The organism is candidate division WOR-3 bacterium, assembly GCA_039803545.1.
GTDB lineage: Bacteria > Hydrothermota > Hydrothermia > UBA1063 > UBA1063 > UBA1063.
Genome location: JBDRYS010000002.1, coordinates 1 through 369,492 on the forward strand (window position 1 = coordinate 1; position 369,492 = coordinate 369,492).

Here is a 369,492-nt window from a genome sequence, read left to right on the forward strand (position 1 = left end):
AGGTTGTTGTTATTTATCACCACACGGGTATCCTGACAGGTAATCTTACCCACCACACTCGGGGCATCCTCATGACCCGTGTTCTTTGCGTAGACCCTCAATATTACTGTTTCACCAGGGTCTATGACACCATTCCCGTTGCCCTGACTGTCATCCACCTGCACCCTCTGATAGGATAAAAGGGGAGCATAGACAGTATAGCTAAAGTTCGCACTCCAGGAACCTTCGTTGGAAGTTATGTTCAAGGTGAAGGGAATTACTTCCTGATCCAAGGCTGAATAGGAGACATTGAATTCAAAGTAATCGCTTCCATAGGTGGAATCACCTGCAGGAATGTTCCCATAGGCAGCGCTGTTATAGGTAATTGTAACATTGGTGTTTGTCGTGCTAAGGGTCGCATTTACATTTGTTGCACCATCTTGACCATAGTTCTTAAGCATCACATAAAGCCTTATGGTCTCTCCAGGATTGACCCTGCCGTTACCATTGCCAGCGATTTCGTTTATATATGAAGTTTTATAGGTAACATAAGGCCCTGAAGAAGAGGGAATTGCATATACCTTCTGTGGCCAGAGGTTGTAGCCCGTTACAGTGAAGAAAACTGTATCGGGAGTAGTTGGAGAAATATTTAGGGTTGCAATTCCATCAGAGCCAGTATACTTCGCATCAAACTGAGTTAAAGTACCGTCAGGTGCCTTCTGTACTGCGGAGACAAGGGCCTCAGATACAGGTGTACCTCCCGTTTGATATGTGACGGTAATTTGAACCTGAGAAGGTCCCATAGGAACTACCGCAGGGTAATTTATGGACAATGGCTTTGGTTCTGCTGTCCAAACGTATATAGACGGATCGCCCATAAGGTTGTACTGCTGGTAATATCTCTTTGTTCTTCCTCCACCGGAATAGTATCTGTAAAGTTCCAACTTACCCTCATTTATTGCGCCCTTTATCCATACATAGCCTGTATCAAACCACTCGTCAAAGATCCTCCTCTCCAAAATGTCATCTTCATCCCAGTATGATGTTACAGAAGATGCGAGAGATGCAATTCCGCCCTTCTGGGGTGCCCTGATCCAGGCCTCCGAGAAGCACTCTGCCGTCAATGCGTAAGAACCAGTTAAACAGGCATAGGTCTGAACAAATACATATTTATCCTGGTTGGTAAGGTTATTGTAAATGTTACTGACGCTATATTGAAGGTCGCTATAATCACTCCAACCGGTTTCTGCCCCATGTCCTGAGTAAATTACGAGACTTCTACCATCATTTATAGCATTGGTAATTATCGTAGGTGCGCCAGAAGTGTAATAGGCGTACAAAGTATCAGCAGTCATGCCATAGCTTCTCACCTTCGCTATGCAATAATTGTGAGTCCCCTCCGCAACTTGATGCCAACTGGGGTCAGCCGATGCAATAAAGAAGGCCTTTTTTGCCCACTGGGTTCCGGAAGACCAGAGAACCTGCTCATAGGTAACTGTCTTTCTCACAATGTATCCGAGTTGAGTAATATTGGCCACCGAAAGCCTTCCCACATAAACATCAGGCAAATACTCAGACTCGTTGGTGTCAAGGTCTTCATACTTCAAATCATTTGCAGGGTTATCAAGCTCACTACTTCTAAAATAGCCTATCCTATCCACATCTCCCACAAGGACCACAAAGGTTGGAGGTGTTGACCAGTTGAGATAGGCATTTTGCAGGTAGTTTCTAACATTTATAGTATCTCCGGCAGGAATGTCACCGGGTATAGTGGCCACTCTTACGTCATACCCCTTATATTTGTTCCATTCAATAAGGGGTTTCAGGGTATCAACCCATTCGGCAGGCGTAACGATTACGTAGACCACGGGGAGGGCTGGGTTTCTCTTGAAATTGAAGGCGGAATAGTTCAGTATCTTTTTCGAAAGGGAATAATCAAAATAGGGTGAATAATATCTTTCAAGATTCCTATAGGTTTCAGAGAGATTTCCACCTTTAAAGGTCACTTCCACCGTTATGCTTGTAACTACTTCCAGTTCGTTCTTTGCTGGACTATACCTTACGGGGTAGATGTTCAAAGTGTAAAGGTTGTGACCCCTTAAAAGCCCTGCGTAGTTGGCATCAGCGAATTTTACCGGATAGTAATCAGAAGAGGAATAGGCCTTTTCATCCATAACAATGTGGGGTTTTGCACCGGGAATCTTTGGCACAGGAGGAATGGTAGGCATCACCTTCAAATCGATTCCCTTTTCCCTTAGAGAGATAGTTTCCGTTTTTAAATCCACCACTCTCACATCAACATCAGCCCCATAAGGAACCTCTATAAAGTCTCTCCAGGCAGGAAGTTCAGGTTTGCCCAGTTCTTGAAGAACACCCAGATTTTCGGTCTTGAACCTTATGAATTTTTTCTCTTCAATTTCCACGACCTCATACCCTAAGTCACCGAAGTTGTATGTCACCGTTAAACCTTGGGTAGTGGCACGGGATAGTACGGTCCCGGGTTTTTCCATAGAATACCCCTGGGACAGCATCAGAGTGATCAGCAAATTTAACATGACCAACATTTACACCTCCTGATAGCAAAATTATAATCCGAGTTTTATAAAATGTCAAATACTTTCTCTATAGCAAGTAAAATTGTCTCCAAAAACCTGCAAAATCCACCCCAAAAACTTTATAATGATAAAACTATGGAACTGGCTAAAAAAAATATAAACAACAAAACTTTGACCGTTGTCCTCGGTGACATTACCGAGGAGGAAGTTGATGCCATTGTTAATGCCGCTAATTCTTACTTAAAGCACGGAGGCGGGGTAGCTGGTGCCATTGTAAGAAAAGGCGGGAAAGTGATCCAGGAAGAGAGTGACAAAATTGGATACTGTCCCGTGGGGAGTGCTGTCTACACTTCAGCAGGCAATTTGAAAGCAAAGTACGTAATACACGCCGTTGGGCCTCAATGGGGAGAAGGGAATGAAGATGAAAAGTTGAAAAGTGCAGTTCTCAGCGCCCTAAAACTGGCGGAAGAATTAAAATGTGAAAAAGTCGCCCTTCCCGCTATAAGTACGGGAATTTTTGGATTTCCAAAAGATAGGGGTACAAAAATCATCTTTGACACTTGCATCGATTTCCTCAAAAATCAGGCAAGAAGTGTGAAAGAAATAAGGCTTTGCAACATAGATAAGGAAACCTGTGATTATTTTTTAAAATACGTAAACGAACTTCAAGAAGAGCTAAGGTAGGAAAAGGCTTTTTGATTTTTTACGGTACTTGTCTTATAATAAACTTCTGACGGGCGATTAGCTCAGCGTTGGTTAGAGCGTCGCGTTGACATCGCGAAGGTCGGAGGTTCGAATCCTCCATCGCCCATTTTTTGTATTTATTTAACTCAAAAAGGAGGACCTTGAATGAAAAGGACTTTTCAACCATCCATTATTCATAGAAAAAGAACCCACGGTTTCAGAAAACGCATGAGTACCCCTGGTGGAAGAAGAGTTCTTGCAAGGCGCAGAGCAAAGGGCAGAAAGAGACTCACCGTTTGAAAATTAGTACTTTAAAGGCAGCAGAAGTCAAGAAACTTGTAAAAGAGGGAAAATGGAAAAAGCTGGGTTTTTATACTATATGTTACGCCCCTTCTCAGGACTTAAAATTCGCCTTTTCTGCAACGAAGGAAGTAAGGACAAAAGTCTTGCGGAACCGAATAAAGCGATTATTAAAAGAGGCAATACGTACTTCCAACCTTTCTATCAAAGCAGGACATTTTTTAATTATAGGGAATCCTCAGCTTCTCAATATGAAATTTCAGGATTTAAAAACTCAATTAAAAATGGACTTAGAGGCCTTAATACAATCTCCGTCACAATAATCGTTAGAATAATAAGGTTTTACCAGAAGTTTATTTCTCCTTTTTTACCACGGTCTTGCAGGTTTTACCCAACCTGCAGCCATTACGCCATTGAAGCGTTAGAAAAAAAGGGATTACTTAAAGGGCTTTTGTTATCAACCTGGAGGATATTAAGGTGTAATCCCCTGTCAAAGGGCGGTTATGACCCGGTGAGGTAAAATATGGACGACGGAACAAGACCACAAAACTTTATCATTGCCACTCTTCTTCTATTTCTCATTCTCATCCTTTGGCAATATCTATTCTTTAAAAATGCTCCCCAAAAAACCCAGCAGACACAACAAAGTGCAGTGGTAAAAACGCAAGATTCTTTAAAGTCTCAATCCGAATTAGCATCTCAGATGGGAGTAGAAGCTCCATCTATCGATACCCTCTTTAAAGTAGAAACCCCACTCTACTCAGCCACCTTCTCCACCGATGGCGGCCTTATATCTTACAAAATAAAAAGGGTAGGAACTCTCAGCGATATAGAACTCCTCGAGAGTGGAACCATTGCATGGGGAGAACAGAACATAAGATACAAAACCACAACCTCAACTTACAATTTGGAGGTCAAAAGTTCACTTGTTACAGTAACACTCCTTTCAGAAGATGGCACCGTTTCGAAAACCTTAACTTTTTACCCGGATAAATACCTTTACGATGTTAAACTTTCCGGCAGTACAGAACCTATTACCTATTTCAAGGGTAAACTGAAATTTACTCAGAAAAATTTAAAGCAGGAAACTCCCTTCTATTCATACCTCCTGAGACTCAAAAACACAGTGAAAATTCCCGTAGCGAAGCTCAAAGAAAAAAAAGAATATGAACTCTCGGAAGTAACCTGGTTTGGCGTAAGAACCAAGTACTTTTTTACAGGTGTATTAAATCTTAAAAATCCTGGAAAACTTGCAATTTCAAAGGATGAAATACTTTTTGCCACAAACTCCAAAAGCTTTATTGTCTATTTTGGCCCCTTAGACTACAACATTCTCAAAAAGAACCACCCTTCACTCGCCTCCGCCTTCGACTTCGGTTCCACTATAATTAAACCTTTCTCATTCCTCATTTACATTCTGATGCAATTACTCCACAAATTCATTCCGAACTATGGACTTGTGATAATAGTTTTCGCGCTACTTATAAAAATAGCTTTCTTCCCTCTTACAAGAAAGCAGATAATTGCAGCTAAACGCATGCAAGAGTTAAAACCAAAGCTGGAAACCCTTCAGAAGGTTTATAAAGACAATCCTCAGAAATTACAACAGGAAATGATGGAACTTTACAAAAAATATAATGTGAATCCCTTTTCCGGGTGCCTTACTCTCATTATTCAAATGCCGATTTTCTTTGCTCTTTACCAAATTCTTACCAACTCTATAAGCCTCAAGGGTGCACCCTTTATTTTATGGATCAAAGACTTATCAGAGAAAGACCCTTACTATATACTTCCCATATTGATGGGTGTAACTTCCATTATACTTTCAAGCATTCAACAGGCCGCCACCGATCCACAATCAAAGATGCTAACGTATATGATGCCCGTCCTATTTGTAATAATTTTTATATCGTTGCCATCGGGTATTGTTTTATATTGGCTTACCTTTAATATTTTGGGGATTTTAGAGGCTTTGCTTATAAAGAGACTGGAGGGTCGTCATGGCACATGAACGTTTCGCTGACATCGTTGGAAACACCGTTGAAGAATGTATTGAAAAGGCAATAAAGGAACTAAATTTAGAGAAAAATGCCATTAGATTTGTTGTTTTAAATGATGGCATTCAGACAAAACCTGCAAGAATCAGGGTTTGTCTGAAGCCAGAAGAAGTTGATTTAATTCAGAACATTTTAAGAAAATTTTTCAACCTCCTGGGTGTAAAAGCAGAAATCGAAATTATACCCAGGGATAAAAGGTATTCCGTCAACGTAAATACAAAGAATCCTTACTGGCTTATTGGCAAGGATGGACAAATTCTTGAACAATTAGAATACCTTCTAAACCTTATTTTGCGTAAAAAAGCTCCCAATCTCACCATCAGGCTCGATATTGCAAACTTCAGAAAGCAAAAGGAAGAAACTTTAAAGAATAAAGCCTTAGCCATCGTAGCAAGGGTAAGGGAACTTCAAAAGGAAATGAGGTTCGACCCTGTAACGGAAGAGGAATACAGAATTTTAAGGGACTTCCTCAAGGACATCAGGGACATTAAATTTTATCCCGTCAAAGAGGAAGATAAAACCATCCTTGTTATAGCACCAAGAAAGCAAAATTGAATGACACTATCTGCGCCATCTCAACCCCACCCGGAATGGGAGGGGTTGCGGTAATAAGGGTCTCTGGACCTGAGGCGAAGGAGATAGTTTCTAAGATTTTACCTAAAGGGAAAGACAAAAAATTTGTACCCGGTAATTTTTTTCACTCTTACATAATAAATCCCAACACTGGTGAGACCATAGAAGAGGCAATAATCCTTTACTTTAAATCCCCAAAGTCCTTTACTGGTGAAGATGTCGTTGAAATTACAGTACATGGTGGGCTTTATTCCCCCCAAATGGTGCTCGACCTCTTAATCAGAGCTGGTGCGAGACTCGCCGAACCAGGTGAGTTTACAAAGAGGGCCTTTCTCAATGGAAAGATGGATCTTCTTCAGGTACAGGCACTCCTTGACCTTGTAAGGTCACGTTCAGCCCTGCAGGTGAAATACGCAATATCGAAACTTCAGGGAGAGCTTTCAAAGAAATTGAAAAACGTTGCCGATGCGCTTTTTAATGCCATTAAAGAAGTAGAAGCCAGAGTTGAATTTGAAGAGGACGTTCCGCCTCTTGATGAAACAAAGTTCCTAAGTGAGCTCGCAAGGTTAAGTGAAGAGCTTGATAAACTTTTGAGGGAAGGGGAAAGAAATTCTTTAATTTTTGAGGGCGTCAAGGTTGCCATAGCAGGTAAACCCAACGTTGGAAAATCAAGCCTATTCAACGCGATTTTAAAAAGGGAGAGGGCTATTGTTACCGAAATTCCTGGAACCACAAGGGATTTCATACATGAAGAAATTTTTCTCAGTGGTATCCCTGTAAGGATTTACGACACCGCAGGTCTAAGAGTGTCGCCTGAACCCATTGAATCTATAGGTGTAGAGAGAGCCAGAGAAGTCATAGAAGATGCCCACTTAGTGCTTTTTGTAGTCGATGGCTCAAGAGAAATTGAAGAAGGTGAAATCAAAGAATGGAACGCCATAGCAAAGGAAAAGATTTTGGTAGTTAACAAAGTAGACCTCGGACTTACGATAACTCCCCAGGAGCTCAAAAATCTTAACCCTTCAAACATTGTCGAAACCTCCTGTTTAACTGGGAAAGGGATCGATGAACTGGAAAGGATTCTCGAAGAAATGGTTAAAAATTTTATCGTTCCTTCCTCCGAATTTTCCCTTTCAAAGAGGGAAAGTCACTTACTTTCTCAGGCCAAGTCAGAGATCGACGAAGTTCTAAGTAACTTTAATAAAATGCCCCTTGATATCGTTTCCTTTCATCTTCAGAACGCCTTTAATTCCCTTAACCAGATCTTTGGGTGGGGGGATATCCCTGAAAGGATACTAAATTCAATTTTCAGTGAATTTTGCATCGGCAAATAGGAGGGGAATATGAAAGAAATAAAAAAGTACCCATACAGGGTCATACATCCTGCAATGGTTGTACTCGTTACAACCATTGACCAAAAGGGTGTACCAAATATCTGCACCGTTGCATGGTCTATGCCCGTTAGTGTAAACCCTCCCCTTGTTGCCATTGCTCTACAAAAAAGGCACAAGACCACAAAAAACATTGAAGAAACAGGAGAGTTTGTTCTAAATATACCCGGCAAAAACCTCCTTGAAGTTGCAGAACAATGTGGAAGTGAAAGCGGTTGGCAAGTAAACAAATTTGAGAAGTACAAAATAGAACATTTCCCTTCTAAACTTACAAAAGCTCCCAGAATTGCAAATGCCCTTGGATATTTGGAATGTAAACTCTACGCCAAATATGAAGGGGGAGATCATTACATCTTCGTAGGAGAAATCCTTCTCGCGGAAGCCGACGAGAAATTTTTCACCGACATGTGGTCAGAGGAAGCAGAGTTGTTATTCCATTATGGTGGTGATGTTTACGGGAAAACGGTAAGGTATTAAAAAGGGGGTACTATGCTTCTAAAAGGCCACAAAATAGTTTACTTTGGACACTCAGCCTTTCTCGTTATAAGTCAGAAAGGCAAAACTATCCTTATAGATCCCTGGCTCTCAAATCCAGTAAATAAAAGAACCATCGATAGTGTAGTTAACAAAGTGGACTTTATCCTCATAACTCATGGCCACGGAGACCACATTGGAGACGCAGTAGACATAGGCAAGAAGTACAACAGTGAAATTATTTCCACCTTTGAGATCACAAATTACCTGGGTTCTAAAGGCTTGAGCAGACTCTCTGGAATGAACATCGGCGGAACATTAAGGAGAGAAGAAATTTCCTTTACCATGGTAGAGGCTTCCCACTCCTCAACAATTTATGACGGCGAAAGGGCAATTCCCGGTGGCAATCCCTGTGGTTTTATCATAACCCTCGAAGACGGACTTAAAATATACCATATGGGTGATACAGGACTCTTTGGAGGACTTAACTACATTGCAGAACTTTACAAGCCTGAAATAGTTATGATCCCCATCGGTGGACATTATACGATGGGCGTTGTAGAGGCATCTTACGCACTTAGGATCTTAAACCCCTCTATCATCATCCCCATGCATTATAAAACTTTTCCCGTTATTGATGCTGATCCAGAAAAACTTAAGGAACTTTTGCCATCAGAACTAAAAGAGAGGGTGAGGGTTCTAAAGCCAGGGGACTTCTTAGAGTGAAAAAAGGAATTTCCTATTTTGGAGTTAGAAATCCCGAATGGGTTGAGAAAGACCTTGCCGTTATCAAAGAGAGCGGAATTGACTACATAGTTCATACCTATTCCGAAAACGATATGGAATACTACGAAGGAACAATGCGAGAAATCGTTAAGCTTTCTAAGGATTATGGCCTCGAGATCTATTTGGATCCATGGGGAGTAGCAAGAATTTTTGGTGGTGAAGCCTTTTCCAAGTTCCTTCTTTTAAACGACGATGCAAGGCTCGTTACTCGAAATGGCAAAAAGGGATATGGAGCCTGTATGAACAATCCTTCTACCATCGAATTTATAAAAAAATGGATCGATTCAGCAAGCTCCTTAGGAACCGATTTCATCTTCTGGGACGAACCCCATTTTTCTCCTCTGACTAACAAAGAAGGATGTTTTTGCCCTATTTGTAAAGCAAAATTCAAAGAGAAATTTGGATATAGCATAGAGGAAGCCACAGAAGAGGACCTTAGGGCCTTCAAGGGCTTCACAAAACTTGAGTTCTTAAAAATCGTTACCTCCTATGCCCGAGAAAGAGGTCTTAAGAATGTACTATGCCTGTTACCTCATGATGAAGATATAGACTGGGACTATTATGCATCTATTCCAACCCTTGATGTCTTCGGAACCGATCCATACTGGGTATTGCATCCTGAAGATTTTGAAACATGGATGGAGGAGAAGGTGAGAAAGGTAAGCCAGTTAAGCAAAAAATATTCCAAGGAGAGTGAAATCTGGATTCAAAACTTCCGAGTTCGAGAGGGTGAAGAGTACTTAATAGAGAAGGTGGCTCTAAAGGCAAAAGAATACGGCATAGACAGAATTTCCGCCTGGAGTTACAAAGGGACTGCTTACATGTCCTATATAAGGTCAGATAATCCCGAAAAAGTTTGGAGAACTCTTTTAAAGGTTTACTCCAACCTGTGAAAGTATTATAACAACTAACTTTACTGCAAGAAGCGAAAAACCGCCCGATACTAAGTCGTCAAGCACAATCCCAAGCCCTCCTCTAATCTTTTCAAGTTTCTTTATGCCGAAAGGTTTAAGAATATCAAAGAATCTGAAGAAAAGGAAAGCCAAAGCGTAAAGCTTTATATTAAATTTCAAAAATATAAGGGGCAAAGCTACGCCCACAACTTCATCTATCACACATAAAGAAGGGTCTTCACCCATCAAATCCTCAGCCTTTTGAGAGGCAACAATTGCCATAGGTAAAAGTATCACAAAAATTTGCCAGACATAAATGGCCCTTATACTCTTCGAAAAATAAATGAAAACCGTAAAAACTAAGCTCGCCAGCGTACCCGGCCCAACAGGGATGTAGCCAATTCCGAGAAATGAATAAACTAACTTAAAAACAACATCCTTTCCTTTAAAACCAACCATTAATGCGGTAACGATTCCCGCGAGGTCATAAATAAAATCAGAAAGAGAAGGAAAACGGGAAGGTACAAACCTTTGAAGGAGTTCAATAACCCCTGCAATAGAGAAAGCAATGAGAAAACTCAGCAACTTCTTTTTTAGCCTGTCAAACAAAAATATATAAAGCAGAAAAAATGCAATGAAATGGAAAAGTAAACTGGCATCAAAGGAAATCGGCAAAATCCTCACCTTAGGATAAAGCCCCAAAAGGAAAAGGGCAAGGACATAAGAAACAAGGCCAAAGCCATAAGAAAAATTCATTGTAAAAGCACCCTTTTATCAAAAATTCTATAGTGGATCGCTTCTTGAACGCACTTTGGAGTGATTTCTGCGCTTCCTTCCAAATCAGCTATTGTTCTTGCCACCTTCAAAATCCTGAAATAGGTTCTTGCTGAAAATCCAAATTTTTCTATGGCTATCTTTAGAATTTCTTCAGACTTATCATCAAGTTTGCACACTTCTTTTATAGTCCTGGAGTCCATATGGGCATTGCAATACATCCTCTTTTTCCCTTTAAACCTCCAGAGCTGGATCTCCCTCGCTTTTATGACCCTTTCCCTTATATTTTTCGAGTCCTCACCGTCCTCAAGTCCACGCAAGTGTTCAAACCTTAAAGCAGGTACTTCAATCTGAATATCAATTCTGTCAAGGAGGGGACCGGAAATCCTCGACCGGTATTTTAAAATACTGGAAGGAGTGCAAGTACACTGGTGAAAATGGTCCCCGTAGTATCCGCAGGGGCAGGGGTTCATGGCCGCAACCAGCATAAATCGCGAAGGGTAAGAAACACTATTCTTTGCCCTTGTAATGACAACATGGCCATCTTCTAAAGGCTGTCTCAGTACCTCAAGAGCCGATCTATTAAACTCAGGAAGCTCATCTAAAAACAGAACCCCATTATGGGCAAGGGATACCTCACCGGGCCTTGGGTTGGCACCACCACCCACTAAGCCTATATCCGATATGGTATGGTGAGGAGAGCGGAAAGGTCTACGGGATACCAGCGGACTATCCTTGGGCAAAAGACCCGCGACCGAGTAGATCTTCGTAGTCTCCAAGGCCTCCTCTAAGGTCATTGGAGGGAGAATAGAAGGAATCCGCCTTGCCAGCATCGTCTTACCTGATCCAGGAGGGCCTATCATCAAAACGTTGTGGCCACCTGCAGCCGCAACCTCCAGCGCCCTTTTTGCATGTTCTTGCCCCTTAACATCTTTAAAGTCGACATCTTCAATACTTTCAAGCTGAAAAACCGACTCTATATCAAAAACATTCGGCTCTATGTGAACTTCTCCATTGAGAAACTGCACAGCTTCAACAAGAGTTTTAACAGGATATACCTTAGAGGTTTTGCAAAGGGAGGCTTCATCCTTGTTCTCGTAAGGAACGATTATTCCACCAAGGTGAGAGTAATTTTTCAAACTTAACGAAAGGGGTAGAACTCCTTTAACCTGGCGAACCTTCCCATCAAGGGAAAGCTCACCTACGACCATATGATTCACTTCGCTTTTCACGAAGCCGTAGGCCTTTAAAACTGCAATGGCTATAGGCAGATCAAAGGCAGTACCCTCTTTTCTAATATCTGCCGGTGCCAGGTTTACCGTAACCTTGCGTGGTGGGACCTGATAACCTGAATTTCTAATGGCCGCAACCACCCTTTCCTTTGCCTCTTTTACAGCACTCTCCGGAAGCCCAACGATATTAAACCCTGGCATTCCCGTTGAGATATCAACCTCAACGGAAATCAGAACGCCATCTATCCCTATTACTGTCCCTGAAAAAACCCTGGAAACCAACCCTAAACCCCTAAATAAATTCTACTTTACTTTTCTTTCTTCTCCGGCGTGAATAACTTAAAAAATTCTATCGGTACGGGAAAGACTATGGTGGATGCATTCTCAGTGGAAATCTCCGACAATGTCTGCAGATACCTGAGCTGGATCGTAATGGGATTCTGTGCGAGAACCTGGGCTGCCTCTTTTAGTTTCTCTGCTGCTTGATACTCGCCTTCCGCACTTATAATCTTTGCCCTCCTCTCCCTCTCTGCTTCAGCCTGCTTCGCCATTGCCCTCTGCATTTCCTGGGGCAGATCCACATGTTTTATTTCCACTGCCGAAACCTTCACACCCCATGGATCGGTTTGCGTGTCAATAATTCTCTGAAGACGATGGTTCAACTCTTCCCTCTGGGCAAGGAGTTCATCAAGTTCAACTTCACCAAGGACACTCCTTAGAGTGGTCTGTGCAATCTGCGAGGTTGCATAGGCATAGTTTTCCACTTCCACAACCGCTTTTGCAGCATCCATTACCCTGAAATAGACCACAGCGTTTACTTTGACAGATACATTATCCTTTGTTATGACATCCTGAGGAGGCACATCAAGTACAACCGTTCTGAGCGAGACCTTCACCATCTTATCTATAAAAGGAATAAGGATTATGAGGCCTGGACCCTTTACACCAATTAGTCTTCCAAGCCTGAAGACAACGGCCCTTTCATACTCCCTTAAAATCCTGATCATTGAAAACAAAATGACCAGAACTAAAATAACTAAATACAGCCACATAAACACCTCCTACAACCTTTCCACCTTTACCATGTTTGTTGAACCCGGTTTTCCGAAGGGATAACCCGCAGTAATCACTGCCAGGTCTCCCTCCTTAGCAAGTTTACGTTTAAAAATTTCCAACTTGACCTTTCCTATTATCTCATCAAGATTTCTCATAAAATCCACTTTCAAAGGATAAATCCCATAAGATAAATTTAAAAACTCCCATACTGCAGGATCAGGTGTAGGTGCGATAATGGGAGCCAGGGGTCTCAAGGAAGAAAGTCTCAAGGCAGTTGCACCACTGGCAGTAGGTGTTATGATAATCCTCGCTTTTAGGGAATTGCAAAGTTCGAAGCTGCTACGAGCAATTTGCCACTCAACATCCTCTTTGTCCTTAAGATCCACTGGTAAACCTTCCCCCTTCCTTTTCCTGAATTTCTCTGCCTCCAATATTATTTCCTTCATCACCTTAACAGAATTCAATGGCCTTTTTGCTACTGCGGTTTCTTCCGATAGCATAAGGGCATCACTTCCATCAAGGACCGCATTGGCTATATCAGAAATTTCCGCCCTCGATGGTAGAGGACTAAAGAGTAAAGACCTTAGCATTTGGGTAGCAGTAATTACGGGTTTACCCTTTGCTCTTGTCTTTAATATAAGTTCTTTCTGAAGGATAGGAACTTTAGCGTAAGGGGTTTCGACCGCTAAGTCACCCCTTGCAATCATAATGCCATCGGCAGAATCCAGTATTTCATCAAAATTCACAACAGCTTCATAGCGTTCGATTTTTGCAATTATGTATCCATTAACACCTTCTTGTCTTAGAATATCCCTCGCCTTTTCAATATCTTCTCTTCCTCCCACGAAAGAGAGGGCAAAAATTCTTATCCCTGCGGAAACTGCAAACTTCATATCCTGAATATCTTTCTCAGTTATGGCAGATACCCCTTGCATTCTGTTTGGTATATTAGTCCCCTTATGAGACGAGATTTCTCCCCCCATTCTCACCTTTGTAATAATAGAATTTTTCGTAACCTTCTTAACCTCAAGTTCAACAGTGCCATCGGACAACAAGATGGTATCCCCTTTTCTAAGATGTGGTATTACGTCTTCAAGAGGTGCATAAACTATTCGATTATTACCAACGATCTTTTCCGTTGTCAGGATAAACTCGTCTCCCCTCTTCAATACGATCCTATCTCCTTCTATTTCACCGATGCGAAATTTGGGGCCACTAAGGTCAGCAAATATCGCTATATTATGTCCTTTGTTCTGCAAATCTTTAGCCCAATTGATCTTTTTCAAATGCTCCTCGTAGGTTCCATGGGAAAAATTAAAACGGAAAGCATTGACACCATTTATGACCAGTCGCTCCATCAAACTTTCGTTTGAAATCGACGGTCCCACCGTGGCCACAATTTTAGTCAACTTCATAATCTACCCTCTAATCCTAAAGGAAAATCTCTGAATGAACCCTTTAAAAGATACATGTGAAAATTATTTCTCAGGGGGTATCAGTCTGAACTCCGCCCTCCTGTTGATACTCCTTTGATATTCAGTCGTGTTAGGAACTGCAGGGACATCTTTTCCAAAACCCTTTACAAGAATTCTACCAGGTTCTATTTTGTAACGCATCACGAGGTGCTTCTTGCAGGCCTCAGCCCTTCTCAAGCTCAAAACTTGATTGAACCTCTCAGGCCCTTCTGCCGACGCATGTCCTATTATTTCAAGCTTGTAATCGGGATGGTTCACTAAATACCTACCCACAATATCTAAGAAGGGGAAGAATTCCTTTTTAATTCTGTAACTTCCAACATCAAAGTAAATAATCGGCAAAACGGCTACTTCGTCTTTTTCTTCCTTAAGAACTACATCAATTACGACAGAATCCCTCTCCAGGGAGGGGTCTATGTAAAAGTTCTCTCCTAAGTAGCCAGGGGCAGAGACATAGATGCTCAATGGTTTGCTTCTATCCATAACGTATCGAATTGCACCGTTAGAATCAGCCATCACTGTGTTTACCCCTTCCTCGACCGAAATTAAAGCTACTGCGGATTTCAGAATCTCCATTTTGCTATTTTTAACCCTTAAAACCACGGGAATGGATTTTTTAACCAGCAATACTTCAATCTTTGTGTTAGTGTTCCCCTCGATTTCAATAAACTTATCCACATCCACGTATCCATCTGCAAAAACCTTTAAATTCTGAACTCCTGATTTCACCGAGGGAATATACAATACCCCTGACGGTGAGAAGTAATCCCTCGTGCCTACTTTGATCCGGCAGTTTTCAACAAACTCCTGCGTAGAACGATCCTTCACTATCACTGTTAACTTCGCAGTAGAGCGCTTGTTGTAAACGATATTCTTAACCCCTACCCCAAAAGACAATACAACCCCCTCTCTATAATTGGGAAAACTCGATATTAAACCCGGGTAACTTGAATCGTCGGGTGTCACAGGGCTAATGGGTTCTCTTTTGACAAGGGGGAAACCAAGGGAGAATTTTGCGTCAAGGAAAGGATTGATATCAAACTTTGTACCAAGACTTAAATAAGAAGGGGCCTTACCAAAGTTCCCCTTGCTGTAAAATCCAAGCAGAAGCTCTGCAAAAGGTGTGAAATTAGCAAAGTTGTAGGTCACTGAAGCACCTAAGAGATGAAATTCTGGTGGATTTTTGGTTAAAAGATGCCTGTAGGAGGAATAATAACCATAGTTTAGATTAAAGGAGAAGTCCCTAACCTTTGCACCTCCTATGAATTTAACTCCATAATCGTAGGAGGTTGTCGTAAAATCGCGTAAGATCCCACCCTGAAACATGGTATCTGGCCTTGCAGAATCAATCTCGACCGTTCTTGTACGGCCAAAGGGTATCGAAAGGTAGGAAGATATGGCAAAGGCGAAATTCTCACTAACAGGATAGTTATACTTTATGTTGACCAAAATATCGCCCCGTCCCCTGGAAAAGTAGACCTGGGAACCTTTTGCCATTCTGTCTATTAAAAATGGTATCGACACTCCGAGCTCTATATAATCAAGGACATTAAATCTTAACGTGTTATATAGACTGTAGGTCGTATAAGAGGCAGTGTCGCTGTTCCCATAGGAAAAAACAGTCTTAAGGGGTTCGACGGATAACGTTCCAAAGGGTATTAAGTTAGGATCCTCGGTGAAAAACAGGTTATTGTTGACCGTAAAGCCATACTGGGCGTATCCGCCCTGAACTACCAAAATTGTCAACAATATATAAACAATGGATTTTTTCATGTTTAAGAATTTAAGGCATCATTAACAAATAGTCAACCTCAAAAGGAAGGCAAACTTGCCTAATTGCGGAAACAGAAGCAAAACTTTAAAATTTACACGATGATAAGCTTTGAAAGGGAAGTTAAATTTTGCCCTTACTGTGGACACCCTATAGAGAAAAAGGAAGAAAACGGACGGTTACGATACTACTGCAGTAACTGTAATCTCTTTCTTTACAAAAATCCCGTGCCCGTTGTGGTAATTGTCGTTTCTAATGACGTCGGCGAAGTGCTCCTAATCAAACGGAAAGAGGAACCCCAAAAGGGGAAATGGGCACTACCATCGGGATTTATTGAAATCGGCGAAGAACCTGAGGAGGCGGCATTAAGGGAACTTTATGAAGAAACGGGATTGAAAGTAGAAAAACTCACGCTTATAAACGTTTATGAACAGAAAAGCAAAAGGTACGAAAGCGTCCTTGTAATTGCTTACCTTGGTTTTTCCTCTGAGGAACCAAAACCTGGAGACGATGCAGAAGAGGCTAAATTTTTCCCCATTGGAGAATTACCCGAGATACCTTTTGAATCACACTTAAAAGCTTTAAAGGATTCACTAAACTTTATCTAAAGCTACAAATTGTAGGCACTATCTTCAATAAGAGTCTGTAAGCTCAAATCCTTTTCAATACCAATGATGGCCCTATTTAATCCTTTTAATTCTACGTCCCTTCTCTTTGAGTGGAAGAGATCAGGATTGGAGAAGGTATCTGCAGGAGGGCCGTAAATCTCCTTAACCCCCTGCCTTTTAAGCTTATTAGCGGCAACTTGAAAAATGTCAAAGTAATATTTGGAGTTTTTCTCGATAACAGAGCCTGGAAAATAACCTTTGAACTCTTCGCCTACCTCATAGTTTTCAGCCTTTATGCCTGGCCCAAACACCGCAATAAGATTCTCTGGCTGACTGTGAAAATACTCGGTAAATTTACTTACAGCCTCCTCTACGATTCCCTCCTTTAACCCACGCCATCCCACGTGAAACACACCACAGGCTATATTCAGTGGATCAATAATAAAAAGAGGATAACAATCTGCCACTTTAATGACGAGATAAAGCCCGGGTTTTGAAGTTATAAGTCCGTCGCCGGAGAGCTCTTTGGGAGGTACAGGAGAGTCTACCTTCCATATGTTTTTTGAATGAATCTGCTCCAATTCTACGTAAGGGACAAGGTTCAAAGTGCGATGAATATCTGCTATTCTTTTAGTGGAAAAGTAGATTGCAAAAGGCTTCTCTATGAGGAATTGTAAGTATAGCTCTTTGGATAAATTTTTTAGCTGCCAGATCCTCGTCATTTAATAAACCCCCGCTTCTAAAATCTTCTTTAAAATCCTATCCACTTGCTTCTCCTTAACATTATATTTTTCACAAATTTCTCTTACATTGACCTTGCCATCACCTAATATCAAGCGTCCTGCAATTTCAAGGGCAGCAGCCCAGGGGTGAGGCTTCACTATCCTTTTAAAAGCGCCGTCTTTCAATGTGAGAAAGAGGATGGTCAAACCATCCAAAACTTCAGATTCAAGACCCGATTTTAGCTGGAGGAGTAGTAGCACTTTTTCCTCATTTTCAGAGAGGAACGTACTTTCATAGGAATGAAAATCTTTTATAGCACCAAGTAAATCCTGTAACTCTTCATCCTGATACTTTCTTAATGCAATTTCTGAAAGCCACTTTGCCTGGTTTACTTTATTAAATTTCAAAAGTGCAAAAATGTACTTCACAAGCAAATCTACATCTTCAGAATTTTTGTCGTAAAGTTTCTTGAGAATCGATAAGCCTTTCTTTTTACCCAGCATAACCATCGACCACCCGTAATTCTTTAAATACTCAAAGCTTTCGGGAGATATGGAGAGAGCGCGAGAAAAGTTTTCTAAGCTTTCCTTGTAGTCTACGAGCTCCATATTGGAAAGTCCAAGGAAAAAGTGATATATAGACTTATTAGGGGCGTTTTTTAAAAGCCGAGAGAAAATCTTTCTCGCCTCTTCTGGCTTTCCAGTCTTTAAACTCAGATACCCTTTAAGAAAAAGAATTCGCTCTTTGTCTTTACCTCTAAAGGCCCTCCAATAAGTTTTAATATCTTTCAAAGCATCATCATATTGAAAGTCTTTAATGTGAGAGGCAATACGTTGTATTAACTTTGACTTAATATCTTCCATTTCAGGATTTTCTAACGAGATGAATACCCCTCAATTCACCGGACAGGTCGTATATTTCCTTTGTTAAAATAAAAAAATTCCACTCTTCACTTCTCTGCAAAGCTTCAAAGCACATTGGTGATGTTTCAATTATAATGCTACCACCAGGAACCAAAACTCGAAGGGATTCAGATAGGATTCTCTCCGTGAGTTCATGACCAAACTCGCCTCCAAAGAGAGCAGATGGGGGTTCGGAAAGAACCTCCGGAGAAAGATTCGAACGTTCTTTGTAGGGAATATAAGGAGGATTTGTCACTATTAGATCAAAACATGACTCTTTAAAAGCAGAAAGAACATCCGCCCTCAATAAAGGAACTTTTACACCATATTTAGTCAGGTTCCTCCTTGCTACCCTTAAAGCGTCCAGGGAAAGGTCCGACGCCACACCAAAGCCGTTTAAATGTTTTTCCAGCACAAGGGCTATCGCTCCACTTCCCGTACCCAAGTCAAGCCAACGGACTACTTTACCATTAAAGGTATTAAGCACATACTCTACAACCACCTCGGTGTCGTATCTTGGAATCAAAACCCTTTCATCCACATAAAGTTCGAATCCGAAGAAGAAGGCCTTTTTGAATATGTACTGGAGGGGGATACGATCTTTCACTCTTCTTTCTACAATGGTGTGAATTCTGCTAAGTTCCTTGCTAACTTCGGGATTTTCCAAAATCAAAAAATCAAATTTATTTTCGAAAACTTCTTCAATAATCCATTTTGCTTCAGCCTTTGCCTCCCGTGAGACCTGAGAGATAACTCCGATAAGATAACTATAAAGTTCCCTGAGCCTCAAGTTTCGCTTTTTCCTCAGCTTCAAGAAGCTTCTCAACAATGAGGTCGAGATCTCCGTTCAAAATGTCGTCTAACCTGTAAACGGTGAGGTCTATCCTGTGGTCAGTAACCCTATTTTGCGGAAAATTGTAAGTTCTTATCTTTTCGCTTCTGTCACCTGTACCTATGTAAGTTTTTCTCTTTATTCGCAATTCCTCTTCCATCTTTTTCTGTTCGAGGTCCTTTAATTTAGCCCTAAGGAGCCTTAATGCCTTTGCCTTATTTTTGTGCTGAGACCGTTCATCCTGGCATACAACCACAATGCCCGTAGGGATATGGGTAATTCGAACCGCAGAATCGGTCATATTTACATACTGACCACCAGGGCCTCCAGCACGAAAGGTATCAATTCGCAAATCCTCAGTGTTAATTTCTATCTCTGCCTCTTCTACCTCGGGCAAAACCACAACACTGGCAGTTGATGTATGAATCCTTCCACCAGTCTCGGTAATGGGGATTCTTTGCACCCTGTGAACCCCTGATTCGTATTTTAATAGTCTGTAAGCATAGGGCCCCTCAACAATAAAGGAAATCTCCTTATAGCCACCAAGGGGTGTGGGATGGGAGTCAATGATTGTAACTTTAAAACGCTTCTTCTCCGCGTACTTCAAATACATCTTAAAGAGGTCGGCTGCAAAGAGTGCTGCCTCATCTCCCCCTGTTCCAGCCCTAATTTCAACTATAGCAGTTTTAGGGTCATCGGGGTCCTCTGGTAAAAGAAGCCTTTTGATTTCTGTCTCCAATTCCTTTAGCCTCGCTGTAAGCTTCTCCTTTTCAGCCTCAAGATATTCCCTTAGGTTCTCATCCTTTTCTTCTCCCAGAATTTCCTCAATATCGGAAAGTTCTTTTTCTAACTTGTCCTTCTCTTCCAGCTTTTCAACAATGGGTTGAATCTTCTTGTACTCCTGCAATAAGGTCCTCCTCTCCTCATCAGAAAGGGAGGTAGCCAGTTTAAGCTCAATTTCTGCCATCCTGTTCTTTAATTCTTCAAGATTAACACTCATCTTATCACGACCCTTTTAATTAAATGTTTTGAGTTTTCAATTTTAACAAAATAAACTCCCATTCTAAGTTGTCCACTTTTCATCCGCTGTTCAAAATTAGCTTTACTTCCTTTGAAAATAAGCCTTCCTGTTACATCGTAAACCCAATAATTTCCCCTTTTTGACTCAAAACCCACCTTTTGGTCCTCCTCCAGCTTTGACTCAATCACTGAAGGATTAAAGAAATCTGCGTTACCAGTCCTATATCTGTCATGTTTATACATTGGCCAGTAGAGATTGTTGCTAATCCAGCTTGTTGAGAAAACGAACAGATTATTTCCCCAAGAGGAAGTTACAAGTTCTTTAGTGCCATCGCCATTGATGTCCCAAATTTGAGGCGTAATGTAGGCATAAGAGAAAAGGTCCACGGGGAATCCCTGAATAACCTGCCCCGTTCGATTGTAAACATAGAGATATCCATCCACACTCCCTTTAAAAACCTCTCCACACCCGTCATTATCCACATCGTAAATTGTACAGGAAGAAAAACCACTGCCACAATAGGCACCGTAAATAAGAGATAAAGAATTACCGTTCACCTTGAAAACCTTGAAGCCACTACTACTTGGTATCGCTATATCTTTAATACTATCACCATCTACGTCACCGAGGGCGGGAGAAATTGCATAGGGCCAGTAATTGGTAGATCCCACATACCCCTTCGCCAAAGTTACCCCAGTTGAACTTATAATATAAAGGGTGTCTCCAGCATAAACTACAATTTCCAAACCAGGAAAATCAGGTAAAATATCGCCGATGGAAGGGCTTGAAATGTTATCTTTGTTTACAGAGACTGGAAAGCCGGGCTTCATACGGAGAGCCGGATCCAAAACCCCTATGTATCCCGATGAACCTGTTGAATAGGAAACTATCACCTCCAGGGCACCATCGTTATCAATATCTCCACAGGCTGGAGAGGTACCTGAACCGCCTAAGTAAAGGCTATCACAAACCATTCCTCCGTTTTTAAAAATTTTTATGTTGTTACCATCTTTTATAATTACTTCAGAAAGCCCGTCACCGTCAATATCACATACGCAAGGGGTTGAAGAGCCGGCACCGGGAGTTGAGACTGGAAATCCCGGTTTCTCAAGACCATACTTATTTAGCACGTGGAGTGACCTCGTGCCATCCCTTGTGACAACTATGGCCTCCTCCTCCCCGTCACCATCAATATCCCCTGCCGCTATCGCCGCCAGAACGGTGCCATGCACGTTAACAGGCCAGCCGGGAAGCAGGTGCCCCATACAGTCAAAGGCATAAACCAAACTATCAAAGAATGTGGCAATGACAATTTCCAGTCCGGGCACATCCCTGTTAAGTTCGCAGATCACTGGAGTAGAGTATCCTGTTCCCAAGACCGGCTGGGGCCAGCCATCAAGATAGGGCGGGTTAGGAGAGGCAGAAATTACCGTTGAGGGGCTACTTTCTGCCTTCACCACTGTGTCAACCGATGTCACGTAATAATAAGCAAGACCTTCCGCTTCGTAATCCACGAAGTTAGCCCCATTTATTAGGGTTTGGTTGATCCTTCGGTAAGTATTGCCATCAACACTTTTATAAACATTGAAAAGTAATCCATTTCCAGGTGATTTCCACTTCAGACCAACGCTCCCAATCCCCGGTGCACCGGTCAGATTAGTAGGAGGAGGTAATAAAGCAACACCCCCAGGGATCGAGATTGGAAGAGAATCTTTCATATAATACAAGAACAATCCTTCCGGGGCATCTTCTAAGAGCACTGAAACGCTAACCAAAGTATCATCATATGGACCCAGGGAGTCAATCCATGCAAGAAGATCTGAGTTGCTTTTCTGCGTAGCCAGTTTTAAATCCCTAATGGTGTAAAAATTCTGGTTAAAAATTTTGAGTAGTAGGCAATAATCCTCCACCCTCCTTAAAACTCTCAAATCCGTTATGCGAATTTCAGGAACGTAGTAATCAATTAAGATTGACTCCTCACTCTCAAATAAACCAAAACTTGTTCGTATTTTAATCTTAGCCGCTCCCCCCTTCCCTACTTTCGCCACCATCCCACTCACAATAATCCTTTTCTCCTCAAAGGGCTTCAAGGTAATGGTAATAAGACTATCCTTAAAAGAAATAGGAAAATTACCTTTTAAAACAACTTGTAAGCTGTCAAAGTACTTTGATGAAGCGTTTTTAACACGAATTATCATATCAAAATTAGCATTGGATAATAAGATTGTATCCCCGTATTCATTTCTCACCGATTCAACAGCAAGCTGGATTGGCAAGGTGTAGGGTGTGACATACACTGAATCAAATACATCTTTAATTTCAGGAGCTGTAACTGAAATATAGAGAAAGCCAGGGGTCCTTGGATTTATTCTAAAATACGCCGAATCTTCAGTAGTTTCTCGGGTTTCAAAGATTTCATTCTCTTTATAAATCACAAATTTTTTATCGACCACCCTTGACAAAGGCTCCAAAGGCGCAACCCTAACAACTATTGCAGTATCCTCGGAAGTAGTGACCTTTGAAATCCGATAGTCTATGTATTTTCCCTTGATTGGAACTAAGGTGGGATCTCCCAGTAGATTGTAAGTTAATACGGAGTAATAGGTTATTAAACTTGTACGGGCTTCACTGGAAAAGGCTTGTCGCATCGTGCTATCTGCTTCACCTATGGAGACACTGGCATCTGAAAAAAGCTTTTCATAAAATTTCCCGTAAAAAGAGATCGTATTGGAAATACCATCCCTTGTCTGGGACAGAATTCCAATACACGACGGGGCAAAAATGAGATGCTCTCCGAGTGCGTCTTTATCAAATCCCCCAATGTCGCAGGACAAAATACCCCAGAAGGAAGGTACAGAGCTTCGTACCAATGAAATATCGGTGATACCAAAGGAAATAGTGGGACTCTGATTTATATACAAATTACCGAAATCTCCATGGGCACAGGAAAATATGTAACCTACCCCAGCACTTACGCTGTCAATGAACTGGTTTTTATTAACGTCAATATTGGATCCGATTTCATAAAGCTTACTAAGATTAAAAACCGAAGGAACCACACGTGAAAGGCTGTCCGTTAATTTGTAGGAGTTTCCATTTTCCAATATGTCTGAACCATGTAACAAAAACTTGGTCGCATCGCCTTTAAGTGTTTTATAATTCATCAATTTACTGAAATAGCCCCTCAGTTCATCGAGGTTATGATAAGGAATTCTCCCCACGATTACGTTAGGCACTAAGTTTATAGAGTCAGCTTGCTCTCCAAAAAGCCCATTCCTATTCTTATCCCAATCAGAATAAAGCTCAGCGTAGTAAAAATCGGTAGGTACATTGTTAGAAGTCTCGCTGGTGCCTATTCTCACGTAGGCAATCCTGGCTGGTACTTTGTAGTAATCTCCGAGAAGCAAAAGATACCTGACACCATAGTTTTCCTTGTAATACCTAACTCCATTTCTGATTTTTTCAGTCAAATCTAATCCAGGAAATCTTTGTTCAATTTCCTCCACAGAAACAAAAGCACTTGGGATACCTAATTTGTATTTGTAATCGGTAAAAGCGGAGACTACTTGCCGTACCTCTTCTCTACCGACAACGAGGAGCTCTATATTCCTGCTATAACTTAAATTAGGAGTTCCAATAAATAAAATCGCGAATATTATATGCACTTTATAAACTGGGGGCTAATCTACTACGATTTTTTCTATTTTTAATTCAGAAAGTTCCTGGCGATGTCCCCTCTTCTTCCGGACATTCTCTTTGTTTACAAACCTGAAAGCCATCACTTTGTCATGCTTATAATGTTTTACAACCTTGGCAATGACCTTAGCCTTTGAAACATAGGGGGTGCCCACCAAAACTTTGTCGCCATCTTGAACAAGCAGCACATTTGAAATCTCGACGGTATCCCCCACTTCCTTTTCGACTTTCTGTGTGGTAATCAAACCATTTTCCCTAACTTTATATTGAAATCCTTTGAATTCAACGACTGCCTCTCTCATTTTTACCTCCCCTGCTGTGGTATTTGTGGCACTTCTTGATTTTGTGATTCCTGCGTTTTTTGTTCAATGGGTGCGGTTTCGCTGGCCTTTGGAGTTTTAATTACTCTACGGGCAGGATTGTTAAGGGTTGCGAGAACAAGGGAAAAAATCATGAAAACCGCACCAAGTGCCCAGGTAAGCCTGGTGAAAAATGTTGGAATTCCCCTAACACCAAGGATTTGCTGCATTCCACCAAAGGCCGGTGAAAGTCCCGACTCCCTTGGCTCTTGCATAAGAATCACAATAATCATTATTATGACAAGAAATAGGTAAAGAACACTTAAGAATGTATACATTTTAATTCCCCCCTTGGTAAGCGTTTAAAATTATCCCAACAAAAGATTCAACCTTTATGGATGCTCCACCTACCAGTGCCCCGTCCACATCCTTCATCGCGGAAATATCCCTTATATTCTCAGGCTTAACGCTGCCTCCATAAAGGATGGGAACATCCGAGGCCCCAAATTTCTCTCCTAAAATGCTCCTTACAAATTCGTGCATCTCCTGCGCTTGTTCAGGGGTCGCATTGTGACCTGTCCCTATGGCCCAAACAGGTTCATAGGCAATAACAATTCTTTTTATCTCATCAACACTCAAATAAGCAAGATCAGAAACCAATTGACTCTCGACAACTTCTTTGTGCCTGCCCTTTTCCCTCTGTTCGAGAGTCTCACCTACACAAAGGATGGGCCTCATACCTTCAACTAAAACCGCTTTAAGCTTCCTGGCAATCATCTCATCACTCTCGGCAAAATACTTCCTTCTTTCAGAATGACCAACTATCACATAATCACAGCCAAGGGCTTTCAACATTACCGGTGAAATTTCTCCAGTGTAAGCTCCTTCCTTTTCATAAAAAACATTCTGCGCTCCAAGCTTAAGAATCCCTTTATCTATTACGGTAGAAACGGGAAACAGTGATGTAAAAGGTGGAATTACAACGACTTCATAAGAGGTATTTATCTTAGCAAGCTCTTCTTGAAGACGCTTTATAAAGGACACTGCGTCAGTGTGAGTCATATGCATCTTCCAATTTCCTGCAATTATTTTCCTTCTCATTGTAGTTGGTAATTATAAATTTTTATGAGCGTATAGTCAAAGAAACGGCAAGACCTTTTACTTAACTAATTAAAACACCTTACCCACCCAAAGAAAGCTTATTCATGATAATTTCTTTAAATTCCTGAGCTTTGTTATAACCGGCGTTTATGGCGACTTCAGCTCTATTGAACTCATGAGAATCTATTCCTGAATCTACCTCAATGTATACATCACAGGGATAGTCTTCGAGCCTGTTTAAGTTTATTTCGCTAATCATAAGATGTGAAACTTTAATGATGTACGAGATAAAGCCCATCGCCTCTTCTCGAAATGCAGCTTCTTTGTTTCTTTTCGCTATTCTTTCAATCAAGTTAACTTTCTCCTTCAACTTTATTTCGTCGGCATCCGCGAATCTAACAGTATGCCTGACAGCAGGAATCACATTCACAGCTATTGAAAAATAATCTTCGTCCAAAAGGCTGAGAACCCGCACAGGCACGTTATCCAGCACCCCACCATCAACTATAATGCTGTCAGAGGTAATTGGGACAAAAATAAAGGGAATGCTTATACTCATCAATATCGCTTTCACAAGGTCTCCCCTGTCAAAATATAGAGCTTCGTTGTTAGTAACATCTACAGCAGTAGCTATAAACTTTCTCCTCAAAGCCTGGATTTTAACATAGCCAAGGTAGCTTCTGAGAAACTCCTCAACCCCAGAAAGGCCTATAAACCCTTGGGTAGATAGAGATATGTTGAAAATTTTAGCCATTTTCTTAAGGTCGACCCCTTTGGCAATTTTCTCCATTTCCTCAGGTGTAAAACCGGCACAATAGAATCCGCCTACCAGCGCCCCCATACTGGTACCAATTACAAGATCCGGAGAAACTCCCCATTCCTCTAAGGCTTTTATAACACCAATATGGGCATACCCCTTAGCCGCTCCTCCACCAAGTATTAGAGCAACTTTTCTCATTCGAACATAAACCTCCAGGTTAAAAAGACCGCCTTCTTTCTGTAAGAAATTACAAAATCACTACTTCTATAATTTAATTCTACGCCACCGCCGTATGACTTATCGTTGAAAGTATACCCCCCGAAAATTCCTACGCACTTTAAAAGCCTTGCATTAAAGCCAGTGAAATAAAACGGTTTCCCATTTTTCTCAATGAAACCATCCATTGAGAGGGAAAGGATTTTCAAAGGCACGAGGTTTACCCCCAAACTAAGTGAAGGTCTTAAAACGTCTTTCTCAAATTTACTGTAATAGATGCCAGAAACCACATTTTTCGAAGAAAATCCAGCACTAATCCATCGGTATTTGAAAATCAGTCCAAGGTCTATGGAAAAACCGTTTCCTGTATCTAAGTTAACCTCGGGAGATCCATTTACTATTGCAGCCTCACCAAATCTCACGTAATAGTAATTTAGAGACAAACCTCCGTACAAGTTGTAATAGAGCATATCTGAGACCGCAAGGCTAAATTCGTCAATAGAGTATTCTATTTCTTTATCTGGCAACTTTATCTCTCTGCGGCTTATCAGCCTGTAAAAGAAACCTGCCCCTTTGGAATAAAAACCCGCTGCAGTCAAATTCTTAAACTTTACATGAGATCCATAATTCAAAACATCGGTAATACTTTCAGGAACATACGCAAAGGAAAGAACAACGCCTCCCTGTGTTAAAAGGCTAAAGGATGATACGTTATCCAGATTTGGAAAACCATATCTTGCAGTAACGGAATATGCAAGCCCCGGTATCGAGGCATCAACTGGAAGGCCTCCAAAGTCCGAGGGATTAATCAATGAAAGGATAAAAGACAATATCGAAATCACCATGTAATTTTATTATAAAGTATTCCGTGCAATTACACGAAAGAAGCATTTAATATTGACCAAAAAGAGAGGTTCTACTTGAATTTTGTAGCACATGGTTTTATTATCTAACTGATGAAGGCTATGCAACGTTTTATAGCCTATTTGATCGTCGTCATTACTCTTTATGCCGGAACAGTTTATCTCAGTAAGATTAAGTTTTACAAAACACAAAAGGAACTCCAACAGACGAAAACGACCGTCAATGGGGTTTATAATCATCTGACAGAATTAATGAATTCCTCAATTTCTCAAATTCTAAAATTGCCTCAAGAAGACACAATTAAAACTATTTTGAAATCCCGCGCAAGTCTCTTTATCTCACAAAGCGACCCATTCGATAATTTAGTAGAAAACGACCAATTCGAGAATGCGTTGTACGCCATGAATCAAAAATCCGCACTTTTCTTCGAAATAGTAAACTTTGCCTGGGAATTTGTTCCCAGTTTAAAAAACACTTCGTCACTCAATAAAATCCTCGAAGAAATTGGGGATCTTGAACTTACAATAGATTCACTTCTCACAAAGGCAGAAAAATTACACAAAAACGAAGAACTTTACAGAAAAATCTACCATTTCTTGTGGCCTTTTACCAGTTTGAATAGAGCAAAGATGAATAAACCTGCCACTGCAAGCCAAAAAATCAGCGCAAGAAAAGCTCCGGCAAACTCAAATAGCCTTTTGTTTCTAACCTTAAATTTATCTGCCTTTGCAACTGCTTCGTTGTAAATCTCATGAGGTGTAAGCTTCTTAGCAAGGAGAAACATGGCAGGAATTATTAAAAAATCATCTAAATAACCAGCAAAGGGAATGAAATCTGGTATCAGGTCTATCGGAGAAAAGGCATAGCTCAATGACAAAAAAGACAACACTTTCACATACCAAGGAGTCCGTTTATCAACAAGGATATAGTAAAAAGTATTAACAGCAGAGGCAAGCTCGGCGCCAGCCCAAGAGAACTTGTCCTTAAACTTCGAAAAAACTTTCAATGTGCTCTATCTCCCTATTTCGTCCCTTTATCCCTATGAAGTCAAACCTGACCGCACCATACCAGCCCTTTTCCATCAAATAAACCGAAGCAACCTTCAAAAGATTCTCCCGCTTGTGGAAAGTAATTGTTTCCGAAGGCTCCATAAAATTACCACTGAGACTTCGCACCTCTACAAAAACAAGCGTACCCTCTTTAAGGGCAATGATATCGATCTCACCGAATTTTTTCCTATAATTCCTCTCAACTACCTTGTAACCTTTTGATATAAGATACTTAACAGCAAGGTCTTCGAACTCCCTACCCTTTGATTTAGAAGCTTTGCCTTTGAAGATCCGAGGGAGAAACATACTTCATCCAGTCTGGCTTTGAAGGTTCACTGGGGTCTGAAGAGTAAACAAGCTCGTAATCGCCGGTATTTTTTATATCCACAAAGACAAACTCCTTAAATCCTCCAGAGTAATAGAGCCAGTGTTCACGATTTCTCGAGGTCAAACCAAAGGTTACCCTATTTACTTCATCAGGAGGACCAAATTTTATATAAATTCTGCCCCTATCGGTAAGCCTTCCGGGTTTTTCAGGAAGGGAAAAGTTTTCATCGGCATATTTACATCTTTTTACAAACTCTACAAAAAATTCGTTGTATTCGGTATTTGGTGTAGGGTCAAATTTTTTCCAGAATTTTTTGAGAAATAACAGCTTACCCTCTTCTGGCAATTCCCTAAACTCTCTTAACTCTTCTGGCGTTGCAAAATAGTCAATGAAATAAAAGTAGGTTAAATTTTCTGCTTCTCCCTGTGCAGTTAATTCAGAGGAATAGTAAATAAACTCCCTATCCCTTATCACAGAATTTCCCGTCGATGGGTCTACTGCCTGAACCTTTAGGGTATATCTGCCTGATTTCAATCCCTCCAGTAGGATTCCATCCCTTATAACAGGTAGTTCATCCCTGCCTCTCTTAATAGGTGATGAAGCCCTAACCAAGCTGCCCTTTTCGTCTAAGATAAAATACCTCACAAAATAGGGTATCGTATCCTTTCCTAAATGGTAAAGTTCCAAATAAAAGTACAAGGTATCTTTGCCTGAGTAATATATTCCTGAAGGGTTTGGTATTTGAACGTACCCAAACTTACCAAACACAGTGTCCTCACCCGGATAAGATGTAAGGAGAAGTTGAAGATCAGAGGCACTTAATGAGGTATCCACTTCCAATGTATTCACGCTAAACTTCACCGAACCTTTGCTCTTTGAATTTAAATCTGAAACTGTAAAAGTTATCTCATAATTTCCCGGAACAAGGGAAGCCCAGAACTTGTCTATAGAAAAATTCAAGGGCTTCGTTGTCCTTTGAGTCCACTGAGAAATTATGGGATTTTTTAAATTTGAGCCTCTAATCTCGACCTTTGCCATAAAACCCATAAGATTGTCCTTCTTTTTGAGGGAATTTAAATTAATCATGTAACTAAATTCACACACTGTGATTGAATCGGATCTTAAAAACCTTGAACAATCGACCACAAAATCCACTTTGCCCTCGCTCTTGTAAACCTGCGAGGGGACCTGGATAAAGACCCCCTCACTTTTTGAGGAGCTCGTAAAAAATATAGCGAGGAGGATCAACAATTTCATAATCTCCTACCCCCTTTAAGTCCATAAATACAAACCGATAATTTTTGTAATAATAGTACCACACTTCGTAAGAAGGGGCTTCCAATTCGAAGGGATGTCTTTCAATCTCATCAGGAGGCCCAAGTACAATGTAGCAAATCCCCCTGTCGGAAAGTGCACCCCGCTTAAGATGGGATGAAAAATTTTCATCGGCGTACTCCACCCGATTCCAGAACTCCTCTTCGAACTCGTTGAGGTCCGTTTCAGGTGTTGGATCACGCCTCTTCCAAAACCTTTCCCAATAGCTCTTAAGAGAATCAGGGTCCTTTTTATAATAATTGAAGGAATCCAGTTCAGGCTGTGGCACTAAAAAGGATAGAATCGTAATGATTTGATTTAATTCCGTAGGCGTAAAGTCAATAGGAAGGGTAAACAGAGTCAATGGAGCTTCTCTTTCCTCCTTCCCTGCAAGGAGAACAACCTTGTAGCTACCTGACTTCAAATCTTTGAAGCTTACTTCAATAAAATTGTCCCCCCTGTTTAAAACCCCCTTTACTTCGTAAACAGGTTTTAGGGCAACAATCTGCAATTTGAAGGGGAGAGAATCAACAAGACACTTTACATAAAAAACCCCCTTTTTGCCTCGTATATAGGACGAAGACGGTCTTTTTGAATTTTCCATAAGGGCCATTGAATCAAGTAGGATTGGATCAGAAATTAAATCCGGAGCCTTTAAGGCCTGAACGAATTCTGCAATGACATTCCCTTCCGAATCCCTTAACCGAAAACGGACTCTGTATTCTGAATGCCTCTGGAGCTTAAAGGTGAACATCCTCTGGTACCATATAGGCTGCTTGGTTTCTTTAAATGTCGATGTGACAACCTCCATTGGCCAGCTGTTACCGAAAAGAAGATTTTTCCTTTCATCAAAGACTTCGGCCTGGAGCTCTGCATAGCTTTTATAGTGATCAGCCTCTTTGTAAAAAATCAAATTTTGCCTATTAAAACTAACAAAGGTGATAAACTGTACAGAATCTCGAATATCGTCAGGGATCAAATAGACCAATACTTCGCTCTTCTTTGAAGTGTAGAGACTGAAGAGGATCGCAAGAAGAAGATTCATTTCTTTTCCAACTTTTTCTTGATTTCTTCAAGCTTCCTTCGCCAATCATCTTTTTCTTTATCTAATCCCACATGTTCGCAAATTGAGTTGTTAAGATTGACTCCGCAAACGGGGCAGAGTCCTTTACAATCCTCTTTGCATAAAGGTTTCATAGGTACAGAAAGAATAATACTATCCCTCACTAAGGGAGTTGTATCGATTTCCTGTGCAGGGGCAAATATTGAAAATATGTCTTCATCACTTAAGTACTTTTCAGGTTCCAGCTCTTCCTGCCCAGGCTTAACGAAATACTCATCAACGGTGTTAAAATCCTGTTCAAACTCTTCGAGGCACCGTGAACATGTTAAAATAAGAGTGAATTTAGCATCAATGGTTATCTTAACTTTATTACCCCTCTTTTCGACGGTGGTGTGAACGAAAGCCTTATCCTTCAATCTAAAATCCAGGTTTAACAAATCGAGTTCTGAGGGCCCCAAGGATTCAAAGTACTCAGTGACACCCTCTTTTAAATTTAGTATGTCAATTTTCACTCTTAAATCCCCTTACGACTTGAAGGCACTTGGGACACAACCCTGGATGTTCAGGGTCTTCTCCCACTTTTTCATGCCAGATCCAGCATCTCTCACATTTTTTACCCTTAGCATGTTCAACGGAAATCTTCATTCCCTCAAATTCTTGAGAGACCGCGTTTCCGGTCGTATCACCACTTAAATAGACCTGAGACACAATGAAAAGTTCACCGAGGTGTTGCTCATATTTCTTCAGTACGTCTAATACCTGCTCGTTATCACTATTTATGATAACTTTGGCCTCTAAACGATCACTTAGAATTTTTTCATCCTTTCTCGCCCTCTCGATGAGTAGTAAAACTTTATCTCTCACATCCAGAAGCACTTGAAAATCCCTCAATATCTCCTCGTTATTGAAAGAAGGGTTAATTGAAGGCCAATCCGCTAAGAAAACGCTTTCCTCTCTCTTACCAGGAAGGTACTCCCATGCCTCTTCTGCCGTGAAAGACAGAATTGGAGAGATAACTACAAGCATCTCTCTCAAAATATCGTAAATGACAGTTTGGGCAGAGCGCCTTCCAAGCGAATCGGGAGCCCACGTATAGAGCCTGTCCTTAAGCACATCAAGGTAGAAGGCGGAAAGGTCAACTACTATGAAATTGTAAAGGGTGTGATAACTCTTATAAAAGTAAAAATTCTCGTAGGCCTCCTCCACCACTCTTTTAACCTGATTCCACTTAGCCAGCATATACTTCTCGAGGGGCAATAGGTCCTCATATTCAACCCTCTTGCTCTCCTCCCAGTCGTAAAGGTTACCCAACATAAATCTGAAGGTATTTCTTATTTTCCTGTAAGAATCCACAAGCCTTGTTAGAATCTCTTCTCCAAGCCTTACATCTTCTGTATAATCACTGGAAGCCACCCAGAGTCTCAAAATATCTGCCCCGTATTTACTGATCACCTCCTCGGGCAATATGACATTACCAAGGCTTTTGTGCATCGCTTTGCCTTCTTCGTCAACTACCCATCCATGGGTAATCACATTTTTATACGGTGCACTCCCACGATAGGCAGTACTCAGCATCAGGGATGCGTTAAACCATCCACGATGCTGGTCGGAGCCTTCAAGGTACACATCTGAAGGCCAGGGGAAACCATATTTCTCAGAAACTACAATGTAAGAGATTCCAGAATCAAACCACACATCGAGAATATCATGTTCCTTATCCAGCTGATCACTATCACATTTTGGACAACGGACTTTGCCTTCAGTAAACTCATTGACATCCCTACTGAGCCAGGCATCGACTTCTCCCTGTTCCACATACTTGGCAAGATTGTTAATAACCGCACGATCTAAGAATGTCTCACCACAATTTTTACACTTTAAAGCGGGTATGAATACCCCCCAGCTTCTCTGCCGTGAGATAACCCAATCGGGTCTTTCTTTGACTGAAGTGTGTATTCTAACTTGCCCTTCCTCAGGATGCCATTTTACTTTTAAAATCTCACTAAGGGCTTTATCCCTTAACCCAGCGTGGTCAACGCTTAAAAACCACTGGTGAGTTGCTCTAAAAATCAAGGGGCCCTTACAACGCCAACAGTGAGGATAACTGTGAGTTATCTTCGAAAGTTTTACAAACTTACCCTTCTCCTTTAACACCTCAACTACTTTGCTCGACGCCTCGTTCGTATCAAGGCCTTCAAAATCGGGCGCTTCTTTTGTAAACTTCCCATCTTCATCGACGGGAGAAATAACAGGGAGATTGTATTCTTTCCCCACCTCGAAATCCTCTTTTCCATGACCAGGTGCTATATGAACGATACCCGTTCCATCTTCCGTGGTAACAAAAGTACCGAGAATCACAGACGAAACTCTATCAAGGAATGGATGCTTGAATTTTAAGCCTTCAAGTTCTCTACCTTTGAACCTCTTTATAATTTCGAAGTCTTCACCGAGGATATCCCTGTTACTTTCAATAAGCTCCTCAGCTAACAAATACGACCTTTCTTTAGTCTTAACCACTACATATACCAAATCCGGGTGAACGGCAAGGGCAACATTTGAAATAATAGTCCAGGGCGTGGTCGTCCAAACAAGCGGATAAAAATCGGTTTCAACGGGCTCGAAGGTAAACCAAAGGGAGGGAGATTCCTTATCCTTATACTCAATTTCTGCCATCGCAAGGGTGGTCTTACACCTCGGGCACCAGTGCACGGGTAAATAACTTCTGTAAATATAACCTTTCTCAACAAGTTCAGAAAAAATCCTTAGTTCCTTAGCTTCATAATAGGGATCCATCGTCAAATAGGGGTTCTCCCAATCCCCTAAAACTCCAAGCCTTTTGAACTCCTCCCGCTGGATATCAACCCATTTCTTAGCAAAATTTCTGCAATCCTTTCTCAAGTTCTGTTTTAAAAGAGGATCCTTAGTCTTTGAAGCATCGGAAAGAAGTTCTTTGTATTCAGGGTGAGTCTTTATCACCTCGAGTTCAATAGGCATACCGTGATTATCCCATCCAGGCACATAGGGGGCATAGAATCCTTTCAACGACTTATACTTAACCAGAATATCCTTGAGAATTTTATTAAGGGCAGTCCCGAGGTGAATGTGTCCATTAGAATAGGGCGGGCCATCGTGGAGAACAAAAATCTTTCCCGTGTTCTTTCTCTTCTCAAGATTCTTCTGATAAATTTTCCTCTCCTCCCACCAATTCAGTCGTAACGGCTCCTTCTTCGTAAGCTCTGCTTTCATTGAAAAATCGGTTTTCGGCAAATTAACAGTATCCCTATAATCTCGCATAAGTTCCTCCGTTTTGAACAGTACTTAAATATAATTCAGAACCTGGACAGATTCAAAAAAGGCGGTTAACTTACTTTATTAAAACCCCCTTATAGGACCCGATCACCTTTCCATCCATCTCTACTTCAGCAAAGTAGACACCAGAAGCCAGATTCCTCAAATCTATTTTTTCGCTTTCGGAATCAGAAACCTTAACTAACCTTTGAACAACTTTCCTACCGGAGGCATCGTAGAGGGAAACTTTCAAGCTTTTACCCTTAAGGCCAGCTCCTCTCAGAACTATATAAGGTCCCTTCCAATCCACTTTCACTTCATAACGGAGAGGCCTTTCGATCACGCTTACAGGCGTTGAAGTCAGGGTTGCAAAATAGCTAATATCTCTGACCGTAGAAGCATAAGGCGTATTTTGAGGCCACCATCCAACGATCTTGGAACCATCGGTCACTTTAACAAAGACCTTCGGCATGAAGGAAGAATAGTCTCCCGATAAATTCAGATAATAAGCGGGACCCGAACCAGAAAGCCCTATAGGAATTGCAACCTCAGCATACTTTACATTGTTCTGTACAGTGTAAGCCTGCGGTAAAGTTAAAGTCTGTATTGTTCCAGTTCCCGAAGAAGTATATGGTTTGAAGTAACTCAATCTCGTAGTACCGTCTCTAAAGGTGATTTCACCCTCGTTGCTATTACTCGCCGGGAAAGAACCATCCCCATTATCGTCAATCACAAAGGTTATGTAATCGTTATTACCCAAGGTACTGTCGCCGATTACTTTAAAGGCTACAAAAAGGGTATCATGGAATATATGGGATTTCATGTAGGTCTCTCTTATGGTTCTGTGTGTTTCTCCATTAGCTGCGAGAAAATTACTAATATCAAGCCAGGGGGAGCCGTAATATTCGAGGTCATCAACGACTCCATCAACTATGTGAGGCATCCAGTAATTGTCACCTTCAGAACGAGCTACATCATAACCCCTGACTATACTTTTGGCATAGTAAAGGCCAATTAAAGAATCATCCCTTGGTACGTCATCAGTCGCAGTTAGGCCAATGTGGTAACTATATTCACAATCATCAATGGATGGAGTGAAGTAAACGCTCACAGTGTCAGCCATTCCAGTATCAACAGAAATCCCGGTTACAGTCGTATCGTAAACCAGATCACCAGATTCGTTGTATACCTTAAAGTTCAAGTCTCTATTGAGCAAGGTGAATCCATTATTGAATACCCTGAGTTTGAACTCTGAAGAAGCATTGAGGGTGTCAGCCCTTGGAACAGAAATTGATGTCACTTTAATATTGTTATAACTGGAGACCATAAGGTCTGCATACATCGTGTCACCAGGGTTTGAAATGTTTAGCACGCCAACATAGGTTGTAATCATTGGATTTCCATAATCCTTTGAATCAGGAATTGAATAATTATGGAAATCCCTATTGTTGCTTGTACCTGGCCATGGATCTCCCGCATCACCCCGGTTTATATTGTGTTCTAAGTCCCATCGACCATCAGCCTGCTCCAGTGCAACCTTGTAATGGTAAAGATAATTCTGCCCTGGGTACCACTCGTTGTTGTTATTAGCCCTTGCATCGTCAATATGATAAATCAGAAGTCCCTCACCTGGTAAAGCTCTGTCAAATTTCTTTAACCTTCTATTTTCTACAAGGAAATATCTGTTGTCCGTCGCACCATTTGTCCAGAGTCTAAAAATTATTCCTGTATCCTCAACGGCCGGAATACTCTGGTAAATTCTATTGCTACTGACAGTATCGACCCTCACAAATCCGAGCCTGTATTTACACCATGCGTCTAAATGGGAAGGAATAGCGCCACCTCCATTCCAGGAACCACCGGCCATTAGCGACCAGTTGCCAAGCCCTTCTGAAGAATAATCTGTGTCATAAAGATCTGGAAGTCCCAGGGGTCTGTGACCCATTTCATGAGCAATAACACCGCAACCCGCATTTTCTGGAACTGTCGTATACCAATAGGCCTGTTTTCCATCCACTATCAAAGTAGTAGGAATAACCCACGCGTGAGACCAAATGTCATTTGGATCCCCTGTAGATTCAGCTCCTGGACCTGCATGTACAATAACGAGGGCATCAACATATCCATCGTTATCCATATCACACTGGGAGAAATCTATATAAGGATCAGCGGCAACGACGGCGTCATAAGCCATTTTCTGAGCATTCTGAGGCCAATCACCCATTCCATAATTGTTATTAGTATAATAAGTATAAGGGTTGGGTAACCTCACCCAAACGGGCGTTACCAAGAATTGAAACTCCAGATTTCCATACGAATTCTCTAAATAAAATTCTTTAACACTCCCCGTGGTAAAAGGCCCATTTGTCAAGGAATCGTAATGTGCCGCGGGTGTGGTCCCTACATTATCGGAGAAATCGCACATTATAACTACTGCCCTTTTAATAACCTTCGTTTTCGTTTCCCGAGCGACTTGCATCTCTTTATTCATTTTATCCATCAGCTCTTCCGAAGGAGCATCCATTCCTCTCTTTCTGGCATCCTCCATTATGGAAACCCAGCTTTGCAGGTTTCCACTCTTTCTCATTTGCTCTAATACCTCCGGGCTTGGAGGCATAAGTAATATCAGTGAAAGCAATAAATTCATTTTAACCCCCTATTTTTCATTTATTTTATACCTTGAGTTCGGAAATACAAACTTTATTATCAATACTTGAACCCAAAGCCAAATTGAAGGCCTCAATACAGATATCTACGACGTCAGGATCAAACAATCAAATAATTTAATGTCTCGTCAAGCCTATAAACATCCCTCCAGGCTCTAAAATGAGTCGTTGACTCTACCACTCCTGCAACTGAAAGAATCTTGCCTCTGAAAGAATTTTTCCACCCCTGAAACCCCTTGGATAATAACTACCATTCCATCTTCCGTGGTACCGGCAAATAATCTCTGATATTGAGTAGGGGAAAGACGGATCCTTTAACAATCATACCTAATTTCAGGATGAAACCTTATAGCGAAAATTCTACGTCTGATAAAAGACCCAGTTTGTGAACAATCTCATCAGGCAGTGAAATTTATCCAACACCATATATCACAGCAGCATAAGTTAGATATTCGATCCTCTCCTCCTCTAATCCCATCCTCTTTGCAATCTCAAAAGTGATTTCCTCAACGTTGTCACCGTGAACTTTCCCAGAAGGATCTTTTAGTTCTATGATTTTCTCAATTAGGGCAATGAAACTTCTAAAACTGTCTTTAAGTTTTTTTGTTGGCTTCCAATTTAGTAAATAGCACCCTTTGCCTTAATGCTACTGTAAAGTTTTTGCTGATTTCCTTAAGGTACTCAGCATCATCTTTACCATTTCCGTCCTTAAGTAAAACCCCAATAATCCCTTTAAACTCCTCTTCAACCTTTATGGAAACCGCAACGAGGGCAATAAATTCAAAATCACGATTTATTGCCATCCTCACCCATCTTTTTCAAAAGACTCTTCCTCTGATAAAAGGATTACAGGAACCTTCTTTCCTTACTTTCAGAATTGAAGAACGAAACGAAAGTCTAATCAAAGTCTTTTAGAAAGCAAGATTACAAAGTATTGAAAAAGTCTAAAGGTTCAGTTAAAAAATAAATGATCTCCGAAATTGTCTTAGATGCTGCGAGTTTTGACGCCTGACGTACGAGCAATGACGAAGTCTCTTCATTACGCTTTTTAGCTCATTTAAAGTTTCCCTAAAATCTTAAGTGATCTCAAACTTTGTTACTACGAAATCAACTTTTGGAAAGTCCATTTTAAATTTTTTAACGCTCGTAGAAAAATTAAAAGGTAGAGTTTTCCAGTTCTTTCCTTAAATACAAACCCGTATATGATTTGGGATTCTTTGCGATCTCCTCTGGGGGTCCTTCTGCCACAATCCAACCACCCTTTTCACCAGCCTCAGGTCCGAGATCAATAATCCAGTCAGCAGATTTTATAACATCCAGGTTGTGTTCAATAACAAGAACGGTATTCCCAAGGTCCACCAAACGCTGTAGGACCGCTATCAGTTTTTTCACATCATCGAAGTGTAGCCCCGTCGTTGGTTCGTCAAGAATATACAGGGTCCGGCCTGTTGCAACTTTTGAAAGTTCCTTTGCCAGTTTAATCCTCTGCGCCTCGCCTCCCGACAGGGTTGTGGCCGGTTGGCCAAGCTTTATATAGCCTAACCCCACATCTTTCAAAAGTTTCAATTTTCGCTCGATCGCTGGAATATCCTTAAAAAGTTCATAGGCTTCATCTACCGACATATCAAGAACATCGGCAATACTCTTATCTTTGTACTTTACCTCCAAGGTTTCCTTATTATAGCGTTTACCTTTACAAACCTCGCAGGGCACATAAACATCAGGTAAAAACTGCATTTCTACCTTTATAAATCCTTCACCAGCGCAAGCTTCACAACGACCACCTTTAACATTGAAAGAAAATCTCCCCGGGGTATACCCTCTCTTACGCGATTCCTTAAGGGTAGCGAAAAACTCCCTAATCGGCGTGAAGGCTGAAGTATAGGTTGCAGGATTAGACCTCGGTGTTCTACCTATAGGGCTTTGATCAATGTTTATCACCTTATCTATCTTCTCAAGCCCTTCAATCTTGTCAAAGGCTCCGGGAGTCTCTCGCGAACCGTGGAAATACCGCATCAAAGCCACATAAAGGGTATCCTGAATTAGAGAAGATTTACCGGATCCCGAAACCCCAGTTACGCATACAAAAAGACCAAGAGGTATTTTAAGGTCTATTCCTTTTAAATTGTTATGTCTTGCGCCTCTCAGAATGAGAAAATCGCCTTTAGGCTTTCTTCTCTTCTTAGGGACGGGTATGGTCTTAATTCCTGCCAAATACTGACCTGTTAGAGACTTTCTTGATTTTAAAATTTCTTCATAGGTCCCACTGAAAACAACTTTACCACCTTTATCACCCGCGCCTGGCCCCAGATCGATAATCCAGTCTGCTTCCTGGATTGTTTCCTTATCGTGTTCTACAACAATAACGGTATTTCCAAGGTCCCTCAGCTTCTTGATCGTGCCAATGAGCCTGTCGATATCCCTTGGATGAAGCCCTATGGAAGGCTCATCAAGCACATAAAGCACCCCTGTTAGTCCTGAACCGATTTGGGTGGCCAATCTCACCCTCTGCTCTTCTCCTGAAGAAAGGGTATCGGTGGATCTTTCAAGAGTCAGATAATCGAGACCTACATCCACTAAGAAAGATAATCTTGAAATGATCTCTTTCACTATCTGCTTTCCAATTAACTCTTCTTTTCCAGAAAGCTTAAGATTCTTAAACCATTCAAGGGCCGAAGATATACTCATCCTGGTAATATCCCATATCGATTTATCCCGGATTCTTACGTAAAGCGATTCCTTTTTAAGCCTCGACCCTCCACACATGGGACAGGTCTTTTTTACCATATACCTCTCTATTTCTTCTTTGACCCAGTCAGACTCGGTCTCATGGTATCTCCGCCACAAGTAGGGAATAACACCTTCAAAATAGTAGTAGTCCTGTTCCATTTTATCCTGTCTATAATAGTCCTTTGAAGGGTCTTCAGTTCCGTACAATATCAAATTCTTAAAACTCTGGGGCAAATCAGACCATGGGGTATCGAGGTCCACCTTTTTTTCTTTAGCAAGTCTCAAAAGTTTTTCTTCGAGAAATGGATTGGGTTCCCCCCATGGTTTTATGGCGCCTTCAAGAATTGAAAGATCCTCAGAGTTTATAAGTTTATACGGATCAATTTCCAACTTAACACCCAAACCCGAGCATTCGGGGCAGGCACCATAGGGAGAGTTAAAAGAAAAGATCCTTGGCTCGAGATCCTCCATGGAAAAATCACAAATTGGACACATCAATTTTTCCGAATATACTACCTCTTTTCCCGTATCCTCAAATTTAAGCTTAACAAGGCCATCGGCTTCTTTAAGAGCCGTCTCCACAGACTCAGAAATCCGACTGCGATTTTCTTTGTCCACACTTACCCTATCAACCAGGATATCAATAACATGGGTCTTATATTTCTCAAGAGTTGGTGGGTCTTCGAGTTCTACAAGCTCTCCATCCACATAGGCCCTTAGAAATCCCTTTTTAAGATACCTTTCAAAAAGATCCTTATATTCTCCTTTTCTACCCCTCACCACCGGGGCGAGAATTTGAACATACTGCCCCTGAGGAAGATTCAAAATCTCATCTACAATCTCATCGAGGGTCTTCTTTACTAAGGGCACATTATGATAGATACAATGGGGTACGCCTATCCGAGCAAAGAGCAATCTTAAGTAGTCATAGATTTCCGTAACTGTTCCCACCGTGGACCTCGGATTCCAACCACCTTTTCTCTGTTCGATGGAGATGGCTGGAGAAAGCCCCTCAATAAAATCTACATCTGGCTTCTCCATTAAACCGAGAAATTGCCTCGCGTAAGATGATAGAGATTCTACATACCTTCTCTGACCTTCAGCATATATGGTGTCGAAGGCAAGGGATGATTTTCCTGAACCTGAAACGCCAGTAATAACTACAAATTTATATTTGGGAATTTCAACATCAATATTTTTGAGGTTATGTACCCTCGCACCTTTTACGATTATCTTGTCATTCATTCTAATTCCTATTTTAATGCTTATTTATCGAAATTTCAATTCACAATGACAGTGAATAAACTAAAACTTGTAAATTTTTCCCTATTCTCTTGACATTTCAAGCAAATTGTACAATAATTAAAGTGTTAGCAAAAGGAGGCAAGATGGAAGAGGTCAGGGAGAAAAAATCAAAATCAACAGCATGGTATATCTTAGTACCTATCCTTATAGTTATTGTAGCCTTCATAATTTACACCCTTATTCAGTACTTTCAGTGGACAGCTGAATCACCAAAAGATATAGAATGGTCTGAAAAGGACATCAATATAGGTTAAAAGCACAGGCTTTTTCGAACTTCAGCTAATTCGAATCTTTTGAGGTTTGAGTTATTTATTTTTTAGAAATATTAAAATCCCCAATTAAAAAATGCCGGGGCCCAGAATCGAACTGGGGACACCAGGATTTTCAGTCCTGTGCTCTACCTACTGAGCTACCCCGGCTTTTAAAGGAAGTGATTTTATTTTACTATAAGACCCCTGTATAGTCAAAAAATTCAAAAATGGAAGAAAAAACCTATACCCATCGATATATAGGCATTGTGATACTCTTAAAAATGTTCACCGATTTTTGACCTTTCTCCTCGAATTTTTCTATAGTAAGTATTGATCAATTTGAGCCTTAAAGAAAAGTCTTTTTCGATTTTCCCCATCTCTTCTTTTACCCTCGCCTCTTCAAAAAGACTTTTCAACAAAGTGAAAGGATAAATATCAAGGCCAATTGCACCGATTCCTCCCAGAGCAGAATAGCTATAAGATTTCCCCAAGTGAGAACTATCATCAAAGACCCATAACTTCTCGGCATTGCCACCAACCCCAAGAGCAAGATAAGGCTTTATCCCCCTTTTATATCCAAGTTCATACTCGAGCCTCAACTCCCTCTTTGCCCAATAAAAATCACCGATGGCATCGTGAATTGCGTAATCTGTATCTTTAACAGCAATCCATTTTGAATAGGTCCTCTCTCTTTGCCGCCCAGAAAGTACGGATGAGATACTAAATTTACCTCTCAAATCAAACTTCACAGAAACACCCTGTGCTAAAGGGTAGCAAATACCCAATAGAATAATGCGAAACAATTATAAAACATTTAAGAGTGCCATTTTTACTTATCGAAAGATAGGACAATGCAAAAAACGAAAAACATAAAACATCAGTACAGAAAATTACAACTTCCATAACTGTTTACACATGTACCCTTCTTCTGGCACATAATAATAAACATGAAATCAGAACTTCACAGCCTTCGGGGCAAACTTTTAAAATACATCAGAGTCCTGGATGAAAATTTAAAGCTTTTTCAGCAACACGATGTTATAGTACTTGGAATTTCAGGAGGATATGACAGTATCACGCTAACGGATATCATTACACAATACAACACCCAAAGAAGGTTGAGTCTGAAGATATACCCCGTATTTGTTAACAATCATTTCAAACCTCTACTAAATGAGGATAAACTTAGAAAACTCCTCCAAGAAAGAGGGCTCGAACTAACCATTCTCGAAGATGCTGAAACAGAAAAAAACATTAAATTCAACCTCAAACCTTTCAACCCCTGTTTTATTTGCAGTAGAGAAAGAAAAAAGAAATTGCTTGAATTCGCCTATACATTAAAATCAAACAAAGTACTCCTTGCCCATACCTTAGATGACGCCATTGAGACTTTATTCTTGAATATTCTTTATTCCAGAGGAATTAGCACTATAATGCCTGTTCAGCCCTTATTCCAGGGTAAGTTTTTTATAGTAAGACCTTTCATATTTGTAGAAAAGTCTCTGGTGAAAAAATACGCCACTCTCCTTGGCATTGATCAAAAACTTGAAGGGGAATGCCCTTACGATAGGTCATCAAAAAGAAGTTTTGTAAGAGAATTTCTTCACGAACTATATGCAAAGGATCCGATAGTAAAAAACAATATCAAACATGCACTTTTTCACTGTAATGAAAAGTTCCTTTGGCACCAATATATCGATTTAAAAGAGCTTTTGCCTTAGTTATCTTTGAATAGCCGAACATTCTGAATTAAAATAAAGAGATGAAGAGGATTTACAATGTAATTATAACTTCGAACACCGGGGATTTTTACAAATCCTTTTCTATAACTCATAGAAGGTGGAAAGTAATCAGGTTTTTGCTCATATTATTCGCAACCCTTATCCTCTTTTCTGCAATCTTTTATGGAAGGCTTTACATGCTCGCGCTCAAGGCAAGAGCCCTCGAAGTGGAAAACCAGAAACTACGCGAGGAGAATCAGAAAGTAAAAGAGCTGGAAAAACAACTTTACGCCCTCGAGGAACTGAGGGTTAAAATTTACAAAATGCTTGGTGTTGACAAAAGTCCAACTATGGAGAGCCTCTACAGTGTAAATTCTTCACCAAAAGAAGCAACCATTAAGGATACTACTCCAAAAGAAAACAAAGCTAATGAACTAACTGCAATCTCTCAGGAATTCCAAGGATACGCAAAGATTTTATACGATGAGGAAAGATTCATTCCACGGGGCGCCCCCACAGATGGATTTATTACACAGAAATTTAGTTCCAATCACCAAGGAATAGATTTTGCTACCCCTATAGGTACACCTGTAAAATCCCCGGCTGACGGTTTAGTAAAGGACATTTATGAAGACAGATACTTAGGGCTTGTCCTTGTTCTGAGCCACGGTTCAAAATATGAAACCCTATACGGCCACTTAAAGGAGATACTGGTTAAAAAGGGACAAATAGTTAAGAAGGGCGATGTTGTAGCTTTAACTGGAAATAGCGGAATAAGCAGTGGACCCCATTTACACTATGAGATTAAATATCTTGGAATTAACATGAACCCAGAAAACTACTTATATTAAGGCCATGAAACTACTAAAATCATCACAAATATTTGATGGAGAAAAATTTGTGGAAGGGTATTCTATTCTAATAAACAACGGAGTTGTCGAGTCTTTGGTCTCTAAAGATGAAGAACCATTCGTAACTAAGATTGCAGAAATAACTGATTTCGGAGAAGTTATAATTATCCCAGGCTTTATTGACACCCATACCCATATGTTAAACTACGGAATAAACCAAGAAACCAGCTTAGAAAAATTTGAGACTCTCGAAGAGACGCTGGAATTTATTGAAAAATTTGTTTCGCAAAATGACCTTCCTTTTTATATTTTTACCGACTTTGATGAATCGAAGTGGAAAGTTGCCACCCCTCCTACAAAGGCTGAACTCGACAAAATATCTGAAAAGCCCATATTCTTGCGGAGAATCTGTGGACATATGGGCGTTGCTAACACCCCCTTTATAAAACTTCTAAGCCAGAGAATCGACTTAAAACAAACTCAATACGACCCCGAAACAGGGATTTTCCTGGAAGAGGTCCCCTTAAAAATTCACTCACTTTTCCAATACAGCGAGGATTTTCAGGAGAAAGCGTTGCTTAAGGCACAGGATATTTTCATAAAAAATGGAATTACCATGATCCATGAAATAGGCTCCTATAGAGAACTCCGGTTGCTACAGAAACTGCACAGGGAAAATAAGTTGAAAATAAGAGTTAGATTCTACATATCCGACTCCTCTCCCTATAACTTTGAATTCACCGGAATAGAAAGGGGATTTGGTGATCCATTCATCAAGTTTCAGGGCCTTAAATACTTTGCCGATGGATCAGTGGGTGGTGAGTCAGCTTTGTTTACGTTCCCCTACGGCAGAAAGAACTCTCAAGGAATCTGGCTCCTTAGAGAAGGCGTAGAAGAAGAATTTCGTAAGGCAATGGAGTTAGGGCTGCAGGTTGCAATCCATGCCATAGGTAATTTAGCAATAAAAAGAGTCCTGGATATCATCAAAGAAGTGGGAAGCGGTGAAAACTTCAGGATAGAACATTTTGAATTCCCTGACGATGAGGACATTGAAAGGGCAACGAATCTAAGGATAAAGATCTCTATTCAACCCAATTTTGTCTATAACTGGGGGCAAGAAAAGGGAATGTACGAATCGAAACTTGGCCCATTCTATCTAAAAAACAATCCCTTCCGAAAGCTTATCCAAACCGGTCTTGAATTTGCCTTTGGTTCCGATGCAATGCCTCCATCGCCAATCATAGGCATTAAAGGTGCAACTCTCCATCCTAAAGAGGAAGAACGTCTTAGTAAGGAGGATGCTTTAATTTACTATACAAAAAAGGGTGCCCTTTTGACCCAAGAAGCGGGGTTATTCGGAGAAATTAAAGCAGGTGCTGCTGCTGATTTTACTGTTGTTGATCCCAATTTAGAAGAAGTTAAAGCAACGATAATAAATGGAGAGATCCTTTGCTGTGGATGAGGTAATCAGAGAAGTAGAAAAATTCGGAAGTATAGTAGAAGTTTTCGAGAATAAAATCAGAGTAATTTTTTATGAAAACCCAGACAAGGCCATACAAGAATTGAGACAAAAACTCTCCCCCCGTGGAATCATTTTTAAAGTAACTAAAGAAAACGATTATTTTGTACTCACCTTTGCAGAAACCGGTGACGAGAAAAACAATATTTTCATTCCAATTGTACTCTTAATTTTAACAATCTTCACGACCCTAATTGCTGGGGCTCTACAGCAAGGCTATGTGCCATGGCAAAATTGGTCTTACCTCTGGAAAGGTGCCCCCTTTTCCTTTGCTGTCATCTTGATTCTTGGGGGTCATGAACTATCCCATTTTATAGCCGCCAAAAAAAATGGGGTTAAAACAACCTTCCCGTACTTTATACCATTCCCAAACCCCCTCATCGGCACAATGGGGGCTTTTATAAGGGTTAAGTCACCGATCACTGACAGAAAAGCTCTTATTGAAATGGGGGCCTCGGGTCCAATAGCGAGCTTTCTAATCGCAATTCCTTTTTCAATATACGGACTCATGAATAGTAAAATCGTAGAGCTACGCGAAGGGAGTATATCCTTAGGAACTCCAATCATCTTTCAGATTCTTTCAAAATTAACCCTCGGGAATGTGCCAAAGGATTCTATGGTTCTTTTGCATCCTGTTGCCTTTGCTGGGTGGCTCGGGTTTTTTGTAACCGCATTGAATCTAATTCCCGTGGGTCAATTGGATGGGGGGCACATCCTATTTGGAATATTCGGTAAAAAGGCCCACTACTTAATCTCTCGAATACTTATACTCATCCTTCTGCCCCTTGGTTTTTTATGGAATGGCTGGTGGACATGGGCTATTTTACTACTTATCCTCGGGTCAAGACATCCGGCCCCCCTTTATTGGGAAGAAAAACTTCCCTTATCCGCAAAATACCTCGCAATAGCATCATTTTTAATATTCATCTTGTGCTTCGTTCCAGTACCTATTAAGGTAGTGCCATGAAAATAGCCTGGTGTATAACAGGAGCAGAGATGTTTTTAAATGAGGTCATAGAGTTGATTCGCAAAATCGATAAAGAAAAGGTAGAAATTTTCCTTTCAAAGTCAGCAATGGAAATTTTAGCACGTTATAAAATTCTTGAAAAACTCGAAGGTTATAAGATAAATGATGAAGGAAATACCTCAATTTTTGTAATTACAAAACTCTTCTCGGGCAGATTCGATAAAATCGTAATCGCCCCATGCTCCACAAATACAATTGCAAAAATGGTTCATGGAATTAGTGACACACTGGTGACAAACATCTTCAGTCAGGGTGGAAAATTAAGGATTCCCATCTATGTTTTACCAAGCGACAATCAGGAATTTATTGAATTTTCAACAATAAGTGGAAAAAAACACCTACTTTTTATGAGAGAAATAGACAAGGAAAACTTGAAAAAATTGGCAAAATTTGAAGGTGTTAAGATTTTCAACAACGTCAGGGAACTTGAAGCAGCCCTATTTGACCAAGGGTGAAATATGAAAAAATATGCACAAGTTTCCATTGTAGGTAGAGTAAATACTGGAAAATCAACACTTTTTAACCGCATTATAAAAAAACCTCTTGCAATTACAGACTCAAAACCTGGATTAACAAGAGACAGGATAAAAAAATTAGTTTCTTATACAGAAATTCCTTTCTATTTAACTGACACCGGTGGACTTTACCCACCGGAAGAGGATCTAATCTGGGAAAAAGTTAAAGAAAAGATAGAAAAAACAGTGGATGAATCTGACCTCATACTTTTTGTAGTTGATGCTTCTACCGGACTTTTACCCCACGATGTAGAAATAGCAGAATGGTTGAGAAAAAAGGATAAAGATGTAATTCTTGTAGCTAACAAAATTGACATAAAGAAAAAAGACCTTTATTCCTTCTTTAGTCTTGGATTTGGAGAGCCCGTTGGCATATCCGCTGCCCACGGAACCGGACTGCAAGAACTAATTGAAATAATCGAGGCGAAACTAAAAGAAAAAGGATTTCTTGAAGAAGTAGAAGAAGAAAAACCAGAAAAAACCAGAATAGCAATTCTTGGTAAACCTAACGTAGGAAAATCTTCTCTCTTCAATGCCCTTTGCGGTGACGAAATAAACATAGTTTCTGAAATTCCTGGTACTACAAGGGATGCAGTGGATATAGAAACCGAAGAATTTATTATTATAGACACAGCTGGAATCAGGAGAAAATACAAAGATCCTATAGAACTTTTCGGGGCTGTTAGAAGTGAAAGGTCACTCAGATACGCAGAAGTTGCGATACTCGTTATTGATGCCTCGGCAGAAATCACGGCCATCGACAAAAAAATCGCAAACCTCATCATTGAAGAGAAAAAAGGGATAGTCGTGGCGTTAAACAAGTGCGACCTTATTCCGAGAGAAAAAAGATCCGCAGTGCTCGACTACTTTAAGAAAGAATTAGATTTTATAAACTTCGCCCCGATGCTCTTCACCTCTGCTTTAACAGGTGAAGGAATAAGTTTGCTTAAGGAGGTTATAAAGCAAGCTAAAAAGTCATGGGAAAGGAAATTGAGTAAAAGAGAGGTTCAGCAATTTCAATATTCCCTCTCAAAGAACTTTCCCTTTTCAAAAACCATAATCAAATTCACTCAGGAAGACGTAAGACCTCCGAAATTTAAGATATTAACCGATACAAAGCTTAAAAACAACGAGTTGAAATACATTGAAAATAAGCTTCGAGAAACCTTCGGATTCTACGGCACACCCTTGATTTTAGAAAACGATTTTCCAAAGCAAAACAGTTAAAATTGGTTAGGCACTATGTACATTAAGACCAATTTTACAATAGAAAGCGGCATTCAATTGACTCTAAACGAGAAAAAAATTAAAATTTTAAAACTATGGGAATTGATTTAGAGAAACTTTTATTAGATGCAAAAGACAAAGAAGCGTCGGATGTCCACATAAAAGTGGGACATCCGCCAATTTTCAGAATTTACGGAAAGCTATACTTCAGAGATAATTACCCTGTTGTTACGAGAGAAGATACTGAAGAACTTATAAGAAATTACCTAACTCCTGCCAAGCAAAAGGAGCTGAGGGAAAGGTACAGCGTTGACGTCGCCTTTAGCTTTCCAAATATCGGTAGATTCAGGGTTAACATATTCAGCCAGAGAGGCACATGGTCCTTTGCCATAAGAGCAATACCACCTCTTATTAAAACCATCAAAGATTTAAACCTACCTCCCGTCCTGGAAAAGATAGCCATGGAGGATAGGGGACTGATTCTTGTAACAGGTGTTGCAGGCTCTGGAAAATCTACAACCCTCGCAGCTATTTTAAACCATATCAATGTAAACAAAGCAGTGCACATTATAACAATTGAGGACCCTATTGAATACCTTTTAAGAGATATCAAGAGCATTATAAGCCAGAGAGAGGTCGGACTTGACGTGCTCAGCTTTGCAGATGGACTCAGGGAAGCTCTTAGACAGGACCCCAATGTAATAATGGTTGGAGAAATTAGGGATGAAGAAACCGCTTCCATTGCTTTGCTTGCAGCTGAAACAGGACACTTAGTTTTGTCAACCTTACACACTCTCGATGCCAGAGAAACAATAAATAGAATTGTAAGTATTTTCCCTGCACATCAGCAAGAGCAGATAAGACACCAACTTGCCTCCGTACTAAAGGCAATTGTCTCCCAAAGGCTCATACCAAGGGATGATATGCCTGGAAGAATCCCCGCCTGCGAAGTTATGGTGAACACAGCGCGTATTCGAGAAATGATCCTTGATCCTAAGAGAACCCACGAGATTTTTGATGCTATTGCTGACGGTTATATACCTTATGGAATGCAAACCTTTGACCAATCTTTATATTACTGGTACAAATTGGGTTATATTTCAGAAGAAACCGCCCTGGCATACGCAACAAAGAGAGAAATACTTGAGTTAAGAATGAAGGGTATTGCCTCGGGCGGTGAGGGTGGAAGAAATTGGGAAATCTTTGAAAGAATGGCTTTGAGAAAAGTTCAAGAAAAAGGAGGAATTTAAGAAATGGCCAAGATTGATGATGTAATGCAAGAATTTCTCAACAATGTAGACGAAGTGCTCATGTCGATGATAGTAAATCTGGACGATGCGATTCCTATCACGGGGCACACAACGGACGAATCAATTGATGTCACTGTTCCTCTTGCTTTTCTTACAGAAGTAGCAAGAAAGGCAATGTCCGCAACTGAAAACGCAGGTCTGGGCGCCTGTGAAGACGTGCTTCTCACCACAAGCGACTATTTCATTATTGTAAGAATCATACCAAATTCCAACTACGTACATATTGTCGTTCTGACAAGAAAAGGGAATTGGGGAGTCACCAAAATTCTAATGGGGAAATTTGCACCTAAGTTCAGAGAGGCTTTACCGTAAAGTGTTTCAAAATTCCCAAGCAGGCATGGTTTTAATAATAAACTTAAAATAAAAGAATCAATTGTAATTTCAAAAAACTTTTAGATGCTGATTAGCTATTTCTTTTGTTGAAGTAAAAAACTTAGTTGTTGTTGACGCAATGAGTTCTTCACTACTTCATTAATCATCATTTGTAAGGTTTGAAAAACACCCTTGCCTTCTGTTGCTATTGCTAAAACATAAGGATATTTGTAAATGTTAACCTTCTCTTCAAGCACCGACACAGGCAATGCATCGGGGTGATCCCGCTTATTGTATTGGACAATAATGGGAACTCTTCTGGTTGCGCTCCACATCCCATATTCTTGAAGGGTATCATGCATTTCCTTGTATATAGCAATATTTTCTTCAAGCCTCTCTTTATCTGAATCAGCAACGAAAATAACACCGTCTGCACCCTTTAAAACCAGCTTCCTCGCCTGTTTATAGAACACCTGACCAGGGACAGTGTAAAGACTGAATATGGTTTTATATCCTTTCAATATAGGAAGTTCAAGGGGAAGTAGATCGAAGAACAGGGTTCTTTCACCTTTAGTATCGACAGACAAGAGTTGACCTTTTTTACCCATAAATCTTTCGTAAATTTTCTTAATATTTGTGGTCTTTCCACTTAAACCAGGGCCGTAATAGACAATTTTAAACTTTATCTCATGCTTCTTGAAATCTATTAACACCGCTGTCTCCCGGCTTTATTATAAGGCTAATTAAGCGTTTTTATATTGCCTTTGCTATCTCTGCTATAAGCTCTTTAACCTTAATCTTCACGAGGGCGATCTTCATACTTTTTACTGGAATCACGGCGATCACAATCAGATTCCCATTCTTTGCCTCGGTAATTAAGAGGTGATATTTGTCTGACGAAAGTGTAATATCCCTTATTGCACCAACTGGAGTTTTCGAAGCTATCTGAATTATGTTTCTGAATGCAGGCGCCCAGGTCTTTAATACTTGAGAGACTCCTGTAGTCACCCTTTCTGATATATTAAGAATATTACCTTCACCATCAACCGCAACAAGAGCAAGGATATCCGAAATTTCCTTAACCACACTGGAAAATTTATCTTTGAGCTCCTGACTTAACTTTGACGAAACCGCACTCACCTCTGGAGTTGGTGCTGGAGTCTCAACCTTCTTCTCTACAACTTTTTCTTCAACGATTGGAATTTCTACAGCTTCTTCTTCTCTTGCCTCTTCCTTCTTGGGAGCCTCTTCTGCACTTAAACCTTCGAGTATGCTCTCTACTTCCTCGAGAGTTACAGTGCCTTCTTCCTTCTCCTCAACTTGTGCTTCTTCAGTTACCTTTTTCTCAATCTCTTCAGGGATTTCTTCCAATTTAACTTCAAAACTCTCCTCTACTTCAGGAATTTCTTCTTTCTCAACGGGTTCCCCTTCCGAAACACCTTCATCCTTAAACAACTCCGATAATGCCTGGAGATCGAGTCCTGAGATCTCCTCGCGTGCTACAACCTCTTCGTCTTTCTGAACCGCTGCAGAAAGGAGAAGTGCGTGGAATGGTTTTTCTATTTCTCTCTTTACTTTAGGGCTTCCCCATTTAACTTTAAAGGAACTTTCGGGCTCCTTCATTATTCTCGTAAAGGCTTCTTCGCCTCTCAAATTTCCCAAGGAAGCGTTAATTACCTCTCCATCCTCGAAGAAAATCTTGCCTTCACCCTCGGAAGTGTTGACGATCACCTCGCAGGACTTACCTTCCATAGCAACGAGTTGCAGGAACTGCTGGAGGGTAAGATTTTTTAAAGTTTCCTCTTCCCCACCCTTCTCCTTCTCCAGTATAACATTGAGAATCTGGTCAAAATCAAAGGGTTTCTCCAGGTAACTAATGGCACCTTTTGTCATCACATCTTGCCTTATTTCATCAGAGCCGTATGCAGTCATTACAATTACCTTTATATCGGGCTGAATCTTTCTGGTCTCCATGAGAAGTTCTACACCACTAAGACCTGGCATGCGAATGTCAGTAACAAGAAAATCAAAGGACTTTTTCTTTATTTTCTCTAAAGCCTCCAAACCATTGGAAGCAGTCTCCACCTCGATTTTATGTCTTGTTAACTCTTCAGAAAGCCCCCAAAGAATGTCTTCCTCGTCATCCACCAGCAGAACTTTGATAGGCATAATCACACCTCCTTAACTTTTTGCTCCACACACCCAATAGCCTCGGGTGTGGCAGGATGAAAGTATAGCACAAAAGTTGTGCCTTTTCCAACCTCTGAATAAACCCTTATAATTCCTCTGTTTTCTTTAACCATTTTATCCACCACGTAAAGGCCAAGGCCCCAACCCTCGGCCTTGGTAGAAAAGCCGAGATTAAAAATTCGATCAAGGTCTTCCTTTTTTATTCCAGGTCCTGTATCTGAAACTTCAATTTGAACGAAATTAGAACCACAGTATGGGCAGCGATTTTCACTCCGTTTGACATTAACGGCTATTTTCCTTATCCCCTTCTGGTTTTTCAAAGCATCTATGGCATTTTGAATTAAATCAGACAAGATTTGCTGGAGGTGAATTTCATCTGCATAGACAAGTTCATTACCGTTTTGGTTAAATTCGAATATAATTCCATTGTTTATAAGCTCATTGTTAAGTAAAGATTTGACGCGCTCCACAACTTTCTTTACATTGACTTTTTTAAATTCTATGGGCTTTGTTTTAACCCTACTGTAGAAGGCTCTGACGTGCTGATTTATCTTTTCTATGTGTGTAACCATTCTATCAATTTTCTCGAGGAGTTTAGGATCAGTGAGTTCCCTCCTCAGACTCAAGGCAGTAAATTTTAAGGGGGTAAGAAGATTTTTAATGTGATGGGTGTAAATCGAAACGAGGTCCACATAAGAAAAGTAACTACCTGACCCACTGGCTGTTCTCTCAAAATTTTTCTCAGCGGTAATATCTTTTATTTTCAACAAAAAGCCTTTTAGATCGGGCAAATTCAGAGGATAAACACTTATACCCAAAATGCTACCCGAGGCATACTCAATCTCCATATTTTTTTGTCCAATTTTAACCCTCTCTATTATCTTTGCTCCTATCCCGTAAGGGAGCTGATCTAAATGGGTAAAAAGGTGCCTCTGGAAATACGTAGAAACAAAACTATTATGATATATGACGCGAAATTCCGAATCGACGACCACAATGCCAAAATCGAGATAATCAAGGATTAACTTTTCTGGAAGAACCTGTTCCTCATTTTTGAGATAAAGAAAGATCCTGTCTTGCGCAACATAAAAGTTGGCGTAAAAGGGCAGATAGACGTTCTCTTTACTTTTTATGATGAGCCTCTGACCAAAAACTGTCTTATTTGTAACCTCCGAAAACTTTTTCTCTAAAATTGGTCTTATATGGCCAGCTACAAGATGCAAGAAATTTGTCCCTATAATTTCTTCCTCAGAAAATCCGAGACTCTTAACGCTGTCACTCGCATAGATGACATTTTTTTTACCGTCCAAAATGAGAAAAATTTCTGGACTTAAAGAAAGCAGCTTCTCAATATCTGCAGTATTCACTAACTTCATCTTTTCTCGCTACTCCGAAAGAATCTGCAAGGCGAAAGAGGAATTATGGAACCACTTAAATTCCGGACTGGGTCTAAGAAATTCACCAAAGGTTGTAAAGCCTACTAAAGGCATCGCAAGCTTCCTCTGGAAGAGATTTACTTCCTCGAAAAAGTCATTTCCAAGGGAAAAGTACCTATGGATACTTTCAATCACAAGACTTCCAATGGGCTTACGCTGATCTATAGCAACAAACGCCTGATCAATACTCTGTGTTACCGCTTCTTCCATTCTATCCTTCCTCGCTTCCATAAACCAAACAGTGGAATTTTCAGGAATATCACCTGCAAGCCTTATCCCACCTTCACTTGTAATTCCAACAGCAATCCTTACTTTAGGATATTTAGGATAAGCCGGGTCAGGCACACCAAATTGATACTTACCTAAGAATTTTGTGGGATCTTTGTTGATTTCAGCTTCTGGTATCCCCTTCTTCACTAAGAATTCCTTCCAAACCTCAAAGGCTGGGCGTTCATCGAAGTGGTATATCACATTACCACCAACCTTAGTAGCCCTCTTAGGTACTAAAGGATGCAAACCATGTCCGTGGGATATAGCGGGCGGCGTTTTTGAGTAAATACCTATACAGGCAACACCTCCATTTATAAGCTGATTTGCCAAATGAAGTTGGCAATCCTTAGAGAGCTTCGCGTAATCAAGGATCCCACCGTAGAAGGTAATATTCGGATCATACCTATCCACTATCCTGGAAAGTTCCGTCACGAGGATATCTCCATTTACATAGGAGTCCAATACAAGAAACATGTTTAGGTGTTCAAACCCTTCTACCTTTCTCGCCTTGATCTGATCGAGAACCGGTAAGCATGCTTTTTCCAGTGCGGAATGGAGCCCTTGATGGATATTTGTACCAACCGAATAGGTGAACTTATAAGAATCGCTCTTAACTATCGCAACAATCACACCTGAGTTCAAAACAGTATTTTCTGTAAATACGATGCCGAGCGTTTTTAAAGCGACATAGGGGACATCCTTACCAATAGATTGCAAAACACCCTTTACAACAGGGTCCAAGTCATAGTTCGAAGTTGCAAAAATGAATGCAAAATCTGGCTTGGTTTTGGAGAGTTTTTCAAAGGCAGCCCTGCCGGCCTGAACCCCCGCCTTCCATGGAGAAGGATCCTGCGAGAAACCCGTAGTCATTCCCGAAACCAAAATAGGACCACGCTGAACTTCCTCTTCAGCCCCTTTACCTACCCCAATTCTCGGGGCAGTTGGTTCTCTTTGCATCTTTTTCCACCAATCATCATTCAGGAAAATTTTCTAATCCTCCTTTTGCAACATTATATTAATAAAGCAACTCAAATCAAAAGTCAAGTTACAGTGTTGTTTTCATTTACTTGAAGCCAAAAGCCAGCTTTCACCAACACCTATTTCAACCTTAAGAGGGACTCTTAACTTGCAAACGCCTTCCATCTTTTCTTTAACTATTTGGGTTACGGCATTAATTTCTTCTTCCTTGACTTCCAGAAGCAACTCATCGTGGATTTGCAAAATTATTTTCGATTTAAACCCGTTCCTCTTTAATTCGTTGTATATCTCCACCATGCTAAGCTTGATGATATCAGCGGCAGTTCCCTGAATGGGAGTGTTTATGGCAATTCTTTTGCCCTGCTCAACAATATTCGAATTTCCAGAGAAAATTTGAGGCACCTTCCTGATTCTTCCGTATAGCGTTTTTACGTATCCATTTTTCAGAGCGAATTCAAGATTCTCTTTGATCCACCTCATCACGCCAGGATAGGTGGCAAAAAAATTACTTATGAAAGAATTTGCTTCTTCAACAGAAATATTCAACTCCTTTGAAAGTCCATAAGGAGACATTCCGTAGATGATGCCAAAATTCACTGTTTTAGCCTTTCTCCTCTCAGCTTCTGTTATTTCATCTGGCCTTTTTCCAAAAATGTAAGAAGCGGTAATAGTATGAACATCCAAATCTTTCTCAAAAATATCTATCAATCTCTCATCACCCGAAAAGTGTGCGAGTATCCTCAATTCTACCTGGGAATAATCGGCAGTAAGGATCTTATAACCGGGCTCAGCAATTATCATATCCCTGATATTTTTTCCAAGGGGAGATTTTATGGGTATAGTTTGGAAATTGGGATTATAGCAAGAAATTCTACCGGTCGCTGCACCCACCTGGTTATAACTGGGATATATTCTATCAGTCTTCTCATCCATTAATTCTCTAAAAACATCCACATAGGTACTTTTCAGCTTGAAGACTTCCCGATACTCAAGTATTGCAGAAGGAAGTGGATGAACTTCGGCCAGCTTTCTAAGAGTCTCTTCATCGGTAGAATAACCCGTCTTTGTCTTTTTAATGGGCTTCAATTTGTGTTTTACAAATAGAACCTCGGCTAACTGTTTGGGAGAATTCACGTTAAACCGCACACCTGCTAATTCATAAACCTTGCTTTCCAACTCCTTGATCCTTTGCTCCATTTGTAAGCTTAATTTTTCCAGCTTCTGTCGGTCAATTTTTATCCCAACTTTCTCCATTTCTGCCAAAACTCTTTGAAGCGGAAGTTCAATTCTCTCGAAAACCTCCCTTAGCTCAAGTTTTTCTATCTGACTTTTCAAAAATTTATAAGCTCTTGCAGAACAATCACATATCTGAGCTTCCCTCAATTCTTTTCTTTCCGAGAGTTTTATCCCAGGCCATTCAAGAAAGATCACATCGGGCTCAAACTTTGGCTTATCACTATCCAGAAGAAAAGACGCCATAAGAATATCAAAATCCAAAGTACGTTTCATGTTTTCAATTTCTTTGTAAATTTTCTTACTCTCAAAAGTCACCAATTTGCCTTGAAAGTTTTCTAAAAATGAAATGCCTTTCTCCATGGGGACCTTATAAACCACATTTTCACCACCGGAAAGCAGCAGATAATCTCCGAGTATACCTATCGAAATATATTCTGCGCTCAAAAGGTTCATAGGAATATGCGACGCCATTACAATCTCCGGGGTAATTTCCTCAGCAATTTCCCTCATCAAAGAGTAGAACTCAAGTTCGCGGAAAACCTGAAGAAGTTTCTCCTTATTCCACGGACGCAATTCCATCTCTTCAAAATTAACACTATCCAATACATTAGTTCTCAACTTATTTAATTGGAGAGATTCCATAATAAAATCTCTATGAGCCTTGATCTTTCGAATTACTTCATCGCTACCATCCTCTAAACTCAAAATTTTCTCCAAAGATCCATATTTGTTGAGGACTTCCGCCGCAGTCTTTTCTCCGATACCCGGAACCCCTGGAATGTTATCGATTTTATCTCCAACGAGAACTAAGAAATCAGGAATTTGAAAAGGTTTAACACCAAACTTATCAAGAATGTCTTTTTCCGTAATTATTTTAATACCGCCTTCTCGAGTGTCTATTATGTAGACTCTCTCAGAAACAATCTGGTATAAATCTTTGTCAAGGGTAGCTACAAACACTTCAAAACCTTCACTCTCCGCAATCTTGCTTAATGTCGCAATTACATCATCGGCTTCAACGCCAGGAATTTCATATCTCTTCAAGTTCATTCCATCCAGTATCTCTTTTATGTAGGAAAGTTGCAGGGCAAAATCAGGTGGTGCCTTAGGCCTTTGAGCCTTGTATTCAACAAAAATCTCGTGCCTAAAGGTCTTACCCTTCGCATCAAATACAACAGCAACGTGGGTGGGCTTAAGCTCCCTAAGCATTTTCATTAAAGAATTAGTAAAGGCATAAGGCCCGCTTGTCACAATACCTTTGCTATTAATCAAAGGCCTGTCCCTGAAAGCATAATATGCCCTATAGGCAAGGGAAGCGCCATCAACAATTAAAAGCCTCATAGCAAAAGACTCTTTAAAAATCCGTAAAGAATCTGAAATAAAAGTAATAATCCCCCTATAATACCAAAAACTTTGTGGGTTCGTCTCTTTAATTTCTTGGAACTAAACAAAAATCCAGACAGGATAACAAAAAGCAAAAGTACAAAAACAACAACTCCTGTAATGCAATGGAGGTCCAAAATACCCCCTGCATATATCAACATTAAGATCAATGCGGAAGAAAGCAAAATAAAACTTATAAGCAGGAAGAGATGGTGCAACTTCCTTTTGTGCTTCCTTGCAAAAAAGATGGCACCCACCATAAATAGAAATCCTGTAAGATTCAACAAACCGTGAAGAAGTCCCATATTTAATCCTCAAACTTTAGTTTAATCGTACCCCTTATTAAATCGTGTTTCTTTTTTATATTATGGGATTTCGCCATGGCATAAATCAATGTCATTTCTTTTCCCCTCACCACAGGCCTATCAAATCTGTCCTTAGTATCTAATAACCTCTTGAACTCAACCACATACCCCGTAGAATTAATCCTACCTTTAACATCGAGAATATTGTCTTCGCCACCGAGTTTCGAGTCACTTTTATGAGGTCCATAAATCCCGGTGGAATATGAATCCAAAACTTTAAGAGATCCATTTTCGATGAAAATCAAGAAAATATCTGCATTCTTCATGCCCTTCTCAGGATCAAGGCCTATGGCAGACCAGCCGGAATTCCTCGCCTCAATCCCAAGGTAGATATAGGTGGAATCGATCTTGTAGTGGAGAACCAACCTTTCTTTTACAAGATTTAGCGTGTTAGTGTATTCCCCATCTTTAATTGATCCATCTGCTGTCCAGGGTATGGTGCCTTCAGCAGCCAGGGTGTAAGCAACCATCAAAATTAAAAAAGCAATTTTTTTAAAAACTCTCATATTCCAATTCCCTTTTAAATTATAAAAGCTCCCACTAAAAATTCAAAAATCGGGCAACCTGTGAAGAGGGCTACCATATGCTCTAATTCCAACAAAGGCCACAAAAATTTTTTAATCATCAGGGATTGGTTTATAATTTTAGCATGAAAAAAATAACGATAATATTGCTCCTTTTAGTTTCAAGCCTTTACGCACGGAGCGGTTCTGTATTCAAGCTCGGTGCGAATTCTTCTATGATCATAGAAAACGGTAACGCATACCCCGTAATCGGCATAACTGCAGGTTTTTATCCCGTTCCTTTTTTCTTCATCGAAGGCTCTGGTGAATACATCATAAAGCAAGATGCACAAGAACTATCTCTCCCTCTTACCATTAACTTTGCTTACCCTTCAAGGTACTTCAGACCTTACGCCGGTATTGGAGCTTCATATCATTTCTTAAATTACTCGGATCAAAGGAGCCAAACCTTAGGGGGAAGGTTAAAAGCCGGCGTTACCCTTTTTGACACTAAAAATGCCTCTGGCGCTTTCGAAATTACCTATGAGGTTCCTGATATCAAAACTTCGAAGGGTAGATGGTATTTCACAGGGCGCATTGACAAAGGATTTAACTTGGCCTTCTAAACATGGATAAAATACTTAAAGCTGGCGTCGCGCAAATATCTTCAAGGCTTGGGGACATAGAGTTTAACAAAAGGCAAGTTATCAAAGGTTTACACCTCGGAAAAGAGAAGAAAGCCGATATCGTTGTCTTTCCCGAACTTTCTTTAATAGGCTTTGGCTCCGGTGATATTTACCTTGACAAGGTGGAAGAAAACCTGGAGGCCCTTAAAGAAATCATCGAGGAAACAAAAAAGCTAAATATATGGGCAATCGTAGGATATGTAGATAAAGATGAAAGAGGATTCTTTTATAATACCGCGGCTCTCATAGGAGCAGGAGAAATAAAGGGTAAATTTGCAAAAACTCAGCTTACAAACTACAGACTCTTTGATGAAAAACGTTATTTTAAACCTGGTTCCACCCTTCCCGTATTTCCGACTCCCTTTGGGAAAATAGGAATTCTTATATGTGAAGACGTTTGGTTCCCCGAGGCTTCAAGGGCTTTGACTTTTAGAGGCGCAGAAGTAATTTTTGTCCTTTCTGCATCCCCCTTTGACAGAGGCAAAATTGAAATATGGGATGACTTTCTAAAAGTTAGGGCCTTGGATAATATCATCCCCTTAGTCTTCGTAAACATGAGTGGCATTCAAGATGGCGTAACCTACTGGGGAGGTAGTGCTTACTACTCTGCTTCTGGAAAGCTCATAAAAAGGCTTAAGCTCCTTGTTGATGATTTCGAGGTAATACCTGTTGATCTGGAAGAGCCCAAGAGGCTTCGAAGAAGAGATATAAGAGTTAGGGAGGTAAGGAGAGAAATCCTTGAGGAGATCTTGAGAGCTTACGAGGAGATGTCTAAATGGATATAAACATTGAGATTTACCTAAAAGAAGAGGAACTCAAACTCTTCAAGGATATTATTGTAAATTCCATAAGGGCCAGATTTGAAAGTTTGAAAGCATCCATTGGTATAGTTGCCCTTTCAGGCGGCGTTGACTCCTCTCTCGTAGCAGCGTTGAGTAAAGAAGCCCTCGGTGATAAACTACTGTGTCTTATAATGCCCGAAGAAAATGTCTCCCCAAAGGAGGACATTGAGCACGCTTTAGAACTTGTTAAAAAGTTCAATATCAACTACAGAATTATCGACATCAACGGTGCCGTAGACTGGTTTAAAAAGCGGTTCGAAGAAATTGATTTGGAAAACAAAAACGAGAAACTGGCCGTTGCCAATGTAAAACCAAGAGTAAGGATGATTTTAAACTACCTTTATGCCAATGCATTAAACGGTATAGTAATAGGTACATCCAATAAGACGGAATTACTCCTGGGTTATGGGACTAAATACGGTGACATCGCGGTAGATTTCTATCCCATCGGTGACCTTTACAAAACCCAAGTTTGGCAACTGGCAGACTTCGTAGGGATACCAACAGAGATAGTGAGGAAAAAGCCATCCGCAGGTCTCTGGGTTGGTCAGACAGACGAAGAAGAATTGGGCCATACTTACTACGAAATCGACAGAGTCCTTTATTGTCTTGTAGAGCTCGAGCTCTCCGTTAGGGAAACCAGCAAAATCTTGAACATTCCCGAAGAAGCAATAAATGACATATATCGCAGGGTCATCGCCTCAGAACATAAGAGAAAGATACCTATTATTACCAGACTTTCCCGTATGTGCCTCGACAAGGACTGGAAATACCCAGTAGACAGGCACTAAGGATTAAGCTAAAACAAAAAACATCCATTTCATTGCTTCGGGAGTAATTCTGGGTTGACAAAAAGGTCAATGTAAGGTGGATAGTAGGTACACCAAACATAAAAGAACGCTGAAATTAGGTGAACCTCCCGAAAATTGAAGGTGCTAAATACCACACGAGTACAATAAACCAGGGCAGCTGTACAGTGATGAAAAGTCTCGAAAACCAAAAAGAGTCTCTATTTGTTAGTTTCTTTTTCACAAAGAGATACTCTGTAACATTTGCAAGCAGGTATGCCCAGAACACCATTTTAAGATGCTGAAAAACAGACTCACTAATACCGCAAAAGGGCTTAAGAAAGGCAAGATGAGTAATATCATAACCAAAGTGAAGTATCGAGAAAAGAACAAGAAACAAAAACACCTTTAACTAAACATCCATACTTTTTTAAGATCCTAAATGTTAAAGCCAGGAATGGCAAAAGAAAAATAATAATATCAGCTACCTCTAAAATTCCTCAACATTACCGCAACAACCTTCCCTACATAAACGTCTTTTAACAAAAATCTGCCGGGTAAATCTTATTTAAATTTAAAAAGCTGTAGCTATTTCTTCACAAACTTAACCTCATTATCGTAGTCGATTAACACTTTATCCGCAGGTTTGATCTCACCCGCAAGAATCCGATCAGCGAGAGGGTTTTCAACATACATCTGAATTGTTCTCCTTAAAGGCCTTGCACCAAGTTCTGGGTTATAACCCGTCTCAGCCAGGAAATCAACGAGATTTTTAGTCCATTCGATTTCGATATTATTCTCTGCCAGGCTCTCCTTAACCTCACTAAGCTGGAGTTCAACAATCTCCCTAACTTCCTGAGGACCAAGGGGGTTAAAAAATACAAACTCGTCAATCCTGTTCAAAAACTCAATCTTAAAATATTTCAGAAGTTCAGGCATTATCTTGTTAACCTGGTTCTGGTGATAATGTTTTATTTCGTCATCGCTCTTGATAAACCCGATTTGCGGGGCATCCCTAAATTGATACTGAATATTGGAAGTCATAATTATAAGTGTGTTTTTAAAGTCTACCACGTGGCCCTGGGCATCCGTTAGCCTTCCAGCATCAAAAATCTGGAGCATTATATTAAACACATCAGGGTGTGCCTTTTCAATTTCATCAAACAGGATCACCTGATAGGGACGCCTTCTTACCGCCTCCGTCAATTGTCCACCTTTTTCAAATCCAATGTAACCCGGAGGCGCACCGATCAACCTCGAAACAGTGTGCTTTTCCATATATTCAGACATATCTATTCTTAAAAGCGCATCCTCGTCATTAAAGAGGAGCCAGGCCAGTTGCCTTGCCAGATGGGTTTTACCCACACCCGTGGGTCCTAAGAACATAAAGACCCCTATTGGTCTGTTCCGTGGCCCCAAACCAGCTCGAGAGCGCCTGATTGCCTGAGCCACGACTTTAATTGCGTAGTCCTGCCCTTTAACTCTTTTCCTGAGTTCATCCTCCAAGTAAAGAAGCCTTTTGGCTTCGTCCTCCAGTAATCTTAATGCCGGAATGCCCGTCCATTTCGAGACTACTATGGCTATATCATTGTCATCAACAGCATCGTCAATCCCTCGCTCTTCAAGCCATCTCTTTTTGCGTTCTTCATATTCGCTCTCCAGTTTAGAGAGCTCCTCTTTTATCCGATCTATTTCAGTAACTTTTCCAAACTGGCCAAGCAAATTTATTTGGTCCCTTAATGACTTAATCTTGCTCTCCAAACTCTTGAGGTCTTCAGGCATTTCGGAAAGTTTTATTCTCAACATGGAACAGGCTTCGTCTAACAAATCTATAGCCTTATCAGGCAACTTCCTCCCCTGTATGTATCGATCAGAAAGCTTTGCCGCAGCCACAATCGCAGAATCGAGAATCTTAACTTTGTGGTGTTCTTCAAATCTCTCCCTTAAACCCTTCAATATTTCAATAGTTTCTTCAACACTCGGCTCTTTAACATATACCTGCTGGAATCTTCTCTCAAGGGCACCGTCCTTCTCAATCCTTTCCCGATATTCGTCGAGGGTTGTAGCGCCGATTACCCTGAGTTCACCGGAGGCAAGGCCCGGCTTCAAAAGATTTGCCGCATCTATAGCACCCTCTGCTGCACCAGCACCAACAATAGTATGCAATTCATCTATAAAAAGTATGTACTTGTCTTTTTGCCTTTTTACTTCATCAATCACTGCCTTCAATCTTTCCTCAAATTCACCCCTGAACTTCGAACCTGCAAGAAGCGCTCCCATATCCAGCATCAAAATCCTTTTATCCTTGAGAAAGTCGGGAACTTTTTTCTGTACAATCCTCTGCGCGAGTCCATAAACGATGGCTGTTTTTCCAACACCGGGCTCTCCAATCAAAACCGGGTTGTTCTTAGTTTTCCTTAAAATAATTTGAATTACCCTCTCTATTTCTGCTTCCCTTCCAATAACAGGGTCAAGTTTACCCTGCTCGGCAAGTTTAGTAATATCAACAGTGTATTTAGCAAGGGCGTTATACTTACTTTCCGCTGTAGGTTCAGTAACCCGTTGTCCTCCCCTGATCTCATAAAGGGCCTTATAGATCTTCTCCCTATCAACCCCAAACTCCTTCAAAATCCTTGCAGAAGGGCCGCCACCAGAATTTTCAATGGCCAATAGCAAATGCTCCTGAGCAACATACTCATCTTTCAGCTTCTCAGCCTCTTCGAAGGCCTGTTGCAATACCTCCTGAGCCCTTGGTGTAATGTATATCTGAACTGGTCGGGATCCGCTCCACTCTGTTTGTGGTATCTTTAAAAGCGCTTCTTTTAACTTCTCTTTCACAAGGAGAGGATGAACATCCAATTTCTCAAAGATCTCCCAGACGACCCCGCCTTCCTCTTCGAGAAGTCCATAAAAAATATGTTCTACGTCCAATTGATTGTGTTTAAACTTAACCAACGCTTCCTGAGCCCTCATCAAGGCTTCTTGAGCACCTTCAGTAAACTTATCCATTCTCATTTCCTCACCTCATTGTTTTTTTTATTTATAGCAAAATCGAGCTGAATTGTAAAGCAAAACTTCGTTTGGACAAAAAACTTTAAAATTAAAGCACTTATGAAAATCCTTCGGTTTATTATTTTGATCACCCTTGCAATTTTACTCTTTGTTGTTGTGATATACCCTTTTACCTTCAACGTTTCACAATACCGGACAAAAAACCCGGAAATGACTGCAATGATGAAATTCAGAATCAAGCAATGGGAAAAACAGGGCAAAAAAATTACAATAAGATACAGGTTTGTTCCCTTGAGTCAGATTTCTCCCTATCTGATAAAAGCGGTTCTAATAGCAGAAGATGACAAATTTTATCATCATGAAGGATTTGACCTTGAGGGTCTTAAGAAGGCACTGGAAAAAGACCTGAAAAATAAAAAGTTTAAATATGGAGGGAGCACAATTAGCCAGCAGTTGGCGAAAAATCTATTCTTATCACCGAGAAAAAGTTTAATACGGAAACTCCAGGAAGCCGTGCTCACCATAAGGATAGAAAAACTATTAACTAAGAAAAGAATACTCGAACTCTATCTAAATGTTGCAGAATGGGGGCCAGGAATCTTCGGGGCCGAAGCAGCTGCAAACTACTATTTTGGAAAATCGGCAAAGGATCTATCGCCCTGGGAATCAGCGCTTCTTGCAGCAGTTTTGCCACGGCCTTTAAAATACAGTCCATCAAACCCCTCCCCCTATGTTCAGAGAAGAGCCAGCAAAATCCTATACATAATGAAAAGAAGGGGCATAATTTCCGAAGAATACACAGAAGTAGAGAAGGAAACGCAGGATATAACTGAAAGTGCTCAGCAGGATAGTATAATCAAAGCAGACTCAAGTGTTAATTTGGAGCAACTAAATCCAGTAGATTCTTTAAAGCAAGAAGCAAACTAATCACTTTAAAACTCTCTTACGAAGATCCCAAATTGAGAAAGCATCTTTAAAAACATCTCTGCAATATCTTTAACCATCCCAAGCATCTCCAGAGGCAAAACGCCGGTAGAGTTTAAGGATTTATCAAGAAACATCTTAGCAATGATGGCAGGGGGAATACCTGTAAGCTCGCTCATAGCTGTTCTTTTTCTAACTTCATTGTAGCGATGGATTATCTCAAAGCCCTTTTTATCGCTTTTCCTGTAAAATTCTACCCTCAGGATAGCAACATCCTTTTCATCCCCTTCAGTCAGTTTACTATAAAGCCAGTTTTTAAAAGGCTCATAAATAGACTCTTCTTTATTAAAAAGTCCAATATCCCTTAAAACTCTAAAAATCTCTGCATGACCAAGATACCTTAGAGTTTTTTCTTCCATATTTTCCACATCCACTGTTTCCAAAAGGGACCTAAGGCCGTCGGTGTAAAAAGCCTCCAATTCACCTATACCCTCGTAAATGTCTTTTTCTAAACCACTTAGGGCCTCTACAGCCACAACCTTTCCGTCCCTTTTTATCCTTGCAGGCCTTATGTACTCTTCTATCAAATCTTCAAAAGACCAGGTAATTCTGTAATTGAAAGGTGGCCTTGGATAGAGTGGAATTCCCCCAACCTTAATTACTATCTTGTCCACCGCTGGCCCCAATTTTGTTAATCCATATCCAACCAAAAGATTCGAAATACCCGGTGCGAAACCAGCATCCACAAAGGCAGAGACTCGGTTTTCCTTTGCAATGTCATTTAATACCAGTGGATTTTCCTCCATATAAGTAATATCGACGATACTCACCCCCTTCTTTACAGCACGCTCGAAAACCTTAAAGCCATACTTCGCCGGCAGACAGTTAAGTATGAGCGTTGATTTATTAATGTAATCATCTAAGTCTATCTCGTCAATACCCTTTTCTAAAACATCAACACCGAGCCTTCGGACCCTTTCTGCATTAGATCTATCCTTCTCTACAACCAGAATTTCTCTAATACCAAGTTCTATGAGGGTCTCAAGGGCTACATAGCCCTGTCTTCCTGCACCGAGAAGGAGAACCATTTGAAAACCTCCTTTACAAAATTTTAATCCAAGGTTGCAAAATGGTAAAATGTCAACTTTACGATCATTTCTATATGTTGAGTTAGCCTGCGCAAAACTTTTTAATCAGTCAATTTTAATTTGTTCGCATTGCTAACTTTATAATTTTGCATATGACATCGAGATTTGAAAAAATTAGAGAGGACATTCTGACACAGGACCCTCTGAAGCTGATGATAAAACTCTCCCTTCCCCTTGTCGTTCTGAATTTTGTACACCTAATTTACAACCTGACAGATACCTTTTGGCTTGGTAGACTTGGAAGGACAGCGGTTTCTTCTCCAACCCTTTCCTGGCCAGTATTTGGTACAATTATGAGCCTTGGAATGGGCTTTGGGGTCGCTGGTTTTGCCTTTATTTCTCAGTATCAAGGTAGTGGTGATTTTAAAAAGGCCCAGAAAGCAATGGGAAATCTCTTTACCCTCTTCCTCATCTTTTCGATAATAGCTGGCATAACGGGGTTTATATTAACTCCTTCCATACTCAAAGCAATGAGAATACCCACTGATACCTTCAATAACACCGTAATTTATCTTAGAATAATGTTTGCAAGCATTCCTTTCTCTTTTCTTGGTTTTGCCTTTTCCTTTGCCCTAAGGGCTCTCGGGGACACAAGAACACCAACAGCTATAAACGTTTTCGGAATGTTATTAAATGTGATTCTCGACCCTCTTTTAATTTACGGATTATGGATTTTCCCCAAAATGGGAGTTATGGGTGCTGCCCTCGCTACTGCTTTCTCGAACTTTTTAGCTTCTATACTTGCCCTCAGGCTATTCCTGACGGGAAAACTGGGAATAAAAATCCATTTGAGCGACCTAAAGCCAGACCTTAAACTGTCGATGTCCATCATTACAAAAGGTTTACCTGCAAGTATTGGACAATCTTTAAATTCCCTTGGTTTTGTATTTCTGGTAAGTATCATCTCAAAATTCGGATCCGTGGCCGTAGCAGCTTATAGTATTGGCGACAGGGTCATACAGCTCATCTTCACAATTTCTGATGCCATCAACCAGGCCCTCGGTTCCATTCTCGGTCAAAACCTGGGAATGAAAAATTTCAGCAGAGTAAAAGAATCTATCAAAAAGGCGGTTTTACTTAATGCTGCTGTAATAAGTTTCTTTGCAATTTTTATTTATTTAGCAAGGACGGAGTTGATCTCAGCCTTTATCAAAGATCCACAAGTTATTCTTGAAGGGAAAAACTACATCGAAAAATTTATTGTTGCAATGCCCTTTTTTGGCATTTTTGGCGTCTATTCAAGTCTTGCCATGGTATCAGGAAGAACAGCAGAGGGAATGATTCTTGGCCTTGTAAGGTTGTGGGTTTTGAGAATACCCATGGCATACTATTTCGGGAAACTCTTCGGCACCAGCGGTGTCTGGATTGGAATGAATATTAGCAATATAGTCGCATGTTTAATCGCTTACCTTTGGTACCTCAGGGGAACCTGGAAGAAAACCCTTATCTAATGACTCCTTAAAAGGCAAATATTCAAATTTAAGTACCTTTATCTCATGTTTGTTTAACCTCTTGGGGTTCCTGGGCCACCAGAGGTAAATCTCCACATACATAGGTTTACTGGGCACGAAGGTTTTATCGGAAACAACCCATCTCTCAATGAGCCTTTCCTCCTCTTCTTTAACTTCGAAAGACGCAAAAACAACGGAATCGGGATACCAATATAGGTAGTGTTTCGTTACACTTTTCTGCTTCAACTTTAATGGAAACTTATGAACGGTCTTTTTTACGCTGTCAGGTTGGTACCATCGTCCAAACTGCCTGATTATCCCATAATTTCCTGAAGGATACAAAGGATTTCCCCACTTAGAAAATTCAATATCCACCTCGTATACTCCCGCATCAAAGTCATATAAGAAGGGAGCAAAACACGCATCCTTCAGGTTTGATAAATCCCCTTCCACCGTGAAGATAAAAGTTCCATAAGAAAAAGCCTTTTCTGAAACAATACCCGAAGAAAGGTAAACAACACCGGTGTCAGAGGGTTTTGCTAAAGCGCGGAATATCAAAACATCATCCCTCTTCTCCAACATTTTAGAGGTAAACTGATTTTTACTGCGTGGGTCAAAATTTTCAAAAGTTCTCCACCTGAACCCTGAAAACTCAAGGGTGTTGAACAAAATTAAAATTGATAAAAGATTCATGAAATAAAATAATAAACCACACTGAGAAGAATTAGAACAAAACCCGGCACCACAGTACTGCCAAATCTAATCTTTATGCCCTTTTCGAAAAGAAAATGGTAAAGCTCATAAGACATTAAACTGGCAAAAAAACCCGCATGGAACGAATAGATATGGCTCGCTTTAAAACTTTTCCCGTTCAGGAAGAACATGACAACTATAAAGCCCCAATAAATCACTAAGAAGATTAGGCTTTCAATCAGGTTTTTCAGAAATCTTTTTCCACTGTCCCTTTCAGCGAGTATCCTTATTGACCACCAGTCGTATATCCACTTAATTATTGCAAAGAAAAGGAATCCAAGCCATAGAGAGTTTATGAGATACATCTTTAATCCCGGGATAAATCTCGAAAACAGAGAACCTCCCACCGCCACTCCAAAGCAAAGGGGGCAGAAAGAGAAGAGAAATGAAAAAACTACTGGTTTCATTCCTCTACATATCTCCGCAAATAATTCATCACTTTTTCCTCACCGGTCAACAATTTGTTCTTCCGGAGGTCAAAAAGCGCTGGTACCTTTAATGTATCCAAGCCAACCCTTTTTGCTACCGACTTAAATTCCTCATAATTGGCATCATTATAAAAAACCTCTTTCAAAATCACTGGCCTCTTAAGCTTCGCTTTTAAAGTAAAATCCACAACCTTTAAACAATGTGGGCATTCGGCCGAGTAATAAAGATACAATGCTCTGGTTTCCCTTTGAAAGGAAAAAATTGATAGAGCAAAGAACAAAAGAAATCCCATTAAACCTATAACAAAATTTTTCCTGTCCACTTTTAAAATTTTAAGGGCAACAAGATGTTAAGAAAAAGGACTGGGCGAAGTATAAGAATAATTTTTTTATGAACTTTAACTAAGGTCCGGGGGTTCAGAACAAGTTATGAACCTTTATTCTTCGGATTTCTCTTGATAGCCCTTCAAAATGCTTTCCAGCTCTTCAATGTATTCTTCCAATGCTCTCCTCCCCACTTCGGTTATCTTTATGAGAGTCTTGGGCTTTTTCCCCTCAAAGAACTTCTTAATCTCAACGTAGCCTGCTTCTTCCAGCTTCGAGAGGTGTCTCGATAAGTTCCCCTCTGTTGTGGAAACCAGCTCCAGAAGTTCCTTGAAAGAGAGCTCTTTATACTTTGCAAGAGCTAACATCGCCCGAAGCCGAACCGGTTCATGGATTACTGGATTCATAATCTACTATTTTTAATCCTCAATTCAAGATAAATGTAAAATCCAACGTAGCAAATACCATATACCAAAAGTGTCAGCGGAATTTCCCTTTCATTCAAAAGCATAAAGGCGATAACCCCAGCAATGTTGCTGACCAAGGAGAATAAAAACAATGATTTTTCCGAAAATAGGCCCCACAAACCTAAGGAAAAAGCTATTATACCAGGCCATAAAAGATATAAGAGCACTAAACTGTTAGATTTGACAACAGCAAAAGTCAAGAGGACGTTGAAAAGTAATATATATCCCCAGAGCGCAGGTATAAAAGTAAATCTCGTATTCTTAGTGGCTTTTCTCATGTTAAAGAACACGCCCAGAATCGTAATAAACCATATCAAGCCAAAGGACAGATATGTAAACTTAGAGCTTAAAAGGAGTAGATAAACAGCAAAAGCCGATATCCAATAAACAAAGGCTGTCCATTTTGTCCATTTAAAAGCATCAAGCAGGAAAAAGAAGGGGAGAAGAAAGTAAACATACCTCCAATCACCGGTGAAATAACTAAGGAGGGAAGAAGAGGCCTGATAAAGTCCCCACACCAGGAACTCGGCCTTCGCGGAGCGAAGGCCGAGTTCCGTTTCCTTTTTCAACACCGCTTTAATCTCTTCAAGAGCAGATAAGGCCTCCTTAATTTCCTTTTCTTTCATAACCGCCTCCGAATATAACACTCAGGCTGAGAGAGAAAGAACCAAGTGGCGATTCGGGAGAATTCAAAAGTTCGTTACCTTCTTGCAAACTCCAATTTTTTGATAAAATTGTGTTATAAGAAACCATAGCCATTAAGCCAACAGGAAGTTTCTGTGGTAAAACAACAAATCCAATGGATGGTGAAATCGAGAAACCGCCTCTTGACATGGTAACTTCCCTTTTGGGATCAGTCCAAACACTATCCCAGCTTAAACCTTGAGTTCTTACCCTAATCCTTACATCTTCACCAAATCCGCCTATTCCAAGCATCAGGAATGGGTTGAAAATCCCGAGGGATACGGGAATATACCCCACCTGGAAAAACCCACCGCTTATGCTATAGGTTACCTCCATGGTATCCTTTACTCTTTTTTCTGAACCACCGACTCCACCGCCCCCAATCATGGTTTTCCCGAGGAAAGAGAAGCCATGACCACCCTGTACAAAGACATACTCGATCTTCTCCATCCCCAGCCCTGCGAGCTTACTATTTACGCTTTCGTTATTGAATTTCACAAGGCCTGCGGTGTAACCGCCAAACCCACCGTACAGCACCCCTATCAGGATTGTAGTTATTATTGGACCTACCATTTTAAATCTCCTTTTGTAAATTACTTTACAATGTAAAGTATATTGCATTGGAAATGTATTGTCAAGTCTCCTCTCCTAAAGCTGGAAAATCGAAAGGGTTCGCTTGAAAAGTAATTAATAATATATGGCTATGCTTTTACACAAAAAGGCCTGAAGACTTTGTGAATTACAAAAACGAGATTACGTGTTTCTTCAAAATTAATTCTACTTGAAAGATCGTCTATTGTAGTTCTGATGCCCATTCGAGCCTCCCCTTCTTGTTGTAAGCCCTGTCAAGCTCTCTTTGTAATCTGATTATCGTTTGTGTTAATATTATATCTTTATGTTATCCCTCAATCTCTCAACCTTCTTTTTTATTTCTTTACATACGCTTTCGATTCTTAACCCTACCCGTTTAACGGTGCCTCTATCTCATATCCACTTTACCTTTATCCCGTTAATTTTGTGTTTCTCGCCACTTTCATTGGATACGACTACATTGCGTTCCTCCTTTTTTAAAGAACAAAAGGAGGCAATACGGTCACCGCTTTATTATTTTGCTATTTTTGATGAAACAATCCCATTTCGAGTAGATTAATTTTGAGGAACGCCGCGTTATTGACAATTTGAATCTTAAAGGCTATAATTTTTACATGGAACTAATTAAGTTAATCGAAAAAGTTGAAGAATATAAAGAAAAGCATAGCTCGATAACGCGAGCCCTTTCAAAGTTAAGCGACTTTTATAGCAAAGGTGAGATCACGGAAAAACAGTTCCTCATTCTAAAAGCGGATTATGAAAAGGAGATTAATTTTCTGACTAAGGAGCTCAACGAGCTTCTCAGTGAGGTAAAATCCAAAGTTGAAGAATTTGAGAATAGGTTAAAAGAGCTTAATATAGAGTATAAGAGAACTAAAATCGACATCCTCCTCGGTGATAAGCCTCCCGATATAGGAAGAGCAGAATTAGCAAAAATAGCCAAGGAAATTGCTTTAACCAAACACGACTACAAGCAGTACAAAGCAATTCTCGAAGCAGAAACAGAAGAAGATTTCGAGAAAATAAGGAAAATGGCCCCTCCCACAAGCATTAAGGTAGAAAATGTCACCCCTGTCAATGAGTTACTGGAACAAGAAGAACAACTCAAAAAGAAGCGTTTAGAAGGTAAAGCTCAACTTTACTTAAAACCCCTTGAGGAAATTTACAAAAGGCTTGAGAAAATAAAGGATTTCTTAACAGAAAGCCTCACGGAAGTTGAAACGGTAAAAAATGCTCTTGAAGAAGAGGCAGGAAAGCTCGTTATAAAAATACGAATGGGCGGACCTGAAGAACAAAGCGCCAGAAATAGATTGATGGAAGTCATTAAAAAAGTGAAAGAGTACGATGAACTCCTGGCCAAGATTAGCAAAACCGTTGAAGAAATTAATAAGAGGCTGGGTGAAAAAGAACTTATAATGGTAGAAAGTCAGGAAGATGCCTCCAAGATCGGGCAGATAGAAGAGATTAACCTGGAGGAAGCTTCTAAAATACTAGAAGAGCTTGAAAAACAGGGTGTGGAAGTAATTAGTACGGTCCCTGAGGAAAAAGTCGAGGAAGAGAAGGAAGAAGAGGAAGAATTAACTAAGGAGCCCGCTCCAGAGTTTAAAACAGTAAAAAGCAGGAAACGCTCGCCTCTCGTTCCAATCCTCGTCTCAATTCCTATAGTATTGGGTTTACTTTTTGCAGTCTATAGAAAATTCTTCTTTACACCTTCACAAGAAGAAAAGGTAATATTCCCTGTATACATGGGCAATTCGGAGCACAATTTCAACGTAAAGGCCCTTTTGGGAAATCAAGTACCACGCATTGATTGGTCAAGGAATTTAACCGGTATTCCGTCACAGCCTGCGATAAACAACGGCATAATATATGTAGGGACAGACCAGGGGATATTGTACGCATTAGATACTCTCGGTAATGTGCTTTGGCAGACAAACTTAAATGGCAGTATTAATCACGCTCCGGTTATATTGAATAACAATATAATCGTTGGCACTTCAAATGGAGTTTTACACATTATCAACACTTCGGGTCAAATATTGAAGTCAAAGAGTTTCAACGGGTCCATTGTCGCACCCCCTATTGCCTTCGGCGATATAATTTACGTACCTGTTTTTCAAGATGGTGTATACGCATACAACATCAATCAGGACAAAATTGAATGGAAATTCTCCACCGAGGGAATGGTTAAAAACATGCCTTTAATTGATGAAACAAACCTTTATGTGGCCGATTTAAACGGAAATATTTATATCGTGAATAGAACAACAGGAGTTGAGATAAACCACATTAAAACTTCAGCCCCAATAGAAGCTTATCTAAATCTCTATGAAAAACAGCTGTTCTATGGAAACACAGCAGGCGAAATAGGGTGTTTCGATGTGGCAAAGAATACTATCTTGTGGTCTTTTAACTTTACAGAGCCAGTCACTGGATCCCCTGCGGTTAAGGATAGCTTCGTAGTTGTAAGTACCGCTTTTGGAAAGATCTACTCCCATAACACAAAAACAGGAATCAGGATGTGGACTTTTGACACTAAAAATTTTATATCTTCTACACCCGTGATTATCGATACCTTCGTACTTGTTTCAACTACAACCGAAACGGGAGAATTTGGTGAACTTTACTGTCTGAACCTTAATAATGGCAATCTAATCTGGGTACTTCCAATACCCAAAGTCCTTGAAACCTCTCCACTCTTATGGGGCAGAAGGTTATTCATTGCAGCAAGGGACGGAACTTTCTATTCCTTGAGCTTTTGATAGGACGATTTAATTCCTTTATAATTGAGCACAACAGGGCCGTTAGCTCAGGAGGTAGAGCACCGGATTTTTAATCCGGTGGCCGCAGGTTCGAGTCCTGCACGGCCCATTTTCTCAAAATTTTGATCCTTTATAATTTAAATGCCTTTTTACAATACCTAAGAAGGGGGGATAATGTCCCGTGTCTTAATCATAATGGGCTCCAAAAAGGATATAACATTTTGTGAAAACATCAAGAAAGAATTAGCAAAATTCGGCATCGAAGTAATCCTACGCATTGGTTCTGCCCATAAAGTTCCCTTAAAGGTTTTAGAAATTCTTAAAGAGTATGAAAAGGAGATTGATGTCATCATTACCGTTGCTGGAAAAAGTAATGCGTTAAGTGGCTTTGTTGACGCTCAGACTTCAAAACCCGTCATTGCCTGTCCACCCTATTCCGAAAAATTTGCCGGTGCCGACCTCTTCTCATCCTTAAGGATGCCAGAAGGAGTAGCCCCAATGGTGGTGCTTGAACCAGAACAAGCCGCCTTAGCTGCAGCTAAAATTGTGGGAGTTAAAGATGATGAAGTAAGAAAAAAAGTCGAAGAATATCAGATAAAACTCAAAGAAGAAATTGAAAAAAGTGACAAGGAGCTTCTCAATGGGTAGCGTAAAGGACTTAATCGTATTAAAGGAACCAACAGAAGAAACGACGGGAGTGGGCAATTTCGTGTTTTCGGACCGTTACTCGGTCTTTGACTGGGGGGAAATGCCAGATCAAATACCGGATAAGGGTAAGGCCATCTGCATTGTAACCGCTTACTTTTTCGAAAAGCTGGAACAAAGGGGCATAAGGACTCACTATCTTGGTATAGTCGAAGAAGGAACAGTAAAAAAACTTAACGATGTAAAAGAGCCCTCGAACACACTTCAATTTAAGATGGTAAGAGTAATAAAGCCCACTTTTAATGGAAAAGACTATGACTACTCAGCTTTTAAGACTTTAAAATCGAATTTTCTTATCCCCCTTGAGGTTATTTACAGAAATAGCCTTCCTGAAGGCTCTTCGTTATTAAAGAGGCTCTTAAAGGGAGAGTGGAAGCCCGAGGATGCGGGGCTAAAAAGCATACCACAACCCGGTGAGAAACTGGAAAAACCCATCCTCGATTTTTCAACGAAACTTGAAGTTACAGATAGATACATAAAAGAAAATGAGGCCTTTGAGATCAGCGGACTCACACCAGAAGAATTTACTAAACTTAAAGAAATCGCAATTAAAATTAACGCAATTATCACCGAGGAGGTAAGCAGATTCGGCCTCGTTAACGAAGATGGAAAGTTTGAATTTGCCCTTGATGAAGATAGAAACTTAATGGTAGTCGATGCCGTTGGGGCTCTTGACGAGTGCAGGTTCACCTACAAAGGAATTCCTGTGAGTAAAGAGATATTGAGAATCTTTTACAGGAAAACTGATTGGTATGAAGAAATCGAAAAAGCAAAGAAGGAGGATAGACAAAATTGGAAGAACCTGGTTAAATCCAATCCTCCTTCTCTACCCGGGGAGTGGAAAGAACTGGTGAGTAACATTTATAAAAGCTATGCTAACGAAGTCACTGGAAGAAAATTCTTCGAAACTCCAACCCTGACCTCGCTTCTTTCAGAATTAGAAAAACTAATTGAGAGGTTTAGAGATTAAAAAATTAAACGTTTTCCTGCTCAAGTATATTGACCACAACTTTGACAAGTTGCGGATCAAATTGCTTTCCACTTTCTTTAATTAATTCAAAAATGACTTGTTCTTTGTTCAAAGCCTTTCTGTAAGGCCTGTCAGAGAGCATAGTTACTACAGCATCAGAAATACAGAGAATCCGACCTCCTAATGGGATTTCCTCGCCTTTAAGACCATTGGGGTAACCTTTGCCATCATAACGTTCATGATGGGTTTCAACATACAGAGCAGTCTTCTCAAGTCCTGGAATGCTTTTCAATATTTCCTTCCCAACATAAGGATGATTTCTTATCTCATCCCATTCTACACTATTAAGGGGACCATCCTTTAGCAGGATAGCCCTCTCCACCACAACTTTTCCGATATCATGAAGTAAACCCGCCACATATATATTTTTCTTTTCATCAGCAGGTAAATTTAAGGCCTCTGCAACTCTCAAAGCAAATTCAGCCACATCCTTAGAGTGATTTGCCGTAAAATAGTCCTTTTTGCTCTCAAGCTGGGAAAGAATTTCGATGATTTTATCGAGTGCTTCCACACTCTTTTCGTATAGGAAGAGATTTTTTGAAGCAACTTTTACAGAACTGAATAGTACCTTAATCAATTCTTGATCTTCATCAGTGAGCTTTTCTTTAATTCTGGACCCAAGAATGGCCAGGTAATTATGATTTTCGATAGAAAAAGAAACGGTAAGTAAAACCTTATAATTTAGGTCCGCATTCTTTAAGCAGGTGGTACAAACCTCCCCTTCTCCCTTTGCTTCTTCCTCAAGAGGCAAATTCTTCTTAATTTCGGCGAGCTCGCTCTTCGAAAAGCCAAAATTGTACAATAAAGTGAAATGACCCAAGTTATTGCTATAAAAAGCGCAATTCTCTATCTTTACAATTTCTCTAAGGTATTCCCTTGACACATCAAAGATTTTTAGAAGACTTGACTCGCTTAAAATGTTCTCTGCGAGATCCTTAACAAAAAGCAGAGCCTTCAACCTTTTTTCTGAATCTTCACGATATTTCAGTAATTTCAAAACGCTGGTGAGATAAGGAATAAGAGACCTTAAAAGCCTAACCTCTGCTTGCGTATATGGCGGAAATCCATAATATCGCCCAAGATAGATCATACCGAAGAGTTTATTGTCTACGAAAAGAGGAACTATCATGACCCTTTCAACTTTGTAATAGTCCACAAATTGTTTCAAGATTCTCGGTTCATTTTTAGCATCATTAATAACAACTATATCTTTTTTCTCAAGCACCTGAGAAGCTGCTGTCTCCGGTGTAAGTGGAAAGTTGAACACGCCCTCGATGACCACATCTCCATGAAGAGAAAAGTCCATATAACCCTTACCCCTACCTAAAAGATAATTAGTTACTTCATCGTAAACGGTGATACCTCCGATTGTCGAAGAAGTGATTTGGCAAAGGTGTTCTATGATTTCATTATAAATTTCGTCAAATTCCTTAACCATAGTAACCTTGTGCACAAACTCGTCAACAACACTCTGAAGGTACTCAGATTCAGAAATGGTCAATATAAGCTTTGCAAACCCTTTATGAATATTCAACCACTTTACCAATCGTTCATCAGTTCCTTCAAAAGTAATAATTAAAGCACTTGGCGTATCAAGAAAGGCTACTTTATCATCAAAGGCAAAAATCTCGGGTATCTCGCCAGTCAATCCTATAAAATGTTGACGGTAAGGTGACTCATACACATTGTAATAGAACTCAACTCCCTTTGCCTGAGGTACAGCTTCTTTTAACAACGACTCAAAACTCAACAAAACCTTATTCTCACTCATGTGAAAATTATAATAAGCAAAGACAAGAAAATCAAAACGTAAAGAATTCATCCAAATATCCTCTACAATACCTCCTTACAAAGTCCTCGCAAGCTCCGACACCAAATTAAGACTTAGTCCGTAGCTTGCTTATCCAGTATTTTGACTCTATAATATATACATAGGCGCCATCGTCTAGTCTGGCTCAGGATACCTGGTTCTCAGCCAGGAGACCCGGGTTCAAATCCCGGTGGCGCTACCACTGGGGGATCGTCTAACTGGCAGGACAGCGGACTCTGGATCCGCCAGTCGGGGTTCGAATCCCTGTCCCCCAGTTTAACTTTATCGTAATGGATCTAAAAGAAGGACTTACCTTTGATGATGTTTTAATCCTCCCGGGTGAAAGCGAGATTCTCCCTGCGGAGACCGATCTTAAGACAATTTTCGCTAAAAATGTCCCTTTGAACATTCCTCTTGTCTCCGCTGCCATGGATACCGTCACCGAATCAGAGATGGCTATCGCCATAGCCAGACTCGGAGGAATAGGAGTCATTCACAGAAATATGACTCCTGAAAGGCAGGCAGAAGAGGTAAGAAAAGTAAAAAGGGCTCAAAGCTGGTTCATCGAAGACCCCTTTGTCCTCGGACCTGAGAACACCGTGAAAGATGCCCTTAAACTAATTGAAGAAAAGGGCATTTCTGGGATCCCAATCGTTGATAATGAAAGAAAGCTCCTCGGCATTGTAACAAGAAGAGACCTTTTATTTGAAGACGATGAGTCAAAACCCCTCAGAGAAATAATGACTACAAATCTCGTTACGGGAACCTTTGGCATATCAATGGAAGAAGCCAAAGAGAAAATGAAAAAACACAAGGTAGAAAAACTCCCGATTGTCGACAAAGAGGGCAAACTCAAATATCTTGTGACCTTCAAAGATATTCTGAGAAAACTGGAATATCCAGAAGCCAATGTAGACTCTCACGGTCGTTTGAGGGTTGCAGCAGCTTGTGGAACAGGTGAGGACTCTAAGGAAAGGGTGAAAAGACTTATAGAAGCTGGATGCGACGTGATTGTAGTTGATACTGCCCATGGCCACCATAAACGGGTTATAGAAATGGTCAAGTGGATAAAAAAGAACTTCGAAATACCTGTAGTTGCAGGGAATGTAGCCACAAGAGAGGGGTGCAGGGCTTTAATTGAGGCAGGTGCCGATGGCGTAAAGGTGGGGGTTGGGCCCGGTTCCATATGTACAACAAGAGTAGTCGCAGGCGTTGGTGTTCCCCAACTTACAGCAATAATAGATTGTTATGATGAGGCAAAGAAATATGATATTCCAATCATTGCAGATGGTGGTATCAGATATTCTGGTGACATTGTAAAGGCCCTTGCCGCTGGTGCCTCTTCAGTTATGATAGGGAGTCTCTTTGCGGGAACTGACGAAAGCCCTGGCGAAACGGTCCTTTATGAAGGTAGAAAATTTAAGGTCTACAGGGGAATGGGCTCCTTAGGAGCCATGTCCCAGGGAAGCAAAGACCGCTATTTCCAGGATAAACAAACAAAATTTGTCCCTGAAGGTGTGGAGGGAATGGTGCCTTATCGCGGAAAGGTTGCCGATGTGGTCTTTCAACTTCTGGGAGGACTTCGTTCCGGTATGGGTTATACCGGTTCAAGGAACCTACAGGAACTTCGTGTAAAAAGCAGGTTCATAAAAATCACCCATGCTGGGGTTAGGGAGTCCCACCCCCATGACATTATAATAACCAAAGAAGCCCCGAACTACAGCCCTCCTGGGAATCAATAAAGGATCTTTGCAGTATCAACCCCTGGGAAATATTTGTTAAAATCCAGCCCTATAACCAGCGCACAATCGGAAATTTTATCGTAGTCCCATTCCAGTGTAATTTCCTTACATCCAATCCACTTAGCAAGGTGTTTTGCATGGGAAAGTGAGGAATCTGAACGCTCAACCACCACTGTCTTTTTTATTGTATCTCCTGAGCTGGAATAGTAAACAACATCAAAGCCATCCTGTCTCAACAAAAAGGTGACCTTTCTCGCAAGTCCTGGGATACCCGTCGCATTAACTACCTCAACCCTTATTGAAGGATTAACATTCTTTATGTACCACATCCTGTTTCGCACTCTATAAGCTCTAATGGATGAATAGATCGCAACGGCCAAAAAGGCAATGAAAATAACCCCGAAAAAAACTGAAATAATTAACCGCTTTTTCATAGAAAAATTTTAATGTCGCTTGTGTGAACGATTAATAAAAGTGAAAATCGCCTCCTAATGCCCGTGCTAAAATTCAATTTAATCAATTCTGATTTCAAATTCAGGAGCCTTTTGAAAATAGGTTATCCGAGTTTTAAAATTTTCACATGAATGAAAGGCGATTAACTCTTCCCATTGAAAAGGAAACACTTCTCAATTTAAAGGCAGGTGATAGGGTTTTTCTCACAGGAGTCATATATACCGCAAGAGATGCAGCCCACAAAAGGATTGTGGAAGAACTTGAGAAACACATTTTTAGTTTATTTCCATTAAAGGGTGCAATCATTTATTATTGTGGGCCATCCCCGGCACCCCCTGGAAGGGTTATCGGGTCAGCTGGGCCAACTACATCTTATCGAATGGATCCTTATGTTCCAATCCTTTTACAGCATGGGGTTTATGGATTTATCGGAAAAGGGAAAAGAGGTGAAGAAGTACGAAACGCCCTGCGGAAGTTCAGAGGGGTCTACTTTATTGCCACAGGTGGGGCTGGCGCCATCCTTTCAACAAAAATTGTTCGCTCCACGATAGTAGGCTATGAAGACCTTGGCCCAGAAGCCATTTACGCACTTCATGTTGTCGATTTTCCTGTAATCGTTGGTATTGATGCCGAGGGTAATGATATTTACGAACTTGGCCCACAGAATTTCAAAACACAGATTAGTCAGCTAAATACTTAGTAAAACCCTCAGAGTAAATTGTGGTATCGTCCATTATTATGTAATACTCAAGGCCTTTAACCTTTTCCTGGAGTTCCTTAGCCTTTTCAGGGCCCATTACAAAAATTGCAGTGGCAAAACCGTCACAGAGTGTTGCATCCTTAAATAACACCGTGACACTCCGCACGCCATTGGACACGGGATAGCCTGTTAAAGGTGAAAAAATATGACTATACCTTTTACCATTCTGCTCAATGTATCTCTCATAATCCCCCGAAGTACAGCAAGATATATCGGAAAGAGCAACAACTTTATTAACGCCTTCTCTATTATGAGGGTCTCTTATACCAACACGCCAGGGCTTGCCTTCCTTTCTACCAACAAGGTAAAGATCCCCTCCAGCATCTATTATTGCAGAACTTACACCTTTATCTCTTAAGTAGCGGGCTGCAAGATCGATGGCATAACCTTTAGCTATGCCTGCAACGGTTATCCTTTGATTTTTACCTATTTTAACCCTATTATCCGACTCAACAACTTTCCTGTAATCAACGAATTTCCGATATTTTTCTATGGAATCTACAGGAGGAAAAGCATATTTACCTTGCTCGTCAAAGTGCCAGAGGTGCACCAAGGATCCCACAGTGATATCAAAGGCCCCGTCGGTAAGTTGAGATACATAAATCGCTTTCCTGATACAATCGGCCGTGTAAGGATGAACGGAAACAAACTTGCCAGAGTTATCGTTAATCTTATAAATGTCAGAATAGGGTTTTATTGGATTCATCAAAGAGTCTACGAGCCGGAATATTGAATAGACAGAATCACTAAGCAGGATGTCCTTCTGCGGAAGGGTTACATTTAAAACGGTCCCCATAACGAGGTATGTTTTTGTAACGTAGTTCGATTTTTCGGGTGAACACGAAATTATAGCTAATAACGAAAATACAAATAATCTTTTCTTCATTTTGATGGCACAACCCTCACTTTTCTGAATTTGCAGGGAGGACTGCCATGTCCAACCTTCATAGTCTGACCAGGCTCTCCCTTACCACAATTGGAAATCCCGTAATATTCAAACTCTTTCTCGTTTCCCACCATCACCAAGTTATTCCAAAAAACGGGGGTGATTCCAGTATAAGCAGGATTTTTTACCATACCTACTATCTTCCCTTTAGAAATGAGGTAGCCTACTTCTGTTCCAAATTGAAAGTTTAACCTCTTATCGTCAATAGACCAGGACTTGTTCGTTTTCATAAGAATACCATACTTAGTGCTTTCGATCATCTCCTCTAAGGAAGAATTACCTGGAAGCAAGTTTATATTGGTCATCCTTACTAATGGAATCCTCGACCAATCCTGCGCCCTTGCTGCACCAGAGCTCTTTGAATTAATATAATAAGCACTTTCCCTGGAAGAAAGGTATCCAGAAAGAATTCCATCTTTTATTAAAGGAATGTTTTGTGCCTTAACTCCCTCATCATCATACCCGAAAGTCCCAAGCCCATGGGGATAAGTTGAATCCTGGTATACATTTAAAAGCTCTGAACCATATTTAAAGGTGTTTAATTTATCAAGGGTCGCAAAACTCGTCCCTGCATATGAAGCTTCGAAGCCAAGGACTCTATCCAGTTCTAAGGGATGACCAATGGACTCGTGGATCTGCAACGCCATCTGATCAGGGGCAAGAATCACATCCATCTCACCCTCAGGGCATGTGGGGGCAAATAAAAGCTCCTGAACTTCATCCACTAGCTTTTCTGCAATTTCCTTAGCATTTAGCTCTATGATATACTCGTAACCCTTTCTGAGCATGTTAGAAAAGCTTCTTTCCTGAACCTCTCCCTCTCTTTCAGCCACTACTTTCATGGAAATACCAGAGTCAATAAACCTTTGATCGATTAAACTACCTTCGGTACTCGCAAATACCTGTTTAAAATCTTCAAATTCCAGATAAGAAAGGCGCTTTCTTATATACCTCCCCTTCAAATGTAGATCCAGCTCAAGGAGCAAATTTATCTTATCTTCAAGGTCCACCTTGAAAGGGTCCTTAATATGGGGACTCACATAACTATCCACATAAGGGGGCTCTTGACTAAGTCCTGCAACCTTCGCAATCTTATGAGTAGACCGTGCTATTTCAATCGCTCTATTAACGGCTTCCTCCGCGTCCTTGATAGAAGTCGAACTCACTCCAGCAAAACCCCATCGATTATCAACAAGTACTCGAATTCCCACACCTTCGTTCACAGTTTTTTCGATCCTATCAACAATTCCATCCTTTACCAAAATGAACTCTTTAACAACCCTTACTACCCTCACATCTCCATACTGAACCCTTTTTAGTTTCAACAAATCTATGATACTTTCCGCCAGTTTCTTCATCCTCTACCCCCCAATTATCACGTTACTACTTATGTTTCTAAGAACCTGAAGGCACGAAAGGGCGGCTAAGAAACTGGTTTTTGGATTCTGGGGAAACGGCTTATTTTTCAAAACAATTTTTAACTCCGCCGCTTCTGACTTCACTTCTATTGTGTGCTCGTTGTTCTTAACTCTCGGATCCACAATGACCTCCACTTCAAGTTTTTCTAATATATCACCTGCGAGGCCAAGAGCAACGGCCACATTAATATTCTGTGGAAAAAGTTTTGCAGCCTCGATAGCAGATCCTTTGAACAGGGTCTCCGGAGCAGTAACTTCTTTTCCCAGTCCTGCTGGAGGCTTTCTCGTCGTAAGTTTGGCTTTCGAAATTTTAACATAAGAAAGGGCCTTTAATCCGTCTAAACCCGCTACAGCGCCTGAAGGAATGTAAATCTTTCTATTCTTCAATCGTGCAAAATCAAAGAGTTTGTGCCGGAATTCTTCGTCCGCAAAGGCGCCAGCACTCATGGCCACAAGGTCTTTACCCGACTCTAAAATCTGGAATGCATAATCTTTTAAAGCCTCTTGGGAAGCTGCTTCCAAAACTATGTCAATATCATGTTTTATAAAGTCCTCAAAAGTAAAGGCTATATCGGGCTTTCTTGAAAGTAAGTTCTGAAGCCCATATGCCTTTTCAACCTTTACATCATAAATAACTTGCAAATGCATATTCGGCAAAACGTCTTCTTCTATCGCCTGGGCCACGAAGCTTCCTATGGCACCACATCCTATAATTCCAAGTCTCATTCCTCTACCTCCAGACTCACATCGCAACTTCTTATCGTTTTGGTTAAATAACCAGATGAGATGATGTTAACACCCGTTTTTGCATAATCTTCAACGTTCTCGAAATTAATACCTCCAGATGCTTCAAGGAGAACCTTTCCATAGTACCCCAGTTCTTTGTATCTTTCAACCACCCGGGAGATTTCCATTGGGCTCATATTATCAAGCATAACTATATCGGCACCCGCCTCTGCTGCGGATACTGCGTCTTCCAAACTCTCCACCTCAACTTCTATTTTATGGACGAAACTTGTCTTCTCCTTGGCCAGCTTAACAGCCTCCTTTACCCCTCCAAGCAGTTTCAGATGATTATCTTTAATCATAACCGCATCGGATAACGAAAATCGGTGGGTGTCACCCCCACCGGCCTTAAAGGCCATTTTTTCAAAGTATCTCATACCGGGAGTAGTTTTTCTTGTGCAGGCAATTACAATCTCCGGATTTACTGACCTGGCCTTCATAACGAAGAAGGCGACCTGAGTAGTTATACCGGAAAGATGCCCGATCAAATTCAACAGCGTTCTTTCCAGTTGTAAAATCAACCTTGCATGCCCTTCTAAAAAGGCAAGTACTTCATCCTTTACAACCCAATCACCGTCGTTTTTCTTAAGCTTAACATTTATACCATAATGTTCACACAACCCTTTCGCATACTCAAGGCCGAAAACCTTGAAATTTTCCCTCGCCTCAATCCTTGCTTTACAGCGAGTGCCCTGGGGAATTAGTTCCGAGGTAATGTCACCAAAAGGTATATCTTCCTCAACATATTCCAGCAGTTTCTTTAAAATTCTCTGTTCCATCGTTATAATTATTTAACCTCAGGCAGGTATAAGCAAGGAGGAAATATGGCTATCCTATTAAGTAGGGAATCGAGGGTTATTGTTCAGGGAATAACCGGACGTGACGGTTCCTTCCACGCTAAATTGATGAAAGAATATGGAACAAAGGTTGTTGGAGGTGTGACCCCGGGAAAAGGCGGACAATTTGTCGATGGTATACCCGTCTTTAATACTGTCAAAGAGGCAGTTGAAAAGGAAGGGGCTGACGTGTCTTGTATTTTTGTTCCCGCTCCCTTTGCAGCCGATGCTATTATGGAAGCAGCCGATGCCGGAATAAAGTTAATAGTGGCAATCACAGAGGGCATACCTATCCAGGATATGGTGAAAGTTGTTAAATTTGTGGAGGAAAAGGGGGCAAGACTCATTGGACCTAACTGCCCAGGTTTGATAACCCCGGGGGAAGCAAAGGTTGGCATTCTTCCAGGTCACATTTTTATGAGAGGCCCAGTGGGTGTAATATCGAGGAGTGGAACGCTCACCTACGAAATTGTCAGTCATTTAACGGCTGCAAAGATTGGGCAGTCTACTGCCATTGGAATTGGCGGAGATCCAATTATTGGGACTAAATTCATTGACCTTTTGAAACTGTTTAAAGAAGATCAGGAAACCAAGGCGGTTGTTCTCGTGGGAGAGATAGGGGGAACCGATGAGCAAGAGGCAGCTTCCTACATAAAAGCAGAATTTGGTAAACCCGTTGTTGCCTTTATCGCAGGAAGAACAGCACCAAGGGAAAAACGCATGGGACACGCAGGTGCGATAATTTCGGGGAGTGAGGGTACAGCGGAGGAAAAAATCAAGGCATTCAACGAGGCGGGGGTTCCAGTTGCCAAGGAGCCAAGAGAGGTTGCCGAACTCATCGCGCAGGTTCTCAAGTAATGATCTTTATTCTACTTCTCTTAAATCAAATTGATTCTACCCTGCTGGCGAATCTGAAAGAGAAACCTTTCAAAACCGAATTTGTCGAAATCGTCCAATATAAAGAGATGAAAACCCAGGATACCTTTCGTGGAAATTTAACTCGCAAAGGATCAAACATAAAAATGGAAGTTGTTTACCCATCCAAGGAAACCTACCTAATAAGAAATGATACACTTTTTGTAATAAGCCAGGGGAAAGTAACTTCTTATCCCCTTGAGGAAGATGCCCTCAAACTCTTGAACTTCCAATTTTTGAGCGACACCATTAATTATGAACTTAAGGTTTCCGAGGACACTCTATACCTTAAATCAAAAAAGGAGTCTCTGTTCCTCATGGCAAAGTTAGTAATACAAAAGGGCATTCCCGAAATTCTTTCCATTGAAGACGAAGAGAAAATTCTTAAGTTCTCCTTTAAAAAATGGAAATTCTATGAGTGAGATTCTCGAAAGAGGTAACAACTGTTTTGTCTGCGGCGAAAAAAATCCAATCGGCCTAAAGGTGAAAGTTGAAGGTTCAGGCCCCGAAAGGTTTATAAAGGTGAGGCTTGATTCCAACTATGAAGGATACGAAGGGATAATACATGGGGGGATTTTAGTTACACTCATGGATGAAGTAATGGCTTACGCAGTCTCTGATGGGATAAACTGGGGGGTTACCGCTTCTATTGAAGCGAAGTTTAGGAAAAAGGTCGAATCTGGGAAAACCGTTATAGTGTGGGGAAAACTAATTGAAAGATCAGGCAATTGGGCAAAAGCCGAAGCAAGGATTACTTATGAAGGAGACGACACGATACTCGCTGAAGCAAAAGCCCTTTTTAAATTAGTTTTGATAAAATAATCTCGCAACTTCTTCCTTAATTTGAAAAAATACAAAAATGCCTCTTAGCACATCAAAATATAAGACTGCTTACAGATTAACTAAACTAATTGTTGCTAAAAACTGTAGCCTTCCAGACTACCAAAGGTAAAGGGTCCTCCCTGAATTCAATATTATCTTTAAGTAGTCTCTGTGAGCACTATCCTGATACTCGTACTTTCTACCGACCACATCCCCAATGTCTAAGTTATTCGCAAAGAAATTCCCAGTTATATCCCTGTATCTTGGTCCCCCCTGGAGCGACTGAATCTTTGAAATAAGCGATACTATCTTAAATGTGATATTCTGATACGGGTAAATAACCTCGACGCTTCTTGTGGAGTCAGATTTGCAAGTTGCTTTGACGAGAATCGAATCACAGCTTGAACTACTCTCCTTGTACACAGTTCCATTAATTGTCCCAACAAACATAGACGCATTGCTAACACCGGTCCTTATTGCGTGAACATCAAAACTCGCAACATTGGCAATATAATAGTAGACATCAACCGTGTCCCCTTTATTCGAAAAGACAGCAGCAAAAAGGGGATTTCCATTTTTAACAAGGTCTATTGAACCTTTCAGAACATGAATATAAGAAGTCATCCCATCAGTGCTGTCAACATGCAAAGTTAACCTAAAGGTGTCAGACTTTACCCATACAAGCCTAACACGGTTTGTATCAAAACTCTGCCTTACCCAGCTTGTATCAGCATAAAACCATTCTCCGTATACATTGTCACTCTTAAGATATATATGTGAAAAGAGATTGACAACATTTATAAAAGGCGTCGGATCAGTGCTATCTTTTACCCAGAAGCTTTTGTCTATACCAACGAGAATAGGGGTTCCATCCGGTTCTGGTAATTGCGCCAGCTGGATTGCAGCCTCACTATTATTAACATCTTCATTTGTTTGATTCAACTCAGTAGAGACAACGGCCGCTTCATCATCATAGTCCGTAGCAGGTTCCTTACAGGAAAAGAAGGCGAAACTTAAAGCTAACACTACCAACACACTCACACATTTCATCATCCACCTCCTGTAAAAAATTCTATGCCTAAGCTAATAAAAAGTCAAGAAGCATTAATTGAATTTTCTAAGAAATTCTAATAGAAGATAAGCGCCCCTCTCCTTTAGCATGCCAAAGAAATACCCCCTACTTCTTGGGTCCTTAAAAACCGGGAATTCAGAAAAATCTATCAAAACCCTCAAAGGCTCTTCCCATATCAAATGGGAAGCTTCTGGTTCAATCTTCCCCTTTAAAATAGAATATAAAGCCAACCAGAGTAATCTTAACTCTTGGGAATCCTTTTCAATATATTCTCTTAATGAGCATAGGGATTCGTAATCAAGATAATCCACTTCACCCTTACAAAGGTAGCTTACACCTGCGGCGTAGAGTATTGATTCGGCCTTCCTAAGGCTAAAATCAGAATAACCTTCAAGCTCTTTTGCCTCTTTAAGATATTTTTTTGCAGCCTCACAATTCTCCATCAAGCATTCTAAAACAGCACAGTAAACCTTTATCTGAAAAAGTTTTTCGCTATCATTGAGCTTAACGTACATTTCTTCTGACTTTAAGAAAGACTCCTTCGCTTCCTTAAACCTTCCCAACCTGTAATTTAATATCCCGTTCAAAAAGAAAAGGATGGCGACGCGGGAGGGATGAAGACTGGGATAATTTACAATCACTGAATCAAGGAGTTCCTTTCCCTTCTCAAAATCAAATAACTCAAGGTACACATTTACAAGATTTATTGTAGACTCAGCTACATAACTTGGCAATTTTAAATCAAGGAAAATTCTCCTTGCTTCTAAATAGGAATTCTTTGCTTTTTCAAGGGCTCTCTTATTGAAATACACTCTTCCTAAATTGTGCATGACAATTGCTAATAAGAATCTACTTCCTGAATTTTTTATCACAGACAATGCTTCTTGCAGGTAGTCTTCTGCAACATCAAATTTCCACAACCCAAGGTATATCTGGCTTAAATTTATTAAAATTTTTGCCCGTGCAGTAAGTTCACCTAACTCTTCAAAAATGGATTTGGCCTTTTCGTAATAATAGATTGCCCTTTCATAATTTTTGCAAACTTGTTCAATGTTGCCTAATAAATTAAAATCTGCACCGAGCGTCCTTAAGGCATCCCATGTACTCAACCCATATTTTTCGATAATTTCAATACTTACATTAACATACTTTCTTGCACTTTCGTAATCTCCAATTCTCCAATAAACCCAAGCTTTTTTATAGTTGGCGTATGAACTGATTTCAGGATCATCAGAATTTACGGCTTCTTCAAGATAACTGAAAGCTTCCTCAAACCTCGATAACTTCTCGTAAATACTGGAAATTAGAATTTTGTACTTTAGCCTTAATGTATCCCCCTCAGCAATCTCCCCAATATGAGAATTTAGTAAACTCAAGGAACTTTCGAAATCACCAAGACCCTCAAGACACTGAGCTATTTTATAAACAGACTTTGGAGTCTCTCTAAGATTTTTGTAACACTGTAAAGCATAAGAGTAAAATCCTTTTGAAAAAGCGAGATCTCCAGCAGTTTCATAATAAAGGGCTGCTTTACTTGTGTCACCAAATCTCTCATAATGATAGGCTATCATAAAAAGCATGTATTCATCTTTAGCTTCAACTTTTTCCAATTGCTGAGCAACCAAACTATGAAGCCTTTCTCTTTCCTTTTTGGTTATTAACGAATAAACTGCCTCCCGTAATAGCTCGTTTTTAAAAATATACTCGAAGTCACCCTGAATAAATGACTTTCCCTGCGAAATAATAAAACCATTTTTTTCCAGTTCATTTAACTCTTCCCCAATCGATTTTCCAACTATTACTTCCAGTACGCCCCGCCAGAAATGCCTTCCAATTACCGAGGCAACTTTCAAAATCTCCTTCAAGGGTTCCGAAAGGTTATCGACTGCAGAAACCAACAGTCCATTAATAGACCCAGGAATCTCGTATTGTTCCTCTTTAATTCGTAAAGGGTTAAATTCCAGAAGCCCCTTGTCTCTCAAAAAGTAAATAAGTTCTTCGATGAAATAAGGATTGCCTTTCGTTTTTTCAAGCATTACACTAAAAAATTCCTCAGAGATTGAATCGGCCGGGACCTGCAAGATTGTAGAACAAACTTTTTTAACAAAATCTTCCCCCAACCCCTTCAGTTCCATCTTAAAGTCCACGGGAAAATACCCAAGGGACTCCCTCGAAATACACAATACGATAATATTCCCCAAGGTAATCTTCTTTGAACACTCATTTAAAAAGTATCGCGACTCGCTATCAATAAACTGGCAATCATCGAGAAAAATAATGAAGTTAACGACATCCTTAGCCAGGAATTCGAATAATCCCTGCATGCTTGCTAAAAACTCCTTAATTAATTCATCAGAAAACTGCATTTTTCCATTAAGAAAGGTGGATATTCTCTCCCCCAAAATGTCTGCATCTATTTTCGAAAGAGCATGATTTTTCTGTAGATACTCAGATATAGTCTCTTGAGTTTTCCATGAATAGGGCACTACCGCTGATAATATATCTTCCAATATTTTTCTTAAGGCATAGAGAGGCTGCTGTTTAATAGGATCGCACCTAAAAAAAGATACTTTAGCTTTCGGTAAAATCGTTGTAATTCTCTCCTTAAATTCTGAGCACAACCTGGTTTTCCCTATTCCCGCCTCTCCTGTGATTTCGCAAAAATGGACGCCCGGTTTTGATGATTTGTCCAACACCCATTTTTCCAGCTCTAAAATCTCAGCTTCCCTTCCTACAAAAGGTGTCTTAAAACGACCGCGGATGGAGAACTCACTCTCCACCGGTTTCTCCCCTACAACTTCAAACACCTTCACCGGTTCTTCTCTGCCTTTAACTTTAAAGGTTCCTACATCTTTAAAGTAAAAATTCTGAAATGTTAAACTTACGACAGAATCAGTTACGTATACTTTCCCAGGTTCAGCTATGTCTTCGATTCTCTGTGCAACATTGACTGTATCGCCCAAAACGGTAGGTTTTTCACCCGCAATGGAAGACCACAATACTTCTCCGACATTGATCCCTATCCTCATCTTAACTTCTGTTCCTCTCTGAGTATTCACCTCTTCTAAGTGCTTTTGCATGGCAAGCGCAGTTATAACGGCCCGCCTTGCATCGTCTCCATAGGAAACAGGCGCGCCGAAAACCGCCATCACTGCATCCCCTATGAATTTATCAAGATATCCACCATTTCTCTCAATTATCTCCTTAAACTTCCTAAAAATACTGTCAATCAGCTCCTGCAAATCCTCTGGGTCAAGAAATTCAGACAGAGAGGTAAACCCCTTAATGTCACCGAACAAAACGGCGACTATCCTCCTTTCGGGTTTAACACTGGATCTATTGTCAATTCCCATTTTATCCATTATTATATAGCATCATGTGGGTTTTGTGGGGAATTTTAACTGGGCTTATCGCAGGAATAGTAAGCGGCTTCTTCGGAGTTGGTGGGGCTACAGTAATTACCCCCATTCTCATTTACTTCTTCAAAATGTCACAACACAAGGCGCAAGGGACGTCCCTTGCAGCCCTTCTTTTACCTGTGGGATTCCTTGCTTTTTTACAATACTATAAAACGGGCAACTCCGATCTTAAACTCGGACTAACAATAGCCATTGGACTTTTCTTAGGTGGATTAATTGGGGGTATACTGGCTCAGAAAACGGACCCTTACTATTTAAGGAAAGCTTTTGCTATATTTCTAATCCTTGTCGGCCTTCAACTCTTTTTTAAAAAATAGCAGTCAGAATCTATCCTTAATTTTATAAAAAATTTTACCCCCGGCGTAGCCTATAAGGGCACCGGCAACGACATCCGTTGGCCAGTGCCTTCGCAAATAGACCCTTGAAATAGCAACACCAGTTGCCCAAAGATATAAGGGAACTCTATATTTCGGGTACATTGAACTATAAAAAGACGCAACATAAAAAGCCGTGGTAGCATGCCCTGAAGGGAAAGAAGAATTACTCCGATTAGTCACACCATCGGGACGCTCCCTATTAGTAATGTACTTAATTGTCTGCATTAATAACGACGTTGCGCCAAGACCAAGCACATAAGACCTCATAACCGGCTTTTGGCAATCTCCCCAGAAAGCCCAGTAGAGCATAGAACCGAACATCACAACCTCACCATTTCCACTACTTGTAAATGTTTGAAAAACAAAATCTGACACAGGCGCATGCAATCCTTCTGAAATGATCTTTAGCCCTGAAGAATCAATGCTTCCAAGTGAAAAAGCAAGGAGTAATTCTGCAAAAATCCTCATAAAAGCCTCCTTTGAATCTCTTCCTCCTTTAAATTTTCCAAAATTTCAATCACTTTTAACTTGCTACGAAATCCTGAAAGGATCCTCACTGAAGATCTATTTACTCCAAGCTTCTCTGAAATAAAGCCTAATAAGTCTTCGTTAGCCTGGCCTTCAATGGGCGGTTTCTTTACTTTTATTATATAAATTCCCTCTGAATATTTCGCACCGTATTCCTTTGCGCCTGGCTGAACCTTAACCCTAATTTTCACTCCCATTGCTAAATTATAATATCCATTTTGCGAATATCATCACTATAAGAACCTTGACATTTACTCTCAAAGAGCGTATAATATTGTATATAATATTAAAACGATGGAAGAAATTATTCTTAAAGATCCGCTTACAGGGCTTTACCATCACAACTACTTCATCATTAAAATGAACGAGGAAATCTCCCGTGCAAAGAGGAAAGGCGAACCAGTTAGCCTGCTCTTTATCGATATGGACTTCTTCAAAATGATTAACGATAATTTCGGGCATCAGGTCGGTGATGAGGTACTGAAGCAATTTGCCGTAAATCTTAAGTCGATTGTTAGGGAATCAGATTTACTATTCAGATACGGAGGTGATGAATTTACAATTATTCTTCCTGATGTCTCAATGGACGAAGCCATCAAGATAGCAGAACGAATAAAAAACCAACTGGAAAATGACGGATACGGACCCTCGAAAAACTTAAAGATCTCTCTAAGCGTAGGTATTTCTCAATTCCCCATTGATGCTACCACTCCGGAAGAACTCATAAAAAAAGCGGATGAACGATCCTTAATCAGCAAAAGAACGGGGAGAGGTAAAATAGTTTTCGGAAACGAAGTACAGGAAGAAATTAAAAGCTTATCTTTATCAGAACTTCGAATCATTGGAAGAGAAAGGGAAATAAATCTCATCTCAAAAGCCCTATCTGATTTTTCAACAACGGGGAAAAAATTCATATTAATCCTCAAAGGTGTCAAGGGTGTAGGATTTAACAAGATTATTAGAGGAAACCTTAAAACTCGGTAAAGTATTAGATCTCAAAACGCTTAGCGTAAAAATGGGCGAGAAGGAAGCCGGAGAGCCCTTTCCTCTCCTCAAAGCGATAATAAGAAGCCTTGTATTAGAACAGAACTTTATCCCTGAAGATGAAGTCATAAAAAACGTAGTCAACTTTTTCCTTCCAGAATTTTTTAGTAGTAAAAATACCATCACGATTACTATGAACGAATCGAAGGTCCTCCCGGTAGTTGGCGAAATGCTCTTTGCATTCGCAGGAGATGAACGATTATTAATAACCATTGATAATGGTCATCTACTAACCAGTAGATGTCTGCTACACTTAGCACAAATTTTAAAGCAGGATAAAAATTCCCAAATCTCATTAGTAATGACTTCCAGAACCCAATCTCATATTTTAGAAGGCCTAAAAACGGTTGCGGATGAGATCCGCACCTTAGAGATACAACCTTTAATGCGTGAAGAAGTAAAAACGATGCTTTGGCAAATACTAAGGTTTGAACCTGATGAAGAATTCCTTGACTGGGTTATGGCTAAAACCGGTGGCAGACCACTGTACATTGACAAATTGTTAAATGCTCTACTGATATCTAAAAAGCTAATTCCAGGCGAAACGAAATGGATATTAAGCGACACATACTACACATTGAGTGAAAGCATCGCACTACCTTTAGCCGAGGAAATTCACTACTTAAACCCAAAAGAAAAAGAGGTTCTGGATTTTTGTGCTGTTTATAACATTGATTTCTCGATAGCTTTCGTGGCACAGGCTTTAGATTTATCTGTTTCAGAAACTCTGGAAATCTTCGATAACCTCGCAAGAAACGGATACATCGAAGAGGTTATACCATATACCATTTATCGCTTTTCGAACCCTTTCGTTCGAGAGGTCATCTATGCACAGATCCCAAAAGAAAAACGCACAAAAATCCACTTCAAAATTGCAAAAATATTAGACGAAAATCCTGAAGAAACGTCAAGACTTAATCCACAAGTTCTCTATGAGCATTTCATAAACGGAGGAATGGAAAGCAAAGCCATACCATACATCGAACTTTTGATTAAGAACTCCATTAAAAAAAGAGAATTCAAAAAGGCAATTAGATACATACAGAGAATTTTTGAAATTGCAGAATTTAAGCTGCAAGTTTCAGAAAAAATAGGTCTTATAAGACAAATGGGCATGTGCTTGAGATGTACAGGCGAATACGAGGAAGCTCTTAATAAACTAAAAATCGCACTGGATCTTGCCATAAGATACAATGAAAAATATGAAGAAGCTTTAATAAGACTCGAAATGGCCTGGATACAGCACGAATTGGAACTTAAAACAGAATTATTGCTCAATATTGAAGAAATCCTAAAAATTGCAAACCAGATAAAGAACAATGAAATTCTCGCAAAGGCGATGATTTACAAGGCGTTGTACTATCAAGATTTTGAGAAAAATGTTACCAAAGCTATTCTCACCTATGAGGAAATAATTGAGCTTATAAAAGAAGAGGAAAACCACGAAATTCTCTCGAAAATATATGGAAATCTTGGTAAATGCTATACGCAATTGAAGCAACACGCGAAAGCAAAAGAATCCTTCGAAATCGCTCTATACCACGCAAGGTTGTGCAACAATCCTGAATACTTGGCATCTATTATGTTAAATTACGGAACAACCCAGTTCATAATCCAGGACGTAGAAAATAGCAGAATAACCTTTGAAAAAACTTTTGAGTTAGTCAAAACGGAAAATATAACGCACCTATTGCCCCATGTCTTACAAAATCTTGCAATGATATATTCCAATTATGGAGAATATGCTATTAGTATCAGCTATCTCGAAAAAGCAGTGGAATATGCAAGAGAAATGAAATTGGAACTCGAGGAGCTGAAGTATTTACTATTGCTTTATGGGGTAAGATCATATCTTGGGGAACACAGGTACCTGGCTTCCAAATTAAATGAAATTCTTGAGATCTCCAAAAAGACTGGAAATTTAAACCTCTTAGAAAAGGCTGTTCAGTATCTTGTAAGAATTTACACTTTTCTCGGGGACTTCAACCAGCTGGAACAACTCCTAAGGGAAGTGCAAAATTTCAAAACTCCAAGAGAGAAGGTCCTTACGGAAATTCAAATCTTCGAGACACTTGCTGTGTTCTCTACCAATCCGGCTAATTTATTCCAATCCATCGAAAAGAGGAGAAGAGAGGCGATGGATAAACATGATTTTACAAGCGAAATTGGTTTCAGCACCGACCTATACCTTTACAAACTAATAACAAAAGACAGTGTAGATATCGACTTAGAAAGATTACTGGAAGCAGCTAATAGTATAAAATTAATTAGAGTTTACATTGACCTTTTGCTTTTCGAGTTCCTCCTTGGTAGAAACAGCAAAAAATACGTACAACTTTTGAAAAACTTCGAAGGTAAATTTAATTTAAAGCAGAAACTTTTATGGGAGATAGGGTTAAATCTAATGGAGATTTCATCCAAGACAAAGGAAGATATCGAGAACAAAGTTAGCGAACTCGAGAAAAAATTCCAAGAGATAGAATCTAAATATGCTCTGAATCTCCTTTACAGAAGTCTCCTGAACCAGCCCGTAGTTCAAGAAACAGACCTTCAGGATCTATACAAAAATAAACTTAACAACCTTGTAACTGACAAACTTAACTTTTACGTTTAATTTCAAACTCAAACAGAGATTCCGTAAGCTTTTTGTCAAACAGGCGAAGTACTAAGAAGTAAATAGCCATGAAAGCAAACCCGGTTAATGCAGACGTTAACTCTGATAATCCGAGGGAAACACCAGCATAATACCCAAGAACAAAGGCAATTATTGGAACTATAAAGATTAGAGAAGTGGCAGCAATAATTCCTGACACCTTCTCCTCTAAGATAACCTCGTCACCTGGTGCAAATCCATTACCTCGAACTTCTATAATGTCACCTTCGTCTTTCTTTCCGCCTATGCTACAGAACTTTGAAAATCCACAGGAAGAACAGGATCCGCCTTCTCTCAATATCTTAACAAGGTACTCACCTTCCCCAATCTTTTGAAGTACAATGCCTCTTAAGCTTTCTTTGTTCAAGATACCTTTACCTCAGCAAACTTCTTGTCTATTGCGATAGCTCCAGTTGGACAAACACTCACAACCTTTTCAGCAACTTCATCAACCTTATCAGGCTGTAAAATATATGCCAGGTTATTTTCAAGTTTCATGGCACCTTCCGGTGCATTCTTAACGCAAAGGCCACAACCTATACAGGCTACTTTACAATAACTCTTTGCAACAGGCCCCCTATCAAGACTCTTGCAGAAAACAAACACCTTCCTATCCACAGGTACCAGTTCAATTATGTCCCTTGGACATGCCTCAACACATTTACCACAGGCAGTGCATTTTTCTTCAATCACCTTAGGCAACCCATCCTCTCCCATATACATAGCACCAAAGGGACAGGCATCAACACAGTCACCGAAACCAAGACAACCATAAGTACATCCCTTATCACCCTTCAATGTAAAGTCAGCTACTCTGCAAGACTCTATCCCGTTGTACTCAGCCCTTCGCACAGCATTCTCTTTAGAACCATTACACATAACTTTTGCTACAAGCTTGGTGACAGTTACAACATCAAGTCCCAAAAAGTGAGAAATCTGATTAGCTACGTCCTGGCCTCCCGGAGCGCACTTTCCTGGGTTCTTTTCATGACCACTGGCGAGTGCCTCTGCATATCCTGCACAACCAGAATATCCACAGGCTCCGCAATTGGCACCAGGAAGAATTTCGAGAATTTTTTCAACCCTCGGATCTTCTTGAACTGCAAGCTTTTTGAAAGAAATTAATAAAAAGAGACCAAAAAAGAGACCAAGTCCAAGAGAAAGAATCAAACTGTAAACTATTGTGTTCATTTAAGACCTCCTTATTGCAGGGAGATTATCCCCGAAAAGCCCATAAAGGCAAAAGCCATAAGTCCAGCAATTATGAGGGTTATAGGTGCTCCCTTTAATGCCTTTGGTACATCTTTGGTCTCCAGTTCTTCCCTTATACCCGAAATTAGAAGTAATGCTATTGTAAATCCAACACCAGCGCCAAAACCCCAGAAAGTGTTCTCAATAAGATTATAATTTCTCATTGCTCCGAGAAGGGCAAGGCCAAGTACAATACAGTTTGTTGTGATGAGAGGAAGGTAAATCCCGAGAGCCTTGTATAGTTGCGGAGAAGATTTCTTAATTACCATTTCAACAAACTGCACGAGAACTGCAATGACAAAAATAAAAACAATCATCTGTAAAAATTCAAGGTGAAGGGGCCTCAAAATCAAATGGTCAAGAAGATTTGTTATTATCGCCGTCATCGTCATAACAAAGGTAGCGGCAAAACCCATCCCTATAGCCGAGGAAACCCTTGCTGAAACCCCAAGAAACGGGCATAATCCCAAAAAGTAAGTTAATATAAAATTGTTTGTTATTGCTGCGGCTAAAAATATTATTAAAGGCCTTAACATTTAGTCCTCCTATTCTTTTTTGGTCACAAAATTCATAAAGCCAATTAAGAGCGCAAGGGTTAAGAAGGCTCCAGGGGGAAGGATCATTACCAGTATGGGTTTATACCAGCTCCCAAGAATTTTGTATCCGAAAATCGATCCAAAACCTAAAAGTTCACGTATTATACCCATCGTCACAATAGTCAGAATGTAACCAAGGCTCATACCAAGGGCATCCATTATGGAAGGGAGAAGTTTATTCTTCTTAGTAAAAGCTTCCTGCCTGCCCATAATAATGCAGTTAACAACTATCAATGGAATGTAAGGCCCGAGGGCCTTCGAGATATCAGGGAACTTCGCCCTTAAAAAGAGATCAGCAATGGTCACAAAGGTTGCAATTACTATAATATAAACAGGAATTCTAACCTCATTGGGAACAAAATCTTTAATAAGCCCAATGACAAAAGAGGAGAAAAACAAAACGAACAGTACTGATAATCCCATGGAAATACTATTTATAACCGCGTTGGAAACGGCGAGAACCGAACAGAGACCCAGAAGCTGGACAAGCACAGGATTTTCTTTAAACAGGCCCTTTATAAATTCATATCCAAGGCTTCTTTTATTTGGGGCCATTATCTAATCTCTTTTTTTAAGTTTTCATAACCATTGTTTATGGCTGAAACTATAGCATCCTGGGTGACTGTGGCACCACTCACCACATCAAGGTCGCTCAACTTTAAAGGCATGGCTTTGTTACTTAAGCTTTTTAAAAATCCATCAAATTTTGTTCTCTCTGACATCACCTCTCCCGCAAGGGGAATAACTCCAAGAATCTTTTTTAAATCCTTGTCCATTGCGAGGAAAATCGAAATTGTATCACTATATCCCAGCGCTTTGGAAATTACACCATAGCCGATCAACGTGTTTTCCTTTCCTTTAATCAAATAATAATTTCCCGCTTTTTCCAGTTTAGCATTTGGAAAGCAATTAGCAAAACTTGTTTCCAAATCCCTCTCTGTACAAGTGCCACCAGCACCAGAAAGGTAATTTTTTAAGGCCTGTGCAGCAGCATTTACAATATTGGCGACAGACCTCGATGATATTGTCGCACCAGTTATGGCTTGAATTTGAGACTTAGTTTCGGGGGTCTTACCTTTTAAAACTTCAATGGGAGGAATCTTACCTGCAAATTGCTTTTTAAACCAATCTTCCACTATTCTATTACCAAGGCCCGGAGTTTCCACATTCTCTAAGATTTCTATACCCAAAACCTCGGAACCATCCTTATTGAAACCAACCATCATTTTTATAGGACCTTGAAAACCGGCACCTTCAATCATCACACCATAACCTATCACATTCCCCTGGGCATCTTTCGCCGCAAAGATAGAAGTGTGATCGTTGATTTTCACTTCCTGGTAATCAGAGGTTCCATTCACAACAGCGAGGAGTGCTTTTTTCTTTGCATTTTCAAGATTCTTCTCAATATCCCTTTGAGTGGCAACATAAGTATAAGCCAAAATTCCTCCAGCAATCACTATGACGAGCGTTAAAACAAAAACCATTTTAAATTCTCTGTTCATTTCCGCACCTCCCCGAGAATTCTCGGCTTAGCTAACCTGTCAATCCATGGCCTTAAAGTATTCACAATCAAAATGCTGAACATTACCCCCTCAGGATAACCTGAAAATAGTCTTATCAAAACCACCAGAAAACCTGCGATTATTCCGTAAATTATGCGACCACGAGGGGTTATTGGGGAAGTTACCATATCGGTAATCATATAAAAAGCGCCCAACATTAAACCACCAGCAAGAATGTGGAAAAGTGGATCAGGGTATTTATGGGGATTAATTAGCCACATAATGCCCCCGAAAAAGGCAACCGACAATATATATGAGAGGGGGAGCCTGTAATCCACATAGCCTTTTAAAATCAATATAAGCCCACTAATGAGAATGAGCAAAGCCGATGTTTCACCTGCAGAACCAGAAACGTTTCCAAAGAAAAGGTCTTTATAGGGGGTCAAAATCTTAGAAAACTTAAAGGCAGCAAGAGGCGTAGCACCGGTAAAGGCATCGGGTTTAATAAACCTTGTGGGAGTCCAAGTAGTAGTGTCTACAGGGAAAGCAGCCATAAGAAATGCTCTCCCAATTAAGGCAGGATTAAATATATTCTGGCCAATACCACCAAAGAATTGTTTCGCAAACACAATCGCAAAGGCCGCTCCAAGAGCCGCTTCCCATAGGGGGTATTTGGGGGGGAGGGTGAGTGCGAGAAGGATTCCAGTGATTACAGCACTTCCATCGAGGCACTGTTTCACATCTCTTCCTCTCAGTTTCAACATGATGGCCTCAGCCACAACGGCCGAAATTGCGCTCACAACCATTACAAGAAGCGGGTAAAATCCGAAAAAGTAAACGGCGCCAGCAGCAGGGAAGATAAGGGAAAATACAGTAAACCACATCACCTTCTTCACGCTTTCATCCGTTCTTATATGGGGCGAAGCCGATAAGATAAAAGTTTTTTCACTCATCCCAACCTCCTTAATTCCTGCTTGCCATATTTAATCCATTGAACATGGTTTATTCTGGACGGGCAAACAAAGGCGCAAGAACCACACTCAATACAATCAAGAAGTCCATATTTTTCCTTTGCCTCAACAAATCTTTTGGCCTTGATATAATCTACAAGCATCAGGGGTAAAAGTCCCATAGGGCAAACATCAACACACTTCGAACAGCGGATACAGTTATATTCCACAAAAGTTTTTGCATATTTCTTAGTAAAGAGCAAGATTCCCGATGTGCCTTTTATCACCGGGACTTCAAGGGTGTATTGAGCGATACCCATCATTGGACCACCATTTATAACCTTTACGACATCCTCTGTCATTCCACCGGTCATATCAACAACATCCTGAAATCTCGTTCCGATTCTGATAAGATAGTTTCCACTCCCCTTGACACCATCACCAGAAAGGGTTGTCACCCTTTCGATTAAGGGTTTCCCAAATCTCACCGCCTCGTAAACAGCTAAGGAAGTCTGGACATTCTGCACTAAACATCCAACATCCATCGGTAAGCCACCACGAGGTACCTCTCTTCCAGTCAAAGCTTTAATTAGCTGTTTTTCAGCCCCTTCCGGGTACTTAGTTTTAACGACCTTGAGCTCAAATCCTTCAAAATCTTTTAAAACTTCAGAAACCTTTTTTATAGCTTCGGGTTTGTTATCCTCTATCGCTATGTAAACCTTAGAGGCGTTTAAGGCCCTCTTTATGAGGAAGGCACCCCATAAAACATCGGTGGGGCGTTCCTGTAAGATCCTGTCATCGGCAGTGAGGAATGGCTCACACTCAGCGCCGTTAATTATCACGGTATCAATAGGCTTTTCCTTAGGAGGAGAAAGTTTTACATGGGTCGGGAATGCAGCACCGCCAAGTCCAACGATTCCAGCTTCTCTTACTGCATTGACAATTTCTTCTGGTGACGATTCCTGCCAGTTAGGCCTTTCCTTTGGTTCTTCAAACCATTCATCTTTCCCATCTGCTTCTATCACAATTGCAGGATAAGAAGTTAGAAGCACTGGATGGGGATGCTCAATGATAGTCTTAACTTTACCCGAAGTGGGCGCGTGAATTGCAGCAGAGATGTAACCATCAGCCTCGGCGATCTTCTGTCCTTTCTTCACTTCGTCACCCCTTTTAACAAGAGGCTTAGCAGGTTTCCCCGTGTGTTGTATGAGTGGGAGATACAGGGTCTGTGGGACCTCCAATCTCACAATGGGTTTGGAAGTGGTCCACTTATTGTAAGGAGGATGAATTCCTCCCTTAAAAGTGTACTTAACCATACAGTGGGCTCCTTTTATTTTTTGTAGTAATTTTTGCCCAGATAAAAAGCCTTTAAATTGACCTCAATCGTCTCTTTCTTAACGTTGTCTGAAATGACCTTCTCCCAAACTTTATCTTCAAAGGGTAAGAAGTTCGAAATCACCCCAAGCAAGACCGTATTTGCTGTCCTCGCGTCCCCCGCTTGTCTCGCTAAATCCGTTGCTGGGACTAAAATCACCTCTGCCTTTGCTTTATCCCTTATCTGGTCCTCAATGTTCGTAGGATAGGTATCCAGCTTAAGAGAAACAGTCGTAGGTATTATTTCAAGGTCGTTTATAACAACCTTTCCTCCCTCCTCCTTTAAATAGTGAACCCAGCGTAACGCTTCCGATTTTTCAAAGGAAAGAATAATGTCACAAGCACCCTTTTCAACTAAAGGAGAATACACCTTTTTCCCAAAACGAACATGACTCACTACACTTCCACCTCTCTGAGACATTCCGTGAACCTCGCTCTTCTTTGCATCAAGACCGACTTCCATTGCAACCTTTGCGAGAATTTCCGAAGCAGTTAGGATCCCCTGGCCCCCTACGCCCGCAATAATAATATTAAAAATTCTGTCCATTTTCCCCTCCTAAGATATTGCACCAAAGGGACAAACCTGAATGCAAAGATCGCAACCAACACAAAGAAGCTCAGAAATGTAAGCCTTCCCATCCTTCATGCTGATCGCAGGGCAGCCGAGCTTTATACACCCCATACACTTTTCTCCTCTACATACATCAGGATTAACCTTTCGCTTAGGCCTTGCCGCCTGTTTCTTTCGTTCCTCTGGAAGTAATGCACAGGGCCTCTTTGAGATTATCACAGCTGGCTCATCCAGCTCCATAACTTCCTTGAGTACATCCCTTGTCCCTCTTAAGTTGTGAGGATCAACTTCATAAACCTTATCTATACCGCAAGCCTTTACAATTTCCTTTATATCTACAGCCTTTGTTGGTTCTCCCTTTGCAGTTTTACCGGTCCCCGGATGGTCCTGATGCCCCGTCATAGCGGTTATACGATTATCAAGGATAATGATCTTCGTGATACCCTTGTTATAAACTATGTCAATAAGCCCTGGAATACCTGTGTGAAGAAAAGTAGAATCGCCAATCACCCCGAAGAGCTTCTTCGAAAAATCCTTCCCCCTCGCCAGTTCAAAACCAAAGGCATTGGTAATTCCGGCTCCCATACAGATTGTGGTGTCAATAGATTCATAGGGAGGCAGTGCACCTAAGGTATAGCATCCGATATCTCCCGTCACCGTAGCCTTTAATCTCCACAAATTGTAAAAAATCCCGGTGTGTGGGCACCCTGCACAGAATACAGGGGGCCTCGCAACCGACTTCAAGGGTTCAGGATGTGGTAATTCTGCACCAAGCACTCCCTTTCTCACAACCTCAGGGGAAAGCTCATCGCAAAGGGGTATGTACTTCTTGCCTTCAACCCCAGTGTAACCAAGAATTTTGATCTCTTCTTCAAGAAAAGGTTCATTCTCCTCTATTACTATAATTCTTTTAACCATATTAGCAAACTTTTTGAAAAGGTCTACGGGGAAAGGATAAGACATTCCCAGCTTTAGAAAAGTTGCCTCCGGGAAAACCTCTTTGGCGTACTGGTAAGAAATCCCACTGGTCACGATCCCAAGAGAGGGGTCCCCCTCTTCAATTCTGTTCAGATTGGTTTGAGAAGCAAACTCCTGGAGCTTCTTCAACCGCTCCTCCACCACATAATGCCTTACCCTGGCGTTTGACGGCAAAATAACATACTTGCGGAAATCTTTGACATAATTCTTAAGTGGAACCTCTTCTCTCTCGCCGAGTTCAACTACTGTTTTTGAGTGTGAGAGGCGCGTCGTCATCCGGAAAAGCACGGGGGTATCAAACATTTCGGAAATCTTAAAAGCCTCCTTGAAAAAATCCTTGGCTTCATGAGAATCAGAGGGTTCAATAAGAGGTAACTTTGCGAACTTGGCATATCTGCGATTATCTTGTTCATTCTGAGAAGAGTGCATTCCAGGGTCGTCACAGGTCACTATTACAAAGCCCGCATTAATTCCCGTATAAGATGAGGTAAATAAGGGATCAGCAGCCACATTTAAGCCAACGTGCTTCATCGAAGTCATGCTTCTTGCACCTGCTATTGCTGCACCAAGGGCTACTTCAAAGGCAACCTTTTCGTTCGTTGACCACTCTGCGTAAATTTCCTTGTACTTTGCCACATTTTCAAGTATTTCCGTAGATGGAGTACCTGGATAAGCTGTTGCTACCCTTACACCAGCCTCCCATGCGCCTCTGGCAATAGCTTCATTGCCAGATAGCAATTCCTTTTTACCCATGTTGGCCTCCAAGGATTATAAGACTAAGAGATATCTTTGAAAAAGAAGAAAAAAGAAAAAGAAGCGAAAGGCTGATTAAATCAGCCTTCCGCTTTAAGTTCAAAAGGTTTTTGTGGTTGTTCAAGGAGCTCCAGAATCGCCATTTGTGCATTGTCTCCCTTCCTGGGTGGGAGCCTCAAAATCCTGGTATACCCCCCATTCTTATCTTTAAATAGAGGGGCTATTTCCTTGAAAAGTCTCTCAAGGATCCTTCTGTCATTATTTAAGTACCTTGCAGCCAACCTTATGGATGCAAGGTCATTTTTCTTCGCAATGGTTATTAACTTTTCAATGAGTCTTCGCGTCTCTTTAGCCTTAGGAAGGGTAGTCTTAATTCTGCCGTGAATTATAAGTGACATAACCTGGTTTCTTAAAACAGCTTCTCTATGTTCTTTAACCATCCCAAGCTTTTTAACTTTTTTAAGGTGCCTCATTCGCTACCTCCTAAATTTCGTATTCCTTCAAGTTCATTCCAAAGGTGAGTCCATACAAAGCGAGTTTCTCTTCGATCTCCTTAAGAGACTTTTCCCCGAGATTCTTCATCTTTAAAATGTGTTCCTTATTCAAAGTAACCAGTTCCTTTATTTTTGTAATGCCCTCATCCTTCAGTACATTGAGAGTACGCTTTGAAAGCTCAAGTTCATCAATATCCTTTTCCAAGAGCTCCTTGATTTTCATCTTCTTTTCATAATCAATCACTGGCCTTACTTCTTTAAATAGTTCGGTCTCTTGCTTAAAGCGCGAGAAAACATCAAGAATAAGGTCTACCCCATATTGGAGGACCTCATCCGGGGAAACGGTGCCATCTGTCCACAACTCAAGAGTCAGCTTCTCAAAATCGGTTCTGGCCTTCACTCTCACATTTTCAACAGTGAAATTAACCTTAGTAACAGGAGAAAAGAGTCCATCCATCTTTATATAGCCTATCGGAAGGTCATCTATGTTTATATCCTCGGCTGGTACGTATCCTCTCCCATGAACAGCGTAAAGTTCCATATTCACGACAACATCATCTCCAGTAATGGTGAACAGATGTTGATCGGGATTAACAATGGCAACATATTCAGGCGTTTTTATATCTCCAGCTTTATACTCTCTCTTTTCCTCCGCTCTCAAACTCAGGGTTGCTTTCTTCTCAATTTCAGGTTCAAATTTGATCCTAACCTTTTTAAGATTGAGAATGATATTTGTTACATCCTCATATACGCCGTCCATAGCGTAGAACTCATGGGGAACTCCATCAATTTTTACTGCAACAATCGCATAACCAGGAATAGAAGAAAGAAGTATTCTTCTCAAAACATTTCCAATAGTGTGTCCGAAACCTCTTTCGAGGGGAGAAAATACGTATCTTCCGTAATCATTAAGTACCTCCTCCTTGTAAACACCAAGGGGGAGGACATACTTGACATCCTTAACGAAACTAAAATCGATACCTTCCTGTTTCTTATATACTGGCATAAGTTACCTCACTTAGAATAAAGCTCTACAATCAATGTTTCGTTAATCGGGAATGTAACGTCGCTTCTCTCAGGCAACCTAACGACTCTCCCTCTAAAATGCTCTTTATCGAGCTCTAACCACGTTGGAACATCAAAGGTCTTTCTTTCTTCAAGACTTTCTACCACAAAGGGTATATTCCTTGAGTTTTCTCTTACTTCAATAATATCATTAACGTAAACGAGATAAGATGGGATATCAACCTTTTTACCGTTAACCAGCACATGACCATGTCTCACAAGTTGCCTTGCCTGATTCCTTGACTTGGCGAAACCCAATAAATAACAAACATTATCGAGCCTTCTTTCCAGTAAGCTTAGCAGATTTTCCCCAGTATTACCCGGCATCTTTTTCGCCATTTCAAAGTATCTTCTGAATTGAGCCTCTAAAACACCGTAAATCCTCTTAACTTTCTGCTTTTCTCTTAGCTGCATTCCGTAAATAGATAACTTTTTCCGAGCCGCACCTGGGGGCGCACCAGGAACAGACTTTCTTCTTTCAAGAGCGCATTTGTTGGTTTTACAACGATCGCCCCTTAAAAATAACTTAATACCTTCTCTTCTACACAATCTGCACTTTGGGCCAGTGTAACGTGCCATAGCTAATTAAACCCTCCTTCTCTTAGGTGGTCTGCACCCATTATGAGGTATTGGAGTTACATCTTTAATACCGATGACTTCAAGACCGGCAGATTGAATAGCCCTTATTGCCGTTTCTCTACCTGGTCCAGGGCCCTTAACCCAGACTTCAACCTTCTGGAGACCCAAATCTTTTGCTTCTTTTGCAGCTTTCTGGGCCGCAGAGCCAGCAGCAAAAGGTGTTCCTTTTCTGGTTCCAGTAAACCCGACCGTTCCTCCGCTTGCCCACGTGATGGTATTGCCCTTCAAATCAGTAATAGTCACAATAGTATTATTAAAAGTTGAATAAACATGAGCAATCCCTACGGGCTCAACTATTTTTGCCTTTCTCTTTCTTCTCTGTGCTTGCGACTCCCTCGTTTTCTTAGGTGCTGCCATATATACCGCCTCCCTTACTTACCTGCTGTTTTCTTCTTTTTAAACATGTTTCCTCTCGGACCCTTACGAGTTCTTGCATTGCAACGGGTTCTCTGTCCTCTTACGGGAAGACCAGCTTGATGTCTCAACCCTCTGTAACAACCTATGTCAATCAACCTCTTGATGTTTCTCTGAACTTCAGCCCTTAAAGCTCCCTCAACCTTATATTTGGAAACCTCGTCTCTGAGCTTAGCAACCTCTTCTGGCGTCAAATCCTTCGTCTTCTTGTCGGGTGAGATTCCAGTAGCTTCAAGTATCTTCTTTGCCGTTGAGAAGCCTATTCCATAAATATAGGTCAGGGCCACAAGAATCTTTTTATCTCTTGGTAAGTCAACACCAGCAATCCTTGCCATTTTCCCTCCTAACCCTGTCTTTGCTTGTGTTTAGGGTTTTCACAAATAACCATTACCCTTCCCTTTCTTTTAACAATTTTACATTTATTGCAAATCTTTTTGACAGAAGACCTTACCTTCATTAAAAAATCCTCCTCGTGAAGTTTATCAATTTTAATGCAAACACCATAGAGTGTCAAAAGTAATCCCTATTTATACCTAAAAACAATACGACCTCTTGTGAGGTCGTATGGTGATAATTCCACTATGACTCGATCCCCGGGCAAGATCTTAATAAAATTCATTCTCATCTTACCCGAGACGTGAGCAAGTACAACCACACCGTTGTCAAGGGTAACGCGAAACATCGCGTTAGGCAAAACTTCTTTTACCGTTCCTTCCATTCTAATTACGTTTTTCTTATCCATAAACCACCTTAGTTAAGTTTTGAAAGCCATCCTTAGTAACCAAAATCGTCTCTTCAAAATGGGCTGCTAAGGAGCCATCTTGTGTAACTATCGTCCAACCATTTTCCTTTTCTCTCACATCTCCACTTCCTAAGGTAAACATGGGCTCAATGGCAATGATTACCCCTTCGTAGAGTACCGGTCCATTTCCTTTGGGGCCAAAATTGGGTATAAAGGGATCTTCGTGCAATCTAAGTCCTACCCCATGACCCCCCAGAATCTTAACAACACCAAGCTTAAATTTGTTAGCCGTTTCCTCAATTGCATGAGAAATATCACCAACCCGGATTCCTTCCTTAATGACTGACATCCCTTCCATCAGTGCGAGTTTCGTACCACTCACTAACCTATTAATGTTAATATCACCATTATTTCCAAGGAAATACGTTTTGGCTGCGTCACTGAAAAAACCTTGATAATTAACGCCTATATCCACTTTAACAAGGTCACCCTCTTTTAAAACCCTCTGGTCAGGAATTCCATGGACAACCTCATCATTGATTGATATACAGCTTGATGCAGGATATCCTCTGTAACCAAGAAAAGCGGGTTCAGCCTTGAAGCTAACAATAGTTTCGAAAATAAAATCATCCAGTTCCTTTGACGTGATGCCCGGCCTTATATATTCGTCTACTTTATGAAAAACTCTGCGGAGGATATCCGCAGACTTCTTGATCATCTCGATTTCCTTGGGTTTTTTGATATAAATCATAATCCAATAATCTTGAGTAAATTCTTATAAACCTCGTCCGGAGATTGGTTCCCATCAACTTTCTTTAGAAGAGCCTTTCTCTCATAATACTCTAAGAGAGGCAAAGTTTGCTGGTAATAGACTTTAAGACGATTCTCGATGGTCTCTTCATTATCATCGCTGCGCTTTACCAATTTAACTCCGCAAAGATCACAAACCTCATCATTCTTTGGTGGTTCGGTAATCAAGTTATAAACTCTCTTGCAAGAAGGGCAAACCCTGCGTGCTAAAAGCCTCTTTTTAACTTCCTCATTCGAAACATCAAAATAAATAACTCCTGTTAAGCCCTTATTTAGCGTCTCCAGAAGGCGATCAAGACCTTCCGCTTGATTCACGTTCCTTGGAAAACCGTCAAGAACAAACTGTTCAAACTGCAGTACCTTCTCCCTGACCAGCCCAATAATAATATCGTCAGGCACAAGTTCACCTCTTTCCATATAAATCTTCGCTACTTCCCCCAAAGTCGTTCCTTTACTTACAGCTTCTCTCAAAATATCACCCGTAGAAACTTTAACAATTCCGAAATCATTCTGTAATTTATCCGCCTGGGTTCCCTTGCCAGCACCGGGAGGTCCAAGAAATACCAGCCTTATCCTCTCCATCCCCTGATCTTGCCTTTTTTCAAAAGGCCTTCATACTGATTCATTATCAAGTAGGAGTTTATTTGTTGCATTAATTCAAGAGCAACACCCACAATAATGAGAATTCTCGTTCCTCCAAAATAAAGCTGAGCCCCCGTCCACCTCATTATATGATAAGGGAGAATGGCAATGAGGGCAAAAGCGATTGCACCGGGTAAAAGAATCCGGCTCATTACTTTATCAATATATTCCGCAGTTTTCTGCCCAGGTCTTACGCCTGGTATAAACCCGGAATACCTTTGAAGGTTGTCAGCAAGGTCCTTGGGATTAAGAACAATTGAAGTATAATAATAGGCAAAAAATACAATTAACACAGCGTAGATTAGATCGTATATCACATTTCCTGGCCTGAACTTAGTTGCAAAGTTCTGCAAGAAATCTACCTTTGCAAACATTGCTAAGTTACTGGGAATCATGAGGATAGTTTGTGCGAAAATGATAGGAATTACACCAGCGGTATTAAGAGTTAACGGGAGATATGTGGACTGTCCACCGTATATCCTCCTACCCACAATCTTTTTCGCATATTGGATGGGTATACGCCTTTGCGCTTCTGTAATCATGACGACACCCGCAATTGTAAGAACTATGATCACAAGTAAAAATAGAAAAGCAAGAGGCGAAATAGAACCAGAACGCAATAACTGGAAAGTATTGGCAAATTCATATGGAACAGAATCGAGAGAACCAGCGAAAATAAGTACAGAAATACCGTTTCCTATTCCATTATCGGTAATCTGTTCGCCAAGCCACATTAAAAACAAAGTTCCCGCTATGAGAGATACTATTGTCTGAAACATAAAGGCTGGACCCGGATTGGGGACAACTCTCGCCCCTGAAGGGGCAACAACGTTCGATAGAAAGAGGGCAATACCAAAAGCCTGAATGCCAGCAACAACTACAGTAAAATACCTTGTATACCTGTTTATGAGCCTTCTTCCGTGTTCACCCTCCTTTTGCAGTCTCTCTAAGTAGGGCCATGTAGTTGTAAGTAACTGGATGATAATCGAAGCGGAAATGTAAGGCATTATTCCAGCACCGAAAATTGCAGCCCTTTGTAATGCACCTCCAACGAAGATGTCGTAGAGTCCAAATATGGTCCCTGTAAACTGCGTTTTGAAAAACTCAGCTAAAGCTTGACCGTTAATGCCAGGGAGGGGAATATGGGTACCAATTCTGTATATCACTATGATGAAAAGGGTAAAAAGTATCCTCTTCCGTAATTCTCCTATTTTGGGTATGGCATCAAGATTCTTTAACATTTATTTTCCCACCCGCTTTTTCAATTTTTGCTTTTGCACTTTCCGAGATCTTGTCTACTTCTATGACAAAAGGCCTCGAAACCTCACCGCGGCCGAGAACTTTCACCGGCTTATTTTCATCCTTTATCAACCCTTTTTGTAGAAGTGTTTCCCGATTCACAACATCACCAGCGTCAAAGTATTTATCAAGGATATCAAGATTCACAATCTGATATTCAACGCGGAATGGGTTTTTAAACCCTCTCTTAGGCAACCTTCTGTAAAGGGGCATCTGCCCACCTTCAAACCATACGGGCTTAGCTCCGCCACTTCTTGCCTTTTGCCCCTTATGCCCCCTTCCTGCAGTCTTACCATGACCTGATCCTGGGCCTCTTCCAACCCTCTTCTTTCTTTTCTTGGCCCCTTCGTTAGGACGTAAAGAACTCAAATCCATCATTTCTTCTCCTCCCCCTCAATTTCTTCAACCTTAAGCAGATAAGCAACCTGATTTATCATACCCCTGATCTGTGGTGTATCTTTATGAATCTTCGTCTTTCCAATTCTACCAAGACCAAGAGCTTTTAAGGTCAATTTATGCCTTTTATCAACATCTATCGAACTTTTAATTTGTTGTACTTTCAGAAGCTTTTGTGACACGGCCAAACCTCCTTAAAACTTTTTCTGGGTTAAGCCCCCTTTCCTTTATGATTCTTTCTGGATCCACCAGCGAGGTCACAGCCTTATAAGTAGCCTTCATAAGGTTAATAGGGTTATTGGACCCCAAGGACTTAGTCAGAACATTCTGATAACCAGCCGCTTCAAGAACAGCTCTAACCGCTTGAGTTGCAATAATACCTGTACCAGGGGCAGCAGGTTTGAGTAAAATCTCCGATGCACCTTCCTTGACAATCACTTCATAAGGTAGAGTTCCATTTTTGATCACACACTGCTTCAGGTTTTTGCGAGCCCTCCTGAGGGCTTTTTGTATTGCCTCTGGAGTTTCAGCAGCTTTCCCGTGTCCGATTCCCACTCTACCATTTCCGTCACCCACAACCACCCACACCGACATTTTAAGGTTTTTGCCACCCTTTGTAACTTTTGTAACTCTGTTGATATAAACTATATTTTCAATTAGTTCAGAACTTTCCCTTTCAAATTCTTCAAAAAGTGCCATACCTTACCTCCTAAAATTCAAGGCCAGCTTCCCTGGCAGCTTCCGCCAGTGCTTTCACTCTACCATGATATTTATAGCCAGCTCTATCGAAAACCACTTTCTTGAAACCCTTCTCGAGAGCTCTCTTTGCAATCAATTTTCCAACGAGCTTAGCCTTTTCGATTTTCCCTTTTAATCCCTTTACCTCTTCGCGGATTTCAGGGGAAAGAGTAGAAGCGCCACAAATCACTTTGCAAGGGCCAATGGGTGGGTCAATAACCAATTGAGCGTATATGTGCTTTGCTGATCTGAAAACTACAAGTCTTGGTCGTTCTTCCGTTCCTTTAACCTTTTTTCTGACCCTTAAATGGCGTCTTTTTCTCCTCAAAACCTTAGTTTCCCTATCCATTACTTACCTCCAGCTTTAACACCAGCCTTACCAGCCTTTCTTCTCACTATTTCACCACGATACCTTATTCCTTTTCCTTTGTAAGGTTCAGGCGGTCTCACCCTTCTTATTGTAGCTGCAATGTCTCCAACGAGATATTTGTCAATTCCTTTTACTCTAATAATGTTTTGTCCTTCTACTTCAAATTGAATTCCAGGAGGTGGTGTAAATTCAACAGGATGTGAAAAACCAACGTTAATAACAAGCTTTGAACCCTCCATCTTTGCACGATAACCAGTGCCCACGATTTCCAGTTCTTTTACAAATCCTTTAGTAACGCCTTCAATCATATTGTTGATAAGCTGCCTCGTTGTGCCATGCAATGCCTTATGGAATTTTTTGTCTGAAGGCCTTTCCACGAATATTTTATTCCCTTCGATCTTAACCATCATGTCAGGATGAATGTCCATTTCGAGCTTACCCTTGGGTCCTTTGACTTCAATATGGTTGCCATTAAGCTTTACCTCAACACCTTTTGGAATTTCAATAGGTTTCTTTCCAATTCTCGACATATTCCACCTCCTTACCAGACGTAGAGGAGATACTCTCCCCCAATTTTCCTTTTCCTTGCTTCGCGGTCTGTCATAACGCCCTGAGAAGTAGAAATGATTGCAATTCCCATTCCATTTTTAATCCACGGTATCTCGTCTTTACCGATGTAAATCCGCCTTCCCGGTTTTGAAACCCTTTGCAAATCGTTGATCGCTGGTCTGCCACCCGTTAAATAATTCAGCGTTACCTCAATTAAACCACCTTTTTCTGTAGAAACGACCCTGTAATCCTTGATAAATCCTTCTCTCTTTAAAATATCGAGTATAGCAAGCTTTAGTTTGGAAATTACTGCAATCGTGGTCTTCTCATGCCTGGCTCTGACGGCATTTCTAATCCTTGTGATCATATCAGCAATGGGATCTGTAAGCATATTTATACCTCCTTACCAGCTTGCCTTTTTGACGCCAGGCAACTCGCCTCTTAATGCCAGCTCTCTGAAGCAAATCCTACAAATTCCAAACTTCCTGATGTATCCGCGAGGCCTGCCACAGATCTGGCATCTATTTCTTTTCCTCACTTTAAACTTTGGTTCAACCGTGAAAGCTCTTGTAAACTTCGCTTTTGTAGCCATAGATCATTACCCCCTTTCAAAAGGAAACCCAAAGGCTTCCAAAAGTTTCATTGCTTCCTCATCAGTCTTTGCTGTTGTTACAATTGCAATATCCATTCCAAAAACCTTTTTCACTTTATCTATGTCAATTTCAGGGAAGACCGTCTGCTCATCGAGACCAAAGTTGTAATTACCCTTCCCATCAAAGGATTCTCTGCTAAGTCCTCTGAAATCCCTCACTCTCGGTAGTGCAAAATTAATCAGCCTATCAAGAAAGTCATAAGCCCTTTGTTTCCTGAGAGTAACTCTAAGGCCAATAGGCATGCCCTTTCTGAGATGATAGGCAGCTACCGATTTTCTTGCACGTCTCACCTGAGGCTTCTGTCCTGTTATGCGAGCCAGATCTTCAGAAACGACCTCAATAAGCTTAGGATCCTGAACCGCCTCACCGAGTCCCACGTTTATGACAATCTTTTCAATCCGTGGAACCCGCATAATGTTTTTGAATCCAAGCTCTTTCATTAAAAGAGGTCTGATCTTTTCTCTATATTCTTTAAGTAATCTGGACATCAATCAATCTCCTTTCCACACTTTTTACAAACCCTGGATTTTTTGCCATCTTCCTTTATTACAAAGCCAACCCGTGTAGCTTGACCACACATGGGACATACCAGTTTTACATTGGATACGTGGATAGGGGCTTCCATTTGTATAATACCTGATGGCAATTCCGGTCCCCTTGCTCTCATGTGTTTTTTAACAATGTTAACACCCTCAACGACAACCCTCGATTTCTCCCGAATGACCTTTTTGACCTTTCCAATTTTGCCCTTGTCTTTACCGGCAATCACGAGAACCAAATCATCCCTTTTAATTTTAATACCCATTCTATACTACCTCCGAAGCAAGAGAGACAATCTTCATAAATTTCTTTTCTCTCAATTCCCTCGCAACGGGTCCGAATACTCTGGTACCGCGGGGTTCATTGAAGTTATCAATCAATACAGCAGCATTATCGTCAAACTTGACATAAGTACCATCAGGACGTCTTAATTCTTTTTTTGTTCTTACGATGACCGCCCTCGCCTTGTCACCCTTCTTAACGGGAGCACCTGGAATAGCATCCTTAATTGTAACAACCACGATATCTCCGACATAAGCGTACTTTCTTCTACTTCCGCCGAGAACCTTAATGATTAATGCCTCTTGAGCACCTGTATTGTCAACTATTTTAACTCTGGAAATATCTTGAATCATTCTCCCTCCCTCCTTTGAGCTCTTCGAATAATTTCAACCAATCTCCATCTTTTGAGTTTAGAAAGTGGCCTTGTTTCCTCTATCCTTACCAGATCGCCCACTCTTGATTCATTGTTTTCGTCATGGACGTAGAATTTCTTTTTTCTCCTCACGTATTTACCATAGAGGGGATGCTTCTTAAGGAATTCGAATACAACAACTCTCGTCTTGTTCATTTTGTCACTAACAACGACACCGATTCTCTGTTTTCTAATTCCCATTGTTACCCCCTCTTTTCTCGTTCATCACCGTCAGAACCCTTGCTATCTCCCGTTTTACCTGTTTGAACCTGTGAGGTTGGTTTAGCCTGTGAAGAGCTTTGTCCATTCTTAGAGTAAAAAGCTCTTCCTTCAACTCCTTTAACTTTTTGTTAAGTTCATCTAAAGAAAGTTCCCTCAATTCTTTCGCTTTCATACTCCACCTTCCTTAATTGATACAAAACGTGTCTTTATAGGTAATTTGTGAGATGCAATTCTGAAAGCCTCTCTCGCATCTTCTTCTGAAACGCCACTGAGCTCAAAGAGAATTCTACCGGGCTTTACAACTGCAACCCAGAACTCAACGTTACCTTTTCCCTTACCCATTCTTGTTTCGGCGGGTTTCTTTGTAACAGGTTTATCAGGGAAAATCCTTACCCAAAGCTTTCCGCCCTTTTTTAAGTACCTCGAAATAGCCATTCTTGCCGCTTCAATCTGATTCGCTGTGAGCCAGTGGGCTTCAAGGGCTTTGAGCCCGTATTCACCAAAAGCCAAATAATTCCCTGCAAGGGCAATGCCCTTTAATCTTCCCCTTTGCTGTTTTCTATATTTGGTCCTGGATGGCATCAACATAGCTCATTCCTCCGTTGGCTTCTTCAGGATATCGCCTTTGTATATCCACACTTTCACGCCGATTGTTCCGTATTTTGTAAAGGCTGTTTCCTGTGCGTAATCGATATCAGCTCTCAACGTCTGAAGAGGCACTCTACCCTTCAAATACCATTCCTTTCTTGCAATTTCAGCACCAGCCAATCTGCCCTTAGAATATACTTTGATTCCCTGGGCACCTGCTTTCATAGCCTGTTCAACAGCTCTTTTCATAGCACGCCGGTGGGAGACCCTCTGTTCAATTCTGAAAGCTATCTGCTGAGCGACGAGCGAGGCGTCGATTTCAGGTGTCTTGACCTCTTTCACATCGATGTGAAGATCTTTGTAAGGGGCAATTGCAGCAATTTCTTTCTTGAAAGACTCAATCTCCTTTCCTCCTCTTCCGATTATCATTCCAGGCTTTGCAGTATAGATGGAGATGGATATTTTATCTGGGAGAACTCTCTCGATTTCGACTCTGGAGATACCCGCTTCCTTAAATCGTGCTCTTATATATTTCCTAATTTCATAATCTTCTTTGACGAACTTCCGGTAATGGGTATCGTCTGCATACCAGCGAGATAACCAACCCTTGTTAACGCCTATTCTAAAACCATAAGGATGAACTTTCTGACCCATTACTCAACCTCCCTTGGAGCTACTTCAATTGTCAAATGTGAAGTTCTCTTTAAAATTAGAGTAGCCATTCCCCTAAACATTGGTCTTACTCTCTTCCAAATAGGACCCCTATCAACCTTTGCGACCTTTATGAAGAGCTTATCCTCAGGTAAATCCCCGCCTTTATCTCTGTAGGAAGCTACTGCAGCCTTAATAGCCTTCATTGCGAATCTTGCCGATTTCTTATTCAGAACCTTTAACATTCTCAGGGCTTCAGCTACACTTTTACCCCTAATTTCATCAAGAAGAGGGGCAACCTTCTTGGGTGAAATCCTTCTATATTTCAAAACACACTTCCCTTCCATCATTTTAACCTCGCCTTTTCAGCTGCCTTTTTATCCTTATGACCCCTAAAGGTTCTTGTTGGGGAAAATTCGCCAAGTCTGTGCCCAACCATTTCTGCTGTAATATAGACAGGTATAAACTTTCTTCCATTGTGGACCGCTATGGTGTGCCCAACAAATTCTGGTATTATCATAGACGCTCTGGAATAGGTTTTGATAACTTTCTTTTCACCCTTTTCGTTCATTTCCATAATTCTTTTGTACAGTTTAGCATCAACAAAAGGACCTTTTTTCTTTGATCTGGCCATTACTTGCGCCTCCTTACTATGAACCTGTCACTTGGTTTTCTCTTCTTTCTGGTCTTTTTACCATCAACAACACCCGTAGGACTACAAGGATGCCTTCCGGATTTGGACCTACCTTCGCCACCACCAAGAGGATGATCCACAGGGTTCATAACCATACCACGAACATGCGGCCTCCTACCAAGCCACCTCGACCTACCTGCCTTTCCAATAATGACGTTCTCATGATCCAGATTAGAAACTTGACCGATTGTAGCATAACACTTGACGTTTATCAATCTAACTTCACCAGATGGAAGCTGTACATGGGCATATTTGCCTTCTTTGGACAATATCACAGCACTCGCACCAGCTGCCCTCACCAGTTGTCCACCCTTTCCTGGAACCAATTCGATATTGTGAATGGGAATCCCTTCAGGTATCCTCTCAAGAGGGAGAGCATTACCAACTTTAATTTCTGCATCCGGACCTGACATGACCATATCCCCCACCTTGAGTCCTTCAGGAGCTATAATGTACCTCTTTTCCCCATCCATATATTGGAGCAATGCAATCCTCGCAGTTCTGTTAGGATCATACTCGATCGAAACAACCTTTGCTGGTACGCCAACTTTCTCTCTCTTGAAATCGATTATTCTATAATGCCTTCTATGGCCACCACCACGGAATCTGACGGTGATCCTACCGGTATTATTTCTACCACCCGACTTTTTAAGGGGCTCCAGTAATGATTTTTCGGGCTCTTCCTTAGTAATTTCTGAAAAATCTGATACCGTCATAAAACGCCGTGACGGCGTAACAGGTCTAAATTTTTTGACTCCCATGACTACACTCCTTCAAAGAATGGGATGGATTCACCTTTCCTAAGGGTTACAATCGCTTTCTTCCATGTCTTGGTGTAACCTGGGGCAAGTCTAACCCTTCGTGGTTTTGGCTTTACATTAATCACCCTTACCTTCTCCACATGCACCTTGAAAAGGTCTTCAATAGCCTTCTTTATCTCAATTTTATTAGAATCCGGAGCAACTTCGAAGACAAACTGACCATATTCCCTCAAAAGCGCCGTCTTTTCTGTTATAATTGGCCTTATTACAATGTCTCTTGGGTCTTTCATATCGCCAACCTCTTTTCTAATTTTTCTAACCCATCCTTCTCTATCACTACATATTTGTGATTGAGCACTTCCAAGGAATTGACGTCCTTCACCTCTATAACATCGCAGTAAGGGATATTCCTGCCAGACAGGTAAAGATTTCTATTGTAATCAGCGGAGAGAACTAAGGTTTTATCTTTATTCAGTCCCATCTTATCTAACAGCTCAGCCATTCTCTTCGTCTTAGGAACTTGAAATTCAAACTTTTCGATTACCAGTATACGCCCATTCTGCGCCTTATCAGCAAGAGAATGTAACAAAGAGAGTCTCTTTAGCTTAGTGGGAATCTCTGTGTAGTAATCCCTTGGCCTTGGACCGTGGGCCTTGCCACCGCCAACAAAAACTGGAGCCTTAACATCACCGTGTCTTGCTCTTCCAAGCCCTTTCTGTGGGTAAATCTTCCTACCCGATGCGTTAACCTCTGCACGTGTCTTTGCTTTATGAGTTCCCTGCCTTTTGTTCGCAAGATATAGCCTTGTGATTTCCCATAGTAGATGGAGATTGGGCTTAACACCAAATAATTCTTCCTTTAATTCAATTTCCCCTATTTGCTCACCATTTGGGTTGTATAAAGGTGCCTTCATTGCTCTTTCTCCTTAGCTTTCCTGAGAAATATTATTCCACCCCTTGGTCCAGGGACAGCGCCTTTCACGAGCACCACATTCTTGTCAGGAATTATCTTGACTATTTCCAGATTTTTAACGGTGATTCTTTTCAACCCGTCGTGACCAGGTAATTTCTTTCCCTTATATACCCTCGCAGGCTCAGTATGCTGACCGATAGAACCGGGCCTATTGTGGAATTTAGAGCCGTGAGATTTAGGGCCACCAGAAAATCCCCATCTTTTGATGACGCCCTGAAATCCCTTGCCTTTCGAAATTCCTGTGACATCTATCCGCTCACCTTCATTAAAGAGGTCTACAATCTTTATCTCCTGTCCAACCTGAAACTTAGAAACGTCATCTACACGAAATTCCTTAATCACCAGTGCAGGATACTTTTCTCTTTCGCCGAGAGCCTTACGCAATTCGCCGAGTTGAGGCTTATTAAGCTTTTTTGCCTCAACCTCACCATAACCCACTTTTATTGCGGTATAACCATCCCTTTCCACAGTCTTCCCCTGTATAACTGTACAGGGGCCGGCTTCAATGACCGTAACAGGGATCATCGAGCCGTCTTTGGTAGGGATCTGGGTCATACCCAGTTTTCTACCAATTAACCCTGCCATAGTTCACCTCAGATCATTTTTATTTCAACATCTACTCCAGGTGGTAAATCCAGCCTGGAAAGTTTATCTATCGTTTCCGCTGTGGGTTTCCTAATCTCTATTAGCCTTTTGTGAACTTTAAGCTCAAACTGCTCCTGGGACCTTTTGTCTATATGGGGAGACCTTATAACTGAAAATAGCGTCCTTTTGGTAGGAAGAGGTATCGGCCCTGAAACTTCAGCACCACTCGACCTTGCAGTATGGGCAATATTTTGTGCCGAGCGGTCCAGGAGCGCTGGGTCAAAGGACTTTAGTTTTATTCTTATTTTGGCTTCAAGTACCATGATTTTTACTCGACAATATCGGTTACGACACCCGCACCAACCGTCCTGCCACCTTCACGAATTGCAAATCTGAGCTCTTTCTCAATCGCTACAGGATACATGAGTTCAACGAGAAGGTTGACATGGTCGCCAGGCATCACCATTTCTCTACCTTCTGGAAGAGTAATTGTTCCGGTAACATCAGTGGTCCTGAAATAGAATTGAGGTCTGTAACCAGTCATAAATGGGGTGTGGCGTCCTCCCTCTTCCTTTGTTAACACGTAAACCTGAGCTCTAAATTTCTTGTGGGGCTTAATCGAACCCGGCTTCGCGACCACCATTCCTCTTTCTACATCTTCTTTCTTAACACCTCTCAAGAGCAATCCTACATTATCGCCGGGGAGTGCTTCATCCAGTTCCTTTCTAAACATTTCAATAGAAGTAACAACGGTTCTGAGCGGTTCATCTCTAAATCCTACAACTTCGACTTCCTCACCAGGGACCAATCTTCCACGCTCCACTCTTCCCGTAACAACCGTTCCACGGCCAGTAATGGAGAATACGTCCTCAATTGCCATGAGGAATGGCTTGTCTACTGCACGCTGAGGCTCTGGAATATAATTATCCAATGCGTCAAGAAGTTCCTGAATTGGCTTGTACCATGGGCAATTGGGGTCGTCCCCACATTCCTCAATAACCTTGAGGGCCGAACCCTTAATAATGGGAACCTCATCACCAGGGAACTCATACTTGTTAAGAAGGTCTCTCACCTCCAGTTCAACAAGTTCCTGAAGCTCTGGGTCATCAAGCATATCTATTTTGTTCATGAATACAACTATGTAAGGAACGTTTACCTGCCTTGCAAGGAGTACATGTTCCCTTGTCTGTGGCTGGACGCCATCAGCCGCAGAAACAACAAGGATTGCACCATCCATCTGCGCAGCACCGGTGATCATGTTCTTAATGTAGTCTGCGTGGCCAGGGCAATCAATATGAGCGTAGTGGCGTTTCTCTGTTTCATACTCAACGTGAGCAAGCTGGATTGTAATTCCACGAGCCTTCTCTTCCGGTGCTTTGTCTATTTGATCGTAGGGTACATAGTTAGCAAATCCCTTCAAGGACAGGTATTTTGTGATTGCAGCGGTTAAAGTGGTCTTTCCATGGTCAATGTGACCAATGGTACCCACATTTATGTGTGGCTTTGTTCTTACAAACTTTTCCTTAGCCATTTCTACATACCTCCATCATATTGTTAATGTTTTTTCCTTTTTTACAGGTGCATAATGATCCAGTTTCATCCAGAAGCTTGCCCTTCCCTGGGTTAGTGACCTCAAATCTGTCACATAACCAAGGAGTTTTTTTAAAGGCACATAAGCCTTTAGCTTCTGAATGTTATCACTTATATTCTCAATTTTATCCAGTTCTCCACCCCTCTGACCGAGGTCACTTACAACATTTCCAATGTACTCAGAGGGGCACACAACCTCGAGTAGAACTATTGGCTCAAGCAAAATAGGTTTCCCCTCCTGCAGCGCCCTCTGTACTGCCTTCCTTAAAGCCAGTTCATTTCCCAGCTGTGTAAAAGTACTATCTTCCCCTACTGCAACCAGTTGCACTTCCACATCAGTAACTGGGTAGCCCAAAATCGGACCGAAAGATATTGACTCGTAGGCTATATTTATGAAAAGTTCTCTAAGCTGAGGATTCATCTCGGGCAAAATGGTAACCTTGTTACCTTCACCTCTGTTACGAGGTATTAGTTTGACCTTCGCATATCCCTTTTCCTTAACCCCTCCAATCTCCCTTTCAAAGAGTTCCTCAACTTCTGCTTCAACCGTTATCGTTTCTCTATACGTAACCTGCGGTTTTCCTGTCTTGATGGGTATTTTAAATTCTCTCACAATTCTATCAGTAATAATCTCAAGATGCAACTCACCCATACCACTAATAAGAAGTTGACCTGTCTCCCGGTCTTTTCCCACCTTAAAGCTCGGGTCTTCAATCTGTATTATATTGAGAACCTCCTTTAACTTATCTTCGTCCTTGGAGGATTTAGGTTCAATGGCTATTGAAATGAGAGGATCAGGAAAGTGCATTCCCTCAAAGAAAATAGGTGCCTCAGGATCACAAAGAGTGTCACCAGTCTTAACATCTTTTATTCCAACTATTCCAACTATTTCTCCCGCCTTCGCTTCTTTGATCGGCTCTTTCTTATCGGCATGTATAAGGTAAATTCTCATCGCCCTTTCTATCTTCCCTGTAGAAGAATTCAGCACCTTCTGGTTCACATTTAAAATTCCCGAATAAACGCGGGTAAACAAAACATTTCCCGCGTGCGGATCATTTTGTATCTTAAATACCACCGCTGAAAAAGGTGCATCATAAGTAGGCGAACGCTTTACATATTCCCCTGTTTTAGGGTCAACACCTACCACATCTCCTTTATCGAGTGGAGATGGAAGGTAATCAACGATTGCATCAAGGAGAGGCTGAATTCCTTTGTTTTTGAGGGCAGCCCCCATAAGGACGGGAACCGCTTTCATAGAAAGTGTCGCTTTCCTTATCGAAGATTTAAGGATATCGACCGTAATCTCTTTTTCTTCTACAGCGAGTTTTAAAATCTCTTCATCTATTTCAGACAGCTTATCCAGGAGATTATTCCTAACATCTTCGACCTCTTCTTCGCTTGCATCCTCAATGCGGTAATTCTCACCCGTCCCATCCACATCCCAGATATACTTTTTCTTAGCGATAACATCTATGACACCAATAAAGTTTTCTTCGATACCGATGGGGATTTGGAGTGGTAATGCCAAAATGTTAAATTTCTCTTCAATTTCCTTCATGACCCTGAAGGGGTCGGCACCTACACGGTCGAGTTTGTTTATAAAAACGATCCGCGGTACCTTATACCTATCGGCTTGGTGCCACACCGTCTCGGATTGAGGTTGAACACCTGCAACCCCACAAAAGATTACAATCAAACCATCGAGGACTCTAAGTGAACGCTCAACTTCAATTGTAAAATCTACGTGGCCAGGAGTGTCGATAATGTTGATCCTGTGACCTTTCCAGTAGCAGCTTACAGCAGCGCTGGTAATGGTGATACCTCTCTCCTTTTCCTGAATCAAATAATCAGTGGTTGCAGTTCCTTCATCCACGTCGCCAAGACGGTGGATTTTCTTAGTATAATATAAAATTCTTTCAGTAGTAGTAGTCTTACCCGCATCAATGTGAGCAGCGAATCCGATGTTTCGCAGGTTAGTGATATTATCAAATGCAATATCCATCTCTCAAACTCTTACCACTTATAGTGGGCAAACACCTTGTTCGCTTCAGCCATCTTGTGAACGTTTTCTTTTGTCTTAATTGCTCCCCCTTGATTTTGGGAAGCTTCAATTATCTCATTGGCCAGTCTTTCATACATCCTTCTTTCTGGCCTCGACCTTGCAGCCCTTATAATCCACTTTATAGCCAGGGAGAGCTGTCTCTTAGGACGTACTTCAACGGGAACCTGATAGGTTGCACCACCAACCCTTCTTGGTCTTACCTCAAGCTTTGGCTTAACATTCTCAATGGCTTTCTCAAAGATTTCGATTCCGTTGCTTTTCGTTTTCTGCTCAATAAGTTCAATGGCCTTGTAGAAAATCTTTTGAGCAATGGTCTTTTTTCCGTCCCACATCAAATTGTTGATAAACTTGGCAGCAATAACAGACCCATATTTGGGATCAGGTGAGACCTCACGTTCAGGAGCTCTTCTTCTCCTCATGGAATCAACGCCTCCTTATTTTTTGGGCTTTTTAGTCCCGTAAAGGGACCTTGAATTTTTCCTACCCTCAACGCCCGCGGCATCGTATTTTCCTCTAATTATGTGATACTTCACACCCGGAAGATCCTTAACCCTGCCACCCCTCACCAGCACCACAGAGTGTTCCTGGAGGTTATGCCCTTCACCCGGTATGTACGCTATCACCTCTTTCCCGTTAGATAAGCGAACCTTAGCAACCTTTCTCAAAGCAGAATTAGGCTTCTTAGGAGTAGTCGTATAAACCCTTATACAAACTCCTCTCTTTTGAGGACAGCCATCCAGGGCAGGAGACTTTGATTTTCTTTTCTTTGGCGTCCTGCCCAACCTAACAAGTTGATTAATTGTCGGCATAATACTTCCCCCTTTAAATGCAGTGTTTAATTTTACTGCAATATCAATAAACGTTCAAGTTTAAATTTACTATTCTTCTTCGCGTTCTGAAGGTTCTTCCTCCTCTTCCTGGAGGAGTTCCTCTTCCTCCACGACAAGATTTCTATATTTCCTGGTTCCAGTTCCTGCCGGAATCAGATTACCAATAATAACATTCTCGATGAGACCCTCGAGTTTATCCTCTTTCCCCGCTATTGCAGCCTCGGTAAGAACCTTTGTGGTTTCGATAAATGAGGCGGCCGAAAGGAAGCTTTCGGAAGCCAGAGCGGCTTTCTTTATTCCCAATAACTGGAACTCATAGGTTGCCGGCTTTCCACCTTTTTCACGCACCTCGCGGTTTTCCTCCTCCACAACGCTTATATCAACAAGATCACCTTCGATCAAATTCTTTGTATCGCCAGCGTCTTTAATTAGCACCTTCCTCCCCATTTGCCTTACGAAAATTTCAACATGCACATCTTTAATCTTTACATCAGAGGCCGCATAACTACGCAAAATATTATCAAGGAGGAACTCCTGAGCTTTATCTATTCCCTTAATTCTCAGAATATCCTTAGGATTGATTCTTCCACCAGTAAGTTGTTCCCCTGCTTCGACCCAATCACCCTCTGCAACCGTTAAATACTGTCCGAAAATCGGATACTCTTTGACCTCTCCAGAATCGCTGGTTACTTTGATTATATATTTACCTTTGTCACCCTTTTCAATGCTAACCCTTCCGCTGATCTCAGACAGAATTGCATGTTTGAATCTGCTACCACCATAGGCATAAATGTCAAGAATTGATTCAGTAAAGAGCTCAAGCCAATACTCAATGGCCTGGAACCCAACGGTAATATCCCTTGTGCCAAGAGCGAGCACGTCTTTAATGGGTAATCTTGCAAGGACATCTCCCGGTTCTACGATATCCCCTTCGTTAATGTCAGCAGATAAAATCGCACCATTGGAGAGCAATATCTCCTCGAGAAGTTCACCGGTCTCAGGGTCAACAATGTGCATTCTTGGATACATGGTTGATCTCCTATCGAACTTCACGATCCTTTCCTCTTCTGCTCCAGTTACAAGGGTCTTGCCAGGGACCAAATCGACGTAAACCACTTTGCCTTTCTTTGTAGCAAGAATTAGATATCTGTAAGGATCCCATTCGCAGAAAACCTGACCTTTCTGGATCTTCTGACCATCCTCAACGTAAATCCTTGAGCCATAAGGTACTTCGAATTTCCTCTCGAGTTTTCCATCAGGGGTTCTTATAATGATACGAGCCCTCTTACCAACATTTATCATTCCCGACTTTGAGTTGACAACCACTTTTACATTAACGAACTCAACTATACCATCAAAAGGTGCCTCGTGATAGGATGCCCCCACCGTCCTTTCGCCAGTACCTCCAGTATGGAAAGTCCTCAAAGTGAGCTGCGTGCTTGGTTCTCCCAGTGATTGTGCTGCCATTACTCCGACGGCTTCTCCAACCTCAACAAGGTGCCCAGTAGCATGGTTTCTACCATAGCATTTCGCACAAACACCCTTCTTTGCCTTACAAGTAAGCACAGACCTTACCCATACTTCGGTAATTCCGCTTTCTTCAATTTTCTTCGCTGCTTCCTCGTCAATTTCCTGACCCTCTTCTACGATGACCTCACCGGTAATAGGATGATAAATATCTTCCAGTGCTACCCTTCCTACAATCCTTTCAGCGAGGGTAATGAGAGGCTGATTCTTTTCATCAGTCAATGCTGACACCTTTCTCCCTGTTAGAGTTCCACAGTCTTCTTCCGTTACCACAATGTGGTGAGCAACATTTACCAATCTCCGCGTGTAATAACCGGAAAGTGAAGTCTTCATAGCTGTATCCACAAGTCCCTTTCTCGAACCGTGGGTGGAAATGAAATACTCAAGAACTTTAAAACCTTCCTTGTTATTGGAGATAATCGGCACCTCCAGAAGCTGGTTAATTTGAGTCTTCACTTTTCCAAGTTTTGCCATGAGACCACGCATTCCAGCCAGCTGCTTGACCTGATCTTCGTTTCCTCTCGCACCCGACTTAAGCATCATGTAAATGGGGTTAAATCCATCTTTATCCTTTTCCATAACCTTGAGCATTTCTTTCTTGACTTCTTCAGTGGCACGGGTCCATATAGACTGAACCAGGAGCTGTCTCTCTTTTTCGGAGATCGTTTTCTTCTCGTAAGCTCTTATAACCTTTTCTACCTCTTCCCGAGCCTTCAGGATGATTTCCTTCTTCTTCTCCGGAACCACCATGTCGTCCATTCCAAAGGTGATGCCTGCCACCGTTGAATATTTAAAACCAAGTTCCTTCAATGCATCTAGAAGCTCCGCTGTTCTCGCCGGGCCAAACTTTCTATGAGCCATGGCAACAAGGTTGGAAAGCTGACCTTTCCTCATTTCTTCATTGATAAACCTCAGTTCCTCTGGCAGGGCGTCATTGAATATAATGCGTCCCACTGAAGTTTCAATAATCTCATTTCCAAGCTTTACCCTTATCTTTGCACGAAGCCCTACATAGCCATTCTCGTATGCGATAAGCGCCTCTTCGGGAGAAGAGAAGAGCTTACCTTCGCCCTTATCTCCTGGTAAAATCTTTGTTAAATAGTTTAATCCAAGAACGATGTCACGCGTTGGTGCTGCCAGAGGGCCTCCATGAGCAGGAGATAAAATATTGTAGATTGAAAGAAGAATCCCGTAACTTTCCAGCTGTGCTTCATAAGAAATCGGCACATAAACAGCCATTGTGTCGCCATCAAAGTCAGCGTTATAAGCAGGGCAAACAAGTGGATGGAGCCCAATAGCCTTGTTCTCCCAGAGAACTGGCTCAAAAGCCTGAATTGAAGGTCTATGAAGTGTTGGAGCTCTATTAAGGAGTACTGGGTGATCTTTGACTATTTTTTCGAGCATCTCCCAAATTGCCGGATCCCTTTGCCTGAGCTTTGCCTCAGCCTCTCTGATGCTACTCGCAAGACCGGATTCATTAAGTTTATGCTCCACCATCGGCCTGAATAGCTCAAGAGCCATTTCCTTCGGTAAAGCGACCTGGTTCATCTTGAGTTCGGGAGCTACGACAATTACGGAACGCCCTGAATAATCTACTCTCTTACCGAGAAGATTTCTCCTCAAAACGCCCTTCTTACCTCTGAGGACATCCGAAATAGACTTCAGTTTCCTGCCACTCTTAGACAAAACGGGTTTTCTTCTCTTCGAGTTATCCAGTAATGCTTCAACCGCTTCCTGTAAGTTACGCTTCTCATTATTTATTATGATCTGAGGAGCTCCCTGTTCCATCAACTGTTTCAATCTATTATTTCTCATTATAACTCGTCTATAAAGCTGATTTATTTCAGTGGTAGCGATTTGGCCATTCTCGAGGAATACGATGGGCCTGAGGTCTGGCGGAATTACGGGGATAACCTCTAAAATCATCCATTCGGGTCGAGTCTTAGAATTCAAAAGAGCTTGAACAATCTTATATTTTTTAAGAAACTTGGCTCTCTTGATGGGAGACTGCTCTTTCTTGATTTTAACCCTTAACTCATTCCTAAGATCTTCAAGATTCATATTGGCGAGGATCTTCTTTATACCCGGAGCCCCCATCTCCGCTTCAAACTGGTTGCCATAGAGCTTCTTGTATTCTTGATATTCTGAGATGGACAAAACTTGACCCACCCTCAATTTGGCATCAGCCGATTCTCCTCCCTTCATCAAATCTTCTGAAACCTTCGTCACGATGTAAGCGTCATAGTAAATTACCCTTTCAAGGTCCTTAACACCAAGATCCAAAAGAATACCAATAGGTGAAGGAGTTGCTTTGTAAAACCATATGTGGGCAACGGGGACTGCCAGCTCTATATGCCCCATCCTCTCTCGTCTAACTCTCTTCTCTGTGACTTCAACTCCACATCTGTCGCACTTTACACCTTTATATTTTCTGCCCTTAAACTTGCCGCAACTACACTCGTAGTCTTTAATGGGCCCAAAAATCCTTTCACAGAAAAGTCCGCCAGGTTCGGGTTTTTGTGTCCTGTAGTTTATGGTTTCTGAATTTGTTACTTCACCATGAGACCAACTTCTGATGGTCTCAGGTGAAGCAATTTTTATCCTTATTGACAACAAATTTTTAGGTAATAATTTTTCCATAGTCTACTCCGTCTTAAGGTTTACTTTCAAAAACTGCTTTTCTTTTTCTTCTCCAGTTTTTAACTCCACATCAAGGCAAAGACCCCTCAAATGGTTAACAAGCACCTTAAAAGATGCTGGGAGTCCAGGTTCTTTAGGCCTCTTACCCAATTGTAATTCTTTGTAAAGCTTGTTTCGCCCTTCGATATCATCCGATTTGATAGTTAGCATTTCCTGCAACGTGTAAGCTGCACCATGTGCTTCGAGAGCCCATACCTCCATCTCACCAAACCTCTGGCCACCGAAGTGAGACTTTCCACCGACTGGCTGTTGAGTAATTGAAGAGTAAGGACCAATTGCCCTCGCATGAATCTTATCCTCAACCATATGAATTAGCTTTATCATGTACATGTACCCCACTGTCACGGGGTAGTGGAAGTATTCGCCTGTCCTTCCATCTCTCAATCTAACTTTACCTGGATACGTTAAACCCGCCTCTTCCATTTCTTTTTGTATTTCTTCCACGGTCATACCCTCGAAAGCAGGGCAAGCGTAATAAACGCCTTTCTTTTTACCAGCCCAACCCAGGATAGTTTCCAAAATTTGACCCACATTCATACGAGAAGGAACACCGAGGGGGCTCAGAACCACGTCTACTGGTGTGCCATCCTCCAAGAACGGCATATCTTCAACAGGTGCAATCTTTGCAACAACACCCTTGTTTCCATGTCTTCCGGTAATCTTATCTCCAACCTGAAGTCTTCTCTTTTGGGCAATGTAAATTTTGATTAGCTGATTTACTCCTGGAGGTAGCTCATCACCCCTTTCGATCTCCTGAATCGTCTGGTTCAATTTCTCTTCAATTTCTTTTTCTCTCTTATCATAGTCCTGGATAAGGTTCTTAATTCGAACCAGCTTTTCTTCAGAAATAACCGGGAGATCATAATTCAGCCTTGTCAAGTCAACGCGCTTGTTAACCATGAGGTCTTCCAAGAGCTCCCTTGTCACAAGCGTCCCCTTAGGCAAAATAACGGTTCCGTCTTTTGCCTTCAAATCATCGTTAAGAACTTCATCGATCAGCATCTCAACAATAAAGTCTCTCAATCTTGTCTTAAGTAACCTCTTCTCTTCCTCTGCTCGCCGGTATGCCTTTTCTTTGCGCTCCATAATAACCTTTAGTGAAAGTGGATCATTCTTTGTTTTAGTAAGTATCACAACATCAACTACATAACCTGAAACCCCTGGGGGTACTCTCTTCGAAGTATCTTTAACGGGCTGGTCATATCCCACAATGGCAAGAAGCAACTTCTTTTCCGGTGATAGTTCTTCTTCCTCACCCTTAGGCGTAACTTTACCCACTAAAATATCCCTTGGCTTAACCTCAACTCCAACACGGATGATTCCGAAATTATCAAGATTCTTTAAATCTTCTTCCATCACTCCCGGGATCTGATTAGTCACCTCTTCGGGACCAAGGGAAGTTTCCCTCACTTCCACTTCGAATTCAAGGATGTGGATGGACGTCAAAGCATCTTCTTTGAGAATATTCTCAGAGACAACAATAGCGTCTTCATAGTTATAACCATACCAAGGTACGAAAGCCACCAGCAGATTTTTTCCAAGTGCCAACTCTCCATTCTTGGTGGCAGCAGCATCCGCAATAATATCACCAGCCTTGACCTTGTCACCCACCTTAACAATGGGCTTCATGTTGATCAGTGTATTCTGGTTGGACCTTCTAAATTTTATCAGTTTGTACTCTTCAATTTCATCCTCAAACTTGGAGAGTTTCTTTCCCCTTTTTGAAACCCTCACAAGAATTCTCTTGGAATCAACAAAAACAACCGTGCCACTGTTTCTTGCAGTGAGGAGAGTTCCAGAATCTCTCGCAACCTTAGCCTCCATTCCCGTTCCCACTATTGGAGGTTCAGGATCAATCAAAGGAACCGCTTGCCTCTGCATGTTACACCCCATCAACGCCCTGAGAGCATCATTATGCTCAAGGAAGGGAATAAGCGAAGCGGAAGGTGAAATCACCTGACGTGGTGAGACATCTATGTAATTTACTTTTTCTCTATCCACCTCGATATAATCGTCCTTATAACGTACCCAAACCTTTTTATCTTTTATAAGGCCAGTCTCAGGGTCATACTCTACATCTGCAGATGCTACATAGGCATCCCTTTCCTCGTTCCTACTGAGCTCCACGATTTTATCAGTAACTCTCCCGTTTTCTACAACCCTCAGAGGGGTCTTAATAAAACCATATTCATCAACCTTAGCATAGGTAGTAAGTGAATTAATTAATCCAACGTTTTGACCTTCCGGCGTTTCGATGGGACACAATCTACCATAATGAGATGGGTGAACGTCTCTCACCTCAAACCCAGCGGTCTCCTTGGTTAACCCGCCTCTACCGAAAGCAGAAATACGTCTCTTATGGGTAAGCTCAGAAAGTGGATTGGTCTGGTCAAGGAATTGGGACAAGGTATCACGCATGAAGAAGTTAATCAAAGAGTTAGTAATTACCTTAGGATCAATGAGAACCTTAGGTACAATCCTCGACTCATCAGAAATTGAAAGAATTTTTTCGGCAATATTCTTTACCAATTTCTTACTGAAAGCATCTCTGATTTGTTCATAAAGAAGCTCACCGACACTGCGGATCCTTCTATTAGCGAGGTCATCAATATCATCCGGCTCCTCTTCGCCTTTGTACAATCCCACAAGCTTTTTCACAACCTCAACAATATCTTCAATAGTAAGAACATGTTCAGTCTTCTTCTGATTCCCGTAGAGTCTTAAGTTAAACTTGTACCTTCCAACTTCCCCAAGGTAGAAATAGGCTTCGCTCAAGAAAAAGTTTTTAATGAAAGTTCTTGCCTCTTCTAAATCGCTCGGTGGCTGGCTAAACTTCAAAGTCCTATAAATGTTTCCAATGGCATCAGCTTCTTTCTTTAATCTGTCTTGTCTATAAGTTGTGTAAAGGACACTACCTTCCGGCGTTTCAACATCAAATACCTCGACCCTTTTAATATTTCTTTCCTTCAACTCCTTCAGGATGGTTGAATTCAATAGTTCAAGGGCTTCAAAAAGAACCTCACCAGTATTTGTATCTACAATATCTTTTGCAAGAATATACCTTTCAAACTCCTTTATCTCATCCACATCAAGTTTTTGAACCTCAAGGAACATCTTAAAGATCTCAACAAAGGGTAATCCGGTAAGCGCCCTAAAAAACCTCGTGAAGGGGATCTTTCTTCTTTTGGAAACGGTTACGGTAAGATTCTTGTTACCGTCAATAACAAATTCAACCCATGGACCTCTGTAAGGTACCAATAACGCTCTGCAAGGAAGAGACTCACCTTCAATTTCAGGACCTTCGAAGTAAACACCGGGTGATCTATGAATCTGGCTAACGAGTACTCTTTCCACTCCGTTTATAACAAAGGTACCACGGCATGTCATATATGGGATCTCACCCATATAGACTTCTTGGGTAACACTTTCTTCAAATTCCTTAGTTTCAGGATTTTTCTTTGACAACCTGAAGACCGCTCTTAGTGGAACAGAATAGGTCAAATTTTTCTCCTTACACTCTTCTGGTGTAAGGCGTGGAGTTCCGACAGAATAATCGATGTACTCAAGTTTATAAATACCGTTTTTATCTGTCACAGGGAAGAATTCTCTGAATATATATTCCAAACTGCCCAATGGCCGTTCTTCTTTTGGAACCCCTTCAGACAGCAACCTTCTGAAGGAGTCCAGCTGAATGAAAAGAAGATCCGGCATCGGGTATTTTTCTGGCTTGTATCCTATCCTTATAATTTTGTCCATAATAGACAAAATTCACCTCCTATAATTTTTTCCAAATAGCTAAATGGGGCATAAAGCCCCATTTTACACCTCATAGAGAGATTGTACACAAGGTATACTCGTAGGAGTGTGTTACTTAATCTCTACCTTAGCGCCTAATTTTTCGAACTGCTGTTTAATCTTTTCAGCTTCTTCCTTTGAGACTCCTTCCTTTAAAGGCTTAGGCAGGTTATCCACAAAATCCTTTGCCTCTTTCAAACCGAGTCCGGTCAATGCTCTTACTTCCTTGAGAACATTGATCCTGTCCTGGCCGGCATCCACAAGAATTACGTCAAACTCAGTCTTCTCTTCTACAACAGCTGCAGGTGCTGCACCACCAGCAGCAACGGGTCCGGCCATAACGGGCATAGCAGCGGAAACACCGAACTTATTCTCCAGTTCCTTCACAAGCTGTGAGAGTTCCAGTACGGATAAAGACTCGATCATTTCGACTATTTCAGCAACACTTTTCTTTTCAGCCATTTTACTTAACCTCCTCTTTTTGTTTTCTAATTTGCTCAAGTGCAAAAACTAAGGCCTGTAAAGGCCAGTTCAAAGAATAAACAAGTTTAAATATTGGTGCATTTAGCGCACCAACAACTTGTGCTTGAAGTTCTTTCTTAGAAGGCAATGTAGCAACAACTTTCAGCTCATCCGGACCAAAAACCCTACCGTCTAACCATCCACCTTTGAAAGAAAGCTTTGATATTTCCTTAGAATAATCGAAAGCAACCTTCAGAGGTTCTACCTCATCTTCCATTGCAAACAATACCGCTGTTGGCCCGGGGATAAATTTCTCAATCTCATCCAAATTCTTTTCTTTAAGTGCAAAATACAGCGCAGTATTTTTAACGACTTTCAGGGTTGCACCTTTTTCTCTAAGCCTCTTTCTGAGTTCTGTAATCTCGGCAACAGTCAATCCTGCATAATTACAAAGATAAAAAGCCTTCGCCTTATCCAGTTTTTCCTTCAACTCTTTAACTCTTTCAATTTTTTCCGGTCTAACTTTCACCATGTTATGCCCTCTCCAGTTGTGAATAAATACTATTTAGATCCAATTTAATACTTGGACCCATTGTTGTCGTCAGATAGGCTTGCTTGATATAAGTGCCTTTCATAGTCTTTGGCTTTGCGTTGATAAGTTCCTGGAAGAAAGCAAGGATATTCTCTTTAAGGGCCTCTTCTGGGAAAGAAACTTTACCTACTGGAACATGAACATTGCCGGTTTTATCCACTTTAAACTCAACCCTACCCATTTTTAGTTCTCTGACAACGCGTCCAACTTCCTTTGTCACCGTTCCCGTCTTAGGAGAAGGCATCAGACCTCTGGGACCTAAGATTTTTCCAAGTTTTGCAAGTTCCGGCATAACTTCGGGGGTGGCAACTAACGCATCAAATTCAAGCCAACCATTCTTAATCTTTTCCATTAAATCTTGATAACCCACATAATCCGCACCTGCTTCAAGAGCCTCCTTCTCCTCTTCGCCCCTCGTAATTACCGCAACTCTAACACTCTTTCCCAGGCCTCTTGGAAGTACTGCAGACCCCCTTACCATCTGATCTGCCTTTCTGGGGTCAACACCAAGCAAAACTGCAAGCTCGACAGTCTCATCAAACTTTGCGCTTGCCAATTCCTTTACTTTCTTTATAGCCTCGTCTAAAGGGTACTCCTTCCCCTTCTCAACCTTTTCCAGCAAAGCCAAATATCTTTTCCCATGCTTAGCCATTTTAACCCTCCACCACCTCAATACCCATACTACGAGCAGTACCTTCAATTATTCTCATAGCAGCTTCAATATCGTTTGCATTCAAATCCTTCATTTTTAATTCTGCAATCTTCCGAATATCCGACTTTTTGACCTTTCCGACCTTAACCTTATTGGGCTCACCAGAACCTTTTACAATTCCTGCCGCCTTTTTAAGCAATTCGGAAGCCAATGGGGTCTTAACCTCAAAGGTAAAGGACCTATCTTTGTAGACAGTAACTATAACTGGTACAACAAGTCCCTGGAGATTTCTGGTTCTGTCATTAAACTCTTTAACAAATTGCATCAAATTAACACCGTGTTGTCCCAAAGCCGGTCCTACTGGCGGGGCTGGAGTTGCCTGGCCTGCAGGTAACTGTAACCTAACCTGAGCAACAACCTCTTTCTTTTTCGGGGGCATCTTTGTCCTCCTTTATCCAGCTTTTTCTACCCCATCAAAATCTATATAAATAGGGGTAGTCCTGTTCAACAAGTGAATTAAAACCTTCAATTTTCTCTTCTGTGGATATACTTCCTCCACTGTACCAATCATACCCTCATAGTCTCCTATAAGGACCTTAACCCTTTCGCCCTCAAGATAGGGTACCTTCTGTTCCTTCTTCTGTTGTTCGATTTCTATCTTCTTCTTCAACTCTTCAACCTCTTCTTCCTTCAGAAATGCATAAATAGGTTCCCCAGTTTTCTCGTCTCTTTTTGTAAGAGCTCTCATCAAGCGTGTTTCAGCCAGAAGATTAGCAACCTTATCGATCAGTTCCTTATCTCCCTTCACTCCAACGAAAAGATAACCCCTGTAAATGGGCTTTTCGATATTTACCCTCACCTTTTCCTTTTTGTCACCGCGACCCTTAGTTACTACCTTGGAAATAAATTCGGTGGGCAGGAGAGGTTCAACCACATCCTCAAGCCCGTGTTCTTTTATGACCTTTTGTGCGGCAATAAAAGCCTTCTTCTCTTTACCTGAGAAAGTTTGGAAGATCAACCACTTTCTCTCGGTAAGTTCTGAATTTTTCTCTGTCATATTCTACCCCAAAATGAGCTGTATTAGCTTTGAAATGATAAAATCAACAACAAACATGAACAAAATAAAAAAGAGCGAAATCAATATAACACCGAGCGTACCACCCCAAAGGCTCTCTTTCGTCGGCCAGGTTATTTTCATAAACTCTTGATAGGACTCTTTCAAAAACTCAACAATCTTCTTCATACCTTCGACTCCCTATGAACGGTGTGCTTTCCACAGAATTTGCAAAACTTTTTAAGTTCAACCTTTTCTTTTTTGTCCTTGTTTTTGGTCGAATAATAATTTTTCCTTTTGCACTCGGAGCAAACTAAAGCAATTTTCACTCTCATAACTCCCCCTTATACAGGCCTGGAGGGATTTGAACCCCCAACCACTGGATTTGGAGTCCAGCGCTCTGCCAAGTTGAGCTACAGGCCTATTGAAGTTGCAAAATTATAATTAATTATACCTGAACAGTCAAGTAGCATATGCCCCCGAGAGGATTCGAACCTCTGGCCTGCGGTTTAGGAAACCGCCGCTCTATCCTCCTGAGCTACGGGGGCCAGCTACGCTAAATGATAAAGGGGCAAATATGGAAATTCAAATCCACTAAATCTTAAAACACCATATTTCGAAAAAATTTGATAATATTGAGAAGAGCTATGGAGTTGGATATCAAAAAACTACATTTTCAAAAGACTTATTATACAAAAATTTATGCTTTATTAAACAAAAATTCTATTCTCCACCCACTCTTACCCCCACCCCTCTAATTTTTTACTTCATCAAAAGTACTTTCACAGTCTTGCTATACCTTCCGGCACTGAACTTCAAAAAATATACACCCCTTTCCACTTCCTCCCCATGATCATCAGTTTCATCCCAGTTAATGGAGTGCATTCCGGACTTTTCATAAGAATTAACTAAGGTCCTTATAACCCTCCCACTTACATCGTATACTACCAGATAAACGTGCTCTTCGCCCCCCAGTAAATACCTTATCCATACCTTACTATAACTTAAACTAACAGGATAAATCTTCGCTCCATTCTCCATTGAATTTGTGTCAATAAAATGATTATTTTCATTCACACCTACAAGAATTTCAGGATACCAGAAGCCAGCATAGATTAAATTGCTTGCACTGGAAGCAATACCCACCACAGTTTGACCAACGGTGGAGCCACACCAGTAACCACTATTTGCCATCGTGGTTCCTCCTACACCAACGACCCCCCAATCACAACGAAATTGCTGGCCGTGAAGGAGTGAGATGATAAGCAGGGAAAAACTTAAAATTGTGGCCTTTTTCATAAAACCTCTCCTTTATATTTTTCGCAATGCCGATATTCTTTTTACGGATGGCTCTTGATGTAAACACACCCAATATACGCGTCGTTTTCGTTTAAAATTAGATGGGCAATATACTGGTGCCTTGCCAGGGTGAGTTGAAAAGCTTGGTAATGAGGGAAGGTTATAACGGCTGGCGAACCATACTGTGCCTCTCCGTGTATAACCGTATCCCCATACGAGAGTGTATATTCTGCAGTAAGGTCGGTTGTACCTATTAATAAAGTATGGTCTTGATCCATATCACCATCGTCCACAATATACCACCCTGTAGTCTCCATCTTGAAAAGGGTATCTTGTGTTATACTTGCCTCATACGCCCACGAGTAGCTTATAAGAAAAGCAGGAGCGAAATTTGTTGCATCTCTACCTTGTAAAAGGTCAGCATTTGCGGAACGTTCGGAAAAAAAGCTATAGGCTGCAGATACTATCCGAAGTCTTGGTGAGAGTTCCAACGAATCTCCTACTTGAAGAGAAAGATATAAGCTCCCATCCTCAGGCAGAGCAGGAATAGGTGTTAAAGAGCCAAGCAAAACCGAAAAAAGCCCATTCTTAACTTGCACCGTCTGGGTTTCTGTCCAAATAGGTGAGCCTCCTGTTTCTTCGGTGTAAAGTCTGAAAGTTAACTGGTAGTTCCCGTCAGGGACCGGATTTCCTGTAGAGTCAGTAAGCCTGCCCTGGTAAGAGAGGAGTCTGGGTATGGATATTGATTTAGTGGGGTTCCCCTTTATTTCACCTTCTTGGGCCCCATAAGAGGGTACTTTACTTTTAGGATCTTGTGCCCAGATCAAAGTCCAGGCAAGGAGCATCACCAGAGCACTTTTATACATAATGCAACCTCCTTTTAAGTTTCCCTTAAACTTAAACCTGGGAAAGCAGGATTAAGTTTAAGATCCTTTTAAAGTATAAAACGAATTTCCCTTGCAGTCAAGATTTCGGCGTTCCTCAAAATTAATCTACTCGAAATGGGATTGTTTCATCAAAAAAGATAATAAGACGGCAACTATACTGCATTTTTGTTCGACAAGTCAGAAGAAAAACAGTTTGGTCGTGGCAAATGAAGGCGGGGAAAAACAAAGAACAAACGGAGGAAGGTAAAGAGGCATAGGATTGAGACGCCGTTAAACGGGTGTTATGAGCAGAAGACATATGTGAAGAAGTAAAAAGGAAGCTCGTGAGTTTGAGGGGTAACATAAAAATAAAAAATTCACAAAGCCAACAATCAAATTGCAAAGGTGTCTTGAAAGGGTATACAACAAGAAGGAGAGCCTCAAATGGGCACCAGAACTACAATACAAGATTGCCCAATCAAATTTAGTTCGATAAAGCGGGGATTTATTCGACATCTTTGGACTTGTAAAAAAGCTTTAAGCGTAAGCTCCAAACTACAGCTCTATTGCAACGACTTCATGAACTTAAATGCCTCTTGGTTGACAATTCAAGGTTTTTCTACTATACAAATAATAAAAGGCAATACTATGGAAGGGTTCAAATTTAAGGATCCAAGACATCAGCAAGAATTGGAATTTAGGATTGTGCCGATTGAGTCTCTGGAAATTGTGGAGCACCAGAGAAAACCCAGTAACTATCATGTGACTCATCTCATCTATTCCATAGAAAGGGTTGGCTTTATAGTTCCCCTCGTCGTTGTAGAAAAAAACGGAAAATACGTTATTCTCGACGGACAGCATAGGTTTTTAGCCGCCCAGAAACTGGACCTCAAGGAACTTCCTGTCATCGTAGTGCCTGAAAAGCTCGCATACCTTATGATGAACTTCAACATAGAAAAAGAGTTAAACATCCGTGAAAAATCCTATGTAGCCTTAAACATTTACAGGCAATATCTAAGGACTAATCCTCAGATGCCTGAGAGCGAGCCTGTTTTAACGGATTCCTTAGAGCAGGCCTACTATGTAACCTTGGGCATTGCTTACGAAGAAGAGGAGAAGCTTCGCGGCAGTATGTTCGAAACAATCCTCAAGAAGTGTGATTACTTTTTGGATATTCCACTGGCAGAGGCCATAGAAGAAAGGGAAAGAAGGGCGAAAAGGGTTAGGGAGGTTAACACTCTTATAACAGAAATCGCTCAAAAACTAAAAGAAATGGAAAAATGGCATCCCTTCGTCTATCAGCAGATCCTATCCTATGCAAATCCTTACAAAAGGAAGAGAGAAGCCATCGATTTTGATGACATGTTTGACGCCCTGACCAATAATTTAGAGAAAGTTAAAGAAGACCCCGAGGTTATTCTGAAAGAAGAATTTGAAGAGTAGATAGTCACCCGAGACAAAACCAAATAACGAAGTCTATCAAAGCTTAAACTATTCTGTATACTTTGCCACGTCGGTAAGCAGAGACTGAAGGTTTTTAAATTCACATAATTTTTCTTAAAATTCACCTATGCCAGTCTTTGATCCGCCGATAAAAGAGGAGATCCTCGGTGGAGGATATGTACTTCTCGAGGAGATGCTGGGGGACGACCTCACGCCCGCAAGGGTTGCCCGAATATCCTACCTATCCGAAGGTGACGAAGAGGCAAACAGAAAACTCCTCATCAAACTCCTTGAAATGAAACACTTTTCCCCCTTTGAGCAACAGGTTTTCCGTTTCAAAATTGAGGGCATACCAATGTATATAGGGGAGCAACTCTTAAGGCATAGAATCGCGAGTCCTCTTAAACGTTCCTTCAGGTATACCAGCCCCGATAAGGGCACCATCATTGAATATACCCCTGAAGGTATAAACAGAATTGTGCACATACCACCGGAATTTTTTGAACTCAGAGAATCACACATTGAAAACAAAGAAAAGCTCCTAAAAGAGGTCATAAGCCACATCAAAAATTCCATTGAATTGTATCAAAAACTGGTTGAAGCAGGCTTAAGAAAAGAGGCAGCAAGAACGGTGCTTCCCGCAGGGCTAAGAACCTCCCTTTACTGGACTATCAATATGAGAAGCCTTATGAACTTTCTCGAACAGAGACTCTCTCCAAAGGCCCAGTGGGAAATGAGGCAGTTGGCAAAGGCTGTTGTTCGAATTCTTTACAGGGTTGTGCCACTCACCATAGATAATTTTTTAAAGATCAGCGGACTGGAAGAATATTATAGAGATTAAAAATCCGGCACTTTCACCTTTTCCCATTCTTCAATTTCACCATCAACTACATAAAACAAAGGATGGGGCTCAATTTGCTTAATTTCCAGCACCCTGCAGTTTTTATCAAACCAATCCTCATCTCTACCCTTAAGTTTATTGCACAAATGTTTAAACTCAAACTCTAATTGCCCCTTTGTGACAGGAATTACGCCCTGTAAGAAATACACCTTCTTGACCTTCTCCTCGCAAAAATTATATCCCCGTCTTTTTGCTTCTATCAGGATGTAGTGAAGATAAGAATTTATTGCTATCAGTGGTTCCTTATAATTTTTAAACCTAATAAGCTGCGGATGATTTTTATAACCTTTCGTCTTTCCCTCCAGAACGCTCTTAGCCAGGAGGGCTTCTCTCCAAAGGGCCACAAGACCTTGCGGGTCAAGATAAGAGGGATGAATAGACCACAAGCGCACAGGATTATTGTAAAAGAAGAAGCAGAAACTCAAAAATAGCATGCATTAACCATTAACTCTTTTTTTTAAACCAAGCTAAAAAGCAAATAGTTTCACCTTAGACATCAGAGGCTGAGAGAAATATGCTATTTGAGTGATTTTCTAAATATTTTCAAGCAGCAAAAGATTCAAACTCATTTCAAATGGAAAATTTTTCGATCACCTCAAGGTTTACAAATTTCTGGCGATAGGGGTCCAAGGAAAGGCTCTCTAAGGATTTATGGCCCGGTCATTTTGTGGCATTTCTTCAAAGTTTCCGATATAATAGACACATCGACAATAGAAAAAAGGGGAAAGAAAAAGTGAATAAAAAACTTATACTTGCCTCAGGGTCGCCGAGGAGGATCGCAGTCCTTAGAAAATTTGGGTATGAATTCGACGTAATTAAACCAGAAATTGATGAAAAAATTGAGAAAATCGATGATTGTCTCAAAGCTGCTGAAGAAAAGGCTAAAAGCATCAATGTGAATGGTATAATCCTTGCCTGTGATACTATCGTTGTCTTAGAGGGAAAAATCCTTGGAAAGCCTAAAAACATTGACGAGGCAAGAGAATTTTTACAAAAGCTTTCAGGAAAATGGCATGAGGTCTATACAGGTTATTACATTAAGGGTGAAACAGAAACCAGAAAGAACATTATAAAAACCGAAGTGAAATTTGCCCAACTTAGCGGCTTTGAAATCGAACTTCTTCTCAAATACGGCAACCCTCTCGATAAGGCGGGTGCCTATGGAATCCAGGATATAGCAGGACTCTACATATTGGAAATTCGCGGCTCCTATTACAACGTAGTTGGCATCCCTATCGAATACATTTATTGGGATTTAAAGGAACTGGGAATCCTTCCGGAAAAACAGTTTTTGGCAGCAATGTTGGCTTTTTATAAAAACGAACCTTTTAAGGTATAATAATTCACAATGCAAGATGATAACATATTGCGTCAAAAGGCGTCAGAGCCTTTAAGAAAGGCGGAAAAACTTCATCCCCTTTACAGGGGCAAAATTGAAATCATCCCCAAAGTACCGGTTTCCAACTTAGATTACTTTGCCGTTTGGTACACGCCTGGCGTCTCTTCAGCCTGTAAAAAGATCGTGGAGAATATCGACAACTCCTTCGAATACACATCCCGATGGAACACGGTGGCGGTAGTTTCCGACGGCACCCGAGTTCTCGGGCTTGGAGATATAGGACCTGAAGCAGCGCTACCTGTTATGGAAGGAAAGGCTTTACTCTTCAAATATCTCGGAGGTGTTGATGCTTTCCCCCTTTGCCTTAGAGAAAAAGACCCTAATAAAATTGTAGAAATTGTGAAAAAGCTTGAACCTTCCTTTGGTGGGATAAACCTCGAAGACATTGAAAAGCCCAAGTGTTTTTATATTCTTGAAACTCTCAGAAAAGAAATGGAAATACCTGTATGGCACGACGACCAACAGGGAACAGCAACCATAACCCTCTCGGCCCTTTACAATGCATCAAAAATTGTGGGGAAGAATTTTACTGACCTAAAGATCTTCATTCTTGGTGCGGGTTCTGCAGGCATTGCGACTCTAAAACTGTTAATAAGGGCTGGCATTGACCCCGGAAAGGTATTGATGGCTGATAGAAAAGGGATTATTAACAAAGATCGCCCAGACTTAGAGGAGAAATTTGGGGTTTACACCGAGCTTATTCTTAAGACAAACAGTGAAAACAAGAACGGAGATTACCATAAAGGGTTTGAAGGTGCCGATGTTTTCATAGGTTTTTCTACACCTGGACCTGGAGTGGTTTCAAAGGATGATATAAAGAAAATGGCAAAGGATGCCATCGTTTTCGCCTGTGCTAACCCCACACCCGAAATCTGGCCCTGGGAGGCAAGGGAAGCGGGGGCAAGAATAGTGGCAACAGGAAGGTCAGACTTTCCTAATCAGGTTAACAATTCCCTCGTATTTCCTGGTATGTTTAGAGGTGTTCTCGATGTGGCTGCAAGAACCATAACCGACTCCATGTGCATCGAGGTGGCTAAGGAAATCGCTAAATACGCAGAAGAAAAAGGGATAAATGAAGAATACATTGTCCCAAGAATGGATGAATGGGACCTATTTCCAAGGATTGCCGCCGCTGCCGCATCATCAGCAGTAAAGGAGGGAATTGCAAGAAAACCAAAAACTTACGAAGAAGAGCTGGAAAACGCTACCTCTATTATTTCGAGAACCAGGACTTTGCTTGAGAATCTTGAAAAAAGCGGTTTTATTAAAAACCTCTTCCATGAGGATCATTAACACAAAGGAAATCAAGGAAAAAATCAAAGAGGCCTTGACCAGGGCTAATTTTGAACTGGAACCGGAGTTTAGCAAACTCTTAGAAAAGGCCTACGAAGAAGAGCCTTCTCCCACCGGTAAAGGTGTTCTAAAAGATCTCATAGAAAACATGAGGGTCGCAAAAAGGGAACGAATTCCCCTTTGCCAGGATACGGGAATGGTAAACTTTTACATTGAATTAGGGCAAGAGGTGAAACTCGAAGGTGACTATCTGTACGATGTTTTAAACGAGGCGGTAAGGGATGTTTACAAGGAGAACTACCTCAGGGCCTCTGTTGTGGAAGATCCCCTGAAAAGAAAGAATACTGGCGATAACACACCTGCCATAATCCACTTAGAACTGGTTTCAGGCGATCGATTAACCATCTATGTAATGCCCAAAGGCGGTGGCAGTGAGCAGATGTGCCAATCGGCAATGCTTGCACCCCATGAGGGCGTCGAAGGGGTGAAAAAATTTGTACTCTCATCAATCATTAAAGCGGGACCAAACCCATGTCCTCCAGTGGTCATTGGGGTTGGTATTGGGGGTAATTTTGACTTTGTAAGCCTTCTCGCTAAAAAGGCCTTATTGAGAGAATTTGGAAAGCGCAATAAGGATCCGTTTTATGCGAATTTAGAGCTCGAATTGTTAGAAGAAATAAATAAATTGGGGTTCGGACCTGGTGGGCTGGGTGGGAAATTCTACGCCCTTGATGTAAGAATTGAAACCTATCCCACCCACATTGCCCAGTTGCCAGTAGCCGTAGCCTTCAACTGTAACAGTTTTAGAATGGCAAAAATTGAATTTTAGGAGGGTGCCATGGCAAAAATTAACGAGGCAAAATACATATGGATGTCTGGTAAGATGGTCCCCTGGAATGAGGCGAAGGTCCATGTTTTAACCCATGCTCTACACTACGGTTCCGCAGTTTTTGAAGGAATAAGAGCCTACAAGACTAAAAGAGGAACTGCCGTTTTCAGATTGAGAGAACATATGAAACGCCTCCTTGATTCTGCCAAGATCTACAGGATGGAATCACCTTTCACCCTCGAAGAACTCATGGATGCAACGGTAGAGTTAATAAAGATCAACGAACTTGACGAATGCTATATCCGCCCTTTACTTTACAGAGGTTACTACAATCTTGGCGTCAACCCTATGGAATGCCCCGTTGAAGTTTCCATCGCTGCCTGGAAATGGGGAAAATATTTGGGACCAGAGGCGTTAGAACAGGGCGTAGATGTCATGATCTCCAGCTGGAATCGTATGGCCCCTAATACCTTCCCTGCAATGGCTAAGACCACTGCTAACTACGCCAATGCTCAATTAATAAAGATGGAAGCGGTTGTATATGGATTCTCTGAGGGCATCGCCCTAAATTCTTACGGAACCATTTCCGAAGGCTCAGGTGAAAATATCTTTGTAGTAAAAGATGGTGTCATATACACTCCAAACCTGGAGTCTTCCATATTGCCTGGAATCACACGCCTTACGGTAATTGAGATTGCAAGAAAACTCGGTTTTGAAGTGAAAGAATGCTTCATCCCAAGAGAAATGCTCTACATTGCCGATGAACTCTTCTTCACCGGAACCGCTGCCGAGGTTACACCTATTAGGTCCGTTGACAAAATCGTCATCGGTTCAGGGAAGATTGGGCCTATCACCAAGAAAATTCAGCAAGAGTTCTTCAGAATAATAGAAGAAGCCGACGAAAACTATGAACATTATTTCACCTGGGTAAAGTGAGATGAAGATAGCCATTGGTTCTGACCATAGGGGTTACAAACTAAAGGAATTTTTAAAGGAAAAACTTTCCATCTCCCATACGGTAAAGGATTTTGGAACCTTTAGCGAAGAGTCCTGTGATTACCCAGATGTTGCGATCCCCCTCGCTGAGAGTGTAGCTAAGGGCGAGTTTGATTTCGGAATACTCATTTGTTATACCGGCATCGGGATGTCCATAGCGGCAAACAAGGTAAAGGGAATAAGGGCTGCCCATGTTACCAATGAACGTTTCGCCATTATGTCGAGGAAACACAATAATGCAAATGTCATCTGTTTGCCGGGAGGATTTATAAAAGAAGAAGAGGCGCTAAATGCCGTAGTATCTTTCTTAGAGACAGAATTTGAAGGGGGACGACACCAGCGGAGGATCGAGAAGATTAGGCAGTACGAAGAAAAAGCTAAATGAGATTCCTTTTCCCCCTGCTTTCTTTTAAAAAACACGGTGGAGTGAGGGCTCTCTCTCTTTTGATGAATGGTCTTGCTGAGAGGGGGCATGAGGTATACTTAGTAGTCCCAGAAGATACCTATGAGGAATTTTACGAACTCAATCCAGAGGTCAAAAAAATTTTCACGCCACCCCGCCGACGAAACCCCATAAGTGTTCTCCGTACCCTTCTCCATCTTTTTACCAAAGCACCGCCAGCAGATTTCGTCGTCGTAAGTTTCTTTCCTACCTATTTTCCAGCCCTTCTGCACAAGTCTCTCAAAAAATCAAAGCTGGTTTATTATATCCAGGATGCTGAGCAACTCTTTTACCCTTTCCCTTTCTCCCTAATTGCTTCCATCACCTATCTGTTACCCGCCAACCTAATCCTCTGCGCATCCACCTGGGTAAAGAATAAAACCGTCCGTAGGGGTAAGATTCTCAACCCACCTGTTGATGAAGCCTTTCTCTCGATGCCTTCCCAATGCTCAAAAAACCTGAGTCACATTGCGCTCACCTTCCGCTGGGATAAGAGAAAGGGGCCGGAGCTCGCCCGGAGAATTCTCCTGAACCCCAAATTTACGGAATTTGAGTTTTTCGTCGCTGGGCAAGACCCTGAAGTTGAAAAACCAAACGTCCATTACCTTGGGAACTTAAAAACCGAGGAGCTTATCAAAGTTTATGATCACTCCACCTTCTTCATACTTACATCAAAATTCGAAGGTTTCGGCCTCCCGCCCTTAGAGGCCATGGCAAGGGGGTGTATTCCTATATCCTTCACAAAAACAGGCCCGTTGGATTATATAGCTCATGGAAAAAACGGCTTTTTCGTGGAAACGGAAGATAAACTCTATGAAGTTTTTAAAGCCCTTTCACAAAACCCAGAAAAAGTCAGCGAACTATCGAGAAATTGTATCACAACAGCAAAACAATTCACAGCAGAAAGATTTCTTAGAGAGTTCGAATCCTCCTTAAATTTATCTTAAGTCTTTGAAGCAACTGCAATTTTTCTTTAAACTTAAATTATGTCCGATTTTCTCGACTTTTTTGAAAATGCCTATAGGCTTAAGAGAACGCCGCGCTCAGGGTTCTGGTATTATGGAATTAAAGAACCTGAAACCGTTGCGGAGCACATCTTTGGAGTCTCGCTATTAGCCTATATTTTTGGCTACTACCTCAACAAGTATCACCAGTTGAACCTAAATATGGAAAAAATTCTAAAAATGGCAATTGTGCATGAGCTTGGGGAGGCCCTGATAGGGGACCTCCACTTAGAATCACGGCAGTTCTTGGGGGAATGTGTCGTAGAGGCTGAAAAAAAGGCCTTCAAAGAGATGACCGAAAAGCTGCCAGAGGGGCTGAGAGAGGAGGTTTTAAGCCTTTTCGAAGAATTTGAAGAAGGGAAAACTCCCGAGGCTATTTTTGTCCGATCAATGGATAAGGTAGACCTCTTAATTCAGGCCTTTATTTATGAAAAAACGGGCTACAAAAACCTGCAGAACTTTTTTGGAGAAAAGAAAAACTTCGAATACATCGAGAAAATTCCGGAGATTAAGGAATTTATTGAAAGCCTGAAAGCAAGGAGACCAAAATGAAGGTTTCACCATCTATTCTTGCTTGCGACTTTTCAAACTTAAAGGAAGAAATAAAGAGCGTCGAGAACGCCGACCTCCTGCACCTCGACATAATGGACGGTGTCTTCGTGCCCAACATTACCTTTGGACCCTTTATGGTTGAAACAATTAACAAACTCACTGAACTCCCCTTAGAGAGTCACTTGATGATCATCGACCCTTTAAAATACATAGAAGCATTCGCCAAAGCGGGCTCAGATATTGTCATTTTCCATGTGGAAGCTAAAACCGATGTTCTTAAGGCCTTGAAAAAGATCAAAAGCTTAGGAATCAAAGCTGGTCTCTCTTTAAATCCAGAGACCCCTCTAAGAACCCTTCTCCCCTACTTTGAACTCTTGGATGTTGTTTTAGTAATGTCGGTAAACCCTGGTTTTTATGGTCAGAAATTTATGCCACAGGTGCTCCCAAAACTTGAAAAACTTAAAGAGATAAAAGATTCGAAAAAGTACAATTTTACAATCGAGGTTGATGGCGGAATTAACGAGGAAACGGCAAAACTTGTTGCACCTTATGTCGATGTAATAGTTTCGGGGGCTTATATTTTTGAATCAAAAAATCGAAAGGAAAAAATTGACTACTTGAAAAAACTTTTACCTTAACTTATAATTAAGCACAACGAAAGAGAGGAGGCTGCAGTGGTCAAAATCAGATTACAGCGAGTCGGAAGAAGTGGATTACCACTTTACAGAATTGTTGTTCAAGATGCCCGTGTTGCAAGGAATGGAAAAGTTATAGAGGTTCTCGGTCATTACAATCCCGTTAAAGACGTTACTGAGTTAAATACCGAACTCCTTGAAAAGTGGCTTTCACAGGGGGCGCAGATGACCCCCAGGGTCGCTAAACTCTACAAATTTTACAAAAAAATAAATCAGCAGCAAGCACAATAAGGAGGTATAAAGATGGCGGAGCTCAAAGAATTGCTCGAGTACATAGTAAAAGAATTAGTGGACTCACCTGAACAGGTATCTGTGAAAGAGATACCCGGCGAAAAGACCGTGATCTTCGAACTCAGAGTAGGTGCTGGTGATCTCGGAAAGGTAATCGGCCGTGAAGGTAGAACAGCAAAAGCCATAAGGCAGATCATCCAGGCTGCCGCAATGAGGAAGGGTAAGAGGGCACACATAGAGATCCTTGAATAAAGATCTCGTTACAGTAGGAAAGATAGAAAAAGCCTTTGGACTTCGGGGTGAACTTCGGGTTCACCCCGAAGTTTTTTATGAAGACTTTGTAAAATTCCAGAAATTTATTGTGATCAGCCCAAAGGGCGGAAAAAAAGTTTTACAGGTTGAAAGGGTTCGAAGCGGTGCCGGAAACACAATTATAATAAAATTTAAAGGGATTGACTCCCGTGAGGTAGCCGAAAAACTTGCCGGCTTGAACCTATTAGTACCTGAAGAAGAATTACCGGGTACAGATGTGGACGAATTTTACGTAAAGGATTTAATAGGATGCAAAATTTTCCATTTGAGCCAGGAAGTAGGTTTAGTAACTGATTATTTAGCACAGGGTAAAATCGGGAGCCTCGTTGTAATAACAAAAGAAGGTGTTGAAATCCTCATACCTTTCGTGAAGAGGTTCATAGAAAAGATTGACCTCGAAAAAAAGGAAATCGAGGTAAAAGACCTGGACGACCTTAAAGAATTAAATCAATGAAGATCCACATAATTACTCTCTTCCCAGAGATTTTTACGCCCTACCTTAGAGTAGGCCCTGTCAGAAAAGCTATCGAAACCAATCAAATTGAAGTCAACCTTTATAACCCGAGGGATTATGCGCCTTCACCTAAGGAGGTGGATGATTACCCCTTCGGTGGCTTCAGCGGAATGGTCCTCAAAATTGAACCCATATATAGCATCCTTATGAGAATTGAATACAGGGGGAAAGTGATCCTTCCAACACCTCAGGGGAAACTTCTTAATCAAAAAATGGTTGAGGAACTGGAAAAAGAAGATGCGCTAACTATTATTTGCGGTAGGTACAAAGGCGTTGATGAAAGGATTTCAAAATTCGTGGATCTTGAAATTTCCATCGGCGATTATGTGCTATCCGGTGGAGAGATACCTGCTCTAATATTACTGGATGCCATTTCGAGGCTAAAGGAAGGGACACTGGGAAATAAGGACTCTTGTTTGACTGATTCTATAATATCCAGTATACTTGATGCACCTTATTACACCCGCCCTCAAGAGTTTGAGGGTGAGAAGGTCCCTGATGTTTTGACATCAGGAGACCATGAGAAGGTTTTAAGCTGGGCAAGAAAAGAGGCTTTAAAGAGAACTATACTTAGACGTCCTGAGCTTCTTTACAAAGCGAAGCTCACAAAGGAAGATATAAAGTTAATTAAGGAAATCGAGGAGGAGCTGAAATGGAGGACATAATTAGGGAAATTGAAAAAGAGTTTTACAGAACCGATATTCCCGATTTTGGGCCTGGTGATACCGTTAGGGTCTATGTGAAAATTAAGGAACTCAAAGAGGATCCCAAAACGAAGCAACTCGTTGAAAGAGTCAGAACTCAGCCCTTCGAAGGTGTTGTTATTCGTAGAAGGGGTAGTGGGCTCGGCGAAACCTTCACAGTGAGAAAGGTTACCCAGGGAGTTGGTATTGAAAAGATCTTTCCCGTCCACTCTCCTATAATTGAGAAGATCGAAGTTTTAAGGAGAGGAAAGGTTAGAAGGGCAAGGCTCTACTACCTCAGGGAGAAGAAGGGTAAAGAAGCCAGAATTCGTGAGAAAATTTAGTTTTGCGTTTTTAATTTTACTGAGCTTCTGTACCAGAAAATCAAAGGAAATTCAAAGCTATAAGCTTATTTACATTAAAGGCAAACCTTTATACGTTGAACTCGCAACCAATCCCGAGGAATGGGAAAAGGGCTTAATGGGGAGGGATTCTCTACCCGACTCCTGTGGAATGCTCTTTATCTTCCATTACCCCGATGTGCGTTCCTTCTGGATGAAAAACACCACCCTACCCCTCTCCTTAGCCTATATTGATAGTACCTTTGTAATAAGAGAAATCTATGAACTTAAGCCCCTCGACGAAACCCCCGTGTTCTCAAAGTCGAGGGTTCAATACGTAATAGAAGTCAATAGAGGCTGGTTTGAAAGGAATGGGGTTAAGGAAGGGGATACCGTATTTATCCCTTTTATAAAGTAAGGCATACAAAGGGCCAATCTGTAAAGCGCAAATAGACTCCCCTTTCAAGATTATAAACTAGAATTAAGCGCTAACCTAAATAGGTCCAAAATCTATTAAGTAGCTGAAAAAAGAGAAGTGAAAAAGCTTATTCAATTTTTGTCAGGAATTTGCATTTCGGCACCTATGTTCCTTTTGAGAAACCTTCTCCTGAAAGAAGACTGCTCAAGTGCTCTTTGTTGCTTACGGTCGTTCGTATTAATGGCTTTCATGCTATTTCAAAAATCTCACAACATTAAATCTTTTTCAATCCTCCGTTCAATTGTAAGTTCTATAACAATGCTTTGCCTTTCTCAGGGAACCCAAAGACTTCGTGTAACGGCTCGCAAGCAAAACACAGAATCCGCCATTATTAGATACTTCCGCCCCATTAAAAATGTCGCAATCCTTGTAAAATGTAGACTTTTGAGAAAGTTAGGTTTACTCGGGTATTTGCCTGTTCACAATAATTTACAAAGTTTTATGATTCTGAGGTTTCATAAGGGCTTTTTACAAATTTTTTCACAACAAGTCGCATTGTAACATAATCAATAAACCGAGGGCATACGCGCGGCAAGTAAATAGGCAAGGAGCTAAAGGACGCCAGAACTCTTTTATGTCTATCATGCTTTCAAAGATTGCGTGAATTGGCATTGACTAAACGGCTTACTACCTTTGCACACTTCCTCGGGAACCTTGCTATTTCAAAAGTTAATTGAAAAAACTACTTCATGCGTTATGGTGACAATGAATTTAGGTTGGTCACAAGAATAACAGCAAGTGTTACGGCACCTTCTCGGCGAATATTACAGAAACTGCTACAGGGCGAATGCAAATGGCCAGTTAATTGGACCTATTCATCAAATATTAAAAAATTTTGCAGCCCTTGAAGATAGAAAACCCTTTTCCTAAAAATTTTAAGCGAGGCTGTTATTCTCACGATAATAAGCAAGGAAAAATTAAACTTCAAACAAAACGGCGCCCCCACCTTCGGTGGGGGCGCCGAGAATGTCTCCACTCTCCTTCCTTAGAACTGTACCTTCGGTACCTCCCTCTCTTCAGGCAACCCGATCTCGAAGAAGGGTTCCTCCTTAAATCCAAACATACTGGCAACAATATTGGAAGGGAAAACCCTTATCCTCGTATTATAGTCCCTCACCACTGCATTGTAATACCTGCGGGCATTTTGAATGGCTTCTTCAATGTTTGCGAGTTCCCTTTGAAGCATCATGAAATTCTCGTTAGCTTTAAGATTGGGGTAATTTTCCACCACTGCAAAGAGTTGTCGGAGCGCCTGAGTAAGCATATTTTCCGATTTCATCTTATCTTCCGGAGTCTTCGAATCGAGAGCCATTTGTCTCGCCTTGACCACATTCTCAAGGGTCGTTCTCTCATGTGCTGCATAGCCTTTTACCGTTTCAACTAAGTTGGGAATAAGATCGTGTCTCTTTTTCAATTGAACATCAATATCTGCAAAGGCATTCCTTACCGCAAACCTCATTCTCACAAGGCCATTATAAATGGAGATGAATATTACCAGGAGGAGGGCAACAACAATAAGTAGTATCAAAAATCCGCTCATTTAAATAACCCCTTCTGGTAGTAAACAGCCTCGTCGAGGGTCTTCCCTGCAAAAATTCCCACCTTTTCTTTACCCCTTGCCTCTAAGCGAATGAAAACATCTTCGCCCTCTTGGGGGAGGTTTCTAAAATTGAAAACCCTTTTATCAATCTTAATCGGCTTTTCGGACACGAAAATATAATTTGAATCTTCAGAGACACCCATAAAGATGCCGCCAATTGTATTTTCTAACGCTTTCATCTCTTCATCCGTAAGTTCTGCTTTTTGAAGCACCTTCGGGACAATAACCCCCTGGGTAACCTGAATACCCCCCGATTGGGATATTACAAAAAGGGATAAAATTAAGTTTAACATACTCTCACCTCCTTAAAAGTTTGCTGGTCTCCATATCCTTGCACCACTCTTAGGACTGAAGGGAAGTTCCGTTTGAATCTGTCTCACTTCGCCTGTAGATGTCTGTACAAAGGCTGTTGCCTCTTCCCTTGACCCAATCTGAACGGCAGGAGATGCAGGCATACCCTCCATTTGCACCTTTGTAACAGCATATCTCTGTGTGTTAAGTCCGAGAGGCGCATTGGAAGAAGCAGTTCCCGTCTTGTAGAATAGCACATAAAGCCATCCCTCACCACCAAATCCACAGGGATCAGGATTAACCCTGTAAGTGGTGAAAAGCACAGCACCACCAAGAACGAGAGGGAAATTAAGTGACTTCTCACCATTTAAGAGTTTCACGTACCAGCCCTTATATTTTAAGTTAACAGAATCCACAAATGCCTGGAAGGAGAGATTACCCATTCCTGGAATATTTTCAACGGTGGCAGCACCTGAAGTGTCAATCTTTACCTTAATGTTTGTTGCATCCAACAAATTCGATAATGTATAACTGGGTGAAGTTTGTGAATTCCAGCCTCCATTCCAGTAATTGTCTTTAAAACCAACAAAATAATTCGTTCTCGTGTCAGTTTCATCGGCATCCGTAAAGTACTTACCAGATCCAAAGAATACCCAGAGATTGCCATATTCGTCCATGGAAGCTGCCGCGCCTGAAGTGAGTGGTGCATCGAGCTGGAAAGCCATAGAAAGCTGCCAATCAAGAGGATCTATACTGTTATTGATCACAATCCTATACAAGGCTCCCTTGTCAATGGTTGTATTGCCCGATTTTTCAATGTATGTAACAGGAAGGTAAACGACATCAACGCTGTAATCTAATTTAACGTCTACTGAAATAGGATTTCCACAAAAAGCACCTAAAGTCTGGTTATTAGGATAAGGTATCTCTATCTTTCTCAGCATTTGACCACTCTTAAGATCGAGAACATAAAAATAGGCATGTTTTGTCGATGTATGACCTGTTGGGGTAGTATTGGTGCCTGAGCCAAAAACTACAAACCACTTCTCCTCTTCACCTTCAACCACCTTTAGCACCGAAGGGTAAGAAATAGTGTACCCGAGGTCTGGATCTGTAAATTCCCACAAAACAGCAGGGTTATCTGGATTTGAGATATCAAGGGCAAAGTACGAAGAGGTAAAAGTACCACTTGAAATAGTGATTGGTGTTCCACCAAATCTCATACCAACAATGGCCACTGTACCCCAACCCTCTGGATGGTCTTGGTCATTGCTGAAAATCCTTACATCGGTGACCTTGGGTTTTAAATCCACATAGTAAACATGGCAGTATTGTGGATCTCTCAACCATTTAAGGTGAGGAAGAAGATTCATTGGTATAACAGCCCACAACTCATCTCCCAGTGGCTTTCCAAGGCCATCAACTTTTCTGTTTAGTGTGTCAAAAATTCCTGCATTGAAGGCGTGGAGCATGCCGTCATTGGCACCAACAAGGAGTATGTTCCTCCTATCCTTCTTTTGACTGTAAAACTCGCGGTAGGAGAGGTCATCATAAATTAAATCATATCGCTCCGTAGGTTTACCCACATAGGTTGGAGTTGAGTAAACGATGTCGCCGAGCTTCCAGACCTTACCCGGTTCAAAGGTTCTATACCTCCAATAAGGATTCTGGTAATCAACTCCCCTTACGTAGTTTATCAAGGAGTCTATAAAATTAACAGTTCCGCTCACACCCAAATAAGACTGAAACTTGGATCTCTGGGAAGTTGTAAAATCAACGAGACTATATCCAGAACCTGAAGGTATTATGGCCTTTATGTTTCTATAACCGGCTTGCTTATCCAGTAACCCCTTTCCAGCTCTCCACAGGAAGTTTACATCCCAGATGTCCACCTCATCAACTCTATAAGACATATCGTTGGAAACCGCATACCTTTCAGCTTTCGTCTCATTTCCTTCCACTTTAAATTTAATTATATAATCAGTGCTATCAAGCTTTCCATCCTGATCCGTATCTTCCCTCAAGTTACCATTTTTATCAACAAAATAGGCACCAACTTCACCGATCCAGGTTAATTCCCCACCAGAAGTGAAGTAAGATGGTTGGAAGAAAGCCTGATACATTGTTCCTTCGCCCCTCTGGGTCTGCGAAATAACACTCGCTGCGGTAGCGGAACTAACTCTCCTCATAATATCCAGAATGGCAGCTTCTATAGCCCTTTCAATATCTTCACCATTTTCAGCCTCATAGTAGGTGTCCGGAACGCCATCATTGTTCGCATCCCACTCTTTTTGAAGGTCAGGCCTATTATTTCCGTTGTAATCTATGAAACCACCATCTTTGCTGGCTTCAGCGAGAAGTGAGTGGCCTCTCCCAAAGACAAAAACGCTGTAAAGGGTTAGATTCTGAGTTCCTGGAATATTAGGCCGCAAATCATTCACGTGCATGTACAACGCAGCATCGTCAAGATAATGACCACTATATGGATCTATTTGCGAATCGGTAAAGTTCGGTTCAAGTCCATCACGGTCATAATCTCCAATAACTTGTTGAAGAACTGGGTCTTTATCCCTCGTGGCCTCACCATCGGTCAAAAGGAGAACGAAACTCTTTCTGCACCAATAGCGCGGGTCACCCATAGGGTCCCATTGGGTTCCAGTCTTATAATCGTTGTTATAAAAATAAGGTTGCGGATTTTGCTGAAAATATGCAACCGTTTCAAGCAAACACTCTGCTAAGGGAGTCCATGTTTCAGGATCAGTATTTTGAACTGCATTAACGAAGCCACTCATAGATGAATTATCCTGATAATAACTGGATACAAATCCACCGTCGTTATCCGATCTAGTGTAAACAATCCTTCCCAGACTGTTCAATTCTCTACCGTTTCCTTTGGCATTGAAATTAATTAACCAGAATCTCGGAGCATCATCGTCCCACCTGCCATCCATATCTTTGTCACCAAGTTTCTGAATCACCCCACGAGAAAAAGTAGAGTCAATTTCTACCCTGTTTTGTGCGGAGAGAATTCGATCCCAATACCACACCTTTAACCAATAGATCTCTAAACTACTGGGAGATCCCCCTACAACATAAAATGCGTACGTCCTACCGTTGAGCGTCGCGTACCTAGTCCACGAATATCTCGACTCACATAAAAGAGTATGGGCAAACCCTCTTGGACTTCTTGCTTCTGCCTTTCCGCCAACGAGCACTTTTTTAAGAACGCTCATCCTTGACATCACGGCCCAGTTGAGAACATTCCCAGGCCAATAAGTGTAGTAGTCCGCCGAGTTATTTACAGGAACCCAAGCGTTTCCATCATACTCGTACACTTTGTCGGGGTCAAAATACCCATAATACCTCCTATTGGGGTTATAATCTTCCCAATATGCAGGATCACCCATCGAACCTGAATTATCCATGATAATCAATATATTAGGGGTAACCTTCTGGGCAAGGAAGGGGGGGACATTACATGGTTCCCCTTCCATCTGTGCCAGAAGGCTACCTGCCGTAAACAACATTATCAATAGCAAAAACTTTTTATTTAACATAATCTCACCTCTCTTTCCACTTATTGAGCAATAACACCAATTACCCTTCTATAAACAACTTCAAGTTCAATCCGGTCATCTGGACCGCCAGTGGCTTGGGATAGTATATTGTAGAAAATGGCGGCACCACCTCCGCCCACTCCCCTTCCAACGCCCTCGTATGCTGCAGCAAATTCGAGAGAGCCACCCTTTTCTGTAACTACAAAAAGCCTTTGAGGATTTACGGTAACTTCCCTTCCACCTATGCTTGTTCGAAGATTCTGGTTAATGGGCCTGCCCTCGTTTTCAGCCCTCCAGATCTCATTCACCCCCAGTTCTACTCCACCCTCAGCCGCTTCGAAGGTCGTAAGGGCTCTGCGCGTAATTCCCGTAATTCTCAAACCCCTCTGAACAAGATAGGCAGTGATCCCACCAATAACTACAAGGAAAGCCACTACCAATATTACCGTTACCAAAGCAATTCCTCTTTTCATCTTACATTCCTCACTTTTACATCGATGGTATAAAACCTTCTCCTCCTGTGGAGCTGGTCACCAGTGATGTTATAGGTATGGTCTTCGACAGTAATGCGATTCTGAGGGAAGGTATATTCCCTATCCAGAGTTCCGAGAAGAACGAGATTTAATCTGACTGACCTTAGTAATTGGTTAAATTCACTTATCCCCTGGGGATTATGTACCCTTTCACCCGCATCTTCTATCCCGTTTTTGTTTCCATCTACCCAGTAGGAAACCTGAAAGTCCTCAACACCTGTGAGGAAAGGCACCCCACCCCGTAGTAAGGTGTCATTTCTCAAGGTATATTGCACCCTTTGAAACTGCCCGCCAGGTACCACGTAAACAAAATTACCCGCTGCTGTTTGGACGTTACCATTTAAAGTAATGCGATAGGCAGGCTGGTTGTTATAGGTCAATTGCTCCGTCCCAGTCACGATTAAAGGCTGGGTGACAATCAACTTTTTCTTATCATCCATAATGATTATAGCATCCCCGATCTGCAAATCGACCCTTTCATCCCCCCAGCGCCTTACGATAATCTGATTAGCGCTGAAAATATCCATTGTATAACTCCATCTCGTCGTGCCACCTACAATAAAACCGGTACTGATAAGGTTTAGAGCATCAGGGCCGCTTGAACTGTTAGTACCTGTTATGGGAACCTGTGTAGCAGGAACTCCATACCCAGCCATTAGTACATCAAATTTCATAATGTTAAACGCCTGCTGAACATCTGTCTGGAGTATAGAGATGTTTCTTTGAGTTGTGGCCGTTCTTATCTGAGAGCGATACACCACAAAAACGGCTGCAAGAAGAAGGCTTAAAATACCAAGGGAAACCAAGAGTTCAATTAAAGTAATACCCTTTCTCTTTACATTAAAGCTCATAAGAGCTCCTCACTGTTTCCACAAAATAACTTTTTTGCCTACGGCTCCTTGCATCGTACCATCGGACTATAATCCTTATAGTCTTTGTTCCGTCAGCATTGTTAGCTACATTCCACATAATAGTATACTGGATATTATCTAAGGTCTGAACTTCCCTATGGTCCGGATTTAAAGTATCCGCAAGGTCGTTGTTGTCTTCATCATTTGCAAGGTCAGGGGCATCAAAGGACAAACTCTTAAACCTTTCAGAATAGCGCTCCGCTAAATACTTGGCATTAAGCATTTGATTTTGGACATTGTTTAATTTTATCGTGGCAATGGCAAGAGGTATGACACCCAAAAGCCCAATAGTCAATATCGATAGAGCCACAACCAACTCTATGAGTGAAAACCCTTTTCTTTTATTCTTCATTTACCTATGCCTCCAATGCAAATTATACCGCAAAATTAAAAAATTGTCAATACCCTATTTTTCTTCGATCCACTGCCCTCTCCAGGAGTAAGTCTTTACCTGTCCGAAAGAGTTCACCTCCACACACATTAAATTTCTGCCGTCATTTAAGTATATTTCACCAGGAGTTTCGCATAACCCAAAGGGAGTAAATTTAACGGTGTCGTTTTGGGCCCCGTTACCTACGCCAAACATCACTCCATCGGAATCGATGGCTCCACCATGGAGCGCACTTGCTCCCTGCAAGCCTCCTAAGTTGACCTTCGGGCTAATATAATTGGCATAATCAGCAACAATGGAATCTATATTAGGAAGTGGATGTGATAGAGCTTCCCTCCTAATTTGAACATTTCTACCAGTGAATACAACGGCCCGTCTTGCATTAGTGGCCATAGCCGTAGTTCTTTCGTTCTCAAGAAGGGCCCTTAATTTCACAGCTTCGTTTCTGAGCCTGTTTCTCTGAATCCACTTTGTACCTCCCCAGAAGGGTATGGCAAACAGTATGCCAATGATGAAGATTACCAGCAAGACTTCAATAAGGGTCATGCCCTTCTTGAGAGGCCGATTTATCATAACTACTCCTTAACAATGTTCGGCGTCAGGAAAATCAAAATCTCTGACTTTCCCTTTTCTACCTGATCCCTTCCAAAGAGGTATCTTATAACGGGGATTCTCAAAATAAGAGGCATTCCCTGCTTTGCCCTTTTGTCTTTTTCAATAATTACACCACCTATCATCACCGTTTCACCATCGGAAACCGTTATCTTTGTCTCCGCCCCTCTCTTGGAAGTGATGGGTTGTCCAGTAGCGGAATAACCCGTTAAATCACCTGTTTCCGTTTTGATATTCATAACGACCTTACCATCGGGAATAATGTGAGGGGTAACCTCGAGCTGAATACCAGTCTCTTCAAACTGAACTATCGTATTGCCTGCCATATCTCTTGAAGTCACCGGCACCCTGATCTTTGAGTATATAGAAGCCTTTTCATTGTCAAGGACCATTATCTTCGGCTCTGAGATGGTGTTCGCCTTGCTCTGCCCCTCAAGAGCATCGATAGCTGCCTCAACTTGAAGGGCTTTGGACCCCAAGTAGTGAACTGTCAGGTAGGTTGGATTTTCGGCCATCGGTTCACTATGCTGGGGTAAATCATAGGTCGCACCTTCAAAAGCGGGATTTCCGAATCTCATAGCCCTAAGTTCGGTACCGAGCTTGCGGGATTCATTATAATCTACTTCTACAATTCTTCCAGTAATCAAAACCTGAGGATAGGGTTTATCAATCTGACTTAAAAGATCCTCAACTTTGTAGAGATTTACTCTTAAATCTGTCACTATTAAAGCATTAGAAGACTCATCGATCTTTATATCACCCCTTGGAGATAGCTGGGATTTCAAAACTTCCGCCACTTTGCGCGCATCAGCATACCTCACCTTCAACACCTTTAAATCAAGGTCCGCCGCTGTCTTAAGCTGTGAGAACTCTTGCTGGGTCATAATAGTTATCATACCTTCACTTTCAATCATCGCAAGTCCATAGGCATCAAGGAGTGACTTAAGGGCCAATCTCCATGGAACATCCTTGATATTGAAACTCACCTTCTGGGTCACAGAGGGTGTCGTAATTATGTTAACCTTACCTACCTCAGCAAAGGCTCTAAGGACAGTCCTTATATCGGCCTGTTCGACGCTCATCGTTATCGTGGCTTCTTGAGCAGAGACTAATGCAGAGGCAAGGAGCAAAAGGCCAAGCTTTTTAAACAATTTCATTTATAAAACCTCCTTTTTATTTCTGTTCTTCCTCTAATTTTAGTTCAATTCTTCTTGTAAAGCCAAAATCAACGGTTGCAAAAATTACCCGGTCGGATTCAATTCTAACGACCCGACCGTTCCTTACCCTATCCCCCTCTTTTAAAACATAACCCACCCCTCTCCTGTCCTGAAGAAGGGCAATATTCCCCTCGTCAGTCTTAATTATGCCGAGAAGTTTTGCTTCACTCACATTTAGAAGTTCTTCCCCACCTGGTAAAGATTCTGGCTGGAAGGGGTCCTTTTTCCCACGGGAAGAGTAAAAATACTTTTCACCAAACTCCACTTTGTATGAAGGCTTCTTAGGTTGTTCAGCTGTTTTAGCTTGTTCTACATTCGTAGACTGTTCTGGAGCTTCACTTTTATAAGGTACTTCAGAAAGCCCGCCAACAAGGATTACAAGTTTTCCTTCCGCCTGTGAAACAGTGTAAGTCCTAAAACTATCCACATCAAGAACTATTCTTGCAATGGGTACAGGGTCCTTCCGGTATTGGGCACCCCTCATCCTTTGGATTCCGTTTTTTCCTACCACGAGAATCTTTTCACCAAGACCGTAAGCAACATTCTGGAGATCAACCACAATCCTTGGGGGATTAGCGAGGGTAAAATGTCTGAACTCTGGCACGCCCTCAGAAAATTCTAACTCTATTGCAACTCCTTCAGGTACATCTTTAATAGCGTAAGCCTTTAACAAATTCTGAGCAAAGGCACCACCCGTTAAAAATAAGGTAATTGCAAATAAAATTAGTTTTCTCATCGCGTACCTCCTGTGGTTACTGAGGCCTGAGGATTATACACATAGCAGATGATTTGAAGCTTTGCTCGTACTGTCTGTCCACTTTCCCTTTCAGAACCTGTCATTCTCTCTACCTGCAGGTTATCTACTGTCATTATTCTCTCAGAGTTTGCAATAAAACTAATAAAGGTTCCAAGTTCGTGAAAGCCCCCTGTAACCTCAAGGGATATGGGGTACTCTATGTAGAGTTCCTTAACAGTCGGGCTTTGAGGCTTAAAACTTATAATCTTGATCCCAGATGTAATTGCCATTCCCGTAATCTGGGAAAGCCATTCCTCCATTCTCGCTTCCTGAGGCAGATACTTCTGGGTTTCTTCCCAAAGTGCAAGTAAAGAATCTTTCTCCCTTATAATCCTATCGTAATCCTTAACATATTCCCTTAGATTCTGAACCCTTGAGTACTCTTCTTTGTAAGCGCTCTCAACCTTCCTCAATTCTCTGGCCTTCGATGCATAGACCGAATTCCAGAGAAAGATGAAGGTGAGAACATATACTATGACCGCTATTAGCCAGATCGCTGCCGGTGATTTTAGTCTCTCCATAGGACCCTCTATTGAGTTTGCCGTTTAAGGTATATCGTAGGCAAAGTTGCATCCTTTCCTGGTGTAATACTAAAGCCGGTAAGCTCACCATAGGCAGGACCAATCAAGCTATCATGGTAGAAAGCCTGGATCTTTATGCCAATATTGGAGCAGGGAATCAATCCCTCATATTGTGTCACTGGTTCTACAACAAAAGTATAGTTGCCTGAGGTGTCACTTATAGTCTCAAGCATACTCCCCGAATAGGGATACTCTGCCCCTGGATCACCCATTAAATACAATTTTGCGCCCTGTGCAGGTACAAAGACAAAAGTAGTTTCATTGTGGACTGTGTCAATTAGAGCAACCTCATAGCCCACCTTCCCGGTAACGGTTACAGTGTTATCAGAGATACTACTGCAAGATGAGAAGAGAAACGCTGCAACCAAAGCAATGCCAAGATACAAATACCTCATTTGTAAAACCTCCTTTTACTTCAATTTAACACTTAATTGAAAACTGGCATATTTTTCCTCCTGACCACCTGCAACTTCAATGGACAGGAGGTTCACCGAATCTACAATCGGCGAATTTCTTAAATTACTCATAAATTGAGAAATACGAATGTTTGAAAGAGCTCCACCTGTTATGTTTAGATAGTCTCCATTTCTTCCTAAGGCCTCAAGCCAGCACCCTGAGGGGATAACTCTGTTAATCTCATCCAGAAGCTGTACATATTTTGTTCTACCCTGCTGCAATTGAGCAATCAAGTCAAGCTTCCTCCTGGCATCTTCGATCTGCTGTTTAAAACCTTTGATCTCATCAGCCTTTCTTTGAAGTTCAACTTCTTCGGCCTGGAGTTGTGTAATTTGTTTCTTGAGGCCCGAGATTCTTCTTGTTGTGCCAACCGACAATGCAAGAATTCCTATTACAAGAAGGAGCCACACAAAGAGGGCACCCACTAAGTGAGGTAGTAAAGAAACCTCCTCAACCACTGGTACAGCCTCCATACCCGCTTCCGTTGGAAGAAGGTTTACCTTGTGGTCTTTTTTATAGAAGTGTAAAGCATTTCCTATGACAATGGTTAATAACGGTGCATTGTCCTTCAAACCTTTAACGCCTTCTTCAATAGCAAAGAGTCCTGTTATATCAAGGTATTTAATGTCAACACCGTACTTAGTTTTTATGAAATTTGCAAGTCCATAGAGCTTGCTTCCACCGCCCGAAACGTAAATGTTAAATTTCTTTGAGCCTTCTGCAAGCGCTGGTACATATTTTTCCGGAGAAAGGAATCTATCGTGGAGAGAATCCATTGTATCATCAAAGGCAGATTTTTCAATGGCGGCAGTAGGGCCATTCAATGCGGTCTCCTCTGCTTCTTCTACCCTGAGATCAAAGAACCTGGAAAGGTTATCAACGTAGGATTTAATGCCCGTCGGTATTTCAACCATTTGCTGAATCTGACCATCCTTGATATGAATTAATAGGGTCACTTCATATCCTACGTGCAGGAAGAGATTGTCTCCAGAAAGATTCTTAAGATCAAGGGCTTCAATTACCCTAAAGAGTGAAATAAGGTCTGTTGTTACCAGTGTAGGTTCAAGGCCAGCAGCCCTAACGATATCGAGGATATCGTATATGAAACTCAATTTTGCAGTTCCAACCAAGATATCCACAGACTCTGCAATTTGACTCACCCCAAGGATCTCATAATCCCTTACAATCTCCGTCGGGTCGACATGCAACTCTTCCTTGATTTTCCAATCCACAGCTTCTGCAAGTTTCTCTTTCTTCTTATAGTAAGGTATAACCATCGCCTTTGATTTGACTTCGCCACCGGCTATACTTACGACCACATTAGTAGAATCGGTTCCAAGTTTCGCATAGGCATCCCTGATTTTATCAATCAGAACCTGTCTGTCTATTATGTCCTTACCCAAAATCACATCTGGAGGCACCTTTTCAAGAGCATAGGCCTTCAGCACTATATCCTTTTTTACCCTATCGAACAGTGCAGCCTTAACATAGCGGGACCCAATGTCAAGAACGACAATTGGGCCCTTTACCTTACCTTTCCCGATTTTTCCTAATAAGGCCATCATTAACCCCCTTTTATTTACCTACTTCGATAAAGGCACTAACCACTTTGTTTAAAAGATTTTCATCAATTCTTTCACCCAATCTCTTGTAGGTCAAAAGTTCATTAACTATGGTTTCAATCTTTTTGAGATTTAAACCGGGCTTGCTGGCAATTTGGTCAATTACACTGGAAGGAAGTCCCTCTTCCCCAACGAACATCCTTGCAACCTTTCTTTTCAAATCTATCGAAGGCTCTTCAATACCTATAGTCATAAATTCGGTTAATAGTTGCCTGAGTTTACGATTTAAAGTAGGCATATTCTTTAAGGGCAAAGAGCAACTCACAACCGCCTGTTTGTCCCTTGAGACGAGATCAGATAGAACAGTAAGTAACGCATCCTGAGCAAAATCCTTGCCCACAAGGAAATCAAGGTCATCAAAAAGAAGAATGTCTACATCACGCAGAATTTCTAAATATCTATCGATATCCCTTTCCGTCTTAAGTTCTTTTAGAGTCGAGTAGAACTTGTATGCGTCGATATAAATGAATCTCCTTAAGGCTTCGTTCTCGAGTATATAATTTGCTATTGCCTGAAGCAAATGAGATTTTCCACTGCCCTCTGGCCCAAATAGGAATACTTTCTTTGCTCCGACGCCTCTGGTCTCAGCAATATCTTTGCACAAAAGGAAAGCGTGCTTGTTGGTTTCATCTACCACAAAACTATCAAAGGTCTTATCTTTTGCTATAAGTACGCCTATTTCGCCCCTAACTGTACTACCCGTAAAGGGTTCACTAATCTTTTCTGCAGACTCCGTTTCCGCATAATATTTCTCAATGGCTTCCTTAATCTCGCTTACCTTCGAAATGAACGGTCTGATTTTCAAATCTGTAACGTTTTTCAACTCAGCGAGCATCTCCCTGTTAATGGGATTTGCCATTGCCACAGCCAGAGACTTACCCTTTTTTCGTATAGGTATCACAAGATACTTCCTCGCAATTCTTGCCGGAATGTGCTCTACCGCCTCAGGGTCGATATCGATATTTTTAAGATTCACATAATGAAGCATTGGGAAATTATCAAGAATGAATTTTACCAGTTGTTCTTCATTTAGGAATCCCTTTTCTACCAGTATCTCTTCAAGAGTCCCACCTCTTTCCCACTGTTCAGCGAGAGCGTTTTTGATAGCCTCTCTTGTGATAACACCACTTTTTTCCAGAAGCTCGACAAATGTTACTTTGACACCTGTTTTCTCATCTACCTTCGCATCTTTCTTCATCATATGCCCATACTCCTAAACAATTTAATTTTATCTTCCACATCTTTGAACCTGGAATCAAACACATAAACATTGGTGTAAAGTTCTTTTGCCTCGTGGTACCTTTTCATGTTCTCAAGCGTTAATGCAAGATAATAGTATGCCTCAATGTAATCCTTATCTACGGTTCCCGCCTCCTCGATAGCCTTTCTCAAGATTACCTCTGCGAACTCAAGGTCACCCCTTTCATAGAATATTTTACCTAAGTAAATCATAGACTGCAGCCTGTACCTTGGATCGCTCAGTAACTTCTGAAATTCTTCGATTGCAGGTTGATATAGTTTCATCTCATAATATTCCTTAGCCACTTCAAACGGAGGGTCCGATGGATAAGGCCATTCCTCTAAGGATAGAATATCTTCTTTTATCTCTCTCAAAATTCTTAACAAACTCTCATACTTCTCTTTTTCTACTGTACTCTCAACCTTTTCCCCAACTCCAAATTCTTCCTTTACCTTCGTTGCAGGCTTCTCGGTAGGTCTTTTTTCTACTCCTTTCTCTGTCAACGACCTTTCCGAGGTTGGAACCCCTTTCAAACCTGTCGTATCCTCTAACTTAGAAGACCTCTTCTCAGTCAGTGAGACCATCTCCTCATATTTCTTTTTTGAAGCTTCTACCTCTTCTTCTTTTAAAGGCCTTTTCAGTTCTTCAACCCTTTCCTCTTCCGTTCTCTTTTTCTCAACCTTAGGAGCAGTATAAGCAAAAGGTTCTGATGCAGCTTTCTCTTTTTCTACCTCTACTTTTTCTTTGAAGAATTTTTCACTTTTTTTCTCGGTTACTTTCTTCAAAGTGGATTCCCACTCTTTCTGGATCTCCTCAACCTCCTCAGGTGCTTCTTCAACGACCGTCTTGTATTCCTCTACAGGCGGCTCAGTGATTTTTCTATCAATTTTTTCAGATGGTTTACTACTTATTTTCTCACTTTCCTCCGGCAACTCCACAACAGTAGCTTTTTCCCCGGTAATAGGTGGCTCTTCAAGGACAACAGTCTTTTCAGAAATTTGGTCCACTGGGATCTCTTCCTCCTCTTTAAATACAAATTTTTCCGAAGACTTTAATCCTTCAGAAGGCGCTTTTTGGGACTCCGAAGGCGGAACCCCTAAAAAATCAGCAAAAGCAGAGGATGTTATAAAAGTTTTGGGCTCTTCTTCCACTTCTTCTTTTTCGATAAATTCTATTTTTTCCACCTCTTCCTTTTTTTCTTCTTCCTTCTTTGGTTTCTCTGAAACTGCAGCCCCTTGATCTGTTGGCTCGCTAAAAAATCCTCCTAATCCACCGATGTCTCCTCGTTCATAAAACTCTTGTGGTTGCGCAAACTCAATGCCGCTTTCAAGACTCAGCATAGCAAGAGATTCCGCAAGTTCTTGAACCCTCGTAAATAGTCGTTCGAATTTTGAAGCTTGCTCCGTGTGCTCCTGAATTACACTGGCAAATTCATTAATAAGATTAAACAATTTCCCAAGATGTACCGGGTCTATCTTAGGAAGTTTAACATATTCAAGGGCCCAATCCAAAGCCCTGTCAACATTGCCGCTCTCCAGCTCCATTTGAATGAGGTCTAAATAGACGTCATGCCTTTCCTTGTCAAGTCTCAGAATTTTCTTTGCGACAGATATTGCAATTTCTCGGAAATCTTGTTCCTTATACATCTTATAAGCTTTTTCCAGATATTCAAGAGCTTTTTCATGATTTTGCTTCCGGATATAAAGGTCACCGATAGAATTGAAAACTTCGGGGTCTGAGGTCACTTTAGCAAGTTCTTGAAGAACTAAGAGAGCTTCATCATATTTACCCTGCCCTATCAATTTTTGCGCCTGAAGCTTTAACTTCTTTACATCCACTCCACTACTTCCCTTGAATATCATAATAGATAATTATACTCATCAGTGCTCTTATTGTCAAGAAGTTGTTTAAATATCTCATTAACAAGGGCTTTTAAGCCAAGCAAATCTACAGGTGAGTCTTCTAAGTCTTCAATCAACAGCCTCAGACCATCCATAATGTACTTTTCAAAATATTTTTTTCCTTTAACCCTCGAAAGGTAACCATAGGCGCCCAGTGCTTGCATGTGTCTCTGAAGCTTAGTGAATTTAATCTCAAACTCAAGATCGGAGCGTGAAACGACATTTTTCGAAAGGGAATTAAATTCATCAATGTAAACCTTTAAAAGTTCATCACGATAACCTTTCATAAAAGGCATATAAGGGTCGAAAATTAGAGAAGCAAGATCATAGCTTTTTGGACCCCATCTCAAGCCTGTAAAATCAACAATGGCAAGGGAACCATTAGGTTTAACCATGATATTCTGACTCTGATAATCTCGATGGAGTATGACTTTTTCAAATTTACTGCAAATATTAGCAAGTTTGTCAAGTTCTTTTTCTACCTCTTCAGAAACTTCCAAATTGGAAAACCTTTTCACAAAATTGTTAATGAAATGCATCTGCTCCCATCGAAAATATTCATAATCAAAGACAAACTCTTCAAAGTAATCAGCACCTTCCTGAAGAGGCCCGAGGGCGTGGAGCCTCGCTATAATTTTCACGGCATCACTATAATACTTAAGGTAATCTCTGTTGCCTGGGTACTTGAAAAAAGAATAGAGGGTTGTATCACCTAAGTCTTCCATATAGATATGATTTTTTGCTTCATCAACATCAACAATTTTTGGAACGGGAAGGCCGCATTTCACCAGAAATTCTGTGGCCTTTAGGTGCTTCTCAAATTCTTTTTTGTTTTCTCCATAGTCGCAAATCACAAAGCTTTTGTTTCCCTCGTAAACTCTCCAGAATTTCCGGTCAGAACCACCAAGACCTACAAGGTATTTGTTTGACTCGCCGCCCATCGCCGATATTTCATCAAAAGAGATAATCCCAGCAGGTGAGAGAATACAATTCTTATATTCACCCTGTTTTAATTGCACATTATCCAAAATTATAACATTTCTGAGAAGGGTGCCTCTTTCAACTTCTGGCTCTCCTTCAATCACGAGAAATCCGTCAAAGTACAGAGGAGGTAAGGAGCTCTTCGCTTCCCTGATATAAACCCTTTCACCCCTTTTACTTAGAAGCTCAAAAATAGCCTTTGCATAGCTTACGGATGTACCGATGTCATACCAGAATCCTTCCTTAGGCTCAAAAACCACTACCTTATAACCCTCTCTAAGCGCTTTAAGCCAGATTTCTTTTGCATCAAAAGGTCTCACTTCGAAATTCTCAAGTAATCTTTTCCTATAAACGGCGATTCCAGTAAAACCTACCCTTCCTTCCCCAATATCTTTAAGATACCCACCTTCAACGACCAAATTCTTCCTGCAAACCTTCTCAGAGACTACTAAAGTTATATCCGCCCCACTTTTTAAATGAAAGTTAACGACTGATGAGAGGTCAATATCGGAAAGCACATCTCCATTGTGAGCAAGAATGATGTCACTTTTGGCTCTTCTTGCCACATTGACAATGGCTCCTCCTGTTCCAAGGATCTTGGGCTCCTTTACAATCTCTACCCCCCTCAAATTTCTTGCAGCCCTTTCTACAACTTCGGCCAAATAATGGGTATTAATAAAAATCTTTACAGGATTTAAACTCTGAAGCCTTTCATAGACTCTTATAAGGATAGGTTTTCCGAGAACAGGTAAAAGTACCCTGGGCGTTACATTGGTTATGGGTCTCAACCTTTCACCGAAACCTGCCGAGAGAATAACAGCATCAAGATTACTCATAAATAAGGTACTTTGATCTAACCTCTTTGTCAAAAACCTCCCCTTCCAATTTCCACCAGGTTTCTATTTCCTCAATGGAATCTCCTCTATCTAAGGCTTCACGAAGGTGATTTGAGCCTGCAAGAATATCGATAGGCAATTTTTTAAATTCATATTCGTATGGAGGTTCGCGCCACCGGAAATGATCTGGATAAAGTTCTTTGATGACTTTTATTATAACAACGCCTATTTTAAAGGGCTTTAAAGCCTTCTTATCCCTGATATGAATTTGGAGACCTCCGCACCTTTCACCCGCAAACTTGTTAAAAGTTGGGATAAAATAGAGAGGCCTAAAATAAACTCCTTCAAGGCTGTAATTTTCAAGGGCATCAACGAGTTCATAGGGATTAATAAAAGGGGCCCCTAAAATTTCAAAGGGCCTTGTAGTACCCCTTCCCTCGCTTATGTTGGTGGCCTCAAGGAGACACATACCCGGATAGAGTAAGGCGGTTTTTTCTGAAGGCATATTGGGAGATGGGTTTACCCATTCAAGCCCTGTGTCCTCCCAAAAATAGTTCCTACTCCAGTTCTCCATTTTAAGGACGGAAAGATTAATATCTCTTAAATATTCCCCCTTAAAGAGCAAAGCGATTTCTCCTATGGTCATTCCATGTCTCACAGGCAATGGTTTGAGCCCGACAAAGGAAGAATACGTCTCTTCTAAAACAGGACCTTCTACTTCAAGACCACCGATGGGATTAGGTCTATCTAAGACAACCACAAACTTACCATTCTCCAATGCGCTTTCCATAACAAGGTATAGCGTCCAAATATAGGTATAGTAACGCGATCCCACATCCTGTAGGTCTACCACAATGCCATCAATACCTTCTAACATATAGGGCAAAGGTTTTCTACTCTTACCGTATAAGCTGTAGACAGGGAGTCCCGTTGAAGGGTCTCTAAAATCTTCCCACTCAATCATATTATCCTGGGTTTCACCGAAAAGGCCATGTTGAGGAGCGAGAAGTGCCTTGACTTTGACCTTATCAAAATGGGAAAAGACATCCCACGTGTATCTCAAATTGCTATTTACCGAGGCTTGATGCACAAGAAGGGCAACCTTAGCGCCCTTTAACTCCTTAGGCCATTCCTCTTCCATCCTATCGATCCCCAGTCTAATACGCACGAAGTCTCTCCTTCCCATAGTTACAAATTTCAAGTACAGGACAGCTTCCACAATTTGGATTTCTCTTGGTGCAGTAAGTCTTTCCTAATTTAACAAACAGAGCATGATACTCGTTGTACATATTGACATCGAGCGGAAGGTTTTCCATGAACAACCGCTGAACTTCATCATAAGGAATTCGTTCCTGTTCAATCAAACCAATTCTTTTTAATATCCTGCGGGTATACGCATCGACAACAAAAACAGGCTTCTCAAGGGCATAAAGGATAATGGAATCCGCCGTCTCAGGGCCTATTCCAGGAATTTTCAATAACTCTTCTCGAAGGCTTTTCAATTGCCTTTTCTTAAGGGCTTCTATGCCTCCATTTTCATAAAGGTAATTAATCAAATTCTTTAGTCTCTTAGACTTCAACCTAAAGAACCCGCTGGGCCTTATAAGCTGAGCAATCTCATCTTCACTTGCTGAGTGAAGAGAATTGAGGTCCATCTTCCCTGCGCTCTTTAAATTATCAATTGCCTTCTCTACGTTTTTCCAGGCAGTATTCTGCGTTAACACTGCACCAATTATTATTTCCAGTTCGGATTCACCAGGCCACCAGTGTTGAGGTCCGAAATGAGAGTATAAAAGTTGGAAAAGCCTTTTAAGAGTTCCCTTCATCCTCTTCGTATTTCAAAAGAGACTCGCCTTCGATGGTGTCGTAAAGCCCCGAGATCAACTCCCCAAGAAAGCCCATTAAAAAGAGGATCAAACCTGAGAGGAGCAAAAACATTACAAGGTAAACCAGGGGTCTATATCCAAAATGTCTGAAAATCCTAAGATACAATGCTATAATTCCAGTCAGAATGCCCAGAACTGTGCTTACAAGCCCTAATCCCCCAAAGAAAAACATGGGCTTTCGCCTGAAAGTTATAAGAAACTTCACCGAAAGAAGGTCAAAGAAACCCACAAGTATTCTTCCAAATCCTCTATACTTACTCACGCCGTATATCCGTGGTCTCAGAATAACTCTTTCCTCAACGATCTTAAAGCCATATTCCTTTGCCCAGGGAATTATATATCGGTGCCAATCTTTGCGAAGGGGCAGTAGCTCCAGTATTTCCCTTCTCATAACTTTTATGCTGTTCATATCGTGAATTTTAATGCCAAAGAGGACCCTCACAAGAAAATTGTATATCCTTGACACAAATTGCTTTTCATATTTCCCCATCTTCCAACCAGCGACGAGATCAATTCCTTCCTTCTCTATCCTCTCACTCATCTTCAAAACATCTTCTAAAGTAAACTGAAGGTCCGCAGGGAAAAAAGCAACTACCTCATACTTAGCATGCCTTAAGGCCGTCTTCAATGCATGGGTAACGCCAAGGTTCCTACGGTGCCTGTAGAATTTAATATTAGGATATCCAGAAGCTACCCTCTTAAGCTCTTCGTAGGTACCGTCAACCGAGCCGTCATCAACAATAATCATTTCCCAGTTTAGATTGTGTTTTTGGGTAAACTCTAAGAAATACTTTACCAGCGGGGCTATATTATCCTTTTCATCCTTCGCTGGAACAAGAAGTGAGACTTCCATATGAGAATTATACCATAACCTTCATAACTATTCAAAAAACGGAAAAGGCACAGGAAGTGTTAATTACTATTCCCACCTTTCTTAGCGATCAAGGGGTTCCCCAGGGTTATTAAAGTTATGAAAAAGAGCAAAAAATCGGAAAAGATTAACGCCATTCTGGTAAGTAACGAAAAAGCTGAAGCCACTTCTGCTGGATAGGAACCCCTTAAAAGGGTCATCAATATTGATTCCCTTACTCCAAAACCCGCAGGTGCAATGAGCATTAAATAACCGAGAATCCAGGAAATAGGATAGGTTGTAATAGAGTCAAGGAGCGAAACCTTTATGTTCGAACCCTGAACCATTATCCAGAAACTAACACCTGTTGCTATCCAAAGAAGGAAATACCAAACAAACACCAAGAGGTTCCTCTTAAAAGGTATGTTGATTTTCGTAAAATCGTAATCTTGCTTCCTTACCTTTGCAAAAAGCTTAAGAAAAAACTTAACAAAACGCGGATGCTGTAAGACAATAAGGACAGCAAAAAGCAATAGTGCATAAATTGCCCATAGCTGGGGAATGCCCCCCTTGAGGAAGAACCGTGCGAAGAAAACCATTACCGCTGATGAGCTTGATATAATGACCTCAAGAAAAACCGTTGCTAAGGTAATCTCGGGCGCTACATCCCTTGTAAGGGCAACCCTTCCAACAAATTGCCAGATTTTTCCCGGCACATACTTTCCTACATTGGAGTATATCCACGAGATTATAGCCAATTTGGGCGGAATCTCTATTCCGAATCCCTTTAAAATATACCTCCAGACGAAGGGGTAGCAAAAAATAATAAGGGAAAGAAAGATTACGCCTCCCGACAAAAACCAGGGGTTTAAGGTTAAAAAAGTCTCTTTAAAGGCCTTCGCATTTCTTACAAGGGGTGATACGACATAATAAAAAAGGGCAACAACAAGTACTATCTGGAGGATACTCCAAAAAATCTTTTTGACTCTCATTATGGTTTCTTAATAGCGATAATCAGCGCAATTAGAGAAATAGCAAAACCGAGGGAGCATAGAATAAATCCCAACCTATGGTAATTTGATTCGAATTTTGCCACTATCTTGTGTTCACCCGCCGGGCAGTAGATAGCCATAAAGGCGTAGTTTGCGATATAAGATTGGACCTTCTTGCCATCAACATAAAACTTCCAGGCAGGATGGTAATTCTCAGAAATCACAACAAAACCCGGGTGCGGAAGCTGTGCAGAAATTTCGAAGCTATTTCCCTGGTGAGAGACCATCCTGAGATTTATCGCACCATTGTATGAAGAGCTCTCTGCCTCAACTTCCGGCTCTTTTTCCAATAAAACGTACTTTTTGAAAGAATCAGAAGGCCAGGTCTTTATTAAGGAAAGTATAGAATCACTTTTCAAAACTTTGTAGTTTTCAGAGAAATAGACCCTCCCGAAGTTGTTATCGTTTCTATAAAGGGCAAGCTGGCCAGTACTCTTATAAAGGGAAAAGTGGCTAAGATAGTTAATCCAATTCCTGATGGCACTTCTTGTGTTCTCATCATACCTCGTGGTGTCGAGCTTTGAAAAGTCATAGGCTATAACATACCTAACATCCAAAAAATTCAGCATATTTGGGTACAAAAGAAGATTCTGGGGATTAAACATTACACTCTGACCAGCTCCAATGAACTCCTGGTACCGCTTGGGCGGAGAACTGGTGTAACCCCCGATGGAGTGAATACGTTGAATCATAAGGGTCCCGTCCATAGCCCGCTGGTACATCAGGGGGAATACCCTGTAGATATCCTGATCCTGTTTTAGAAGGCTTATAACTTCATCCTCACCATACATCTCTTCAAGAGTTCTTCCGGCATCCACAATGAAGTTCTTGTCAACTAAGAAAAGGTCGAAATAGGCAATTGCAGAAATGATGAACAGTAAAGATGGGATTTGGACTCTTTTTGAATGGGCAGCGAAGAGCGCACCAAGGCCCACACCGGCGAAAAGTAAGGACAAGATAAAGAAAGCAGGAAACTTCGACAAAGTCTCATCCAGGAGAAAAGTCTTTGTCTTAACGTCGCCCGCATCCTTTGCCCTTTCAAGCATCTTTGCAAAAAGACTCACAAAACCATTTTTGAAGATAAGAAACACAAGGAAAACCAAAAAGAGCCCCCCAAGTACGTAAACAGAAACCTTCCTCATCCTCTGGCCTTCTTTATCCTCTGATAGTAAGGCCTTAACGGAAATAGAAGCTAAGAAAACTCCGATAAAATTAAAGATGAAAAACATGAGGTTAGGAGCACGGAATTTTTTCACTAAGGGTATGACGTAATAAAAAACTCTAAAAACAGGGGTATAACCGCCCCAAACATAAAAGAGTACAAATATTCCGTAGATTGTAAGAAAACGCACAAGCCTATCCTTCCTAAATTTCCCGAAGATGGCCACAAGGGCAACAAATAGCGTAAGTATCCCCATGTATTCGGTATGGAGTTTAAAGTAGCTTCGCCCCCAATACTCATCGAGAATCCCCGAAAACTTGGGAGTTATCAAATTCAAAATCTCCTCAGGAGGCATTGACCAGCTCACTGCATATTCATAACCTCTCTCTGCACCCCTCGCTGTATAAGGCAGGTTCTCCATAACTGGAAAGAAGTAGAAACTATAAATCAATGCAGCCACAATACCACCGAGAATGGAATAAAATACATAAATATAAAACTTTTTGCTTCTCAAATTGTTGCCAACATTAAAATTGTAAAAGAGGAAAAAGGCAACAAGGAAGAGAATACCAAAGTAAGTCATTTGAAGGTGCCCATTGAGGAAGGAATATCCGACAACAAATCCCATCAAAAGAAAGTACACTAACTTCCCTCTATCGATTCCCCTTTTCAGAAGGAAAAGATAAAGGGGAAACAGGGCCATGCTGGTTAAACGCCCAAGGTGTCCTGCGTAAGTAGTAGAAACTAAAACACCTGAAAACCCATACAAAATTCCTGCCAAGAAAGCGACGAGGTCATCACCAAGGTAATCTCTGATAAACCAGAAGGTTGAAAAAGCCGCGATAGTAAGTAAAAACACAAAACCAAGCACATGCGAAACATGAATAGGAAGGACAAAAGTGCTCAAAAATCTAAGGGTTAAGATTTCTGGGAAAAAGGCACCCAGAGTTGGCATTCCACTAAAAATATAGGGATTCCACAACGCTATTGTTTTATGTTCTCTTATGTAATCTCTCATGAAAACCCAGTTGGCGTATCCCCCATTTAACCAGTCCGTTCCCATAAGGGTTTTTGAAGGGGATAAAAAGGCTGCATACATCAAAAAGGCCAACAAAAAATAAATCAAGAAAACTGCGTAGCTTGGGAGTGAAAAATTTTTCTTCCTCAATTCATCCTTCATATTGCCTCCTTCGCTTTAATGATAAAGACAATCCTTTGACTATTCAAACCCTCTGAATTATAATCACTTAAACCAAAAAGGAGGTAAAATGCCTTTAAAACCGGAAATTAAAACCCCATTACCGGGTCCAAAAGCCAAAGAACTACTCAAAAGAGACGAAGAGTACATTTCTCCATCCTATACACGCACTTATCCCGCTGTAATAGAACGAGGAGAGGGAGTGTGGGTATATGACGTTGACGGAAACAGATTTTTAGACATGGCAGCGGGGATTGCAGTACTTACAACGGGCCATTGCCATCCAGAAATTGTTAAAGCGGTACAGGAACAGGTTGGTAAACTTATACATATGTCAGGGACAGACTTTTACTACCCTTACCAGATTGAACTGGCGGAAAAACTTGCAGAAATCGCCCCAGGATCTAAAAATAAAAGGGTGTTCTTCTCCAACTCGGGAACTGAGGCTAATGAAGCTGCACTAAAACTTGCAAGGTATAAAACAAGAAGGCCTATTTTTATAGCCTTTCTTGGCGCCTTCCATGGAAGAACTTTCGGTTCCATGAGCATCTCTGCCTCAAAAGCAATCCACAGAAGGTACTTTAGTCCCCTTCTTCCTCAGGTTGTCCACGTACCTTATCCCAACCCATACCGTCCCATCTTCGGGGTCCCAGAGGAAAAATTATCTGATACCATAATAGATTACATAGAAAACTTTGTTTTTACAACTATTGCACCACCAGAAGAGGTGGCTGCCTTTGTTTTCGAACCAATTCAAGGAGAAGGCGGCTATGTAGTTCCACCTTCGGACTTCTTTAAAAAACTCAAAGCCCTTGCTGACAAATACGATATTCTTCTCATCGATGATGAAGTACAGGCTGGTATGGGAAGAACCGGTAGGATGTTCGCCATTGAACACTTCGATGTAATACCAGACATCGTTACAGTAGCAAAAGGTATTGCCTCTGGATTCCCCTTAGGAGCAACCATTGCAAGGAAATCCCTGATGGATTGGGAATCCGGAACCCATGCCAGCACCTTTGGAGGTAACCCTGTATCCTGCGTCGCAGCTCTGAAAACCATTGAGCTTCTTGAAAATGGGCTTATAGAGAACGCCAGAAGGGTCGGCGAATACTTAAAATCAGAGCTACTCAAACTGAAAGACGAATTCGAATTCATCGGCGACGTCCGGGGGCTCGGTCTCATGATCGGGGTTGAAATCGTAAAAGATAAAACCTCAAAGACACCAGATGCCAAATTGAGAAACAAAATAGTTGATGAATGTTTTTACAAAGGGCTTCTTCTCTTAGGCGCAGGGCCTAACACTGTTAGGTGGTGTCCCGCCCTTATAGTTACGAAGGAAGAAATAGATACAGCCCTCGAGATATTTAGAGAAGTCCTGAAAAAAATTTAAAGGAGGTCAAAATGAGAAAAAAGGTCATCATAATGGGCGCTGCAGGTAGAGATTTCCATAACTTTAATGTTTTTTTCAGAGACAACGAGGAATACGAAGTAGTTGCCTTCACGGCGACACAGATTCCTGACATTGAAGGGAGGAAGTATCCTCCTGAATTGGCCGGAAAGCTTTACCCCAATGGAATACCGATATACTCGGAGGATGAGCTTGAAGATTTGATTAAGAAATTTAAAGTTGACTTTGTGGTTTTTGCATATTCTGATGTTTCGCACGAATATGTTATGAATAGGGCGTCAAGGGCAATGGCCGCTGGCGCCAGTTTCATGCTCCTTGGTCCTTCGCACACAATGTTAACATCGACGAAACCCGTGATTTCTGTTTGTGCTGTCCGAACAGGCTCAGGGAAGAGCCAAACCACCCGCAGGGTTGCAGAAATACTCAAAAAGTTGGGCAAAAAGACCGTTGTAATAAGGCACCCGATGCCCTACGGAGACCTGACAAAACAAGTGGTCCAGAGATTTGGCAGTTTCGAAGATTTAGACAAACACAACTGCACTATAGAGGAGAGAGAAGAGTACGAACCTCATATCGATCGCGGTAATGTCGTATATGCAGGTGTTGATTACGAAAAGATTTTAAGACAGGCAGAGCAAGAGGCTGACGTTGTTCTCTGGGATGGAGGGAACAACGACTTCCCATTCTTCAAACCTGATTTACATATTGTAGTTGTCGACCCACACAGACCGGGCCATGAAGTAACATATCATCCTGGAGAAACAAATCTCAGATTGGCAGATGTTATCGTAATTAACAAAATAGACACTGCTTATCCGGAAGATATTCAGATTGTACGTGAAAATTCAAGATCAGCAAATCCAAGGGCAGTGATAATAGAAGCCGCTTCCCCTATTTTCGTAGAAAACTACGAGGCTATAAAAGGTAAGAAGGTTTTGGTAATTGAAGATGGTCCAACTTTGACCCATGGTGAAATGTCCTACGGTGCTGGATACGTTGCTGCAGAGAAATATGGAGCCGCCGAAATTGTAGATCCAAGACCATATGCAGTGGGTTCGATAAAAGAAACCTACGAAAAGTATACCCAGTTAGAAGTCATTCTGCCCGCTATGGGTTACTCTCCTAAACAGCTAAAGGAACTGGAAGAAACAATTAATGCAGTGCCCGCAGATCTTGTAATCGTTGCGACACCGATAAACCTTGGTAAAATTTTGAAAATTAACAAACCCTATGTGAGGGTAAAATATGAACTCCAGGAAATAGGCAAGCCTGATTTAGAAGACATAATTAAAGAGTTTTTTGAGAAGAGGAGAACAAACTGATGGAAAATAACTGGAGTGAAACCATTGAAAAGGTGCGTAGAGATCTGGATGAGGCTATAAACGGCCTCATCCAGAAAACACTGTTAGAGATCGAGGAACTCCTGAGTGCCACAAAGAACAAGGCTCAGGAGCTGGCTACTAAACTTGCAGAAGAAAACTTAACATCAGAAAAGCTCAGCGAAGCTATCCAAAATGTGCTAAAAGAAACTCTCGAGAATAAGAAACTTGAGCTCGAAGAAGCGCTTAAAGCAGAGGAGGAAAATCTCCGTAAAGAAATTCAAGGAATGACTGAAAAAATCAAACAGACCGTCGAAAATAGGATAAAGGAAGTAGAATCGGAAATCGACTCGCAGGTAAAATCGGTATTTGAACCGGAAAAGGTAAAAGCTCTTTTGGAAGAGAAGATCAAAAGGTTTATAGAAGAAGAAACCCATATATTTGAGGACGAACTAAAAGCCCTCGGTAAAGAGGTAGTAGATAAAAACCAGAAAGACATTAGGAAGAATTTCGAGAAAAATCTTAAAACCTTTTACGAAGCCGAGGATGGCCTAACGAAAATCATTGAAGACATTGTAAAAAATCAGAGCGATTACATCACCTCTCAACTACAGGAGAAAATTTCAGAAATAATCAGCACTAAAGCAAAGGACCTACTCCTTGAATCCCCCCTCTCCGAGAGAATAGCAGAATATGTGGGCTTCGAGATGAAAAAGTACATGCAGGAAATAGAAAACCTAAAGGCATCCCTTGATGTTCTTGAAATGCGCATCAAGATTCTCTCTGAAGCACCGGGATCATCAGAAGAACAAGCCACTTCACAGAAGGAAGAAATCGTAATTCCAGAGGCGACTCTTTTCCCTGAGGATGAAGGTGTAAAAGAAGCTGTAATGGAGAAAGAGACAGAAACAGCGATTGAAAAAGCCCAAGAAGAAACACCTGAAACACAAGCCGAGGTAGCTGAAGAAACATCAGTACCCATTGAAATTGTTGAAGAGGTTGCAAAAGAGAAAGAAGAAAAGGTTGCTCGCCCCTTCAAGCTTCAAATGCCTTTTGAGATTACATACATGGGACATGCCGCATTCTTGATAACTGCCGGCAACGTTAAAATTATAACCGATCCTTACAAATACATGGCGCTAAACGGTTCAATCAAGTATAAACCTATCGATGTTGAGGCTAACTTTGTTACAGTGAGTCATATGCACATGGACCAGGGTGCATGGAAAGAGATCCCAGGAGAACCAAGACTTGTGGAAGTAGCCGGTGAAAAAACCTTTAGCGATTATCCGTTTCTCAAGTTTAAGGGTATACAGACCTATCACGATAACGCCGAAGGCAATGTGAGGGGAACCAACATGGTGTTCAACATTGAGATAGCAGGTGTCAGGATAACACACTTGGGTGCACTGGGACATGTCTTAACTAAGGAGCAGCTTAGAGAAATCGGTAGACCAGTTGATATTCTCATGATACCTGTAGGAGGTTATGATACAATACCTGTAAGAGATGCGTGGGAAGTCGTAAATCAACTGGATCCTCTTGTCGTCATACCAATGAGGTTTAAAACCGATGCCTGTGATCTCCCATTAGCAGAAGTCGATGCCTTTCTCAGCTTAGCCAAATGTCCCGTAAAGGAGATGGAATCCACCGTTTTAGTAGATTCCCTACCCACTTCAATGGAGGTTTGGGTCCTAAAACCACTCAAAATTTAGAATAAAAGCAAAGTAAATGCAAAACCTTCTTTCCCTGAAACATCGTGAATTAGAATCTCTTCTTAACTCAATAAATGAAAAGCCATATAGAATAAGGCAAATCTTTAAATGGATTTGGGGCAAAAGCAAAGACAACATCGAAGAATTTTCTGATCTTCCAAAGGATTTTAGAATTTTCCTTTCCCAAAACTACTACATAAAAAGGGCAGAACCCATATCCATACTTACTTCCCAAGATGGCTCCATAAAATTTCTAATACAGCTGGAAAACGGTGATAAGGTTGAATCCGTCTTCATTCCTGATGCTGACAGAAATACCGTTTGTGTATCATCACAAGTTGGATGCCCTTTAAAATGTGCCTTTTGCGCAACGGGTAAACTCGGGTATACGAGAAATCTAAAATTCTACGAAATCCTTGAGCAGGTAAGAATCGTCCGGGATTACGTAAAGACAAGGATAACTAATGTAGTATTCATGGGTATGGGTGAACCTCTCCTAAATTATGAGGAAGTATTAGAAAGTGCTCGAATCTTGAATGATTCAAATACTTTTTCCATCGGCGCTCGAAAAATTACCATTTCAACGGCAGGAATCATACCAGGAATAAGAAAGCTGGCAAGTGAGCCAGAGCAGTTTAAACTGGCAGTCTCTCTTAATTCTGCAATTCAAGAAAAACGTGAAAAATTGATGCCAATTGCAAAGAAATACCCCCTCAATGAATTGAGAGAAGCTTTACTTGAGTTTTATGAAGCAAAAAAGCGCTGGATTACCTTCGAATACATTCTCATTCCCGAAGTGAACAACACGAGGGAAGATATCGAAGCCTTAACCGATTACGTTAATTCCATACCTTCAAAGTTAAATCTTATCCCTTATAACCCGCATCCTTATTCAGAGTTTCGTGCTCCCACCGACGAAGAGGTGGAAGAATTTCTAAAAATTTTGAGGAAAAATCTTAAACGTGTAGTAACTTTAAGAAAATCAAAGGGTAAAGATATTAAAGGGGCCTGTGGCCAACTGGCCTACTTCTCAAAATTAAACGAATAGGGCAAAAGTTCATCAAGTCTGTGGGTAACTATCCCCTTTTTAGTTTTAACAGCAACAATCATGTCTTTCGAAAACTCAGCCATTACCTGCCTACAGGCGCCACAAGGATAGGGAGGTCTTTCGGGGTCGTTAGAAACTATTGCAATAGCTACAAATTCCCTTTTACCTTCTGAAACAGCCTTAAAGATAGCGACCCGCTCAGCGCATATGGTCAAGCCGTAAGAGGCATTTTCCACATTTACGCCTGTATATAGGCTGCCATCTTTACAGAGTAAAGCGGCAGCAACCGAATAACCTGAGTAGGGCGCATAGGCCTTATTTAGTTCTCCTTCAGCCTTTTTTACCAGTTCTTCAATTTCTCCACGTAACATTGATCCTGACTCCTGAAATATTCGATTTTAAAAGCGCTCCCATCCTCAAGGATGACCTTATGTACCTCCCTTTCATTGCCTATAAAATCCCTCACTACTCCGACGGGAAACCATTTCTGGATCATCAACTTCTTACCGCCAATCACCAGAGCTTGTGGCCTTTCGCACTTCTTCTCCCCTTCATACCACAAAACCTCAATTCCATTCATTTTCATTCTCAGTCTTTAAGATTTTCAAAAAATTCCTTTACGTCTTTGAAATTCCTGATTACGACACTCTCATAAATCTTCGATATCTTCGCTGAATAGGCACTCTTCTCTATATAAGCATTCGCAAATTCGAATCTACCGGCAAAGTAAAGGAGAGTCCCCGCTACGACAAATCCTTCGAAAACCCCGAGTAAAAATCCAAGAAGCCTGTCGACTACACTTATGAAGGTAGGCTTTAATGCCTTTCTTATAAGAAAAATGACCAGCTGAGTTAGAAATATCACAAGAATAAAGAGGATAAGGATGCTTGCCACCTTCAAAATAAGAGGGTCTTGAATGCCTTTGAGATAAAAGCTCATGAGGTCGTTGAATTTAAGGGAGATAAAAACAGCAAGAATTAGCCCAACAATGGAAAGCACCTCTTTTATAAGGCCAACCAAAAGGCCCCTTAATGCAAAGAACAGAAGTATAACAAGGACAATCACATCCACACCATTCATACTAAAACTCCCTTACTTCGCATATATCCCTTTCAGCATCAAAGACTACAAAAGTTTTCTTACCTGTCAAATATCCACAAGCTTCTCCGGGATTAATAATGTGAGTTTCACCTACCTTCTCAATATGGAGCTTGTGGGTGTGACCATAGGCGACAATCTTGAACTTTTGGGTCTCAGCAAGTTCCTTTACTACAAAGGGCTCATGCATAATGATAATCTTGATACCGTTTATATCGATTACTTGGGGCAACTTAAAAGTTGCCACCTGGAACTCCTTCGCCTGCTCGATGAGAAAAAGCCTTTCACCATCATTGTTTCCGAAAACATAATAGAGGTTCCCAGTGTAAACTTCCCTTATAAATCTAAAGTTGAAAGGAGAAATCAGGTCACCAAGGTGAATGACGTTTCTTATACCCTCTTTTTCAAAGTAGGAGAAGGCAGACTGGATAGCCTCTTTGTGATCGTGAGTGTCTGAAATAAAACCAATTTTCATAAAGCACCTCCCAGCAGAAAACCTGAAAGTATAAGTATCATACAGTATTTGAAATCTTCACTCAATTTGGAAAAGGATTTCTCTTTCCACGTTATAATTCCAAGGTAAAGCCATAAAAAGCACATAAAGATAAGGAAGATAGGTCTATGAAAGACTCTCAAGTAGGCAATTACCGTAAAAATCAAAAGTAGAAAAAGCAAAAAACTTACGTAAATTTTGATTCCCTTCTCCCCCAAAAAAGCCGGTAGCGTCTTGTACCCAAATTCCCTATCGGCTCCCAGGTCTTCCATGTCCTTTATGGCCTCCCGAGCAAGATTGTAAAGAATGGCGCAAAGTATGGGATACCACAAAAGGTGAAAATTTCTGATCTCCAAAGCCAGAATTAGGAAAGGAAAAGAAGTGACGAAACTTACGATCAAATTCCCAACAAAGGCAACTTTCTTTAGATAAATATCGTAGAGAATTACCAGAACCAGACCGAGGAGAAAAACAATTCGAGTCGTTAAAATTTCATTTCCATAAAGAAAAGAGCTCAAAAAAGTGAGAAGGCCAAGAATTACAGTAAAAACAGTAGCTTCCTTCACACTCAAAAGCTTCGAAGGAATTGGCCTTTCTGGATGGGCCTTCTCGTCCAATCTGGCGTCCATAATATCGTTCAAAGCATTGGAAAAGCCCGCTAATAGAAGAATGGGTATCAAAAACTTAAAAAAGGGGGCTGGATGTCCACAGAGGCCAGAAATCAAAAAGGCGACAAAGGAGGCATAAATAACAATTAAAAGATTTAAAGGTCTCATCAATTTCAAAAATCCTCTAATCTTTCTCATTCCAAAGTCCCTCCATTTTCAAAATCGAAAATACCTTCCTTTCTAAATCCTCAAGAGTGCCAATATTAGGAACAAGATAATATTTTCCCTCCGGGATCTCCTCCGTTTGCCAGTTAGTGATCGCCTTGATTTTCTCCTCTGACCAGCCCTTCTTTTTGAGCCTTTCTACCACCACTTCTGGAGGTGCAGTTACGACAATGGTAAAATCTGCGAAAGGATAAAGAGAAAGCTTCTTGGGAATGGCGACATCAATAAAAATATCGCCTTCTCTTTTCTTTACTATCTCCTTAATGCGCTCTTTGAGAATGGGATGTAAAATTTGCTCCAGTTTAGTAATCTTCTGAGGGTCTTTGAAGACAATTTCGCCCAGTTTCTTTCTGTTAACCTCGCCTTCCCCATCAAGTACCTCAGCTCCGAATTCCTTTAAAATTTCTTCCTTAACTTCCTGTAAAAGACTATGAGCAAGAGAATCTACATCTATCACGTTATATCCGTAGTTCCGCAGTATATTTGCCACTGTGGACTTTCCCGTTCCAGCCTTTCCCGTAATAATCACCACCTTACTCATCCTTCAAACCTTTGGCTTCTTTTATTAGCTTGTAGTGGATCTTAACCTCGGTATCTTCAGCACCACCCTTCTGGACAGCCCTCTCAATTACATCTAAGGATTCATCGATTTTACCCATCTTGAACAAAATCCAGGCTTTAGTATCGATAAAATGATAATCATCGGGCTGAATTTGAAGGGCGTGTTCAACTAATCTTAAGGCCCTCTCTAAATCCTTACCAAGTTCGCAAAGGGCATAGGCGAGGTTATTGTAAAGCACAGGATCATCGTAGCCTGTCTTCAACATTTTCTCCATGATGTCTGTGGCAAATCCATATTCCTCCACTTCCATCGCCAGATAAGCAACATTTAGGGAATCAGCTCTATTCTTCGCCACTGCAAGAGACTTCTCTAAAAAGCCTTTATAATCGACTTCAATCTTCGCTAAATGTGCATACTCGAGAAGGTCCAAATACCTCTTTAAATTCAGGCTATCAAGCTCCAAAGCCTTCAGATAATTCTTAAAAGCATTTCTTTTATCATCTTTAATTCTAAAGGCTTCAGCCTTTAGGTAGTATAAGTAGCCTTCTGCCCCCAAATTTCTTTCAGCTAAATATATCTTTTTTAACGCCTCATCAACCCTACTCACAGAAAGCAGAAGAAATATCTGGTAATAGGCATATTCCTTAGAGTAGGGATTTAATTTTATGGCCTTTTTGATCTCCTCAAGGGCATCCTGAGGAGCGCCCAGAGCGTACAAGGTCCTTGAAAGGTAATAGTGAACCTCAGGGTCACCCTCCTGAAGACCCGAAGCCACGAGAAATTCGCTTAAAGCAGTTGAATAATCGCCCTTGGTAAGGTAGTGAATCCCAACAAGTTTTCTGATCTCCCAGGAAAAAGACATTCGCTTCACAAGTTCCAGTGCGACTGAATCAGCTCTTTCATAAAGGCCAGCGGCGTCAAGACTTTGCAAATAAACTTTCAAAAAACCAATATCATCGAATTCTTCACGGTAAAGACCATCAAAAATGGTCAGAGCAGCGTCATCGTCTCCGAGCAGCTTGTAGTAAAGCCCCTTCAAAAACTGTAGCTGAGGTAAATCGGTCTTAAGGCTATCGAGATAGATTTTAACTAAATCAGTCTTCCCCAGCTTCCACAACAGATCTAAATAGGAAGAGACGAAAACGGGCATCTTTTGAAAATAGGGACTGGACCTTTGAAAGCAAGGAAAGGCCCTTTCATAATCGCCACTGAGATAATAAAGATATCCTTCGTAAAAACAAAGGGAATCGCTTTGATTTGAGTATTTTCCAACTATTTCCTTGAGTTTTGATAAGTCTTGTGAATTTTTTAGCTTCCTAACAATAGCAAAGAAGACATCATGATCAAACCCCTTTTGCAGGTACTCAAATCCCCATTTTAGGCCCTCCGATAATTTTCCCAGTTGCATCGAATAGAGGACCATTTTCCGTAGGTAGAATAAATCCTCTGTATTCTGGTAAAGGGCTGATGCTTCTTGCAGAGCCTTTTCAAAATCGCCGGTACTTTCGTAATAATTCATCATCATTTCAGAAGATGTAGAATCAAAGGCGCTGACTGTTAGGATAAAAATTAAGGTATTAACCCACATTTACTTTGAAACTCTCAAAAAGTTCAAGTAAAAGCAGCCTTTTGTCAACTGGCAAACTCTTCAGTTGTGCATCAACCTTTGTTATTTTAAGAAGCATCCTTAAATAATCGCCTTTAGAAAACCTGCTTTTTTTCCCTTCGCTCTCCAACCCTCTCAAAATAAAATTGATGAACCCCGATGTAATGTAAGTGGGTTCTTCTACATCATCTAAAAGTTTCAAAGCCTTGTTTAAAGCGTCAGAGTCTGATTTCAATAAACTACTCAATACCTCCGATGCAATGTAGTCTTCATAATCGCTTAACACATCTAAGTCTCCATTTTTAATCTCTACTTGGCCATAGGTTCGTAGCTTCAGCTTCTCCAGCTCATTTAAGGCCGTTCTTAGGTCTCTTGGCATTCTTTTTGCCAAGTACTCAAGCCTTTGATCAGAAATTTTCCTTTCAACTAAATTCTTAAACTTATCTTTCAGCCATTCCTTGAAAGATTCATCGTCAAGGGAATCGAAGTGTATGACCTCAACCTTCTTAGGCAGAGGCTGGGATTTCCAATCTCGAAGGATTATGACGAAATGGCCCTCGGCCTTCAGAAAAAGCTCAAGAAACTTGAGAACTCTCTCAGGCTTATCAACATACTTTATTACCAGAACCTTTTCAACCTGAAACAATCCGCCCTGAAGGTTTGAAGCGATCTCACTGGCAAGGTCCTTAGAAGAACCATCTACAATTATCCTTTGAACTAAAGGGGCATTTGGAGGCGTAAGGGTCTTGCAAATCCATTCCAGAGCCTTATCCATCATGTATTCTTCCTTTCCCCAAAAAATGTAGACCTTTTTAAGATTCTCCCTCGAACTTAATTTTTTATGAAGGGATGTGTAATAGTCTAATGTAACTGGCATCTTTGAAATTTTAAAGTCGGCCCATCATTTTTCAAAATTCAAAAATTGCACAATATAATTTAAAACTTAAGGAGGATTAAATGGACTTAAAAGAAGAGGTAATCAAAAAACTAAAGGAAGTGTATGATCCGGAAATCCCCATCGATATTTACAACTTAGGCCTTGTTTACGGCATCGAGATAAATGGCAACGACGTCCACATTCTAATGACGCTCACGGCGCCTGGGTGCCCGCTGGCAAACGTACTCCCACAGGAGGTAAAGGAAAAACTTTCTGAAATTCCAGGAATTGGGAACGTGGAAGTAGAAATTACCTGGGAACCCGCCTGGACTCCTGAAATGATTACAGAAGAGGGAAAGGAAAAATTAAGAAGCTTCGGTTACAATGTCTAAAAAGATCATCATTAAAGGCCGCTACATCCTTTTAGATTCGCAAAGTTTTATAGAAGATGGCTTTGTAGCCATCAGTGGAAATCTCATCGAAAAGACGGGGAAAGTCCAGGAAATCCCACAGGATCCCGAATACAGAATTTACGACTTTGGAGATTCCATCATCTGTCCTGGATTCATAAATACACATACCCACGCAGCTATGGTTGGCATGCGAGGAATGGCCGACGACCTGCCTCTTAAAACCTGGTTGGAAAAATACATCTGGCCAACGGAACTAAAGCTGGTAAATAGAGATTTTATAGAAAAAACTATTCCCCTTGCCATCGCCGAGATGGTCGCTTCAGGAATCACAACCTTTGTAGATATGTACTTCTTCCAGGATAAAACAGCCAGAATTGTCATTGACGCAGGTATCCGAGCAGTTCTTGGTGAGGGTCTCATTGACGGCCCAACTCCCGCCTTTGAATCTCCCCAGAAAGTATTGGAATTCACCGAATCCTTCATAAAAGATTTTCTAGGAAATGAATATATCTATCCCGCTGTCGCTCCCCACGCACCTTACTCCACGAGTAAAGAAAACCTTTTAAAATCAAAGGAAATCGCCGATAAATACGGTGTGCCAATTCTCATTCATGTGGCCGAAACCCAGTGGGAGTTCAATGAAATCCTAAATCGATACGGGGCTCATCCCTTTGAATACTTGAATAGAATCGGCTTCCTTTCAGAAAGGGTAATTGCCGCCCATTCGGTTTGGGTTGATGAAAAAGAATTCGAAATTATCAAGAAAAACAAAGTAAGCATATCCCACAACCCCGAAAGTAACGCTAAACTCGCCTCAGGGATCGCACCAGTTCAGGAATTCTTGGATTACGGGATAAATGTAGCCCTCGGAACCGATGGGGCCTGTTCCAACAACAACTTAGACATTATAGAGGAGATGCGAACGGCCTCATTCCTTCAAAAAATAAAATACATGAACCCTGAAAGCCTCTCAGCAAGAGACGTCTTCAAAATGGCAACAGAAAACGGTGCAATTGCTATAGGCCTCGGCGAAAAACTGGGAACTCTAAAACCGGGAAAATGGGCAGATCTTGTGGTAATATCACTAAACACTCCCCACATGAACCCGGTTTTCGATCCCTACTCACACCTTGTCTACGTCGCAAAAGCTTCGGATGTCAAAACTACAATGGTAAACGGAAAATTTATCTATGAAAATGGGGAATACAAAACCCTTGATATCGAGAAAGTTAGAAAAGATATAAAAGATATTGAGGACCTCGTTAAAAAGGTGATTTTCAATGGAGATTAGTTTCCTGGGGGCCTGTGGAACTGTCACAGGCTCAATGTATCTTATCACTACGGATAAAAAGAGGAAAATCCTCGTTGACAGCGGGATTTTCCAAGGCGAGTGGGAGGATTTGAACCATTCCTCCTTTCCCTTTGATCCCTATGAGATTGACTATGTAATTTTAACCCATGCTCACTTAGATCACATCGGTAGACTTCCCAAACTGGTTAAAGAGGGGTTCGAAGGGAAGATCCTTGGAACTCCGGCCACATTGGACCTTGCACGAATCATTTTAATGGATGCAGCCAAACTCCAGTCTGAAGAATTTGAAACCCAGAAAAAGAGAAACGACAGAAAAGGTATTGAAACACCGGAACCCCTTTATACGCTCGAAGATGCCATCGCCACCATGTCTTACTTCAAACCTATAAGTGGCTACGACAAGGAAATTGAAATTTTAGAGGGTGTAACCATTACCTGGCGAGATGCAGGTCATATTCTCGGTTCTGCCTTCCTCGAAATGACTATCGATGGCCATAAGGTCGTCTTCTCAGGTGACCTCGGTAACAGGAACAAGCCAATTATACGGGATCCCGAATCTATAAAAATGAAGGACGCAGAACTTATCGTGGTTGAATCAACCTACGGTTCAAGACTTCATAAAAGTATTGAAGAGTCAAAAGAGGAATTCCTCAACGCCCTAAAAGAAACGCTGCCTAAGGGCAATGTCGTGATACCATCCTTTGCCATTGAAAGAGCACAGGACCTTTTGTACTATATAAGAGAATTCAAAGAGGAAGGATTATTGAGCAAAGATGTTAAGGTTTTCTTAGACAGCCCACTGGCTATCTCCGCCACCAACATTTTCCGCGCCCATAAGGAATGCTTCGATGACGAAGCACGGGAACTGCTGAAACAGAAAAGGGACTTATTCAGTTTCCCCAATCTCTTTTTTACCCGATCAAAAGAGGCTTCAATGGAGATAAATAATATAAAAAGCGGAGCAATCATAATCGCCGGCTCCGGAATGTGCACTGGAGGAAGAATAAAACACCACCTGAAACACAATCTGTGGCGAGAAGAGTGCGCCGTCATTTTCGTAGGCTATCAAGCGGCAGGAACCCTTGGAAGAAGGATAGTTGACGGTGAAAAGGAAGTCGAGATTTACGGTGAAACTGTAAAAGTTAACTCCAAAATTTACACAATCAATGGGTTCTCCGCCCATGCAGACCAGCAAGAAATTTTAGACTGGGTCTCCCCTGTAGACAAAAATACGAAGGTGGTAATAACTCACGGGGAAGAAGTAGAAAGGGATGCACTGGCAGAAAAATTGAAAGAGTTGGGATTTAATGAGATTTTAAAACCAAAACTAAAGGACATTATAACACTTTAAGGAGGAAAAATGGCAAATTTTAAGGATATATATGCAAAACTTGCCGAATTAAAAGACCCTGTCACCGGAGAAACCCTCTTTAAACTCGGCATTCTCAAAGACATTTCCCTTTCGGGTGGCACTTTATCCCTGACCCTTATAGCATCGGAATCAGAAATGCAAGAGTTCGAAAAAATGATAAGAGAAGCCATCAAGGAATTCGACCTACAAGAAGTAAAGATCAACAAAATTTTCAAGCAAGTGGTAAGACCAAACCTCGAAAGGCGTGAAAAGGCAAAAAGTAAAAAAATTGAGGGTGTTAAGAAAGTCATAGCGGTAGGGAGTGGAAAGGGTGGAGTCGGAAAATCTACCGTTGCCGCCAACCTTGCCGCTGCCCTTATGAAAAAAGGATTGAAAGTCGGACTCTTTGATGGTGATATCTACGGACCTTCCATCTCCAGGATGTTTGGCATTGACGGATTGGCTCCATTAGTTGAAGAGAATAAGATGTTGCCAGTGGAAAGATTTGGACTCAAGATAATGTCCATGGGGCAATTAGTTGAAGAAGAAACACCCATTCTCTGGAGAGGTCCACTCATCCATAAAGCCTACGAACAATTCTTTTACGATACCCTCTGGGCCCCCCTCGATATCCTTGTAGTTGACCTTCCACCTGGTACCGGCGATGCCCAGTTAAGTGCAATTCAACTGGTGAATCTCGATGGTGCAATAATTGTCACCACTCCACAAGATGTTTCCCTCATTGAAGTCAAAAAAGCAATCAACATGTTCCGGAAATCTAACATAGAAGTCTTAGGGGTTGTCGAAAATATGAGCTACTTTATATGCCCTCACTGCTCTAACATTACTTACATTTTTGGTCAAGGAGGAGCAAAAAAACTCAGGGAAACGATGAATGTGGAAATAATCGGTCAGATACCATTATACCCCGCAATCAGCACCAGCGGGGATGAGGGGATACCCATAGTTTTACAAGAAGATAAAAGTACCGCAAAAATCGCCGAAGCCTTTTTAGAACTTGCATCCAAAGTGATAGAAAAGCTCGAACTATGAGGGTCATAGTCTTCTCCAAGGAGAAGCACCAGCTCTTAGAAAGGGAACTTCCCACTCCAACCCTTCAAGGTCGAGAAGTTCTTATAAAAGTCAGTCATTTGATTCTGACACGAAAGGACCTTAGCGAAACAATATCAGGTAGCGAAATAATCCCCGGCCGGTTTTTCATAGGTGAGGTAATAGCCACAGGCAGCGAAGTTAAAAATTACGCCCCAGGTGATGTAGTCTCCAGTATAACAACTTTTTATTGTGAATCCTGTGAGTCCTGTGAAGTTTCAGAATATCACCTCTGTGAGAAACCCTCAATCCCGGGGAGAGATATTAATGGCTTCTTTGCTGAATTTGCTATAATAAAAGAGAGTTTCCTTTTTAAAATTCCTCCGGAAATCCCAGGAGAAAAAGCGGCCTTTTTGCCATTAATCGTAGAACTTCTTGACTACATCCCGGAAGAAATTCAACCGGGGGCAACGGGAATCGTAATAGCCTCAAGTATAGAAGATGTAATCTTTAACAGCCTTTTACATACCTTAGGATTTATAGAAACCGCAATTCTTTCAGCCTCAGCGCGTCTCAGAACCTTTTTAAAACCGGATTTACGAAGCCTCTACATCGAAGAACCATCTGGCCTTTTTCAATTCTTTGAAGGAAATGGTGTAAAACCCAACTTTGCCTTCGATTTTACAGGCAACTGGGCATTCCTGAAGGCAGTTTTACAAGTCTTAAAACCAGGAGCAATGCTCTTTCTCGCTGAACCCCTCAGAAATGAAGATGTTCAAAATCTTTTAGAATTTGCAAAACCCAAAAAACTGAACATTAGAATGAGAAATCTTCTTCCTATCAAAGATAAAGTTTCTTACGCCATAAAAGTATTACAGACCCACTCAATTAACCCTGAAGAGTTCTTAACTCACATCTTTAACCTTAATGATTTGGAAAAAATTACCAAAATCTTATCGCAGGAGCCTTCCCTGATAATGGTGAACTTTTAAAAATGAACGGCGAACCAACAATTTGTGGCGGAAGAGGTCCCTGGATTGCAAAGGGAAAACGCCTTTTTCTCAATCTTTCAGGTGGTGACATTCTTGGATTAACATCGAACAAGGAATTTGTTACAGCCTTTCTCCAAAACTTAGAAAGTGCAGACCTTTACAATTGTCCCTTCTTTTCCTACGAAAGCCAATCAACCAGAATTCCCCCAAACAAACTCAACGAAATTAAAGGACAAAGAAAGGCGCTCCTTTTTAAAGACTTAACCACTCTTTTTAATCTTCTTGCGAGCCATCTACTAAAAAGAGGCTATGTTCTACTCGTTGACGAACAATTTGAAATGACTAACATCCCATTAATCAGGAACATTAACAATCAAGTTCAGATTTTTCCTCACAACTCCTTTAGCACCATCAAAAAGCACATAGAAGCACAATCCGATTCAAATTTTGCCATTTTAGTTCAGACTGTTTACCCACTATCATCAGAACTATTACCTGTAAACGAATTACTGGAAATCTCACAGAGCGATCATGTTCTCCTCATAATATACGAGTCTTGGGCCGATGGCCTCTTAGGTGAAGGGGGTGAAGGACTAAAAAGTCTTATAAGCACAATACCACAAAACTCAATAATAGTCGGTTCATACACTCATATCCTTCCCCTTTCATTCTCCTACATAGCTTCTCCTGAAACTTTTATCGATGCCTTAGAATCTGACCTTAAAGATCAACCCTTTAATCCTGAGGCTACGGAGTTTCAAGTCGGCATCACCCTATGGTTTATAAACTTCCTGAATTCCCAGAAGAGTCCTTTGAGAAAGTTAAGCGACAATGCGAACTACCTAAGATATGAATTGGCCACAAAAGGTTTTAGGGTTTTAGGAGATTTCGCTCCCCTAATCCCAGTTCTCGTAGGAGAAAGAGAAAAAGCGTTAGAGTTTTACAATGGCCTTCTGGAAAACAAAATTCTTGCTAATCTTTTAAATTATCCCCTCGTGCCCCTTGGAAAATCAAGAATTTTACTAATCCCCTCCGTTTTACACTCCAAGGAAGACCTTGACTTTGCTTTAAACAAGCTCGAAAAAGTCGCTAAAACCCTTGGCATTATATAGTGTTGACAATACGAGATAGAGTTCCTATAATTTAACACTACCTGAGGTGAGTTTATGGAGAGTGAAAGTGAAAGAATTGTGGGGATTTTATACGTTGATAATTGGTGAATTTAACAAAAAAGGAGGCAGGAAGAATTGAAAAAATCCCTGGGTGTGCATATCATACTTGAGTTCTTTGGTTGTGATCCCAATACCCTCACCAGAAGAGAGTATGTAGAAAGAGTAATGTTAGAAGCCGCTCAAAAGGCCAACACTCATTCCATTGGAACCTTCTTCCATCAGTTCAAACCCTATGGAGTGTCCGGCGTGATTATAATCGAAGAATCCCATATCTCCATTCATACATGGCCTGAACATGGTTTTGCAGCTATAGACTTCTTCTACTGCTCTGATGAAGTAGACCCTGAAAAAGCCATCGAGGTTCTGATAGAGGGCTTCAAACCTACAAGGATCTCAAGAGTTGAATTTGAGAGAGGCAGTTTTAAGGAACTCAACGCCCAGGAGACAAAGCCTGAGCAGGTTCTCAGCATAGCTTGAGTTTAGAAGGACTATGCATGAAGATAGTTATCAACAATACGATCTTAGAGGAGTTCGCCCCGGGGATAAAGGTTCAATACACATTAAAGAACAAAATTTATGAAGGGCAATCGGAGTTTCAACATATTTTGATCGCGGAAATAGAAGGTTTCGGAAAATCGATTTTTTTAAATGGTGTGCTTCAATCAGCACAAATTGACGAATACGTCTATCATGAACTTCTTGTACACCCCGCCTTTTACCTCCACAGAAATCCTGAAAAGGTACTAATCTTTGGTGGAGGTGAGGGGGCGACTCTAAGGGAAGTTCTAAAGCACCCTGTAAAAAAGGCGGTGATGGTAGATATCGACAAACAGGTGGTTGAAACCTCAAAACGATACTTACCTGAATGGTCAGACGGTAGTTTCAACGATAAACGGGCCGAACTGGTTTTTGATGACGCACGCAAATTTGTTGAACATTGCAACGAAAAGTTTGATATTATCATTTCAGACCTTACAGACCCCTTCCAGGATGACCTATCTGTGGATTCTTTCACCAAAGAATTTTACAAACTTTGCAAAAAAATTTTAAAAGAAGATGGTATCCTCGTGGTACAAGGAGGCTCTCTCGACCCTCATTACCTTAAATACTATCTCAAAGTCGTGGACAATCTCAAGGAATCCTTTAAATTCATAACCTCTTACGGGTATTTTATCTTTTCTTTTATGAGCGTTTGGGGGTTCATAATTGCATCAGACACAGACTACTCAAAAATTCAACCCGACGAAGAAAAATTTAAGAGGGTAAAGTTAAGATTCTTTGAGCCTTTTTTATTCCCTTTAATGGAAACTCAGACGAACCATTATATCCGAAAGGAGATTGATAATGGAAAAGCCCCAGTATGGCAAACTTGAACATTTCACTTTAGTTGGTGGCGTCGGGGAGGGTTCAACCTTCCTTAATGCCTTCGATGCGGCGCTTATGTCTGCGCAAGTCGGACATTATAACTTAGTAAGGGTATCCAGTATACTCCCTCCTAAGGCAATCCAAACCGACAAAGTAGGCCTTCCACCTGGCTCGATTCTCCCCATAGCTTACGGCTACATCTACTCAGCCGAAAAGGGGCAAAGAATCACTGCAGCAGTTTCTATAGGCATACCAGAAGATCCAAACAGCATAGGCGTAATCATGGAATATTCGGGTGACCTTGACGAAAACGACGCCAGGGAATTCGTAATCAATATGGCGCGCGAAGCCATGGAAAAGAGGGGAATCAAAATTAAGGAAATCCTTTACAAGGTAGTTTCCACAAAAGTTAACGAACAAAAGGCCTGCGTCTTCGCAGGTGTAGCTCTGTGGTAAGCTCTATGGACCTATGGTTTAAAGAGCTCCACGATGCAAGTAGTGGGATAACCTTCAAGGTCAAAAATTATCTCTACTCTGGGAGATCCCCTTTCCAGAGGATTGATATCTTTGAAGTTGAAACCTACGGTAAAGTCCTGACCCTCGATGGTATGGTGATGGTAACAGAAAGAGATGAATTCATCTACCACGAGATGATAACCCATCCCGCCCTCCGGATCCATCCAGATCCTAAAAAGGTTCTCATTATCGGCGGTGGCGATGGTGGCACTGCAAGAGAAGTCTTAAAGTATAAAGAAGTCGAAAAAGTTGTAATGGTGGAGATAGACAAAGATGTAGTTGAACTTTCAAAGAAATACTTCCCAACCATTTCCTGTGCCCTCGAGGATCCCCGCCTTGAGATTAAATACGAAGATGGAGTCAATTTTGTAAGGGAAACGGAGGAAAAATTCGATGTGATGCTACTCGATACCTCAGACCCTGTAGGTCCCGCCGAAGTTCTTTATAGAAGAGAATTTTATGAAAATTGCAAAAGAAGCCTTAACAAAAATGGTATTCTGGTGACACAAGCCGAGTCTCCTTGGTCCCAGCTGGAAACCATTAAAAACCTTCTCAAAGAGATAAAAGGTGTCTTCAGTCAAAGCTTGCTTTATCTCGCCCACATCCCCACTTACCCAGGAGGTCTTTGGTCTTTCCTTATGCTTGGAGAAAATTTTGACATAAACAAAATTCAAAGGCAGACTCCTGAAGGCCTAAAATACTACAACGAGGAAATCCACAGGGGCATGACCGCACTTCCGCAATATTTAAAAGAGGTCCTAAATGAGATCCGTTAAAATTTTAGGATTACCTTACGAAGGTCCGGAAAATTTCCAGCCCGGTGTTCAACTGGCCCCTGCCCACATTAGGTGGGCTTATGACTCCATAGAGTGGTACAGCATTCACCAAAAGGAGCCCGTTCCAGAATTCGAGGACCTTGGTGACTTTTACTTTTATTCCAAAGAAAATCCCGAGGAGTTTGTCAGAAAAGCCTTAAGCTTACTTAACAGGCTAAAACTGGAACCACCTTTCATCGCCCTTGGAGGCGATCACTTTGTTACTTATCCCATTATCAAATACCTACATGAGAAAGGAATGGAATTCACGGTTATACACCTTGACGCCCACTTAGACAGAAGAGATTCCTTCATGGGTAATAAGCTCTCCCACGCCACCGTTATCAAAAGGGTAGAAGAGATCGTGGGAGAAGATAGGGTCATTACCTTCGGCTATCGCTCCTTTTTTCCCGAAGAAGATTTAAAAAGAGGAGAACCTTTTAAGGTTTTAGAACCGCTTAAGAAACTTTTAGAAGAAGAAAAGGGTCCTTTTTACCTCACCCTCGATATTGACGTCCTCGATCCCTCGATTATGCCCGCCGTCTCAAATCCAGAGCCCCTGGGCATTACGTTTAAAGAACTCTTAGAATCATTGAAACTCCTCAAGGGAAAACTTTTAGCGATGGACCTTGTGGAACTGGATCCACTCCTTGACCCCACACACAGCAGTGCCATCCTCTGTGCAGAAATCCTCAGAGAATCCGTCATAATTCTATCACAATAAAATGAACTTCCTCTGTGATTCGATGTTGGGGAAGCTGGCAAGGCTTCTCCGGATGTGTGGATTTGACACAATCTATATAAAAAGTGGCCTAAACCTCGAAAATATAAAGGAATTCGAAAATTTTGATAGAATTGTTCTTACGCGAAACACAAAATTTAAAAAGTACAAAGGCAAGCTCACCATCTTCTTCCCTGACCACGACAACCCATTGATCCAGCTAAAAACGGTGCTAAACCAATTTAACCTCGTCGATAAAATAAACTTCCTTTCCCTATGTATGGAATGTAATGTCCCCCTTGTTAAAATCGACAAAGAGCTGGTTAGAGGAAAAGTTCCCTTCTTCGTCTTTGACACCCACAATGAATTCTACTATTGCCCTTCCTGCCACAGGTATTACTGGGAAGGAAGTCATGTTTCAAAGATGAAGGAGAAATTAAAAGGAGTTATTGGATGGCAATAAAAGTCCTTACTCCAGAGGAGACGAGGAAGGCAGATAAAAGGGCCATCGAAGAACTGGGCATTCCCTCTCTTGAATTGATGGAGCAGGCAGGAAAAGGCTTGGCGGATTTCATTGAAAGCCTTTTCGGAGAAAGATTAAAAGACATAAAAGTCGCGGTATTCTGCGGTAAAGGAAATAACGGCGGCGATGGATTGGTTTCAGCAGTTCATCTTCACAAAAAAGTAAGGGAACTTACAGTTTTCCTCTCAAGCGATAAGGCAGAAATTTCAGGAGATGCCCAATATCAACTGGAAAGAGCCACAAAGGAAGGCGTTTCAATTAAAGATTACACTCAATTTTTAGAAGAAAACCTTGACTTTGACCTTTATATAGATGCCCTTTTCGGAACGGGTTTTAGAGGGAAACTCCAAAGTCCTCACCTTGAGATCATTGAGAAAATAAATTCAAAAAAGGGTCTTAAGATTGCCTGTGACATCCCTTCGGGAGTTAACGGAGAAACAGGGGAAGTAGAAAACATCGCCTTCAGGGCAGACTACACCATCACCTTCGCCTTTCCAAAAACGGGACTTTTACTCCATCCAGGTAAATACTACTCCGGAGATATTAAAATTGTAGATATTGGTATTCCCGAGAATTTAGTAGATTCTCAAAAATTTTGGATTCAACTGGAGGACATAAAAAATATTTTACCTTCTTACCGCGGAGATGAGCATAAGGGTCAATGTGGAAAGGTTCTTGTCGTTGCCGGTTCCAAAGAATACACCGGGGCTGCCTATTTCGCTGCCGAGTCTGCTATAAATGCAGGTGCTGGACTTGTATATCTCGCAGTTCCCGAGGAAATTCGCCCTATAATGCAAACAAAATGTAGTGAAGTAATAGTAAGATCCTACAGCAAATTAGAAGATTTCAGGGAAATTTTGAAAGGGGATTACGATGTGATCGCCTTAGGACCCGGTCTTGGGAGAAACAAGACCACAATCCAATTACTTCAAGAAACTCTAAAACTTCCAATACCAAAAATCATAGATGCAGACGGAATTTGGGCATTAGCTGAATTAAAGGCCGTCTTAACCACAAAGGACATTATAACTCCCCATCCCGGTGAAGCATCCTTTTTACTAAGTGGAGTTTCTGCCTCTGAAATTAATAAAAACCGCGTAAACTTTGCAAAGGAACTCTCTTCGAAGTTAAATGCCACGGTAGTTTTAAAGGGAGCACCTACGATTATCTCTGATGGAAACTCAATTTTCTTCAACCCTACAGGTAATCCTGGGATGGCTGTTGGAGGAATGGGTGACCTTTTAACGGGCATTATCGCCGGCCTTTACCCCCGCATTAAAGATCCATTAAAAACTGCACTTGCTGGAGTTTTCATCCACGGGCTAAGTGCTGACCTTTTGCTGGAAACGGAAACCTTTGAAACGGTTACCCCAACAAAAGTACTCAAGAATTTAAATCGTGCCTTTAAAAAGGTAAGAAGTTGAAATTTTTCTTTTCAATTTTATTTTCACAATGCCTTGCCGTTCCTGATCTTTCAAATGTTATCAGTTTATCTAAAACCTTCAATTCCCTTGTAATTACATCCACAAGTGGCATTGGAGTTTACGACCTAAATAGCAAAACAGTTTCCACCTTTTTTAGCACCGTAAACCCTAAATATGGGGTTTTATCCCCCGATGGAACAAGAATCTTTTACCTCAAAAACAACAAAGACCTTTGCTATTACAACATCCCCTCCCATGAAGAGTTTTACCTTACTACCCTGGATTTTACCCCTGAAAAGCTTGGCGCAGGCCAAAGAAGTCTTATGATTAAAGGTTCTGGAAAGCAAATATTACTTGACTATTCGGGCTTTCCCATTCCCGATTCTCTAAAAGAAAGATATTACAACTTCGCCAGTGAGGAGGTGAAGAAACCCATTAATTTACCGCCGATTCTTAATCCCAACGGCAATCTCGTTCCATTTTCCACAGTACTTTTTGATTCCCTCTCCAACTTAATTTTTGTCGGTACTCGCGGATGCGGAATTTTTCTCTATTCAAGGCTGAGAGGAATCTACGTAGATTCAGTAATCTTAGGGCTCCCAAAAGTAAAGGAGATAATCACCTGTGGATTTAAAAAGGACACCCTTTACCTCTTAACCCAGAACTCGCTGACAAAATTGAGTATCAACTTAAAATCCCAAATATACTACCCTACCAATCTTGAACCTGCGGAATACTTTCTGGCGATGGATGCGAAGGATTCCACTCTTTTTTTGATCAGTAGCAAAGGGAGAATTTATACACTCTGGAAAGAACGAATGGTTTTTGAAAATAAACTGGACATTAATCCTTCTAAGGTGTTCGAATTTAAAGATGGCAAAATTTTGTTTCAAGAAGGAAATTCAATAAAACTAATGACCATTGATGGCGAGTCTTTAATGACACTCAAATTACCTTCAAACTATGAAAATCTGAAAGCCTCGATCACAAAGAGTGGAATTCCAATTTTATTCGACGGTAGAATTTTCCTCTACCAGAAAGACTCACTGTTTGCCCTCTCTGAAAAACCAAATCCTAATGAAAGGATCATCGATTTTATAGCAAAGGATGATACCCTCTGGGCCATCACCTTTGATAAACTTCTAAAAATAACAGCAAAGGAAACAATCGCTTACCCTTTGCCTTTCCAGGAACCTGAACAGATAATTTTTTCAAAGGAAGGGAACTTGTATGTAATAAAAGGGCAGTTCTTTGCAACCTTTACTGGCGAAGATTTTAACCCTCAAAACCTTCCCCTTTTAGAGGGAAAAATTTTAAGCATTCTACCTTTGGAAAACCAAAGATTCTTTATTACAACAAATTTTGTTTACCTCTGCCAGTAAACTTTTAAAGGCGGATCACAAAGTCTACCCGTAATTAAAAGGAAGGCAATACCTTACCCTTTTGACGCAAAAATTAGTTAAAAAGGAAAATATCTTCCCTTCAAGGAGATTCAAATTCCAAGCATATTTTGTGTGTCCTATTAAGTCCCCAGAACTCGGTTGGAATGCCCATGACTAATGCGAATATCAATTTTTTTGTTTACAATCAGTCCTCGGAACCTACTGAAAATAGGTTTTAGTCCAGAACATGTTTTTTTTAGCCTTTAAATTTTAAGACGGCCTTTCAAAAATAATTTTCAAGAATTAAATTTCTTCTCTAAAAAAATTGGGGGACCCCTGCGGGGTCCCCCGAGTTTTCCGTCAGCCTGCGGTAATCTTACTTCACCACTATCTTTCTAGCTGTGGACTTGCCATCCACGGTGACCGTGACAAAGTAGATCCCCTTACCGAAGTCAGAGTTGAAGCTCATTCTGTGGCTGCCTGCATTCAGGCTTCCACTGTAGAGGGTCTTCACCTTCTGACCAGAAGCATTGTAAACGGTAATGTCCACAGTAGCGGTCTTAGGAAGCGCAAATTCCACATTCATATTCCCCGTGACGATGGTTGGCCTTACGTTGAGCGCGAAGGTGGGCCTTGTTTCATTGACCGATGGAATAACAACCTGTGAAGTAGCATAGTAAATATTTACATAGTTAACTGATCCGCTGGAGCAGACAAAGAAGAGGTTCAAGTTATTGCCATCGTCATAAACCGTCGGGCAGAAGTCACCTCTACCCTCATCGAAGGTATCCTGCACTGCAAAGACAGGGGCCTCCGGTGACCATGTATTTCCATCAAAGACCTTAAAGTACAGATCGTTGTATGTGGCAGTTGTATCATAATCCATAAACATGGCGACAAGTTTAGAACCATCCTGGGTCACACCCACGCTCGGAGTTCTTGCCTGAGGAATGCCAGTGTGATATACACCGGCGGTATCCTGATAGACATATCCATGTACAAATTCTTCCGTTATAGAATTTGTAGCAGGGTCAAATACATAGTGGTAGAGAATACCGTTTTCGACCCCACTTTCGCTCATAACTGCAAGTACATGGGCCTTACCCTGGTAGACTGCACCAGCGTAAGAGTACCACCAGGATGCAAAGCCATATTGGATAGCGGAAGATGCATATTTGTAAGGTCCCTGCCAGGTCTGACCCCAGTCGGTAGATTTCCAGAAAATGATGGTATCAATAGCGTTACCATCAAAGCCGTAAAATACAAGGGTATTTCCAACAAGAAGTAGATTAGGGTTATCGATTGCAACGGTGTCAATTATCACCTCATTCCCCCATGTGGCGCCACCATCAAAGGATGTCTTGCAAGCGCCATAACCAAGGTCATATTTCACATAGGAGACAACAACGGTGTCACCCTTGGCTACAACAGTGGGTATCCATTCGCCATAAGTTCCCTCACCAATGGTAACCTGGGATTCTATGAAGAGTCCAGGTGCACCAATAGAAAGTCCATCATCCCTGGCAACGTATATCTTTGATGCTGCTGTTCCAGGACGTATCTGATAAGCATACCAGGGTGTACCTGTTGTTGTATCGTAATAGGCATCGGGGTATACTCTACTAATGACTGTTGAGTTTATATTATATTTGGTCCAGGTGGCACCGTTATCCGTGGTATACCACACTGAAGCGCCTTCCCAGCTTGTTCCAGAACTATCTGAACCGAGGAAAGCGAGGTTATTGGGACCGAACCAGAGCAGGTTGTTGTGGGCCTCACCAGACATAATTACTGGTCTCCATCCACCACCAGCAGGCTGGCCGCATATAATCACTGACGGGGGTTGGCCGGGTTCAATCTTGCCCGGGTTCCCATTGTAATCATCAGCGGGCCTTGGCAGGACAGGTATCCCTGCCAGTAGCACTGACAGTATTATATTGAGCATTTAGCACCTCCTTTTAAAGGTGTTTAAATTATAACTTTCCCCTTTAGTTTTGTCAAGTTTTGTGTAATCCATTGAATTTGAACGACTTATAAAAACACAAAACAATCCTTAGTAAACAAGGTATTTCTTAGCATTTTTAAAAAGAATTCCCTTTTCTCTCTCAGTTTTCCTTCCTAAGATGTCCCGTCCGCCATCAATCGTATCCACAATAGAGTTGTAATAAGGTGTATCCCTTTCATCTACCCTTAAACTATCCGGTAACAAAGAGAGTGAATAACGATAGGTCCCATTTCCAGGAATCACATCCAGATAGAATTTGTAATTTCCTGGTGTCAACCTCAAAAGAAATTTTCCAGAAGTGGAGAAAAGCCTCTGCCTGAGGATCCCATCTTTTTCTATCTTCAATTCACATTGCCATTGACTCGCCTTTATAAGGTTTTGCAGAGTTAAAACAATACCACTTTTTTCCTTACTAAAATAGGCGTAAACGGTGTCACCTCGAGCGATAGAATCTTTCAATGTATTAAAAAGAAGATCCAAAAATTTTACCCTTCTCTCGAAGCGCAAATTTTCGTACCTTAAAAAATCCCTCTTTAAAACGGAGTAACTTAAAGGGAAATAGGCCGACAAAAAGCTGGAATTTCTAAAGTGGGAATTCCCCTTTGCGTAAAAAATAAGGGGCAAAGTCTTTATTCCCCATCCCTTGTTAAGCAAATCAACAACGTCCACGAGAATAGCAAAGGTATCTGAAACCTCATTGGAGTAAGTGTTGTAGGTCAAAGCATTGAAACGATACTTAAGGAGCTCTGTCGTTGTTTTACTATAACTTGACTCTACCACCCCTTTTAAAATTTCTTCTGTGGTATCGATCCTTGATAAATCGTAAACGCAGAGTGAAACAGTAAACCCCAAGGAATCGTAAAAAGAGAGATAGTCGTCAACAATTCTTTTTAGCACATTCTCAACATCTTCATCGGTGCTAAAAGTTTCTAATAATTTTGAATAATCCAAACCAAAAGAGGGCACAAGGGATGGTGAGGCTATCACATACTTTGTTTTATTCTGCAATTCCCATAATACTTCAATACTCCCCATTAGGCAGGCATCAAAAACTATCAAATTGAAAAGGGAATCCGGCAAGCTAACAGAAAGCTCTCCATTAAAGACTTCTATGGAACTTGAACTTACGGCATCATAGGCAACACTTTTGGAAAACAGGGGGTCACTCTTACTCCATCCCGTCCCATGCCCCCAGATCAATAGCCCGTAGTTTTCTGAAGGAAAATTAATCTTCAGATAATTTACGAAAAAGGAGAGAGTTGCTGGATCGCCACTATCGAGATTGCCTAAATTTAAGAGGGTTATCAAGAATGTATCCCTTTTGGCGTAAATATATGTGCCTGGGGACTCCGAAAATCCACCCCTATCTGCAAATATGACAACATTCAAATCTTTGCTAATTTTTGCCTTCTTGATTTCCCTAAGGTCTTCATCAAGGGCAGTGGCAAGGTCGTTGTCTCCAGCCATATAAAGACCCAGAGTCCATTTGAAGGGAGAAGCAAATAAAAAGGAAACAAAAAGAAATAGGGGCAGGACCTTCGGTCCTGCCCCTTTAATCAGAGCTTTCTTCACAGTTTAGAAGGAGTAAGTTAAAGTTACAAAGTGATTGAGGCCGAGAAGTCCGTTATCCATCACTGCATAGTCGATTCCCGCACGAGAAGGTCCAAAACCGAGCTTAAGACCCAAGCCACCAGAAAGCCCGTAAGTGTAGTTCCCTTCGTTCCACTCGTCATAAGTTCTGTCAGGATCCAATCTATAGCCAAATCTCAAGGAGAGCATTCTATCAAAGGTGTACTCAAATCCAGTCATAACCTTCTCGGCACCGTCATTGGGATGCTGAACATCGAAAGCCCAGGAAAGTTTGTGCATTGGTAGGTCCACAAGGTCTGTTGCAATGCCAATTCTGAAAACGAGGGGCAATTTGTAAGGAGCAGTCTTAAAGGTAGTCGGTAGTGTAGATCCACCATAATTATAGTATTGTGTCCAGTCGGACGGAATAGCGCCAATATCGAGATCTGGTCCCTTGAAGGAGAGATCCGATCCATAGTTCTGCATAGACATAGCAATCCTTAGGTTCTTGAATCCGGTATTGTAGTGGGTTCCAAGGTCAAAGGCAAAGCCAGAAGCAGACTCCCTGGCAATGGCTTCCCTAACAAGTTTTAGTGTAATTCCAACCCCGAGTTTGTCAGTAAGGGCCCTGGCGTAGGAAAAGCCTACAAAGCTCCCTGATGCACTTAGCTTGTTTCCCGTCCCATCAGGTTGATCCAGTGTGGTTTCCTCAAAGGAACCATAATTCATAAATCCTACCTGGATTCCGAAGGCACCATAAGGAAGGGGCATAGCATAGGCTAAGTAGCTGTATGTGAAATCACCAATCCAATCGGTGTAGTTAGCAAGGACAGCGGTTTCCTTCAAATTCTTAAGTCCGGCTGGGTTTATAGAGAGGGCGTTAATATCGTCGGAAATGGCAATAAAGGCACCACCGAGAGCCTGTACCCTTGCGCTGGTATTGACCTTCAGGAAAGAGGCCCCGGTGAAGCCCACCTTCGTAAAGGTGGGCTTCTCAAGCAAGGCCGCCGATGCAAGTCCAACAATTATTAGTGAAAATAGAATTTTCTTCATTTTCCCCTCCTTAGAATATCACAGCAATCTTCCCCGTTTTCTCTTTCCCATCCGGAGTCTTAATGTGGTAGAGGTAGATACCGCTGGCAGGTCTGATTCCATATTCGGTAAGGAGGTTCCATGTAACTTCTCCATCATTTTCAGGAGTTACCTCAATAACCTTAATAAGGTCGCCTGCAGGGTTGTATATCCTAATAGTCGCATTCTTGGGGAGATTTGTGAATCTCACTCCGCCGGTACGGAATTCTTTGCTTCTATCAAGGGGTGTTAGTACATAGTACGGATTGGGTACAACTTTGACTTTCTCCAGCATATCCTGTGTCACTGGTAAGGTTTGCAGGCCAGAAAGCTCAGCTTCATAGTAGTCTTTATTCGTTGCAATTCTACTAACCTGAGCCTTCGTCGGAGTAACATAGGTTGAAATTATCCATTCTGTCCCATCAGCAGGAATGCCACCAGAAGTAGTGTAATCAGCAAGTCTCATAAGATCAGAACCCGGCAATCTAATTCCCATTACATATCTCGTGAGTCCTGCTGTTGCAGTTGCGGGAATCTTAGAAACCGCTTTGAGCCTTAAGGCAGAAGGAGCACCAGCACCACATACAAAAGACCAGCCAGTTGCAATACTGTCTTTTCCCGCTACAGGGTCGAAGGGGATCGTATCCCCTGTAAGAGTGTCTATTACAATTAGGGTCACCGAATCACCGTTATCGGTGTAGGTCCATCTCAGTTTATACACCGAACCTGCAAAGAAAGCACCCCTTGACTTCGCACCTTGCTTGTAGGCCCTCAATGTTGTATCCCAGGTCCAACCACTAGTAGAAAGTTTCCATGTTGTTGAAGCAAATAGAGCACTATCTGCAATAAAGTAACTATTCGCAAGGTCTGTATAAATTTCAAACTTAGGCTCACTCACAACAGCTCCACCAAAAGTAAGGTCACTGGGGAAGATGAAGGTGTACTTGGCCTGTAGAGAAGTTGTATCATAGGTGACAAGGATTTTATCCTTTGGTACCATTATAACTGTGTCGCCATTCTCATTAAAGACATAAACGTTGTAGAGAGGCCATACCATATTGGATGCAAGGTCTTGCTTTCTATTTCTCATTCCCGCATATTCAAACCTGATATAGTACTTACCGGGCTTTAATACCGACATATCCTTAGTAGCTACAAAAGCCCCTGCGTACTTGAAAACATTTTCAATACCCTTCTTTGTAACCTTTATCTCTGGCGCCACCTCTTCCACTGGATTCTTATGAGGTACAACCATTACTCTTCCAGGAGCACCCGTTAAAGAGAACCAGGTTCCAGATGAATAGTTAATATCGTAAGGGAGAACTTCATAAATATATCTTACACCATTTCTAAGCATAGTGTCCCTGTCGACATAACTGTGAACCAAACCGGTATTTGTGCCGAGGAAGATCGAATCAGTGTAAATGGTACGGCCCGTAAAGTCTCTCACACTGTCGGTATATACCACTGTAAATTCATTAGGCAAATCCCATCTTCCGAGGGTATCCCACTTCACACCATCCATGCTTCTCCTGAGAATATAACCCTCAAAGTCGTATTCTCTATACAGCGGGTTAGAACCGTGTTCAATGTCATAGAATCTGTCTCTCGATACCTCGGCAGTGTTATCCCAGTAAAGGACTACCTCTTTGTCTTTACCCCATGCATAGAGATTCGGCTTTGCAGGCGGCTGAGGTGCAATAAAATTAGCGGAATATACGTCCCAGGCTTTCTTAGCAACGTATTTGATATTGGTGCTATCCTTCGCAATAACTGCCGCTACAACAAGTTCTGCTTCTGAGCCCGGTGCCATATCGAAGGGTCCAGAAATTTGACCAAACCTCTTATCACCTGGACCGTATACATCGTCCATAAATGGATTGTATCTGCCACCAGCCGATACAGGGTCATAGCCTGACATAATCACATATCTTTCCTTGTCATCTCTCGGGTCGATCTGTAAGGTGAAAATCTTAAAGGCAGTCATACCAAGAGGCTCACCAGGGCGAATAGTATCAGGACCAACATGGGTACCGATGGTATCAAGAATAACAACCTGTTTAGTAGCTAATGGGCTCTTGAGAAATACACTGCCTATCACGCCAGGAAGACCGCGCCCATCAACTCCTATCCAACCTGGCTCAGGTACAAGCTGATACTGATAAGCAAGGTTGAGCATTACAGGACCAGAGCCGAAGTCATAGGATCTAACGAAGCCAACGAGGTCATTTGCATTGGAACCGGACTCATTACCGATATCATCATCATAAATAGCGCCTATGTAAACATCCTTTAAGGTATCGCCAGAAATATTCTTTACTCTAAAGATGAGGAAGGTGATGTCCTTTAGACCCGGTACATCAAATTGATAAGACCATTGGTCAACCAATATGCCCAGAGGTCTTGACCCGGATTCCTGTCTTGATGGATTGAGGTCGGTATATCTTGTATAAGAATCAAGGGTAGAAAGGAAATAGTTTACAGTGTCTCCAGAAGAAGTTACTTCTTTGATGGGCCAGGGATACCCCGCATTGTCAGAACTGGAAAGGTAAACCCTCGCCTGAGGATCGGAAATAGCCTTAGCGTAGTCGGTAGGATCAGGCTCATTGATGATCGTATCCCTTTTGATCCATGTCGGAACTAAGGCAGGCACACCTTCGGATTGTGCACTGTTTGGGTTATAGAAGAAGGTTACCACGGTATCCCATTTAGCTGGATCGCTCGTATTTCTTTTCAAAGTGCCAACCCAGACCCCAGCGCCGTAGATGTAGGTTTCGTTCCTTCTAACCCTCGGCCACCATCCACCTGAACCACCTTGAACCACATTGTGTGCAAAAGTTCCATAATTAGTTATGTACATACAAAGCTCGGAGCCATCAAGTATACCGTAGCTATATACCTTTGTTCCGCTCTGGGTGGTAGCGGTGCGGGCGTAAAGCACACCCGCCAATATCAAGAATGATACTGTTAGTTTTTTAAATAACTTCATCCTAAAACCTCCTTAGAACCTGAAAACAAAGCCAAATCTGAGCTGGATAGGTGCGCCGTAGTTGAAAGGTGTGGCAAGATAATCTTTGAGAGCGAGGAGATAAGACTTATACATTTCTTCAGGAGTTAAAACACCATCACCATTAAGATCCCGGAGTGGATTGTAACCACTTTGACCAAGATTTATATTGGTGTTTCCAAATTGTGAAACTGTAATTATTCTTGCTGAACCATCATCATCGGGCAGACCCGTCGTTGGATAAACGCTTACCACATTCTTAATGTTAAAGATATTGAACCCTTCAAATCTTAGTTCTACGGTCTTTCCAAACACATTAAATCCTTTTGATACCGTGAGGTCAGTGTTGTGAGTCCATGGAGTTCTTTCAGAGTTGATGTCACCTACGATATTGCCGCGAAGGTCTCTTGGAGTATAAGGTGTTCCACTCTGAGAACTGTGGACTATAGTGAAGTTAATATCTCCAAGGATACCGTAGGGGCCAAAGCCCTTAGGTGTTGAATAATTAAGGGTTGCATTAATGGTATGTCTGCGATCATAAGCAAGAGGCACTATACTGGATGGGCATGCAGCAGGCTCTCCAGTGATAGGATCTATACCAATTGTCTGATAGTAGAGGTTTTCATAGGCCTCAAAGGGGTCAGATTCAGTACCTTCAGCAAACTGCAAGGTATATGCAAGTCTAAAGTTGAAATTCTTTTGCATGAGCTGATAAGTCAACTCAATACCCTTTGAGTTTCCATAAGCAGCATTGGTGTAGATGTAGAAGGACATAGGTATGGCCTTTACCTTACGGGAACCTACCCAATTATAAATGTCTCTATAGAAAGCTGTAATATCGACAGCAGAAAAGTCATTGATCTGGTTAGCAACTCCAACTTCAAAGGCAATTTGTTTCTCGGCATTCAAATCAGGGTTTCCAACAAGCTGGTTACCACGGGACATTATCTCATCTATATTCATGTGAGTTGAGGAATAGAAGTATTCAAGGGGTGGAGTCTGGAAGAAATAGCCATAGGCAAAATGTAACACCTGACGTTCAGTAACGGGGTGAGATATACCCAATCTTGGTGACAATTGCCATTTTGGCTTAACTTCTTTTGGAATTGTATCCGAAGGTGTAATTACATAAACATCATTAGGTCCAAGACCAGAAATGCTTATGTAGTAAGTTTTCTTTGGATTGATATAGTCGAACCTTAAACCTGCGTTGACCACAAGCCCTTCGAACTCCATCTTGTCCTGAACATAAGCAGATGCCTGATAAGGCTTGGTCTGATAAACATCCAAGAATGGGTTTTGGTCCCAAGGTAATGAATTATGATAAAAGTTAATGTCATGGCGTCTTAACTCGACACCAGTTTTGAACTCATGATATTTGTTTGCCTGCCAGGTAAGGTCCCACTTAAAGCTATAAGTTTGCTCTATCCTTCTATGAAGAACACGATAATCGCCCGTATGGACAAAGTTCACATGGGCTTGGTCTCCAACACCCCACGGGTTTCCAGGACCAAAGTTATACATGTAGTAACCCGGAATTACTACTTTGGCTGTGGGTGGATCAGGGATGTAACCAATAAATCTGTAATCTGAGAAGAGTTCATCAATCTTCCTCGAATAAAGGATTTTCTTAACATTGGGTAAGTACTTTTCGAACCAGTAGGGCTGGTAACCTGGACGAAGGATACCCCTTCTCGCCCTTGAGTAGAAGTACCCCACATTCAAAGTGTAGAAGAGGTTGTTCCTCAATATGTGGTTAATGGTTAAAGTGGTTTGATAACGTCTGTCAAGGTTGACCCTATTTCTCCACTCACGATATTTGAATCTCTGATCGCCTCCGTAATCATAAGTTTCGCTTTGCTCTTTTGCAAGATTACCAGCAAGGAGTACCTTTAGATTCTCGAGGGGGAGAAAACTAATTTTCCCCTGTAAGTAATAATCTTGCCTTGCAGTATGAGGAAGCACATAAGGATGCTTTGTATAGTAGTCTTTCCAGTACTTCGCCATCTCGTAGTAGTCTTTCCAGTATGGTTTCACTGAATAGTTAGGGTCCGCTGAATCCGCTGCAGGGTTGTACCACCAAACCTTAGCGGTGTCAACAAAGGCACGAAATTCATCGGTCCCTTGTTCGTATGCTTTCAATATGGGATACCATTCATCATCCTTCGGTATATAGTTGAAGCCGTATAAGCCATCTCTCCACCTCGTTTCCCCAGATACAAAGTACCTGATCTTTTTATTCGTAAAAGGTACAGGTCCACCAAGGGTCAAAGTGGTTCTGGTCTCATTATTGCTGAGTTTTTCAGGAATTAAAACCTCATTGGTTCTAATTGTCAAATCACCCGATGTCTTGGTTCCACCCTCCCTTGTAACTACGTTAATAATACCGGAAAGTGCCTGACCATATTCTGCATTAAAGCCACCGGTGATGAGCGACATTTCTTGAATAGCGGAGGTATTTATGTATCCGTAGAAGGTCCCATAAACAGGTGAGTTAATGAGCATACCGTCAACATAGTATGCAACTTCGTCATCTCTACCACCCCTTATGATATTGACACCAGTCACACCGGCCTGCATCTGAATAGCGTTCTGGAAGTTTGTGTAAGGGAGTTGTGCAATATCCTGCTGGCTAACCACTCTACGGGTTTCCGTTGCAGTTCTCTCGACCAGTTCTCTCTGGGCTGTGACCACAATTTCTTCGGTCTTTATTGCGGTGGATGTGAGGTAGAAATTAATATTTGTAGTTAAGTCTGCCTTAACTACGACGTTAGATATTTCCTGTGGGTTGTAACCGATCATTGATGCTCTGAGGGTATAGACGCCCGGTGGTATGTTTATTAAGTAGTAGTATCCATCGAGGTCGGTAGAGGTACCTATTTTGGTACCCACAATTACTACGTTTGCGCCGGGTAGGGGCTCTCCCGTTTCTTTATCAAAGACCCTACCGGCTATCTTTCCCGTTGTGCCGGCATATAGGGTACCAATCGCTATTACCCCTGCCAGCACAACACACAGTGCCCTCCGTAGTGACATAGGGCTACCCTCCTTTTAGGTTATGTCTCCTTAATTGAAATCATCACCTCAATGTGAATCTAACAGGGACAATTACTTTACAGGCTACCGGTTTATCCTGCTGAATAGCAGGAGAAAATTCAAATTGCATAACTGCCTCAACAGCAGCATCATTGAAGATAGGATTATCACTCTTCGCCACCGTCGCACTTCTTACCTTGCCATCGGGGCCTACAATTGCAAGGACATAGACCATTCCTTCAATCCCTGCTTTCCTTGCCAGTTCAGGATATTTAGGAGTAACCGTCTTTTTTAATTGCGGCTTAACTTCAACAACAGCATAATCGTAAACAGTGGTATCTGCTGCTGGAGGTGGTGCTTCAAGCTCACTAAAAACCGTTGTTGGAGCAATCTCTACGTTCGACTCTTCCGCACCACCCTCTCCAGTTTCAGTGACTTGGACGGTTACTTGAGGTTTAGGTGGAGGTGGTGCTTCCATTTCTTTTGCTACTTCCAAACCAGCAGCCTCAACGTAAGTACTTTCAACCTGCTTTGGCTGGTAAGGAGTGACATTTATTTTCCTGACACTTAAGAAGAGAACCAAAAGAATGAACTCCGCAAGGAAGACGCTGCGTGCAAGATCATCGGGATATTCATCAATCAACTCTTTAGATTTGGCAAATCTTTTCTTAATTTCCTCTGCCATTTTAAATCACCCCCTAACCTTTTTTGAACTCCGTCGCGAAAATCACCCTCAAGGCCTTCGCATCGCGCAAAGCTTCAAGCACCTGATCGACATAGTCATACTTCACCCTCTTATCGGCCTTAATGTATGCAATAACACCAGGGTTTTCAAGAACCTTCAATTTGAAACGGGACGCAACACCTTCAGGATTCACAAGGAAATCATCTACCGAGATTTGACCCTTAGCATTGATATAAATTCGGGCAAGATTTTCCGTCTTTACTATCCTCTCCGTTGCCCTCGCCTCCGGCAATAAAACCTTAAACCCAATTTCTTTTCTAAACTTAGTGGTAACGAGGAAAAATAGCAAGAGGAGAAAGGCAATATCCGACATGGAGGCAGTGGGGATGTTAACTCGGGTTGCTACTTTTTGTTTTAAACGCATTTTTCAGCCTCCAGTTTTAATGCTGGTGAGAGATACTGCCTTTGCCTCAGGGATCTGCTTGATAACATCAAAGACCTCAATCATTTTTTCGTAAGGGGCTTCTACATTAGTTCTTATAACGATCAATGGATCCTTCCCTTCGTGCTTCGCTTTGTAGTCTAAAATTCTATTTGCAAGTTTTTCCTTAAGATCAGAAAGAGAAGTTATATTTTCCTCCTCAAGATAAATTTCGCCGACATCATTAATGGAAACCCTTATGACCCTTTCACCGCCAATCTTCACAATTTGGTCAGTCTTTTCTGGCAAAACGAGCTTTAGCCCCTTATCCCTCATAAATACGGTCGAGGTCATAAAGAAGATGATAAGGAGGAAGGCAATATCTGCCATAGAGGCTGTTGGAATCTCAGCCTCTTGTGCTATTTTAGGCTTTGGTAAAACGGGCAAGTTACCCCTCCTTAAGGTTACCTTTCAAGCACACCCGACTCTACAAGATAATCAATAAACGCATTTGAGGTCTCTTCCATAGCTCTGGAGAAGTTATTTATACGATCTGCAAAAAGTGCGTAGAAGAGTGCAACAGGTGCAGCAATGAAAAGTCCCGTAGCAGTAGTAATCAGAGCTTCCGAGATACCTGCAGCTACGATGGTAGGTTCTACTTCACCTGCTGCAGCTATTGCATTAAATGCTCTAATCATTCCAGTCACTGTTCCAAGGAATCCAAGAATTGGTGCAAGGGTGGCAACAGCCTGGAGGTATATCATTCCCCTGTCTAAGAAACCAAATTCGGTTGCTGCCTTCGCTGTCATAGCCTCTTCTACCACTATCCTTCCCTTGTCTACCTTCTCGAGGCCAGCTTCAAGAATCTTAGCAATAGGGTTCTTTTCGTTTCTCAGGTATGCAAGGGCTGCATCAATACCCTGGGCCTCAATCTTCTTTATTACCGTCTCCAAGTAAGATCTTGGATCGCCCTTTATCTTTATGAAGAGGGATATGAGCCTCTCTATTATGAATGCTAACCCAATGATGGCGAGGACGAGAAGACCCCACATCACTGTACCACCTTTATTCCAGTAATCTATCAATGTCGCCATGGTCTTAATACCTCCTTTGTTTGTTTTGGTAAAATTTTAATAGGAAAGCCATCCACTGTCAAGAGCATTCAAAACCTATTGACATTTCAAGCACTTAGCCACATACTAAAATGGGGGTAAGAAATGAAAACATTAAAAAATTTGATACTAATTTTGTTTACAATATTTGCCTCCTGTGGCGCAATAAAACTCACATATGACTACAAATCTCGAAGTTTAACCTGGCCCAGAAGTTATAACCTCCGAATATATGTGGGAGAATTCAAGGAAACCAGCGATTCAGTATTCGGTGAAATGGAATTAATCGGAACCGAGCACAACCTCAAGAATGTTTTTGTAATAGAACCGAGAGACTTTTTGAGAAGAGCCTTTATAAAAGAAATTCAAAATTCCAATTTGTTCCCTCTCGCTCGAAACGAAGAGGAAGCCGATATAGTTCTGAAAGGTACCCTCGATAAATTTTATGTAAATTTTAAAATTCACAAAATTCCACAACAGCCAAACGGCCTTGAATACAAATTCAACACAGAAGGTTGGATAAAAGCTACAATGTATGTGTACCAGAAAGGTCAGCTAATTTATAAAATAAATGCAAAAAGCGAAATAAAAGACAAGGGTGAAATGTTCCTGTTCGGGCACTGGGAGGACGTGGTAAGGGACGAACTGGATAGAATGCTACAGCCTATGATCTTTGCGGTAATGGACTCCGTTGAAACTTTCTTATCAAGAAGGTGATTTCCTGATAAGGGCAATAAAAAAGCCCTCAAATCCAGGGTTTAGATGAGGTTCAATTCGTTTGCAGTTTACAAGTTCTTTTTTGAAAATTAAGAGTTCCCATTCAGTGAGTCCCGAGCTTAATTTAACTCCGGATAAGTGAAAGTCAAGAATTTCAACACCCTCCCTTTCTTGTAGTAAATAGTTAACAATATACTCGTTTTCTTCGGGAGTCACCGTACAGGTTGAGTAAACCATAATCCCGCCAGGTTTCAGGGCATCAAATCCACTCAGTATCAGACTCTTTTGTGTCGCCATTAATCGACCAATCTTCTCTCGACTCCACCATTTTACTACCTCGGGGTTTTTACCGAGGGTGCCAAGGGCAGAACAGGGGGCATCTACGAGAATCTTGTCAAAGGTCTCTGGATAAAGTTTACCAAATTTGTGTCCCTGTTCAATAGTTATTATTGTATTAAGAACACCCATTCTGTCTATGTTGTTGGCAAGGGCTTTAACCCGCTTTATATCTACATCATTAGCAACTATAACACCTCTATTTTCCATCATCTGGGCCATCTGAGTTGTTTTAGAACCGGGCGCACTGGCAATATCCAGTACCACCTCACCTGGTTGCGGTGCAAGGACAAGTGGAGGGATTAAGGAAGATAGGCTTTGAACATAGTAGTAACCCATGAAATGCTCAACGGTATTTCCAAGTTCGATGGGTGACTCTTCAACGATAAAAGCATATTCATAAAATGCAACTTCTTTAAGCTTAAACCCTTGCTTAAGGAGGCGTTCTATAATGGTATCTTTGTTAGTCTTTAGAGTATTTACCCTTATCGCGCTTTTGGGTTTTTTTATAACGCAATCCAAAAAGGCCTCAAAGTTGCTCCCGTAGAAATTGGAAAGAAATCTGAAGAGCTCCGAGTTATTTTTAATACTCTCGATGTTCATTTAGGACTCCAAGCTCTTTAAGCTGTAAAATCCACAACCTCTCCTTTTGAAGCTTTCCACTCTTATACATATTATATAATAGGTTGTAATAGCCCAAATTGAATGCTGCAACGATAACATTTCGCAAAAACCTCGCATACCCCGTTCTCAACACGGGGGTATTATCAAATAACCTTCTGAAGCCCTCCTCATCGAGACTTAAAAGATACTCAACAGATGGGGCAACTAATTCTTTTTTATATGGAGAGTAAACTTCCGTAAGTTTTGCCTTCTTATTCAATGGGCATACCTCTTGACATACATCACAGCCAAAAACCCAACTCTGCATTCTTACAGCGAGATCCTTGGGTATTACTCCCTTATATTCAACCGTTAAGTAACTTATACACTTAGAGGCGTCAAGCACACCCGGTTCTACTATGGCCTTTGTGGGGCAGGACTCAACACACAAGTTGCAACCTAAGCACAAAGTGGTATCAATATTACCGATGCTATCAGACAAATCGACGTTGAGGAAAGCACCTCCGAGGTTGAAATATGAGCCCCGTTCAGGATCTAAAAGTAACGTATTGTATCCAATAAAACCAAACCCCGCATTTTTGGCAATTGGTTTTTCAAGCACCGGCGAACTGTCTACAAATATCTTGTAAGCAATGCCCTTATGTTTTGATTCAAGCTCAGATAAAATCTCAGCTATGCGAGTTTTCAAAACCCTATGGTAGTCCATACGAATTGCATACTTAGAAATCATAACCTTTCCTTCGACCTCTACTCCATCCCAATTGATATCATTATAAGAGGCCCTTACAACGAGAATGGATTTAACCCACTCTGGAAAGGTTCTTCTTCTTCTTTCAAGCCCCCTCTTAAGATATTCCATCTCACCGTTATACCCTATCTCGAGCCATTTTTCATAAAAAGCGATTTCTTTCGATAAGTCTGGAGGCGGAATTATTCGAAATTCCATAAACTCAAAGGTATCTTCTTATAGCCGATATCTCAATACATTTCCCTGTGTTTTCATCTATTTTTGCAACAACGCCCTCCAGTCCCGGTTCCGATTCTTCTGGCTCAAAACCAACGGGCATCTGGGTTAAAAATCTGCGTATAAAAAGCTCTTTTTTAACACCAATAACACCCCCAAGCCCTCCGGTCATCCCAGCATCGGTGATGTAACCTGTTCCTCCGGGTAGTATCCTGGCATCTGAAGTCTGAACATGAGTATGCGTCCCAACCACTATAGAAACTCTTCCATCCAGATAATGAGCAAGGCTCACCTTTTCGGAGGTTGCCTCAGCGTGAAAATCAAGAATAACTATTTTTTCTCTGTGTTGTTTCAAAAAATCATCAGCCACTCTAAAGGGGCAATCGTACGGTTCCATAAATACCCTACCAAGGAGGTTGAAAACAAGCAATTTATAGCCTTTAACCTCAAAAAGTCCATAGCCTCGTCCTGGTGTCCCCGGCGGGTAGTTTAGTGGCCTTATAACCCAATCCGTAGACTCAACAAAGGGAATTCCCTCCCTTCTGTCCCAGATATGATTACCACCAGTGAGAACATCAACCCCCGCTCTCTTTACTTCTAAAGCCGATTTTTCGGTTATTCCAATTCCACCTGCAAGATTTTCACCGTTCGCAATAACAAAATCTACCTTAAATTCTTCCTTGAGTTTTGGAAGAAGGTTCTTAACAACATCACGCCCTTGACTGCCAACGATATCACCGATAAACAAAATTGTAATCATCGCGCATACTCCACTGCCCGAGTTTCCCTGATCACCACTACTTTAATCTGCCCAGGAAATTCAACCTCTCCCTCGATTCTTTGTGCAACCTGCCTTGCTATATCGAAGGCCTCTGTATCGGAAACCTTTTGGGCCTCCACAATGATTCTTATTTCCCTTCCAGCCTGCAATGCATATGCCTTTTCAACCCCTGGAAAACTTAATGCAATCTGTTCCAACTTTTCAATCCTCTTCAAGTAAGCTTCGATACTCTCTCTTCTGGCACCCGGTCTTGAACCGGAGATCGCGTCAGCTGCCTGTACAATAACTGCAATAGGGCTTTTAGGAGATTCTTCACCGTGATGGGAAGCTATGGCATTCACTACGAGGTCGTTCTCACCAAGCCTCTTTGCAATTTGAGCACCAATCAATGCATGAGGACCTTCAAAGCTCTCGTCGGCTGTCTTTCCAATATCGTGAAGAAGCCCGGCCCTTCGTGCATATTGAACCGAAAGTCCTAATTCACTGGCCATAATACCTGCTATATAAGCAACTTCCATAGAATGCTGCAAGAGATTCTGGCCATAGCTCGTTCTGAATTTCATCTTTCCAATCTGTTTTAATAGTTCTGGGTGGAATCCGGAAAGCCCAAGCTCTAATGTGGCATCTTCACCAATCTTTTTTAAATGCTCTTCAAACTCTGCCTCCACCTGAGCGTAAATTTCCTCAATCCTTGCCGGGTGTATTCTTCCATCCTGTATTAACTTTTCGAGGGTGAGTCTTGCCTTCTCCCTCCTTATGGGGTCAAAGGAAGACAAGATAACAGCCTCTGGCGTATCGTCGATTATTACCTCAACTCCTGTAATTGACTCAAAGGTCTTTATATTTCTACCTTCCCTACCAATGATTCTACCTTTCAAATCATCAGAAGGAATGGGGACAATACTTGTCGTACTTTCCTGAGTAACCACAGTGGCAACTCGCTGAATTGCGTGAAGGACTAACTCCTTTGCTTCCTTTTCTGCTTTTTCCTTTGCCTCTTCTCTTATCTTGTACATTAACTGGGCTGCTTCATATCTTACCTGTTGCTCCAAACTTTTAAGAAGTTCCTGTTTTGCTTCCTCTCTTGTAAGCCTTGCAATCTCCTCCAGCTTTCTCGCCGCCTCTTCATTGAGCTTGTCCAGTCTTTCTTCCTTCGCCTGAATAGCCTTTTCCCTCTCTTTGAGCTCACTTTCCAGCTGTTTAAGTGCAATTTCTCTTCTTGTTAATTGTTCGGCTTTTTTGTCGATAGCCTGTTCCTTTTCGATCAACCTTTTAGAAGTTTTCTCCAGTTCTTTTTTAGCCTCAAAGGCTTCTTTCTCAAACTTCTTTCTTTCCTTCATCCAGTATTCTTTTGCCTGGTTTTCAGCCTCTCTCTTAATCTCTTCAGCTTCCTTCTGGGCCTTTTCAATTATACCCTCAGCTGTACCAAGGGCTTCCTCCAACTTCTTCTTATAAATCCCTTTAAAGTAGGCAAAACCAAACCCAAAACCGACCAAAATTCCTACAATTCCGAAAATTATTCCCATCATTGTTCTTCCTCCCTCTGAAAGATCTTTATACCTTTTATTTTATCTGGCAGGTAATCCTGCTTCACTCCTCGATTTTTACCGTATGGGTATACGTATCCCATGCCTCTGCCAAGCCTTTTGGCTCCCTGATAGTGGGAATCCATTAGATGGAGGGGGACAGGCAATTTTCCTGTTTCTTCTACAATTTCCCTTGCCTTTGCAAGGGTTCTTATAACAGCGTTAGATTTCTTAGCCAACGCCAAATATAAAACTGCAAAGGTTAAAATAATATCCCCTTCTGGTCTTCCCACCATCTCAAAACCCTCTTTACAGGCGCTCACAACCCTTATTGCCTCTGGATCCTCAAGCCCGATATCTTCACAGGCATGAACAAATAACCTTCTAATAATATAAAGAGGGTCCTCCCCCTGTTCTAACAATCTAACCAGCCAATATACCGCCGCATCGGGGTCTGAACCCCTTATGGATTTGATAAGGGCGGAGATCATATCATAATGCTCATCCTCAGTGAGGGTGTAAGCCCTGTGAGGCATAATTTCCTGAATAAGCTCCATATCTATTTGGAATAATCTCTGATTTATTGCCACGAGTAAAGCAGTTTCCAAAATGTTAAGGGCTCTGCGAGCATCGCCATCGGCCATCTGCGAAATTCTCAAAAGAACATTCTCGGCTGTCTCAATTCTATACTCCTCAAAAATTAAGCTACTGGCACGCTTTAAAATCTCCAAAATTTCCTCTTCACTTAGTGGCTTAAATTCAAAGAGCATTGATCTGGATAAGAGAGCAGAAGAAATTGCAAAGTAAGGATTATGAGTGGTGGATGCAATTAAAATAAGACTTCCATCCTCTGTAAAAGGCAAGAAAAACTCCTGGTGAAGCCTGTTTAGTCTGTGGATTTCATCTAAATATAAAACTGCAGGCTTTCCAGTTGCCTTATAGTATCCAGTAAGGTGATCGACAAGATTCTTGATTTCGGAAGGCTTTATTTTTGCTGCATTAACTTCTTCAAATTTTGTCTTGACAAAATTGGCAACTATCCTGGCTAAGGCTGTCTTGCCACATCCAGGAGGTCCAAAAAAAATGGAACTCTTTAGCCTTCCATTTTCAATGAGGACCCTGAGGGGTTTACCATTCCCCACCAGGTGCTCCTGTCCAACAAACTCCTCCAGTGTCTGTGGCGCAAGCCTAACGGAAAGTGGCAAAAAATCCTTATTCTTATTTTCAAAAATCTCAAACTGCAAAGATTTACACCTCCTTTAGTATAATTATGCATTCTGAGGCCCTCCAAGTTTCGCATCTATTCTGTGGATGTTAAACTTTACGCTTTCGATCAGCTTATCGCTATCTTTCTTAAGGATGAGGTACCGATATGCAACATCAAAAATCACATTCACCAGCACAGTAGCCCAATCGATGTCAAGCCTCATCCTTGAGAGTCTTTCTTCCTCTTCCTTAAATCTGCTCTCAACGAAATTAACAACCTCGTCTAAAATGGCCTCATCTTCCTTATCACAAAAAATTTCAAATTCCATATTTTTAAATCTAATTTGCCTCTTGCCACGAACGTTGCTAAACAAATCAGGCATTACCTAAGCACCTCTATTTTGCTTTTTAAATTATGCAACCTGTTTTCAATTTTTTCCAGCCTCGCAATTATTTCTTTTATCACTTCGTCTTTTTCCGATGAGAGCTTTTCAAGGTGATTAACCCTTTCAAGAAGTTCACTAATTTTTTTAGTGAGTTCTTCACTAAGGTCAGGCATTCAACCCCCTGATTTCGTAGCCTTTTTCTATCAAAAGAGAGGTGAGATTATTGAACTTTATGTCCACTTCCTCTTGCGTCAAAGTCCTATCCTTTGAGCGCAAAATAAATCGCAAAGTTACACTCTTCTTACCCACTGGAATGGGGTTTCCCTCAAAGATGTCAAGGACTCTGAACTCTTCAAGCAATTCGCCGAAGATATCTTTTGCAACTTCAAGGATTTCCTTTATAGATTCATTAACTCTCAGGACCACTGAAATATCCCTACTGGTTGAAGGATAGGCAGGAAGGCCAGAGTATTTGGGCTCCTTCGGAGTCAGTTTTGAAAGGTCCAGCTGCATCACAAAAACGGGCACCTTGATGTCAAACATCTTCTTCACTCTTGCTGAGACTTCACCCACGTATCCAATTACATCGTCACCCTTCAAAACTACGCCACCAGAAGAAAGACCCTGAAACCTCAAATCTCTCTGTTCTAAAACAAGATTTTCTGAAAAAACGCCCTTTAAAGACTCAAACCCAACGAGGAGATCGTAAATATCCACTTCCCTCTCTGGTCTATCCCAAGTCTTTGGAATTTTACCTGCTACGCAAAGGCCAACCTTCATCACTTCCTCAGGGAGCTCATCCTTCCCTCGCCAGAAGAAAACTTTACCAACCTCAAAGATTTTTAAATACTCCACACCTCTTCTTAAATTCAGGGAGGCCACTTTTAAAAGCCCAGGTATAAGCGAAGTTCTTAAAACTGAAAGTTCGCTGTGGATTGGGTTCTGAATCCTCACAAAAAATTCTTCCCGTTCTCCCAAAGCTATAAGCTCATCTGGGGAAACAAATTCAATGTTTTTAACCTCTGTAAAGCCGCTTAGAATAAGATTCGCCTTTACCACTCTATCAAGGATTTTTTGCTTCTTCCCGGTAAACTCGCCACAGCTCTCCGCATTGGGTTTGACCCGGTCGTATCCATAAATTTTAAGAACCTCTTCTGCTATATCTTCCCACACTTCGATGTCCCTGCGCCTCGATGGCACTGATATCACGAGATGGTCTTCTTTCTTATGAACGGCAAAACCAAGCCTTTCAACTATCCGCTTCACTTCTTCCGGGTTTAATACTTCACCGACTATCCTATTAAGGTCTTTAAAGTAGAGGGTAATTTTTTTCTGTTCAAAAGTTTTGCCCTGAACCAAGTTAATTTTACAAACCTCTCCCCCCGCAATCTCCTTGACCAAATAGGCGACACGCTTTGACGCAACTTCTGGTATTCCAGGGTCTCCACCTCTCTCAAAGCGCCTCGATGATTCCGTCGTAATACCAAGCATCTGAACAGCCTTTCTGATCCTTACTCTATCAAAATATGCGCTTTCAATGATGATCTCCCTTGTATCCTCAGTAACACTGGCCTCTTCCCCACCAATTATACCAGCAATAGCTATTGGTACCTCTGCATCGGCAATCACTAACACCTCGGGATTTAGCTCTCTCACTGCCCCATCAAGGCAGAGAATTTTTTCACCTTCCTTAGCCCTTCTCACAACAATCCTTTCCTTGACCTTATTAAGATCGAAGGCGTGAATGGGCTGACCGAGTTCAAACATCACATAATTGGTGATGTCGACAATATTGTTTATAGGCCTTTGCCCCAGTAAACTCAGCTTTCTTTGCAACTCGAAGGGTGACTGGCCAACTTTCACATTTTTGACAATCCTCGCTGAATAAACTGGGCATCCATCTGGATCTAACACTTCGACAGCAAAAACTTCGTTACAGTCCTCTTCAACACCAAATTTGTGCCAGTGAATTTGATTACCCGTATGGGCCGATATCTCATGAGCCAATCCAATGATTCCAAGGAGATCAGGTCTATTAGGGAAAATGTAAAGGTCGTACAACCAATCCTTTAATCCCAGGTACTCTATAGGAGAAACACCAATGGGAAAATCTTCGGGTAGTTCAAACACACCCTCTGAATCAATCTCAAATCCCATTTCTTCGAGGGATAATAAATTGCCCTGGGAGACAATACCTTTAATCTCCCTTTCTTTTATTGCGTTCCCCTTCACTACTGCACCGGGCAAAGCCACAACAACTTTCAGCCCTTTCCTAACATTTGGTGCAGTTGAAACTACGTCAATCTTTTTATCACCTATGGAGACTTTAAGATGCCGATATCCTGGTGCATCCTTTATTTCCGAGACCTCTTCAATAACACCACTGTATAAGTATCCATCAAGCCCTTCGCCTATATACCTAAACTCCTCCACCTCAATCCCCATGTAAGGGAAGAGGTCTCTTAACTCGTAGGGTGAAAGTTTTAAATCCGGAAGATACTCTTTTAAGATATTGTAAGTAACTCTCATATCTGCCTCAAAAATCTGATGTCGTTATCACTAAATAGTCTAATATCGTCAATACCGTATTTTATCATCGCTATCCTCTCAATTCCCAGTCCGAAGGCAAAACCGGACCACTCCTCCGGAGATAACCCAACATTCTTAAGAACCTGCGGATGTACCATCCCGCATCCAAAGATTTCAAGCCACCGATCACCAAATTTTACATGGCCCTCTGCCGATGGCTCTGTAAAGGGGAAATAGGATGGCATAAGCCGGAATTCAGCCTTTTCTCCAAAAATTTCTTTGACGAGCTTTTCCAGTGTACCTCTCAATTCTGCAAAACTAACATTTTTATTTACATAAAGTCCCTCCATTTGATGGAAGCAAGGAGCATGGGTAGCATCGAAGGCATCAAAACGATAAACCCTACCCACATGGACAACCCTCAGAGGCGGCTTCCTTTTAAGCATAGTCCTTATCTGAACAGGAGAAGTTTGAGTTCTTAGAAGCATTTTATCGGTTATAAAGAAGGTAGCCTGCATTTCCCTCGAGGGGTGATAGGGAGGGATATTCAGACACTCAAAATTGTAATAATCCCATTCCACATCAGGGGCATCGTAGGCACTAACCTCCTCAAAGCCAAGACCTGCCATTATTTCCATTAGCTCTTCCATAACCTTCGTAAGGGGATGGAGATTGCCGACTTCTATTTGCCGAGGAGGGATTAGGAGGTCCCACTCCCTTCCTGAAGAAGAGGATAAATCGTCTTTCTTTTCTCTAATTAAGCTCTCGTATTTTTCTTTTAGTTCATTTACTAATTTTCCAACAACCTTGCGATCTTCGGGAGAAAGGCTCGAGAGCTTTTTAATAAAATCTTGTAAAAGCCCCTTCTTACCAAAATACTTAACTCTGAAGGATTCTAAATCCTGGAGGGACGAAACCTTCGCCCAATCTTTCTCTAACTCGTCCTTCAGTGCATATATTTCATCAAGAATTGACATGGGCCTTTGCTATTTTAGCCAGTTCACTGAAAGCCGTGGGGTTGTTTACCGCAAGTTCCGCAAGGATCTTTCTGTTTATTGCCACATTGGCCTTCTTCAGACCGGAAATGAGCTTGGAGTAGTTTAAACCTTCTTCACGGGCAGCGGCATTGATTCTAATTATCCAGAGCTTTCTCATGTCGCGCTTTTTAAGTCTCCGGTGGGCGTAGGAATATTGCAAAGACCTCAAAACTGCTTCGTTAGCTTTCTTAAAAGTCGAATGTTTTTGACCGTAATAACCTTTCGCTAATTCGCGAATTTTCTTATGCCTTCTTCTTCTAACAATTCCCGTTTTAACTCTCATAAGCTCCTCCTCAATGTAAGTTTGCAAATTATAATAGAAGAATGACGACCAGTCAAAAATAAAACAAAAAACAGGTAGTGAAATAATCTATTCGACATGCGAAATATTGACAAAACCTTTGCTAAAAAGTATAATAAAGTTGAGGAGGTGAATCATGAAGATTTCTAAAAGGTTGGTTGCGGGTGTAATAGTGATGGGGCTCTTCTTTCTGACATCCTGTAAAAAGCAGGATATTCAGAAAGACGAAACGGCGGCATTCCTCACATCGTTAAACAACACGGGAACTGAGCTTACTACGAGTCCTGCCTTTAACGTACTCAATGATTTTAACTCTAAAAATCCTCCAATTGGTTTTGGTGGAAAAAGGGTGATAAAATTCAACGGACATGAATACAATCTTCCACTGAAAATTGAAGCAAAAGGGGTAAAGGGCGGCATTGAGGACCTTTACGGAACCTGGGAATGGCAGGACACCACCGGCTGGGTCCACGTTGATCCCAACAACCCACAAAATGGAATTCAATTCCGGTGGACATTTTACGATACAACCTTTACAGCTCACCAGGCAGCCGTATTAATCGATTCAATTGAGATTTATGTCATAGGATCTGACACACTGCCACAGAAGGTCCATATAGCCCTGTACCTTGACGATACAAAGATCGCGGACTTAAGCATAAACCTTCAGTATAACACCAACGAACAAATTACTTACCTAAAAGTAGTGTTCACCGTTACCAACGAATTTCAGATCGGTGTGGAGGCCAAAAACCTCCAGTATGATCAGGATGGCAGCTTAATTGCACTACAGCTTCACCTCTGGATTATCGATTATAAAAATCACAACTTCCGCAGGGATATTACCTTAACTGTGAGGAGCGACGACTCTGGCAGTATAGTCTATACCGATTCAGACGATTGGAAACTAATTATGAACGTTTCAGCAGCTACTCAAGTAGTAGAGAATTCGATAACTTATGAAAAAAGAACCGTTACTGGAGAAATTACCAAAGATGGTCGCCATGCAGCAGATATCACGGGTACGATCTGGGATCCCCAAGATGAAAATCATCAGACAGAGATTTACGTAATCTTCAGTGACGGAAGCAGGGAGCCTATCACAAATTACATAACGATCTTCCAATCAAAATAAAAGATTAGTTGAAAATGAAGGCGCCGGGGCGAGGTCGCCCTGGCGCTTTTTTTTTATTTAAAACAACATCAGTAACCTCTTAAAACACTAAGATAATCTCTACCCAAAAAAGGTGCAAAAAGGGCATAAGGAACGACATCCTCCCTCACATTCGATTTTAACCACAGGGAAACTTCCTTGTATATCCTAAACATCTCCTGAATCTGGTCACTTCGAATTTTCTTAGAAAACTCAAAGAGATCTTCCTTTAAGTCAGCGTTTATAACGAGCTCATGTATCCCATTTTTAATCAGAAAGAGATCTCTTGCAACGCTCCCATAAAATTCGACGATGTCACCCACATATCCACTCAATCCATTCTCCTCACCGAGCTCCTGACTGAGGTATGCCTCGCAGGTGTCATTAAAACTCTTCAGGTTAAATTCTGAAAGGGACTTCAATAATTGCAAGCGAAATTCCAAGAAATTGGTTGCAATATACCTCTTTGCAATCCCGATAGAACCTGACGTTATCCTGTACAATAATGCCGCTGAGAAATTTATGTCAACCGATTCGAAATACTCATTAAAGTCTCGAAAGGACAGATAATCGAATTTTATCTTTCTTGCCCTTGAGTGTATCGTAGGTCGGATTTTTTCAGGTCGATTTACCACAAAAATAATCACCGTTTTAGGGTAAGGTTCCTCAAGGGTTTTAAGAAAGGCGTTTTGCGCATACTGGTTTAAATTTTCACCATTAGCTACAATGACAAATCTGTACCTTCCGCTATAAGGCCTCTCCCTCCATAGCTCTTTTTCTACTTCCCTTATCTCGTCTATTTTTATCTGCTTTAAGGGGCTGTAAAAGAGCCTCAACTCCCCATACTTTAGAGCTCCGGCCCACTTATCGGGATTCATATCGGGCATTAGCAAAAATAAGTCTGGATGCTGTAAGTGGCCTATCTGGATACATTGAGGGCACCTTCCACAAGGATATTCTTCTTTACTCTCACAATTGACTGCTTTTGCAACCTCCAGGGCGGTGGTTAATTTACCAACACCTTCAGGACCATAAAATTCAAGAAAAATGGAATCAACTTCTTCCTTTCTCAAAAGCTCAACGATAGGCGTAAGTGCTTCTTTGGCCCTATTTTGACCATGTATTTTACCCAAATTCACGCTCATTTTACCTCCACATATTCCTTTAGTTTTTGAAGCTTCTTATCACCGATTCCCTTAATCTCCTTGAGCTCTTCAATACTCTTAAACTTTTCTCGTTGCCTGCGTTCCAGTATAAGCGAAGCAGTTTTGGGTCCAATACCAGGAACTTTGACCAATTCTTCAAAACTCGCGCTGTTAATATTCAATTTACCTTTTGGAATTTTATCGTTTCCAACTTCCACTGCTGGCACTTCTTCCGAAACTTCAATTGCGGAATCCTTTAAATTTCTCAAGCCTGCTTCTTCTTTCTTATTTAATACAACGCCACCCACCAACATTGATACCCCAATGAGCAGAAGGCCAATTCTTTCTTCCTTTGTAAACCACATTAGAAATTAAAATTAACGTTGATCGAAAAATTCGTATTTGAATTGTAACGTTTACTGAGATTATCGATATACTTCCTGTAACCAAAGCCAATAGTTCCAGTGATATCCCGTGTGATGGAATAGGTGGCATTAAGATCGAAGCTCATATTAGTCTGGTCCCTCAGCTTTGTCTCTTTCCCTCCAATCACGCTGGCCTGAATTCCTCTTGACCAGGTAAAATTACCACCCAACTGGAGCGAACTGGCGAGCTTCCACTGAATCCCTTTAACAGGGAGCTTAATAACCTTACCCTGAGAAACGGAGTAAGTCGGACTTAGAGTAAGCCTGTTGTCGATGTTCTTTGTGGTTCTTTCTCCGAAACGAAAATCGGTACTTTTCTGCTCCGTCCTTGTAAAGTTGAAACTTAGACCTAAACCATTCTTAAACAAAAGATTCATAGACGGCGTTAAAGTAGTTGATATAGCCTTGTTGTCAGGTAATTTCCCAAAATCACCGGACTCTTGCTCATTCCTCTGGTAATTGAAGCTAAGAGTCCAGTTATTTAGAAATTTTTTAAGATACTTATTATCAATCCTCACGTTGGAAACCGAGAGCCTCGGCCATGTTGCATTTTTCGTATATCTTTTGCTGATATAAACCAAGTTTGTCGAATTATTAAAGGATCCTCCTAAATTCACGGAAGCCATCAGGAAACGGAACCCCCAATCTACGCTGTATTGCCTTGTGAAAGAATTTGAGAACCTTTCCCTTTGCCCAAGGTCTTCAATCGCCTTTCTATCGAAACCAAAACGGAACTTCCAACCTGGGCGGCTTGAAACCATATATAGTCCATAGTTATCAGAAATGCTATAACTAAACCTGATGGGCTGTAAATTGGTCGAAAAATCTCTAACCCTTTTGTTTAAAGGGCTCTGGACATGTTTTCCAGTCGAATCTGTTAAATCCTTGAAAAGAAGATCCGACATCTTCGTTAGTAAATTAGTAAGGTTAAAATTCAGGTTAAGTCCCGCATTGGTGGAACTTGCTATGTTAGCCTTTAAAATGGAGTCTATGGTTTGGAAACTCCTATCCTTACTCTCCCTGTAATTCGTACCAAAATTGAAGGAGGGATCTAATATGGAGAACAATGTAAACCTCAGCGAGCTATTGAATCCCTCGCTGTAGTTTATCTCCACTTTTCTCTGCAAATCCCTTGTTTTACCAAGATCATATCTTAAATTCAAGAAAGAGAAGGGATTATAGCTAACGGAATGCGATTGGTCAAAGGTCTGAGAAGAATCCTTCTGGGTGATATTGCTAAATAGGTCCTTATAGAAGGATTTTCCTTCAGAAATACTGCCAGAAAAACTATAATCTGGCAGTGGGTTTATCATCAACTTACCCTTTCTTATGGTCCATGGGATTGAGATTCCGTGTCTGAAACTTAAACTCCTTGAAAAGCCGTTCCTTATGTTTCTTGGGCCGACAGTGGTGTCAGAGTTAATAAAGCCTGATAAACCAAAGGGTTCCAGTAAGTATTTCACGAATAGATTTCTGGAGCCACGAGACTTCGAAAAATTAAAGGATGTGCGCCTTATAGAGGAGGTGGATTTTTGTTCAATCTGCTGAGTCTTATTTAGAATGAGGTCTGAATAGGCTCCGTATAAAGGTAGAGACAAGGAGTAATTCTTTGAGTGAAGAAGACTGAGATTAATTCCCCATTTTTGTGGTAAAATTTGACCAAAATCGGCACTTATGTTATAAGAAGTTAACTGATCGTTACTCTTTGTACCTGTTCCCTGCAAGGGTTTAAAATTGCTTTGCATTTTAGTAAAGGAGAAATTGGTACTCAAAAAGCTTGCCAGTCTAAAATCAACGCTGAACTGTCCCGCCGTTGCCCTGTCTGTCCTGGGATTACCAACTCTGAACTCATCGATCCAAACTTCTCCACTGATCCTATTTGTTGACTCATTTAATACACCAAAGGAGATGCTTTGTATTTGAGTAAAGGAAGGATTCCCTTTTATTACGACATTTCCGATCACATGTGGGCCTGGTGTTGAAATGGAATCCCTCAAGAATTTCTTTATCTGAGTCAGGGAATCGATATAAAAGATTACCTCCTGCCAGTCAGGGCTTGTAACTTTGTATCTATACTCATAGTAATTTAAACTATCGCCCAATCTTACATAGACCGTTGGATAAGGTGTTGATGTACCAGGGGCGGGCCTTACAAAAAACCTTACCGTTCTATAATCCATAAAGTTCATCGGGCTTGGCTTAATCTGAGTTGCATGGGCAAAGTGTTTAGGACCAAGATTCTCATACTTCAAACCGAGAGAATTTTCCTGCTCGAGTCTTCCCGTGATCAGGTCTCTCTCCAGTTCGATACCCGGGGGCGATGTATAATTGGGGTCGTCATTATGACCAACGGACCTTATAAAGATATTTTCATCGGAAGCTACAGGATGCGAAGAATCTGAAGTCATCACGGGGGATTTAACATACCTGTTACCTTGAAACTTCATCTGGGCAATTATAATCGTATCAGGTTCTGCAATATTATCAAACCAGATTCTCACAAATCTCACATAACCCCAGTTGGGATTACCAAACTTTTTAGCATAAGCAGTATCCTTTAGGGGAATCAAAAAGGTTCTAAAACCCTCGGAATTCTCACCAACGAATATATCGGGTGATGGATTTTCAAGGTCGATTACGAATTCGTAATAGTTGTTGTCTAAAGATAACTTCCCATCAACAAGCAATTCTTCCGTGTCAAGCCTTCCATTACCTTCAGTCCCGTTAATCCTTGAGTAATCCCTCACCCCTGAACTTTTGGGATTGTAATAATCATCGTTTCCATCATCCGAAGAGCTCGAAGTCCACAAACTATCGGCCCCGCTAACACCATCAAGCCCTGTATCTTCGCCCTGGTCGAGCACTCCATTTCCGTTTTTATCCTCGGTAGAAATTACATAGGGGTTATAACTCTTTATTCTCCCTGCCTTATCTCTCCATACAGCATTCTCCGAAATATCAGGCCCAACATCTACGATTAACTTGCCTCTTCTTCCCTTTACAATGATGTTGAGAAACTCATAATTTGAAAAATCCTGCCCATAACTGCTCAACAAGCTTGAAATGGAGAGATAAGAAGGTACACCCGGTGCCTTTGGATAAAGTTCCAGATAAAAAACAAGTTGTGGCAGGTCCTTTTCTTCAGAAGGGATATTAGAGTAAATCTGACCCCTCTTGTACATATCGTAAACTCCTGCCCATACTATTTTCCGACCGAGGTAAAAGGTATCCTTTTCCTGAGATTGAGATACAAGAGGAATAGACCCAATTTTCCAGTCAAAAATGGAAAAGGAGACATTTATCTCGTCCTTGGAATTTTCCATGTCATCAATATAGGCAAAATTCTTAGTGTTGGGATTAGGGTAGGACCTTGCTATCTCTCCTTGAATTCTAAGAGTTGAAGGCGACTGAGTTTTATTGAAACTGATTCTATTAAACCAATCCGTTAAAAATGGCAATTTTGTATCCAAAACAGCATCAAACTCACCCACAACGCTCCTTGTAGGCTCACTTCCGATAGATGGTCTCTTAAGAGGAGAAGATTCGGACCTGCCCATGAAACTACCACCAACTTTAAAATCAGAAGCTAAAGGAAGTTCAAACCTGGTACCCCAGAGGGATTTATCCTTTATACTAAAAAGCGGAGCGTAATCGAAAGACACATCTATCCTGGCATTTGGGTCTCTTAAGATGTTTTCATCGTTTATAATGATCTTGCCCAAATTGTAGTCAATCGTATAATCTTTCCCCCTCTCTAAGACCCTGCCGTTGTATCTTACCACTTCGCTGTTTTCGAGGATGTTACTCTGGTTCAAATAAATCTCACGGGACATCTGCCTCTTAACAACTTTTATCACATACTTGGTCCCTTCGTTATAGGAAAGCCTCGTTTTCCTGTAAATCAAAGAATCAGGGCTGCTTAGTGAATCATAGATAAAAGGTCTTGGCATGGGAAAAATTAGAATCCCCTTATTCAAGTCCAAAATATCTACAGTGCGCTCACCAACCTGCCTTACCAAATCCACCTTCCCATCGTTGTTTTCATCTATTCCGAGTATATTGATGTAACTTCGCCCATTCTCTCCCCATACGATTACACCTGAAGAGTCCCTTCCGATTTGAATATCAATATTTTCAGGGGAGATGTAAGAAGCCCTTAAGTCATAAATATTCACAAGCATCATGTTCCACAGCTGGGCCTTCAAAGTATCAGATCTCGTAAAAAGGGAATCTAAGTAGAGAGGATAAGTTGAAGGTTTTACAAGCCTCAAGCTATCCAACATTGTATCTGCCATTATTCCTACGCGCCTTCCCGAAGCTGTTACATAGGATACAGCGACAACATAGTTTTCGCCTGCTTTTGTAGCAAGTTCAAGAATCTTTGAATCTGGATAATAAATAAAATCTACACTCGATGTAAGGGCTTTAAAGTTACCATACTCTTTAAGGGCGGTGTCGGGAGAATATGTTCCCGTTTGAGTATTAAATCCATAATAATAGGCAAACCCTGGGATAGTCTTTCCAGGTTGTATCCCCCTTTGCTCATCGACAAACACTTGAATTGATACTATAGACTCGGCCTCAGGAATATAGAAAAATCTAAATTTTTCGAAATCTTTTCCGTAAAGTAGAAGGCTATCCTGGACCGCACCTCTTGAAAGGGTCGTAGTCTGGCTCTCACCCTTTTCTCTGGTAGCAATAGCCTGCACTTTCACAGGTCCAAACTGGAATTGAGAGTTAAAGCCAAAAAGTCCTTCCTTTGTCTGACCGGGGAAACTGGCAAAACGGGTGGATGGCAAACTCACCCTTGTGTCACCAAGTTCAATGAGTTTAACAACATCATCTTCCTCACCCTGGAATCTTACAACCACTTTGTTCTTTGTCTCATCCTGTCTCTCTGAGTCGTGGTCGATATTTATACTCAACTTACTTCCGATGGTTGCATTTAAATTGAGCCTCAACTGCTGCTCAAGCTGGGGATTAAAGTAGCTTGATGTCCTTACACCAAGATAACTTAAGGGATCATGAGTCGTATTTTTCTCAAATCTAAGATTTACCGATTGAGTACCATCTATATCAACTTTTGCACCTTCCTTTCCCAGAAAGGAAAAAGAGGGGGGCATATAGACAGGAATCTGAATAGTTGGGATTACGCCTCTGCCAAGGGAGCTTCTTGATGTATTCTCGGAAATTTCGCTCTGCTTTTCAAGCAGGCCTAAGTAAATAATTTCTCTCGATTTTAAAAGCTTGAACCGATCGTAGGGTATCACGGAGTCCACAACTATCTCATCAGAGCCCTTATACTTGCCAAAATAGACTAAGTTTTCATCAACAAAAACACTTTCGGCAACCCCGTAGCTATTTTTGAGGTACAAATACAAAGGATCGTCAAACTGCCCATAGGAAAGGATCAATTGTAGGGCTAAAATAATTGAGTTCATCGGATAATCTTAACAATAAAGCCGTGGATTTTCAAAGCATATCCTTTTATTGTAAATAATTTTCTCTCACGTAATCCAATGCATCTTCCTTTGAACGGACTTTTCCTTCAGCAACCAAATCGTCAATTTCAGCAAGAATTTTTCTAAAAATAGGACCAGGTTTGAGTCCAAGTGCTATCAAATCATCCCCCGTAATTAATCTTCCCTGTGTAACTTTCGCCTTTTCCTCAAGGACTTTATAGATTTTTTGTCGAAATTCATGGTACGGAAGAATACCCTCTCCCCTTGGAGGGGACGCAAGGGCATCAGCAACTGCCATATCAAGAAGCGGAAAGGCCAGTTCCTCCATCCGCCTTAAGTAGCGATTTACTGCCCTTTCTGTAAGAACCTGTTGAGCCGCAAGTAGGTGTGGATACATATGATGTTTGACAAGCTTTTTTAAAATGTTTCTCTCTTTCTTTGAAAGTCTCAATCTTTCGGCAATACCCTCGACTATTTCTGCGCCGATGCGATCATGCCCATAAAAATGGGTATTGCCCTCTTCATCAAAACTGATTGTTTGAGGCTTCCCAACATCGTGAAGCAAAACGGCAAGTTTATAAATCCATACAAGTTCCTGCTCATACTCTGTGCCCTTTTCTGCTAAAAGTCTTTCAAAATTTGTCAGGGCGTTTATTGTATGATAAAGAAGATTTTGCTCATTGTAGTACCTCTGGGATGTATGCTTCATTGGGGAAAGTTCGGGAAAGAGTGAAAAAAGGACGCCATCATCCGCCATTAGGTTTATAGTCCGCGCAGAATCCCTCGTAGATAGAATAACAAAAAGCTCATATCTTATGCGCTCACCGGCAATCAGTTTAAAAGATACAAGGGGAGAGAGTTCCTTTAAGTAAAAACGGGTGTTAGATTCAATTTCAAAACCGAGAACCGCATTAAACCTATAGGCTCTTAGAATTCTCAAAGGGTCTTCAACTAAGTTAATAGGACTAATAATTCTTATTACTTTTTGTTCGACATCCCTTCTGCCCCCAGTTGGGTCGATAATATTGCCACGCCTTAAGTCGAGGGCCATCGCATTGACAGTAAAATCTCGCCTTTTTAAATCCTCATATATATCCTCTCCTTTTATAGAGGTAATGTCGAGCCAAAGATCCTCCTTAATAACAACCCTGTATTCCTGATCTTCCTCCGAAAGGGGAAAAAGGGTCGAGTCGGGGTATTTCTTTTTATAAAACCTCAAAAATTGGTTTAAATTCCCTTCCACTACAAGGTCGTAGTCGGTGACTCTCCTTCCGAGCATTAAATCCCTTAAAGACCCACCTACCAAATAGATCTGAAAGCTCTCCAGTATCTCTTCATCAATAGTAGGGACCTTTACGGCAAACTCCATCCTAACCTCCGAATCGTATCCACCACAATGGAAACGGCATCATCCCTTCCCGCCACTATATTGCCCGACTTCAAATAATCCGTTCCCCCGGAAAAATCTCTCACTACCCCTCCAGCTTCTTTGACGATCAAGGATCCAGCAGCTATATCCCAGATGGAAAGTCCATATTCATAAAAAACGGAAAAAATGCCCTCCGCAACGTAACAAAGGTCAAGGGCTGCTGAACCGAGCCTCCTAACATCTGAAAACTGAAAATATAGCCTCTTAAAGACCTCGTTTAAAAAATCAAATCGGGATTTTTCCCTAAAGGGAAAGGCAGTGGCAAAGAGGGTTCTCTCCAAGGGCAAATTGCGGTTGACTTCGATTTTTTTACCGTTTTTAAATGCTCCTCCGCCCCTTGTTGCATAAAAAAGTTCATTTTTTACGGGATTATAAACAACACCCACAATGGGTTCGCCGTCGTAAAGAAGGGCACAGGAAATTGCAAAAATACCTATGCCCGAGAGAAAGTTTTTTGTTCCGTCTAAGGGATCGATCACCCACAGAAACCTTCCAGTTTTCTCATTATTTCCAAGCTCTTCTCCAAGAAATTGATGATCTGGAAATTCCTTCAAAATTCGATCCCTTATCATCTTTTCCGTTTCTCTATCAACAAAAGAGACAAGGTCATTTGCTTTCTTTTCCTCGGCTTGAATATCCTGAACCTTTCCGAAATTTTCCTTCAGAAAATCACCGGCCTCAATCACAGTCTTCAAAGCAGCCTGTAGATATTCTTCCATAGCTCTCCCACGTCTTTAAAGATAAAATCGGGGTTAACTTTTTTAATCTCATCTTCACTTTTGTGAACACCTGTAAGAACGAGCACAGTCACCATACCCATTTTTTTGCCGAGGGCAATATCAGTATCCAGTCTATCACCTACAATAGCCGTTTCCGCAAGGGATGTCCCGAGCCTTTTAACAGCATACCTGATTATGTACTCCATAGGTTTCCCAAGAACAATGGGTTCAATACCTACCACCGTAGTAATTGCGTTAACGATGGCACCAGCACCGGGCAGAAGTCCCTCCGGGGTCGGAAAAGAGGAATCCCGATTGCAAGCAATGAAAATAGCGCCTTTTTGAATTGCTAAAACCGCCTCTTTCAGCTTTTCATAATTTACCTTTCTGTCAAGGCCTACAATAACAAATTCCGCACCCTTATGATTTTCAACTATATTCCAGCCGAGGCTTTCAAGCTCCTTCAATATTCCGTCTTCCCCAACAACATAGGCATTGTGGGGGCCAGGATAGTATTCCCTCAAATAATCACCCAAAGTGTTTGCTGAGGTGTATATCTTAGAAGGAGGCACCCGAATTCCCATTTCTTCTAACTTCTTTGCGACTTGTTCTGGGGTTCTCGTGGAATTGTTGGTTAACAGCAAAAAGGGAGTACCCCTTGTATCCAAAAAATCAATAAGCTCTTTAGAACCCTCTATAAGCACATTGTCGAGATAAAGAGTACCATCAAGGTCAATTAAAAATCCCTTTACCATTTTAGTAAAATTGCCCCGTAAATAAATCCCGCACCAAAGGAAACAAGAAGAACCCTTTGGCCCCTCTTCAAAAGCCCCCTTTCATCCATTTCCGCAAGGGCGATGGGAATCGAAGCGGCACTGGTATTACCTGTCTTATCAATATTTACATACACCTTATCCCATGGAATCCCGAGCCTTTCCCTGGTGGCGTCAATTATCCTTATATTAGCTTGATGTGGAACGAGCCAGTCGATATCCGTAGCCGTTAAGCCTGCCCTTTCCAGAACCTTCTCAGCGGCTTCCTGCATCCCTGTAACAGCGTACTTGAAAACCTCCCTCCCCTGCATCTTTATGTAATGTTCCCTCATCCTCACCGTTTCTTCAGAGGCGGGTTTTCTTGCAGCCCCTGCAGGGAGCTTTAGTAATTCATGAACTTCACCATTTCCCTTTAGATAAGAAGCCAGTACATCGCTTTCAGAATCATCCTTAGTTACTATTGCGGCTCCTGCACCGTCACCGAAAAGGACACAGGTATTTCTATCGGTAAAATCCACAAGGCGAGAAAGGGTCTCTGCCCCGACAATCAAAATGTATCTATAATTGGGAAGTGAAAGTAATCCTCGTGCAATTTCGAGGGCGTAAACAAACCCTGGACACGCTGCCTCTATGTCAAAGCACATGGCATTCTTAGCACCGAGCTTGGCTTGCAAGATACAGGCTGTTGCAGGGAAAAGGTAATCAGGAGAAGCGGTAGCAACAATTATTCCGTCGATCTGTTCAGGAGTAATACCAGCTTTTTCAATAGCCCTTAGGCTTGCATTATAGGCTAAGTCTGATGTGGCCTCTTCAGGTGCAGCAATATGCCTTTCTTTAATACCCGTCCTCTCTACAATCCATTCGTCTGAGGTTTCCACCATTCTTTCAAGGTCTTCATTGGTAAGAATTCTTGCGGGTAAATAAGACCCTATACCTAAAATCCTGACTCCCACCTTACACCTCCAAAAAAAAGATTTACAGATTTAAAGGCAACAATTGGCCAAAAACCAATGTCGTGAAAAATTTTACAGTAATGCTTATGTACATTCCCAGAAAGGGGAAACCAAGGGTTGAGAGAATGATCAAAATCAATAGAACGTAATAACCATATTGCCTCATAAAGGTTTTAAATCCACCCGGGGGTAAAAAATATTCCAGCACATGCCACCCATCGAGAGGGGGAAGGGGAATTAAATTAAAAAAGGCCAAAGCAGCACTAATCACCACAAAGTTTACGATCATAGCGCCGAGAGTCGAATAAAATAAGAACTTATAAGCGAATACCCTTAGAAGAAAACCCACAATAAAGGCAGAGACAAGATTTGACAATGGTCCAGCCAGTGAGACAAACACCACATCTCTTTTGGGATTCCTCAAATTGTAGGGATCTATGGGAACCGGCTTGGCCCAACCAAAATGTAAAAAGAGGAGAGCAACGAATCCCACAGGATCAATATGGGCAAGGGGATTCAGGGTAAGCCTACCTCTCAACCGAGGCGTTGGATCACCCAGTTTATAGGCGACATATCCATGAAAATATTCATGGATTGTTAACGCCAGAAGAATACCAGGTAAAACAAGAAGAAAATCAATCCACTTCATACCCACCTCATCCATATATAGATTAAGGAAAGAAGGATGCCCAAAACTGCCCCCACAAAAACTTCTAAAGGTGAGTGGCCAAGAAACTCCTTCAATTTTTCTCTGCCTAGGGTCATATTGCGTCCCATCTCTTCTATAATAATATTTAAAAGTTCAGCATGTTCTCCAGCTGCCCTTCTAATACCTGCAGCATCATACATAATGATCAAACTAAAATATAAGGTTATTCCAAAAATGGGAGAATCAAATCCAAAACGCTTTCCGGTAATTATTGATAAACATGAGACAGCTGCAGAATGGGCACTGGGCATTCCACCTGTACTTAAAAGCCAGGAAAAGGCCAGTCTCTTTTCCTTGATGCTATACAATGCAAATTTTACCAGTTGAGCAGTAAAGCCTGTCAAAAGGGGAAGAAGCCAAAAGGGATTGGAAAAAATCTGCTTTAAAATCAACTATTTCCTCCTGTAAAGAAAGTAATCTGCAAGTTCTTTTAAAAGTTCGCTTTTTTCCCCCAGAAGTTGATCAGCATCCGTTTTGATTTCTTTCACAAGATTTCTTGCAATCTCATAGGACCTCTCAAGTCCTAAAACCGAAGGATATGTGCACTTCCCCCTTTCCCTGTCTTTCTTTGCCTTTTTGCCAAGTTCTTCATCTTCCGCCGTTTCATCGAGGATATCATCTACAATTTGAAAGAGTAATCCCAGTTTCCTCCCAACTAATCTGAACCCTACCACTACTTGTTCACTGGCACCCGCTCCAATGGCTCCAATAACCAATGAAGATTCAATAAACCTCGCAGTTTTTCTTAAATGAATATTTTCCACAAGTCTCTTTGTGTGAACCTTTCCTTCCGCTCTTATATCAAGAACCTGCCCCCCAATGACTCCGTCGACTCCCAAAGCATCAACAAGTTCACTTAACATTCTAACTTTGACCTCTGCAGGAAGAGGGCCTTTCAAAAACAAGCCAATGGCTTCTATGAAAAGAGCATCACCAGCAAGGATCGCCATTGCCTCACCGTACACCTTGTGATTAGTTGGCTTACCGCGACGGAAATCATCATTATCCATAGCAGGTAAGTCGTCATGAATAAGGGTAAAAGTATGGATCATCTCAAGGGCACAGGCCTGAGGTAGAATTTCATCTACATTTTCGCCACCTCCCAACTCATAGCCAAGGATACAAAGGACGGGACGAAGCCGTTTACCTCCAGCAAAAAGGGAATACCTCATAGATTCCCTTAAGAGTGGAATACCTTTCGCATCTTGAGGAAAAAATTCCTCCATTTTTTTGTTTACAAGCTCACTCTTTTCCTCAATATATTTCAAAATTTCCACTTCTCCTCCTAAAATAGGTTATCAAGGAGTGTCATAATCACAAAACCAACCATAAAAGAAAAGGTTGCGACCTTTTCAGAACCTTGAGTATGTGATTCGGGAATCATTTCATCACTTACTACATATACCATTGCGCCTGAAGCAAAGGCCATAAGGTATGGCAAAAGTTTTGAAAATAGGATTCCAAGAGAAACCCCAAAGAAACCCGCAACAGGTTCAACCATACCAGTCAGAAAAGAAATAAATATTGCCCTGCTCTTACTTAAACCAAGACTGAATAATGGCAAAGCAACAGCAGCTCCTTCAGGAATGTTTTGCAAGCCAATTGCCACTGCAAGAGAAATCGCAGCAGGTGTAATACCCTTAGCAAAAGAGACCCCAACGGCCATTCCTTCAGGAAAATTATGAATAACCATTGTTAAAAGGATAAGTGACACCATTTTAAGTTTTGATGCAGGTCCTTCCAGACCTTTAATAAAATGTTCATGGGGTACAACAGAATCCACAAAATCGACAAAAACGGCACCGAATAGAAAGGTGAAGAGAACCAGTATTAGGTTACCAGTTTCGAGAGCTGGAATAAGAAGGCTAAAAATGGAGGCTGAAAACATTATCCCACCGGAAAGGCCGAGAAACAAGGGCATACTTTTGGATCCAAATTTAATCCTGAAAAGGAGCAAAAGAGCACCGATGGTAGTAGCAAGCCCCGCAAAGAGTGATGCCAGGAAGCCACTTAAAATCTTATTCACCCTGAGTTTCCAGACCCGATAGTTTCCTTAAGTGATTTAGAACCTCTTCATCGTCAGGTTTAATCTCTAAAGCCTTCAAGAAATATTCCCTGGCGAGTTCTTCATTGTTAATCATTTCCTGAAAAACACCCATCCCTTTGTAGTACATCAACTTTTCCTCTTCTGATTTCACTTGATTGGTTTCGACGCGCCTTAGAAGTTCGTTTATGCATTTTTCAGCAAAGTCAAAGTTGCTCTCAAAAAGAGCCTCTTTGAAATATTCAAAGAGTTCTTCATTTGAATAACCCGATATTTGCTCTTTACTCGATTTCTTTGGACACATACTCTCTAAACTTTTCAATGTTTTCACGAGTTCCTATTACAATGAGCCTATCCGTTCTTTCAATTTCAAAACTTGCGTCAGGCAAAACGTATGTAACAGTCTTCGAGGAGAGGCCTATTTTAGCCGCACTTTCAGCTTTTGCACCATCCTCCAACACGATAGGCTCATTTCTCTCAACAGCTAACACATATACACCAAATTTTTTCTTTATCTCGAGTTCACCTAAGGACTTCTTCTGGAAATCCCTCGGCACATCTATAGCAGAAACCATAAAATTCTTTCTCTTGAGTAGGTCCGCAAGCTCGATGGTTCCCAGCATTATGCTTAGAGCCAGTCTCTCTGCAGACTGCTTTTCAGGTTGGATTACCTTAGCTACACCAAGTCTGGACAAGATCCTGGCATGTACTTCGTTGGAGGCCTTTGCATAAACGTTTTTGATCTTCCTATCCTGCAAAATTTGTGCAGTTAAGATAGATGCAGAAATCTCAGAGATACAAAGAAAAACATAATCAAAGTCTTCTAAATTGAGCTGGGTCAAAGCATCCTCATCGGTACTATCAAGAATCACAGCCTGCGAAACTTTGTCTTCTATACCTCTTATTTTATTCTCATCTTTATCAACCACAACGACGGTATGATTTTCTCGCATAAAAACTTCCGCCAGCGATTTACCAAACCTTCCCGCCCCGATAATTAATATATTCATTTCGTATCACCCCACTATGTATCGGTCCTCAGGAAATCCTATTTCGACCTTAGCCCTTTCAATCATATAGGTGGCAACAGAAAACACCCCAACCTTACCTACTATCATGAGTAAAATTATAATCCACTTAGAAAGAACATTAAAATCAGCAGAAAGGCTTACATAACTAAAAATCCGGGAACCCGTCGAAAGGCCCACCGTTCCGAAGGCGGACACAACTTCAAAAGCAATCTCTAAAGGAGAATGAAGAGAAAGCGCTCTTTTATCAAAAGATATAATAATTAAATAGCTCAGAAACAAATAGGTAGCTGAAAGGATTAGGATTAGTATTGCCTTCTCTACCGCAACATCGGAAATCCTCCTTTTGAATAAATAGACATTTTTGTAGCCCTTCAAGTAATGAAAAATCCAGAGGAAAGCAAGGGCAAAGGTATTAGTTTTAACACCCCCCGCTGTCCCTCCAGGGCTACCACCTATGTACATTAAAAGCATAATGATACTGAGGGTTGCCGGTGTCAAAAGGGAGAAATCAACGGTATTGAACCCGCAAGTTCTCGGTGTAACTGATTGAAATAGTGAGGCAAGAATTTTTTCAGAAGTGGTGAACTGTCTGAAGCTGTTATTAAACTCAAAAAGCAAGATTAGAACAAATCCTGCAACAATAAGGATAAACGTCCACGTAAGAACCGCCTTAGTATGAGTGGAAAATCGGAATATTTTCCTCGATGGTTCCTCTGAGGAAGGCCTCTTTGAAGCGGATTTAAAGACGGATCTCATCTTGATAAACTCTGCAATTTCATTCAAAACGTAGAATCCAAGTCCACCGAGCATAATCAAAAGGATAACAACAATGTTAACAAAGGGGTCGCCTCTAAAAGACATTAAAGAATCTGAAAAGGTTGAAAAACCTGCATTACAAAAGGCTGAAATCGCCTGGAAAACAGCATGCTGGAAGGCAAGATGAGGCGGAAAATACTTTGAAAATGCTAAAAAAAGAAGAGCTATTCCAGCCGACTCAATTAAAAATGTGTATAGCACTACCCTTCTTGCAAAGAAAAAGGCAAAACCGGGTTTTAGTTCTGGGAAACCCTGGGCAATCATCTCGGGAAATATTAAACTTCTTCTCAGTCGGTGAAGGAAAATTCCAGCAAGGGTCATATACCCAATCCCACCAAGCTGAATCAGCGTAAGTATGACAACCTTTCCAAATAAGGTAAAAAACACGGGTGTATCTTTCACAATTAAACCAGTAACACATATAGCAGAAGTAGCCGTGAAGAATGCATCGGTAAAGTTCAAGGGTCCTCTTCTTGAGACAGGCAAAAGCAAGAGTAAAGCGCCAAAAAGTATTGCTGAAAAATATCCTGCAATTACAAGGAGGAAAGCTCGTCGTTCCATAAAATTTAGCGGGTTTAAGATTTAATTTTAACTGTTAAATACCCGCTTTAAGTCCGAGGGTAAAACCAAACCTCTTATTTCTATAAAGACCCTCAAGATAACCTTTAATCAAAAGGATTTTAAACTCAACACCTCCGAAATAGGAGAAGGAGTTGTTTTCGATGGCCGATATCTCCTTCCTTGTGGTGTCACCCGTTGTCCAATAATTTGTGTTTAAAGAATAAATATCATAACTTACCCCAACGTACGGAGTAAGAAGCATAACATTTTTGGAAATTGAAGCCCTGATGGAAAGGTCCCTTAACTTCAGGTTTGTGTACAGGGTATCAAACTTAAAGGTTAGGTTTTTGTATTCATGATTCATTATGGCCACCGATATTGCAGGTGTTGGGGGAACAAGCTGGTCTTTTAAAATCTGAACTTTTATTCCATAACCCATGAGATAGGGTAATTCCTCGAAATAATCTGATTTTATCAATGTTGGGGCATACTTACCAAGAATATCAACGGCAAAAATCCCTCTTAAAAGTGGGGTAAAGGAAAATCCCTTAAAAATTCCTACTTCGCCATAGAGATAAGGGAATACAGCAGGAAAAGATATCTCTTGAGAACTTACTGGATTAGTAAACTTAAACCAGCTGGCATTCGCAGCGACGCCAACATTAAAATGTGGAAGCCCGCCCCTGCATCCCGCATTGGAAATGACTCCGGAAGAAATGAGCGCAGCGGCGTTGTCTGTGAGGGACACTGCCATATTCCTCACATCATCCTCAAGGGTCTGTGCACCCAGGATACCTGCTGTTATCAGCATCAACACAATCTTTTTCATAACAACCTCCTTGGAGCTTAACGTGTATAAATTATAATCCCTTGGTTTTTAACGGTCAACATCTATAAAGTGCAACCCCCTTTGATTATTCAAGTTTGCCTCTTTACCATTATCATATGTATGGCTTGATTCTTGGAGTTTCCTTTTACTTCTTCTTTTTAAGTATTGAACTTTTATCCAAGGGGTTCCAGCTTCTTGGCAGCGGATTTGCAAACATGCTCATACAAAATACCGCTCACCCATTAGTGGGTTTTTCGACAGGATTACTCGCCACCGCTATTGTACAATCATCTTCATCTACCACTTCCATTATTGTAAGCTTAATCGCCGCTGGAACTCTAAACATCAGAAATGCAATTCCGATGATAATGGGGGCCAACATAGGCACTACTGTGACCAACACTCTTGTATCCCTCGCCCACCTAAAAAGGGGAAAAGAATTTGAAAAGGCCCTTCGGGCTGCAACGGTCCATGACTTCTTCAACCTGCTCACTGCTTTTACCTTTCTCCCCTTAGAATACTTCTTCCATCCCCTTGAGAAATCTGCCACTTTTCTTGCCGAGCTTTTCAAAAACATAGGTGGATTCAAGGCTATATCACCATTAAAAATCATCCTCGAACCCGTTATTAAGCTGCTGTTAAACACACCTATTAAAAAATACCCCCCTATAGTCATCGTCGTTGCAATAGTGATGCTTCTACTTTCCCTTAAATACATAGTGGAAAGCATGACGAAAATCTCCAAAAAGTACGTAGACCGGTACCTTAATACAATATTTTTCAAAAACACAAGAACCTCCTTTATTTCGGGACTCGTTTTAACTTCTATAGTTCAATCGAGTTCTTGTACAACCAGCTTAGCCGTTCCCCTTGCCGCCGTTGATCTTCTCGATTTAAGAAGAATTTTCTACTACACCATGGGGGCAAACATAGGAACCACCGTAACTGCAATTCTTGCGGCCCTAATTACAAAAAGCCCTTCAGCACTGGCAATAGCCTTTACCCATCTTCTCTTCAACGTCTACGGCGTTATACTTAACACGCTGATTTACAGGGAACTCCCTGTAAAAATAGCAAAATTTTTTGCCAAAATTGCAACAAAGAGAAAAGTCCTGGCCCTGTTGTATATAATTGTAATCTTTTATTTTGTACCAGCCCTTATAATCTGGATAGGAGGTAGGAAATGAAAAGGACGCTATGGGACCTTTTAAGGGGCAAAACTTTACTTCAGGAGGCCTTTGAAGAAGGTCTCGATATGCTCCTTCAAGTGAAATACATGTACATTGAGACCAACAAACTGCTCTTCGAAGAGGTAAAAGAAGGATTCGATCCCTACTCCATTGATAAGCAGGTAAATAAGAGAGAGATCGAAATCAGGGAAAAGATTTTAAAACATCTCGCCTTTGGAGCAGATAAAGTAGATATAGCCCCTGCCCTTTCCTTGAGCAGCATTGTAATCGACATTGAACGTATAGGCGATTACTGCAAAAATATGTTTGAACTTGTTGAAATCTATCCTGAAAAACTCGATGAAGATTCCTATATCCAGAAACTTAAAGAAATGTCAGAAGAAATTTCCCATGAATTTGACGTTACTTATTTAGCCTTCAAAGAGGCTGATGAAGAAAAAGCGAAATATGTTATGAAAAAACACCTCGAGATCAATAAAATCCTCGAAAATCTCCTACGGGAAGTAGCTAAAGACGATTCTTTAAAGCCGAGGAAAGCCATTATAATCGCCCTTTTAACGAGATATCTCAAGAGGGTAAGTGCACACCTTAAAAATGTAGCCTCTTCCATTGTGAACCCATATCCTAAAATAAGCTTCCAACCGGAGAGCAAGTTTTAGGATTTTAGCCTCAGGAGTACGACTGATTCACACTCTATAAGTTTTGATTCTCCAACAGGGCCGATTTTTTCACCTGTTTTTGCCTTTATATTTATTTTGCTTGGAGAAATCCCGAGGGTTTCAGAAATTATTTCTCTCATTTGGGGTACAAAGTTCTGAATCTTTGGCTTTTCAAGTTTAACCACAGAGTCAATGTTCACTATTTCAATTCTATCACTCCACTTTTGCATGACATCCTCAAGCAATTTTAAACTTGAAACTCCAGCAAACTTGGGATCACTGTCCGGGAAATGGTAACCGATGTCCCTATCACCCACTGCACCAAGAAGGGCGTCGATGATAGAATGAACTAAACAATCCCCATCAGAATGGGCTACGCAGCCGATCTCTTCTGAAACCACAATACCTCCAAGAATTAATCTCTTTCCTTGCTCCAGCCTGTGAGAATCATACCCAAGACCAACTCTTAATTCCATTTCGCCTCCTAATAATTTTCTAAAAAGGTTAAGGTCATCGGGGTATGTAATTTTAAAATTCTCAATGCTTCCCTCCACGACCTTTGCAGGGATACCTAATACATCATAAATCATGGTTGATTCGTCGGTATAACTTTTCTCTGCTTTCTCAAAACCTTTGAGTAATATACTCCTTTTAAACCCCTGGGGGGTTTGGATTAAGTAGAGGTTACTTCGTTCCACTTTACCCGAAAACAAACCAGACTCAAAGTAACCGGCAGTATCTCTCAGGGGAATCCCCGGTACAACAGCGTCATAATCTTTGAGGCCATTAATCACATTATCAACTATTTCCTTGCTTACATTCGGCCTCGCCGCGTCATGAATCAATACAAACTCGCCTTTAGCCTCTTTAACACCATTTTGAACAGACTCACTTCTCTCTTTTCCGCCCTCGACAATGGAAGTCAGCTTGCGGTATCTGCCTTTTAAATCATCTCCCTTTGCCAGGTCTTGTTTGCTTAGGACGAGAATAATTTCTGAAATATCAGGATGGTTTTCGAATACATCAAGGGAATATTCCACAAGGTACTTGCCAAAGACCTCCACAAATACCTTATTCCCACCGAATCTCTTACCCTCGCCCGCTGCAACTATAACGGCAGAATACTCTGGCATTACTGATTAAAGTCAGGTGGCTCAATGAGCTGTCTGAGTCTTTGCATTCTCATAGGATGTCTCAATCTCTTGATCGCCTTCGCCTCAATCTGCCTAACCCTTTCTCTGGTAATACCAAAAATGGCTCCGACTTCTTCTAAGGTTTTCGGCGGATGCCCGTTAAGACCAAACCTGTACTCCAAAATCTTCCTCTCCCTCTTAGAAAGAGTCTGTAGAACCTCATCAAGACGCTCTTTCAAAATGAATTCCTTCGCATATTCGAGGGGATTATTTTCAGTATCAACAACATATTCGGCAATAATTGATTTTTCATCGTGATCTATTGGTTTGTCCATTGAAATTGGCTCTTTCTGGGCTTCGAGTGCTTGCTTCACCTTTTCAATCGTTAAATTAGTCGCCTCTGCAATCTCCTCGTAGGTAGGTTCTCTATCAAGTTCCTGCATCAAATTCTTAATAGCTCTGTTTATCTTGGTTATGGTTTCAATCATGTGAATAGGAATCCTTATCACCCTTGACTGGTCAGCTATTGCTCTCGAAATAGATTGCTTTATCCACCAGGTCGCATAGGTGGAGAATTTGAATCCCTTACGATAATCAAATTTTTCAACAGCCTTAATCAGCCCGAGGTTACCCTCCTGGATGAGGTCTCCAAATTCAAGACCTCTGTTCATAAATTTTTTGGCTATGTCGATAACCAGCCTCACATTCCCTTCCACCATTTTGCATTTGGCAAATTCAAGTTTTTGGAAGTGCTCTTTAAGGCTTGCATAGACCTTTTCTGCTTCATCAAAGGGCATGCCGATTTTACCAATCCTCTCTTCCAGAGCCACTGCAGTCTCCCTCATCATATACATAAGTTCACCAAGCCTTTCTAAATCCTTCGGAGACTTACGACTTTTGTTCTTTAACTCATCCTCCTCAGCTTTAAGGGTATTTAACTTTTCATAAAAATCCTTAATGTTCTTGATCTCTTCCTCAAATTTGTCGAAAATATCCTTTACAACGGAAAACCTTGGGGATATTTTCTCTATTTTATCAGCGATCTTTTTTGCAAGCTTTTCTTTCTCCTTGGAAGAGGGCAAAGTATTATACTCTTCGATTAGATTCTTGAGCTCGCGGAAGCTCTTTTCCACCCTAACCTTTTCCTTCCTATTCATTTCCCTGGATGTCCAGTAATGAGAATCAACCTGAACAAGCTCCTCAATAGGCATGAAACCGTCTAAGCATTGCCTGATGAGCATGTAAAATTTCTCAATTCCGTAAGGTGTTGCAAAGAGTTCCCGTACAATATCCTTTCTTGCCTCATCGATCATCTTCGAATATTCCTGTTCCTCCTCTTTTGTAAGCAAATTAAGGTTAGAAACCTGTTTCAAATAAGTCTTGGTAGGGTCATCTCTTATCTGAGAGAACTCTTCTTTCTCCAAAATGTCCTGTTCGATCTTGTTCTTTTTCTTAGGCTTGAAAGATTCATGGACTTCGATCCCTTCTTCCTGAAGGGCCATTATAACCTCTTCGAACTGTTCCGTCCCCACTTGATACGGCAATACCCGTTCAAGCTCGTCAAAAGTAACTTTTTTCTTCTTCTTAGCCTTCTCAATAAACTCCCTGAATTTTTTGTCCTCAAATAAGGTCCCCATAAATTATCCCCCCATATTTTCTTTTTTGCTTTTAAAAAACTCAACTAAAATTTTCTCAATATTCTCTCTATTTTCGAGCCTCTGCTTTAGAAGCATCTGCCTGACCTTTGAGGCTCGAATATTTTTAATTTTCTTAATAACTTCAACTTTGACCTTATCATTCATTTCTCCGAGGTAATTCATCGCATACTCGACTATTCTGCTTGAACGTGGATGTTCTGATATTACCTCCTCCGGGGTCTTTCCCTCTTTTAAAGCAAGGTAAATTGATTTCGCATCTTCACTTAAGAAATCCTCAGCAGTCAATTCATTTAGCAATACCTCTCTTATTTCACTATCAATTAAAGCTGCGACCGCTAATGAAAAATCCACACCAGCAATAACATTTTCCCTTTTTTGTCCACTCAGCAATTTTAAAACTTCGTTCAAACCAATAGAACCTATCCCAAAAGCCCTGGCAACTAAATCCCCAAAATCCTTACGCAAAACAGGATTCTCAATTTTCTGAATCGACTCCAATAAATCTCTAACATTTGATGCCCTTTCCTCAATCGAATTGCTTATGCTTAATATATATTTAGCAAAATTGACCGCATTGTCAAGGGCCTTTGTAACCTCTTCAATCCTGCCGTTCTCCCATGCTTCAGCAGGGTCCTTGGAAGAGTCTAAATTAGCAACTAAAGGCATAACACCTTTTTCCAGGAGGACCTTAATACTTCTTAAAGTGGCTCTTTTCCCTGCTTCATCACTATCGAAAAGAAGAATTGCTTGGGGAAACTGCGATGATATAAAACTGGCATGGCCCTCCGTTAAAGCGGTCCCCATAGGTGCAAGTCCCCTTTTAAGCCCCATCATAAATAGTGCCATGACATCAAAGTAACCTTCTACAATTATTGGCACCTTAGAATCCCTCAAATCTTTTTTATTTATGTAGTATCCAAAAAGTATTTTTCCTTTGCTGAAGAACTCTGTCTCTGCAGTATTTAGATACTTTGGTTCGTCGGATTCCTTCATTGCGCGACCGCCAAAGGCAACAACATTACCAAAGTGGTCATAGATGGGGATAATAAGCCTATCCTGGAAAAACTCGGAATAGCCACCACGGGGGTTTTCTTTGATTAAGCCGACCTTTAACATTGTATAAAAATCAAACCCCCTATTTTTCAGATAGGTTACCAAACCTGCCCCTGAGGCATAACCTAAACCAAAGGTGAGAATCGCTTCCGTGGTAACCTTTCTTTGTTTGAGATAGTTCAAAACCGGAACACCTTCTTCAGATTCGTTGAGCAATCTTTGATAATAAGCCTTCGCTTCCTTAAGCACCATGAGCTCTTTACTGCTTTTAATCTCCTCATCTATTTTAATGCCCGCAATTTTTGCCAGTTCTCTTACAGCCTCTGAAAAAGACAGTCCCTCTTTCTTCATCAAGAAGGTAAAAACATTTCCCGATGCACCACAGCCGAAACAGTGATAAAGCCCTTTATCAGGGTCTACATAAAAAGAAGGGGTTTTTTCCGCGTGAAAGGGACATAAGCCTCTGTAAGACTTACCCGTTTTTTTCAGCTGTACGTAATTACTTACAACATCCACTATGGATACCGATGCGCGAATCTTTTCGATTATTTCTCTAAAGTTATCCTCTCTCATAAAGGTAAGTTATCGGAACCTCTATAAAGGTTCTACCAATTTGAATGAGTGCTTTGTCTTTTTTTATCTCCTTCAAAACTCCCATAACTCCAACCGGTTTTATAAAATACTCTTTATTCAGGACAAGCTCAACCGGGGGCTTCAAATCGAGCTCGTAGCTCCTTCCGAGGTCTACAAGTTCCCTCTTCACCTCCTTAGCAAGTTGCCTGATCTTATCACGGTTTTCCTCTCTTCGTAACTCTTTTAATAATTTATCTACCTCTTCCCTTGCGTTGGCAATTATTCTCTGGGCTGTTTCCTTCCCAATCTTTTCAGCCTTTTTAAGCTTTTCCTCTAACATTTCAAGTTTCTCTTTATATTCGGAGGAAAGCTTTTCATATAGTGCCTCTTTCTCTCGGAAACTTTTAACAACGCTATCGAGTATAGCCGATTCACCCTGGACATACTCCTTCGCCTTCGCCGTAATCTCTGATGGTAACCCGGTTTTTTCTGCAATTTCAAAGGCATGACTTACCCCAATCTCACCTACCCTTACCCTGTAAGTCGGTTTTTGATCCACTGGATCAAATTCCATGGAGGCGTTTAACATTTTATCATTTTGAGAAACCAGAAGCTTCAGTGTAGTGAGGTGTGTATTGCCCAACACCCAAACATCTCTCCAAAGGAGATGTTCAAGAACAGCATAAGCAATCCCTGATGCCTCTTGGGGATCAGTGCTGGAAATTAACTCGTCAAACAGAACAACATCCCCATCCTTCGCATTACTCAGGACATCTACAATTTCCCTGATATAAGATGTAAAACTTGATTCACCCTCAATAAGGTCCTGTTCATCCTGAAATCCAACGGCAAAAACATTTTCGGGGAATACGAGTACTGCTTTTTCGGCAGGTACTGGAATTCCCGCCGTTGCCATTAAGTGAAAAAGACCGATAGTCTTCAAAAGTACCGTTTTACCACCTGCATTTGGCCCTGAAACGAGAAAAACCTTCTTATCAATATATAAATTAAGTGGGACAACCCTTTCCGAGCCTAAGGTTTTTACAAGAATGGGATGATAACCGTTAATGATTTCGATAAAATCATTGGAAAACTCAGGATATTCGCACCGGTAATCGGCCTTAAAATTGGCGAGCGCATAATATAACTCCAATTTCCCCACATGCTCCCAGACAGTATATAACGCATCGGCAAGCTTTCCTATCCTTTCACTTAGATCCCGCCTAATTCGATCTATTTCCTCTTTTTCCTCTTCCACAGCCCTTATGTAACTATTCTGAAGTTGAACCACTTCAATAGGCTCAACATAAACAGTCTCGCTACTTTTAGAATAGCCATGGATTATGCCTTCAGTCTTAAAATTTGCGATCAAAGGTATAACAAATCTCCCATTTCTAATGGTAATCACCGATTCCCGCACGATCCCCTCGGCTTCGAGTCTTCTCAAAATTTTCGTCATTACTTCATAAATTTCACTTCTCAGTGAAAGAACCTTTTGCCTTATTCTGTAAAGCTCTGGTGTGGCATCGACCCTGAGCTCTCCATCATCGCTTACCATTGAATAAATCTGCCTCTTCAACGATTTCAGAATCTCTGGATTAAGAAGAAAATCACAAGAGTCAGAGAGCGATTCATATAGCCTTGTGTAACCTTCTATAAAATCGCCTACTTCTCTTATTTCTTTAAAAGAAAGGGGGGCACCCGTGCTGGCTCTTCCCAAAGCCTTTTTAATATCAGAAAATCTTGAAAAATCAAGCCTTATGCCCTTGTGAATTGCTCTCTCAATCAATCGCGTTTTTTCAAAAATATCCTTTACCTCTTCCACGCTTTTCCCGGGCATAAGGCTGTCAATTTGCTCTATACCACAAGGAGATACCACATAGGATTTCAGTATCTCCTTGAGCTTCCCAAATTCCAATCTTTCGAGGGTTTTATTCCTCATTTCTCTTCATTTTCCGAAGCATGCGCCTTCTTGCTGCCAACAGTTCCTTCTTTTTCTTTTCGGAAGGTTTTTCGTAATACTGATATTTTTTGACATCTTGAAGAATGCCATCGGCAGCTACCACTTTTCTAAACCTTTTAAGAAGGCTTTCGAAGCTCTCACCTTCACGCAGTCTGACGCCAGACACAGAAATCACCTCCTTTTAACTTTTTAAAGTGCCCCCCATTCTAAAAATGATCAATGTGGCCAATGCCACTGCTGCAGTCTCTGCCTTTAAAATAGTCTCACCAAACTTAAAGCCATGAAAACCTGCCTTTAAAAGGGCCTCGATTTCCTCTCCCGTAAAACCCCCTTCAGGACCAATTACCAGTAAGGTATCGCCGTTTATTGATGTATCACAATCAAGCGGTTTACCTTCTAAATATCCAAAAAATTTATGCTGAAAACCTTCTATTTTTAAAAGTTCCGAAAAACTTAAAACCTCATAAAGAGAAGGTACTATTGAACGATTACACTGTTTTAGTGTTTCTTTTGCTATCCTTGACCACCTCTCTAACCTAAAATGCTTTTTAACACTTCTTTCAAATATAACCGGTATAAACTCGCTAACACCCAGTTCCGTGCACTTTTCTATTAAATATTCGTTAGCCCTACCCTCTGACAAGGGTGAAAAGGCAAGTGTAAGTTTAAAAGGTAATTCGTGTTTTTTCAAATGGTGTTCAAGAATAGTTGCTTTTAAAACTCGACTGCGTAGATTTATCTCGTCTACCCTCGAAAAGTACTCATTGCCATTCCCATCGATTAATCTAATAACCTCACCTAGTTTAACCCGTCTTACCTTTACAAGGTGGTGAAATTCCTTTTTGTCTGTGACCAAAAGGGTATTTTCAACCTTTTCTTGAAAGTAAGCGGAATTCATGAAGGTTTGGAGAACCTTGGAATCTTACTCATTGTTTCCTCTTCTTCCTTCTGCATCTTGTGGGCTAAATCCAAATATTCTTTAGAAGGCCTTGAAGGAATTATAAGCTTAACATGGAAATACAGGTCGCCTTTGTAGCCATTCCTTTCCATACCGTACCCTTTCAAGCGAATCGTCTCTCCCGGTACTGTACCCGGCGGAATCTTCACTTTTAGCTTTCTTCCATCAAGATGAGTAAACTCAAATTCTTTGCCCAAAATCAACTCGGAATAGGTCACATTGATTGCCACGTGAAGATCCTCTTTATCTCTAATAAAAATTTCATGAGGTTTTTCGGAAACGACAACGATTAGATTCCCCCTCTCACCACCCCTTGTGCCTGCGTGGCCCTCTCCGTGGAGTATAAAGTACTCTCCGTTTCTAATTCCTTTTGGTATTCGGAACTCAATCTCCTTCTCTTCCCTTACTCTTCCCGAACCACCACATTTGGGACACGGGTTGACTATCACCTTCCCTTCGCCTCTGCACTGAGGGCAAACGGATTCTCTGATGAATTGGCCAAAGAAAGTGGAAGAAACCTCCCTTACTACACCCGAGCCTTTACAAACCGGGCAGGTCTCAACTTTACCATCAACGGAACCCGTTCCTTGACAGGCATCACACACTTCTAATCTCTTCAGTCTTATCTTTTTAGTCTCTCCACGGTATATTTCCTCAAGAGTCAAGGGGAGGGTGATCTGGATATCTTCCCCCCTAACCTTAACCCTCTGTCTTCGAGTCCCACGCCTTGTATCAAAGCCAAAAAAGTTTCCGAAAAAGTCATCAAAGAAATCAAACCCAAAGCCCAGATCTTTAAAAATGTCTCTGAGGTCGTCAAAGTGAGTAAAGTCCCTCCAGGTGAAATCACCTTGCTGGAATCTTGTCTTAACTCCTTCGTGCCCATACATGTCATAGAGTTTTCGTTTTTCTGGGTCAATGAGAACTTCGTAGGCCTCACTTATCTCTTTAAACTTTTCCTCGGCTTCTTTCCTATTTTCAGGATTCCTATCGGGATGATACTTAATCGCCAGCCTTCGGTAGGCCTTCTTTATCTCTTCGGGAGTCGCATCCCGAGGAACGCCAAGGATCTCATAATAGTCTTTTTTAGCCATTATTTCACCACTTCATAGTCTGAGTCATCAGGTTTATCTTTCTTTCCTTCCGCAGTCCCAGTTTGTGCGCTACTTCCGTACTTAGCGTAGACTTCTTGAGCTACTTGTGACCAAACCCTCTGAAGTTCTTCGAAATCCTGCCTGATCTTCACAAAGTCCTCACCTTTTAAAGATTCCCTGAGCCTGTTGAGGGCTTCTTCAACTCTCTTCTTCTGTTCCTCTGTTAACTTCTCTTGTAAGTCTCTCAAGCTCTTTTCCACAGAGTACACATATGCATCGGCCTGATTCCTAAGTTCGATTAGCTCCCTCCTCTTGCGGTCCTCCTCCTTGTACTTCTCAGCCTCCTTTACCATGCGATCGATTTCCTCTTGAGTTAGCCCGGTTCTTGCGTATATCTTGATAGAGTTTTCTTTATTAGTAGCTTTGTCAACTGCCGAAACATGAAGGATACCGTCAGCATCTATATCAAAGGTAACCTCAATCTGTGGTGTACCTCTGGGAGCGGGGGGTATCCCCATAAGTTCAAACTGACCAAGTAACCTGTTCTCAGATGCAATTGGCCTCTCACCTTGATAAACTTTGATCAGAACAGAAGTCTGATTATCTTCTGCAGTAGTGTAAATCTTTGATTTCCTCGTGGGTATTGTCGTATTACGTGGAATAACCACATCGAAAATGCCACCGAGGGTCTCCACGCCTAAGGAAAGCGGAACAACATCAAGGAGGACTATGTCCTTATCTTGATATTCACCTGCTATGATGGCACCTTGTATAGCAGCACCAACCGCAACAACTTCATCGGGGTTAATTCCTTTATGAGGCTCTTTACCGAAGAACTCTCTTACCTTCTGCTGGACAAGAGGCATCCTGGTCTGACCACCAACCAGAATAACTTCGTCAATATCTTGGGGTCTGAGTTTTACATCCTCTAAAGCTTGCTTGCAGATTTCAATGGTCCTTTCGATCAAATCCATGGACATGGCTTCAAGTCTGGACCTTGTAAGAACCCTTTCTAAGTGCTTTGGACCGGACGCATCAGAGGTGATAAAGGGCAGGGAAATTTGAGTTTCCATTAGAGTAGAAAGTTCTTTCTTGGCCTTTTCTGCCGCGTCCTTGAGCCTCTGCAATGCATTCCTGTCGTTTCTCAGGTCAATACCCGTTTCTTTTCTAAATTCCTCAATCAGCCAGTCAATAATGCGCTGGTCGATATCATCGCCACCAAGGTGAGTGTCACCAGATGTTGCCATAACTTCAAAAACACCTTTATCCAGTTCGAGGATGGAAATATCAAAGGTGCCTCCACCAAGATCGTAGACTGCAACCCTGATGGTCCTGTCAGTTTTATCCAATCCGTAAGCTAAGGCAGCTGCTGTAGGCTCTGGGAAAACCCTCACTACCTCGAGGCCTGCAATAATTCCAGCATCCTTTGTTGCCTGTCTCTGGGCATCGTTAAAGTGAGCAGGAACTGTGATAACTGCCTTTTTAACGGGCTCATTAAGGTAAATCTCTGCAATTTCTTTCATGTAAGCAAGGATTTTTGAAGAAACCTCTTCTGGTGTCACATTTCTTCCAATAGCGGGTATATAAATTTCGACTCTATCATTTATACCCCTGACCACCTTGTAAGGGACTCTTTTAATATCTACCTCTGCCTCATCGTACCTTTTACCCATGAACCGCTTTACTGAAAAGACTGTATTCTCAGGATTGAGGATCGCTTGTCTCTTAGCAATGGAACCAACAAGTACCTCCTGACCCTTAAAGGCCACGACAGAAGGTGTAATTCTCTCACCTTCTTTATTCGTTATAACGACTGGATCACCACCAATAACAATGGCAACCGCGGAATTGGTAGTTCCAAGGTCGATTCCAATTATCTTCTCTTTCGCTGCCATAGGCATCCCCTCCCAAAAGTTTAATTATTTTCGTTATTTTCTTTTGCTTTCTCTTTAGAAACCTTAACTCGTGCAGGGCGGATCAACTTGCCCCGCAAAATATAGCCAGGCTGAACTTCCTCCACAACCTTCCCGGGAGGAAGCTCATTGGTCTCCACCAGCTCAATTGCCTCGTGGATCTTCTCATCAAAATCTCCACCACTTCCGCTTATCAGCTCAAGACCCTCCATTCGCAAGACTTGTAAAAGTTCATTGTAAATCATTTCAACTCCCTTCTTAAAAACCTCGTCACTACTCGGAACCATAAGAGCCAGGCGGAAGTGGTCGAGAACCGTAATAAGATTCCTAATAATCCGTTCGTTTGCGAAATCAATATTTTTTTGCCACTCTTCCTTCATCAATTTTTTGTAATTTTCAAATTCCGCTGCCTTTCTCAAAAACAGATCTTTAAAATTATCCCTTTCTTTTTCCAGTTCACTTATGCGGTTGCTCAATTCTTCAAATTCCCTCTTCAACTTTTTAACCCAGTGCTCCTGCATATTATTTCTGGCCTGAACTTTCTTCTTTCGAAGCCTGGCAAGTTGAACAAGACTTCCCGTAGTCATTTACGTAAAATCCTGACCCTTTAAAACTCAACCCTACACTTCCGCTGTAGACTCTCACCAGCTCACCACCACACTTAGGGCATTTTGTGGGAAGCGAATCACCATTGTTATATAGTTCTTCGAAGGTCTCACCACAATTTTTGCATCGAAATTCATAAATAGGCATGGGACCTCCTTAAAAAGAATTTTTGGGCGGGGCGAAGCCCCGCCCAAAAGGTTTATCTTAGAACTCGTCGTATCCGCCGCCTGCTGGTGGTACGTTCTCTTTCTTCTTTTCTTTGATCTCCGTCACAAGGGCTTCAGTGGTTAGCAAGAGACCTGCAACAGAGGCGGCATTCTGCAAGGCAATCCTTTCAACCTTCGTAGGATCAATAATACCAGCTTCGATCATATCCTTGAATTCGCCGGTCAGGGCATCAAAGCCGTGGGTTTCAGGCAGTTGTTCGACTTTTTCCGCAATAACCGCACCATTGTAACCAGCATTTTCCGCAATCTGCTTCAGTGGCTCGACAAGGGCCTGTTTTACAATTTCCACACCAAACTGTTTATCGCCTTCAAGCTTAAGATTTTCAAGGGCCTTCTTCGCCCTGATGTATGCTACACCACCACCGGGGACAATGCCTTCCTCAACAGCAGCTTTGGTCGCATGCAAAGCATCTTCAATCCTTGCCTTCTTTTCTTTCATTTCTGTTTCAGTAGCGGCACCGACATATATAACAGCAACACCACCGGCGAGTTTTGCAAGCCTCTCCTGCAATTTTTCTCTATCGTAATCGGACTTGGTCTCTTCAATCTGGGCCTTTATCTGTGCGATCCTGGCCTTTATATTTTCCTTGGAACCGTAACCCTCGACAATGGTTGTATTATCTTTATCTACAACCACTCTCTTTGCCCTTCCAAGGTCGCTTAGCTGTGCAGACTCAAGTTTCATACCGGCCTCTTCAGAAATCACTTTCCCACCCGTCAAAATGGCAATATCCTCAAGCATTGCCTTTCTTCTGTCGCCATAGCCAGGAGCTTTAACAGCGCAAGCCTGGAGAACGCCTCTCAGCTTATTAACAACGAGGGTGGCAAGGGCCTCGCCTTCAACATCCTCGGCTATTACAAGAATAGGCCTACCCTGCTGAGCAACTTTTTCAAGGATAGGAAGTATATCCCTAATGGAAGAAATCTTCTTATCGTAAATCAGGATGTAAGGTTCCTCTAAGACGCACTCCATCTTCTCAGGATTGGTTACGAAGTATGGGGAAATGTAACCCCTATCAAACTGCATACCTTCGACGATCTCAACGTATGTTTCAATACCCTTGGCCTCTTCAACGGTGATAACACCATCTTTACCGACCTTATCCATAGCCTCGGCGATCTTCTCACCAATCTCCCGGTCGTTGTTAGCAGAAATGGATGCTACCTCAGAAATCTCCTTCCTGCCCTGAACCTCACGAGACATCTTCTTCAGCTCTTCAACAACCTTTTCGACAGCAGCATCAATTCCTCTCTTGATCTCAATTGCATTAGCACCAGAAGCTATATACTTAAGCCCATTTCTGAAAATTGCCTCAGCAAGAATCGTTGCAGTGGTGGTACCATCACCTGCGACATCGGAGGTTTTGGAAGCTACTTCCCTTACAAGCTGTGCCCCAAGGTTTTCGAAGGGATCTGGTAATTCAATTTCCTTGGCAACGGTAACACCGTCCTTGGTTATGGTTGGGGATCCGAATTTCTTTTCAAGAATAACATTTCTTCCAGCAGGGCCAAGGGTGACCTTTACAGCTTTGGCAAGCTTCTCAACACCTCTTAGTAATGCCCTTCTACCCTCTTCTTCAAAAATTATTTCTTTTGCTGCCATTTTTTACCTCCTTTTAGCCTTCTATGATGCAAAGTATATCATCTTCCCTCATAACGAGGTATTCTTCATCGCCTACTTTAACCTCGGTACCAGCGTACTTGGAGAAGAGGACCTTGTCACCAACCTTTACTTCAAGAGGAATCCGATTTCCCTTTTCATCGAGCCTTCCAGGACCAACAGCAACAACCTCCCCCTTCTGGGGCTTTTCTTTTGCTGTGTCGGGAATTATAATGCCGCCTTTCTTGACCTCTTCTTCCTCTATTCTTTTGATAACAACCCTGTCTGCCAGAGGTCTCAGCTTCATACATTCACCTCCTTTTGGAGCAAAAATAATTAATGTGTTATTTAAAATATAGTGAATCAGTATGAATTGTAAAGGGGGGCTTTCATCACTTAAGGAAATAGCATAAAGAGGTGAACAAACAACAAACGGGGAGTAAAATTCTTATTATGAGAGCGATAATCTTCAATGTCGGTAACGAGCTTTTAAGGGGCATATTCCTCAATTCAAACCTACAGGAACTATCAAAAATACTCCTGGAAAGCGGCATTCCCGTTGAAAAGAACATAGTATTACCAGACGACGAAAACTTAATAGCCGAAGAAATCCAGAATTACTTAGGCAAAATTGACCTTCTTGTCATCACAGGTGGCTTGGGTCCAACCCACGACGATGTTACGAAAGAGGCAATTGCCAGCGCCCTCAACCTCGAATTAGTTTTCTCTGAGACATTGTATGACTCCCTAAAAGAAAAATTCAAAAAATACAATATACCAGAAACGGAAAATCTAAAAAAATATGCCCTAATTCCAAAAGGTTTTGAAATACTCAATAACCCTCGAGGCATCGCACCAGGCCTAAAAACTGTAGTTAATAATACCACCATAATACTTCTACCAGGTCCACCACCCGAAGCCAAAGAGATTTTGAGCGGATTTCTCCAGAAATTAGAAAAAGCTAACTATTACTGGAACTACATCAGAACCTTTGGATTAAAGGAGAATGAAATTCTCGAAAAATGCAAAGAAGAACTCGACGCGGTAGATTCTGGTCTCTACCCCGATATAAGGGGTGTGGATATATTCTTAGGATCAAAGAATGCCAGTTTGCTCGAACAGACCTCACAACGTGTGGTTTCTAAGCTCGGTAAGAACGTATACGCCACCGGCACCAAAAACATCGAAGAAGTCATCGGAGAAAAATTAAGGAAGAGAAAGCTTACTTTATCAACAGCGGAATCCTGCACAGGGGGACTTTTAGGGAATCTTATAACAAACGTGTCAGGCAGTTCTGAGTATTTCATGGGGGGAGTTGTTTCTTATTCCAACGAAGCTAAAATTAAAATCCTTAATGTACCAGAAGAGATCATAAGAGATTATGGAGCCGTTTCAAAAGAGTGCGCTTATCACATGGCTGAAAATGTTAAGAGCCTCTTCGAAACTGACTTTGGAATTTCAATAACGGGAATCGCAGGACCTACAGGGGGTACACCCCAAAAACCAGTGGGGCTTGTCTTTATCGGAATCGCAACAAAGGAAGTAGCCTATGTATTCAAAAGAATCTTCGGAGGCACACGCATTGAAATAAAAATGAAAAGTGCCTTGGAATCCCTTTACTTATTAAACCTTATTCTTGAGGGAACTACATTCCCGGAAAATACTTTCAAAGTCTGAAATGGATAGCTCCTCTGGCCGTTTATCCAAATAATTCGAAAATACAGGCTCTAAGGACGGATTATAGCACCCCATTGCCCTTAAGAGGGTCCTTATTTTTTTTCTCCTGCCCTCAAAGAGTCTTCGAACGAACCTCTCAAGATCTCTCCTATCAATAACTTCTTCCTTCCTTAAAAGCTTTAAGAATGCCGAGTTTACAAGGGGGACCGGGTGAAAGCAAAACCTTGAGATGTTAAATTCTATAGATGGGGTATAGTAAAGGTTAACGAAAACAGTAAGAGAACCGTAAACCTTGTTACCTGGCGGTGCAACAATCCTTTCCGCGACCTCCCGCTGAACGGTCAGGTAAATCTCGGGAAAATAGTCTCTCGAGTAAATTAACTTTTCCAGTATGGGCGTAGTTATGTGATAGGGTATGTTAGAAATGACTTTGGTCTCAGAAATTCCTAATTTTTCAAAAAGTTCCTTCAAATTAATCTTCAAAAAGTCCGCATTGTAGAGGAAAAGTCTATCATCCAGAAAAAGGACGAATTCCCCTTTCAAATAGCGGAAAAGTTCTTCGTCGATTTCAATAGCAATGACCTTTGCTCCAGCTTTCAATAACTCCGCTGTGAGGTATCCCTTTCCTGGTCCGATTTCCAGTACCCACTCATCCTCCTTAACTTTAGCAGTTTCAACAAGTTTCTTGAGAATATAGGTGTCGGTGAGAAAAACCTGAGAAAATTTTCTATGGGGCATCAATTAGACCTCAACAAACTCATCGTACACATGCTCGATAAACTCGGCATTGTTTGTAAAGATCTGCATTTTGCTCTGGAGCCTTTGCATGGCATCAATGGGATCCAGCTCTGAGAGTACTTTACGAATAGCCCATATCCGTTTTAAAACCTCACTATCCAATAGTAGCTCTTCCCTTCTCGTACCCGATTTGTTAAGATCTATAGCAGGGAAAATCCTCCTATCCGCGAGCCTACGGTCAAGAACCAGCTCCATATTTCCTGTTCCCTTGAACTCCTCAAAAATCACCTCATCCATCTTTGAACCCGTTTCAATTAGAGCGGTTGCAATAATTGTGAGAGAACCACCACCCTCTATATTCCTTGCAGCACCGAAAAACTTCTTTGGCTTAACAAGGGCAGTGGAGTCTATACCACCAGATAAGGTTCTTCCTGAATGGGGAGTAACCACATTGTATGCCCGAGCAAGCCTGGTTAAAGAATCAAGCAAAATGACCACATTCTCTCCTAATTCCACCAGCCTTTTTGCCCTCTCAAGGACGATCTCAGCGACTTTTGTATGCCTCTCTGCCGGCATATCAAAGGTAGAACTTATAATTTCATCTGCATCTACATTTCTTTTAAAATCTGTTACTTCTTCAGGTCTTTCGTCAATTAAGAGTACGATGAGCTTGACCTCATCCCTGTGGTTCTTCAATATGGAATTGGCTATCTTTTGCAAAAGCACCGTTTTACCTGCCCTTGGAGGGGAAACGATAAGACCCCTCTGCCCCATTCCAATAGGCACAAAAAGGTCAACAATTCTCATTGAAATATCGTTTTCATTAGGTAGCTCAAGCTTAAATTTCCTTGTAGGATAGAAAGGTACCAATTCTTCAAATTGAGGCCTTGATTTTAATTCATCCGGAAGCCTACCGTTAATTCTTTCGATCTGTGTAAGGGCCATGCTCTTATCGCCTTCCTTAAGTTTTTTGGCATAGCCCACAATGTGATCACCCTCCCTTAACCCGTATGATTTGATGGTAGCGTAGGAAACGTAAATGTCGTCATCACTGGGAGCGTAGTTCTTTTCCTTTCTTCGGAGAAATCCAAAAATAGACTTTCTGCCCTTTTCTCCTTCCTTTTCCTGTTCAATGATTTCAAGCACCCCTTCACAATACTTTATACCATTCAGTGCCGCTTGACGCTCGAGAATTTTCTCAATGAGTTCTTTCTTCCTCATCTCTTCATAATTTTCAATGGCAAGTTCCTTAGCTATTTCGTAAAGTTCACTCAACTTTTTCTTTTCCAACTCCTTCGCTTCAAACATTTTCCCCTCCTAAATCATTGGCGTGTTATTAATATAAAGATGAAAGACTGCATCGAGAGTCTTAGCTGCCCGATGGGCGACCATTACCCTTGACATAAAAATCTGGAAAAATTCCAAGACCGGCGCAATGTTGGTATCAATTTCAATTTCATAGGTTATAACCCTTTTTTCAGGGTCTACTAAGATTTTTGAACTGGTAGCAGCAAAATTGACTCTGTCATGAATATCCACCTTCAAATTTTCCCAGATATTTCCCATTTTCCTTACTCTGCTTCTGTGGACGTCAGCCTTATCAGCCAGTATCAGGGCAGCAGAAAGCACCGAAGAAGGAAAACCATCCTCCTCGTGGTGATTCCCAATCGCCATCATAACATCGGTCACCTGTTCCACTGGTAACCCTCGGCGTCTTAAAAGGTCTCCTGCAATCACAGCCCCAACCTGTGCATGGTGTTCCCTATTCACAAGGTTCCCTACATCATGAAGAAGTCCGGCAATTTCGCCAAGTCTTTTAAGATCCTCATTATAACCCAGTGACTCGAGAATTTGACCAGTTCTTTTTGCCACCCAGGTTACGTGTCTGAGTCCATGCTCTGTGTAGCCCATCGCTTCCAGTTGAGCATCCGCTTTTTTTATATAAGTAACAACTTCTTCGTCATTAAGCAAATCTTGATAAGTCAGTTTAACCATATATCCTCCTCAAAAATTCTGGATCTTCCTCCAGTTTGTTTCCAATCACTACAAAGTCTGCGCCACTATCAAAGGCGTTTATAATTTTTTCCTTTGAATTCAATCCTCCTCCCACAATAATTGGTATTTTAACGTTCTCCTTAATACTCCTTACAATTTCACCGGGCACCGGATTTAGGGCACCAGAACCTGCCTCCAAATATAACAATTTAAACCCAAGATATTCTGCTGCAAGGGCGTGTGCCACCGCCAAATCTACCTTATCCCCTGGTAGAGGTCTTGTCCCCGTAACAAATTCAACCGTCGTCGTTTTGCCAGAATCGAAGAGAAGGTAAGCCGTTGGGATAGGCTCAATACCGTAACTTTTCACGAGGGGGGCCATCCTTACCTGTTCATCAATTAGATACTGAGGATTCCTTCCACTTAAAAGAGAAAGAAAGAGAATGGCATCAGCCCCTTCCACTACCTGACAGTGAGACCCAGGGAAAAGGATAACAGGCTTTCTTGTTTTTCCTTTCAACTTTTTCACGAAATCCTGTATATCTGACCTTACTAAGAGGCTACTCCCCACTAAGAAACCCACTACCTTTTCTTCATCCTCATACTTAGAAAGGATCTGGGATACTTTTTCATCATCCACTTTATCAGGATCTAAGAGGATGAATACCTTCTTTTTCTCGCCCTCAAGAAATAATTTTTCGTACAAACTCATTTAACTTACTACCTCCATGGGAAACCAAAATGCCAAAAATTCTTGGGGAAATACCTAAGACCATCTTTAAAGCTGAGACAGCATTAATGTCCTCTAAATATTGCCCATCAAGAGACCTTTTTAAATCCTTAAAGATTTCCACAAGCTCGTCCCGTTTAAGCGAGTAAAAAACCTTTTTAACCGTAGTTGAAATATAATAATCCCGACTCAGAACCTTTTTAAGGCTTTCGGGATACGATTCCGGAGAATCCGTTGCTATGGACTCAGCAGCAATTTTCCCTGATAGGTAAGCGTTGGCTATACCGCCACCGGACATAGGGTCTGCCAATCTACCAGCATCACCAACAAGGAAAACACCATCTTTATAGAGCACCTCATCCATTCCTCCCCAAGGAACAACGCCTCGCAATGCCCCAAGAATTTTTCCATTGGGAAAGTACTTTTCAAGGAAAAGTTTTAAACCCGCTTCAGCAGAATCCCATGAAGTATCAACGCCTACACCCACATTGGCAAACCCTTTTTTCTTAGGGAAAACCCATCCATACCCACCTGGAGTAAGAGCTTCAGAATAGTAAAAAACGATTCTATCCTCTTCAATACTTTTATCGTAAAGATAAACCTGAGAGCAATAGTGCGTGAAACCCTGCCTTAATTCGGCCCTCATACCCGCCTTCAGCCCGACTCCGGAGCCGGGACCATCTGCACCCACGACATACTGAGAAAGAAACTCTAATATCTGACCACCACGATTTACAAAAACCCGATAATAATTACCTTCTTTCTTAAGGTCAAAAAATTTGGAATTAATTAATGGTACTGCACCTTTCTCAACAGCCCTTTCGAAAAGCAACCTATCAAAGATTTTTCGCTCTAAGATATAACCAAAAGAGCTCTTTGAAAGGAGCGTAAAATCAACTTCGTTTTCGACAAGAATCCTGATCTTCTTAATCTCTGACGCGACTCCACGTTCTGGTTTAACGATTTCGTAAAATCCTCTTGAGATACCCTCTGCACAAAGTACATTTCTTCCTACTTCCCGATCTTTTTCCACAACAAGTACTTTTTACCAAGGTCCGCAAGATGAAAGGATGTGGAACTTCCCGCGGGACCTCCTCCAACAACGATTACATCATAAGCTTGCCTTAGGGAAATCATCTATTTTCCTGGAGCAAAACGGAGCAAAAAGGAGTTAATCCAACCCGAATCTCCATCTTCATCCAAAACTTTTATCCACTGTCCTTTTGAACGGCCAAGAAAAATGAATTTCTCGTTAGGATTCGTGTAATTCTTCGTAATTTCAGACCCTTTATCAGGTTTTGAGTATAACGGCACGGTAAGGGCGTATTTTTCCATGTCCTTCTTCACTTCGGGGGCAAAAGCCATCTTTGTACCCGGTTTCTCATATATGGAAGGCTTCCTAAGCAAAGAGCAGACCATCAAGAAAATTGTTAACACCCAAATTCCATATTTGAAGTATTTGAAATATTTGTCCTCTCTCCAGGTAAAACCCTTGGGTTGCCTGAAATAAAAATCTTCGTCTTTAAAGAGTTTCATGAAATAAAAGAGAAATATTAAACCCGGGCTGCGACCTACTCTCCCACACCCTTGCGGGTGCAGTACCATCGGCCCTGGAGGGCTTAACTTCCGGGTTCGGAATGGAACCGGGTGTTTCCCCTCCGGTATGGCAGCCCGGGAAAAATAAGACAAAAAGTGGTTGAGGTAGGTGACTAAGACTCTCGGCCTATTAGTACCGCTCGGCTCAATCCCTTACGGGACTTACACCTGCGGCCTATCAACCCGGTAGTCTTCCGGGGGCCTTAGCCAACCGTATAACCCAGCTTGCGCCAGGTTACCGGTTGACGGGGTACCTAATCTTGGGGCGCGCTTCCCGCTTAGATGCTTTCAGCGGTTATCGCCTGGAGACATGGCTACCCAGCGCTGCCCCTGGCGGGACAACTGGTACACCAGAGGTCTCCCCACCCCGGTCCTCTCGTACTGGGGGCAGCCCCCCTCAAGTACCCTACGCCCGTGGCGGATAGGGACCGACCTGTCTCACGACGGTCTGAACCCAGCTCACGTACCCCTTTAATGGGCGAACAGACCAACCCTTGGGACCTTGTCCAGCCCCAGGATGGGGTGAGCCGACATCGAGGTGCCGAACCGGGCCGTCGATGTGAACTCTCGGGCCCGACTAGCCTGTTATCCCCGGGGTAACTTTTATCCGCTGAGCGATGGCCCTTCCACATGGGACCACCGGATCACTAGGCCCTGCTTTCGCACCTGCTCGGCCTGTCGGCCTCACAGTCAGGCCCCCTTATGCCCTTGCACTCCACGCACGGTACCGTCCGTGCTGAGGGGACCTTTGGGCACCTCCGTTACCCTTCAGGAGGTCACCGCCCCAGTGAAACTGCCCACCAAGCGCTGTCCCCCCACTCGATCCAGAGTGGCGGGTTAGGATCCCAACACTTCAAGGGTGGTATTTCACCGGCGCCTCCACCTCCCCTGGCGAGGAGGCTTCACAGGCTCCCACCTATCCTACACATGAAGTGTCAAGACCCAACGCCAGGCTGCAGTAAAGCTCCACGGGGTCTTTCGGTCCTGCCACGGGTAGGTGGCATCTTCACCACCACTACAACTTCACCGAGCTTCCCCCTGAGACACCGGCCCAGTCGTTACGCCATTCGTGCAGGTCGGAACTTACCCGACAAGGAATTTCGCTACCTTAGGACCGTTATAGTTACGGCCGCCGTTTACCGGGGCTTCGGTTCGGGGCTTGCACCCCTCCCCTTAACCTTCCGGCACCGGGCAGGCGTCAGAGCCCATACGTCCTCTTGACGAGTTCGCGGACTCCTGTGTTTTTGGTAAACAGTCGCCAGGCCCTCTTCGCTGCGACCCCGTTCCGCTCCAGCCGCAAGGGCCTTCACGTACTTGGGGCACCCCTTCTCCCGAAGTTACGGGGCCAAGTTGCCGAGTTCCTTAGGGGGAATTCTCTCGCGCGCCTGAGCATACTCTGCCCGTCTACCTGTGTCGGTTTGCGGTACGGTCAGCCTGGTTTCAACGCCTGCGAGGCTATTTCTTGGCAGCATGGTCCAGACCAGTTCTCCCCCGTTAAGGGGGATCCCCATCGCCTCTCAGAGTTGGGTCTTTAAACCCGCCCCTCCGGATTTCCCTGGAGAGGCCTCCTACAGGCTTAGACGCCCTAAGCCACCAGGGCGCTGGCCTTTCCCTACTGCGTCACCCCCCAGGCTCCACCAAGCTGGCTCCCGAATATTAACGGGATTCCCATCCCCTACGCCTTTCGGCCTCAGGTTAGGGGCCGGCTAACCCACCGCGGACGAGCCTTCCGGTGGAAACCTTAGACTTTCGGCGCCTCCGATTCTCACGGAGGTTATCGCTACTAATGCCTGGATTCTCACTTCCCTGCAGTCCAGCGGTCCTCGCGAACCACCTTCAGCCCGCAGGGAACGCTCCCCTACCGCTGTCACCCAAAGGTGACAACCCGCAGCTTCGGTGGAAAGCTTAGCCCCGTTAAATTTTCGGCGCAGGGGCGCTCGACTGGTGAGCTGTTACGCACTCTTTAAATGATGGCTGCTTCTAAGCCAACATCCCAGCTGTCTAAGCGCCCCCACATCCTTTACCACTAAGCTTTCACTTTGGGACCTTAGCTGGCGGTCTGGGTTGTTCCCCTCTCGGCAATGGAGCTTATCCCCCACTGCCTGACTCCCGGGAAGCATGTTGCGGCATTCGGAGTTTGGTTGGGTTCGGGGTTGCCCCCTACCCCATCCAGTGCTCTACCTCCGCAACACTCATTCCCGAGGCTAGCCCTAGAGCTATTTCGGGGAGAACCAGCTATCTCCGGGTTCGATTAGCTTTTCACTCCTACCCACAGCTCATCCGAGGACTTTTCAACGTCCACCGGTTCGGGCCTCCATCACCGGTTAAGGTGACTTCACCCTGGCCATGGGTAGATCACCCGGCTTCGGGTCTACCGCCGCCAACTTAACGCCCTATTCGGACTCGCTTTCGCTACGGCTCCGGCCCAGAGGGCCTTAGCCTCGCCGGCGACGGTAACTCCCAGGCTCATTACGCAAAAGGCACGCCGTCAGGCCATTTAACCTCCCCGAAGGGAAGTTAAATGGACCCTCCGACTGATTGTAGGCACCTGGTTTCAGGTTCTATTTCACTCCCCGCACTGGGGTTCTTTTCACCTTTCCCTCACGGTACTTAGTCCGCTATCGGTCACCAGGGAGTATTTAGCCTTAGGTGGTGGTCCACCCAGATTCCCCCAGGATTCCACGTGTCCCGGGGTACTCGGGAACACAGTCCAGGAAGACTCCACACCTTTCGCCTACGGGGCTTTCACCCTCTATGGCCTACCTTTCCAGGTAGTTCGGCTAGGCGGGAGTTTTGTAACTTCCCGGCTCCGCCGTGGCAGAGCCCGACTGTGTCCCACTACCCCGTCTCTGCAACGCCCACGGGCTTGGCACAGAGACGGTTTAGGCTGTTCCCCTTTCGCTCGCCGCTACTCAGGGAATCGCGGTTGCTTTCTTTTCCTCCGGGTACTGAGATGTTTCAGTTCCCCGGGTTCGCCTCCCCCCATAAGGGGGATGACCACTTATTAAGGTGGCCGGGTTTCCCCATTCGGGCATCCCGGGATCAAAGGCTGCTTGCGCCTCCCCCGGGCTTATCGCAGCTTGCCACGCCCTTCATCGCCTCCTGGTGCCGAGGCATCCACCAGGTGCCCTTACTATCTTAGCCACCTACCTCAACCACTTTGTTTTCAAAGAGCAGATTTGTAAGTAGGTAAATTATACCCGCTCCCCCTTGGAATGTCAAGGGGCGATAAAATACCCTTCGTTTGCAAGTGTTAATATATTAATATAGTGCCCCTGTTCTGTCAAGTTTTTTGCAAATCCTTGAAAAAACAAAACTTAACAAAAACAGTCAAACGGGTATCATCAAAGTTATTATACCAAACTGCGAAAATCTTTTACACTTTTTCCCCGTGTGTCCAAATTTTAACTTTTTAAGCCATGCTTTAAAATTTTACCATGAAGGATATTGTAAAAAGTTCCTTTCTTTTGAGCTTGAAAATTTTCGGTGTTGCCCTTTTCATCGGAATTGTTATTCTGGCTATATTCTGGAAATTTACCCCTTCACCTTATGTAATTGAAAAATACGAGCCGAGTCTCTCTACAGAGGTCTACGATAGAAAGGGTAGATTTGTTCATGCCTTTTACCTTCAAAAACGTGAGGCAGTCAAACTCTCAAAGGTGCCCCGTAATCTAATTAACGCTTTTATTGCTATCGAGGACAAAAGGTTTTTTCAGCACAACGGAATTGATATCGTGAGACTTTTTAAATCGGCCATTGTGGACATTATTTCCTTACGGCCCGTGCAAGGTGCTTCAACAATAACACAACAACTGGCAAGAAATATGTTTCTGACTCCTCAAAAGGCAATAGTAAGGAAAATTAAGGAAATACTCCTTGCTATCAAAATTGAAAGGACCTTCTCCAAGCAGGAAATCCTTGAGAAATACTTGAACGTTATTTACTTTGGAAACGGCCTTTACGGTGTGCAAACTGCAAGCAAGTATTTCTTCGGAAAACCTGTTGATAGTTTGAATCTTGCAGAATGTGCCCTTCTTGCTGCAATTCCGAAATCACCAAAACTCTTTTCACCCATTTCCAACTATCAAAGGGCAATTAAAAGGCAGAGACTAATCTTAAAACAAATGAAAGAAGAAGGTTTTATCACCGAAGAAGAATACCAAGAAGCACTGAAAACAGAAATCAAAATAAACCCTGCATCCGCAACGTCTACAGGGGTTGTAGGGCCATACTTTATGGATATGGTTAGAAATTATGTAATATCAAGATATGGCGAGGACTTTCTTTACAAGGGTGGCGGAAAAATCTACACGACGATGGATTTAGACTATCAGAGGGTTGCAGACTCAATTTTACCCGCAATGTTAGACTACTTTGAAACCGCATACAAACTAAAACCAGCAAAAAAAGACTTCAAAAAAATTGAACCAACTGACCAAACGCCATACCTCCAGGGGGCTTTGATAACCATCGATCAAAACACAGGGGAAATTCTTGCCCTTGTTGGAGGTAGAGACAGAAGCGAGAGTGAATTTAATAGGGCCACTCAGGCCTTGAGGCAACCGGGTTCTGCCATCAAGCCCTTTGTCTATCTCACTGCAATAGACAACGGTTATTACGGTTCTGACAAGGTAAACGACGCTCCCATAGTGCTCTACGAGGGAAAGGAGTACGAGTGGAGACCCAAGAATTTTGACAACACCTATCTCGGTGAGATTACTATTAGGAAGGCTCTCGCCCTTTCGAGAAATCTCGCCACGGTGGACTTAATACTTCAGGTGGGCCCTGAAGCCGTTGCTTCCTATGCAAGAAGATGTGGTTTTAAGACAACAATACCACCGTATCCTTCCATCGCCCTTGGTGGCATCTCGGTTTCTCCTATGGAGTTAACAACGGCTTACTGCACAATTGCAAATTACGGAAAAAGAGTAAAGCCCTATTTTATAAGGAAAATAGTTAACAAAGCAGGTGTAGTTCTTGAAGAAAATAAGCCACAGGCAACTCAAGTCTTTGACTCAACCACAGTTTATATTTTAATCAATCTAATGAAGTCAGTTTTCACAGAGGGTACAGCCCTTCCGGCTATCACTGCCTACGGCTGGTCGAGGCCTGCCGCCGGCAAAACAGGAACCACTGACGATTTCAGAGATACCTGGTTCATTGGATTTACACCGGACATCCTTACCACCGTTTGGGTAGGTTATGACTCGGTTAGAACAATTTTTAAAAATGCTACGGGTGCTGCCCTTGCTCTGCCCATATGGACTTTATATATGAAAGAAATACTCAAAGATACACTAACAAGGGATTTCCCTGTACCACCTGGGATTGTTTTCGCCGAAACCTGTGATGAATCAGGGCTCCTTGCCACTCAATATTGTCCTAAGACCCATATCGAACCTTTCAGAAGTGGAGATGAACCTCACGAGTTTTGCAAAATCCACGCACCTTCACCCACGAGAGAAAAGATCAAAAAACTAAGGGAAGAAGAATCTAAACACTGATAAATGTTCTTGTCAATCCTTGCCTTTATTTGTTATTTCAGCCTTTTCCCTGTCTCTTCTCAACTTTTTGCATCTAATCCTTCATCACTTCTGGACCATTCTTCCACAATATTCTTTAATCCTTCGCTTCTTGGAGAAAAAACAAAGTTAGAATTGTCTTTAGCCTCCTACACATTCTTAGAATCCTTCAAACTTTATAGCCTCTCTTTCTCCCATAAAAAAGTTGCCCTTGGAATGTGCTATGCAGGTACAAAAGAACTTAACGAAAAATTTTATGCCTTTGGTTTTTCAAGGAAACTAAAGGATGTTGATTTTGGCCTGTCCGTTTCCATAAATGAGAGGGTTTATGAAAATTTTGTTTCTCGCCAATTAAACGGTGCCTTAGCTTTTTCAAAGAGCTCAGAAGACCTAACTTTCGGGGCATCCTTCTTAAAGAACTTATCAGAGAGCACCTTAAACCTCTTTGCTGTGCTAAATGAATCCATTGGCCGAACTTTTATTGATTATATTTTTTACAGTAATGAAAGAACCCTCTCCCTGAGCCAGGAGTTTAAAATATTGCCGTTTTTAAGCCTTTCTCTTGGCTTTTCAAAGAATCCAGACCAGTATTTCGCTGGAATCTCTGCAAACAACTATATCAAACCAGCTCTTTCCATCAGGTATCTTCAAAACCTTGGTTATTTGGTCACATCAGGAATTGAATATACATTTTGAAGGACTTATAATTTGAAAGACTTCGAATCAAGGAGGAGTTTGTGAGAAGTATTTTATATAGAGGTTTGTTGGTATTGTTTGTCCTGGGGATAGCCCTGTGGACCCTTTGGCCTACCTTCCGCTATTACACGCTATCTCCTTCTGAAAGACAAAGCTTGTCAGCAGAATACATCTCTAAACTCAAAAAACAGGCTCTCAATCTGGGATTGGACCTTCAGGGTGGTATGTACATGGTTCTCGAAGTGGACAAATCGAAACTTACAGAAGAAGAGGCGAAGGGTGCAGAAGATAGAGCCCTTGAAATAATTCGAAATCGTATAGACCAGTGGGGGGTCGCGGAACCTGTAATTCAAAAGACAGAAGAAGGGAGAATAATCCTCCAACTTCCCGGTGTTCTCGAGAGAGAAAGGGCACAGGAACTCATTGGAAAAACGGCACTTCTTGAGTTTAAACTGGTTGCAGACCAAAAGGTTTTAGAACAAACAATAAAAAATATAGATGATGTTTTACAAAAAATCTGGAAGGGCGATACCACAAAAACCTATCTCACAGACATCATCGTTACCTACCAAGGTGGAGTTGCAGTAAGAGAAGTAGATGCCGCCAAATTTATAGAAATCATAAACCTTCCGGAGGTGCAGGCAGTTATTCCACCTGACTACCAATTTCTATTTGGAAGAACAACCGAAACTCAAGATGGAGAAAAGATAAGACCAATTTACCTCGTCAAGAAGGAACCGGAGTTAACTGGCGCGACTTTAAAAAGTGCAAGGCACACCATCTATCAGGGACAGGATCCCGCTTATGCCGGAAAACCCATTGTTGAAATCCATTTTGATAAAAAGGGCGCCACAAAATTTGCCTTTGTGACAGGGGCGAACATTGGAAAACAACTGGCAATAGTTCTCGACAGTGTAGTTCAGTCCGCACCTGTGATAGAGGAAAGAATCCCAACAGGTGATGCAATAATTAGAGGAAACTTTACCATAGACGAAGCAAAGGAACTGGCAATTATTCTGAGGGCCGGTGCACTACCAGCACCAATTAAAATTGTTGAAGAGCGCACCGTTGGAGCAACTCTTGGAAAAGATTCAATAGAAAAAGGATTAAAGGCTTTTCTCATAGGCTTCATAATAGTTGTGGTATTTATGTTAATTTATTATAAATTAGCCGGTCTAATTGCTGATCTTGCATTACTTCTCAACACCATTTTCATCTTGGCCGTTATGGTTGCCCTCAAGGCAACTTTAACCCTTCCTGGAATGGCCGGTCTTATCCTTACTGTGGGTATGGCGGTTGACGCAAATGTACTTATCTTCGAGAGAATTCGGGAGGAACTTCGTGCAGGTAAAAGTGTAAAGGCTGCAGTAGAAGCAGGGTTTGCCAAAGCAACGATCACCATTCTGGATGCAAACCTCACTACCCTAATTGCAGCCCTTGTGCTCTTGAGATTCGGCACGGGCCCTATCAAAGGTTTCGGAACCGTTTTGTCCATAGGTATCCTTTCCAACTTCTTTACCGCAATCTTTGCTTCAAAAATAGTCTTTGATTACCTTGTCAATGTTAAAAAGATAGAAAAACTAAGCATATAAAGGAGCTTGCAATGGAATTCTTTAGAAATCCTAAAATCAATTTTATAGGCAATAGGAAATACATGTACTTTCTATCAGGGGCCCTTGTCCTTCTGAGTATCATCGTACTTATCGTGAAGGGTGGCCCTAATTACGGTGTTGACTTCCGAGGAGGATTATTACTACAAGTAAAAACAGAGCCTGCCTTAAAGATCGAAGAGGTTAGGTCTACTCTTGCGTCTAAAGGATACAAGACTGAGGTTCAGACCTTCGGCGAACCCGGAATGTTTATCCTCAAATTCTCCAGCGAGCAAATTTCACCAGACGAAATAGTAAACACACTAAAATCCGCACATCCTAATACGACCATTTCCCTTTTAAGAACAGAAATGGTAGGGCCTTCCATAGGAAGGAAACTCACTATGCAGGCTATTACCCTGGTGCTTGTAGGGATGCTCTTAATGCTCATTTACATATGGTTCCGCTTCGATTTCAGATTTGGAGTTTCCTCAGTTTTAGCACTTTTCCATGACACTATAATCTCCCTTGGAATATTCACTCTTCTTGGCAGGGAATTCTCTGTTCCGATAGTGGCGGCCATTCTTACTCTTATTGGTTATTCTATCAACGACTCCATCGTGGTAGCCGATAGAATAAGGGAAAAATTAAGAGCCTTTGGCAAAGTAATTCCCAGAAATAAATTAGAAGAAATATTTAACTCTGGTATTAACGAAACCCTTTCCCGTACCATAATTACCTCCCTTACAACACTTTTCCCACTCTTTACCATTCTCATTTTTGCCCGCGGCACCACAATCTTTGATTTCGCCCTGATTCTTACAATTGGTATCATCGTTGGTACCTACTCCTCCATAGGAATTGTCGCATCCATTGTCACTGACTGGTACAAAGCCTCCCTGAAAAAGGAAAAGGCTTGATAGTAGGAGTCACTGGAAACCCTTACAAAACCGGCATTGACAAAGTTATAAGGTGTATTTTAAACCATTTTAACGTATCTGAAGTTGTAATCTGGGATGGTTTTAAAAGTCATCTACAGGAATTTGTGGACCTTACCTATGCTGACGAACTTACTATAAAAGAAAGGGCGGACATTGTCGTATCAATTGGAGGGGATGGTACCTTTCTCCGAACCGCAAGAGTTTTCATTGAAAAACCAATAATGGGCGTAAACGTTGGAACCTTTGGATTCCTCACTATATACGGTGAAGAGAATCTCCATACAGCCCTTGAAAATTTAAAAATAGGAAACTGGACCTCGGAAGAAAGGACGGTACTGCAGGCCAAATTGACCGATAAAACTTTGATCGCTTTAAACGATGTTACCTTTAACGTAACTGGATCCTCCAGGATGATGACCGTTGAGGTGCATGTTAATCACGAAAAACTCTACGACTTTAGAGGAGACGGCCTCATAGTGTCAACACCGACAGGTTCAACTGCCTACAACCTCTCTTCGGGCGGACCCATCCTTTATCCTACCATGGATGCCTTTGTGATTACACCTATATGCCCCCATAAGTTATCCCTAAGACCCGTCGTGGTACCAGCCGATAGCCTTATTGAAGTGAAAGTTTCTTCAAAAACTGAAGAGATGATAGTCTCTGCCGACGGACAGGAGACTATACCAATATCCAATGCAAAGGTAACCCTAACAAAAAATCCTGAAAAGGTTAAAATTGTTAAAACGCCTTGTACTCTAAGCTATTTTGAAGTACTCAAAAGAAAACTTTACTGGGGATAATGGCGCTCCAGAGGCTGTCTATTAAGAATTACCTTTTAGTGGAAAATCTTGAGGTGGAATTTCACCCAGGATTCAATGTGATCACAGGCGAAACCGGTGCGGGGAAATCCCTCATTATTGGTTCCCTCAATATTGCCCTTGGTGAAAAAATCGATTGGGACCTAATGGGCGAAAAAGAAGCTGAAATTACGGCTGTTTTTTCTCTTTCTGAAGAGGAAAAAAATATCTTGAAGGAGAACAACATTGAGGTAAACGATGAAATGATCGTTCGGAGAGTACTAAACCCACAGACGAAGAAATCAAAAATCTACATCAATATGACCCCTGTGACCCAGAGTTTCTTGAAAGAGATCACTGAACATTTGATTGACTTACACGGTCAGCACCAACACCAGAGCCTTTTAGACCCTCAAAAGCACATCGATTACTTAGATGGATTTGCTGGAATTCTTAAAGAACGGGAAAAGATGGAAGAACTTTACAATGCCCTTCTCGATGCGAAGGAAAGGCTTGAAAATCTGAGGAAAAGGCAAAGAGAGGCACAGGAGAAAGAAGAGTTTTACCGATTTAAGCTCGAAGAACTGGAAAAGGCAAATCTAAAGGAAGGCGAAGAAGAGGAATTAGAAGAGAGGCTAAGGATTCTTTCAAATATAGAAAAACTGCAATCCAACGTATCCGCATCGGCCTTCGAACTCTACGAAAGTGAAGACTCGGCCTATGAAAAGATCTTTAGGGCTATTAGAAACCTTCAAGAATTAACAGGTATAGATGCAAAGTTAATCGAAGGAGTTAACACACTCCATGACCTCACCGATAAACTCCAGGAGATTTGGCGTTTTTTGATGGAGTACAAAAATTCATTAGTCTTGAATCCCGAGGAACTGGAAGAGTTAAGGAGCAGGCTTACCTTTTTGAAAAATCTCAAACAAAAGTACAGGAAAACCATTGAAGAGCTCATAGAAGAGAAGGAATTTTTGAAAAAGGAACTGAGCCAGATTGAAAATTACGACAAAGAGATAGAAGCCTTGACAGGGGAAATTGCCAATCTGGAAAGAGAAGTGAAGAAGCAGGCAGAAATCCTTCACGAATCAAGAGTAAAAGCCGCACCAGAACTGGAAAGACTTATCGAAGAAGAACTGAAAGACCTTGCGATGGAAAGGGCAAAATTCAAAGTTAACATTTTGGAGAAAGAGATATCCCACCTTGGAAAAGACTCTGTTGAATTCTACATCTCCACAAACCCCGGTGAAGACCCAAAACCCCTATCCAAAATCGTTTCAGGGGGTGAGCTTTCCAGAATTATGCTTGCCATCAAAAGGGTCTTAGCAGACCTTGTAAACGTACCTACGATGGTCTTTGACGAGGCAGATACGGGCATTGGAGGCAAAGTTGCCGAAAAGGTGGGTAGAAAAATGAAAGAAATCAGCCAGAAGAGGCAAGTCATTGCGATAACCCATTTGCCACAAATTGCAGCCTTTGGAGAAAAACATTTTATCGTGGAAAAAACAGTGGAAGGGGATAAAACCCGTATCAAAATCAGAGAACTCAATGAGCAGGAAAGGGTCAGAGAAATTGCCAGGATGTTATCAGGCGAAAAAATTACAGAGGAATCTCTTCAGTACGCAGAAAAATTTTTAAAGAGCATCAGGGGGTAAGATGGCAAACCAGGAAAAAGAGTTTAGCCTTTTCATAAAACACGCCTGCAAAGTTTTATTTGACAAAAAGGCAGAGGAAATAAAGGTAATTGAAGTGGGTAAATTCCTTCCCCAGATAACAGATTACTTCATTATTGCCACTGCAAATTCTAAGGAGCATATGAACGCTTTAAGAAGACACTTAGAAGAGGAACTCGCTGCAATCGGTGCTCACCTTCACCATGCGGAAGGTTTCAGAAATGCCCGATGGGTGCTTCTCGACTATGAAGACTTTATAATTCACATCATGCTCCGGGAGGCAAGGGAGTTCTATAGACTTGAGGAACTCTGGAGTGATGCACCAAGGTGGACCTATGAAGAAACTTTTAAGAGAGAGGATTGAAGAAAAACTAAAGGAAATAATTGAGAGAAGTTTCGGTTTAAAAATCGATTTCTATTTGGAAGAATCGCCAGAAGAGGACTTCGGTGACTATTCCACAAACATTCTCTTCAGATTGGCAAAGGAACTAAAAAAGAATCCCGTTGAACTGGGGGAAAAGATTCTACGCGAATTGTCTGAATTCGAACTCCTTGAAAGGGCAGATATAGCAAAGGGTTTTTTAAACCTTAAGGTATCTCAAAAACACCTTGGAGAACTCTTAAACGACCTTTCTAAAGATCCCGAAAATTATGGGAGAAACAACCTTGGTAACCAAAGAAAAGTAAATCTTGAATTCGTTTCCGCAAATCCCACAGGGCCATTGGTGGTAGTTAACGCAAGGGCTGCCGCTGTGGGTGATTCACTAAGAAGGATAATGAGTACCTGTGGCTACCTTGTGGATTCAGAGTACTATGTCAACGATGCAGGTGGCCAGATAGAAAGGCTTAGAAAGTCCATAGAGGCCCGTGTTCGTGAGATTCAAGGGCTTCCCTTTGAATTCCCTGAAGATGGTTATCATGGTGAATACATCTACGATATCGCAAGGGCTATCCTGGAAACAAACTTTTCTGGTGATTACGGGAGATTTGCCGTCGAGTACATCCACAACTGGCAAAAAAGGACGCTGGAAAGGTACAGGGTTAAGTTTGATCGCTTTGTATTTGAGACGGAAATCAGGAATTCTGAATACCCTAAGAGAGTCATGAAGATCCTTGAAGATTCGGGACTAACTTACACTCAAGATGGCGCTACAATTTTCAAATCATCGGCCTTCGGTGACGATAAGGATAGGGTCCTTATAAGGAGTAACGGTGAACCTACCTATTTCTTCTTCGATCTTGCTTACCACCTTCATAAAATTGACAGAAACTACGACATCCTCATCGACATTTGGGGGCCCGATCATCATGGTTACATACCACGGATGCAGGCTGGACTAAAGGCACTGGGATTCAATGTGGAAAACTTTAAGGTACTTATTGCCCAGCAGGTAAATTTAGTGAGGGGACAGGAAAAGGTCAAAATGTCAAAGAGAAAAGGCGAAATTTACTCCATGGACGATCTCATTGACGAAGTTGGTGTAGATGCGGCAAGGTTTTTCTTCCTCACCAGAACGGTAAACGCCCATCTTGATTTTGATTTAGAACTGGCAAAATCCATCGGCGTCCAAAATCCGGTCTATTACGTCCAGTATAGCCATGCAAGGATCGAGAGTCTTCTGGATTTTGGTAAAGAGAAAGGGTTATCCTATGAAAAGGGCAATCCATCCCTCCTTACCGAAAAGGAAGAAAGAAGCCTCTTAAGGAAAATCATGTTCTACCCGGATGTTATCCAGAGCGCCTGCAGAAGTTTAGAGCCTCACCTTCTTGTAAGGTATCTCCTCGAACTTTCAGAACTATACCACAGTTATTACCAGAAGATAAGGATTGTAACTGAGGATTCAGAACTTAGTAATGCGAGACTTTTACTCTCTTTTGGAGTTAAAACTGTTGTGAAAAATGGCCTTGAACTTTTAGGTATAGAAGCACCGGAGAGGATGTAAAATGAAAGAACCCCTTGAATTAAGGCCCTTAAGTTTTACAAGAAATTATCTCAAAAACCCTGAAGGGTCCTGCCTTGTACAGATGGGGAACACGATGGTACTCTGCACCGCCTCGGTGCAAACCAAACTCCCCAACTGGCTACAGGGTGCGGAGCAGGGCTGGATTACCGCAGAGTATAGCATGCTGCCAAGATCGACCCAGGAAAGAAAACCGAGGGAATCCCGTACTGGAAAATTGGATTCCCGTTCTATCGAAATATCAAGGATAATCGGGAGGAGTCTGAGGGGAGCCGTGGATCTTTCAAAGATTCCAAACATCTCTATCATCATTGATGCCGATGTTTTACAGGCTGACGGAGGAACCAGAACCGCTGCAATAAACGGCGGCTTTGTCGCCTTATACGACGCTATAAGGTATCTAATGGAACAAAAGGTAATAAGTGAAAACCCCATTCTGGAGTTTATAGGCTCAGTTTCCGTGGGAATTGTGAACGGTGAGTTCCATTTAGACCTATCCTACGAGGAAGATTCCCAGGCAGAGGTTGATTTAAATGTCACAATGACGGAAAGCGGGAAAATTATAGATATACAGGGCACTGCTGAAAAGCGGCCTTTAACGCGGGAGGAATTGGAAAAACTCCTGGATATCGCCTTTGAGGGGATCAAAAAAATCATTGAGAAAGAAAAGGAAGTACTGGGAGTAAGGTAGGAGAAAAACATGAAGATTTCAGATTTTAGAAGTGATACAGTAACAAGGCCTACAAAGGAAATGTACGAGGCGATGATGAAGGCGCCCCTTGGGGACGACGTTCTCGGGGATGACCCTACCGTCAAAGAATTGGAAAGGCTGGCAGCGGAGAAAACGGGGTTCGAAGCCGCCCTCTTTGTTCCATCGGGTACCATGGGAAATGCCATAGCAGTAAGGGTGTGGGCAAGGGACGGTACGGAAGTGATTCTCGAAGAGATGTCCCATATCTATACCAGTGAAGTAGGGCACATCGCCTATATTTCGAGGGCAATTCCCCGGCCCCTGAAATCCAACAGGGGCATAATTGATCCCGAAGACATAAAAAGGGCAATAAGAAAGGAAGAACTGCACAGGGCGGGCACCTCTTTGGTTTGCCTTGAAAACACCCACAACTATTGGGGAGGAAAAGCACTTCCTCCTGATTATGTTGCAGAGGTTTCTGCAATTTGCAAGGAATACGGGCTGCCTTTGCATATGGATGGTGCGCGAATCTTTAACGCTTGCACTTTTCTTAAAGTAGATGTAAAGGAATACACCAAACACCTCGATTCTTTAATGTTTTGCCTTTCTAAAGGGCTGTCAGCACCCGTGGGCTCAATACTATGCGGTTCGAAAGAATTCATTGAGAAGGCAAGAAGGGTTAGAAAACTCCTCGGCGGGGGAATGAGGCAAGCGGGAATCCTTGCAGCCTGTGGAATTGTCGCTATAAATAAAATGATTGACAGGCTTGATGAAGATCACAAAAATGCGAAAAGGCTTGCCGAAGGCCTTTTAAAGTTCACCTTCTTGAAAATAAACCCCGAAGAAGTGGAAACAAACATTGTAATAGTTGAAACAAAACTGGATCCTCAGAAAATATTGAATTTTCTCGAATCACAAGGAATTTTAGCACTACAATTTGGGCCTGGTAGAATAAGGTTTGTAACTCACAAAGACGTAAACGAAGAAGACGTTGACAGACTTATAAAGGCCCTTGAGAATTTTAAAGCTTAGTTTAGTTAACGATGTCAAAACACATAGCCATCATTGAAGACCAGAAAGAAATAAGGGAACTGGTTGCTCACAACCTCGCCAAATTCAATTTTATAGTCCACAAGTTCTCCTTTGGATCGGAACTCTTGAGATACCTCGAACAGAAGAACTATCCCGATTTAATAATCCTCGATATAATGCTTCCCGACTGGGATGGTTTCGAACTGTTAAAATTTCTTAAAAGTGATGAAAGATACAAGGACATACCAGTCATCATGTTAACTGCAAGGGCTGAGGAAGCAGACAGGGTACTGGGATTAGAGATGGGGGCTGATGATTATGTAACAAAGCCCTTTTCTCCCAGGGAGCTGGTAGCAAGGGTAAAAAGTGTTTTAAGAAGATATGAAAAAACCCCTACTGAGGTAATAACTTATGGTGAGGACCTCATTATTTATTTAGATTCCAATCAAGTGTTTTTAAAAGGCAAAGAACTCAAGCTAACAGCAACGGAATTTAAAATTCTGAGCCTTCTTGCATCCCGCCCCGGTAAAATCTTCTCCAGGGAAGAAATCCTATCTCAACTTTGGGGGCTTGAAAAGGATACCCTTGAAAGAACCGTCGATGCCCATATTTCAAACTTGAGAAAGAAACTGGGGGAACTCGGTGCGTACATAAAAAACGTAAGGGGATTGGGATATAAGATAGAGGCAAAATAGCTTGTACAGAAAGCTATATCTCTACATTCTCTTACCCACTTTGCTAATTCTTTTTGGACTCCTTCTTTTCTCTCAAAACCTATTAGAAAAGGGGATAAAAACTTTACAACAGAAAAGCCTTCAGAATTTCGCCTTTTCAATCATTCAAAAAGAAGGTCAATACCTTTTTCCCAATGACAAAAATAAAGGGCTGTTCCAAAATCTAATTTATCTCGACTCTCTAACAGGAAATAGAATTACACTCATTGACACCAGTGGTGTTGTAATCTTCGATTCACGGGAAAACCCGGCACGTATGGATAATCACCGCTGGAGGCCCGAGGTGTCGGAGGCATTAAGGGGCAAAATCGGATTTTCTCAAAGGGAAAGTCAAACCCTAAAGAAAAGAATGCTATACTGCGCAGTTCCCGTAAGAAAAGGTGATACCATCATAGGTGTAGTAAGAGTGAGTGAGTATGAAAGTGGACTCGTAGATACCTACAAAAAACTGAAAACGACCTACATCCTCTTTATTTTCACCTTCACCATAATCGCATTTATCATCTTAACCGTCCTGGATTCAGCTTATCGAAAGGATATATCCTGTTTTCTGCAGGCCTTTAAAAAACTCTCAGAAAATGATTTCAGTGTAAGAATACTATGGAAAAGGGAGGGCCCACTCAAAGAGCTGGCTGAGCAGTTCAATGAAATGGTGAAAAAGCTTTCTCAAACACAAAAAGTCCTCGAAGATACTGAACAAAAATTAAAAACGATCCTTGAGACGATACCTTTTCCCGTGGGAATAATCGACAGTAAACTTAACATCCTATATTCCAACCTGCCCTTTAAAACACTTTTTGCAGATGAGAAAGAGAAAACAGACCTTTTATCCCTTGAAATTTTGAGGCAGGCAAGAAGAGTATTAAAAGAATCGGAGACCCAGGGGTTAAAATATGAGTCCCAATGGAAGGGTAAATACTACCAGGTTTACTTGAAAAGAGTGGGAAACCTTCCCCAAGTAATCTTAATCGCCATTGATGTTACGGATGCCTTTGAAAAAGAAAAGGTAAAGAAAGAGCTAATTTCCCACGTATCCCATGACCTCAAAACCCCCCTTACCATCATTAAAGGCTACGGAGAGACCATTCTCGAAGAGTGCAAGGATGAAAACATTAACTATTACACTGAAAACATTTTAAAGGCCGTTGATGAACTCTCACAACTGATAACAAAGCTTAACACCCTGTCAAAAGTGGAAAACCTTCCTGAGGTGGAAGTAAAAGAGTTAAAACTTAAGGAATTTGTAGAGAGCATAATAACACCTTTCAAGCATGTCGCTTCTAAAAAAGGTCTTGAATTCCATTATTCTATCAAAACGGACACTGAAACGGTAAAGACCGACCCGGAAAAACTCAAAATGATCATCGTAAATCTCCTTGACAACGCCGTGAAATTTACGGAAACAGGAGGGGTGGAACTTGAAGTGGTAAAGGAGGGAGATGAGCTCAAAATAACAGTTTCCGACACGGGACCAGGCGTCCCGGAGAACCTAATCCCGAGAATTTTTGAGAGGTTCTTTACCCTTGATAAGTCAAGGGGAGCAGGTTTTGGCCTGGGTCTTGCCATAGTGAAACATGCAGTCCAAGCACTAAAGGGAAGGATAGACGTAAGAAGTCAAGTGGGGCTTGGAACCACTTTCACAGTTACTATTCCTAAGGTTAATCCCCTTTAACCCAATCTTAACAATTCCTTAACACTCCCGTTCCATAATTTTAACGCTAACAAAAGGGGGCAAAATGCCAAACCTAAAAACAGTAAAACTGTGGGTAATAATGGCCCTGACAATACTTCTCGGGGCCCAAACTGCCAAAGCCCAGGACGCAGTAAAGGTCTCCGGAGTGATGTTTGGAGACATATACTACATCAACCAATCCAACATTGACACCTTAAAGGGAAAGTATGGGTTTCTTATAAGAAGAATCAATTTAACCTTCGACAAGAAGATCGAAGAGATAGCGGCTGTGAGAGTGAGGCTTGAAATGGAAAGTCCCAACGTTGATAAAACACCCGAAACAAAACTGGCTCCTTACCTCAAAGATGCATACTTATCTTATAAAATTGGAAATGTAAAGTTTGCTTTTGGTGTGCAACCTACCATTATCCTCGAAACTCCAGAGAAGATTTGGGGGTTAAGGCCGGTAGAAAAGACCCTTCTCGATTTCCAGAGGGTTGTTTCATCCAGAGACCTTGGAGTTTCAGCGAATTTCAAACAATCCATAGCAGAACTTAACCTGTTAGTCGCAAAAGGTGGCAAGAATAAATTAAATAACTATTTTGGTATCAAAATTCAACCCTTCGAAGGTCTAACCTTTGATCTTTCAGGACGCTATGAATTAATTGACGACTCAAACACTGGACTCCTCCTAAGACCCTTCATAGGCTACGAGATGCCCACCTTCAGAACAGGAATGGAGTTTGCATACTATAAGAAAGGTAATGATAAGCAGGGATTCGCATCAATCTTCGCTGTCAAAGAAATCACAAGAAGAATGGAGGTCTACTTAAGATACGATAGATTGATGCAGGCCAACCCAGAAGCCAATAAAATCGCCTACATGCCCCTTTCCAAGCTCTCAAAGGCTAACATACTGTACGCAGGCATCTCCTACAAAATCATCAAAAATGTCTCCATCGCCCCCAACATAGCTTATGCAATGTATGACAACAGAAACATCACAAATGACTTATATGCAAAACTCACTTTTAACGCCAGTTTTTAGGAGGTAAATAATGGTAAAGAAACTTCTTTTGGGCACCCTTCTTTTAGTTCTAACAGGCCTTGCAGGTGCACAGGGAGTAGAGCTCACCGGGGCAGGGGCAACGTTCCCCTACCCACTCTACTCCAAAATGTTTGATGTGTATTACCAAACCACGGGTGTGAAGGTCAACTACCAGGCTATCGGTTCCGGCGGTGGAATTCAGCAGCTGACAGCAAAGACTGTGGACTTTGCAGGATCCGATGCACCTATGACAGCTGAAGAGGAAAGTAAAGCCGGTTCAGAGGTTCTTCATATACCAACCTGCCTTGGCGCCGTGGTTATTACCTTCAACCTCAAGGGTATTAATGAACTAAAACTCACACCTGATATAATTGCGGACATGTACCTCGGCAACATCAAATACTGGAACGATCCAAGAATACAAAAAATTAATCCGGATATCAAACTGCCAAAGTTACCAGTAACACCTGTTTATAGGTCTGACGGAAGTGGAACTACCTTCGTTTTCTCAGACTATCTCACCAAAGCAGACATAAAGTGGGCAGAAAAAATGGGAAGGGGAAAAACTTTAAATTGGCCTAAAGGCGTAGGGGGTAAGGGCAACGCAGGCGTTGCTGCCCTCGTCAATCAAATCGAAGGAGCCATTGGCTACGTTGAATTAGCCTATGCAAAGCAGAATAATATGCCTGTGGCACTCATTAAAAATAAGAAGGGGAAATTTGTTAAGCCAGACATTGAATCCATATCAAAGGCAGCAGATGTAAAAATTCCTGAACACCTGAAGGTATCGATCACGGATACCGAGAATCCAGAAGGTTATCCGATTTCAAGTTTCACCTGGATCCTTGTATATAAAGACTTATCATACTTAAAAGACAAGAAAAAGGCCCAGGAGCTTCACAAACTACTCTACTGGATGACCCACGAAGGACAGCATTACACGAAGGAACTGGATTACGCGCCTCTCCCGCAATCCGTAGTAAAAATAATTGAGAAAAACCTTACAACCCTTACCTTCGAAGGTAAGAAGCTTCAATGATTAAAAGTTTCAAGGGAAAAACGGGCGAAGGGGGGATTCTACCCCCCTTCGCCTTTTTGAAGAGAAATAAATCAGAAGACTTTATTTTCATCCAAATTTTAAAGGCCTCAGCGCTTCTTGTATCCATTGTAATTTTCGCCTTTTTAGTTACCCTCTTCCTATCCAGCTGGCCTTTTGTTAAAACCTTCGGCCTAAGAGCTCTTGTCTCAAGAGTCTGGGACCCAATAAGTGAAAGCTACGGAGCCCTACCATTCATCGTAACTACGATCCTTGTCTCCATACTTGCCCTCCTTCTCTCAATTCCCTTTTCCCTCTCAGTTGCCTTCCTTACTAAAACAAGAAATTTATCTGAGCGCGTAAAAGACCTTCTAACCACTTCTCTTAACCTTATCGCCGCAATTCCTTCAGTAATTTACGGATTCTGGGGACTCTTCGCCTTAGCCCCCATCATGAGAATTCTTCAATTAAAATTAGGGTATCCACCTTATGGCGTAGGAATAATGACTGCCGTTCTCGTTCTAACAATAATGATAATACCTTTATCAGCCTCCATTGCATCGGAAGTCATGAAACTGGTTCCGGAGGAGCTGGAAGAGGCTTCCTACGCTTTAGGTGCAAACACCTATGAAACAAACCTGAAGGTAATACTTCCCGTTGCCAAATCAGGCATATTAGCAGGCTTTCTTCTTTCCTTAGGAAGGGCCTTAGGAGAAACTATGGCAGTGACAATGGTAATAGGAAACTTTAGTAACTTCCCTTCCAATCTTTTCGGACCTGGAAATACCATCGCCAGCCTTATAGCAAACCAATTCAACGAAGCTTCCGGGGTGCATCAAAGTGGCCTAATATTCCTTGGGCTTGTCCTATTCTTAATAACTTTAATCTTTAACTTCACCGGTAACCTTTTGATTTTGAGGAGAGTGCGGAAATGAAAACCAGAAAGTACATGGACAAAATCTTTAAAGCCGGAATTATAACCTTTTCGATTTTAACAATTGCCCCGCTTTTTATAATCCTCATCACCCTTTTGAAATGGGGAATAAATGCACTCAACCTTGACCTTATATCCAAGATACAAAGACCCGTGGGTGAAAGGGGAGGTGCATTAAACTCCATAGTCGGCACGCTAATCATAACAACTATTGCCACTATTATTGCCTCACCTATATCGATCCTTGCCGGTGTTTATGTTGCGGAATTTCCTGACAAATTGATAAGCAAAATCACCGCTGTAAGTTCCCGACTTATAGCTGGAATCCCTTCCATTGTAATTGGCATCGTTGTCTACCTGTGGTGTGTAAAACCTATGGGAGGATATTCTGCTCTGGCAGGAAGTATTGCCCTTGCCATTATGATGATTCCCAACATAGTTACAGCAACAGCAGAAAGTATTATGATGATACCAAAGGACTATAGAGAAGCAAGCAGGTCCTTAGGTGCGAATTTTACCAGGACAACCCTTAAAGTGATAATCCCCTTTGCGCTACCAGGTATATTAACCGGGCTCCTATCAAGCTTTTCGAGAATAGCGGGAGAGACTGCCCCCCTACTCTTTACCAGCTTTGGAAACCCATTCCTTAACCTTAATATTTTAAAGCCGATGAGCGCTTTGCCACTATTAATTTACAACTACGCTACCAGTCCTTACAGGGAATGGCACCAAATTGCCTGGGGGGCTTCCCTGATTTTAATTTTGATTGTTTTCCTTGTAAGTATAATTTCCCGCTTAGGAGTGAAAAAATGGAAAGCATAATTTTAACGGTTGAAAACCTGAATGTATTCTATGGTGAACATCAGGTACTCTTCAACATCAATTTAAAGGTCCATGAAAAAAAGATAACGGCCATTATGGGACCTTCAGGCTGTGGAAAATCAACACTTCTCAGGTCGATCAACCGAATGCACGAATTGTATAAAGATGTTAAAGTCGAAGGAAGAATATACCTAAAAAACGAAGACATCTTCCAAATGCCTCCCGAAGAAGTTCGCTCCAAAATTGGAATGGTTTTTCAAAAGCCGAATCCCTTCCCCCATATGAGCATCTATGATAACGTCATTGCTGGTTACATCCTTCGCGGAATAAAGTTGAAAAAAGAAGAAAGAGATGAGATTGTCGAAAAAAACTTGAGAAGCGTGGGACTCTGGGAAGAGGTTAAAGATAAACTCTTTAAAAAGGGAACTTTTCTTTCGGGAGGCCAGCAGCAAAGACTTTGCATCGCAAGGGCGTTGGCAATGAATCCCGACATCATACTACTCGACGAACCGACCTCCTCCCTCGATCCTCAAGCCACTGCAAAGATTGAAGAGCTCTTAGTCGATTTAAAAGAACGAGTCACCATCCTCATAGTTACCCACAACATTGGACAGGCCTCAAGGATTTCAGATTACGTCGCCTTTCTCTACAACGGGGTTTTGGTGGAGTTTGGCCCTTCTACTAAAATATTTACCACGCCAGAAAACAAGGTTACAGAAGAATTTCTATCAGGAAAATTTGGATGAGGAGGATAAGATGCTTGAAGAAAAGCTAAAGGAATTAAACACCGAAATTTTAGATTACCATACTCACGTGAGTAATATGTTCAAAAAAGCCATCGAAGGGCTTCTAACAAGAAATCAGGAATTACTCAAAAAAGTAATTGAGGAAGACGAAGTTTATGCCAACGAGAAAGAAAATTTAATTGATGAACTCTGCCTTGATTTCATTGCCCTTTACGCACCCAAGGCCAAGGTCTTAAGGACCGTAACTATGATTTTGAAAATGAACAACGACCTTGAAAGAGTTGGAGACCATGCTACCAATATAGCCCAGAGCTCGATGGTTTTGATTCAATATCCAGAAGTCAAAGAGCTCTACACTCTAATCTCAATTATGGCATCAAAAACCCTTGAAATGCTTAAAGAATCAATTGAAGCCTATATGAAGGAAGATGCAGCACTTGCGACTTCCGTTCTCACAAAGGATGATGAAATTGATAGATTGAATCAGGAAATTGTTAAAAAATCTACCTCTCTTTGTTCAACTCAGCTTATTACCCCAGAAATGCTGATAGAATTTACAGCAATTGCATCCAATATAGAGCGAGTTGCCGATCACGCCACCAACTTGTCGGAAGATGTAATATATGTGGTAACAGGCAAAACCTACAAGCACGGACACTATAAAGATTCCTGAAGTTCCTCCCTATTGACTCCTGTAAAAATATATTGTACTTGTTTCTGCGAAAGAGTTGTTATTACATTAAAAACTGTTGTTTAAGGGTCCACACTAATAACAACGAGTAGAAATAATCCCGGACAAAGCAAAAATTCGCCGTTTTTAATTAGAGGCCGATATCTTTCAAAAACTCAAAACAGCAAGGATTGTAGCACTGCAAACAACAACCTAAAAGCAAACCTCCTTTTGAAATTCTGTTATGCTGAATCTCTAAGGCTTTGAATACAACCCAAATTGGGGATTTGCAAATAGCACCAATACTCCCACCTAAATCCAACTGCTTAAAAAATTTTTTCTACTCCTATAGTCAACGCCAATTAATCTCGCAAAAAGAAGCCAGTCAACCCGTAGGGATCAAGGGTCCTCTTACCGCCTACGGTATATTCCAGTTTACTAGCACTTTCACTGCTCAAAAGCCAATTAGAAAAGCGCTTATTTCATTCAAAAGAGGGTGACACAAACTGGTTTGATTATAGCAAGCATCCTTCTTATAATAAAAAAGATGAATCTCGTAATTTCGATCCTGATAAGTTATCTTTATGGTTCCATTCCCATGGGGTACCTCCTCGGTAAAATGAAGGGAATCGATATAACTAAGCAAGGATTCAAAAAGATTGGCACATCCAATGTTTACAAAGTTCTTGGACTTCCCTATGCCATTCTAACTTTTGTTTTCGATTCAACAAAAGGCATTGTAGCAATATTAATCTCAAAACAGCTACTTTCCATTCCATTGGAACTGTCTTTTATCCCCGGAATTGCAGCAATCATTGGCCATAATTTCCCCCTTTGGCTAAAATTCAAAGGACACGGCAGGGGCGTTGCAACCTCTTTAGGTTTATCCTTTTATCTAATTCCTTCTATCACTATCAAAGTCTTCGTAATTTATGTTCTCATTACGCTGATCATTAAAAGTTCGGCACCAGCAACCCCCGTCTTCTTCACACTCTTAGTGATTGCTACGTGGCTAACAAAAAATCAAATCTGGGCTTTATATTTCACTCTAAGCCTATTCATTGTTTTCATCCTGACAAAGGTTGTAGTGGGATGGAGATATTTCTTGCAAAGTTCTGACAAATTTAAAGCCTTCTGGAATATCTTCGTGTGGGACAGAACAGAGTAAAATATCCGATTTAATTAAAAACCTTTCCAAGGAGAAGTTATTAATTAACCCAAATTTGTTATTCCCAGTCCAGTAATCTTTTCTCGCCCTCTAACTTCTTTATATCCGTAATATCCTGACTCACCTCTAATGTGCCAAGATACTCCCCCTTCTCGTCCCTCACCGCAAAATACCTTATGAAAATGTACCTATCCTTTACCCAGATCCAGAAATCTGCCACATCCCTTGTTCCTTTTTTAAATTCATCCAGAATTTTCTCAACCACGTGAAGACTTTTCTGAGGGTGGCAATTCTGAACCTTCCTACCTATAACTCCCCGGGTTCTAACAAAGATTCTGTCCTTAGTCTCGTTAAAAAACTTAACTTCGTCATTCTTGTCTACAAAGGTAATGTCAACGGGGAGGGTATTCAAAACTGCTATAAGCTCTTTTAGGGTGAAAGAACCACTGGGCAACTTAATAATCTCCTCCGTAACCCCCACCTCCTCACTCTTTTCCTTCAAAAGCTGAGGCTGTGGATAAAAGCAGCAATAACCTATCTCATCAAAGTCTCTTTTTACTTTCTGCCACTCTTCTTCCTTTGCCACTCTAAGTGCCGTTGGGAATAAAACGGAATTTTCCTTGAAAAAGTGGCTGTTAATAGTATTCAGCAATTTTTCAGCAAAATTTGCCATTGCGATGAAATCTTCAGAGTTCGGTGCCTTTTTGAATTTTTCATAATGGGCATAAAGATTTTTCTTAATTTCTCTTATCAAATCGTGTTCCATCCACATGATCTTGGGCGGCTCCGTAACTCCATATTTTTCAAGAAGGGGAAAAAGTGCATTCTCCTCTCTCAAATAGTGTTTTTCGGCCTCCTTAAAGTGATGAACCAAGTTTTCCAACGTTGAAAAGGCTTTTTCGTCCTGTAAGAAGGATTCGAGGGTGTGTTCTTTAAGCAAACCCACTAATCTTTTCGCGTTTTCCAGCATTATCTCATGCTCTTTCATTAAAATATTTACCGGATGGAAGGGAGAAGTCTTTCCTGCAGCAGTCTGCTCCCTTTGTACCGACTCTCTAAAAACTGCTAAATGGACCTCACATAATCGGATGATCTCATCCCGTGGAAAACCTTCCTTTATAAGGTCTTCCTCAACCCTCGCAATTTCCTCGCTGGTAACGTCACCGAAATTCTCTCTGAACCTCCTCTTCAATTCTTCAGGATTTTCACCTTCGTGTATTTTTCTTATAAGCTCTTTAAGAGCCTCTTTCTTTTTATCGAGTTCTTTCCCAAAGAGTTCACTCATGGCGCCTCCTTTTCCTACTAAATAGTAGGAATATGATAATGGGTAAAAGATGAAAATCAAACACCAAATTTGACTTTAATTCACAAATTCAGCCCAGCCCTTCTGTCTAAGCCATTGACAGTTCAAACTGAAAAGATTACATTTTTAAACACATATCAGGAGGGTTGTTATGAAAAAAGTTATGTTGATGTTGGGATGGGCTGGTTTACTCCTTGCCACCACCTACAACAATCCTGGTACAGGTAGCGTAACAGATGGTTACCTGAGGAAAAATGAAAGAGCTCTTTCAGGTTATCAATTTCTTGGTTACTCTACACAAAATGCCAACGCCGGCGCAAACCTCGATTCTCTCTTTGTAACCTGGGATAACATCAACCTTTACATCTTTCTCAAGACAAACAACACCGCGAGCTGGAATGTAGCCTATGGCTTTGCCATCGATGTCATTGGAGTCTCTGGATATACAGGTGGCCCAGATCCCAGCGATGCGTGGGGAAGAAAGATCGGCTTTGACAACGGAAGGGATGCCAATTACGAAATTTATTTCTGGTGGAATGGAGACACAGGCTCAGTAACCTCTTCAAATCTTTGCACCTACACAGGGAATGGTTGGAACTATACCACTCTTACGAGGGGTGAGAGGTATGAATTTACCGGCGATGCTTCGACGGGTCTTCAAACCCTCGAGATAGTGATCCCTTTAAGCAGCCTTGGAAATCCGACTTCCATAGCAATCTCTGCCTTTGTAGCAGGTGGTGATGGGTCCTCAGCCGTTGATGCCATCCCCTGCGAAGATGATGTTGCCGATAATAACTGGACCGATTCGGACTTTATATCCGAGATGTACGAACTGAATCTTTCCACCGCAAGAACTCCGAACTACTTTGTGATTCTGGACGGAATCTTATCCCAGGAAGGCTATATGACCGATGAGCAATTCTATACCACGGGCTGGTGGAACGCTTATGTGACCTGGGATGCTGAAAGTATTTACATCGGGTATATCTTCCAATCCTTAGAAGGAACGCCTAACTACGACCTTCACATCTACTTTGACACTGATCCACAGAAACATAAAAACTTCGGAAAGGGTTCTTCTATTTCCGCCACAGGTATCAACTTACCCTTTAAAGCGGACTATGGCTTTCACATCTATGGTCCATTTAATGCACAAAGGTTGGTATATTCCTCTGGTAGCTGGAGTGTAACAACCTTCAATGGTCAATTCTTTGCGGGGAGCGAAACCAATGGCACCAACGAAATCTCCATTCCCTGGAGCGATATAGGAAACCCCGATTCCTTTTATATGGTGATTTATTTATACAATAATGCAGACAATCTTGCCTACGGCATAGTGCCAAATTCTTCGAACACAAACGGAACAAGCACAATTAATACTTACCTTGGATTTTATAGAAGCAAAAACAACATCTCGCCAAACAACATTATCAACCAGTCTAACAAACTGCTTGAAGTTTATTCTGCAGATGCCAGTGGATCAGGTACTTTAGCCGACGCAATTAATGTAGCAAACAGCGACTTAGACCAAGATACGATTTTAATGAGGGTTCCAGCAGACATAAATCTAACTCAACCCCTTTTCCTTTTAAGACCCACCGTTCTCATGGGTCTTAACCAGCTAAGCCTTACCGGCGATACCACAATAAACGGCATAGTCATTAGAACAGATTCCTTGTGGGAAAACATAAATAATATTGAAATTTCAGGCCTAACCCTCAAAAAATTCCGAACCGCCATAAATCTCAAAGTTGGTAGCGAAACCTCAGTAAACAACCTCATAATAAAAGGAGTCACGGTAGATTCCACTCTTTGTGGATTTTACACGGGTGACTTTTCCGGTACCTCTTTGGACTATGGAACTATATATGGTCCCGCAAAGGTTACAATTTCTGGTTCTAATTTTAAGAACGCACTCTATCACGGAATCTATGGCCGCAGTGCCTCATCAAGCTACGGTGCCCTTGAGATCAACATAGATAGTACCAACGTCGAGAATTGTGGCAAAATTAACGCTGATTACTACGGTAAAGGTGGAATCACGGTAATCGACAACGTAAACTTCAAAGTTTCAAACTCCAACATTGCTAACAATTTCTGGGGAATTTTGGCATGGAATTCAACCTATGGTACAAATCCGGTTCAAAACGATACCATTTTAAATACAAAAGTAGCAAACTCTGACTCCATCGGCATTTACATAAGGTGCGATCAGGGGACCACAATCCAATCCGCCTACCTTCAAGGCGATTCCATCTTAAACAACGGTTGGATAGGTTTCCTTGTGACGGGATACCGTGGTGAAACAAACGGCCTCAGGGATCTAAAAATTTACAAAAACTTCATAGGCGATACTCGGGACACAAGGGACCAGGACGTAGGCTTAGCCCTGTACGATTGGAATTTGCCCGAGGGAAACAATGCCTTCGGATTTATCATTGGCGATGAAAACCTGGGGAATGTTTTTTACAGGAACATCACGGGCCTTCAAATCTTTACATCGAAGGCAAAGGGCCTTTCCATTAAATACAACCGATTTGAAAACAATACCTCAGGTATCGAGAACTCCAAGGCTGATTCCATTCTCATTCTCGCAGACACCTTCAAAACCAATACCTACGGAGTTTACCTTTATGGAACCAGCGAGGATTCGGCAAATTACAACACCATTTCCCGCTCCTCCTTTGAAGGTAATACAGGAAAAGGCATTTACATTGGTGATTACGCCAACGAAGGAATTCCACGCCTGGTGATCTTAAGGACCAGCTACATCCAATCCACCCAGACCCTCACCGTCGAAGGGACAAACACGCTTCCCTACTCAAAGGTTGAGGTATATGAAGGAGATGATGGTTCTAACTCTTATAATGGAAAAGTTTACCTTGGAGAAACCACATCTGACGGAGAGGGCAATTGGACCTTTACCACAACCTACTCAAATCCTGACTTTTCAAGTGTTTACATTACTGCTCTTGCTACAAGTCCGAAGGGAAGTTCTTCGGAATTCGCCGATCCATCGATTATATTGCCTATAAGCGAAAATCTAACTCGCAAATTTGATCTTAAGATCGCAGGAGGAAAAACCATTACTCTGACTTTCGAAAATGCCTTAGAGAACACCGTAAAAATCCAAGTTGCCGACGTTTCTGGAAGAATTGTAAAAAGCGATACCTATAACCTAAAGGGTAATGGCAAAATTGACCTTGGGACCTTCCCTAACGGAATCTATTTCGTGAATGCTGAATTTGGAAATAATAAGAAGATCTACAAGGTGGTATTAGTCAAATAAATTTAGCACTTTAGAGACGACTTTTTAAGGAGGGTGTTATAAGTATCTTATTGTATTTTTTACTTTCCGCCGGCCCTATAGCGGGGTTAACCCCCGATAGTGATTATCTTGTGTATTACGGGGAATGGAACGACGACATTTTGTTTAGGGCAAAGGATTTTGACCTTGTTATTCTGGAGCCCTCCGCTATTTCTGATGAACAGCTTCAAAGTCTCAAAAAGGGGCATGATGGGATTTCTGGGACCGATGATGATGTGATTGTAATTGCCTATCTTTCTATTGGAGAGGTAGATTCTGGAAATATTGTCGGAGATGGAAGAGGTCCCTGCTATTATGACACTCTCAGTAGCTCAATTATCTACACCAACAACGGTTTTGCCTCTTTTTATCTTGATGATGCCGACCACAATGGACTCCCTGACAGAAATGGAACTTGGGGAAGCTACTATGTAAACGCAGGTGATACCCTGTGGTGGCAATATGTTGACGCCAGGGCCGATGCTTTACAGGCAAGGGGATTTGACGGATTTTTCCTCGATACCATTGATACCGCAAACCCCTGGGGCCCTTACTTCTGGACCTATCGTGGTATGTCTCAACTTATTCAACATTTAAGAGAAAGGTATCCTCAAAAAATCCTCATTGCAAATAGAGGGCTTTTCTATTTTTCACCGAACTGGTATCAAAATACACCTTACAATATCAGGCCCTACATAAACGGACTTTTATTCGAAGATTACTACACTTCCTGGGACTGGCAAGCCGACACGGGTATCGTCTCACCCGATTTTGAAGAAAACAGAAACAATTGGGCAGTATGGGTTAATGAAGAGGCTTCACAACCTGACGGGTTCACTGTCTTTGCCCTCGATTACCTTAACCCTTCTCAGTCCTCTTATGAAACGATGTTACATAATCAAATTCAATATACCATAGTGGAGAACCACTGGCTCTCCTATGTAACTTACATACTTCTTGATACCATAACCTACGGCGTATTCCACAATCACCTCGAAGACCACAACCCACCTACTTGGAAAAGTCACATTGGGGTTTACGATATAAATTACCAGGGTGACTCCATTGAAATTCTTGCTGGCCTTGCCGAAGACCAAACGCCCCCCGTTAATTACTACGTGTACTATTCAACTTCTCCCTTTAATTCACCTGAAGAAGCCGCAGACTCCATTGGTCCCTTAACATATCAAGTGGTAAATAATCTTGTCCGCTTTCGCATACCAGCCCTTCCACCTGGAACATATTATTTCATGGTTAGGGCAAGGGATAATTGCAATCCGCCACATGAGGATAAAAACACGACACTCAAAGAATTAATCATCCAATGCGTAAAGGAAAAGGGCGAAAAAGTCCTTTTTTCCAAAGATGGTACTTTAGACCTTTCATCCATTTCAAACCTTTTAGGTGATATCGATTACTTAGAAATCTACTCTGCTACTGGACAAATCGTATTTAAAGCAAAATCGGCCCCACAAAAAGAAATCACTTTGCCTCAGGGCGTTTATCTGGGAAAGGTAAGACAGAAGGGCAGAGAATTAATCTTTAGAATCATCGTTCTAAATTAATTTAAGATCGAAACAGGTTCAATTAATATCATCAAGCTCAAAGAAGATGCAAATTGTTCTTAAAACAAATAGATAAGTGCTCTATAAGCTCCGAAATTTCTTTAATTAAAACCTCTCTTCCTTTCATCATCCCTGTGCAATTTTTGCATCCCTTCGCGTTTCCTCAACATTACATCTACTCCAACGATAGCCTATTATTGTTCTGATAACCATTGGAGGCTTCTCATTTTTGTTGTAAGCCCTGTCGAGCTTCCTTTGCAATTTGATTATTGCTTCTTTTAATTTCACTATCTTCAGGGGATTACTCAATAACGCGTTGCTCCTCGCTCATAGTACAAAAGGATGCAGGATAGTGGTCGTTTTATTATTTTGTTATTTTTGGTGAAGCAATCCCATTTCAAGTAGATAAACTTTGAGGAATGCCGTTCACCTTATAAAAACGTGAAAAACCTCTGCAGTTATAAACACATTATATTTATTGAAATTCAAGGAAAAATGCAGGACTGCTTTATGGATACGATTACAAAGAAGCATCCCTTCAATCACTGAGCACATTTTTTAACATAATGCATACGGCAAAAGAAAACAACCTTGCAATTATAAAAACCTCTTGGAGGCATGTAGAGTGATAGGAAAAATTTTCCAAATGAATACTATATCTTAAAACTTCCAATGTACCCTGAATTTAGAGGCTCAGGCTTTGGCACAAAACTTATGCTTCATGCAGAACAGACTGCAAAAAGAAGAAATCTTAAATACACTTCACTTGATATAGAAAAGGAAACTGCTGTAAATCTATAAAAAAACTTTAAGCTACAAATTATTAATGAATAACACTTACCCTCAACGCAATTCACTTTTTACCGAATGACAAAAAGTTAGGCGAGGCGCTTCTCCTTCCCAAAAAAAAGGAATATCAATGTCCCCAAAATGCCAAAACTAAACGCCGTCATAAAATTTACCTTTGGGCTAATGTTCCACAAAAACCCTGCTGAAAATGCCGCAATAGATACAATTACATCGCGAATAAGATAGTATGTGCCAAATGTCGATGCCTTTGCATCCGCTGGTGCAAGGTCAAGTATGAGGGATTTTCTTGTAGGTTCACCAAATTCTTTCAAACCCCTTATTATAAATGCAGCGACAAGCGTTTCGAAAGTCCTTGAGTAGTAGATAATAAGAGGGAAGATTGTAAAAAAGATAAATGTTATTACAACAAAAGGTTTCTTGCCAAATTTGTCTGCAAGGTACGCAATCGGTATATACACAAGCATTGCTGTTGTCATCTCAATTGCTGTAAGCACACCAAATTGAAGCGCACTAAAATGAAGGTAATTAACAACCCAGATTACAACAAATGCATATGGTATTTGCTCCGCAAACCTGATGAGGATGTCAGATATAAGCAATACCCTAAGTTCTGGGTTTATCCCCGAAAAAGGCTCTTTTAGGCTCATCCCCTTCCCTTTAATTGAAGGGTCCTCTGCCATATATTTTCTAATAAAGAAGATAGATACAAGTGCAAGGACAAGCGCACACAAAAAAGCAACCTTTACACCAATAACCGTCCCATAAACGCCTATGAGTGCTCCACCAAGTATGGGACCAAGCCCCATAGGTATCCTTCTTACAAGAGAATGGAGGGAAACACCCATTGTTTGCTTTTCCTTCTTCACGGATTTAGAAACAAGGCTCATAATAGCAGGAAGCGAAATTGCACTCCAGGAAATAAAGAAAACTGCGCCAATAAGCACTGCCTTCCATCCCGGGAAGATTATGACAATAAGATAGCCAATCATTGCCATTACAATAAAAACAATTAATGACTTTTTGTAGCCAATCCTGTCGCTTAGATACCCTCCGGGGAATGCATAGAGTGCACCCAGCAGGTTATCCATCCCATTTAAAAATGCAACAAATGCAGAAGATCCACCTACCGCAACAATGTAAAGCGGTAGAAATCGCTCTGCCATTCTCTCACCAAGCCCAAGGAATATCACCATTATGAGCATGGTGATCATTGTTTTATTCAAGCCAAGAAAATCAATTATTCTTTTTAAAAAAGGCTTTTTCGTTAAATCCATATTTATTTGCAATTTTCCTTTGCTAATTTCAATTTTAAAAACGCATAAAGTGCATCATAAATCAGAAATTGTCTTTCAAGATTCTCGATGTCATCAGGAAACATCAGCGAAAATCCAGAGGCAATCGCTTCAAGCCCAGGCGCATAAGGATCCGCATGGAGATTCCCAGTGTCCGCCGCATTAACAATATCTGCCATTCTTTTAAGAACGGGGTCTTTCAAGCCATATTTTTCCAGGATTGTAACAAAACTGCAGTGTCCATCCTTATGCCCCAACTCCACACCTTCCGCGTCAAATGGAATCGCTCCTGTTTCTTCTGCTATTTTCTTTACCATTGATGGTGCAACAAACAAAAACTCAGCCTCTGAATCAATAAACCTTTTTATAAGCCAAGGACATGCAACCCTATCAACATGCACATGTGCTCTTGTTACCCATTTCATAATCGCCTCCTTATAAAATCGTAAGTTGCTAAGTCTTATTTTATTACTTTTTACAAAAATAGCAAAATTTCAAAAAATTCGGTGTTTATGAAATATCCATTCAATTAAAAGATCTTTGTTCAATCCCCCGATATGAAGTCATGCATTTTTAACGATACTAATTTCACAAACTATGTATTCCCAAAAATCAAGTATATTTAAACGATCGCCTATTATTGGTCCGACGCCCATTGGAGACTTTACTTTTCTTGTAAGCCCTGTCAAGCTCCCTTTACAATTTGATTGTTGCTGTTATTTCACTATCTTCATGGTATTAATCAATAATACGTTGCTCCTCGCTCATAGTACAAAAGGATACAGTATAGTTGTCGTTTTGTTATTTTTGATGAAACAATCCCATCTTTAGTAGATTAATTTTGAGGAATGCCGCCTCCTTGCCCTTTCAAACCTAACTCCTTATAATTCAATAACATGCTTTTTGTTTTATCTATTCTTGGGATTTTAGCGGGCTTATTTTTGTTTACCAAGCCCGTTTTTCTTCAGAAAAAAGCAAAAAAGCAAGATCTTTTCTTGTCAATCATTATACCCGCAAGAAACGAAGCCCACAACCTACCCAATCTCTTAAACAGCCTTAAAAAACAGACCTACAAAAATTATGAAGTAATCGTTGTTGACGACCAATCCAAGGACAACACTGCACAGGTCGCCAGATCCTTAGGCGCAAAGGTTATCGAAATTAAAGACAAACCGAAGGACTTCTTAGGAAAGCCCTTTGCATGCTATACGGGATATAAAAGGGCGAAGGGTGAAATCCTTCTCTTTGTGGATGCCGATGTCCGTTTCGACTCTCCTTGCGCCCTCGAGAAAATTGTTGGAGAACTGGAGGATTTTGAAGGTGTTATTTCCGTTTGGCCATATCACAACATAGTTCATTTCTATGAAAATTTCAGTGCTATTTACGCCATTATTTCATCGATGGCCTCCCGGAGCTTTTCTCTCATTTCAAAAAGAGTCACAATCAAAGGACTTTATGGTCCCTTAATTGCAATAAAACGCACTCACTACGAAGAAATAGGGACTCACGAGGCCTTAAAGAAGGAGGTCGTTGAAGATTTCAAACTGGGAAATTTACTTGCAAAAAAGGGCATCCCCATAAAAAACTTCCTTGGTGGGGAAGACATATCTTTCAGAATGTACCCTGGCGGTTTTAAAGAGCTCTGGAAAGGTTGGACCAAAAATTCCGCCCTCGGGACAGCAACGGTAGATTGGGGAATAGTTATACCGATACTAATCTTTCTATTGGGCTCCTTAATACCATTTCTATTTATCACAACGCCACCCTTCCATTATATTTACATAATGTACGCAGCCCTCATTTTCCATTTTCTTAAAAGAGTCGGAAACTTCTGGCCCATAGTGCCTGTTATTTACCCCCTCTTTGTTGCCTTTACCCTTTCAGTAATTGCTTACTCCTTCTATGCAACTCACGTACTCGGTGCTGTTGAGTGGAAAGGGGTAAAGATTTCCACAAAAGGCTAATTAAACAGGCTGTTCTTCCAACCTTAACTTATAAACTACCCTGAGAAATCGGATTCTATTGTACCTCTGGATTATCAAAAAGGGAAGATTAGTTACAAGCACAAAGATCAAAAGATAAATACTGGCAGAATAAGGATTCCACAAAAGGGAAACAGGATAAAGCAAAATTGGAATCCAGTGGGTTAGCTCAGCCCTGCAGGTCTCAAGGATAAATCTCTCAAAATAATTGAGGTCTTTCATCTTTTGCAACTTCTTCTTATTAAAGGGATTGAACTTGAAAAATTCCCCACACTCGGGAAGCCTATCTTTCCATTTCTTTATGGCAAAAAGAGTAGTGTAGAGCCGCCCATCAAACTCAAACTTCCTGGGCCTAAAAAGAAAATTATTGGCATCATAAAACTCCGGTGGAATAAAATGGACAATAATTCCCGCAAAAAACATCACCACAAGCCAGAAGAGAAAGTTAATTATAAGTAAACTCATACCTTAGAAATTTTAAGGAACAAAAAGCGAACTGGAAAGGAGAAGTAAAAGGCACTCTTTAACCTCAACTGCCCAATTTTTCTTGTTAAAGGACATCTCTGGTCGTAAATTGGAAATAAATGTGTAAATTTCTTACAAATCCCGTTCTATTTTACATAGCAGGACGGAATGTTTTTTTAACAAAATTTTTAGCTGAAAGCACCTTTTAAATTCACTCTCTAAAACCGTTTCAAAATTCCCACATCTCAACATTATGTTTAAAACTAAGCCTTTTCACCCATTGGCTATCTCTGCATTCTTCCATAAAAACTTCAAAAGTTGAACCTCGCCCAAGCTTAAAAGTTTTAAGAACTTCACCGTTGAAAATACCTTTATTCTCACCCCATCAATCTCTGATTATGTTATTTCCTTTCGCCTTTGAACCCGCAGCAGGTAGAAAAACTGCCTTCGAAAATTAAATCATTTTCTACGAATCTTTAACTTTTCATATTGACCCGTTTAAGCAATTCCGCCCATATTGTAAAAGAAAAACTCTTCTCCTTTTCAGCGCCTCTTTTAATCAAATAACCTTCCAAGTTTGAAAACTCTTTACAACTTGAATTCAAACCGCAACTTTTATAATTTATCCGGGAGGTTATATGGAGCTCACAAAAGAGGGATCTTACATTGCAGTGGTAATGGAACACGGTGAAGACCTGGCGGGCAATTTGAAGGAGATTGCCGAAAGGGAAAAGGGAACTCCACTCCTTGTGATTGCCTCTGCCCTCGGAATGCTGGAGAAGATAAGGATGGGCTACTGGAATGGTAAAAACTACGAAATTCACGAAATTGATGAGCCATCGGAACTTCTCGGAATTTCCGGATTAATTACACCTAAAACCGATCCTAAATATCATCTCCACATCATTGTAGGCCTAAGAAACGGTCAAGTAATGGGAGGCCATTTCATCGAAGCCCGCATTTGTAACACCCTCGAAATGTTTTTAATCACCTATGACATACCAGTAATTCGTAGGGAAGATGGAGGACTCAAAAAATTGAGATTTGTAAAATAAGCATAAACAATTCTTAGCTCTTGAAATTACGGAAGGGGGATTTTATAATTATATTACGTGGGCCCGTAGCTCAACCGGCAGAGCAGCGGACTCATAATCCGTTGGTTCGGGGTTCGAGTCCCTGCGGGCCCACATTTTATTTTGGACCTATTCAACGGTAACACTTCCTGTAACTGTCTCGACAAAAATCTTAGCCTTAGAAGGCTCTTCACCTTCTTCCTTTAGACCCTTTTTGATTCTCAGCGGGAGTTTATCAACACCCATCTTTTTAAGCTCAACATCACCGGATACCGTTTTCAGATTGACAACCCCACGAAGCCAGGTCGGTGTAATGGTACAAACTATATCTCCGTTTACCAAATCTACCTTTACCATGTCAAACTCAGTTTTTTCACCAAGTTTAAGGCTTCCATTAATTCCACTGACTTTTAGGACCTTACCCATCGCTTCATCAATTTCAAAGTCCCCATTGACAAGTGAAAACTCAATATTTTCCTTTGCAATGAGGCTCTCCGCCTCCACATCCCCATTGACCACGGAAAGTTCAAAGTTGTTAAGGTCCAAATCTTTAAGCTTTAAATCTCCATTCACAAGATTAATCTCCACGTCCTTCATCTTGAGACCTTCAATGTCTACATCCCCGTTGACATTCTCAATTGCTAAACTAAGACCCTTTGGAATCCTAATCTCCAATTTCCCTTCATACCCTTTTTCGCTCCAAAACCCACGCACCCTTTCTGCTACGCTCCTTTTATCCCTGATAGTCAAAATTCCCCTTTTACCAAGTCTCGAAAAATTGTACTCAATGGAGTCAGGGAAAAACTCACCCTTCTTACCGCTTATGAACATCTGCGATTCCATTTTGTTATCTAACCCTTCTTTCACATAGATATCGAGCCTTTTTATCTTATCCACTTTGATCTCGATCGACTCTATGCCTTTCAAGTCTTCATTAAGGACAAAGGTGGAGGAACTATCGAGCACCGTTTCACTTTTTACTATATTCCTTCTAAACCTGTGGACCCTTTCGGTACTCCTTGGCGGAAAGATGATTAGCAAAAGAAAGATCAAAAGAAAAATTACGGCAATGATGCCCCTTGCAACCTTGTCTTTTACGATCATTTCAAGGCCAATTAAAACCAGTATAAGTGGCCAGAATCTTCCAACGATACTCCAAACGCTCTCGGTAATGAATCCAAAGTTCTTCAAAAGAAAAAGGACACCAAAAATCAGGAATAAAATTCCGAGCCATATCTGCCCGCCTCTTTTTTTCATGGCTACCCCTCCTTCCTATTAAACCCTTTGACTATCACCCACACGCCAAGGATAATGAGGAAAACGGGCCACACTTTTTCAAAGGGAAGGAAAAGCCCAAAGTAGTTTTTAACAAGAAAGTAAAGGCCAAGAAGTACAAGGAAAATACCACCGACAACTTGTACGTTTGGGCTACTCTGCTCTTCAACCCCACCTTCTTCTTTCTTTTCCTCTCCATCCTCTTCTGGCACAACAATCCAGGCAAGAATGTAAAACAAAATCCCAAGACCATCGGCAAGAGCAAGGAGGACCATAGCAAGCCTTATAAGGCTGACATCGATATTAAAATAGTCAGCGAGCCCTGCACAAACCCCACCTAACACTCTCCCCTTTGCTTTTCTCCTGAATTTCTTCATGTTACTCCTCCCTCGGTATTATTATCCATGCCAGGAGGTAAAACAAAAGTCCACCTCCCCAGGCCAATATCAGTGCTATTAAAATCAATCTTACAAGGACAACATCCACGCCGAAATATTCGGCAAGCCCAGCACATACCCCCCCTAACACCCTGCCCTTTTTCTTTCTCACCAATTTTTTCATCTTTCCCTCCTATTCTTCATCAACTTTTGAAAACTTTATGATATTAAAATTTCCGTAAACCTTCAAAATTCCAAGTGGGTTTGAAAACTCAATCGATTTATCCTCGACCCTAAGCCTGTTTAGGAGCCCCGTTCTGTGAAGGGTAACCTTATTCGTGGAAACTATCTCTGAACCCTCAGCATTGAAAAGGTAATCAATTTTATTCACATAACCACTAATCTTGAAGGTCCCTCCTATTATCGTAATGTCACCGTAGTCCTCTGCTCTCTTACCGGAAACGGCTGATGCGCCTCTAAACTGGCTAATATTCAAAAGGTAAACCTTCGCACTTTCTGTGTAAACAGAAAAAGAGGAGAATCTCGAGTTTAAATTAACCTTCAGGGTATCAATATGTTCAAGATTTATTTTGATTTTGGAAAATTCTGCATAGAGGTCCAAGGAGAGATTTCTCACATCCGACGAGAGGTAAAGTCTAATCCTTTTACTGGTCAATGGTGGCAAACTACTTGAAAGGTCGCCAAAGTCGTAGACCAGTTCACCCTTTGCAGGGTAAGCCCTGGGGAGAGCCCCGAGGGCGTAGGTACTCTCCCCAGGCTGGATGATAAGCTCAATACCCTGCAATCTGCCTTCGATACGGAGGGTAGCCTTTTCCGCAGGAGGCAATAAGGTTCCAAAAAGGAGAAAAATAGCCCCTATCATATCTTAGTGTTAAACCTCATATAGTATTTTATCTGGTTTGATGCCTTATCCCTTGTCACAAATACGCTGCAACCGTTAAAGATGTTGATTCCCCCAAGGAAATCTCCATAGAACTTTCCATCAACAAAACCACCGTAGACTCCAACAATGAAGTCGATGAATTTGGTTGGCACAATTAAATACTCATGGGCGAGGACAAACTTTTTGGGTGAGAAATAGCCTGTGGGATAACCCGGGAGGGTCGTTGGGCCACCGAGGGTGAAACCATATGGGAAGCTATCACAATCGGTGTAGCCAGCGCTTATCTTATGGTAAAACTCCACAGGAGAAATTTGGGTTTTCCCTTCTAAGTCTGCCTGAATCCTCAAAACCTTTTTATCGATTGGAGTTTCAAGGTAATATTCCCCTGAAAATCTGGCAAAGTCACTGTATCCCAGTTCGAGCTTTACCATTCTGTTCAACCCCTCAGGAACCGCAGGATTTATTCTATAATTTTTGTCTTTATAGAATAAGGAAAAGTTCGTCCTTACCTTCAAACTCTCCTGTTTCCTCTGGACGTAGGAAATCTTAGTTCCAAAGCTCTTCACCCTTGTAGTCAGGTAAAGATCAAACCCCTTAGATTTGTAAAAATCCTGAATATCATCCTTAAAGAGTAAAGCCTGCCACGTATTCTCGCCCCTCGTTACCTTCCAGAAGTCGGGGTAAGTATGGTAGTTGTATAAAGAAAGCCCGGTCCCAATATTCACATCTTTTATCGGGAAGAACTTTTCCACATCTAAATAGTACTGAAACTTTTTCGAGGCAGTCCCATAACCAATGGCAACCGTGTATCTACCCCAATCCTTCACCGCGTCAGAAGACGGGAAGAATAAAAGACCATCTACTCTGTTAAAGGAAAAAATTGGGAAGTATGGCTCAAAATGCACAAAGACCTCTTCCTTCTTGTTCGTGGTTTTTGATACGTTCACGAGATTTTCAATTTCGAAGGGAATGTCAACAGAACCTGAAACCGAACTTACATTATAAGAGTAAAGGCTATCCACGTAAAGGGTATCGGGCTTCTTGATTGTAATGTCACCCCTCACACTGCTAACAGTTACACGACCGGGGATAAAATCGAGTTCCACGTCTCCATTCACTGAAGTTACTTGGATTGTAGGCAATATACCGGGATCTGGCTCCAGTTCAACGTATATATCGCCGAAGACATTTAGTAACACCAAGTTCGCTATGGGCTTTCCTGATACTTCAATATCTCCCTTGACATTCGTGGCATTAACCAGTTCACCACAGTAAGGGACATTGGCCACCACTTTAAAATCAGAAAAGATGCCGCTCAAAGAAATCTTTTCTGTGGTTGCGGGTATTTCTATTTCCAGGCTCTTCTTGCCCTCTACCTTGATTACGAGTTCCCCGTCCTTTAATTCCGTGCTGTATCCTTCCTCTTCAGAGAAATCCACTCCATCAACGCTGTCAATGACGACGGATACTTGGTGTCCTGAGGATTTAAACTCAGGACCACTCTCTCTAATTGTAACACTTTTTACATTTTCTGCAGATATTTTACTGAGTAACAACAATGCCAATAGCAGGTTCATACCTACACCTCCACCTTTTTGTTGAACAGTATGATCCCACTTACGATAAGGACGACACCAGCAAGAGCTCCGGCCGCCAGCCCTTGATAATTTGTGCCGCCCATTATCGTAAAAGTCTCTCCCCCTATGGTATGAAGGATGGGAGCCTGATCAGGCAAAAAACCGAATACCCTTTTAAAAATGGCTATAAGCTCCGACAATAGATAAAGGTAAACAAAGAACAAAACTGCATTTACAAAGAAATTTTTTGTTTTTAGCGAAAGTACAAGAATCTCATAAAACTGGAACACAATAAAAAGGAAGAGAGCCAAAAGGAAGAAATTGAAGGCGATATAAGTAATCGTCTTTACCGCTGAAATAAACTCCGCCTTTCCAATGGCCTTTGTAATAAGCATGTAAAAGAGTGGAATGTGAGAAAAGAGCGTAATACAAAGGGAAAGGAAAAGCACTTCGGTAAAAAATGCCAAAAATTTAGAGGTGACAATTTCTCGTCCATCAACGGGAAGGGATAAGAGAAATTCTAAAGTGTTTCGATCCTTTTCCCTTTTTAAGGAAGAAAAACCTCGATAAATCGCATAACCAAGAACCATTATGAAGGAGAAGACTACAATCAAAATCGATAAAAAAGCGAGGCTCCGGACATCTTTAAAGTTCTTAACTAAGCCGTAAATTGTCATAGCGAGAATGAGCCCTGCAAAAATCAAAGTGTTAATAAAATTTTCCCTGATATCTTTCCAGATAAGTTTTGCTATCATGACAAACCTCCAAACACATCAAAATACATGGCCTTTACCGATTTTCCGTATTTCTCCCTTAGTTCCTCACAATTTTCGTCAAGAACCACACTACCTTCCTTAAAGAAAATGACCCTGCTGAAAATCTCCTCGAGTCCTTCGACAAAGTGGGTGGAAATTAAAGCAGTCCTCTCACCCCCGATCAGGAATTCCTTTAAAAGGTTGAGAATCCTTTCCCTTGAGAGCATGTCAATACCTGAGAAAGGCTCGTCTAAAAGCATCACTTCGGGTGACCTTGAAATGGCCATAATCACTTTAAGCCTCTGCCTGTTCCCCTTTGAAAGTTCTCCCACCTTCTTATCCAGATCAAGACCTTCCTTTCTTAATAGTTCCTTCGCCCTTTCAACGTCCATATCAGTGTAGAAAGATTTCAGGAAAACAAGAAGCTCTTCGATCCTCATCCATTTGTAAAAAACATCGTTTTCCGAGACGTAGGCAATATTTTTTTTTACCTTTTTAGAGACAAACCCACCTAAGACTTCAACGTACCCCCGAGTCGGCTTTACAATCCCCGTGAGAATCCTTAGGAATGTGGACTTACCACTTCCATTGGGGCCACATATGCCCACAATCTCACCCTTCTTTATCCCCAAAGTAACATTTTGAAGGGCAATAACCGTACCATATTTTTTGTAAAGATTGGCAACTTTAATAACCTCGCTCATTCGAGCATCTCCTTTAAAAGGTCAAAAATTTCTTTCTTAGAAATCCCCAATTCTTCCAGTTCTTTTCTGTACCTTTCCACGAGTTCTTTGACCATGGTCTCTTTAATTCTTTCAACGATGTTTACATCCTCATTAACGAAATTCCCCTGTCCCCGCTTTGTAAAAATAGCACCTTCCCTCTCCAGCTCTTCGTATGCCTTTTGAACGGTGTTAGGATTAACACCGAGGAAAAGTGCCATATCCCTAACGGAAGGAATCTTATCGCCGGGCTTTAAAATACCACGTACGATGAGTTTTTTCACAAAATTCATTATTTGCAAGTATATAGGCAGGTTTGGATCGAAATTTGGTTTTTTCATTTTATCAAGTGTCATAGTTTAATAATACACTATTGCACTCGAACTGTCAAGAGGGGGTACCATTGGGTTTGCAAGAACTTAGAAAAATCAAGGAATTCAAGATTTTTAAACTTCATAAATTAAATACAATTTCGCACCACAAGATCTAATGCTCAGGTTTTTGTCCAGAGGACGGAGCTTCGTGAAATTTGAAGATAACATTCAACAAAAGTTAAGTTAAATCGCGTTGAAATTTAAGCATGTATAAGAAGTGATAAAATGGAAATAGGTAAACAATACATTTGTACCTCCTGAGGGTCCGTGAGGAAACCATAAACTACCCCCTACGGAGCGCCTGGATCGAAATCCTTCTTTAATGTATGTTCCTATTGCCCGGTGTAGTCCATTCATTATGTCGCCTTGCAAGCAGAAAAAAGGGTTGCCATTTATGCTAGAGGGATAGGATGAACCTTTTAGAAACCCACTGTACCCCAGATTTACCGGTAGAAGCACTTAGAGAAATAAACAAGTCTTTGTGAGAGTTTAATTAAAACAAGGGCAAGTTCCTTTGAAAAAGAATACCCCGAAAAATTTACTGAATGAGCTTGACATTTGAAAACTCTTTAAACTGAAAGTGTTATTAAATAGTAGCAAAAACCACCATTTTCAACAACTGGCACCGATAAGGTAGCCTCTTGTAAGAACCGAACAACCATAAAAGAGAAATAAATCTGTGAAGTCCCATCTTGATTCAAAACAGCTCATCTCAGGTTGCCTTTTCAAAACTTTCGAGGCGAGATCTATTAGAAATACTTCTACGTAATCTGATTTTAATTAAAAGTTAACTTTCCTTCTACCGGCCTCGTAAAAAGGTTTTCTCAAGCAGGCGTAGAAGCCACTTAAAGTTCATTCCCCTGCTATCAGCCTCTATCGCTGAGCCTACTGTCTAAAAAATACGGAGTTAAGGAGTTCACTTTCCTACCATCGGCCTACCTGCTATTATGTGACCTCGTTATTGCTCTATTAAATTTTCTGTCTATGTTACGTATTAACTTTGAAAACGCGGTGTTTAAATTTTAAAATTTTACGACGCGCTACTTCTCATTAAATTTAAAGAATAAAAAGGGGTGACGTACCGCCATCTTTCAACTCCCTTGCCGCGAAAAATATCGCCTTTAGAATAGATTGTTTTTCAACATCCATCCGTTTTCTCTTCTCTAATACGCATCTTATAATTTTTCCATGACAACCGTATATATTTTTGCAGTAATTTTTATTTTCTGGCTCGCCTTCAGATTTTTTGGTAAGTTCCTCGAAAACACTTACAAGGTAAAAGAAGAGGAACCCGTCCCCTCAAAGGAGAAATACGACGGCGTCGACTACGTTCCGACAAATAAATTGGTATTGCTTGGACATCACTTTTCATCCATCGCCGGCGCTGGACCCATCGTTGGGCCTATCATTGCGGGACTTGCCTTTGGCTGGGCACCGGCTATTCTCTGGATAGTACTCGGCTCCATCTTCATCGGCGGAGTTCATGACTTCTCTTCCCTGATAATTTCCATAAGACACGGTGGCAGATCCGTAGCAGAGGTAGCCAAAAAATACATCAACAAAAGGACTTATAAGATTTTTCTCGTTTTCATATGGCTCGCCTTAATGTACGTGGTTGCAGTATTTCTTGACCTCAGTGCAGACACCTTTGCTAAGGAACCGGCGGTTGCTCAGGTCAGCATCCTTTACATTTTCGTCGCAATCCTGTTCGGCATTTCCCTCTACAGGCTCAAGATCAAACTCGGTTTATCAACCTTAATTGCCTTAATCATAGTCTTTGCAGGAATCGTCTATAGCCTCGGTAACCCCTTTTTGGTTCTTACAAAGAGTGCTTGGATCTGGATTTTAATTGGATATTGCTTTTTAGCGTCCATCCTTCCGGTATGGTTCCTCTTACAGCCACGGGACTATCTCTCAAGCTACTTTCTCTACTTTACAGTAATAATTGGCCTTATAGGCCTTATCTTTGGAAGAAACCAGATTAACTACCCAGCCTTTGTGAGCTTTAGCTCCCCATCCATTGGACCTCTGATTCCCTTTATGTTTATAACCATTGCTTGCGGCGCCATTTCTGGATTCCACTCCCTCGTCGCCTCGGGAACCACATCCAAGCAGCTCGATAGCCCTAAAAATGCCAGATTCGTCGCCTACGGCGGGATGCTTTTGGAAGGTGTGGTTGCTGCCATTTCTCTTTCAACGGTGATGATCCTTACAAAAGGTCAAACAGGCTCTAACCCTCAGCAAATTTATTCGGAAGGAATAGGGAAGTTCTGCTCTATAGTAGGCATCAATCCAAGGGCAGGGCAAATCCTCGGCTACCTTGCCATATCCGCCTTCATATTGACCACGGTGGACACTGCAACCAGAATCGCAAGGTACATCTTCCAGGAACTCTTTGAGATTAAAGAAAGCTTAGGCTCCAGAATCTTTGCAACGGTTATTTCCCTTATTTTGCCGATTTTACTATTAAATATGAAATTGAGGGACTTCTCCGGAAATATCGTGCCCGTTTGGAAAGTAGTCTGGCCCATATTCGGAACCACCAACCAGCTCCTTGCAGCCCTCGTCCTACTCATAATCTATGTGTGGGTGAAAAGAGAAAACTTCAAACACTCCTTAGCCATAATTTTGCCTATGATATTTATGCTGGCAATGACCCTGACCGCTCTCAGCTACACCATCGTAGTCAAAATGATTCACAACCAATACGATGTTATTACAATTACCTCTATGATCCTCTTTGCCCTTGCCATTTTTGTTGTAATTGAGTCAATTTCAGCCATAAGGGGAAAAGAAGCCTGAATCAGGCTAAATTACTGGAGGGGAAATGTTAATAGTCGCCTTTATCATTGAAATCCTCATAATGATCGGGGTGCCCATTGTTTTATGGTCATACCTGACAAAAAGATTTAACCTAACTATGAACCTTGTTTGGGCCGGTGCAATAACCTTCATTCTTTCTCAAGTCGTTCATCTGCCACTTAACTATGTCCTCGGCCTTCTAAGAGGCGGTAAAGGAGTTGCGCTCTGGCCACTACCAGCGATGGCCCTTGTTGCGGGACTCTCCGCCGGGGTATGTGAAGAATTAGCGAGGTATCTCGCCCTCAAATTCTGGAAAAAGGAAGCACGTTCCTGGGAAGAAGGAATTACCTTTGGGGCAGGTCATGGTGGAATGGAATCTTTAATCCTCGGACTCCTTGTATTTTCAACCTCTATCAATATGCTCATAATGAAAAGCGGCGGCCTGGAAAGGCTTGGGTTAAGTGGAGAGGACTTCCTTAGACTCAAATCCCAGGTCGAGGCCTTCTGGTCAGTCCCCTGGTATGTGCCACTTCTTGGCGGCTTAGAGAGAATCTTTGCAATTACTATGCACCTTGCCTGGACTCTACTGGTACTCCAATCCATCGTAAGGTCAAATATACTCTGGCTATTTTACGCTATCTTAGGACATACCCTTGTCGATGGCATAGCAGTATTTATGAAAATGAAAGTATACTCGACGATTCTGATGGAGACGGTAGTTTTCATTTTCGCCCTTTTTGCATTGTGGGTCATAATAAAGCTAAGAAAACCTGTGGAAAGACCAACAAGGGAAATCCAATAGCATTAGATAAAAAACTAACATTCTTTTAGAAAGCCTGCTCGGTAAAGGTACTAAAGTTCCGCTATTTTTAACAGGATTTGAATCCAATCAAATGGACACATTTAATTGTGTTCCAATCCCATTAAACTTGACTTTTCAAACGGAATGCAATGTAATCTAAAAGTGGCTACGTAAGAACAAATAGAGAGATTCCATCGCCTATGGAGAGCTGATGTAGATAAACTCCCTGAAGGCTACATCTACGGCGACGATCTAAAGCTAAACCCCACCATCTTCTCAAACTTTGTTTTCTTATTAGATAATTTCGAAAAAGAGGGGCTCGTAGACTTAGAAAAAATAAATTTAATTGCAGGAATAAGAGGCATCGGCAAAACCACCCTCCTTGCACAAATATATCACCTTCAAAGATACATTGTACCCGAAGGTTTAGACTACCCGGGCCTTATTTCGAAAATTCCGCACAAAATTCACTTAGATGTCGCAAGGCTGATAGCCGATGAGATTGTTCTTAAAAATCTTTTGATACCACGAAAAGACATAAAAACGTACATGTAATAGCAACAGGATCCTGCGCACTAAAAGTGGAGCTGAACCCCGATCTATCCCGTAGATCAACAATAACGGAGATGTATTCCTTAAAGTTTAGCGAGCTTACCACTCTCAACTTCCCATCCTTATTTAGTGAACACGCCTCTTACATGAAGAAATTACCAAAAGATTTTACAGAAGTGGTTTTAAACTGTAACAATGCAAAAGATCGGTATGGGTTCCGAAGCGATATCCCAAAAGATGTCTCTTCTATTTACAGTACCCTCAAATATGGAAGAAGACTATTTTTATTTCGGGGGATTTCCCTTCCATTTGGGAAGGAAATTGAAGGCACCATTAGCATGGACTCCCACAAGCTCTGCAAGGCCCTTGGTCTTGACTTTGGAACTTTAAAGAGTTTTTTATCGATGCCTTAGTAAAAAGCGGGCTTCTCCTCGAGGTAAAGAGTTACAGCGAAAAATTTGCTGTCTCTCCCTCATTAAGAGTTAGTGATCTAAAGGGTATTATCCCCCTGAACCGAAAAGACTACATCGCCTTAACCTTCCTGCAAGAATTTAAAGATAGAGTTTGATTACGGTGAAATATCCCTTGCGCACGACCCTACAAAATACCTCTGGAATACTGGCTTTTTACTTAGAGATCCAAAAATTCAAACAATGGGCTAAGAGTCTTTAATCCTCTGGGATTTCAAAATCCATCAGATCAGGATATTTTTCCCGTTTTTCCTTAGCCTTTTTCTTTTCCTCTTCTTCCTTAATCTTCTCCTCTGGAGTCTTTTCCTTTACCTCTTCCTCCGGGTGGAACTCCATAACAAAATCGTAAAAATCGTGGATATTAAGTTCTTCTTTTTCCTCATGGGATACTTCTTCTTCAATACCAAAGTCAAATTCACCTTCACTAAACTCTCCAAAGATACTACGAACCTCATCTATCAGGATATCAAAGGCGCCCCTTTCCTTCATTTTAACAAGAACATTTATTGCAGAATTCTTAAGCTTCCCCGATGCCTTCCCAAGAATTTCGACTAACAGGCTTAGGGCTTTGACAACCTCATACTTGTTTGAAAAATTATAATCCGCAATTTTTTCGAGAATCTTTATTCGCTCTTCCTGCTTCGCCTTCTTAAATTCTTCAAAAAGCTCATCTATAGGTGCCAACATTGTAAAATTTTACACCCATAAGACTTAATATGCAACAAATTTTATGTAATTAAAAAACAAATTAACTCAAGCCCCGCCCAAATCAGCTATTCTCCTGTGTTTGTCACTAACCATAACGAGATTTTTGAGCCGTGCAGACTCACAAATTCAAGGCGCTTTCTCGCTTAAAAGACACTTCATCCATATTCTATAAAGCAAAATAAGACTCACATTACTGGGTACCCACCTTTACAGAAATAAAAAAAATCACTTTTGAAAAATCTTGGCGAAGTTTCACTGGTACTTTTCGCCCTAATACAAAGTATAATAGCATTACCACTTCGGGGTCGTTTCTCAAAAATAGCCAGACTTCTACTTGCCAATACAATGGATTTTAGCCCCCTTGACATTTCATACCCCAACATTCATAATTACATACCGACCAGTCGGTATAAAAGGAGTAAAAAATGGAACAACCCGAAACTAAAACCAGGATCTTAAAGGCAGGAGAGGAGCTCTTTTCCCTCAAAGGATACGATGCGACCTCCATACAGGAAATCTGTGAAAAGGCCGAGGTGAGCAAAGGTGCCTTTTTCCATTACTTCCCCACTAAAGAAAGTTTCTTCCTTGAAATTCTTGACCTTTGGCTAAAAGACCTCACATCACGAATCAACGAATATGTCAAAAATGCGCAAAACATCTACGATAGTCTGTTAAAAATGACTGAACTCTTCAAAGAAATTTTTAAGGAATCAAGGCCCAAATTCCTACTGTTTATCGAATTTCTAAGGGCAGGTATAAGAGACGAAAATATCCTCAAAAAACTTTCCGAATATTTTGAACTCTATACTAACTATTTCGCTCAGATCATCGCTGAAGGAATTCAAAAAGGGATAATAAAACCGGTGGATCCGAAAGTTACTGCTCACGTTATAGTATCCTATGCAATAGGAACCATTGAACAGGAAATCTTTAAATCCGATAATCAAATGGAAGAAATAAGCAGGGAAGGCATAAAGCTCATCCTCGAGTCCATTAAAAAGGAGGATTAAAAATGAAGGTGCTTTTAACAGGCGCCTTTGGAAACATTGGACAAAGTGCCATTGAGGCCCTTGTAAATCAGGGCGACCAGGTGAGATGTTTTGATTTAAAAACCAGAAGGAATGTCAAAATTTTCAAAAAGTTAAAGAAAAGATACAAAGACAGTGTCGAGGTATTCTGGGGAGACATCACAAAGGAAGAAGACATAGAAAGGGCACTAAAAGGCACAGAGGTTGTCGTTCATCTCGCCTTTATCATACCAAAACTTTCTGCAACAGGCTTAGAATCAGAAAAGGTCCCGGAGATCGCCTACAAGGTAAATGTTGAGGGGACGAGAAATCTTATAAAGGCCATGGAAAAACTGGGAAAACCAGAAAAGATAATTTTTACATCCTCTGTTCATGTTTTCGGAATAACTCAGCATCTTTCTCCACCAAGGAAACCCGATGACCCCGTTAACCCACCCGAGCACTATTCAAGGCACAAAGTAGAATGTGAAAATATGATTAAAAACTCCAATCTAAAATGGTCCATCTTTCGTTTAGCCGCATCCATGCCTATAAATCTGAAAATCGATCAAACTCTCTTTGAAATCAACTTGCAAAACCGAATGGAATATGTCCACACAAAGGATGTCGGATTAGCCATCGCCCACGGTGTAAGAAGTGAAGAGATATGGGGAAAAATACTCTTAATCGGTGGAGGAAAAAGGTGCTGGTATACTTACGGTGAAATCGTTGAAAAGGTCTTAGAAGGTATTGGCATAGGGACCTTCCCCAAGGAAGCCTTTTCCATGGAATACTTTGCCACTGACTGGATGGACACCGAAGAAAGCCAAAGACTTCTGAACTACCAGACAAGAACCATCGACGACTATGTAAAGGACATCCAAAAAGCCCTCGGCATAAAACTCTTCTTTATAAAACTCTTCCGCCCCACCATCCGCTATTTCCTCCTCAAAAAATCCCCCTACTACAGAACCCGAATAATACCACAAAGGGTAATCTGGTGGAACTACTGGAGAAGTCTAATTAAAAACATGGCGAAGTAGGGGCCATATTTCACGGCTAAATACTATCAGCAGGATGCATAAAATAACACTCGGCTTCAAATACAGCAATTGGGAATGCTCTTTTGGAAAAATGAAATAGTAAGCAAGTTTCTTTTTTTATCTCTTTTGGCGTCATGACCTCAAAAATTGTATTTTGTCTTTAGGATCTTTTTTCCAAAGAAAGATCATTCCCAGTTAGATGACTTTTATGATTTCTATAAGAGAATCAATTTAATCGCGAACCTTGTATTGTCTCAAACAGACTTTTTTGCATATCCAGAAGAGCAATTCCTCCACGTTCAATGTCAGTTAACAACTCGCTAATTGTTTTACTTACTAACGCCGGGTTAAAACCCTAACCTCCTTTCAGAGGTATTTATACTAACAACACCAGTCATTTCAATTCTGCGATGTTCACTAAAATTTAAGGTTAATCATTAATCAGCATACATCGAGTTATTCTCAAAACTCCCCCTCCTCAAACAAACTCAACTCACCAAAAGCCCTAATTCATTTTCTTCTCAATTTCCCCACTTCTTCGTTTCTCTAAATATTCCAGCTTCTCCTGGGCTTGAGTAAAATCGGGTTTAATTTTCAAAACTTCTTTCAATTCCTTCTCAGCCCCTTCAAAATTTCCTACCTTTTCACAAAGCAACGCCAAACCGTAATGAGCAAGAACATCATTGGAATTACGCCTAATTCTCTCCAAATATTTAAGTGCCTCATCTAAAATCTCAACAAAGTTAAGTTTTTCCTGGAAAGCCGGCTTCGATCTCCTGAATTCAATCCTTCCCGATACCGATAGAATGCGCGGGTGTAACTTCATAAAATCATAAGACTTTATTTTAAAATTGGCTAAAGAGTCACTCCATTTTAAATATTCTGGGTCCTTCTTTTCCACTTCATAGAGCATAAGTTCAGCCACTTCATAACATTTCACTTTTTCCATCAACTTTGAAATAAAGAAGGCATACTCCGGCCTTAAATCCCGACGGCCACATGACATGAGACGGGTTGAGAACAAAATTAAGATATCATCATATCTCTCCAATTGGAACATTAGTAATGCGAGTAATAACTCAATATCCGTATAGTCAAGCCACTCAAAAACTATATATTCAAGAGCTTTAAAGTATTCAATCTCAGCTTCATCATACCGGCCAAGGTAGTGGTACAAGTAACCGAGATAATAGGAGGCAATACCTGTAAGTTTTTTGTATTTTTTCTCCGCTTCCTCAAACTTCCCAAGATACTGCAAAAAATTCCCATAGAGCAAAGTGTTGAAAATATCATCAGGCCGAAGCCTCTCCATCTCTTCGAACTCTCTCAACGCATCGTCAAACCTTAAAGTATACCAATAAACCTCTGCCAAATATCTATGAGCCTCTGCAAAATCAGGGTTTAATCTCAAAACCTCTCTCCAAGCTCTTATAACTTCGTCCTGGTTGTCAAGCCCCTTATACCACATCAAATCAAATAGGTCCTTTGCCAAAGTTACCCACGCATCAAAAAAGTCAGGATCATAGTCAACTGCTTTTTTCAGGTACTCTACCCTTGTCTCAATGTCTTCAAGAGAATGAGGTACGATAAGGCAATAACCATCGCTATAGCGCCTGTAAACCTTTTCACGCCTGAGTTTTAAGATGTTAAAAGAATAAGGCAAGCCGAAGGTGAGAACATAATCTCCTGAAGCTTTTTCGTAAATCTCACCCGCCTCTGAGTTAACAACATCAAAGGTTTTAGCGTAGAGATAAAAAAGTTCTGCATCTTTATAACCACGCGCTAATGCGTGCTCCAAGACCTTCCTACCCCCAGGGAATTTGCCATCAAAATTAAAGAGTTTTATAAAATTAATCTCCTGAAATGGATTAAGTTCTATAGCTTTCAGCAAAACATCATCACCAGGATAATGTCCGCTCTTGGCACATCTCTTTATGTATTCTATTGGATCAGATGCCTCATCGACTCCCATCGCCTTCACTAAAACCTCGTCACTTCCTGCAAACTTCCCCTCAAAGGAAAACATCTTTACATAATCACTCGCATGTTCAGGATCTATCTCAAAAGCCTTTAATAACACTTCATCCCCAGGATACTTACCGCGAGAAGCTATCGCTTCCAAGTATTTTTTGACATTTTGGGGGTCAACTTCCAACAATTTAAGAACTATCTCCTTACCACCGCTATAACCACCTCTAAATTTCGCCCTTGCCAACCCCAAAAGTGCTCTTGGTAAATCGGGTTTTAAATTAAGAGCATAATTAAAGGCATTAATTGCCCAGTCAGTCTCTCCAAGTTTTAGGTATGCTTCGCCTAACTCACAATAGGTTTCAGCATCAGCAAGGCCAGCTTTAATTTTTTCCTCGCATTTTTTGATCTCTTTGAAAAGTTCTCTATAATCTTTATCTTTCATAACCGAACTTATATATTCATAAGCTTTTTCCCGCGTCTTATCCCCCTCCTCTAAAATCCTCAAAGCTTTCTTAGAAAACTCGTCATCTTCCTTCTTTTTTAAGATTTCTTGGAATATCTTTTTGGCCTCATCTTTGTATCTGTATCTCGCATTCACAAACATAAAACCAACCTTTTTCTGAATCTCATCAATCTCTTTAATGAAAGCCCAGAACCCACGAGCCTTGTCGCCATTTAATCTCTCTAAGAACATCTCACCCATAAGGTATTCAATCATTTCATCCCTCTTAAGTCCGGCGACTTCGGTGCTTTTGATATGGTTTCTTAATTTCTCGACTAGTTCCGATTCTTTAGGCTGAGAGTGGAAAACATCTTTGCGGTAAAGCTGCCTCTTAAGCCACCTCTCATAAAACAGATCTGCCAAGTAGTATAAATGCAGAGAACGCATCATATAAATTAAATCATAAATGTAAATTCTAAAATTCCGTGATCTTTTCATTCCAGCAATTATCAAATCCTGTCCTCCGTGACTTATAATATCGGAAATCACTTGAGAATAATACCTTGCCCCCTCGAAATCTGGATCAATTTTTAGGATCTCATTGAATTCCTCCAGCGCCTCCTCTAAACGTAACAGGCCTTTAAGCAAAAGAGCAAGTCTATAACGAGCCCTTAAATTCCTGGGATTGGCTTCTAAAACTTTCCGATATTCCTCGATTGCTAAATCAGGGAAAACACTCTCATAATGAAGAAAACTGGCAAGCATGTATCTCACTCTAGGATCTTCAGGTAAAGTCGAACTCAGTTTTTTTAGCTTATCGATACAAGGTTTTGCATCCTCTTCATCCAATTCTTTATCTATCTCCAACACAAAAGAATCGCCTTCCGGATGGCTTTTCTTCAAGATAAAGGCAAGCCGAGAACCATAAATATGAAACCACCTTGAAAGCCACGAAAACACCTGCATTCCTCGGTTGCATCTCATTATACAAGTTATTCCCACTCTCCAATAGTGAAAGGTAAACACGGGCTCAGTAGGTTCATTGTATAGGCATTTGGGGTCTAATGGGACCACATCTTTTATATTTTGTAGATTTATATTTACCCACTCATCTGTCATTTACCCCCTCTCCTTTTTTAAAAAAATTTCCATTAACTTTCTTAATTTTCACAACCTAAAACCTTTTAACTAATCCCCCAAAAATTTTTCCAATAACCAAGCCCACAAAATTACCACCGCCCTGTTTAACTTTGCTTTCCACTTGCAAAGGCAGTTATGGGGACAAAACCTTAACGGGAGGGGGAACCTCGGCCTCGGACGAGAGGTAATGAAAGGTCACCAATACCAATTTACCTTCGCCACAGTTCTCTAATGAAAACCGCGTCCTGATTCTCTAAAATAAGTTTAGAGACCAAGAGACGGAATTTAGCTTTCATCCATTTATATGAAGTATATACATTATAAGGGAAAAAACATGAAAATTCAAGTTTCTCGTATTATAGAGGAGTTTAGCCAGAACCGAATTTAATTCATCAAAAACCCAGCATAAGGAGTTTTCGGGCATACTGACGTTTTTACCATAACCAAAGAGGTAAGGCAGATTACACGAATTAACAATTAAAAAGTCCATTGTTTTTAGACTATAAAAAAACCAAAAGCTTATCCATTTATTTAACTCTCAATTCGAGAGCTGTTTGCACACTCTTGTAGAGCTCGGCGGACATTAAACCTACTAATATCTGACTCTAAATGTGGACCCGATTCAATCTCGCCTAAAGGAGAAACCCTGACACAGACCAAAGTTCTAATTCTCCCTTATCTTTCTTACCCTTTCTAAGGAAATAGCCCTGATATAAATTTCTTCCTGTCCCTTTTGATAATTGTAGATATACCCGTTAGAGTAGTAGCCAAAGGCCATACCCACGAGGAAGGCAAGTAAAACGGGACAAGAAAGGAAAAAATGAAAACATTTAAAAGAATGTTCCTTTCTTAAATCTTGAATAATACTTGAAATCGACCTTGCAACATCGATAAACTCCTGCGGCTCTAAATTACCCTTTCTTTCATGTTCAATAACCAATATCGACGGTCTTTTTGGCAAAATCTTTGCTATGTAATTAGTGGCATCAGCAACTGCCTCGTGATGTGCAAAGGAAAGGATCACCGCTATTTCATCCAATTCCCCCTTTTCGAAGGTGTATTTTACGGATTCAGAACTAACATTTCTTTCCTTTAAGCTCCTTATATTTTCTACAGGTATTTTAACAAACTGGTTGTTTTGGAAATGGTACAAAGTTAAGGGATTCTGGCTTCCATAAACCATACCTAAGGCCATACCCAGTGAAGCAGGGCCCCTCATCGCAAAATGAATATGTTCCCGACCAGAGAGTTTGCTTCTTATGGTTGAAAGGCGATGGTAAAACTTTTCTACACTATGTACCCAATCGTCCTCTCCACTCAGAGAGCCAGTAGTTATATAGAGATCCTCCTGGCCTATAGAATAAAAAGTTGAAAGGCCCCTAAGGAGTTCACTGAGGTCAATTCCGATGCTAACGGTAAAAGTTTCAAATTCAGACTGTGGGCTCTGTATGTTAGAAGTTACATAAAAGGGTATATCAAAGACCGTGCGGTCTAACCAATCCTTAATTAACTTTACATTGGGCACAAATAAAGGCTCGATCAGCCTTTTTCCGTAACTCTTGCAAGCTTCTCTTTTTTTCTCTATTTCTCCCACATCGTAAATGTTGCCTTCCTTATCTATTCTCCCCGTAAAGACAAGTTCTGGCGGTAGATTGTCGACTACAAGGGCGACGGCAAGGGGTAACATAAAACTTTTCCCAACAAACTCATCTTTAAAAAACACCGCGAAATTCGTTTCAGCAAAATCGGAGACCGTTTTTAAATCTCTCTTCACATCCGGTAAATTCGTTATATTTTTCGAAGTTCCTTTAATCACTAACATTTCACTCAAAAAACCTTTACCCTCCTTCACAAGCACCAAGGGAACGATTCTTCCACTTTCTAACAAAATCTTCCTCGCATCTTCCTGGGAAATTTTCAAGGCCTTAGAAAATGCATCTAAAGGAACCGGTATCCTCATCTCTCTTAAGTACTTCACAATTTCATATTGGGCTTCCACACCAAAACTCTGAAATTGTTCTAAAATTTCTCCGATATGGTCATTTATTAAACCAGACTTTAGAAGCTTCACAAAGTGAGGAACCTCAAAGTCATAAAAGCTGTACATGGAGCTTCCCCTCCAAATCGTAGTTTTTGCCCTTGAGCTTTAACTTAATAGGTGAAGTTTCAACGGACCCCCTGTAAAGTTCCCTATCACCATATTTAACAATAATCTCTTTCCCTAAAATTTCCATAGGCAAATAAAGGTACACAGTATCCCCTTCTCTTACGCCAAGCCAGTTTTCCCCCTTCAAGGCTTCCTGGGTTGCAGCATAGGCTAAAGCCAATTCCTCTTCCACCTCTTCAGGCATCTCGATGATAAATTCTTTCTTTTCTTCTTTATCCAAGGCAATGAGGACACTCGCCACTGAAAAGGGACTTATCCTATCCCGTTCCTTTTTTAAAAACCGCAATGTCCAGAGGCTTGAACCCTGGTGCTCCGCTTTTTCCACATAATCTAAAACCTTTGAAATCACCCTTTCATTAACACGCGTAAGAGTGCAAGAGTATTTAAACAATAGCTCTCTAAGAAAGTAGTATTTGTAAGGCAGAGGACTTATGGTGAGGCTATACTTTTTAATCTTTATTTTGGGTGGAATCCGAGAAGTTTTGGCAAGGATCCAATATTCAGTGAAAGGGACCACCTCAAAAAGCTCCTCAGAAAGCTGTTTTGTTATCAATAAATAAAAGGGGGGATCTACATTGAAAATCCTCACATCCCCAATAAACACTTCCCTCTTTTCGTTGCACTCTACAAGCAGATTTTTCTCGCCTTTTCTCAGCAATTCAAGATAGCCTTGGTAGATCCGTTTCTCCAAATCAAAAGGAATCGCGAAGTTACCATTTTCCATTGGCACATCCTTATCACTATTTATTTAAACGGTTTCTATTGCAAATTTCTGACAAAACCCTTATAGCCCAATAATCGAGCTCCTCCACTGTGGCCCCTGACTTATCGAAGAAACTCTTAAGTTCATCTCTAATCCTCTTCCACATCTGATAAAAGGCATCCGACTTTTTCTCGCCTTTACCTTTCTCCACCCCTTCATAAATCTCCCTTAATTTCTTGCAAAGGACCTCTTTTTTCTTATCACTCCACCCGGCAATGAAGGCAAGGGCCCTTTCAACCCTTAAATAATCAATTGGTTCTGGATTCTCAACGAACACATAATCCTGACCTAAATCATCTTCCTCCGATTCCTCCACTGCGTAGCTCTCAAGATAATTAGGACGCATTAAGGCATCTCCAGCGGCCTTGGAAAGAAGATCAACAATAGCATTCTTAACCATTGTTTTTAAGTATGCCTTATTGATCTTTGTTTTCCCTTTAAATAGACTCTCCTTCGCCCGAACCTTCAAGCAAAAGTCTGAAAAAATCGACTCGAAAAGGTCCTCTCCCCTTTCTTGATAATAATTTTCTAAGAAAGAGAGCAAATTCAATTCAAAGACCACTTCTTTTATTACACTTACAATCCTTAATTTATCTTCCTCAGTGAAACTCCAGTCCAAAATTCTTCGTATTATTTGTAAAAAATCAGCTTCTGCCACTGCAAAACCTCTGAAGTTGTTCTAAGTTATAACATACGCCCGCCTTGATGAAATACTTGGGAATATCACCAAAATACATAGAAATACAATATTCCCCCATCAAATAGCTTTTAATCCTCGGATCAACGCATCTTTTTCGGTCCGGGCATCGGGCGTTTTCCAGGTCACAATCAAGAATCAAGTTTACCGATTCCTTTCCACCTTTTGTGGTCAAGAAAACTATTTTAAACTCTGAATTCTCAGGGCGATCTTGAAAGGCCAAGGCAGGTCTTTTGGTCCTTCCAGCAGCAGACCCAAGATTGATTCTGTATCGCGCCTCAAGCCAACGGAGAATCACATCACCACAAGCACAAAGCAAAAGCACCTCTTTCTTCGAATCATAAAAGGATGGCCTTTTGCTTAAAACTTCTTTTAGTTTTTCACCCAGAAACATTTACATTAATTATAAACAATTATAAACAAAAATACGCGGAATAAAACAAAGTTTACAGGTAACGGGTGGGATATGCCTTGACTACTCCCACAAACTCCTTGTAAAGCTGCCTCCGATCAAAGATGTAAAATATAATGGAATCTTTAGACTCGTCTATCACACCCTTCAATTCGTGCTTTAATTTAATAAATTGGCTTCCACTCAGGTGTCCCTCCAAAACAGAATTTTGGAGCCAGAAGAGGTACTTCCTCGCAACCTTCAATACCTTTGCAACTCTTTTTTGTTCTACATCATACACCAAAATTATAAACACCATTACCACCTCGAAAGATAAGGAACAAACTCACGAATCCCCAAGAGATGCTTTTCCAACTTTAACGCCTCCCTCCGAAGCAACATCCTGTAAGTCAAATAAACCTTTTTCTCCCTATCATAAAAAACCTCGTTCATCTTCTTCTCGAACTCTTCTGAGAATAGACTTAGTCCATGCCTATTGAGATAAACTCCGCCTGCTTCTTTTCGAAAATGTTCTGCCTTTACAACATTCTTATTTATCAGTGAGAATATCACCCTGTGCGGAATCAAAGGTTTAAATACCTCTGCAATATCGAGGTGTAGTGTCAATTTTTTATCTATTGGAGAGTGCAGGTAGCCAATACGGGGATCCAAATGGGTCTTATAAATTTCTGATAGAACATAAGAGTATAAGAGGGCATTACCAAAGCTAATTAATGCATTCAAAGGGTTATGAGGAGGCTTTCTACTTCTGTATTCAAAAGCAAAGTCTTCCTTTTCAATAATGACTTCAAAGGATTTATAGTAGCACTCCCAAATCTTCCCCTCAAGGGCGAGGAGATCTTCTTGAGATTCTTGAAAATCCAGCTGGTCGGCCAATTTCTCAATCTGCTCAATGTGAAATGCTAAATTTTTGCCCCTTCTATGATAATACTTCAAAACCGTTAACATGTTAAGTGCCGCGCCACGAACGAATCTTATCGCCAGGTCTAACCTCTTCCTTTCATCAATAAAGAATTCGACCTGTTTTATAAGGGTTTTACCGTGAGAATTAAACTCAAAGGGGTAATAAGTACCCAAGTAAGTGCCATGAAAATCGAAAAAATGAATCAGCACGCCTTTTCTTGAAAGATAAACAATTAAGTTTTTGCTGATGTCAACATTGCCCAAAAGAAAAAGGTCACTTATCATCTCCACTGGCAAACGCCTTTTCTGCCCCGATTTTTCAACAAACAAAACGGTATTTTGATCCCTTACCATTTCTCCGTCTGAGAATATGAAGAAAGGCGCCCTCATAATTACAACCCTTAAAAAGCTTCAGTGGGAAACTACTCTTATATTAAACACTTAAGAAGAAGTAAATTTGACATCCTCATAAATTAAGATTTTTTCGGCCGTTAAAAGCCTAAAATAGGCTTGCAAAACCGAGGTAATTCAATGCCCATTTGCGACACAGCAAAATTCACAAAAGTTTCTACAGAAACATTCAGAAAGTTTTGATTTAAGGTCAGAGACAAAATTTAAAAAGATTTAGACCCCGCCCATACCTTTTCAGAAGTAACTTTTCAACTGTGATCAAAATGGGATTTTTTAAATCGTTAAGACTTCAAGTAAAAAGAGCAATTACTTGAGTTAACCGAGAAAAAACTCAAGTCGTGATCCCAAATAACCTCAGCACATCTTTTCTTTAAAAGTATTTAAAAACCTTTAAAGTCCTACCAGTCTTGATACATGCCCCTCAATAAATGTTCTTTGTACCCTATTTACTTCTGCAATTTAGCAGGTCCATCAGTGAAATGAGTATATTGTATTTACTACAGCGCTTTGCTTTCTAAAAAGTTGAAATAGCAAAGTACAATAATCTTTCTTGCTTTCAATCTTTTAAAACGGGCTTCTCAGTTTATTCTTCTAAACTTTAGAAACTTTAACCTTTCGGCTTCTGATCCTCTGGCACAAGTCAACAACAAGTAGAAAAAAATACATCCCTTTTTACTCGATGTCCAGCATATCATCTTCCTTTTCGTTTCTCAAAATTATCGAAAGGCCCATTGAAACCTCCCTAACCCTGAATAGATCCGTATAATCTGAAACTCTAAAGCCAATGATCTTAAAATAAGTAAATAGAGTATCAAAATACCTTTGTGGGCTACTTAGAGGTAACTCAATCCCGTTGTGCTTCAAAGTTTTCATAAACTCTGAAAAAATATCGACGGCAGGTTTAACTCCGACTGAAAAATAGTAAATGTAGAGGTTATAAACATTGTCTAAAATAAAACTGTGGATGTCGTCAACTTCGGCCTCTATGTCTTCCATATATTTCCGAGCCATTTCCCTGAAAATATCCCATCCTTCAAAAGGTCGGTCAGTATACTGCGGATTCAACACCGGAGAAAAAATATGGAACACAGCTCCATTAGACCTCGGACCACTTGTAAACCTTTCGCCGGTGTCGCTTACGCCATGGACACCGAAGGAAAGAAGGTGGATGATGTCTATTACCTCATAGCTCCAGAGTCTTGCCCTCCGCACCACTCCAGTCTCGGCAAAAAAAACTCAACGCTACACCCAAAATATCCTCGTGACAGAGCTTCTCAACAAACTCATTGTTAAACTCTTCAACGGGTAAAAGTTTTAAAGGGTTATACAAGCCTGCCCTCCTTTTTAAAACTTCCTCCCAAGGCAAAGAGCCAAATTTTTAACCTCATTTTTACCTCAAAAGATCCTTTTTAACTTCTCTCCTTATTATCAAGTAAAAGCCCCAAACCTTTTCGTGCTCTTCTTTTACACTATTTCCAATTACTTTCCCAAAGGATCGTTTAGAGGTATAACAGTATATGCGCCCCTAACCTTTCTTTCTACATCGCTACAAGAAAGCAAAAAGAGCAAAAGGGGGAACAGAATCCTTTTAACCACGTTTTACTCTCCCTCTATATAATGTCCAAAAATGCCGAGCCAGTGCTGTGACCCTTACAAAGTCCTCTTCACTTTCTACCTTTATGCCTAAAATTTTGTAATAAGAGAAGAGTATATCAAAGTATGTTTCCGGGTCTGTGTATGGGAACTTAATCCCTTTGAAATCCAAAGACAATAAAAGGTGAGCAAATATATCATTTGCAGGATATGTTCCTATAGAGAAGTAATATATGTATAGGTTGTAAACATCATCCAGAACGAACTCCAACATATCCTCACCGCTGTCTTCCTTCTTTTCAAGGAATTTCCGTGCCATTTCTCTTAAACGACCCTTTTCGGTGTAAAAAAGGTTAGAATATCTGGGATACAATATCGGAATAAGAACGTGATGGATAAAATCATAAAAAAAGGTATTTGACGTAAATCTTTCTCCGGCTTCATTTACACCAAAAAAGCCAAAGGTAGCAATGTGATAGAGATCTATATTTTTTCCTTCCATCCATAAACGCTTCGTCCTTTCCCTAATTCAGCATAAAGGCTTAATAAAACTCCTTCAGCATCCGATCGACAGATTTCTTCAATAAGCTCATAAGTAAATGCTTTCGCAGGCAAGAGATTTAGCATACTTACTCCTTGTTTTTTATTTTGAGCATCTTTTTTTTATTTTACAGCAATTTTACTAAAATATCGAGTTTTAAGCTATGAAAAGGAAGCCTCAAATTCGGGCATTAAGCCCAGAAATTGAAAACCACATATAACTTCAGTATTGATCGGCAGATTAAATTTTTTGTTACAACCGCCTGGCAATCCAACCAACTCTTTGCAACTTCATCTTTAAAATCCTTACGACTTGATCGGGAACTGAATTTATTTTCTATTATCCTACATTGCACCTTTTGCTTGTTTACTAACTGGCATTTTGTGTTTTTAAATGGAACTACCACTTTTCAACCTTAATCATCTTCAGAAAGAAGAAGTGCTTTAGCATCACCATCATTATCGGCGTGTCCCATAACACCCTTCTTTGCCAAAATCGCCGTGGATCTTTTCATATGCTTATTAGACTTTATTACAGTTTCCTTAAAGCCCTTATGAATCTATACCACCATCGCTGAGCATTCGTCTTCTCTTATTATCGCCTTAGATCCCCCAAATACTTATCATATATCATTCTTTGGTTACCCTTTTACCACTCCTTTTAATAGGCTCTTAATATTATACACTCAAAAGGCCTATTTATCAGTTTTGTAGTTTTGATAAGACAACCAATTTTATTTCAACCGAGTAAGTTTTAGTTAGTGGTCCTTGAGCGACACTACAACTAATTTCCTTGCAACTTCATCTCTTCATTTCCAATAGGTAGTTTGGGTAGCTGAAAAGATACAGGGGTGATGCACTGAGAACTCAAGCCTGCATTCCTATAGGTAAGCTACATAGAAATTTCTTGCGCCGCTTTGGTGTTGGCGGTTCAAAAAACTAATCTCCATTCCTAAAGGGTATATCTTACCCTTACGAACTTGGATGAGGCGACCCCATTTAGGGCTGCAGGCAAAGACCTTAATTCTTGAGAGCCTCCTTACAGTCCTTGGATGGAAGTCGCCCTCTATCGGTTCGAAGTTATTCTCTATCAGCCTGTTCACTACCTCCTTCAACTTGTTTACCATTTTGTATTTCATTGGTTCACTCTTGGAGCTTGTTTTTCTTTCCTTTCGTTTGTAGTCGTAAATAATCATTTTCGTTTTCAATCGTCGTCGTCATCATTAAGAAGAAGTCCAATGGCGTCATCATCTCTGTCAGCGTATCCAACTATACCTTTTTTAAATGAGTAGGCCGTCGCTCTGAGCCCACCTTTTCCCTTTATGACATTACCCACCACACCTTTGTGGACGTCTACTACTGTTGCAGTGTAGTCGTCCTCATCTACCACTGCTTTTAGGTTACCATGCTTGTCATATATGTACCTGATCCCCATGGTTACACCTCCTTTTATTTTTTTGAAGCATTATAGTTATATTAATTAATGGTTTGAATTGTCAAGTGTTTCATTATACTCCTTAACTGGTCATAGACTCTTGAAAGTTCAAGTACAATTACGTCAACAAGTATCAATACAATTGACAAGAGTATCATTGCAACTTTCTAAATGTCGCCAATGTTTACCCTCTTGTTTGTTTTTGCCATCCTGCACACCTTCGGATGGCATTTTCTCGTCTCTGGCTCGGTTTCGCCATTGGTTTCATTTTAATCCTAAGTCGTAAAACATTAATGATACAAACTCTTTAAATTCATCGTTTGACGATGTACCGGCTATAGATACAGGCTTTCCAAATAATCTTACTCCAGACTCCATTCCTTATAGGTAGGCTACGGACGGTGGTGGTTCCTGCACCTCTTAGACTCAGAGGGGTGACAATGTCTCCATTCCTTATAGGTAGGCTACGGACCAGAGGGAATGTTGAACAATGTTTATCTCGTAAGAGACAGGTCTCCATTCCTTATAGGTAGGCTACGGACCCTACATTCCTGATGAAGGACATGAGTATGATAGTGAATTGTCTCCATTCCTTAGTAGGTAGGCTACGGACAAAATTTAACATAAACAAAATGAGAACACTCATAGAAAAAGTCTCCATTCCTTATAGGTAGGCTACGGACGCTTCTAGACTCTCAATGCAGCCATGTCCTTAATCTTCGAGTCTCCATTCCTTATAGGTAGGCTACGGAGCCACTCCAGATCCCCGTTCTTCTCAACGGGGCGTCGGTCTCCATTCCTTATAGGTAGGCTACGGAGACAGGGATCGGTAAGACCTCGATCATAGAAGAGATTGCAGAAGGTCTCCATTCCTTATAGGTAGGCTACGGAGCAGAATTGTGAAACTTAATATTGGTGACGATAAATTTGGTCTCCATTCCTTATAGGTAGGCTACGGAGCCAGTGAAAAGCTTCCTGCGCAATTATGGCGTAGGGTCTCCATTCCTTATAGGTAGGCTACGGAGCCCTAACCTAAATACATCGACAAGCAATTCCCTATGTTTAAACGTCTCCATTCCTTATAGGTAGGCTACGGAGCCAGTTTATCCGTCTTTAATCCGTTTAATCCGTTTTGTCTCCATTCCTTATAGGTAGGCTACGGAGATTCAACATAGAAAGAGCAAAAACACTGATACAAAAACGTCTCCATTCCTTATAGGTAGGCTACGGAGAGATTTGATAGTTACTTGCCCCGGATTCCCCATTGTGGTGGGTCTCCATTCCTTATAGGTAGGCTACGGAGATCTATACAATACAAGTGATGTAGTGACTTATGGGCGGCTAGAGTCTCCATTCCTTATAGGTAGGCTACGGAGCTATGTTTATTGAAGGACATCTTTTATCCGTTGAAGTGTCTCCATTCCTTATAGGTAGGCTACGGAGGCAAAATGATAGAATATAAACAAATGTTGGGAGTGGAGAGGTCTCCATTCCTTATAGGTAGGCTACGGAGAAGTGTTAAGGTTTCCATTGCACAAGGGGGTGTAAGAGTCTCCATTCCTTATAGGTAGGCTACGGAGACACCCTCCACAAGTTATGAGTATCCGATTAGTTTAGACGTCTCCATTCCTTATAGGTAGGCTACGGAGTTTAATACTTCAAACAAAGGAGGTGCAAAATGATAGAGTATAAGTCTCCATTCCTTATAGGTAGGCTACGGAGACACCGACTTGTCAAGTCACAAGAACACGCTTCTACAAGTCTCCATTCCTTATAGGTAGGCTACGGAGGTGGTGGAGGAAAGAATACGAATCTTCAAGATACATGGTGTCTCCATTCCTTATAGGTAGGCTACGGAGTGGAGAAGGTAATCTGGTTGATATAGTCCCAAAAGTTAAAACGTCTCCATTCCTTATAGGTAGGCTACGGAGATTATTGAACAGCTTGACAAAGTTGCAGAGGAAAGAAATTGTCTCCATTCCTTATAGGTAGGCTACGGAGTGACTGCGGGTATGTGGAAATTCACGAGCCTGACCACGGGGTGGTCTCCATTCCTTATAGGTAGGCTACGGAGAAAAAGAGGAAGATGAGAAAGCTTTAGACCTTCTATTGGGGTCTCCATTCCTTATAGGTAGGCTACGGAGCCTGTTAGAGACGCAAGAGTCATAGAAACTGAAAAAGGTCTCCATTCCTTATAGGTAGGCTACGGAGATAATTTTACCATAACAAAAAAGGAGGCGGACAATGGAGTCTCCATTCCTTATAGGTAGGCTACGGAGGAGACCAGCCTACCGCTGGGTTTGTCAAGTGGGTTTTGTTATATGTCTCCATTCCTTATAGGTAGGCTACGGAGCTAAAAAGATACTGGATTATAATCAACAGGAAGCTGAAAGTCTCCATTCCTTATAGGTAGGCTACGGAGAAGTAATAAAAAGCATAAAAGTAAAAGAATGGCGGGGCGTCTCCATTCCTTATAGGTAGGCTACGGAGTATAGCATACTGTGTATCGACCACCATAGCTAAATTGTCTCCATTCCTTATAGGTAGGCTACGGAGGGATAGTAAGGGTCAGGTGGTTCTTTAACGGTTTCAACATCGTCTCCATTCCTTATAGGTAGGCTACGGAGCGGAGCGACTTGATGATGCCGTAATTGCACGCTTTGGTCTCCATTCCTTATAGGTAGGCTACGGAGAGAAGATTACGGATGGGAGCATATAAGTAAGGTATTGTCTCCATTCCTTATAGGTAGGCTACGGAGAACCTTAAAAATAAGGGGGTGCGATATGCTCGAGGAAGTGTCTCCATTCCTTATAGGTAGGCTACGGAGCCCTGTTTTTTGTTTTACCTTTTTGTAAAGAACCACGTTTGTCTCCATTCCTTATAGGTAGGCTACGGAGACGAAGAGAAGGAGGTGCATATGATCCAAGAAGTAAAAAAGTCTCCATTCCTTATAGGTAGGCTACGGAGTAGGGAGGGGAAGGGGGCGTAAAGAAGCGAAAGAGTCTCCATTCCTTATAGGTAGGCTACGGAGTGCGGTATGTGAAATACGCACACGAGGAGTGGTCTGAATGTCTCCATTCCTTATAGGTAGGCTACGGAGAGTTCAAAAAAACAAGGAGGTAAAAATGATAGAGTATAGTCTCCATTCCTTATAGGTAGGCTACGGAGAAGTGTATCTATACAATACAAGTGATGTAGTGACTTATGTCTCCATTCCTTATAGGTAGGCTACGGAGCTATTCTCATTCTGCGTTGCGCTTGACAGGGTGAGGGTGTGTCTCCATTCCTTATAGGTAGGCTACGGAGGGTTCACAATCATCCTTCGGGAGATACTACGCCTTCCGTCTCCATTCCTTATAGGTAGGCTACGGAGTTATCATATATAGTTATCAATCATGCATAAAGCAATCGAAGGTCTCCATTCCTTATAGGTAGGCTACGGAGAGTGGGAGAGATGCGGTTCATTTTACATGAGCCGCATAGGGTCTCCATTCCTTATAGGTAGGCTACGGAGTATAACGTAGATTTCGATGTCATCAGGGACTTTACGGGTCTCCATTCCTTATAGGTAGGCTACGGAGTCACCGACTCAGAGACTACATGTGTAGAACAATTAAAGGTCTCCATTCCTTATAGGTAGGCTACGGAGGAATACTTCAAAACACTAGGGGTAAACAGGACAGAGAATGGGTCTCCATTCCTTATAGGTAGGCTACGGAGTCTTTAAACAGGAGGTGTAAAATGATAAAAGAAATAAAGTCTCCATTCCTTATAGGTAGGCTACGGAGAATGAAATTCAACATAAATAGAACAAGAACATTAGTAGTCTCCATTCCTTATAGGTAGGCTACGGAGAGGGAGAATGGAATCCCCTACATAAAAGTAGGGGAGTCCATAAGTCTCCATTCCTTATAGGTAGGCTACGGAGAAACAACTTATAGAGATACAACCCTTCCTCCTCTCTATTTGTCTCCATTCCTTATAGGTAGGCTACGGAGACGAAGAACCAGCACGAACGTAAAACACATTATAGTGTCTCCATTCCTTATAGGTAGGCTACGGAGGCATTATAATTATAACACTACAAAACAAGGGGGTGCACAGTCTCCATTCCTTATAGGTAGGCTACGGAGGCAGATTCTCCCATTTTTCATATCAATGTAGGCAGTTACAATGTCTCCATTCCTTATAGGTAGGCTACGGAGAAGTGATTCGAATAGCGAAGTATTGGAAAGGGTGCTTGATGGTCTCCATTCCTTATAGGTAGGCTACGGAGAGAATAAGAATCTTTAAGGTGCATGAACCTGATGGGTGGATCGTCTCCATTCCTTATAGGTAGGCTACGGAGGAGAAGTTGTCCCAGATTTTGAATGAGTTGTATAGCATTGCACAGTCTCCATTCCTTATAGGTAGGCTACGGAGAAACCAGACACCCCCACACACCGCACCCATTACACACCCGGTCTCCATTCCTTATAGGTAGGCTACGGAGACGACGACTACGTGGTAACATTATACAACACCAGTGAGTCTCCATTCCTTATAGGTAGGCTACGGAGACTTGAAAAGATGGGATTTTAGTAAAAAGGAGGGACAACGTCTCCATTCCTTATAGGTAGGCTACGGAGGTGGTCGAGGAAGGAGAGAATGTCAAGACATAGTGGTGAGTCTCCATTCCTTATAGGTAGGCTACGGAGAGTGAAGGATGTTTGGCAAGGCAAAAGGTTGTAAAGATTGGGTCTCCATTCCTTATAGGTAGGCTACGGAGAGAGGGAGTCATTAACACAGGTATGGATGTAGTCAGGCAACCGTCTCCATTCCTTATAGGTAGGCTACGGAGCACGATTTTCACGTTAAAATGCGTCGGGTGTGTAATGGGGTCTCCATTCCTTATAGGTAGGCTACGGAGAACGAAAGTCTTGATGATGTAAACTACATCTACGGTGTCTCCATTCCTTATAGGTAGGCTACGGAGGATTAAAGGAAATATTTTGTACGGGTACTTTCCGTAGTGTCTCCATTCCTTATAGGTAGGCTACGGAGGATATCCCCAAAAATCTACATTGCGGAAAAGACTAATTATGTGGTCTCCATTCCTTATAGGTAGGCTACGGAGGGAGTGGATTGATTAACTTCAATATTATCCTCAACTTCCCGTCTCCATTCCTTATAGGTAGGCTACGGAGCTCCATCGAAAAAGGAGAATCGACTATCTTCTTATTGCTAGGAGTCTCCATTCCTTATAGGTAGGCTACGGAGCGACGGTTTCTTCATCGAAAGAGGAGAGTCTATAGTCTAGTCTCCATTCCTTATAGGTAGGCTACGGAGGCTTCTCCTTCATCATAACCTCCGCAGGAGACTCCCACTTCGTCTCCATTCCTTATAGGTAGGCTACGGAGTCGGATGAAGTTGTATGGTATGCTGAAAAAGAATTAGATAATGGGTCTCCATTCCTTATAGGTAGGCTACGGAGACGTAGTAGCACTATATGCCGGTAGTGATGTTCTTAGTTACGGTCTCCATTCCTTATAGGTAGGCTACGGAGAGCTAACTTGCCCTTTTTAAGCCCAAACCAGAACAACAATGTTTACAAAGAAACTTAAATTTATAATTGTTGCCTTTATGATTTTCCCGTTAAAATAAAGCTTTTTTCTACATCGAGGCTTGTCGTCGATCCCCCGGGGGTTTTCTCCAAAACAAGATCGACGACAAAATTTTTAATAAGCAAAAATTTGCGCATTTTGAATTTCTCCCATTCTTATTTTCGACCTATTTTTGCAAAATCCCTTCCTTTAAATTTTCCTTAATGTCATGAATGACACTCTCATCATTCACATACTTAATTCTTAAGCCCTCTCCCTCTCTTTTTATACAAATTGAACCATAGCAAAGACCGGCATGAGCGAAAAAGTTCCTTCTATCGATTTTTCTAATAGTTGGTTTCCCTTGTTTTTTCGCACTTTGGTACTTTTCCAAGGCGGTGCTATAAGCCTTTTCCTCAGAGTGTTCTTCATACAAGATCCATGGCTCATCCGATAAGGATTCGCACAACTGGTGATTGCAGGTAGCGATATCTGAGCCTTCTTTTGCGCTCAGTTTCGCTTCTGCGTAACGCTTAATCTTGTCGATTTCTGACAAAGCTAATGTATGTAAAACTGGATTGGTCTTATACATCGTTTCATAGAGATTTTCCAAATAATTTAAAACCACACCACATTCAGGAACCTCTTTGATATTAAACTCCTTAAATTTTTTCGCAGTATACAAAGGCAAGATCCTCGACAACAAAGCTGTGAGAACATAAACTACAAAACTCTCCGTGAAATAAGCTCTCTTTTTTATTTCAAGAGTTTTACCATTGAGAAAGAATTGGTAACCTTCTCGGTACAAATTCACGGAAATATTAAGTTTTTTAAGGAGCTGGTCACTGTCAGCCAAAAAGGTTAAAAGGGCCAAAATAAAACCGTTATAAAAGGCAGAAAGAGAATACAAAGAACTATTGAAAAGTTCTCTTAAGTCTTCGTTTTTTCCGATTTCTATACTTATTCTCTTAGAAAACTCTGCATCTTCTTTGCTTCGCACTTTAATAGGAATAAACTCGTTTTCATCTTTTATCGAAAAACGCGGATTGAAATGCACAACCTTTTCTATTTCGAAAAATATGTACTCCTCATCAACTTTTTCAGGAATTCCATTGTAAAGAACTAACTCGCATTCGTAGAAAGCCGATAAAATACTTAGCAAATTTTGCAAAGCCCAGTAAACGTAGAGGTTTAAACTATTAAGCCCCGTGGTAACATCGTAAAATACCCTAATTTTTGCTTCACTTTCTAATTCGTCAATCTTCTCGAGGAAAACCTTTGTTAGTTCGTAGAGAGCCATGTATTTAAAGTCTGCAAAATTCCCATTGATTCGTATCGTCCATATTCCGTCATCGGTCCGTTTATTGTGTTGCTGATCCACTCCCACAGCTCCTGATTTACCCACTGAACTTGTGATGATCTTGAAGACACCCGAATAAGGCAAAAGAATGGATCTGAAATCCGATTGGGAATAATTTACTATACCTTTTCGCCACTTTTCGAAACCTTCTAAAATACTTTTCTCGTAGGTAGAATAAGTAATCTCTGGACCAACAATTCCTAATTCCAACTCCTCGATAAAAGGTGCTGCAAGGGATTCTGGTAAAAGGGAAAGGGTTATATCGGGCTTGAGAAAATGGTCCAGGGCTAAAAGGGTGTGGGGGGTTTTGAAATCAGGTAATCCATCAAATTTATAAATTGCCTCTTTATAACGATAGTAATCCCCTACAATCCCTATAAGGACTTTTAACTCTTTCATATATTTGTGAACCCCCTCCTCTATATTTCCTCCCATTTGCACCAACCTAAAGGTCTGCCGTTACTTGTCAACCTTCGGCTGGAGGGAATTACACCAACCCTCTTGATGCTCCTCGTAGCAAAATTGAGAATCTCACCTTTGAGATTATCTTCATTATCTTCAAATAGCAATCCTACTGTCATTGCCAGATAACCACCGCCATAACCGATATGGAGATTAGGAGGTTCTTTGAAATAGTAAACTTCCTGCTTAGATGGAAATACTTTATCTTTTACACTATTCTCACGGCTCAGAAGATCCTTAGTAAATTCTTCAGTTACCCTAATTGGGTCCTTGAAAAGCCCTTTAACAAAATCAATGTAACCATTAAAAGGTTCCCTATTTGAATTAACAAACTTATCTAACAATCCCCAATCGTAGGTTATGGTGAATTCCAACGCGGTGTCTTCGGGCATTGCTTCAATAAATATTTTAAAATTCAGTTCTTTACCCTTGTTGAAAACCTTAACTTGCTCTAAATAGAGTTCATCTTTATTTATCGGATCTGTGTCAAAGACTCTAAAAATCCTGAAAATATCCCTATGGGCAGCCTGCTCTGAATTTACCGGAAGTTGTCCTAAGTGTAGGTTAAAAATTCGAACCAGATCACGCTCAAACCAATCGAGATAGGAACTAACTTTCTTCCTTTTGCCCTGTCGTCTGCTTATTTCATACTCTTTTAAGCTATTTCTTATCCTCTCGATTATTTTCCTATAGAATTCCGGGGATCTGTTTCTAACTTCCTTAAAGATTTTATAAATAAAAGCGGTTCTTATTGCCCCTTTTATGGAACTACCAGGAATATAGGGGCGATAGTAAGTGTCTCTTATGAAACTCCTGACCTCTTCACCAATTTTCTTTGAACCTCTGAAGTTAAGACTATAGGCCGATGAATACTTAATTAACTGTTTTAACTTTTCCTCGTCTCCCCTAACAATCCTTTTTAAGATAGCATCAATGTCTGCATTGGAATTTTTACTAAATTCACCGATTATATAATTAGTGGCTTCTTTTACAAGACTCTCATTATTACCACTAATCCTCAAAAGGCCCTCGGAGAGTCTCAATGGATCAAGGACATAAATTTTTTCTTCGCCATCCAGCTTCACAAGCAGGTTAAAGGGTATATCTTCCTGCCCTATGTGCAGAGGAGACAAAAGCTTTAATTTATAACGTTTCACTTCTAACTTACTCATGATTCAACCTCACTGGTAAAGTAAAAGCATAAGCAAATTTATAAATTTTACTATCTGACAAGCCATAAAGGGCTTCCGGTGTAACGTCGACCGCACATCCTTTTATATCCTTATGTAAGATTGATCCCTCCTTAAGCATCCAAACGGACTTTCTCCTTCGAGAATATCCCTCGTCTGTTAGGAACCAGCCTCTTCTTAATATAAGTTCATAATAGGAGTTTTTAAGAATTCCGTCCATCTCTCCTTCTACGGGAATAGAAAGGGAAAGAAGAAGATAAAAATTGGGTGATTCCGGCATTTCAAAGGTAAGCGCATCTTCTTCAAACTCAAAGGTGCCACTACCTGTGCTTCTCTTCCCACCGATACCCTCTTCCCCCAGGAGTTTTAAGAGACCTCGAAACTCACCCTCTAATCCCTCAGATAAAAATTTAACGATAAAATAAAGTCCACCTTTGTAGAAAAATACCTGTCCCATTCGATAAAAAGTGGAAGCGGATGTGAACCTATCCACAAATACTTTTGGTAATATGTCGACGGCATAAATTTCTTTTAAAAGATCCGAATATTTCGAGAAACCATTTCCAATGTTTTTCTGCAAATTGTCTATGGAATTCAGCCAGTCGCTGGGGATAAAATCTAATTTTTTGAACTTTTTAGAGAGTTCAAAATCCTCTTTGCTTTTTCCCTGAGCTCCCTTCACATTGTAAATGGGTCTTGGCAGAAAGTAAATCCTTTCGTTTTCGTCTTCATAATAGGGAAAGGCCGAACTTAACAAAATTTTCCTTTCCAAAATAGCCTCTCTAATCCGCGAACCAACCCTTATTGAAAGGTCATAGAGGGCGGAGTAAAGGGTATCGGAATGTATTATAACCTCAACCTTTTCTCTTAAGGTTGAGTCAGCCCCTACATGGAGTGGCGATTTAAACTTCAGCTTGAAAATTTTTAAATTTATCACATGCGACCTCCCATTAGAAGGTTACACCTTGAAAGTATTCACAAATTTGCTTTCTGCGCCTTTAACCATCTCATAAACCCTATCCAGCGGCTCAAGCTGGTTCTCCTCAGCGGTCCTATTTGAATCCCAAACTTTTTGCAAGATCCACTCTGGTTTTTCTCCCTTGAAGTAATATGCTAAAGGCTTTAATACAATTTCACTGAAGAAAAACTTAACCTTGCCGTGCCCCCTTGAACCACCACCGCCCAGATAATCATCCTCAAGGAGTTTAAAGGCAGAAAAGAGGTTCTTTAGGTCAACTAAAATTTCATTAGGATCTTCAACATTGTAAATCACTTCAAACTCGAACTCCGTACCCGAAGGAACCCTTTCTATGGTGCGTGGATTTGCTTGAGAAGTTACCCTACAAATAGCATTCTCGGTTTTAATTTCTGTCTCCACAAGATTCTCACCAGAAAACTTTGCAGTTAAATGTAAGTCCCTGAACCTAAGCCTGCCATTGAAATTCCATTTTTCACCGGAAGTACCAAAAATCCGGCATACCTCACAATTTCTCGCATTTTCCCAGCTATCGCAAACATGAATATACTGAGGCCTTTCCTCTTTTCCTCTGTTCTCTATTTTGAAATTACCTTTAGATTCTGTATATTTTGATAACTCAAATAAACTCCTTAACTTTCCTTTTAGCGAACTTCCAGGAATATAAGGCTCATAGGTAATTGGGTGTCTTATCACCGGTGCATCGAGCTTGCCAATCTCCACCGATTCCTTTGCTCCACCGACATGAAGACCTGTTTCAGCCCTCAAAACCCCTTTAATTACGACCTTCCCATATAACTTTTTTTCCTTATCCTTCATGTTAGTCCCCTCCATGATATTTATGGTATGCAACTATTGTTTGAAAAAATTCAACAAACTTTTTAAAGTCGTCATAATCTCTCACTTTGTCGATCGCCACATTCAAAACTTCGACCAAACCTTTTAACTTGTCATTTCTTCCTACAGCATAGGCCAAAAGTGGTTTTAAAGACAATACCCCTATTCTTACTTGCTCATTAAGTTCCTCTTTCTTTTGACTACTTAGCTTACTTTTTTCTAATTTCAGTTCAAGACTTCTCAACTTATCGTAGAATTTCCTAATCTGCGTAGTTTTCACACCCGATCCTTTTAGTTCCTCTGCAAATTTATCAATGCGCTTAAGCAAATCTTTTAGGGTTTCCGCATTATTATAGAGTTCCTTTAACTGGCCGCTATTTTCCACCATTTTTTTTAGCAAGGCTTTCGCCTCCCCTTCCTGCGTTTTTTGAGGTCCTTGATTCATCACACACACCTCCTTTTTACCTAATCAAATAATCCAGCCACATAAGGGCTGGTTTGATTTTAACAAGAAAATCTCTTTTTTGAACATTAAGGAGCTGTAAAAGATAATCCTTATCCTTTAAAATTTTTTCGCTCCGACCAAAAAGATAGGCAAGAGCGCTATAGGGTTTTAAACTGAATCTCCCCTCTTTATCTAATTTTTCAGCCAAAGTGGAAATTTCCATCAACTTGTAAATAAATCTTCTCGGAAGTTCTCTCCCCTCAATCTTCTTAGGAGTTAAACTTGCCTCGAGGTTTTCCTTTACGGAAGTAATTTTTACTGTTTTACCATCAATTGTTACTTCTTTAAGTTCGAGCTCGGGCACAAAATAAAAATCTTCAACGAGTTTTTTCACAAAGTCCTCAGCGATTTCCCTCCATTCACTCCATTTCATCGTTCTCCCCCAAATAGTGAGGGAATTCTTATTGGTAATTGACTTGGACCTTTTCTCCTCCTCATCCGCATTCTCAGCCAGAACTTGAACAGGGAACTTCACATGATTAATTGAAATCCCTGCGGAAAGGGTAACGGGAATTTCTTTCCCAACGAACTTCTCAAATATAGTCCTCACATCGAAGCTAAACTCCAGTACATCGTGCCAGGCACCAACGGCAAAAAGATCATCACCCCCTGCGTAAACCACCACCAATTCCCTTGGGTAGTTTCTCTCTGGATGAACTATTGAAAATTGGTTAACATTAATCGAGCCACTGGCAATTCGATTGATATAGTGTTTGAAAAAGAGATTCAAAAACCTCGATAGGTTACTCAACCGAGAAAGAGATACAAGTTCTTCCCGAATGCCTCGTGCAAAGAGATAGCCGAGGTAATCCACATCCATTTTTAAAGCGGCTATAAGTTCACTGCCTATGTAATTAAACTCAAGATCAGCTTGCTCTTCTGGCACTTCTTCTTTACTCGTATTCTGAGACTCTTCGTTCTCGGAAAGCTCCTCTTCTTTCTTAAATATCCTTGAAATGCCCGGATAGTTACCACAGTAAAGTGGTGTACCGTCAAGGAGATCGTTGGCTCCAGGATTTACAACCCAAAGAAATTCAGACTCCACCGGACTGTCAATTAGATAGAGCTTTTCACCACAAACTAATGGAAATTCAAGGTCAGGCTTAACATAGGTTTTTGGATTATAGGCAATGTACTTTACCCTGTGAACATATTTGCCAAGGTCCGTTAGGGCGTTACATACCTTACATCTTCTTGTTTTTTCAAACTCATCTCTGCTAATTTCTTCACCACAAACTTCGCACTCGTACAGACCTGAAGGTTCCTCATCTTGCGAGCCGAGATGCCCAGCTTCTTCATCTTCTTCACATTTTTTCAAGCTCGAAGTTTCATCAGGATTAAAAACTTTCTTCGGATCAAGGGTAGAGAACTTTTGTAATTTCTTCTCGTTTAATTTTTCATGAAGGCGGGTTATAAGCTCCGAAATACTGTGCTTTTCACGGCGAAGGAGAACTTCACCACTAAATTCCTCAAAGGCGTAATTTAGCCACAACCTACCCCTATGCTCATTCCACAACTTTTCATTAATCTCTTTTAGGAGTTTTTCAACTTTTCTCTTTGCTCCCTCGGTATTTTGGAAAAGAATCGTTAAGTTTCCACCACCGAGAAAGATGATATTGGAATCGAAAAGATCAAGTTCTTTTAGGATCTTTTTGGCGATAAAGTTAAGAAGCATTTCAATGAAGAAAGATCGGGCCCGAAGCATCTTTAAAGAACCCCTTGCGCCGACGGTGTAGATGAAAGACTGAATCCCTGAAATGTCTACAATGAGAAGGGCAAAACGGTTATCCTTCGAATCTAAGATTTTATCATCATCAACATCAACAATTTTTGATTTTCCAGTGGTTTCAATGAGGTAGTTGTATAAAGCCAGGGCAATAGCACAGGTGGTTTTGGAATGGTCGTACAATGAAATATCTGTAGAAACTTCCTCTTTGACTATTGTATGAGAAGGAACAAAGGAAAAGAACTCCTCCATTAAATTCAGCACCACATTGGGAAGATTTTGCGCCTTTGGATGGCCCTTTTTGAGAGCTTTTCTTAGGGCTTCAGTAAAACTATTCAATAAGCGCTGATAGTCCTCTTTAGAATTCGTAAGCACTTTTTCAGGAAAAACAGGTCCCTCACTCAACCTTTTTAGCGGGAAGAAGTAATTAGCATTAGAGCCTTCAAGGGTAGAGAAAATCGACTTTAACGGTGTGTACATTTCGTACTTAAATTCTTCCTCTTTATCGTACTCTCGCTCGCCTGCTGAATAGTTGTCCGCTATTGCTACGAGCTTTAAATCCTTTTCATAGCGGCTTCTAACATCGAGAGCATCCCTTTCTCCGCCCTTTGTAAAGTGGTGATACATTGCAAAGGAGGCAAGTTCCTTACCCAATTCTTTGAGGCCTTCTTTCTCACAGACTTCAATTAGATAATCATGGCCGAACTCCTGATGGGTTTTCTCCCTTGGGTTTTCGCTTGCCCTCTGCACAACTTTGCCAATATCGTGAAGTAAAGCACCCAAGGCAATCCTTACCCTCTCATTATCAAGATTTATTGTATTTTCCCCCATCCTTTTCTCCTTTTTGCTTTAACTATTTTTTATTAACGAGTTATTCCCCTCCTTTCTGACATTGCCTCTTTATACACCTCCCACATTCCGAACCCCTGGGAATTTTTTGCCCCCAGCCCAGCGTCGTAAGCCAGGGACAAATAGGGCTCAGGAAGGTTTAATTTAAAAAGCCCCATCCAGCCCTTTATTACAAACCCCTTATATTTAACAATCGCCATATTTTTCTCATCAACACGGTAGGGCCTGATATATGCACCATCGAGCTCGGGGTATTTTCCTTCCCCATAAAAAGCCATTACTTTCTTTTTCAAATTATCGAGCACAAGCTTTTCAAAATCGGCTTCCTGAGGGTTATAGTAATAGGTCTTCTTCTTACCATCTTTAACAAAAGTGGAATAGACAACGATTGGAGACAACATCTTAATTAGAATAGGTGATTGGGGAGGTTTAATAGGCAAAATTTCCGCTCTGGTCAGAAATACATCCTGGTCATTAAGTTCAATTTCCTCTTTTTTCAACAACATTTTTATAAAGTTTTCAAGCAGTTCATCATAAGGAGTGCTAAAATAAAATCTAACGGGACCATAAAAAACAAGATGGTGTGCTCTAATTTTGGAGTATCCGAACAATCGTGAAAAAGTAAACATTTTAAAAGTCCTTTTCCCAAAGGCGAATCCGTGATCGTGAAGCCACGAAGAAAGGTTTTGCTCTAAATTGGAATAAATGAAACTCTGGATAACGGAGTTGTAATGAATGGGAATCACAAAGGGAGAAACTCGCGGTGTAAACTCAAATAACACCCGCATTAAAAAAATTATACACCTTTTGAAAACCAAGTGCAAAAATTCGGCGTTCCCTGATATTGCTTTCCTTGAAATAATAAGCCTTTTGCAAGAGTCTTAAAAGTTGCAATCGGAGTGTTTCTAAGTGCAATTCGTTCAGACGAAAGGTTTGCAAACTTAGAATTAAAAAACTGCTATTTTAAAGAGTGGTAAAAGCTTAAAAAATTTCAACTTTTTATCCTTCTTCTCTTATAATCTTCCCACCATGCCAAATGTGAAAAGGATTTTTACCGTTGGGCATAGTAATAGGGGGATGGGGGAGTTTATTGAGATTTTGAAAGGGGCAGGGGTGGAGGTTGTTGTTGATGTGAGACGATTCCCGAAGAGTAAATTTGAACATTTTAACAGGGAAAATCTGGAAAATGGTTTAAAACTTGCTGGAATTGGCTATTACTATTTGGGTGATAAGCTGGGTGGTTTCAGGAAGGGCGGCTATGAAAATTACACTAAGACTAAAGAGTTTAATGAAGGAATTGAGGAGCTGGTTAAGATTGCCGAGGAAAGACTAACAGCCATTATGTGTGCAGAGAGGCTGGTTTTCCGTTGTCACAGGAGGTTCATTGCGAAGAGGCTGGAGGAGATAGGCTTTAAGGTGATTCACCTCTAAATTTTAATAAACTACAAATTTCCCCGATTTGCCTCCTAAACGGTAAAAATAAACTCCAGGACCAAGAGTCAAAAACAGCTCACCTTTGAGTTTCCCTATTTCAAAAACTTTCCTGCCCTGAGCATCAAAAACCTTTAGATTTGAAGATTCTAAACCTACAAAAAATCTTACGCCTTTTCTACCACTTATAACCTTTACTTTATCCTCTGCCGCTTCTCTGATGCCTGACCAATTCAGTGAAGTAAGCTTTACTTCGGGTCTTGAGCCAAGGACTTCCTTGGTCCCGTCATCCTGAAGGAAAAGGATAAAGGCAACTTTGTCCTCAGAATCCTCGCTACCAACCGAAAATTCAATGATTAAGCTAATAGCATCATAGGAAGGTACTTTAACAAAAATCCCTTTGGCATCGGGAAACATTTTACGCACAAAGTAGAATAGATGGTCCATATCCTGCCACTGATAACTGGAATCCATGAGGACCTCAGCGGTCCTGAGGTAACCAGAGAGGGTATCGCCAGAAGGATTTTGAATTGTAACAATTAATTCCCCCCTTCTTGAGTTTGGATCATAGGTTCCTGAGACCTCGAAATCAACGGGTTGGTCCACAACCTTTCTTACATCAAAAGTATCTTTATAAACCAAATACATTGAAGTTCCGGGGTTTGAACCGCCCTCAACCCTTTTTACCCCATCCAAAACCGCCACGGGAACTCCGTAAATGGCATAGTAAAGGGCTCTCTGGTAAGATTCTGGCACGCGGAAGGGGTCCGTAGCCCCAGGATAATAAACAAGGACCGAAACGGTGTCACTGTGATAATTTTTGAGTTCCTCAACGCCCCTCACCGCGCTGGCACAATATTGACAGGTGGTTGAGGCAAAAACTTCCACCATTACTGTCCTTTGCCTGGCAAAAAGTAGTCCAATCAAAAAGAGAAAAGCGAAAATTCTCCTCATATTTTCATTCCTTAACCCCCGAAATTACTACAAAGGCGCCTTCGCCAAAGCCTTCCTTGGGCTCCTCCACCCTTCGGCTGCTCTCTAGGCTAAAGATGGTCTGATAGATTTCAAAATTGGAGAAATCCTCCTCTTTCATCAATTCAACAATTTCCTCCGCTGCGAAAAAATTTGCATATTTATAAAATTTGTGTCCCATCTTCTTCTTTTCTTCGTAAATCTTTCCAAGAAAAGAGTTTTTATCGATAAAGCCGATGATCAACCTTCCGCCCCTTTTTAAAACCCTCTTGGACTCCGAGAGCACCGCCTTGGGGTCTTTTACAAAACATATGGTTATCACATTGATAACAAAATCAAAAACATCATTAACGAAAGGAAGTTGCTCGCCTACTCCCGCTACTACTTTTATCCCCCTTTCCTTTGCAAACCGCAACATGTTTATGGCAGGGTCAACACCGAATTCAACCCCCAACTCCTTGGCAAATCTACCCGTCCCAACTCCCACTTCAAGTCCAACTCCATCGGGAATAACCTTTTTCAAGGCCTTCAATTCCGATTGAAAGAGATGGGGATTTTTATCGTACCACCGGTCATAATCCTCGGCAAAAAGTTCAAAGGCTTCTAATTTCATGAAAAAATTATGCTGTAGAATCCTCGGATTTTTCAATCGCAAAAATACATTTTCCTTCCATTGAACAAACGCCCAAGCCATTGTAAAATTTAAGCATGGGAAAGTTCACATATATTAGTGACTTAAAAAAGCATATCGGCGAAGAAGCGGAGATCCGGGGATGGATATACAACAAACGTTCCTCGGGTAAGGTTAGATTTGTCATAGTGAGAGACGGTAGTGGATTTCTCCAGTGCGTAATGGTTAAAGGGCAGATCGATGATAAATATTTTGATCTCTTTGATGAACTTACCCTTGAGACCTCAGCCATCGTCCGCGGAAAGGTAAGGGAAGATGAAAGGGCACCAGGCGGAGTGGAACTGGACCTCAATTATATTGAAATTGTTGGAAAGTCTGAAAATTTCCCCATTCCAAAGGTTAGAGAGGATAACATACCCGATCCCGGCGTTCTGCTCCCCTTAAGGCACCTCTGGCTCAGAACGAGAAGGCAGTGGGCCATAATGAGAATAAGGCACACGATAGAAAAGGCAATTCACGACTACTTCGATAACCTCGGATTCATAAGGATAGACTCACCCATCCTTACACCTGCCGCCTGCGAGGGCACCACAACCTTATTTGAAACCGACTATTTCGGTGAAAAGGCTTACCTTTCCCAGTCGGGTCAGCTCTACCAGGAAGCGGCCTGCATGGCCCATGGTAAAACCTACTGCTTCGGTCCAACCTTCAGGGCAGAAAAATCCAAAACCAGAAGACACCTTATGGAGTTCTGGATGGTGGAACCCGAGATCGCCTATGCAGAGCTCCCCGATGTTATGGAAAACGCCGAGGGATTAATTGTTTACATCGTTGAAAGGGTATTGGAAACAAGACAAGAAGAACTAAAGATACTGGAAAGGGATATTTCCAAGCTTGAAAGGATTAAAAAGCCTTTCCCGAGAATTAGCTATACTGAGGCCATCGAACTCTTGCAGAAGAAGGGATTTAATATAAAGTGGGGAGACGATTTTGGTGGGGACGAGGAAACTGCCATTTCTGAAGAGTTTGACAAACCCGTTATCGTACACAGGTATCCGGCCAAGATAAAGGCCTTCTATATGAAACGGGATCCTGAAAACCCTGAATTGGCTTTGGCAATGGATATCCTCGCACCGGAAGGCTACGGTGAAATTGTTGGTGGCTCTCAGAGGGAAGATGATCTCCAAACCCTGATTCAAAGGATTAAAGAGTTCAACCTGCCACAGGAAGCCTTTGAGTGGTATTTAGACCTGAGAAGGTACGGAAGCGTTCCCCACGGTGGTTATGGATTGGGCCTTGAGAGGACAGTAGCCTGGATCTGCGGATTGAGACACGTTCGCGAAACGATCCCCTTCCCCAGGATGTTGGAAAAGATCTATCCATGAGTATCGCTTACTTATCCCTCGGTTCCAACTTGGGGGATCGGTGGAAAAACTTAGAAAGGGCAATAAAAGAGTTATCGAGTCTCGGCAAGGTTCTTAAAGTATCCCAATTTTACGAGACTAAGCCTTATGGCTATTTTGATCAGCCCGACTTTTTAAACGCCGCCCTCCTTTTAGAGACGCATCTGAAACCGGAAACTCTCCTTCATAGGATCAAAGAGATTGAAAAGGACATGGGCCGTGAAGATAATGGAAGATGGAGAGAGAGGATCATCGACATCGACATAATCTTTTACGACGACCTTGTAATAGACACTCCACACCTTAAAATTCCCCACCCTGAAACGCCATATCGAGAATTTGTCCTAAAACCTTTAAAGGAAATTGCACCTACAATGATCCATCCTGTTTTAAGAAAAACCATTGAAGAACTTTTAAAAGAGCTTCCTACAATCCCATATGTGGACTTCGTCACAGCACCCCCAGGGAATTTTTACCTTTCGGCCCTCGGCGAAAAAATTTACGAAACATCCTTTAAGGAACTGAAGGGCAGAAGGGAGGCTAATCCCCTCCTTTTAAAACTGAAAGAGGCCCTAAACCGTTATTTTAGGGGTGAAAGGGAAGATTTTTCAGAGTTCCCGTTAGACCTTGAGAGGCTAACACCCTTTCAAAAAAAAGTATATAATTTTTTAAGAGAAAAAATCACCTACGGAAAAACCATAACTTATGGGGAACTGGCAGAAAGGGTGGGAGTTAAGGGTGGGGCAAGGGCTATTGGCAATGCCATGGCCAAGAACCCATTTCCCATAATCATTCCCTGTCACAGGGTACTAAAAAGTGGAAACAAAATAGGAGGTTTTGGCGGTGGAGAGGAATGGAAGAAGTACCTACTACGCCTTGAAGGCGCTCTTCTTTAGTCTTTTGGTTTTGGGTTTGGCCTGTGCACCAAAGGCAACGAAGAGGACCTTAATAAAAGTTTCTATAAGGCCCATATCCTGTGAACTGGCCAACATCGAACTCAAAAAGATCGACTTTCTCTATCAGCTTTCCGTTATCAATAAAGGTCCCCAGGATATTGAGATAGAGAAAATGACCTACGAATTTTACATTAATGATGAAAAGGTTTCCGAAGGTGACTATATAAGCGGAATAACGAAGGTGCGGGCAAAGAGTACCCGAAATCTACAAAAGTTCATCCCCGTCCCTGAAGAGGCGCAATCTGAAAAGGTCAAAAAGGCCATAAGGGAAAGAAAGGGAATCTACACCTTAAAAATCAAGGCGATTATCAAAACCGCATGGGGCGAAGCCCTCGAAATGGATGAAACACTGAAAATGAGGATCAAGTAAAAATCACTGAAAGACAAGCTCTTCATAGGAAACTCAAGGAGGCAAAATTTTTTAAAAAGCCCTCTTAAAATTGTCAGTTTACCTTTTCAATTCAATTAAATTTTGCAAACCTCGGCGTTGAAAATCACTGTATAGCTCTTAACACCTTATATGTAAGAGGGCTACGGTTGTTCTAACTGTAATTTTCATCGGCAATTAGGTGCAACTCTTCGCCTATTTTGTAATCAGGGCCTAAAATAAGCCCAATGTCCTGAATTAGACATGCGTTTTGTTAATTAAACTTTTTGAAAGCAAAATCAAAAACGCAAAGATTTAGACTTTATCCCTTGACAATATACCGATGCTAATACCCTGTGATAACATGTCGGTTTTTACCAAATAATTTCTGTAAAACCGTACGATTTTACCGAATAGAATCTGCAAATTCCGACAGGTTTATAGGCCTTTTCCTGATAATCTTTTCCATCCTCGCTTGCCCTTCTCCTTTACAGTTTTCCACAAGCAATTTTTACCTCTTGCCATTTTAAGAAATCAAATAGTTCTGGAGCTTCCCACGGTGCCAACTTCAAAGTCCCACCAATAGGGAAAGACTAACAGTTTAAAAGACGTTTGCTTTTAAGGTTATTTTAACACTTTCTGCAACAACCCTCTTACCTTGACCCCTTAACCACCGTAGCCACTCATCCCCCCATCCTTCTCATTTCATTGGGGGCGCCTTTATATAAGTTATGGCCTAAGGGCTTATTATAAATGGCCTTTCTTATTGTCTCCTTAAGGGTCTCTTCATCTCCCTTTCTCAAAATCGCCTTTAAATCGTAACTCAGACTGGAGGCCATACAGGGCAAGAGCTTGCCATCGGCGGTAATCCTTATCCGGTTGCAAAAGTCGCAGAATTTATGAGACATTGCCGCAATAAGGCCAACGATAAGTTCTTTACCACCAAGGTTCAATTTTACATACCTTGCAGGGCCATCTCCAAGCCTCTTTTCCACCTGCTCCAATGGTCCCAATTTCTTTAATCTCTCCATAAGTTCGAGCTCAGGCACATAGTACTTTTCCCAATCGCTTCCAAAGGGCATAAGCTCAATAAACCTCAAGGGGATATCCATATCAGAGGCGAAATTCACAAGCTCCTCTACTTCATCGATATTCAAACGGGTGTAAACGGTGTTCATCTTTACCTGAATTCCCACATCTTTTAATGCCTTTATGCCTTCGACGACCATTGGAAGCTTAAGAAGCCCCGTTATTCTAGCAAAGGCCTCTTCCCTTAAGCTATCGAGGCTTACATTCACGCTATCAACCTTTGCCTCTCTAAGATCTTCGATATACCTTGTTAAAAGGGTCCCGTTGGTAGTTAGAGTGAGCCTTTCAACACCCGGGATCTTTTTAATTTCTCTAAGAAACTCCCCCACTCCCCTTCTAACTAAAGGTTCTCCACCGGTGATGCGCACCTTTTTAATACCAAATTCGGTAAGCAGGGAGATAAGTTTTAAAATTTCTTCGTAGGTGAGAATATCAGAATGCTTAAGGGGAACGAAGTTTTTGAAATTCGTGCAGTAAAAACATTTGAGGTTACACCTATCGGTGATGGAAATTCTCACGTATTCGATCTCTCGACCGTATCTATCCTTCAAGTTTTGGCACCTCCGAGTAAATAAGGGTATAACCACCAAGTTCCTCTATTTTTTGGGAAAACTCTTCACTTAGAATCGCCTCACTAAGAAGTTTGAAACGCCCGTCCTCCAGGAAATCCTTAGTAAAAAGAAGGTCATATTCCTCTTTGGCAACGGGGATGAAGGAAAGGTTTAAAAGTTTCGCTATAGGCTTTATAGCAACTCCTGCATCGGCAATCCCCATCTTGACGTAGTAGCCAACCTCTAAGTGGTTCAGAACATCGTTTCCATAACCCTTTATTTCAGAGGGAGTTTTACCTTCTGTATGGAGCAGATAATCGGTCAAGATTCTCGTTCCCGATCCCCTTTGCCGGGTTACAAAGGTTAGGCCCAATTCCTTAATATCCTTAAAACTCTTGATTTTTCTCTCCAATTCCCCTCTTACCAAGAATCCCTGCTCCCTTTTTAAGAAGGGTAATAAAACGAAGTTTCTGAGACCGAGTTTCTTAGCAAAACTGACATTGTAGGTTCCATCCTTTTCATTCAAAAGATGAACTCCAGAGAAATGGGCTGAGCCCTTCTTAATTGCATTCATCCCACCGAGACTCCCCACATTTACCACATTTAGAGGTATCCTCCACTCTCTCCAGAGAATTTCTTTTAAGATGTCAACGGAAAGATCATGGCTTCCCACAAAAAGGATACTCCTATCCACCAATTCCTTCCTTAGAGCTAAATGGACCTCCTTCTCAGTGCCTTCCTCAAGGCCCTCAAGCCCTTTTTCCACCACAACATAACCGCTTCGGCGAAGGAAAGGGGAAAGGGGACCAGAACCTTGCTTAATTGGATAAAAATAATAATTACTCCCCACTTTTGAGAGAACCACATTAAAAAGGTGGTCTTCACCCTCACTGGCGGAGATCTTTCTCCCCGCCCTGGCGGAAAGGGTACCGGAACCTTCGATGTGCCCAAGGAAATCCTTTAAAACGGGCAAAACCACATACTCATAGGAGAAAAGGGCTGCACCAGGGTATCCGGGAACTCCAAAGATAGGCGTATTGTTTAGAATACCGAAAACAAAGGGTTTACCGGGTCTTAAATTGAGACCGTGGATGAGAAGCTCACCTTTTTCCTTCAGGATTTGAGCGGTAAAGTCATACTCTCCCGCCGAGGTTCCACCGCACACAAAAACCATATGGTATTTTTTGGAAGCCTCTTCGAAAACTTCTCTCAATTTTTCAGGCTCGTCGGGCACAATGGAATGCACTTCCACCTCAAGACCAATCTTTCTTAAAATTTCAGCAAAAACAAAGGAGTTGGTTTCATAAACCTTGCCCCTTTGAAATTCCGAACCCGCGGGCAAAAGTTCATTCCCCGTGGGAATAAAAACCGCTTTAACAGGTTTTAAGACCTCCACCTTTTCAATACCCGACTGGACACATAGAGCAATAGCTTTACCGTCAACAATGCGCCAGTTCTCAAGGATGAGGTCAAAGGGCAATACATCCTCCCCCGGAATTCTCACATTCTGATACCTCTGGTGAGGTGTTCTGATGACAATGGAAGAACCCTCTTCCCAGTAATCCTCTCTCCGGACAACACAATCAAACCCTTCCGGGACCACATTACCCGTATTGATGGGAACATAATCGCCTTTTTTCAACACAACGGGATTTGAAGGTGAGGCACCGGCGGTTAATTCTGCCCTTGTTGCAATCCCGTCCATGGCGGAAAGGTATTCTCTCGGAACAGGAAGGTTCGCCCTCACGCTTTTAGTTAGAACTCGTCCATAAGCATCAACTATGGAAGCTACCTCAACGCCAATTCTATCTGGAGTCAGCAATCTTTTTAAAGTCTCAAAGATGATGCGCTTAGCATCCTCAGGCTCGGTTCTTTCGAGAAAATACTTTTTCATAATGGATAAAACTCCACCTGGGATCCCTTATGAACCCCTTCTAAGTTTTCTGGAATCCTCACAAGGCCATCCGACTTTACCAAACTGGAGAGTATGCCAGACTCAGAGAAAAGGGGATAGAGAAAATCGCCATCCCTTTTCACCCTTATCCACTCCTCTCGTCCCGCCTTCGACGGCATATCCTGCCCCGCAATCAGATAGCCAGAGGGCCTGGGAAAGAAATCTTTGCTTCCCTGGAGGTACTTTAAAAAGGGTATTACGAAGAGGTAAGTGGAAACGAAGGAAGAAACGGGATGACCCGGAAGGCCCATGATGGGTTTCTCTTTAACCCTTGCAAAGATAGTGGGCTTACCCGGGCTTATGTAAACGCCGTGGTAAAGAATTTCCGAACCCTCAAATTCCTCAATTGCACCCACTGCAAAGTCCCCACTACCTTTGGAACTTCCACCAGAAATTAGAATCAAATCAAACTCCGCCATATTCTTTCTCAAGGCCTCGTACAGTTCCTTTCTATTGTCCCTTATGATAGGGTGCCTTTTTACAACTTCGCAATATTCCCTGATCAGGGAAGAGACCGTTATGGAATTGGTCTCCCTGATTTTACCGTCCCTCGGTTCCTGCCAGGGTTCGACCAGTTCGTTACCTGTTGGTATCAAAAGGACCCTCGGTTTCCGAATCACCTTAACCTCAAGAATTCCAAGGGTCTGCAAAAGGCCAATTTCCTGAGCCCTGAGTTTTTTACCCCTTTCAACTACAATCTCCCTTGCCCTTACATCATCCCCCACCTGAAGGACATTTTCCCCCACTGCCACAGGCCTGTAAATCTCCACAAATTCTCCAGTTAGGGAAGCATTCTCTAACATCACCACCGCATCGGCACCTTCTGGAAGCCACCCACCAGTCCAGATTTTAACAGCAGTCCCGGGCTCAAGGGAAATCCCGGGCCTACTGGCCATTGGCACCTCACCTTTAATTTTAAGTAAAACTGGATTTTCTGAAGAAGCACCAACCGTATCCTGCGCCCTCACCGCGTAGCCGTCAACGGTACTCCTTGGAAAGTAAGGAACGTCTTCAGGGGCAATAATATCCTCAGCCGCAAAATATCCAGGTGCATCAAAAAGGGGAACCTGCTCAGACCTCAGAGATTTAAAAAGGGGAAAATACTCTTTGTAAATCTCTTCCCTTTTCGCGAGCCTCAGAAATTCCATGGGAAAATTTTAAAGTTTTTGAAAAGTTCTAAAAAATACCGTGAATCTTTGCTCCGCAATACTCGCAGACTCCACCCTTAGCGTGGTTCTCCAGTACCCAGAAGCCTTCCCTCCTTATTACTACCCTCTTGCAATTGGGACAATAGGTATCATTCCCTTCATCGCTGGGTATGTTTCCGGGATAAACGTACAAAAGGCCCTCCTCAAGACCGATTTCTCTCGCCCTCAAAACCTTTTTAACGGGTGTAGGAGGAATGTGGGACATCTTATAGTGGGGATAAAAACGGGAAACGTGCCAGGGAACATACTCCGCCAGTTCGTTCTTTATAAATCTTGCAATATCACGAAGCTCCTCTTCACTATCATTAAAACCCGGAATGATAAGGGTCGTGAGCTCGATCCATATTCCGAGTTTAAAGTAGAGCTTTATGCTCTCCAGCACCTGGTCCAGTCGAGCACCTACCACCTTCGCATAAAAATCCTTTCTAAAACTCTTGAGATCGATATTTGCGGCATCAAGGTAAGGGGCTATTTCCCTAAGAGGGGCTTCCTCGATGTAGCCATTGGTAACAAAATTGTTTCTTATGCCCTTACTCTTAGCAAGGACTGCAATTTCGTAAGCATACTCGTAAAAGATCGTCGGTTCGGTATAGGTATAGGAAATGGACTCACACCTGTATCTCTCAGCCAATGCAACCACCGTTTCACGTGGAACGTGTTCGCCAAAGATTTCGCCTTCCTTTGGGGCCTGGGAAATGTCATAATTCTGGCAGAACTTACAGCTAAAATTACAACCCACCGTGGCGATGGAGAGCGCCCGGGAACCGGGTAAAAAGTGATAGAGGGGTTTCTTTTCGATAGGATCAACATGAATGGCGACGGGATACTCATAAACTAAGGTATAGAGGGTGCCCCTTTCGTTTTTTCTGACACCACAGATCCCAAATTTTCCCTCATTTATAATGCAGTTGTGTTTGCAGAGATGGCACTGAACCCTGTTATTTTCCAGCTTATCATAAAATCGAGCCTCTTTCATCATGGAATTATTATATTCCAATCAGTCAAAAATGTGAAGGGCGGTGGCTTTAAAAATCACATAAACTTCCTTACCCGGTGCAAGCTGAAGCTCATCCTTGGAGGCATCCGTCACATAGGCAGAAATCTTAAGGTTTCCTGTCTCAAGCTTTACCTCATTTACCTTGCTCCCTGCAACAACGTCCAATACCTTCGCTTTGAAGTGATTTCTGGCACTGGAGCGGGGTGGTTCAGTCTCACTCAAAATTACATCTTGAGGCCTCAGCATCACCACGAAACTCTCTTTATCAACCCTTTGAGGTAGAAAAATTTCAACACCGTTAGAAAAATATCTTTCGCCCCTCTTCTCCACCGGGATGAAATTCGCCTTTCCCAGAAAGCTGGCCACGAAATCGTCAGGAGGGCTCTTTATAAGGTCGTACGGTTTCGAAAGGCTTTTAAGTTTTCCCCTTTCAAGAATTCCTATGCGATCGGAATAATAAATGGCCTCCTCAAGGTCATGGGTGACAAGGATAATGGGAAGGAGGAAAATTTCCCTTATTTCTCTGATCAATTCCCTCAAGTCTTCTTTGTTTTTGGGATCTAAAAAGTTGAAGGGTTCATCCATCAAAAGGAGAAGGGGCCTCGTGGCAATGGCCCTTATTATAGAAATCCTCTGTTTCTGGCCCGCTGAAAGCTGGTGAGGGTATCGATCAAGGAGGTCCGAAATTTTAAGTCTTTCAGCCAGGTTGTTGATGAACATTTCACAGGCCCTTAAGCCAAAGAGTAGATTTTTCTTCACTGTAAGATGAGGGAAAAGGTAAGGGGATTGATAGACAATGGCGATGTTCCTTTCCCAGGGAGGAAGGTGGGTAATGTCGTTTCCGTAAAGATAAATCTTTCCCGACTGAACCTTTAAAAATCCCATAATGGCTTCGAGAAAGGTGGTCTTCCCACTGCCTGAAGGACCAAGAATACTTATCATCTCATGGGTTTCCATCTCAAATTCCGGAATTTCCAGGAGAAAATCTCCCTTTCTAACCTTCAAATCCTCTATTTTCAACATATCTTCCCCAGAATACTCTCAAAATCAAAAACACCATACCCGTTATTAAAAAGAGAAAAACCGCATAGGGCAGAGTTGCCTTAATACCCATGCTCTCAAGCCTTTCATAGACAAAAACGGTGGAAGACATCGGAAAATAAGCCACTACCATTACCGCACCAAATTCGGATACCGCTCGTCCCCAGGAAAGGAGAAGCCCCTTAAGGAGATGCCCCTTCGTCATAGGAAGAAGGACATGGAAGAAGGTATAAAACTTTCCCCTTCCGAGGGAATAGGAAATCTTTTCATACTCCTGAGGCAACTGCCTAAGCCCCTCCTTTAAGTTTCCTATGAAATAGGGAGCGCTAACGAAGGCCATGGCAATTACAATACCCGTTAAGGTCCCGTAAACCTCAAGGCCAAGTAGATTCAAAAATTTACCCATAAAGGATGTCCTTCCGAAGAAACTCAATATGGCAATTCCTGCGACGGAGTGGGGGATCGCGACGGGAAGTTCAAGGAGGTTCTCAACAACCCCCTTAAGAGGTGTGCTTTTTCTCGATAGGACATAGGCAAGGGGCGTGCCCAAGAGGAGAATCAAAAGGGTTGCAAGGGTAGCAGAAAGGAAAGAAACCCATACCGCTTTCAAAAACTCCTGGTCTTTTAGAGCATTGACAAGGCTAACAGGACTTGTGGAGAAAAGGAGGTAAAGTCCAGGAAACACAAAAAGGATTATGCCAATTAAAGAGAGAAAACCGATAACGATATCAAAACCTTTTCTCACATTAAAATTTTAAGCCAAAAGGGGCGTTTAATTGGGGAATACGTAGGCCACTTGGAGAAGTGAAGGTTTCCCTTTTTCAGCCCTTAAAATTTTATAGTTCACGAAAGGGGGTAAGGTTATGAAGATGATCAACGTTTCAGAAAAACAGGAGACCCACAGGAGGGCAAGGGCAATCGCCAGACTTTTGGTAGAAAAAGAGACAGTTAAGCTCATCAAAGAAGGAAGAATCGAAAAGGGAGATCCCGTCGAGGCTTCTAAACTCGTTGGACTTTCTGGAACGAAGTTTACAGCCCAGGTCCTTCCCTTTTGCCACCCCATAAGGGTCACATCGGCAAAGGTGGAAACAAAGCTTTACGATGAGGGGATTATCGAAATCTACTCAGAAGTCGAGTGTATCGATAGAACGGGCGCAGAGATGGAGGCTCTAATGGCTTGCGGGATGGCAGCCCTCAACTTTTACGATATGCTGAAAAGGTACGATCGCTGGATAAAAATTACCGATTTGAGACTTTTAGAAAAGGAAGGGGGTAAATCGGGGCACGTAAAGCTTAATTATGAGTTCAAAGGAAAGGTGATCTTCCTTGGTAAGTCGGAAAAGAGGGGACTTAAGGATAAGGTCCAAAGCCTGAAGCTTGTTGAGAACTTTGGAGTTGAGGGCGACGTACATGCGGGTACGGAAAGGCAAGTATCCCTCTTTCCACTGGAAGCCTTAGCGAAAGTGCCTAAGGATAAGTTCACTTTCCCGCTGGACCAACTCACCGAGAATATTTCCACCCTCGGCATCCCCGAGTACCTTTTACTCCCTGGGAAACGCCTTCGCATTGGAGAAGCAGAATTGGAAATCCTTGAAATAGGAAAAGAAGAGTTCGTTGAGGAAGGAAAACCCTACGCCGTTTCTCGATGGGGTAGGTTCTGCAGGGTAATAAAGGGCGGGGTTGTGAATCTTTACGACGATGTCGAGGTCTTGATATAAAAATTTATGTAGTCTGACTACATAAATTTTTGAAAATTTTTGCACTTAAACTACAAAATTTTTGCAAATTTTATTTTCTTCACTTTTACGGAATGTACCCGAAAGTCCTCGACCTGCCCAAGGATGAAAAAATTTATTACCTTAATGAAATCGTCGGCTCCTACGTCCTCAAGGATATCCTTGCTTTCGAGAAAATCAAAAACAGCATGACCTTGCTAAACCTACTGAAACTTCTCGCATACCAACTGGGAAAAGAGGTTTCCCTGAGCGAACTGGCCCAAAAACTCCACATAAACGTTAAAACCGTTGCGAGATATTTGGACCTTCTGGAAAAGAGTTACATCATTTTCCAGCTCAAGCCCTTTAAAGGAAACCTGCGAAAGGCAATATCCGAAAAGTCCAAATATTATTTCTATGATGTGGGGATAAGAAATGCCATCATAGAGGATTTCCGGGAGATTGAAAAGAGAGACCCAAAGGAAGTGGGCGACCTCTTTGAAAACTTTTTCATATCTGAATACCTAAAGAAATGCAAATATACAAAGCCCATTGCCTCACTCTATTTTTACAGGGATTATGAGCAGAAGGAAGTCGATCTCATTGAAAGGGATAGCGAAGGTAACCTGAGGGGGTTTGAAATAAAATCAAAAGCAAAAGAGAAAGGGAAGCCACCAAAAGAGCTATTAGAAGCCTATCCTGAACTTCATCTCGAGGTTGTAGACATCAACAATTTTATCGAACTTGTTGCCGCTTAATGCTTTAAAATATTATCACTAACAGGATGAAGCTAATGGGAAAGTTTTTAATTCAGGTTGGTCTTCTTTTCCTTTTCCTTGGTTTATTGCTGGTTCTCTTTGAAAATCTTAAGTTCAGGATACCGGGAGATATCATTATTAAGAAACCGAACCTCACCATCTTCATACCCATTGGAACCAGTATAATCCTTTCCCTACTCCTCACGCTACTTTTAAACCTCTTCATCGGGCTTAGAAAGTGAAAAAGATAGATCTCTACTTCGTCAAAAACCTACTTCTCTCCTTCCTTGGGGCACTTTTCGCCCTGACCCTCATTTTACTCGTAAATACCGTTTTTCAACTCATGGACCTTTTGGTTAGAAAAGGTGTACCCTTTCTAACCGTAATGCACCTTATTGCCTATACCCTGCCCTTCATAATGAACATGACTGTCCCTATGTCCTTTCTCGTCGCTGGGCTTCTCACCTTTGGAAGGAGCGCGGGTAATAACGAAATGCTGTGCCTTAGAAGCTCTGGAATAGACTTAAAAGTGATTTTAAGAAAATTGGCCATTGTGTTAGCTATAATTGCCCTTTTAAACCTCATCTTTAACCTGTTTATTCTTCCCGAAACCAATTATCGCCTGAAAAAGACCCTTTACGAAATCAGGTTGAAAAAGCCCGCCATAGAAATTGAACCGGGAATTTTCAACAAAATAGAAAACTACTTAATCTACGCTGCTACAAAGGATGAAAAAACAGGAACGTTGAACGATGTAAAAATACAAGAGATAAAGAAAGATGGAGTGAGATTCATTTCTGCCCGCAAGGGGAAGATACAATCCACTAAAGGCGGAAGCTTAGTTTTAGAGCTCTATGACGGAGAATTTCTCGAAGTTAAAGGAGAAAAGAAGGAACAGTTAAGAAGGGCAAACTTCAAAAAGGATATACTCATTCTCAGAGTCAACAAAGAAAACTTTTACAGGGATGTGGTTTACAGGGCCGACCGAGAGAAGAGCTACCTTTCTCTTCTTAAAGAAATTAAGGAAGCCCAAAAGGAGTTAAACAGTTATCCGAAAGAAGATAAGATCTCTCGGAATTTTGTTAAAAGGCGTATAAATGCCATTTTAGCAGAAATTAATACGAGGTTTGCCCTGCCCTTTGCTGCAATAATCTTCGTATTCTTCGCCTTTCCTATTGCCCTTAAGTACAAATTTACTGGCTACGGCTCTGCCCTCGGTGTCTCCTTTTTCTTCTTCATCCTCTACTACATCTTGCTTCTTGCTGGTCAGGAAATTGCAAGAAGAAGCCTTTTTAACCCGTACATAGCCATCTGGATTCCAAATCTGCTCTTTGCTTTAATGTCCTTCTTTTTTACGAAAAAGGAGCTGGCAAAATGAACCTCTTTTTCCTTCAATTGTTCTGGATGGAAATACCCTTTGAAATTCCAGAAACCCTTATCTACAGGCCTCCCGAACCGGTTTTCACTGAAAGAAAGGAAACTACTGACTTAGAAACATATAAATATTTTAGCCTCTTTCTATCAAGCAGCGTCGTCGAAATTAAATCCCCCTGGGCTAATTTGAAGCGAACTCAACTACCAGCACGGGGACCTTATGACAAACTGGCAGAGACTTGCTTTAAGCTTGATATAGATAGAAAACCCATAAAGCTTCTTGCGGGAGCAAGGGAAAGGGAATACGGTACATGGCTAAGTGTAGAGGACTCTACTGCGGCACTCTTTTGGTGGGAAGCTTTGTTAATTTCTTACAAAATGAAAAACTGGCTGGATTATTTCCCAACGGTCGGGAGAATGAAGTCTTACTCCGCTTCCTTTGCTACAATTGGGTTTAAAATAAAGGACGTTGTAGCGCCTTACTTTGCAATAGAACGCGTTAATAAAAAGCAAAAGGTATATGGCGGCATTACCTGGTTTGCGCCCCTTGGCTCAGTGGGTGTGCAATTCAAGGACAATAGTTTAAACGCCTTATTTTTGAATTTTACCTTCAACAATGCCAAAGGGAAACTGGAGTTTGATGGAAGCGACTACCATTACGGTCTATTTTCAAATTCAGAATACGTTCCTTTCGACACTTCTCTCCTATCGAGAAAGCTTTATAAATCCTCCACCATAGAAGCAGCCTTCGAACTATACCCTTTCCACTTTGGATATGAAAGGCGATATTTTAAAAGGGTTACCATTCAAACCCCATCAAACCTCCTCCCCACCGAGGCCCGGAACTTCACTGAAAACGTTTATAATTTCGGGATAAATACGGAAAACTTTACCCTCTTTTACTCCCACTTTCAAAGTCCTTATTCTGTGGTTAAAGATACGCTTTTTATTGCCCTTTACTTCAGGGAAAAGTACTACGACCTTGCCTTATACTATAACTTAAGGAGCCACCAGGAAGAGTTTAACATGGTCAATGTAGAACTTAAGTTCAAAACCTTCAAAAACTTCAGTCCTTATTTAAAAGTTGTGAATCTCTTTGATGTCCCCGGGAACTATTTACCGGGTATAAAAGCTAAAAGGAGGTATGTAGAAATTGGATGCCAGTTCCAGAGAGAAATTTAAGGCAGGTTACGTTGCCGTTGTAGGCAAACCCAACGTGGGCAAATCCACTTTTCTCAACACAATGATTAAGTTCAAACTCTCTGCCATAAGTCCTAAGCCACAGACGACGAGACACAAAATCCTTGGAATTCTAAACGGAGAAAATTATCAAATCCTCTTCCTCGACACCCCCGGAATCATGGAAAAACCCAGACACGAACTGGATAAGTGGCTTCTAAAAAGAGCCTTTGAAGCCATAGAGGACGCCGACGTGATCGTAATGATGGCAGAACCCGAAAAACCAGACGAAGTGGATATGCAAATTGTCAACAAAATTAGAGAATCAGGAAAGCCAGCCATTCTCCTCATCAATAAAATTGATACCATTGATAAAAAGCTGGTACTTCCCGTTATAGATGCCTATGCAAAGACAGAGACCTTCAAGGAAATTATACCCGTAAGTGTCCTTAAAAACATAAACTTAGATGTTGCCCTTGAGAAGATTGTTGAATTCCTTCCTGAATCACCACCCTTTTACCCTGAGGATGCAGTAACCGATAGGAACGAACGGTTTTTAGTACAAGAGATTATAAGGGAAAAATTGTTCCTCCTTTACGGCGAAGAAATACCCTATTCAGCGGCTGTAGAAATTGAGGAGTTTAGAGAGCAGGACGAGAGTCACGGTGGTAAAGATTACATAAGAGCGGTTATTCATGTTGAAAAGGATAGTCAAAAAAAGATCATCATTGGAAAAAACGGTGAGAAGATTAAAAAACTGGGAACCGTAAGCAGAAAGGAGATTGAGGCCTTCCTCGGACGGCCCGTTTTCTTAGAGCTCTGGGTAAAGGTTAGCGAAAAGTGGAGACAAAAACCGGGATTTATTAAAGAAATAGGGTACTGAGCAAGATAGCTCGAGGAAAAGCCTTCTTCTATATAAGCCTCAACCTTATTAATTTTCAGGTAGATCCGTAAAAATTATGGGATTTTAAAGGGCCAAAAACTTGACTATCCTTGCCCTTTATGTTATAAAGATAAACGCCAAACAAAAAGGAGGTTTTTATGCACCTATTATCTATACTACTCATAGTGGCCCAGATGGGCGGGGCCGAATGCAAGTGTGGTAAAATAGACATATCTGGATACGCCCATATGGTGTACGAGTACACAATGGACGGTACATCCGGAAACTACGGGCTCATGACACTCCCATACGTAAGGGTGAAATTCTCTGGAAAACTCACCGACAAACTCTTCTTCAGAGTGGAACCAGAACTCACTACAGGAAAGATTCGTTACGCCTACGCAGACTTAAAGCACATACCTTATGTCACCCTCAGAATGGGTCTCTTAAAAGTGCCCTTTGGTTATGAATTCCAGCCTTACCCTGTGACCAACGTAACACCTTATTTATCTCAAGCCACAAAACTTTTCACCGACCTTGGTGTAGGTTCAGATGGTGGCGTTATGGCTATTGCGAAACTCCCCTACACCGAGTTAAAGGCAGCCATATTGGAGAACGACCCAACTCTTAACAAAGGCTATGTTGCAAATGTCACAATTAATCCAATAGAAATGATAAGCCTCGGCGGAAGCTATTACGAGGGCCATATTGGTGCATGGTACAAGCTGTATGAAGGATACCTTGCCATCAATAATCCCTTAATTAATATCGAAGGAAACTACATCGCCCGTGAAAAAGAGGGTGATAACTATAAATCCTATGGTTTCTATGTCCAGGCCTATAGAAAATTTGACCTTCCAATGAACGGCCACTACATTTGTCCAGCAGTTAAATACGGAATGTTTGAACCCAATGATACCAATGCCAATGACAAAGCCCAGGAAGTATGGATTGGATTTAATTTCGGCTACTCAAAGTACATCAGGCTGATGACTTATTTCAATGTGAATCTCGAGGAAGGCACATCGGTTGACAACAATAGACTGGTAATGGACCTCCAGTTCAGCTTCTAAGGTCCATATAGTCCGACCTGAGGGGCCCCCTTCGGGGGCCCCTTTTTATTTTCCGAGGTCTAAACTATAATAAAGATGTGAAAAAGCTAGATTACTTTTTGCTCGACCTCGATGGAACATTGATCCTGGGGAAAAAAGTTTTAAGTGGTGCCATTGAATTCCTCGAGGAGCTGAAAAAAAAGAGGAAGAAATTTATCATCCTTACAAACAACTCCTCAAAAAGTAGCACAGCCTACCTGAGATTCCTGAGAAAATTGGGATTTCCAGTTAATCCCGAAAACATCCTTACATCTGGTATGGCAACGGCCATTTTTTTAAAAGAAAGGAAGGTAAAAGAAGCCTACATCGTGGGAACTAAAAGCACCATAAGAGAGTTTGAATCCTTGGGAATTAGGTTTAATCCGCAAAGTAAAAATTTAGTCTTAACCTTTGACACCACCTTAAACTTCAAGAAGTTAGAAAAAGCAACGGAAATCCTGAGAAACAAAGAAGGGGTTTATGTTGCTACCCATCCGGACAACATTTGCCCCATCGAAGAGGGATTCATTCCTGATGTGGGTTCTTTTATTGCGCTCCTAAAGGAGGCTACAGGCAAAGTGCCCGATTTTATACCTGGAAAACCCAGCAAGTACTTTTTTGAAAAGGCAATGGCGCTGCTGCAGGCCGTTCCTGAAGAAACAGCAATAGTAGGAGATAGACTTACAACGGACATTAAGACAGGTAAGGACTTTGGGATAACTTCCATAATGGTCCTTACAGGTGAAACTACGAGGAAGGACCTCGAAAACTCTGAAATAAAACCTGACTTAGTTTTCGAAAACCTTACCGAATTGACCGAATTTTTAAGGAGTAGGCAATGAGAAAAACCGTACTCTTTATAGCCTCATCTGGTAGAAATGTAGGTAAAACCTCTATTTCCATAGGCCTGTTTGACTATTTTAAAAAGCAAAACAAAAAAGTGGCCTTTGTAAAACCCGTGGCCCAGCATTATACCGAATTAGCGGGATTTAAAATATCGAGGGATGTAATCTTACTCAACAAAATATACAAATATCTTGACGATGAGAGGCTGCACCTTGCAAGTCCCTTCGTTATTGAATCCGGCTTTACAAAATCCTACATTCTCGGCGAGGCAAAAAGCCCTAAACCACAAATTAAAAGGGCCTTTGAAAAAATTTTAGAAGAGTTTGATGTTGTCCTTGTAGAAGGAACAGGTCACCCGGGCGTTGGGTCCTGTATAAACCTCTCCAATGCAGTGGTTGCGAGGATGCTCAATGCCAATACCCTCTTGATACTGGAAGGTGGTATAGGCAACACCATTGACAACTACACCCTTGCAAAATCGGTTTTTAAGAGTGCAGGCTGGTCAGTGGATGGGGTGATCATTAACAAAGTGAAGGAAGAAAAGTACGAGGAGATAGACAGAACCCTTAAAAAATTCTTCCGAGGAGAAGACGTTTATTACCTCGGAACAATCCCCTTCGTCCATGAACTTTCCATGCCCTCATTGAGGCTCATTTGCGATACCATTGATGGAAAAATCCTTCAGAGAGAGGATTTGCTCACAGGAAAGGTCAACAACATCTTAATGGCGATTAACGAACCCCACCTTTTCCTTGAAGAGATTGAGAGAAGCAAAGATGAAAACATCATCCTAACCACCGGAGACAGAGAGGATATCCTCATGGCCATTTACGCCATATACAATCAAATGAAAAGTAAAATTAAAGCCCTTATTTTGTCCTCCACGCCGCCCCACGAAAGGATAATGAAATTATATAACGACCTTCCGATACCCGTTATCTACACCCAGAACAACATCTTTAAAACCGCAAGTATGATCTCAGGTATTACCGTAAAAATAGACCCGTATGAAAGTGAGAAAATAAAAACCCTTCAAAACCTCTTTGAAAAATTCATAGACGAATCACAGCTAAAACGCTTTGTAAACCTTGCCACAAGGGATATCGAAAGGCGTGGATTCAAAGAGAGAGTCGGGGCTTTCTTTAGGTTTATAAAAAGCATTTTTAAAGGATGATAATTCCCGAGAAGCTCGGAAAATACAAGATCCTTGAATTTCTTGGTTCGGGCTCCTTTGGCTCCGTTTACTATGCTGAAGATACCCTTTTAAAAAAACCAGTAGCCCTTAAAGTTCAAACCGCAAAGGCGGAGAAAAGCAAAGAATTGATAGAAGAGGCACGGACCCTTTTTGAATTAAACCATGAAAACATTGTAAGATTTTACAACATAGAAATTATAGACGATAAAATCGTTCTTGTGATGGAGCCTGTTAGAGGTCAGACCCTTAGAGATGTAATTGAAAGGCAGGCTCCCTTAAAGGTCGAAGATGCATTGAACATCGTAAAAGAAGTGCTAAAAGCTTTAGATTACGCCCATAACAAGGGCTTTGTCCACGGAGACATAAAGCCAGAAAACATCCTTATAAGCGAGGATGGAAAAATCAAGCTGGCTGACTTTGGACTTGCAAGAATCCTTGGAAGAGGAGAACTCAAACTCGCCATCGTTGGTACCCCTTTCTATATGGCCCCTGAAGCCTGGAAGGGGGAAGTTACCATTTCTTCAGACATTTACAGTCTTGGGTGTATTTTATACGAGCTCCTCACAAAAAGACCACCTTTTTATGCGGAAAGCATCGATAAGTTGAGATATAAGGTCTTTAACGACCGCGTAGAGCGGGTCCCGGGAGTCTCCTTTGAGGTCAATGAACTGGTAAAAAAGATGTTAAGTAGAATCCCTGCCAAAAGGCCTTCCGCCGGTAAAGTCCTCTCTGAGGTAAACAAACTTTTGAAAAATCCCGAAATAGGCTTTTTCACCGTCGAAAGTAGGAAAAAAGAGACCTTTTTTGGAAACCTTACGGAGGAGCAAATAAACTTTGTAAAGGATCCAAAGGACGTGGTCATTCTGAAAGGGATAGTTGGAAGCGGAAAAACGACATCCTTAGCCTATAAGGTTGCCTATGAAATAAAGGTCAAACACGAGGATCCTCAACACTTTCTCTTTTTAACCTTTACTGGAAAAGCGGTAAACCTCTTCAGGGCAACTCTCGAGAAACTATTAGAGGAAGAGAATGTAAAGGACATTACCGCCTGCACCTTTCACCAGTTTGGTCAGATGGTTCTGAGGTACGGAATCGAAAGATTGGGCTTCTCTGAAGACTTCCGTGTGATTACTGACAAAGAGGCCGAGGACATCCTAAAGGCCTTTATTTCTCTTTCTCCACAGGCAAAAACCGTGTTAAGAGAAATTAAATTGGCAAAGGCAAACCTCATCACTCCGGAACAATTGGAGGCCATGGCGGAATCTGAATGGACGAGGGAAGTAGTCCACTTTTATAAAAGGTACCAGGAAGAACTCAGAAGATCCAATTCCCTTGACTACGAAGATTTAATCTTATATGCGGTGGAGTTACTCAAAAAACACCCGGATATTAGAAAGGATGTCCAGGAACGATTTAAGTTCATAGTGATCGATGAGTTCCAGGACGTAAACAAGGCGCTCTTTGATTTGATCCTTCTCCTGAAAGGCCCCAACAACAAACTCTGGGTTGCAGGTGACGAGGCTCAATCTATCTACGGATTCCGTGGCGCATCCCCTGTTTATTTGCGGAGTCTTGAAACTAAGTTTCCAGAAGCCTCAAAACACTTTCTCAGTGTGAATTTTAGAACGGCAAGGAAAATTGTGGAGGCAGGATTGAACCTTCTCAGCCACAGCAGAGAAATTAGCATTGTGCGCACCCTCAACACTTTAGTACAGGAAGAGGGCAACGTTTCCATCTCCTACTTTGAGAATGAAGTAAAGGAGGCGCAATTTGTTGCCGAAAAAATAAACAAGCTTAAAGAGGAAGGGATTGATTACACAGAGATCGCCGTTATTTACCGCACCAACGAATATTCCAGGAGCATAGAGGACGCCTTGAAAAAATACGAGATACCCTATACCATACTGGAGGGAGAGAGTTTTTACGACCTACCGGAAATCAAAGTCGCCCTCGGATTTTTTAACCATTACCTTGGAAACTACTCGGGCCAGAATATTGAGTTCCTTTTGAAACATTTTCTAAAATTCCCCTCGGATCTTGTAACGAAGGTAATCAAAAAATATGAAAAAAGTGGTAGTGTAGATGTCTCGACGGAAAGAGGAGAATTTTCTGTGAAATTAAAGGCATTAAATACCTTTCTCTCAAGACCTAAAAGGCAGGCTAATGGAGAAGAATTACCCCCAAAAGAGCCTCAGGAAATTTTGGAGGATATTATAAACTTTGGGCAAACTCAGGGATGGTTTTCAACAAAATCCATGGAAACTTTGCAGGAATTTTTAATCTCACTACAAGACATGAAATTAAAAGACGTAAGGGATGTCTTCAATTACGTCTCCCTGATGCGGGAGGTTGGCGTATCGGCTACAAGACATTACGGTGTTCTCCTACTTACTGCCCACAAGGCAAAAGGCCTCGAGTTTAATACGGTCTTTATAACCGGCCTCGTCGAAGGCTTCTTCCCCCTTGGTAAAAAAACTTTAAAACGCGAACATTTAGAGGAGGAGAGAAGGCTTCTTTACGTTGCACTCACCAGGGCCCAGAAGAACCTTTTCCTGACTTACCCTTTATACTATAAGAATGAGAAAAAGGAACCGTCGAGATTTATCTTAGAGCTTGTGAAAAGGAGATAGAATGATCCCGTTAAAAGACTTGAATCCTTCCAGGAGATTCCCCATTTTAAATCTCGCATTAATCCTTGCAAATGTGCTTGTTTTCTTCTATGAACTTTCTTTGGGGCGGAACGTAGTACAATTTTTCTACCAATTTGGCTTCGTTCCTTACAACTTCACACTTTACTTAGCAGGCCGGACTGAAACATCCTATATCTTTCCCATCTTCACATCTATGTTCCTTCACGGTGGTTGGGCCCATATTATCGGCAATATGCTTTACCTCTATGTCTTTGGTGACAACGTTGAGGATACTTTCGGGAAAATTGACTATCTTTTGCTTTACATCTTATCAGGGGTGGCTGCGGTTTTCGCCCAGTATTTAATTGCCCCCCTCTCAAAAATTCCAATGATTGGCGCCTCAGGTGCAATTTCTGGGGTACTTGGAGCCTACTTAGTGCTTTTCCCAAGAGCTAAGATCATTTCTTTAGTACCAGACCCCTTCACCTTTGGACTCTTTTTCAGAATCGTACCAATCAACGCCTTCTATTATCTTTTTATATGATTCCTTCTGCAGTTAATGCAAGGTGTGGCTACGCTACCCTTTGCCGGTAAAATTGGAGGTACCGCCTTCTGGGCTCATATCGGCGGTTTCGCCTTTGGTGTGATTTATACCCTTATCTATCTCTCATTCAAGGCTCACCGGCATAAGGAGATATAGAAGTTTAAATTCCGATTGATCCGCGGGACTTATCTTACAAGCCATCTTTGGCCCATAGAAGTTAAATACCACTTCATCGCCAGGAATGTGCCTAATTATTTCGTGTAAGAATTTCACATTAAAGCCGATCCTGAGGTCCTCTCCTTTATATTCTCCGGTAATGTATTCCTTAGCCTTCCCACTCTCAGACAGTCCACTCAAGTAAGATCCTGATGGAGAGAGAGTCCACTCAACAACGGGGCTTCCAGAAGAAACGACTTCCTGGATCCTCTTCAAACTTCCGTCCATTTCTTTAACTGAGGTCCTGAAAACGAAGCCCTCTTCCCTGGGGATCACGTCTCTATACGGAGCGTAGGGCCCTTCAATAACCCTGGTCACGAGCTTAGATCTCTTGAATGTAAAGGAGAACAGACCTTTGTCCTGTGCTAAAAGTACCTCATCTTCATCGGTATTTTCGATAAAATCAAAAACATCCTTACTCAAAATTGCCTCAAGTTTACCGTCACTTGCTTCGATCTTCTTTATGTAAAGCCCAAGCTTGTGGGCATCAGAGGCTACAATCCTCATTTCATCTGAGTCAACCTCAATTAAAATACCGTTGAGGAATGGCCTGGGATCGTCCTTAGCAGCGCAAAAACCGACTAAGGAGTAACCAGTGAGCAGTGCATCGGTACTGACCGCGACACTCTTTTGTTCACTAAACTCCTTCATTCTTGGAAATTCTTCCGGTGGCAAACTTGGAAAGGTATATTCGCTCTTGTCCCATTTAATGGAAGAAACCCTATCTGCATATGAAATTTTAACGACAGGAACATCAAGAGTTGAAAGAATCCTCAAGATTGACCGCCCGGGAACGGTGAAAGCGACGTTTTCCACACTTTCCACAGGGAGGTATCCTCTTATGGAAAAGTCCATATTTGACGCATAAAGAAAGAGTTTGTTGTCCTTTATTTCGAAAAGGATATTGCCTAATATAGGTAGGGTGGCCCTCGAAGGTATCGCCGTTGAAACCTGCTGGATTAACTTCCGCAGATTTTCTTTATCCACAGTAATCTCCATAACTACCTCCTCTTTTTTAAAACATATTTTAAACAAGAAGTAACAATAGTAGTCCCCATCAAATTGTGTAAAATTATAAAACTTACTGCGCTACCAGTAAAAACGCCTGTGGAAAAAGGTGTGGAAAACATCTTAGATTAGTTTGAGTTTCCTGTTGATTTCGTTAAGTAAAACTTCAATTTGTGGATCATCTTTCATCTGTTCAATTTTCTGGATGCTGTGAAGCACGGTAGTGTGGTCCTTTCCTCCGAAGTAGCTGCCTATCGCACTCAACGATAGTCCTATTACGTTTCTCGCTATGTACATTGCTATTTGTCTTGCAAGGACGACCTCCTTTTTTCTGGTTTTTGACTTAAGATCGTAGGGTGTCAGTTTAAATTCCTGGGCTACAACTCTCAAAACTTCCTGCATAGTTACATTTGGTGTCGGTTTTATGAAGTTCGCAAGGAGCTCCTTCGCTTTGTCCAATGTAACGAGGCTTTTTGTAAGTGACATGTAAGCCTTGAGTATTTTTATTGCACCCTCTATAGACCTTACGTTGTCCCTTATATTCTCTGCGATGAAAATAATCACTTCTTCAGAAAGCAGGATTTTTTCTTCTTCAACTTTTCTTTTTGTTATAGCGAGCCTCGTTTCAAAATCTGGCTTTCCTATCTCCGTTACCAGTCCCCACTGGAATCTGGATACAAGCCTCTCCTCTAAAGCATAAATTTGCTGGGGGGACCTGTCCGAGGTCATTACAATCTGTTTCTGCTTTTCGAACAAGTAATTGAAGGTGTGGAAGAGCTCTTCTTGCAAAATGTTTTTGTCCTGCAGAAATTGAATATCATCTATGAGCAAAATATCTACACTTCTGTATTTCTCTCGGAATTCCTTCATCCTTTTTCTCTGCAGTGAATCAATGAGTTCGTTCATAAGGTCCTCACAGCGGATAAGGGCTGCGCGAATCTTGGAGCCTTTAGAATATATAAAGTTCCCGATGGCATTGAGGAGATGGGTCTTCCCAAGGCCAACGCCGCCGTAGATGAAGAGAGGGTTGTATTCCTGTCCGGGGTTTTGTGCCACCCGTGTAGCCGCATGGTAGGCCATTTCATTGGATTTTCCCACTATAAAGCTGTCAAAGGTAAACCTCGGGTTAAGTGGATACTTAGGCGAGAATATCACCCTTTTTGAGGATGGCGCCTCTTCAACGGTATCTTCTATTTCCTTGGCCTTTGGAGTAAAGATTATGTTAAGGTTTTTACCCAGCTCTTTGAGTATATCATTAATAACTTTCCTGTAGTTAGACTCTATCCACTCTATCCAGAAGCTATTGGGTGCCTCAACAATAAGCCTGTCTCCCGTGTAACCAACACCGACGGTTTTAACGAACCAGGTATTAAAGGAACTTTCAGGTAAACGAGTTTTTAATATTTCGAGGATATCAGACCAAATTTCCTTTGCCTTCTCTTCGTTTTCCCTCACAGAAAGTTTCTCCATATGCCACTCCTTTTAACAAATATTCAGAATCTAAGTTTTTGTGGTAGAAATATTTATAAAGTTTTCCACATACAGAGTGTGGATTTTCTGTAGATAACTTTCTAACTCCTTAGAGCTACGCATGTTAAATAAACCCCTGTGTTTCAAGCACCTATAAAAAAATAAACCTTTCATCCTGTTGAGAATATAATGGGCCATTTTCAGATGGTCAAGTTCCTTCTTTTTTCTCACCTTTTGACGTTTTCCAGCGTTTGTAATGTTCTAAGTCGTCCTTTACTGAGGCCAAAACGGATCCAAGTACTGCAAGGTCGTCGAATAAGCCAAAGGGCAGACTAAGGTCTGGAATGAGATCGAGGGGATTTAAAAGGTAAAGGAGGGCAAAAACTATTAAGGCAATAGTTCTCCAGGGAACCACTTTATACTCGTCATTCCAGTAATCTTTTATAAGTGAAATTAAAAGGCTTAAGTCCTCCTTGATTCCCTTTTGGAGTTTCCCCTCCAGTTCTTCTACGCGGTTTTTAATTGCTTCCTCGTTTTTTACAACCTTTTCCACATCTTCTTTTTTAACTTTTTCGCTCCCCTTCTTTATGAAATCTTCAACCATACTAAGCCCCCTTTCCCTTTATCCTTACGAGGATATATAGGATTAGAATAATGTAAAGGATGGAAAAAACAAAAAGCGAAGCGGGATTGTGGGCATTTAAGCTGTCGCCCGGGAGATTACTGAGGCGATGCGAGGAGTCGAGCATAAACCTTGATAAAATAAAGGCGCAATTTCTAAAGGGTATCCAGAGAGGCAGCCCTGTCGCAAGAAAGAAGAGGATGAAAAAGGATTCAAAGATGATAAGGAAGGTCACAGGGATAAGGAAGAGGTTGGAGAAGATGCAGGCTAAGGAAACCTTTCCGAAAAACGTTACTTGAAGAGGGAGAGTAAAGAGCAGGGGGACAAGGACTGACACAAAATAATTTTCGATATTATAGGTCCATTTTTCCTTTGGGATTTTTAATGAGAGTATCTCTGAAAGGGAAAGATAACCCAGAATTGCGAAGTAGGACATCAAAAAGGAAGGGTCCTTAAGCCACTGGGGCTTGAAGAAAATTGATAAGGAGAAGGCAATACCCCAGATGTTCAATGCCATTACCTTTCTCCCAATTATGCTGCTTAAATTTAAGAGTAAAAGAAACCAAAAAGCTCTGAGGCAGGGGGCTAAGGGGCCAAGGGAAAAGGTGTAAAGGCCGCCAAAGACAGAGGCAAAAATCTTAGATATCGTATCATTTCTGAAAATGAACATAAAAAGTGTATTGAATAGCATGAAAAGGAATCCAAGGTGGAGGCCGGATATGGCCAAGAGGTGTGCTACCCCTGCCTTTCTAAAGTTTTCAACGGTCTCTTTACTCATATCTTTCCGATCACCTGTTAAAAGGGCTTTTATGAGCAACCCCTCTTCATAAAGACCGAAAGCCTGCATAAGGTAGAAGTTCAACCGATTGTGGATTTTATCAAAGAAATTCTTACTATCTTCAATAAGTTCAACATAGGTAGGCAAAAGGGTATTAATGTTACTTTTGTATATGCCCTTAATTTCCAAAAGGGTACCCTGTTTGAATCCCGGCATCGAGGTTTTTAGCTCTATCGGAGTGCCGCTCAGTTTCAAGATGCTTTCGTTAAATAACCTGAAGTTACCTGAAATTGTCTTGTTGTCGAGTTCTTTAAGTGTAACCTGTAGTTTTTGCTGGGGAATGCCCCTTAGAAATCCGATGCAGGCGAAAAGGGCAAGAATTAAAAAGTCAATGTTTTTAAGTGTGATGGAAAAAACTAATAAGAAGGCTAAAAGGGCAATAAAGGGAACAAACTTGGAAGATAATAACATCCCCAGCCCCATGGTTATTGCGATGTAAAACCACGGGGCTGAGGATGGCTTTGCCTTATTCAACCTTGATTATTTTATAGGTTTTTGAGTAGTTTCCTTTGTACGAATCCACTTTCAAGATGTAGATACCTGTGGGAATGGATCCTGTCTCAATCGTTACCCTCCCCTCGTAGGGTTTTATCTCCCTGAGGTAAACGATCCTTCCCATTGGGTCGTAAAGTATGGCCTTACCGCCTTCCTCGAAGTTCTTGACCTCTAAGGTTAGGCTGGTTTTTGTGACAGGATTTTTCAAAGTCGCCACAGGTTTTAAGACCTCGTTCACTGGGGTTAAAACTGCACTGTCGGTGGTAAACTTGATAAACCGGCCCGAAGTAATGGTAGCAATAGAAGGGTCGAATTGTTGATTGTAATAGCATTGAAGGCCAGTATTGTGAGAGGGAGACTCAATTCCGATGGTAGCGTCTATGTTTTGCGGCACATATTGATAAACGAAAATTATTTCACCATCCCCTGTCCGGGTTTGGTAGTAGAGAGGGTCTCGCAGAATCACCTCAAAGGTTACAGTTTGTGACAGCCCCCAGATTTCTACATCTTTCCACATAATGGTAAACTGGTGGGCGATAGGATCATGATAATAGTAGATGTCGCCACTGGTGTATGGATCGAGGTCTGTAAAGAATGGTGCAATAAGGGCTGGGGGATTGTTGGGATCGGGAATTGGCCTGTTCTGGTAGGTATTACTTGAGGTCGATCCCATTGCTATCCAACCATTGGTACAAACGGAAACGACGTTGTAATTTGTTCCGTAGTACTTGAAGGTAAAGGGGAGAGTAAGTTGAGTAGTAGCATCGTCTGAATTTGAGATCTGCGAGATGATAGTGCCGATGGAAGAGATGTCTATGAAGGTAAAGGATTCGAATTCCGAGTAGGAACTGTCCATAATATCATAGGCGTAATATCCGTAAGCATCGGGTCCAAGATATACCGATACTGTCCTTTGATTTATCTTCAAAGGCAAGCTGTAAGAGAAGTTCTGGCCATCAGCCTTTACAATAAGGTTTACATTAAAGGTGTAGTCATATGGAAGGTTTGATGAGGTGTTAAAGGTGAGGTAGGTTGGAACGGTTGCATTGGGAGCAATGTTTGATAGAACAATACTATCTTCTACGAAACTCACGTAGGGGTCCTGGAGTTGAGGTTTTATCACCAAGGTTCCAATTGTGTTAGGAGCATTGTTTTTGAAGGTTAAATTGAGCTTCCCCGTTTCCCCTGCATTCACGATGCCATCGCCATTACCGTAATATTCTGAAACGCTATAGGCAATAAGGCTTATGTCTGGAAGCGTCTTTACCACAACAGCATCGAGGTCATATCCACATTTGCGCACTGTATTAGAGCCATCACCGTCGTCTTCAATTTTTAAATATCTGAAGGTATTCCCCCCTGCATAAATAGCTGCGTTTCCATAGTAAATGTTACCTATTTGGCTCCAGGGACCGTAAGGGGAGTTTGAATAGTAGATTTTAAAACCTTCGTTAGGAGTATTATCGTTGCCTTCATAAACATAAATGGTATCTGCCTTTACGCTTCTCCCAAGATCGAATATGGCATAACCACCAACACCCATACTGTAGAATTTCCCATCAGGGTCTCCAAGGGCATAGTGGGTCATAAAGGTATCAGAAGTTAGTACGGTATTGCTTGCATTAATGTAAATAATCTCTGGTTTAAATAAAGAGATTTTTCCGTCGCTTCTCGGCGAGAGATAAACGGTAATCCAGGTAAGGGTATCCTGTTGGACCGTGATTCCGGTTAGCGTTTTAGGTTGATAGCCGGGGGCTTCCACTTTAATTGAGTAGGTCCCGGGTAAAAGGGGCCTTATGAAGTCACCGGTGTTCTGATCTGTCCAGATAGGCCAATCAACGGGAAGGATGGTAATCCTTGCAAGCTTTATGGTGTCTCCCCTTAGGGAGTCTATAACGACACCACCTATGCCCTGGCCCAATTTTCGTACCAAGAAGTTCATCGCTGGTCTATTGGTATTAAAGATGGGAACTATCTGGCTGGTATCAGGAATATAATCATTGGAAAGTTCGATGGTCCAGTCGATGTCACCATTTATCCCATAGGAATAGTCGTTAAGGTCACCTAAGGTTTGATACCAATCGTAACCTTCCGTTACAGGATATCCTGTAATATTTCCGTACTGCTCGGAATAATTTTGAACCATTCCGTTATAACGGTCATCAGCACACCTTACGGGAGTATAATTCCAGATGTAGTTAACATAAATTGCACCGGAATGGAAGGAGAGGCTGAGATTAAAATTTCTCGTCTTTGAAAATTCGTGTACTGCCCTGGATTCGGGCTGGTCATAGGGGGCACTTCCACTGTTATTTTTAATATAGCCGAAGTTCCTGTTAAGGTCAACTCCGTTGGCATTGTACCTTGTTTGACTAACGTATCCGTCAGGGTTGAGGATTGGAATTATGTATATTTCCCGGTTGTTTACCATGTTCCTCACGGTGTCATTTGAAGCATAGTTTTGAAGGAGGTATTTGGCGTAAAGGTAAGAAACCTCAGCACCTATCCATTCGTTACCGTGAATGGCTCCAGCAATCCTAATTTTTGGCTCTTTCTCGTTAGTCCTTGGATTGTCTGAAATTTTAAGACAGAGAATAGGGCGACCTTGTACGCTGAACCCGATGGTGTCCAGTTTCGCGATGTTTGAGTAGGTCGTAGCAAGGTTTGTAAGATCCGCTTTCATCTGGTCGTAGGTGTGGTAAGTTGACTTGCTGTTGTAGTAAAGTTTCTTTTTAAGGGTCAGGTCTTCGATAATTGTGTACGGAATTTTCATTGAGTTCAACTTCTCGATCTCTTCGTCTTCTATGAGAATTGCGACACCCCTTTCCGTTGGTCTTGCGAACTCTGCTGTTTTAAAGTTCTTTTCCAGTTCCCGCCACTCCTCCTTTGTAATTGGTATTTCGACTACCTTTTCTGCCCGGAGGGCAGCGGGGAAAGTGGAGAGTAAGGCGATGATGAGCAGATTCTTTATAATTTTGCCCATTTTACCACTCCTTTTCTATTAATTATAATCCTATTTATTTGGAAATTTTATCCTCGCCCTCTGCGAAAAATTTTTCTACACAAACTACCTGTTGAATGGGATGAGGGCTGCTTTTATCATTAAAGCACTATGAAAGATGTGGTTTCTTGTCATAGTTTATTTGTTTTAAACAAATTTCTGGAGCATGTGCTCCCTTCTATACCTGCTGATTTTGCTTCTGCTTGTGACCTTGGTAGTGTCTTAAAAGAAAAGTTAGAAACTCTTCTGCCCTCTTCTGAAGGTGGCACAATCATACGAGCAATTTCTCTTTGCGACGAAAATAAAAGGGATAACTTCAATTACATTGCCTCCGAAGATGGAGTTATAGTGATTTACGTACCTGTCTCTAACTCAACGAAATTTTTAAGGATTACCGTTGATTGCGATCCATCAAATTTATCTGAACTCTCTATCCTTTCAATTTCTTTAACCCTCGCTTTAAAGGAGCTGATATCGGAGGTAAAGGGTTCGAAAAAATCCGATTATATAGTTGGGATCCCTAACGATGTTGTTTTGAAGATCAAGAGGGCCGCATCTTCAAATTTACCCATTCTTATCCTGGGAGAAACAGGTGTGGGAAAAGAGGTTGTTGCGGAAGTTATCCATAAATGGTCTGGTCGCAAAGGGCCTTTTGTAGTGGTGAATTGTAGTGCGATACCCCACGGCCTCTTTGAAAATGAACTTTTCGGTCACGAACCCAATTCCTTTACGGGTTCCTCCAGAACGGGACTTCAGGGCAAAATTGAACTTGCCGATGGTGGAACTCTTTTTCTTGACGAAATTGGAGAAATTTCACTTTATTCTCAAGCCAAGCTATTACGGGTCATAGAAAGGGGTGAATTCTGGAAGCTGGGTGCTGTGAGACCGACAAAGGTCGACGTTAAATTCATTGCTGCAACCAATAGACCCTTAAGGGAGTTTGTGAATAAAGGAAGGTTTAGAAAGGACCTTTACTACAGGCTTAAAGGGATGGAAATCGTAATCCCACCTTTGAGGGAGAGGAAGGAATTGATTGAAGAGTTGGTGAATGCTTTTCTCAAAGATTTTTCAGGGGGTAGGGTTTATTTTACTGGTGAGGCTATGCGAATTTTAAAAGAACACAACTGGCCTGGTAATGTAAGAGAGCTTAAGTATTTTGTTCAGTACATTGTGGATGAGGTGAAAGAAGGCCCCGTCCCCCTTAATAAAATCAAGTCAGCGCTGAGTCTGGAAAAACCTGTTTGTCCTTACTTGGAGGCAAAGAGGAATTTCGACAGGAATTACATTTTAAGCGCCCTTGAATTTAATGAATGGAATATTACAAAAACGGCACAGCAACTTGGAATGTCGAGACGCTGGCTTCAATTGAAATTAAAGGAACTTAGCCTTAGAGACCCCAATGAATTTACTACAACATAGGTGTCAAAAATCTGAACACTGAACTTTCCTCTATTTAAGCCAATTTTTGCTTATTGCCTTTTTAAACTGTTAAGTTTTTTGACACCTGTCTTTGTCCTTTCTCTTTAAGATCCTCGATTTTACATAGTTTTTCGAAGGTCGGGGTTTTGGCACAAAATTCGCAGTATAAGTTGCAAAAGGGGGGAAACATGGTAAGAAAGCTAACCTTGGTACTCGGGATCCTCATAGCAACGGGCCTTATGGCCCAAACAACCATATTTTCTGATAACATGACAAACTTCCCCACAGGATGGACCACCTACTCAAACTCATCGTACCACAAGTGGACAAAGGTTTCATCCAGGTACAATTCTGCATCATATTCTGCCAAGTGCACTCCTTATGTAACTTACGGCAATAATGTTACAGATTATTTCTACAGAAGCGTTAGTCTTTCTTCTTATTCTTCAGCCACTCTTACTTTTTACTACTGGATGGATACGGAATCGGGTTATGACTTCCTCTATGTTGATTATTACAACGGTTCATCCTGGGTCACTGCCTGGTCAAAGAGCGGCAGTTACAGATACTGGCAGCAGGCGAGTGTTTCCATACCGACCAGTGCAACCCAGATTCGGTTCAGATTTTACTCTGATGGGAGTGTAACAGATACAGGTGTTTATGTTGATGATATAGTTTTGACTGCATCTGGAAGCAATGATGGTGGAACCACTCCAACAACTAAGGAATGGACCATAATGGTCTACATGAATGGTGATAACGACCTCGAAACTTATGCTATTAAAGACTTTAACGAATTGGAATACGGAGGCGGTTCAAACTCCTACAGAAATGTAGTGGTACAGATTGACAGAATCTCAGGCTATGACACATCCAATGGTAACTGGACAACATGCAGAAGGTATTATGTAACCAACGATGCATATAACTCTTCCACCATCGTTTCTACGTTAATTCAGGACATTGGTGAAGTTGATATGGGTAACCCCAATACCCTTGTCTCCTTCGCTCAGTGGGCAATTCAGAATTACCCCGCCAACAAGTACTTCCTCGTTCTTTGGGACCATGGTGATGGCTGGTATAAGAGCGGTGAAGATTCTCCTCTCTTCAAGGGTGTGAGTGTCGATATGTCCTCCTCCAATTCCGAGATTAATGTTTACAACGGCGAACTTGCCAATGCCCTTTCATCTATTAAGAGCTACCTTGGTAGGAACCTTGACATTATTGGTTTCGATGCATGCCTTATGGGTATGATTGAAGTGATGGACGTTTGTAGGAACTATGCTAACTACTTTGTTGGTTCAGAAGAAACTGAGGCAGCAGACGGTTGGTACTATACCGGCTTTCTTAACACAATGAACAGCAATCCGACCATTTCACCTGCTGACCTGGCAAAGGCAGTAGTGAATGCAGCTACAGGCCTTTCCACCCTTGCCTCTATTGATTTGACAAAGGTAGGGACTGTTGTCTCCTATCTCAACACCTTTGCCCAGGAGCTTATAAATGCCAGGAATCAGGGCTATGGAAGTGCAATTTCCACTGCAAGGAGCAACTCTAAGTCTTTCTACATTTCTGATCACATCGACCTTTATATGTTTGCCAACAACATTTACAATAATACTTCACTGCCCTCTACTTTAAGAACAGCGGCCAGTAACGTTATGAGTGCCATTACCAGTGCTCTCTTGAATTACAAGAATGCCTCCTCCTATTCATCTTGCAGAGGCTTCGCAATTTACTATCCTGCCTCTACATCCAGCTACAATACCAATTACAACTACCTGCCCATCGCATCCTCTACCAAGTGGGATGACTTCATTAAGGGTGCCACTTCCGTTTCACCCGAACCTAACAATGATAACGTAGCTGCTGAAGGCAGAATGGGTGCTGTAACCTACTTTGAGGTGGTTTCCAACGTTTCTTCTGGTCCAGTGTACTTCAGATATGCTATCTCTAAGCCCACCAGAGTCTCTCTCAAGGTTTACAACTCCCTTGGCCAGCTCGTGAAGGTTGTAACCTCTGAATATCAAGAGCCCGGTGAATACAATGTGAAGATTGATTCCGGCCTTGAAAGAGGCGGAATCTACTATTACCAGTTCTCCACTGACAGCGAGACAAGATCTGGTAAGTTTATCGTTACAAGGTAATGGCTAAAAGAAATATTAATTCGAGGGCCCCCTTTCGGGGGCCCTTTTTTTGAAATCTAAAGGAGGTTTCCATGAGGTTTGTAAAAATATTTCTACCCTTAGCCTTTGTTTTTCTTTTTGTCTTTTCTTCCTGTCAGAAAGTCGACCTTGAAAATGAGATGGGTGAAGAATCTAAGGCTATAGCTGCTTTTGACAACGGAGAAATCGTTGTAAAACTCCCTGTTACCGTTAAGGATAGCGAGATTTTTGTGGAAAAGAACGAAAAAGGCATTATTAATACAAAATTAATAAATGGTGTCCGCATTTCGCCTTCCTACAAGCTGGTTTTGCCGGCTTCGGCCTATGAAAATTTGAAGAAAGAGGATGACATTGTGATTGGATTGAGGGCAAAGGATTTTGTCGATGGTTATGACTTCTTCTATGTCACCTTTAACGGGAATATAGAATTTCCATGGATTGGCAAGGCTATAAAGAATGAGAAAGAGGATATTGTTTACTTCAAAATAAGCGGTATGCTTCTCAAAGAGTTTTTGAAGGGTCAAAAGTTCGATAAGTTGGTAATTGAGTTTAACCTGGTTAGGAATCCAGATTACCAGAAAAAAGCCTTTGAAAGCAGATTTTATCTGCTGAAATATCAGAATGGGGTATTTACTATGACCCAAAATGTTACCCCTCCTCCCGCAGGACAAAGACCGGTAATTATCATTCATGGCTGGCAACTTCCTTCCTGGAGTGAAGATTATGAATCCTATGTGAGGGGTGTTTCTGAAGAAATAGTGAAATATCTCACTTCTTTAGGTCTTGAGAATAAATATGAGTTTTACGGCTTTGCTTATGATCCGGATTACGATATTTACTACTATTCTGCTCCCGCCCTTGCCCAATATATATCGAGATACTTTGGCTCATCCGATTCCATAATTTTAATCGCCCATTCCATGGGTGGTATAGTGGCAAGGGTTTACAACAAGTATTATCGCAATAAGCCTGTAAAAACTATTATTACACTTGGCACTCCACATCATGGGACACCTTTTGCCAATCTGATCTTTGGTGGTTATGTGGTTCCCTTTGTGGTTCCTATAAACCCCTGGCTGAAGTGGGATAACCTCTACTGGACATGGGCTATGTATGTTCACTTCTATCTTTTCGATGGTAATCCATACCTTGATGCACTGAACTATAATTATCCGAACTGGGCAAGGTTACATGCCTTTTCAGGATATTCAATTTCCTCTTCCCATCCATTCTATTATGTTTCGGGTGATGGTCTTCTAAGGTTTATGGGCTTTGGTGATAACGATGGTCTTATTCCCCTTTCTTCTGGGAGGGCAGACAATTACTCCCCCATCAGATGGTACTTCTATGACACTGACCATTCGGAATTGACCTCAAAATCGACGGTTCTTAATACCATTTACAACATTGTGAAGTAGGTTGATACGCGAATGCTTAGTAGACTGAAGGGGGCAGCATACTGCCCCCTTTTTATTTTGGAAGGCCTTTGTTTTGATTTCTTATGAGTTTTTTCATGTATTTAATTCAGTGAATTTTGAGCGTTGTCATTCTGCCTTTTGAAGTTTTCACACCGTTTACTCAGCCTCGGATGTTTGACTTTTCGACCACACCATACTATAATATTAAAGCTTTCAGATGTTCTTTGAAAACAGGGCAAGAAGGTTGGGTGGTTAGCGAGCAAGTGATCAAATCTTCCTATGGAGGGTTTGATCCTGGCTCAGGGCTAACGCTGGCGGCGTGTCTTAGCCATGCAAGTCGAGCGGGCCTGTGGGGCAACCTGCAGGTCAGCGGCGGACGGCGGAGTAACACGTAGCTAACCTACCCCCTGGACGGGGATAACCACCCGAAAGGGTGGCTAATACCCGATGGAGTCCCTATCTGAGATGGTAGGGATGAAAGGTGGGCCTCTGCGTAAGCAAGCTCATGCCAGGGGAGGGGGCTGCGGCCTATCAGGTAGTTGGTGGGGTAAAGGCCCACCAAGCCTATGACGGGTAGCCGGCCTGAGAGGGTGACCGGCCCGAGGGACACTGAGACACGGGTCCCACTCCTACGGGAGGCAGCAGGCTAGAAAATTGGGCAATGGGGGAAACCCTGACCCAGTGACGCCGCGTG

General features: G+C 41.4%; 355 protein-coding genes, 8 tRNA genes, 3 rRNA genes, 1 pseudogene and 1 CRISPR repeat array. Of the genes and pseudogenes, 128 read left to right on the forward strand and 239 right to left on the reverse strand.

Annotated elements, in window-relative coordinates:
- The coding region (locus ABIM45_04945) for a C25 family cysteine peptidase (protein ID MEO0239252.1) at nucleotides 1-2,543 on the reverse strand (2,543 nt) is incomplete at its 3' end.
- Nucleotides 2,544-2,669: 126 nt separating this feature from the next.
- Between ABIM45_04945 and ABIM45_04950 the strand changes: the two genes are divergently transcribed.
- The 10 genes from ABIM45_04950 (at nucleotide 2,670) to ABIM45_04995 (ending at nucleotide 9,692) form a co-directional block, all read left to right on the forward strand.
- Nucleotides 2,670-3,218, forward strand: coding sequence for a macro domain-containing protein (locus ABIM45_04950; protein MEO0239253.1), 549 nt, complete (start codon nucleotides 2,670-2,672; stop codon nucleotides 3,216-3,218).
- A gap of 51 nt (nucleotides 3,219-3,269) precedes the next feature.
- A tRNA-Val gene (locus ABIM45_04955) sits at nucleotides 3,270-3,345 on the forward strand.
- 38 nt (nucleotides 3,346-3,383) lie between these two features.
- The gene (gene rpmH, locus ABIM45_04960; protein ID MEO0239254.1) at nucleotides 3,384-3,518 is read left to right on the forward strand and encodes a 50S ribosomal protein L34; all 135 of its coding nucleotides are present in this window, start codon (nucleotides 3,384-3,386) and stop codon (nucleotides 3,516-3,518) included.
- A 307-nt stretch (nucleotides 3,519-3,825) separates the two neighbouring features.
- On the forward strand, nucleotides 3,826-4,038 hold the full coding sequence (gene yidD, locus ABIM45_04965) for a membrane protein insertion efficiency factor YidD (protein ID MEO0239255.1): 213 nt from the start codon (nucleotides 3,826-3,828) through the stop codon (nucleotides 4,036-4,038).
- A gap of 3 nt (nucleotides 4,039-4,041) precedes the next feature.
- Complete coding sequence (yidC, locus tag ABIM45_04970) at nucleotides 4,042-5,529, forward strand: membrane protein insertase YidC (GenBank protein MEO0239256.1); 1,488 nt, start codon at nucleotides 4,042-4,044, stop codon at nucleotides 5,527-5,529.
- On the forward strand, nucleotides 5,519-6,130 hold the full coding sequence (locus ABIM45_04975) for a Jag N-terminal domain-containing protein (protein ID MEO0239257.1): 612 nt from the start codon (nucleotides 5,519-5,521) through the stop codon (nucleotides 6,128-6,130). Before yidC ends, ABIM45_04975 begins: the two co-directional genes overlap by 11 nt.
- Nucleotides 6,127-7,482, forward strand: coding sequence for a tRNA uridine-5-carboxymethylaminomethyl(34) synthesis GTPase MnmE (mnmE, locus tag ABIM45_04980; protein MEO0239258.1), 1,356 nt, complete (start codon nucleotides 6,127-6,129; stop codon nucleotides 7,480-7,482). The genes ABIM45_04975 and mnmE overlap by 4 nt, the downstream gene beginning before the upstream one ends.
- Nucleotides 7,483-7,491: 9 nt before the next feature.
- Entirely contained in the window at nucleotides 7,492-8,016 is a 525-nt protein-coding gene (locus tag ABIM45_04985; protein MEO0239259.1) for a flavin reductase family protein, read from the forward strand.
- A gap of 12 nt (nucleotides 8,017-8,028) precedes the next feature.
- Entirely contained in the window at nucleotides 8,029-8,739 is a 711-nt protein-coding gene (locus ABIM45_04990; GenBank protein ID MEO0239260.1) for a metal-dependent hydrolase, read from the forward strand.
- A complete protein-coding gene (locus ABIM45_04995) occupies nucleotides 8,736-9,692 on the forward strand; it encodes a hypothetical protein (protein MEO0239261.1) in 957 nt (318 codons plus the stop codon). Before ABIM45_04990 ends, ABIM45_04995 begins: the two co-directional genes overlap by 4 nt.
- On the opposite strand, the gene ABIM45_05000 is transcribed toward ABIM45_04995, so the two are convergent.
- From ABIM45_05000 to ABIM45_05020, 5 genes are all read right to left on the reverse strand, one after another.
- Nucleotides 9,669-10,448 (reverse strand): phosphatidylglycerophosphatase A, encoded by a 780-nt coding sequence (locus tag ABIM45_05000; GenBank protein MEO0239262.1) that lies wholly within the window; start codon nucleotides 10,446-10,448, stop codon nucleotides 9,669-9,671. The two genes, ABIM45_04995 and ABIM45_05000, sit on opposite strands and share 24 nt — an antisense overlap.
- Nucleotides 10,445-11,980: a YifB family Mg chelatase-like AAA ATPase gene (locus ABIM45_05005; GenBank protein ID MEO0239263.1), complete on the reverse strand. Its 1,536-nt coding sequence runs from the start codon at nucleotides 11,978-11,980 to the stop codon at nucleotides 10,445-10,447. The genes ABIM45_05000 and ABIM45_05005 overlap by 4 nt, the downstream gene beginning before the upstream one ends.
- Before the next feature lie 26 nt (nucleotides 11,981-12,006).
- Nucleotides 12,007-12,750 (reverse strand): slipin family protein, encoded by a 744-nt coding sequence (locus ABIM45_05010; GenBank protein MEO0239264.1) that lies wholly within the window; start codon nucleotides 12,748-12,750, stop codon nucleotides 12,007-12,009.
- Nucleotides 12,751-12,759: 9 nt separating this feature from the next.
- Entirely contained in the window at nucleotides 12,760-14,169 is a 1,410-nt protein-coding gene (pyk, locus tag ABIM45_05015; GenBank protein ID MEO0239265.1) for a pyruvate kinase, read from the reverse strand.
- 63 nt (nucleotides 14,170-14,232) lie between these two features.
- Nucleotides 14,233-16,002 (reverse strand): OmpA family protein, encoded by a 1,770-nt coding sequence (locus ABIM45_05020; GenBank protein ID MEO0239266.1) that lies wholly within the window; start codon nucleotides 16,000-16,002, stop codon nucleotides 14,233-14,235.
- Between the two features lie 99 nt (nucleotides 16,003-16,101).
- Between ABIM45_05020 and ABIM45_05025 the strand changes: the two genes are divergently transcribed.
- Nucleotides 16,102-16,608 carry an NUDIX domain-containing protein gene (locus ABIM45_05025; protein MEO0239267.1) on the forward strand — a complete coding sequence of 169 codons (507 nt, stop codon included), beginning with the start codon at nucleotides 16,102-16,104 and terminating at the stop codon, nucleotides 16,606-16,608.
- A gap of 2 nt (nucleotides 16,609-16,610) precedes the next feature.
- Here ABIM45_05025 and pgeF read toward each other — a convergent pair whose 3' ends face one another.
- The 10 genes from pgeF to ABIM45_05075 all read right to left on the reverse strand — a co-directional run bounded on the left by pgeF (nucleotide 16,611) and on the right by ABIM45_05075 (nucleotide 27,003).
- Complete coding sequence (gene pgeF / locus ABIM45_05030; protein ID MEO0239268.1) at nucleotides 16,611-17,330, reverse strand: peptidoglycan editing factor PgeF; 720 nt, start codon at nucleotides 17,328-17,330, stop codon at nucleotides 16,611-16,613.
- A complete protein-coding gene (locus tag ABIM45_05035) occupies nucleotides 17,331-18,194 on the reverse strand; it encodes a tetratricopeptide repeat protein (protein MEO0239269.1) in 864 nt (287 codons plus the stop codon).
- A 1-nt stretch (nucleotide 18,195) separates the two neighbouring features.
- Nucleotides 18,196-19,023 (reverse strand): HemK/PrmC family methyltransferase, encoded by an 828-nt coding sequence (locus ABIM45_05040; GenBank protein ID MEO0239270.1) that lies wholly within the window; start codon nucleotides 19,021-19,023, stop codon nucleotides 18,196-18,198.
- Complete coding sequence (gene prfA, locus ABIM45_05045; protein ID MEO0239271.1) at nucleotides 19,001-20,065, reverse strand: peptide chain release factor 1; 1,065 nt, start codon at nucleotides 20,063-20,065, stop codon at nucleotides 19,001-19,003. Before prfA ends, ABIM45_05040 begins: the two co-directional genes overlap by 23 nt.
- Nucleotides 20,062-23,751 carry a C25 family cysteine peptidase gene (locus tag ABIM45_05050; GenBank protein ID MEO0239272.1) on the reverse strand — a complete coding sequence of 1,230 codons (3,690 nt, stop codon included), beginning with the start codon at nucleotides 23,749-23,751 and terminating at the stop codon, nucleotides 20,062-20,064. Before ABIM45_05050 ends, prfA begins: the two co-directional genes overlap by 4 nt.
- A gap of 15 nt (nucleotides 23,752-23,766) precedes the next feature.
- Nucleotides 23,767-24,084, reverse strand: a complete 318-nt coding sequence (gene rplU / locus ABIM45_05055; GenBank protein ID MEO0239273.1) for a 50S ribosomal protein L21 — start codon at nucleotides 24,082-24,084, stop codon at nucleotides 23,767-23,769.
- A 2-nt stretch (nucleotides 24,085-24,086) separates the two neighbouring features.
- Complete coding sequence (secG, locus tag ABIM45_05060; GenBank protein ID MEO0239274.1) at nucleotides 24,087-24,419, reverse strand: preprotein translocase subunit SecG; 333 nt, start codon at nucleotides 24,417-24,419, stop codon at nucleotides 24,087-24,089.
- 1 nt (nucleotide 24,420) lies between these two features.
- Nucleotides 24,421-25,182 (reverse strand): triose-phosphate isomerase, encoded by a 762-nt coding sequence (gene tpiA / locus ABIM45_05065; protein MEO0239275.1) that lies wholly within the window; start codon nucleotides 25,180-25,182, stop codon nucleotides 24,421-24,423.
- A 79-nt stretch (nucleotides 25,183-25,261) separates the two neighbouring features.
- Nucleotides 25,262-26,140, reverse strand: a complete 879-nt coding sequence (locus ABIM45_05070; GenBank protein MEO0239276.1) for a patatin-like phospholipase family protein — start codon at nucleotides 26,138-26,140, stop codon at nucleotides 25,262-25,264.
- Nucleotides 26,137-27,003, reverse strand: a complete 867-nt coding sequence (locus ABIM45_05075) for a hypothetical protein (protein ID MEO0239277.1) — start codon at nucleotides 27,001-27,003, stop codon at nucleotides 26,137-26,139. Before ABIM45_05075 ends, ABIM45_05070 begins: the two co-directional genes overlap by 4 nt.
- Nucleotides 27,004-27,123: 120 nt before the next feature.
- On the opposite strand from ABIM45_05075, the gene ABIM45_05080 reads away from it, so the two are divergent.
- The gene (locus tag ABIM45_05080; protein MEO0239278.1) at nucleotides 27,124-27,768 is read left to right on the forward strand and encodes a hypothetical protein; all 645 of its coding nucleotides are present in this window, start codon (nucleotides 27,124-27,126) and stop codon (nucleotides 27,766-27,768) included.
- A 237-nt stretch (nucleotides 27,769-28,005) separates the two neighbouring features.
- On the opposite strand, the gene ABIM45_05085 is transcribed toward ABIM45_05080, so the two are convergent.
- From ABIM45_05085 to uvrA, 8 genes are all read right to left on the reverse strand, one after another.
- Complete coding sequence (locus ABIM45_05085) at nucleotides 28,006-28,377, reverse strand: YraN family protein (protein ID MEO0239279.1); 372 nt, start codon at nucleotides 28,375-28,377, stop codon at nucleotides 28,006-28,008.
- Nucleotides 28,340-29,656 carry a GWxTD domain-containing protein gene (locus tag ABIM45_05090; protein ID MEO0239280.1) on the reverse strand — a complete coding sequence of 439 codons (1,317 nt, stop codon included), beginning with the start codon at nucleotides 29,654-29,656 and terminating at the stop codon, nucleotides 28,340-28,342. Before ABIM45_05090 ends, ABIM45_05085 begins: the two co-directional genes overlap by 38 nt.
- Entirely contained in the window at nucleotides 29,604-30,758 is a 1,155-nt protein-coding gene (locus ABIM45_05095; GenBank protein MEO0239281.1) for a GWxTD domain-containing protein, read from the reverse strand. The genes ABIM45_05090 and ABIM45_05095 overlap by 53 nt, the downstream gene beginning before the upstream one ends.
- Nucleotides 30,755-31,288, reverse strand: coding sequence for a DUF177 domain-containing protein (locus ABIM45_05100; GenBank protein MEO0239282.1), 534 nt, complete (start codon nucleotides 31,286-31,288; stop codon nucleotides 30,755-30,757). The genes ABIM45_05095 and ABIM45_05100 overlap by 4 nt, the downstream gene beginning before the upstream one ends.
- Nucleotides 31,278-34,070: an isoleucine--tRNA ligase gene (ileS, locus tag ABIM45_05105; protein MEO0239283.1), complete on the reverse strand. Its 2,793-nt coding sequence runs from the start codon at nucleotides 34,068-34,070 to the stop codon at nucleotides 31,278-31,280. Before ileS ends, ABIM45_05100 begins: the two co-directional genes overlap by 11 nt.
- A gap of 70 nt (nucleotides 34,071-34,140) precedes the next feature.
- Nucleotides 34,141-36,651 carry a M6 family metalloprotease domain-containing protein gene (locus ABIM45_05110; GenBank protein MEO0239284.1) on the reverse strand — a complete coding sequence of 837 codons (2,511 nt, stop codon included), beginning with the start codon at nucleotides 36,649-36,651 and terminating at the stop codon, nucleotides 34,141-34,143.
- A 672-nt stretch (nucleotides 36,652-37,323) separates the two neighbouring features.
- Nucleotides 37,324-37,533 carry a hypothetical protein gene (locus ABIM45_05115; protein MEO0239285.1) on the reverse strand — a complete coding sequence of 70 codons (210 nt, stop codon included), beginning with the start codon at nucleotides 37,531-37,533 and terminating at the stop codon, nucleotides 37,324-37,326.
- A 352-nt stretch (nucleotides 37,534-37,885) separates the two neighbouring features.
- Nucleotides 37,886-40,705, reverse strand: coding sequence for an excinuclease ABC subunit UvrA (uvrA, locus tag ABIM45_05120; GenBank protein MEO0239286.1), 2,820 nt, complete (start codon nucleotides 40,703-40,705; stop codon nucleotides 37,886-37,888).
- A gap of 143 nt (nucleotides 40,706-40,848) precedes the next feature.
- Here uvrA and ABIM45_05125 point away from each other — a divergent pair, with 143 nt between their 5' ends.
- Nucleotides 40,849-41,019, forward strand: a complete 171-nt coding sequence (locus ABIM45_05125; GenBank protein ID MEO0239287.1) for a hypothetical protein — start codon at nucleotides 40,849-40,851, stop codon at nucleotides 41,017-41,019.
- A gap of 92 nt (nucleotides 41,020-41,111) precedes the next feature.
- On the opposite strand, the gene ABIM45_05130 is transcribed toward ABIM45_05125, so the two are convergent.
- Nucleotides 41,112-41,184, reverse strand: a tRNA-Phe gene (locus tag ABIM45_05130).
- A 107-nt stretch (nucleotides 41,185-41,291) separates the two neighbouring features.
- Complete coding sequence (locus ABIM45_05135; GenBank protein MEO0239288.1) at nucleotides 41,292-41,765, reverse strand: hypothetical protein; 474 nt, start codon at nucleotides 41,763-41,765, stop codon at nucleotides 41,292-41,294.
- A gap of 198 nt (nucleotides 41,766-41,963) precedes the next feature.
- Between ABIM45_05135 and ABIM45_05140 the strand changes: the two genes are divergently transcribed.
- From ABIM45_05140 to ABIM45_05175, 8 genes are all read left to right on the forward strand, one after another.
- Nucleotides 41,964-42,737, forward strand: coding sequence for an ATP-binding protein (locus ABIM45_05140; protein MEO0239289.1), 774 nt, complete (start codon nucleotides 41,964-41,966; stop codon nucleotides 42,735-42,737).
- A 41-nt stretch (nucleotides 42,738-42,778) separates the two neighbouring features.
- Nucleotides 42,779-43,588: a peptidoglycan DD-metalloendopeptidase family protein gene (locus ABIM45_05145; protein MEO0239290.1), complete on the forward strand. Its 810-nt coding sequence runs from the start codon at nucleotides 42,779-42,781 to the stop codon at nucleotides 43,586-43,588.
- A 4-nt stretch (nucleotides 43,589-43,592) separates the two neighbouring features.
- A complete protein-coding gene (locus ABIM45_05150) occupies nucleotides 43,593-45,050 on the forward strand; it encodes an amidohydrolase family protein (protein MEO0239291.1) in 1,458 nt (485 codons plus the stop codon).
- Nucleotides 45,043-46,074: a site-2 protease family protein gene (locus tag ABIM45_05155; GenBank protein MEO0239292.1), complete on the forward strand. Its 1,032-nt coding sequence runs from the start codon at nucleotides 45,043-45,045 to the stop codon at nucleotides 46,072-46,074. The genes ABIM45_05150 and ABIM45_05155 overlap by 8 nt, the downstream gene beginning before the upstream one ends.
- On the forward strand, nucleotides 46,071-46,589 hold the full coding sequence (locus ABIM45_05160; GenBank protein MEO0239293.1) for a flavoprotein: 519 nt from the start codon (nucleotides 46,071-46,073) through the stop codon (nucleotides 46,587-46,589). Before ABIM45_05155 ends, ABIM45_05160 begins: the two co-directional genes overlap by 4 nt.
- A gap of 3 nt (nucleotides 46,590-46,592) precedes the next feature.
- Nucleotides 46,593-47,876: a ribosome biogenesis GTPase Der gene (der, locus tag ABIM45_05165; GenBank protein MEO0239294.1), complete on the forward strand. Its 1,284-nt coding sequence runs from the start codon at nucleotides 46,593-46,595 to the stop codon at nucleotides 47,874-47,876.
- A gap of 95 nt (nucleotides 47,877-47,971) precedes the next feature.
- Entirely contained in the window at nucleotides 47,972-49,126 is a 1,155-nt protein-coding gene (locus tag ABIM45_05170; GenBank protein ID MEO0239295.1) for a type IV pilus twitching motility protein PilT, read from the forward strand.
- 3 nt (nucleotides 49,127-49,129) lie between these two features.
- Complete coding sequence (locus tag ABIM45_05175) at nucleotides 49,130-49,498, forward strand: hypothetical protein (GenBank protein MEO0239296.1); 369 nt, start codon at nucleotides 49,130-49,132, stop codon at nucleotides 49,496-49,498.
- A 95-nt stretch (nucleotides 49,499-49,593) separates the two neighbouring features.
- On the opposite strand, the gene ABIM45_05180 is transcribed toward ABIM45_05175, so the two are convergent.
- The 7 genes from ABIM45_05180 to ABIM45_05210 all read right to left on the reverse strand — a co-directional run bounded on the left by ABIM45_05180 (nucleotide 49,594) and on the right by ABIM45_05210 (nucleotide 57,862).
- Entirely contained in the window at nucleotides 49,594-50,211 is a 618-nt protein-coding gene (locus ABIM45_05180; GenBank protein ID MEO0239297.1) for a GTPase domain-containing protein, read from the reverse strand.
- Nucleotides 50,212-50,251: 40 nt separating this feature from the next.
- On the reverse strand, nucleotides 50,252-51,667 hold the full coding sequence (locus ABIM45_05185) for a response regulator (protein ID MEO0239298.1): 1,416 nt from the start codon (nucleotides 51,665-51,667) through the stop codon (nucleotides 50,252-50,254).
- Between the two features lie 2 nt (nucleotides 51,668-51,669).
- Nucleotides 51,670-53,064, reverse strand: a complete 1,395-nt coding sequence (locus ABIM45_05190) for a PAS domain-containing sensor histidine kinase (GenBank protein MEO0239299.1) — start codon at nucleotides 53,062-53,064, stop codon at nucleotides 51,670-51,672.
- Nucleotides 53,065-53,073: 9 nt separating this feature from the next.
- Complete coding sequence (locus ABIM45_05195) at nucleotides 53,074-54,351, reverse strand: FIST C-terminal domain-containing protein (GenBank protein ID MEO0239300.1); 1,278 nt, start codon at nucleotides 54,349-54,351, stop codon at nucleotides 53,074-53,076.
- Nucleotides 54,352-54,453: 102 nt separating this feature from the next.
- A complete protein-coding gene (locus ABIM45_05200; GenBank protein ID MEO0239301.1) occupies nucleotides 54,454-56,949 on the reverse strand; it encodes a DNA polymerase I in 2,496 nt (831 codons plus the stop codon).
- Nucleotides 56,946-57,296 carry a hypothetical protein gene (locus tag ABIM45_05205; protein ID MEO0239302.1) on the reverse strand — a complete coding sequence of 117 codons (351 nt, stop codon included), beginning with the start codon at nucleotides 57,294-57,296 and terminating at the stop codon, nucleotides 56,946-56,948. Before ABIM45_05205 ends, ABIM45_05200 begins: the two co-directional genes overlap by 4 nt.
- A 2-nt stretch (nucleotides 57,297-57,298) precedes the next feature.
- A complete protein-coding gene (locus tag ABIM45_05210; GenBank protein MEO0239303.1) occupies nucleotides 57,299-57,862 on the reverse strand; it encodes a DOMON domain-containing protein in 564 nt (187 codons plus the stop codon).
- A 143-nt stretch (nucleotides 57,863-58,005) separates the two neighbouring features.
- On the opposite strand from ABIM45_05210, the gene ABIM45_05215 reads away from it, so the two are divergent.
- Genes ABIM45_05215 through ABIM45_05225 form a run of 3 tightly spaced genes read left to right on the forward strand, consistent with a single transcriptional unit; the run spans nucleotide 58,006 to nucleotide 60,178 of the window.
- The gene (locus ABIM45_05215; protein ID MEO0239304.1) at nucleotides 58,006-58,485 is read left to right on the forward strand and encodes a hypothetical protein; all 480 of its coding nucleotides are present in this window, start codon (nucleotides 58,006-58,008) and stop codon (nucleotides 58,483-58,485) included.
- Between the two features lie 2 nt (nucleotides 58,486-58,487).
- Nucleotides 58,488-59,330 carry a nitrilase-related carbon-nitrogen hydrolase gene (locus ABIM45_05220; protein MEO0239305.1) on the forward strand — a complete coding sequence of 281 codons (843 nt, stop codon included), beginning with the start codon at nucleotides 58,488-58,490 and terminating at the stop codon, nucleotides 59,328-59,330.
- A complete protein-coding gene (locus tag ABIM45_05225) occupies nucleotides 59,321-60,178 on the forward strand; it encodes an NAD+ synthase (protein MEO0239306.1) in 858 nt (285 codons plus the stop codon). Before ABIM45_05220 ends, ABIM45_05225 begins: the two co-directional genes overlap by 10 nt.
- A gap of 115 nt (nucleotides 60,179-60,293) precedes the next feature.
- Here the strand turns inward: ABIM45_05225 and ABIM45_05230 are convergent, their stop codons facing one another.
- Both ABIM45_05230 and ABIM45_05235 read right to left on the reverse strand, forming a co-directional pair.
- Nucleotides 60,294-60,575 (reverse strand): hypothetical protein, encoded by a 282-nt coding sequence (locus ABIM45_05230; GenBank protein ID MEO0239307.1) that lies wholly within the window; start codon nucleotides 60,573-60,575, stop codon nucleotides 60,294-60,296.
- Between the two features lie 188 nt (nucleotides 60,576-60,763).
- Entirely contained in the window at nucleotides 60,764-63,184 is a 2,421-nt protein-coding gene (locus ABIM45_05235; GenBank protein ID MEO0239308.1) for an AAA family ATPase, read from the reverse strand.
- 102 nt (nucleotides 63,185-63,286) lie between these two features.
- On the opposite strand from ABIM45_05235, the gene mtgA reads away from it, so the two are divergent.
- A complete protein-coding gene (gene mtgA, locus ABIM45_05240) occupies nucleotides 63,287-64,114 on the forward strand; it encodes a monofunctional biosynthetic peptidoglycan transglycosylase (protein MEO0239309.1) in 828 nt (275 codons plus the stop codon).
- Between the two features lie 5 nt (nucleotides 64,115-64,119).
- On the opposite strand, the gene ABIM45_05245 is transcribed toward mtgA, so the two are convergent.
- Nucleotides 64,120-65,199, reverse strand: a complete 1,080-nt coding sequence (locus ABIM45_05245; GenBank protein ID MEO0239310.1) for a saccharopine dehydrogenase C-terminal domain-containing protein — start codon at nucleotides 65,197-65,199, stop codon at nucleotides 64,120-64,122.
- Between the two features lie 152 nt (nucleotides 65,200-65,351).
- On the opposite strand from ABIM45_05245, the gene ABIM45_05250 reads away from it, so the two are divergent.
- Complete coding sequence (locus ABIM45_05250) at nucleotides 65,352-66,710, forward strand: MATE family efflux transporter (GenBank protein ID MEO0239311.1); 1,359 nt, start codon at nucleotides 65,352-65,354, stop codon at nucleotides 66,708-66,710.
- On the opposite strand, the gene ABIM45_05255 is transcribed toward ABIM45_05250, so the two are convergent.
- The 6 genes from ABIM45_05255 to ABIM45_05280 form a co-directional block, all read right to left on the reverse strand.
- On the reverse strand, nucleotides 66,657-67,403 hold the full coding sequence (locus ABIM45_05255; protein ID MEO0239312.1) for a hypothetical protein: 747 nt from the start codon (nucleotides 67,401-67,403) through the stop codon (nucleotides 66,657-66,659). The two genes, ABIM45_05250 and ABIM45_05255, sit on opposite strands and share 54 nt — an antisense overlap.
- On the reverse strand, nucleotides 67,400-67,870 hold the full coding sequence (locus tag ABIM45_05260) for a hypothetical protein (protein ID MEO0239313.1): 471 nt from the start codon (nucleotides 67,868-67,870) through the stop codon (nucleotides 67,400-67,402). The genes ABIM45_05255 and ABIM45_05260 overlap by 4 nt, the downstream gene beginning before the upstream one ends.
- On the reverse strand, nucleotides 67,867-68,214 hold the full coding sequence (locus tag ABIM45_05265; protein MEO0239314.1) for a hypothetical protein: 348 nt from the start codon (nucleotides 68,212-68,214) through the stop codon (nucleotides 67,867-67,869). The genes ABIM45_05260 and ABIM45_05265 overlap by 4 nt, the downstream gene beginning before the upstream one ends.
- 114 nt (nucleotides 68,215-68,328) lie before the next feature.
- Nucleotides 68,329-68,622: a transcriptional regulator gene (locus tag ABIM45_05270; GenBank protein ID MEO0239315.1), complete on the reverse strand. Its 294-nt coding sequence runs from the start codon at nucleotides 68,620-68,622 to the stop codon at nucleotides 68,329-68,331.
- Nucleotides 68,619-69,308, reverse strand: coding sequence for a hypothetical protein (locus tag ABIM45_05275; protein ID MEO0239316.1), 690 nt, complete (start codon nucleotides 69,306-69,308; stop codon nucleotides 68,619-68,621). Before ABIM45_05275 ends, ABIM45_05270 begins: the two co-directional genes overlap by 4 nt.
- The gene (locus ABIM45_05280) at nucleotides 69,289-69,939 is read right to left on the reverse strand and encodes a hypothetical protein (protein ID MEO0239317.1); all 651 of its coding nucleotides are present in this window, start codon (nucleotides 69,937-69,939) and stop codon (nucleotides 69,289-69,291) included. Before ABIM45_05280 ends, ABIM45_05275 begins: the two co-directional genes overlap by 20 nt.
- 632 nt (nucleotides 69,940-70,571) lie before the next feature.
- Between ABIM45_05280 and ABIM45_05285 the strand changes: the two genes are divergently transcribed.
- The 4 genes from ABIM45_05285 to purC all read left to right on the forward strand — a co-directional run bounded on the left by ABIM45_05285 (nucleotide 70,572) and on the right by purC (nucleotide 74,394).
- Nucleotides 70,572-72,719: a PQQ-binding-like beta-propeller repeat protein gene (locus ABIM45_05285; GenBank protein ID MEO0239318.1), complete on the forward strand. Its 2,148-nt coding sequence runs from the start codon at nucleotides 70,572-70,574 to the stop codon at nucleotides 72,717-72,719.
- A gap of 36 nt (nucleotides 72,720-72,755) precedes the next feature.
- Nucleotides 72,756-72,828: transfer RNA gene (locus ABIM45_05290), tRNA-Lys, on the forward strand.
- 65 nt (nucleotides 72,829-72,893) lie between these two features.
- Entirely contained in the window at nucleotides 72,894-73,367 is a 474-nt protein-coding gene (locus tag ABIM45_05295) for an AIR carboxylase family protein (GenBank protein MEO0239319.1), read from the forward strand.
- Nucleotides 73,360-74,394 (forward strand): phosphoribosylaminoimidazolesuccinocarboxamide synthase, encoded by a 1,035-nt coding sequence (purC, locus tag ABIM45_05300; protein MEO0239320.1) that lies wholly within the window; start codon nucleotides 73,360-73,362, stop codon nucleotides 74,392-74,394. Before ABIM45_05295 ends, purC begins: the two co-directional genes overlap by 8 nt.
- A gap of 4 nt (nucleotides 74,395-74,398) precedes the next feature.
- Here the strand turns inward: purC and ABIM45_05305 are convergent, their stop codons facing one another.
- Nucleotides 74,399-76,225 (reverse strand): HD domain-containing phosphohydrolase, encoded by a 1,827-nt coding sequence (locus tag ABIM45_05305; protein MEO0239321.1) that lies wholly within the window; start codon nucleotides 76,223-76,225, stop codon nucleotides 74,399-74,401.
- Between the two features lie 163 nt (nucleotides 76,226-76,388).
- On the opposite strand from ABIM45_05305, the gene ABIM45_05310 reads away from it, so the two are divergent.
- The 3 genes from ABIM45_05310 to guaB all read left to right on the forward strand — a co-directional run bounded on the left by ABIM45_05310 (nucleotide 76,389) and on the right by guaB (nucleotide 78,006).
- Nucleotides 76,389-76,466, forward strand: a tRNA-Glu gene (locus ABIM45_05310).
- A 1-nt stretch (nucleotide 76,467) separates the two neighbouring features.
- Nucleotides 76,468-76,539, forward strand: a tRNA-Gln gene (locus ABIM45_05315).
- 15 nt (nucleotides 76,540-76,554) lie between these two features.
- Entirely contained in the window at nucleotides 76,555-78,006 is a 1,452-nt protein-coding gene (gene guaB, locus ABIM45_05320; protein ID MEO0239322.1) for an IMP dehydrogenase, read from the forward strand.
- On the opposite strand, the gene ABIM45_05325 is transcribed toward guaB, so the two are convergent.
- Nucleotides 78,000-78,440, reverse strand: coding sequence for a LytR C-terminal domain-containing protein (locus ABIM45_05325; protein MEO0239323.1), 441 nt, complete (start codon nucleotides 78,438-78,440; stop codon nucleotides 78,000-78,002). The genes guaB and ABIM45_05325 overlap by 7 nt on opposite strands.
- A 146-nt stretch (nucleotides 78,441-78,586) precedes the next feature.
- Between ABIM45_05325 and ABIM45_05330 the strand changes: the two genes are divergently transcribed.
- Nucleotides 78,587-79,159, forward strand: a complete 573-nt coding sequence (locus tag ABIM45_05330) for a Fe-S-containing hydro-lyase (GenBank protein MEO0239324.1) — start codon at nucleotides 78,587-78,589, stop codon at nucleotides 79,157-79,159.
- Here ABIM45_05330 and ABIM45_05335 read toward each other — a convergent pair.
- From ABIM45_05335 to nadC, 4 genes are read right to left on the reverse strand one after another with little or no spacing between them, the layout of a single operon-like run.
- Nucleotides 79,140-80,105 (reverse strand): FAD:protein FMN transferase, encoded by a 966-nt coding sequence (locus tag ABIM45_05335; GenBank protein MEO0239325.1) that lies wholly within the window; start codon nucleotides 80,103-80,105, stop codon nucleotides 79,140-79,142. The two genes, ABIM45_05330 and ABIM45_05335, sit on opposite strands and share 20 nt — an antisense overlap.
- Nucleotides 80,102-81,523: a TldD/PmbA family protein gene (locus tag ABIM45_05340; protein MEO0239326.1), complete on the reverse strand. Its 1,422-nt coding sequence runs from the start codon at nucleotides 81,521-81,523 to the stop codon at nucleotides 80,102-80,104. Before ABIM45_05340 ends, ABIM45_05335 begins: the two co-directional genes overlap by 4 nt.
- Nucleotides 81,524-81,526: 3 nt before the next feature.
- The gene (locus ABIM45_05345; protein ID MEO0239327.1) at nucleotides 81,527-82,309 is read right to left on the reverse strand and encodes an aspartate dehydrogenase; all 783 of its coding nucleotides are present in this window, start codon (nucleotides 82,307-82,309) and stop codon (nucleotides 81,527-81,529) included.
- The gene (nadC, locus tag ABIM45_05350; GenBank protein ID MEO0239328.1) at nucleotides 82,306-83,148 is read right to left on the reverse strand and encodes a carboxylating nicotinate-nucleotide diphosphorylase; all 843 of its coding nucleotides are present in this window, start codon (nucleotides 83,146-83,148) and stop codon (nucleotides 82,306-82,308) included. The genes ABIM45_05345 and nadC overlap by 4 nt, the downstream gene beginning before the upstream one ends.
- A gap of 45 nt (nucleotides 83,149-83,193) precedes the next feature.
- Here nadC and sucD point away from each other — a divergent pair, with 45 nt between their 5' ends.
- Genes sucD through ABIM45_05365 form a run of 3 tightly spaced genes read left to right on the forward strand, consistent with a single transcriptional unit; the run spans nucleotide 83,194 to nucleotide 84,942 of the window.
- Nucleotides 83,194-84,063 (forward strand): succinate--CoA ligase subunit alpha, encoded by an 870-nt coding sequence (gene sucD, locus ABIM45_05355; GenBank protein MEO0239329.1) that lies wholly within the window; start codon nucleotides 83,194-83,196, stop codon nucleotides 84,061-84,063.
- Complete coding sequence (locus ABIM45_05360; protein ID MEO0239330.1) at nucleotides 84,063-84,542, forward strand: hypothetical protein; 480 nt, start codon at nucleotides 84,063-84,065, stop codon at nucleotides 84,540-84,542. Before sucD ends, ABIM45_05360 begins: the two co-directional genes overlap by 1 nt.
- A complete protein-coding gene (locus ABIM45_05365; GenBank protein MEO0239331.1) occupies nucleotides 84,535-84,942 on the forward strand; it encodes a PaaI family thioesterase in 408 nt (135 codons plus the stop codon). The genes ABIM45_05360 and ABIM45_05365 overlap by 8 nt, the downstream gene beginning before the upstream one ends.
- Before the next feature lie 117 nt (nucleotides 84,943-85,059).
- Here ABIM45_05365 and ABIM45_05370 read toward each other — a convergent pair whose 3' ends face one another.
- Entirely contained in the window at nucleotides 85,060-85,992 is a 933-nt protein-coding gene (locus tag ABIM45_05370) for a hypothetical protein (protein ID MEO0239332.1), read from the reverse strand.
- 54 nt (nucleotides 85,993-86,046) lie between these two features.
- Nucleotides 86,047-89,367, reverse strand: a complete 3,321-nt coding sequence (locus tag ABIM45_05375; protein ID MEO0239333.1) for an adenylate/guanylate cyclase domain-containing protein — start codon at nucleotides 89,365-89,367, stop codon at nucleotides 86,047-86,049.
- 23 nt (nucleotides 89,368-89,390) lie between these two features.
- On the opposite strand from ABIM45_05375, the gene ABIM45_05380 reads away from it, so the two are divergent.
- Nucleotides 89,391-89,750 carry a sulfite exporter TauE/SafE family protein gene (locus tag ABIM45_05380; GenBank protein MEO0239334.1) on the forward strand — a complete coding sequence of 120 codons (360 nt, stop codon included), beginning with the start codon at nucleotides 89,391-89,393 and terminating at the stop codon, nucleotides 89,748-89,750.
- A 3-nt stretch (nucleotides 89,751-89,753) separates the two neighbouring features.
- On the opposite strand, the gene ABIM45_05385 is transcribed toward ABIM45_05380, so the two are convergent.
- The gene (locus tag ABIM45_05385; GenBank protein MEO0239335.1) at nucleotides 89,754-90,278 is read right to left on the reverse strand and encodes a phosphatase PAP2 family protein; all 525 of its coding nucleotides are present in this window, start codon (nucleotides 90,276-90,278) and stop codon (nucleotides 89,754-89,756) included.
- Complete coding sequence (locus tag ABIM45_05390) at nucleotides 90,275-90,535, reverse strand: DUF167 domain-containing protein (GenBank protein MEO0239336.1); 261 nt, start codon at nucleotides 90,533-90,535, stop codon at nucleotides 90,275-90,277. Before ABIM45_05390 ends, ABIM45_05385 begins: the two co-directional genes overlap by 4 nt.
- A gap of 97 nt (nucleotides 90,536-90,632) precedes the next feature.
- Between ABIM45_05390 and ABIM45_05395 the strand changes: the two genes are divergently transcribed.
- Complete coding sequence (locus ABIM45_05395; GenBank protein MEO0239337.1) at nucleotides 90,633-91,322, forward strand: GGDEF domain-containing protein; 690 nt, start codon at nucleotides 90,633-90,635, stop codon at nucleotides 91,320-91,322.
- A gap of 31 nt (nucleotides 91,323-91,353) precedes the next feature.
- On the forward strand, nucleotides 91,354-93,996 hold the full coding sequence (locus ABIM45_05400) for a hypothetical protein (GenBank protein ID MEO0239338.1): 2,643 nt from the start codon (nucleotides 91,354-91,356) through the stop codon (nucleotides 93,994-93,996).
- Here the strand turns inward: ABIM45_05400 and ABIM45_05405 are convergent.
- From ABIM45_05405 to ABIM45_05685, 57 genes are all read right to left on the reverse strand, one after another.
- On the reverse strand, nucleotides 93,980-94,402 hold the full coding sequence (locus tag ABIM45_05405) for a SoxR reducing system RseC family protein (protein MEO0239339.1): 423 nt from the start codon (nucleotides 94,400-94,402) through the stop codon (nucleotides 93,980-93,982). The genes ABIM45_05400 and ABIM45_05405 overlap by 17 nt on opposite strands.
- Nucleotides 94,399-95,226: an RnfABCDGE type electron transport complex subunit B gene (locus ABIM45_05410; GenBank protein ID MEO0239340.1), complete on the reverse strand. Its 828-nt coding sequence runs from the start codon at nucleotides 95,224-95,226 to the stop codon at nucleotides 94,399-94,401. Before ABIM45_05410 ends, ABIM45_05405 begins: the two co-directional genes overlap by 4 nt.
- An 11-nt stretch (nucleotides 95,227-95,237) precedes the next feature.
- Nucleotides 95,238-95,822, reverse strand: a complete 585-nt coding sequence (gene rsxA, locus ABIM45_05415; protein ID MEO0239341.1) for an electron transport complex subunit RsxA — start codon at nucleotides 95,820-95,822, stop codon at nucleotides 95,238-95,240.
- A gap of 9 nt (nucleotides 95,823-95,831) precedes the next feature.
- On the reverse strand, nucleotides 95,832-96,437 hold the full coding sequence (gene rsxE, locus ABIM45_05420) for an electron transport complex subunit RsxE (GenBank protein ID MEO0239342.1): 606 nt from the start codon (nucleotides 96,435-96,437) through the stop codon (nucleotides 95,832-95,834).
- Complete coding sequence (locus ABIM45_05425) at nucleotides 96,437-97,387, reverse strand: FMN-binding protein (GenBank protein MEO0239343.1); 951 nt, start codon at nucleotides 97,385-97,387, stop codon at nucleotides 96,437-96,439. The genes rsxE and ABIM45_05425 overlap by 1 nt, the downstream gene beginning before the upstream one ends.
- Complete coding sequence (locus tag ABIM45_05430; GenBank protein ID MEO0239344.1) at nucleotides 97,384-98,340, reverse strand: RnfABCDGE type electron transport complex subunit D; 957 nt, start codon at nucleotides 98,338-98,340, stop codon at nucleotides 97,384-97,386. The genes ABIM45_05425 and ABIM45_05430 overlap by 4 nt, the downstream gene beginning before the upstream one ends.
- Nucleotides 98,337-99,653, reverse strand: a complete 1,317-nt coding sequence (gene rsxC, locus ABIM45_05435) for an electron transport complex subunit RsxC (GenBank protein ID MEO0239345.1) — start codon at nucleotides 99,651-99,653, stop codon at nucleotides 98,337-98,339. The genes ABIM45_05430 and rsxC overlap by 4 nt, the downstream gene beginning before the upstream one ends.
- A gap of 14 nt (nucleotides 99,654-99,667) precedes the next feature.
- Nucleotides 99,668-100,258, reverse strand: a complete 591-nt coding sequence (locus tag ABIM45_05440) for an indolepyruvate oxidoreductase subunit beta (protein ID MEO0239346.1) — start codon at nucleotides 100,256-100,258, stop codon at nucleotides 99,668-99,670.
- A gap of 9 nt (nucleotides 100,259-100,267) precedes the next feature.
- Nucleotides 100,268-102,013 carry an indolepyruvate ferredoxin oxidoreductase subunit alpha gene (iorA, locus tag ABIM45_05445; GenBank protein MEO0239347.1) on the reverse strand — a complete coding sequence of 582 codons (1,746 nt, stop codon included), beginning with the start codon at nucleotides 102,011-102,013 and terminating at the stop codon, nucleotides 100,268-100,270.
- 80 nt (nucleotides 102,014-102,093) lie between these two features.
- Nucleotides 102,094-102,486 (reverse strand): 50S ribosomal protein L17, encoded by a 393-nt coding sequence (gene rplQ, locus ABIM45_05450; protein ID MEO0239348.1) that lies wholly within the window; start codon nucleotides 102,484-102,486, stop codon nucleotides 102,094-102,096.
- A gap of 10 nt (nucleotides 102,487-102,496) precedes the next feature.
- Nucleotides 102,497-103,513, reverse strand: a complete 1,017-nt coding sequence (locus tag ABIM45_05455) for a DNA-directed RNA polymerase subunit alpha (protein ID MEO0239349.1) — start codon at nucleotides 103,511-103,513, stop codon at nucleotides 102,497-102,499.
- 8 nt (nucleotides 103,514-103,521) lie between these two features.
- Nucleotides 103,522-104,151 (reverse strand): 30S ribosomal protein S4, encoded by a 630-nt coding sequence (gene rpsD / locus ABIM45_05460; protein ID MEO0239350.1) that lies wholly within the window; start codon nucleotides 104,149-104,151, stop codon nucleotides 103,522-103,524.
- 6 nt (nucleotides 104,152-104,157) lie between these two features.
- Entirely contained in the window at nucleotides 104,158-104,568 is a 411-nt protein-coding gene (rpsK, locus tag ABIM45_05465; protein MEO0239351.1) for a 30S ribosomal protein S11, read from the reverse strand.
- 14 nt (nucleotides 104,569-104,582) lie between these two features.
- Nucleotides 104,583-104,960 (reverse strand): 30S ribosomal protein S13, encoded by a 378-nt coding sequence (gene rpsM, locus ABIM45_05470; protein MEO0239352.1) that lies wholly within the window; start codon nucleotides 104,958-104,960, stop codon nucleotides 104,583-104,585.
- 8 nt (nucleotides 104,961-104,968) lie between these two features.
- Complete coding sequence (rpmJ, locus tag ABIM45_05475) at nucleotides 104,969-105,082, reverse strand: 50S ribosomal protein L36 (protein MEO0239353.1); 114 nt, start codon at nucleotides 105,080-105,082, stop codon at nucleotides 104,969-104,971.
- A gap of 66 nt (nucleotides 105,083-105,148) precedes the next feature.
- The gene (gene infA, locus ABIM45_05480) at nucleotides 105,149-105,367 is read right to left on the reverse strand and encodes a translation initiation factor IF-1 (protein ID MEO0239354.1); all 219 of its coding nucleotides are present in this window, start codon (nucleotides 105,365-105,367) and stop codon (nucleotides 105,149-105,151) included.
- Nucleotides 105,360-106,118: a type I methionyl aminopeptidase gene (gene map, locus ABIM45_05485; protein MEO0239355.1), complete on the reverse strand. Its 759-nt coding sequence runs from the start codon at nucleotides 106,116-106,118 to the stop codon at nucleotides 105,360-105,362. Before map ends, infA begins: the two co-directional genes overlap by 8 nt.
- Nucleotides 106,115-106,759 (reverse strand): adenylate kinase, encoded by a 645-nt coding sequence (locus ABIM45_05490; GenBank protein ID MEO0239356.1) that lies wholly within the window; start codon nucleotides 106,757-106,759, stop codon nucleotides 106,115-106,117. The genes map and ABIM45_05490 overlap by 4 nt, the downstream gene beginning before the upstream one ends.
- Nucleotides 106,747-108,060: a preprotein translocase subunit SecY gene (gene secY, locus ABIM45_05495; protein ID MEO0239357.1), complete on the reverse strand. Its 1,314-nt coding sequence runs from the start codon at nucleotides 108,058-108,060 to the stop codon at nucleotides 106,747-106,749. Before secY ends, ABIM45_05490 begins: the two co-directional genes overlap by 13 nt.
- Nucleotides 108,044-108,493, reverse strand: a complete 450-nt coding sequence (gene rplO / locus ABIM45_05500) for a 50S ribosomal protein L15 (GenBank protein MEO0239358.1) — start codon at nucleotides 108,491-108,493, stop codon at nucleotides 108,044-108,046. The genes secY and rplO overlap by 17 nt, the downstream gene beginning before the upstream one ends.
- Nucleotides 108,493-108,666 (reverse strand): 50S ribosomal protein L30, encoded by a 174-nt coding sequence (gene rpmD / locus ABIM45_05505; protein ID MEO0239359.1) that lies wholly within the window; start codon nucleotides 108,664-108,666, stop codon nucleotides 108,493-108,495. The genes rplO and rpmD overlap by 1 nt, the downstream gene beginning before the upstream one ends.
- Nucleotides 108,662-109,213 (reverse strand): 30S ribosomal protein S5, encoded by a 552-nt coding sequence (gene rpsE, locus ABIM45_05510; GenBank protein ID MEO0239360.1) that lies wholly within the window; start codon nucleotides 109,211-109,213, stop codon nucleotides 108,662-108,664. The genes rpmD and rpsE overlap by 5 nt, the downstream gene beginning before the upstream one ends.
- Before the next feature lie 10 nt (nucleotides 109,214-109,223).
- Nucleotides 109,224-109,601: a 50S ribosomal protein L18 gene (rplR, locus tag ABIM45_05515; protein ID MEO0239361.1), complete on the reverse strand. Its 378-nt coding sequence runs from the start codon at nucleotides 109,599-109,601 to the stop codon at nucleotides 109,224-109,226.
- Nucleotides 109,601-110,152: a 50S ribosomal protein L6 gene (gene rplF, locus ABIM45_05520; protein ID MEO0239362.1), complete on the reverse strand. Its 552-nt coding sequence runs from the start codon at nucleotides 110,150-110,152 to the stop codon at nucleotides 109,601-109,603. Before rplF ends, rplR begins: the two co-directional genes overlap by 1 nt.
- An 11-nt stretch (nucleotides 110,153-110,163) precedes the next feature.
- On the reverse strand, nucleotides 110,164-110,562 hold the full coding sequence (gene rpsH / locus ABIM45_05525) for a 30S ribosomal protein S8 (protein ID MEO0239363.1): 399 nt from the start codon (nucleotides 110,560-110,562) through the stop codon (nucleotides 110,164-110,166).
- A 12-nt stretch (nucleotides 110,563-110,574) separates the two neighbouring features.
- Entirely contained in the window at nucleotides 110,575-110,763 is a 189-nt protein-coding gene (locus tag ABIM45_05530) for a type Z 30S ribosomal protein S14 (GenBank protein ID MEO0239364.1), read from the reverse strand.
- 6 nt (nucleotides 110,764-110,769) lie between these two features.
- Complete coding sequence (rplE, locus tag ABIM45_05535) at nucleotides 110,770-111,312, reverse strand: 50S ribosomal protein L5 (protein ID MEO0239365.1); 543 nt, start codon at nucleotides 111,310-111,312, stop codon at nucleotides 110,770-110,772.
- Nucleotides 111,312-111,629, reverse strand: a complete 318-nt coding sequence (rplX, locus tag ABIM45_05540) for a 50S ribosomal protein L24 (GenBank protein ID MEO0239366.1) — start codon at nucleotides 111,627-111,629, stop codon at nucleotides 111,312-111,314. Before rplX ends, rplE begins: the two co-directional genes overlap by 1 nt.
- Before the next feature lies 1 nt (nucleotide 111,630).
- Nucleotides 111,631-111,999, reverse strand: coding sequence for a 50S ribosomal protein L14 (gene rplN, locus ABIM45_05545; GenBank protein MEO0239367.1), 369 nt, complete (start codon nucleotides 111,997-111,999; stop codon nucleotides 111,631-111,633).
- Complete coding sequence (gene rpsQ / locus ABIM45_05550; GenBank protein ID MEO0239368.1) at nucleotides 111,996-112,259, reverse strand: 30S ribosomal protein S17; 264 nt, start codon at nucleotides 112,257-112,259, stop codon at nucleotides 111,996-111,998. The genes rplN and rpsQ overlap by 4 nt, the downstream gene beginning before the upstream one ends.
- A complete protein-coding gene (gene rpmC / locus ABIM45_05555; protein MEO0239369.1) occupies nucleotides 112,249-112,452 on the reverse strand; it encodes a 50S ribosomal protein L29 in 204 nt (67 codons plus the stop codon). The genes rpsQ and rpmC overlap by 11 nt, the downstream gene beginning before the upstream one ends.
- Nucleotides 112,449-112,868 (reverse strand): 50S ribosomal protein L16, encoded by a 420-nt coding sequence (gene rplP / locus ABIM45_05560; protein MEO0239370.1) that lies wholly within the window; start codon nucleotides 112,866-112,868, stop codon nucleotides 112,449-112,451. The genes rpmC and rplP overlap by 4 nt, the downstream gene beginning before the upstream one ends.
- A 3-nt stretch (nucleotides 112,869-112,871) precedes the next feature.
- On the reverse strand, nucleotides 112,872-113,522 hold the full coding sequence (gene rpsC, locus ABIM45_05565) for a 30S ribosomal protein S3 (protein ID MEO0239371.1): 651 nt from the start codon (nucleotides 113,520-113,522) through the stop codon (nucleotides 112,872-112,874).
- A complete protein-coding gene (gene rplV / locus ABIM45_05570) occupies nucleotides 113,522-113,869 on the reverse strand; it encodes a 50S ribosomal protein L22 (protein ID MEO0239372.1) in 348 nt (115 codons plus the stop codon). The genes rpsC and rplV overlap by 1 nt, the downstream gene beginning before the upstream one ends.
- Nucleotides 113,866-114,153, reverse strand: coding sequence for a 30S ribosomal protein S19 (gene rpsS, locus ABIM45_05575; GenBank protein ID MEO0239373.1), 288 nt, complete (start codon nucleotides 114,151-114,153; stop codon nucleotides 113,866-113,868). The genes rplV and rpsS overlap by 4 nt, the downstream gene beginning before the upstream one ends.
- The gene (gene rplB / locus ABIM45_05580) at nucleotides 114,153-114,974 is read right to left on the reverse strand and encodes a 50S ribosomal protein L2 (protein ID MEO0239374.1); all 822 of its coding nucleotides are present in this window, start codon (nucleotides 114,972-114,974) and stop codon (nucleotides 114,153-114,155) included. The genes rpsS and rplB overlap by 1 nt, the downstream gene beginning before the upstream one ends.
- Before the next feature lie 2 nt (nucleotides 114,975-114,976).
- Entirely contained in the window at nucleotides 114,977-115,264 is a 288-nt protein-coding gene (gene rplW, locus ABIM45_05585) for a 50S ribosomal protein L23 (GenBank protein MEO0239375.1), read from the reverse strand.
- Nucleotides 115,261-115,887 carry a 50S ribosomal protein L4 gene (gene rplD / locus ABIM45_05590; GenBank protein ID MEO0239376.1) on the reverse strand — a complete coding sequence of 209 codons (627 nt, stop codon included), beginning with the start codon at nucleotides 115,885-115,887 and terminating at the stop codon, nucleotides 115,261-115,263. The genes rplW and rplD overlap by 4 nt, the downstream gene beginning before the upstream one ends.
- Complete coding sequence (gene rplC, locus ABIM45_05595; protein MEO0239377.1) at nucleotides 115,884-116,531, reverse strand: 50S ribosomal protein L3; 648 nt, start codon at nucleotides 116,529-116,531, stop codon at nucleotides 115,884-115,886. Before rplC ends, rplD begins: the two co-directional genes overlap by 4 nt.
- Before the next feature lie 8 nt (nucleotides 116,532-116,539).
- Entirely contained in the window at nucleotides 116,540-116,854 is a 315-nt protein-coding gene (gene rpsJ, locus ABIM45_05600; GenBank protein ID MEO0239378.1) for a 30S ribosomal protein S10, read from the reverse strand.
- A gap of 5 nt (nucleotides 116,855-116,859) precedes the next feature.
- Nucleotides 116,860-118,062, reverse strand: coding sequence for an elongation factor Tu (tuf, locus tag ABIM45_05605; GenBank protein ID MEO0239379.1), 1,203 nt, complete (start codon nucleotides 118,060-118,062; stop codon nucleotides 116,860-116,862).
- 15 nt (nucleotides 118,063-118,077) lie between these two features.
- Nucleotides 118,078-120,123 carry an elongation factor G gene (fusA, locus tag ABIM45_05610; GenBank protein ID MEO0239380.1) on the reverse strand — a complete coding sequence of 682 codons (2,046 nt, stop codon included), beginning with the start codon at nucleotides 120,121-120,123 and terminating at the stop codon, nucleotides 118,078-118,080.
- Nucleotides 120,124-120,134: 11 nt separating this feature from the next.
- A complete protein-coding gene (gene rpsG / locus ABIM45_05615; protein MEO0239381.1) occupies nucleotides 120,135-120,602 on the reverse strand; it encodes a 30S ribosomal protein S7 in 468 nt (155 codons plus the stop codon).
- A 15-nt stretch (nucleotides 120,603-120,617) separates the two neighbouring features.
- Nucleotides 120,618-120,992: a 30S ribosomal protein S12 gene (rpsL, locus tag ABIM45_05620; GenBank protein ID MEO0239382.1), complete on the reverse strand. Its 375-nt coding sequence runs from the start codon at nucleotides 120,990-120,992 to the stop codon at nucleotides 120,618-120,620.
- A 69-nt stretch (nucleotides 120,993-121,061) separates the two neighbouring features.
- Nucleotides 121,062-125,180 carry a DNA-directed RNA polymerase subunit beta' gene (gene rpoC, locus ABIM45_05625; GenBank protein ID MEO0239383.1) on the reverse strand — a complete coding sequence of 1,373 codons (4,119 nt, stop codon included), beginning with the start codon at nucleotides 125,178-125,180 and terminating at the stop codon, nucleotides 121,062-121,064.
- A 3-nt stretch (nucleotides 125,181-125,183) separates the two neighbouring features.
- Nucleotides 125,184-128,996 carry a DNA-directed RNA polymerase subunit beta gene (gene rpoB, locus ABIM45_05630; protein MEO0239384.1) on the reverse strand — a complete coding sequence of 1,271 codons (3,813 nt, stop codon included), beginning with the start codon at nucleotides 128,994-128,996 and terminating at the stop codon, nucleotides 125,184-125,186.
- A gap of 111 nt (nucleotides 128,997-129,107) precedes the next feature.
- Nucleotides 129,108-129,497 carry a 50S ribosomal protein L7/L12 gene (rplL, locus tag ABIM45_05635; GenBank protein ID MEO0239385.1) on the reverse strand — a complete coding sequence of 130 codons (390 nt, stop codon included), beginning with the start codon at nucleotides 129,495-129,497 and terminating at the stop codon, nucleotides 129,108-129,110.
- A 1-nt stretch (nucleotide 129,498) separates the two neighbouring features.
- A complete protein-coding gene (rplJ, locus tag ABIM45_05640) occupies nucleotides 129,499-130,029 on the reverse strand; it encodes a 50S ribosomal protein L10 (protein MEO0239386.1) in 531 nt (176 codons plus the stop codon).
- A gap of 1 nt (nucleotide 130,030) precedes the next feature.
- Entirely contained in the window at nucleotides 130,031-130,741 is a 711-nt protein-coding gene (gene rplA, locus ABIM45_05645; GenBank protein ID MEO0239387.1) for a 50S ribosomal protein L1, read from the reverse strand.
- Nucleotide 130,742: 1 nt separating this feature from the next.
- A complete protein-coding gene (gene rplK / locus ABIM45_05650; protein ID MEO0239388.1) occupies nucleotides 130,743-131,180 on the reverse strand; it encodes a 50S ribosomal protein L11 in 438 nt (145 codons plus the stop codon).
- A gap of 12 nt (nucleotides 131,181-131,192) precedes the next feature.
- The gene (locus tag ABIM45_05655) at nucleotides 131,193-131,798 is read right to left on the reverse strand and encodes a transcription termination/antitermination NusG family protein (GenBank protein MEO0239389.1); all 606 of its coding nucleotides are present in this window, start codon (nucleotides 131,796-131,798) and stop codon (nucleotides 131,193-131,195) included.
- A 3-nt stretch (nucleotides 131,799-131,801) separates the two neighbouring features.
- The gene (secE, locus tag ABIM45_05660; GenBank protein MEO0239390.1) at nucleotides 131,802-131,984 is read right to left on the reverse strand and encodes a preprotein translocase subunit SecE; all 183 of its coding nucleotides are present in this window, start codon (nucleotides 131,982-131,984) and stop codon (nucleotides 131,802-131,804) included.
- Complete coding sequence (rpmG, locus tag ABIM45_05665; protein MEO0239391.1) at nucleotides 131,981-132,130, reverse strand: 50S ribosomal protein L33; 150 nt, start codon at nucleotides 132,128-132,130, stop codon at nucleotides 131,981-131,983. Before rpmG ends, secE begins: the two co-directional genes overlap by 4 nt.
- Before the next feature lie 14 nt (nucleotides 132,131-132,144).
- Nucleotides 132,145-132,218: transfer RNA gene (locus ABIM45_05670), tRNA-Trp, on the reverse strand.
- Between the two features lie 51 nt (nucleotides 132,219-132,269).
- Nucleotides 132,270-132,343, reverse strand: a tRNA-Arg gene (locus tag ABIM45_05675).
- Between the two features lie 214 nt (nucleotides 132,344-132,557).
- Entirely contained in the window at nucleotides 132,558-133,094 is a 537-nt protein-coding gene (locus tag ABIM45_05680) for a FlgD immunoglobulin-like domain containing protein (protein MEO0239392.1), read from the reverse strand.
- A 41-nt stretch (nucleotides 133,095-133,135) separates the two neighbouring features.
- Complete coding sequence (locus tag ABIM45_05685; protein MEO0239393.1) at nucleotides 133,136-133,960, reverse strand: hypothetical protein; 825 nt, start codon at nucleotides 133,958-133,960, stop codon at nucleotides 133,136-133,138.
- A gap of 648 nt (nucleotides 133,961-134,608) precedes the next feature.
- Between ABIM45_05685 and ABIM45_05690 the strand changes: the two genes are divergently transcribed.
- Both ABIM45_05690 and thyX read left to right on the forward strand, forming a co-directional pair.
- Nucleotides 134,609-135,403, forward strand: a complete 795-nt coding sequence (locus tag ABIM45_05690; protein MEO0239394.1) for a ParB/RepB/Spo0J family partition protein — start codon at nucleotides 134,609-134,611, stop codon at nucleotides 135,401-135,403.
- A gap of 127 nt (nucleotides 135,404-135,530) precedes the next feature.
- On the forward strand, nucleotides 135,531-136,244 hold the full coding sequence (gene thyX / locus ABIM45_05695) for an FAD-dependent thymidylate synthase (GenBank protein MEO0239395.1): 714 nt from the start codon (nucleotides 135,531-135,533) through the stop codon (nucleotides 136,242-136,244).
- On the opposite strand, the gene ABIM45_05700 is transcribed toward thyX, so the two are convergent.
- Nucleotides 136,241-136,696, reverse strand: coding sequence for a pyrimidine dimer DNA glycosylase/endonuclease V (locus ABIM45_05700; protein ID MEO0239396.1), 456 nt, complete (start codon nucleotides 136,694-136,696; stop codon nucleotides 136,241-136,243). The genes thyX and ABIM45_05700 overlap by 4 nt on opposite strands.
- 341 nt (nucleotides 136,697-137,037) lie before the next feature.
- On the opposite strand from ABIM45_05700, the gene ABIM45_05705 reads away from it, so the two are divergent.
- Genes ABIM45_05705 through ABIM45_05770 form a run of 14 tightly spaced genes read left to right on the forward strand, consistent with a single transcriptional unit; the run spans nucleotide 137,038 to nucleotide 146,013 of the window.
- Nucleotides 137,038-137,643 (forward strand): Maf family protein, encoded by a 606-nt coding sequence (locus ABIM45_05705; GenBank protein MEO0239397.1) that lies wholly within the window; start codon nucleotides 137,038-137,040, stop codon nucleotides 137,641-137,643.
- A 9-nt stretch (nucleotides 137,644-137,652) separates the two neighbouring features.
- Nucleotides 137,653-138,996 carry an NADP-dependent malic enzyme gene (locus ABIM45_05710; protein MEO0239398.1) on the forward strand — a complete coding sequence of 448 codons (1,344 nt, stop codon included), beginning with the start codon at nucleotides 137,653-137,655 and terminating at the stop codon, nucleotides 138,994-138,996.
- Complete coding sequence (locus tag ABIM45_05715) at nucleotides 138,983-139,825, forward strand: fumarate hydratase (protein MEO0239399.1); 843 nt, start codon at nucleotides 138,983-138,985, stop codon at nucleotides 139,823-139,825. The genes ABIM45_05710 and ABIM45_05715 overlap by 14 nt, the downstream gene beginning before the upstream one ends.
- A 9-nt stretch (nucleotides 139,826-139,834) precedes the next feature.
- The gene (locus ABIM45_05720) at nucleotides 139,835-140,761 is read left to right on the forward strand and encodes a branched-chain amino acid transaminase (GenBank protein MEO0239400.1); all 927 of its coding nucleotides are present in this window, start codon (nucleotides 139,835-139,837) and stop codon (nucleotides 140,759-140,761) included.
- 1 nt (nucleotide 140,762) lies between these two features.
- Nucleotides 140,763-141,206: a ribose 5-phosphate isomerase B gene (rpiB, locus tag ABIM45_05725; protein MEO0239401.1), complete on the forward strand. Its 444-nt coding sequence runs from the start codon at nucleotides 140,763-140,765 to the stop codon at nucleotides 141,204-141,206.
- Entirely contained in the window at nucleotides 141,203-142,210 is a 1,008-nt protein-coding gene (locus tag ABIM45_05730) for a glycosyltransferase family 4 protein (GenBank protein MEO0239402.1), read from the forward strand. The genes rpiB and ABIM45_05730 overlap by 4 nt, the downstream gene beginning before the upstream one ends.
- Nucleotides 142,211-142,249: 39 nt before the next feature.
- Complete coding sequence (locus ABIM45_05735; GenBank protein ID MEO0239403.1) at nucleotides 142,250-142,819, forward strand: HD domain-containing protein; 570 nt, start codon at nucleotides 142,250-142,252, stop codon at nucleotides 142,817-142,819.
- Entirely contained in the window at nucleotides 142,816-143,457 is a 642-nt protein-coding gene (rpe, locus tag ABIM45_05740) for a ribulose-phosphate 3-epimerase (protein MEO0239404.1), read from the forward strand. The genes ABIM45_05735 and rpe overlap by 4 nt, the downstream gene beginning before the upstream one ends.
- Before the next feature lie 36 nt (nucleotides 143,458-143,493).
- Entirely contained in the window at nucleotides 143,494-143,745 is a 252-nt protein-coding gene (rpsP, locus tag ABIM45_05745; GenBank protein ID MEO0239405.1) for a 30S ribosomal protein S16, read from the forward strand.
- A 12-nt stretch (nucleotides 143,746-143,757) separates the two neighbouring features.
- Nucleotides 143,758-143,997: a KH domain-containing protein gene (locus ABIM45_05750; protein MEO0239406.1), complete on the forward strand. Its 240-nt coding sequence runs from the start codon at nucleotides 143,758-143,760 to the stop codon at nucleotides 143,995-143,997.
- Nucleotides 143,990-144,511: a ribosome maturation factor RimM gene (rimM, locus tag ABIM45_05755; GenBank protein ID MEO0239407.1), complete on the forward strand. Its 522-nt coding sequence runs from the start codon at nucleotides 143,990-143,992 to the stop codon at nucleotides 144,509-144,511. The genes ABIM45_05750 and rimM overlap by 8 nt, the downstream gene beginning before the upstream one ends.
- Nucleotides 144,508-145,236, forward strand: coding sequence for a tRNA (guanosine(37)-N1)-methyltransferase TrmD (gene trmD / locus ABIM45_05760; GenBank protein MEO0239408.1), 729 nt, complete (start codon nucleotides 144,508-144,510; stop codon nucleotides 145,234-145,236). Before rimM ends, trmD begins: the two co-directional genes overlap by 4 nt.
- Nucleotides 145,224-145,598 (forward strand): 50S ribosomal protein L19, encoded by a 375-nt coding sequence (rplS, locus tag ABIM45_05765; protein ID MEO0239409.1) that lies wholly within the window; start codon nucleotides 145,224-145,226, stop codon nucleotides 145,596-145,598. Before trmD ends, rplS begins: the two co-directional genes overlap by 13 nt.
- Nucleotides 145,585-146,013 carry a DUF192 domain-containing protein gene (locus ABIM45_05770; GenBank protein MEO0239410.1) on the forward strand — a complete coding sequence of 143 codons (429 nt, stop codon included), beginning with the start codon at nucleotides 145,585-145,587 and terminating at the stop codon, nucleotides 146,011-146,013. The genes rplS and ABIM45_05770 overlap by 14 nt, the downstream gene beginning before the upstream one ends.
- Nucleotides 146,014-147,058: 1,045 nt before the next feature.
- On the opposite strand, the gene ABIM45_05775 is transcribed toward ABIM45_05770, so the two are convergent.
- From ABIM45_05775 to ABIM45_05870, 20 genes are read right to left on the reverse strand one after another with little or no spacing between them, the layout of a single operon-like run.
- The gene (locus ABIM45_05775; protein ID MEO0239411.1) at nucleotides 147,059-147,613 is read right to left on the reverse strand and encodes a LemA family protein; all 555 of its coding nucleotides are present in this window, start codon (nucleotides 147,611-147,613) and stop codon (nucleotides 147,059-147,061) included.
- Complete coding sequence (locus tag ABIM45_05780; protein MEO0239412.1) at nucleotides 147,610-147,966, reverse strand: hypothetical protein; 357 nt, start codon at nucleotides 147,964-147,966, stop codon at nucleotides 147,610-147,612. Before ABIM45_05780 ends, ABIM45_05775 begins: the two co-directional genes overlap by 4 nt.
- 12 nt (nucleotides 147,967-147,978) lie before the next feature.
- The gene (locus ABIM45_05785) at nucleotides 147,979-151,521 is read right to left on the reverse strand and encodes a PilC/PilY family type IV pilus protein (protein MEO0239413.1); all 3,543 of its coding nucleotides are present in this window, start codon (nucleotides 151,519-151,521) and stop codon (nucleotides 147,979-147,981) included.
- A gap of 20 nt (nucleotides 151,522-151,541) precedes the next feature.
- A complete protein-coding gene (locus ABIM45_05790; protein ID MEO0239414.1) occupies nucleotides 151,542-151,994 on the reverse strand; it encodes a hypothetical protein in 453 nt (150 codons plus the stop codon).
- Nucleotides 151,991-152,905, reverse strand: coding sequence for a PilW family protein (locus ABIM45_05795; protein MEO0239415.1), 915 nt, complete (start codon nucleotides 152,903-152,905; stop codon nucleotides 151,991-151,993). Before ABIM45_05795 ends, ABIM45_05790 begins: the two co-directional genes overlap by 4 nt.
- Nucleotides 152,895-153,317, reverse strand: a complete 423-nt coding sequence (locus ABIM45_05800) for a prepilin-type N-terminal cleavage/methylation domain-containing protein (protein MEO0239416.1) — start codon at nucleotides 153,315-153,317, stop codon at nucleotides 152,895-152,897. Before ABIM45_05800 ends, ABIM45_05795 begins: the two co-directional genes overlap by 11 nt.
- A gap of 54 nt (nucleotides 153,318-153,371) precedes the next feature.
- Nucleotides 153,372-153,929 (reverse strand): prepilin-type N-terminal cleavage/methylation domain-containing protein, encoded by a 558-nt coding sequence (locus tag ABIM45_05805; protein MEO0239417.1) that lies wholly within the window; start codon nucleotides 153,927-153,929, stop codon nucleotides 153,372-153,374.
- A 2-nt stretch (nucleotides 153,930-153,931) separates the two neighbouring features.
- Complete coding sequence (locus ABIM45_05810; GenBank protein MEO0239418.1) at nucleotides 153,932-155,125, reverse strand: secretin N-terminal domain-containing protein; 1,194 nt, start codon at nucleotides 155,123-155,125, stop codon at nucleotides 153,932-153,934.
- A 16-nt stretch (nucleotides 155,126-155,141) separates the two neighbouring features.
- On the reverse strand, nucleotides 155,142-155,921 hold the full coding sequence (locus ABIM45_05815) for an AMIN domain-containing protein (GenBank protein MEO0239419.1): 780 nt from the start codon (nucleotides 155,919-155,921) through the stop codon (nucleotides 155,142-155,144).
- Nucleotides 155,918-156,502: a type 4a pilus biogenesis protein PilO gene (pilO, locus tag ABIM45_05820; protein ID MEO0239420.1), complete on the reverse strand. Its 585-nt coding sequence runs from the start codon at nucleotides 156,500-156,502 to the stop codon at nucleotides 155,918-155,920. Before pilO ends, ABIM45_05815 begins: the two co-directional genes overlap by 4 nt.
- A gap of 8 nt (nucleotides 156,503-156,510) precedes the next feature.
- Nucleotides 156,511-156,957 (reverse strand): hypothetical protein, encoded by a 447-nt coding sequence (locus ABIM45_05825; protein MEO0239421.1) that lies wholly within the window; start codon nucleotides 156,955-156,957, stop codon nucleotides 156,511-156,513.
- 15 nt (nucleotides 156,958-156,972) lie between these two features.
- Nucleotides 156,973-158,583 (reverse strand): pilus assembly protein PilM, encoded by a 1,611-nt coding sequence (gene pilM / locus ABIM45_05830; GenBank protein MEO0239422.1) that lies wholly within the window; start codon nucleotides 158,581-158,583, stop codon nucleotides 156,973-156,975.
- A 10-nt stretch (nucleotides 158,584-158,593) separates the two neighbouring features.
- Nucleotides 158,594-159,841, reverse strand: a complete 1,248-nt coding sequence (locus ABIM45_05835; GenBank protein ID MEO0239423.1) for a DnaA/Hda family protein — start codon at nucleotides 159,839-159,841, stop codon at nucleotides 158,594-158,596.
- Nucleotides 159,838-161,742, reverse strand: a complete 1,905-nt coding sequence (locus ABIM45_05840) for a tetratricopeptide repeat protein (protein MEO0239424.1) — start codon at nucleotides 161,740-161,742, stop codon at nucleotides 159,838-159,840. Before ABIM45_05840 ends, ABIM45_05835 begins: the two co-directional genes overlap by 4 nt.
- Nucleotides 161,739-163,631 (reverse strand): phosphotransferase, encoded by a 1,893-nt coding sequence (locus ABIM45_05845; GenBank protein ID MEO0239425.1) that lies wholly within the window; start codon nucleotides 163,629-163,631, stop codon nucleotides 161,739-161,741. The genes ABIM45_05840 and ABIM45_05845 overlap by 4 nt, the downstream gene beginning before the upstream one ends.
- On the reverse strand, nucleotides 163,591-164,784 hold the full coding sequence (locus ABIM45_05850; protein ID MEO0239426.1) for a DUF1343 domain-containing protein: 1,194 nt from the start codon (nucleotides 164,782-164,784) through the stop codon (nucleotides 163,591-163,593). Before ABIM45_05850 ends, ABIM45_05845 begins: the two co-directional genes overlap by 41 nt.
- The gene (locus ABIM45_05855; GenBank protein ID MEO0239427.1) at nucleotides 164,756-165,424 is read right to left on the reverse strand and encodes an endonuclease III domain-containing protein; all 669 of its coding nucleotides are present in this window, start codon (nucleotides 165,422-165,424) and stop codon (nucleotides 164,756-164,758) included. The genes ABIM45_05850 and ABIM45_05855 overlap by 29 nt, the downstream gene beginning before the upstream one ends.
- A complete protein-coding gene (locus ABIM45_05860; GenBank protein ID MEO0239428.1) occupies nucleotides 165,408-166,337 on the reverse strand; it encodes a glycosyltransferase family 2 protein in 930 nt (309 codons plus the stop codon). Before ABIM45_05860 ends, ABIM45_05855 begins: the two co-directional genes overlap by 17 nt.
- 59 nt (nucleotides 166,338-166,396) lie before the next feature.
- On the reverse strand, nucleotides 166,397-167,326 hold the full coding sequence (locus ABIM45_05865; GenBank protein ID MEO0239429.1) for a lysylphosphatidylglycerol synthase transmembrane domain-containing protein: 930 nt from the start codon (nucleotides 167,324-167,326) through the stop codon (nucleotides 166,397-166,399).
- Nucleotides 167,326-169,728 carry a YfhO family protein gene (locus ABIM45_05870; GenBank protein MEO0239430.1) on the reverse strand — a complete coding sequence of 801 codons (2,403 nt, stop codon included), beginning with the start codon at nucleotides 169,726-169,728 and terminating at the stop codon, nucleotides 167,326-167,328. Before ABIM45_05870 ends, ABIM45_05865 begins: the two co-directional genes overlap by 1 nt.
- Nucleotides 169,729-169,816: 88 nt before the next feature.
- Here ABIM45_05870 and ABIM45_05875 point away from each other — a divergent pair, with 88 nt between their 5' ends.
- Genes ABIM45_05875 through rlmN form a run of 4 tightly spaced genes read left to right on the forward strand, consistent with a single transcriptional unit; the run spans nucleotide 169,817 to nucleotide 175,239 of the window.
- Nucleotides 169,817-171,139 (forward strand): acetyl ornithine aminotransferase family protein, encoded by a 1,323-nt coding sequence (locus ABIM45_05875; protein ID MEO0239431.1) that lies wholly within the window; start codon nucleotides 169,817-169,819, stop codon nucleotides 171,137-171,139.
- Nucleotides 171,140-171,150: 11 nt separating this feature from the next.
- On the forward strand, nucleotides 171,151-172,479 hold the full coding sequence (locus ABIM45_05880) for a cyclic 2,3-diphosphoglycerate synthase (protein MEO0239432.1): 1,329 nt from the start codon (nucleotides 171,151-171,153) through the stop codon (nucleotides 172,477-172,479).
- Nucleotides 172,479-174,191 (forward strand): MBL fold metallo-hydrolase, encoded by a 1,713-nt coding sequence (locus ABIM45_05885; GenBank protein MEO0239433.1) that lies wholly within the window; start codon nucleotides 172,479-172,481, stop codon nucleotides 174,189-174,191. Before ABIM45_05880 ends, ABIM45_05885 begins: the two co-directional genes overlap by 1 nt.
- Nucleotides 174,192-174,207: 16 nt before the next feature.
- The gene (gene rlmN, locus ABIM45_05890) at nucleotides 174,208-175,239 is read left to right on the forward strand and encodes a 23S rRNA (adenine(2503)-C(2))-methyltransferase RlmN (GenBank protein MEO0239434.1); all 1,032 of its coding nucleotides are present in this window, start codon (nucleotides 174,208-174,210) and stop codon (nucleotides 175,237-175,239) included.
- On the opposite strand, the gene ABIM45_05895 is transcribed toward rlmN, so the two are convergent.
- From ABIM45_05895 to ABIM45_05930, 8 genes are read right to left on the reverse strand one after another with little or no spacing between them, the layout of a single operon-like run.
- Nucleotides 175,215-175,610, reverse strand: a complete 396-nt coding sequence (locus ABIM45_05895; protein ID MEO0239435.1) for a cytidine deaminase — start codon at nucleotides 175,608-175,610, stop codon at nucleotides 175,215-175,217. The genes rlmN and ABIM45_05895 overlap by 25 nt on opposite strands.
- A complete protein-coding gene (locus tag ABIM45_05900) occupies nucleotides 175,580-175,819 on the reverse strand; it encodes a hypothetical protein (protein ID MEO0239436.1) in 240 nt (79 codons plus the stop codon). The genes ABIM45_05895 and ABIM45_05900 overlap by 31 nt, the downstream gene beginning before the upstream one ends.
- Nucleotides 175,820-175,827: 8 nt before the next feature.
- Nucleotides 175,828-176,319, reverse strand: a complete 492-nt coding sequence (locus ABIM45_05905) for a CvpA family protein (GenBank protein ID MEO0239437.1) — start codon at nucleotides 176,317-176,319, stop codon at nucleotides 175,828-175,830.
- 1 nt (nucleotide 176,320) lies between these two features.
- The gene (locus tag ABIM45_05910; GenBank protein MEO0239438.1) at nucleotides 176,321-176,812 is read right to left on the reverse strand and encodes a metallophosphoesterase; all 492 of its coding nucleotides are present in this window, start codon (nucleotides 176,810-176,812) and stop codon (nucleotides 176,321-176,323) included.
- The gene (locus ABIM45_05915) at nucleotides 176,809-177,636 is read right to left on the reverse strand and encodes a UbiA family prenyltransferase (protein ID MEO0239439.1); all 828 of its coding nucleotides are present in this window, start codon (nucleotides 177,634-177,636) and stop codon (nucleotides 176,809-176,811) included. Before ABIM45_05915 ends, ABIM45_05910 begins: the two co-directional genes overlap by 4 nt.
- Nucleotides 177,623-178,204, reverse strand: coding sequence for a dephospho-CoA kinase (gene coaE, locus ABIM45_05920; protein MEO0239440.1), 582 nt, complete (start codon nucleotides 178,202-178,204; stop codon nucleotides 177,623-177,625). Before coaE ends, ABIM45_05915 begins: the two co-directional genes overlap by 14 nt.
- Nucleotides 178,197-179,813, reverse strand: a complete 1,617-nt coding sequence (locus ABIM45_05925) for a tetratricopeptide repeat protein (protein MEO0239441.1) — start codon at nucleotides 179,811-179,813, stop codon at nucleotides 178,197-178,199. Before ABIM45_05925 ends, coaE begins: the two co-directional genes overlap by 8 nt.
- Nucleotides 179,803-180,708: a hypothetical protein gene (locus ABIM45_05930; protein MEO0239442.1), complete on the reverse strand. Its 906-nt coding sequence runs from the start codon at nucleotides 180,706-180,708 to the stop codon at nucleotides 179,803-179,805. The genes ABIM45_05925 and ABIM45_05930 overlap by 11 nt, the downstream gene beginning before the upstream one ends.
- Before the next feature lie 80 nt (nucleotides 180,709-180,788).
- On the opposite strand from ABIM45_05930, the gene ABIM45_05935 reads away from it, so the two are divergent.
- The 14 genes from ABIM45_05935 (at nucleotide 180,789) to ABIM45_06000 (ending at nucleotide 193,744) form a co-directional block, all read left to right on the forward strand.
- A complete protein-coding gene (locus tag ABIM45_05935; protein ID MEO0239443.1) occupies nucleotides 180,789-181,100 on the forward strand; it encodes an iron-sulfur cluster assembly protein in 312 nt (103 codons plus the stop codon).
- Nucleotides 181,093-182,412 carry an amidohydrolase gene (locus ABIM45_05940; GenBank protein ID MEO0239444.1) on the forward strand — a complete coding sequence of 440 codons (1,320 nt, stop codon included), beginning with the start codon at nucleotides 181,093-181,095 and terminating at the stop codon, nucleotides 182,410-182,412. Before ABIM45_05935 ends, ABIM45_05940 begins: the two co-directional genes overlap by 8 nt.
- Nucleotides 182,402-183,784 carry an MBL fold metallo-hydrolase gene (locus ABIM45_05945; protein ID MEO0239445.1) on the forward strand — a complete coding sequence of 461 codons (1,383 nt, stop codon included), beginning with the start codon at nucleotides 182,402-182,404 and terminating at the stop codon, nucleotides 183,782-183,784. The genes ABIM45_05940 and ABIM45_05945 overlap by 11 nt, the downstream gene beginning before the upstream one ends.
- 9 nt (nucleotides 183,785-183,793) lie before the next feature.
- On the forward strand, nucleotides 183,794-184,837 hold the full coding sequence (locus ABIM45_05950; protein MEO0239446.1) for an Mrp/NBP35 family ATP-binding protein: 1,044 nt from the start codon (nucleotides 183,794-183,796) through the stop codon (nucleotides 184,835-184,837).
- A complete protein-coding gene (locus ABIM45_05955; protein MEO0239447.1) occupies nucleotides 184,834-185,826 on the forward strand; it encodes an alcohol dehydrogenase catalytic domain-containing protein in 993 nt (330 codons plus the stop codon). Before ABIM45_05950 ends, ABIM45_05955 begins: the two co-directional genes overlap by 4 nt.
- A gap of 2 nt (nucleotides 185,827-185,828) precedes the next feature.
- On the forward strand, nucleotides 185,829-186,938 hold the full coding sequence (locus ABIM45_05960) for an aminotransferase class I/II-fold pyridoxal phosphate-dependent enzyme (protein ID MEO0239448.1): 1,110 nt from the start codon (nucleotides 185,829-185,831) through the stop codon (nucleotides 186,936-186,938).
- 135 nt (nucleotides 186,939-187,073) lie between these two features.
- A complete protein-coding gene (gene speD / locus ABIM45_05965) occupies nucleotides 187,074-187,475 on the forward strand; it encodes an adenosylmethionine decarboxylase (protein MEO0239449.1) in 402 nt (133 codons plus the stop codon).
- A gap of 17 nt (nucleotides 187,476-187,492) precedes the next feature.
- The gene (locus ABIM45_05970) at nucleotides 187,493-188,371 is read left to right on the forward strand and encodes a spermidine synthase (GenBank protein MEO0239450.1); all 879 of its coding nucleotides are present in this window, start codon (nucleotides 187,493-187,495) and stop codon (nucleotides 188,369-188,371) included.
- Entirely contained in the window at nucleotides 188,343-188,819 is a 477-nt protein-coding gene (locus ABIM45_05975) for an arginine decarboxylase, pyruvoyl-dependent (GenBank protein ID MEO0239451.1), read from the forward strand. The genes ABIM45_05970 and ABIM45_05975 overlap by 29 nt, the downstream gene beginning before the upstream one ends.
- Nucleotides 188,820-188,824: 5 nt before the next feature.
- Nucleotides 188,825-189,655: a polyamine aminopropyltransferase gene (gene speE / locus ABIM45_05980; protein ID MEO0239452.1), complete on the forward strand. Its 831-nt coding sequence runs from the start codon at nucleotides 188,825-188,827 to the stop codon at nucleotides 189,653-189,655.
- Entirely contained in the window at nucleotides 189,642-190,418 is a 777-nt protein-coding gene (locus tag ABIM45_05985) for an arginase family protein (protein MEO0239453.1), read from the forward strand. The genes speE and ABIM45_05985 overlap by 14 nt, the downstream gene beginning before the upstream one ends.
- A gap of 1 nt (nucleotide 190,419) precedes the next feature.
- Entirely contained in the window at nucleotides 190,420-190,878 is a 459-nt protein-coding gene (locus ABIM45_05990) for a Mut7-C RNAse domain-containing protein (GenBank protein MEO0239454.1), read from the forward strand.
- Nucleotides 190,869-192,362 (forward strand): NAD(P)H-hydrate dehydratase, encoded by a 1,494-nt coding sequence (locus tag ABIM45_05995; GenBank protein MEO0239455.1) that lies wholly within the window; start codon nucleotides 190,869-190,871, stop codon nucleotides 192,360-192,362. Before ABIM45_05990 ends, ABIM45_05995 begins: the two co-directional genes overlap by 10 nt.
- Nucleotides 192,359-193,744, forward strand: a complete 1,386-nt coding sequence (locus tag ABIM45_06000) for a hypothetical protein (GenBank protein MEO0239456.1) — start codon at nucleotides 192,359-192,361, stop codon at nucleotides 193,742-193,744. Before ABIM45_05995 ends, ABIM45_06000 begins: the two co-directional genes overlap by 4 nt.
- 376 nt (nucleotides 193,745-194,120) lie before the next feature.
- Here ABIM45_06000 and ABIM45_06005 read toward each other — a convergent pair whose 3' ends face one another.
- The 9 genes from ABIM45_06005 to ABIM45_06045 all read right to left on the reverse strand — a co-directional run bounded on the left by ABIM45_06005 (nucleotide 194,121) and on the right by ABIM45_06045 (nucleotide 206,632).
- Nucleotides 194,121-195,689 (reverse strand): T9SS type A sorting domain-containing protein, encoded by a 1,569-nt coding sequence (locus tag ABIM45_06005; GenBank protein MEO0239457.1) that lies wholly within the window; start codon nucleotides 195,687-195,689, stop codon nucleotides 194,121-194,123.
- A 108-nt stretch (nucleotides 195,690-195,797) separates the two neighbouring features.
- Nucleotides 195,798-197,321 carry a clostripain-related cysteine peptidase gene (locus ABIM45_06010; GenBank protein MEO0239458.1) on the reverse strand — a complete coding sequence of 508 codons (1,524 nt, stop codon included), beginning with the start codon at nucleotides 197,319-197,321 and terminating at the stop codon, nucleotides 195,798-195,800.
- Between the two features lie 3 nt (nucleotides 197,322-197,324).
- Nucleotides 197,325-198,371 (reverse strand): PorV/PorQ family protein, encoded by a 1,047-nt coding sequence (locus ABIM45_06015; GenBank protein MEO0239459.1) that lies wholly within the window; start codon nucleotides 198,369-198,371, stop codon nucleotides 197,325-197,327.
- Nucleotides 198,372-198,381: 10 nt separating this feature from the next.
- Nucleotides 198,382-201,378, reverse strand: coding sequence for a hypothetical protein (locus tag ABIM45_06020; protein ID MEO0239460.1), 2,997 nt, complete (start codon nucleotides 201,376-201,378; stop codon nucleotides 198,382-198,384).
- A 12-nt stretch (nucleotides 201,379-201,390) separates the two neighbouring features.
- A complete protein-coding gene (locus ABIM45_06025; GenBank protein ID MEO0239461.1) occupies nucleotides 201,391-204,432 on the reverse strand; it encodes a TonB-dependent receptor in 3,042 nt (1,013 codons plus the stop codon).
- Between the two features lie 43 nt (nucleotides 204,433-204,475).
- Entirely contained in the window at nucleotides 204,476-205,117 is a 642-nt protein-coding gene (locus ABIM45_06030; protein ID MEO0239462.1) for an energy transducer TonB, read from the reverse strand.
- 13 nt (nucleotides 205,118-205,130) lie between these two features.
- A complete protein-coding gene (locus tag ABIM45_06035; GenBank protein ID MEO0239463.1) occupies nucleotides 205,131-205,541 on the reverse strand; it encodes a biopolymer transporter ExbD in 411 nt (136 codons plus the stop codon).
- A gap of 3 nt (nucleotides 205,542-205,544) precedes the next feature.
- Nucleotides 205,545-205,985: a biopolymer transporter ExbD gene (locus tag ABIM45_06040; GenBank protein ID MEO0239464.1), complete on the reverse strand. Its 441-nt coding sequence runs from the start codon at nucleotides 205,983-205,985 to the stop codon at nucleotides 205,545-205,547.
- Nucleotides 205,986-206,002: 17 nt separating this feature from the next.
- Nucleotides 206,003-206,632, reverse strand: coding sequence for a MotA/TolQ/ExbB proton channel family protein (locus tag ABIM45_06045; protein ID MEO0239465.1), 630 nt, complete (start codon nucleotides 206,630-206,632; stop codon nucleotides 206,003-206,005).
- Between the two features lie 123 nt (nucleotides 206,633-206,755).
- On the opposite strand from ABIM45_06045, the gene ABIM45_06050 reads away from it, so the two are divergent.
- Entirely contained in the window at nucleotides 206,756-207,367 is a 612-nt protein-coding gene (locus ABIM45_06050; protein MEO0239466.1) for a hypothetical protein, read from the forward strand.
- Here the strand turns inward: ABIM45_06050 and ABIM45_06055 are convergent.
- The 10 genes from ABIM45_06055 to rplT are packed head-to-tail and all read right to left on the reverse strand — an operon-like array spanning nucleotide 207,356 to nucleotide 217,039.
- A complete protein-coding gene (locus ABIM45_06055) occupies nucleotides 207,356-208,306 on the reverse strand; it encodes an RsmB/NOP family class I SAM-dependent RNA methyltransferase (protein MEO0239467.1) in 951 nt (316 codons plus the stop codon). The two genes, ABIM45_06050 and ABIM45_06055, sit on opposite strands and share 12 nt — an antisense overlap.
- Nucleotides 208,287-209,273, reverse strand: coding sequence for a tRNA epoxyqueuosine(34) reductase QueG (gene queG, locus ABIM45_06060; protein MEO0239468.1), 987 nt, complete (start codon nucleotides 209,271-209,273; stop codon nucleotides 208,287-208,289). Before queG ends, ABIM45_06055 begins: the two co-directional genes overlap by 20 nt.
- A gap of 4 nt (nucleotides 209,274-209,277) precedes the next feature.
- On the reverse strand, nucleotides 209,278-210,048 hold the full coding sequence (locus ABIM45_06065) for a TIGR00282 family metallophosphoesterase (GenBank protein ID MEO0239469.1): 771 nt from the start codon (nucleotides 210,046-210,048) through the stop codon (nucleotides 209,278-209,280).
- The gene (gene rny / locus ABIM45_06070) at nucleotides 210,048-211,601 is read right to left on the reverse strand and encodes a ribonuclease Y (GenBank protein ID MEO0239470.1); all 1,554 of its coding nucleotides are present in this window, start codon (nucleotides 211,599-211,601) and stop codon (nucleotides 210,048-210,050) included. The genes ABIM45_06065 and rny overlap by 1 nt, the downstream gene beginning before the upstream one ends.
- Complete coding sequence (locus ABIM45_06075; GenBank protein MEO0239471.1) at nucleotides 211,598-212,842, reverse strand: replication-associated recombination protein A; 1,245 nt, start codon at nucleotides 212,840-212,842, stop codon at nucleotides 211,598-211,600. The genes rny and ABIM45_06075 overlap by 4 nt, the downstream gene beginning before the upstream one ends.
- A gap of 24 nt (nucleotides 212,843-212,866) precedes the next feature.
- Nucleotides 212,867-213,187, reverse strand: a complete 321-nt coding sequence (gene zapA / locus ABIM45_06080) for a cell division protein ZapA (GenBank protein ID MEO0239472.1) — start codon at nucleotides 213,185-213,187, stop codon at nucleotides 212,867-212,869.
- Entirely contained in the window at nucleotides 213,187-213,363 is a 177-nt protein-coding gene (locus tag ABIM45_06085) for a hypothetical protein (GenBank protein MEO0239473.1), read from the reverse strand. Before ABIM45_06085 ends, zapA begins: the two co-directional genes overlap by 1 nt.
- The gene (gene pheT / locus ABIM45_06090) at nucleotides 213,356-215,719 is read right to left on the reverse strand and encodes a phenylalanine--tRNA ligase subunit beta (protein MEO0239474.1); all 2,364 of its coding nucleotides are present in this window, start codon (nucleotides 215,717-215,719) and stop codon (nucleotides 213,356-213,358) included. The genes ABIM45_06085 and pheT overlap by 8 nt, the downstream gene beginning before the upstream one ends.
- Nucleotides 215,716-216,696, reverse strand: coding sequence for a phenylalanine--tRNA ligase subunit alpha (gene pheS, locus ABIM45_06095; protein MEO0239475.1), 981 nt, complete (start codon nucleotides 216,694-216,696; stop codon nucleotides 215,716-215,718). Before pheS ends, pheT begins: the two co-directional genes overlap by 4 nt.
- Entirely contained in the window at nucleotides 216,683-217,039 is a 357-nt protein-coding gene (rplT, locus tag ABIM45_06100) for a 50S ribosomal protein L20 (protein ID MEO0239476.1), read from the reverse strand. Before rplT ends, pheS begins: the two co-directional genes overlap by 14 nt.
- A gap of 154 nt (nucleotides 217,040-217,193) precedes the next feature.
- On the opposite strand from rplT, the gene ABIM45_06105 reads away from it, so the two are divergent.
- Nucleotides 217,194-218,192, forward strand: coding sequence for a hypothetical protein (locus ABIM45_06105; GenBank protein MEO0239477.1), 999 nt, complete (start codon nucleotides 217,194-217,196; stop codon nucleotides 218,190-218,192).
- Between the two features lie 68 nt (nucleotides 218,193-218,260).
- On the opposite strand, the gene ABIM45_06110 is transcribed toward ABIM45_06105, so the two are convergent.
- Genes ABIM45_06110 through ABIM45_06180 form a run of 15 tightly spaced genes read right to left on the reverse strand, consistent with a single transcriptional unit; the run spans nucleotide 218,261 to nucleotide 235,106 of the window.
- Nucleotides 218,261-219,355 carry a hypothetical protein gene (locus tag ABIM45_06110; protein MEO0239478.1) on the reverse strand — a complete coding sequence of 365 codons (1,095 nt, stop codon included), beginning with the start codon at nucleotides 219,353-219,355 and terminating at the stop codon, nucleotides 218,261-218,263.
- Nucleotides 219,352-219,720 (reverse strand): helix-hairpin-helix domain-containing protein, encoded by a 369-nt coding sequence (locus tag ABIM45_06115; GenBank protein MEO0239479.1) that lies wholly within the window; start codon nucleotides 219,718-219,720, stop codon nucleotides 219,352-219,354. Before ABIM45_06115 ends, ABIM45_06110 begins: the two co-directional genes overlap by 4 nt.
- Nucleotides 219,720-225,221 (reverse strand): hypothetical protein, encoded by a 5,502-nt coding sequence (locus ABIM45_06120; protein MEO0239480.1) that lies wholly within the window; start codon nucleotides 225,219-225,221, stop codon nucleotides 219,720-219,722. The genes ABIM45_06115 and ABIM45_06120 overlap by 1 nt, the downstream gene beginning before the upstream one ends.
- A 46-nt stretch (nucleotides 225,222-225,267) precedes the next feature.
- Nucleotides 225,268-226,611, reverse strand: a complete 1,344-nt coding sequence (locus ABIM45_06125; GenBank protein ID MEO0239481.1) for an HD domain-containing protein — start codon at nucleotides 226,609-226,611, stop codon at nucleotides 225,268-225,270.
- Nucleotides 226,596-227,390 carry an inositol monophosphatase family protein gene (locus ABIM45_06130; protein MEO0239482.1) on the reverse strand — a complete coding sequence of 265 codons (795 nt, stop codon included), beginning with the start codon at nucleotides 227,388-227,390 and terminating at the stop codon, nucleotides 226,596-226,598. Before ABIM45_06130 ends, ABIM45_06125 begins: the two co-directional genes overlap by 16 nt.
- The gene (locus ABIM45_06135) at nucleotides 227,363-228,145 is read right to left on the reverse strand and encodes an HAD-IIA family hydrolase (GenBank protein ID MEO0239483.1); all 783 of its coding nucleotides are present in this window, start codon (nucleotides 228,143-228,145) and stop codon (nucleotides 227,363-227,365) included. Before ABIM45_06135 ends, ABIM45_06130 begins: the two co-directional genes overlap by 28 nt.
- A complete protein-coding gene (locus ABIM45_06140) occupies nucleotides 228,139-229,116 on the reverse strand; it encodes a beta-ketoacyl-ACP synthase III (protein ID MEO0239484.1) in 978 nt (325 codons plus the stop codon). The genes ABIM45_06135 and ABIM45_06140 overlap by 7 nt, the downstream gene beginning before the upstream one ends.
- Before the next feature lie 22 nt (nucleotides 229,117-229,138).
- Nucleotides 229,139-229,765 (reverse strand): site-2 protease family protein, encoded by a 627-nt coding sequence (locus tag ABIM45_06145; protein MEO0239485.1) that lies wholly within the window; start codon nucleotides 229,763-229,765, stop codon nucleotides 229,139-229,141.
- Nucleotides 229,762-230,217, reverse strand: coding sequence for a divergent PAP2 family protein (locus ABIM45_06150; GenBank protein ID MEO0239486.1), 456 nt, complete (start codon nucleotides 230,215-230,217; stop codon nucleotides 229,762-229,764). The genes ABIM45_06145 and ABIM45_06150 overlap by 4 nt, the downstream gene beginning before the upstream one ends.
- Nucleotides 230,218-231,102 (reverse strand): polyprenyl synthetase family protein, encoded by an 885-nt coding sequence (locus ABIM45_06155; GenBank protein ID MEO0239487.1) that lies wholly within the window; start codon nucleotides 231,100-231,102, stop codon nucleotides 230,218-230,220.
- Nucleotides 231,103-231,110: 8 nt separating this feature from the next.
- Nucleotides 231,111-231,851, reverse strand: a complete 741-nt coding sequence (locus ABIM45_06160; GenBank protein ID MEO0239488.1) for a ZIP family metal transporter — start codon at nucleotides 231,849-231,851, stop codon at nucleotides 231,111-231,113.
- Nucleotides 231,844-232,173: a hypothetical protein gene (locus tag ABIM45_06165; GenBank protein ID MEO0239489.1), complete on the reverse strand. Its 330-nt coding sequence runs from the start codon at nucleotides 232,171-232,173 to the stop codon at nucleotides 231,844-231,846. The genes ABIM45_06160 and ABIM45_06165 overlap by 8 nt, the downstream gene beginning before the upstream one ends.
- The gene (locus ABIM45_06170; GenBank protein ID MEO0239490.1) at nucleotides 232,151-232,879 is read right to left on the reverse strand and encodes a TrkA family potassium uptake protein; all 729 of its coding nucleotides are present in this window, start codon (nucleotides 232,877-232,879) and stop codon (nucleotides 232,151-232,153) included. The genes ABIM45_06165 and ABIM45_06170 overlap by 23 nt, the downstream gene beginning before the upstream one ends.
- A 6-nt stretch (nucleotides 232,880-232,885) precedes the next feature.
- Nucleotides 232,886-234,277, reverse strand: coding sequence for a potassium transporter TrkG (locus ABIM45_06175; protein ID MEO0239491.1), 1,392 nt, complete (start codon nucleotides 234,275-234,277; stop codon nucleotides 232,886-232,888).
- Between the two features lie 34 nt (nucleotides 234,278-234,311).
- Nucleotides 234,312-235,106 carry a hypothetical protein gene (locus tag ABIM45_06180; protein ID MEO0239492.1) on the reverse strand — a complete coding sequence of 265 codons (795 nt, stop codon included), beginning with the start codon at nucleotides 235,104-235,106 and terminating at the stop codon, nucleotides 234,312-234,314.
- 116 nt (nucleotides 235,107-235,222) lie between these two features.
- Here ABIM45_06180 and ABIM45_06185 point away from each other — a divergent pair, with 116 nt between their 5' ends.
- Nucleotides 235,223-236,293, forward strand: a complete 1,071-nt coding sequence (locus ABIM45_06185) for a Na/Pi symporter (GenBank protein MEO0239493.1) — start codon at nucleotides 235,223-235,225, stop codon at nucleotides 236,291-236,293.
- Nucleotides 236,290-236,955 carry a PhoU domain-containing protein gene (locus tag ABIM45_06190; GenBank protein ID MEO0239494.1) on the forward strand — a complete coding sequence of 222 codons (666 nt, stop codon included), beginning with the start codon at nucleotides 236,290-236,292 and terminating at the stop codon, nucleotides 236,953-236,955. Before ABIM45_06185 ends, ABIM45_06190 begins: the two co-directional genes overlap by 4 nt.
- Here ABIM45_06190 and ispD read toward each other — a convergent pair.
- Genes ispD through groES form a run of 12 tightly spaced genes read right to left on the reverse strand, consistent with a single transcriptional unit; the run spans nucleotide 236,952 to nucleotide 250,037 of the window.
- Nucleotides 236,952-238,088 carry a 2-C-methyl-D-erythritol 4-phosphate cytidylyltransferase gene (gene ispD / locus ABIM45_06195; protein MEO0239495.1) on the reverse strand — a complete coding sequence of 379 codons (1,137 nt, stop codon included), beginning with the start codon at nucleotides 238,086-238,088 and terminating at the stop codon, nucleotides 236,952-236,954. The genes ABIM45_06190 and ispD overlap by 4 nt on opposite strands.
- Nucleotides 238,088-239,725 (reverse strand): sigma-70 family RNA polymerase sigma factor, encoded by a 1,638-nt coding sequence (locus ABIM45_06200; GenBank protein MEO0239496.1) that lies wholly within the window; start codon nucleotides 239,723-239,725, stop codon nucleotides 238,088-238,090. Before ABIM45_06200 ends, ispD begins: the two co-directional genes overlap by 1 nt.
- 3 nt (nucleotides 239,726-239,728) lie before the next feature.
- Nucleotides 239,729-241,372: a DNA primase gene (gene dnaG, locus ABIM45_06205; GenBank protein MEO0239497.1), complete on the reverse strand. Its 1,644-nt coding sequence runs from the start codon at nucleotides 241,370-241,372 to the stop codon at nucleotides 239,729-239,731.
- Nucleotides 241,359-243,314, reverse strand: a complete 1,956-nt coding sequence (locus tag ABIM45_06210) for a hypothetical protein (GenBank protein ID MEO0239498.1) — start codon at nucleotides 243,312-243,314, stop codon at nucleotides 241,359-241,361. Before ABIM45_06210 ends, dnaG begins: the two co-directional genes overlap by 14 nt.
- On the reverse strand, nucleotides 243,304-243,501 hold the full coding sequence (gene rpsU / locus ABIM45_06215; protein ID MEO0239499.1) for a 30S ribosomal protein S21: 198 nt from the start codon (nucleotides 243,499-243,501) through the stop codon (nucleotides 243,304-243,306). Before rpsU ends, ABIM45_06210 begins: the two co-directional genes overlap by 11 nt.
- A 15-nt stretch (nucleotides 243,502-243,516) precedes the next feature.
- Nucleotides 243,517-244,233, reverse strand: coding sequence for an RsmE family RNA methyltransferase (locus ABIM45_06220; GenBank protein ID MEO0239500.1), 717 nt, complete (start codon nucleotides 244,231-244,233; stop codon nucleotides 243,517-243,519).
- Nucleotides 244,230-245,384 (reverse strand): molecular chaperone DnaJ, encoded by a 1,155-nt coding sequence (gene dnaJ / locus ABIM45_06225; GenBank protein ID MEO0239501.1) that lies wholly within the window; start codon nucleotides 245,382-245,384, stop codon nucleotides 244,230-244,232. Before dnaJ ends, ABIM45_06220 begins: the two co-directional genes overlap by 4 nt.
- Nucleotides 245,384-247,279, reverse strand: a complete 1,896-nt coding sequence (gene dnaK / locus ABIM45_06230; GenBank protein ID MEO0239502.1) for a molecular chaperone DnaK — start codon at nucleotides 247,277-247,279, stop codon at nucleotides 245,384-245,386. The genes dnaJ and dnaK overlap by 1 nt, the downstream gene beginning before the upstream one ends.
- Before the next feature lie 20 nt (nucleotides 247,280-247,299).
- Nucleotides 247,300-247,818: a nucleotide exchange factor GrpE gene (locus ABIM45_06235; GenBank protein ID MEO0239503.1), complete on the reverse strand. Its 519-nt coding sequence runs from the start codon at nucleotides 247,816-247,818 to the stop codon at nucleotides 247,300-247,302.
- A gap of 1 nt (nucleotide 247,819) precedes the next feature.
- Nucleotides 247,820-248,050, reverse strand: coding sequence for a zinc ribbon domain-containing protein (locus tag ABIM45_06240; GenBank protein MEO0239504.1), 231 nt, complete (start codon nucleotides 248,048-248,050; stop codon nucleotides 247,820-247,822).
- A gap of 57 nt (nucleotides 248,051-248,107) precedes the next feature.
- Nucleotides 248,108-249,733 (reverse strand): chaperonin GroEL, encoded by a 1,626-nt coding sequence (gene groL, locus ABIM45_06245; GenBank protein MEO0239505.1) that lies wholly within the window; start codon nucleotides 249,731-249,733, stop codon nucleotides 248,108-248,110.
- Nucleotides 249,734-249,746: 13 nt separating this feature from the next.
- Nucleotides 249,747-250,037, reverse strand: a complete 291-nt coding sequence (gene groES, locus ABIM45_06250) for a co-chaperone GroES (protein MEO0239506.1) — start codon at nucleotides 250,035-250,037, stop codon at nucleotides 249,747-249,749.
- A gap of 146 nt (nucleotides 250,038-250,183) precedes the next feature.
- On the opposite strand from groES, the gene ABIM45_06255 reads away from it, so the two are divergent.
- Nucleotides 250,184-251,407, forward strand: coding sequence for a CinA family nicotinamide mononucleotide deamidase-related protein (locus tag ABIM45_06255; GenBank protein MEO0239507.1), 1,224 nt, complete (start codon nucleotides 250,184-250,186; stop codon nucleotides 251,405-251,407).
- On the opposite strand, the gene rsmA is transcribed toward ABIM45_06255, so the two are convergent.
- The 9 genes from rsmA to ABIM45_06300 all read right to left on the reverse strand — a co-directional run bounded on the left by rsmA (nucleotide 251,354) and on the right by ABIM45_06300 (nucleotide 259,610).
- The gene (gene rsmA, locus ABIM45_06260; GenBank protein ID MEO0239508.1) at nucleotides 251,354-252,145 is read right to left on the reverse strand and encodes a 16S rRNA (adenine(1518)-N(6)/adenine(1519)-N(6))-dimethyltransferase RsmA; all 792 of its coding nucleotides are present in this window, start codon (nucleotides 252,143-252,145) and stop codon (nucleotides 251,354-251,356) included. The two genes, ABIM45_06255 and rsmA, sit on opposite strands and share 54 nt — an antisense overlap.
- Before the next feature lie 3 nt (nucleotides 252,146-252,148).
- Nucleotides 252,149-253,453, reverse strand: a complete 1,305-nt coding sequence (gene rho, locus ABIM45_06265) for a transcription termination factor Rho (GenBank protein ID MEO0239509.1) — start codon at nucleotides 253,451-253,453, stop codon at nucleotides 252,149-252,151.
- Between the two features lie 9 nt (nucleotides 253,454-253,462).
- A complete protein-coding gene (locus tag ABIM45_06270) occupies nucleotides 253,463-254,140 on the reverse strand; it encodes an HD domain-containing protein (protein ID MEO0239510.1) in 678 nt (225 codons plus the stop codon).
- Entirely contained in the window at nucleotides 254,133-254,852 is a 720-nt protein-coding gene (locus ABIM45_06275) for a geranylgeranylglyceryl/heptaprenylglyceryl phosphate synthase (GenBank protein MEO0239511.1), read from the reverse strand. The genes ABIM45_06270 and ABIM45_06275 overlap by 8 nt, the downstream gene beginning before the upstream one ends.
- The gene (locus tag ABIM45_06280) at nucleotides 254,824-255,903 is read right to left on the reverse strand and encodes an NAD(P)/FAD-dependent oxidoreductase (protein ID MEO0239512.1); all 1,080 of its coding nucleotides are present in this window, start codon (nucleotides 255,901-255,903) and stop codon (nucleotides 254,824-254,826) included. Before ABIM45_06280 ends, ABIM45_06275 begins: the two co-directional genes overlap by 29 nt.
- On the reverse strand, nucleotides 255,882-256,007 hold the full coding sequence (locus ABIM45_06285) for a hypothetical protein (protein MEO0239513.1): 126 nt from the start codon (nucleotides 256,005-256,007) through the stop codon (nucleotides 255,882-255,884). The genes ABIM45_06280 and ABIM45_06285 overlap by 22 nt, the downstream gene beginning before the upstream one ends.
- Nucleotides 256,008-256,406: an SH3 domain-containing protein gene (locus ABIM45_06290; GenBank protein MEO0239514.1), complete on the reverse strand. Its 399-nt coding sequence runs from the start codon at nucleotides 256,404-256,406 to the stop codon at nucleotides 256,008-256,010. It lies immediately after the preceding gene.
- A gap of 22 nt (nucleotides 256,407-256,428) precedes the next feature.
- A 5S ribosomal RNA gene (gene rrf, locus ABIM45_06295) occupies nucleotides 256,429-256,545 on the reverse strand.
- A gap of 30 nt (nucleotides 256,546-256,575) precedes the next feature.
- A 23S ribosomal RNA gene (locus ABIM45_06300) occupies nucleotides 256,576-259,610 on the reverse strand.
- A gap of 293 nt (nucleotides 259,611-259,903) precedes the next feature.
- Here ABIM45_06300 and ABIM45_06305 point away from each other — a divergent pair.
- The 19 genes from ABIM45_06305 (at nucleotide 259,904) to ABIM45_06395 (ending at nucleotide 280,204) form a co-directional block, all read left to right on the forward strand.
- Nucleotides 259,904-261,970 (forward strand): PBP1A family penicillin-binding protein, encoded by a 2,067-nt coding sequence (locus ABIM45_06305; protein MEO0239515.1) that lies wholly within the window; start codon nucleotides 259,904-259,906, stop codon nucleotides 261,968-261,970.
- 3 nt (nucleotides 261,971-261,973) lie between these two features.
- Nucleotides 261,974-262,684, forward strand: coding sequence for a hypothetical protein (locus tag ABIM45_06310; GenBank protein ID MEO0239516.1), 711 nt, complete (start codon nucleotides 261,974-261,976; stop codon nucleotides 262,682-262,684).
- Nucleotides 262,685-262,725: 41 nt separating this feature from the next.
- Nucleotides 262,726-264,276: a protein translocase subunit SecD gene (secD, locus tag ABIM45_06315; GenBank protein ID MEO0239517.1), complete on the forward strand. Its 1,551-nt coding sequence runs from the start codon at nucleotides 262,726-262,728 to the stop codon at nucleotides 264,274-264,276.
- A gap of 11 nt (nucleotides 264,277-264,287) precedes the next feature.
- Nucleotides 264,288-265,193 carry a protein translocase subunit SecF gene (gene secF, locus ABIM45_06320; GenBank protein MEO0239518.1) on the forward strand — a complete coding sequence of 302 codons (906 nt, stop codon included), beginning with the start codon at nucleotides 264,288-264,290 and terminating at the stop codon, nucleotides 265,191-265,193.
- On the forward strand, nucleotides 265,190-266,017 hold the full coding sequence (locus ABIM45_06325) for an NAD(+)/NADH kinase (protein ID MEO0239519.1): 828 nt from the start codon (nucleotides 265,190-265,192) through the stop codon (nucleotides 266,015-266,017). Before secF ends, ABIM45_06325 begins: the two co-directional genes overlap by 4 nt.
- Nucleotides 266,017-267,672 (forward strand): DNA repair protein RecN, encoded by a 1,656-nt coding sequence (recN, locus tag ABIM45_06330; protein MEO0239520.1) that lies wholly within the window; start codon nucleotides 266,017-266,019, stop codon nucleotides 267,670-267,672. The genes ABIM45_06325 and recN overlap by 1 nt, the downstream gene beginning before the upstream one ends.
- 1 nt (nucleotide 267,673) lies before the next feature.
- Nucleotides 267,674-268,054: a ribosome silencing factor gene (gene rsfS / locus ABIM45_06335; GenBank protein ID MEO0239521.1), complete on the forward strand. Its 381-nt coding sequence runs from the start codon at nucleotides 267,674-267,676 to the stop codon at nucleotides 268,052-268,054.
- The gene (gene argS / locus ABIM45_06340; GenBank protein ID MEO0239522.1) at nucleotides 268,026-269,633 is read left to right on the forward strand and encodes an arginine--tRNA ligase; all 1,608 of its coding nucleotides are present in this window, start codon (nucleotides 268,026-268,028) and stop codon (nucleotides 269,631-269,633) included. The genes rsfS and argS overlap by 29 nt, the downstream gene beginning before the upstream one ends.
- A 1-nt stretch (nucleotide 269,634) precedes the next feature.
- On the forward strand, nucleotides 269,635-270,342 hold the full coding sequence (rph, locus tag ABIM45_06345; protein ID MEO0239523.1) for a ribonuclease PH: 708 nt from the start codon (nucleotides 269,635-269,637) through the stop codon (nucleotides 270,340-270,342).
- Between the two features lie 9 nt (nucleotides 270,343-270,351).
- Nucleotides 270,352-271,374, forward strand: a complete 1,023-nt coding sequence (locus ABIM45_06350; protein ID MEO0239524.1) for a GntG family PLP-dependent aldolase — start codon at nucleotides 270,352-270,354, stop codon at nucleotides 271,372-271,374.
- Nucleotides 271,375-271,385: 11 nt separating this feature from the next.
- Nucleotides 271,386-272,069 (forward strand): response regulator transcription factor, encoded by a 684-nt coding sequence (locus ABIM45_06355; GenBank protein MEO0239525.1) that lies wholly within the window; start codon nucleotides 271,386-271,388, stop codon nucleotides 272,067-272,069.
- Nucleotide 272,070: 1 nt separating this feature from the next.
- Nucleotides 272,071-273,780 carry an ATP-binding protein gene (locus tag ABIM45_06360; GenBank protein MEO0239526.1) on the forward strand — a complete coding sequence of 570 codons (1,710 nt, stop codon included), beginning with the start codon at nucleotides 272,071-272,073 and terminating at the stop codon, nucleotides 273,778-273,780.
- Between the two features lie 64 nt (nucleotides 273,781-273,844).
- Nucleotides 273,845-274,828, forward strand: coding sequence for a hypothetical protein (locus tag ABIM45_06365; GenBank protein ID MEO0239527.1), 984 nt, complete (start codon nucleotides 273,845-273,847; stop codon nucleotides 274,826-274,828).
- A gap of 10 nt (nucleotides 274,829-274,838) precedes the next feature.
- Nucleotides 274,839-275,867 (forward strand): phosphate ABC transporter substrate-binding protein PstS, encoded by a 1,029-nt coding sequence (pstS, locus tag ABIM45_06370; protein MEO0239528.1) that lies wholly within the window; start codon nucleotides 274,839-274,841, stop codon nucleotides 275,865-275,867.
- On the forward strand, nucleotides 275,864-276,799 hold the full coding sequence (gene pstC, locus ABIM45_06375; GenBank protein ID MEO0239529.1) for a phosphate ABC transporter permease subunit PstC: 936 nt from the start codon (nucleotides 275,864-275,866) through the stop codon (nucleotides 276,797-276,799). Before pstS ends, pstC begins: the two co-directional genes overlap by 4 nt.
- Complete coding sequence (gene pstA / locus ABIM45_06380; protein ID MEO0239530.1) at nucleotides 276,796-277,620, forward strand: phosphate ABC transporter permease PstA; 825 nt, start codon at nucleotides 276,796-276,798, stop codon at nucleotides 277,618-277,620. Before pstC ends, pstA begins: the two co-directional genes overlap by 4 nt.
- The gene (gene pstB / locus ABIM45_06385; protein ID MEO0239531.1) at nucleotides 277,608-278,366 is read left to right on the forward strand and encodes a phosphate ABC transporter ATP-binding protein PstB; all 759 of its coding nucleotides are present in this window, start codon (nucleotides 277,608-277,610) and stop codon (nucleotides 278,364-278,366) included. Before pstA ends, pstB begins: the two co-directional genes overlap by 13 nt.
- 10 nt (nucleotides 278,367-278,376) lie before the next feature.
- The gene (phoU, locus tag ABIM45_06390) at nucleotides 278,377-279,039 is read left to right on the forward strand and encodes a phosphate signaling complex protein PhoU (protein MEO0239532.1); all 663 of its coding nucleotides are present in this window, start codon (nucleotides 278,377-278,379) and stop codon (nucleotides 279,037-279,039) included.
- Between the two features lie 544 nt (nucleotides 279,040-279,583).
- Entirely contained in the window at nucleotides 279,584-280,204 is a 621-nt protein-coding gene (locus tag ABIM45_06395; protein ID MEO0239533.1) for a glycerol-3-phosphate acyltransferase, read from the forward strand.
- Nucleotides 280,205-280,262: 58 nt separating this feature from the next.
- Here ABIM45_06395 and ABIM45_06400 read toward each other — a convergent pair whose 3' ends face one another.
- Complete coding sequence (locus ABIM45_06400; protein ID MEO0239534.1) at nucleotides 280,263-281,489, reverse strand: DUF438 domain-containing protein; 1,227 nt, start codon at nucleotides 281,487-281,489, stop codon at nucleotides 280,263-280,265.
- A 169-nt stretch (nucleotides 281,490-281,658) separates the two neighbouring features.
- Between ABIM45_06400 and ABIM45_06405 the strand changes: the two genes are divergently transcribed.
- Nucleotides 281,659-284,796: a T9SS type A sorting domain-containing protein gene (locus ABIM45_06405; protein ID MEO0239535.1), complete on the forward strand. Its 3,138-nt coding sequence runs from the start codon at nucleotides 281,659-281,661 to the stop codon at nucleotides 284,794-284,796.
- Nucleotides 284,797-284,846: 50 nt separating this feature from the next.
- Nucleotides 284,847-286,379, forward strand: a complete 1,533-nt coding sequence (locus ABIM45_06410; protein ID MEO0239536.1) for a T9SS type A sorting domain-containing protein — start codon at nucleotides 284,847-284,849, stop codon at nucleotides 286,377-286,379.
- Nucleotides 286,380-286,505: 126 nt separating this feature from the next.
- On the opposite strand, the gene ABIM45_06415 is transcribed toward ABIM45_06410, so the two are convergent.
- A complete protein-coding gene (locus ABIM45_06415) occupies nucleotides 286,506-286,667 on the reverse strand; it encodes a hypothetical protein (protein ID MEO0239537.1) in 162 nt (53 codons plus the stop codon).
- A gap of 366 nt (nucleotides 286,668-287,033) precedes the next feature.
- Between ABIM45_06415 and ABIM45_06420 the strand changes: the two are divergent.
- Nucleotides 287,034-287,180, forward strand: a pseudogene (locus ABIM45_06420) (GNAT family N-acetyltransferase).
- A 77-nt stretch (nucleotides 287,181-287,257) separates the two neighbouring features.
- On the opposite strand, the gene ABIM45_06425 reads toward ABIM45_06420, so the two are convergent.
- Nucleotides 287,258-288,463 (reverse strand): MFS transporter, encoded by a 1,206-nt coding sequence (locus ABIM45_06425; protein ID MEO0239538.1) that lies wholly within the window; start codon nucleotides 288,461-288,463, stop codon nucleotides 287,258-287,260.
- A 2-nt stretch (nucleotides 288,464-288,465) separates the two neighbouring features.
- Nucleotides 288,466-288,906, reverse strand: coding sequence for a chromate resistance protein ChrB domain-containing protein (locus tag ABIM45_06430; GenBank protein ID MEO0239539.1), 441 nt, complete (start codon nucleotides 288,904-288,906; stop codon nucleotides 288,466-288,468).
- Between the two features lie 471 nt (nucleotides 288,907-289,377).
- On the opposite strand from ABIM45_06430, the gene ABIM45_06435 reads away from it, so the two are divergent.
- Nucleotides 289,378-290,445: a glycosyltransferase family 2 protein gene (locus ABIM45_06435; GenBank protein ID MEO0239540.1), complete on the forward strand. Its 1,068-nt coding sequence runs from the start codon at nucleotides 289,378-289,380 to the stop codon at nucleotides 290,443-290,445.
- On the opposite strand, the gene ABIM45_06440 is transcribed toward ABIM45_06435, so the two are convergent.
- Complete coding sequence (locus tag ABIM45_06440; protein ID MEO0239541.1) at nucleotides 290,446-290,928, reverse strand: hypothetical protein; 483 nt, start codon at nucleotides 290,926-290,928, stop codon at nucleotides 290,446-290,448.
- 638 nt (nucleotides 290,929-291,566) lie between these two features.
- Here ABIM45_06440 and ABIM45_06445 point away from each other — a divergent pair.
- Together ABIM45_06445 and ABIM45_06450 are read left to right on the forward strand one after the other, a co-directional pair.
- Complete coding sequence (locus tag ABIM45_06445) at nucleotides 291,567-291,983, forward strand: DUF296 domain-containing protein (GenBank protein ID MEO0239542.1); 417 nt, start codon at nucleotides 291,567-291,569, stop codon at nucleotides 291,981-291,983.
- 59 nt (nucleotides 291,984-292,042) lie between these two features.
- Nucleotides 292,043-292,115, forward strand: a tRNA-Ile gene (locus ABIM45_06450).
- A 15-nt stretch (nucleotides 292,116-292,130) separates the two neighbouring features.
- Here the strand turns inward: ABIM45_06450 and ABIM45_06455 are convergent.
- Genes ABIM45_06455 through ABIM45_06490 form a run of 8 tightly spaced genes read right to left on the reverse strand, consistent with a single transcriptional unit; the run spans nucleotide 292,131 to nucleotide 297,967 of the window.
- Nucleotides 292,131-293,258, reverse strand: coding sequence for a DUF4097 family beta strand repeat-containing protein (locus tag ABIM45_06455; GenBank protein ID MEO0239543.1), 1,128 nt, complete (start codon nucleotides 293,256-293,258; stop codon nucleotides 292,131-292,133).
- A gap of 2 nt (nucleotides 293,259-293,260) precedes the next feature.
- A complete protein-coding gene (locus ABIM45_06460; protein MEO0239544.1) occupies nucleotides 293,261-293,653 on the reverse strand; it encodes a PspC domain-containing protein in 393 nt (130 codons plus the stop codon).
- A gap of 1 nt (nucleotide 293,654) precedes the next feature.
- The gene (locus tag ABIM45_06465) at nucleotides 293,655-293,837 is read right to left on the reverse strand and encodes a PspC domain-containing protein (protein MEO0239545.1); all 183 of its coding nucleotides are present in this window, start codon (nucleotides 293,835-293,837) and stop codon (nucleotides 293,655-293,657) included.
- 9 nt (nucleotides 293,838-293,846) lie between these two features.
- Nucleotides 293,847-294,536 (reverse strand): hypothetical protein, encoded by a 690-nt coding sequence (locus ABIM45_06470; protein MEO0239546.1) that lies wholly within the window; start codon nucleotides 294,534-294,536, stop codon nucleotides 293,847-293,849.
- Nucleotides 294,533-296,134 (reverse strand): hypothetical protein, encoded by a 1,602-nt coding sequence (locus ABIM45_06475; protein ID MEO0239547.1) that lies wholly within the window; start codon nucleotides 296,132-296,134, stop codon nucleotides 294,533-294,535. The genes ABIM45_06470 and ABIM45_06475 overlap by 4 nt, the downstream gene beginning before the upstream one ends.
- A 2-nt stretch (nucleotides 296,135-296,136) precedes the next feature.
- Nucleotides 296,137-296,889, reverse strand: coding sequence for an ABC-2 transporter permease (locus ABIM45_06480; protein MEO0239548.1), 753 nt, complete (start codon nucleotides 296,887-296,889; stop codon nucleotides 296,137-296,139).
- Nucleotides 296,886-297,593 carry an ABC transporter ATP-binding protein gene (locus ABIM45_06485; protein ID MEO0239549.1) on the reverse strand — a complete coding sequence of 236 codons (708 nt, stop codon included), beginning with the start codon at nucleotides 297,591-297,593 and terminating at the stop codon, nucleotides 296,886-296,888. Before ABIM45_06485 ends, ABIM45_06480 begins: the two co-directional genes overlap by 4 nt.
- The gene (locus ABIM45_06490; GenBank protein ID MEO0239550.1) at nucleotides 297,590-297,967 is read right to left on the reverse strand and encodes a GntR family transcriptional regulator; all 378 of its coding nucleotides are present in this window, start codon (nucleotides 297,965-297,967) and stop codon (nucleotides 297,590-297,592) included. The genes ABIM45_06485 and ABIM45_06490 overlap by 4 nt, the downstream gene beginning before the upstream one ends.
- A gap of 1,206 nt (nucleotides 297,968-299,173) precedes the next feature.
- Between ABIM45_06490 and ABIM45_06495 the strand changes: the two genes are divergently transcribed.
- The 3 genes from ABIM45_06495 (at nucleotide 299,174) to ABIM45_06505 (ending at nucleotide 302,554) form a co-directional block, all read left to right on the forward strand.
- Complete coding sequence (locus ABIM45_06495) at nucleotides 299,174-300,787, forward strand: carbon starvation protein A (protein MEO0239551.1); 1,614 nt, start codon at nucleotides 299,174-299,176, stop codon at nucleotides 300,785-300,787.
- A 25-nt stretch (nucleotides 300,788-300,812) separates the two neighbouring features.
- Entirely contained in the window at nucleotides 300,813-301,589 is a 777-nt protein-coding gene (locus ABIM45_06500; GenBank protein MEO0239552.1) for a YhfC family glutamic-type intramembrane protease, read from the forward strand.
- 626 nt (nucleotides 301,590-302,215) lie between these two features.
- Entirely contained in the window at nucleotides 302,216-302,554 is a 339-nt protein-coding gene (locus ABIM45_06505; protein ID MEO0239553.1) for a hypothetical protein, read from the forward strand.
- A gap of 255 nt (nucleotides 302,555-302,809) precedes the next feature.
- On the opposite strand, the gene ABIM45_06510 is transcribed toward ABIM45_06505, so the two are convergent.
- Nucleotides 302,810-303,298 carry a hypothetical protein gene (locus tag ABIM45_06510; protein MEO0239554.1) on the reverse strand — a complete coding sequence of 163 codons (489 nt, stop codon included), beginning with the start codon at nucleotides 303,296-303,298 and terminating at the stop codon, nucleotides 302,810-302,812.
- A 446-nt stretch (nucleotides 303,299-303,744) separates the two neighbouring features.
- Between ABIM45_06510 and ABIM45_06515 the strand changes: the two genes are divergently transcribed.
- Both ABIM45_06515 and ABIM45_06520 read left to right on the forward strand, forming a co-directional pair.
- Nucleotides 303,745-304,329: a TetR/AcrR family transcriptional regulator gene (locus tag ABIM45_06515; GenBank protein MEO0239555.1), complete on the forward strand. Its 585-nt coding sequence runs from the start codon at nucleotides 303,745-303,747 to the stop codon at nucleotides 304,327-304,329.
- A 2-nt stretch (nucleotides 304,330-304,331) separates the two neighbouring features.
- A complete protein-coding gene (locus tag ABIM45_06520) occupies nucleotides 304,332-305,369 on the forward strand; it encodes an NAD(P)-dependent oxidoreductase (GenBank protein ID MEO0239556.1) in 1,038 nt (345 codons plus the stop codon).
- A 505-nt stretch (nucleotides 305,370-305,874) separates the two neighbouring features.
- Here the strand turns inward: ABIM45_06520 and ABIM45_06525 are convergent.
- The 19 genes from ABIM45_06525 to cas6 all read right to left on the reverse strand — a co-directional run bounded on the left by ABIM45_06525 (nucleotide 305,875) and on the right by cas6 (nucleotide 332,119).
- Nucleotides 305,875-308,901: a tetratricopeptide repeat protein gene (locus tag ABIM45_06525; GenBank protein ID MEO0239557.1), complete on the reverse strand. Its 3,027-nt coding sequence runs from the start codon at nucleotides 308,899-308,901 to the stop codon at nucleotides 305,875-305,877.
- Between the two features lie 313 nt (nucleotides 308,902-309,214).
- Nucleotides 309,215-309,412 carry a hypothetical protein gene (locus ABIM45_06530; protein MEO0239558.1) on the reverse strand — a complete coding sequence of 66 codons (198 nt, stop codon included), beginning with the start codon at nucleotides 309,410-309,412 and terminating at the stop codon, nucleotides 309,215-309,217.
- 174 nt (nucleotides 309,413-309,586) lie between these two features.
- Entirely contained in the window at nucleotides 309,587-311,029 is a 1,443-nt protein-coding gene (locus ABIM45_06535; protein ID MEO0239559.1) for an SAVED domain-containing protein, read from the reverse strand.
- Entirely contained in the window at nucleotides 311,013-311,813 is an 801-nt protein-coding gene (locus tag ABIM45_06540) for a hypothetical protein (GenBank protein MEO0239560.1), read from the reverse strand. The genes ABIM45_06535 and ABIM45_06540 overlap by 17 nt, the downstream gene beginning before the upstream one ends.
- A gap of 16 nt (nucleotides 311,814-311,829) precedes the next feature.
- The gene (locus tag ABIM45_06545) at nucleotides 311,830-312,510 is read right to left on the reverse strand and encodes a hypothetical protein (protein ID MEO0239561.1); all 681 of its coding nucleotides are present in this window, start codon (nucleotides 312,508-312,510) and stop codon (nucleotides 311,830-311,832) included.
- Nucleotides 312,497-312,943, reverse strand: a complete 447-nt coding sequence (locus tag ABIM45_06550) for a hypothetical protein (GenBank protein MEO0239562.1) — start codon at nucleotides 312,941-312,943, stop codon at nucleotides 312,497-312,499. The genes ABIM45_06545 and ABIM45_06550 overlap by 14 nt, the downstream gene beginning before the upstream one ends.
- A gap of 52 nt (nucleotides 312,944-312,995) precedes the next feature.
- On the reverse strand, nucleotides 312,996-313,256 hold the full coding sequence (cas2, locus tag ABIM45_06555; protein ID MEO0239563.1) for a CRISPR-associated endonuclease Cas2: 261 nt from the start codon (nucleotides 313,254-313,256) through the stop codon (nucleotides 312,996-312,998).
- 2 nt (nucleotides 313,257-313,258) lie between these two features.
- Nucleotides 313,259-314,254 (reverse strand): type I-B CRISPR-associated endonuclease Cas1b, encoded by a 996-nt coding sequence (gene cas1b / locus ABIM45_06560; GenBank protein ID MEO0239564.1) that lies wholly within the window; start codon nucleotides 314,252-314,254, stop codon nucleotides 313,259-313,261.
- Between the two features lie 693 nt (nucleotides 314,255-314,947).
- Nucleotides 314,948-315,487: a hypothetical protein gene (locus tag ABIM45_06565; GenBank protein MEO0239565.1), complete on the reverse strand. Its 540-nt coding sequence runs from the start codon at nucleotides 315,485-315,487 to the stop codon at nucleotides 314,948-314,950.
- On the reverse strand, nucleotides 315,459-315,605 hold the full coding sequence (locus ABIM45_06570; protein ID MEO0239566.1) for a hypothetical protein: 147 nt from the start codon (nucleotides 315,603-315,605) through the stop codon (nucleotides 315,459-315,461). Before ABIM45_06570 ends, ABIM45_06565 begins: the two co-directional genes overlap by 29 nt.
- A gap of 258 nt (nucleotides 315,606-315,863) precedes the next feature.
- Nucleotides 315,864-316,370, reverse strand: coding sequence for a hypothetical protein (locus ABIM45_06575; protein ID MEO0239567.1), 507 nt, complete (start codon nucleotides 316,368-316,370; stop codon nucleotides 315,864-315,866).
- Nucleotides 316,371-317,612: 1,242 nt separating this feature from the next.
- The gene (locus ABIM45_06580; protein ID MEO0239568.1) at nucleotides 317,613-317,843 is read right to left on the reverse strand and encodes a hypothetical protein; all 231 of its coding nucleotides are present in this window, start codon (nucleotides 317,841-317,843) and stop codon (nucleotides 317,613-317,615) included.
- 370 nt (nucleotides 317,844-318,213) lie between these two features.
- A CRISPR array of direct repeats spans nucleotides 318,214-323,389; the repeat unit is 30 nt; unit sequence GTCTCCATTCCTTATAGGTAGGCTACGGAG.
- Between the two features lie 224 nt (nucleotides 323,390-323,613).
- Nucleotides 323,614-325,185 carry a TM1812 family CRISPR-associated protein gene (locus tag ABIM45_06585; protein ID MEO0239569.1) on the reverse strand — a complete coding sequence of 524 codons (1,572 nt, stop codon included), beginning with the start codon at nucleotides 325,183-325,185 and terminating at the stop codon, nucleotides 323,614-323,616.
- 20 nt (nucleotides 325,186-325,205) lie between these two features.
- The gene (gene csm5 / locus ABIM45_06590; GenBank protein ID MEO0239570.1) at nucleotides 325,206-326,420 is read right to left on the reverse strand and encodes a type III-A CRISPR-associated RAMP protein Csm5; all 1,215 of its coding nucleotides are present in this window, start codon (nucleotides 326,418-326,420) and stop codon (nucleotides 325,206-325,208) included.
- Nucleotides 326,413-327,375 (reverse strand): type III-A CRISPR-associated RAMP protein Csm4, encoded by a 963-nt coding sequence (gene csm4, locus ABIM45_06595; GenBank protein MEO0239571.1) that lies wholly within the window; start codon nucleotides 327,373-327,375, stop codon nucleotides 326,413-326,415. The genes csm5 and csm4 overlap by 8 nt, the downstream gene beginning before the upstream one ends.
- Before the next feature lie 21 nt (nucleotides 327,376-327,396).
- Entirely contained in the window at nucleotides 327,397-328,233 is an 837-nt protein-coding gene (gene csm3, locus ABIM45_06600; GenBank protein ID MEO0239572.1) for a type III-A CRISPR-associated RAMP protein Csm3, read from the reverse strand.
- 1 nt (nucleotide 328,234) lies between these two features.
- Complete coding sequence (gene csm2 / locus ABIM45_06605; protein MEO0239573.1) at nucleotides 328,235-328,696, reverse strand: type III-A CRISPR-associated protein Csm2; 462 nt, start codon at nucleotides 328,694-328,696, stop codon at nucleotides 328,235-328,237.
- A gap of 16 nt (nucleotides 328,697-328,712) precedes the next feature.
- Entirely contained in the window at nucleotides 328,713-331,313 is a 2,601-nt protein-coding gene (gene cas10 / locus ABIM45_06610; GenBank protein MEO0239574.1) for a type III-A CRISPR-associated protein Cas10/Csm1, read from the reverse strand.
- A 32-nt stretch (nucleotides 331,314-331,345) separates the two neighbouring features.
- Nucleotides 331,346-332,119, reverse strand: a complete 774-nt coding sequence (cas6, locus tag ABIM45_06615) for a CRISPR-associated endoribonuclease Cas6 (protein MEO0239575.1) — start codon at nucleotides 332,117-332,119, stop codon at nucleotides 331,346-331,348.
- A 241-nt stretch (nucleotides 332,120-332,360) separates the two neighbouring features.
- Here cas6 and ABIM45_06620 point away from each other — a divergent pair, with 241 nt between their 5' ends.
- Nucleotides 332,361-332,762: a DUF488 domain-containing protein gene (locus ABIM45_06620; protein ID MEO0239576.1), complete on the forward strand. Its 402-nt coding sequence runs from the start codon at nucleotides 332,361-332,363 to the stop codon at nucleotides 332,760-332,762.
- Nucleotides 332,763-332,765: 3 nt separating this feature from the next.
- Here the strand turns inward: ABIM45_06620 and ABIM45_06625 are convergent, their stop codons facing one another.
- Complete coding sequence (locus ABIM45_06625; GenBank protein ID MEO0239577.1) at nucleotides 332,766-333,716, reverse strand: hypothetical protein; 951 nt, start codon at nucleotides 333,714-333,716, stop codon at nucleotides 332,766-332,768.
- Between the two features lie 4 nt (nucleotides 333,717-333,720).
- Nucleotides 333,721-334,347 carry a class I SAM-dependent methyltransferase gene (locus ABIM45_06630; GenBank protein ID MEO0239578.1) on the reverse strand — a complete coding sequence of 209 codons (627 nt, stop codon included), beginning with the start codon at nucleotides 334,345-334,347 and terminating at the stop codon, nucleotides 333,721-333,723.
- Between the two features lie 95 nt (nucleotides 334,348-334,442).
- Here ABIM45_06630 and asnS point away from each other — a divergent pair, with 95 nt between their 5' ends.
- Genes asnS through ABIM45_06645 form a run of 3 tightly spaced genes read left to right on the forward strand, consistent with a single transcriptional unit; the run spans nucleotide 334,443 to nucleotide 337,094 of the window.
- Nucleotides 334,443-335,750: an asparagine--tRNA ligase gene (gene asnS, locus ABIM45_06635; GenBank protein MEO0239579.1), complete on the forward strand. Its 1,308-nt coding sequence runs from the start codon at nucleotides 334,443-334,445 to the stop codon at nucleotides 335,748-335,750.
- The gene (gene folK, locus ABIM45_06640) at nucleotides 335,747-336,664 is read left to right on the forward strand and encodes a 2-amino-4-hydroxy-6-hydroxymethyldihydropteridine diphosphokinase (protein MEO0239580.1); all 918 of its coding nucleotides are present in this window, start codon (nucleotides 335,747-335,749) and stop codon (nucleotides 336,662-336,664) included. The genes asnS and folK overlap by 4 nt, the downstream gene beginning before the upstream one ends.
- A complete protein-coding gene (locus tag ABIM45_06645) occupies nucleotides 336,612-337,094 on the forward strand; it encodes a hypothetical protein (GenBank protein ID MEO0239581.1) in 483 nt (160 codons plus the stop codon). The genes folK and ABIM45_06645 overlap by 53 nt, the downstream gene beginning before the upstream one ends.
- A 680-nt stretch (nucleotides 337,095-337,774) precedes the next feature.
- On the opposite strand, the gene moaA is transcribed toward ABIM45_06645, so the two are convergent.
- The 6 genes from moaA to ABIM45_06675 are packed head-to-tail and all read right to left on the reverse strand — an operon-like array spanning nucleotide 337,775 to nucleotide 344,676.
- Nucleotides 337,775-338,731: a GTP 3',8-cyclase MoaA gene (gene moaA, locus ABIM45_06650; protein ID MEO0239582.1), complete on the reverse strand. Its 957-nt coding sequence runs from the start codon at nucleotides 338,729-338,731 to the stop codon at nucleotides 337,775-337,777.
- Complete coding sequence (locus ABIM45_06655; GenBank protein ID MEO0239583.1) at nucleotides 338,721-340,625, reverse strand: molybdopterin biosynthesis protein; 1,905 nt, start codon at nucleotides 340,623-340,625, stop codon at nucleotides 338,721-338,723. The genes moaA and ABIM45_06655 overlap by 11 nt, the downstream gene beginning before the upstream one ends.
- Nucleotides 340,622-341,833: a gephyrin-like molybdotransferase Glp gene (gene glp, locus ABIM45_06660; GenBank protein MEO0239584.1), complete on the reverse strand. Its 1,212-nt coding sequence runs from the start codon at nucleotides 341,831-341,833 to the stop codon at nucleotides 340,622-340,624. Before glp ends, ABIM45_06655 begins: the two co-directional genes overlap by 4 nt.
- A gap of 28 nt (nucleotides 341,834-341,861) precedes the next feature.
- Nucleotides 341,862-342,869: an AmmeMemoRadiSam system radical SAM enzyme gene (gene amrS, locus ABIM45_06665; protein MEO0239585.1), complete on the reverse strand. Its 1,008-nt coding sequence runs from the start codon at nucleotides 342,867-342,869 to the stop codon at nucleotides 341,862-341,864.
- 21 nt (nucleotides 342,870-342,890) lie between these two features.
- Nucleotides 342,891-343,913: an ABC transporter ATP-binding protein gene (locus ABIM45_06670; protein MEO0239586.1), complete on the reverse strand. Its 1,023-nt coding sequence runs from the start codon at nucleotides 343,911-343,913 to the stop codon at nucleotides 342,891-342,893.
- Nucleotides 343,885-344,676: an ABC transporter permease gene (locus tag ABIM45_06675; GenBank protein MEO0239587.1), complete on the reverse strand. Its 792-nt coding sequence runs from the start codon at nucleotides 344,674-344,676 to the stop codon at nucleotides 343,885-343,887. Before ABIM45_06675 ends, ABIM45_06670 begins: the two co-directional genes overlap by 29 nt.
- Nucleotides 344,677-344,794: 118 nt before the next feature.
- Here ABIM45_06675 and ABIM45_06680 point away from each other — a divergent pair, with 118 nt between their 5' ends.
- The 11 genes from ABIM45_06680 (at nucleotide 344,795) to ABIM45_06730 (ending at nucleotide 356,146) form a co-directional block, all read left to right on the forward strand.
- Complete coding sequence (locus ABIM45_06680) at nucleotides 344,795-345,649, forward strand: cyclic pyranopterin monophosphate synthase MoaC (protein MEO0239588.1); 855 nt, start codon at nucleotides 344,795-344,797, stop codon at nucleotides 345,647-345,649.
- A gap of 92 nt (nucleotides 345,650-345,741) precedes the next feature.
- Nucleotides 345,742-346,404 (forward strand): DUF4143 domain-containing protein, encoded by a 663-nt coding sequence (locus ABIM45_06685; GenBank protein ID MEO0239589.1) that lies wholly within the window; start codon nucleotides 345,742-345,744, stop codon nucleotides 346,402-346,404.
- Nucleotides 346,405-346,439: 35 nt separating this feature from the next.
- Entirely contained in the window at nucleotides 346,440-346,646 is a 207-nt protein-coding gene (locus ABIM45_06690) for a DUF2905 family protein (protein MEO0239590.1), read from the forward strand.
- Nucleotides 346,643-347,782, forward strand: coding sequence for an LptF/LptG family permease (locus ABIM45_06695; protein MEO0239591.1), 1,140 nt, complete (start codon nucleotides 346,643-346,645; stop codon nucleotides 347,780-347,782). The genes ABIM45_06690 and ABIM45_06695 overlap by 4 nt, the downstream gene beginning before the upstream one ends.
- Nucleotides 347,779-348,960: a hypothetical protein gene (locus ABIM45_06700; protein MEO0239592.1), complete on the forward strand. Its 1,182-nt coding sequence runs from the start codon at nucleotides 347,779-347,781 to the stop codon at nucleotides 348,958-348,960. Before ABIM45_06695 ends, ABIM45_06700 begins: the two co-directional genes overlap by 4 nt.
- Complete coding sequence (gene era / locus ABIM45_06705; GenBank protein ID MEO0239593.1) at nucleotides 348,932-349,840, forward strand: GTPase Era; 909 nt, start codon at nucleotides 348,932-348,934, stop codon at nucleotides 349,838-349,840. The genes ABIM45_06700 and era overlap by 29 nt, the downstream gene beginning before the upstream one ends.
- A gap of 158 nt (nucleotides 349,841-349,998) precedes the next feature.
- A complete protein-coding gene (locus tag ABIM45_06710; protein MEO0239594.1) occupies nucleotides 349,999-350,913 on the forward strand; it encodes a hypothetical protein in 915 nt (304 codons plus the stop codon).
- Nucleotides 350,914-350,990: 77 nt separating this feature from the next.
- Nucleotides 350,991-351,773 carry an HAD-IIA family hydrolase gene (locus ABIM45_06715; GenBank protein ID MEO0239595.1) on the forward strand — a complete coding sequence of 261 codons (783 nt, stop codon included), beginning with the start codon at nucleotides 350,991-350,993 and terminating at the stop codon, nucleotides 351,771-351,773.
- On the forward strand, nucleotides 351,770-352,951 hold the full coding sequence (locus ABIM45_06720) for an AAA family ATPase (protein MEO0239596.1): 1,182 nt from the start codon (nucleotides 351,770-351,772) through the stop codon (nucleotides 352,949-352,951). Before ABIM45_06715 ends, ABIM45_06720 begins: the two co-directional genes overlap by 4 nt.
- A complete protein-coding gene (locus ABIM45_06725) occupies nucleotides 352,948-355,602 on the forward strand; it encodes a UvrD-helicase domain-containing protein (GenBank protein MEO0239597.1) in 2,655 nt (884 codons plus the stop codon). The genes ABIM45_06720 and ABIM45_06725 overlap by 4 nt, the downstream gene beginning before the upstream one ends.
- A gap of 1 nt (nucleotide 355,603) precedes the next feature.
- Complete coding sequence (locus ABIM45_06730) at nucleotides 355,604-356,146, forward strand: rhomboid family intramembrane serine protease (protein MEO0239598.1); 543 nt, start codon at nucleotides 355,604-355,606, stop codon at nucleotides 356,144-356,146.
- A gap of 123 nt (nucleotides 356,147-356,269) precedes the next feature.
- Here ABIM45_06730 and dnaN read toward each other — a convergent pair whose 3' ends face one another.
- From dnaN to ABIM45_06755, 5 genes are all read right to left on the reverse strand, one after another.
- Complete coding sequence (gene dnaN, locus ABIM45_06735; protein ID MEO0239599.1) at nucleotides 356,270-357,361, reverse strand: DNA polymerase III subunit beta; 1,092 nt, start codon at nucleotides 357,359-357,361, stop codon at nucleotides 356,270-356,272.
- Between the two features lie 132 nt (nucleotides 357,362-357,493).
- Nucleotides 357,494-358,840: a chromosomal replication initiator protein DnaA gene (dnaA, locus tag ABIM45_06740; protein ID MEO0239600.1), complete on the reverse strand. Its 1,347-nt coding sequence runs from the start codon at nucleotides 358,838-358,840 to the stop codon at nucleotides 357,494-357,496.
- A 208-nt stretch (nucleotides 358,841-359,048) separates the two neighbouring features.
- Nucleotides 359,049-359,444, reverse strand: a complete 396-nt coding sequence (locus tag ABIM45_06745; protein MEO0239601.1) for a DUF1232 domain-containing protein — start codon at nucleotides 359,442-359,444, stop codon at nucleotides 359,049-359,051.
- Between the two features lies 1 nt (nucleotide 359,445).
- The gene (locus ABIM45_06750) at nucleotides 359,446-360,774 is read right to left on the reverse strand and encodes a ComEC/Rec2 family competence protein (protein ID MEO0239602.1); all 1,329 of its coding nucleotides are present in this window, start codon (nucleotides 360,772-360,774) and stop codon (nucleotides 359,446-359,448) included.
- The gene (locus ABIM45_06755; protein ID MEO0239603.1) at nucleotides 360,767-363,778 is read right to left on the reverse strand and encodes a M14 family zinc carboxypeptidase; all 3,012 of its coding nucleotides are present in this window, start codon (nucleotides 363,776-363,778) and stop codon (nucleotides 360,767-360,769) included. Before ABIM45_06755 ends, ABIM45_06750 begins: the two co-directional genes overlap by 8 nt.
- A gap of 129 nt (nucleotides 363,779-363,907) precedes the next feature.
- Here ABIM45_06755 and ABIM45_06760 point away from each other — a divergent pair, with 129 nt between their 5' ends.
- From ABIM45_06760 to ABIM45_06775, 4 genes are all read left to right on the forward strand, one after another.
- Nucleotides 363,908-365,215 (forward strand): sigma-54 dependent transcriptional regulator, encoded by a 1,308-nt coding sequence (locus ABIM45_06760; GenBank protein ID MEO0239604.1) that lies wholly within the window; start codon nucleotides 363,908-363,910, stop codon nucleotides 365,213-365,215.
- Between the two features lie 188 nt (nucleotides 365,216-365,403).
- Nucleotides 365,404-367,362, forward strand: a complete 1,959-nt coding sequence (locus ABIM45_06765) for a clostripain-related cysteine peptidase (GenBank protein ID MEO0239605.1) — start codon at nucleotides 365,404-365,406, stop codon at nucleotides 367,360-367,362.
- Between the two features lie 71 nt (nucleotides 367,363-367,433).
- Nucleotides 367,434-368,798 (forward strand): hypothetical protein, encoded by a 1,365-nt coding sequence (locus ABIM45_06770; GenBank protein MEO0239606.1) that lies wholly within the window; start codon nucleotides 367,434-367,436, stop codon nucleotides 368,796-368,798.
- 276 nt (nucleotides 368,799-369,074) lie between these two features.
- Nucleotides 369,075-369,492: ribosomal RNA gene (locus tag ABIM45_06775) — 16S ribosomal RNA — on the forward strand; the annotation flags it as partial.

What these genes read in the sequence shown, in the direction of transcription:
- rpsC (MEO0239371.1), bottom strand. Translation starts at nt 113,522, where the DNA reads ATGGGTCAGAAAGTTCATCCTTATGGTTTTAGAATAGGCGTTAACAAG.
- ABIM45_06050 (MEO0239466.1), top strand. Translation starts at nt 206,756, where the DNA reads ATGAAAACATTAAAAAATTTGATACTAATTTTGTTTACAATATTTGCC.
- ABIM45_05425 (MEO0239343.1), bottom strand. Translation starts at nt 97,387, where the DNA reads ATGAACAGAGAATTTAAAATGGTTTTTGTTTTAACGCTCGTCATAGTG.
- ABIM45_05850 (MEO0239426.1), bottom strand. Translation starts at nt 164,784, where the DNA reads ATGGGAAGGAGAGACTTCGTGCGTATTAGACTGGGGATCGATAGGATG.
- ABIM45_06575 (MEO0239567.1), bottom strand. Translation starts at nt 316,370, where the DNA reads ATGGAAGGAAAAAATATAGATCTCTATCACATTGCTACCTTTGGCTTT.
- ABIM45_05025 (MEO0239267.1), top strand. Translation starts at nt 16,102, where the DNA reads ATGATAAGCTTTGAAAGGGAAGTTAAATTTTGCCCTTACTGTGGACAC.
- ABIM45_05840 (MEO0239424.1), bottom strand. Translation starts at nt 161,742, where the DNA reads ATGATATTCAAGGGAAGTAGTGGAGTGGATGTAAAGAAGTTAAAGCTT.
- ABIM45_05870 (MEO0239430.1), bottom strand. Translation starts at nt 169,728, where the DNA reads ATGAAGGATGAATTGAGGAAGAAAAATTTTTCACTCCCAAGCTACGCA.
- pheS (MEO0239475.1), bottom strand. Translation starts at nt 216,696, where the DNA reads ATGTCAATTCTTGATGAAATATATGCACTGAAGGACGAGTTAGAGAAA.
- ABIM45_05260 (MEO0239313.1), bottom strand. Translation starts at nt 67,870, where the DNA reads ATGAAACCAGTAGTTTTTTCATTTCTCTTCTCTTTCTGCCCCCTTTGC.
- rsfS (MEO0239521.1), top strand. Translation starts at nt 267,674, where the DNA reads ATGGCAAACCAGGAAAAAGAGTTTAGCCTTTTCATAAAACACGCCTGC.
- pyk (MEO0239265.1), bottom strand. Translation starts at nt 14,169, where the DNA reads ATGAAGTTGACTAAAATTGTGGCCACGGTGGGACCGTCGATTTCAAAC.
- ABIM45_06510 (MEO0239554.1), bottom strand. Translation starts at nt 303,298, where the DNA reads ATGTTGGCACCTATAGATGAGCTTTTTGAAGAATTTAAGAAGGCGAAG.
- ABIM45_05285 (MEO0239318.1), top strand. Translation starts at nt 70,572, where the DNA reads ATGGAACTAATTAAGTTAATCGAAAAAGTTGAAGAATATAAAGAAAAG.
- ABIM45_05885 (MEO0239433.1), top strand. Translation starts at nt 172,479, where the DNA reads ATGGAAAATAACTGGAGTGAAACCATTGAAAAGGTGCGTAGAGATCTG.
- ABIM45_06625 (MEO0239577.1), bottom strand. Translation starts at nt 333,716, where the DNA reads ATGAGGAGAATTTTCGCTTTTCTCTTTTTGATTGGACTACTTTTTGCC.
- pgeF (MEO0239268.1), bottom strand. Translation starts at nt 17,330, where the DNA reads ATGACGAGGATCTGGCAGCTAAAAAATTTATCCAAAGAGCTATACTTA.
- rplT (MEO0239476.1), bottom strand. Translation starts at nt 217,039, where the DNA reads ATGAGAGTTAAAACGGGAATTGTTAGAAGAAGAAGGCATAAGAAAATT.
- purC (MEO0239320.1), top strand. Translation starts at nt 73,360, where the DNA reads ATGGGTAGCGTAAAGGACTTAATCGTATTAAAGGAACCAACAGAAGAA.
- ABIM45_05115 (MEO0239285.1), bottom strand. Translation starts at nt 37,533, where the DNA reads ATGGCAATAAATCGTGATTTTGAATTTATTGCCCTCGTTGCGGTTTCC.
- rplU (MEO0239273.1), bottom strand. Translation starts at nt 24,084, where the DNA reads ATGAGAGAGGCAGTCGTTGAATTCAAAGGATTTCAATATAAAGTTAGG.
- ABIM45_05925 (MEO0239441.1), bottom strand. Translation starts at nt 179,813, where the DNA reads ATGTGGGTTAATACCTTAATTTTTATCCTAACAGTCAGCGCCTTTGAT.
- ABIM45_06745 (MEO0239601.1), bottom strand. Translation starts at nt 359,444, where the DNA reads ATGGTTGAAGATTTCATAAAGAAGGGGAGCGAAAAAGTTAAAAAAGAA.
- ABIM45_05720 (MEO0239400.1), top strand. Translation starts at nt 139,835, where the DNA reads ATGGCAAAAATTAACGAGGCAAAATACATATGGATGTCTGGTAAGATG.
- ABIM45_06130 (MEO0239482.1), bottom strand. Translation starts at nt 227,390, where the DNA reads ATGGAAGAATATCTACAGGCTGCTTTGAAGACTGTGATTGAGGCCGGT.
- ABIM45_05835 (MEO0239423.1), bottom strand. Translation starts at nt 159,841, where the DNA reads ATGATGAAGAAAGATGCGAAGGTAGATGAGAAAACAGGTGTCAAAGTA.
- pheT (MEO0239474.1), bottom strand. Translation starts at nt 215,719, where the DNA reads ATGAGAGTTACTTACAATATCTTAAAAGAGTATCTTCCGGATTTAAAA.
- pstC (MEO0239529.1), top strand. Translation starts at nt 275,864, where the DNA reads ATGATTAAAAGTTTCAAGGGAAAAACGGGCGAAGGGGGGATTCTACCC.
- ABIM45_06725 (MEO0239597.1), top strand. Translation starts at nt 352,948, where the DNA reads ATGATAATTCCCGAGAAGCTCGGAAAATACAAGATCCTTGAATTTCTT.
- ABIM45_05880 (MEO0239432.1), top strand. Translation starts at nt 171,151, where the DNA reads ATGAGAAAAAAGGTCATCATAATGGGCGCTGCAGGTAGAGATTTCCAT.
- ABIM45_05200 (MEO0239301.1), bottom strand. Translation starts at nt 56,949, where the DNA reads ATGAGGCTTTTAATTGTTGATGGCGCTTCCCTTGCCTATAGGGCATAT.
- ABIM45_05410 (MEO0239340.1), bottom strand. Translation starts at nt 95,226, where the DNA reads ATGAACACAATAGTTTACAGTTTGATTCTTTCTCTTGGACTTGGTCTC.
- ABIM45_05990 (MEO0239454.1), top strand. Translation starts at nt 190,420, where the DNA reads ATGAACTTCCTCTGTGATTCGATGTTGGGGAAGCTGGCAAGGCTTCTC.
- ABIM45_06395 (MEO0239533.1), top strand. Translation starts at nt 279,584, where the DNA reads ATGAATCTCGTAATTTCGATCCTGATAAGTTATCTTTATGGTTCCATT.
- ABIM45_05955 (MEO0239447.1), top strand. Translation starts at nt 184,834, where the DNA reads ATGAGGGTCATAGTCTTCTCCAAGGAGAAGCACCAGCTCTTAGAAAGG.
- csm2 (MEO0239573.1), bottom strand. Translation starts at nt 328,696, where the DNA reads ATGAATCAAGGACCTCAAAAAACGCAGGAAGGGGAGGCGAAAGCCTTG.
- ABIM45_05900 (MEO0239436.1), bottom strand. Translation starts at nt 175,819, where the DNA reads ATGAATGGAATTGAGGTTTTGTGGTATGAAGGGGAGAAGAAGTGCGAA.
- recN (MEO0239520.1), top strand. Translation starts at nt 266,017, where the DNA reads ATGGCGCTCCAGAGGCTGTCTATTAAGAATTACCTTTTAGTGGAAAAT.
- cas1b (MEO0239564.1), bottom strand. Translation starts at nt 314,254, where the DNA reads ATGAGGGCGCCTTTCTTCATATTCTCAGACGGAGAAATGGTAAGGGAT.
- rplA (MEO0239387.1), bottom strand. Translation starts at nt 130,741, where the DNA reads ATGGCTAAGCATGGGAAAAGATATTTGGCTTTGCTGGAAAAGGTTGAG.
- ABIM45_05035 (MEO0239269.1), bottom strand. Translation starts at nt 18,194, where the DNA reads ATGGAAGATATTAAGTCAAAGTTAATACAACGTATTGCCTCTCACATT.
- rph (MEO0239523.1), top strand. Translation starts at nt 269,635, where the DNA reads ATGAAAGAACCCCTTGAATTAAGGCCCTTAAGTTTTACAAGAAATTAT.
- rpsE (MEO0239360.1), bottom strand. Translation starts at nt 109,213, where the DNA reads ATGGCACTTTTTGAAGAATTTGAAAGGGAAAGTTCTGAACTAATTGAA.
- ABIM45_05255 (MEO0239312.1), bottom strand. Translation starts at nt 67,403, where the DNA reads ATGAATCTTTTATCAATTTTAATTTTGTTCAACACCCTTGAGTTTTCA.
- ABIM45_05945 (MEO0239445.1), top strand. Translation starts at nt 182,402, where the DNA reads ATGGAGATTAGTTTCCTGGGGGCCTGTGGAACTGTCACAGGCTCAATG.
- queG (MEO0239468.1), bottom strand. Translation starts at nt 209,273, where the DNA reads ATGGAATTTCGAATAATTCCGCCTCCAGACTTATCGAAAGAAATCGCT.
- ABIM45_06445 (MEO0239542.1), top strand. Translation starts at nt 291,567, where the DNA reads ATGGAGCTCACAAAAGAGGGATCTTACATTGCAGTGGTAATGGAACAC.
- ABIM45_06455 (MEO0239543.1), bottom strand. Translation starts at nt 293,258, where the DNA reads ATGAAAAAAAGAGGCGGGCAGATATGGCTCGGAATTTTATTCCTGATT.
- ABIM45_06630 (MEO0239578.1), bottom strand. Translation starts at nt 334,347, where the DNA reads ATGAAATTAGAAGCCTTTGAACTTTTTGCCGAGGATTATGACCGGTGG.
- rpsL (MEO0239382.1), bottom strand. Translation starts at nt 120,992, where the DNA reads ATGCCGACAATTAATCAACTTGTTAGGTTGGGCAGGACGCCAAAGAAA.
- ABIM45_05210 (MEO0239303.1), bottom strand. Translation starts at nt 57,862, where the DNA reads ATGAGAGTTTTTAAAAAAATTGCTTTTTTAATTTTGATGGTTGCTTAC.
- ABIM45_06460 (MEO0239544.1), bottom strand. Translation starts at nt 293,653, where the DNA reads ATGAAGAAATTCAGGAGAAAAGCAAAGGGGAGAGTGTTAGGTGGGGTT.
- ABIM45_06135 (MEO0239483.1), bottom strand. Translation starts at nt 228,145, where the DNA reads ATGGTAAAGGGATTTTTAATTGACCTTGATGGTACTCTTTATCTCGAC.
- ABIM45_05010 (MEO0239264.1), bottom strand. Translation starts at nt 12,750, where the DNA reads ATGTGGCTGTATTTAGTTATTTTAGTTCTGGTCATTTTGTTTTCAATG.
- argS (MEO0239522.1), top strand. Translation starts at nt 268,026, where the DNA reads ATGAAGAAACTTTTAAGAGAGAGGATTGAAGAAAAACTAAAGGAAATA.
- rsmA (MEO0239508.1), bottom strand. Translation starts at nt 252,145, where the DNA reads ATGCCCCATAGAAAATTTTCTCAGGTTTTTCTCACCGACACCTATATT.
- ABIM45_06400 (MEO0239534.1), bottom strand. Translation starts at nt 281,489, where the DNA reads ATGAGTGAACTCTTTGGGAAAGAACTCGATAAAAAGAAAGAGGCTCTT.
- ABIM45_05145 (MEO0239290.1), top strand. Translation starts at nt 42,779, where the DNA reads ATGAAGAGGATTTACAATGTAATTATAACTTCGAACACCGGGGATTTT.
- ABIM45_05805 (MEO0239417.1), bottom strand. Translation starts at nt 153,929, where the DNA reads ATGATAAATCGGCCTCTCAAGAAGGGCATGACCCTTATTGAAGTCTTG.
- ABIM45_06670 (MEO0239586.1), bottom strand. Translation starts at nt 343,913, where the DNA reads ATGTTGAAAATAGAGGATTTGAAGGTTAGAAAGGGAGATTTTCTCCTG.
- rplW (MEO0239375.1), bottom strand. Translation starts at nt 115,264, where the DNA reads ATGAAAGACCCAAGAGACATTGTAATAAGGCCAATTATAACAGAAAAG.
- ABIM45_05195 (MEO0239300.1), bottom strand. Translation starts at nt 54,351, where the DNA reads ATGCAAAGAGAACCAACTGCCCCGAGAATTGGGGTAGGTAAAGGGGCT.
- pstS (MEO0239528.1), top strand. Translation starts at nt 274,839, where the DNA reads ATGGTAAAGAAACTTCTTTTGGGCACCCTTCTTTTAGTTCTAACAGGC.
- ABIM45_05160 (MEO0239293.1), top strand. Translation starts at nt 46,071, where the DNA reads ATGAAAATAGCCTGGTGTATAACAGGAGCAGAGATGTTTTTAAATGAG.
- rplD (MEO0239376.1), bottom strand. Translation starts at nt 115,887, where the DNA reads ATGAAGGCACCTTTATACAACCCAAATGGTGAGCAAATAGGGGAAATT.
- ABIM45_05245 (MEO0239310.1), bottom strand. Translation starts at nt 65,199, where the DNA reads ATGGTTCTCCTTCTCGGTGCAGGAAGACAGGGCTATGTAGCCCTTGAG.
- ABIM45_06200 (MEO0239496.1), bottom strand. Translation starts at nt 239,725, where the DNA reads ATGGGGACCTTATTTGAGGACAAAAAATTCAGGGAGTTTATTGAGAAG.
- ABIM45_05530 (MEO0239364.1), bottom strand. Translation starts at nt 110,763, where the DNA reads ATGGCTACAAAAGCGAAGTTTACAAGAGCTTTCACGGTTGAACCAAAG.
- ABIM45_05070 (MEO0239276.1), bottom strand. Translation starts at nt 26,140, where the DNA reads ATGAGAAAAGTTGCTCTAATACTTGGTGGAGGAGCGGCTAAGGGGTAT.
- rpsQ (MEO0239368.1), bottom strand. Translation starts at nt 112,259, where the DNA reads ATGGGAATTAGAAAACAGAGAATCGGTGTCGTTGTTAGTGACAAAATG.
- ABIM45_06240 (MEO0239504.1), bottom strand. Translation starts at nt 248,050, where the DNA reads ATGCCTATTTATGAATTTCGATGCAAAAATTGTGGTGAGACCTTCGAA.
- ABIM45_05395 (MEO0239337.1), top strand. Translation starts at nt 90,633, where the DNA reads ATGGAAGAAATTATTCTTAAAGATCCGCTTACAGGGCTTTACCATCAC.
- ABIM45_05190 (MEO0239299.1), bottom strand. Translation starts at nt 53,064, where the DNA reads ATGAAGTTAGTGAATACTGCAGATATTGAGAAGCTGCTTTCTTTAAGT.
- ABIM45_06530 (MEO0239558.1), bottom strand. Translation starts at nt 309,412, where the DNA reads ATGGACTTTTTAATTGTTAATTCGTGTAATCTGCCTTACCTCTTTGGT.
- rpoB (MEO0239384.1), bottom strand. Translation starts at nt 128,996, where the DNA reads ATGGACAAAATTATAAGGATAGGATACAAGCCAGAAAAATACCCGATG.
- dnaJ (MEO0239501.1), bottom strand. Translation starts at nt 245,384, where the DNA reads ATGGCTAAAAAAGACTATTATGAGATCCTTGGCGTTCCTCGGGATGCG.
- ABIM45_05995 (MEO0239455.1), top strand. Translation starts at nt 190,869, where the DNA reads ATGGCAATAAAAGTCCTTACTCCAGAGGAGACGAGGAAGGCAGATAAA.
- ABIM45_05875 (MEO0239431.1), top strand. Translation starts at nt 169,817, where the DNA reads ATGCCTTTAAAACCGGAAATTAAAACCCCATTACCGGGTCCAAAAGCC.
- rplB (MEO0239374.1), bottom strand. Translation starts at nt 114,974, where the DNA reads ATGGGAGTCAAAAAATTTAGACCTGTTACGCCGTCACGGCGTTTTATG.
- ABIM45_05865 (MEO0239429.1), bottom strand. Translation starts at nt 167,326, where the DNA reads ATGAGAGTCAAAAAGATTTTTTGGAGTATCCTCCAGATAGTACTTGTT.
- rpsK (MEO0239351.1), bottom strand. Translation starts at nt 104,568, where the DNA reads ATGGCAGCACCTAAGAAAACGAGGGAGTCGCAAGCACAGAGAAGAAAG.
- sucD (MEO0239329.1), top strand. Translation starts at nt 83,194, where the DNA reads ATGGCTATCCTATTAAGTAGGGAATCGAGGGTTATTGTTCAGGGAATA.
- rpsG (MEO0239381.1), bottom strand. Translation starts at nt 120,602, where the DNA reads ATGAGGAGAAGAAGAGCTCCTGAACGTGAGGTCTCACCTGATCCCAAA.
- ABIM45_06190 (MEO0239494.1), top strand. Translation starts at nt 236,290, where the DNA reads ATGAAAAGGACGCTATGGGACCTTTTAAGGGGCAAAACTTTACTTCAG.
- yidC (MEO0239256.1), top strand. Translation starts at nt 4,042, where the DNA reads ATGGACGACGGAACAAGACCACAAAACTTTATCATTGCCACTCTTCTT.
- ABIM45_06035 (MEO0239463.1), bottom strand. Translation starts at nt 205,541, where the DNA reads ATGCGTTTAAAACAAAAAGTAGCAACCCGAGTTAACATCCCCACTGCC.
- ABIM45_06760 (MEO0239604.1), top strand. Translation starts at nt 363,908, where the DNA reads ATGAAAGATGTGGTTTCTTGTCATAGTTTATTTGTTTTAAACAAATTT.
- ABIM45_05345 (MEO0239327.1), bottom strand. Translation starts at nt 82,309, where the DNA reads ATGAGACTTGGAATTATAGGATGTGGTGCCATAGGAAGCTTCGTGGCC.
- ABIM45_06180 (MEO0239492.1), bottom strand. Translation starts at nt 235,106, where the DNA reads ATGAAAAAGATTGTGTTGATGCTGATAACAGCAGGTATCCTGGGTGCA.
- ABIM45_05810 (MEO0239418.1), bottom strand. Translation starts at nt 155,125, where the DNA reads ATGAAATTGTTTAAAAAGCTTGGCCTTTTGCTCCTTGCCTCTGCATTA.
- ABIM45_06115 (MEO0239479.1), bottom strand. Translation starts at nt 219,720, where the DNA reads ATGTGGTTTACAAAGGAAGAAAGAATTGGCCTTCTGCTCATTGGGGTA.
- ABIM45_06465 (MEO0239545.1), bottom strand. Translation starts at nt 293,837, where the DNA reads ATGAAAAAATTGGTGAGAAAGAAAAAGGGCAGGGTGTTAGGGGGGGTA.
- ABIM45_06255 (MEO0239507.1), top strand. Translation starts at nt 250,184, where the DNA reads ATGAGAGCGATAATCTTCAATGTCGGTAACGAGCTTTTAAGGGGCATA.
- ABIM45_06125 (MEO0239481.1), bottom strand. Translation starts at nt 226,611, where the DNA reads ATGGAGTTTGCCGTAAAGGTCCCTACTATTGATGAAGAGATACTGGAG.
- ABIM45_06525 (MEO0239557.1), bottom strand. Translation starts at nt 308,901, where the DNA reads ATGACAGATGAGTGGGTAAATATAAATCTACAAAATATAAAAGATGTG.
- ABIM45_06025 (MEO0239461.1), bottom strand. Translation starts at nt 204,432, where the DNA reads ATGTCACTACGGAGGGCACTGTGTGTTGTGCTGGCAGGGGTAATAGCG.
- ABIM45_05175 (MEO0239296.1), top strand. Translation starts at nt 49,130, where the DNA reads ATGGCCAAGATTGATGATGTAATGCAAGAATTTCTCAACAATGTAGAC.
- ABIM45_06430 (MEO0239539.1), bottom strand. Translation starts at nt 288,906, where the DNA reads ATGAAATGGGTAACAAGAGCACATGTGCATGTTGATAGGGTTGCATGT.
- ABIM45_05365 (MEO0239331.1), top strand. Translation starts at nt 84,535, where the DNA reads ATGAGTGAGATTCTCGAAAGAGGTAACAACTGTTTTGTCTGCGGCGAA.
- ABIM45_05735 (MEO0239403.1), top strand. Translation starts at nt 142,250, where the DNA reads ATGTCCGATTTTCTCGACTTTTTTGAAAATGCCTATAGGCTTAAGAGA.
- mtgA (MEO0239309.1), top strand. Translation starts at nt 63,287, where the DNA reads ATGAAAATCCTTCGGTTTATTATTTTGATCACCCTTGCAATTTTACTC.
- ABIM45_06710 (MEO0239594.1), top strand. Translation starts at nt 349,999, where the DNA reads ATGCACCTATTATCTATACTACTCATAGTGGCCCAGATGGGCGGGGCC.
- prfA (MEO0239271.1), bottom strand. Translation starts at nt 20,065, where the DNA reads ATGAGTGTTAATCTTGAAGAATTAAAGAACAGGATGGCAGAAATTGAG.
- ABIM45_06435 (MEO0239540.1), top strand. Translation starts at nt 289,378, where the DNA reads ATGCTTTTTGTTTTATCTATTCTTGGGATTTTAGCGGGCTTATTTTTG.
- ABIM45_05800 (MEO0239416.1), bottom strand. Translation starts at nt 153,317, where the DNA reads ATGAAGAATAAAAGAAAAGGGTTTTCACTCATAGAGTTGGTTGTGGCT.
- dnaN (MEO0239599.1), bottom strand. Translation starts at nt 357,361, where the DNA reads ATGGAGATTACTGTGGATAAAGAAAATCTGCGGAAGTTAATCCAGCAG.
- rpiB (MEO0239401.1), top strand. Translation starts at nt 140,763, where the DNA reads ATGAAGATAGCCATTGGTTCTGACCATAGGGGTTACAAACTAAAGGAA.
- rsxE (MEO0239342.1), bottom strand. Translation starts at nt 96,437, where the DNA reads ATGGCCCCAAATAAAAGAAGCCTTGGATATGAATTTATAAAGGGCCTG.
- trmD (MEO0239408.1), top strand. Translation starts at nt 144,508, where the DNA reads ATGAAGATCCACATAATTACTCTCTTCCCAGAGATTTTTACGCCCTAC.
- ABIM45_05910 (MEO0239438.1), bottom strand. Translation starts at nt 176,812, where the DNA reads ATGAAAATTGGTTTTATTTCAGACACTCACGATCACAAAGAGGCTATC.
- ABIM45_05455 (MEO0239349.1), bottom strand. Translation starts at nt 103,513, where the DNA reads ATGCCAGTATATAAGAAACAGGAAGGTATCGATTTTAGTTTCGTTAAG.
- tpiA (MEO0239275.1), bottom strand. Translation starts at nt 25,182, where the DNA reads ATGAGAAGGAAAATAATTGCAGGAAATTGGAAGATGCATATGACTCAC.
- rplC (MEO0239377.1), bottom strand. Translation starts at nt 116,531, where the DNA reads ATGGCAGGGTTAATTGGTAGAAAACTGGGTATGACCCAGATCCCTACC.
- rplS (MEO0239409.1), top strand. Translation starts at nt 145,224, where the DNA reads ATGGAGGACATAATTAGGGAAATTGAAAAAGAGTTTTACAGAACCGAT.
- rplR (MEO0239361.1), bottom strand. Translation starts at nt 109,601, where the DNA reads ATGGATAGGGAAACTAAGGTTTTGAGGAGAAAAAGACGCCATTTAAGG.
- rplP (MEO0239370.1), bottom strand. Translation starts at nt 112,868, where the DNA reads ATGTTGATGCCATCCAGGACCAAATATAGAAAACAGCAAAGGGGAAGA.
- ABIM45_06235 (MEO0239503.1), bottom strand. Translation starts at nt 247,818, where the DNA reads ATGCAGGAGCACTGGGTTAAAAAGTTGAAGAGGGAATTTGAAGAATTG.
- ABIM45_06500 (MEO0239552.1), top strand. Translation starts at nt 300,813, where the DNA reads ATGTTAATAGTCGCCTTTATCATTGAAATCCTCATAATGATCGGGGTG.
- ABIM45_06720 (MEO0239596.1), top strand. Translation starts at nt 351,770, where the DNA reads ATGAGAAAAACCGTACTCTTTATAGCCTCATCTGGTAGAAATGTAGGT.
- folK (MEO0239580.1), top strand. Translation starts at nt 335,747, where the DNA reads ATGAGTATCGCTTACTTATCCCTCGGTTCCAACTTGGGGGATCGGTGG.
- ABIM45_06120 (MEO0239480.1), bottom strand. Translation starts at nt 225,221, where the DNA reads ATGAACTCAATTATTTTAGCCCTACAATTGATCCTTTCCTATGGGCAG.
- ABIM45_06165 (MEO0239489.1), bottom strand. Translation starts at nt 232,173, where the DNA reads ATGTGTCCAAAGAAATCGAGTAAAGAGCAAATATCGGGTTATTCAAAT.
- ABIM45_06505 (MEO0239553.1), top strand. Translation starts at nt 302,216, where the DNA reads ATGTATTCCTTAAAGTTTAGCGAGCTTACCACTCTCAACTTCCCATCC.
- phoU (MEO0239532.1), top strand. Translation starts at nt 278,377, where the DNA reads ATGCTTGAAGAAAAGCTAAAGGAATTAAACACCGAAATTTTAGATTAC.
- ABIM45_06405 (MEO0239535.1), top strand. Translation starts at nt 281,659, where the DNA reads ATGAAAAAAGTTATGTTGATGTTGGGATGGGCTGGTTTACTCCTTGCC.
- ABIM45_05730 (MEO0239402.1), top strand. Translation starts at nt 141,203, where the DNA reads ATGAGATTCCTTTTCCCCCTGCTTTCTTTTAAAAAACACGGTGGAGTG.
- ABIM45_05125 (MEO0239287.1), top strand. Translation starts at nt 40,849, where the DNA reads ATGGAAGAGGTCAGGGAGAAAAAATCAAAATCAACAGCATGGTATATC.
- ABIM45_05380 (MEO0239334.1), top strand. Translation starts at nt 89,391, where the DNA reads ATGTGGGTTTTGTGGGGAATTTTAACTGGGCTTATCGCAGGAATAGTA.
- ABIM45_06440 (MEO0239541.1), bottom strand. Translation starts at nt 290,928, where the DNA reads ATGAGTTTACTTATAATTAACTTTCTCTTCTGGCTTGTGGTGATGTTT.
- ABIM45_06305 (MEO0239515.1), top strand. Translation starts at nt 259,904, where the DNA reads ATGAAGGATATTGTAAAAAGTTCCTTTCTTTTGAGCTTGAAAATTTTC.
- ABIM45_06540 (MEO0239560.1), bottom strand. Translation starts at nt 311,813, where the DNA reads ATGGAAAATGGTAACTTCGCGATTCCTTTTGATTTGGAGAAACGGATC.
- ABIM45_06290 (MEO0239514.1), bottom strand. Translation starts at nt 256,406, where the DNA reads ATGAAACTCTTTAAAGACGAAGATTTTTATTTCAGGCAACCCAAGGGT.
- secE (MEO0239390.1), bottom strand. Translation starts at nt 131,984, where the DNA reads ATGAAGAAGATTGTTGAGTTTTTGAAAGAGTCCTATCAAGAGTTTATG.
- ABIM45_06515 (MEO0239555.1), top strand. Translation starts at nt 303,745, where the DNA reads ATGGAACAACCCGAAACTAAAACCAGGATCTTAAAGGCAGGAGAGGAG.
- ABIM45_06020 (MEO0239460.1), bottom strand. Translation starts at nt 201,378, where the DNA reads ATGAAGTTATTTAAAAAACTAACAGTATCATTCTTGATATTGGCGGGT.
- ABIM45_06170 (MEO0239490.1), bottom strand. Translation starts at nt 232,879, where the DNA reads ATGAATATATTAATTATCGGGGCGGGAAGGTTTGGTAAATCGCTGGCG.
- ispD (MEO0239495.1), bottom strand. Translation starts at nt 238,088, where the DNA reads ATGCCAGAGTATTCTGCCGTTATAGTTGCAGCGGGCGAGGGTAAGAGA.
- ABIM45_05280 (MEO0239317.1), bottom strand. Translation starts at nt 69,939, where the DNA reads ATGGTAGGTCCAATAATAACTACAATCCTGATAGGGGTGCTGTACGGT.
- ABIM45_06275 (MEO0239511.1), bottom strand. Translation starts at nt 254,852, where the DNA reads ATGAGTTTGTACGAAAAATTATTTCTTGAGGGCGAGAAAAAGAAGGTA.
- ABIM45_06425 (MEO0239538.1), bottom strand. Translation starts at nt 288,463, where the DNA reads ATGGATTTAACGAAAAAGCCTTTTTTAAAAAGAATAATTGATTTTCTT.
- ABIM45_05215 (MEO0239304.1), top strand. Translation starts at nt 58,006, where the DNA reads ATGAAAAAAATAACGATAATATTGCTCCTTTTAGTTTCAAGCCTTTAC.
- ABIM45_05375 (MEO0239333.1), bottom strand. Translation starts at nt 89,367, where the DNA reads ATGGGAATTGACAATAGATCCAGTGTTAAACCCGAAAGGAGGATAGTC.
- ABIM45_05430 (MEO0239344.1), bottom strand. Translation starts at nt 98,340, where the DNA reads ATGAGTGAAAAAACTTTTATCTTATCGGCTTCGCCCCATATAAGAACG.
- pstA (MEO0239530.1), top strand. Translation starts at nt 276,796, where the DNA reads ATGAAAACCAGAAAGTACATGGACAAAATCTTTAAAGCCGGAATTATA.
- map (MEO0239355.1), bottom strand. Translation starts at nt 106,118, where the DNA reads ATGATTTATATCAAAAAACCCAAGGAAATCGAGATGATCAAGAAGTCT.
- ABIM45_05440 (MEO0239346.1), bottom strand. Translation starts at nt 100,258, where the DNA reads ATGGACAGAATTTTTAATATTATTATTGCGGGCGTAGGGGGCCAGGGG.
- rplJ (MEO0239386.1), bottom strand. Translation starts at nt 130,029, where the DNA reads ATGGTGAAAGTTAGACCGGAAAAAATTGAAAGAGTTAAAGAGTTGAAG.
- ABIM45_05950 (MEO0239446.1), top strand. Translation starts at nt 183,794, where the DNA reads ATGGCAAATTTTAAGGATATATATGCAAAACTTGCCGAATTAAAAGAC.
- ABIM45_04950 (MEO0239253.1), top strand. Translation starts at nt 2,670, where the DNA reads ATGGAACTGGCTAAAAAAAATATAAACAACAAAACTTTGACCGTTGTC.
- ABIM45_05930 (MEO0239442.1), bottom strand. Translation starts at nt 180,708, where the DNA reads ATGCCAGTTACATTAGACTATTACACATCCCTTCATAAAAAATTAAGT.
- ABIM45_06470 (MEO0239546.1), bottom strand. Translation starts at nt 294,536, where the DNA reads ATGATAGGGGCTATTTTTCTCCTTTTTGGAACCTTATTGCCTCCTGCG.
- groL (MEO0239505.1), bottom strand. Translation starts at nt 249,733, where the DNA reads ATGGCAGCAAAAGAAATAATTTTTGAAGAAGAGGGTAGAAGGGCATTA.
- cas6 (MEO0239575.1), bottom strand. Translation starts at nt 332,119, where the DNA reads ATGCGGGTGTTATTTGAGTTTACACCGCGAGTTTCTCCCTTTGTGATT.
- ABIM45_05360 (MEO0239330.1), top strand. Translation starts at nt 84,063, where the DNA reads ATGATCTTTATTCTACTTCTCTTAAATCAAATTGATTCTACCCTGCTG.
- ABIM45_05795 (MEO0239415.1), bottom strand. Translation starts at nt 152,905, where the DNA reads ATGAGCTTTAATGTAAAGAGAAAGGGTATTACTTTAATTGAACTCTTG.
- ABIM45_05335 (MEO0239325.1), bottom strand. Translation starts at nt 80,105, where the DNA reads ATGAAGAAAAGATTATTTGTATTTTCGTTATTAGCTATAATTTCGTGT.
- cas10 (MEO0239574.1), bottom strand. Translation starts at nt 331,313, where the DNA reads ATGGGGGAAAATACAATAAATCTTGATAATGAGAGGGTAAGGATTGCC.
- asnS (MEO0239579.1), top strand. Translation starts at nt 334,443, where the DNA reads ATGGGAAAGTTCACATATATTAGTGACTTAAAAAAGCATATCGGCGAA.
- ABIM45_05330 (MEO0239324.1), top strand. Translation starts at nt 78,587, where the DNA reads ATGAATGAAAGGCGATTAACTCTTCCCATTGAAAAGGAAACACTTCTC.
- ABIM45_06475 (MEO0239547.1), bottom strand. Translation starts at nt 296,134, where the DNA reads ATGAACCTGCTATTGGCATTGTTGTTACTCAGTAAAATATCTGCAGAA.
- amrS (MEO0239585.1), bottom strand. Translation starts at nt 342,869, where the DNA reads ATGAAAGAGGCTCGATTTTATGATAAGCTGGAAAATAACAGGGTTCAG.
- ABIM45_05775 (MEO0239411.1), bottom strand. Translation starts at nt 147,613, where the DNA reads ATGAGCGGATTTTTGATACTACTTATTGTTGTTGCCCTCCTCCTGGTA.
- ABIM45_05110 (MEO0239284.1), bottom strand. Translation starts at nt 36,651, where the DNA reads ATGAGAAAGAGTGGAAACCTGCAAAGCTGGGTTTCCATAATGGAGGAT.
- ABIM45_05370 (MEO0239332.1), bottom strand. Translation starts at nt 85,992, where the DNA reads ATGAAATGTGTGAGTGTGTTGGTAGTGTTAGCTTTAAGTTTCGCCTTC.
- ABIM45_05295 (MEO0239319.1), top strand. Translation starts at nt 72,894, where the DNA reads ATGTCCCGTGTCTTAATCATAATGGGCTCCAAAAAGGATATAACATTT.
- ABIM45_05960 (MEO0239448.1), top strand. Translation starts at nt 185,829, where the DNA reads ATGAACGGCGAACCAACAATTTGTGGCGGAAGAGGTCCCTGGATTGCA.
- ABIM45_06185 (MEO0239493.1), top strand. Translation starts at nt 235,223, where the DNA reads ATGTATGGCTTGATTCTTGGAGTTTCCTTTTACTTCTTCTTTTTAAGT.
- rpsM (MEO0239352.1), bottom strand. Translation starts at nt 104,960, where the DNA reads ATGGCAAGGATTGCTGGTGTTGACTTACCAAGAGATAAAAAGATTCTT.
- ABIM45_06270 (MEO0239510.1), bottom strand. Translation starts at nt 254,140, where the DNA reads ATGGTTAAACTGACTTATCAAGATTTGCTTAATGACGAAGAAGTTGTT.
- tuf (MEO0239379.1), bottom strand. Translation starts at nt 118,062, where the DNA reads ATGGCTAAGGAAAAGTTTGTAAGAACAAAGCCACACATAAATGTGGGT.
- ABIM45_06655 (MEO0239583.1), bottom strand. Translation starts at nt 340,625, where the DNA reads ATGAAAAAGTATTTTCTCGAAAGAACCGAGCCTGAGGATGCTAAGCGC.
- ABIM45_05275 (MEO0239316.1), bottom strand. Translation starts at nt 69,308, where the DNA reads ATGAAAGAAAAGGAAATTAAGGAGGCCTTATCTGCTCTTGAAGAGATT.
- ABIM45_05685 (MEO0239393.1), bottom strand. Translation starts at nt 133,960, where the DNA reads ATGTATAAAAGTGCTCTGGTGATGCTCCTTGCCTGGACTTTGATCTGG.
- ABIM45_06110 (MEO0239478.1), bottom strand. Translation starts at nt 219,355, where the DNA reads ATGAGCGTGAATTTGGGTAAAATACATGGTCAAAATAGGGCCAAAGAA.
- ABIM45_05780 (MEO0239412.1), bottom strand. Translation starts at nt 147,966, where the DNA reads ATGTTAAACTTAATTTTATCCCTTTTTGTAATATCCCAATCGGGGGGT.
- rpsJ (MEO0239378.1), bottom strand. Translation starts at nt 116,854, where the DNA reads ATGGTACTTGAAGCCAAAATAAGAATAAAACTAAAGTCCTTTGACCCA.
- ABIM45_05975 (MEO0239451.1), top strand. Translation starts at nt 188,343, where the DNA reads ATGGAAAAGCCCCAGTATGGCAAACTTGAACATTTCACTTTAGTTGGT.
- ABIM45_05170 (MEO0239295.1), top strand. Translation starts at nt 47,972, where the DNA reads ATGGGAATTGATTTAGAGAAACTTTTATTAGATGCAAAAGACAAAGAA.
- ABIM45_06585 (MEO0239569.1), bottom strand. Translation starts at nt 325,185, where the DNA reads ATGAAAGAGTTAAAAGTCCTTATAGGGATTGTAGGGGATTACTATCGT.
- rpmC (MEO0239369.1), bottom strand. Translation starts at nt 112,452, where the DNA reads ATGAAAGCGAAAGAATTGAGGGAACTTTCTTTAGATGAACTTAACAAA.
- ABIM45_06755 (MEO0239603.1), bottom strand. Translation starts at nt 363,778, where the DNA reads ATGGGCAAAATTATAAAGAATCTGCTCATCATCGCCTTACTCTCCACT.
- ABIM45_06730 (MEO0239598.1), top strand. Translation starts at nt 355,604, where the DNA reads ATGATCCCGTTAAAAGACTTGAATCCTTCCAGGAGATTCCCCATTTTA.
- csm3 (MEO0239572.1), bottom strand. Translation starts at nt 328,233, where the DNA reads ATGAAGGATAAGGAAAAAAAGTTATATGGGAAGGTCGTAATTAAAGGG.
- rplQ (MEO0239348.1), bottom strand. Translation starts at nt 102,486, where the DNA reads ATGAGGCACCTTAAAAAAGTTAAAAAGCTTGGGATGGTTAAAGAACAT.
- dnaG (MEO0239497.1), bottom strand. Translation starts at nt 241,372, where the DNA reads ATGAGAGAGGATAACTTTAGAGAAATAATCGAAAAGATTCGCGCATCG.
- ABIM45_06365 (MEO0239527.1), top strand. Translation starts at nt 273,845, where the DNA reads ATGCCAAACCTAAAAACAGTAAAACTGTGGGTAATAATGGCCCTGACA.
- fusA (MEO0239380.1), bottom strand. Translation starts at nt 120,123, where the DNA reads ATGGATATTGCATTTGATAATATCACTAACCTGCGAAACATCGGATTC.
- ABIM45_05340 (MEO0239326.1), bottom strand. Translation starts at nt 81,523, where the DNA reads ATGAAGAAACTGGCGGAAAGTATCATAGATTTGTTGAAACTAAAAAGG.
- rplX (MEO0239366.1), bottom strand. Translation starts at nt 111,629, where the DNA reads ATGGGTATTAAAATTAAAAGGGATGATTTGGTTCTCGTGATTGCCGGT.
- ABIM45_05710 (MEO0239398.1), top strand. Translation starts at nt 137,653, where the DNA reads ATGCAAGATGATAACATATTGCGTCAAAAGGCGTCAGAGCCTTTAAGA.
- speE (MEO0239452.1), top strand. Translation starts at nt 188,825, where the DNA reads ATGGACCTATGGTTTAAAGAGCTCCACGATGCAAGTAGTGGGATAACC.
- rplE (MEO0239365.1), bottom strand. Translation starts at nt 111,312, where the DNA reads ATGTCCAGATTACTTAAAGAATATAGAGAAAAGATCAGACCTCTTTTA.
- ileS (MEO0239283.1), bottom strand. Translation starts at nt 34,070, where the DNA reads ATGCGAGATTATAGGGATACTGTTAATTTGCCGAAAACCGATTTTTCA.
- ABIM45_04990 (MEO0239260.1), top strand. Translation starts at nt 8,029, where the DNA reads ATGCTTCTAAAAGGCCACAAAATAGTTTACTTTGGACACTCAGCCTTT.
- ABIM45_05235 (MEO0239308.1), bottom strand. Translation starts at nt 63,184, where the DNA reads ATGGATAAGTTTACTGAAGGTGCTCAAGAAGCCTTGATGAGGGCTCAG.
- ABIM45_06620 (MEO0239576.1), top strand. Translation starts at nt 332,361, where the DNA reads ATGCCAAATGTGAAAAGGATTTTTACCGTTGGGCATAGTAATAGGGGG.
- rlmN (MEO0239434.1), top strand. Translation starts at nt 174,208, where the DNA reads ATGCAAAACCTTCTTTCCCTGAAACATCGTGAATTAGAATCTCTTCTT.
- ABIM45_05390 (MEO0239336.1), bottom strand. Translation starts at nt 90,535, where the DNA reads ATGGGAGTGAAAATTAGGGTTAAGGTTCAGCCAGGCGCAAAGGAATAC.
- thyX (MEO0239395.1), top strand. Translation starts at nt 135,531, where the DNA reads ATGCCAGTCTTTGATCCGCCGATAAAAGAGGAGATCCTCGGTGGAGGA.
- ABIM45_06580 (MEO0239568.1), bottom strand. Translation starts at nt 317,843, where the DNA reads ATGGGGATCAGGTACATATATGACAAGCATGGTAACCTAAAAGCAGTG.
- ABIM45_05305 (MEO0239321.1), bottom strand. Translation starts at nt 76,225, where the DNA reads ATGAGTGAGAATAAGGTTTTGTTGAGTTTTGAGTCGTTGTTAAAAGAA.
- rplV (MEO0239372.1), bottom strand. Translation starts at nt 113,869, where the DNA reads ATGATGGAAGGGAAGTGTGTTTTGAAATATAGAAGGATTTCACCCAAG.
- rpoC (MEO0239383.1), bottom strand. Translation starts at nt 125,180, where the DNA reads ATGGAAAAATTATTACCTAAAAATTTGTTGTCAATAAGGATAAAAATT.
- ABIM45_05385 (MEO0239335.1), bottom strand. Translation starts at nt 90,278, where the DNA reads ATGAGGATTTTTGCAGAATTACTCCTTGCTTTTTCACTTGGAAGCATT.
- ABIM45_05860 (MEO0239428.1), bottom strand. Translation starts at nt 166,337, where the DNA reads ATGGAAGTCTCACTTCTTGTTCCAGCGAAGGATGAAAAGGATAATATA.
- ABIM45_05790 (MEO0239414.1), bottom strand. Translation starts at nt 151,994, where the DNA reads ATGAAAAGAGGAATTGCTTTGGTAACGGTAATATTGGTAGTGGCTTTC.
- ABIM45_05680 (MEO0239392.1), bottom strand. Translation starts at nt 133,094, where the DNA reads ATGAAAAAGGCCACAATTTTAAGTTTTTCCCTGCTTATCATCTCACTC.
- rsxC (MEO0239345.1), bottom strand. Translation starts at nt 99,653, where the DNA reads ATGGTTAAGTACACTTTTAAGGGAGGAATTCATCCTCCTTACAATAAG.
- rpmJ (MEO0239353.1), bottom strand. Translation starts at nt 105,082, where the DNA reads ATGAAGGTAAGGTCTTCTGTCAAAAAGATTTGCAATAAATGTAAAATT.
- ABIM45_05855 (MEO0239427.1), bottom strand. Translation starts at nt 165,424, where the DNA reads ATGAAGGGAACTCTTAAAAGGCTTTTCCAACTTTTATACTCTCATTTC.
- rpe (MEO0239404.1), top strand. Translation starts at nt 142,816, where the DNA reads ATGAAGGTTTCACCATCTATTCTTGCTTGCGACTTTTCAAACTTAAAG.
- ABIM45_05140 (MEO0239289.1), top strand. Translation starts at nt 41,964, where the DNA reads ATGAAATCAGAACTTCACAGCCTTCGGGGCAAACTTTTAAAATACATC.
- ABIM45_06145 (MEO0239485.1), bottom strand. Translation starts at nt 229,765, where the DNA reads ATGAAGTGGATTGATTTTCTTCTTGTTTTACCTGGTATTCTTCTGGCG.
- ABIM45_05970 (MEO0239450.1), top strand. Translation starts at nt 187,493, where the DNA reads ATGAAGATAGTTATCAACAATACGATCTTAGAGGAGTTCGCCCCGGGG.
- nadC (MEO0239328.1), bottom strand. Translation starts at nt 83,148, where the DNA reads ATGGAACAGAGAATTTTAAAGAAACTGCTGGAATATGTTGAGGAAGAT.
- rny (MEO0239470.1), bottom strand. Translation starts at nt 211,601, where the DNA reads ATGATGGGAATAATTTTCGGAATTGTAGGAATTTTGGTCGGTTTTGGG.
- glp (MEO0239584.1), bottom strand. Translation starts at nt 341,833, where the DNA reads ATGGAATTTCTGAGGCTCGCGAAAAGGGAAGAGATTTACAAAGAGTAT.
- ABIM45_05825 (MEO0239421.1), bottom strand. Translation starts at nt 156,957, where the DNA reads ATGAGGTATTTGTATCTTGGCATTGCTTTGGTTGCAGCGTTTCTCTTC.
- ABIM45_05000 (MEO0239262.1), bottom strand. Translation starts at nt 10,448, where the DNA reads ATGAATTTTTCTTATGGCTTTGGCCTTGTTTCTTATGTCCTTGCCCTT.
- ABIM45_06690 (MEO0239590.1), top strand. Translation starts at nt 346,440, where the DNA reads ATGGGAAAGTTTTTAATTCAGGTTGGTCTTCTTTTCCTTTTCCTTGGT.
- guaB (MEO0239322.1), top strand. Translation starts at nt 76,555, where the DNA reads ATGGATCTAAAAGAAGGACTTACCTTTGATGATGTTTTAATCCTCCCG.
- ABIM45_06550 (MEO0239562.1), bottom strand. Translation starts at nt 312,943, where the DNA reads ATGTTTCTGGGTGAAAAACTAAAAGAAGTTTTAAGCAAAAGGCCATCC.
- ABIM45_05090 (MEO0239280.1), bottom strand. Translation starts at nt 29,656, where the DNA reads ATGAAATTGTTGATCCTCCTCGCTATATTTTTTACGAGCTCCTCAAAA.
- pstB (MEO0239531.1), top strand. Translation starts at nt 277,608, where the DNA reads ATGGAAAGCATAATTTTAACGGTTGAAAACCTGAATGTATTCTATGGT.
- ABIM45_05185 (MEO0239298.1), bottom strand. Translation starts at nt 51,667, where the DNA reads ATGCCTATCAAAGTTCTGCTGGTGGATGACGAGGAAGACATTCTTTGG.
- ABIM45_06485 (MEO0239549.1), bottom strand. Translation starts at nt 297,593, where the DNA reads ATGAGCGAGGTTATTAAAGTTGCCAATCTTTACAAAAAATATGGTACG.
- rpmG (MEO0239391.1), bottom strand. Translation starts at nt 132,130, where the DNA reads ATGAGAGTGAAAATTGCTTTAGTTTGCTCCGAGTGCAAAAGGAAAAAT.
- uvrA (MEO0239286.1), bottom strand. Translation starts at nt 40,705, where the DNA reads ATGAATGACAAGATAATCGTAAAAGGTGCGAGGGTACATAACCTCAAA.
- rplL (MEO0239385.1), bottom strand. Translation starts at nt 129,497, where the DNA reads ATGGCTGAAAAGAAAAGTGTTGCTGAAATAGTCGAAATGATCGAGTCT.
- ABIM45_06680 (MEO0239588.1), top strand. Translation starts at nt 344,795, where the DNA reads ATGAAGATGATCAACGTTTCAGAAAAACAGGAGACCCACAGGAGGGCA.
- dnaA (MEO0239600.1), bottom strand. Translation starts at nt 358,840, where the DNA reads ATGGAGAAACTTTCTGTGAGGGAAAACGAAGAGAAGGCAAAGGAAATT.
- coaE (MEO0239440.1), bottom strand. Translation starts at nt 178,204, where the DNA reads ATGAGTAAGGTGGTGATTATTACGGGAAAGGCTGGAACGGGAAAGTCC.
- ABIM45_06015 (MEO0239459.1), bottom strand. Translation starts at nt 198,371, where the DNA reads ATGAAGAAAATTCTATTTTCACTAATAATTGTTGGACTTGCATCGGCG.
- ABIM45_05715 (MEO0239399.1), top strand. Translation starts at nt 138,983, where the DNA reads ATGAGGATCATTAACACAAAGGAAATCAAGGAAAAAATCAAAGAGGCC.
- rplK (MEO0239388.1), bottom strand. Translation starts at nt 131,180, where the DNA reads ATGCCCCCGAAAAAGAAAGAGGTTGTTGCTCAGGTTAGGTTACAGTTA.
- zapA (MEO0239472.1), bottom strand. Translation starts at nt 213,187, where the DNA reads ATGCCTGATTTGTTTAGCAACGTTCGTGGCAAGAGGCAAATTAGATTT.
- secG (MEO0239274.1), bottom strand. Translation starts at nt 24,419, where the DNA reads ATGTATACATTCTTAAGTGTTCTTTACCTATTTCTTGTCATAATAATG.
- pilM (MEO0239422.1), bottom strand. Translation starts at nt 158,583, where the DNA reads ATGATGGCCTTATTAGGAAAAATCGGGAAAGGTAAGGTAAAGGGCCCA.
- der (MEO0239294.1), top strand. Translation starts at nt 46,593, where the DNA reads ATGAAAAAATATGCACAAGTTTCCATTGTAGGTAGAGTAAATACTGGA.
- ABIM45_04975 (MEO0239257.1), top strand. Translation starts at nt 5,519, where the DNA reads ATGGCACATGAACGTTTCGCTGACATCGTTGGAAACACCGTTGAAGAA.
- ABIM45_05690 (MEO0239394.1), top strand. Translation starts at nt 134,609, where the DNA reads ATGGAAGGGTTCAAATTTAAGGATCCAAGACATCAGCAAGAATTGGAA.
- ABIM45_05905 (MEO0239437.1), bottom strand. Translation starts at nt 176,319, where the DNA reads ATGAATGGTGTGGATGTGATTGTCCTTGTTATACTTCTGTTCTTTGCA.
- ABIM45_05750 (MEO0239406.1), top strand. Translation starts at nt 143,758, where the DNA reads ATGGCGGAGCTCAAAGAATTGCTCGAGTACATAGTAAAAGAATTAGTG.
- ABIM45_05020 (MEO0239266.1), bottom strand. Translation starts at nt 16,002, where the DNA reads ATGAAAAAATCCATTGTTTATATATTGTTGACAATTTTGGTAGTTCAG.
- ABIM45_05915 (MEO0239439.1), bottom strand. Translation starts at nt 177,636, where the DNA reads ATGAGAAAGATTAGAGGATTTTTGAAATTGATGAGACCTTTAAATCTT.
- csm5 (MEO0239570.1), bottom strand. Translation starts at nt 326,420, where the DNA reads ATGAGTAAGTTAGAAGTGAAACGTTATAAATTAAAGCTTTTGTCTCCT.
- ABIM45_06210 (MEO0239498.1), bottom strand. Translation starts at nt 243,314, where the DNA reads ATGAGGAATAAAACCCTCGAAAGATTGGAATTTGGGAAGCTCAAGGAG.
- infA (MEO0239354.1), bottom strand. Translation starts at nt 105,367, where the DNA reads ATGGATAAGAAAAACGTAATTAGAATGGAAGGAACGGTAAAAGAAGTT.
- ABIM45_06535 (MEO0239559.1), bottom strand. Translation starts at nt 311,029, where the DNA reads ATGTACAGCTTTTATGACTTTGAGGTTCCTCACTTTGTGAAGCTTCTA.
- ABIM45_06005 (MEO0239457.1), bottom strand. Translation starts at nt 195,689, where the DNA reads ATGCTCAATATAATACTGTCAGTGCTACTGGCAGGGATACCTGTCCTG.
- ABIM45_05490 (MEO0239356.1), bottom strand. Translation starts at nt 106,759, where the DNA reads ATGGAGAGGATAAGGCTGGTATTTCTTGGACCTCCCGGTGCTGGCAAG.
- rpsD (MEO0239350.1), bottom strand. Translation starts at nt 104,151, where the DNA reads ATGGCACGTTACACTGGCCCAAAGTGCAGATTGTGTAGAAGAGAAGGT.
- ABIM45_06285 (MEO0239513.1), bottom strand. Translation starts at nt 256,007, where the DNA reads ATGATTTCCCTAAGGCAAGCTTATGATGTAATCGTTGTTGGAGGAGGT.
- ABIM45_05205 (MEO0239302.1), bottom strand. Translation starts at nt 57,296, where the DNA reads ATGGGACTTCTTCACGGTTTGTTGAATCTTACAGGATTTCTATTTATG.
- iorA (MEO0239347.1), bottom strand. Translation starts at nt 102,013, where the DNA reads ATGGGTAAAAAGGAATTGCTATCTGGCAATGAAGCTATTGCCAGAGGC.
- ABIM45_05400 (MEO0239338.1), top strand. Translation starts at nt 91,354, where the DNA reads ATGGGCGAGAAGGAAGCCGGAGAGCCCTTTCCTCTCCTCAAAGCGATA.
- ABIM45_06495 (MEO0239551.1), top strand. Translation starts at nt 299,174, where the DNA reads ATGACAACCGTATATATTTTTGCAGTAATTTTTATTTTCTGGCTCGCC.
- ABIM45_06045 (MEO0239465.1), bottom strand. Translation starts at nt 206,632, where the DNA reads ATGGCGACATTGATAGATTACTGGAATAAAGGTGGTACAGTGATGTGG.
- ABIM45_06770 (MEO0239606.1), top strand. Translation starts at nt 367,434, where the DNA reads ATGAGGTTTGTAAAAATATTTCTACCCTTAGCCTTTGTTTTTCTTTTT.
- ABIM45_06220 (MEO0239500.1), bottom strand. Translation starts at nt 244,233, where the DNA reads ATGAATTCCGCTTACTTTCAAGAAAAGGTTGAAAATACCCTTTTGGTC.
- rpmH (MEO0239254.1), top strand. Translation starts at nt 3,384, where the DNA reads ATGAAAAGGACTTTTCAACCATCCATTATTCATAGAAAAAGAACCCAC.
- secY (MEO0239357.1), bottom strand. Translation starts at nt 108,060, where the DNA reads ATGTTAAAGAATCTTGATGCCATACCCAAAATAGGAGAATTACGGAAG.
- ABIM45_06310 (MEO0239516.1), top strand. Translation starts at nt 261,974, where the DNA reads ATGTTCTTGTCAATCCTTGCCTTTATTTGTTATTTCAGCCTTTTCCCT.
- ABIM45_05220 (MEO0239305.1), top strand. Translation starts at nt 58,488, where the DNA reads ATGGATAAAATACTTAAAGCTGGCGTCGCGCAAATATCTTCAAGGCTT.
- ABIM45_05985 (MEO0239453.1), top strand. Translation starts at nt 189,642, where the DNA reads ATGAGATCCGTTAAAATTTTAGGATTACCTTACGAAGGTCCGGAAAAT.
- pilO (MEO0239420.1), bottom strand. Translation starts at nt 156,502, where the DNA reads ATGGAGAGACTAAAATCACCGGCAGCGATCTGGCTAATAGCGGTCATA.
- rpsH (MEO0239363.1), bottom strand. Translation starts at nt 110,562, where the DNA reads ATGCTTACAGATCCCATTGCTGATATGATCACAAGGATTAGAAATGCC.
- ABIM45_06355 (MEO0239525.1), top strand. Translation starts at nt 271,386, where the DNA reads ATGTCAAAACACATAGCCATCATTGAAGACCAGAAAGAAATAAGGGAA.
- ABIM45_06055 (MEO0239467.1), bottom strand. Translation starts at nt 208,306, where the DNA reads ATGAACATCGAGAGTATTAAAAATAACTCGGAGCTCTTCAGATTTCTT.
- ABIM45_05325 (MEO0239323.1), bottom strand. Translation starts at nt 78,440, where the DNA reads ATGAAAAAGCGGTTAATTATTTCAGTTTTTTTCGGGGTTATTTTCATT.
- ABIM45_05940 (MEO0239444.1), top strand. Translation starts at nt 181,093, where the DNA reads ATGTCTAAAAAGATCATCATTAAAGGCCGCTACATCCTTTTAGATTCG.
- ABIM45_06480 (MEO0239548.1), bottom strand. Translation starts at nt 296,889, where the DNA reads ATGATAGCAAAACTTATCTGGAAAGATATCAGGGAAAATTTTATTAAC.
- ABIM45_06685 (MEO0239589.1), top strand. Translation starts at nt 345,742, where the DNA reads ATGTACCCGAAAGTCCTCGACCTGCCCAAGGATGAAAAAATTTATTAC.
- ABIM45_05895 (MEO0239435.1), bottom strand. Translation starts at nt 175,610, where the DNA reads ATGTTACGTGGAGAAATTGAAGAACTGGTAAAAAAGGCTGAAGGAGAA.
- ABIM45_06030 (MEO0239462.1), bottom strand. Translation starts at nt 205,117, where the DNA reads ATGGCAGAGGAAATTAAGAAAAGATTTGCCAAATCTAAAGAGTTGATT.
- ABIM45_06520 (MEO0239556.1), top strand. Translation starts at nt 304,332, where the DNA reads ATGAAGGTGCTTTTAACAGGCGCCTTTGGAAACATTGGACAAAGTGCC.
- rsxA (MEO0239341.1), bottom strand. Translation starts at nt 95,822, where the DNA reads ATGTTAAGGCCTTTAATAATATTTTTAGCCGCAGCAATAACAAACAAT.
- ABIM45_05095 (MEO0239281.1), bottom strand. Translation starts at nt 30,758, where the DNA reads ATGAATCTTCTTCTTGCGATCCTCTTCAGTCTCTACACTTCAAAGAAG.
- rplO (MEO0239358.1), bottom strand. Translation starts at nt 108,493, where the DNA reads ATGGATTTGAGTTCTTTACGTCCTAACGAAGGGGCCAAGAAAAGAAAG.
- rplN (MEO0239367.1), bottom strand. Translation starts at nt 111,999, where the DNA reads ATGATTCAAGATATTTCCAGAGTTAAAATAGTTGACAATACAGGTGCT.
- ABIM45_05935 (MEO0239443.1), top strand. Translation starts at nt 180,789, where the DNA reads ATGGACTTAAAAGAAGAGGTAATCAAAAAACTAAAGGAAGTGTATGAT.
- rho (MEO0239509.1), bottom strand. Translation starts at nt 253,453, where the DNA reads ATGTTTGAAGCGAAGGAGTTGGAAAAGAAAAAGTTGAGTGAACTTTAC.
- secF (MEO0239518.1), top strand. Translation starts at nt 264,288, where the DNA reads ATGGAATTCTTTAGAAATCCTAAAATCAATTTTATAGGCAATAGGAAA.
- ABIM45_06490 (MEO0239550.1), bottom strand. Translation starts at nt 297,967, where the DNA reads ATGACACTTGATAAAATGAAAAAACCAAATTTCGATCCAAACCTGCCT.
- ABIM45_05270 (MEO0239315.1), bottom strand. Translation starts at nt 68,622, where the DNA reads ATGAATCCAGTAATCCATGAACCGGTTCGGCTTCGGGCGATGTTAGCT.
- ABIM45_05075 (MEO0239277.1), bottom strand. Translation starts at nt 27,003, where the DNA reads ATGGTGATTTCGATATTGTCTTTTATCCTTTCATTGATTAATCCCTCG.
- ABIM45_06700 (MEO0239592.1), top strand. Translation starts at nt 347,779, where the DNA reads ATGAACCTCTTTTTCCTTCAATTGTTCTGGATGGAAATACCCTTTGAA.
- ABIM45_05655 (MEO0239389.1), bottom strand. Translation starts at nt 131,798, where the DNA reads ATGACAGAGAAAAATTCAGAACTTACCGAGAGAAAGTGGTTGATCTTC.
- ABIM45_06175 (MEO0239491.1), bottom strand. Translation starts at nt 234,277, where the DNA reads ATGGAACGACGAGCTTTCCTCCTTGTAATTGCAGGATATTTTTCAGCA.
- ABIM45_04985 (MEO0239259.1), top strand. Translation starts at nt 7,492, where the DNA reads ATGAAAGAAATAAAAAAGTACCCATACAGGGTCATACATCCTGCAATG.
- ABIM45_06765 (MEO0239605.1), top strand. Translation starts at nt 365,404, where the DNA reads ATGGTAAGAAAGCTAACCTTGGTACTCGGGATCCTCATAGCAACGGGC.
- rplF (MEO0239362.1), bottom strand. Translation starts at nt 110,152, where the DNA reads ATGTCGAGAATTGGAAAGAAACCTATTGAAATTCCAAAAGGTGTTGAG.
- ABIM45_05080 (MEO0239278.1), top strand. Translation starts at nt 27,124, where the DNA reads ATGCAACGTTTTATAGCCTATTTGATCGTCGTCATTACTCTTTATGCC.
- rpsS (MEO0239373.1), bottom strand. Translation starts at nt 114,153, where the DNA reads ATGGCCAGATCAAAGAAAAAAGGTCCTTTTGTTGATGCTAAACTGTAC.
- ABIM45_06105 (MEO0239477.1), top strand. Translation starts at nt 217,194, where the DNA reads ATGAAGATTTCTAAAAGGTTGGTTGCGGGTGTAATAGTGATGGGGCTC.
- dnaK (MEO0239502.1), bottom strand. Translation starts at nt 247,279, where the DNA reads ATGGCAGCGAAAGAGAAGATAATTGGAATCGACCTTGGAACTACCAAT.
- ABIM45_06350 (MEO0239524.1), top strand. Translation starts at nt 270,352, where the DNA reads ATGAAGATTTCAGATTTTAGAAGTGATACAGTAACAAGGCCTACAAAG.
- ABIM45_05815 (MEO0239419.1), bottom strand. Translation starts at nt 155,921, where the DNA reads ATGAGAAAACTAATTTTATTTGCAATTACCTTATTTTTAACGGGTGGT.
- groES (MEO0239506.1), bottom strand. Translation starts at nt 250,037, where the DNA reads ATGAAGCTGAGACCTCTGGCAGACAGGGTTGTTATCAAAAGAATAGAG.
- ABIM45_05150 (MEO0239291.1), top strand. Translation starts at nt 43,593, where the DNA reads ATGAAACTACTAAAATCATCACAAATATTTGATGGAGAAAAATTTGTG.
- ABIM45_06085 (MEO0239473.1), bottom strand. Translation starts at nt 213,363, where the DNA reads ATGCCTGACCTTAGTGAAGAACTCACTAAAAAAATTAGTGAACTTCTT.
- ABIM45_05785 (MEO0239413.1), bottom strand. Translation starts at nt 151,521, where the DNA reads ATGTTAAATAAAAAGTTTTTGCTATTGATAATGTTGTTTACGGCAGGT.
- ABIM45_05250 (MEO0239311.1), top strand. Translation starts at nt 65,352, where the DNA reads ATGACATCGAGATTTGAAAAAATTAGAGAGGACATTCTGACACAGGAC.
- ABIM45_05225 (MEO0239306.1), top strand. Translation starts at nt 59,321, where the DNA reads ATGGATATAAACATTGAGATTTACCTAAAAGAAGAGGAACTCAAACTC.
- ABIM45_05085 (MEO0239279.1), bottom strand. Translation starts at nt 28,377, where the DNA reads ATGTTTCTCCCTCGGATCTTCAAAGGCAAAGCTTCTAAATCAAAGGGT.